Origin of the sequence: Pseudomonas sp. LRP2-20, assembly GCF_024349685.1 — a bacterium.
Lineage (GTDB): Bacteria > Pseudomonadota > Gammaproteobacteria > Pseudomonadales > Pseudomonadaceae > Aquipseudomonas.
Genome location: NZ_AP025944.1, coordinates 3,442,344 through 3,893,637, shown reverse-complemented (window position 1 = coordinate 3,893,637; position 451,294 = coordinate 3,442,344). Strand labels below are relative to the sequence as shown.

General features: G+C 63.0%; 432 protein-coding genes, 8 pseudogenes and 2 riboswitches (2 of these 442 only partly in view). Of the genes and pseudogenes, 219 read left to right on the top strand and 221 right to left on the bottom strand.

Translation table 11 applies throughout. The annotated features are described in order from the left end of the window. Window positions 1–246, top strand: the end of a protein-coding gene (locus tag OCX61_RS17490; RefSeq protein WP_261940651.1) for an HvfC family RiPP maturation protein. Its footprint begins 450 nt before the window's first position; 246 of the gene's 696 nt are visible here — the last part of the coding sequence; its start codon lies beyond the left edge, outside the window; it ends in the stop codon at window positions 244–246. Between the two features lie 38 nt (window positions 247–284). Here OCX61_RS17490 and OCX61_RS17485 read toward each other — a convergent pair whose 3' ends face one another. The 12 genes from OCX61_RS17485 to OCX61_RS17430 all read right to left on the bottom strand — a co-directional run bounded on the left by OCX61_RS17485 (window position 285) and on the right by OCX61_RS17430 (window position 7,447). Continuing rightward, window positions 285–770: an HvfX family Cu-binding RiPP maturation protein gene (locus tag OCX61_RS17485; protein ID WP_261940650.1), complete on the bottom strand. Its 486-nt coding sequence runs from the start codon at window positions 768–770 to the stop codon at window positions 285–287. Between the two features lie 14 nt (window positions 771–784). Further along, entirely contained in the window at window positions 785–1,399 is a 615-nt protein-coding gene (locus OCX61_RS17480; RefSeq protein WP_261940649.1) for a ferric reductase-like transmembrane domain-containing protein, read from the bottom strand. 144 nt (window positions 1,400–1,543) lie between these two features. After that, complete coding sequence (locus OCX61_RS17475) at window positions 1,544–2,827, bottom strand: sensor histidine kinase (protein WP_261940648.1); 1,284 nt, start codon at window positions 2,825–2,827, stop codon at window positions 1,544–1,546. Continuing rightward, window positions 2,824–3,564, bottom strand: coding sequence for a response regulator (locus OCX61_RS17470; RefSeq protein WP_261940647.1), 741 nt, complete (start codon window positions 3,562–3,564; stop codon window positions 2,824–2,826). The genes OCX61_RS17475 and OCX61_RS17470 overlap by 4 nt, the downstream gene beginning before the upstream one ends. A 185-nt stretch (window positions 3,565–3,749) precedes the next feature. Beyond that, window positions 3,750–4,856: a phage integrase Arm DNA-binding domain-containing protein gene (locus OCX61_RS17465; protein WP_261944332.1), complete on the bottom strand. Its 1,107-nt coding sequence runs from the start codon at window positions 4,854–4,856 to the stop codon at window positions 3,750–3,752. Continuing rightward, window positions 4,837–5,079, bottom strand: coding sequence for an excisionase (locus OCX61_RS17460; protein ID WP_261940646.1), 243 nt, complete (start codon window positions 5,077–5,079; stop codon window positions 4,837–4,839). Before OCX61_RS17460 ends, OCX61_RS17465 begins: the two co-directional genes overlap by 20 nt. Window positions 5,080–5,116: 37 nt before the next feature. Beyond that, window positions 5,117–5,668 (bottom strand): hypothetical protein, encoded by a 552-nt coding sequence (locus OCX61_RS17455; RefSeq protein ID WP_261940645.1) that lies wholly within the window; start codon window positions 5,666–5,668, stop codon window positions 5,117–5,119. 56 nt (window positions 5,669–5,724) lie between these two features. Further along, complete coding sequence (locus OCX61_RS17450) at window positions 5,725–5,916, bottom strand: hypothetical protein (protein ID WP_028698342.1); 192 nt, start codon at window positions 5,914–5,916, stop codon at window positions 5,725–5,727. Between the two features lie 52 nt (window positions 5,917–5,968). Then, window positions 5,969–6,367 (bottom strand): phage protein NinX family protein, encoded by a 399-nt coding sequence (locus tag OCX61_RS17445; protein ID WP_261940644.1) that lies wholly within the window; start codon window positions 6,365–6,367, stop codon window positions 5,969–5,971. Beyond that, a complete protein-coding gene (locus tag OCX61_RS17440) occupies window positions 6,364–6,876 on the bottom strand; it encodes a hypothetical protein (RefSeq protein WP_261940643.1) in 513 nt (170 codons plus the stop codon). Before OCX61_RS17440 ends, OCX61_RS17445 begins: the two co-directional genes overlap by 4 nt. Continuing rightward, the gene (locus OCX61_RS17435; RefSeq protein WP_261940642.1) at window positions 6,873–7,124 is read right to left on the bottom strand and encodes a hypothetical protein; all 252 of its coding nucleotides are present in this window, start codon (window positions 7,122–7,124) and stop codon (window positions 6,873–6,875) included. Before OCX61_RS17435 ends, OCX61_RS17440 begins: the two co-directional genes overlap by 4 nt. Then, the gene (locus OCX61_RS17430; protein WP_261940641.1) at window positions 7,121–7,447 is read right to left on the bottom strand and encodes a hypothetical protein; all 327 of its coding nucleotides are present in this window, start codon (window positions 7,445–7,447) and stop codon (window positions 7,121–7,123) included. Before OCX61_RS17430 ends, OCX61_RS17435 begins: the two co-directional genes overlap by 4 nt. A 162-nt stretch (window positions 7,448–7,609) precedes the next feature. Between OCX61_RS17430 and OCX61_RS17425 the strand changes: the two genes are divergently transcribed. Continuing rightward, complete coding sequence (locus OCX61_RS17425) at window positions 7,610–7,909, top strand: hypothetical protein (RefSeq protein WP_261940640.1); 300 nt, start codon at window positions 7,610–7,612, stop codon at window positions 7,907–7,909. Between the two features lie 340 nt (window positions 7,910–8,249). Here the strand turns inward: OCX61_RS17425 and OCX61_RS17420 are convergent, their stop codons facing one another. The 4 genes from OCX61_RS17420 to OCX61_RS17405 all read right to left on the bottom strand — a co-directional run bounded on the left by OCX61_RS17420 (window position 8,250) and on the right by OCX61_RS17405 (window position 10,882). Further along, entirely contained in the window at window positions 8,250–8,783 is a 534-nt protein-coding gene (locus OCX61_RS17420) for a hypothetical protein (RefSeq protein ID WP_261940639.1), read from the bottom strand. A gap of 249 nt (window positions 8,784–9,032) precedes the next feature. Next, on the bottom strand, window positions 9,033–9,416 hold the full coding sequence (locus tag OCX61_RS17415) for a hypothetical protein (RefSeq protein ID WP_261940638.1): 384 nt from the start codon (window positions 9,414–9,416) through the stop codon (window positions 9,033–9,035). Between the two features lie 8 nt (window positions 9,417–9,424). Next, complete coding sequence (locus OCX61_RS17410) at window positions 9,425–10,207, bottom strand: DUF2786 domain-containing protein (protein ID WP_261940637.1); 783 nt, start codon at window positions 10,205–10,207, stop codon at window positions 9,425–9,427. A gap of 111 nt (window positions 10,208–10,318) precedes the next feature. Next, window positions 10,319–10,882, bottom strand: a complete 564-nt coding sequence (locus OCX61_RS17405) for a DUF1003 domain-containing protein (RefSeq protein ID WP_261940636.1) — start codon at window positions 10,880–10,882, stop codon at window positions 10,319–10,321. A gap of 175 nt (window positions 10,883–11,057) precedes the next feature. Between OCX61_RS17405 and OCX61_RS17400 the strand changes: the two genes are divergently transcribed. Then, on the top strand, window positions 11,058–11,237 hold the full coding sequence (locus OCX61_RS17400; RefSeq protein WP_261940635.1) for a hypothetical protein: 180 nt from the start codon (window positions 11,058–11,060) through the stop codon (window positions 11,235–11,237). A gap of 380 nt (window positions 11,238–11,617) precedes the next feature. Here the strand turns inward: OCX61_RS17400 and OCX61_RS17395 are convergent, their stop codons facing one another. Next, complete coding sequence (locus OCX61_RS17395; RefSeq protein WP_261940634.1) at window positions 11,618–12,031, bottom strand: hypothetical protein; 414 nt, start codon at window positions 12,029–12,031, stop codon at window positions 11,618–11,620. A gap of 114 nt (window positions 12,032–12,145) precedes the next feature. On the opposite strand from OCX61_RS17395, the gene OCX61_RS17390 reads away from it, so the two are divergent. Continuing rightward, a complete protein-coding gene (locus tag OCX61_RS17390; protein ID WP_261940633.1) occupies window positions 12,146–12,451 on the top strand; it encodes a hypothetical protein in 306 nt (101 codons plus the stop codon). Here the strand turns inward: OCX61_RS17390 and OCX61_RS17385 are convergent. From OCX61_RS17385 to OCX61_RS17340, 10 genes are all read right to left on the bottom strand, one after another. Next, complete coding sequence (locus OCX61_RS17385; RefSeq protein ID WP_261940632.1) at window positions 12,448–12,759, bottom strand: hypothetical protein; 312 nt, start codon at window positions 12,757–12,759, stop codon at window positions 12,448–12,450. The genes OCX61_RS17390 and OCX61_RS17385 overlap by 4 nt on opposite strands. After that, window positions 12,734–13,099 (bottom strand): DUF7740 domain-containing protein, encoded by a 366-nt coding sequence (locus tag OCX61_RS17380; RefSeq protein WP_261940631.1) that lies wholly within the window; start codon window positions 13,097–13,099, stop codon window positions 12,734–12,736. The genes OCX61_RS17385 and OCX61_RS17380 overlap by 26 nt, the downstream gene beginning before the upstream one ends. A gap of 81 nt (window positions 13,100–13,180) precedes the next feature. After that, window positions 13,181–13,723: a hypothetical protein gene (locus tag OCX61_RS17375; protein ID WP_261940630.1), complete on the bottom strand. Its 543-nt coding sequence runs from the start codon at window positions 13,721–13,723 to the stop codon at window positions 13,181–13,183. Window positions 13,724–13,730: 7 nt separating this feature from the next. Beyond that, window positions 13,731–14,348 (bottom strand): lambda exonuclease family protein, encoded by a 618-nt coding sequence (locus tag OCX61_RS17370; protein ID WP_261940629.1) that lies wholly within the window; start codon window positions 14,346–14,348, stop codon window positions 13,731–13,733. Beyond that, window positions 14,332–15,093 (bottom strand): ERF family protein, encoded by a 762-nt coding sequence (locus OCX61_RS17365; protein ID WP_261940628.1) that lies wholly within the window; start codon window positions 15,091–15,093, stop codon window positions 14,332–14,334. The genes OCX61_RS17370 and OCX61_RS17365 overlap by 17 nt, the downstream gene beginning before the upstream one ends. Before the next feature lie 10 nt (window positions 15,094–15,103). After that, entirely contained in the window at window positions 15,104–16,228 is a 1,125-nt protein-coding gene (locus OCX61_RS17360) for a coiled-coil domain-containing protein (RefSeq protein ID WP_261940627.1), read from the bottom strand. 288 nt (window positions 16,229–16,516) lie between these two features. After that, window positions 16,517–16,732 carry a hypothetical protein gene (locus OCX61_RS17355; protein WP_261940626.1) on the bottom strand — a complete coding sequence of 72 codons (216 nt, stop codon included), beginning with the start codon at window positions 16,730–16,732 and terminating at the stop codon, window positions 16,517–16,519. Further along, complete coding sequence (locus OCX61_RS17350; RefSeq protein ID WP_261940625.1) at window positions 16,729–16,920, bottom strand: hypothetical protein; 192 nt, start codon at window positions 16,918–16,920, stop codon at window positions 16,729–16,731. Before OCX61_RS17350 ends, OCX61_RS17355 begins: the two co-directional genes overlap by 4 nt. Beyond that, window positions 16,917–17,336: a hypothetical protein gene (locus tag OCX61_RS17345; protein ID WP_261940624.1), complete on the bottom strand. Its 420-nt coding sequence runs from the start codon at window positions 17,334–17,336 to the stop codon at window positions 16,917–16,919. Before OCX61_RS17345 ends, OCX61_RS17350 begins: the two co-directional genes overlap by 4 nt. Window positions 17,337–17,878: 542 nt before the next feature. After that, entirely contained in the window at window positions 17,879–18,058 is a 180-nt protein-coding gene (locus OCX61_RS17340) for a hypothetical protein (RefSeq protein WP_261940623.1), read from the bottom strand. A gap of 623 nt (window positions 18,059–18,681) precedes the next feature. On the opposite strand from OCX61_RS17340, the gene OCX61_RS17335 reads away from it, so the two are divergent. Next, window positions 18,682–19,005 (top strand): DUF1654 domain-containing protein, encoded by a 324-nt coding sequence (locus OCX61_RS17335; RefSeq protein WP_261940622.1) that lies wholly within the window; start codon window positions 18,682–18,684, stop codon window positions 19,003–19,005. Between the two features lie 55 nt (window positions 19,006–19,060). Here the strand turns inward: OCX61_RS17335 and OCX61_RS17330 are convergent, their stop codons facing one another. Together OCX61_RS17330 and OCX61_RS17325 are read right to left on the bottom strand one after the other, a co-directional pair. After that, window positions 19,061–20,212, bottom strand: coding sequence for a hypothetical protein (locus tag OCX61_RS17330; RefSeq protein ID WP_261940621.1), 1,152 nt, complete (start codon window positions 20,210–20,212; stop codon window positions 19,061–19,063). A 97-nt stretch (window positions 20,213–20,309) separates the two neighbouring features. Next, complete coding sequence (locus OCX61_RS17325; RefSeq protein ID WP_261940620.1) at window positions 20,310–21,152, bottom strand: S24 family peptidase; 843 nt, start codon at window positions 21,150–21,152, stop codon at window positions 20,310–20,312. A gap of 113 nt (window positions 21,153–21,265) precedes the next feature. On the opposite strand from OCX61_RS17325, the gene OCX61_RS17320 reads away from it, so the two are divergent. The 15 genes from OCX61_RS17320 (at window position 21,266) to OCX61_RS17250 (ending at window position 28,585) form a co-directional block, all read left to right on the top strand. Next, window positions 21,266–21,502: a hypothetical protein gene (locus OCX61_RS17320; protein WP_261940619.1), complete on the top strand. Its 237-nt coding sequence runs from the start codon at window positions 21,266–21,268 to the stop codon at window positions 21,500–21,502. A 31-nt stretch (window positions 21,503–21,533) separates the two neighbouring features. Beyond that, complete coding sequence (locus OCX61_RS17315) at window positions 21,534–21,722, top strand: hypothetical protein (protein ID WP_027919780.1); 189 nt, start codon at window positions 21,534–21,536, stop codon at window positions 21,720–21,722. A 19-nt stretch (window positions 21,723–21,741) separates the two neighbouring features. Then, window positions 21,742–21,921, top strand: coding sequence for a hypothetical protein (locus tag OCX61_RS17310; protein ID WP_261940618.1), 180 nt, complete (start codon window positions 21,742–21,744; stop codon window positions 21,919–21,921). A 167-nt stretch (window positions 21,922–22,088) separates the two neighbouring features. Then, window positions 22,089–22,817 (top strand): Rha family transcriptional regulator, encoded by a 729-nt coding sequence (locus OCX61_RS17305; protein WP_410011117.1) that lies wholly within the window; start codon window positions 22,089–22,091, stop codon window positions 22,815–22,817. Beyond that, entirely contained in the window at window positions 22,817–23,596 is a 780-nt protein-coding gene (locus tag OCX61_RS27475; RefSeq protein WP_261940616.1) for an LvrA C-terminal domain-related protein, read from the top strand. Before OCX61_RS17305 ends, OCX61_RS27475 begins: the two co-directional genes overlap by 1 nt. After that, entirely contained in the window at window positions 23,593–24,354 is a 762-nt protein-coding gene (locus OCX61_RS17295) for a replication protein P (RefSeq protein WP_261940615.1), read from the top strand. The genes OCX61_RS27475 and OCX61_RS17295 overlap by 4 nt, the downstream gene beginning before the upstream one ends. Then, window positions 24,351–24,572: a hypothetical protein gene (locus tag OCX61_RS17290; protein ID WP_261940614.1), complete on the top strand. Its 222-nt coding sequence runs from the start codon at window positions 24,351–24,353 to the stop codon at window positions 24,570–24,572. Before OCX61_RS17295 ends, OCX61_RS17290 begins: the two co-directional genes overlap by 4 nt. Then, a complete protein-coding gene (locus OCX61_RS17285) occupies window positions 24,565–24,963 on the top strand; it encodes a recombination protein NinB (RefSeq protein ID WP_261940613.1) in 399 nt (132 codons plus the stop codon). The genes OCX61_RS17290 and OCX61_RS17285 overlap by 8 nt, the downstream gene beginning before the upstream one ends. Continuing rightward, complete coding sequence (locus OCX61_RS17280) at window positions 24,963–25,565, top strand: recombination protein NinG (protein ID WP_261940612.1); 603 nt, start codon at window positions 24,963–24,965, stop codon at window positions 25,563–25,565. The genes OCX61_RS17285 and OCX61_RS17280 overlap by 1 nt, the downstream gene beginning before the upstream one ends. Beyond that, window positions 25,562–25,684, top strand: coding sequence for a hypothetical protein (locus OCX61_RS17275; RefSeq protein ID WP_261940611.1), 123 nt, complete (start codon window positions 25,562–25,564; stop codon window positions 25,682–25,684). Before OCX61_RS17280 ends, OCX61_RS17275 begins: the two co-directional genes overlap by 4 nt. After that, window positions 25,681–26,217: a hypothetical protein gene (locus OCX61_RS17270; RefSeq protein WP_261940610.1), complete on the top strand. Its 537-nt coding sequence runs from the start codon at window positions 25,681–25,683 to the stop codon at window positions 26,215–26,217. The genes OCX61_RS17275 and OCX61_RS17270 overlap by 4 nt, the downstream gene beginning before the upstream one ends. 234 nt (window positions 26,218–26,451) lie before the next feature. Continuing rightward, window positions 26,452–26,961: an acyloxyacyl hydrolase gene (locus tag OCX61_RS17265; protein WP_261940609.1), complete on the top strand. Its 510-nt coding sequence runs from the start codon at window positions 26,452–26,454 to the stop codon at window positions 26,959–26,961. A 184-nt stretch (window positions 26,962–27,145) separates the two neighbouring features. Further along, window positions 27,146–27,382: a hypothetical protein gene (locus tag OCX61_RS17260; protein ID WP_261940608.1), complete on the top strand. Its 237-nt coding sequence runs from the start codon at window positions 27,146–27,148 to the stop codon at window positions 27,380–27,382. 622 nt (window positions 27,383–28,004) lie between these two features. Further along, complete coding sequence (locus OCX61_RS17255; protein ID WP_261940607.1) at window positions 28,005–28,316, top strand: peptidase M48, Ste24p; 312 nt, start codon at window positions 28,005–28,007, stop codon at window positions 28,314–28,316. After that, window positions 28,316–28,585 (top strand): hypothetical protein, encoded by a 270-nt coding sequence (locus tag OCX61_RS17250; protein WP_261940606.1) that lies wholly within the window; start codon window positions 28,316–28,318, stop codon window positions 28,583–28,585. Before OCX61_RS17255 ends, OCX61_RS17250 begins: the two co-directional genes overlap by 1 nt. Window positions 28,586–28,622: 37 nt before the next feature. Here the strand turns inward: OCX61_RS17250 and OCX61_RS17245 are convergent, their stop codons facing one another. Together OCX61_RS17245 and OCX61_RS17240 are read right to left on the bottom strand one after the other, a co-directional pair. After that, a complete protein-coding gene (locus OCX61_RS17245) occupies window positions 28,623–28,859 on the bottom strand; it encodes a hypothetical protein (RefSeq protein ID WP_261940605.1) in 237 nt (78 codons plus the stop codon). Window positions 28,860–29,128: 269 nt separating this feature from the next. Next, window positions 29,129–29,386: a helix-hairpin-helix domain-containing protein gene (locus tag OCX61_RS17240; RefSeq protein WP_261940604.1), complete on the bottom strand. Its 258-nt coding sequence runs from the start codon at window positions 29,384–29,386 to the stop codon at window positions 29,129–29,131. Between the two features lie 87 nt (window positions 29,387–29,473). On the opposite strand from OCX61_RS17240, the gene OCX61_RS17235 reads away from it, so the two are divergent. From OCX61_RS17235 to OCX61_RS17080, 31 genes are all read left to right on the top strand, one after another. Then, on the top strand, window positions 29,474–30,082 hold the full coding sequence (locus tag OCX61_RS17235) for a putative metallopeptidase (RefSeq protein WP_261940603.1): 609 nt from the start codon (window positions 29,474–29,476) through the stop codon (window positions 30,080–30,082). Window positions 30,083–30,113: 31 nt separating this feature from the next. After that, window positions 30,114–30,575, top strand: coding sequence for a DUF2280 domain-containing protein (locus tag OCX61_RS17230; RefSeq protein ID WP_046787140.1), 462 nt, complete (start codon window positions 30,114–30,116; stop codon window positions 30,573–30,575). Further along, entirely contained in the window at window positions 30,562–31,857 is a 1,296-nt protein-coding gene (locus tag OCX61_RS17225; RefSeq protein ID WP_261940602.1) for a terminase large subunit domain-containing protein, read from the top strand. The genes OCX61_RS17230 and OCX61_RS17225 overlap by 14 nt, the downstream gene beginning before the upstream one ends. A gap of 2 nt (window positions 31,858–31,859) precedes the next feature. Beyond that, entirely contained in the window at window positions 31,860–33,239 is a 1,380-nt protein-coding gene (locus OCX61_RS17220) for a DUF4055 domain-containing protein (protein ID WP_261940601.1), read from the top strand. Beyond that, entirely contained in the window at window positions 33,239–34,324 is a 1,086-nt protein-coding gene (locus OCX61_RS17215) for a hypothetical protein (protein ID WP_261940600.1), read from the top strand. Before OCX61_RS17220 ends, OCX61_RS17215 begins: the two co-directional genes overlap by 1 nt. 32 nt (window positions 34,325–34,356) lie before the next feature. Then, a complete protein-coding gene (locus OCX61_RS17210; RefSeq protein WP_261940599.1) occupies window positions 34,357–34,974 on the top strand; it encodes a hypothetical protein in 618 nt (205 codons plus the stop codon). 118 nt (window positions 34,975–35,092) lie between these two features. Further along, a complete protein-coding gene (locus OCX61_RS17205) occupies window positions 35,093–35,839 on the top strand; it encodes a DUF6651 domain-containing protein (protein ID WP_261940598.1) in 747 nt (248 codons plus the stop codon). A gap of 9 nt (window positions 35,840–35,848) precedes the next feature. After that, window positions 35,849–36,817 carry a major capsid protein gene (locus OCX61_RS17200; protein ID WP_261940597.1) on the top strand — a complete coding sequence of 323 codons (969 nt, stop codon included), beginning with the start codon at window positions 35,849–35,851 and terminating at the stop codon, window positions 36,815–36,817. Between the two features lie 42 nt (window positions 36,818–36,859). Further along, entirely contained in the window at window positions 36,860–37,156 is a 297-nt protein-coding gene (locus OCX61_RS17195) for a hypothetical protein (protein ID WP_261940596.1), read from the top strand. After that, window positions 37,156–37,524 carry a hypothetical protein gene (locus OCX61_RS17190; RefSeq protein ID WP_261940595.1) on the top strand — a complete coding sequence of 123 codons (369 nt, stop codon included), beginning with the start codon at window positions 37,156–37,158 and terminating at the stop codon, window positions 37,522–37,524. The genes OCX61_RS17195 and OCX61_RS17190 overlap by 1 nt, the downstream gene beginning before the upstream one ends. 1 nt (window position 37,525) lies before the next feature. Further along, window positions 37,526–37,912, top strand: coding sequence for a hypothetical protein (locus OCX61_RS17185; RefSeq protein ID WP_261940594.1), 387 nt, complete (start codon window positions 37,526–37,528; stop codon window positions 37,910–37,912). A gap of 20 nt (window positions 37,913–37,932) precedes the next feature. Then, on the top strand, window positions 37,933–38,586 hold the full coding sequence (locus tag OCX61_RS17180; RefSeq protein WP_261940593.1) for a hypothetical protein: 654 nt from the start codon (window positions 37,933–37,935) through the stop codon (window positions 38,584–38,586). Beyond that, window positions 38,583–39,011: a phage tail terminator-like protein gene (locus OCX61_RS17175; RefSeq protein WP_261940592.1), complete on the top strand. Its 429-nt coding sequence runs from the start codon at window positions 38,583–38,585 to the stop codon at window positions 39,009–39,011. Before OCX61_RS17180 ends, OCX61_RS17175 begins: the two co-directional genes overlap by 4 nt. A 39-nt stretch (window positions 39,012–39,050) precedes the next feature. After that, complete coding sequence (locus OCX61_RS17170) at window positions 39,051–39,710, top strand: phage tail protein (protein ID WP_261940591.1); 660 nt, start codon at window positions 39,051–39,053, stop codon at window positions 39,708–39,710. Between the two features lie 9 nt (window positions 39,711–39,719). After that, window positions 39,720–40,103 (top strand): phage tail assembly chaperone, encoded by a 384-nt coding sequence (locus OCX61_RS17165; RefSeq protein WP_261940590.1) that lies wholly within the window; start codon window positions 39,720–39,722, stop codon window positions 40,101–40,103. 89 nt (window positions 40,104–40,192) lie between these two features. Beyond that, window positions 40,193–40,417, top strand: a complete 225-nt coding sequence (locus tag OCX61_RS17160; RefSeq protein WP_410011080.1) for a DUF1799 domain-containing protein — start codon at window positions 40,193–40,195, stop codon at window positions 40,415–40,417. Window positions 40,418–40,420: 3 nt separating this feature from the next. Next, the gene (locus tag OCX61_RS17155) at window positions 40,421–43,822 is read left to right on the top strand and encodes a phage tail tape measure protein (RefSeq protein ID WP_261940589.1); all 3,402 of its coding nucleotides are present in this window, start codon (window positions 40,421–40,423) and stop codon (window positions 43,820–43,822) included. Further along, entirely contained in the window at window positions 43,822–44,160 is a 339-nt protein-coding gene (locus tag OCX61_RS17150) for a phage tail protein (RefSeq protein ID WP_261940588.1), read from the top strand. Before OCX61_RS17155 ends, OCX61_RS17150 begins: the two co-directional genes overlap by 1 nt. A gap of 9 nt (window positions 44,161–44,169) precedes the next feature. Then, entirely contained in the window at window positions 44,170–44,919 is a 750-nt protein-coding gene (locus OCX61_RS17145; RefSeq protein ID WP_261940587.1) for a phage minor tail protein L, read from the top strand. A 2-nt stretch (window positions 44,920–44,921) separates the two neighbouring features. After that, a complete protein-coding gene (locus OCX61_RS17140) occupies window positions 44,922–45,677 on the top strand; it encodes a C40 family peptidase (RefSeq protein WP_261940586.1) in 756 nt (251 codons plus the stop codon). 67 nt (window positions 45,678–45,744) lie between these two features. Then, window positions 45,745–46,683 carry a hypothetical protein gene (locus tag OCX61_RS17135; protein ID WP_261940585.1) on the top strand — a complete coding sequence of 313 codons (939 nt, stop codon included), beginning with the start codon at window positions 45,745–45,747 and terminating at the stop codon, window positions 46,681–46,683. A 31-nt stretch (window positions 46,684–46,714) separates the two neighbouring features. Next, on the top strand, window positions 46,715–47,107 hold the full coding sequence (locus OCX61_RS17130) for a hypothetical protein (RefSeq protein ID WP_261940584.1): 393 nt from the start codon (window positions 46,715–46,717) through the stop codon (window positions 47,105–47,107). 39 nt (window positions 47,108–47,146) lie between these two features. Beyond that, complete coding sequence (locus OCX61_RS17125; protein ID WP_261940583.1) at window positions 47,147–47,731, top strand: tail assembly protein; 585 nt, start codon at window positions 47,147–47,149, stop codon at window positions 47,729–47,731. Between the two features lie 56 nt (window positions 47,732–47,787). After that, the gene (gpJ, locus tag OCX61_RS27220) at window positions 47,788–54,024 is read left to right on the top strand and encodes a TipJ family phage tail tip protein (protein WP_315973257.1); all 6,237 of its coding nucleotides are present in this window, start codon (window positions 47,788–47,790) and stop codon (window positions 54,022–54,024) included. Between the two features lie 337 nt (window positions 54,025–54,361). Next, window positions 54,362–55,036, top strand: a complete 675-nt coding sequence (locus tag OCX61_RS17110; RefSeq protein ID WP_261940582.1) for a hypothetical protein — start codon at window positions 54,362–54,364, stop codon at window positions 55,034–55,036. A gap of 24 nt (window positions 55,037–55,060) precedes the next feature. Then, a complete protein-coding gene (locus OCX61_RS17105) occupies window positions 55,061–55,279 on the top strand; it encodes a hypothetical protein (RefSeq protein ID WP_261940581.1) in 219 nt (72 codons plus the stop codon). A gap of 61 nt (window positions 55,280–55,340) precedes the next feature. Further along, a complete protein-coding gene (locus OCX61_RS17100; protein WP_261940580.1) occupies window positions 55,341–55,793 on the top strand; it encodes a structural protein P5 in 453 nt (150 codons plus the stop codon). Further along, window positions 55,790–56,287 carry a DUF2514 domain-containing protein gene (locus tag OCX61_RS17095; RefSeq protein ID WP_261940579.1) on the top strand — a complete coding sequence of 166 codons (498 nt, stop codon included), beginning with the start codon at window positions 55,790–55,792 and terminating at the stop codon, window positions 56,285–56,287. The genes OCX61_RS17100 and OCX61_RS17095 overlap by 4 nt, the downstream gene beginning before the upstream one ends. A gap of 12 nt (window positions 56,288–56,299) precedes the next feature. Continuing rightward, window positions 56,300–56,524 (top strand): hypothetical protein, encoded by a 225-nt coding sequence (locus OCX61_RS17090; RefSeq protein ID WP_261940578.1) that lies wholly within the window; start codon window positions 56,300–56,302, stop codon window positions 56,522–56,524. A 75-nt stretch (window positions 56,525–56,599) separates the two neighbouring features. Further along, window positions 56,600–56,893, top strand: coding sequence for a hypothetical protein (locus OCX61_RS17085; protein WP_197896042.1), 294 nt, complete (start codon window positions 56,600–56,602; stop codon window positions 56,891–56,893). Beyond that, window positions 56,890–57,195, top strand: a complete 306-nt coding sequence (locus tag OCX61_RS17080) for a hypothetical protein (RefSeq protein ID WP_197896043.1) — start codon at window positions 56,890–56,892, stop codon at window positions 57,193–57,195. The genes OCX61_RS17085 and OCX61_RS17080 overlap by 4 nt, the downstream gene beginning before the upstream one ends. A gap of 154 nt (window positions 57,196–57,349) precedes the next feature. Here the strand turns inward: OCX61_RS17080 and OCX61_RS17075 are convergent, their stop codons facing one another. Then, window positions 57,350–57,607: a hypothetical protein gene (locus tag OCX61_RS17075; RefSeq protein WP_261940577.1), complete on the bottom strand. Its 258-nt coding sequence runs from the start codon at window positions 57,605–57,607 to the stop codon at window positions 57,350–57,352. Between the two features lie 516 nt (window positions 57,608–58,123). Between OCX61_RS17075 and OCX61_RS17070 the strand changes: the two genes are divergently transcribed. After that, entirely contained in the window at window positions 58,124–58,399 is a 276-nt protein-coding gene (locus OCX61_RS17070) for a DUF2790 domain-containing protein (protein WP_261940576.1), read from the top strand. Beyond that, entirely contained in the window at window positions 58,389–58,928 is a 540-nt protein-coding gene (locus OCX61_RS17065; protein WP_261940575.1) for a thioredoxin family protein, read from the top strand. The genes OCX61_RS17070 and OCX61_RS17065 overlap by 11 nt, the downstream gene beginning before the upstream one ends. A 51-nt stretch (window positions 58,929–58,979) precedes the next feature. On the opposite strand, the gene OCX61_RS17060 is transcribed toward OCX61_RS17065, so the two are convergent. Continuing rightward, window positions 58,980–59,828 (bottom strand): shikimate dehydrogenase, encoded by an 849-nt coding sequence (locus tag OCX61_RS17060; protein WP_261940574.1) that lies wholly within the window; start codon window positions 59,826–59,828, stop codon window positions 58,980–58,982. After that, the gene (aroQ, locus tag OCX61_RS17055; protein ID WP_261940573.1) at window positions 59,825–60,274 is read right to left on the bottom strand and encodes a type II 3-dehydroquinate dehydratase; all 450 of its coding nucleotides are present in this window, start codon (window positions 60,272–60,274) and stop codon (window positions 59,825–59,827) included. The genes OCX61_RS17060 and aroQ overlap by 4 nt, the downstream gene beginning before the upstream one ends. A gap of 218 nt (window positions 60,275–60,492) precedes the next feature. Between aroQ and OCX61_RS17050 the strand changes: the two genes are divergently transcribed. Genes OCX61_RS17050 through OCX61_RS17040 form a run of 3 tightly spaced genes read left to right on the top strand, consistent with a single transcriptional unit; the run spans window position 60,493 to window position 66,089 of the window. After that, window positions 60,493–61,746, top strand: coding sequence for a TolC family protein (locus OCX61_RS17050; protein WP_261940572.1), 1,254 nt, complete (start codon window positions 60,493–60,495; stop codon window positions 61,744–61,746). Continuing rightward, window positions 61,739–62,935 carry an efflux RND transporter periplasmic adaptor subunit gene (locus OCX61_RS17045; protein ID WP_261940571.1) on the top strand — a complete coding sequence of 399 codons (1,197 nt, stop codon included), beginning with the start codon at window positions 61,739–61,741 and terminating at the stop codon, window positions 62,933–62,935. The genes OCX61_RS17050 and OCX61_RS17045 overlap by 8 nt, the downstream gene beginning before the upstream one ends. Before the next feature lie 16 nt (window positions 62,936–62,951). After that, the gene (locus tag OCX61_RS17040; RefSeq protein WP_261940570.1) at window positions 62,952–66,089 is read left to right on the top strand and encodes an efflux RND transporter permease subunit; all 3,138 of its coding nucleotides are present in this window, start codon (window positions 62,952–62,954) and stop codon (window positions 66,087–66,089) included. 132 nt (window positions 66,090–66,221) lie between these two features. Here the strand turns inward: OCX61_RS17040 and OCX61_RS17035 are convergent, their stop codons facing one another. Both OCX61_RS17035 and OCX61_RS17030 read right to left on the bottom strand, forming a co-directional pair. Further along, window positions 66,222–67,556, bottom strand: coding sequence for an MFS transporter (locus OCX61_RS17035; RefSeq protein ID WP_261940569.1), 1,335 nt, complete (start codon window positions 67,554–67,556; stop codon window positions 66,222–66,224). A gap of 155 nt (window positions 67,557–67,711) precedes the next feature. Further along, complete coding sequence (locus OCX61_RS17030; RefSeq protein WP_261940568.1) at window positions 67,712–68,401, bottom strand: FadR/GntR family transcriptional regulator; 690 nt, start codon at window positions 68,399–68,401, stop codon at window positions 67,712–67,714. Window positions 68,402–68,678: 277 nt separating this feature from the next. Here OCX61_RS17030 and OCX61_RS17025 point away from each other — a divergent pair, with 277 nt between their 5' ends. The 4 genes from OCX61_RS17025 to OCX61_RS17010 are packed head-to-tail and all read left to right on the top strand — an operon-like array spanning window position 68,679 to window position 71,529. Continuing rightward, the gene (locus OCX61_RS17025; RefSeq protein ID WP_261940567.1) at window positions 68,679–69,464 is read left to right on the top strand and encodes a transporter substrate-binding domain-containing protein; all 786 of its coding nucleotides are present in this window, start codon (window positions 68,679–68,681) and stop codon (window positions 69,462–69,464) included. A 22-nt stretch (window positions 69,465–69,486) separates the two neighbouring features. After that, window positions 69,487–70,152 (top strand): amino acid ABC transporter permease, encoded by a 666-nt coding sequence (locus OCX61_RS17020; RefSeq protein ID WP_261940566.1) that lies wholly within the window; start codon window positions 69,487–69,489, stop codon window positions 70,150–70,152. Continuing rightward, window positions 70,149–70,799, top strand: coding sequence for an amino acid ABC transporter permease (locus OCX61_RS17015; protein ID WP_261944329.1), 651 nt, complete (start codon window positions 70,149–70,151; stop codon window positions 70,797–70,799). Before OCX61_RS17020 ends, OCX61_RS17015 begins: the two co-directional genes overlap by 4 nt. Beyond that, window positions 70,786–71,529: an amino acid ABC transporter ATP-binding protein gene (locus OCX61_RS17010; RefSeq protein ID WP_261940565.1), complete on the top strand. Its 744-nt coding sequence runs from the start codon at window positions 70,786–70,788 to the stop codon at window positions 71,527–71,529. Before OCX61_RS17015 ends, OCX61_RS17010 begins: the two co-directional genes overlap by 14 nt. 66 nt (window positions 71,530–71,595) lie before the next feature. Here OCX61_RS17010 and OCX61_RS17005 read toward each other — a convergent pair whose 3' ends face one another. The 4 genes from OCX61_RS17005 to OCX61_RS16990 all read right to left on the bottom strand — a co-directional run bounded on the left by OCX61_RS17005 (window position 71,596) and on the right by OCX61_RS16990 (window position 75,805). After that, a complete protein-coding gene (locus OCX61_RS17005) occupies window positions 71,596–73,746 on the bottom strand; it encodes a TonB-dependent receptor (protein ID WP_261940564.1) in 2,151 nt (716 codons plus the stop codon). 67 nt (window positions 73,747–73,813) lie between these two features. Beyond that, window positions 73,814–74,224, bottom strand: coding sequence for a DUF2946 family protein (locus tag OCX61_RS17000; RefSeq protein WP_261940563.1), 411 nt, complete (start codon window positions 74,222–74,224; stop codon window positions 73,814–73,816). 64 nt (window positions 74,225–74,288) lie between these two features. Further along, a complete protein-coding gene (locus tag OCX61_RS16995) occupies window positions 74,289–75,065 on the bottom strand; it encodes a ParA family protein (protein ID WP_261940562.1) in 777 nt (258 codons plus the stop codon). A gap of 260 nt (window positions 75,066–75,325) precedes the next feature. Further along, window positions 75,326–75,805 (bottom strand): DUF2059 domain-containing protein, encoded by a 480-nt coding sequence (locus tag OCX61_RS16990; protein ID WP_261940561.1) that lies wholly within the window; start codon window positions 75,803–75,805, stop codon window positions 75,326–75,328. A gap of 109 nt (window positions 75,806–75,914) precedes the next feature. Between OCX61_RS16990 and OCX61_RS16985 the strand changes: the two genes are divergently transcribed. Continuing rightward, a complete protein-coding gene (locus OCX61_RS16985; protein WP_261940560.1) occupies window positions 75,915–76,442 on the top strand; it encodes a GNAT family N-acetyltransferase in 528 nt (175 codons plus the stop codon). On the opposite strand, the gene OCX61_RS16980 is transcribed toward OCX61_RS16985, so the two are convergent. From OCX61_RS16980 to lpxO, 9 genes are all read right to left on the bottom strand, one after another. After that, window positions 76,428–77,777 (bottom strand): OprD family porin, encoded by a 1,350-nt coding sequence (locus OCX61_RS16980; protein WP_261940559.1) that lies wholly within the window; start codon window positions 77,775–77,777, stop codon window positions 76,428–76,430. The two genes, OCX61_RS16985 and OCX61_RS16980, sit on opposite strands and share 15 nt — an antisense overlap. Before the next feature lie 17 nt (window positions 77,778–77,794). Beyond that, window positions 77,795–78,583 (bottom strand): ABC transporter ATP-binding protein, encoded by a 789-nt coding sequence (locus tag OCX61_RS16975; protein ID WP_261940558.1) that lies wholly within the window; start codon window positions 78,581–78,583, stop codon window positions 77,795–77,797. Continuing rightward, window positions 78,580–79,593, bottom strand: a complete 1,014-nt coding sequence (locus tag OCX61_RS16970; protein ID WP_409260972.1) for a FecCD family ABC transporter permease — start codon at window positions 79,591–79,593, stop codon at window positions 78,580–78,582. The genes OCX61_RS16975 and OCX61_RS16970 overlap by 4 nt, the downstream gene beginning before the upstream one ends. Beyond that, complete coding sequence (locus tag OCX61_RS16965) at window positions 79,593–80,603, bottom strand: ABC transporter substrate-binding protein (RefSeq protein ID WP_261940556.1); 1,011 nt, start codon at window positions 80,601–80,603, stop codon at window positions 79,593–79,595. Before OCX61_RS16965 ends, OCX61_RS16970 begins: the two co-directional genes overlap by 1 nt. 109 nt (window positions 80,604–80,712) lie before the next feature. Further along, window positions 80,713–80,916: riboswitch (cobalamin riboswitch) on the bottom strand. A 28-nt stretch (window positions 80,917–80,944) separates the two neighbouring features. Further along, window positions 80,945–82,111, bottom strand: a complete 1,167-nt coding sequence (locus OCX61_RS16960) for an acetyltransferase domain-containing protein (RefSeq protein ID WP_261940555.1) — start codon at window positions 82,109–82,111, stop codon at window positions 80,945–80,947. A gap of 209 nt (window positions 82,112–82,320) precedes the next feature. Continuing rightward, window positions 82,321–84,438 carry a TonB-dependent receptor gene (locus OCX61_RS16955; RefSeq protein WP_261940554.1) on the bottom strand — a complete coding sequence of 706 codons (2,118 nt, stop codon included), beginning with the start codon at window positions 84,436–84,438 and terminating at the stop codon, window positions 82,321–82,323. A 107-nt stretch (window positions 84,439–84,545) separates the two neighbouring features. Further along, window positions 84,546–84,751, bottom strand: a riboswitch (cobalamin riboswitch). 34 nt (window positions 84,752–84,785) lie between these two features. Next, window positions 84,786–85,355 carry a GNAT family N-acetyltransferase gene (locus OCX61_RS16950; protein ID WP_261940553.1) on the bottom strand — a complete coding sequence of 190 codons (570 nt, stop codon included), beginning with the start codon at window positions 85,353–85,355 and terminating at the stop codon, window positions 84,786–84,788. A gap of 78 nt (window positions 85,356–85,433) precedes the next feature. Beyond that, window positions 85,434–85,778: a carboxymuconolactone decarboxylase family protein gene (locus tag OCX61_RS16945; RefSeq protein ID WP_027919898.1), complete on the bottom strand. Its 345-nt coding sequence runs from the start codon at window positions 85,776–85,778 to the stop codon at window positions 85,434–85,436. Window positions 85,779–85,870: 92 nt separating this feature from the next. Continuing rightward, on the bottom strand, window positions 85,871–86,770 hold the full coding sequence (gene lpxO / locus OCX61_RS16940) for a lipid A hydroxylase LpxO (RefSeq protein ID WP_085674219.1): 900 nt from the start codon (window positions 86,768–86,770) through the stop codon (window positions 85,871–85,873). Between the two features lie 158 nt (window positions 86,771–86,928). Between lpxO and thpR the strand changes: the two genes are divergently transcribed. Beyond that, on the top strand, window positions 86,929–87,474 hold the full coding sequence (gene thpR, locus OCX61_RS16935; protein ID WP_261940552.1) for an RNA 2',3'-cyclic phosphodiesterase: 546 nt from the start codon (window positions 86,929–86,931) through the stop codon (window positions 87,472–87,474). Between the two features lie 20 nt (window positions 87,475–87,494). Here thpR and OCX61_RS16930 read toward each other — a convergent pair whose 3' ends face one another. Continuing rightward, a complete protein-coding gene (locus OCX61_RS16930) occupies window positions 87,495–88,676 on the bottom strand; it encodes an MFS transporter (protein ID WP_261940551.1) in 1,182 nt (393 codons plus the stop codon). Further along, window positions 88,669–89,481: an alpha/beta fold hydrolase gene (locus tag OCX61_RS16925; protein ID WP_261940550.1), complete on the bottom strand. Its 813-nt coding sequence runs from the start codon at window positions 89,479–89,481 to the stop codon at window positions 88,669–88,671. The genes OCX61_RS16930 and OCX61_RS16925 overlap by 8 nt, the downstream gene beginning before the upstream one ends. Window positions 89,482–89,606: 125 nt before the next feature. Here OCX61_RS16925 and OCX61_RS16920 point away from each other — a divergent pair, with 125 nt between their 5' ends. The 6 genes from OCX61_RS16920 (at window position 89,607) to OCX61_RS16895 (ending at window position 95,473) form a co-directional block, all read left to right on the top strand. Further along, a complete protein-coding gene (locus OCX61_RS16920) occupies window positions 89,607–90,113 on the top strand; it encodes a MarR family winged helix-turn-helix transcriptional regulator (RefSeq protein WP_261940549.1) in 507 nt (168 codons plus the stop codon). 25 nt (window positions 90,114–90,138) lie between these two features. Next, window positions 90,139–91,074 carry a LysR family transcriptional regulator gene (locus OCX61_RS16915; protein WP_261940548.1) on the top strand — a complete coding sequence of 312 codons (936 nt, stop codon included), beginning with the start codon at window positions 90,139–90,141 and terminating at the stop codon, window positions 91,072–91,074. A 131-nt stretch (window positions 91,075–91,205) separates the two neighbouring features. After that, window positions 91,206–92,138, top strand: a complete 933-nt coding sequence (locus tag OCX61_RS16910; RefSeq protein ID WP_261940547.1) for a TauD/TfdA family dioxygenase — start codon at window positions 91,206–91,208, stop codon at window positions 92,136–92,138. Next, entirely contained in the window at window positions 92,135–93,616 is a 1,482-nt protein-coding gene (locus tag OCX61_RS16905) for an AMP-binding protein (protein WP_261940546.1), read from the top strand. The genes OCX61_RS16910 and OCX61_RS16905 overlap by 4 nt, the downstream gene beginning before the upstream one ends. 12 nt (window positions 93,617–93,628) lie before the next feature. Further along, window positions 93,629–94,234, top strand: coding sequence for a thermostable hemolysin (locus tag OCX61_RS16900; RefSeq protein WP_261940545.1), 606 nt, complete (start codon window positions 93,629–93,631; stop codon window positions 94,232–94,234). Window positions 94,235–94,282: 48 nt separating this feature from the next. After that, window positions 94,283–95,473: a multidrug effflux MFS transporter gene (locus tag OCX61_RS16895; RefSeq protein ID WP_261940544.1), complete on the top strand. Its 1,191-nt coding sequence runs from the start codon at window positions 94,283–94,285 to the stop codon at window positions 95,471–95,473. A gap of 115 nt (window positions 95,474–95,588) precedes the next feature. Here the strand turns inward: OCX61_RS16895 and OCX61_RS16890 are convergent, their stop codons facing one another. After that, entirely contained in the window at window positions 95,589–96,494 is a 906-nt protein-coding gene (locus tag OCX61_RS16890; protein WP_261940543.1) for an AraC family transcriptional regulator, read from the bottom strand. Between the two features lie 180 nt (window positions 96,495–96,674). On the opposite strand from OCX61_RS16890, the gene calA reads away from it, so the two are divergent. Both calA and OCX61_RS16880 read left to right on the top strand, forming a co-directional pair. After that, complete coding sequence (calA, locus tag OCX61_RS16885; protein ID WP_261940542.1) at window positions 96,675–97,727, top strand: vanillin reductase; 1,053 nt, start codon at window positions 96,675–96,677, stop codon at window positions 97,725–97,727. Window positions 97,728–97,914: 187 nt separating this feature from the next. Continuing rightward, a complete protein-coding gene (locus OCX61_RS16880) occupies window positions 97,915–99,114 on the top strand; it encodes a sugar transporter (protein WP_261940541.1) in 1,200 nt (399 codons plus the stop codon). Between the two features lie 63 nt (window positions 99,115–99,177). Here OCX61_RS16880 and OCX61_RS16875 read toward each other — a convergent pair whose 3' ends face one another. The 3 genes from OCX61_RS16875 to OCX61_RS16865 are packed head-to-tail and all read right to left on the bottom strand — an operon-like array spanning window position 99,178 to window position 101,601. Next, entirely contained in the window at window positions 99,178–99,762 is a 585-nt protein-coding gene (locus tag OCX61_RS16875; RefSeq protein WP_261940540.1) for a LysE family translocator, read from the bottom strand. 50 nt (window positions 99,763–99,812) lie between these two features. Beyond that, entirely contained in the window at window positions 99,813–100,643 is an 831-nt protein-coding gene (locus OCX61_RS16870; RefSeq protein ID WP_261940539.1) for an AraC family transcriptional regulator, read from the bottom strand. A gap of 58 nt (window positions 100,644–100,701) precedes the next feature. After that, a complete protein-coding gene (locus tag OCX61_RS16865; RefSeq protein ID WP_261940538.1) occupies window positions 100,702–101,601 on the bottom strand; it encodes a LysR family transcriptional regulator in 900 nt (299 codons plus the stop codon). A gap of 94 nt (window positions 101,602–101,695) precedes the next feature. On the opposite strand from OCX61_RS16865, the gene nfsB reads away from it, so the two are divergent. Beyond that, window positions 101,696–102,349, top strand: a complete 654-nt coding sequence (nfsB, locus tag OCX61_RS16860; RefSeq protein ID WP_261940537.1) for an oxygen-insensitive NAD(P)H nitroreductase — start codon at window positions 101,696–101,698, stop codon at window positions 102,347–102,349. Between the two features lie 311 nt (window positions 102,350–102,660). On the opposite strand, the gene OCX61_RS16855 is transcribed toward nfsB, so the two are convergent. Both OCX61_RS16855 and OCX61_RS16850 read right to left on the bottom strand, forming a co-directional pair. Further along, a complete protein-coding gene (locus OCX61_RS16855; protein ID WP_261940536.1) occupies window positions 102,661–103,815 on the bottom strand; it encodes a cysteine desulfurase family protein in 1,155 nt (384 codons plus the stop codon). 195 nt (window positions 103,816–104,010) lie between these two features. Continuing rightward, complete coding sequence (locus OCX61_RS16850; RefSeq protein WP_261940535.1) at window positions 104,011–104,937, bottom strand: LysR family transcriptional regulator; 927 nt, start codon at window positions 104,935–104,937, stop codon at window positions 104,011–104,013. 138 nt (window positions 104,938–105,075) lie between these two features. On the opposite strand from OCX61_RS16850, the gene OCX61_RS16845 reads away from it, so the two are divergent. After that, window positions 105,076–106,305, top strand: coding sequence for an acyl-CoA dehydrogenase (locus tag OCX61_RS16845; RefSeq protein ID WP_261940534.1), 1,230 nt, complete (start codon window positions 105,076–105,078; stop codon window positions 106,303–106,305). 70 nt (window positions 106,306–106,375) lie between these two features. Here the strand turns inward: OCX61_RS16845 and OCX61_RS16840 are convergent, their stop codons facing one another. From OCX61_RS16840 to ribBA, 8 genes are all read right to left on the bottom strand, one after another. Then, entirely contained in the window at window positions 106,376–107,728 is a 1,353-nt protein-coding gene (locus OCX61_RS16840; protein ID WP_261940533.1) for an SPFH domain-containing protein, read from the bottom strand. 235 nt (window positions 107,729–107,963) lie between these two features. Beyond that, window positions 107,964–109,028, bottom strand: a complete 1,065-nt coding sequence (locus OCX61_RS16835; RefSeq protein ID WP_261940532.1) for a TerC family protein — start codon at window positions 109,026–109,028, stop codon at window positions 107,964–107,966. A gap of 159 nt (window positions 109,029–109,187) precedes the next feature. Then, a complete protein-coding gene (locus tag OCX61_RS16830; protein WP_261940531.1) occupies window positions 109,188–110,495 on the bottom strand; it encodes a substrate-binding domain-containing protein in 1,308 nt (435 codons plus the stop codon). A gap of 89 nt (window positions 110,496–110,584) precedes the next feature. Next, window positions 110,585–111,733: an ABC transporter ATP-binding protein gene (locus tag OCX61_RS16825; protein WP_261940530.1), complete on the bottom strand. Its 1,149-nt coding sequence runs from the start codon at window positions 111,731–111,733 to the stop codon at window positions 110,585–110,587. Between the two features lie 19 nt (window positions 111,734–111,752). After that, window positions 111,753–112,562: an ABC transporter permease gene (locus OCX61_RS16820; RefSeq protein ID WP_027919924.1), complete on the bottom strand. Its 810-nt coding sequence runs from the start codon at window positions 112,560–112,562 to the stop codon at window positions 111,753–111,755. Window positions 112,563–112,568: 6 nt separating this feature from the next. Next, window positions 112,569–113,486: an ABC transporter permease gene (locus OCX61_RS16815; RefSeq protein WP_261940529.1), complete on the bottom strand. Its 918-nt coding sequence runs from the start codon at window positions 113,484–113,486 to the stop codon at window positions 112,569–112,571. Continuing rightward, window positions 113,483–114,508, bottom strand: coding sequence for an ABC transporter substrate-binding protein (locus OCX61_RS16810; protein ID WP_261940528.1), 1,026 nt, complete (start codon window positions 114,506–114,508; stop codon window positions 113,483–113,485). The genes OCX61_RS16815 and OCX61_RS16810 overlap by 4 nt, the downstream gene beginning before the upstream one ends. 352 nt (window positions 114,509–114,860) lie before the next feature. Beyond that, complete coding sequence (gene ribBA, locus OCX61_RS16805; RefSeq protein ID WP_085674163.1) at window positions 114,861–115,982, bottom strand: bifunctional 3,4-dihydroxy-2-butanone-4-phosphate synthase/GTP cyclohydrolase II; 1,122 nt, start codon at window positions 115,980–115,982, stop codon at window positions 114,861–114,863. A gap of 78 nt (window positions 115,983–116,060) precedes the next feature. Here ribBA and OCX61_RS16800 point away from each other — a divergent pair, with 78 nt between their 5' ends. Beyond that, window positions 116,061–116,354, top strand: coding sequence for a DUF1330 domain-containing protein (locus OCX61_RS16800; RefSeq protein WP_261940527.1), 294 nt, complete (start codon window positions 116,061–116,063; stop codon window positions 116,352–116,354). 114 nt (window positions 116,355–116,468) lie between these two features. Here the strand turns inward: OCX61_RS16800 and OCX61_RS16795 are convergent, their stop codons facing one another. Next, window positions 116,469–117,191: a pirin family protein gene (locus OCX61_RS16795; RefSeq protein ID WP_261940526.1), complete on the bottom strand. Its 723-nt coding sequence runs from the start codon at window positions 117,189–117,191 to the stop codon at window positions 116,469–116,471. 251 nt (window positions 117,192–117,442) lie between these two features. Between OCX61_RS16795 and OCX61_RS16790 the strand changes: the two genes are divergently transcribed. Beyond that, window positions 117,443–118,501, top strand: a complete 1,059-nt coding sequence (locus OCX61_RS16790; RefSeq protein WP_261940525.1) for a polymorphic toxin type 44 domain-containing protein — start codon at window positions 117,443–117,445, stop codon at window positions 118,499–118,501. Beyond that, window positions 118,482–118,874, top strand: a complete 393-nt coding sequence (locus OCX61_RS16785) for a hypothetical protein (protein ID WP_261940524.1) — start codon at window positions 118,482–118,484, stop codon at window positions 118,872–118,874. Before OCX61_RS16790 ends, OCX61_RS16785 begins: the two co-directional genes overlap by 20 nt. A 40-nt stretch (window positions 118,875–118,914) precedes the next feature. On the opposite strand, the gene OCX61_RS16780 is transcribed toward OCX61_RS16785, so the two are convergent. Continuing rightward, window positions 118,915–119,934, bottom strand: coding sequence for an alpha/beta hydrolase (locus OCX61_RS16780; protein WP_261940523.1), 1,020 nt, complete (start codon window positions 119,932–119,934; stop codon window positions 118,915–118,917). A 146-nt stretch (window positions 119,935–120,080) separates the two neighbouring features. On the opposite strand from OCX61_RS16780, the gene OCX61_RS16775 reads away from it, so the two are divergent. After that, a complete protein-coding gene (locus tag OCX61_RS16775; RefSeq protein ID WP_261940522.1) occupies window positions 120,081–120,965 on the top strand; it encodes a LysR family transcriptional regulator in 885 nt (294 codons plus the stop codon). Between the two features lie 126 nt (window positions 120,966–121,091). On the opposite strand, the gene OCX61_RS16770 is transcribed toward OCX61_RS16775, so the two are convergent. The 6 genes from OCX61_RS16770 to purU are packed head-to-tail and all read right to left on the bottom strand — an operon-like array spanning window position 121,092 to window position 127,916. Then, window positions 121,092–121,697 carry an aminomethyltransferase family protein gene (locus OCX61_RS16770; RefSeq protein ID WP_261940521.1) on the bottom strand — a complete coding sequence of 202 codons (606 nt, stop codon included), beginning with the start codon at window positions 121,695–121,697 and terminating at the stop codon, window positions 121,092–121,094. A 3-nt stretch (window positions 121,698–121,700) separates the two neighbouring features. Then, complete coding sequence (locus OCX61_RS16765) at window positions 121,701–124,604, bottom strand: 2Fe-2S iron-sulfur cluster-binding protein (RefSeq protein ID WP_261940520.1); 2,904 nt, start codon at window positions 124,602–124,604, stop codon at window positions 121,701–121,703. Then, window positions 124,601–124,906 (bottom strand): sarcosine oxidase subunit delta, encoded by a 306-nt coding sequence (locus OCX61_RS16760; RefSeq protein ID WP_261940519.1) that lies wholly within the window; start codon window positions 124,904–124,906, stop codon window positions 124,601–124,603. The genes OCX61_RS16765 and OCX61_RS16760 overlap by 4 nt, the downstream gene beginning before the upstream one ends. Window positions 124,907–124,918: 12 nt before the next feature. Then, entirely contained in the window at window positions 124,919–126,160 is a 1,242-nt protein-coding gene (locus OCX61_RS16755; protein WP_261940518.1) for an FAD-dependent oxidoreductase, read from the bottom strand. Next, entirely contained in the window at window positions 126,142–127,053 is a 912-nt protein-coding gene (gene folD, locus OCX61_RS16750; RefSeq protein ID WP_261940517.1) for a bifunctional methylenetetrahydrofolate dehydrogenase/methenyltetrahydrofolate cyclohydrolase FolD, read from the bottom strand. The genes OCX61_RS16755 and folD overlap by 19 nt, the downstream gene beginning before the upstream one ends. Next, the gene (gene purU / locus OCX61_RS16745; RefSeq protein WP_261940516.1) at window positions 127,050–127,916 is read right to left on the bottom strand and encodes a formyltetrahydrofolate deformylase; all 867 of its coding nucleotides are present in this window, start codon (window positions 127,914–127,916) and stop codon (window positions 127,050–127,052) included. Before purU ends, folD begins: the two co-directional genes overlap by 4 nt. 225 nt (window positions 127,917–128,141) lie before the next feature. On the opposite strand from purU, the gene OCX61_RS16740 reads away from it, so the two are divergent. The 5 genes from OCX61_RS16740 (at window position 128,142) to OCX61_RS16720 (ending at window position 131,260) form a co-directional block, all read left to right on the top strand. Further along, window positions 128,142–128,543, top strand: coding sequence for a hypothetical protein (locus OCX61_RS16740; RefSeq protein ID WP_261940515.1), 402 nt, complete (start codon window positions 128,142–128,144; stop codon window positions 128,541–128,543). An 88-nt stretch (window positions 128,544–128,631) separates the two neighbouring features. Next, a complete protein-coding gene (locus tag OCX61_RS16735; RefSeq protein WP_261940514.1) occupies window positions 128,632–128,853 on the top strand; it encodes an MbtH family protein in 222 nt (73 codons plus the stop codon). Then, window positions 128,850–129,572, top strand: a complete 723-nt coding sequence (locus OCX61_RS16730; protein ID WP_261940513.1) for a thioesterase II family protein — start codon at window positions 128,850–128,852, stop codon at window positions 129,570–129,572. Before OCX61_RS16735 ends, OCX61_RS16730 begins: the two co-directional genes overlap by 4 nt. 57 nt (window positions 129,573–129,629) lie before the next feature. Further along, window positions 129,630–130,181, top strand: a complete 552-nt coding sequence (locus OCX61_RS16725) for a hydrolase (protein WP_261940512.1) — start codon at window positions 129,630–129,632, stop codon at window positions 130,179–130,181. A gap of 26 nt (window positions 130,182–130,207) precedes the next feature. Further along, complete coding sequence (locus OCX61_RS16720; RefSeq protein WP_261940511.1) at window positions 130,208–131,260, top strand: DUF1615 domain-containing protein; 1,053 nt, start codon at window positions 130,208–130,210, stop codon at window positions 131,258–131,260. A gap of 378 nt (window positions 131,261–131,638) precedes the next feature. Here the strand turns inward: OCX61_RS16720 and OCX61_RS16715 are convergent, their stop codons facing one another. The 9 genes from OCX61_RS16715 to OCX61_RS16675 form a co-directional block, all read right to left on the bottom strand. Beyond that, window positions 131,639–132,508, bottom strand: a complete 870-nt coding sequence (locus OCX61_RS16715; protein WP_261940510.1) for a metal ABC transporter solute-binding protein, Zn/Mn family — start codon at window positions 132,506–132,508, stop codon at window positions 131,639–131,641. Continuing rightward, the gene (locus OCX61_RS16710; protein WP_261940509.1) at window positions 132,505–133,404 is read right to left on the bottom strand and encodes a metal ABC transporter permease; all 900 of its coding nucleotides are present in this window, start codon (window positions 133,402–133,404) and stop codon (window positions 132,505–132,507) included. The genes OCX61_RS16715 and OCX61_RS16710 overlap by 4 nt, the downstream gene beginning before the upstream one ends. Beyond that, complete coding sequence (locus OCX61_RS16705; RefSeq protein ID WP_261940508.1) at window positions 133,404–134,150, bottom strand: metal ABC transporter ATP-binding protein; 747 nt, start codon at window positions 134,148–134,150, stop codon at window positions 133,404–133,406. Before OCX61_RS16705 ends, OCX61_RS16710 begins: the two co-directional genes overlap by 1 nt. Then, entirely contained in the window at window positions 134,147–135,049 is a 903-nt protein-coding gene (locus OCX61_RS16700; protein WP_261940507.1) for a metal ABC transporter substrate-binding protein, read from the bottom strand. The genes OCX61_RS16705 and OCX61_RS16700 overlap by 4 nt, the downstream gene beginning before the upstream one ends. Window positions 135,050–135,064: 15 nt before the next feature. Continuing rightward, window positions 135,065–135,634 carry a DUF6162 family protein gene (locus tag OCX61_RS16695; protein ID WP_261944328.1) on the bottom strand — a complete coding sequence of 190 codons (570 nt, stop codon included), beginning with the start codon at window positions 135,632–135,634 and terminating at the stop codon, window positions 135,065–135,067. An 11-nt stretch (window positions 135,635–135,645) separates the two neighbouring features. Beyond that, a complete protein-coding gene (locus OCX61_RS16690) occupies window positions 135,646–135,966 on the bottom strand; it encodes a hypothetical protein (RefSeq protein ID WP_261940506.1) in 321 nt (106 codons plus the stop codon). Further along, window positions 135,963–136,502, bottom strand: a complete 540-nt coding sequence (locus OCX61_RS16685) for a PA2404 family protein (RefSeq protein WP_261940505.1) — start codon at window positions 136,500–136,502, stop codon at window positions 135,963–135,965. The genes OCX61_RS16690 and OCX61_RS16685 overlap by 4 nt, the downstream gene beginning before the upstream one ends. Further along, window positions 136,499–137,692: a PepSY-associated TM helix domain-containing protein gene (locus OCX61_RS16680; RefSeq protein WP_261940504.1), complete on the bottom strand. Its 1,194-nt coding sequence runs from the start codon at window positions 137,690–137,692 to the stop codon at window positions 136,499–136,501. Before OCX61_RS16680 ends, OCX61_RS16685 begins: the two co-directional genes overlap by 4 nt. A gap of 172 nt (window positions 137,693–137,864) precedes the next feature. Then, the gene (locus OCX61_RS16675; protein ID WP_261940503.1) at window positions 137,865–139,199 is read right to left on the bottom strand and encodes a lysine N(6)-hydroxylase/L-ornithine N(5)-oxygenase family protein; all 1,335 of its coding nucleotides are present in this window, start codon (window positions 139,197–139,199) and stop codon (window positions 137,865–137,867) included. Window positions 139,200–139,399: 200 nt separating this feature from the next. Between OCX61_RS16675 and OCX61_RS16670 the strand changes: the two genes are divergently transcribed. Beyond that, a complete protein-coding gene (locus OCX61_RS16670; RefSeq protein ID WP_261940502.1) occupies window positions 139,400–139,837 on the top strand; it encodes a hypothetical protein in 438 nt (145 codons plus the stop codon). A 180-nt stretch (window positions 139,838–140,017) separates the two neighbouring features. On the opposite strand, the gene pbpG is transcribed toward OCX61_RS16670, so the two are convergent. From pbpG to OCX61_RS16655, 3 genes are all read right to left on the bottom strand, one after another. Next, window positions 140,018–140,944, bottom strand: coding sequence for a D-alanyl-D-alanine endopeptidase (gene pbpG, locus OCX61_RS16665; protein WP_261940501.1), 927 nt, complete (start codon window positions 140,942–140,944; stop codon window positions 140,018–140,020). Between the two features lie 242 nt (window positions 140,945–141,186). Next, entirely contained in the window at window positions 141,187–141,369 is a 183-nt protein-coding gene (locus OCX61_RS16660) for a hypothetical protein (RefSeq protein ID WP_261940500.1), read from the bottom strand. 94 nt (window positions 141,370–141,463) lie between these two features. Continuing rightward, window positions 141,464–141,805 (bottom strand): hypothetical protein, encoded by a 342-nt coding sequence (locus OCX61_RS16655; RefSeq protein WP_261940499.1) that lies wholly within the window; start codon window positions 141,803–141,805, stop codon window positions 141,464–141,466. 161 nt (window positions 141,806–141,966) lie between these two features. Here OCX61_RS16655 and OCX61_RS16650 point away from each other — a divergent pair, with 161 nt between their 5' ends. Beyond that, the gene (locus OCX61_RS16650; protein WP_261940498.1) at window positions 141,967–142,788 is read left to right on the top strand and encodes a shikimate 5-dehydrogenase; all 822 of its coding nucleotides are present in this window, start codon (window positions 141,967–141,969) and stop codon (window positions 142,786–142,788) included. A gap of 148 nt (window positions 142,789–142,936) precedes the next feature. Here the strand turns inward: OCX61_RS16650 and OCX61_RS16645 are convergent, their stop codons facing one another. The 3 genes from OCX61_RS16645 to OCX61_RS16635 form a co-directional block, all read right to left on the bottom strand. Then, a complete protein-coding gene (locus tag OCX61_RS16645; RefSeq protein ID WP_261940497.1) occupies window positions 142,937–143,179 on the bottom strand; it encodes a hypothetical protein in 243 nt (80 codons plus the stop codon). 97 nt (window positions 143,180–143,276) lie between these two features. Continuing rightward, complete coding sequence (gloA, locus tag OCX61_RS16640; RefSeq protein WP_261940496.1) at window positions 143,277–143,804, bottom strand: lactoylglutathione lyase; 528 nt, start codon at window positions 143,802–143,804, stop codon at window positions 143,277–143,279. Between the two features lie 227 nt (window positions 143,805–144,031). Next, entirely contained in the window at window positions 144,032–144,391 is a 360-nt protein-coding gene (locus OCX61_RS16635; protein ID WP_261940495.1) for a histone-like nucleoid-structuring protein, MvaT/MvaU family, read from the bottom strand. 359 nt (window positions 144,392–144,750) lie between these two features. On the opposite strand from OCX61_RS16635, the gene OCX61_RS16630 reads away from it, so the two are divergent. Together OCX61_RS16630 and cobF are read left to right on the top strand one after the other, a co-directional pair. Further along, a complete protein-coding gene (locus tag OCX61_RS16630) occupies window positions 144,751–146,040 on the top strand; it encodes an OprD family porin (protein ID WP_261940494.1) in 1,290 nt (429 codons plus the stop codon). A gap of 20 nt (window positions 146,041–146,060) precedes the next feature. Next, window positions 146,061–146,810 (top strand): precorrin-6A synthase (deacetylating), encoded by a 750-nt coding sequence (cobF, locus tag OCX61_RS16625; RefSeq protein ID WP_261940493.1) that lies wholly within the window; start codon window positions 146,061–146,063, stop codon window positions 146,808–146,810. Between the two features lie 267 nt (window positions 146,811–147,077). Here cobF and OCX61_RS16620 read toward each other — a convergent pair whose 3' ends face one another. Beyond that, window positions 147,078–147,428 carry a response regulator gene (locus OCX61_RS16620; RefSeq protein ID WP_261940492.1) on the bottom strand — a complete coding sequence of 117 codons (351 nt, stop codon included), beginning with the start codon at window positions 147,426–147,428 and terminating at the stop codon, window positions 147,078–147,080. Between the two features lie 253 nt (window positions 147,429–147,681). Between OCX61_RS16620 and OCX61_RS16615 the strand changes: the two genes are divergently transcribed. The 5 genes from OCX61_RS16615 to OCX61_RS16595 are packed head-to-tail and all read left to right on the top strand — an operon-like array spanning window position 147,682 to window position 154,181. Next, a complete protein-coding gene (locus OCX61_RS16615; protein WP_261940491.1) occupies window positions 147,682–151,149 on the top strand; it encodes a response regulator in 3,468 nt (1,155 codons plus the stop codon). Further along, on the top strand, window positions 151,146–151,967 hold the full coding sequence (locus OCX61_RS16610; RefSeq protein WP_261940490.1) for a CheR family methyltransferase: 822 nt from the start codon (window positions 151,146–151,148) through the stop codon (window positions 151,965–151,967). Before OCX61_RS16615 ends, OCX61_RS16610 begins: the two co-directional genes overlap by 4 nt. Continuing rightward, complete coding sequence (locus tag OCX61_RS16605; protein WP_261940489.1) at window positions 151,964–152,539, top strand: chemotaxis protein CheB; 576 nt, start codon at window positions 151,964–151,966, stop codon at window positions 152,537–152,539. Before OCX61_RS16610 ends, OCX61_RS16605 begins: the two co-directional genes overlap by 4 nt. Then, entirely contained in the window at window positions 152,533–153,759 is a 1,227-nt protein-coding gene (locus OCX61_RS16600; RefSeq protein ID WP_261940488.1) for a hybrid sensor histidine kinase/response regulator, read from the top strand. The genes OCX61_RS16605 and OCX61_RS16600 overlap by 7 nt, the downstream gene beginning before the upstream one ends. A gap of 44 nt (window positions 153,760–153,803) precedes the next feature. Then, window positions 153,804–154,181: a response regulator gene (locus OCX61_RS16595; protein WP_023629509.1), complete on the top strand. Its 378-nt coding sequence runs from the start codon at window positions 153,804–153,806 to the stop codon at window positions 154,179–154,181. A 110-nt stretch (window positions 154,182–154,291) separates the two neighbouring features. On the opposite strand, the gene OCX61_RS16590 is transcribed toward OCX61_RS16595, so the two are convergent. Genes OCX61_RS16590 through OCX61_RS16580 form a run of 3 tightly spaced genes read right to left on the bottom strand, consistent with a single transcriptional unit; the run spans window position 154,292 to window position 156,930 of the window. Further along, window positions 154,292–154,873: a TetR/AcrR family transcriptional regulator gene (locus OCX61_RS16590; RefSeq protein ID WP_261940487.1), complete on the bottom strand. Its 582-nt coding sequence runs from the start codon at window positions 154,871–154,873 to the stop codon at window positions 154,292–154,294. Window positions 154,874–154,885: 12 nt separating this feature from the next. Next, window positions 154,886–155,734, bottom strand: coding sequence for a 3-hydroxybutyryl-CoA dehydrogenase (locus OCX61_RS16585; protein ID WP_261940486.1), 849 nt, complete (start codon window positions 155,732–155,734; stop codon window positions 154,886–154,888). 11 nt (window positions 155,735–155,745) lie between these two features. Continuing rightward, entirely contained in the window at window positions 155,746–156,930 is a 1,185-nt protein-coding gene (locus OCX61_RS16580; RefSeq protein ID WP_261940485.1) for an acetyl-CoA C-acyltransferase family protein, read from the bottom strand. A 168-nt stretch (window positions 156,931–157,098) separates the two neighbouring features. Here OCX61_RS16580 and OCX61_RS16575 point away from each other — a divergent pair, with 168 nt between their 5' ends. Then, window positions 157,099–158,109 (top strand): AraC family transcriptional regulator, encoded by a 1,011-nt coding sequence (locus OCX61_RS16575; protein ID WP_261940484.1) that lies wholly within the window; start codon window positions 157,099–157,101, stop codon window positions 158,107–158,109. Window positions 158,110–158,120: 11 nt separating this feature from the next. Here OCX61_RS16575 and OCX61_RS16570 read toward each other — a convergent pair. Both OCX61_RS16570 and OCX61_RS16565 read right to left on the bottom strand, forming a co-directional pair. Then, window positions 158,121–158,393, bottom strand: a pseudogene (locus OCX61_RS16570) (cyclase family protein); the annotation flags it as partial. 63 nt (window positions 158,394–158,456) lie between these two features. After that, window positions 158,457–158,999 carry a WYL domain-containing transcriptional regulator gene (locus OCX61_RS16565; RefSeq protein WP_261940483.1) on the bottom strand — a complete coding sequence of 181 codons (543 nt, stop codon included), beginning with the start codon at window positions 158,997–158,999 and terminating at the stop codon, window positions 158,457–158,459. 431 nt (window positions 159,000–159,430) lie between these two features. Here OCX61_RS16565 and OCX61_RS16555 point away from each other — a divergent pair, with 431 nt between their 5' ends. Further along, window positions 159,431–159,736, top strand: coding sequence for a type II toxin-antitoxin system RelE family toxin (locus OCX61_RS16555; protein WP_261940482.1), 306 nt, complete (start codon window positions 159,431–159,433; stop codon window positions 159,734–159,736). Here the strand turns inward: OCX61_RS16555 and OCX61_RS16550 are convergent. Then, window positions 159,733–160,641, bottom strand: coding sequence for a LysR family transcriptional regulator (locus tag OCX61_RS16550; RefSeq protein ID WP_261940481.1), 909 nt, complete (start codon window positions 160,639–160,641; stop codon window positions 159,733–159,735). The genes OCX61_RS16555 and OCX61_RS16550 overlap by 4 nt on opposite strands. Window positions 160,642–160,930: 289 nt before the next feature. On the opposite strand from OCX61_RS16550, the gene OCX61_RS16545 reads away from it, so the two are divergent. The 4 genes from OCX61_RS16545 to OCX61_RS16530 all read left to right on the top strand — a co-directional run bounded on the left by OCX61_RS16545 (window position 160,931) and on the right by OCX61_RS16530 (window position 166,115). After that, window positions 160,931–162,235 (top strand): MFS transporter, encoded by a 1,305-nt coding sequence (locus OCX61_RS16545; RefSeq protein ID WP_261940480.1) that lies wholly within the window; start codon window positions 160,931–160,933, stop codon window positions 162,233–162,235. Window positions 162,236–162,265: 30 nt separating this feature from the next. Next, a complete protein-coding gene (locus OCX61_RS16540; protein WP_261940479.1) occupies window positions 162,266–163,507 on the top strand; it encodes a Zn-dependent hydrolase in 1,242 nt (413 codons plus the stop codon). Then, window positions 163,507–164,529: a histone deacetylase family protein gene (locus tag OCX61_RS16535; protein ID WP_261940478.1), complete on the top strand. Its 1,023-nt coding sequence runs from the start codon at window positions 163,507–163,509 to the stop codon at window positions 164,527–164,529. The genes OCX61_RS16540 and OCX61_RS16535 overlap by 1 nt, the downstream gene beginning before the upstream one ends. 338 nt (window positions 164,530–164,867) lie before the next feature. Then, the gene (locus tag OCX61_RS16530) at window positions 164,868–166,115 is read left to right on the top strand and encodes an IS256 family transposase (RefSeq protein WP_261940477.1); all 1,248 of its coding nucleotides are present in this window, start codon (window positions 164,868–164,870) and stop codon (window positions 166,113–166,115) included. A 116-nt stretch (window positions 166,116–166,231) separates the two neighbouring features. On the opposite strand, the gene OCX61_RS16525 is transcribed toward OCX61_RS16530, so the two are convergent. Further along, entirely contained in the window at window positions 166,232–167,656 is a 1,425-nt protein-coding gene (locus OCX61_RS16525; protein ID WP_261940476.1) for an aminotransferase-like domain-containing protein, read from the bottom strand. Window positions 167,657–167,982: 326 nt separating this feature from the next. Between OCX61_RS16525 and OCX61_RS16520 the strand changes: the two genes are divergently transcribed. Beyond that, window positions 167,983–169,395 (top strand): amino acid permease, encoded by a 1,413-nt coding sequence (locus tag OCX61_RS16520; protein WP_110632428.1) that lies wholly within the window; start codon window positions 167,983–167,985, stop codon window positions 169,393–169,395. 3 nt (window positions 169,396–169,398) lie between these two features. Here the strand turns inward: OCX61_RS16520 and OCX61_RS16515 are convergent, their stop codons facing one another. Further along, complete coding sequence (locus OCX61_RS16515) at window positions 169,399–169,578, bottom strand: hypothetical protein (protein ID WP_261944327.1); 180 nt, start codon at window positions 169,576–169,578, stop codon at window positions 169,399–169,401. A gap of 96 nt (window positions 169,579–169,674) precedes the next feature. Here OCX61_RS16515 and tam point away from each other — a divergent pair, with 96 nt between their 5' ends. Continuing rightward, window positions 169,675–170,451 (top strand): trans-aconitate 2-methyltransferase, encoded by a 777-nt coding sequence (gene tam / locus OCX61_RS16510; protein WP_261940475.1) that lies wholly within the window; start codon window positions 169,675–169,677, stop codon window positions 170,449–170,451. Here tam and OCX61_RS16505 read toward each other — a convergent pair. Both OCX61_RS16505 and OCX61_RS16500 read right to left on the bottom strand, forming a co-directional pair. Then, window positions 170,448–170,813: a DUF2784 domain-containing protein gene (locus OCX61_RS16505; protein WP_261940474.1), complete on the bottom strand. Its 366-nt coding sequence runs from the start codon at window positions 170,811–170,813 to the stop codon at window positions 170,448–170,450. The two genes, tam and OCX61_RS16505, sit on opposite strands and share 4 nt — an antisense overlap. Before the next feature lie 155 nt (window positions 170,814–170,968). After that, a complete protein-coding gene (locus OCX61_RS16500; protein ID WP_261940473.1) occupies window positions 170,969–171,838 on the bottom strand; it encodes a LysR family transcriptional regulator in 870 nt (289 codons plus the stop codon). Window positions 171,839–172,082: 244 nt separating this feature from the next. On the opposite strand from OCX61_RS16500, the gene OCX61_RS16495 reads away from it, so the two are divergent. The 4 genes from OCX61_RS16495 (at window position 172,083) to OCX61_RS16480 (ending at window position 177,043) form a co-directional block, all read left to right on the top strand. Continuing rightward, the gene (locus OCX61_RS16495; protein ID WP_261940472.1) at window positions 172,083–173,399 is read left to right on the top strand and encodes an MFS transporter; all 1,317 of its coding nucleotides are present in this window, start codon (window positions 172,083–172,085) and stop codon (window positions 173,397–173,399) included. Between the two features lie 182 nt (window positions 173,400–173,581). Next, on the top strand, window positions 173,582–174,292 hold the full coding sequence (locus OCX61_RS16490) for a YebC/PmpR family DNA-binding transcriptional regulator (RefSeq protein ID WP_054883200.1): 711 nt from the start codon (window positions 173,582–173,584) through the stop codon (window positions 174,290–174,292). Between the two features lie 191 nt (window positions 174,293–174,483). Then, the gene (locus OCX61_RS16485) at window positions 174,484–175,428 is read left to right on the top strand and encodes a LysR family transcriptional regulator (RefSeq protein WP_261940471.1); all 945 of its coding nucleotides are present in this window, start codon (window positions 174,484–174,486) and stop codon (window positions 175,426–175,428) included. Window positions 175,429–175,630: 202 nt separating this feature from the next. Next, window positions 175,631–177,043, top strand: coding sequence for a DOPA decarboxylase (locus OCX61_RS16480; RefSeq protein WP_261940470.1), 1,413 nt, complete (start codon window positions 175,631–175,633; stop codon window positions 177,041–177,043). Window positions 177,044–177,178: 135 nt separating this feature from the next. Here the strand turns inward: OCX61_RS16480 and OCX61_RS16475 are convergent, their stop codons facing one another. Then, the gene (locus OCX61_RS16475) at window positions 177,179–178,552 is read right to left on the bottom strand and encodes an MFS transporter (RefSeq protein WP_261940469.1); all 1,374 of its coding nucleotides are present in this window, start codon (window positions 178,550–178,552) and stop codon (window positions 177,179–177,181) included. 480 nt (window positions 178,553–179,032) lie between these two features. Between OCX61_RS16475 and quiC the strand changes: the two genes are divergently transcribed. The 4 genes from quiC (at window position 179,033) to OCX61_RS16455 (ending at window position 182,448) form a co-directional block, all read left to right on the top strand. Next, window positions 179,033–180,940, top strand: coding sequence for a 3-dehydroshikimate dehydratase QuiC (quiC, locus tag OCX61_RS16470; protein ID WP_261940468.1), 1,908 nt, complete (start codon window positions 179,033–179,035; stop codon window positions 180,938–180,940). Between the two features lie 311 nt (window positions 180,941–181,251). Further along, window positions 181,252–181,743 carry a chalcone isomerase family protein gene (locus tag OCX61_RS16465; protein WP_261944326.1) on the top strand — a complete coding sequence of 164 codons (492 nt, stop codon included), beginning with the start codon at window positions 181,252–181,254 and terminating at the stop codon, window positions 181,741–181,743. A gap of 12 nt (window positions 181,744–181,755) precedes the next feature. Further along, a complete protein-coding gene (locus tag OCX61_RS16460) occupies window positions 181,756–182,289 on the top strand; it encodes a DUF3833 domain-containing protein (RefSeq protein ID WP_261940467.1) in 534 nt (177 codons plus the stop codon). A gap of 21 nt (window positions 182,290–182,310) precedes the next feature. Further along, window positions 182,311–182,448, top strand: coding sequence for a DUF2256 domain-containing protein (locus OCX61_RS16455; RefSeq protein WP_261940466.1), 138 nt, complete (start codon window positions 182,311–182,313; stop codon window positions 182,446–182,448). Between the two features lie 91 nt (window positions 182,449–182,539). Here OCX61_RS16455 and OCX61_RS16450 read toward each other — a convergent pair whose 3' ends face one another. Then, on the bottom strand, window positions 182,540–182,788 hold the full coding sequence (locus OCX61_RS16450; protein WP_054887296.1) for a CsbD family protein: 249 nt from the start codon (window positions 182,786–182,788) through the stop codon (window positions 182,540–182,542). A 190-nt stretch (window positions 182,789–182,978) separates the two neighbouring features. On the opposite strand from OCX61_RS16450, the gene OCX61_RS16445 reads away from it, so the two are divergent. Both OCX61_RS16445 and OCX61_RS16440 read left to right on the top strand, forming a co-directional pair. Continuing rightward, window positions 182,979–183,659, top strand: coding sequence for a dihydrofolate reductase family protein (locus OCX61_RS16445; RefSeq protein WP_261940465.1), 681 nt, complete (start codon window positions 182,979–182,981; stop codon window positions 183,657–183,659). A 38-nt stretch (window positions 183,660–183,697) separates the two neighbouring features. Next, on the top strand, window positions 183,698–184,369 hold the full coding sequence (locus OCX61_RS16440; RefSeq protein ID WP_261940464.1) for a TetR/AcrR family transcriptional regulator: 672 nt from the start codon (window positions 183,698–183,700) through the stop codon (window positions 184,367–184,369). Between the two features lie 6 nt (window positions 184,370–184,375). Here OCX61_RS16440 and OCX61_RS16435 read toward each other — a convergent pair whose 3' ends face one another. Then, window positions 184,376–185,383, bottom strand: a complete 1,008-nt coding sequence (locus tag OCX61_RS16435) for a GlxA family transcriptional regulator (protein WP_261940463.1) — start codon at window positions 185,381–185,383, stop codon at window positions 184,376–184,378. 139 nt (window positions 185,384–185,522) lie between these two features. Here OCX61_RS16435 and OCX61_RS16430 point away from each other — a divergent pair, with 139 nt between their 5' ends. Beyond that, a complete protein-coding gene (locus OCX61_RS16430; RefSeq protein WP_261940462.1) occupies window positions 185,523–185,993 on the top strand; it encodes an FAD/FMN-containing dehydrogenase in 471 nt (156 codons plus the stop codon). 56 nt (window positions 185,994–186,049) lie between these two features. Here the strand turns inward: OCX61_RS16430 and OCX61_RS16425 are convergent, their stop codons facing one another. Next, window positions 186,050–186,868, bottom strand: coding sequence for an HDOD domain-containing protein (locus OCX61_RS16425; RefSeq protein WP_261940461.1), 819 nt, complete (start codon window positions 186,866–186,868; stop codon window positions 186,050–186,052). A 251-nt stretch (window positions 186,869–187,119) separates the two neighbouring features. Here OCX61_RS16425 and OCX61_RS16420 point away from each other — a divergent pair, with 251 nt between their 5' ends. Next, entirely contained in the window at window positions 187,120–187,332 is a 213-nt protein-coding gene (locus OCX61_RS16420) for a PLDc N-terminal domain-containing protein (protein ID WP_261940460.1), read from the top strand. Between the two features lie 41 nt (window positions 187,333–187,373). Here OCX61_RS16420 and OCX61_RS16415 read toward each other — a convergent pair whose 3' ends face one another. Next, entirely contained in the window at window positions 187,374–187,700 is a 327-nt protein-coding gene (locus OCX61_RS16415) for a hypothetical protein (protein ID WP_261940459.1), read from the bottom strand. A 202-nt stretch (window positions 187,701–187,902) separates the two neighbouring features. Here OCX61_RS16415 and OCX61_RS16410 point away from each other — a divergent pair, with 202 nt between their 5' ends. From OCX61_RS16410 to OCX61_RS16400, 3 genes are all read left to right on the top strand, one after another. Next, on the top strand, window positions 187,903–188,310 hold the full coding sequence (locus tag OCX61_RS16410; protein ID WP_261940458.1) for a RidA family protein: 408 nt from the start codon (window positions 187,903–187,905) through the stop codon (window positions 188,308–188,310). Window positions 188,311–188,466: 156 nt separating this feature from the next. After that, a complete protein-coding gene (locus OCX61_RS16405) occupies window positions 188,467–188,961 on the top strand; it encodes a GNAT family N-acetyltransferase (protein ID WP_261940457.1) in 495 nt (164 codons plus the stop codon). A 139-nt stretch (window positions 188,962–189,100) separates the two neighbouring features. Further along, on the top strand, window positions 189,101–191,191 hold the full coding sequence (locus OCX61_RS16400; protein ID WP_261940456.1) for a sensor domain-containing protein: 2,091 nt from the start codon (window positions 189,101–189,103) through the stop codon (window positions 191,189–191,191). A gap of 267 nt (window positions 191,192–191,458) precedes the next feature. Here OCX61_RS16400 and OCX61_RS16395 read toward each other — a convergent pair whose 3' ends face one another. Continuing rightward, window positions 191,459–192,283, bottom strand: coding sequence for an aldo/keto reductase (locus OCX61_RS16395; RefSeq protein WP_261940455.1), 825 nt, complete (start codon window positions 192,281–192,283; stop codon window positions 191,459–191,461). A 225-nt stretch (window positions 192,284–192,508) separates the two neighbouring features. On the opposite strand from OCX61_RS16395, the gene OCX61_RS16390 reads away from it, so the two are divergent. The 5 genes from OCX61_RS16390 (at window position 192,509) to OCX61_RS16370 (ending at window position 210,842) form a co-directional block, all read left to right on the top strand. Then, window positions 192,509–193,387 carry a DMT family transporter gene (locus OCX61_RS16390; protein WP_261940454.1) on the top strand — a complete coding sequence of 293 codons (879 nt, stop codon included), beginning with the start codon at window positions 192,509–192,511 and terminating at the stop codon, window positions 193,385–193,387. 412 nt (window positions 193,388–193,799) lie between these two features. Beyond that, on the top strand, window positions 193,800–198,485 hold the full coding sequence (locus OCX61_RS16385; RefSeq protein ID WP_261940453.1) for a Tc toxin subunit A: 4,686 nt from the start codon (window positions 193,800–193,802) through the stop codon (window positions 198,483–198,485). A 42-nt stretch (window positions 198,486–198,527) separates the two neighbouring features. Continuing rightward, window positions 198,528–203,090 (top strand): Tc toxin subunit A-related protein, encoded by a 4,563-nt coding sequence (locus OCX61_RS16380; RefSeq protein WP_261940452.1) that lies wholly within the window; start codon window positions 198,528–198,530, stop codon window positions 203,088–203,090. Between the two features lie 164 nt (window positions 203,091–203,254). Beyond that, the gene (locus tag OCX61_RS16375; protein ID WP_261940451.1) at window positions 203,255–205,495 is read left to right on the top strand and encodes a hypothetical protein; all 2,241 of its coding nucleotides are present in this window, start codon (window positions 203,255–203,257) and stop codon (window positions 205,493–205,495) included. Window positions 205,496–205,745: 250 nt separating this feature from the next. Next, window positions 205,746–210,842, top strand: a complete 5,097-nt coding sequence (locus OCX61_RS16370; protein ID WP_261940450.1) for a SpvB/TcaC N-terminal domain-containing protein — start codon at window positions 205,746–205,748, stop codon at window positions 210,840–210,842. Between the two features lie 108 nt (window positions 210,843–210,950). Here OCX61_RS16370 and OCX61_RS16365 read toward each other — a convergent pair whose 3' ends face one another. Further along, window positions 210,951–211,481 carry a GNAT family N-acetyltransferase gene (locus OCX61_RS16365; protein WP_261940449.1) on the bottom strand — a complete coding sequence of 177 codons (531 nt, stop codon included), beginning with the start codon at window positions 211,479–211,481 and terminating at the stop codon, window positions 210,951–210,953. A gap of 108 nt (window positions 211,482–211,589) precedes the next feature. On the opposite strand from OCX61_RS16365, the gene OCX61_RS16360 reads away from it, so the two are divergent. The 4 genes from OCX61_RS16360 to OCX61_RS16345 all read left to right on the top strand — a co-directional run bounded on the left by OCX61_RS16360 (window position 211,590) and on the right by OCX61_RS16345 (window position 216,315). Beyond that, window positions 211,590–212,213 carry a glutathione S-transferase family protein gene (locus tag OCX61_RS16360; protein ID WP_261940448.1) on the top strand — a complete coding sequence of 208 codons (624 nt, stop codon included), beginning with the start codon at window positions 211,590–211,592 and terminating at the stop codon, window positions 212,211–212,213. Window positions 212,214–212,403: 190 nt separating this feature from the next. Next, window positions 212,404–214,272: a hypothetical protein gene (locus OCX61_RS16355; protein ID WP_261940447.1), complete on the top strand. Its 1,869-nt coding sequence runs from the start codon at window positions 212,404–212,406 to the stop codon at window positions 214,270–214,272. Between the two features lie 81 nt (window positions 214,273–214,353). After that, window positions 214,354–214,812, top strand: a complete 459-nt coding sequence (locus tag OCX61_RS16350; protein WP_261940446.1) for a hypothetical protein — start codon at window positions 214,354–214,356, stop codon at window positions 214,810–214,812. Between the two features lie 12 nt (window positions 214,813–214,824). Next, window positions 214,825–216,315 carry a hypothetical protein gene (locus OCX61_RS16345; protein WP_261940445.1) on the top strand — a complete coding sequence of 497 codons (1,491 nt, stop codon included), beginning with the start codon at window positions 214,825–214,827 and terminating at the stop codon, window positions 216,313–216,315. 63 nt (window positions 216,316–216,378) lie between these two features. Here the strand turns inward: OCX61_RS16345 and sfnR are convergent, their stop codons facing one another. The 3 genes from sfnR to msuE are packed head-to-tail and all read right to left on the bottom strand — an operon-like array spanning window position 216,379 to window position 219,243. Further along, window positions 216,379–217,479 carry a sigma54-dependent transcriptional activator SfnR gene (sfnR, locus tag OCX61_RS16340; RefSeq protein ID WP_261940444.1) on the bottom strand — a complete coding sequence of 367 codons (1,101 nt, stop codon included), beginning with the start codon at window positions 217,477–217,479 and terminating at the stop codon, window positions 216,379–216,381. Window positions 217,480–217,488: 9 nt separating this feature from the next. Beyond that, on the bottom strand, window positions 217,489–218,673 hold the full coding sequence (locus OCX61_RS16335) for an acyl-CoA dehydrogenase family protein (protein ID WP_261940443.1): 1,185 nt from the start codon (window positions 218,671–218,673) through the stop codon (window positions 217,489–217,491). A 9-nt stretch (window positions 218,674–218,682) separates the two neighbouring features. Next, window positions 218,683–219,243 carry an FMN reductase gene (msuE, locus tag OCX61_RS16330; RefSeq protein WP_261940442.1) on the bottom strand — a complete coding sequence of 187 codons (561 nt, stop codon included), beginning with the start codon at window positions 219,241–219,243 and terminating at the stop codon, window positions 218,683–218,685. Between the two features lie 362 nt (window positions 219,244–219,605). Here msuE and OCX61_RS16325 point away from each other — a divergent pair, with 362 nt between their 5' ends. Both OCX61_RS16325 and OCX61_RS16320 read left to right on the top strand, forming a co-directional pair. Continuing rightward, on the top strand, window positions 219,606–220,283 hold the full coding sequence (locus tag OCX61_RS16325; RefSeq protein WP_261940441.1) for a hypothetical protein: 678 nt from the start codon (window positions 219,606–219,608) through the stop codon (window positions 220,281–220,283). Between the two features lie 208 nt (window positions 220,284–220,491). Further along, window positions 220,492–222,255: a coiled-coil domain-containing protein gene (locus tag OCX61_RS16320; RefSeq protein WP_261940440.1), complete on the top strand. Its 1,764-nt coding sequence runs from the start codon at window positions 220,492–220,494 to the stop codon at window positions 222,253–222,255. A 112-nt stretch (window positions 222,256–222,367) separates the two neighbouring features. Here OCX61_RS16320 and OCX61_RS16315 read toward each other — a convergent pair whose 3' ends face one another. After that, window positions 222,368–222,490 (bottom strand): hypothetical protein, encoded by a 123-nt coding sequence (locus tag OCX61_RS16315; protein WP_261940439.1) that lies wholly within the window; start codon window positions 222,488–222,490, stop codon window positions 222,368–222,370. Window positions 222,491–222,681: 191 nt separating this feature from the next. On the opposite strand from OCX61_RS16315, the gene OCX61_RS16310 reads away from it, so the two are divergent. Then, a complete protein-coding gene (locus tag OCX61_RS16310) occupies window positions 222,682–224,169 on the top strand; it encodes an aldehyde dehydrogenase family protein (protein WP_261940438.1) in 1,488 nt (495 codons plus the stop codon). 55 nt (window positions 224,170–224,224) lie between these two features. On the opposite strand, the gene OCX61_RS16305 is transcribed toward OCX61_RS16310, so the two are convergent. Continuing rightward, a complete protein-coding gene (locus tag OCX61_RS16305) occupies window positions 224,225–225,073 on the bottom strand; it encodes an ABC transporter permease (RefSeq protein ID WP_261940437.1) in 849 nt (282 codons plus the stop codon). Further along, window positions 225,070–226,086 carry an ABC transporter substrate-binding protein gene (locus tag OCX61_RS16300; RefSeq protein WP_261940436.1) on the bottom strand — a complete coding sequence of 339 codons (1,017 nt, stop codon included), beginning with the start codon at window positions 226,084–226,086 and terminating at the stop codon, window positions 225,070–225,072. The genes OCX61_RS16305 and OCX61_RS16300 overlap by 4 nt, the downstream gene beginning before the upstream one ends. A 157-nt stretch (window positions 226,087–226,243) precedes the next feature. On the opposite strand from OCX61_RS16300, the gene OCX61_RS16295 reads away from it, so the two are divergent. Next, window positions 226,244–228,145 carry a S8 family serine peptidase gene (locus OCX61_RS16295; protein WP_261940435.1) on the top strand — a complete coding sequence of 634 codons (1,902 nt, stop codon included), beginning with the start codon at window positions 226,244–226,246 and terminating at the stop codon, window positions 228,143–228,145. Window positions 228,146–228,194: 49 nt separating this feature from the next. On the opposite strand, the pseudogene OCX61_RS27375 reads toward OCX61_RS16295, so the two are convergent. Together OCX61_RS27375 and OCX61_RS27370 are read right to left on the bottom strand one after the other, a co-directional pair. Then, window positions 228,195–228,707, bottom strand: a pseudogene (locus tag OCX61_RS27375) (methyl-accepting chemotaxis protein); the annotation flags it as partial. A 393-nt stretch (window positions 228,708–229,100) separates the two neighbouring features. Further along, window positions 229,101–230,018: pseudogene (locus tag OCX61_RS27370) on the bottom strand (methyl-accepting chemotaxis protein); the annotation flags it as partial. 817 nt (window positions 230,019–230,835) lie between these two features. Between OCX61_RS27370 and OCX61_RS16285 the strand changes: the two are divergent. Next, window positions 230,836–232,155 (top strand): Na+/H+ antiporter family protein, encoded by a 1,320-nt coding sequence (locus OCX61_RS16285; protein WP_261940433.1) that lies wholly within the window; start codon window positions 230,836–230,838, stop codon window positions 232,153–232,155. A 4-nt stretch (window positions 232,156–232,159) separates the two neighbouring features. On the opposite strand, the gene OCX61_RS16280 is transcribed toward OCX61_RS16285, so the two are convergent. The 3 genes from OCX61_RS16280 to OCX61_RS16270 form a co-directional block, all read right to left on the bottom strand. Then, a complete protein-coding gene (locus OCX61_RS16280; protein ID WP_261940432.1) occupies window positions 232,160–233,167 on the bottom strand; it encodes a FecR family protein in 1,008 nt (335 codons plus the stop codon). 161 nt (window positions 233,168–233,328) lie between these two features. After that, a complete protein-coding gene (locus tag OCX61_RS16275) occupies window positions 233,329–235,098 on the bottom strand; it encodes an acyl-CoA dehydrogenase C-terminal domain-containing protein (RefSeq protein WP_261940431.1) in 1,770 nt (589 codons plus the stop codon). A gap of 18 nt (window positions 235,099–235,116) precedes the next feature. Beyond that, a complete protein-coding gene (locus OCX61_RS16270; RefSeq protein WP_261940430.1) occupies window positions 235,117–236,739 on the bottom strand; it encodes an acyl-CoA synthetase in 1,623 nt (540 codons plus the stop codon). 194 nt (window positions 236,740–236,933) lie between these two features. On the opposite strand from OCX61_RS16270, the gene OCX61_RS16265 reads away from it, so the two are divergent. From OCX61_RS16265 to OCX61_RS16245, 5 genes are all read left to right on the top strand, one after another. Then, the gene (locus tag OCX61_RS16265) at window positions 236,934–238,340 is read left to right on the top strand and encodes a sensor histidine kinase (protein ID WP_261940429.1); all 1,407 of its coding nucleotides are present in this window, start codon (window positions 236,934–236,936) and stop codon (window positions 238,338–238,340) included. A 12-nt stretch (window positions 238,341–238,352) separates the two neighbouring features. After that, window positions 238,353–238,982: a response regulator transcription factor gene (locus tag OCX61_RS16260; RefSeq protein ID WP_261940428.1), complete on the top strand. Its 630-nt coding sequence runs from the start codon at window positions 238,353–238,355 to the stop codon at window positions 238,980–238,982. Window positions 238,983–239,095: 113 nt separating this feature from the next. Continuing rightward, the gene (locus OCX61_RS16255) at window positions 239,096–239,569 is read left to right on the top strand and encodes a MarR family winged helix-turn-helix transcriptional regulator (RefSeq protein ID WP_085679303.1); all 474 of its coding nucleotides are present in this window, start codon (window positions 239,096–239,098) and stop codon (window positions 239,567–239,569) included. Window positions 239,570–239,599: 30 nt separating this feature from the next. Then, window positions 239,600–240,793, top strand: a complete 1,194-nt coding sequence (locus tag OCX61_RS16250; protein ID WP_261940427.1) for an HlyD family secretion protein — start codon at window positions 239,600–239,602, stop codon at window positions 240,791–240,793. Next, entirely contained in the window at window positions 240,790–242,325 is a 1,536-nt protein-coding gene (locus tag OCX61_RS16245) for a DHA2 family efflux MFS transporter permease subunit (RefSeq protein WP_261940426.1), read from the top strand. The genes OCX61_RS16250 and OCX61_RS16245 overlap by 4 nt, the downstream gene beginning before the upstream one ends. A gap of 171 nt (window positions 242,326–242,496) precedes the next feature. Here the strand turns inward: OCX61_RS16245 and OCX61_RS16240 are convergent, their stop codons facing one another. The 5 genes and pseudogenes from OCX61_RS16240 to OCX61_RS16220 form a co-directional block, all read right to left on the bottom strand. Continuing rightward, the gene (locus OCX61_RS16240; protein WP_261940425.1) at window positions 242,497–244,023 is read right to left on the bottom strand and encodes a type VI lipase adapter Tla3 domain-containing protein; all 1,527 of its coding nucleotides are present in this window, start codon (window positions 244,021–244,023) and stop codon (window positions 242,497–242,499) included. A 113-nt stretch (window positions 244,024–244,136) separates the two neighbouring features. Further along, entirely contained in the window at window positions 244,137–244,406 is a 270-nt protein-coding gene (locus OCX61_RS16235) for a PAAR domain-containing protein (RefSeq protein ID WP_261940424.1), read from the bottom strand. Window positions 244,407–244,408: 2 nt separating this feature from the next. Then, complete coding sequence (locus tag OCX61_RS16230; RefSeq protein ID WP_261940423.1) at window positions 244,409–246,091, bottom strand: type VI lipase adapter Tla3 domain-containing protein; 1,683 nt, start codon at window positions 246,089–246,091, stop codon at window positions 244,409–244,411. Then, window positions 246,088–248,104 (bottom strand): annotated as a pseudogene (locus OCX61_RS16225) (Tle3 family T6SS lipase effector). Before OCX61_RS16225 ends, OCX61_RS16230 begins: the two are co-directional and overlap by 4 nt. After that, window positions 248,101–250,655 (bottom strand): annotated as a pseudogene (locus tag OCX61_RS16220) (type VI secretion system Vgr family protein). The pseudogenes OCX61_RS16225 and OCX61_RS16220 overlap by 4 nt, the downstream one beginning before the upstream one ends. A 164-nt stretch (window positions 250,656–250,819) precedes the next feature. Here OCX61_RS16220 and OCX61_RS16215 point away from each other — a divergent pair. Beyond that, the gene (locus tag OCX61_RS16215; protein ID WP_261940422.1) at window positions 250,820–251,566 is read left to right on the top strand and encodes an SDR family oxidoreductase; all 747 of its coding nucleotides are present in this window, start codon (window positions 250,820–250,822) and stop codon (window positions 251,564–251,566) included. Window positions 251,567–251,576: 10 nt separating this feature from the next. Here OCX61_RS16215 and OCX61_RS16210 read toward each other — a convergent pair whose 3' ends face one another. The 5 genes from OCX61_RS16210 to OCX61_RS16190 form a co-directional block, all read right to left on the bottom strand. Further along, complete coding sequence (locus tag OCX61_RS16210) at window positions 251,577–253,640, bottom strand: PAS domain-containing protein (protein ID WP_261940421.1); 2,064 nt, start codon at window positions 253,638–253,640, stop codon at window positions 251,577–251,579. Window positions 253,641–253,703: 63 nt separating this feature from the next. Next, complete coding sequence (locus OCX61_RS16205) at window positions 253,704–255,341, bottom strand: PAS domain-containing hybrid sensor histidine kinase/response regulator family protein (protein ID WP_261940420.1); 1,638 nt, start codon at window positions 255,339–255,341, stop codon at window positions 253,704–253,706. Window positions 255,342–255,397: 56 nt separating this feature from the next. Beyond that, entirely contained in the window at window positions 255,398–256,807 is a 1,410-nt protein-coding gene (gene mapR, locus OCX61_RS16200) for a GntR family transcriptional regulator MpaR (RefSeq protein ID WP_261940419.1), read from the bottom strand. Between the two features lie 39 nt (window positions 256,808–256,846). Continuing rightward, window positions 256,847–258,217: a cytochrome c oxidase accessory protein CcoG gene (gene ccoG, locus OCX61_RS16195; protein WP_261940418.1), complete on the bottom strand. Its 1,371-nt coding sequence runs from the start codon at window positions 258,215–258,217 to the stop codon at window positions 256,847–256,849. Window positions 258,218–258,339: 122 nt separating this feature from the next. Then, window positions 258,340–258,579 carry a DUF3203 family protein gene (locus tag OCX61_RS16190; RefSeq protein WP_261940417.1) on the bottom strand — a complete coding sequence of 80 codons (240 nt, stop codon included), beginning with the start codon at window positions 258,577–258,579 and terminating at the stop codon, window positions 258,340–258,342. 257 nt (window positions 258,580–258,836) lie between these two features. Here OCX61_RS16190 and OCX61_RS16185 point away from each other — a divergent pair, with 257 nt between their 5' ends. Next, window positions 258,837–259,355, top strand: a complete 519-nt coding sequence (locus tag OCX61_RS16185) for an MgtC/SapB family protein (protein ID WP_261940416.1) — start codon at window positions 258,837–258,839, stop codon at window positions 259,353–259,355. A gap of 532 nt (window positions 259,356–259,887) precedes the next feature. On the opposite strand, the gene OCX61_RS16180 is transcribed toward OCX61_RS16185, so the two are convergent. The 3 genes from OCX61_RS16180 to OCX61_RS16170 all read right to left on the bottom strand — a co-directional run bounded on the left by OCX61_RS16180 (window position 259,888) and on the right by OCX61_RS16170 (window position 262,209). After that, window positions 259,888–260,787 carry a hydroxymethylglutaryl-CoA lyase gene (locus OCX61_RS16180; protein WP_261940415.1) on the bottom strand — a complete coding sequence of 300 codons (900 nt, stop codon included), beginning with the start codon at window positions 260,785–260,787 and terminating at the stop codon, window positions 259,888–259,890. A gap of 14 nt (window positions 260,788–260,801) precedes the next feature. Beyond that, entirely contained in the window at window positions 260,802–261,200 is a 399-nt protein-coding gene (locus OCX61_RS16175; RefSeq protein ID WP_027920364.1) for a MerR family transcriptional regulator, read from the bottom strand. 130 nt (window positions 261,201–261,330) lie between these two features. Continuing rightward, the gene (locus OCX61_RS16170) at window positions 261,331–262,209 is read right to left on the bottom strand and encodes a helix-turn-helix domain-containing protein (RefSeq protein ID WP_261940414.1); all 879 of its coding nucleotides are present in this window, start codon (window positions 262,207–262,209) and stop codon (window positions 261,331–261,333) included. Between the two features lie 129 nt (window positions 262,210–262,338). Between OCX61_RS16170 and pobA the strand changes: the two genes are divergently transcribed. The 3 genes from pobA (at window position 262,339) to OCX61_RS16155 (ending at window position 266,590) form a co-directional block, all read left to right on the top strand. Further along, the gene (gene pobA / locus OCX61_RS16165) at window positions 262,339–263,526 is read left to right on the top strand and encodes a 4-hydroxybenzoate 3-monooxygenase (RefSeq protein WP_261940413.1); all 1,188 of its coding nucleotides are present in this window, start codon (window positions 262,339–262,341) and stop codon (window positions 263,524–263,526) included. Between the two features lie 309 nt (window positions 263,527–263,835). Then, window positions 263,836–265,638, top strand: a complete 1,803-nt coding sequence (gene ggt, locus OCX61_RS16160) for a gamma-glutamyltransferase (protein WP_261940412.1) — start codon at window positions 263,836–263,838, stop codon at window positions 265,636–265,638. A gap of 70 nt (window positions 265,639–265,708) precedes the next feature. Continuing rightward, window positions 265,709–266,590, top strand: coding sequence for a LysR substrate-binding domain-containing protein (locus OCX61_RS16155; RefSeq protein ID WP_261940411.1), 882 nt, complete (start codon window positions 265,709–265,711; stop codon window positions 266,588–266,590). 217 nt (window positions 266,591–266,807) lie between these two features. Here the strand turns inward: OCX61_RS16155 and dctM are convergent, their stop codons facing one another. The 8 genes from dctM to OCX61_RS16115 form a co-directional block, all read right to left on the bottom strand. Next, window positions 266,808–268,091, bottom strand: coding sequence for a C4-dicarboxylate TRAP transporter large permease protein DctM (gene dctM / locus OCX61_RS16150; protein ID WP_261940410.1), 1,284 nt, complete (start codon window positions 268,089–268,091; stop codon window positions 266,808–266,810). Continuing rightward, window positions 268,091–268,723: a TRAP transporter small permease gene (locus tag OCX61_RS16145; protein WP_261940409.1), complete on the bottom strand. Its 633-nt coding sequence runs from the start codon at window positions 268,721–268,723 to the stop codon at window positions 268,091–268,093. The genes dctM and OCX61_RS16145 overlap by 1 nt, the downstream gene beginning before the upstream one ends. 71 nt (window positions 268,724–268,794) lie before the next feature. After that, entirely contained in the window at window positions 268,795–269,793 is a 999-nt protein-coding gene (locus tag OCX61_RS16140; protein WP_261940408.1) for a TRAP transporter substrate-binding protein, read from the bottom strand. A 225-nt stretch (window positions 269,794–270,018) separates the two neighbouring features. Then, window positions 270,019–270,837 carry an HpcH/HpaI aldolase/citrate lyase family protein gene (locus OCX61_RS16135; RefSeq protein ID WP_261940407.1) on the bottom strand — a complete coding sequence of 273 codons (819 nt, stop codon included), beginning with the start codon at window positions 270,835–270,837 and terminating at the stop codon, window positions 270,019–270,021. Further along, complete coding sequence (locus OCX61_RS16130; protein ID WP_261940406.1) at window positions 270,834–272,033, bottom strand: CaiB/BaiF CoA transferase family protein; 1,200 nt, start codon at window positions 272,031–272,033, stop codon at window positions 270,834–270,836. The genes OCX61_RS16135 and OCX61_RS16130 overlap by 4 nt, the downstream gene beginning before the upstream one ends. A gap of 18 nt (window positions 272,034–272,051) precedes the next feature. Next, complete coding sequence (locus OCX61_RS16125) at window positions 272,052–273,401, bottom strand: MmgE/PrpD family protein (protein WP_261940405.1); 1,350 nt, start codon at window positions 273,399–273,401, stop codon at window positions 272,052–272,054. A gap of 10 nt (window positions 273,402–273,411) precedes the next feature. Beyond that, entirely contained in the window at window positions 273,412–274,575 is a 1,164-nt protein-coding gene (locus OCX61_RS16120; protein ID WP_261940404.1) for an acyl-CoA dehydrogenase family protein, read from the bottom strand. A 21-nt stretch (window positions 274,576–274,596) separates the two neighbouring features. After that, window positions 274,597–275,436: an HTD2 family dehydratase gene (locus OCX61_RS16115; RefSeq protein WP_261940403.1), complete on the bottom strand. Its 840-nt coding sequence runs from the start codon at window positions 275,434–275,436 to the stop codon at window positions 274,597–274,599. A gap of 238 nt (window positions 275,437–275,674) precedes the next feature. Here OCX61_RS16115 and OCX61_RS16110 point away from each other — a divergent pair, with 238 nt between their 5' ends. After that, a complete protein-coding gene (locus OCX61_RS16110) occupies window positions 275,675–276,562 on the top strand; it encodes a LysR family transcriptional regulator (RefSeq protein ID WP_261940402.1) in 888 nt (295 codons plus the stop codon). 942 nt (window positions 276,563–277,504) lie between these two features. Here the strand turns inward: OCX61_RS16110 and OCX61_RS16105 are convergent. The 8 genes from OCX61_RS16105 to OCX61_RS16070 all read right to left on the bottom strand — a co-directional run bounded on the left by OCX61_RS16105 (window position 277,505) and on the right by OCX61_RS16070 (window position 288,435). Continuing rightward, window positions 277,505–278,146, bottom strand: coding sequence for a cupin domain-containing protein (locus tag OCX61_RS16105; protein WP_261940401.1), 642 nt, complete (start codon window positions 278,144–278,146; stop codon window positions 277,505–277,507). A 95-nt stretch (window positions 278,147–278,241) separates the two neighbouring features. Beyond that, window positions 278,242–278,961 (bottom strand): TorF family putative porin, encoded by a 720-nt coding sequence (locus tag OCX61_RS16100; protein WP_261940400.1) that lies wholly within the window; start codon window positions 278,959–278,961, stop codon window positions 278,242–278,244. A 104-nt stretch (window positions 278,962–279,065) separates the two neighbouring features. Further along, window positions 279,066–279,449: a VOC family protein gene (locus OCX61_RS16095; protein ID WP_261940399.1), complete on the bottom strand. Its 384-nt coding sequence runs from the start codon at window positions 279,447–279,449 to the stop codon at window positions 279,066–279,068. A gap of 78 nt (window positions 279,450–279,527) precedes the next feature. Continuing rightward, window positions 279,528–279,779: a hypothetical protein gene (locus OCX61_RS16090; protein ID WP_261940398.1), complete on the bottom strand. Its 252-nt coding sequence runs from the start codon at window positions 279,777–279,779 to the stop codon at window positions 279,528–279,530. Window positions 279,780–280,067: 288 nt separating this feature from the next. Next, the gene (locus OCX61_RS16085; RefSeq protein WP_261940397.1) at window positions 280,068–280,871 is read right to left on the bottom strand and encodes a DUF6708 domain-containing protein; all 804 of its coding nucleotides are present in this window, start codon (window positions 280,869–280,871) and stop codon (window positions 280,068–280,070) included. Further along, window positions 280,871–284,065: a T6SS effector BTH_I2691 family protein gene (locus tag OCX61_RS16080; protein ID WP_261940396.1), complete on the bottom strand. Its 3,195-nt coding sequence runs from the start codon at window positions 284,063–284,065 to the stop codon at window positions 280,871–280,873. Before OCX61_RS16080 ends, OCX61_RS16085 begins: the two co-directional genes overlap by 1 nt. A gap of 366 nt (window positions 284,066–284,431) precedes the next feature. After that, window positions 284,432–285,259 (bottom strand): DUF6708 domain-containing protein, encoded by an 828-nt coding sequence (locus OCX61_RS16075; protein ID WP_261940395.1) that lies wholly within the window; start codon window positions 285,257–285,259, stop codon window positions 284,432–284,434. Further along, window positions 285,259–288,435, bottom strand: a complete 3,177-nt coding sequence (locus OCX61_RS16070) for a T6SS effector BTH_I2691 family protein (protein WP_261940394.1) — start codon at window positions 288,433–288,435, stop codon at window positions 285,259–285,261. Before OCX61_RS16070 ends, OCX61_RS16075 begins: the two co-directional genes overlap by 1 nt. Before the next feature lie 429 nt (window positions 288,436–288,864). On the opposite strand from OCX61_RS16070, the gene OCX61_RS16065 reads away from it, so the two are divergent. Both OCX61_RS16065 and OCX61_RS16060 read left to right on the top strand, forming a co-directional pair. Next, window positions 288,865–289,077 (top strand): hypothetical protein, encoded by a 213-nt coding sequence (locus OCX61_RS16065; RefSeq protein WP_261940393.1) that lies wholly within the window; start codon window positions 288,865–288,867, stop codon window positions 289,075–289,077. Window positions 289,078–289,103: 26 nt separating this feature from the next. Then, window positions 289,104–289,745, top strand: coding sequence for a VIT1/CCC1 transporter family protein (locus OCX61_RS16060; RefSeq protein WP_261940392.1), 642 nt, complete (start codon window positions 289,104–289,106; stop codon window positions 289,743–289,745). A 7-nt stretch (window positions 289,746–289,752) separates the two neighbouring features. Here OCX61_RS16060 and OCX61_RS16055 read toward each other — a convergent pair whose 3' ends face one another. Then, entirely contained in the window at window positions 289,753–290,010 is a 258-nt protein-coding gene (locus OCX61_RS16055; protein ID WP_261940391.1) for a hypothetical protein, read from the bottom strand. 240 nt (window positions 290,011–290,250) lie between these two features. On the opposite strand from OCX61_RS16055, the gene OCX61_RS16050 reads away from it, so the two are divergent. From OCX61_RS16050 to OCX61_RS16025, 6 genes and pseudogenes are all read left to right on the top strand, one after another. Further along, window positions 290,251–291,726 carry a DUF3300 domain-containing protein gene (locus tag OCX61_RS16050; RefSeq protein ID WP_261940390.1) on the top strand — a complete coding sequence of 492 codons (1,476 nt, stop codon included), beginning with the start codon at window positions 290,251–290,253 and terminating at the stop codon, window positions 291,724–291,726. Beyond that, window positions 291,723–292,619, top strand: a complete 897-nt coding sequence (locus OCX61_RS16045; RefSeq protein WP_261940389.1) for a DUF2950 domain-containing protein — start codon at window positions 291,723–291,725, stop codon at window positions 292,617–292,619. The genes OCX61_RS16050 and OCX61_RS16045 overlap by 4 nt, the downstream gene beginning before the upstream one ends. A 243-nt stretch (window positions 292,620–292,862) precedes the next feature. Then, window positions 292,863–294,128: a cytosine permease gene (gene codB, locus OCX61_RS16040; protein ID WP_261940388.1), complete on the top strand. Its 1,266-nt coding sequence runs from the start codon at window positions 292,863–292,865 to the stop codon at window positions 294,126–294,128. Beyond that, on the top strand, window positions 294,125–295,342 hold the full coding sequence (locus OCX61_RS16035) for a PucR family transcriptional regulator (protein ID WP_261940387.1): 1,218 nt from the start codon (window positions 294,125–294,127) through the stop codon (window positions 295,340–295,342). The genes codB and OCX61_RS16035 overlap by 4 nt, the downstream gene beginning before the upstream one ends. 4 nt (window positions 295,343–295,346) lie before the next feature. Then, window positions 295,347–296,588, top strand: a complete 1,242-nt coding sequence (gene codA, locus OCX61_RS16030) for a cytosine deaminase (protein ID WP_261940386.1) — start codon at window positions 295,347–295,349, stop codon at window positions 296,586–296,588. Then, window positions 296,584–296,727, top strand: a pseudogene (locus OCX61_RS16025) (hypothetical protein); the annotation flags it as partial. The gene codA and the pseudogene OCX61_RS16025, both read left to right, overlap by 5 nt. 93 nt (window positions 296,728–296,820) lie before the next feature. Here OCX61_RS16025 and OCX61_RS16020 read toward each other — a convergent pair. Together OCX61_RS16020 and OCX61_RS16015 are read right to left on the bottom strand one after the other, a co-directional pair. Further along, complete coding sequence (locus OCX61_RS16020; RefSeq protein ID WP_261940384.1) at window positions 296,821–297,828, bottom strand: zinc-binding alcohol dehydrogenase family protein; 1,008 nt, start codon at window positions 297,826–297,828, stop codon at window positions 296,821–296,823. Between the two features lie 132 nt (window positions 297,829–297,960). After that, on the bottom strand, window positions 297,961–298,758 hold the full coding sequence (locus OCX61_RS16015; RefSeq protein ID WP_261940383.1) for an SDR family NAD(P)-dependent oxidoreductase: 798 nt from the start codon (window positions 298,756–298,758) through the stop codon (window positions 297,961–297,963). Window positions 298,759–298,864: 106 nt separating this feature from the next. Here OCX61_RS16015 and OCX61_RS16010 point away from each other — a divergent pair, with 106 nt between their 5' ends. Beyond that, window positions 298,865–299,815, top strand: coding sequence for a GlxA family transcriptional regulator (locus OCX61_RS16010; RefSeq protein WP_261940382.1), 951 nt, complete (start codon window positions 298,865–298,867; stop codon window positions 299,813–299,815). A gap of 35 nt (window positions 299,816–299,850) precedes the next feature. On the opposite strand, the gene OCX61_RS16005 is transcribed toward OCX61_RS16010, so the two are convergent. Next, window positions 299,851–300,237, bottom strand: coding sequence for a helix-turn-helix domain-containing protein (locus tag OCX61_RS16005; RefSeq protein ID WP_261944325.1), 387 nt, complete (start codon window positions 300,235–300,237; stop codon window positions 299,851–299,853). 174 nt (window positions 300,238–300,411) lie between these two features. Further along, window positions 300,412–301,098 carry a hydrolase gene (locus tag OCX61_RS16000; protein ID WP_261940381.1) on the bottom strand — a complete coding sequence of 229 codons (687 nt, stop codon included), beginning with the start codon at window positions 301,096–301,098 and terminating at the stop codon, window positions 300,412–300,414. 264 nt (window positions 301,099–301,362) lie between these two features. Here OCX61_RS16000 and OCX61_RS15995 point away from each other — a divergent pair, with 264 nt between their 5' ends. Further along, the gene (locus tag OCX61_RS15995; RefSeq protein ID WP_261940380.1) at window positions 301,363–301,824 is read left to right on the top strand and encodes a Rid family hydrolase; all 462 of its coding nucleotides are present in this window, start codon (window positions 301,363–301,365) and stop codon (window positions 301,822–301,824) included. A 20-nt stretch (window positions 301,825–301,844) separates the two neighbouring features. Here OCX61_RS15995 and OCX61_RS15990 read toward each other — a convergent pair whose 3' ends face one another. Continuing rightward, complete coding sequence (locus tag OCX61_RS15990; protein WP_315973281.1) at window positions 301,845–302,771, bottom strand: LysR family transcriptional regulator; 927 nt, start codon at window positions 302,769–302,771, stop codon at window positions 301,845–301,847. A 232-nt stretch (window positions 302,772–303,003) separates the two neighbouring features. Between OCX61_RS15990 and OCX61_RS15985 the strand changes: the two genes are divergently transcribed. The 4 genes from OCX61_RS15985 (at window position 303,004) to OCX61_RS15970 (ending at window position 306,263) form a co-directional block, all read left to right on the top strand. After that, window positions 303,004–303,768 (top strand): COG4705 family protein, encoded by a 765-nt coding sequence (locus OCX61_RS15985; RefSeq protein ID WP_261940378.1) that lies wholly within the window; start codon window positions 303,004–303,006, stop codon window positions 303,766–303,768. A 16-nt stretch (window positions 303,769–303,784) separates the two neighbouring features. After that, window positions 303,785–304,195 (top strand): hypothetical protein, encoded by a 411-nt coding sequence (locus OCX61_RS15980; protein WP_261940377.1) that lies wholly within the window; start codon window positions 303,785–303,787, stop codon window positions 304,193–304,195. Window positions 304,196–304,269: 74 nt separating this feature from the next. Continuing rightward, window positions 304,270–304,935: a response regulator gene (locus tag OCX61_RS15975; RefSeq protein WP_261940376.1), complete on the top strand. Its 666-nt coding sequence runs from the start codon at window positions 304,270–304,272 to the stop codon at window positions 304,933–304,935. Beyond that, window positions 304,911–306,263 (top strand): sensor histidine kinase, encoded by a 1,353-nt coding sequence (locus OCX61_RS15970; protein WP_261940375.1) that lies wholly within the window; start codon window positions 304,911–304,913, stop codon window positions 306,261–306,263. Before OCX61_RS15975 ends, OCX61_RS15970 begins: the two co-directional genes overlap by 25 nt. Before the next feature lie 125 nt (window positions 306,264–306,388). Here OCX61_RS15970 and OCX61_RS15965 read toward each other — a convergent pair whose 3' ends face one another. Then, on the bottom strand, window positions 306,389–307,546 hold the full coding sequence (locus tag OCX61_RS15965) for an alpha/beta hydrolase family protein (RefSeq protein ID WP_261940374.1): 1,158 nt from the start codon (window positions 307,544–307,546) through the stop codon (window positions 306,389–306,391). 180 nt (window positions 307,547–307,726) lie between these two features. Further along, window positions 307,727–308,665 carry a LysR family transcriptional regulator gene (locus OCX61_RS15960; protein WP_261940373.1) on the bottom strand — a complete coding sequence of 313 codons (939 nt, stop codon included), beginning with the start codon at window positions 308,663–308,665 and terminating at the stop codon, window positions 307,727–307,729. A gap of 275 nt (window positions 308,666–308,940) precedes the next feature. Between OCX61_RS15960 and OCX61_RS15955 the strand changes: the two genes are divergently transcribed. From OCX61_RS15955 to OCX61_RS15895, 13 genes are all read left to right on the top strand, one after another. Beyond that, window positions 308,941–309,882 carry a VOC family protein gene (locus tag OCX61_RS15955; RefSeq protein WP_261940372.1) on the top strand — a complete coding sequence of 314 codons (942 nt, stop codon included), beginning with the start codon at window positions 308,941–308,943 and terminating at the stop codon, window positions 309,880–309,882. 12 nt (window positions 309,883–309,894) lie between these two features. After that, window positions 309,895–310,233: a Rieske (2Fe-2S) protein gene (locus tag OCX61_RS15950; RefSeq protein WP_400808596.1), complete on the top strand. Its 339-nt coding sequence runs from the start codon at window positions 309,895–309,897 to the stop codon at window positions 310,231–310,233. Between the two features lie 139 nt (window positions 310,234–310,372). Next, window positions 310,373–311,497, top strand: coding sequence for an FAD-dependent oxidoreductase (locus OCX61_RS15945; protein WP_261940370.1), 1,125 nt, complete (start codon window positions 310,373–310,375; stop codon window positions 311,495–311,497). Between the two features lie 93 nt (window positions 311,498–311,590). Continuing rightward, complete coding sequence (locus OCX61_RS15940) at window positions 311,591–313,261, top strand: DUF1302 domain-containing protein (RefSeq protein ID WP_261940369.1); 1,671 nt, start codon at window positions 311,591–311,593, stop codon at window positions 313,259–313,261. Between the two features lie 14 nt (window positions 313,262–313,275). Then, entirely contained in the window at window positions 313,276–314,643 is a 1,368-nt protein-coding gene (locus tag OCX61_RS15935; RefSeq protein ID WP_261940368.1) for a DUF1329 domain-containing protein, read from the top strand. Window positions 314,644–314,697: 54 nt separating this feature from the next. Further along, the gene (locus OCX61_RS15930; protein WP_261940367.1) at window positions 314,698–315,759 is read left to right on the top strand and encodes a WD40/YVTN/BNR-like repeat-containing protein; all 1,062 of its coding nucleotides are present in this window, start codon (window positions 314,698–314,700) and stop codon (window positions 315,757–315,759) included. A gap of 3 nt (window positions 315,760–315,762) precedes the next feature. Beyond that, on the top strand, window positions 315,763–318,231 hold the full coding sequence (locus OCX61_RS15925) for an efflux RND transporter permease subunit (RefSeq protein ID WP_261940366.1): 2,469 nt from the start codon (window positions 315,763–315,765) through the stop codon (window positions 318,229–318,231). Then, entirely contained in the window at window positions 318,221–319,411 is a 1,191-nt protein-coding gene (locus OCX61_RS15920; protein WP_261940365.1) for an MFS transporter, read from the top strand. Before OCX61_RS15925 ends, OCX61_RS15920 begins: the two co-directional genes overlap by 11 nt. After that, window positions 319,408–320,181: an SDR family NAD(P)-dependent oxidoreductase gene (locus OCX61_RS15915; RefSeq protein WP_261940364.1), complete on the top strand. Its 774-nt coding sequence runs from the start codon at window positions 319,408–319,410 to the stop codon at window positions 320,179–320,181. The genes OCX61_RS15920 and OCX61_RS15915 overlap by 4 nt, the downstream gene beginning before the upstream one ends. Window positions 320,182–320,192: 11 nt before the next feature. After that, the gene (locus OCX61_RS15910; RefSeq protein WP_261940363.1) at window positions 320,193–320,765 is read left to right on the top strand and encodes a cupin domain-containing protein; all 573 of its coding nucleotides are present in this window, start codon (window positions 320,193–320,195) and stop codon (window positions 320,763–320,765) included. Beyond that, window positions 320,762–321,754, top strand: a complete 993-nt coding sequence (locus tag OCX61_RS15905) for a fumarylacetoacetate hydrolase family protein (RefSeq protein WP_261940362.1) — start codon at window positions 320,762–320,764, stop codon at window positions 321,752–321,754. Before OCX61_RS15910 ends, OCX61_RS15905 begins: the two co-directional genes overlap by 4 nt. Further along, window positions 321,745–322,731, top strand: coding sequence for an NAD-dependent epimerase/dehydratase family protein (locus tag OCX61_RS15900; RefSeq protein ID WP_261940361.1), 987 nt, complete (start codon window positions 321,745–321,747; stop codon window positions 322,729–322,731). The genes OCX61_RS15905 and OCX61_RS15900 overlap by 10 nt, the downstream gene beginning before the upstream one ends. Continuing rightward, on the top strand, window positions 322,728–323,525 hold the full coding sequence (locus tag OCX61_RS15895) for a cyclase family protein (RefSeq protein ID WP_261940360.1): 798 nt from the start codon (window positions 322,728–322,730) through the stop codon (window positions 323,523–323,525). Before OCX61_RS15900 ends, OCX61_RS15895 begins: the two co-directional genes overlap by 4 nt. A 14-nt stretch (window positions 323,526–323,539) precedes the next feature. On the opposite strand, the gene OCX61_RS15890 is transcribed toward OCX61_RS15895, so the two are convergent. From OCX61_RS15890 to aotJ, 7 genes are all read right to left on the bottom strand, one after another. Beyond that, window positions 323,540–324,394, bottom strand: a complete 855-nt coding sequence (locus OCX61_RS15890; protein WP_261940359.1) for a LysR family transcriptional regulator — start codon at window positions 324,392–324,394, stop codon at window positions 323,540–323,542. 188 nt (window positions 324,395–324,582) lie between these two features. After that, complete coding sequence (locus OCX61_RS15885; RefSeq protein WP_261940358.1) at window positions 324,583–325,509, bottom strand: MurR/RpiR family transcriptional regulator; 927 nt, start codon at window positions 325,507–325,509, stop codon at window positions 324,583–324,585. Between the two features lie 119 nt (window positions 325,510–325,628). Continuing rightward, entirely contained in the window at window positions 325,629–326,396 is a 768-nt protein-coding gene (locus OCX61_RS15880; RefSeq protein WP_261940357.1) for an ABC transporter ATP-binding protein, read from the bottom strand. 19 nt (window positions 326,397–326,415) lie between these two features. Continuing rightward, window positions 326,416–327,528, bottom strand: a complete 1,113-nt coding sequence (locus tag OCX61_RS15875) for a succinylglutamate desuccinylase/aspartoacylase family protein (protein ID WP_261940356.1) — start codon at window positions 327,526–327,528, stop codon at window positions 326,416–326,418. 9 nt (window positions 327,529–327,537) lie between these two features. Further along, a complete protein-coding gene (locus OCX61_RS15870; protein ID WP_261940355.1) occupies window positions 327,538–328,233 on the bottom strand; it encodes an ABC transporter permease in 696 nt (231 codons plus the stop codon). Between the two features lie 10 nt (window positions 328,234–328,243). Then, the gene (locus tag OCX61_RS15865) at window positions 328,244–328,933 is read right to left on the bottom strand and encodes an ABC transporter permease (RefSeq protein WP_261940354.1); all 690 of its coding nucleotides are present in this window, start codon (window positions 328,931–328,933) and stop codon (window positions 328,244–328,246) included. Between the two features lie 11 nt (window positions 328,934–328,944). Next, window positions 328,945–329,721, bottom strand: a complete 777-nt coding sequence (aotJ, locus tag OCX61_RS15860; protein WP_261940353.1) for an L-arginine-binding protein AotJ — start codon at window positions 329,719–329,721, stop codon at window positions 328,945–328,947. A gap of 357 nt (window positions 329,722–330,078) precedes the next feature. On the opposite strand from aotJ, the gene OCX61_RS15855 reads away from it, so the two are divergent. The 3 genes from OCX61_RS15855 (at window position 330,079) to OCX61_RS15845 (ending at window position 333,593) form a co-directional block, all read left to right on the top strand. Continuing rightward, entirely contained in the window at window positions 330,079–331,848 is a 1,770-nt protein-coding gene (locus tag OCX61_RS15855) for a cyanophycinase (protein WP_261940352.1), read from the top strand. A gap of 65 nt (window positions 331,849–331,913) precedes the next feature. Next, window positions 331,914–332,237 (top strand): hypothetical protein, encoded by a 324-nt coding sequence (locus OCX61_RS15850; RefSeq protein WP_261940351.1) that lies wholly within the window; start codon window positions 331,914–331,916, stop codon window positions 332,235–332,237. Between the two features lie 72 nt (window positions 332,238–332,309). Beyond that, window positions 332,310–333,593: an OprD family porin gene (locus OCX61_RS15845; protein ID WP_261940350.1), complete on the top strand. Its 1,284-nt coding sequence runs from the start codon at window positions 332,310–332,312 to the stop codon at window positions 333,591–333,593. A gap of 86 nt (window positions 333,594–333,679) precedes the next feature. On the opposite strand, the gene OCX61_RS15840 is transcribed toward OCX61_RS15845, so the two are convergent. Continuing rightward, window positions 333,680–335,014, bottom strand: a complete 1,335-nt coding sequence (locus OCX61_RS15840) for an MFS transporter (RefSeq protein ID WP_261940349.1) — start codon at window positions 335,012–335,014, stop codon at window positions 333,680–333,682. 82 nt (window positions 335,015–335,096) lie between these two features. Beyond that, window positions 335,097–336,074, bottom strand: coding sequence for a hydroxyacid dehydrogenase (locus OCX61_RS15835; RefSeq protein WP_261940348.1), 978 nt, complete (start codon window positions 336,072–336,074; stop codon window positions 335,097–335,099). Between the two features lie 225 nt (window positions 336,075–336,299). Here OCX61_RS15835 and OCX61_RS15830 point away from each other — a divergent pair, with 225 nt between their 5' ends. Continuing rightward, a complete protein-coding gene (locus tag OCX61_RS15830) occupies window positions 336,300–336,977 on the top strand; it encodes an RraA family protein (protein WP_261940347.1) in 678 nt (225 codons plus the stop codon). 125 nt (window positions 336,978–337,102) lie between these two features. Next, window positions 337,103–338,284, top strand: a complete 1,182-nt coding sequence (locus OCX61_RS15825) for an MFS transporter (RefSeq protein WP_261944324.1) — start codon at window positions 337,103–337,105, stop codon at window positions 338,282–338,284. Between the two features lie 4 nt (window positions 338,285–338,288). Here the strand turns inward: OCX61_RS15825 and OCX61_RS15820 are convergent, their stop codons facing one another. Together OCX61_RS15820 and OCX61_RS15815 are read right to left on the bottom strand one after the other, a co-directional pair. Then, on the bottom strand, window positions 338,289–339,623 hold the full coding sequence (locus tag OCX61_RS15820) for an MFS transporter (RefSeq protein WP_261940346.1): 1,335 nt from the start codon (window positions 339,621–339,623) through the stop codon (window positions 338,289–338,291). 45 nt (window positions 339,624–339,668) lie between these two features. Beyond that, window positions 339,669–340,589 (bottom strand): SMP-30/gluconolactonase/LRE family protein, encoded by a 921-nt coding sequence (locus OCX61_RS15815; protein WP_261940345.1) that lies wholly within the window; start codon window positions 340,587–340,589, stop codon window positions 339,669–339,671. Window positions 340,590–340,793: 204 nt separating this feature from the next. Here OCX61_RS15815 and OCX61_RS15810 point away from each other — a divergent pair, with 204 nt between their 5' ends. The 6 genes from OCX61_RS15810 to OCX61_RS15785 all read left to right on the top strand — a co-directional run bounded on the left by OCX61_RS15810 (window position 340,794) and on the right by OCX61_RS15785 (window position 346,878). Beyond that, window positions 340,794–341,825, top strand: a complete 1,032-nt coding sequence (locus OCX61_RS15810) for an ABC transporter substrate-binding protein (protein WP_261940344.1) — start codon at window positions 340,794–340,796, stop codon at window positions 341,823–341,825. After that, window positions 341,825–342,640 (top strand): ABC transporter ATP-binding protein, encoded by an 816-nt coding sequence (locus tag OCX61_RS15805; protein WP_261940343.1) that lies wholly within the window; start codon window positions 341,825–341,827, stop codon window positions 342,638–342,640. Before OCX61_RS15810 ends, OCX61_RS15805 begins: the two co-directional genes overlap by 1 nt. After that, complete coding sequence (locus OCX61_RS15800; RefSeq protein ID WP_261940342.1) at window positions 342,633–343,505, top strand: ABC transporter permease; 873 nt, start codon at window positions 342,633–342,635, stop codon at window positions 343,503–343,505. Before OCX61_RS15805 ends, OCX61_RS15800 begins: the two co-directional genes overlap by 8 nt. Before the next feature lie 65 nt (window positions 343,506–343,570). Then, window positions 343,571–344,887: an OprD family porin gene (locus tag OCX61_RS15795; protein ID WP_410011079.1), complete on the top strand. Its 1,317-nt coding sequence runs from the start codon at window positions 343,571–343,573 to the stop codon at window positions 344,885–344,887. 20 nt (window positions 344,888–344,907) lie between these two features. Beyond that, window positions 344,908–345,930 carry an amidohydrolase family protein gene (locus OCX61_RS15790; protein WP_261940340.1) on the top strand — a complete coding sequence of 341 codons (1,023 nt, stop codon included), beginning with the start codon at window positions 344,908–344,910 and terminating at the stop codon, window positions 345,928–345,930. 228 nt (window positions 345,931–346,158) lie between these two features. Then, entirely contained in the window at window positions 346,159–346,878 is a 720-nt protein-coding gene (locus OCX61_RS15785) for an IclR family transcriptional regulator (protein ID WP_261940339.1), read from the top strand. A gap of 120 nt (window positions 346,879–346,998) precedes the next feature. Here OCX61_RS15785 and OCX61_RS15780 read toward each other — a convergent pair whose 3' ends face one another. From OCX61_RS15780 to OCX61_RS15770, 3 genes are all read right to left on the bottom strand, one after another. Next, on the bottom strand, window positions 346,999–347,640 hold the full coding sequence (locus OCX61_RS15780) for a 3-oxoacid CoA-transferase subunit B (protein ID WP_085677045.1): 642 nt from the start codon (window positions 347,638–347,640) through the stop codon (window positions 346,999–347,001). An 8-nt stretch (window positions 347,641–347,648) separates the two neighbouring features. Beyond that, the gene (locus OCX61_RS15775; protein ID WP_060507494.1) at window positions 347,649–348,344 is read right to left on the bottom strand and encodes a 3-oxoacid CoA-transferase subunit A; all 696 of its coding nucleotides are present in this window, start codon (window positions 348,342–348,344) and stop codon (window positions 347,649–347,651) included. 200 nt (window positions 348,345–348,544) lie between these two features. Next, complete coding sequence (locus OCX61_RS15770; RefSeq protein ID WP_261940338.1) at window positions 348,545–349,459, bottom strand: LysR family transcriptional regulator; 915 nt, start codon at window positions 349,457–349,459, stop codon at window positions 348,545–348,547. Between the two features lie 174 nt (window positions 349,460–349,633). Between OCX61_RS15770 and OCX61_RS15765 the strand changes: the two genes are divergently transcribed. The 4 genes from OCX61_RS15765 to hutH all read left to right on the top strand — a co-directional run bounded on the left by OCX61_RS15765 (window position 349,634) and on the right by hutH (window position 353,895). Further along, window positions 349,634–350,602: an ABC transporter substrate-binding protein gene (locus tag OCX61_RS15765; RefSeq protein WP_261940337.1), complete on the top strand. Its 969-nt coding sequence runs from the start codon at window positions 349,634–349,636 to the stop codon at window positions 350,600–350,602. A gap of 75 nt (window positions 350,603–350,677) precedes the next feature. Then, window positions 350,678–351,529: an ABC transporter permease gene (locus OCX61_RS15760; RefSeq protein ID WP_085677042.1), complete on the top strand. Its 852-nt coding sequence runs from the start codon at window positions 350,678–350,680 to the stop codon at window positions 351,527–351,529. After that, window positions 351,526–352,359, top strand: a complete 834-nt coding sequence (locus OCX61_RS15755) for a quaternary amine ABC transporter ATP-binding protein (RefSeq protein ID WP_261940336.1) — start codon at window positions 351,526–351,528, stop codon at window positions 352,357–352,359. Before OCX61_RS15760 ends, OCX61_RS15755 begins: the two co-directional genes overlap by 4 nt. 12 nt (window positions 352,360–352,371) lie before the next feature. Further along, window positions 352,372–353,895 carry a histidine ammonia-lyase gene (hutH, locus tag OCX61_RS15750; RefSeq protein ID WP_261940335.1) on the top strand — a complete coding sequence of 508 codons (1,524 nt, stop codon included), beginning with the start codon at window positions 352,372–352,374 and terminating at the stop codon, window positions 353,893–353,895. Between the two features lie 66 nt (window positions 353,896–353,961). Here the strand turns inward: hutH and chrA are convergent, their stop codons facing one another. From chrA to OCX61_RS15735, 3 genes are all read right to left on the bottom strand, one after another. Then, complete coding sequence (gene chrA, locus OCX61_RS15745; protein ID WP_261940334.1) at window positions 353,962–355,332, bottom strand: chromate efflux transporter; 1,371 nt, start codon at window positions 355,330–355,332, stop codon at window positions 353,962–353,964. Further along, entirely contained in the window at window positions 355,325–356,266 is a 942-nt protein-coding gene (locus OCX61_RS15740) for a chromate resistance protein ChrB domain-containing protein (protein ID WP_261940333.1), read from the bottom strand. Before OCX61_RS15740 ends, chrA begins: the two co-directional genes overlap by 8 nt. Window positions 356,267–356,387: 121 nt before the next feature. Then, entirely contained in the window at window positions 356,388–357,452 is a 1,065-nt protein-coding gene (locus OCX61_RS15735; RefSeq protein ID WP_261940332.1) for an SDR family oxidoreductase, read from the bottom strand. A 72-nt stretch (window positions 357,453–357,524) separates the two neighbouring features. On the opposite strand from OCX61_RS15735, the gene OCX61_RS15730 reads away from it, so the two are divergent. After that, window positions 357,525–357,896, top strand: coding sequence for a MerR family transcriptional regulator (locus tag OCX61_RS15730; protein WP_261940331.1), 372 nt, complete (start codon window positions 357,525–357,527; stop codon window positions 357,894–357,896). A 334-nt stretch (window positions 357,897–358,230) separates the two neighbouring features. Here OCX61_RS15730 and OCX61_RS15725 read toward each other — a convergent pair whose 3' ends face one another. Then, complete coding sequence (locus OCX61_RS15725) at window positions 358,231–359,718, bottom strand: DUF1254 domain-containing protein (RefSeq protein ID WP_261940330.1); 1,488 nt, start codon at window positions 359,716–359,718, stop codon at window positions 358,231–358,233. 42 nt (window positions 359,719–359,760) lie between these two features. Next, the gene (locus OCX61_RS15720) at window positions 359,761–361,098 is read right to left on the bottom strand and encodes a DUF1254 domain-containing protein (protein ID WP_261940329.1); all 1,338 of its coding nucleotides are present in this window, start codon (window positions 361,096–361,098) and stop codon (window positions 359,761–359,763) included. A 435-nt stretch (window positions 361,099–361,533) separates the two neighbouring features. Here OCX61_RS15720 and OCX61_RS15715 point away from each other — a divergent pair, with 435 nt between their 5' ends. Beyond that, on the top strand, window positions 361,534–361,965 hold the full coding sequence (locus tag OCX61_RS15715) for a multidrug/biocide efflux PACE transporter (protein WP_261940328.1): 432 nt from the start codon (window positions 361,534–361,536) through the stop codon (window positions 361,963–361,965). A 4-nt stretch (window positions 361,966–361,969) separates the two neighbouring features. Here OCX61_RS15715 and OCX61_RS15710 read toward each other — a convergent pair whose 3' ends face one another. Next, window positions 361,970–362,716 carry a TorF family putative porin gene (locus OCX61_RS15710; RefSeq protein WP_261940327.1) on the bottom strand — a complete coding sequence of 249 codons (747 nt, stop codon included), beginning with the start codon at window positions 362,714–362,716 and terminating at the stop codon, window positions 361,970–361,972. A 93-nt stretch (window positions 362,717–362,809) separates the two neighbouring features. Continuing rightward, on the bottom strand, window positions 362,810–364,546 hold the full coding sequence (locus OCX61_RS15705; RefSeq protein ID WP_261940326.1) for an amidohydrolase: 1,737 nt from the start codon (window positions 364,544–364,546) through the stop codon (window positions 362,810–362,812). Window positions 364,547–364,651: 105 nt separating this feature from the next. Here OCX61_RS15705 and OCX61_RS15700 point away from each other — a divergent pair, with 105 nt between their 5' ends. The 4 genes from OCX61_RS15700 to proP all read left to right on the top strand — a co-directional run bounded on the left by OCX61_RS15700 (window position 364,652) and on the right by proP (window position 369,779). Continuing rightward, on the top strand, window positions 364,652–365,554 hold the full coding sequence (locus OCX61_RS15700; protein WP_261940325.1) for a LysR family transcriptional regulator: 903 nt from the start codon (window positions 364,652–364,654) through the stop codon (window positions 365,552–365,554). A 95-nt stretch (window positions 365,555–365,649) separates the two neighbouring features. Beyond that, on the top strand, window positions 365,650–366,543 hold the full coding sequence (locus OCX61_RS15695; protein WP_261940324.1) for a PA4780 family RIO1-like protein kinase: 894 nt from the start codon (window positions 365,650–365,652) through the stop codon (window positions 366,541–366,543). Between the two features lie 378 nt (window positions 366,544–366,921). Then, window positions 366,922–367,896, top strand: coding sequence for a porphobilinogen synthase (gene hemB, locus OCX61_RS15690; protein ID WP_027916845.1), 975 nt, complete (start codon window positions 366,922–366,924; stop codon window positions 367,894–367,896). A 380-nt stretch (window positions 367,897–368,276) separates the two neighbouring features. Next, complete coding sequence (gene proP, locus OCX61_RS15685) at window positions 368,277–369,779, top strand: glycine betaine/L-proline transporter ProP (RefSeq protein WP_261940323.1); 1,503 nt, start codon at window positions 368,277–368,279, stop codon at window positions 369,777–369,779. 3 nt (window positions 369,780–369,782) lie between these two features. Here proP and OCX61_RS15680 read toward each other — a convergent pair whose 3' ends face one another. The 3 genes from OCX61_RS15680 to treS form a co-directional block, all read right to left on the bottom strand. Next, window positions 369,783–370,484 carry a YoaK family protein gene (locus OCX61_RS15680; RefSeq protein WP_261940322.1) on the bottom strand — a complete coding sequence of 234 codons (702 nt, stop codon included), beginning with the start codon at window positions 370,482–370,484 and terminating at the stop codon, window positions 369,783–369,785. Between the two features lie 9 nt (window positions 370,485–370,493). Continuing rightward, window positions 370,494–371,120 (bottom strand): riboflavin synthase subunit alpha, encoded by a 627-nt coding sequence (locus OCX61_RS15675; protein ID WP_261940321.1) that lies wholly within the window; start codon window positions 371,118–371,120, stop codon window positions 370,494–370,496. Window positions 371,121–371,294: 174 nt separating this feature from the next. Then, entirely contained in the window at window positions 371,295–373,361 is a 2,067-nt protein-coding gene (treS, locus tag OCX61_RS15670) for a maltose alpha-D-glucosyltransferase (RefSeq protein WP_261940320.1), read from the bottom strand. 178 nt (window positions 373,362–373,539) lie between these two features. Here treS and OCX61_RS15665 point away from each other — a divergent pair. Further along, window positions 373,540–374,115, top strand: a pseudogene (locus tag OCX61_RS15665) (OprD family outer membrane porin); the annotation flags it as partial. On the opposite strand, the gene OCX61_RS15660 reads toward OCX61_RS15665, so the two are convergent. Further along, on the bottom strand, window positions 374,102–375,040 hold the full coding sequence (locus tag OCX61_RS15660) for a LysR family transcriptional regulator (protein ID WP_261940319.1): 939 nt from the start codon (window positions 375,038–375,040) through the stop codon (window positions 374,102–374,104). The pseudogene OCX61_RS15665 and the gene OCX61_RS15660 overlap by 14 nt on opposite strands. A gap of 97 nt (window positions 375,041–375,137) precedes the next feature. Between OCX61_RS15660 and OCX61_RS15655 the strand changes: the two genes are divergently transcribed. After that, entirely contained in the window at window positions 375,138–375,989 is an 852-nt protein-coding gene (locus tag OCX61_RS15655) for a type 1 glutamine amidotransferase domain-containing protein (protein ID WP_261940318.1), read from the top strand. Window positions 375,990–375,996: 7 nt separating this feature from the next. On the opposite strand, the gene OCX61_RS15650 is transcribed toward OCX61_RS15655, so the two are convergent. From OCX61_RS15650 to OCX61_RS15610, 9 genes are all read right to left on the bottom strand, one after another. After that, window positions 375,997–378,153: a TonB-dependent siderophore receptor gene (locus tag OCX61_RS15650; RefSeq protein ID WP_261940317.1), complete on the bottom strand. Its 2,157-nt coding sequence runs from the start codon at window positions 378,151–378,153 to the stop codon at window positions 375,997–375,999. A 123-nt stretch (window positions 378,154–378,276) separates the two neighbouring features. Beyond that, a complete protein-coding gene (locus OCX61_RS15645; RefSeq protein ID WP_261940316.1) occupies window positions 378,277–379,116 on the bottom strand; it encodes a TIGR03915 family putative DNA repair protein in 840 nt (279 codons plus the stop codon). Beyond that, window positions 379,107–380,327, bottom strand: a complete 1,221-nt coding sequence (locus tag OCX61_RS15640) for a putative DNA modification/repair radical SAM protein (RefSeq protein ID WP_103447025.1) — start codon at window positions 380,325–380,327, stop codon at window positions 379,107–379,109. The genes OCX61_RS15645 and OCX61_RS15640 overlap by 10 nt, the downstream gene beginning before the upstream one ends. 91 nt (window positions 380,328–380,418) lie before the next feature. Then, window positions 380,419–381,381: an SdiA-regulated domain-containing protein gene (locus OCX61_RS15635; RefSeq protein ID WP_410011078.1), complete on the bottom strand. Its 963-nt coding sequence runs from the start codon at window positions 381,379–381,381 to the stop codon at window positions 380,419–380,421. Further along, entirely contained in the window at window positions 381,378–382,934 is a 1,557-nt protein-coding gene (locus tag OCX61_RS15630) for an ArnT family glycosyltransferase (RefSeq protein WP_261940315.1), read from the bottom strand. The genes OCX61_RS15635 and OCX61_RS15630 overlap by 4 nt, the downstream gene beginning before the upstream one ends. 3 nt (window positions 382,935–382,937) lie before the next feature. Further along, window positions 382,938–383,210, bottom strand: a complete 273-nt coding sequence (locus tag OCX61_RS15625; protein ID WP_261940314.1) for a lipid-A-disaccharide synthase N-terminal domain-containing protein — start codon at window positions 383,208–383,210, stop codon at window positions 382,938–382,940. Beyond that, entirely contained in the window at window positions 383,207–383,950 is a 744-nt protein-coding gene (locus OCX61_RS15620; RefSeq protein WP_261940313.1) for a glycosyltransferase family 2 protein, read from the bottom strand. The genes OCX61_RS15625 and OCX61_RS15620 overlap by 4 nt, the downstream gene beginning before the upstream one ends. Before the next feature lie 35 nt (window positions 383,951–383,985). Then, window positions 383,986–384,960, bottom strand: a complete 975-nt coding sequence (locus tag OCX61_RS15615; protein WP_261940312.1) for an NAD-dependent epimerase — start codon at window positions 384,958–384,960, stop codon at window positions 383,986–383,988. Beyond that, a complete protein-coding gene (locus tag OCX61_RS15610) occupies window positions 384,957–386,285 on the bottom strand; it encodes a UDP-glucose dehydrogenase family protein (protein WP_261940311.1) in 1,329 nt (442 codons plus the stop codon). Before OCX61_RS15610 ends, OCX61_RS15615 begins: the two co-directional genes overlap by 4 nt. A gap of 530 nt (window positions 386,286–386,815) precedes the next feature. Between OCX61_RS15610 and OCX61_RS15605 the strand changes: the two genes are divergently transcribed. Further along, the gene (locus tag OCX61_RS15605) at window positions 386,816–387,862 is read left to right on the top strand and encodes a class I SAM-dependent methyltransferase (protein ID WP_261940310.1); all 1,047 of its coding nucleotides are present in this window, start codon (window positions 386,816–386,818) and stop codon (window positions 387,860–387,862) included. 161 nt (window positions 387,863–388,023) lie between these two features. Here the strand turns inward: OCX61_RS15605 and OCX61_RS15600 are convergent, their stop codons facing one another. From OCX61_RS15600 to OCX61_RS15565, 8 genes are all read right to left on the bottom strand, one after another. Further along, window positions 388,024–389,268, bottom strand: coding sequence for a saccharopine dehydrogenase family protein (locus OCX61_RS15600; protein WP_261940309.1), 1,245 nt, complete (start codon window positions 389,266–389,268; stop codon window positions 388,024–388,026). Between the two features lie 33 nt (window positions 389,269–389,301). Continuing rightward, on the bottom strand, window positions 389,302–390,399 hold the full coding sequence (locus OCX61_RS15595; protein ID WP_261940308.1) for a carboxynorspermidine decarboxylase: 1,098 nt from the start codon (window positions 390,397–390,399) through the stop codon (window positions 389,302–389,304). Between the two features lie 488 nt (window positions 390,400–390,887). Next, complete coding sequence (locus tag OCX61_RS15590; protein ID WP_261940307.1) at window positions 390,888–391,817, bottom strand: pyridoxal-phosphate dependent enzyme; 930 nt, start codon at window positions 391,815–391,817, stop codon at window positions 390,888–390,890. Window positions 391,818–391,988: 171 nt separating this feature from the next. Further along, window positions 391,989–393,692, bottom strand: coding sequence for an amidase (locus tag OCX61_RS15585; RefSeq protein ID WP_261940306.1), 1,704 nt, complete (start codon window positions 393,690–393,692; stop codon window positions 391,989–391,991). 136 nt (window positions 393,693–393,828) lie between these two features. Then, on the bottom strand, window positions 393,829–394,668 hold the full coding sequence (gene yghU / locus OCX61_RS15580; protein WP_261940305.1) for a glutathione-dependent disulfide-bond oxidoreductase: 840 nt from the start codon (window positions 394,666–394,668) through the stop codon (window positions 393,829–393,831). 132 nt (window positions 394,669–394,800) lie between these two features. Then, a complete protein-coding gene (locus OCX61_RS15575; protein ID WP_261940304.1) occupies window positions 394,801–395,085 on the bottom strand; it encodes a hypothetical protein in 285 nt (94 codons plus the stop codon). An 82-nt stretch (window positions 395,086–395,167) separates the two neighbouring features. Beyond that, complete coding sequence (locus OCX61_RS15570; RefSeq protein WP_261940303.1) at window positions 395,168–395,770, bottom strand: helix-turn-helix domain-containing protein; 603 nt, start codon at window positions 395,768–395,770, stop codon at window positions 395,168–395,170. Window positions 395,771–395,809: 39 nt separating this feature from the next. Continuing rightward, window positions 395,810–397,762: an oxidoreductase gene (locus OCX61_RS15565; protein WP_261940302.1), complete on the bottom strand. Its 1,953-nt coding sequence runs from the start codon at window positions 397,760–397,762 to the stop codon at window positions 395,810–395,812. Window positions 397,763–397,948: 186 nt separating this feature from the next. On the opposite strand from OCX61_RS15565, the gene OCX61_RS15560 reads away from it, so the two are divergent. Beyond that, on the top strand, window positions 397,949–398,992 hold the full coding sequence (locus OCX61_RS15560) for an ABC transporter substrate-binding protein (protein WP_261940301.1): 1,044 nt from the start codon (window positions 397,949–397,951) through the stop codon (window positions 398,990–398,992). 62 nt (window positions 398,993–399,054) lie between these two features. Further along, window positions 399,055–399,810, top strand: coding sequence for a class II aldolase/adducin family protein (locus OCX61_RS15555; protein ID WP_261940300.1), 756 nt, complete (start codon window positions 399,055–399,057; stop codon window positions 399,808–399,810). Window positions 399,811–400,247: 437 nt separating this feature from the next. On the opposite strand, the gene OCX61_RS15550 is transcribed toward OCX61_RS15555, so the two are convergent. Beyond that, a complete protein-coding gene (locus OCX61_RS15550; protein ID WP_261940299.1) occupies window positions 400,248–401,645 on the bottom strand; it encodes a purine-cytosine permease family protein in 1,398 nt (465 codons plus the stop codon). A gap of 232 nt (window positions 401,646–401,877) precedes the next feature. Here OCX61_RS15550 and OCX61_RS15545 point away from each other — a divergent pair, with 232 nt between their 5' ends. The 4 genes from OCX61_RS15545 to OCX61_RS15530 all read left to right on the top strand — a co-directional run bounded on the left by OCX61_RS15545 (window position 401,878) and on the right by OCX61_RS15530 (window position 404,211). Next, window positions 401,878–402,765, top strand: coding sequence for an EamA family transporter (locus OCX61_RS15545; protein ID WP_261940298.1), 888 nt, complete (start codon window positions 401,878–401,880; stop codon window positions 402,763–402,765). Window positions 402,766–403,103: 338 nt separating this feature from the next. Further along, complete coding sequence (locus OCX61_RS15540) at window positions 403,104–403,424, top strand: YbjQ family protein (RefSeq protein WP_003258990.1); 321 nt, start codon at window positions 403,104–403,106, stop codon at window positions 403,422–403,424. Between the two features lie 136 nt (window positions 403,425–403,560). Then, a complete protein-coding gene (locus OCX61_RS15535; RefSeq protein ID WP_261940297.1) occupies window positions 403,561–403,749 on the top strand; it encodes a hypothetical protein in 189 nt (62 codons plus the stop codon). A 159-nt stretch (window positions 403,750–403,908) separates the two neighbouring features. After that, window positions 403,909–404,211 carry a hypothetical protein gene (locus OCX61_RS15530; protein WP_261940296.1) on the top strand — a complete coding sequence of 101 codons (303 nt, stop codon included), beginning with the start codon at window positions 403,909–403,911 and terminating at the stop codon, window positions 404,209–404,211. Here OCX61_RS15530 and OCX61_RS15525 read toward each other — a convergent pair. The 3 genes from OCX61_RS15525 to ampC form a co-directional block, all read right to left on the bottom strand. Beyond that, window positions 404,202–404,624 carry a group II truncated hemoglobin gene (locus tag OCX61_RS15525; RefSeq protein ID WP_261940295.1) on the bottom strand — a complete coding sequence of 141 codons (423 nt, stop codon included), beginning with the start codon at window positions 404,622–404,624 and terminating at the stop codon, window positions 404,202–404,204. The genes OCX61_RS15530 and OCX61_RS15525 overlap by 10 nt on opposite strands. Window positions 404,625–404,713: 89 nt before the next feature. Further along, window positions 404,714–405,046 carry a hypothetical protein gene (locus OCX61_RS15520; protein WP_261940294.1) on the bottom strand — a complete coding sequence of 111 codons (333 nt, stop codon included), beginning with the start codon at window positions 405,044–405,046 and terminating at the stop codon, window positions 404,714–404,716. A 304-nt stretch (window positions 405,047–405,350) separates the two neighbouring features. Beyond that, window positions 405,351–406,487, bottom strand: a complete 1,137-nt coding sequence (ampC, locus tag OCX61_RS15515) for a class C beta-lactamase (protein ID WP_261940293.1) — start codon at window positions 406,485–406,487, stop codon at window positions 405,351–405,353. 107 nt (window positions 406,488–406,594) lie between these two features. Here ampC and OCX61_RS15510 point away from each other — a divergent pair, with 107 nt between their 5' ends. Continuing rightward, window positions 406,595–407,599 carry a bile acid:sodium symporter family protein gene (locus OCX61_RS15510; RefSeq protein WP_261940292.1) on the top strand — a complete coding sequence of 335 codons (1,005 nt, stop codon included), beginning with the start codon at window positions 406,595–406,597 and terminating at the stop codon, window positions 407,597–407,599. A 61-nt stretch (window positions 407,600–407,660) separates the two neighbouring features. Here OCX61_RS15510 and OCX61_RS15505 read toward each other — a convergent pair whose 3' ends face one another. Both OCX61_RS15505 and OCX61_RS15500 read right to left on the bottom strand, forming a co-directional pair. Then, window positions 407,661–408,254, bottom strand: a complete 594-nt coding sequence (locus tag OCX61_RS15505) for an eCIS core domain-containing protein (protein ID WP_110635376.1) — start codon at window positions 408,252–408,254, stop codon at window positions 407,661–407,663. Beyond that, on the bottom strand, window positions 408,241–408,804 hold the full coding sequence (locus OCX61_RS15500; protein ID WP_261940291.1) for a TetR/AcrR family transcriptional regulator: 564 nt from the start codon (window positions 408,802–408,804) through the stop codon (window positions 408,241–408,243). The genes OCX61_RS15505 and OCX61_RS15500 overlap by 14 nt, the downstream gene beginning before the upstream one ends. 87 nt (window positions 408,805–408,891) lie before the next feature. Between OCX61_RS15500 and OCX61_RS15495 the strand changes: the two genes are divergently transcribed. Both OCX61_RS15495 and OCX61_RS15490 read left to right on the top strand, forming a co-directional pair. Next, window positions 408,892–409,623: an SDR family oxidoreductase gene (locus tag OCX61_RS15495; protein ID WP_261940290.1), complete on the top strand. Its 732-nt coding sequence runs from the start codon at window positions 408,892–408,894 to the stop codon at window positions 409,621–409,623. A 26-nt stretch (window positions 409,624–409,649) separates the two neighbouring features. Next, complete coding sequence (locus OCX61_RS15490) at window positions 409,650–410,243, top strand: 2-hydroxychromene-2-carboxylate isomerase (RefSeq protein ID WP_261940289.1); 594 nt, start codon at window positions 409,650–409,652, stop codon at window positions 410,241–410,243. Window positions 410,244–410,281: 38 nt separating this feature from the next. Here the strand turns inward: OCX61_RS15490 and relB are convergent, their stop codons facing one another. The 4 genes from relB to OCX61_RS15470 form a co-directional block, all read right to left on the bottom strand. Next, the gene (gene relB / locus OCX61_RS15485; protein ID WP_054887330.1) at window positions 410,282–410,827 is read right to left on the bottom strand and encodes a type II toxin-antitoxin system RelB family anti-toxin; all 546 of its coding nucleotides are present in this window, start codon (window positions 410,825–410,827) and stop codon (window positions 410,282–410,284) included. A gap of 78 nt (window positions 410,828–410,905) precedes the next feature. After that, window positions 410,906–412,111, bottom strand: coding sequence for an MFS transporter (locus OCX61_RS15480; protein WP_261940288.1), 1,206 nt, complete (start codon window positions 412,109–412,111; stop codon window positions 410,906–410,908). Window positions 412,112–412,198: 87 nt separating this feature from the next. Beyond that, the gene (locus OCX61_RS15475; protein ID WP_261940287.1) at window positions 412,199–412,732 is read right to left on the bottom strand and encodes a cytochrome b; all 534 of its coding nucleotides are present in this window, start codon (window positions 412,730–412,732) and stop codon (window positions 412,199–412,201) included. After that, on the bottom strand, window positions 412,729–413,775 hold the full coding sequence (locus tag OCX61_RS15470; protein WP_261940286.1) for a catalase family peroxidase: 1,047 nt from the start codon (window positions 413,773–413,775) through the stop codon (window positions 412,729–412,731). The genes OCX61_RS15475 and OCX61_RS15470 overlap by 4 nt, the downstream gene beginning before the upstream one ends. A gap of 130 nt (window positions 413,776–413,905) precedes the next feature. Here OCX61_RS15470 and OCX61_RS15465 point away from each other — a divergent pair, with 130 nt between their 5' ends. Both OCX61_RS15465 and OCX61_RS15460 read left to right on the top strand, forming a co-directional pair. Then, the gene (locus OCX61_RS15465) at window positions 413,906–414,427 is read left to right on the top strand and encodes a sigma-70 family RNA polymerase sigma factor (protein WP_261940285.1); all 522 of its coding nucleotides are present in this window, start codon (window positions 413,906–413,908) and stop codon (window positions 414,425–414,427) included. Further along, entirely contained in the window at window positions 414,424–415,176 is a 753-nt protein-coding gene (locus OCX61_RS15460) for an anti-sigma factor family protein (protein WP_261940284.1), read from the top strand. The genes OCX61_RS15465 and OCX61_RS15460 overlap by 4 nt, the downstream gene beginning before the upstream one ends. A gap of 115 nt (window positions 415,177–415,291) precedes the next feature. On the opposite strand, the gene xthA is transcribed toward OCX61_RS15460, so the two are convergent. Next, complete coding sequence (gene xthA, locus OCX61_RS15455; protein WP_079227856.1) at window positions 415,292–416,104, bottom strand: exodeoxyribonuclease III; 813 nt, start codon at window positions 416,102–416,104, stop codon at window positions 415,292–415,294. A 163-nt stretch (window positions 416,105–416,267) separates the two neighbouring features. Between xthA and OCX61_RS15450 the strand changes: the two genes are divergently transcribed. From OCX61_RS15450 to OCX61_RS15440, 3 genes are read left to right on the top strand one after another with little or no spacing between them, the layout of a single operon-like run. Next, window positions 416,268–416,918 carry a GNAT family N-acetyltransferase gene (locus OCX61_RS15450; protein WP_261940283.1) on the top strand — a complete coding sequence of 217 codons (651 nt, stop codon included), beginning with the start codon at window positions 416,268–416,270 and terminating at the stop codon, window positions 416,916–416,918. Window positions 416,919–416,971: 53 nt separating this feature from the next. Then, window positions 416,972–418,714, top strand: a complete 1,743-nt coding sequence (locus OCX61_RS15445) for an autotransporter assembly complex protein TamA (protein ID WP_261944322.1) — start codon at window positions 416,972–416,974, stop codon at window positions 418,712–418,714. Further along, window positions 418,711–422,385 (top strand): translocation/assembly module TamB domain-containing protein, encoded by a 3,675-nt coding sequence (locus OCX61_RS15440; protein ID WP_261940282.1) that lies wholly within the window; start codon window positions 418,711–418,713, stop codon window positions 422,383–422,385. Before OCX61_RS15445 ends, OCX61_RS15440 begins: the two co-directional genes overlap by 4 nt. Window positions 422,386–422,390: 5 nt before the next feature. Here the strand turns inward: OCX61_RS15440 and OCX61_RS27470 are convergent. The 3 genes and pseudogenes from OCX61_RS27470 to OCX61_RS15430 form a co-directional block, all read right to left on the bottom strand. Next, a pseudogene (locus tag OCX61_RS27470) lies at window positions 422,391–422,542 on the bottom strand (DUF2589 domain-containing protein); the annotation flags it as partial. After that, the gene (locus OCX61_RS15435) at window positions 422,491–422,853 is read right to left on the bottom strand and encodes a hypothetical protein (protein WP_261940281.1); all 363 of its coding nucleotides are present in this window, start codon (window positions 422,851–422,853) and stop codon (window positions 422,491–422,493) included. The pseudogene OCX61_RS27470 and the gene OCX61_RS15435, both read right to left, overlap by 52 nt. A gap of 152 nt (window positions 422,854–423,005) precedes the next feature. Continuing rightward, window positions 423,006–423,386 carry a Mor transcription activator family protein gene (locus OCX61_RS15430; protein ID WP_261940280.1) on the bottom strand — a complete coding sequence of 127 codons (381 nt, stop codon included), beginning with the start codon at window positions 423,384–423,386 and terminating at the stop codon, window positions 423,006–423,008. 578 nt (window positions 423,387–423,964) lie between these two features. Here OCX61_RS15430 and OCX61_RS15425 point away from each other — a divergent pair. After that, window positions 423,965–424,153, top strand: coding sequence for a hypothetical protein (locus tag OCX61_RS15425; protein WP_003248064.1), 189 nt, complete (start codon window positions 423,965–423,967; stop codon window positions 424,151–424,153). Window positions 424,154–424,184: 31 nt separating this feature from the next. Here OCX61_RS15425 and OCX61_RS15420 read toward each other — a convergent pair whose 3' ends face one another. After that, window positions 424,185–424,559, bottom strand: a complete 375-nt coding sequence (locus OCX61_RS15420; RefSeq protein WP_261940279.1) for a fe2+ zn2+ uptake regulation protein — start codon at window positions 424,557–424,559, stop codon at window positions 424,185–424,187. Between the two features lie 200 nt (window positions 424,560–424,759). Between OCX61_RS15420 and pvdQ the strand changes: the two genes are divergently transcribed. Beyond that, on the top strand, window positions 424,760–427,072 hold the full coding sequence (pvdQ, locus tag OCX61_RS15415; RefSeq protein WP_261940278.1) for a bifunctional acylase PvdQ: 2,313 nt from the start codon (window positions 424,760–424,762) through the stop codon (window positions 427,070–427,072). 123 nt (window positions 427,073–427,195) lie between these two features. On the opposite strand, the gene lpxH is transcribed toward pvdQ, so the two are convergent. After that, window positions 427,196–427,918, bottom strand: a complete 723-nt coding sequence (gene lpxH, locus OCX61_RS15410) for a UDP-2,3-diacylglucosamine diphosphatase (RefSeq protein WP_261940277.1) — start codon at window positions 427,916–427,918, stop codon at window positions 427,196–427,198. Beyond that, window positions 427,915–428,415 carry a peptidylprolyl isomerase gene (locus OCX61_RS15405; protein ID WP_261940276.1) on the bottom strand — a complete coding sequence of 167 codons (501 nt, stop codon included), beginning with the start codon at window positions 428,413–428,415 and terminating at the stop codon, window positions 427,915–427,917. The genes lpxH and OCX61_RS15405 overlap by 4 nt, the downstream gene beginning before the upstream one ends. A 236-nt stretch (window positions 428,416–428,651) precedes the next feature. On the opposite strand from OCX61_RS15405, the gene OCX61_RS15400 reads away from it, so the two are divergent. Both OCX61_RS15400 and cysS read left to right on the top strand, forming a co-directional pair. After that, window positions 428,652–430,355 (top strand): glutamine--tRNA ligase/YqeY domain fusion protein, encoded by a 1,704-nt coding sequence (locus OCX61_RS15400; RefSeq protein WP_261940275.1) that lies wholly within the window; start codon window positions 428,652–428,654, stop codon window positions 430,353–430,355. Between the two features lie 9 nt (window positions 430,356–430,364). Further along, on the top strand, window positions 430,365–431,747 hold the full coding sequence (cysS, locus tag OCX61_RS15395) for a cysteine--tRNA ligase (RefSeq protein ID WP_261940274.1): 1,383 nt from the start codon (window positions 430,365–430,367) through the stop codon (window positions 431,745–431,747). A 113-nt stretch (window positions 431,748–431,860) separates the two neighbouring features. On the opposite strand, the gene OCX61_RS15390 is transcribed toward cysS, so the two are convergent. The 4 genes from OCX61_RS15390 to OCX61_RS15375 all read right to left on the bottom strand — a co-directional run bounded on the left by OCX61_RS15390 (window position 431,861) and on the right by OCX61_RS15375 (window position 435,847). Next, on the bottom strand, window positions 431,861–433,252 hold the full coding sequence (locus OCX61_RS15390) for a sensor histidine kinase (RefSeq protein ID WP_261940273.1): 1,392 nt from the start codon (window positions 433,250–433,252) through the stop codon (window positions 431,861–431,863). Beyond that, window positions 433,230–433,910 (bottom strand): response regulator transcription factor, encoded by a 681-nt coding sequence (locus OCX61_RS15385; RefSeq protein ID WP_085677062.1) that lies wholly within the window; start codon window positions 433,908–433,910, stop codon window positions 433,230–433,232. Before OCX61_RS15385 ends, OCX61_RS15390 begins: the two co-directional genes overlap by 23 nt. Window positions 433,911–434,055: 145 nt before the next feature. Then, window positions 434,056–435,075 (bottom strand): branched-chain amino acid aminotransferase, encoded by a 1,020-nt coding sequence (locus OCX61_RS15380; protein ID WP_013972500.1) that lies wholly within the window; start codon window positions 435,073–435,075, stop codon window positions 434,056–434,058. A 394-nt stretch (window positions 435,076–435,469) separates the two neighbouring features. Beyond that, window positions 435,470–435,847, bottom strand: a complete 378-nt coding sequence (locus OCX61_RS15375) for a glyoxalase superfamily protein (RefSeq protein WP_261940272.1) — start codon at window positions 435,845–435,847, stop codon at window positions 435,470–435,472. Window positions 435,848–436,118: 271 nt separating this feature from the next. Here OCX61_RS15375 and OCX61_RS15370 point away from each other — a divergent pair, with 271 nt between their 5' ends. The 8 genes from OCX61_RS15370 to ureG are packed head-to-tail and all read left to right on the top strand — an operon-like array spanning window position 436,119 to window position 441,675. Continuing rightward, on the top strand, window positions 436,119–436,952 hold the full coding sequence (locus OCX61_RS15370; RefSeq protein WP_261940271.1) for an urease accessory protein UreD: 834 nt from the start codon (window positions 436,119–436,121) through the stop codon (window positions 436,950–436,952). 9 nt (window positions 436,953–436,961) lie between these two features. Continuing rightward, window positions 436,962–437,264, top strand: coding sequence for an urease subunit gamma (locus OCX61_RS15365; RefSeq protein WP_027916767.1), 303 nt, complete (start codon window positions 436,962–436,964; stop codon window positions 437,262–437,264). Between the two features lie 19 nt (window positions 437,265–437,283). Then, window positions 437,284–437,601, top strand: a complete 318-nt coding sequence (locus tag OCX61_RS15360; RefSeq protein WP_261940270.1) for an urease subunit beta — start codon at window positions 437,284–437,286, stop codon at window positions 437,599–437,601. After that, window positions 437,598–439,301 (top strand): urease subunit alpha, encoded by a 1,704-nt coding sequence (ureC, locus tag OCX61_RS15355; protein ID WP_261940269.1) that lies wholly within the window; start codon window positions 437,598–437,600, stop codon window positions 439,299–439,301. Before OCX61_RS15360 ends, ureC begins: the two co-directional genes overlap by 4 nt. Before the next feature lie 10 nt (window positions 439,302–439,311). After that, window positions 439,312–439,797: an urease accessory protein UreE gene (gene ureE, locus OCX61_RS15350; protein ID WP_261940268.1), complete on the top strand. Its 486-nt coding sequence runs from the start codon at window positions 439,312–439,314 to the stop codon at window positions 439,795–439,797. A gap of 23 nt (window positions 439,798–439,820) precedes the next feature. Next, window positions 439,821–440,366 carry a HupE/UreJ family protein gene (locus OCX61_RS15345; RefSeq protein ID WP_261940267.1) on the top strand — a complete coding sequence of 182 codons (546 nt, stop codon included), beginning with the start codon at window positions 439,821–439,823 and terminating at the stop codon, window positions 440,364–440,366. Further along, window positions 440,366–441,040, top strand: a complete 675-nt coding sequence (locus OCX61_RS15340; protein ID WP_261940266.1) for an urease accessory protein UreF — start codon at window positions 440,366–440,368, stop codon at window positions 441,038–441,040. The genes OCX61_RS15345 and OCX61_RS15340 overlap by 1 nt, the downstream gene beginning before the upstream one ends. A gap of 11 nt (window positions 441,041–441,051) precedes the next feature. Next, window positions 441,052–441,675 (top strand): urease accessory protein UreG, encoded by a 624-nt coding sequence (gene ureG / locus OCX61_RS15335; RefSeq protein WP_027916761.1) that lies wholly within the window; start codon window positions 441,052–441,054, stop codon window positions 441,673–441,675. Here the strand turns inward: ureG and OCX61_RS15330 are convergent. From OCX61_RS15330 to OCX61_RS15320, 3 genes are all read right to left on the bottom strand, one after another. Next, on the bottom strand, window positions 441,638–443,218 hold the full coding sequence (locus OCX61_RS15330) for a sensor domain-containing diguanylate cyclase (RefSeq protein ID WP_261940265.1): 1,581 nt from the start codon (window positions 443,216–443,218) through the stop codon (window positions 441,638–441,640). The genes ureG and OCX61_RS15330 overlap by 38 nt on opposite strands. 122 nt (window positions 443,219–443,340) lie before the next feature. Further along, on the bottom strand, window positions 443,341–444,069 hold the full coding sequence (locus OCX61_RS15325) for a DUF899 domain-containing protein (protein WP_261940264.1): 729 nt from the start codon (window positions 444,067–444,069) through the stop codon (window positions 443,341–443,343). 357 nt (window positions 444,070–444,426) lie between these two features. After that, window positions 444,427–445,089 (bottom strand): HAD family hydrolase, encoded by a 663-nt coding sequence (locus OCX61_RS15320; RefSeq protein ID WP_261940263.1) that lies wholly within the window; start codon window positions 445,087–445,089, stop codon window positions 444,427–444,429. A 104-nt stretch (window positions 445,090–445,193) separates the two neighbouring features. Between OCX61_RS15320 and lexA the strand changes: the two genes are divergently transcribed. Genes lexA through OCX61_RS15300 form a run of 4 tightly spaced genes read left to right on the top strand, consistent with a single transcriptional unit; the run spans window position 445,194 to window position 450,924 of the window. Beyond that, window positions 445,194–445,802, top strand: coding sequence for a transcriptional repressor LexA (gene lexA, locus OCX61_RS15315; protein WP_510177787.1), 609 nt, complete (start codon window positions 445,194–445,196; stop codon window positions 445,800–445,802). After that, window positions 445,802–446,422, top strand: coding sequence for a translesion DNA synthesis-associated protein ImuA (gene imuA / locus OCX61_RS15310; protein WP_261940261.1), 621 nt, complete (start codon window positions 445,802–445,804; stop codon window positions 446,420–446,422). The genes lexA and imuA overlap by 1 nt, the downstream gene beginning before the upstream one ends. 6 nt (window positions 446,423–446,428) lie before the next feature. Then, entirely contained in the window at window positions 446,429–447,847 is a 1,419-nt protein-coding gene (locus OCX61_RS15305) for a Y-family DNA polymerase (protein ID WP_261940260.1), read from the top strand. Beyond that, on the top strand, window positions 447,844–450,924 hold the full coding sequence (locus OCX61_RS15300; RefSeq protein ID WP_261940259.1) for an error-prone DNA polymerase: 3,081 nt from the start codon (window positions 447,844–447,846) through the stop codon (window positions 450,922–450,924). Before OCX61_RS15305 ends, OCX61_RS15300 begins: the two co-directional genes overlap by 4 nt. 111 nt (window positions 450,925–451,035) lie before the next feature. Here OCX61_RS15300 and OCX61_RS15295 read toward each other — a convergent pair whose 3' ends face one another. Then, a protein-coding gene (locus OCX61_RS15295; RefSeq protein WP_261940258.1) for an aldo/keto reductase crosses the window boundary here: on the bottom strand, window positions 451,036–451,294 show its 3' end. Its footprint extends 563 nt past the window's final position; only the last 259 of its 822 coding nucleotides appear in the window; its start codon lies beyond the right edge, outside the window; it ends in the stop codon at window positions 451,036–451,038.

Below are 451,294 nucleotides of genomic sequence, written 5' to 3'. Positions count from 1 at the left end.
CCGGTCGACCGCATGGGCCCCGGTTTTCGGCCACAAATCGCGCCTGTTGCACCGACTTTGTTGCTGGTTTATCGCGATGCCGGTCTGAGTGTGCGGTTTGCCCGTCTTTCCCACATGACCTACCGCTTGCTGGTGCTGCAAGGCCGTGGGCGGGACCGTCTGCAGGCGCTGTCGGCCAGCCTGCAAGAGGGGTTGACGATGCTTGAGCAGTTGCGTGGGCAGGGCATCATCGTCGGTACCCGGTAAGTGGGAGAACGGGGCTGCCATGCAGCCCCGGCGTGTCGTTACCGTGTGCGGGCCTTGAGCCAGTGGTCCAGGCTCATGCGACCCGAGCCTTTGAGCAGCAGTGGCAACAGCGCGACCAGATAGATCAGCGGCAACTTGAAGTTGCCATACCCCTGGTCGGTAATGGCATAGCCTTGCGCCAACTCGGCCAGGCTCGACCACTGCGCAGGCCAGTGCACGGCGGCAATCGCCACCACGGTCACCACCATCAGCCCCGCCGACGCCAGCCGAGTGCCCAGGCCAAGTAACAGCAGCAGCGGCAGAAGCAGTTCTGCCCACATCGACAGTTGCCAGTTCAGCTCTGCTGGCAGGGCGTTGAAGGGGAACGGGAAACTCCCCTGCAAATCGCCGAACCAGTTGCTGCCGTTGAATTTCTCCAGGCCGGACTCGAAAAACTCCCAGGCCAGGAACAGCCGCAACGGCAGGTCGGCAGTCCAGCTACCAAGGTGATCGACTTGGTTGAAAGTACGGGTCAGTGCATTCATGTGGGTATCTCGCTTCAGGAAAGGGCGTTGGCAGCGCGGCGGGGCGCCAGCTTTGCAGTCAGTTTGAGGGCGATGGCGCTGAACATCAGGGCGAAGGCCAGTGGGTACCAGCCGCCCATGGGGATGCGTTTGTAGAACGACAGGCAGAACACCCCGGCCAACACCCACATGCCGGTGCTGTGCAGGGTTTTCCAGGCTCGGCCGCCGAGCAGCCGCATCGGGGCCTTGAACGAAGTCAGGGTGAGCAGCAGCAGGAACAGGTAGCCGATACTGCCGGGCAAGCTCGAGGTAGCCGTGCGCCCGGCCCAGAACAGTTCAGGAAACTGCTGGGCATAGCGGTAGATCAGCACACCGTGCACGGTGTGCGAAAAGGCGAAGGCCAGGCCCAGGTAGCGCCGCTCGCGAAGCAGCCGACGGCTGCCGATGCCGGGCAGCAGGGTGGCTGCCGACGAGGCCAGGAAGGCCAGCAGGAACAACGCGAATGAACTGCGCGCCGTGGCGCGAATGGCACTGCGCAGGCCATCCGCACCTGGCGCAGCGCCGAGCAGGACCACGGCGGTCATGAGCAAGGTCAAGCCCGCAAGGGCGGCGAACAGCTTCCAGCCGGAGGGTAGGGTGAGCGGCTTCATGAATGAGGTCTCCCGGGGTGTCGTTGTGTGACCGGGAGTGTGGGCGGGACGGGTATCTGCAGTGTGTCGGTGAAAGTGGCTTTATGTATCGGATTGTAGGCACGGCGGCTGTAGGGCGGCCCGCTCGGCCGCCGTTTTCTGCCGTCACAGCTCGATCTGGGCGCACAAACCGCCGCTCTTGCGGTTGCTCAAGGTCAGCCTGCCGCCCATGGCCTGGATCAGCTGGTGGGCAATGGCCAGCCCCAGGCCGGTACCGCCCGTGCTGCGGTTGCGCGAGCTTTCTACCCGGTAGAACGGCTTGAGCACTTCGTCCAGTTCTTCGGCGGGGATCCCCGGGCCTTCATCCAGCACCCGAATCAGCGTCTTGCCGTGCTCGCGGCTGACCTCAAGCTGAGCCTTGCCGGCAAACTTCAGGGCGTTGTCCACCAGGTTCACCAGTACCCGGCGCAGGGCATGCGGGCGGGTTTCCAGCAGGCTGCCGGTATTGCCGTGGCGCTGCACCTGGGCGCCGCTGTCCTGGTAGTCGAACACCACGCTGTCGAGGAAAGCGTCGAGGTTGATCCGGCACGGGGTTTCGGTGTTGATGTCCATGCTGCGTGCGTAGGCCACGCCTTCGCGCACCAGATGCTCCATGGCGTCCAGGTCGTGCCAGAGTTTTTCCTTCTCGACCCCTTCATCCATCACCTCGACCCGCAGCTTCATGCGGGTGATCGGCGTTTGCAGGTCGTGGGAAATGGCTGCAAGCAGCTGCATGCGCTCTTTCAGGTAGGCCGCGATCCGTGCCTGCAGTGCATTGAATGCAACGGCAGCGTACTTCACCTCGCGCGGGCCGCTTTCGTCCAGCAGCACGCCGGGTTTGTCTGGGTCGAGGTCATCAACCGCCTGCGCCAGGCGAGTGAGTGGCCCGATGGCCAGGCGAACCGCCAGCCAGGTGCAGAACAGAAGGACGGCAAGCTGGATCAGCAACACCAGCGGCAGCCAGCGCGCTACCGGGACGGGGGCCGGGGTGACATCAATGGTCAGCGGTGCGCCATCGGCCAGGCGCAGATGCGCCTGAAAGTGCGCATTAGGGCCGGGAATCTCCTGGAAGGTCAGGCGGTACTGGCTGCCAATGGCCTTGATGATCGACTCGGCGGCCATGGGTGGGTCGCTGCTTGGCATCGCTTGGCCGGCCAGCCCTTCGTCGAGCCGGTAGCGATAGGTGCGTCGCTCCAGGCGCGGCAGCCATGCAGCGCGCTCGGCGGCAGGCAGGCGGTCGAGGATGGCCACCGAGGTGGCAACGTCCAGTTCCAGGTTGCTGAGCATCATCGAGCGGCTGCTGATGTAGCGTTCATACGCCTGCAGGCTGAAGGACAGCCCATAGGCCAGTACCAGCCCGGTGAAGAAGATCAGCGCCAGGCGCGAGGCCAGGGTGCGCGGCCACTTCATGACGGTGACTCGAGCAGTTGCACGGCCAGCGAGAACACATAGCCTTCACTGCGAACGGTCTTGATGCAGCTCGGTTCCCGCGCATCGTCGCCCAGGCGCTGCCGCAAGCGGCTGACCAACAGGTCGATGGAGCGGTCGAAGATATCGGCTTCGCGGCCCTGGGTCAGATTCAACAGCTGCTCGCGGCTGAGCACCCGTTGCGGATGGTCGAGGAACACGCGCAACAGGCGATATTCGGCACCACTGAGCGCCACCAGGGTGCCTTCGCTGTCCAGCAGGTGGCGGGCGGTGGTGTCCAGCCGCCATTGGCCGAAGGCGAGCAGGCGGCTGCTCTCGCTGATGGTCAGGTTCGGCGGCAGCATGCGCGTGCGACGCAGCACGGCATTGATACGGGCCAGCAGTTCGCGTGCGGAGAACGGCTTGGTCAGGTAATCGTCGGCGCCCATTTCCAGGCCGATGATGCGGTCGGTCTCGTCGTTGCGTGCGGTCAGCATCAATACCGGTGTGTTGCGGTGCTTGCCGGCACGCAGCTCGCGGCACAGCAGCAGGCCGTCGTCTCCGGGCATCATGATGTCGAGGACGATGAGGTCGACGCTGTTGGCTTCGAGGAAGGCGCGCATCTGCCGGCCGTCGGCGACGATGCTGGTGCGCAGGCCGTTCTTCTTGAGGTAGTTGCCGACCAGTTCGCGGATCTCACGGTCGTCATCGACGATCAGAATGTGATCGACATGTTCCATTCGCAGCGTTCCTGTTCAAGGGGGAATGGGCGCAGTGTACCGAGCGCGTGGGTGCTTGCCTGCGGGGTTTTGTATTGCAGTGTATCTGGCCCATAAACATGGAATCCTTTAAGGCTTTGAAATTAAAGGATTTTTCTTTTATCCCCAAATCCTCCCCAATATTTCCCAAAAACTAAATTACAAACCTACGCAACATCTATCCACTCAGAGCCACGGCTATCGAGATACACATCGGTCATTTTTGCCGTCCGGTGGCCCAGCAGACGCTGAGGGTCTCGGCCTTCTTCCTCGTGCAATCGTGCGGCCAGGGATCTTTGCTCATGGAACGATGGCGGGCTGTCGCCGAGGTCCAGCTTGAGTTTCGCTGCTGCACGATCTCGCGCAGCGGCGAACTCTTTGCTTACGGTATCCGGCATGAGTGGAGTGCCTGCCTTTGCTCGCGCAACAGTCCGATGGTGATGTATCAAGTTTTTTGAAATCACCCTGTCGCGACAGCGCCGAATCACCTCACCCAAGTTCAGGCCCACGCATTCCAGTGTAAGGCTGGTGCTGATTCTGAGTCTGGCTCCTGTCTTCGCCTGGACGACTTGCAGATATCCGTCCACCTCATCCTTGAACACGAAAGAGAGAATGTCCTCCCGGCGCTGGCCGGTGAGGATGGCAAGTTCCATGGCTCGCTTTAGCCACGGGTGCTTCGCCTCTTCGTAAGTCGCCTTCCACAGCTCCAGGCTGAGTCGCTGGCGCTTAACCTTCACCTTGGCCGCTCGGGTTGCTTCAACAGGATTGCTATCCACCCAACCCCTAGCCATTGCCTCCATGAAAATGTCCTTCAGCTGAGAGCGCATACCCTTTGCCATTTGCCCCTTCCCAGCTTTAACAAACCCAGTGAGATAGTCGGCGACATCCATGGTGGTAATAGATCGCATTCCTTTGTCGCCGAAAACGGCCACCAAACGAATGAGAATGTAGTGAACTGTGCGCATGGTGGAGGACGAAAGCTCCCTCTCAACTAGGACATGCCGATACTCGTCTATCCACTCGCAGAACGTTCTGTCCTTGACTGTTGGCTCTGGCGCCATCCTTACGGCTAAGGTAGGCGAGAATTTTTGCAGGGTCATGTTGGCGGCGACCGCTTCCTCGATCGCTTTCGCCTTATCGCTGCCCAAGCCAAACATTCGGTTGCTCACGGGGTCGCGATACGTGTAGTAGATAACCCCGTTTCGCTTGTCGGTCTTTCTGTAGAGGTTGGGCGGTAGGTCCTTTGATCCTGGCTTACGCGGCCTGGGCGCCATATCGTGCACTCGCAATTCGGTTTACAAGGGAGCTGCCCATAGGAACGCGGGGCAGCGGCTCGGGCTCCCGGTAGCAGGCATCAGCCTCAACATAGTAGCTGCGTCCGTGCTTTACCGGGGCCGGGGTGATCAGGCCCTCGCGGGCCCAACGGCGTAGGGTGTTGCTGCTGGGCGGCGTCCTGAAGTGATCGTGCGCCCATTCGTCTAGGGTGACTTTGCACATGGTGGTCTCCACGCCGCCGGTGGCGGCAGGCTGGTGGTCAGGCCAGCAGCACGTCGCGCACGACTTCCCAGAGTCTGGCGGCGGGCCATTGGTAGCGATCGAAGTCCGTGTCCGGCTTGACGCCGTAACGACAGGTGGAGTGGGCGCCGGCGGGGTACTCGCCGCGCTTCTGCATGATGGTGGCCACTCGGCCGTCACCGCCTGGCTCGGTCCGGTGGTACTCGTAGGCTCTGGTGGTGTACACGTCGCCGGCGGCAATAGTGCAGGTCGAGTGGTGCACCATGTCGGCCCTGCCGTCCGGCATCCAAGGTCTACCGCCGCCAGCCTGACGCGCCCCCTCATGCAGGTAGAGAACGAATTCGCCATCATCAAGCCGGCGCATGTCGTAGCAGTGGTTGATCTGTTTCCCGACCAAGATCCGCGACACGAAGTTGAACCGGTGGTCGTGGATGGCCGAGTGCTCGAAGCAGGAGCGCCGCGGCAGTTCGGGGTGCCACACGTGCAGGCGCTGCTCGCCCTGCAGCTGAACCTGGACGAAGCCCAGGCCGTGCAGCGTGATTTTGTCCGTCATCACGTCGTCGATGATCATGGCAATAGCTCTCCATGCCCGCGCATGTCGGCGGGCTTGAGTAGTAGGGGGAGGGGTTAGGCTTCTGGTTCGAAGCAGCGTTTGTAGCGCGCGCGGTAATCGTCGCGCTCCAGGTTGTCGAGCAGCTCTTGCTCGCGGCCGTCGGCCCACATCTGCTGATGACGCTTGTTGCACGTGAAGCCGGTGTCCGACTCGCTTTCGCCGTCAACCCACTCCAGCCACTTGCAGGTGTTGCAGTTCTTGCTCATCGCGGCTCCCTGTAGATCAGGTAGGCCATGAGCAGCGGTGCTGCGATCGGTATCAGGAACATGGCATCAGCTCCTTCGGCACCTGAACGGTATCGCCTAGCTTGGCGGCGACGATGGCTAGCATCGACGAACAGAGAATGGTCCTTCCCCAGCCTTCGCCTTCGCGCTCGGCTACCGGACACCAAACGAGGGCTGCTACTTCGTTTGAGGACGAGGCTTCGATCAGACGAACGTGCTTCTCGATCAGCGGCCCGCCCAGCTGCCAGTCCTCGTGCGGGTTGTAGAGCACATCCCACTCCAGCGCCTGGCCGCGCTTCTTCCAGAACACGCGCCACGGCACGTTGTACTGCGGGCCTACCAGGAAGACCTCAAGCCCTTCGGCCTGGGCGACCGCCCAGTCGAGCGCATGGCCGATCAGGTCTGCCGTCTTCACTTCGATCAGGTCGGTCATCGTTGCACCGCCTGCCAGAAAGGCCCTTTGTTGGTCACCAGCCCCTTCCGCTTCAGGCGTTGGCACGCCTTGCTGATCTCCTCGCGAGACTCTCGGATCGCGCCGCGCATGGCGTGGGCGGTTGAGCCTTCGATGCCAAGCAAGTGACCCAGAACTCGCTCGTCTGTCCCGCCGTCGAGCATCCCCTGGCCATACTTGGCCGCCACTGTTGCCACTGCCAGGCGCAGAGCACTCATCCGGCCGCTGGGTTCGTCTGCATGCGACACCTCACTCTGTTTGAAGCCGACATACGGCACATGCGCTGTGGCGCGAGCGAGGTGGTGCAAGCAGCAGATGTCCATCCTGAGCTTTGCGATGATGAGCATCGTCTGCCGGTCATCCTGCATCGGCAGCCATACCTCGCGGCCTATATCGGGGTCGTCGTAGTAGAAGGCGTCACTGCCGCGCCGGTGCTCCAGATCGAAGCCCATGGCCTTGGCCGACAGCTTGATGATGTTGTCTTCTGTCACAGCTCATACCTCTCATCAATCCAGCGCCCAGGCGCCAGAGCGGGTGTAGGTTCGGGTTGGGTTTCGTGCGGGGAGAGCTGGCGCTGGTTGCCGGCCTGCAGCTGGCTGTCGGGGATGCAGCTGATGCCTACCCCATTCAGCAGGTAGCAGGTGACGCCGCGCTGGATGTCGTGCTGCACGTCGATGACGTTCTCGGTTGCGCTGGCGCCGTTGGCCAGCAGCAAGAGGCAGAGGGCGAGGCGGGTCATGCTGCCACCTTTTGGCGGACCCACACGCAGACGGGGCCGTCTTCAGTATCGTGAATCGAGAAGGTGAACCAACCATCACCAGCAGGCTTGCTGGGCTGCCAGGGCGTGCAGTCGTAATCGCCGTCGTCCATCCAGTCTTCCATCATTCCTTCAGGTGCGTCGTTTTCCATCTCGACGAGGCAGTACTCCAGTCCGTGGTCGCCGAACCAGCTGAAAGGCAGCGCGCATTCATCGCCGTCATCTTGCCAGGCCGGGTGGGTCCAGAAACCGTATTCATCGCGCTTAACCTGCAGCGGCTGGATGAGTTGCTTTTCTTCAGGCATGACTTCGTCCTTGGCCGCCATATCGCGGCAGTGAATAGAGGGGAGAGGAATTGCCGATTGTCCGATTCAGCTCACAGACAGACCGGCAGATTTGCGTAAACCTGGGGGTTCGCTATGGTGGCAATACAGCACTAATTACAACTAAAGTCGTAGGAGAGCTTCATGAGAATTCGCGGTGATGTTTTCTGGAGCTGGGCTGACCCGACACTTCACCACCGCTGTCATGACGAGACGCTCGATGACGGGACATACATCGATGTCCGTGTGCGACTATCGCAAACATGCAACAAGCAGGTGTTCGTCGGTGTTTATGCGCTAGGAGGTATGGCCATCCATGAGGAGGCCCTCGATTCTCCCCCCGGCGACTCGATGGCCACGGCGCTAGCATGGGGCGTGGGCCGTGCTCGCCGCATTGCCACCGATGCCGTCCCTCAGATCGATCATTTCTCTCGCTCGAAGTAGAGCGGAAAGGGGTTACAGGCGGAAAGAGTACAAACGTGTTCTGTGCGAGTCGTGCGGACTTTAAGGATTGCTGAGTGATCGCTTCGATTTGATGTCACAATGAAAGCACAGGGACATCGGCACGTATTCTCGAGCCAGCCCTTCAGGACATCAGTCCAATGCTAAGCAACGAAGATTTTCGCTACACGGCTCATCGACACCTCCTAGAATTGGAAGCCTCAAATTCCAGGCTCAGGCACCTAATTTCTAAAGGTGAGATTGACGGCGTCTCCTGGGATGATGCGGTGGTCTGGCACCAAAAGGCATTTGACGCATGGGTCATCTTTCTGAGCCAGAGAACTCAACCTTCGTTACCAGCCTGATTCGAAGTCGCAGAGGGATCTGCGACTTTCAGCCTTAATCCATGCTCAGAAATTTCCAATAACGCAGCTCTGGCAATCGAGCCATCCTCAACAAACCAGGCTTCATGTTCGTGCCAGAGGATGTTCGCAGGTTCGCCGCTCACGCTGTCCCAGTCGCTGCCAATTTCTTCCGCGAAGTGGTCCCGGTCGGCGTAGAACTTCAAGGCAGCTCGCAGCCGCTCAACCTGAGCGGAGTTGGTCATCGGTCCCAAGCCAATCACCGGTAGGCTCATCTCTGCCGCATCCCTCTCTGCACCTTCTTTGGTCCACCAAAAGGCAGTACCAACCATCCAGGCTATAGGCTCGGGGTGGGGCTGCGGGGCGGGCACAGCGGCGAGAGCGCGCAGTTCGGCTGGCAGGCCGGCCCATGCGCCGGCCGCTATGGCACCTGAGCCGTTGGCCAGCAGGTCTTCGATGGCCGATGCGGCCTGGCTCATCAGTTCGGTGTTGCTGGATCGGTTTTCTGTGGGCATGGGGATACCTCATGCGTTGGTCGCGATCGAATGAGTGGGTATGCTTGGCGACCAATCTAAGAGGGATTCAAGAATGGTCATGTGCAAAGCGAAGGACTGCGGAGAGGAATTCGATGTCGAGTTCTATCAGGGGCAGCCGGATAAGATTGTTGAGTGCCACTTCTGCGATGCCCCGCACAAGTTGAGCTGGCAACAGCCATCGCCTGGCGTTTACGTCAATTTCCGTTGTGAGTTGGTCGGCGAGCCGGATCAGGCGACCTCGCGGCCTGGTAAGTAGTCGCTCCAGCCGATAACGGGCATTCTGGTTTTGGGGCTGAGAATCTTCTTGCCCTTCACATCGAGAAGGGCGGCCTTGCAGCGAATCTTCAGGTCGCGGCATGCGCCGGCCTTCTTGGCCAGATCGATGAACTGCTGAGCGTGCAGCGGAGTGTCGAATAGGGCGCTGAGCTGCTTCACCTTCTCGCCGGCCATGATGGCGTCCGCGTTGCGCTGCACAGCCTCATTCCACTCGCTTGGCGTCAGCTCCAGGGGAGGGCAGCCAGCCTTTCCGCTCGGCTTGGTGATCTTGGTCTGCTTCCGGGCATCACCGAGCGCCGCGCTCGCGGTCATGCCGAACACTGCGAATGTGCTCATGCTTAACCTCACCTTGAATGACTGATCTGCGTAGCGGCCTGGCCCGAGTGAACCATTCCAGGGTTCAGCTCTACGCGCTGCCCGGCGAGCATCCCGGCGATCTGCGCCGCCATATCAAGCTCAACGGCGCGAGCCTTGCGGAGCTTGCCTATTTCCTTCCCGGCCAAGTACTGCTCGATCAGTGCCTTGTCCTGGCTCTCCACCTCCATCAAGTCGCGGCCGTTGGAGTGCTGTTCAATGGCTGGATCTTCCTCGCCGCAGGGCACTAGCTGATGTATTTTGCTGTGCACCACTGAAACCCACGCGATTGCGAAGTGGTCGCCGGCAGTCTCTGGCGAGTAGGCGCTCCGGCTTTTGCCGGATCGGACCTGCGCCACATAGTCGCGCCTCGCCTGCGTCAGCTTGGCAAGCAAGGTTTCGTAGGCGTACATCGCGATCTGGGGTGCTGGTGTGACGCCGACAAACAAGGCCCGCTCCACCATGCGTCCGGAGTTGTCGCACCAGTGGCGATAAGAGAGAGGTCGGCAACCAAACACTCTGGCCACGATCCCGCTAAGGTGCCGATCCCAGGTTGGCCGGCGGTTCGCCCTGGACTTCTCCGATTGGACCTCATCCACGTCGCTCAGGCGGACATCCAGCTCGGTGAGGCGGTACTCGCACATCAGCGCCTGGGCCTGGCGCATCGCAGTAGCTGCCTCGTTCTCGTTCGAGCTTTTGGAAAGGGCCAGGCAGCGCTTGATCTTGCGGATGACCCGCTCGAGCTTGCTCTCGTCGTGCTGTTGTTCGGTCATGTTGTGGTCCTTGCGTGCAGGCGCCGCCCTCGCCGGGGAGGCGTTATCGTTGAATAGGGGAAGGCGCTGGTGGGCGCTAAGGCTGTTTGAAACTGGTGATAGATGAAGATCTTAGTTGCTAGATGTAGGCGCCTTGTCTGACGAAGTAAGCAAGTGCGAGTGTATCTGCGAAGTGAGCACCTCGATTCTTTCACTCATCTGTTTTGTTACTTCCGTTAGGTATGTATTTTGCTCCAACAAATGCACAAGCTGCATGCTGTGTAGCTCTGCGTCCCGCTGCCGTCTTTGATTGGCCATGGCGATTGCCTCTCGATGTCTTGCGTCTGCTTCGGACGCTGCTTTGTCACGGTCGGCTTGGCGAGTTTGTGCTAGAAGAATTAGAGGTGCCGCGTAGGCCGCCTGCAGGCTAAACGCTAGATTCAGCAGAATGAAGGGGTAGGGATCGAATGCTGACAGCCCCGACAGGCTGACACCCATCCAAATCACAACCACTAGTGACTGAGACCCTAGGAACAACGGCGTGCCAAAGAAACGAGCGAAAGCTTCTGCCCTGCGAGCAAATGCATCGTTGCCAAAAGGGTGGTGTAAATGTTCATGGGCGCGATGAAACCTGAGATGGTCGACGTTTTCAGGAATTTCATGAGTTTTAGACTGCTTAGAGGTTAACGGGTCCATGTGCTGGCTCCGTGGTGGTTTCTTATGTCCAGTTTAGACTAGCCCGCCAGCGCTCTCGGCAGGCGCAGCCTTTATAGAGGAGGCGTAATCATTGAATAGGGGAAGGCGCCGCAGTGGCGCGCATTGTTCTGCTGAGCTATCAATCCATGGTTGAATCGACCTGGTGGAGGTCGCCATGACACTGAAAAGCGATACCGAGGCCCTTGCCTCGATCGAGGAAGAAGCCCTGGCAATGCTGAAAAAGATCGGGCTGCCGGATGAGCACCTGAAGAAGGAAATGGTCATCTGCCTGCGCCAGATCATTGCGATTGCGCGCTACCGGAAAGGCCTGGGCGCCGATCCTGTCATTGAATAGGGGAAGGCGCTGGCAGGATCTCCCAGCAGCGTCGTTTTGTTCAGGTAGTTGGTGTGTGCTATTCCGCTATGGTCGAACAAGGAGGACTCTAATGAGATTTCTCATCGTTTTCGGAATTGCTCTAGCAACCGCCCAGTTGGTTGGCTGCGGTGAAAAGGTTGAGGCGCAGCCGCAGGCCAACGTTGCTCCAAGTGCTTGCGGGTGTTCTGACCAGGCTAACCTGATTGGGAATAAGCACGCCGTTTACAATTGCAATTGTGGAGCGATGCAATGCGTCGTCGCATTTTCAGCCAATGGAACTGGCGGTCCTTTGGGAGAAGTGGCGTTGCAGTGCAAGTAGATCATCATCGTGCCGCTGATTGTCCGGAAGCGGCGGAGAGTCAGGCGGCACGTACCTTGAACGACAGCATGGCGGTGGCGTCGTCGTTGAAGCACTCGGCCAGCTCTTGATAGGCCCGATACTTGGCCTGGCTGCGAGTGGCGGCCCAAACACGCTGCACGTAATGGCGCGCATCGCCCAGCATGTAACGCACGTCGTCCCAGTCGTACATCCCGTTGGTGAGGACCTGCCACTGCTTGAGTGGCAGCTTCTCGGCCATCTCGCCGTACTGCATCTCCCAGGTTGGGTGGTAGTTGCGGATGCGCTTCTTCGGGTCGCTGTCGAGGATGACCCCGATGTAGTGGCCGCGGTCGGCCATGATGACGCCTGGCTCACCGTTGGCGATCACGCGGCGGCCGATCTCGGCCGGCACGTCGTAGGTGCGTCGAACGTGGTCGCAGTTGTAGTTGCTCATGGCTTTCTCCATGCATGCGCCGCCCTCCGTGGCCGGATGCGGCATGGTGGCAATTTGGTTTGGGATGGGGTATTACGGGTGACCGGCATGGGGCCGGAAAGATGGAGACTCTCAATGGAATTGCAGCGACATACCGCTTTCGTATCGTTCTTCGGAAAATACCCGGATGCGGAACGTAAGGAGCATCAGCATGAGAACGGAAAGTATTCCACATTTGCAGTGGGGCTTGTTCACGGCGTAGTGAGCGAAGGGTACCTATCGATAAATAAAGAAAATGGAGAGCTTCTCCAAGAGCAAATATTCAGTGACGACGACTTGGCTCAGGCCGTTGGAAAGCGCGAAGTAGGATTCGGTGAGGCTCTGTCATCGCTCTTGAGGCTGGCGGTAGCGAGAGCTGGTGCTCCGGCAAAGTCCGTCTAGCCATCGGAGCAAATACGGAGCGCCTCGCGCGCCCGGAAATTCTCAAGCTTTCGCGCCACAGCCGGTGACACCGTGATTTCGTGGCGCGGAGGTGTCAGCAGCGGCAGCGCGCCTCCCGGGCCCAGCCCATGCAAGTGATGAATCATCAGCGTCATCGCCTCGCCCTGTTCGTTGATCCCGGCCCACTCCATCAGTTCCAGCAGGGCCTGCTTAGTCCCTGGTCGAACCTTCAAGCGCAGGTCTTCCTCCTGCAGGCGCTCGGCCTTCGCCCGACGCTTCTCGTCACGCTGCTGCTGCGTCAGAGCCATCATCGCCTCCATTGCGCACGAATGCGGTGCCAGGCGCGTACTCCAGCAGGTCGCAAACCCGGTTGATGATCTTGAGCGCGGCGTCGAACACCTTGGCGTCGTCCGGCTCGCGGGACAGCCGCTTCATGTTCGGCTGATGCTCCAGGCAGACCTTGTCCACCAGGCGCCGGGCAAGCCTGCGCAAGTGATCGGCGCTGTCGTGCACGCGCAGGCTAAGGGCAAAGGCCAGGGCCACATCATCAGGCCGGTACTGACCGCCGCTGCGGGTGTTGTACAGCTTCCTGACCGGCCGATTCATCCAGGCCGGCAGGGTTACCACACCAGAAGGTGCTTTCTGCATGTCTGTGCTCCGAGAGGCCGCTGGGCGGCAGGTGGAACTGTTCTTGCCGCCGGCGCTGGCGGACCATGGTGCTGATGCGCTTCATTTCCTGACACGCACCCGCGGGAAGTTGATATCGTTGCGCTCGATGATCTTCACCAGCGTTCCGTAATTCAGGCCCAACTGCTCGGCTACCTGGGCGCGGTGCAAGCCGGTGTCGCGCAGGGCGCAGATTTGCTGGACCACCTTCAGCTCCTCGATCCGCTTCAGGTTCCGCTGGATCTGGCGCTGGGCATCGCGCTTACTGTTGGCCGACTTCTTCCGCTCTGCGCGCCGGAACACGAAGTTGCCTTCCCGTGAGGCCCGGAATAGGGCCTGCTTGGAAATGCCAGCGGCCTCATGGACCTGCTGACACGTCATGGTCTTGGCCATTTCGGCCACCTGGTCGGCGCGGGCTTTCATTTTTTCCTTGCGGGGCGATGGCTCGGCCTTCTTGGAAGGCACCTTGGTGGCCGACGCCGGCTGCACTTCAGGTCCTTTGCGCGGTGGCAGCGGCCGGTAGGTGAATCCCTCCAGCACAACCAGTTGGCCGCCAGACGCGAAGAAGGCCGCTTTGGCGGCCTCCAGGTCGATGGATTGGTTCATGCTCACCTCATGCTGCGATTCCGAGCACGCGATTCATGCGCTCGTCGAGGATTTCGTAGAAGGTTTTCACGCGCTCCGAGAGCTTGCGGATCATCGCCTCGTCCCGGTAGGCACGCTTCACGAACAGCGGCATGCCTGGCCAATAGCAGATGAAATCGATCCACTCGCGCTCAGACACCCACAGCCCACCCTGGCACTGAGCGACATGCTCTTTCGGGATCTCGCCGCCCAGGATCACGTCGACCTGCAGCTTTGGCAGCTTGGTCTTGATCTCGGTCAAGCCGTTTTCGCCGACCAGAGCGTCTGGCGAGTAGCCAATGCCGTGATTCAGGATGATCCCCACCTGCTGGGTCTGGACGTCCTCACGGTCGCAATACAGGCTTCGGGCGGTGCCTTCCAGTTCGTGCCCGCGCTCTGTGTGGCGGTTACCGGTGAACGGGTCGGCCGCTTCACCGGTGATGCGCTCGCCGATCAGGGTGTTCATGTAGGTGAAGGCGCCGGCGCCGAAACCAGCCTCGCCCTTGCCGTTCACCAGCAGGCAATCCAGCTCGCTGCAGGTGATGATGCCCAGGCGCAGGTCCAGCCAGGCCTGAGTGCCTTGCTCGATGTCACTGATTATCTGCATTTGCGGCCTCCGCGGCCTTGATGGCCTTGTTCAGCTGCGCAACCAGCAGGTCATGGCGACCCTTCGGTACGCATTCGGCTGTTCCATACTCACTGGTGAACCAGTCGCGGGTCTTCTGTGTGCAGCGACCGAGCAGGGCGGTGATGCCTGCCGCCTGCACGCTGGTGACGTTTGCCGTTGGCACAGCGGCATGGCCGTCGTCGTCCTCGCCCCTGGTCGTGAGGTTCAGCAGGGCGCTCATGACGTAGCGCTTGCCGTAGCTGGTGGACGACCCGACCGCCTGGACAGCGTTCTTGCTGCCGCTGGTGTCGAGCGGGAGCAGCATGGTTGTGCTCTCGCGGTGTCCGGCACGGTGCATCAGGATGCCGGTGACGCTTAGGCCAGCCGGCACGTTCTCGACTTTGAAGGTGATCGCGAAGCCGTGCGTCTGCATGATCGGCTTGATCACATCGTTGATGTCTTCAAAGGTGGCGTAGTCGCTGCGCTTCTGGCCATTCACGACGATGGCGCCGCGCTCGGCGATGCTCGGGATGTCGCTCTGCATGGCAGCCATTGCCGCGTTGAACTCCGCCTCAGCATCACGGGCCTGCATGCGCTCATGCATGGCCATGAGCCGTTCCAGCTTGTCGATGTCGCAGGTTGGGTCGGTGGCAGCCCGGCTGATGACGGCCAGGATGCTACTGTCTGCCTGGGCTGGCGCGGTCATCTGGCGGCGCTGCTCCGGCACAATAATCGTGCTGCTCATGGTCGGTGCCTCAGTAGGAAATGGCGATGTTCGGAATCTTGCGCTGCGCGATCAGGGTGACCGCTTGCTTGGCGCAGGCCTCAGGCATGCCCTCTGCGATGAAGGCCTCCATGGCGGCTCGGTTGATGCTGGCCCGGTGCGCTTTGTCGGCCTCGCGGGCTTCTTGCTGGCGGAGGATCTCGGCAGCAGCGGCATCAGCTCGGCGGCGCTCGTCCTCGCGGGCAAGCTCAATGTCGCGCTCAGCCTGTAATGCTGCAGCCTGACGCTCCTGCTCCATCCGCTGCTCGGCGGCCACGCGATCGGCCTCGGCCTGCACCCTGGCGCGCTCGGCTTGTTCCGTCTGGAGCTTGAGCTGCAGGCGCTGGTTCTCGGCTTCGCGTTCTTGCGCAGCGGCCTGATCAAGCAGCTCCTGCTCGCGGCGGGCTGCAGCTTCGCGCTCGGCTTGTTGCTGCTGTGCCACGCGCTGGCGCTCGGCCTCGACGGCGGCCTCCTGTGCTGCCCGAATGCGGTCTTGCTCGGCGCGCTCTTCTGCCTCGCGGCGCAGGCGGGCTAGCTCGGCCTGCTCGGCGTCGTACTTCTGGCGTGCGGCCAGGGCGGCCTGCAGAGCACTCATCGACGATTCTTTGGCTCGGGCGGCCTCGGCTTCGAATTCCTCCCAGGCATCGCCCAGGACAAACGCGGAGAGCTCGGTGATGCGTGCCTGCAGCTGCTCTGCATCCAGCGCGGCCAGCTCGGTGGCCAGGTCTTTCATGCGGTTGATGGCGTCGTTGTGGCGATCTATGCGGGCATCCTCGGCGGCTTCCCACTCGGTGAGCGGTCGGCGCGTTTCATCCCGCAGCGTGTCCATCTTGGTCACGAACTCGCGAAGCTCGGCCTCGACCACCTTCGGCATTTCCTTGAGCCGGCGCAGGTAGTCGCGGCCGGGCTTCTCGACGGCCGTCTTCGACTTGCTGACCTTGGCGGCCAAGCTGGCGATCCGCTCACGACCCTTGCGGGTGGTGAGGTCTGGCACTTCGCCTTCGATCTCGGACTTCACCAGGTCGATAAATTGCTGCAGGCCGCCAGCCACGTAGATGGCCGGGGCGTTCGCCTCGCTGATCTCTTCGATCGCGATCAGTTTCTGTTCTGCGGACATTAGAAAACCTCGCGCCTGGCCGGCGCCGTCAGTTGGAATAGGGAATGCCAGGTCACCCAGGCACGGAGGTACGCTCCAGGCCCTGGCTGCGGTGGATGGTTGCGCGCTCTCGCCGCTTACGCTCCCGAAGGGGTACGGTTATCCGCAGTGCGGCCCGCCGTGCTCGGGTGCGTGTGATTCAGGAAGTGATGCTGCTGGCCAGTGAGCTGGCGAGCATGAAGAAGGTGCAGGCGAAGAGCATGGAGAAGGAGCCCCGCCAGAATGCCATGCGCCTGGCCTGCTGGCGGCTCACGTGCGGACCTCGTAGGCGAGGGTGCACATGCCGCACAGGTAGGCCCGGCCAGACCAAGCCGCCGGATTCTCGATGTGAGCCAGGCGCGCCTGATTCATGGCGTCCTCCATCGTCAGGCCCTTGAACACCATCAGGATGCGGTCGTCTGGCACGGCCTGAGCAGCCTCGGCCACCTGGTCGTCGATGATCGACGGGAAGATCGGCGTAGTCATGCAACCTCCTTGCGCCCGTCAACGATCTTGTTGAGGCGCCCGCAGTAGTGGTTGAACTCTTCGATGGTGATGCGCTGGTCGGCCATCATTTCGGTGAGCTGCTTCTGGATCATCACGGACCAGCTGAGCGGGGTTGATGGGTCGGCCAGGGCATCCAATTCGTTGTCGAGCAGGACGTGCGGGCTCATGGCTCATTGGCCTGATCGGCGTCGTGCTGCACGCCTTGTTCGGCGTACCCTTCAAGCATCGACTCGGCGATCTCGAAGAGCTTTCCGCCGACGTGGTCGCTAGGGCCGAGGATGTCAGGGACCATGCTCTTAACCGGGCCGCCGGCCTGCGCCTGGAGCAGGAGTAGGGCTAGGGCGTTGAGGTCGTCCTTCTCAGCTTCTTGCAGAGCGCGAAGATACTCGGCCAGCTTGGCCACGAACTGCTCTTGGCGCACGCCAACCGGCCCGCCAAAGCGCTGCGGGATCAGAACATCGCAGCCGCCAACCAGCTCCTCGGCCTTGCTCTCGATCCAGTTTTGCGCCGCTTCCTGATACGCCGAGTCGTCTTCCGGCTCAGCATGGTCGTACCGCCATTGTGCTGCTCGAAGTGCGCCCATGGCGTCCTCCTTGTCGGTTGTGCGGCCGCATTGGCCAGGAGCCAGGCGCGGGTGACCAAACCCACCGTGAAAGGTGGCCTGGCGCCTGCCTAATGCGGTCGAAGTGAAGGGAAGGGGATGCGGGATGCATCGGTGGCCACTCTCCGGGGCAAACCGGGTGTCGGGACGCCTCACCATGCGGAGAGACGCTACCCACGCTCACAATTCGCGGCGATCAACTCGCGTTCAGAGTGGCCACCGATGCAGCCTGCGATGGGGAGCAGGGCATCGGGCAGTTAACGTCAGGCTGACGTGGCGCTGGTTGTTCAGTTGAAGTGCTGGGCAAGGAAGGCATCTGCCTCCGGCTTGCTGTGGAACCATGCGATAGCGACTGGGGCTGGGCCGGTTGGCTCAGGGTGTCTACGATCAATGATCTCAGCGCGGTAGCCCTGGTCGCGGTAGAACTTTGGCAGTCGAGTCGAAACTACGAAGCGTTGCATCGTCTTGCCCTCCAGGGCGGTTGATTTCCCGTCTGGCCCTGTCGCCAAGGCCAGCCAGTGAAATCAGGCGGCGCGCACCTTGCTGGCGCGGGCCTTCAGTTCCTTGCCTTCGACGTCGACCACCAAGTAGTCGCCGCCACCGCGCCCGGTGCCGAGGTTCTTGACGCCGACGAACTTGCCGGCCTTATCGACGCCGCGTGGGTTGGTGAGGATGACGGCCTGGCCTTTGGTGAATCCGCTCATGAAGAGCTCCTTTCTCTGGGTTGATTTCTCTGATACCCCTCGCGAGAAGGGCATCGAGGAAATCTGCCGCAACCCGCTACTGGCGTCGGTCGCTGGCTCAAATCTGTTCGGTGCGCATCCGGTACCACCTGGCCCTTGTCCAGTTCGCACGCTGTTGTCTGGTCGCTCACCGCGCCGCCGGTTACCGGTGGGCGCCGCTCGCTTCCTCCCTACTGCCGCCGGGGATGGCGGGGCGCATTGCATGCCGGGTCATTCACACGGTCAGGGCTTGTAGGGGCGTTTCACCTCGAGCAGCCGTATAGGGTTCTCCCTATCGTTGGCAGGCTTTCGGGCCTGTCTGCTCGCCGGTCGCCGGTAGAGGCAATGCGGTCTGTTTGTTGTTGCGCTGGCTGTTAAAGAGCGGCGGCCGGAGAGGGCCTCGGCAGTCCCTGGTGGGTGACTGCTTGAGGTGAAATTTAGCCAAGCGCTAAAGCGTCGTCAATAGCTCAAAGCTAAATTATTTTCGCCGAGCGACAAAATTCCTCCAGGGCTGGAGTTCTTGAGCAGGGCCTTTACCTGAGATTTAGCACTGCGCTATGATTCTGAAATCACTGTACGAATATACAGCTTTCGGAGATGGAGCTATGTCCAAGCAGAACAAAGCGGCGCCGAAGCAGCGCCAGGAAATCACCGGGTTAGAGCGGCTAAGCCTGAGGGTGTCTTCGATGATCAATCACCCGATCGCGCAGACGCAGCGCTGGGTGACGATCCATCGCCTGGACACGGACGGGGAGGCAGAGTGGGAGGAGGTGATCGGGCTGATCGCTGAGGTGCCCGAGCTGGATCTGACGTTCAATGACGACGGCACGGTGACCGTCCGGTGGGAGCGAAGTGCGCTTCAGGAGCGAGACGACTTTATCATTGAGGAGGATAGCGAGGTTGAGGTGGCCGAAGAGGCTCCATTCTGATATCTAATGCGAAAGCCCGCCCGCCAGTCAGGCGGGCTTCCTTGCTACTGGGGACTCAAAGCGAACCAGTTGTTCGCTGATTTTCTTCAGCTTCGCATGTAGGTTCGTTAGAAAATGAGTATTGAGCCACTATGTAGCCTTTATCAGTGTTTTGAGCGCGGGCAACCATGGTGATGTTTTTCACATCGCTTTTGAGAGGGGCCGACTGAGTCGACTTCCATTCTGCAATCAGCGAACGGTCCTTCTTTCGCAATGCCATCATCCAGTCTCGAGAGTCCTTCCAGATACTTCCTGGCATAAGAGCATCTAGCACCTGGGGTTTTCCATAGACGGTAGTAAGTGCCGATTGCAGGCCATTGAACGCATCACGCAGCTGGTGCCCGTAATCGTTGGTATTGATTGTTTTACCAATAGCGCGGATCTGACACAGCCCGACCGTTGGGGAAATGATAAGACCATACTGTTCAAAGGCATCGTTGGGCTTAGGTGGAGACTCGAGCATGTAGAGGCTCTGAGCTTCGTCTTCTACAGTAAGCAGCTGCCCGGTCATCCTCTCAATCAGGTCTTTACTTAATCCGGCCTCTAGACCGAAAGGTCCACTGCCTGCAGGTAATTCAGGGGCTTGCTTCCCTGCCGCTGGAAGCGGCGAGTTGACCTGAGCATTGGGCGCGACCTCAGCAGTAGCGGGCACTGCCTGCACGGGAGGTAATGGCAGACTCAGACCGTACTTCGCAACCAAGTACCTCTGCTGGAGCATCGCAAGCGTTTGTTCTTTGGTGGCCACGCCTGCCGCTTTCATCACGCCGACTAATCCTCCGGTGACGGCGGCATCAGCTCTAGATTTAGCTAGATCTTCATTCGCGACGGAGATCTCCGCCTCAAGTTTTTTAGCCAGCTCCGGTTCAGCTTTGCTGACCTGTGTGACTTGTTTAATGGGAGATCCGGATTCGAGAGCATTGAGGCGCTGTTCCAGCAAGCCCACATTGGCCCCGAGTATTTCGACACGAATGCCAACTAGGGCCTTCATCAGTCCACCCGACAGCGTTGCATCCTTTGCTTTCGCGTCATTGAGTTCTGACTGCGTGGCTTTGAGCTCTGTGCGAAGGCTGTCAACGAGCGCCTTCTCTTCAGGGCTTAATTCATTCTTGAAGCAACCTGATGTGAGGCCTATAGCGACAAGCAGTAATGCGGTACTTACCCTACGCATGACAATCTCCATGTAAAAAATGAATTCTACCATTGTGGCCAAATGCTATCACTGGGCAGAAAAGAGCCCGCTTTAGCGGGCTCGTTCTTTACATGGTTCAAACCAGATGAGCATTCCAAACGAGAAGCACCCGAGCCTGGATGTAGGTCTCTTCCCTGCGAATCATCCGATCCTTGTGCTTCGGGTTGTCCGAGATCATCTCAAAATACTCCTCGTCCGCGATCTGCAGGCGCTTGATGTACTCGTGACCACCCCAGGAGAAGTAGTAGATCCCGTCACCAGCGAATTCCCGAATGCTGACGTCGACGATCAGTGGGTCGCGGTTTTTGATCGTGGGTGCCATGGACTGACCCCAACCTGTGACGAGCTTCAGGTGATAGTGCTCTTTGAACTCAACGCCCAGCTCACGCAGGTGTCGGGGGCTGACGCGCACGTCCTGCAGCATCTCGGGGAAATCATGGGTTTGTTCGCCGCCGCCCATGGCGCCACGCACGTCATAGTGGGCGATCCAGACCTCATCACCAACCAGGCCGGGGCGGTTGAAATCTGCCTTGACTACTCCACTGTCGGCTGGAGCGACCGCAGGAGCTGGCTCCTCGGCTGCAGCCAGTAGCCTCTGACGGGTTTCCTCAGGAATACCTCTCCCGCTTTTCGCGAGCATCTGCTTTACCAAATCTGCAGCCGACAACTTGCTGTCCACAGCTTCAACCAGTGGCTGCGCGTCGTCACCCGAAGGGATAGAGTCGAACCAGCCTCTCGGCAACCCCTCAACTTCCTCTATCCGGCGCGCTACGTCGTCGCCCAGGTTCTTCGCCGTCTTGTCGGAGAGGATCTGGCTTAGGTGTGCAGGAGCCATCCCCCAGCGCTCCGCGCAGGACCCTTTTCTCTGGTTGCCGATCAGCTTGACCAGGTTGTGCTTGCGAATTTCGTAGATATCCATGGCGCGAAGAATGCCAGTGTTTAGCCCTGTGCTAAATGTGCGCAAAGCTAAATTCCCCTTGCTCGAACATTAGCCATAAGCTAAATTTCGCCATATGTGTAAGGAGAACCCACATGAATGATCACCTCCGTGAATGGTTGGCGAGTGCCACAAATGAGCGCCGGCGGGATGTAGCGGCCGCTGCTAAGACCACTGTCGGCCACCTCTGGCAGCTCGCGGGTGGTCATCGGAAGGCCTCTGTCGACCTGGCTGAACGTCTGCAGGACGCCTCGGGCGGCGAAATCACAATCGCCGGCCTTCGCCCAGACCTCATCTCGTTTGCACGCAAGGCGCTGAAGGGCGCCGCGTAACTCAATTTCCATAGCAAGGAGCAATCCCCGCATGTACGCCAATCCCAAGCACCTGCATGACCGCGAGATCAAGGTCCGGGTCGATGAGGACACGTTCGAACTGATTCAGGCGCTGGCCAAGTTTCATCGTACTCAGCGCGCTGTGCTCTGCCGTGAGCTGCTTGAGGCTCAGCTGGCTGCCCTGGCTTCGGAGAATACCGGCGATCAGCACGTGGCCTGAAGGCCCTTAGGAGGGGCCAATGCCTATCGAACAGATCGGCTTGGACCAGGAATTGACGAATCAGCTTGAGCAGGAAGCGAAAAGACGGGGCGTCAGCCCTGAAGAACTCGCGGCTGAGCTGATCCGAAAAGAGCTGGCAAGCCGAACGAAGCCTCGCAGCCCAAGAGGTAATGTGAAGCCGTTCCACGTCAGGTCCTGATCAGGCCCTGATAAGCCCGAATTGCGGGCAAAAAAAAGCCGGGATTGCGGCCCGGCCTTTTCAACTGCATATGACTGGAGTCGATTATGCATATCCAACCACCAGATGTACAGGGCCTCCAGAGGCCCGCGCCACAAAATGCAGTCAGCGGATTTGTGGCGCGCACAATGTCGTCCAAGGAGATTGCCAGCTTGACTGGCAAGCGCCATGACAACGTCAAGCGCGACATTGTCGCCATGCTGAAAGACCTCAAGATCGATCCCCTCAATTTTGAGGACATCTATCTCGACGGGAGAAACCGTGAGCAGGTGCAGTACCTGCTCGACCGTGAGCACACCGATTGCCTGCTGACCGGCTACAGCCCGGCCCTGCGCATGAAGGTGATCCGCCGATGGCGTGAGCTGGAGGGCCAGTCCGAAGCCCGCCAGGCGGTGACGACCAATGGCACCAAGGTGATTGGTGAGATCGCCATCATGGAGTGCTTCACGCGCCTGCTGAAGCCGGCTCCATCGAGCCAATTGGCGATGCTGACCAAGATCGCCGAGAACAACGGGCTAGACCCGCAGTTCCTCCCGAGCTACGCAATCGACTCACCACCGGATGCCACAGGTGGAAGCTCAATGCCAACCATGGCTGTGACAGCTCTGCTCAAGCGCCACGGAGTGAACACTTCGGCCCCTGCTTTCAACCGTGCCCTAGCCGGACTCGGCTTCCTCCAGGCTCGAACACGGCAGAACAGCAAGCGCGAACCTGTGTGCTTCTGGTCTGTGACTGATAAGGGCCTGCGCTACGGCAAGAACATCACCAGCCCTCAGTGCCCGCGAGAAACGCAGCCGCACTGGTACATCGATCGTTTCGAAGAGCTCGTCGACCTGGTCGGCGTGGGAGCCAAGTAATGGCCGGAGACTGGATCAAAATGCGCGTAGATCTTCAGACGCATCCGAAAGTTTTCCGCATGGTGTCCGCATTGAGTGCGGACAGATTGCGGGTGATCGGCGGACTGCATGTCGCCTGGAGCATCTTTGACACGCACTCTGACGATGGCGTGTTGCATGGGTACACCACCGACGCCATGGATGCTGTGATCGGCTGGCCAGGCTTCACTCAGGCCATGGTCGATGTCGAATGGGCGGACATCGATGAGCATGGAAGCCTTGTCATGCCTCGCTTTGACGAGCACAACGGGGCCAGCGCAAAGCGCCGCGCCAACGACAGTGAGCGCAAGAGAGTTTCTCGAAAGGCTGATTCTGTCCGCAATTCGTCCGCAGATGATGCGGACAGAATGCGGACCAGAGAAGAGAAGAGAAGAGAAGAGAAAGATCAAGATCAAAAACCTTCGTCATCGAGCGATGACGGCGACCTGTTCGCTCGGTTCTGGAAGCTCTACCCGCGAAAGGTAGGCAAGGCCAATGCCGAGAAGGCCTGGGGAAAACTCAAGGTCGACGCCGAGCTGTTCGAGCGCATGGCGAGCGCGCTGGCTGCCTGGGCTGTTTCGCCGGACTGGATGAAGGACGGTGGCCAGTTCATTCCGCATCCGGCCACTTGGCTGAACGGCAAACGCTGGGACGACGAGCTACCCCAGGCCGGCAACGTCCACCAGTTCCCTCCGCGCCGCCAACGCAATGGGCCTGACTTCGACGACACCAGCTGGGCTGATGACTTGGGGGTGCTATGAGCACGCCCACCAAGGCCAAGAGCGTCACCCAGATCATGGCCACGGCCCGCAACCTGCCAGCCGAGGTCCAGGCCCCAGCCAAGCAGCTGGACCCAGGCACCACCGAAGTGGTCAACGCCCTGTTCAAGGAGCTGCAGGCAATCTTCCCGGCGTGGAAGCAGGCGTGGCCGGATGACGAGGCCCTGAAGGCTGCCAAGCGCAGCTGGATCAAGTCATTCGTCGCGGCGGGCATCAACACGCTCGAACAGATCCGCTTCGGCATCCAGAAGTGCCGTGTGCTGGGTACCGACTTCGCCCCGAGCAGTGGCAAGTTCATCAAGCTGTGCCAGCCGACGCCGGAAGAGATGGGCATCCCGCCGCTTGCGCGGGCCCTGGCCGAGGCGCTGGAGAATTTCCACCCCAGCAGGGCAGGTTCCCGCACCTGGTCGCACGTAGCGGTGCGCCACGCTGCTATGCAGTGCGAGGCGCAGAACCTGGGGTCGATGGAGGTGGAGCGGGCCGAGAAGGTCTTCGCCCGGGCCTACGACATCACCATCCGCATGCTGGTCGCTGGCGAGCCACTTGGCGACATCGCTACCGGCATCGGCCACGACAGCCAGAAGAGCGCCGCCCAGCTGGCCGACGAGCACGCCAGCCAGCGACAGGTCCGCCTGCTGGAGATCCAGAAAATCCCAACCAGCGCCGCCGCGTGCCGTGCACACCTGCTGGCCAAGTTGAACATCAAGCGCGCCGGGCAGCCGGCCGGGGAGGGCGTATGACCATCGACAAGAAAAAACTACAGCCCTTGCTGTGGTCCGTTGTGGCGTCCTGGCGGTCGGGTGGCGATGCCTTTGAGCGACACACCGATGCCCTGGACAAGTTCCTTGGTGAGACGACTGTGGAGGAAGTCGCGCTGGGCCTGCTCGATGAGATCAGCGAGCTCACCGCCCGTGTACGCGCTGCGGAGAAGCAGCTGCAGGAGGTGGCCAGTGTCTGAGTTCGCTCTTCGTAGCGCCCAGGACCTCAACCGCCTCTACGGCGCCCTGCACGCCATCGACCTGACCAAGCCCAAGGTAGTGGTCATCCGCGACGAGAAGCGCCCGGATGTCTGCAACCGAAAGATGTGGGCCATGCTCCGCGACGTCTCTCAGCAGGTCGAGTGGTACGGCCGCAAGCTCACTGACGAGGACTGGAAGCACATCTTCAGCGCTGCGGTGCAGAAGCAGGATGCGGTGCCGGGTATCGACGGCGGCTTCGTCGTCCTGGGTGTCTCGACCCGCAAGCAGTCGCAGAAGTGGTTCAGCGACCTGTTCGAAGTGATGCACGCCTTCGGCGCCGAGCATGGCGTGCGCTGGACGGAGCCGGATCGGTGGGGAGGGCGGTACTGATGCTTGCCAAGGAGATCAAACCGAAGAAGTGCAAGGCACCAGGTTGCGGTAAGCCCTTCAAGCCGACCATGACCACGCAGAAGGTGTGCAGCATCGCCTGCGCCAAGGCCATGGCCAAGGATCCAAAGCTGCAGAAGATCGCGGCCAAGGCCATCACCAAGCAGGCCCGCCAGGACCTGCAGGAGCGCCGGGAGAAGTTGAAGACCCGACGCGAGCACATGAAAGAGGCTCAGGACGTCTTCAACGCCTACATCCGGGAGCGTGACGCCGGCCTGCCGTGCATCAGCTGCGACTCGCTGCCGAGCGACCACGACCTCATCACCGGCAGCCGCTGGGACGCCGGCCATTACCGGTCAGTGGGCGCCTGCCCGGAGTTGCGCTTCGAGCCGCTGAACGTCCACCGTCAGTGCGTGAAGTGCAACCGGAACCTGTCGGGCAATGCCGTCGAGTACCGGATCCGCCTGGTGAGACGCATTGGCGTAGACCAGGTCGAGTGGCTGGAAGGCCCTCATAAGGCCCTGCGCCTGACCATCGAAGACCTGCAGGCCATCAAGGCCCTGTACAGGCAAAAACTCAAAGACCTACGGAGGGCAGCAGCATGAACTGGACACCAACCGACAGCGGCCAGCTGCTGATCCTGGGGATGATGATCATCGGCGCTTACACCATCGGGCGCGGCATCGCCATCGAGGCCAAGCGCAAGTGGGGGGAGCGGGCATGAACAAGACTGCCGTACTGGTCCGCATCCTGCTGGCCGGATCTGAAGGGAAAACGGCCTCGGCGGCCTGGGTCGATGCTGACCAAGGCTGCGCAGGTTACGGCGGGATGAGCCGACAGGAGCGCTTCGAACTCGACTGCGAGTACCGGAGCCTGTTGCACAAGCGCCTACTGCCGCGCCACTGGAATGCGCTCATCGCGCGCTACACTCTGGACGCCGGAGAGCGCGGCCAGGCAATCAAGGGGCTCGGGCGGGTGATCGCCACCCACGCCCACCAGCACTTCAAGTTCTACGCCGTGCTGACGTGGGCTGAGCCGCAGAAGCCTGGGGCGGATGGCAAGCGCTCGTCTACCATCCTGCAGGCGAACATCTACGACATGAACCAGTGGGACGACAACAAGGGCACGCCGGAGCGCACTCGTCGTGACTGGCGCCGCAAGATCTACAAGGCGCTGGACGAAATGGCGGGGGAGGCCATCACCGCCGGCGTAGAGCTTCTGGAGCAGGAGGAGCTGTTTGTGAAGATGGCCGCTTGACATCCTTTGCCGCTTTGCCGAATATATCCCCATCCTGTCATTCCCGCGCGTGTTGAGGAGTGATGTACAGAACCCGGCCATAGTGCCGGGTTTTTTATTGCCCGAAGAGGGCCTCAATAGGCCCGCTGCCTGCGTTTCGCTTATTTTCAGAATTTTTCAGAACCCACGGAACGAATTGATGGCAATCTGATTCACATAGCTTGCTAAGAAAAATTCATCAGGAATTCCGTGATTATGAAAAATATCATCGCCGCAGCGGTGCTCTCTTTTTTTGCTGTCGGTGCTCAGGCCGCTGAATTGTCCGGGGCCGTTGGAGCGACCAGTCAGGGTGGCCTGACCGCGCGCGTTGGAATCGGGTTTGACTGGGACAAGAGCTGGCTGGAAAGCAGCACTGGTCGTCTCACCGGGTACTGGGATGCTGGTTACACCTACTGGGAAGCAGGTGATGCCTCTGGCGGCGCTCATTCGCTATCCTTTGCGCCCGTTTTCGTTTACGAGTTCGGTAGCGGTAACGTGAAGCCATTCGTTGAGGCTGGCATCGGCCTTGCGGTCTTCTCTGGTACATCCGCAGGCGACCAGGACTTTGGTTCGGCCTTCAACTTCGAAGACCGCATCGGCGCAGGCTTGAAGATCGGCGAGACGCAGAAGGTTGGTATCCGAGCGATTCACTACTCCAACGCTGGTATCAAGCAGCCGAACGACGGCATCGAGTCGTACTCCCTGTTCTACAGCCACCAGATTTAACTCATTCTGCGTAGCTCCCTTGCCCGCCAAGTGCGGGCTTTTTGTTTCTTGAAGAGGGCTTAAAAAGTCCCCATCATTGCCTCGGTATTTTTTGTTTTCCCGGTGGTCTGGTATTTCACCCTATAGCCACTTTAGGGCGCATACTCGCCTTAGCTCAGATTTTCTGAGTTAATGAGAGGTACTTATGTCTAGTGACATTGCCAGACCAGATGGATCGCCAGGGCTTGAATCCGAAGTTGAATCAGGTACAGAAAAGCTCGAGGTGTTGGACAAATCTAGCCCAGAGGATAGGGACGATTATATCGATCCCGACGCTACACCTGAACAAGAACCTGATTCCCCTGAGCATCAAAAAGCTTCAAATATGGAAAAGTTCAGTAGTCAGAATACTGGTTGGACTTATCCTGGGCGCCGTTGGTAAACGCGCCCCACCAAGTACGGCTCTTTCGCCACATACGCTCCTCGAGGCTGATGATCCACTGGGATACACCCCAGATGATGACGAGCCAGGCCTTGATAAAGGTCCGGAGAATGACCGGAGGCAGATGCGTACAAATGATGGATCACTCGCTGAGTAATTCATTTAATTGAGCTCGGATAACTGGGCTCATCAGAGGTTTATATGACAGATAAAACATCGCGCCAGGGTGAAAAAAGTTCTGGCGCAAATACATCTCCCCAAGGCCCAAGGGCGGAGGGAAGTAAGGCTGCCAACACCGAGCGGGCTTCAAAGGCAGAGCTCTATAGTCGGCACGACAAGGTTGCTGAGAAAGATGTAAAAAATGATCCGAGAAAGTCGTGAAGTAGAACATTTGAGCTGATTGAAGCGCCCAACAAATTTGGGAAAGCGCTAATAAGTCATTAGCTAGCCGCCTTCGGGCGGTTTTTTGTTCAGGTGAATTGTCTTCCCATCCGTTTAACGGATGTACGCTTACCATTCTGAGTCTCGCAACGTCCGGGGCTTTCAATATGTGCTGCTCCGCACGTTTGCCCGGTCCCTCAATAGGACCTCACCTCCGGGCCTTTTCTTCTAGGAACCATTCATGGCCGAACCAGCAAGCACGACTGCCGGCGTCCTGCTGGTGAAGTACGGCGTGATCATTGGCGGCTTCGCAGGAGCGATCCTCTCGCTGACCTTTCTGCGGGGCCTCACGCGTGGCCAGGCGGTCGCCGCCTTCTTCACCGGCTTCGCATCCGCGATCTTCTGCACCCCGCTCGCCATCAGCTACTTCGGCCTTGGCACAAGCGGAGAAACCCAATACGGCGTGGCCTTCCTCATAGGCCTACTGGCAATGAACATCATCCCAGTCCTGAAGTCGGTGGTGAGTCAGTTCGGAGCCAAGGGGGCTACCTGATGAGCTCTACCCTCATTCAAGTCCTGATCGGCGCGAATGCATTCCTGAGCGTTCTGGTGGTGATCGCAGCTTGCGACTACCTGCGGCGCATACGCCCCATGGATCACCCGCTGCTGGCTGTCGCTTTCTACCTGGTAGCCATCGGCGCCTTCGGCGCGTTCGTACTGGCTATGAACGGCCACGTGCCCACACTGTACGGCGTCATTCTCAAGCTCGGCATAGTCCTGTATGCGGTGGCCCAGCGCGGCCGTGTTTTCCGGCAAGGGTAGGGCGTCAAAAATTCGAAACGCGCCGTTTCGTGACGTTTCACTCGGAGCGCAGCACGGGAAATAGCTCGTCCGGATTGCGTGAGTCGGCGTTCATCTTATCGCAAGCGACTGAGGCAACTGATTTATCAGCAAAGGCACGTTTAAGCCTTTCCTTCTCTTGATTGTCGTAGATGTCGAAGCCGCCCGAAGTGGTGTTGGAGTAGAACCGGTTGCCAATGTGGAACGACTCCCCCTCGATTGGCACGCCTGGAACGATAACGAATCTTGGTTGCATGCTCGTGTCTCCCCAGACAGATCGTTAAGTATTAGTTCTATTCGGAGAAGGCATCAACATGACTCACGGAGACGATTCCATGACGGAGCGTGTCATCCGTATCTGGCATGAGTTGCCGATTGGCAGTGAGATCAAAGCTGTCTTAACCGAATTGGGGAGGGGTTCTAATTTTTGAAATCGAGGCAGCCGAGGCCGCAGGGCTGCCTCACGGGCTGATCATTGCCATTCTGCACGGGCACGCTCATGTCGAGACGCGCAAAATGATGGGGTCACGTAAGGACGTGCTTTTCGCTAAGTGCACCTTTCGCAAAATCGACGGCGGCAGTAATAGCGGTTCTTGCTTGAGGGCTATTTCTCCAGCATGTCGATCCCACTGCGGCAGATGCTCGGGCCAAGATGTCGGTAACATCGGCTCTGCCCAGCTCTGCCAATGTTTCGATACCCATCTGCTCAAGTCTGGCAATGACCGTTGGGCCTACGCCCTTGAGCTCCAATAGTGCAGCACGTTCCTTCGGTGGAAATGGCATCAGTGAAATCCCTATCTGATCAATGGTGCATTGGAAGTTTGCCTCATGTAGGAAGTCGGTGCCACAAGCGGCTTGAGGGCAAGAACTTTGGCTAGACCATTACCACCAGCTGATCTGCTTGACTCGCTTTGGCTTACGCTAGGTCCCGCCCCTGAATTATGGGAATGGATCCACCGCGAGATGCTGGCGGAGACCGGGAGCATCCATAACCCCGAGCACGCCCATCTGATTGACGCCAACATCGGCGTGCTCTGGGCATCGACAGGGTTCGCCAAGCAGGGGCGGGTGGTTCTCGGTCAGGCCGAACAGCTGATGTTCCGCGCTGGCGGATGGCAGAAAGCCCGGCAAGAGCAGCAGATGCGCCAGTGGTTCGGCGAGGAGCCGACCTACCTCATCACCCTGGCCGCCGACTACTGCGCGCAATGCACCGACGCTGAGTTCTGCGCCCTGGTCGAACACGAGCTTTATCACATCGACCAGGCAACCGATGAGTACGGCGCTCCCAAGTTCACCCAGGATGGGCTACCCAAGCTCTACCTACGCGGCCATGACGTCGAAGAGTTCGTCGGGGTGGTGAGGCGCTACGGTGCCAGCGAGGACGTACAGCAGCTTATCGACGCTGCAAGCCGGCCGCCTGAGGTGGCCAAGATCAACATTTCGAGGGCCTGCGGAACCTGCCTGATCAAGTCGGCCTGAATCCTGACAGGTCCTGACGGATGACATTCACATGGCAGCACTACGAAGCGAGGTCAAAGCCTTCATTGTTCAGGCTCTGGCCTGCTTCGATACACCGTCCCAGGTGGTGGAGGCCGTCAAGAAAGAATTTGGGGTAGATGTCAGTCGCCAAGTGTGCGAGGGGCATGACCCAACCAAGTATGCCGGGCGCGGCTTGGCTAAGCGTTGGGCGGACATGTTCCATGCATGCCGGGAGCGGTTCACAGCCGAGACGGCCGACATCCCCATTGCGCATCGTGCCTACCGTCTCCGTGCCTTGGGTAGGATGGCCGAGAAGGCCGAGAGCATGAAGAACATGGCCCTGACTGCCCAGTTGTTGGAGCAGGCGGCCAAAGAGGTCGGCGACGTCTACGTGAACCGCCAGACCAAGAACGAGAATCCCCACGACAACGTGCCGCCCACCCGGGTGCAGGTTGACGTAGTGGATGCGAGGAAGCCGGATGCCGTCACTTAACGTGCCCCAGGCCAGCTTCCTGCGCATGGAGCAGAAGTTCCGCGGCTTTGTGGCCGGGTTCGGCTCCGGTAAGACCTGGGTGGGATGCGCGGCGCTGTGCAAGCATGTCTGGGAGTGGCCTCGTATCGACTCAGGCTACTTCGCGCCGACCTACCCGCAGATCCGCGACATCTTCTTCCCGACCATCGAGGAGGTCGCCTTCGACTGGGGCCTGAAGGTCAAGACGAAGGAGAGCGACAAGGAGGTCGAGTTCTATAGCGGCGGCCGGTACCGCAGCACGACCATTTGCCGCTCGATGGAGAAACCGCAGACCATCGTGGGCTTCAAGATCGGGCACGCCCTGGTCGACGAACTCGACGTTCTGCCCGCGCTGAAAGCTGAGCATGCTTGGCGCAAGATCATCGCCCGGATGCGCTACAACGTGCCCGGGCTGAAGAACGGCGTGGACGTGACCACGACCCCCGAGGGGTTCAAGTTCGTCTACCAGCAGTTCGTGAAGCAGCTGCGCGAGAAGCCAGCGATGCAGGGCATGTACGGCCTGGTGCAGGCCAGCACGTTCGACAACGAGCTGAACCTGCCACCGGACTACATCCCATCCCTGATGGACTCCTACCCGGAACAGCTGATCCTGGCCTACCTGAATGGCCAGTTCGTCAACCTCAACTCCGGGTCGATCTACACCGCCTACAACCGCAAGCTGAACGGCAGCCACGAGTCAGTGCAGCCCGGCGAGCCGATCTTCGTGGGCATGGACTTCAACGTCGGCAAGATGTCGGCCATCGTCCACGTCAAGCGCCTGGGCATGCCCCATGCGGTGGGCGAGATCATGAACGGCTACGACACGCCCGACATGATCCGCCAAATCAAGGAGCGCTACTGGCTGTACGCCGAAGGCAATTACCACAAGACGCGCGAAATTCTGGTGTTCCCCGATGCCTCGGGCAAAGGCCGGAAATCGGTCAATGCGAGCACCACTGACCTTGAGCTGCTGCGCCAGGCCGGATTTACAGTGATGGCGCCAGAGGCAAACCCTCCGGTGAAAGACCGGATCAATGCCATGAACGCCATGTTCTGCAACTCGGCCGGCGAGCGCCGCTACCGGGTCAACACAGATCTCTGCCCAACCTACGCAGACTGCCTAGAGCAGCAGATCTGGGCGCCAACAGGTGAGCCGGACAAGAGCCAGGGCAACGACCACGCCAACGACGCTGGCGGCTACTTCATCCACCATGACTATCCGATCGTCAAACCAGTGATCGTGACCCAATCCTTGAGAATGTGACCATGAGCGATAACCCAAGCATCACGCTTCCCGCCGTCGACGAGATGCGTGGGTACTGGGCTGTGATCACGCCGCTCATGGGTGGGACTATGGCGATGCGGGCAGTGGGCAAGAAGCTGCTGCCGCAGTACCCGGCCGAGTCGGACGAAGGCTACCGGGAACGCCTGCGCCTCTCGACGCTACTGCCGGCCTACTCTGAGACGATCAGCAACATGACTGCCAGGGTGTTCGCTGAGCCCCTGCAGCTTGGCGATGGCGTGCCCGAGGACATCGTCGCGATGGCAACGGACATCGACCGGGCCGGCAATGACCTGAACTCGTGGGCGGTAGAGTTCTTTCGCGAGGGACTGGGGTTCGGCCTCTGCCACGCATTCGTCGATCACCCGTCAGTTGATGGGCTGAAGACGAAGGCCGAGGAGCAGGCCGCCGGCGTCCGCCCATATGTGGTGATGGTGAAGCCATCCCAGGTGCTGGGCTGGCGCTCCAAAGGCGGCGTGCTGACCATGGTCCGCTACCGCGAGGTGGTCGAGGAGGAGGATGGCGAGTTCGGCGCCAAGTGCGTCGAGCAGATCCGCGTTCTGATCCCCGGCGGGTGGCGAACCTACCGCCGCGCAACGTCGAAGGCGGTCTGGGCGCTCCACGAGCAGGGCGCCACCAGCCTGGACCGCATCCCATGGGCCACCTTCTACACCGGGCGCACCGGTTTCATGACAGCCAAGCCGCCGCTGCTGGAGCTGGCCCACCTGAACGTCAAGCACTGGCAGAGCCAGAGCGACCAGGACAACATCCTGCACGTCATCCGCGTCCCGATTCTGGCTCGCATCGGCGTGCAGATGCAGTTCACCGACCAGGGGAGGCCGGTACCGCCGGAGTTCAAGGTCGGCACCGGGTCGTTGACCGACCTGCCGGCCAGTGGCGACCTGAAGTACGTGGAGCACACCGGCAAGGCCGTGGAAGCCGGCCGCACCGCGCTGAAGGACCTGCTCGATGAGATGCGGATGGCCGGCGGCAAGCTGCTCACGCCTGAGAGGGCCGCGACCAAGACCGCGACCCAGGCTGAGGAGGAGGCGGCGCAAGAGCTGTCCCCCCTGCAGCGGATGTCGAACCACTTCGGCGACTGCCTGGCGCAGCTGCTGCAGTTCATGGCCGAGTACCGCAGCCTCGGCGACGGCGGCACCGTCGAGATGCGCGGCAACTACGACGTGGACTACATGCCAGAGGTCTCGCTACCAACCCTGGTCTCGATGGCCAATGCCGGCATGGTCTCCAAGGAGACGCTGTTCACCGAGATGCAGCGCCGCGGTGTGATCAGCGACGAATACGACTGGGACGATGAGCTGGCGAAGATTGAGGCCCAGGGCCCGGCCCTCGGTACTCTGTGATGAAGACGGCCAACGAGAAGCTGCTGAACGAGCTGATCGGGCATGAGGTCGACCTGTCCAGGCTGAGCAACAGCCAGGTGATGACGATCATCAAGATCCTCAACAGCAAGGACGCCGACCTGCGGGCCGCGCTGATCGACGCGATCGACAACCTCGGCATCGACCTATCAACTGCGGCCGTCGATATCGCCCTGTCGGCGGTGCTGCGGATCAACCAGCAGACCTTCATTGAGATTCGCCTGGCCATGGACCAGGTGACCGACGGGCTGATCAGCTACGAGCTGGCGTTCCAGCAGAGCGCGTTGCGGGCCGTTCTTCCGGCGCTGGTGCAGGAGGCATACCCGGTCGTCTCCCCGGCGTTCAGCGCGGTGAAGGCGATCGCCCAGGCCCGACCATTCCAGGGGCGCCTGCTGAGGGAGTGGATGGCCGGCATCGAGTCCAGCCGCGCTGCCACAGTGCGCGACGCTGTGCGCTCGGGCGTTGTCGAGGGGCGCACCACTGCGGATGTCGTCCGCACGGTCATGGGCACCAAGGTGCAGCATTACGCCGACGGGGCCCTCCAGAAGGCCAGGCGCGACGTTGAGGCGGTAGTGCGGTCTGCGGTATCCCATACTGCCGAAACAGCCAGCGACGCAGCGTATGAGGCCAACAGCGACATCATCAGCCACGTTGAGTGGCTCAGTACGCTGGACAACCACACATCGAGCGACTGCCGGATTCGCGACCGGCTGCCTTACACCCTAGGCACCTACAAGCCTATTGGCCACACTATCCCGTGGCTGGCCGGGCCGGGACGCATCCACTTCTGCTGCCGATCCTCCAAAGTTCCGGTGCTCAAGAGCGCCAAGGTCTTGGGTTTCAGTGACGGCGCAACGCGGGCGAGCATGGACGGCCAAGTGCCGGAGTCGACCACCTATGCCGAATGGCTGAGCAAGCAGTCAGCAGCGCGCCAGGACGAGATCCTTGGCCCTGAGCGTGGTCGACTGATGCGCGAGGGCGGGCTGAAGCTCAGCACGTTCTACAACGACAAGGGAAAGCTCCTCACCCTTGAACAACTGCTCAGCCGCTTATCCGGTGCCATATAATCCGCGACTTTTCCGAGTACAGGTATGACTCAATGAAGGGTGTCGCTGTAGTGGCTGCAGTTTCGGTCGTTGCTGTCTTGTCTGCGCTTGCAGGTCTGACAGCCGGTATCAATCTGAACCCACAGTCAACGGTTGAGTTCGTCCCTGATTGGGGAAGCGTTGGTGACTGGGTTTCTGGGCTGGGTGCGCTCCTGGCAGTTGCCGTCACTCTTTGGCTTAGTGAAAAGCAGCGCAGGGAGAACACCGAAAGGCTGTTTATCGAGCAAGCTTCGATGGATGTAGGGTTGTCGATAAAGATCATTTCTTCCGGCAATCGACCGTCCTTGGTAACCGGGCTGTACATTCAGTCGAAATCATCTGATCGAAGAATCGGTCTTTCTTCGGGCAGTTATCTTGAGTCTCGTTTCCCGGTCGGCCGCATCGATTTTGGAGAGATGGTTTCGGTTCTCGTGCCTAACAAACATCGATTACAAATCGCAATGGATGCAGAGGAGAAATTCAAAGACTTATCAGCCCTGATGCTGGTGGTCACGACCAGCCTAGGACGCTTTTCAGTCCCGCTCGACTCGGTGTACGTGTCGTACATGCGCCGCTATCTAGAACAAGAGCGTGCGAGTAAAGAGTGGCGTGAGTCCATATCGGACACCTGAAAGAATTCAATTATTGCCCTGGCACTAGCCGGGGTTTTTTTTGCCTGCGGTTCGGATGGACGGGGCGCAACTGGGGCCGGATGGCTCATCAACTGGCCGGATGGCCCAGAGAGACGACATGAAACTCAAGACCATTGAAGTGGATGGCAAGCAGTACGCCGTGATCGAAGATGGCAAGCCGGTCTACGTCGAGGACGATGGCAAGGAGGTCGCCTTCGATGCCGTGGGCACCCGCAACACCATCACCCGGCTGAATGCCGAAGCCAAGTCGCACCGCGAGCGCGCCGACGGCTTCGAGAAGACCGCCAAGGCGTTCGAAGGCATCGAGGATGCCACGGCTGCCAAGAAAGCTCTGGAGATCGTCGCCAACCTCGACGCCAAGAAGCTGGTGGATGCCGGCGAGATCGAGAAGGTGAAGGGCGAGATCAGCAAGGCCTTCCAGACCCAGCTCGACGAAGCCAACACCAAGGCGCAGGGCTTCGAGCAGCAGCTGTATGCCGAGAAGATCGGCGGCAGCTTCGCCCGTTCGCAGTTCATCGCCGAGAAGATGGCGGTGCCGGCTGACATGGTTCAGGCCACCTTCGGCAACAGCTTCAAGATCGAAGAAGGCAAGGTGGTCGCCTACGACGCCCAAGGCCAGAAGATCTTCAGCCGCAGCCGCCCGGGTGAGCTGGCCGACTTCAACGAAGCGCTGGAAACCCTCGTCTCGCAGTACCCCCATCGCGACCACATCCTGAAGAGTTCCGGTGCCAATGGCGGCGGCGCCCCGAACGGCGGTGGTGGCAACAAAACCACACAGGGCAATTTCGGTGGCACCAAGGCAGAGCGCCTGGAAGCCATGAAAGGCCTGATCGCAAGCGAATAAGGAGGCCCAATGGCCCTTTCGAACATGAAGGTGTTCAACGAATACCTTCGCCACGCCACCATCGAAACCCTGACCCAGGACGTCGACAAGTTCAACGCCGCCTCGGCTGGATCGATTCGCCTGACCACTCAGGGCATCGACGGTGACTTCCTGCAGGAATCGTTCTGGGCGGGCCTGCACGGCGCTCAGCGTCGCGTTGACCGTTACGCCGCGAACGGCAGCCAGGCGGCGACCCCGCTGTCGCAGAAGCAGTACGACTCGGTGAAGATCGCAGGCGGCTTCGGCCCGATCCTGTGGGAGCCTGCACAGCTGTCCTGGGTACAGAAAAACCCCGAGGAAGCGCTGGAGGTCATCAGCCGCAACCTGTCCGAAGCCATCGTCTCGGACCAGTTGAACACTGCCATCGCCGCTCTGGTCGCAGCCATCGGCAACCAGCCGGGGGCGCTCAACGACGTGTCGGCAACCGCTGGCGTCGACTACATCGCCATCAACGGTGCCCACGCGCTGTTCGGCGACGCTTCGGCACGACTGATCGCCCAGGTCATGACTGGCGCCCAATACCACGCGCTGATCGGCAAGAACCTGGCCAACAACCAGCAGCTGTTCCAGGCGGGCGGTGTTCTGGTCGTCGATGTGCTGGGTAAGTCGGTCATCGTCACCGACGCCCCGGCGCTGTACGAGGCCGGCACCCCGAACAAGCAGAAGGTGCTCAGCCTGGCCGACGGTGCGGCCATGGTGATGGATGGTTCCGACCTGATCACCAACATCGAGACTTCCAACGGCAAGGAGCGCATCGAGACCACCATGCAGGCCGACTACACCTTCGGCCTGGGCCTCAAGGGCTACACCTGGGACACCGCCAACGGCGGCAAGTCGCCTACCAACTCCGAGCTGTCCACCGGCACCAACTGGGATCTGGTGGCGAACAGCATCAAGGGTTCGGCCGGCGTCATGACCATCGGCGACGCCACTAAGTAACCGGTACCGCGCCCTTCGGGGCGCCTTCCTCAGGAGATCGCCATGAGCGATAGCATCATCTACGAGCAGCACCCGGTGTCGGCAGAACGCAAGACCTTCCTGCGTCGCAAGGGCTACAAAATCATCGACGCCAAGTTCGCGCCGGAGGGCTACGAGCATCCCGAGCCGATCAAGGAGGGTGAAGCCTCGAAGGCCGGCAAGTCCGCAGCGGAAAAGAAAGCCGCTGAAGAAGCCGAGCAGAAGGTAAAGCTGCAGGCTGCGCTGACCGAGAAGGGCGTCCAGTTCGCGCCTGAAGCCACCCTGGAAGACCTGCAGAAACTGCTGGACGGGGCCGCGTAATGACGACCTACATCAGCATCGATCAGGTCGACGCGCTGCTGGGGCAGGCCTGGGCTCCGGATGAAAAGAAGGCGCGCGCGGTGCTGATGGCCAACACCTGGCTCGCCAACCAGGGCCTGCCCGAGTTCGACACGGTTCCCGCCGATGTCGTGCAGGCGGGCGCGGAGGTGGCGGTGGAGGCGGCTGCGGGCAATCTGTACCAGGCGAAGGAAACCGGCGTGCTGAGCAAGTCCGTGGATGCGGACGGCGTGTCGAGCAGCAAGACCTACTCGGCTACGTCTAAGGCCATCAGCGCTGGTGAGTCCTTCGCCTTGGCCCTGCTGGCGCGGTATCTGGGCGCAGGCCAGGTCAAGATCGTCAGGGGGTGACATGGGGCTTCGACGCGAGTTACAGGCCGAGCTGGCCCAGGCCTTCGATACGGATCTGGCCGACGCAGTGGCGGTGGTTGATGGCAGCCGGTCTGTACCTGGCACCTATGACCCTGAGAAGGGCGGCAGCACGCCAGCGACAACGCTGCACTATGCCGGTCGCGGTGTCTTCGGCCAGTACAAGGCCCGTGAGATCGACGGTACGCGCATCCTGGCGACAGACGTACGCCTCAAGGCGCTGCAGAACGAGCTGTTCGTGAAGGATGGCGACGCGGTCACGGAAGTCCCTGCCATCCCCGCCATCGGTGACCGCATCAGCGGCTACCGAGTCATGAACGTCGGACAGGACGCGGCCAAGGCCACTTGGATCATTCAGCTGAGGAAGTGACCATGGCTCGCGGCTCACATATGACCAGCCGCTACGGCGGCCTGGATGGCAGCTTTGCTGCCCAGTTGGAGCAGTTCGCAGAGGCCGCCAAGGAGGCGATGGACCTGACCTTCCGTGAGGTCGTCATCATGGTCGGCCGCAAGCTGGTGACCATGTCGCCGGTCGGCAACCCGGATCTCTGGAAAGTGAACGTCGAGGCCCAGGGCAGCGCGGCCGAGCAGATCGCGGCTTACAACGCCAAGGCGGCGGCCATCAATGCCGGCATCACGTCCGACCAGGCCAATTACACCAAAAGCGGCAACCTGAAAGGCGGCCTGCAGTTGCGAAAGCCGCTGACCAAGCGCGAGCAGCGCGAGAACTTCGGGTTCGGCGTCCGGAGGGTTGGCCAGGGCTACGTGGGCGGCCGCTTCCGCAGTAACTGGCAGCTCACCACCGGCGCTCCAGCCGCAGGCGAGATCGAGGACATCGAGAGCGCCGGCGAGACGCTGGACAGGCTTCTCCTGGCAGCCGGTGATCTCTCCGCCGGCGAGGTCGCCTACATCGTCAACAACTTGCCGTATGCCATCCCTCTGGAGTACGGCCACAGTTCACAGGCGCCTGGCGGCATGGTGCGAGTCACCGTCGCCGACTTCCAGCGCATCGTCGAAGAAGCCATCAGGATTCACCGAGCATGAGCCACGCAAGTGCACGACAGGCCATCGAGATCAAGCTGATGGCATGGGCCACGGCGCGCCCGATCCGGATCGCGAACTTCGAGCAGGGTTTCGAGGCCGGGCCCGACGAAACCTACCTGCAGGCGTTCCAACTGCCGGCGGGAACCACCTGCCGCTACCTGGGTAGCGACGCCTACGAGTACACCGGCATCTACCAGGTGAGCATCGTTTGCCCGGCGGGCCAGCCACTAGCTACCGCCGAGACTCTGGTCGACGAGCTGTCGGGCCTCTTCCAGCTGGACTCGGCGCTCAGCCGCAGCGGCTTCGAGGGCCTGGTGACCGAACCGGTTGACCAGGGCCCAACCATCACCGAGTCGGCGACCTACACAGTCCCGACCAGCTTCACCTACCGCGGAGTCGCGGACCAATCGCCCGCTGGGGCATAACCAACCGCCGCCCGGCGGGCAACAACGAGGAAATACTTCATGGCCGCAAAATTCCCGCTGCCGAACGGCGCTGTGCTGGAAATCGCCAGCGTTTTCGGTGCAGCCGTAGTCTTCACCGCCCTGACCAATGCCGCGCCGCCCGTGGCCACCGCTGCCGATCACGACATCGCAAATGGCGACGTTCTGCTGGTCAGCTCCGGCTGGGCGCTCATCGCCGACCGCGCTGTCAGTGCTGCAAACGTGGCTGCTGACACCTTCGCCTTGAAAGGCCTCAACACCACCAGCGTGGACAAGTACACCCCGGGCGCCGGCGTGGGCTCGGTGCTCCCCGTGACCGCCTGGGCGCAGATCTCCAAGGTGACCGCGTTCACTTCGGCCGGTGGCGAGCAGCAGTACCTGACCGTGGGCTATCTGGAGGATGACGACGACCGCCAGTTCCCGACCAACCGCAACCCGATCACGCTGTCGATCACCGTCGAAGACCAGCCGACTGCCGCCTACGTCGCCCTGGTCGAGAACTACGGCGACAGCAAGGAGCTCGTGGTGGTGCGACTCAAGCTGCCGGGTGGCGACCAGATTCTCTATCCAGGCTACGTCAGCATCACCACCACCCCGACCATGGACCGGAACAACCTCATGACGCGAACCATCAGCATCGCGCTGTCGGGCCGTCCCGTTCGTATCCTGGCCGGCGCGTAAGGAGCCCTCATGGCGAAGATCAAGATCGCTCAGAACCCCACGTTCACTGCCGTGGTGCAGGTTCCGCGCATTGGCGCTGAGCCGGCGCCCGTTGAGTTCCAGTTCCGCTACATGGACCGCGTGGCCCTGTCCGCGATGTTCGATCGCTGGAACAAGGCGCGCGACGCCTGGGCGGCGAAGGCCCAGAAGGACGGGGCAACGTGGGAGGAGGTCACCACCGGTGAGATCGCCCTTCAGGCCGAGCAGCTGGGCGAGATCGTCACTGGCTGGGACCTGGAGGACGAGTTCAGCACCCAGGCCATCGCTGACCTGGTGCGCACCTGCACCGGCGCGCCGAAGGCGGTCGTCGATGCGTTCCAGGCCGCCTACAGCCCGGCCCGCCTGGGAAACTGAGGGCGGCGGCCCGGGCCTGTTACGAGCGGGGCCCATCAGCCGAACAACTGGCGGCGCTGGGGCTGACCACTGATGACATCGAGGAGGAGGTGGTGGAGGTTTGGCCAGATGCATGGCCAGCCTTCCGCCTGTTCGATGCCCTTGGCACGCAGTGGAGGGTAGCTTCTGGCGGTCCGTCCGGCCTGGACTACACAGCCATCCCCGCAACGGCATCAATGCTCGGCATCAAGCGCCGCGACCTCACCGACATTTTCTCCGATCTCCGCGTCATGGAGGTCGAGGCCTTGGCCGTCATGGCCGAATCCATGGAGTAGACCATGACCACCATCGCTTCTCTCGGTCTTCAGATCGACTCCGGGGATGCCGTTGAGGCCAAGGACAACCTTGACCAGCTGACTGATGCCGGCAAGCGCAGCGAGGAATCGGCCGGTCGAACCGGGCGTGCCTGGGAGACCGTCCTGGGCAGCCTGCAGGGTGATACCCGGCAGATTGTGCAGGAGCTGCAGGCGCTCAACGCCAAGCAGACCGAGTTGGCGCAGCAGATGGCCACCGTGGGGCGCGCCGTTACCAGCGCTTCCACGGCGTTCAGCAGCGCCGCCGCCAACATGGGGGCGTTCCGGACTGAGGCCGCGCAGGCGGGCAAGGTACAGGAGGCACTCACCAGCGCCACGGATGCCGGTGCCCAGGCCGGCCGGCGCGCCGCCGAATCCGCCGACGAGCAGCAGGCCAGGATTCTGGCCGTGGCCAAGGCGTCCCTGGAGGCCAGCCAGTACGTTCAATCGCTCAACCGAGCAACCGAGCAGAGCGCCGAGGTAACCGCCCAGGCGAACGCCGTTCTGTCCGACAGTGCCAGCCGCCAGGCAGCCATCAACAGCCGGGCCCAGGCCCTGATAGCTACTGAGGAGCGCCAGGCGGAGGCGGCGAAGAAGGCCGCAGGCGCGCATCGGGAAGAAGGCCAGGCCCTTGAGGAGCTGCTGGGCAAGATCGACCCGACAGTCGCGGCAATGGGCCGGCTGGACCAGATGGAGCAGAAGCTGAAGGGCTTCCGCACCAGTGGCGCGCTCGATGCGGAGACCTTCGGCGAGTACCAGACGAAGATCGACCAGGCGCGTGCGGCCTTGGGCGGTGCCGATACCGCGCTGAACAAGACCGGCATGTCGGCCAAGGCCACGGCTGCAGCATTACGCGGCGTGCCGGCGCAGTTCACCGACATCGTGGTGTCCCTGCAGGGCGGTCAGGCGCCGCTCACCGTGCTGTTGCAGCAGGGCGGGCAGCTCAAGGACATGTTCGGGGGCGTGGGCCCGGCCGTGAAGGCCCTGGGCGGCTACGTCATGGGCCTGGTGAACCCGTTCACTGTCGCCGCAGCTGCCGTTGGCGTGCTGGGCTATGCCTACTACAAGGGCAGTGAAGAGGCAGTAGGCTTCCAGAAGGCCTTGATCACCACCGGCAACGCGGCAGGCACTACTGCTGACCGGTTGTCTGGGATGGCTGCTCAGGTATCGGCCACGGTGGGGACCACCGGCGCCGCTGCTGAGGTGCTGACTCAGCTGGCCGGTAGCGGAAAGGTTGCCGCCGGAAGCTTTGTCGAGATCACCGAGGCTGCGCTTGAATGGCGGGATGCTACAGGCCGCGCAGTGGAGGAGACCGTCGCTGAGTTTGTAAAGATCGGCAAGGACCCGGTCGCAGCGGCCAAGGAGCTGAACGAGCAATACAACTTCCTCACTGCTTCCACCTACTCGCAGATCGTTGCCTTGAAGGAGCAGGGCGACACCATCGGGGCCGCCAAGCTGCTCACCGACACCTACGTCGATACCATCAAAAACCGCAGCAAGGAGGTCACCGAGAACCTGTCGATCTGGGAGCGTGGCTGGAAAGCCCTGCGGGGCGAGGTTGCTGCCACCGTAGACTCGGTCAAAAACATTGGCCGCGACCAGAACATCGAAAGTCGTATCGTCGAGACGCAGCAGCGCTTGGCAGCGGCGCAGAGTGCGGTGAACGGTGATCCTGACGACACCGCAGCGCAGAAGAAGCTGACCGACGCCAACCTTGAGCTCAAAGCTCTCATCCAGCAGCGAGACACTCAGCAAGCCATTGCGAGGGCTCAAGAGCTGGATGCCCAGCGGCAGCAGGCGGCCATTGTGGCAATCGGCAAGATCGACGCCCTGGAGAAGTCCGCCAGGACCAACGCTGAAAAGCGGGAGGATGCGCTGAAGGAGTACAACAAGTCTCTGGACGCGATTCGCAAGGTCAATCCGAACGATGAGCGCCTCAAGCCCGAGAACATCACCCGGGTGCAGGCCGACATCGCCAAGCAGTTCAAGGATCCTGCCGGGCGTACCACGTCAGTCGACCTCTCCGGGTTCAACGATCAGAAGAACGCGCTGAGCGCCATTCTGGCCGAGTACAAGAACCACCAGAAAGAGCTGGACGCGGCACAGAAGGCCGGTCTGATCTCGCAAGAGTCGTACGCAGCCCAGCGGGCCGCAATCCTCGAGCAGCAAAAGGTCGAGGTCACGAACGCCTACGAGGCAGAGATCAAGGCGCTGGAGGATGCCAAGGGGCGGAGTAGCACCAGCGCCCAGCAGCGAATCCAGCTCGATCAGAAGATTGCTGACGCCCGCGCCGCCATGGTGAAGGCGCAAAAGGACGCCGATACCGAGCTTTCGGTTTTGGCTACCAATGAGCAAGGTCGGTTGGCCAAACAGGCCAGGGCCGTGCAGACCTACACCGATGCCCTCAACCAGCAGGTCCTGGCGCTTAGGCTGCAGGGGCAGCGTTCCGCTGACGGCCTTGGGCTCGGCGATCGACAGCGCGGCCTGCAGGATCAGCAGAACGGCATCACCGATCGTGTGAACCAGCAGCGGTTGGATCTGGCCAACCAGTACGGTGATGGCTCTCGCGGCATGAGCCTCGATGAGTACAACCAGAAGCTAGCTGCCTTGGGCAAGGCCGAGAAGGACCTGCAGGAAACCACCATCGCCAACTACGACCAGATGACGGCCGCCCAGGGCGATTGGCGCAAGGGGGCGTCGTCGGCCTTCCAGAACTACCTGGAACAGGCCCGGGATGTCGCCGGGCAGACAAGATCCCTGTTCACCAACGCCTTCAGCTCGATGGAGGACGCGGTCGTGAACTTCGCCATGACCGGCAAGTTCTCGTTCGCCGACTTCACCAAATCGATTCTGGCCGACATGGTGCGGATAGAAACCCAGCGTGCTGCTTCGGGCCTACTGGGCAGCTTGGTGAGCTTGGGCTCGATGGCGGCCTCTGCGTGGTTCGGAGGGGGAACGACGTCGGCCGGATCAACCCAGGCCGGTTACGTCCCTGAGATCATGGACAACTTTGTCTCTGGTCAGCGCGCAGTCGGCGGCCCGGTAGCGGCGAACTCGCTCTATCAGGTGAATGAGTTGGGGCCTGAACTGCTGAGCCAGGGAGGCAAGACCTATCTGATGATGGGCGAGCAGGGCGGCTCTATCACCCCGCTCGGGGCTGGGGTCACTCCAGCCCTAACTGCCACGAGCAGCTCGGGAACGATGATCAGCGTGTCAGCACCGATCAGCGTTGCCGTCGCGGATCGTAGTGACGAAGGCATGGAGCTCGACCAGGCGCTCCTTCAGCAGAACATGCAGAAGCAGTTGCAGCTCGCTGCCGAGAAGGCTGTTGCAGATTCCTGGCGACCAGGTGGCGTGAGCTACCGAAACACACAAGCGAGGCGCTGATGGCAATCGAAACATTCAGCTGGCCAACCCAGCGTGGTGAAACGCCCGATATCACCTACCGGGTCCGCGAGTCGAAGTTTGGCGGCGGGTACCGTCAGGTGGCGGGCGATGGCCCCAACAACAAAGAGGACAGCTACCCGATCACCGTGACTGGCACGAAGGCTCAGGTCCGCAAGATCATGGAGTTCTTCGATCGGCACGGCGGCGCCAGGGCCTTTCTGTGGTCCACGCCGCTCGGTGATCTGGGGCTGTTCACCTGCGCCGATCCGAAGCCCACGCCTGTGGGCGGCGGGCGGTTCAAGGTTTCCGCAACCTTCGCGCGAGCCTTCCACCCGTAAGGAATTCGCATGTCACTGATCAAGGACATCCAGACCCTGGAGCCTGGTAACGAGGTTCTGCTGTTCGAGCTAGATGGCTCGGACTTCGGCGCCGATGTGCTGCGGTTCCATGGGCACGCAATACCGCACACGCCTGAGGAGCTGCTTGCCGCTGGCGTCGATGCCGATCAACTGCCAGCCAAATCGATCTGGTGGCAGGGCAATGAGTATGGCGCCTGGCCCATGCAGATCGAGGGCATCGAAGCGAACTCGGACGGTACCGCCGTGCGCCCCACGCTCACCGTGGGTAACGTCAACGGCCGGATTACAGCCCTGTGCCTGGCCTTCGACAACCTGCTCGAGTTCAAACTGACCATGCGCCACACGATGGCGCGGTACCTGGATGCAGTGAATTTTCAGGCAGGCAATCCAGAGGCCGACCCAACCGAGGAAGCCATCGAGGTCTGGTACATCGACCAGAAGGTGTCTGAGAACGGCACCACGGTTTCATGGGAGCTGGCCAGCCCTGGCGACGTGGGCGGGGAGACGATCGGCCGACAAATGACCCAGCTCTGCCACTGGGCAATGACCGCCGGCTACCGCGGCCCGAACTGCGGCTACACCGGCCCCTACTACGACATGGACGGCAATCCTACGGACGACCCGGCCCAGGACCAGTGCAACGGCTGCCTGGACACCGGCTGCACTGTCCGCCACGGTCAAGGTAATCAGCTGCCATTCGGTGGCTTCCCGGCCGTTTCCCTGATCGCACGGAGCTGACGATGCGCAAACACATGCTCGCCGCCGTGCAAGCGCACGCCGCGGCTGAATATCCGCGCGAGTGCTGCGGACTGATCATTGCCGTAGGGCGCGCCCAGCGCTACGTGCCCTGCGAGAACACCGCCACCGAGCCTGCAGAGGAGTTCCGTATCTCACCTGAGCAATACGCGGCAGCCGAGGACCAGGGTGAGGTGATCGGCATCGTGCACTCGCACCCTGACGCCACCAGTAGGCCTTCGCCACGCGATCTGGCCATGTGCGAAGCCACGGGCTTGCCCTGGTACATCCTGTCGTGGCCGGAAGGCGACCTGCGCACCATCACGCCGACCGGCCACACGCCGCTACTGGGCCGGCCGTTCGTACACGGCGCCTGGGACTGCTGGCAGGTCTGTGCAGACTGGTACAAGCGAGAGTGGGGGCTGGAGTTCCCGGCGTATGCCCGGGAGGAGGGGTGGTGGGAGCAAGCTGACGGGCCGAGCCTGTATGAGCAGGCCTACGAAGCTGCCGGCTTCTATCAGGTCAGCCAGCCGCAGCGCGGCGACATGATCGTCATGGCCGTGGGCCGCACTGCTCACCCGAACCACGCAGGCATCTACCTCGGCGACAATGTGCAGCTGTCCGAAGAACATGCAGAGGTTTTCGGTCCTGGACCATTCATGCTGCACCATCTTCTGGGGCGACCGTCTGAAATCGTTGTGTTTGGCGGCCCCTGGTTTGATCGGGCACGGCTTCTGCTGCGTCATCGAGACGCCCATTGAGGCGTGTGCTTTTTTGGTGCCTGCCCACTGGTGGTGTTAGATTGCCGCTATCCAAAAGGAGGCCAAGATGGCGGGAAAGATTCTAGGATTGTGTGTTGGCTTTGTTCCAATAATGGCCAACGCGGGATGGATGAAGACCGATCTTCCGGACGAGATGCGGGGTACTAGTGCTGCAATGTACAGCCAGGAGGCTTCACCGGTTAGGGGTGAGGGGCCGAGTCTTGACCTGAGGGTTTTTGATAAGGGTGATGGTGCTCCAGGGGTCATGCTGGAACTGAAGTCGGCAACTGCGGACGATTGCCCATCCCGTGAGGAGGGTAAACAGACCTGCAACCTCCAAGTGCGATTCGAGAATGGGGCGGTACAGTCTGTTTCGTTCGCTTCCAAGGACGGCAAAAGCTTCATTCCGACAAGCATGGGCGCGTTCTCGGGGGCTGTGATCAATGCTAAGTTTCTCTACGTAGAAATTCCCGTCGACAAATTTAACTTGCAGTATCGTTTTGATTTGACAGGAATCGACGTAGAGTACAAACCTGGGCCATCTATTTCTATCCTGGGATTTGAAATTGGTAGCGCTTATCCTGGTAGAAAGCCTGATCTTCCGGTATCCAGCGAAGCGCGTGGTGACATCTGCTATTCCGGTGAACAACTCCAGGGAGTTTTCAAAGGCGTAGTTGTTGCGAAGGCAACGCTTTGCTTCTACAACGATGTATTCTACCAAGCCCTGGTGGTTCCAGGGACCAAGGCCTCATACACTGCAGGCTTCAAATTTTTGACTGAAAAGTTTGGCAAGACGGATCCCGATGGAATCTACCCATCGTGGCCTGACGAGGGTGACAAGCTAATCACTAGAAACGTGAGAGAGGCATCCTACTTCTCGGTAGGAAAGATTCGCTATGACTATCCATTCATCATCTCAGACGAAGCTTGGTCTCTGATGGTACCGAAACGCGAAGAACAGTCTCGATTGGATGCTCGGTGTGCCATATCTAAAGATAGGAAGTAGGATCACAAGGACTTTGATTGTCGGGCTTGGTATGGCTTTTCTAGCTGGTTGTTCAACATCACCTGTACCGCTAAATGAAGCTACGCAGGCACCGGCTAGCAGAGTCATTGGTTATCAGGCCAACATCAGCGAGGGTGGTCAGATCATCGTCACGCGCGATAGCGGATTTCCAGGAGGGGGTTGCTATGCGACTGTTTACATCAACGGTGAGCCAGTAGCTCGACTTAACCCCAAAGAGAAAGCCTCTTTCAACGTTCCGGCTGGTGAATGGATGGTGGGAGCTGCGCTCGACGGCAAGGCTCTTTGTGGAATGAATGCTGAGCGACTCGAAGCAGAGGCTCAAATAAAAGCGGGGCAGATCAAAAGGTTTCGAATTTACACGTCAGTGGACGGGGATGTAAGCATAAAGCCAACCACATTTTAACTGCCGCCTTCGGGCGGTTTTTTAATGCCTGAGGAAACTATGACAGCATCAGCCGCGCACTACGACCCGATGACAACAATCAAGCTTTCCGGGTCGCTTGCTCAGAGGTTTGGTCGGGTGCATCGCAGAAAGCTCGAGGAGGGGACAACGAGTGAAGCCTTCGGCGCGTTGAAGGCGACACTTGACGGATTTGAGGCTGAGATTAAGCGACTCAGCGGGATGGGAATGCGGTTCGCCATTTTTCGTAACCGGAAGAATGTGGGTATGGATGACTTAGGGCGCCGTGGAACCCAAGAGGTCCGTATCGTTCCCGTAGTGGAAGGGAGTAAGCGCGGCGGAGTGCTTCAGACAATAATCGGAGTGGTACTGATCGTGGCTAGCTTCTTTGGCGCCCCTACCTTGCAGATAGGCATTGCACTGGTCGCTGGTGGCGTCATCCAAATGCTCAGCCCCCAAGCGAAGGGTTTATCACAAAGCGCTGCACCCGAGAACCTGCCGAGTTACGCCTTCGGCAGTGCCAAGAACACTACTGCCAGCGGCAACCCAGTCCCGATTTGCATCGGCGAGCGCCGCTGGGGCGGTGCTGTTATTTCCGCCTCGATTCGCGCAGAAGACAAGACGTAGCGTCATCACAACCAACAAGCCGCCTGCGGGCGGTTTCTTTTTGCCTGGAGAAAAGTATGGGGGTAGCAGAGCACTTGGAAGTTGCTGGCGCGAAAGGCGGCAGTAGCAAGCCGAAGACGCCTGTTGAGGCACCGGACAGCCTGCAGTCGACCAACATCGCTAGCATTCTGCTGGCCGTAGGTGAGGGAGAGTTTGACGGCACGCCGACCGACCGCGATATCTACCTCGACAACACGCCGATCATGGATGCTGGCGGCAATGTAAACTTCCCCGGTGTGAAGTGGGAGTGGCGCCCCGGCTCTGTGGAGCAGGACTACATCCAGGGTATTCCTGCGATCGAGAACGAGACCACGGTGAACGTCGAGCTGCGCAGCGACAACCCCTTCAGCCGGGCGTTGAGCAACACGCAGCTTTCTGCGGTCCGTGTGCGCATGTCCTGGCCGCGCCTGGTACAGCAGGACAGCAGCGGCAACACCAACGGCTACCGCATCGAATACGCCATCGATGTGGCCACTGACGGCGGCGCGTACGTGGAAGCCCACCTCGGCGCCGTAGACGGCAAAACCACCAACGGCTACCAGCGCTCGGTGCGTGTGAACCTGCCGGCGGCCACCTCCGGCTGGATGCTGCGCGTTCGCCGGATCACTCCGAACGCCAACAGCGGCACCATCGCTGACACGATGACCATCGCCGGTTACACCGAGATCATTGACGAGAAATTGCGGTACCCAAACACCGCTCTGCTGTACATCGAGTTCGATGCCCAGCAGTTCCAGAACATCCCGTCGGTGACAGTGAAATGCAAGGCCAGGCGCTGGCCCGTGCCGAGCAACTACGACCCGGTGGGGCGCACCTACTCCGGCGTGTGGGATGGCACTTTCAAGCAGGCCTGGACCAACAACCCTGCATTCGTGACCTACGGCCTGTGCGTCGAGGATCGTTTTGGCCTGGGCAAGCGCATCAAGTCGTGGATGGTCGACAAGTGGGAGATGTACCGCATCGCCCAGTACTGCGACCAGATGGTGCCGGACGGCGTGGGTGGCCAAGAGCCGCGCTACCTGTGCGACATGAACCTACAGGGCCGCGCCGAGGCCTGGACGCTGCTCCGTGACTTGGCGGCCATCTACCGCGGCATGGTGTACTGGGCCCACGGCTCGCTGTTCATGCAGGCGGACATGCCGCGCGCCCGGGACATCGACTACGTGTTCACCCGGGCCAACGTCATCGACGGTGACTTCGTCTATGGCGGCGCCGAGCGCAACACCCACTACAGCCGGGCCTTGGTCAGCTACGATAATCCAGCCAACAACTACGACACCGACGTCATCCCGGTGACCGATAACGCGCTCCAGCGCCGGTACCGGGACCGCCCGGTGGAGATCTCTGCCATCGGTTGCACCCGTGCTTCCGAGGCTCAGCGCCGCGGTAAATGGGCTCTGCTGAGCAACAGCCAGGATCGCACCGTCACTTTCAAGACCGGCATGGAAGGCCGTATCCCGCTGCCGGGCTACGTGATCCCGGTGGCTGATGAACTGGTGGCGGGCCGGCCGAACGGTGGCCGGATCTCGTCGGCAGCCGGACGCGTCGTGACGCTGGACCGTGACACACCGATCAAGGCCGGGGACCGCCTGATCCTGAACCTGCCGAACGGGACCGCCCAGGCGCGCACCGTGCAGTCTGTCGCCGGCCGCGCAGTAACCGTGACCACCGCGTACAGCGTGCAGCCAGAACCTGAGCTGCAGTGGGCGATCGACTACGACGACCTGGCGGTCCAGCTGTTCCGCGTGCTGAAGACCGTGCGCACCCAGGAGGGTGAATACGAGATCACCGCGCTTGAGTTCAACCCGAGCAAATTCGCGGCCATCGACACGGGCGCCAAGCTGGACGAGCGCCCGATCAGCGTCATCCCGGTCACGACCGTGCAGCCGCCGGCCAGCGTCACACTGTCGTCGGCGCACATGATCGACCAAGGTATCGCGGTCAGCACCATGACCATCGCTTGGCCGGCCGTTGAGGGCGCCGTCGCCTACGACGTGGAATGGCGCAAGGACAACGGCAACTGGATCCGCCTGCAGCGCACCGGGGCGGCCTCTGTCGATGTGGTTGGCATTTACGCTGGTGCCTACCTGGCCCGCGTGCGTGCGGTCAGCGCGTTCGACATCACCTCGATCTGGAAAAGCTCGATCCTGACGCAACTGAACGGCAAGGAGGGCCTGCCGCCAGCGGTGACCTTCCTCAACACCGAAAGCCTGCTGTTCGGCATCAAAATCTCCTGGGGCTTCCCGGTCGGTGCCGAGGACACGCAGCGCACCGAGATTTGGTACAGCGAGGGCACCGACCTCGAGGCGGCCACCAAGCTGGCCGACCTGGCGTACCCGCAGCAGGACTACGTCATGCAGGGCCTTCGTGCCGGGCAGCGGTTCTTTTTCTGGGCGCGGCTGGTGGACCGTACCGGCAACCTCGGGCCGTTCTTCCCCGTCGCGCCGACCGCGATATCCGGCATAGCCAGCGCGGATCCGTCGCCGATTCTGGAGCAGATCACTGGCGAGATTCTTGAGAGCCACCTGGGCAAGGAACTGACCGACCGAATCGACCTGATCGACAAGGACGGGCCAGGCTCGGTCAATGAGCGTCTGGGCGAAGTCCGCAGCGAACTGGACGAGCAGATCAGCGACGTGAACAACCACGTCAATGAGGTGCAGAACGAGCTGCAGCAGCAGATCGACACGATCGCCGACCTGGCCGACTCGATGCCGTACAAGCCCGATCAGGCTTACACCACAGGCCAGAGTGTGCTGGGCGAAGACGGCCGTCTGTACCAGGCCAAGGTCGACGTGCCCGCTGGCAACTCGCCGCCGAGCGCCACCTACTGGACCGACATCGGTCAAGCTGTGCAGGCTGCCAATGGCATGGCCGCGCGCGTGCAGACCGTCGAAACCAAGGTGCAGACCCTGGAAGGCACCTCGACGGCCCAGGCACAGCAGATCACCGGCCTGCAGTCGGGTCTGACCACCACCAATGGAAATGTCGCAGCAGCGCAGCAGGCCGCCCAGGACGCGGCAACGCTGGCCGGCGGCAAGGGCAAGGTTATCGTTCAGTCGGCGGCGCCGGCTGTCGCCGATCGCCTGGCGCAGAACCTGTGGATCGATACTACGGGCAACGCGAACACTCCAAAGCGCTGGAGCGGCACCGCCTGGGTAGCCGTGACCGACAAGGTGGCCACCGATGCCGCTGCTGCGGCGGCCAACGCCCTGGCGGTTGCTCAGACCAAAGCCGACGCATCTGTGGTGCAGAGCCTGACCACCAGGGTGACCGACGCCGAAGGCGCGCTGTCTTCGCAGGGCCAGGCCATCACCGGCCTCAACAACAGCCTGACGACCACGAACCAGAACGTCACGGCAGCGCAGCAAGCCGCTCAGGCGGCTGCCACCGCAGCTGGCGCGAAAGGCGAGGTGATCTACGGCTCGACCGCACCCTCGGCCGACAAGCGCTTGGCCCAGAACCTCTGGATCGATACCACGGGCACCGCCAACACGCCAAAGCGTTGGAACGGATCGGCGTGGGTGGCCGTGACGGACAAGGTGGCAACGGACGCCGCCGCTGCAGCTGCCAGTGCGCTCACCCAGGTGGCGACCAAGGCCGATGCCTCGACGGTTCAGTCCCTGACCAACACCGTGGATCAGCAGGGCGCGGCGATCACTGCCACTGGACAGGCGATCACCAACATCAACACGTCGCTGAACCAGATCGGTAGCGAGAATCTCCTCTACAACCCCTCATTTGAAGCCGGGAGCGGGGCTGTAGCAGATGGGTGGTTTGGCCAGGGTAACGCATCTGGCAGAACCTATTCACTGGTTGCGTCAACCCTTGACCCAGCAGGGAGAGCACAAAGGATCGATTGCACGAGCCTGTCGACATCGGCCTACGCGGAGATAGCTCCTACCGCACAGTACCGAGTTAGGATCAGTCCAGGCGACACTTTCACCTTGTCCGCGCATGTGAGAGGGACGGTAGGGGCGAGGTATGAAATCTACGTCATCACCTACAACAGCAGTATGGTTGGCTCCGGTAACAAGGGTGGTGGTGGGTTGTTGACGGATAGCTGGCAGAGGGTAACCGTCACACATACCATGCCGACGACGGGTGCTTACATGACGGTCTATCTGCGGATAGTGGGCACTGCATCGGTTTCCTCAGGTTTTGTGGAGTTTGATCGGGTCCAGCTGGAGCAGGGTTCTGTGATGTCCGGCTGGCGCGACAACAATGCCGTCTCCGATGCCACTATCGCGGCCAATGCTGCGGCCACGACAGCCCTGACGGGGCGCGTGGCGGCTACGGAACAGGGGCTGACCAGCGCATCCAGCCAACTCACCCAGCTGGACAACTCAATTGGCGATATCGGCGGCGAGAACCTGCTGTACAACCCGTCATTTGTGAAGGTGAACACCAGTGATGCCTCTGTTCCTGATGGCTGGCAGCGCGAAGGCGCTGCGGTAAACAACCCAAGCATGGTGGTTTCGTGGCTGAACCCGGCCGAGAGGGCATTCAGATCTGCTGTAACCGGCGTGACCAACACAACGCCTTACCTGTCGTTGATCCCGACCGCTGCACGGCGGCCTGCTGTTGGTGAGGGTCAGGTTGTAACCTCGTCGGCTTACTTCAGGAGGATGAGCGACTCGGGGCTGTTGTCGGCCAGGCTGTACATCCAGTTCCTGAACGCTGCCGGCACCGTCATTTCTACGCCATCGACAGTGCTAACAGCTATTTCTGTAGGCGGGGTGAGGGTTCAACTCACAGCCACAGCCCCGGCAGGCACGGTCAAAGCGGTCACTTACTTTCGTATATTTGCTCCAACCTCGGCAGCGGTAAACGGGACGTTCGAGATCGCCAGGCCTCAGCTGGAGTACGCCTCCAGGGCAGGCGGATGGCGGGACAATGGTCAGGTAAACGCGGCCGACAACGCCGCCACGTCGGCCGCGGTGGATGGCCTGTCCTCACAGGTCAGTCAGCAGGGAGGGACGCTGGCCAGCGTTGCAAGCCGCACCACGACCCTGGAAAACGCAGTGAACAGCACCACCAATGGCCTGGCCACGAAAGCTTCGGCATCTGCTCTGGACGCGGTGACCAACCGTGTGACGGCGGCGGAGGGGGCGCTCTCTAGTCAGTCCACCAGGATCACCGAACTGAACAACAGTGTCGGGGAAGTCCAGGGCGCGCTTGGATCCTCTGGCCTTGACCCGGCACCGGATGCGCTGTGGCAGTTCGATAGCACAACTGAAGGCTGGGTAGCTGCGGGCGCAACCCTCGCTCAGGGGGCAGGATTCATCAAGATCACTGCCACCAGCGCGGACCCACAACTCCAGAGCGGCACGGCGGCAACGCTGTCTATCACCGGAGGCTTGTACAGTCGCATCCGAGCGCGAATTACCCGGCGCGCTGGTGCCGCCACGGATTGGGATGGCCAACTCTTCTACCAAACCGCCGGCCACGGCTTTGCCGGGAGCTACCGGGCAGTTGCAGCCAACCCAAACCTGGTAGTTGGGCAGTCGGCGGTGGTTGAGTGGGACATGGCCAACCTGGCTTCAGGAGGTACTGACTGGGTGGATAACACCATTACCCGCCTGCGCCTCGATCTGGGGAGTACCAGCGGAGGGGTGTTTGATGTCGACTGGATCGTTGTTGGTCGAGTAGGACCTTCAGCATCCAGCCGAGCAGTGTCGTCGCTTGACTCGAAGGTCACGCAGCAGGGCAGCGATCTGAGCGCCCAGGCGCAGCAGCTCAGCGGCCTGCAGACGTCGGTCGGCAACAACGCCGCCTCCATCCAGCAGGTGTCGCAGGCCCAGACCACGCTCAACGGCAAGGTCAACGCCTCGTACTCGGTGAAACTCCAGGTCACTGCCGGCGGGCAGTACGTCGCAGCAGGCTTCGGCCTGGGCGTGGAGAACAGCGGCGGTGTGCTGCAATCGACGTTCGCTGTGATGGCTGACAAGTTCGCGATATTGAATCCAGCTGGCAATGGGTTTGTGTCCCCGTTTGCCGTACAAGGCGGGCAAGTCTTCCTCAATGAGGCCTTTATTTCGAAGGCGACCATTGTTAATGGCGTTGTGGGGCAGCTTCTGACGTCGGCTGCCTATTCGAACTTTGGTGAGCCAATATTACGATTGGACTTCAATGGAGGGCAGATAATTATGGTTCACCCCACCAGGCAGGCAACTTACACCGTCATCAATCGTGACGGAATTGATATTGTGGTTGATGGTGTTCGTCGAGTCCGCATGGGCGTCTGGGGCTGACTAGTCAAAGAAGGAATTAACCAATGCCGCAAGGTATGCAAATATGGGACGCCCAAGGCCGGCTCGTCATGGACGCAACGAGCCGCATGGCGCGTATAACCTTTGCTTTCGAGACTGGAACGGCTGACGGGGCTATCGGGGTAGCAAGCTTGGGGCTCGGAGGTGAGCCATTTTTCTTTGTGGAAGATAATTCGGCCGACATCGATCTTGCGAATCTGTACGCCTACCCTAACGTTGCTATAAATGGAACGACAGTATCGTGGGGCTTTGTAGACTGGCAATATCGCGGCGTGACTGTCCCGCGTCGAAGTGTTGTTGTTAGGGTAGGGACGTTCTAATGGCTGCCGGATTCCAAGCCTTCTTTGACAACGGTATCTTCCAGATCGACGCAGATGTTCGTCCAGCTACTCTTGCATATCGGCAGGACTTCACCGGGCCGTTCGGCACTCTTAGTACACCGTTCGTGGCTACGCCTTATTACTTCGATATAGGTGTTCCAGCTCATGTCGGTTCAGTGTTCTTCGCCTGCGATACACCAATTTTTATTGCACTCATGTCGAAGGTCGGGACAACTTGGAGGTTTCGCTGCTCGACAACGGCTGTGATCCGGATTTATGGATATGCCGATCAGGACATGCCTTTTTCCAATTCGGGATTTCAGACATTTAGCAGCTCGGGGGTATTGACCTTTGATTCATCGGCGAGATTCCTGAGGCCCGTAAACATCGTGCGAGGCGCAGGCAGTGGCGTCACCATCGGCTGGCCTGGGCCATCGGCCAACTACGCCGCTGGCATTGGCAACTATCCCAAGCGCAGCGTTGGGGCAGCCCAAGCCGGCATCCCTTACTGGGTCATGTTCTCCTATGGAGTCAGCGTCGGCCCTTCAACTTATGGGGTTGGGGAGTCCCCGATCCTGTCCCGTCCTGTTGGAGGCGCGGGAGTTGCGCCGCCCCCAGCATCACCAGCAATGATTGCTCCTACTTTGATGTGCCTGGATGTCACCGGTCATTAACAACCAGCCCTGGAGGGCCATGAAATGCCATATGTCGCTGTAAACATGAGCAATGCCTACGACACTGCCAACAACACTCGATACGCCACTCAGGAAGAGGCCGATACCCGCGCACGGGAGATCTTGAGCCAATTCCCGGCCGCCCAGGTGTTCACCGCCCAGATTCTGAAGGAGTACACCGCCAAGGTTGACATTACCGTGACTGACCCGGCGGAGCCGGTACCAGAAACGCCAGCTGCATGACATTTGCTGCCAGTTACCCAGGCCCGCCTTGAGCGGGCTTCTTTTTGTCTGGAGGAAACCCATGACCCAATCCACCGCTCGAGGCGTGCGCAACAACAACCCCGGGAACATCGATTTCAATCCCCGCAATGCGTGGCAGGGGCAGCTCGGCCTGGAGGAGGGCGTGGGCAAGCCGCGCTTCGCCCGCTTCGACGAAGCCGAGAACGGCATCCGTGCCTTGGGCAAACTGCTGCTGAACTACCGGGGCAAGGACGGCATGCCCGGTGTGGGCCGGCCCGGCATCGACACCCCCATCGAGTTCATCAGCCGCTGGGCGCCGTCGACCGAGAACAACACCCTTGCCTACGCCCAGGCCATCGCCAAGCGTCTCGGTGTCGGCGTGCGTGACTCGATCGACATCAGCAACCCCCGAGTGCTGCGCGAGACCGTCGTGGGCATCATCGTGCACGAGAACGGCGGCAACCCCTACAAGGACCAGGTGATCGACGAGGGTGTGCGGAGGGCCTTGGCATGAAGTCGTGGGCAATCAGATCGTTGATCCTGCTGGTGCTGCTTGCGTCCTACTGGGGCATGTACCAGCACGGCAGGGCAGTAGAACGCGCCGAGGCCGCCCGGGCATCAGCGGAACGTGACAGTGGCGACCGTCTGGCCGAAGTGATCGGCGAGCGCGGCGCCCGACAGGAAGAACAGCGACGCGCCCAGGCGCAGGAGGAGGCGAGAGCCCATGCCCAGGAAGAACGAACGACTGCTGATGCTGGCGCTGCTGGTGCCGATGCTGCTGGCCAGCGGCTGCGCGACGAAGGCGCCAAGCTCGCCGCCACCGTCAGTTGCCCCGGCACGGATACCGCCGCTATCTCCCGAGGCCAGGCAGCCACCCGCGCCGCTATGGTGCTCTCCGAACTGCGCGACCGGGCTGATGCACGAGCGGGAGAGCTGGCGAAAGCTTATGACCAAGCCCGAATAGCGGGCCAGCTCTGCGAGAGGTCCTATAATGCGCTGATCAACTGATCGGAGCAGGTAATGGAAAAGCGCACCTTCATCGGGATGATTGAGGCGGGAGAGCCCCTGTTGAAGGAGGCTCTGGATGCCATGCGCGCATATCACCAGGCGCAGGATGAAGGGAGGCCCGCTGAGGAGATCGAGCGGCTGCACCTGCTGGCCGAGTCGCTGTTCCAAGTGGTCTGCGACTACCAGCTGCGGGTGGTGGCGAAAGCCCGCGGCCAGGAACTCCCGCCTCTCCACTGATGCCGCCGACCGGCTATTGCTGTCGGCGTGATCTGGGTTATACGATACTGTATCGATATACAGTGTTGGTGCCCAATGTACTTCCTTCTCGTCCGCCGCCGCGTGAATGGCCTAGCCATCCCCTCTGATCAGCTCAGGAAGATCCAGCCCCTGCGCGCTGACATCCACATAGGCGATCATCACAGCGAGCCGCTTGGCCGGGTCGCCACGCAGGCCTGGGTGTTCAATCCGACGCCGGGCCCGGACATCATCCCGCGCCTGCACGACGCCAAGGTCAACGGCATGGCCCAGCTCGGGATGAACATCAACGGGGTCGAGGATATCGACGGCGTGCTGTATGCGCAGTCCTGGTGGTGCAGGGCAGAATGATGGACGGGATTCCTCAGGCTTGGCTGGATGAACTGAACGACCAATTCGCCCTGGTCACGGACCCCGAGGGGCGCGCCGCCGTTCTTGATGAGATGGCCTATGCCGCTCATCGTCGGCGCGAGGTGAGCGCCGAGAGCCTGGTCGACATGCTGGAGCTGTCTGAGGCTGCCAGGGCGTGGGGGTTGATGGAGATCGAGGAGGCGTACCACATCGGCCTGTTCAGTTACGAGAATTTGAAAAGCTGGGAAGGTGACGAGCCAGGACGGATCGTGATCGGCAGGACGCCGGGGTGGGGCGCATAGGCTGTCTAAAACCGCTCGGTAGTTTCTCGGTTTTACTGGGCGAAAGTCGCCCAAACTCGCGAATGCATATTAGACAGGTTCGACGCATAGGCCGCAAACGGCGCGGCCTGAGGTCGATTTTCCACACTACTGCTGCATTACCAAAAGCTGTAGGTCAGATTGACCAGGCGTATAGCCTTACCCCCTGGCGCTCCACAGTTTCCCGAGCAATTGAAAGAATCGATCTAAGTCGATCTCGGCTTGAAAACTGCTTTCCGTCCAGCTGGCAGGAGAACATGGTTTCGTCCAGAGAGTTAAACACCCTGAAGCCCACTAGGGTGCCGGCATCATCGAGGGCGGCTTCACAGCGAAAAGGTTCGAAAGCAGCCCTGATAATTTCTAGCGCGTACTCCTGCGACAAACGTTCAGCCATTGCGACTCCCTATCAGCTGATGAATATCAACGTTAATCTCTGTGCGAGTCGAAGTACAGCCCTGAGCTGGTTGTGTTCTGGGCAGATTATCGATTCCAAAAATGAAACGTCGACCCTTGCAGTATGCGGCCTGCAGCCGTGCCGTTTCCTCGTTGTTTTGGAATCGATTCCGGTGCCGGCGCCGCTTGGATCGGATGCGTGTACCACGGTCTTGAAATCCGCTGACGGCCATGGGCAGCCTGGAAAACCTTCCCCAAAATGCATCCGTAAACGCCTGATTCTATTGTATCCATTTGTACAAGGTAAGAGCCTGTTTATGGGCTGTGAATTTCATACAACTATCTGATTTTAAAGGCTTTTACTGATGTCTTGGGGGTGTAACTGGCCCGAGAACAGATACAGGAGGAAGCAGTTCACAGGCCTGGGCGACACACATGAGATACCTGGCGAACGTGTAATGGCTCTCGACCGGGGAGTGCTGATCCCCACCTTCAACGTGTTGCAAGGAGAGTTGCCATGAACTTCAAGACCCTCGCCAGCGCCAGCCTGTTTGCCGTACTGGGCTTCGCCGCCGTCGTCGCCAATGCCAGCGCCACATCGATGAACGACGCCAGCGTCATGCAGTACCGCTACGGTGACCATCTGGATGTGAAGCGGGTATTGTCGGTGAAGGACGACCACAGCAATGCTTGTGGCCCGGTCAACACCCGCATGGACTACCTCGACTCCAAAGGCCAGAAGGAGAGCGTTGAATACCGTTCCTACGCCACGAGCGGTTGCCATGACAATTGACCGCCGGCTGCTGTTGAAAGTGGGGGGCGTGGCCTTGGCGCTGGTTGGCCTGGGCCTCGCCGGAGGGCAACTGATGGCCCGCGACAATTATGGCGCCATGCCGTCGCTGTCCGGGGCCAGCGAATGGCTCAACTCGCCGCCGCTGGGCGCGCCGACGCTCAAGGGCAAGGTGGTGCTGGTGGACTTCTGGACCTGGGATTGCATCAACTGCCAGCGCAGCCTGCCGCATGTCAACGACTGGGCACGGCGCTATGCCGACCAGGGTTTGGTGGTGATCGGGGTGCATACGCCGGAGTACGACTACGAGCATGATGTGGGGCAGTTGAAGAGCAAGGTGGCCAGCCTGGGTATCGCTTACCCGGTGGCGGTAGACAACGATTACCAGGTGTGGAATGCCTGGGGTAACCAGTTCTGGCCAGCGCACTATTTTGTCGATCGGCAGGGGCAGGTGCGGCATGTGCACTTCGGTGAGGGTGACTATGCCGGTCAGGAGAAAGTCATACAGGCGTTGCTGGATGAAAAAGGCTGAGTTGCGGGTTTGCCCTCATTGCCAGCAGGCAGCAATGAGGGCGGGACGGGCTCAGGAGAAACTGGCGAAATGTGCCTGCATCCGCTCGGCATCCGCCGGTTTGCCACTGAACAGCTCGAACGCCTTCACCGCCTGGAACACCGCCATGTTGCTGCCATCCAGCGTGCGGCAACCCAGCGCGCGTGCTGCTTTGAGCAGTTCGGTCTCAAGCGGGAAATAGATGATTTCAGCGACCCACAGGCGCGGGTGCAACAGTTCCACCGGCAGCGGAGTACCTGGCAGCTTGGCCATGCCCACCGGTGTGGTGTTGACCAGGCCATCGGCCTCGGCCACTTCGGCCGCCAGGTCCGTTCCCAGTACCGCCCGGCCCGGGCCGAAATGGCCGTTGAGGTTGTCGACCAGTGCCTGGGCACGGGCCGCATCCACTTCGAACAACACCAGTTGCTCGACCCCTTCGCTGAGCAGCGCATGGGCCACCGCCGAGCCGGCACCGCCAGCGCCCATCTGCACCACGCGCCGGCGCGACACATCCGGCAATCCACGGCGCAGGCCTTCGGCAAAGCCCAGGCAGTCGGTATTGTGGCCGACCCGCTTTCCGTCCTTGAGCACCACCGTGTTGACCGCGCCAATGCCGCGCGCCTCGTCCGACAGCTCATCGAGCAGCGGCAGGATCGCCTGCTTGAATGGGTAAGTGATGTTGAGCCCGGTAAAACCGGTGTGCTGGGCGGCATCGAGCAGCTGCGCCAGGGCGCTGTCTTCAAGCTTGAGCTGGTCGGCGTCGATCAGCCGATAGAGGTAGCGCAGCTGCTGGGCGTCGCCTTCATGCTCGTGCAGGGCAGGGGTGCGCGACAGCTGGATGCCACGGCCGATCAGGCCGGCAAGGATGGCGGGCTGGCTCATGCGCGCGACTCCTGGAGCATCTCGGCGAAGTGGCTCAGGGCCATGCGATAGCCGTGGCTGCCCAGGCCGCAGATCACCCCGACGGCAATCGACGAAACGAACGACAGGTGGCGGAACGGCTCGCGCTTGTGGACGTTGGACAGGTGTACTTCGATAACCGGCAGCTCGCTGGCCACCAGGGCGTCGCGGATCGCCACCGAGGTGTGGGTCCAGGCGCCGGGGTTGATCACGATACCGGCGCAGCGACCGCGGGCGGAGTGGATCCAGTCGATCAGTTCGCCTTCGTGGTTGGTCTGGCGGAATTCGATTTCCAGGCCGTGGGCATGGGCAGTATCTGCGCAACCCTGGGCCAGGTCGGCGAGGGTTTCATGGCCATACTGAGTGGGTTCGCGGGTCCCCAGCATGTTCAGGTTGGGGCCGTTGAGCACGAGAATAAGGGGCTTCATGGCGGGCATCGCTTTTGTTGTTGTTGAATGCCTCTATGTTTGTACTGGGTGGTTAATTTCGTCAATTGGGTCGGCTGCCGCATGGGGGCAAAGTGGGCGATTATCGGACTCATTTACTTCGTCAGCCGGATTACAGAATTGTAATTTTCATGCCACCACCTCGATAACCACCCGTCCTTACAGTTCCTCGCCAACGCACGCCGACGAGGACGCCCGAAATGCCCACTCCCCGTAAGATCGCCTTGCTCAGCCTGTTGCTGGCGACCACCGCCAGCGCCCAGGCCGGGCAAGGCATGAGCCTGCCCGAGGCGCTTAGCGCCGCCTTTGCCAACAACCCTGAATTGGCCGCAGCCGCTCGTGAAATCGGTATCGCCGAGGGCGAACGAATGCAGGCTGGATTGATCCCCAACCCTGAACTGGCCTGGGAAATCGAGGACACCCGCCGCGATTCCAGCACCACTACCGTGACCCTCAGCCAGCCACTGGAGCTGGGCGGCAAGCGCGGTGCGCGCATTGCTGTGGCCGGTGCCGGCCAGGCCATTGCACGGCTGGACCTCGAGCGCCAGCGCAATGGCCTGCGCGCCGATGTGGTGCAGGCGTATCACGCCGCCCTGCGCGCGCAAACAGCCGTGGAGCTGGCTCAGCAGTCGCAGGCGCTGACCGAGCGTGGTCTGCGTGTGGCACAGGGCCGGGTCAGCGCAGGCCAGTCGTCGCCGGTAGAAGCCACCCGCGCGCAGGTGCAGCTGGCCCAGGCCAACGCCGAGCAACGCCGTGCCGAAACCCAACGTACCGTGGCCTACCAGGCGCTGGCTCGGTTGACCGGCAGCCCGCTGGCGACCTTCGACCAGTTGTCAGCGAGCCACCTGTCACCCGGCCAGGCCCCTTCAGCCGATACCCTGCTCGGCCAGGTCGAACAAACCGCCGAATGGCGCCTGGCAGCCGCGCAGGTCGAGCGCGGTGAAGCCTCATTGGGCTCGGAAAAGGCCCTGCGCATTCCCAACCTCACCGTCAGTGTCGGCAGCCAGTACAGCCGCGAGGACCGTGAGCGGGTCAACGTGGTGGGGCTGTCGATGCCCTTGCCGTTGTTCGACCGCAACCAGGGCAATGTGCTGGCGGCCGCACGCCGTGCCGACCAGGCCCGCGACTTGCGCAACACGGTCGAGCTGCGCCTGCGCAGCGAAACCCGCAGCGCCGTCGATCAATGGCGCACGGCGATGCAGGAGGTTCAAGCCTACGACCGCACCATCCTGCCCGCGGCCCAGCAGGCGGTGGACACCGCCACCCGCGGCTTCGAAATGGGCAAGTTCGCCTTCCTCGACGTGCTCGATGCCCAGCGCACGCTGATCGACGCCCGCGGGCTGTACCTCGAGGCACTGGCCTCGGCGACCGATGCACGGGCACAGGTCGAGCGCATCTATGGCGACCTTGATGGGTTGAGCAAAAAATCGAGCAACAGGAGCAACAATGACTAACCCCCGCAAACTCGCTCTGCTGGCCGCTGCCATTGCCGTTTTCGGCATGGGTGGCCTGGCCTGGACCGGTAACGATGGCCAGGCCAGCAAAAGCGAGGCCCGGCACGACGACCAAGGTGAAGACAGCCACGCTCACGATGAAGAGGCCGGCGAACAACACCAGGAAGAGGAAGGCGCCCTGCACCTGTCGATCGCCCAGATCGAGGCGGCCGGCATTCAACTTGCCGCGGCCGCTCCGCGTGAACTGAGCACCGCCATCAGCTTCCCCGGTGAGATCCGTTTCGACGAAGACCGCACCGCCCATGTGGTACCACGGGTGCCGGGGGTGGTCGAGTCGGTGCAGGCCGAACTCGGCCAGGCGGTCAAGCGCGGCCAGGTGTTGGCGGTGATCGCCAGCCAGCAGATCTCTGATCTGCGCAGCGAGCAGCAGGCCGCCCAGCGCCGCCTTGAACTGGCGCGCCTGACCTTCCAGCGCGAGCAGCAACTGTGGCAGGAACGTATCAGCGCCGAGCAGGATTACCTGCAGGCGCGCCAGGCCTTGCAAGAGGCCGAGATCGCCCTGGCCAATGCCCGGCAGAAGGTGGCCGCCGTCGGCCCGGCAGGTGCAGGTAGCCGCTACGAACTGCGCGCCCCCTTCGATGCCGTGGTGGTGGAAAAGCACCTGACCGTGGGCGAAGTCGTCGACGCGACCAGCAATGCCTTCACGCTGTCCGACCTGAGCCGGGTCTGGGCCACCTTCGCGGTCGCACCGCGCGATCTGGCCCGGGTCACCACGGGGCGCAGCGTGACCGTCAGCGCACCGGACCTCGGTGCCGAGGTCGAGGGCAAGGTCAACTACGTCGGCAGCCTGCTCGGCGAGCAGAACCGCGCCGCCACCGTGCGCGCCACCCTGGCCAACCCCGCCGGCGCCTGGCGCCCCGGGCTGTTCGTCAACGTCGCGGTCAATGTCGAGCGCTTCAATGCCGCTGTCGTCGTGCCCGAAAGCGCGTTGCAGAACTGGGAGGAGCAGACCGTGGTGTTCGCCCGCACCGACGAAGGTTTCGAGGCCCGCCCGGTGAAGACTGGCCGCCGCGACGCAGGCCAGGTGGAGATCACCGCAGGCCTGGCCGCCGGCACCCAGGTGGCGGCCGCTGGCAGCTTCGTCCTCAAGTCCGAACTCGGCAAGGCTTCTGCCGAGCACAGCCATTGATCGCGGGGACGCTTACATGTTCGAACGCCTGATCCAATTCGCCATCGAGCAGCGCCTGGTGGTGATGCTCGCCGTGGTGCTGATGGCCGCCGTGGGTATCCACAGCTACCAGAAGCTGCCGATTGATGCGGTGCCTGATATCACCAACGTCCAGGTGCAGATCAACACGGCCGCGCCGGGCTATTCGCCACTTGAAACCGAGCAGCGCATCACCTTCGCCATCGAGACGGCCATGGCCGGCCTGCCGGGTCTCAAGCAGACCCGCTCATTGTCGCGCTCGGGGCTGTCCCAGGTGACGGTGATCTTCGACGATGGCACCGATATATTCTTCGCCCGGCAACTGGTCAACGAGCGCCTGCAGGTGGCCCGCGAGCAGTTGCCCGAAGGCATCGAGGCCAGCATGGGGCCGATCTCCACGGGGTTGGGGGAAATCTTCCTGTGGACCGTGGAGGCCGAGCAGGGCGCACTGAAGGAGGACGGTACGCCCTATACGGCGACCGACCTGCGGGTGATCCAGGACTGGATCATCAAGCCGCAGCTGCGCAACGTGCCCGGTGTCGCCGAGGTCAACAGCATCGGCGGCCACGCCAAGCAGTACCTGATCGCCCCGGAGCCCAAGCGCCTGGCGGCCTACAAGCTCACCCTCAATGACCTGATCGCAGCGCTGGAACGCAACAACGCCAACGTTGGTGCCGGCTACATCGAGCGCAACGGCGAGCAGTTGCTGATCCGTGCACCGGGGCAGGTGGCTTCGGCCGAAGACATCGCCAACATTGTCATCTCCAGCGTCGATGGCACACCGATCCGCGTCAGCCATGTCGCCCAGGTCGGCCTGGGCGAGGAACTGCGCTCTGGCGCGGCCACCGAGAACGGCCGCGAAGTGGTGCTGGGCACGGTGTTCATGCTGATTGGCGAGAACAGCCGCACAGTGTCCCAGGCCGTGGCGGCCAAGCTCGCCGAGATCAACCGCAACCTGCCCAAGGGCGTGCTCGCGGTGACCGTCTACGACCGCACCAACCTGGTGGAAAAAGCCATTGCCACGGTGAAGAAGAACCTAGTCGAAGGCGCCATCCTGGTGATTGCCGTGCTGTTCCTGTTCCTCGGCAACATTCGCGCCGCGCTGATCACTGCCATGGTCATCCCGCTGTCGATGCTGTTCACCTTCACCGGCATGTTCAGCAACAAGGTCAGCGCCAACCTGATGAGCCTCGGCGCCCTGGACTTCGGCATCATCGTCGATGGCGCGGTGGTGATCGTCGAAAACGCCATCCGCCGCCTGGCCCATGCCCAGCAGCGTCATGGCCGCATGCTGAGCCGTGCCGAACGCTTCCACGAGGTGTTCGCCGCCGCCCGCGAGGCACGCCGGCCGCTGATCTACGGGCAGTTGATCATCATGGTGGTGTACCTGCCGATCTTTGCCCTGACCGGGGTCGAAGGCAAGATGTTCCACCCGATGGCCTTCACCGTGGTGATGGCACTGCTGGGCGCCATGATCCTTTCGGTGACCTTCGTGCCGGCGGCCATCGCGTTGTTCGTCACCGGCAAGGTCAAGGAAGAAGAGGGCGTGGTCATGCGCACCGCCCGCCAGCGCTATGCGCCGGTGCTCGAGTGGGTGCTGGGGCGGCGCAAGCTTGCGTTTACCGCCGCTGCCGGGCTGGTGCTGCTGTCCGGGGTCATGGCCAGCCGCATGGGCAGCGAGTTCATCCCCAGCCTCAGCGAAGGCGACTTTGCCTTGCAGGCGCTGCGGGTACCCGGCACCAGCCTGTCGCAGTCGGTGGACATGCAACAGCGCCTGGAGCAGGCGATCATCGCACAGGTGCCGGAAGTGGAGCGGGTGTTTGCCCGCACCGGCACCGCCGAGATCGCCTCCGACCCGATGCCGCCGAACATCTCCGACGCCTACGTGATGCTGCGCCCGCGCGAGCAGTGGGGTGACCCCGGCAAGCCCCGCGAGGTACTGATTGCCGAGGTCCAGCGCGCCGCTGCCAGCGTGCCGGGCAGCAACTACGAGCTGTCGCAGCCAATCCAGTTGCGTTTCAACGAGCTGATTTCCGGCGTGCGCAGCGATGTGGCGGTGAAGGTGTTCGGTGATGACATGGACGTGCTCAACCGCACCGCCGCGCAGATCGCCAGCAGCCTGCAACAGGTGCCAGGCGCCTCTGAAGTGAAAGTCGAGCAGACCACCGGCCTGCCGGTGCTGACCATCGACATCGACCGCGACAAGGCCGCGCGCCATGGCCTGAATGTGGGCGACGTGCAGGATGCCATCGCCATTGCCGTCGGCGGGCGCACGGCGGGCACCTTGTACGAAGGCGATCGCCGCTTCGACATGGTAGTACGCCTGTCCGAAACCCTGCGTACCGATGTCGATGGCTTGGGCAGCCTGCTGATTCCGGTACCCGCCAGCGCCGCAGCCGGTGCAGCGCAGATCGGCTTCATCCCGTTGTCGCAGGTGGCCACGTTGAACCTGCAGCTTGGGCCGAACCAGGTCAGCCGCGAAGATGGCAAGCGCGTGGTGGTGGTCAGTGCCAACGTGCGTGGGCGTGACCTGGGCTCGTTCGTCGAGCAGGCCGAACAGACCCTGCGCGAGCAGGTGCAGATCCCGCCAGGTTACTGGACCCGTTGGGGCGGCCAGTTCGAGCAGTTGCAGTCGGCGGCCGAGCGCCTGCAGGTGGTGGTGCCGGTGGCGCTGCTGCTGGTGATGGCCTTGCTGCTGATGATGTTCAACAACCTCAAGGATGGCCTGCTGGTGTTCACCGGGATTCCGTTTGCCTTGACCGGCGGGGTGCTGGCGTTGTGGCTACGGGATATCCCGTTGTCGATTTCCGCAGGGGTGGGGTTCATCGCCTTGTCGGGGGTGGCGGTGCTCAATGGCCTGGTGATGATCGCCTTTATCCGTAACCTGCGCGAGGAGGGGCGCGGTTTGCGTGCAGCGGTCGAGGAGGGCGCGCTGACGCGCTTGCGGCCGGTGCTGATGACTGCGTTGGTGGCGTCGTTGGGGTTCATTCCAATGGCCTTGGCGACAGGGACAGGCGCCGAGGTGCAGCGACCGCTGGCGACGGTGGTGATTGGCGGGATCCTGTCTTCCACGGCGCTGACCTTGCTGGTGTTGCCGGCGCTTTATCAGTGGGCGTACAGACGCGAAGAAGATTGAGATCGCCGGGGCCGCTTTGCCGCCCATCGCCGGCAAGCCAGCTCCCACAGGGATAGCGTCTGCCTTAAGCATGTCGCTGTCCCTGTGGGAGCTGGCTTGCCGGCGATGGGCTGCAAAGCAGCCCCAGGGATCTCAGATCGGAGTACGAACCTGAGGGCTCACATCACTACCAGGTTCATCATGCAGCGAAATCCGCGATGTCTCCGGCAACGCCAACCCACCCACCAACGCCACCAGTGCAATCACCACCAGGTAGAACGCCGGCGCCAGGCTGCTGCCGGTTTGCCCGATCAGCCAGGTCGCCACCAGCGGCGCGGTACCGCCAAACAGGGTGTAGGCCACGTTGTAGGTAATCGCCGAAGCGGTATAGCGGGTACGCGTAGGGAAACTCTCCGACAGCAACGCCGCCGTCACCACGCCACTGCACAGCGCCCCCACCGCCAGCAGGATCACCCCCAGCAGCGCTCCCGACATCGAACCGGAACTGGCCAGCCAGTAGGCGGGGAACACGCAGACCATCACCCACAGGCAGGTGAAGCCAATGGTCTTGCGTCGCCCGACCCGGTCCGAGAAGGCCCCGGCCAGTGGGCAACCGACCGCCGCGAACAGCAACGCCACGGTGGTCACCAGCAGCGACTGGGCGCGGGTCAGGTGACCGACCAGTTGCAGGTAGGTGGCGAAGTAGGTGGTGAACATGTAGAACGACAGCGCCGTCAGCGAGATGAACATGCCCAGGTTGCGGATCGCTCGGCCGTGGTTGCGCAGGGTTTCCTTGAGCGGCGAATGTTCATGTTCCTTGCCTTGGGCGACAGCCTCGCGAAACGCCGGGGTTTCTTCCATGCGCCAGCGTAGGTACAGCCCCACCAGCCCCAGTGGTGCAGCCACCAGGAACGGGATGCGCCAGCCCCAGGCTGTCATGGCCTCGGCCGACAGGCTGGCCTCCAGGCCATAGGCGATCACCGCCGCACAGGCAAAGGCGGAAAAGGTCGAGACTGGCACGAAGCTGCCGTAGAACGCTCGCTTGTTCTGTGGCGCATGTTCCATCAGGTAGGCACAGGCGCCTGCGTATTCGCCACCGGCAGAAAAGCCCTGCAGGCAGCGCGCCAGGGTCAGCAGCGCGGGTGCGGCAAGGCCGATGCTGGCGTAGGTCGGCAGCAGGCCGATCAAGGTGGTGGAACCGGCCATCAGCAGGATGGTCAGCGACAGGATGCGCTTGCGCCCAAGGCGGTCGCCCAGCGCGCCGAACACGATGCCGCCGAGCGGGCGCAAGGCGAAGGCCACGGCAAACACGGCGAAGGTCTTGAGCAGGGCGACACTGGCATCTTCGCTGGCGAAGAACTGGTTGGCGATCAGGGTGGCGAGGAAGCCATAGACGGCGAAGTCGAACCATTCGACGAAGTTGCCGATGGCCGAGGCGGCGATGACCCTGCGCAGGGTGGCGGGGGATACCTCATGCGATGCAGACATACGGAAGCTCTCCGGTTTCCATAGGCAGCCTGGATGGATGTGGTGGGCTCAAGGCCCGCCATCGTTGTTATCAACTGCCAGTAGACCGGTGGACTCGCTCGCCTGCATCGTTCAGGGCGACATCGGGATACCTGTTTCGACCGCACCACCCGGCGTCATACGGAGAACATCACTCCGGTGCGCGAAGCCGCATTGCGAATGTGCTCCTGCATTGCCTTTTGCGCCGCTGCCTGCGAGCGGCGGCTGAGGGCACGGAGGATCTTGCGGTGTTCCTGCCAGGTTTCCATGGCCCGTTCCGGGCGGATGAAGGGGAGTTTCTGGCTTTCCAGGAAAATCTCCTGGCTGGCGGTGATCACTTGCAGCATCGCGTGATTGCCGCAGGCCTGCAGCAACTGCTGGTGGAAAATGAAGTCGAGCCGGGCGGCGGCGTCGAAACGGCCGGCACGTAGCTCCAGGCGCATCGCTTCGACATTCTCTTCCAGGCGATCGAGGTGCTCGGCGGTCAGCGTCAATGCAGCCTGGCCGGCGGCGAAACCCTCCAGGGCATAGCGCAACTGGAACGTGTCGCTGGCGGAAACCTGCTCGGCGTATGGCCAGGCAAATGGGGAGGGCGCAGGCGAGGGCGCTTGCACGAATACGCCCTTGCCCGGCTGCACACTTATCAGGCCCAGGGCGCTGAGCGATGACAACGCTTCACGCAGTGAGGCCCGGCTGACCCCCAGTTGCTCGGCAAGGTCACGCTGCGAGGGCAGGGCATCGCCGGGTTGATAGGCGCCCTCATCGATCAGCTTGCGGATGCCTTGCAGGGCCTGTTCGGGGACGGCGCGGGGGAGGGAGTCGAGCATGCTGTTCAGACCGGTCGGAGGGCAATGAACTTGGCTTTTTACGGCTATTGCCCGGCGCTTGCAAGTGTTGCTCCCCGTTGGCGCAGGCTGCAGCCATGACGCACGAAAGCGGGGCGTAAAGGCGCCAGAGCAGGCGAACGGCGGTCAAACTGTTCAGACCAGTAAGACCGTTAAGTTCAAGCCTTTCGGCCATTTGCGCAGGGTGGCGGCCTGTGCTGGCATGCCCCGTGCAATGCCCAGCCGGCCCCCTTTTTGTGAACCTCTGCGAGGCCGTTCGATGAAGACTTTCCGTACCCTGTTCCTGGCCAGCCTGTTCTGTAGCGCCAGCTTTGCGCTGCCCACTGCCCAGGCCGATGCACTGGCCGACATCAGCGCCCGAGGCGTGCTCAAGGTGGCGGTGCCGCAGGACTTTCCGCCCTTCGGCTCGGTGGGCCCGGACCTGAAGCCCCGTGGTCTGGACGTCGACACGGCGCAACTGCTGGCTGACAAGCTTGGTGTGAAGCTGGCACTGACGCCGGTCAACAGCACCAACCGGATTCCGTTCCTCACCACTGGCAAGGTCGACCTGGTGATCTCGAGCCTGGGCAAGAACCCCGAGCGTGCAGCGGTGATCGATTTCTCCCGGCCCTATGCACCGTTCTACCTGGCCGTGTTCGGCCCGGCCGAAGTGGAAATCGCCGGTATCGAGGCGATCGACGGCAAGACCATCAGCGTCACACGTGGCTCGATCGAAGACATGGAACTCAGCGCCGTGGCGCCCAAGGGCGCGGTGATCAAACGCTTCGAAGACAACAACTCCACCATCGCCGCCTATCTTTCCGGGCAGGTCGAGCTGATCGCCAGCGGCAGCGTGGTGATGGCTGCCATCGCCGAGAAGAATCCCGCCAAGGTGCCGGTGGTCAAGGTCAAGCTCAAGGATTCGCCGGTGTACGTTGGCCTGGCCAAGAACCAGCCAGCGTTGCTGGAAAAGGTCAATGCCACGCTGGACGCAGCCAAGGCTGACGGCAGCCTTGACCGCAACGCCGAGAAATGGCTGAAACAGCCGCTGCCGGCCGACCTCTGAGCACAGCCCGGAGCCTGTGACCATGGCCTATGAATTCAATTTCGCCCCTGTGCTTGCCCAGGCTGACCTGCTGCTCAACGGCGCTTTGTTCACGCTCCAGCTGACGGCGATCGGCACGCTGCTTGGCGTGGCCATCGGCGTGCTGGGCGCCGGCGTGCGCGCCTGGCGTGTGCGGCCCTTCGACGCGCTGTTCGGTCTGTATGTGGAGCTGATCCGCAACACGCCGTTCATCGTCCAGCTGTTCTTCATCTTTTTCGGCCTGCCAGCGCTGGGCATTCGCCTGACCGAGTGGCAGGCGGCCGTGCTGGCCATGGTGGTCAACCTGGGCGCCTACTCCACGGAGATCATACGTGCAGGTATCCAGGCCATCCCCAAAGGGCAGCTGGAAGCTGCCGCGGCCTTGGCCATGAACCGCTTCGAAGCGTTTCGCCATGTGGTATTGCAGCCTGCGCTGGCCAAGGTGTGGCCGGCGCTGACGAGTCAGATCGTGATCGTGATGCTGGGGTCGGCGGTGTGTTCGCAGATCGCCACCGAAGAGCTGTCGTTTGCCGCCAATTTCATTCAGTCGCGCAACTTTCGCGCGTTTGAAACCTACCTGCTGACCACTGCACTGTATCTGCTCATGGCCATCGTTGTGCGCCAGGTGCTGGTCTGGCTGGGGCAGCGCCTGCTGATGGGGAGACGCTGATGGACTTCACGTTCTGGGACATCCTGCGCAACCTGCTGATCGGCCTGCAATGGACCTTGTTGCTGTCGCTGGTGGCCTTTGTCTGCGGGGGGCTGGCCGGCTTGCTGATATTGCTGGCCCGGCTGTCCGAGCAACCGATATGGCGGGGTCTGGCGCGTGGCTATATCGAGTTGTTTCAGGGCACTCCCTTGTTGATGCAGCTGTTCATGGTGTTTTTCGGGATTGCCTTGTTCGGCCTGGATGTGTCGGCCTGGATGGCGGCCGCCATTGCCCTGACCCTGTTCACCAGTGCCTTCCTTGCCGAAATCTGGCGCGGCTGCGTCGAAGCGATTCCGCGCGGCCAGTGGGAGGCCTCGGGCAGCCTGGCGCTGAACCGCCTGGAGCAATTGCGCCATGTGATCCTGCCGCAGGCGCTGCGTATCGCGGTCGCCCCGACCGTGGGCTTCTCGGTGCAGGTGGTCAAGGGCACGGCGGTGACTTCGATCATCGGCTTCACCGAGCTGACCAAGACTGGCGGCATGCTGGCCAATGCGACGTTCGAGCCGTTCATGGTCTACGGTCTGGTCGCGTTGGGCTATTTCATCCTCTGCTATCCGCTCTCGCTGAGCGCCCGTTATCTGGAAAGGAGGCTGCATGCCCCTGCTTAGAGTGTCTGCTTTACACAAGTACTATGGCGACAACCACGTGCTCAAGGGTGTCGACCTGAGCATCGAAGAGGGTGAAGTGGTGGCCATCATCGGCCGTAGTGGTTCAGGCAAGAGCACGCTGCTGCGTACGCTCAATGGTCTGGAGTCGATCAGCGACGGTGTGATCGAGGTCGACGGTGAATACCTGGACGCCGCGCGTGCCGACTTGCGTGCCTTGCGCCAGAAGGTCGGCATGGTGTTCCAGCAGTTCAACCTGTTCCCGCACCTGAGTGTCGGCGAGAACGTGATGCTGGCCCCGCAGGTAGTGAAGAAGGCCAGCCGTGGTGACGCGCGCCAGCTCGCCGAACAGATGCTGGCTCGGGTCGGGCTGGCGGAAAAATTCGATGCCTACCCAGACCGGCTGTCCGGTGGCCAGCAGCAGCGCGTGGCGATTGCACGGGCCCTGGCCATGTCACCGAAGGTACTGCTGTGCGATGAAATCACGTCGGCCCTCGACCCTGAACTGGTCAATGAAGTGCTGGGTGTGGTGCGACAGCTGGCCAGCGAGGGCATGACCCTGATCATGGTCACCCATGAGATGCGTTTTGCCCGTGAAGTGGGCGACAAGCTGGTGTTCATGCACCAGGGCAAGGTGCATGAAGTGGGCCACCCGCGCGAGGTGTTCGCGGCACCGCGAACGCCCGAGCTGGCCAATTTCATTGGTACGGTGACGTCGGCCCAGGCCTGCTGATTGTCGGGCCATGCAGCGGTTGTCGTGATGTCTGTGCCGGCGTCGAGGCCGGCACAGACATTGGCATCAGAAGCGCATGTCTACCGCCACCTCGAATGTGCGCGGTGCGCCCATGTAGTACTGCAGCCCATAAGCCTGCTTGGCATACACCTCATCGGTCAGGTTGCGCACCCGCCCGGTGATCGTGGTGTGTTCATCCAGCCGATAGCGGGCAAAGGTGCCGAACAAGGTATAGGCCGGCGCCTTGAGGGTGTTGGCGTTGTCGGCATACACCGAGCCGACATAGCGCGCATCCACACCCGCCGACCAGGCCGAGGTCAAGCTGTAAGTCAGCCACAGGTTGGCGACATTGGCCGGCACGTTCACCGGGGCGTTGCCCTTGCGTGATACCGAAACGCCGTTGACCGCTTCGTTGAACTCATCGTACTGCGCGTCGACGTAGGCATAGTTGCCCTCGGCCAGCAGCTTCGGCGTGACCTGCAGCCGCCCGGACAACTCGACCCCGCGCGAGGTCTGCTGGCCGGCCTGGACCGTCAGGTTGGGGTTGCTCGAATCGCGCACGGCAAAGTCCTTGCGCACGATCTGGTACAAGGCCACGGTCGCCGCGCCGCGTCCGTCGAGGAAGTCGAACTTGCTGCCCACCTCCCATTGCTCGCCCTTGGACAGGTCGAATGTGCCGACGTTGGCGTAGGTGGCCGCCGCCAGCGAGCCGGCCGGCAGGTCGGCAGCGGTGCTGTACTGGGCATAGAGGCTGGCCGACGGCGTCAGTTCGTAGGTCAGGCCGATGCGCCCGGACAGCGGTTCCCAGCGCCGCTCGAAGAATGCCGGTGAAGTTGGCGTCACCGCGCCATAGTTGGTCACCTCCATGTCCAGGTAGTCGTAACGCAGGGCCGTGAGCAAGGCCAGGCGCTCGGTCAGTTGCAGGCGGTTTTCGGCGAACACCGCGCGGTTGCTGGTGACATGCCGGCGCTGCTTGCTCAGCCCGGCATTCACCCCGGGGATGTCGTAGAAGCTGCCTGGGTCGAAGTGGTCCGGGTCGACCACATCGGTCCAGCTTCCGGCCGTCGGGTACACGCTCTGGCGCATGTGCGAGTAGTCCAGGCCCAGCGACCACTGGCTGGCCAGGCCGAACAGCTGATTGTCGTGGCGCAGCTCGATGCGGTCGCCCAGCACGCTCTGTTGGTGGCGCTGCAGGTAGGGGCTGGCGCGCTGGACGTTGCCGCTGCTGGTGTAGCTGTAGCGTTCGACGTTGCGGTAATCGCGCTGGGCGCTGTAGTGGTACAGGGTGTTGTGCACGCTGGTGCTGTCGCTGAGCTGGTAATCGAGCAGCGAGCGCAGCCAGCGCACCCGCTGTTCGTAACGGCCATCGGCGACGTTGTAGTTCTCGAAGCGGCGGCTGTTGTCGATCTTCATGGTGCTGCGCCCTGGCAGGATCGGCGTTCCCCAGTACGGGCTGTCTTCGCGGTCCTCCTGGTATTCCAGCGCCAGGGTGTGGGTCAGGTCGGGCGTCAGGTCGCTGAGCAGGGAAAACGCCAGGCTGTCGGTGTTGCGCTGGTTGCGGTCGATGTAGCCATTGCCATCGGTGTGGCTGAAGTCCAGGCGCATGAAGTGGCGTGCATCGGCCGGGTTGCTGGCCAGCGCCTGGTTGATGCCGAATGCCACTTCCGAGTCGTCGTAACTGCCGTAGCGCACGCGGCCATCGATGATTTGCTGGTCGCGGCTGGCGGTCTTGGTGATGTAGTTGATCGAGCCGCCCACGGCACCTGCGCCATGCAGGAAGGAAGACGGCCCGCCGAGCAGTTCGACGCGGTCCAGCACCCAGGCATCCACCGGCCGGGTGGCACTGCTGTAGCCGAGGTTGATGCCGTTGTAGAGCTGGCTGACCTGGTTCTGGGTAAAGCCGCGGTAGCTGACGAAGCCGCCGTAACCCGGGTTGGCCGATGCGTTGACGCCAGTCATGGCGTTGATCACGTCCTGGCTGTCCTTGGCGTCGCGCGCTTCGATGACACGCCGGTCCGAGACGCTGACCGAAGCAGGTGTTTCCCGAGCGCTGAGGCCAAGCCGCGAGCCGGTGCGGATCGGCTGGTCCAGTTGCACGCCGGAGGGTGCATCGCGCTCACCATCGATGGTGGTGGCGCTGAGTTCGACGGCGGCATCGTCCGCCCAGGCGAAGGTGCAGGTGCCCATGAGGAGCACCAGGGAGGTTTTGCGGAGCATGTTGTTGGGTCTTCCACGCAAAGGTCATGGCTGACGCGAGTGCGCAGGCAGGCGCACCCGGCTGAAGTCAGGCGATTTGAGTAACGGCTGCGGGGAAGATGGCAGGGGGAGCACGGGGGGTAAGGGCAGGGCGCAGGTAACGGGGTGGCGGTTGCGCCCAGCTGCGCACGACGATGGGCGAGGTGGCAGTGACCTGTGCCGGGCTGAACGACCAGGCACCGCTGCCCAGAGGCACGGCCAGGCCGAACGAGGAGCACACCGGGCAGTCGAGCTGCGCCATGTGCTGGTCGCCACCGGCACCGTCGAGGTCGATGGCCACACCGTGCTCGCTGTTGATCGAGCAGAAACCACCTTCCAGCCCGGCCAGGCGCAGGCCGCCCATCTGGCCGTGGTGCAGGCCGCACAGCAACAGGCTGAACAGGACGCTGGCATAGAGCGTCCAGGCAGTCAGCGTGCGGGTGTGCCGGGTGATTTTCATGGCGGCGAATCTATCACCCGGACGAACGGCAGGGTAGTGCCTGGCCGTGGCAGGTTGTCGCAGTTCAGGCCGCGCGTTCGAGCGCGTCCAGCAGTTCGACGAACTCTTGCGCCAGCTTGTGGCGTGGCGCCATGTGTACCAGCGGTACCGAAACCTGGTGCGATTCGCGCATCTTGATCGAGTTGCTGAGGTACACCGGCAACACCGGCAGGCCTTCGTTGCGCAGCTGCTCGACCAGGGTCTGGTGCAGCGCGGTGCGCCCGGCGAACTGGTTGACCACCACGCCTTCGACCAGCAGCGCCGGGTTGTGGTCCTGGCGCAGTTCCTCGACCTCGGCCATGACGCTGAGCAGTGCCTGGCGCGAGAAGCTGTCGCAGTCGAACGGAATCAGCAGGCGTTCGGCGGCCACCAGGGCGCTGAAGGTATAGAAGTTCAGCGCCGGCGGGGTGTCGATGTAGATCCGCTCGTAGTCCTCGCCCAGCTCCACCAGCAGCTTGCGCAGCTTGTTGATCTTGAACTTGCTCTCCAGCTTGCTCTGCAGGTCGCTGAGGTCGGGGCTGGCGGTCACCAGGTGCAGGTTGTCGTAGCGGGTTTCGGTGATCGCCACGCGGTGCTTCTTGCCGGCGGCGGTAACCGGCGAGAGTGTCTGGCGGAAGAAGTCGGCGATACCGGCGGGGATGGCGTCGTCGGTCAGCCCGGTGAGGTAGTAGGTGGCATTGGCCTGGGGGTCGAGGTCGACCAGCAACGTGCGATAGCCTTCGGCCGCACTGGCCGCGGCGAGGTTGCAGGCGATGCTCGATTTGCCGACGCCACCTTTCTGATTGAAAACCACACGACGCATGAGACGCTCATCCATGAAGAGGGAAATGTCAGGTAGGGGTCAATCCTATGACCGAATCACGACAGTTTTATGACAAGGCTTGTTACAGCAGTGAAGTTCATCTTTGCTGAAGCGCAAGCGCTCTGTTGCGGCCTGTTCACGGCGGTTCGACGCCTCGACAAGCCCGCCCCCAGGGACCGCACATCCGTCAGCTATGGGGTGATCCTGTGACAGCGGGCTTGCCCCGCGAACACCGGCGCAGCCGGTGCCAGGTCAAGGAATCAGGAGCCTGACTTCTCCAGCGCTTTCAGTTCATCCTCCACCTGCTGCATGCGCTGCTCGGCCAGCGCCTGGACCTTTTTGTCCTGCGCGGTCTCACGCATCAGGCCGGTAAGCTTGTCGCTCAGGCGCTTGCCTTCTTCGGTCTCTTCCAGCGCCCTGGCCTTGGCCGGGTCGCGGGTGGCGGCGACGATGGTGGCGAATTCGGCGTCGCTGAAATGCTTCTCGCTGTAGAGCTTGAACAGGTCCTGGCGCTGGTCCTCGACGGTGAGGTGCTTGCGCAGGACGTTGCTGATGGTGGCTGCATCCAGCTGCGGGTGGGTGCGGGTCAGCAGCGCGGCCATGCGCTCGATGTTGTGGTCGTAGGCTTCCTGCAGCGGCAGGTTGGCCAGGATCTGCTCTTCGCGGGAGGGCTTCTGGTCGCAGGCGGCAAGGGCGGCAATGAACAGCAGGGGTAGCAGCAACTTCTGGATGCAGGGCATGGGGTGGCCTTGGGGGCGTAGTGCAGAAGGGGGATTATAGCGGTGTCGGGTTGCCAGCCATCAGCCCTTGAGGTAGAAAAACGCTCGCTCAGATCACGTTTCCAAGCTCATGACCCAGTGGATCATCCAACCCCCCAGCCACGGCAGTATCCGTGAAGTCGTGGCGTTCATCGACAGCGCTCGGCGTGGGCTTTTCCCGATGTTGGCCGATTCGCCGATGCCCAAGGACCTCGCCCACTTCGCGCAGACTTACCTGGACGGCGAAGGCCATTTCCTCGAAGCCCGCGATCAAGGTCGTTTGATCGCCGGCGTCGGCTATCTGCCTTACGACCACCGCTTCGCTCAGCTCGATTACCACGACAAGCGGGTGGTCGAGGTGGTGCGCCTGTTCGTGCTGCCCGAGTACCGCCGTCATGGCCTGGCTGCAGCATTGTTCGCCGCCTTGCGCGAGCACGCCCGTGCCGCTGCAGTCGAATGCCTGTACCTGCATACCCACCCGTTTTTGCCCGGGGCGATCCGCTTCTGGGAGCGGCAGGGCTTTTCGCTGATCGATGTGGAGGACGACCCGGTATGGCGTACGACACATATGGAGCATTGGCTCGCCATAGAGGGCGTGGGCCTGTCAGAAACTGCCTGACAACGGCCACTCCACGGCCAGGCGGATCTGGTCACCATCCAGCTCCGCCTGCGCCGTATTGCCCCGGTGCATGTTGTGCCGCAGCGAGAAGGTGGTGCCCTTGGCCTTGCCACTCTGCACCACATAGCGCGCCTCCAGGTCCCGCTCCCAGTGCTTGCCGCCCTTGCCATAACCCAGGTACGCATAGCCGCCGTTGGGGTCGACGTGAGTGCCGTCGATATCGAAGCCGCGTACGTACAAGGCGCTCAGGCTCAGCCCCGGCATGCCGTAGCCGCCCATGTTCAGGTCATAGCGCGCCTGCCATGATTTTTCGTTCGGGGCGTTGAAGTCGGACATCTGCACGGCGTTGGCGAGGTAGATCGCCCCGCGGCTGACGTAGTCGAATGGCGTGTTGCCGTCCACTTGCTGCCAGCCGAGGCTGACGCTGTGTGGGCCTTGGTTGTAGCGCGAGACCAGGCTCCAGGTGGTGTTGTCGATACGCCCGGACAGCGCCTTGCCGGTGTCGGTGGTGCGGTACAGGTTGAGGTCCAGGCTCAGGCTGCGGCGTTCGTCCAGTGCATGGGTGAGGGTGCTGCCGAGGTAGTGCTGGTTCCAGTTGTCTTCGTAGCGCGAGGTGTACAGGCTGGCGCTGAAGGCGGCGCCGGGGTTCCACACCAGGCCGGCGAGGTCGAAACTGTTGCCCTGGCGGCCGTCGGAGTAGTTCACTACGAAGCCCTGGTCGTGGCTGGACGCGTTGCGGTCGGTATTTTCGTTGAAGTGGCCGGCGACCAGCTTGAGGGTGTCGATCTCGTTGCTGGAGAGGAACAATCCGGTGGCCGTTTCGGGCAGCAGGCGGCTGTCGGAAGAACTGAACACGGGCGTCTTCACCCGCTGTTCTCCCCAGGACAGCACGGTACCGGATACCCGCAGCTTCAGCGCTGCACCGCCACGGCTGTATTCGTTCTTTGGATGGCCGTCGTTGTCCACACTCAGCAGGCGCGCCTTGCCGGCACGACCGCCGCCGCTGTCGAGTTGCACGCCCTGATAGACGTGGGCATCGACGCCAACACCGATCAGGCCTTGGGTGAAGCCGGACTGCAAGGTGCCCATCAGGCCGTAGGCCCATTCTTCAGCCATGCCATTACGTTCGCTGCGCGGCTTGTAGGCATTGCGTGCGCTGCTGTTGCGCCCACCGTGTTTGTAATCGCGCTGGTCGTAGACCGTGCGGTTGAGCAGGCTCCAGCTGCTGTCTTCGAGCAAACCGTGGCTTTGCGATTGCGCCGAGTCCGCCAGGGCGAACGGGGCCAGGCCTGCCAGGGGCAGGGATAACAGCACAGTGGCGGGGCGCAACGACATGGCAGGCACTTCCGGGTTCAGGGGGCGCGAAAACGCAGGATGCGCGCGCCGTCGAAGGGGTCGGTGAGGTAGTGGGCGTGCACGCCGAAAGTGCTCAGCAGGCGCTCGGGGGTGAGCACCTCCAGCGGCTTGCCGAGGGCGACCAGGTGGCCGTTGTCGAGCACCGCCACGCGGTCGCAGGTCAGTGCCTGGTTGAGGTCGTGCAGGGCCACCAAGGTGGTCACTGGCAGTGCCTGCACCTGCTGCAGCAGGCTTAGCTGGTGCTGGATGTCCAGGTGGTTGGTCGGCTCGTCGAGCAGCAGTACCTGTGGGCGCTGGGCCAGGGCACGGGCGATGTGCACGCGCTGGCGCTCGCCGCCGGACAACGAACGCCAGATGCGTGCGCGCAGATGCGCGGCATCGAGGTCGGCCAGGGCCTGCTCGACGATGGCGCGGTCCTCCCTGGAAAACGGGGCCAGCGCCGACAGCCACGGCGTGCGGCCCAGGGCTACGGCATCGAACACGCTGATCGCATCGAGGGTGTCGGCTTGTTGCTCGACCAGCGCCAGGGCCTGGGCGATACGCCGGCGCGGCAGGCGTGCCAGTGGCTCGCCAAGCAGCTGCACGCTGCCTGTATCGGGTGTGCGCAAGCCGGCCAGCAGCTTGAGCAGGGACGACTTGCCTGAACCGTTGGGGCCGACGATGGCCAAGGTCTCACCGGCCACCACGCTGAGTTCGACGTTGCTCAGCACGGTGTTGCCCGACAGTTGCAAGCCCAGGCCATGGCACGCGAGTGGCGCCAGTTGCGCGGTGTTCATGGCCGTCATGGGCGCCCCCTCCGGCTGACCAGGATCAGGGCAAATACCGGCGCGCCGAGCAGTGCGGTGACCACGCCCACCGGGATCGCCTGGCCGGGGATCAGCGTGCGCGAGAGGATATCGGCGGCAATCAGGAACAACGCACCCCCCAGGGCGCTGGCCGGCAGCAAGCGGCTATGGCCTGGGCCGAGCAGCAGGCGCAAGGCATGGGGAATGACCAGGCCGACGAAGCCGATAGCGCCGACGATCGAGACCATCACCGCCGTCACCAGCGCCGCGCAACTGATCAGCAGCAACTGGCTACGGCGTACGGCAATGCCCAGCGACGCCGCCGAGTCGGCGCCGAAGGTAAAGGCATCCAGCGCCCGACGGTGCCACAGGCACACTATCAGCCCGAACACGGCCACCGGCATGGCCAGCCACACCGACGGCCAACGCACCCCACTGAGGTTGCCTAGCAGCCAGAACAGGATGCCCCTGGCCTGCTCGGCGGTGGCTGACTTGGTGATGAGAAAGGCAGTGAGGGCGTTGAACAGCTGCGAGCCGGCGATGCCGGCGAGGATCACCTGGGCATTGTTGCCGCCTGGTCCGGCGGCACGGGCCAGCACCAGCACCAGGGCGAACGCCGCCAGGGCACCGGCGAAGGCGCCGCCGGACATGCTCAGGGCTGCGCTGCCCAGGCCCAGCAGGCCGACCAGCACCGCGCCGGTCGAGGCGCCGGCGGACAGGCCCAGCAGGTAAGGTTCGGCCAGCGGATTGCGCAGCAGCGCCTGCAGGATCACCCCGCAGGTCGCCAGCCCCGCACCGCAGGCGGCGGCGACCAGCGAGCGGGGCAGGCGGTAGTTCCAGACGATGCCGGCGTCGATCGGGTCGACCGGGTAGCCGGCCTGCCACAGGTGGTTGGCCAGCACCTGGCAGACCACGCCCGGCGACAGGTTGGTCTCGCCGATGGCGGTGCCGGCCAGCACGGCTGTGAGCAGGGCCAGCAGGGCCAGAGCGCTGTAGGGCAGTGCTTTCATCACTGCGCCGCTTTGCCGCTGGCGAAGGCCGCAGACAGGGTCTGCAGGCCACGGAACAAGCGGATACCGGCCTGCATGGCGTCGGCATCGAGGATGATGATGCGGTTGTTTTTCACCGCGTCCATGTGCTTCGTCACCGGGTCGCTGTGGAGGAATTCGAGCTTCTTCTGATAGTCGTCGGCAGGGTAGCGGCGGCGGTCCATGCGCGCGATGATCAGCCAGGTCGGGTTGGCTTTGGCCAGGGTTTCCCAGCCCACGGTCGGCCACTCCTCGGTGGACTCGACCACGTTGCGCACGCCCAGCGTTCGCAGCATGAAATCGGCCACGCCCTGACGGCCGGCAACGTAGGGAGCGATGCCGAGGTCGGCACTGGAGAACCAGAACAGGGCCGAGGTGTTGCTCAGGTCCTTGCCGCTCAGTTGCTGTTTCGCGCTGTCCAGGCGAGCCTTGAGGTCGGCATTGAGTGCGGCGCCATGGTCCTGCACATCGAAGATCTCGGCCAGTTGGCTGACGCTCTTGTAGATGCTCTCGATCTGAAACGCCTGCAGGCGGGTGCCGTCGGCGCCGACCAGGTTGTCCTTGCCTTCGCAGTCCGAGGGCAGCAGGTAGGTCGGGATGTTCAGCTCGCTGAACTGTTCACGGGTAGCGACCGCGCCCTGGGCGCCGACCATCCACTCGAACTGCACTGCCACCAGCTGCGGGCGCTTGCCGACCACGGCTTCGAAACTGGGCTCATTGTCGGCCAGGCGCGGCACCTGAGCGTTTTGCGCCTGGTACTCGGGGAGCACGTTGTTGTACCACAGCGAGGTCCCGGCCAGTTTGTCGCCCAGGCCCAGCGCATAGAGCATTTCAGTGCCGGCCTGGCCTATGGTGACCGCACGCTCGGGCGCCTGGGTGAAGGTCTGCGCTGTGCCGCAGTTGTCGAGGGTTAGCGGGTAGTGGGTGGCGGCGGCCTGGGCCAGGCCGGTGAGGCTCAGGCCTGCGAGCAAGGTGGCGATACGGGGCAGCATGCTGGGCGATCTCCTATCGGACAGTTCTGGTGAGGAACGCACGGACAGGCATCGCCGAGCCCCTGCATGTACAGGGGCAACACGGATGGCCATCCCGGACACCCCGCCGGTTGGTGAATGTTTGCCGGCAGGTCTCCTGACTGGTGCGTCCTCGCCCGGCTCCGGCCTTCCCGGATCTGTTGATCCAGTGGCATCGATGGAGCAGGCTCGGCACCTACAGTTGCGGGGGCAGTTCCGATTGGCGCGCCTTGTGGGGCGGGCCCTGGGATTCCCTATTAATTCCGTGGTGGAAACCGGCGGCCCGCATGGTAGACGATCCGGCCGCCGGGTGAAACGCCAAATCAGAAGTACTTCAGCCAGCGGATGTCGCGCCGGCGCGCCTTGAGCCGGGCGAACCCGCGCACCGGCAGGTACAGCGCCACTGCCAGCAGCAGCGCAGCCAGCCACACCGCGCCGATGCCATCGAAGCCGAAGTAGTCGCCATGGTTGAGGCCGAGCAGCGCCACGCAGGCCAGGTACAGCAATTTGAGCACGTACAGGTGCAGCAGGTAGAAGAACATCGGCGCCGCGCCGAACACCGCCAGGGCGCTGATCCAGCGGGCAAGCCCTGCGCGTTCGAAGGCGCGCAGCAACAGCAGGCCACAGCCCAGGGTCAGGGCCAGGAACAGCAGCGAAGGCGGGTACTTGGTGATGTTGAAGAAGCTCATCAGCGTCTGGGTGATGGTTGGATAGCCGCTCCACGGCGCTTCACCGTAGCCGTTGTAGAGGCGCAGCACCATGAAGCCGAGCAGGGCAATGACGCCGGCCATCAGCAGCCGATGCTGGCGCTCGGCGGCGTCGCTGCCACGGGCGAACCACGGGCCCAGGCCATAGCCCAGGGCGATCACGCCGATCCACGGCAGCACCGGGTAGGAGGTGCGCAGGCGCAGGTTCTCCGAGACTTCCAGCCAGCCACGCTCATGCAGGATCGCCCACGGCACGTGCATGGCCGAGTCCACGCCGAAGTGCAGGCCGTCGAGCAGGTTGTGCCCGGCGATGATCAGCGCGCCCAGGGTGAGCAGGGCAGGGCGTGGCAGCCACACCAGCAGCGACAGGGCGATCATGCTCACGCCGATGGCCCAGATCACCTGCATGTAGATCACGCTCGGCGGCAGCTGGAAGGTCCAGGCGAAGTTGACCAGGGTGAATTCCAGCACCACCAGGAACAGCCCGCGCTTGAACAGGAACGCCGAGACATCGCTGCGGCCCTGGTACTTCTCGCCATACAGCCAGGCCGACAGGCCGGTGAGCAGGACGAACACCGGGGCGCACAGGTGGGCCAGGGTGCGGCTGGCGAACAGCGACGGGTCGGTGGCATCGATGCTCATCGGGTCGCTGACCTGGCGGTGCAGGAAAAAGGTTTCGCGCACGTGGTCGAGGAGCATGAACAGGATCACCAGGCCGCGCAGGGCATCGATGCTCTGCAGGCGCTGGGTAAGCAGGGTGGGGGTGGCTGAGGCACTGGTCATGGAAAGGGTCGCAGGCAGGAATCAATGTCAAATGAAACGTTATCTTATAACTATTTTATTTGCGGTTGATAGCAGTTTTTGAGTTGCCTGAGCTGGCCTCTTCGCGGGCAAGCCCGCTCCCACAGGTACTGTGCAAGGCCTGAAGCTTTTGCAATCCCTGTGGGAGCGGCGGTTCGGCGCCCCGATTCACCCGCGAAGAGGCCCTCAAATCAGAAGGTGTAATCCACGGTGGCGAAATACGACCGTGGTGCGCCCATCACCCATTGCTCGCCACTGAATATCGACGCCACATACTCCCGGTCGAACAGGTTGTTCACCTGCAACCCCAGCCGCACATCCGGAAGCACCTGCCAGCCGATGTTCGCATCGACCACGGTATACCCCGGCGCACGCTGGCTATTGGCCGTGTCGGCATAGCGCTCATCCACATACCGCGCGCCAATCCCGGCTTCCACCTGCTGGCCAAAGCCCTTGCTCAACCACAGGTTGGCCGTGCGCCGCGGTACATTGGCCGGCCGGTTGCCGGCACGGTCCTGGGCCACGCCATCGACCACCTCCTCGAAGTCATCGAACTTCGCCCGCACCAGCGCGGCATTGGCCGACACCTGCCACTGCTGCCCCAGGGCCAGCTCCAGCGACATCTCCAGGCCATCGGAGGTCTGCTGCCCGGCCTGCTGCGCCTCGTGGGTGATCGGGTCATCCACCAGCAGCTTGCGCTTGACGATATGGAACGCCGCCAGCGTCCACTCGCCACGGCCCTCCCAGAAGCGCTGCTTGAGGCCCAGTTCGGTCTGCTTCGCCTTGGTCAGGTCGTAGTGCATCTGCGTCGGGCTGAGGCTGACCAGGTTGTCCACGCCGTCCTCGCTGGTGGAGTACTGGCCGTAGAGCGACAGGTCGTCGCTGACCGCGAACACCAACCCGGCGCGCCAGTTGCCGCCTTGCAGGCTGCGGTCGTTGCGGCTGCCGTCGACCAGGTTGTCGCGGTCGATATGGTTCTGGTCGCGGCGCACGCCAGTCACCAGCGACAGGCGTTCGCTGAGTTGCAGGCGGTTCTCGGCGAACAGGGCGAAGGTGTGGGTGCTGGACAGCGTCTGCGGGCGGGTCGGCGAATCGCTGTGGAACCCGCCTGGGCTCGGCTGCCACGGGTCGATGAAGTCGCCGCCCACATCGTTGTAGGGCCGGTTGCTGTCGACGTTGAAGCGCACCTTGTTGTACTCGACACCGACCAGCGTCTTGCTGGCCAGGCCAAGCAGGCTGTGGTCGAAGCTGAAGGTCTGGCGGTCGCCGACCTGCTCCTGGTTGTGCTTGATCTCCAGGTAGCTTTGGCGCTCCAGTTGCTCGCGCCCGGCGTCCCAGCTGTAGTTCTCGGCGTTGCGCCAGTGGCGGCGGCTCTTGATGTAGTAGAGCTGGTTGCTGGCGCTGAGGTGGTCGTTGATCGCCCAGTCGGTGGTGAATCGGCTCCACTCGTCGTGGTAGCGCTGTACGTCGTTCTGGATGTTGTAGTTCTTCTTGCGCAGGCTGCTGCGGTAATGGCCGTCGATCAGCGGCGTGCCGTAGTAGTTGGCGGGCTGGGCGTCGCCGCGCTCGTGAGCCAGGGTGAAACTCAGGTCGTCGCTGGCATCGAAGCGCAGTGCAACACTCAGGGCCAGGCTACGTGAATCGGTGCGGTCGACCCAGCCGTTGCCGGCCTGCTGGTTGAGGGTCAGGCGGTAGCTCAGGCGCTCGCTGAGGCTGCCACCGCTGTCCAGGCCGAGCTGCTGGCGATCCCACGAGCCGTAGCCCAGACGCAGGCGGTTATGGATGTCGCCGGTGAACGGTTTTTTCGGGATCACGTTGATCACCGCCCCGGTGGCGCCTTCGCCATACAGTACCGAAGCCGGGCCGCGGATCACGTCGATCTGCTCGACCATCCACGGGTCGACCGGGAAGGTCTGGGTGCCGGCCCCGGTGTACAGGCGCGCCCCGTCGAACAGGGTCATCACCGAGCCATGGCCGGCGAAGCCGCGTGCCGACAGGCCGGTGCCGCCATCGCCTGGGTTGCCGATGAAGGTGATGCCGGGCGAGCGGGTCACGGCGTCTTGCACGGTGAGGTTGTTGCGCTGCTCGATCTGTTCGGCCGTGATGTTGCTGGTGCTGGCTGGGGTTTCCAGGGCACTGAGGTGCAGCCGTGAGCCGGCTTCGGTCGGCGTGGCCAGGTCGACGCGCTGTGGGTCACGGGTATCGGTGATGGCCGTGGAGGGGAGGTTCAGCACCGGTTCGTCGGCCAGGGCTGGCAGGGTAACGGCCAGGCAGGCCGCCAGGGGATGAAGCTTGATCAATCGGGACATGTCGTTCCACTGCTGCAGGAATGAATGGATCCCGGTGGAAAACACGCAAAGGCGCACCCCGTACGCAGGCGCACGCGGATACCGGCCTGCGCCCGCCCACCGCGGGTTGCCAAGTAGCGCTTCAGGCCGGTCTCCGGGCTTGCGAGGGTCGTGAGGCCTTCACCTTCCCATGCTGGCGCACAGTGGTGTGTCGAAGGCATCGCTCGCTTACCGTTGCGGGGGCAGCGCCGGACTTGTCGTGGACCACGACGCACCGGCTTCCCGTTTCACCCTGCGCACGGCGGCGCAGGACACCTGAAACTGGCGCGCATCTGACCATTGAATGGCCAGTGCGTCAAATGCGTGTGTCAGCGCCCGCGGCGGCGCGACACCCGTGCCTCGATGTTCTTGCGCCCGATCAGCAGCGGCGGCTTTTCCACCACTGGCTCATCGGCCAGCCACTTGTACATCACCAGGCAGTCGACCAAGCCCAGGCGGGCATGGCGATAGGCTTTGGGCAGCCGGCCAACGGTCTCGAAGCCCAGCTTGGTCCACAACGCCACGGCCACTTCGTTGCTCGCCACCACCGAATTGAACTGCAACGCCAGGAAGCCCTCCTGGCGCGCCAGCTTCTGCGAGTGCTCGCACATCAGCCGGGCCACGCCACGGCCACGGGCGGCCTCGCAGACCATGTAGCCGCAATTGCCGACATGTGCGCCCGGGCCGGCGGCGTTGGCCTTGAGGTAGTAGGACCCGAGCAGCTCGCCATCCGCTTCGGCCACCAGCGTGTGCAGGGGCAGTTGCAGCCACAGCTGGCGTGCCTGCTCGAGGTTCAGCTCGGGGTCGAAGGCGTAGGTTTCGCGGGCCTGGACGATGGCCTGGAAGGTCGGCCAGAAACGCTCGAAGTCGTCGGGCGTCATGGGGCGGATGTGGATCATGGCGGTTCCTGCAATGGCTAGGCCGCCAAGTCTGGGTGGCGCGGCGCCGTCGCGCAAGGGCGGCGACGCCGCTTGCCTTCAGCCGTTGGCCTTGCCCACCGCATCCATGGCGCGGGCCGAGTAGACCAGCGCGGCCCCGGCGTTCATCGCCACGGCCACACCCAGGGCCTCGGCGATTTCCTCGCGGGTGGCGCCGTGCTTGACGGCTTGCTGTGAGTGCACGGCGATGCAGCCGTCGCAGCGGGTGGTGACGGCCACGGCCAGGGAGATCAGTTCGCGGGTCTTGGCGTCGAGGTGGTTGGTCTTGGCACCCGCGCCGCTGGCGGTCATGTAGCCGGCCACGGTGTCGGGGGACAATTGCTTGAGATCGCCGATGCCGGCCATCAACTGCTTACGGTAGGCGTCCCAGTCCATCATGCTCATCGTCTTCACCTTGGGGAGGTTGCGGGAGGAGCTTTCAGGCTAGTCGAATTTGCGCCTGTCGCCGGCAGCCGGTGACAGGCGCAAGCGGGCCATCAGATGTAGACGAACACCAGCACCAGGGCTGCGACCACCAGCCACTTCTCCAGGTAGTAGCGCATGCGGTTGCGCTTCTTCAGCGCCTTGCCACGCTCGCGGATCTTGTAGATGCGGGTGAACAGGCGGTTGATGCCGCCGGTCTTGTCGCCGGCATCGTTGGGCGCGGCGGCAGCGGCCATGACGTTACGGCTGAACCAGCGGTTGAACGCGGTGGCCCAGCGGTACTTCAGCGGGCGCTCGATGTCGCAGAACAGGATGATGCGGTTGTGCTCGGTGGTGTTGGCTGCATAGTGGATGTAGGTCTCGTCGAAGACCACGCCCTCGCCATCGCGCCAGGAGTATTTCTCGCCGTCCACATCGATGTAGCAGCCGTCATCGTTGGGCGTGTCCAGGCCAAGGTGGAAGCGGTACGAGCCGGCATACGGGTCACGGTGACGGACCAGCTTGGCGCCCGGTGGCAGGGTGGCGAACATCGCCGCCTTGACCGTGCCGATGCCTTGCAGCAGCTCGGTGGTGCGTGGGCACAGGGTCATGGCCGACGGGTGGCTTTCGCCGTACCACTTCAGGTAGAAGCGCTTCCAGCCGGTCTTGAAGAACGAATTGAAACCGACATCGTCATAATTGTCGGACTTCTTGATTTCGCCCACGTGCAGCAGCTGCTGGGCTTCGGCGCGGATCTCCTGCCAGTGATCCTTGAGCGGCTGCAGCTCGGGGAAGGCTTCCACCGGCAGGTAAGGCTTGGCCGGGTGCTTGGAGAACAGATACAGGAAGCTGTTGACCGGGGCCAGGAAGCTGGAGTGGTCGCCCAGCTGACGGGTCAGCTTGTGGCGTACCCGACCGCGCAGGTGAACATAGGCGATCGAGAGGACGAAGATCAGTACGAGTGCAATTTTCATGGACGGTTACTTGTCGAAAAATGGCCATGCGCCATGGCATAAGTCCGGCAGCATAAACAATCATGGGGGGAGTTTGTACATATTGTTACGCCAATGCCGGATGACTTTGGTGTAATGGCCTATGGTGTGCGCAAACGATTCGTGCAGTGGAGATCGCCATGGTCCAGGACATTCGCCCCAGTGGCGCCCCCTTCAAACGCCTGTTTTTCGCCTTGCCCGTCAGCGACGCCCAACGCCGTGCGATAAGCCAGTGGCGGCGCGGTCTGGGCCTGCGCAGCGGCAAGCCGGTGCCCAGCGAAAACTTCCATCTGACCTTGCTGTTTCTGGGTGATGTGGATGCGGCCCAGGTGCCTGCCGTGTGCGCGGCGGTGGACAACCTGGCGCGGCCGGGCGCGCCGTTGCGCTTGCTGCTGGATCAGCTGAAAACCTGGCCGCGGGCCAATGTGTTGGTGCTGGAACCACAGGAAACGCCAGCTGCCTTGCGCCAGTTGGTCTATGGCCTGCAACAGGCGTTGTTGCCGCTGGGGTTCGAGGAACAGGCCCGTGACTACCGCCCGCACCTCACCTTGTCACGGGACTTCCACGGCCAGGCCCCGGAGGCGGCCGTGGCACCTGATTTCCATTTCAGCGCCAGGCACTTCACCCTGTACGAATCGCGCAAAGGCCGTTACTGGCCGCTGGCGCAGTGGCCGTTGGCAGACTGACTGCAGGAGGCCACTGGCACTTACCGGTTCATGCTCTGCGGGGCGCATTCTGGCGAATGCCTGGTTGTTGGGCGCAGCAGGGCGGACAGCCCCAGTAGCAGCAAGGTGCCAATGACCATTATTGCCCAAGCCCAGTGCAAGGAACTGAGGTGGTCGCGCACTACACCGGCCATCAGCGGTACGGTGGCGGCAATCAGGTAGCCACCACCTTGTACGAATGCCAGGAGTGCACCGGCTTGCGCTGGCGAGTCGGCGTGGTCGAGGGTGACGATGAGCGAAAGCGGGAAAAGTGCACCGATGCCCAGCCCCAGGCATATAGTGGCCGCTATCGCGAGCTGCAGCGGAGCGATCATCAAGCATGCCAAGCCCACAAGTAGCAGGATTATCACCATCGTCAGCGGCTGCCTTCGGTCGGGGTAGCGTTGAATGAGGGCTGAAACCAGCAGGCCGGCGAAGACTTCCGTCAGAGTAAGGGCTGCCAACAGGTAACCGGCATCAGCGGCAGTCCAGCCCAATTCGACATAGAACGGCGCAAGCCAGGCAAGCACCAGCGTATAGGCCCCGGTACCAAGACCGAAGAACAACAGCAGCAACCAGGCTCGCCCGTTTCTGTATGGCAAGCGGGCATCGCTGCGGCTAACGGGGTGGCGACCGACGGCGAACAACCAGGCGAGCAATCCGAGCAATGCCGGCAAAGCCGCCACCCCCAAGGTCAGCTGCCAACCCATCAGGGCCGCGCCAGGGGCCGCAAAGGCGGCGGCCAGAGCTGCGCCGCCCATGATGCCCGTGGTGAACAACCCCATCAGCATACCCCCGCTATCAGGGTGACTGCGCTTGATGAACGCGGGCATCAATGCCTGGATCACTGCAATGCCGACACCTCCCAGAGCCGCTGTGGCGATCAGTGCCGAACTCGACGTTACATAGGCCCTCGCGGCGCAACTCATGGCAATCAGCGAGATACCCAGCGCCACGCCGTTGACTTCACCCGCAAGGCGCAGCAGCCATGGGCCGGAGAGCGCAAACAGGCCCATCATCATGACCGGCAGAGTCGTCAGCAGGCCGCCTTCTGCGTTGCTCAGGCCCAGTTCATGCTGCAGTGTTCCCAGCAATGGGCCGATGGCGGCCATGATGGGGCGCAGGTTCAATCCGATCAGGACGGCCAACAAGCCGACGCACGCTTTGTTTGGCAGGTTACGCATCGTGAGGTTGCTCCTGCAGGAAGGCACCTATCGCCAGGTTGAAGGCATGGGCGTGGGGGATGTTGAACACATGGCCGTCGCCCGCCAGGGTTATCTGTCGGGCGTGAGCGATGCGGAGGCTGATTTCCTCGGCTTCCGAGCGTGGGCTCATGGAGTCTCCTTCGGCTGCGAGCACCAGGGTCGCGGCTTGGATAAGCGGCAACTGGTTGCTGACGTCGAAGTGCTTCATGCCATTGCACCAGCGGATCTGGTCTTGCGCGGACAATTGAGCGGCTTGGGCATGCCAAGCCTGGTAGAGCCGCTGGCCGCGGGCAGAGTCCGCGAAATCTGCACCGACCAACGCCGGCCAGGTTGACTTGAATCGCTTCAGGCATCCATCCGTCTGCCGCAGGCCTGCGGCCCAGTCATCGAGCATCCTCTGCCGATGTGAAGTGTTCATGGTGACGAACGTACCGGCGACGACCAGTTTCTGCACCGCTTGCGGAGCATGACAGGCCATTTCGAGTGCCACCATCCCGCCCAGTGACAGGCCGATCAGGTGTGTGCTGTCGAGCCCCAAGTGATCGAGCAGTGCCAGCATCTCCAGTGCCTGGGTATGTGCTGTGATACCTTCGGGCGTTTCACTGGACGCGCCGTGGCCCAGTAGGTCGGATACGATGACGCGATGGCCGAGGCCAAGCAGCGCGCTGACCTGAGGTATCCAGGCCCGCCCGCTGTTACCGAGGCCGTGCAATAGCAAAACCGGGCTGCCGGCGCCTGCGTCGTAATAGTAATGTCGATGCTGTCCGTGTGTGAAAAATGCCATGTGTATCTCCTGATCCTTCAGCCACATGCCCGTCAAGATAGCTTAACGTTAAGATAGTTTAAAGGCGTCGGGGTTCAGGAATGTGCACGGGTTAACGTTGATAATTTGCACGATCGAGGGAAGCGATGAATGACCATGTGGATTTCGTGGTGGCACAATGGGCACAGGCGATGCCCTCAGTGGATGTCACATCCATGGAGGTATTCGGGCGTATGGTGCGCATTCAGAAACACCTGGAACGCATGCGTGCCGAAGCGTTGGCACAGTACGGATTCAAGGAAGGTGAGTTCGATGTGCTGGCAACGCTGCGTCGAGCAGGGGCGCCGTACCGCTTGACGCCAACTGAACTGTATCGTTCGTTGCTCATCACTTCGGGGGCCATGACCAACCGGCTGGCTCGGCTGGAAAGCGCCGGGATGGTCGAGCGTATTGCCGACAGCCACGACAAGCGCAGTTATCAGGTTGCACTGACCGCCGGGGGGAGGGCATTGATCGAGAGGGCCGTCCTTACACATACCGAGATTCAAGAGTTGGTGTTGGCCCCTTTGGATGCACAGCAGCGGGCAGTTTTTGCACAATTGCTGAAGCAGTTGCTCGCGCATCTACCCGGCGAGGGGGCTCCCACTCAATGAACTGGAATATTCAGGAGGAATTTCCATGCTTCACAGCAACTACCTCAAGCAATTGGACCTGCAGGACATCGTGGTGTTTCTCAACTTGCTGGAGCTGCGTAGCGCCAAGCGCACTGCCGAGCTGATGAGTGTCAGCCAGCCCACGGTCAGCTATTGCCTCAAGCGCCTGCGCGGGTGTTTTGACGACACGTTGTTTTCTTCTTCGCAGGGTGTGCTTCAGCCGACCACCAAGGCTGAGAAGATCGCTCCCTATCTGCGGGTGGTGGTCGAGTCCGTCAACCGCTGCGCAGAAGACGACAGCGCGGTGTCGCTGCAAGCCGTGCGTAAGATCTGGAGACTTTGTGCCCCGGAATATTTTGAACTGTCATTCCTGCCTCAGGCCCTGGCGGTGCTGTCTCGCACCCATGGCAACACGTCGCTGCATCTGGATCGCCTGAGCCGTGACCTCCCGGTGGACCGGCTGATTTCGGGTGAAATTGATATTGCCATCGGTTTTGGACCGGGCTATCACCAGATGCACCCCGAACTGCAATGGCAGGCGGTGATCAACGATGATTTCGTATGTCTGACCAGCCTGGACGCGCTGGTGAACGATGGTGCAATGAGCCTGGATGAGTTTTGTGCCTCGCCCCATGTATTCCCCACGCCATGGATCTCGGAAAAGAACATGGTCGACAGCTGGTTAGACAAAGTGGGACGCTCGCGCAATGTGCTGGTGCGCGCCAACGGCTATCAGGCCTGCGTGAACATCGTTGCCGCGGTGCCTGCCACCGTTGCGTTACCTGCGCGGTTGTTACCGCTGTTGCGGATCCCCGCGCAAGTGAAAGTCTGCCAGCCGCCGCTTGGCTTTCCCAGCTTCACCTTGGACATGATCTGGGCGCGCGATCGCAGCGACAGCAAAGATCTTTCCAGCTTGCGCGGGTTGATCGAGCAAGTCGCCGAGGCGTTGCTGACGGATTGATGAAACGGATTTTTAATTTTTTACAACGCATTTAGATTTCTTAAAACCAGCCATGTACTCATTTCACTTACTGTGTAGTCATCAGGTAGCGGACGTTCTACCTGAACCCACACTTCACGGAGGAATGAGTCATGCTGGCGCACGTGCAACCCCTGGTACTTCCTTATTATCGGCAGCCGACGCCTTGCTACGGTTTCGAATGTGTAATCGCTGTCGATCGTGACAGCCGCGTTTGTGATTCGATCAGCGGTGAAGGACTGTACGAAGACCTGGCCCATAGCGGTGCGGTCATTTACCGTAACTTTGCAGATAGTCTTACTGACTTTAATGAATTCGTCAGTGCACACTCTTCGCGCGTCACCTTTGACCCTGCACGCAAGGCGGCCACGTCGAATACTGCGGAAATCGAGGCGGGCGTGCATGAAATGGGGCTGCACCGCGAAAACGGAAACCTGCCGTTCAATCCTGACGTGCAGTGGTTCTATTGCCTGGAAGCGGCTTCTGTCGGATCGCAAACTACGCTCTGTGATGGCCAACGCGTGCTGTTCGACTTGTCGGCGAAAACCCGAAAGTTATTTGAGCAGCGCGAAATTCGATACAGCCGGCGTATTCCGTGGCAAAACGTAAAACGATTCCTGAGCATTGAACTGCAATTGCCGTTGGAGGCGATAACGGACGAGCATCTGCAGCAAGTCAATGAGCAGGTCGACGGGCAAACTTATCGTCGCATCGACCAAAACCTCATCGCCTCGGAACTGATTATTTCAGCCGTGGAAACCAGTTGCTTCAGCGGCCGCAAAGCGTTCTGCAATTCGATGCTTGGCCCCAGTGTCAATTACGAACCGCCACGTATAACGTGGGCGGATGGGGAGGATATCTCGCTTGAAATATGGGATGAAATCAAGGAGGTGACGGAGCGCAATACCTACAGCCATTTCTGGCAGAAGGGCGACATCATTGTCATCGATAACACGCGCGTCATGCACGGCCGCCGCCGGCTGGACGATACTTCGCGTCGCATTTTCGGCGCTCAGAGCTATCGCATCGGGGGTACCGGCCAATGATCAGCAAGAAAATGCAGGATTACCTGGCAGGAACGCCCGACCGCGTCGTCATCCGTGAAATGGGCGGGCGTGAAATTACCTTGCACGAATTGCGGCGTGATGTGGTGCGCCTGGCGAATGCGCTTGAAGGCCGTGTGGGGCGCTGCGAACGCAAGGTATTCGGTATCGCCATGCGCTCTTGTTACGAATGGGTCTACACGTTACTGGCGATTCAAAAAATCGGTGCAGTACTGTTGCCCGTGCCAATCGAGTTTTCCGATGATCAGATCGGCAGCCTGCTGGGCAAGGCTGCAGCGGTACTGGTCAGCGATGAGAAAACCGCTAGCCGCCTGCACAGCATTCTGCCGGACAAGCCTTGCTTCATTCCAGGCCAACTGATGACCCAGGCTATCGGCGATGAGTGGCGCAACGAAGACGAATTGATGCCGGACGGCATCGTATCGATCATCCATACCTCAGGTACCACCTCGAAACCCAAGGGGGTGATGATTCGCGACGAAGCGGTCGGCCTGTTGGTGGACAACGTGATGAAGCGCTTGCCACAGCAACCGTTGCACTACTTCTCCATCGTACCCATGAGCTTGTTGATCGAACAGGTGCTCGGCGTGTTCATCCCGATTCTGTCGGGGGGCACCCTGTCCTTGATGCCCGAGGGCGTGCCCGAATACGGCGCGGCAAGTGGCAACGCTGCGCAGTACCTGGAACTCATTGCCCCCAACCAGCCGAACTTCCTGTACTTGCCACCCAAGTTGCTGGAGGAGGCCAACGTGCTGCTGGAGCACTGCTCGGTGCAGCAACTGTTCGGTTCGCAGCGCCCGCATATCATCACGGGTGGCGCGAAGATCCCGGTCATCGTCCTGGAGGCACTGGAGGCCCGTGGTGTGCAGGTGTTCGAGGCCTATGGTCTGAGCGAAAACTCGTCGATCATTTCGCTGAACTCGCCCGCCGAGCGGCGAATCGGCTCTGCCGGCAAGCTCCTCGACGGAATCGAGCCCAAGCTGGTCGATGGCGAGCTGCTGGTCCGCACGCCAACCTTGTGCGCGGGGTATTACAACGCTGACGATACTGCTTGCGATCTGTCCGACGGCTATTTGCATACCGGTGATATCGCCGAGTTCCGCGACGGCTTCCTCTACATCACCGGGCGCAAGAAGCACGTAATCATCCTCTCCACGGCGCGCAACATTTCGCCCGAGTGGGTGGAGAACGTGTACAAGGAAAGCCCGCTGGTGGACGACATGATCGTCATGGGCGAGGGCAAGGACGAGCCCTGCGCCATCGTGCTCAGCACCGCTGGCACTGAGTGTGTGCGTGACGAAATGGCACGTCTGGAGCATCGCCTCGCTGATTTTGCCAGGGTTCGGCAGATTCACGTCATCGAAGATATCGCCCTGTTCCGCGAGCAGTTCTACACCGTTACCGGGCGCCCGCGACGTGCTGAGATCGAAGCTCGCTTCATTGATCAGATGTACGCCTGAGGAGGGAACCCCATGTACATCGTGCGTAATTTCTATAAGGGGCGGCCCGGCTACCGGTGCCTGCAAGAGGCGGTGCGTGCGCATTACCTGAAGCACTATGACGCCACTCCAGAGCCGCAGCCCGATCTGTTCGTCTGCCTGACAGATGCCAACGGAGGGGCCCCGGGCTATGCCTGCGCCGGTATCAGCTATGGCGACTCCGGCAAGCTGTTCAGCGAATACTACCTGGATGAAGGGCTGGATGAACGTTATGGCGTGGACCGCGGGCGCATCGCCGAAGTCGGTGCCTTTGCGTCATTCCGAAGCGGCAGCGGGGCAGGCAAGTACTTGCTCAATAATGTGATCAGCATGTTGGCGCTGCGCAACTTTGGCCTGGTAGTGCTGACCGCGACCGAACAGGTGCGCCAGCTGCTGTTGCCAATTGTCGACAACCTCGACGACCTGGGGAATGCGGACAGAGGGCGAGTCAAGGAGCCTGCCATCAACTGGGGTACCTATTACGAGCAACAGCCACGGGTTGTGGCGTCCCGCTTGTCACCACCCAGCATCTGGACCCGCGCACCCGCACCTGAACTTGGCCTCGCCCAGTCACATTTCACCCGCCAGGCATCGGCCTGATCATGACCCGCGCTGGGCATCACCTTGCCCGGCGCGCTGGAGGTAAGCATGACCGTGACCAAGCGTTACGAGAATTTCATCGTCTTTCTGGCGCCTCTGATCAACAGTGTGGGCGGCATCGCCATCGACCTGTATGCGCCCAGCATTCCCTCCATCGGCCGGGAGTTGTCGGCCAGCCCTGCGCTGATGCAGAACACCATTACCATCACGCTATTGTTCTATGCGATCGGCCAGCTGTTCTTCGGCGTCATGGCCGATGCCCGTGGGCGAAGGCCGGCGGTGCATTTGGGGCTACTGGTGTTTCTTGCCGGCAGCGTGCTTGCCACGGTTGCCACTTCCATAGAGTTGCTGCTGCTGGCCCGTGCACTGCAAGGCTTCGCTATCGGCGCTTGCCAGGTAGTTGCGCGTGCCTTGCTGGTGGACATCGTCAAAGGGCCGCGTTTCTATGTGGCAATCATTTACCTCAGCCTGGCTTTCGGCTTGGGGCCCGTCATTGCACCCTATGTGGGAGGCATGATCGAGGTGCATCTGGGGTGGCGTTACAATTTCGTCCTGTATGCAGTGTACGCGGTGATCGTGCTGGCCTTTGTGCTGGCGGGGCTCAAGGAGTCGTTACCACGCACCGGGCGGCGCAGCCCCTTGCAGACCATCGCTGGCTACCGCTGCATCTTGGCTGACAGCCGTTTTCTTTCCTCGGTGACCGTGCTTGGCTCCAGTTTCTCGGCGTTCCTGTTGTGGAACGTGTTCGGGCCGTATGTTGTCCAGGAGCGGTTGGGGCATAGCGCACAATACTTCGGTACGACGGCGCTCGCCGTGGGTAGCTGCTACCTGGTCGGTACTTTGCTGAACCGGGCGTTGATCCGGCGCGTCAATCCGCAGGTCTTGATGTGGACAGGCATGTCGCTGTTCTTGCTAGGGGTAGCAATGATCGCTGCCAAGCCGAGTGGGCTGAGCCTGGCGAGTATCCTGAGTGGCATCATGTTGGTTGCGTTCGGTCAGGGTTTCATTTTCTCCAATGCCATGGCCCGTTCCATGTCCCTGTTCCCTGATCGAGCAGGTGTTGCGGCAAGCTTGCAAGGCTGCTTGATGTTGATATTTGGCTCGTTAGCCTCAGGCATCGTCAGCACCTTGCAGCTAACGTCAAATCTCGCTATCGCCGGTGTGTTCCTGGTGCTGTGGCTGGTTTCGCTGTCAGGTATGCTGAGTGTGCGGGTACAACAGCAGGCGACGGCGGCCTGAGCCACGGACAGCCATGCAGATCAGCCCTGGGGCTGCGCCGCGTCCTTGGCTTGCCGGGGCAGATCTGTATGGCTATCGCCCTGATGTTGATCTACGGGGCGGTAAAAATCCTGTATCAGACAGGCAGGCTCTGATAGGGCAGTTCATCCCCGGGGCTGCGGGCAAACTGGCGCTTGTACTCGCGGCTGAACTGCGAGGTGCTCTGATAGCCCACCCGGTGCGCCGTCTGCGCCACGCCCAGCCCTTCCCCGATCAGCATCTGCTGCGCCTTGAGCAGGCGCAGGCGCTTGAGGTACTGCATCGGTGCCATGTCGGTGCAGCGCTTGAAGTGCTCGTGGAACGTGGACACGCTCATGTTGGCGCGGGCGGCCAGCGCTTCGACGCTCAGCGGCTCGGTGTAGTGTTCGCGCAGATGGGCGAGGGCCGCACCGATGCGGGCGAAGTGGCCCTGTTGCTCGACCAGCGCCCGCAGCACCCCGGCCTGGGGGCCGCGCAGGGCGGTATACAGCACCTCGCGAATACGCGCCGGGCCCAGCACCTTGGCGTCCACCGGGTCCTGCAGGCAGCGTAGCAGGCGCTCCACTGACTCACGCATCGGTGCATCGAGCGCCGCCGAGGTCATCGACTGTGGCGTCTGCGCCTGTACTGCCGGGTCGGGTGCCAGGTCCATGCTCTGCACCAGCTCGCCCAGCACACTGCGGTCGATGTCCACCGCCACGCCCAGCAGCGGCTCGTCGGGGGTGGCAAAGGTCTCGCACATGAACGGCACCGACAGCGCCTGCACCAGGTAATGCCCGGCACCGTACTCCAGGGTACGCGGCCCCAGGCGCGCCAGTTTGCTGCCCTGGGCCAGGATCATCAGGCTCGGCTCGTAGATCTGCGGGCTGCTGGCCACGTAGTGGTCCCAGCTCAGTACCTGCACCTGGGGCAGGTGCGTGGGCACGAAGCCCGGGCGGGTGGCGAGGCTGCGGATCAGCGCACACAGCGGGGCGTTGGCGTCGACGTGGCGGGTCAGTTGCATGATGAACCAGGGCAGAGAATCAGACAGTGTCATCATCGCAGATTGGCCGCTCAGCGCCAGATGCTCGAGATCAAGTCCGGAGGATCAGGCATGGATGCCGGAGAATCAGCCGTGGGCGGGGAGGGCGCTGGCGAGCAGAATGTGTGGCCTGAATCGTTTCACTTCCCTGTGAGGTCCCCCATGTACACTGCCATCGGCTACGCCGCCCAAACCCCGACCAGCCCCTTGGCCCCCATGACCTTCGAGCGCCGCGCACCGCGCCCGGACGACGTCGCCATCGAGATCCTCTACTGCGGCGTGTGCCACTCCGACATCCACCAGGCGCGCAACGAGTGGGGCATCGCCGTGTACCCGCTGATGCCTGGCCACGAGATCATCGGCCGGGTCACCGCCGTGGGCGACAAGGTCACATCGCACAAGGTCGGCGACCTGGTCGGCGTCGGCTGCATGGTCGATTCCTGCCGCCACTGCGAAGCCTGCGCCAAGGACCTGGAGCAATACTGCCTGGAAGGCCCGACCATGACCTATGCCACCCCGGACCGGGTCGATGGCAGCAATACCATGGGCGGCTACTCCAGCAGCATCGTGGTCAGCGAGCACTTCGTGGTGCGTATTCCGGCCGGCATGGACCTGCCCAGCGCGGCGCCGATCCTCTGCGCGGGCATCACCACCTATTCGCCGCTCAAGCACCATGGCGTCGGCCCCGGCCACAAGGTCGGCATCCTCGGCATGGGTGGCCTGGGCCACATGGGCATCAAGCTGGCAAAGGCCCTGGGCGCCGAAGTGACCTTGTTCACCCGCTCCCCGGCCAAGGCCGAGGAAGCTCGCCGTCAGGGCGCCGACCACGTCATCGTGTCCACCGATGACCAGCAGATGCGTGCCGCCGCCGGCCGTTTCGACTTCCTGCTCGACACCATCCCGGTGCAGCACGACCTCAACCCGTACCTGGAAACCCTGAAGTTCGACGGCGTGCACATTCTGGTCGGCCTGATCGAGCCGATCGACCCGGCCGTACATGCGGCCAACCTGGTGCTCAAGCGTCGGGTGCTGGCCGGTTCGCTGATCGGCGGCATCGCTGAAACCCAGGAGGTGCTGGATTTCTGTGCCGCGCATGGCATCCGTTGCGACATCGAGATGCTCGACATCCGCAACATCAACCAGGCCTATGAGCGCATGATCGCCGGCGATGTGAAGTACCGCTTCGTGATCGACATGGCCACCCTGCAGGGCTGATCGCTGCCCTTGCCGGCCTTTTTTCCAGGGCATTCCGGTGCGCGCCGCGGCCATGGTTGTGAGGCCCTGGCGTGACGCGTACCATGCGGGCAATCCTTCCAATAACAAACCCGTGCCTCAGCGCGGCCGATACTTGGCCCCTGACGCACGTCTTTTCGCCATGCCTGCGGAGAACAGCTTCCCACCCATGAACGGACCCATTCCTACCAACCTGCCCCCGACCACGGGGGGCGGCAGCTGGCTGAGCGTGATCGCCCTGGCCCTGGCGGCCTTCATCTTCAACACCACCGAGTTCGTGCCGGTGGCGCTGCTCAGTGACATCGGCAGCAGCTTCGACATGAGCACCGCGCAGGTCGGCCTGATGCTGACCATCTATGCCTGGGTGGTGGCGCTGGCTTCGCTGCCGATGATGCTGCTTACGCGCAACATCGAGCGCCGGCGCCTGCTGTTGTTCGTGTTCCTGGTGTTCATCCTCAGCCACTTGTTGTCGTGGTTGTCGCAGAGCTTTGCCATGCTGCTGGTCAGCCGCATCGGCATCGCCCTGGCCCATGCCGTGTTCTGGGCGATCACCGCGTCGCTGGCGGTGCGCGTGGCGCCGCCGGGCCAGCAGGCCAAGGCGCTGGGGTTGCTGGCGACGGGCACGACCCTGGCAATGGTGCTGGGCATTCCGCTGGGGCGCGTGGTGGGCGAAGCGCTGGGCTGGCGCATTACCTTCCTCAGCATTGCGGGTGTCGCGCTGGTGACCATGCTGTGCCTGATGAAGTCGCTGCCGTTGCTGCCTAGCCAGAATTCCGGCTCGCTGCGCAGCCTGCCGATCCTGTTCAAGCGCCCGGCACTGGTGATTACCTACCTGCTGGTGACTCTGGTGATCACCGCGCAATTCACCGCCTACAGCTACATCGAGCCCTTTGCCCTGCACGTGGCGCAGATCGGTGGCGAGCGCACCACGCTGTTGCTGCTGTTGTTCGGTGGCGCGGGGGTATTCGGCTCGGTGCTGTTCAGCCGTTACAGCGACCGCTTCCCGCATGGTTTCCTGGTGGGGGCGATCGGTATGTTGGCAGCTTGCCTGCTGTTGCTGCTGCCGTTGTCCGGCAACTTCTATGTGTTCGCGGCGCTGAGCATGTTCTGGGGCGTGGCGATCCTCAGTTTCAGCCTGTCACTGCAGTCCAAGACCCTCAAGCTCGCCTCCGATGCCACCGACGTGGCCATGGCGCTGTTCTCTGGCATCTACAACATCGGCATCGGTGGCGGGGCATTGCTGGGCAGTATCGTCAGTAGCCAGATGGGCGTGGCGGATATCGGCTGGGTTGGAGGCAGCGTGGCGGTGGTCGGTCTGCTGCTGGCCGTGGCCAGTACCCGGCGCTTTCGCGAGGCGCTGAGCCACTGATTTACCTGCATCGGACTCATCGCGGGCTTGCCCGCGATGAGGCCGGTGCAGGCTGGATCAGTTTCAGTTCAACACAGCAGCCCAGGCCGACACCAGCAGCAACCCGGCCAACCCCCGGTTGAACCACAGTAACCGCCCCGGCGCCTGCAACCAGCGCGCACTGCCTGCCCCCAGCACTGCCCACGCCGCCATGCACGGCAACGCAATCAGCAGGAAGACCAACGCCAATTGCCACACCGGCATCGACGGCGCGGCAAACACCCCGATCACCGCCACCGCCATCATCCACACCTTCGGGTTCACCACCTGCAGCGACGCCGCGCTCAAAGGCCCGAACGCCTTGCCCGACGACGCATCCAGCGGTTCACCCGCACCGCGCAACATGCCCAAGGCCAGCCAGCTCAGCCAGATCACCCCCGCCCAGCTCATGGCTTGCTGGGCCAGTGGGTGGCGCATCAGCAATTCACCCAGGCCCAACCCCACCAGCAGCACGACCGCCGCCGCCGAGCCGCAGGCCGCGAGTATCGGTGCCAAGCTGGCGCGCATGCCTTCGCGGGCGCCATGGGCGAGTATCAGCAAGTTGGTCGGCCCAGGGCTGATGCTGGCGACCAGGGCGAAGAGGATGAAGGGCAACAACGATTGCGACATGGTAAACGGCTCCGATTGATCAGAGCCCCATGCTCGCAGCGGGTCCCGCGTCAGTCTGGAAGGTTTGAGCAGCGGCGACGGTAGTCGGCTGGGGTCAGCTGATAAGCGCGCCGGAACCAACGCCCCAGATGGCTCTGGTCGGCAAAGCCCAGCACCATGGCCACCTCGGCGGGGGTCTGGCCTTGGGCGAGCAGGCGCCGGGCGCGGGTCAGGCGCAGCTGGATCAGATAGGCGTGGGGCGCCAGGCCGAAGGCGGCCTTGAAGGCCCGGGTCAGGCGGAAGCGGTCGATCCCGCAGGCCTGTGCCAGCTGCTCCAGGCCGATGTCCTGGTCAAGGTGGGCGTGCAGGTAGTCGCGTGCCCGCTGCGCGGTCAGCGGCAGGCGCGGGTCGGGGTTCAGGCGCTTGCGCCAGTGCAGGTGGCGGGTCAGGCAACTGAGCAGGTCATCGGTGGCGGTTTGCCGCACGATGCGCAGCTCCGGGCCATGCACGGCCTGGAATGCCCGGGCGACGGCGCCGACCAGGCGCGCATCATGGCACAACGGCTCGGCGATGCTGGGCAGGCTGTCGCTCGGTGCCTGTTCGAACAACGTGCGCAGTTCAGCCTCCAGCCAATGGGGCTGCAGGTACAAGGTCGAGTAGGTAAAGCCTTCGGCGGTGGGCGCCTGGCCGTTGTGGATATCGCCAGGCTCGAGCAGGAACACGTGCCCCGGCGTGCTGTTGTGGCGCACCTTGCGGCAATCGAATTGCTGCACGCCCTGCTCGGTGAAGCCCACCAGGAAGCTGTCGTGCCAGTGCGGGTCGTAGGCATGGCCGACAAAATGCGCACGGACCGACTCGATGCCGGTGACGGCGTCTTGCTTGAGGTCGATCCAGTTGCTCATGGCGAGGTGGCCGCTGACGGGTAGGGCAGTTCACCTTACCCCAGATGCCCCAGGGGGTTTAGAACAATTGTGCAGGCTGCAGCGCGGTAAAGCGCTCGCGCAGCCACAGGTGCAACTGTGTCACCGCAGGCGACAGCTGCTTGCGGTGCGGACACACCAGTGTCAACGGCGAGACTTCGCCCTGATGGTCCGGCAGCAGGACTTCCAGCTCCCCGGCGGCGATGTTGGCGCTGACGTCCAGCCACGACTTGTAGACGATGCCTTCACCCTCCAGCGCCCAGCGCCGCACCACGTCGGCGTCATCGCTGACCAGCGGCCCGCGTACCTGTAGGGTGCGGTTGCCAAGCTGCCATTTGTCGAACACGCGGTTGTGTTGCAGGTACAGCAGGCAGTCATGCTGCTGCAGTTCATCGGGCGTGCGGGGGCGGCCGTGGCGGGCCAGGTAGTCGGGCGATGCCACCACCACGCGGCGGTTCCAGGGGGCCAGCGGCAGGGCGATGTAGTTGGCGTCCTGGTTGAGGCCATAGCGGATGGCGATGTCCACCGGGTCGCGGCTGAAATCGGCAATCTGGTCGGAGAGGAAGTAGCGCAGGTTCAGGGCCGGGTGCTCGCGGCGAAACGCGCTGAGCCAAGGCAGCAACAGGTTGCGGCCAATGTCGGAAGGCGCCGATACCTGCACTACCCCGCGCAGGGTGCTGTGGCTGCCGTGAAGCTGCTCGTGGCCCTGGCGCAGGGTGTCCAGCACGCGCTGGGCGGTGGGCAGGTACAGCTCGCCCTCGGCGGTCAGGCGCAGGCTGCGGGTAGTGCGGGCGAACAGACGTACGTCGAGGTCGCGTTCCAGGCGCTTGATCGCGGCGGCCACTTGCCCGGGCAGCAGGTCGGCCTCATGCGCGGCGGCGGTGAAGCTGCCCAGTGCGCTGCTGCGCACGAACAGTTCGAGGTCGGTGAGACGAAGCATTTTCACTCCATGGGTGAAAGTGTTGCTCCATTTTGCCGGTTTTTCTTATCAGCAGGAAAGATAAGATGCGCGACAAAATCACTGGAGTTGCAGCATGGATACCGTCTCCCTGGCCAAGCGCCGTTACACCACCAAAGCCTACGATGCCGCCCGCAAGATCCCTCAGGCCACGGTCGATGCCTTGCTTGAGCAGTTGCGCCACAGCCCGTCTTCGGTCAACTCGCAGCCCTGGCATTTCATCGTCGCCGACAGCGCCGAAGGCAAGGCCCGCCTGGCCAAAGCCACCGATGGCCGTTTTGCCTACAACTCGCCAAAAATTCTCGATGCATCGCACGTGATCGTGTTCTGCACGCGCACCGAGATGACCGAGGCGCACCTGAATGCGGTACTCGACCAGGAACAGGCCGATGGCCGCTTCCGCGACGAGCAGGCGCGTGCAGCGCAGAACCAGAGCCGTCGCGGTTATGTGGACCTGCATCGTTTCGATCAGAAGGACCTGCAGCACTGGATGGAGAAACAGACCTACCTGGCCTTGGGTACCGCATTGCTGGGTGCCGCGGCGCACGGTCTGGATGCCACGCCGATCGAAGGTTTCGACAGCAAGGTACTGGATGCCGAACTGGGGTTGCGTGAGCAGGGCTACAGCAGTGTGGTGGTGTTGAGCCTGGGGTATCGCAGCGAGGCGGACTTCAATGCCGGGCTGAACAAGTCGCGTCTGCCGGCTTCGACGGTGTTTACCTTCCTCTGAGAGGGCAGTGGGGCCTGGGGTGGTTGCCGTGGGCCTTGCAGCGCCTGTGAGATCGAGCGCCGCCCGCGCGGCGCATCGCGAGCTGCGCTCGCTCCTACGTTTGTTTCGGGCCAGTTTATCCTGTGGGATATGTGCGCGGACGCCTTGGCGCATGACTCGCTATCGTGTCGTACCAACAAGGCGGCCGCGCGCGCCTGTCACAGGCGTAACTGGCCAAAAACAAACGTAGGAGCGAGCGCAGCTCGCGATGCGCCGCGCGGGCGGCGCTCGACCTCACAGGCGCTGAAGATGTTGTGGCAGGCACCTGGCCCTTACCAGGGTGACGCCGAAGCCGCAGTCAAAGCCCGCCCGAACACCGCGATCGCCGTGTCCACCTCGGCCTCGCTGGTAAACCGCCCGATACTCATGCGCACACTCTTGCGCGCCCGCACCTCATCCAGCCCCAGCGCCAACAGCACATGCGAAGCCGCGTTACTCGCCGAGTTGCATGCCGAGGTGGTCGATAGTGCCAGTTCACTGGCCAAGGCCATGCTGTTGAACCCGTTAGCCTCGATGCACAGGTTCAAAGTGTGAGGAATGCGCTGCATGGCGCAGCCATTGAGGCTGACGCCAGGCAATGCCAGCAACCCCTCACGCAAGCGCTTGGCCAATTGCTCGATACGCTGGTGCTCGCTGTCACCCGGCTCACCGGCCAAGGCGAAGGCGCTGCCCATGCCAACGATCTGATGCGTCGGCAAGGTACCCGAGCGCAGCCCTTGCTCATGCCCGCCACCGTGGATCTGCGCCCGCATCAGCTCACGGGCGCGAGGCCCGACATACAGCGCGCCGATGCCTTTTGGCCCATACACCTTGTGCGCCGAGAACGACATCAGGTCCACCGCCATCGCCTGCAGGTCGATCGCCAGCTTGCCGACCGCCTGGGCCGCATCCACATGCAGCAAGGCGCCATGGGCGCGGACCCGTTCGCCGATGGCGGCAAAATCGGTAACGGTGCCTAATTCATTGTTCACGGCCATCAGCGACACCAGGCGGGTATCGGCGCGCAGGGCCGCCTGCACAGCGTAGGGCTGGATCAGGCCGCTGGCGTCCGGCGCCAGAAGGGTGATGGCCCAGCCCTGGCGCTCCAGTTCATTGACAGTGTCGAGCACGGCCTTGTGCTCGAGCTGGCTGGTGATCAGGTGGCCCGGCTGGATCATGCCCTGAGCGATGCCCTTGAGCGCCAGGTTGTTGGACTCGGTGGCGCCGGATGTCCAGACGATATCGTCGGCTCGGGCGCCGACCCGCTCGGCCACTTGCCGACGAGCCTGCTCGACCACTTCGCGTGCGGCCTGGCCGTAGGCATGGCCACTGGACGCGGGGTTGCCGAAGTTCACTTGGCGACCTAGACAAGTGAGCATGGTTTCGATGACCCGGTCATCGACCGGAGTGGTGGCAGCGTAGTCGAAATAGAGAGGGGCGCTAGGCATGGGGCGGGTCCGTGCAATGTTGCCGTGGTGTCGGCAATCGTTGCAGCAAGCGTACGCGCTAGAGTGAAAATGAATTTATCCTTTATGCTGCCTGATTGCAGTTTTTGGAGAATATTTTTCTCTATTGATAGATCAAGATGGAATAGATTTTTCGCCTTGTGGGCACGCAACGAGCCCACACAGCTTCGCGTGGGCTCAGGCAGTCTCCATCGCACGCTCCTCTTCAGCCACCACACGCTCGCACAATTCGATGATCTGTTCGCGCATCCAGCGGTTGGCCGGGTCCTGATCGGTGCTTTCGTGCCAGTACAGGTGTGTTTCCAGCGGCGGCACCTCCACCGGCAGCGGCTGGAAACGCAGCTGGTGACGGCGGGCGAAGCGCTCGGGCACGGTCATGGCCATGTCGGTCTGCTGCAGTACCTGCGACGCCATCAGGTAATGCTGAGAGCGCAGCGCGACCTTGCGTTGCACGCCCATCTTGCCCAGTGCCAGGTCGACATAACCCAGGCCGTTGCGGCGGCTGGAGATATGGATGTGAGTCATGCCCAGGTAGTTGTCGAGGGTCAGCTTGGCATCCGCCAGCGGGTGGCCCTGGCGCAGGGCGCAGACGTAGCGGTCTTGCATCAGTTTGACATGGCGCACTTGCGGGTCGGTGTTCAGCGGCGCGTCGACGGCGAAGTCCAGGCGCCCGGCGGCGAGTTCCTTGGTGGTTTCGCGGCGCTTGCACAGGAAGCTTTCGATCAGCACCGCCGGGGCCAGGCGCCGCAGGCGCTGGAACAGCGGCGGCAGGATCACCGCCTCGGTGAGGTCGGTCATGCTGATGCGGAAGGTCTTGTTGGCCTGCTGCGGGTTGAAGATGCGGCTTTCCTGCACCGAGGTGCGCAGCAGTGCCAGGGCATTGCGCACCGGACCGATGATGTTCTGGGCCATGGGTGTGGGCACCATGCCCTGGGCGGTACGTACGAACAGCGGGTCGTTGAAGGTTTCGCGCAGCCGCGACAGGGCATTGGACACCGCCGGCTGGGTGATGCCGACGATCTGCCCGGCGCGGGTCAGGTTGGCTTCGGTGTAGATCGCGTCGAAGACGATGAACAGGTTGAGGTCGACCTTGCTGAGGTTCATGGCGCCGCTCTTTGTTGGAATTATTGGCCGATCATATATCGGTTATGAATGTTTATACACGCGAAAAATAGACTAGGTAGATCGAGGCCGGCTGCTCTAGGCTCTGCCCATGTACTTCGAACCGTGAAGGTAGCCCCGATGGATTTCGCCTATTCGCCCAAGGTCCAGGCACTGCGTGAACGCGTCAGTGCCTTCATGGATGCTTATGTCTATCCCGCTGAGGCGGTGTTCGAGCGCCAGGTCGCCGAGGGTGACCGCTGGCAACCCACCGCGATCATGGAAGAGCTCAAGGCCAAGGCCCGGGCCGAGGGCTTGTGGAACCTGTTCCTGCCGGAGTCGGAATACGGCGCCGGCCTGAGCAACCTCGAATACGCGCCACTGGCCGAGATCATGGGCCGTTCGTTGTTGGGCCCGGAGCCGTTCAACTGCTCGGCGCCGGACACCGGCAACATGGAAGTGCTGGTGCGCTACGGCAGCGAAGCACAGAAGCGCCAGTGGCTGGAGCCGCTGCTGCGCGGCGAGATCCGTTCGGCATTTGCCATGACCGAACCGGACGTGGCGTCTTCGGACGCCACCAACATGGCTGCCACTGCCGTGCGTGACGGTGACGCGTGGGTGATCAACGGCCGCAAGTGGTGGACTTCCGGCGCCTGCGATCCACGCTGCAAGGTGATGATCTTCATGGGCCTGTCGAATCCCGACGGTCCACGCCATCAGCAGCACTCGATGGTGCTGGTACCGACCGATGCACCGGGGGTGAAGATCGTCCGGCCATTGCCGGTGTTCGGTTACGACGATGCGCCGCACGGCCATGCCGAAGTGCTGTTCGAGAATGTGCGGGTGCCATATGAGAACGTGATCCTCGGGGAGGGGCGTGGTTTCGAGATCGCCCAGGGCCGCCTGGGCCCGGGCCGCATTCACCATTGCATGCGTTCGGTCGGCATGGCCGAGCGGGCACTGGAACTGATGTGCAAGCGCTCGGTCGAGCGCACGGCCTTCGGCCGGCCATTGGCGCGCCTGGGCGGCAATGTCGACAAGATCGCCGACTCGCGCATGGAGATCGACATGGCGCGCCTGTTGACGCTCAAGGCGGCCTACATGATGGACACCGTCGGCAACAAGGTCGCGCGCAGCGAGATCGCGCAGATCAAGGTCGTGGCGCCGAACGTGGCGTTGAAGGTGATCGACCGGGCGATCCAGATGCACGGCGGGGCCGGGGTGAGTGGTGATTTCCCGCTGGCCTACATGTATGCCATGCAACGTACACTGCGCCTGGCTGATGGGCCGGATGAGGTGCATCGGGCGGCGATCGGCAAGTACGAGATCGGCAAGTATGTGCCGGTGGAGATGCTGCGCGGCGGAAGGTGATGCAAGCCTGCTCGGGCCTCTTCGCGGGTTAAACGGGGCGTCGAACCGCCGCGAAGAGGCCGGTACGGACTCATTGGGTTTTGAGGTCAACCACCAGATCCTTGGCCGCCTTCGTGGCCAGTACCGTCATCAACTTGCTCATTTCATCCTGACGCCCCACGCCAGTGTCTGAACCACCCATCATCACGCTTGGCACGGGCGCCCGTGCTGCTGCTTCGGCCCAGACGCGGTTGATCTGTACCAGCGCGTCCAGCTTGGTCTGCAAGGCCCCGTCCGCCTTGAGCGAGGCCTCGCGGGCATGCGCCTCGGCGTCGGCGGTGATCCGGGTGGCTTCGGCGGTGACCCGGGCCTTGTCGCGCAGCAGCTCGGCGGTCTGCATGTCGATCTCGGCGCGGCGCTTTTCCCGTTCGGCGTTGATCAGGGTGAGCTGCTTTTCGGTCTCGGCTGCGGTGGTGCGCTCGATCTGCTGGCGCAGGCTTTCCTGGCGCTTGGCTTCGACATCCTTGGCACCACGGGCGGACACCAGCTGCTTCTCTTCTTCTTCCTTGAGCCGGTTCTGCCGCGCCACCGCCAGTTCCGCCAGTGCCTGTTGTACCCGCACCATGCGCTGCTGGTATTGGGGGTTCGGGTCGATATGGGTTACCCGGGCATCGGCTACCTCGACACCGAACAGGCGGAATTGCTGCTGTTTGCGTAACTCCTGGCCGTCCTTGTCGAGCTTTTTCTCGATGACGAAACGGGTCGCGCTGTTGTCGCCGAAACTGCCTTGCTCGGTGCCGGACTGCAGGATCGCTGTTTGCGCGGGATAGTTGTCGCGCTGCACGCGGATTTCCTTGCGGCTGGTCAGGTAAAGCCCGTTGCGCAATTGATTTTCGAACTCAGCACCAAAGTGGCTGCGATTGCCGGCGTAGTAGTCGTCTGCGCTCATCAACGAGGCCGTGGCCTGCAAGGTTTCCTTGACGGCTGGCAGCAAGGCACGCTGCAGGAAGTTGTCCGGCGTGCGGTACTCCTGGGCGATTTTCAGGAAGGCCTCGCCCGAGGGCAGGCGGAATTGGGTACTGAACTCGGCCTTGGCGTCGACGTTGCCGAGGAACACGATGGGCAGGTTCTCGATGGCTACCGCGGGGTGCCCGCTGCGGTTGTCGTCCTGGCTGTCCACCTGCAACGCCGACTGTACCCCGATGGTGCGCCGCCAGGCGGTACTGCGGCCGAACCACTTTGTGGCGTAGCCCACTTCCTCGACCACCTTTTCCTCGCCGAAGATCGTGCGCACGTGGGTCATCTGGCCTGCTTCGTTGTAGAACATCACCGCATTGAACAGGACGGCCAGGACGCCTCCGGTAATCACCGGTATGGCAACTGTGGCAATGAGTTTGCGACTTACGCGTAATTGGGTGAGGTCAGGTATCGGAAGTTTTTGCATGGGGCACTCCTTCAGGGGGAGTGTGCATGCTGGCTAAGTCTGGAATCGATGGACAGTCAGGGAAGCCAACTGATGCTGTAGGAACTTTCCATCAGCCTGATGCAGAAAATTCTTCAGGGCTGGTTGAAAGAACATTCACTCTCACATCGCGATGTCAGCCATCACAAGTAATCCCTGTCTGGAACAGATGAGTCCGGGGCAGCGGGAGACTCTGTGAGTAAGAAATGATTGCAACTCAGACCCGCATCTGCGGGTCTTCCTCTTTCTTCACCGCCTTGTCGTTCCCGGGCGCTGCCTGCTCAAGCTCGGTGCTGGCCAGCGTGGTCTGCTCCCCCCGCGTCTTGATCAACGAAACCACCACCCCACCGAGCAATAACCCGAACGTCACCCCCAACGACAGCAATGCCGGCACCTTGCCCACCATGCCGTGGTAGAAGATCTTGCAGCCGATGAAGATCAGCACCAGCGCCAGCGCGTACTTGAGGTAGACGAACCGGTGCATCAGTGCCGACAGGGCAAAGTACAGCGAGCGCAGACCGAGGATGGCGAAGATGTTCGAGGTGTAGACGATGAACGGGTCCTGGGTGATGGCGAAGATGGCCGGTACGCTGTCGACGGCGAACACCAGGTCGGCCAGCTCGATCAGCACCAGTGCCAGGAACAGCGGTGTGGCATAACGCAGGGCCTTGCTGGCACCAGGTGGCGTCAGGCGTACGAAGAAGTGCGAGCCGTGGATCTGATCGGTTACACGCATGTGCCTGCGGACGAATTTCAAGATCGGGTTGTTGGCCAGGTCGGGGTGGCTGTCTTCCCTCGACAGGGCCATCTTCACCCCGGTGAACAGAAGGAACGCGCCGAACAGGTAGAGCACCCAGGCGAAGTTCTGCACCAGCGCCGCCCCCACGCCAATCATGATCGCACGCAGGAACACCACCCCGAGAATGCCCCAGAACAGTACCCGGTGCTGATAGCGGCGGGGGATGGCGAAAAAGCCGAAGATCATCGCCATGACGAACACGTTGTCCATCGACAGCGACTGTTCCACCAGGAAACCGGTGTAGAACTCCAGTGCGGACTGCGCGCCCAGTTCATGCCAGACCCACAGGCCAAACAGCACGCCGACGCTGAAATAGCCCGAGTACAGCAGCAGGCTCTCGCGCATTTCGATCTCGCGGTCCTGGCGGTGCAGCACGCCCAGGTCCAGCACCAGCAAACCGATGACGATGGCCATGAATACCAGCCACAACCAGGTGCTGGTGCCAAGAAACGGGGTGGTGAGGAATGTCTGTAGAGCTGCCATGAGCCCCTCCTTGATAGTCGACGTTGCCATGTGAAGATCGCAACAGTGATCCGACATCACGGCTTGGCAGCCGTCAGAGGGGCCCGGTATCACGTGAGCTTGAGCCTAGACCCGTTTGCCGGTGATGCCGAGTGTTGAGCTGTTACATTTCTTTGCTTTTCAGTAGACCCAGACTTCCACCCGTCGGTTACGCAAGCGGCCTTGTTCGCTGTCATTGCCGGCGATGGGCAATTCATCGCCCATGCCGGTCACCTCCAGCACCTCGACGCCACCGCGTGCCAGTTCGCGGCGTACGGCCTGGGCGCGCAGGCGCGACAGCAGGGCTGCACGGCCAGGCGTTTCCTTGGGGTCGCCAAAACCCACCAGCACCGCCTTGCTTTGCAGCTTGCCGGCCTGGCGCAGGTATTCGGTGACTCGCTGCACATCGCGCAGGGCCTTGTTGTCGAGGCTGGCGCTACCTTCCTGGAAGCGGAAGTTGACACTCAAGCGTTGCGCCTGCTGGGCCAGGCTGCGGTAGCGCGGTGGCATGTCGGCCTGCGTCGGTACCGGTTGTGCGCTGACCTGCTGCGAGACGAAGCCCTGTGCGGCAACGATGGCCTGGCCGGCCGGGCTCTGGGCGAAGTCCGCCAGCGCCCGGGCCTGGGGCTTGGCATTGGCGGGCAGATAGAAGTACAACCGCCGTGACAGCGGGTAGTCTTCACTGGCCACAAGCTGGCGGTCCGGCAACAGGGCTGGCGCATCGCCTTCGGCCACCGCCAGCACCTTGGCCCTGTGCACGGCCGCCAGGCTGCTGAAACCGATGGCCTGGCGATCGCTACCGACCCGTTCGGCCAGTGCTTCGCTGGACTCGAAGCGCTGCGTCTGGCTCGCCAGCTCGCCATGCTGTGGTTCCAGCACCAGCGCCTTGAAGGTCTCATAGGTCCCGGAGCGGTCATCCCGCGCATACAGGTGGATGGCGCCGCCCGCCACGCCAAGTTGCTCCCAGCGCTGGATCTGCCCGGAGAAGATCTGCGCCAGCTGCTGAGTGGTCAGCTGTGGCAACGGGTTGTCGGGGTGGACGATGACGGCCACGCCATCCAGGCCGATGACCTGCTCGGCGCTGGCCGAGCGCAGGTCACCCAGCGCCTTGAGCTGGCGCACCTCGGCGTCGCTGATGGGGCGTGAGGCCGCAGCCAGGTCGGCATTGCCATGGCCCAGTGCGGCGAAACCGGTGCTGGAGCCATGCGCGGCGATGTCGATGCGCAGCGCTTGGCCCTGGGCATCGCGTGCGTTGATTACGGTTTCGTTCGCAACTGCGCCAGGTGACTGTCGTACATCAGTCGCCCTTTGCGCCCACAGTTGCCCCTGCACCAGCGCCGGCAACAGAGCCGCGCCAATGGTGTTGGACCCTTGCACACGCAGGTGGCCCGTCTCGGCCAGGGTTGTCAGCGGGAGCAGGGGAAGCAGCAGGAGCAGCAGGCGGAACATGCCGGGCGACCTTGTGGCATAGCGTTGCCCGGCAGATTACGACGCGGGGGTGACCGAAATGTTACAGCCAAGCCACCCACGCACCGGCCTCAATGCGCCCCAGCCGACTTGCTCAGGTCACTCTCCGCCCACTCGGTATAGATGCAGGCATCCGCGACCGCCCAGCGCACTTTTACCGAATCCCCCGGCTGCATCGGCATGCCGGCGGCCGACAGTGCCTTTACCGTCAACTCGGTACCGCCGGCGGTCACCACATGGCAAGTCTGGCTCTCGCCCAGGAACAGCACCTCACCGACCTTCGCACTGACCTCGTTCCAGCCCGCCGGCAACGGCTCGCGCGCGGCCTGTTCGGCCGTCAGGGCCAGTGCCTTTTCCGGCCGCACCATGATCAGTGCATCCTGCTGGGGAGTGAGGCCTGGGGTCAGGCGGATTGCCACCGGCTGGCCCTCGAAACTGCCCGCACCATTGCTGTTGGCCTTGATCCGCAGGAAGTTCGAGTTGCCCAGGAACGACGCGACAAACGCATTCGGCGGGTTCTGGTAAAGGTCGTAACCGGTACCCAGGCCAACGATCTTGCCATGGCTGAAGATGGCGATGCGCTGGGACAGGCGCATGGCTTCTTCCTGGTCATGGGTCACGTAGACGATGGTGATGCCCAGCCGGCGGTGCAGCTGGCGCAACTCGTCCTGCAGGTCTTCACGCAGCTTCTTGTCCAGCGCACCGAGCGGTTCATCCATCAGCAGGATGCGTGGTTCGTACACCAGCGCTCGGGCGATCGCCACGCGCTGCTGCTGGCCACCGGACATCTGCGACGGCTTGCGGTGGGCGAATTTTTCCAGCTGCACCAGCTTGAGCATGGCGTCGACGCGTTTGGTGGTCTCGGTCGCGCTGAGCTTGCGGATGGCCAGCGGGAAGCCGATGTTGTCACGCACGTTCAGGTGCGGGAACAGCGAGTAACGCTGGAACACCATGCCGATGTCGCGCTTGTGCGGCGGCACGTTCACCAGCGACTGGCCGTCGACCAGGATCTCGCCGCTGCTCGGCGTTTCGAAGCCGGCCAGCATCGACAGCGTGGTGGACTTGCCCGAGCCGCTGGAACCGAGGAAGGTCAGGAACTCGCCGTCCTGGATCTCCAGGTCGAGGTTGTCCACGGCGGTGAAGTCGCCGTAGTGCTTGTTCAGGCCACGCAGGCTGACCAGGGTCTTGCCGTGCGCGTTGTCTTTGATGACTGCACTCATTGTTGTTTTCTCCGCACGCTCAGGCGTTGACTTCGGTGCGCCGGCGCAAGGCGGCGGCAATGAACATGACAAGCAGCGACAGGCCGATCAGCAGGGTCGAGGCCACGGCGATCACCGGGCTCAGGTCCTGGCGCAGGGTGGTCCACATCTTCACCGGCAGGGTCTGCAGGTCGGGGCTGGCCATCATCACGCTCAGCACCACTTCATCCCACGACACCAGGAAGGCGAACAGACCGCCGGCGATCATGCCCGGGCGAATGGCCGGGAAGGTCACCTTGAAGATCGCCTGCAGTCGCGAGGCGCCGCAGATCACCGCGGCATCCTCGATCGACTGGTCGAACAGCTTCAGCGAGTTGATGATCGAGATGATGGTGAAGGGCAGGGCGACGATCACATGGCTGACCACGAAGGCGAACAGCGTGCCGGTGTAGCCCAGCTTGAGGAACAGCGCGTACACCGCCACGGCGATGATCACCAGTGGCACGATCATCGGCATGGTGAACAGCCCGTAGAGCATTTCGCGGCCAGGGAAGCGGCCACGCACCAGGGCGAAGGCGGTGGGCAGGCCGAGCAGCACGGCAGCGATAGTGGTCAGCACGGCGACCTTGAGGCTGGCCAGGGCGGCGTCCATCCACTCCGGGTTGGAGAAGAACTGGCCATACCACTTGAAGGTCCAGCCCGGCGGCGGGAACACCAGCCATTGGGATGAACCGAACGACAGCAGCACGATGAACACCACCGGCAGCAGCAGGAAGGCCGCGATGACCCCGGTGGTCAGGTACAGGCCCGTACGCAGCGGGCGGCCCATGGCATTGGGAGACAGGAGCATGGCGGTTTACCTCGCGTTGCCAACCGGGGATTCCGGCTGCAGCTTCAGGTACAGGTAGAAGAGCACCAGGGTGATCACCACCAGCAGTGCGGCGGCGGCGCTGGCCAGGCCCCAGTTGAGGAACGACTGCACCTGCTGGATGATGAATTCAGGCAGCATCATGTTCTGCGCACCGCCGAGCAGGGCTGGGGTGACGTAGTAACCGAGCGACATCACGAACACCATCAGCGCCCCGGAGAACAACCCCGAGCGGCACAGCGGCAGGAACACCTTCCAGAAGTTGGTCCACGGGCTGGCGCCGCAGATCGAGCCGGCCTGCAGCACCATCGGGTCGATGGCGTGCATGGTCGCCTGCAGTGGCAGCACGATGAACGGGATCATGATGTAGCTCATGCCGATCACCACGCCGGTGAGGTTGTGCACCATTTCCAGCGGGGTATCGATGATACCCATGGCCATCAACGCCTTGTTGATCACCCCCGAGCTCTGCAGCAACACCAGCCACGAGTAGGTACGCGCCAGCAGGCTGGTCCACATCGACAGCAGCACGATGTTCAGCAGCCAGCGGCCCCAGCCCTTGGGCACCAGGGTGATTGCCCAGGCCAGCGGGAAGCCCAGCAACACGCTGATCAGGGTGACCACGCCGGCTACCGAGAAGGTATTGAACAGCACCCGTGCATAGGCCGAGTTGGCGAACAGCTGCTCGTAGTTGCCCAGCCCTGGCGTTGGTTCCAGCACCCCGCGCAGCAACAGGCCGACCAGGGGGGCGAAGAAGAACAGACCGAGAAACAGCAGGGCCGGCAGCAGGTTGCGGCTGCCTTTCCAGCGCTGGCTCAGGCTGATGCGGCGCGGGGCCGTTCCCGGGGCGCCGGCGCCCGTGGGGGCACCTTGCGCGTTATGCAGGGCGTTGATGGCGACTTTCATTTGACCAACCACTCATTCCAGCGGGCTGCGATGGCCTGGCCGTTCTTCGCCCAGTAGGCGAAGTCCAGGGTGACCTGGTCCTGGGCATAGGCGGTCGGCAGGTTCGGGGCGAGGTCTTTGTCGAGCTTGGCGACGCTGTCGAGGTTCACCGGGGCGTAGGCGGTCTTGTTGGCGAACGCGGCCTGGCCTTCGGCGCTGCTGGCATTGGCCAGGAACTTCATGGCCGCGTCCTTGTTCTTCGAGCCTTTCGGGATGACCAGGAAGTCGGCCATGACCAGGTTCTGCTTCCAGCTCACGCCCACCGGAGCACCGTCTTGCTGCAGGGCATAGACGCGGCCGTTCCAGAACTGGCCGAGGGAGGCTTCACCGGAGGCCAGCAGCTGCTGCGACTGGGCGCCACCGCCCCACCAGACGATGTCCTTCTTGATGGTGTCGAGTTTCTTGAAGGCGCGGTCAAGGTCCAGCGGGTAGAGGTCCTTGGGTGCTACGCCGTCGGCCAGCAGAGCCAGTTCCAGCACCCCGGGGCTGGGCCATTTGTACAGGGCGCGTTTGCCAGGATAGGTCTTGGTGTCGAACAGCGCGGTCCAGTCGGCGGGCTTGTTGGCACCGAGCTTGCCTTCGTTGTAGCCGAGTACGAAGGAGAAGAAGAACGAGCCGACGCCGTGGTCGGAAACGAAGCGTGGGTCGATCTTGTCGCGCTTGATCTGGGTGAAATCGAGGGGTTCGAGCAGGCCTTCGCTGGCGGCACGCAGGGCAAAGTCGGCTTCGACGTCGACCACGTCCCACTGCACGTTGCCGCTCTCGACCATGGCCTTGAGCTTGCCGTAGTCGGTGGGGCCGTCCTGGACGACCTTGATGTCGGTGGATTTGGTGAAGGGTACTGCCCACGCTTCTTTCTGGGCGTCCTGGGTGGTACCGCCCCAGCTGACGAAATTCAGGCTGTCAGCAGCCTGGGCGGCCTGACATGCCAGGGTCAGCAGGCTGGCGGACAGCACTGCGGTTACACGTTTGCTCAACAGCATGGTTACGCCCTCGTTGCTTTTGTTATTCGAGGCGGGGCTTCTGGTGCGCCCGCCAACAGTGTTCGGGGAGCAGCTAAAACAAAGTGTCTTGTGGCCGTTTGTAATTGTAGGTGCCGGCCTGCAGATTTAAGGTCTACGGGATATCATATTATGGTATTCCAAACTTTTGGCAAGAGGTATGAGGCGACCGGCCATCACTCCGCGTCAGGTTTGGTCAGATTGCTTTGTCCAGGATCAGAAAGCCTGCGCGGTCCCTGTGGGAGCGGGCTTGCCCGCGAACACGGGCGGAGCCCGTGCCATGCCCCGCGGTAGCTGCTTCGCGGGCAAGCCCGCTCCCACAGGGGGCCGTGTTTCAACCCAGCAGGCCAGGCTCGAACGGAATGCTTTGCACCACTTCCAGTTCATACCCAGCCAACCCGGCATATTTCAGCGGTGGGCCGAGGTGACGCAGCTTGCCGACGCCGAGGTCTTGCAGAATCTGCGCCCCGGTACCGACCTCCGAATACACCTTCGACTGCCCGCGCTGATAAGGCCGAACGGGTTGGGTCAGCTGCGGCACGCGCTCAAGCAACGCCTGGGAAGATTCATGGTTGGCCAGGATCACCACCACCCCGCAACCTTCCTCTGCCACTTTCTGCAACGCCGCCCACAATGTCCAGTTGGCGGGGCCGGCGTATTCGGCGCCGACCAGGTCGCGTAGCGGGTCGATCACGTGCACCCGCACCAAAGTCGGTTGCTCCCGGCGGATGTCGCCCATGACCATGGCCATGTGCACGCCGCCTTCGATGCGGTCCTCGTAGGTCACCAGGCGGAACGTGCCATGCACGGTCGGCAGTTCGCGCTCGCCGATGCGTTTGATGGTCTGCTCGGTGCTCAGGCGGTAGTGGATCAGGTCGGCGATGGTGCCGATCTTGATGCCATGCTGCGCGGCGAACACTTCCAGGTCGGGGCGCCGGGCCATGGTGCCGTCATCGTTGAGCACTTCGACGATCACCGAGGCTGGGGTAAAACCGGCCAGGCGGGCCAGGTCGCAACCGGCTTCGGTGTGCCCGGCGCGGGTCAGCACGCCGCCTTCGCGGGCGCGCAGGGGGAAGATGTGGCCCGGCTGCACCAGGTCTTCTGGGCGAGCATTGGGTGCCATGGCGGCGGCTACGGTGCGTGCCCGGTCGGCGGCGGAGATGCCGGTGGTAACGCCGCTGGCGGCTTCGATCGACACGGTGAAGGCCGTGCTGAACACGCTGCCGTTGGCCGGTACCATCTGCTCCAGGCCCAGGCGCTGGCAGTGTTCGTCGGTCAGGGTCAGGCAGATCAGGCCGCGCGCTTGGCGGGCCATGAAGTTGATGGCCTGGGCGTCACAGCGCTCGGCGGCGATCAGCAGGTCGCCTTCGTTTTCCCGGTCCTCGTCGTCCACCAGCAGGACCATCTTGCCTTGCCGGTAGTCCTCGAGGAGTTCCTCGATGGTGTTGAAAGCCATGTTGCACGCTCACTGTGGTGGGGTGATTTTTATGGTATACCATCATACACAAATACTGCCAAAACAGGAGAGCAGCGGATGAAGGCCTATTGGATCGCCCACGTCGACGTCACCGACCCCGAGCAATATCAGCAGTACACCCAACGTGCTCCCGCTGCCTTCAAGGCATTCGGCGGCCGCTTCCTGGCCCGCGGCGGGCGCAGCGAGGCGATGGAGGGGCGGCCCACTCCACAGCGTAGCGTGGTGATCGAGTTCGATTCGTATGAGCAGGCGGTGGCGTGCTACCGGTCGGCGCTGTATCAGGAGGCGTGCAGCCATCGCCAAGGGGCGGCAAAGGCTGAGGTGATCATCGTTGAAGGGTTCGAGCCTTGAGTGAAGGCTGATGGCCCTTTCGCGGGTAAACCCGCTCCCACAGGTGCTGCACAGTCTTCAGAATGTGTGCGTTACCTGTGGGAGCGGGCTTGCCCGCGAAGAGGCCGATCCTGCTTACGGCATGCCAGGCAACTCATGGGGCCGCAGGTCGAACACCAGCACCTCGGCATCCACGCCATTACCCAGCTCCAGCAGTTGTTCCTGACGTACACGCACGCCGTCCCCTTCATGCAGCACCTGGCCATTGAGCTCGATGCTGCCGCGCGCCACATGCACATAGGCATGGCGGTTCTCCGGCAAGGCCAGCGTCGCGCGTTCCGCCCCATCGAACAGGCCTGCATACACCCGCGCGTTCTGCCGCACCTGCAATGACCCCTCGGCGCCATCCGGCGAGATGACCAGGCGCAATTTGCCGCGCTTGTCTTCGGCACTGAAGTGCTGCTGCTGATAACGCGGCGTCGCGCCTTTCACATTGGGCACGATCCATATCTGCAGGAAGTGCACCGGCTGCGCCTGGCTGTGGTTGAACTCGCTGTGCGCCACGCCGTGGCCGGCGCTCATCAGCTGCACATCACCCGGGCGAATCACCGAGCCGGTGCCCAGGGTGTCCTTGTGCTCCAGCGCACCTTCGAGCACGTAGGAGAAGATTTCCATGTCGCGGTGCGGGTGCTCGCCAAAGCCTTTGCCAGGGATGACACGGTCATCGTTGATCACCAGCAGGTCAGAGAATCCCTGCTCGTCGGGATTGCGGTAATGGCCGAACGAGAAGGTGTGGAAGGATTTCAGCCAGCCATGGTAGGCCAGGCCGCGGTCTTGGGCGTTACGGACGGTGAGCATGCTGATTCTCCTTGAAAGGCCGGGGCCGGGAGGGCTGTCGGGCGGTTGATGGGAGAAGCTTACTGTCAGCCTGATCGCGTAAAAATAGAGTCTGGCGAGTTTAACTGTCTCCTTTTTGCTGACGGTTGTAGGACGGATCTGACAGCTATTTTTCCTTCTGCCGTAGGTTACGTCTTGATTGTGTCAGGTGCCGTTTGGAGGGGCTTTCAGGCTGCTAGCTTCCGAGGCTTCCACCCTCAGGAGATGAGCCCATGCGATCTGTGATCATTGACGGTAAAAGCCAGGCTGTAGATGGAGACATGACCACCACGGGTGCGATTTGCCTCGCGACCGGCGCCGGTTACCTCTGTGAAGGGCGCATGGTGCTGCGCTGTGGTGATCCGACCACAGCGTGCCCGCTGTGTGGCGAGGAAGGGACCGTTGTCGAAGGCAATGCGGGCTTCATTTCGGATGGCCAACCTGTAGCGGTGGACGGTTCGTTGGTGGCGTGTGGTTGCCCGAGCGGCAGCAATCGGGTTGTGGCGATGGGAGTACCGGGAGCGGCGGCTGGTCCTTACCTGTCTATGCAGCAGTCTAGCCAGACGAACACAGGTAAAGGAACCTTCATTTCCCCTCTCGTGCCAACAGAAGTTAAGTCGGGGCCGGCAAGTTGCGACCATCCTGACGAGATGGAGCCGGTTGCCAGTTACATTGCGGGTGAAATGAATCGCAACATCACACATCGCTCCGTACTCAAAATGAAGAAACTCACCAGCCTTGACGGGACCGAGGAACATGAAAAGTTTCAAAAACTCCCTTGGTATGCACGCCTGACACCTCCTGATTTCAAAGCTATGGAGCTAGGTAATATCGCTGCTGCGATGGCGCTCTGGGCTGAGCGGGTTGGCCAAAACAGACCATGGGATCACAAGGCGATTATTGCTCAACAGTTCGGCGGGGTCTGGCACAAGCAAGGTGAAGTCGACTACTTCTACGACATCTGGTCGAACATCCACTACGGCTATGTAGGACGGGCGGGTGGTCTGTCAGAAAGTGTTCTTCTGGATGGTGCTGGGCTTGAGCAGATTGCATCAGACTCTATTCGGAAAGTTCAAAAGTGGGCTAAACGCAAGGGCCCCCATCGCTCTGCTGATATAGAAGGGCTGCGGGCCTGGGATGACATAGGTGATCGTGTCGCTATCAGCATTGGCATCAAACTGCACAAGCTGCACCCAAATGGTGGGATCACGGCAAAGATACTCATGGCCGAAGTGTTAGCATTGCCACGCTCAAGCTGGGGAGGTGCCATAGTTGATCACGCCTGCAAATAAACCGAAACGGCATATCTGGCGCTGGGTAGTGGTGATAATGCTTACGCCTATCATCTTTTGGTATGTCGCCACACCTCAGGTGAGTTTTCATTTTTCTGACAAAGGCCAGGGGCGTCTTGGCTATATCTTGAATGTCCAGCACGACATATCAAAAGGTGAGATCTACCCAGGTGAAGCCACCGGCGGTGCCGGCCACATTTTCCCGAACGACCAATTTTTCATGGAGTTGTATTGGAGCAACCGTGGGAGATCACACTGCATCCGGGTCAAACCCAGATGGCCAAGTATCGATATCTACATAGGAGCGGATGGGGCCATCGATAGCCGCACCGATGGCAGATTTATCGAAGTCTGTGGGCCATTTCCGCAGTAAAAGCAAAAGACCCGCCTTGGCGGGTCTTTTGCTCATTGATTCACTGCAGATGCACTTTAAGTTCGGTCCCCGCCTGCCTCATCGCCGCCTTCACCGCCGGCACCTGGCTCAGCGGGTTGAGCAGGCCATAGTCATGGATCATGCCGTTGTAGCGCACCGAGGTCACCGTCACGCCCGCCGCATTCAGCTTGCGTGCATATGCCTCACCCTCATCGCGCAGCACATCGAACTCGGCCGTCTGCACCAGTGCCGGCGGCAGGCCCTTGAGCTGCTCGCTGCTGGCGCGCAGCGGCGAGGCGTAGATCTCTGCCCGTGCCTTGGCATCAGTGGTGTAGTTGTCCCAGAACCACTTCATCATCCCGGTGGTGAGGAAGTGCCCTTCGGCAAACTGCTTGTACGACGCCGTCTCGAAGCTGGCATCGGTCACCGGCCACAGCAGCAGCTGGAAGCGCAGCGCCGGGGTGCCGGCCTCTTTGGCCTTGAGCGCGACCACCGCCGCCATGTTGCCGCCGACGCTGTTGCCGGCCACGGCCAGGCGCTTGCCGTCGACACCGATTTCCTTGCCGTGCGTGGCCACCCACTGGGTCGCGGCGTAGGCCTGGTTGATCGCCGTCGGGTAATGCGATTCTGGCGAAGGGGTGTAGTCCACATAGACCGCCACCGCACCGGAGCCGACCACCAGGTCGCGGATCAGTCGCTGGTGGGTCGGGAAGTCGCCGAGCACCCAGCCGCCGCCATGGAAGAACATGAACACGGGCAGCTCACCTTTGACATTGGCCGGGCGCACCACCTGCAGCTTGATCGACTGGCCGTTGGCCTGGATCGTGTGTTGCTTGACCTCGATACCGGACAAGTCGACCTTCACCGAAGCCTGGGCACCGGTCAGCACGGCGCGGGCGTCTTTCGGGCTGAGCTGTTCGAGCGGCTTGCCGCCCCCTTGCTCAAGCGCTTCGAGGAAGGCCTGGGTGTGCTGCTCGACGCCTGGGCTGCCAGCGGCGAAAGCGCTTGACACGGACAGGGCGAGAAGGGAGGCGGTGAGGGTCTTGTGGACAATGTTCATGAGCGAATCCTTTTCTGTTCAAGTGTTGGTAATGGGCGTCTTGCCTGGCCTTCAGGGCCATCGCTGCGACCTGTGCGTAGATTAAGAAGATGCACTCGCGGGAAAAAGCCGCTATAAAGCGTTTGACTGTCACCAAGAGCGAGACAATGAACCCCTACGAAGACATGCGCATCTTTGCCCAGGTCATGGAAGCCGGCAGTTTCACCGCCGCCGCCGACCGCCTGGGCATGTCCAAGCAATCGGTCAGCCGCCGCCTGATGCAGCTCGAAGAGCGTCTCGGCGTGCGTCTGCTCAACCGTTCCACCCGGCGCCTGGACGCCACCCCGCTGGGCCAGCACTACTACCAGTCGGCGCTGCGCCTGCTGGGCGAGGTGCAACAGGTGGAGCACGACATCAGCGGCCAGGCCCAGGCTCTGCGTGGAACCTTGCGCCTGAGTGCGCCGCTGTCGTTTGCCATGGCGCACCTGGGCTGCCTGCTGACCGAGTTTCTGCAGTTGCATCCGCAGGTGGATGTCGAGGTGGACCTCAGCGATCGCCCGGTGGACCTGATCGGCGAGGGGTATGACCTGGCGCTGCGCATTGGCGCACTGGAGGACTCTAGCCTGATTGCCCGGCGCATTGCCGATGTCGAACGGGTGTACTGCGCAAGCCCGGCGTACCTCGACGCACGTGGCGTGCCGGCCAAGCCTGAGGAACTGGCCGAGCATGATTGCCTGCCCTATGGGCACTCGCGGCAGGTGCAGTGGCAGTTCCGCCAGGGCGGCAAGGCGCAGGCGATTCAGGTGACCGGGCGGATGCGGGCGAACAACGGCGAGTTGCTCAGGGATGCGGCGATTGCCGGGATGGGTGTGACCTATTTGCCGACCTTCATTGTCGGGCAGGCGCTGGCGGACGGGCGGCTGGTGACGGTGCTGGATGAATGGGTGCCGCCGGCGTTGCAGTTGTCGGCGGTGTATCCACAGCACCGGCAGGTGGCGCGGCCGGTGCAGGGCTTCGTGAGCTTCCTGCGTGAGCGGTTGGTACACCTCTGATACCGAGTTGGCTTCTTCGCGGGACAAGGCGGATCGCCGCACCGCCGCTCCCACAGGATCATCACAAGATTCGGATCCGTGGTGATCCTGTGGGAGCGGGCTTGCCCGCGAAGAGGCTGGTGCAGACTAAAGCATCAGTTCATCCACCCCGACCCACCCGCCATCGAACTCATCCATGGCATCCAGCACCGCCGCCTGGAAATACGCCAGCGACGCCCGGTCGAACAGCAATTGCAGTGCTGGCAGTTCATCGCTCCCGACATTCACCACGATCACATTGATCCGCGCCGCCGACGTTTGCGCCACGGCACCGACCGCAAAGGCCTGCGGACGCAGGTCGACCCCGCACAACTTGGCCATCACCGCACTGCAATGCTCCCCCGACAACTGCAACCAGGCATGGCTGTCCTGACGCGGCAGCAGGTAGTTGCGCCGGGCATCCTGCACCCACGCCTGCTCTTCGGTGGCCACCCGCGCGCCCTGGTCGGTGAAGCTGCCCAGCAACAGATACTCGCTGGCTGACAGGCGCGCCACCCAGCTGCCATCATCCTGGCGCACGGCCTGGTTGGGCAACGCCGGCAAACGGTAGCCACGTTCTTCCAGGTAGGCCGCACTGTCCCCCCCGCGAAACCCGACCCGCGCCAGTTCGGTGAGGTCGGTCAACGCGCAAGTGTGCAACAGCTCGGCCCGCGGGCTGCGTGGAATGAAGGCTTCAGCTTTCAGGCTGGTCATGGTTCAGAGCTCCTGGCGCAGGTTGTCGGGGTCATGGAAGGGCAGTTGCACCACCTTGGCATTGACCATCACGCCGCCTTCCACGCGGATCGGGATGTGCATGCCCGGCGTCGCCTGGTGGGCGCCGGCGTAGGCCAGGCCGATGATCTGCCCCAAGGTCTGCGAGTACTCGCAGGAGGTGACGTTGCCGCTGATGTCCGGGCCGTCCAGCACCAGGTGGCCTTCCAGCGGTTGCGGGCTGCCCTTGGGCAGGGTGAAACCGACCAGCTTGCGTTTGAGCGGCTGCGCTTCAAGGATCTCGATCGAGCGCTTGCCGACGAAGAACGGCTTCTTGCGGCCGATCGCCCATTGCATGTCGATCTCCGCCGGGTGGGTCATGCCGTCGGTGTCCTGGCTGATGATCACGTGGCCTTTTTCCAGGCGCAGCAGGCGCTGGGTCTCGACGCCGAACGGGCGGATGCCCAGCCCGGCACCGGCCTGCATCAGGGCGTCCCACAGGCGTTCGCCGTGGCGCGCCGGCACGTGCACTTCATAACCCAGTTCGCCGACGAAACCGACCCGCAGGATCCGCGCCGGGATACCCGCCACCGTGCCCAGGCGCACACCCAGGTAGGGGAAGGCTTCAGCCGACAGGTCAAGGTCGTCACAGACCTTGGCCAGCACTTGGCGCGACAGCGGCCCGGCCAGGTTGACGGCGCCCAGGGCGGCAGTCACGTTGGTGATGTCCACGTCCAGCCGCCATTGCGCGTTCCACTTGAGCATCTGCTGGTAGATACGGTCCACGCCGCTGGTGGTGGCGGTGACGTAGAAGTGCTGCTCGGCCAGGCGCGCGCAGACGCCGTCGTCGATCACCACGCCGTGATCGTTGGTCATCAGCGCATAGCGGGTGCGGCCGATGGCCAGCTTGGCAAAACCGAAGGTGTACAGGCGCTCCAGCAGTTCGGCGGCGTCGGGACCGCGCACGTCCAGGCCGCCGAGGGTGGAAACGTCGATCAGGCCGACCTTCTCGCGCACATGGCGGGCCTCCTCCTGCATGCAGCGCTCACGCTCTTGCGGCTTGCCGTAATAAGCCGGGCGCTGCCAGATGCCGGCGGGCATCATTTTTGCGCCGGCTTGCAGGTGGCGGCGGTGCATCGGCGTCTGCCGGTACGGGTCGAACCCACGGCCGGCGACATGCGCCAGCTTCTCCGCCTGGAACGGCGGGCGGGCGGTGGTCACGCCGGTTTCGCTGATGCTGCGGCCGGTAGCCTGGGCTACCAGGCGCGCGGTGGGCAGCGCCGAGTGGCGGCCCTGGGACGGGCCCATGCCGACGGTGGAGAAGCGCTTGACCAGCTGCACGTCGCGGTAGCCGCTGCGGGTGGCATTGACGATATCGCGCACCTGCAGGTCCTCGTCGAAGTCGACGAAATCCTTGCCCTTGGGGTGCGGGAAGATTGGCCAGGGGAAGTTGACTTTGGCCTCGGCAACGTAGGCCGATGGCGTTGCTGCTTGCAGGCCAAGGGCCGTGAGTGCAGCAGCGGCGCCGCGGCTGGCGTCGGTGAGCACGTTGTCCAGGTGGTGGCGGCCGTTCACCGAGCCTGCGATATCCAGCCCGGCCGGCAGGTGGCTGATGGCGAACTCGTCGCGGTTGACGTCATAGGCCAGCTTGCCGCCGGCCTGGCACAGCAGTTGATACACCGGCATGTAGCCGGCGGACATGCACAGCAGGTCGCAGGCCACACGCAGGCCGTGCTCGGCAACTTTACCCTGGCCGGTGATCGGGCGAATGTCTGCGCCCGTGACATGGCGCATGCCCGCCTCGTGCAGGGCTTCGTACACGGTACTGCCCAGGTGCAGGGGAATGTCGCGGCGCTTCAGCTCGCTGGCCAGCGCGGCATCGGCAGGCGCGGCGCGCATGTCGACCAGGGCGGCGACGGCCACGCCTTGCTCCTGCAGGTCGAGCGCGGCCAGGTAGCCGTCATCGTGGCCGGTGAGGATCACCGCACGCTGCCCTGGCTTTACGGCGTAGAGCTTCATCAGGCGTTGCGCGGCACTGGTCAGCATCACGCCGGGCAGGTCGTTGTTGCGGAACACCACGGGCTGGTCGAACGAGCCGGCTGCCACCAGGCAGCGGATGGCGCGCACCTTGTACAGGCGCTTGTGCTGGATTACCGGCAGGTAGTTGTCGGTGAACCAGCCGTTGCAGGTGGCTTCGCAGAGCACCTGGATGTTCGGGTGCCCCTCGACGGCGGCCAACAGCTCCTGTCGCAGGCTGGCGGCACGGGTGCCGGCGATGTCGAAGCGGGCGTAGGTCAGCGAGCCGCCGAGCACCGGCTGCTGCTCGATCAGCAACACCTTGGCCCCGCCATTGGCCGCGTCCAGCGCGGCGCGCAGGCCGGCCGGGCCGGCACCGATGACCGCTACATCGACAAACAGATAGGCCTTGTCGTAGTACTGCGGCTTGAAGCCGAGGTCGAGCACGCCGAGGCCGGCCTTCTTGCGGATCAGCGGCTCCCAGACCTTCCACATGCCCTTGGGCTTGTAGAACGAGCGGTAGTAGAAGCCCACCGGCATGAAGCGCGAGAACTTGCCCAGGTAGGCGTCGCGGTCGTGCTCCAGGCTGCCGTTGAAGTTCTGCCCGGTGACCACCAGGCCGTCACGGGCGGCTTCCATGTCGGCCAGCACGTTGGGCTCTTCGGGTAGCTGCACCAGGGTGTTGGCGTCTTGCCCGGCCATGCTCAGCGGGCCGCGCGGGCGGTGGTACTTGAACGAGCGCGACAGCAGCCAACGGCCGTTGCCGAGCAGGGCGCTGGCGAGGGTGTCACCGGCAAAGCCCGGGCAGGCCTGGCCGTCGAATTCGAAACGCAGGGGCCGCTCGCGGTCGATCAGCAGGCCCATGGGCGCGGGAAGGCGAGTGAGACTGTTCATCCGGCGATCTCCGGGGTGGCGGCGGGGGCGAAGTCGACGCGGCGGCCGAACAGTTCTTTCGGGTCGAAGGTGCGCAGCACCTGGTCGCTGACGGTGTGGCGCTCGGCCAGGAACCAGTAGCTCGAGGGGTTGTGCAGCCACCACTCGATTACCACGCCAGCCAGGTTGTCGCTGTTGAACACGTAGTCGGCCCACTCGGCGTCACTGCAGCTGGCCGGGTCGGGCATGTGCTTGAACTCGCCGCCGTAGGTGAACTCGCTGATGTTGCGCGGGCCGTTCAAGGGGCAGGTCAGGATCTTCATCGTCGGGTGCTCCTAGTGGCTGGCCGCGGTGGCGCCCATTTCGTTGACTTGCTGGAAGCGGCTGAAGCGCTCCAGGGCGAACGGCGCGATCATTTCCGGCACCTTGCCGCCGCTGGCGACCAGCTCGGCCATGGTCTTGCCGCAGATCGGCGTCGACTTGAAGCCCCAGGTACCCCAGCCGGCATCCAGGTAATAGTTCTCGACCGGCGACAGTCCCATGATCGGGCTGTAGTCCGGGGTCATGTCGGTCATCCCGGCCCACTGGCGCATGAGCTTGGCGTTGGCCATGAACGGGAACATTTCGATGGCATGGGCCAGCAGGCTTTCCTTGAGGTCGAGGGTGGAGCGGGTGTTGTACAGCGGGTACGGGTCGGAGCCACCGCCGAAGACGATCTCGCCACGGCTGGTCTGCTGCACGTAGCAGTGCAGTGCCGAGGAGCTCACCAGCGGGTCGAGGAACGGCTTGAAAGGCTGGGTGACCATGGCCTGCAGCGGGTAGGTGTGGATCGGCGCACGGATGCCTGCCTTGGCCATCAGCAGCGAACTGGCCCCGGCCACCGCCTGCACCACGCAACCGCACTGCACGGTGCCGCGGTTGGTCTTGACCGCTTCGATACGGCCATTGCGGATCAGCAGGTCCTGCACTTCGGTCAGCTGGTGGATCTGCACGCCGCGCTTGGCAGCCTGCTTGGCGTAGCCCCAGGCCACCGCGTCGTGGCGCGCGGTGGCGCCATCGATGTGCCAGAGGCCGGCAAGCACCGGCAAGTGACCAGGGTCCAGGTTCAGGCTCGGCACCAGTTCGCGGATCTGCTGGCGGTCGATCATCTCGGTGCGCCCGCCGAAGTGCTTGTTGACCTCGGCGCGCTGGCGGAAGGCGCGCACGGTGGCGTCGGTGTGCGCCAGGGTCAGCTGGCCACGCTCGGAATACATGATGTTGAAGTCGAACTCGTTGGACAGGTTCTGGAACATCCGCACCGATTCCGCGTAGAAGCGCACGCCCTCGGACGTCAGGTAGTTGGAGCGGATCACTGCGGTGTTGCGCGCCGTGTTGCCGCCGCCCAGGTAGGCCTTTTCCAGCACCGCAACGTTGTTCACGCCGTGGTACTTGGCCAGGTAATAGGCGATGGCCAGGCCGTGGCCGCCGCCGCCGATGATTACCACGTCATAGCGTGGCTTGAGTTCGCACGATGGCGGCAGGTCGACCTCCACCGGGTAGTCGGCACTCAGGCCGTATTTCAGCAGGGCGAAAGGCATGCGGTGCGCTCCTGGTGGGCGGCCTGTTGCTGCAGGTCGAGGGCGAGCAGGGTGTTTTTCATCAGGTAGGCGATGGTCATCGGGCCGACGCCGCCGGGCACCGGGGTGATGGCGGCGACCTGGGGCAGCGCGGCGGCGAAATCGACGTCACCGACCAGGCGGCTGTGGCCACCTTCATCGATGCGGTTGATGCCCACGTCGATCACCACCGCGCCGGGCTTGAGCCAGTCGGCCCCGATCAAGCGCGGCTTGCCGACCGCCGCGACGACGATATCGGCCTGGCGGCACAGCGCCGGCAGGTCGCGGCTGCGCGAGTGCACCACCGTCACCGTGCAGTCGGCCTGCAACAGCAACGCGGCCATGGGTTTGCCGACGATGTTCGAGCGGCCGACCACCACGGCATGTTTGCCGCACAGCTCGCCGCAGGCATCGCGCAGCAGACGCATGCAGCCGCTCGGGGTGCACGGGGTGAGCACGTCGCGGCCTTGGGCCAGGCCGCCGACGTTGGCGCTGTGAAAGCCGTCGACGTCCTTCAGCGGGTCGATGGCCTGGAGAATGCAGTGTTCGTCAACGTGCTTGGGCAGCGGCAGTTGCACGAGAATGCCGTTGACCTCGCTGTCACGGTTGAGCCGGTCGATCAAGGTCAGCAGTTGCGCCTGGGTGGTGTCGACCGGCAGGCGATGTTCCAGCGAACGGATGCCCACTTCCTCGGCGCGCAGCACCTTGTTGCGCACATACACCTGGCTGGCCGCGTCGGCGCCGACCAATACCACGGCCAGGCCCGGCCGCACGCCGCCCTGGCGCAAGGTCTGCACCTGCTCGCGGACCTCGGCCAGCACCCGCGCCGCAGTGGCCTTGCCGTCGATCAGCTTGAGGCTGGGGATGGCGTTCATTTGAAGATCACCGTGCGGTCGTGGTTGAGGAACACCCGGTGCTCGAGGTGGTACTTGACCGCGCGGGACAGGGCGATGGTCTCGGTGTCGCGGCCGATCGCCACCAGGTCGTCGGGGGCGTAGGCGTGGTCCACGCGCTGCACTTCCTGTTCGATGATCGGGCCTTCGTCGAGGTCGCTGGTGACGTAGTGGGCGGTGGCGCCGATCAGCTTGACCCCGCGCTGGTAGGCCTGGTGATAAGGCTTGGCACCCTTGAAACCGGGCAGGAACGAGTGGTGGATGTTGATGGCCCGGCCCGACAGCTGGCGGCACAGGTCATCGGAGAGGATCTGCATGTAGCGCGCCAGCACCACCAGTTCGGTGCCGGTGTCCTCGACGATGCGCATCAGCGCGGCTTCCTGTTCGGCCTTGGTCTCCCTGGTCACCGGCAGGTAGACGAAGCGGATGCCCTGGCGCTCGGCCATCGGCCGCAGGTCGAGGTGGTTGGAAACCACGGCGGTGATCTGCATGTCCAGTTCGCCCTTGGCGTGGCGATAGAGCAGGTCGGCCAGACAGTGGTCGAACTTGCTGACCATCAGCAATACGCGCAGCGGTCTTGCGCTGCTGTGCAGGCTCCAGTCCATGTCGAAACGCTGGGCCACGTCGGCGAAGCCCGCTTCCAGCTGCGGGGTGTCGCCGCTGACGCCGGTGTTGTAGCGGAACACCGCGCGCATGAAGAAGCGGCCATTGTCCTCGTCGTCGAACTGCGCCATCTCGCTGATGTAGCAACCGTGCTCGGCCAGGTAGGTGGTCACCGCGGCGACGATGCCGGACACGGCCGGGCAGCTGACGCGCAGGATGAAGTGATCGGGAGCGGGGTGCATGTCGGATAGGCCTCGTGATGGAGTGGGGCAGGTCGGGCACAAGGGCAAAAAGAGGCTTCGCGGCGGGCGAAGTGATGTTTCTTGATGGGAATATAAATTTCCCTTGGGGGATTTATAGGCGAAGCAAGGGGCGGCGGTCCAGTGGTTTATGAAATTTTTTATCCTGGCAGGAAAGTTGTCGACAGGCATTAACGGCCAAGTGGCTGGTAAGGCTATGCTTGCTCCATGAGCAGCCCACCCCCTCTTCGCCAACCGTGCCCCCCTGGTGCCTGTGACTGCGGCCGCGAACACCTGGCCGAGCACCCGCCAGCGGCCCAGCGCATCCTCCTGCTCACCCGCCAGGAGGAGAAGCGCCTGCTCGAACGCCTTGAACAGCTCAAGGACCTCGAAGACCTGCAGCGCCTGCAGCTACGGCTGTACGAAAACCTCGGCATCCGTGTGCACATCAGTCCTGGCTTCAATGAGGTTCGTACCATGCGCGGCATCGTCATCGAACTCGACGATCAGCCTGGCCTGTGCCGCAAGACCCGCCAGTCGATCCCGGCTGCGATTCGTCGGGGCCTGGAGCGCAATCCCGAGGTGGCGTTCCGCCTGCTCGACGCGCATGACTTGTTGCGGGACGCCTGAGGCTAATTTTTCAGTGACGCCCTACGTCTACCTGAGAACCTCCCTGCGCCAGCTGCGCAGTGGCATCCATCACTCAAGGAGACAGGCAATGACTTCCGTATTCGATCGCGACGATATCCAGTTCCAGGTAGTGGTCAACCACGAAGAGCAATACTCCATCTGGCCGGACTACAAGGCTATCCCCGAAGGCTGGCGCGCCGTGGGCAAGAGCGGCCTGAAGAAGGACTGTCTGGCCTATATCGACGAAGTCTGGACCGACATGCGCCCCTTGAGCCTGCGCCAGCAGATGGCCGCAGCTGCCGGCCAGTGACCACGCTCAACTTGCTGTGCCTGCCATACTCCGGGGCCAGCGCCATGGTCTACAGCCGCTGGCGGCGCAAGCTGCCGGCCTGGCTGCAGGTGCGCCCGGTCGAGCTGCCCGGGCGAGGTGCGCGCATGGGCGAGCCGCTGCAGACCGATATGCAGGCCCTGGCCCGGCAACTGGCCAGCGAACAGCGGTCAGTTGCCAACAACACCCCGTATGCGTTGCTCGGCCACAGCCTGGGCGCACTGCTGGCCTTCGAGCTGGCCCATGAGCTACGGGCACTGGGTTGCCCACCACCCGCAGCGTTGTTCGCTTGCGGCACCGCGGCACCAACCCGGCGCGAGGACTACGACGGCAACAACTGGCGCGCACCCAAGAGCGATGATGAGCTCAAGCGTGAGTTGCGCGAGCTCAATGGCACTCCGCCAGAGGTGCTGGACAACGCCGAGCTGATGAGCCTGACCTTGCCCATCCTGCGCGCCGATTTCCTGCTCTGCGGCCGCTACGTCTACCGCCAGCGGCTGGCCTTGCAATGCCCGCTGCATGTGCTGGGGGGCGATGCGGATCGGGCCAGCGCCGAGCAGCTGCAGGCCTGGCGCCAGGTAACCCATGGCGCGTTCTCGCTGCAGATGTTCCCTGGTGGTCACTTCTTCATCCACGAGCACGAGGACCTTGTGCTTGGGGCGCTGACGCAGGCCCTTGAAGCGCATAGGCTTTCTGCCTGATTGACGTCGCCGCCTGCCTGGGGGAGGCTAGGCCTTTTCCCAGGCGAGGGGCAGACAATGCTGATCGAACATCACAAGGCCACGCTGCTGGTCGTCGACATCCAGGAAAAGCTCATCGGTGCCATGAGCGACCCTCACGGTACCCGCGCCCGGGCACGCTGGTTGCTGGCCGCCTGCAGCGACCTGGAATTGCCCGTGGTGATCTCCGAGCAATACCCCAAGGGCCTGGGCCATACCCTGGCGGAACTGATCGCGGTAGCCCCGGCCGCCGAGGTGGTGGAAAAGACCCATTTCTCCTGCGTGGCTGCCGAGTGCCTGCCGGGTAGCCTGATGGCCCGCGAGCAAGTGATCGTCTGCGGCATGGAAACCCACGTCTGCGTGCTGCAGACCGTGCTCGGCCTGCTGGGCCTGGGCAAGCAGGTGTTCGTGGTCGAGGATGCCTGTGACAGCCGCACGCCAGCCAACAAGGCTGCGGGCCTGGCGCGCATGCGCCAGGCCGGGGCGCAGGTGGTGACCCGGGAAATGGTTCTGTTCGAGTTGATGGGCAGCGCCAGCCACCCGCAGTTCCGCCATATCAGCAAGACCTACATGGTCGGTGACCAGCCCTGAACGGGCGACTGTTGGCGGCAGGGCTGATGGCGCTGGCGCTGCTGCAGGGCTGCGCCGGGCGCCGCGAGGAAGAGGCCGAAGCCGACCCGGCCAAGGTGCGCGCGCAACTCATGCGCCTGTTACCGGCCCAGGCCAAGGACCGCGCAGGCTGGGCCAAGGATATCCAGGTGGCGTTCGAGGCCCAGCGCATCACACCGAGCAAAAGCAACCTGTGCGCGGTGCTGGCGGTGACCGAGCAGGAGTCGACCTTCAACGCCGACCCGCAGGTGCCCAACCTCGGGCGCATCGCCCGTGAGGAAATCGACCGCCGTGCGGCGCGCCTGCACATTCCCAGGCTGCTGGTCGACGGCGCACTGAAGACCCCGTCAGGCAATGGCCAGAGCTATCAGCAGCGCCTGCTGGCGGTGCGCAGCGAGAAGCAGCTGAGTGCGCTGTACGACGAGTTCATCGCTCGCCTGCCGTTGGGCAAGACCTTGCTCGACGGCTTGAACCCAGTGCATACCGGTGGGCCGATGCAGGTCAGCATCGAGTTCGCGGAAAAGCATGCCAAGGATTATCCCTACACCTACGACGGCAGCATTCGCCAGGAGGTCTTCAGCCGCCGTGGGGGCATGTATTTCGGTATTGCCCATCTGCTCGGTTACCCGGTGCATTACGAGCGGCAGCTGTACCGCTTCGCCGATTTCAACGCGGGGTGGTACGCCAGCCGCAATGCCGCGTTCCAGGGCGCTTTGAGCAAGATCACGGGTGTGGACCTGGCGCTGGATGGCGACTTGATTGCCCCCGGCTCGATCATGCCCGGCAGCACCGAGCAGGCGGCGCGCAAGCTGGGGGTGAAGCTGGGGCTGCGCAATCCACAAATCCGCAGCCAGCTGGAGCTGGGCGACAGCCTGGCGTTCGAGGACAGCAAGCTGTACAGCGGGGTGTTCGCCCTGGCCGATGCGGCGGCGGGCAAGCCGGTTGCGCGGGCGGTGTTGCCGGGGATCGAGCTGAAGAGCCCGAAGATCACCCGCAAGCTGACTACCGCCTGGTTTGCCGGGCGGGTGGATGAGCGCTATGAGCGGTGCATGAACCGGTAGATTTTCTGCCTGTACCGGCCTCTTTGCGGTGGTTCGCGCGGGGATGGCGTCAGGGCCACCATGTGTTCGCCATGACAGGTTCAGCGCCTGTGAGATCGAGCGCCGCCCGCGCGGCGCATCGCGAGCTGCGCTCGCTCCTACGTTTGTTTCGGGCCAATTATTCCTGGGGGATTTGCGCGCGAGCGCCTTGGCGCCTGACTCGATATGGAGTCGTACAAACCAGGCGGTCGCGCGCGCCTGCCACAGGCGTTACTGGCCAGAAATAAACGTAGGAGCGAGCGCAGCTCGCGATGCGCCGCGCGGGCGGCGCTCGGTCTCACAGGCGCTGAAGATGTTGTGGCAGGCACATGAAAGCCCTGATGCCATTCCCAGGCGACATCACCCTTCGCTCAACGCCCCGACCACCTGCTCGACGCTGGCCTTGAGCCCGGCCACCGCATCCTCGGGGTCACTCTCCACCACCAGCAATTTCGCCCCGGCCGCCTCGATCACCTTGGCCAGCGCCGGGTCCGGCTGCCGATGATCCAGTACCAGCGCCACATCCTGCTCCTTGAGGTTCTCTCCCAGTACTTTCAACGCCGCCTCATCCCACTTGCCATCCTCTGGCAACGGCTGCTCCACCACATCCAGGTTCAACCCGCTGGCCAGGTACCCCAGGCGCTCGGACAAGCTGACCACACTCAGGTTGTCGACCTTGGCCAACTGCGTCTGGCTGCTGGCCGTCATCTCCAGCAGCTGGCGCTTGAGCCCCGCCAGGTTGCCCTGGATCTGTTCCTTGTCGGCGGGCGCCAGGCGTTCCAGGTCATTGGCCAGCACATCGGCCATGCGCCCGAGGTTGGTCGGGTTCAGCCAGGGGTAGGCAGCATGGGCGTCATCGCCGCTCACGGCGATGCCCGACAGCGCGCCGTCCACCGGCCGCGCCGCGTCGATCTCGATGACGCGGATGTTGCTGCGCCGCGCCATCGGATACAGCGGGTCGTCACGCCAGATCGAGCGCACGCCGATCACGGCATCGGCCTGTTGTGCGGCGCTGGCCAGTGCAGCGCCGCCCCGGCTGCTGAAGTACGACGGTTGGCGGCTGGCCGGCAGGTTGGCCGGCGCGGCGCGCGTGAGCTGCACGCCAGTGCCGGCGAGCAGGGCGCTGGCCAGGCTGTGGGTGACAGGCAGGCTGGTCAGCACTTGCGTGGCCGAGGCGAACGCAGGCAGGCCGGCGAGGGCGACGGCCAGGGTCAGCTGTTTCAGGTTCATGCCGGGTTTCCTTGCAGGCGTGGGACGAGCGCGCGGGCCAGCGCGGCGAGGGCAAAGCAGATACCAGCGACCAGAATGATCGCCGCGCCAGAAGGCACGGGCAGGTCAAGCATGATGGGCAGGAGGATGCCGAGTAGCGTGCTCAGGGTGGCAATCAGCACCGAAACGAAGAAAAACCCCTTCAGCGACTGGCTGACCAGGCGCGCCGCCGCCGCCGGGATCACCAGCAGGGCACCGACCAGAATCGCCCCGATCACCTTCACCGAGGCCACCGTGACCAGGGTCACCAGCACCACGAACAGATAGTCCAGGGTCTTCACCGCCACCCCGCGCACCGCCGCCAGCTGCGGGTTGAAGCTGGCCAGCATGATGCGGTTGTACAGCGGCAGGGCCAGTGCCAGCACCAGCACCGCGACGATGCCCAGCACGACCAGGTCCTGGGCGCTGACGGTCAGCACCGAGCCGAACAGCACGTTCTCGAGGATATGCACGTTGATCTTGCCGGCCAGCATCAGCAGCAGGCTGGCGCCGAGGGCCAGCGACACCGAAAGGAACACGCCGATCAGCGTGTCCGGCGACAGCCCGGTGCGGTTGCGCAGGAAGTTGAGCAGAATGCCGAACAGCAGGCAGTAGCCGAACAGGCTGCCATAGGGGCCGGTATACGGCTCGCCGAGCAGGATGCCGATGGCGACCCCGGTGAGCGCGGCATGGCCGACCGCTTCGGAGAAGAAGGCAAAGCGCTTGACCACCACCAGGGTGCCGAGGCCACCCAGCACCGGGCCGATCATCACACCGGCCAGCAAGGCATTGATCACGAAACCGTAAGCCAGCGCCTCCGGCAGGTAGCCAGCGCCGGCCCAGGCCTGGACCAGCTGGCGGAATGTGTCGAAGTTCATCAGGCAAGGCCCTCGCTGCGAGGGTGGACAGAGAACAGGCCGAGCAGGCGTTCCGGGGTCAGGGCCTGGGCGGGCGGGGCGTCGAACAGCACCTGGCGGCTGAGGCCGGTGACCCGGTCGGCCAGGCGCAGCACGGCTGCCAGGTCGTGTTCGATCCACAGCACGGTGGTACCGGCCTGGCGCCAGCCTTGCAGCAGCTGTTCGAACACCTGGATGCCGGCTTCGTCGAGCGCCGACATCGGCTCGTCGAGCACCAGCAGCTGCGGTTCGGGAATCAAGCCTTGGGCCAGCAGCACGCGCTGGCGTTCACCGCCGGACAACGCACCCATGCGGCGCTTGCGCTTTTCGAGCATGCCGACCCGTGCCAGCGCCGCATCGATCGCTGGCCGTACCCGCCGTGACAGGCCGAGAAACGCCGGGCGCTGCTGGCACATGGCAGCCATGAAGTCGTCCACGGTCATCGGCAGCCCGCGGTCGAACTCAAGGGCCTGCGGCACATAGCCGATCACCTGCTGCTTACCAGGCCAGTGCACGGTCAGCTGGCCCTGGTGCGGCATCTGCCCGAGCAGGGTCTTGATCAGCGAACTCTTGCCGCCGCCATTGGGGCCGACGATGGCATGCACGCTACCTGCGGCAACGCTGAACTGCACCTGTTCGAGGATGCACGTGCGGCCCAGGGCCAGGTCTATGCCGGCGAACTCGATGCGCGGCCCACCGGGGGCCGTGAGGTGGGCAGCGGCGGTCATGCGCGGTTCTCCTGGATGGCGCGGACCACGGTGTCGAGGTTGCGCTTCATCTCCACTTCGTATTTGTCCTTGGTGTATTCGCCGTAGGAAATGTGCGTCAACGGGTACAGACGCACGCCGGACTCACGCTGGATGGTTTCGACATAGGCTGAGGGAAAGTCCATTTCCGAGAAAATCACCTTCACGTCCAGCGCCTTGAGCTGGTCGATGGTCTTCTTCAGCTGCGCCGGGCTCGGTTCGATGCCGTGGGCGGGCTCGACCACGGCCGTCACTTCCAGGCCGAAGTCGCGCACCAGGTAGTCGTAGGCGGCATGGATGGTGGCGACGCGCAAGGTGGTGCTGGGCGCCTCGCTGACCTTGGCCAGGGCCTCGGCACGCAAGGCCCGCAGGCGCTTGGCATAGGCGCGGGCGTTCTGGGTGTAGAGTTTGGCGTTGTCCGGGTCGAGCTTGCCCAGCTCGCGGGCGATGTTGTTGACCTGGGCGATGGTGGTGCTGATCGACAGGAAGGTATGCGGGTTGACCACCTTGCCGGCGCCGCGGGCGGCGATGCCGGTGGCCGCCAGCAAAGGTACGTTCTGGTTGGCTTCGATGGTCTTGATGCCGGGTTTTTCGCTGGCGGCGATCATGCGGTCGGCAAAGTCGTCATGACCGACGCCATTGAGCACCACCACATCCAGCGTGCCGATGCGCTTGATGTCCTCGGCGCGGGGTTCGTAGGCATGCGGATTGAAGCCTGCCGGAATCAGCGGCACCACTTCGGCCTTGTCGCCGACGATATTGCTCACGTAGCTGTAGTAAGGGTGCAGGGTGATGCCGATGCGCAGGGGCTTGCCGGTGTCGGCCAGGGCCAGTGCAGGCAGGGCGCAGGCCAGGAGCAGGGCGAGGGCTTTGCGGAACATGGGAAATCCTTGGGTTCAATGACGGTGTTCGCGGGTGACCCCGGCGTCGTAGTGGCTGACCACTTGCTGCCAGCCGACGGCGATCAGTGCGGCCTGGCTGAGATCATCAGGGCGCACGGCGGCGCTGTCGCGGTGCAACCAGACGTCGACCTCGGCACTGCCAGCATGGGGCAGGATCATCAGGAAACTGCCCGCCACTTGCGGTGCCTGGCTGCGGCCCAGATAGGCGCCGCTTGGCAGCCACTGCCACTGGTGGTTGCCACGGCTCTGGCTGCCGGCGTCGGCCACGAACGGTGGCAGGCCTTCCTCTGCCAGGGCTTCGACGCTGGGCGTGGCGGCATTTTCTGCACGCAGCAGCTGGATCTCGTCGAACGCCACGCGCAGGTCGGTATAGATGCCTTGTTCGGCTGCGGTCAGGTCGCGGCGGGCGTCGATCTGGTGGGCGGCGATGGCCTGCTCGTCCTCGCGTTCGCCGCGCAGCAGGACCACGCTGGCGGCGAGGGCGATAATCAACAGGCTGGCCAGCAGTACGTAGAGGGTTTCGTGCCCGGCACCGGCCGGGCGCACCACCTGGGTGTGGCGCATGGCTGGGCTGCTCATGGTTGCGCGATGTCGGCGTGGTCGACTTCCACGACATGGCCTGGGCCTGCGTCGAACAGCACGTAGAACTCGCCGTCGGGGCGCTTGAAGGTCAGGCTCGAGTCGTCACCGAGCTTGCCACCGACCAGCACCTGCTCGTCGTAGCCGATCACGTCGAGGGTTACCCCAGGCGCGCCACTGCCATCGGAAAAACCACCGGTGCATTTCACCTGGCCGCCGGCGACTTCCTCGCACTCGCACATGGGGTTGTGGGCCAGTGCCGGCCCTGCGGCCAGTACCAGCAAGGGCAGGGCGAGCCTGCGCATCAGCTGTTTCATGGTTTGCCTCCTTGTTTTTCGAGCCAGGCCACAGTGGCTGGCGAAGCCTTTGCCAAGGGTACGGACGCCTGGTGCAGGCTGCCGTCCCAGCCTTCGAGGGTGATCCATATCTGCGCATCGGCACGGGTGCGCGGTGGTATCGGCAGGTTGGTGATCATGCGGTACGGCGCGCCGAAGAAAATGCTGCCGGCGGCGCGCAGGCTGCGCGGCTTGCCGATGCGCAGGTAGACCGCCTTGACCTCCTTGACGCAGGCCTTGCACAGCGCGGCGTTGAATAGCTTGAAGTGGCCGGCGGGGCCATCGGCGCGTGGGGCTTCATTGCGCAGCTCGGCGAGGTCGAGGCTGTAGGGGCCGACCTGGATATTGTTGATCGGGTTCGCCCCGAGCCCGGCGTCACCTCGGAACAGTCGGACATCAGCGAAGTATTTGGGCATGAAGCCCAGAGGGATCAGGATCAACAGGATATTCAGGTGGAAGCGCCACTTCAGCCACCACTGCTTGAGTGGGCGGGCGGGCAGGGCTTGGGCCTGGCTCATGGGCGGACCTCCAAGGTGGTGTCGTGGCGTGCGCTGCGGGGCGCGCGTTCGCCGCGTTTTAGCGCCGCTGCGGTGGCCTGGGCGGTGCGTTTGGTCCAGATCAGCAGGCCACTGAACACCATCAGGGTCAGGATCAGGCCGAAGAAGAACCACACCAGCTTGATCGGCAGGCCGCCGAAGTCGCCGGTGTGCAGCGGGCGCATGGACTCGGTGACGAACTCCAGGGCCGAGCGGTCGCTGAGCAGGAACTGGCTGTCTACCTGGCGGGTATAAGGGTTGACCGAAGCGCTCTGGAACATCAGCGGGTACCAGCCACGCCCGCCCATTTCGATGTGGCTGTAGGCGGTGGCCGGCAGCGAGATGGAGGTGATGTCCAGGCTGGGGATGGCCAGGCCGGCGATGCGCGCGGCTTCGTCCAGGTCGATGCGTGGCGCCGGGCTGCCATCGACCGACTGCGGCACTTGCTCGCGGGCGATCACCGGTACGATCGGCTCGCTGGAAATGGTGATGTGGTTGTCGGACAGGATCGCCCGGATCAGGAACCAGATGCTGGTAATGGAAATGACCGCGATGAACCAGATCGACCAGACCCCGGCCAGGCGGTGCAGGTCGCCCCAGAAGATGCGCGCACCATGGCCGGTGCGTACCGGCTTGAAGAAGCCTTTCCAGAACTTCTTGTACACCACCAGCCCGGTCACCAGCGACGCCAGCATCGGCAGCCCGAGCAGCGACACCATGTACCAGCCCCAGCTGAAACCATGGGTGAAAGGCACCAGCCACCAGCCATGCAGGGCGCGGGTGAAGGCTTCGAAGTTGAAGTCCGGCATCTTGCCCTGGATCGCCCCGGTGTAAGGGTTGACGTAGAGCATCGGGCTGGAGCCATCGGCGTAGGTGACCCGTGCCGTGAGCGCGAAGTGCGAGCCGTCCGGCTGGCTGAGCGAGTTGACTACCATGTCCGGTTCGGCCTTGCGCAGGGCATCGAGTACTTGCTGGAAGCTCAAGCGTTCGGCGCTGTCGTCGGGTTTGCTGGCACGCACGTCGGGGTTGGCCAGCCAGACGATCTCCTGGCTGACCACGGCCAGCATGCCGGTGAAGCAGACGATCAGCACGAAGAACCAGATCGGCAGGGCGAGCCAGCTGTGGACCAGGAACCACAGCTTGGACTTGGATTTTTTCGGTGATTTGGCCATCGGTCAGTCTTCTGAAAAAAGGGGCGAACACAGGCCCAACCAAAAAGGGCTGTTCTTCAAAAGACGAATGAGAATGAAAATCCTGCTGAATTAAATGCAAGCAAATGTTTCAGCGGTGCAAAAATGCCGACAGGGCGCACTTGGCACCCTGTCGCTCTGATTGCTTCGAGAATCAGGCGCTGGTCAGGGCCACGGTGGGTTGTGCCTTGCCTTGCTGGCGAGCCAGGTCGTGGTACAGCGCCTGGCCGATTTCTGCGGCACGGGAGGGCAGTACCGACAGCAAGGTGTCACTGAGGCCGTGGCTGTTTTCACAGAACCCTTGCAGGTACACCGATGCCTGCATGTCCGGGCTGGCCAGGACCCGGTAGTTGCGGTCGACGCTGAAGTCTTCCACATAGTCCGCCAGCGGTGCGAGCAGGTCGCGGTGCGAGCGGCGTTCGTAGCCTGTGGCGAGAATCACCGCGTCGTAGCGGTGAGTCTGCTGTTGGCCGGTGGCCAGGTCGCGCAGGGTCAGTTCGATGCCGTCGCGGGTGGCGACCACCGCTTCCACCTGCCGCCGGCACAGCACGTTGTGGCGGAACTGGTGGGCGACCTTCTGCCGGTAGAGAATGCCGTAGATGCGCTCGATCAGGTCGAGGTCGACCACCGAATAGTTGGTGTTGTGGTACTCACCGAGCAACTTGGCGCGCTGGTCGGCCGGCTCGTTGTAGACCAGGTCGGTGTAGTCTGGCGAGAAGATCTCGTTGACGAACGGGCTGTCATCGGCCGGCTTGAGGGCGGAGCCGCGCAGCACCATGTCGACCTTGACCGACGGGTAGCTGTCGTTGAGGTCGATGAAGGCCTCGGCGGCGCTCTGGCCCGAGCCGATCACCGCGATGCGCATCGGCTTGCCGGCCGTGCACGGCAGTTTGTTCAGGCTGCTCAGGTACTGCGAGTGGTGGAAGACCCGTGGGTCGTCCTTGAACGCGCCGAACTTTTCCGGAATCTTCGGTGTGCCGCCGCTGCCGACCACCACCGAGCGTGTGCGCCGGCTGAATTCCCGGCCTTGCGCATCGCGCGAGACCAGGCGCAGGTGCTCGACGCGCCCAGCCTTCAGTTCAGGCTCGATGCGCAGCACTTCTTCGCCATACACGGCCTGGCTGGCGAAATGCTCGGCGGCCCAGCGCAGGTAGTCGTTGTACTCCAGGCGGCAGGGGTAGAAGGTGCCGAGGTTGATGAAGTCGGCCAGGCGCTGCTTCTGGTGCAGGTAGTTGACGAAACTGTACGGGCTGGTCGGGTTGCGCAGCGAGACCAGGTCCTTGAGGAACGAGATCTGCAGTTCGCTCTGGGTGGCCAGGGTCTCGCCGTGCCAGCGGTATTCCTTCTGCTTGTCGATGAACAGCGCATCCAGGGCATGGCCCTGGCTTTGGGCAAGTTCTTCCAGGGCGATGGCCAGGGCCAGGTTGGACGGGCCGAAGCCCACGCCGATCAGGTCCTTGATAGTTTCCGGGGGTGCAGACTGGCTCATGGCTGCGATTCCATAATGGGGCGAATGTGGGCGCATGCCGTGGCTCCGGCGCCTGCGCTTGTACATTGGGTGGAACGAGCCAGTGGAAGGGGAATTTACTGCCCGGCCGCGTGCCTGCGGCCAGTCGCGCCTAAAGGTCTGCATCTGTCGGCCGATACGCAGGTCAACGCAAGGACCCATTGCAAGGCAGGGAGAATGACATGGTAGGTATCGCGGCAGTCAGCATCAGCAACACTTCGGCCCAGGCGGCCAGCGCTACGCAGGCCAGCGACACGGAAAAGACGGAATCGGGCAGCTCGACACTGCAGGTTGATACCTCGAAGCTGCGGGGCGATGGCCAGGCCAAAGGCGCCGAGGGCGCGCAAGGCAGCAGTGGCAGTGATGAGCCGTCACACATCAAGCAATTGCGCGAGATGATCAAGAAACTGCAGAAGCAGCTGGCCGACGAGCAGAAACAGCTGGCCATCCTGATGGCGCAGAAAACCGACGAAACCACCAAGCTGGCGGCAGTCACAGCCAAGCAGGCCAGCATCGCTACGATCAGTGGCGAGATCATGACGGCTACTGCGCAATTGTTGGAAGCGCTGCAGAAGTCAGGCGGCAGCAGTGCAGGCGGGATGGTCGATACCCAGGCCTGATCCGAACCGGCCGACTGTCACCGACTGCCAAGTGTGCGCTGTATTTGTGGGAGCCGCGCTTGCCGGCGATGGGCCGCGGAGCGGCCCCGGCGGTTGATGCAACAACCTTGAAATCGTGGGGCCGCTTCGCGGCCCATCGCCGGCAAGCGTGGCTCCCACACGTCATGTGTTGGCGTCAGGTTACTCCGACGCCAGGCGCCCCTTGTTGTGCTTGTCCGACTTGTACTGCATGGCCACCGCCGGAGCCGGCTTGGCTGCGCCGGTCTCCAGCCACTGGCGCAGGCGGGTGGCGTCGGCGAAGTGGGTGTACTTGCCAAAGGCGTCGAGGATCACCATCGCCACTGGGCGGTTGTCCATCTTGGTCAGCAGCACCAGGCAGTGGCCGGCCTCGTTGGTGAAACCGGTCTTGGTCAGCGTGATGTCCCAGTTGCTCTTGTTCACCAGGTGATCGGTGTTGCGGAAGCCCAGGCTGTAGTTCGGCTTGCGGAAGGCCACGGTCTTTTCACGGGTGGTCGACAGCTCGCTCAGCATCGGGTACTTGCGCGATGCCATCAGCAACTTGGCGAGATCGTGGGCGGTGGATACGTTCTGCGTCGACAAGCCGGTCGGCTCGACATAGCGGGTGTGCGCCATGCCCAGGCTGCGGGCCTTGGCGTTCATCGCCTTGATGAAGGCCGGGTAGCCGCCTGGGTAATGGTTGGCCAAGGTGGTGGCCGCGCGGTTTTCCGACGACATCAGGGTGATCAGCAGGGTTTCCCGACGGTTCAGCTCGCTGCCCAGGCGTACGCGCGAATACACGCCTTTCATGTCCGGGTTGTTGGCGATGGTCATGGTGAGCATCTCATCCATGGGCAGCTTGGCATCCAGCACCACCATCGCCGTCATCAGTTTGGTCACCGAGGCAATGGGCACCACGCGGTCGGCGCGGCTCGAATACAGTTCCTGGTTGGTATTCAGGTCGATCAGCAGGGCGCTGCCAGACGCCAGGTGCAGCTTGGACGGGTCGCGTTGGACCTGGGCCGGGGGTTGTGCAGCAGCGGTCGACGGAAGGGTCGCGGTACCTGTGAGCAACAGCAGCAGGCTGAGGATGGACAGGGATGTTTTCACGTTGAGGCTCACTAAAAGTTGGTATGTCGTTGGCTGTGCAAGGGTTTTCCCCCAAAAAACCGATGCATTCTGGAGTATGGCTGAACGGCTGTCGATTGCTCGTTGAGTCGGCTGACAGAAATGAAAAAAGCTTCATGCTGTATCGGTTTTCCTGCCTCCGTTCGTCGGTTCGTCCAGGCAAAAAAAGACCCGCCACACGGCGGGTCAGAAGAGGCGTAGGGAGCAACGCACAACAAATTCGGTCAAGCGATCAGGCAATCGGCCTGAAGCTGTTCAGCCAGGGCCTGGGCCGAGGCACGGGTCGCCAGCGGGCCGCTGAGGGCTTCGCCATTGCTTACCAGGTACCAGCAGGCCAACAGGCCTTGTTCGCGCAGGGTGGCGGGGACAGCAGTGCCGACGACGGACATGATCTGAATAGTGGCCATGGGGACCTCCTGTGAAACATGGCCCTACCTTACGCAGCAGCCGACGCGGTTTGAAATCAACACGCTCAATAGTGCTCATCAGTTTTATCAACGGTCACCAGCGCGGCGGGCCGTAGTACACCGGTGGCGGGCCATAATAGGGGCGGTACGCCGGCGGCGGCGGTGCTGGCACGTAGTACGGCTGGTAGTACACCGGCGGCGGCGGGGCCTGCACATACACGGGCGGTGGCCCATAGTAGGCAGGCTGGCGTTCCACGTAGACCGTGCGGTCGTGGCCGCCATACACCGTCGCCCCGACCACGGCCCCGACCACGGCGGCGCCGAGCAGTGGGCCTGGGCCATACCAGCCATGTCCGCCGCCACCATGGGCAGAGGCTTGCCCGCTGATGGCCAGGGCACCGACCAGCAGGGCGATTCCGGGGAGATGACGGTTCATGAGACTTCCTCGCAAGGTAACCCCGCGCTCGGGGCCTTGTTACTATGACTCCGGTCTCTGTAAGCCGAGCACTGGGAAATGGTAAAGGTTGTGTAAGGGACGACCAGTGGTTGTGTCTGGTACGCTGCACGAACGTTTCAGTTATGAAAAAGGAGCAGGTTATGGCGACAACTCCCAGCAGAGACACCGTGCTGTGCATTTCCCTGGCCGGGCGGCCTGGCACCTTTGGCGTGCGTTTTCATAACCACCTCTACCAGCAGCTCGGCCTGGACTATTACTACAAAGCCATGAGCACCGATGACCTGCCGGCAGCAGTCGCAGGCATCCGCGCGCTGGGCATTCGCGGCTGCGGCGTGTCGATGCCTTACAAGGAGGCCTGCATGGCGCTGGTCGATGAAATCGACCCGTCGGCGGCGGCGATCGAGTCGGTCAATACCCTGGTCAACAGCGCCGGCCATCTGAAGGCCTACAACACCGATTACCTGGCCGTGCGGCAACTGCTTGAGGCGCACCAGGTCGACCCTGCAACCGCGTTCGCCCTGCGCGGCAGTGGCGGCATGGCCAAGGCTGTGGCCAGTGCCCTGCGCGATGCCGGGTTCCGCGAAGGCATCATCGTCGCCCGCAACGAGCAGGCCGGGCGGCAGTTGGCGGATGTCTGCGGCTATCGCTGGGTGGCTGAGCTGGGCGACCTGTGCCCGCCGATGCTGGTGAACGTGACACCGATCGGCATGGCGGGTGGGCCGGAGGCTGAGGTACTGGCCTTCAGCGAAAACGCAATCGCGGCAGCCGAGAGGGTGTTCGACGTGGTGGCGATGCCGGCGCGCACACCGTTGATCCAGCGCGCCGAGGCGCTGGGCAAACCGGTGATTACCGGGCTGGAGGTGATCGCCTTGCAGGCGTTGGAGCAGTTCGTTCTGTACACCGGGGTACGGCCCAGCCGCGAACAGGTTGAAGCGGCAGTAGCCTTTGCGCGCGATATTTGATGCACGCCGATTTCCTGTAGGCGCGGCCTTGTGTCGCGAGAGGGCTGCAAAGCAGCCCCAGCGATTTATGCATCAAGGCTGACATCTTTGGGCTGCTTTGCAGCCCTCTCGCGACACAAGGCCGCTCCTGCAGCTCCCGCGCAGGTCTTCAGAAGGCTTTGTGCCCCTTGTCCAATTGCTCATCCACCAATGCCCGGCCATGGGCCAACGACACATGCTGAGCGTTCTCAAGGTCCGAGAAGAACTTCATCGGCATGGACATCCGCTTGCTGGTGTGCCCCTGTGGATCGGTGATCAGGCAGCCGGCGGCGTAGGGCAGGGGGGAGTCGGGGTGAGGCATCACGCTGGCGGTGATGGTGTGGTTGCGGTATTCACAGTGAAGAGATTGCATCGTCCTTTACCTCGCTGTGGCATGTGAAGCGGTTACCTTCATATACCACAGCAAGGGGCCAGGAGTTCCCGGCCCGACGAGCGCGAGCGGATGGCGCTCAGCCCTTCAGCTCGGTTGGCTGGATCACTTCAACCCAGTAGCCGTCCGGGTCCTTGACGAAGGCCAGGTGGTTCATGCGGCCATCCTGCAGGCGCTTCTGGAACGGCACGTCGAGTGCCTCGAAACGGGCGCAGGCCTCACGCACGTCCGGCACCGAAATGCAGATGTGGCCAAAGCCGCGTGGGTCGGTGTTGCCGTTGTGATAGGCGAAATCCGGGTCGTTTTCGGTGCCGTAGTTGTGGGTCAGCTCCAGCACGCCCGGAATCGACTTCATCCACTGGTGGCGCTCGGCGTCGTCGGCAGGGATCTGCGCCGGGTCGACCAGGGCCAGGAAGTACAGGCTGAAGGCAGCTTCAGGGAAGTCACGCTTGTCGACCAGGCGGAAGCCCAGCACGCGGGTGTAGAAGTCCAGCGACTTCTCGATGTCCTTGACCCGCAGCATGGTGTGGTTGAAGACGAACTGGGCGGTGGCGGTGTCTGGCTGTGCGGTGACACCAGGCAGGGTTTGCAGATCGTGCAGGCTCATGGGTACTCCAGAGACGGGGCCGGCAACCAGGTGCCGGCGAAACAGACAGGGGACCATGATACGGCAGTGAAGCGTTTGCGCAAATGAAAGCGCCCTGCTCGGGGGAGCAGGGCGCTGGAATTAGAGGCCCGCATGTGCGGGCGCGTGATGGGGTCGCTAGTCCTTTAGCTGTCTCGATACTGCTGCAGCCGTTGTGAAAAAAGTGTGAAGTGGGTGTTGACGTTTCATCAGCGAACCCAGCTTTCCACGGTAGCGGCCCCGTACTGTTCTTTCCACGCCTTGAGGCCGCGGTGGTTGCCGCCCTTGGTCTCGATCAACTCGCCGGTGTGCGGGTTTTCGTAGACTTTGACCACGCGCGGGCGGCGCTGCTGTTTCGGTGCACTGACAGCGCCACGGGCAACCGCCTTGGGGTCGAGGATGGCGATGATATCGCGCAGACTTTTGTCATAGCTTTTCATCAGGCCGACTAGTTTCTGCTCGAATTCGATTTCGCGTTTGAGGCCGGCATCCTTTTTCAGCGCCTCCAGTTGCGCCATCTGTTCCTGGAGCGCTTTTTCGGCAGCACGAAACTCTGCAAGTCTGGACACTGTAATCACTCCTGTACGTCTTTCGTGGCAGGGCGTGACGAACATTGACGAAAACTAAACGCCAGCCACGCGGGTGGGTGAAACTGTTCGCTGACATCGAGTGTAGACACTTGCAGGAGTTCGGTAAACCGCAAACTTTTTATAAGTAGGGCGGGAACTTTCCAAGTTTTCCGAGCGGTAATTCAGGCGCTTTTTCGAGCCGACTGTCCGGCATTCTAGACCATGGTCCAATGGCCCGGAACAGAGCGGTTGGGTGATCATTTCAGATGATGGTCGGCTGATGTTCGGCCGCGACGCATTCGCGTGACGCAGGTGCGTCACGATTTGTTTTTTCGCCTTTCTTGTGGATGTTCCCTCGCATGTTTTCCCCTCTTCCTCTCGCCCCCGGGCGCCGTGTTGCCGGCCTGTTCATTGTGTGTGCCGGCACGCATGCCCAGGCCGCCGGTTTTCTTGAAGACACTAGTGCCAAGGTCGAAGCACGCACGGTCTATTTCAACCGGGATTTCCGTGACGGCCACAGCAGTTCCAGCCAGGGCGCGTCAAAACGTGAAGAGTGGGCGCAAGGCTTCATTCTCAATGTGCAGTCGGGTTATACCCAGGGCCCGGTCGGCTTTGGCGTGGACGCACTGGGCATGTTAGGGATCAAGCTCGACTCCAGCCCGGCCGACAGTAATAGTGGTTTGCTGCCCTCTTCCGGCCACGACCCACGGCACTCCGCCGACCAATACGCGAAGATGGGCCTGGCGGCCAAGGTCAAGGTTTCCAACACGGTGCTGAAGTTCGGCTCGATGATGCCGGACCTAGCGCTGTTGAAATACAACGATGGTCGCCTGCTGCCGACCATGTTCCATGGCGCGATGCTGACCTCCGAAGAAGTGCGCGACCTGAAGTTCACCCTGGCCCGCCTGAACAAGTACACCGCGCGTGATTCCACCGATCGTCAGGATATTCGCGTGCATTGCAAGAACAAGCGCTATGCCTGCGATATCGAAGCCGACCACTTTGACCTGGCTGGCCTGGACTACCGTTTCAATGATCGGCTCAGCGCTCAGTATCAGGTCGCCAAGCTGGAAAACATCTACCGTCAGCACTTCCTCGGCCTGGTCGCCAGCCAGCCGCTCGCCGTTGGCAGCCTGTCGGCAGACCTGCGGCTGATCAAGAGCGATGACATCGGCAACGCTCGCGCCGGCGAGATCGATCACCGTGCCTTCAGCGGCATGCTCGGCTACAGCCTGGGCGGGCACAAGATCAGCGCCGGCTGGCAGCGCATGTACGGCGAGAGTGCCATGCCGTACCTCGATGGCAGCAACCCGTACCTGGTCAACTACGCCCAGGTCAACGACTTCGCCGCCGCCCAGGAGCGCTCCTGGCAGCTGCGTTACGACTACGACTTCAAGGCACTCGGCGTGCCCGGCCTGAGCTTCTTCACCCGTTACATCAACGGTGACCACATCAAGGTCCCGGGCAGCAATGCACAAGGCAAGGAGTGGGAACGCGACACTGAGCTCAAGTACCAGGTGCAGAGCGGCACCTTCAAGGATGTCAGCGTGCGCCTGCGTAACTCCACCTACCGCAGCAACTACGAGCGGTGGGCGCGGGACATGGACGAGACCCGGGTCATCGTCAGCTATAACTTCTCTATCCTCTGAATCACAGGCCGGGCGGTGCCATGAAAGACTTGCTGTTGATCGGCATTGGCCCGGGCGACCCCCGCCAGATCACCGTCGAGGCGGTCGAGGCAGTGCGTCGCGCCAGCGTGTTCTTCGTGCTCGACAAGGGCGCCGGCAAGGATGAACTGGTGCGCTTGCGCAAAGCCATCCTCGAGCGCTACCGGCCCGAGGGTGGCTACCGCCTGGTGCAGGTTGCGGACCCGCAGCGCAATTGCGAGGCGCACGACTACACAGGCGCGGTGCACGAATGGCACCGCCAGCGTGCCGCGCTGTATGCCCGGTTGATCAACGAAGAGATGGCCGCCGATGATCTCGGCGCCTTTTTGCTATGGGGTGAGCCGGGGCTCTACGACAGCACCTTGCGCATTCTCGACCTGGTCCGTGAACGTGGCGTGGCGCTGCGCCTGCAGGTAATCCCCGGCATCAGCAGCGTGCAGGCCCTGGCGGCGAGGCACCAGATTCCCCTCAATCGCATTGGCGAGCCGCTGACCTTACTGCCGGGGCGGCGCCTTGCCGAGCAGGGGCGGGTGGACAACGTAGTGGTGATGCTCGACGGGCAATGCGCGTTTGCCACGCTGGAGGATCCGGCGCTGGTGATCTACTGGGGTGCTTACCTGGGTACCGACGATGAAATACTGATCGCCGGGCCACTGCAGGCCGTGAAGGCCCGGATCCTTGAGGTGCGCGAGCGGGAGCGGGTGCGCATGGGGTGGATCATGGATACGTACCTCCTGCGGCGGGAGCTATAAGCCGGGTTGCCTTTTCCGGCCTGTTCGCGGCTAAAGCCGCTCCCACAGAGTAAAGCGGCGCTTGCTGAGGCTTTGTGCTCCGCGCGACAGCGCAGCCCAAAGGGCTGGGTGATCTCCCGCAGGGATATCACTGCGGGAGCAACTGTCTTGTGCTGCTTGTGCCGGCCTCTTCGCGGGTGAACCCGCTCCCACAGGTTCAGTGCTTACCTCAAGGCATGCGCAATCCCTGTGGGAGCGGCTTTAGCCGCGAAGCAGGCGCCACCGGTCTCAAGGTGTACCCAGAATTTCCACTACCTTGTCGCGCAACTGGTCGATGCTGAAGGGTTTGCCGATCAGATGCATGCCCTCGGGTACATCGAAACTGTCGGCGTAACCGCTGGCAAACAGCACCGGCAGTAACGGCCGCGCCGCACGCGCCTTGGCCGCCAGTTCTTCGCCGCGCATGTCCGGCAGGCCCACGTCGGTCATCAGCAGGGCCAGTGGCTGGCTGGCATCTTCGATCACCTTCAACGCCGCGGTGGCATCTTCCGCTTCAATGGTGGTGTAGCCCAACTCGTCGAGCACTTCGACCATCAGCATACGTACGATGTCGTCGTCTTCGACTACCAGAAGGTGCATGGTGGGTTTCCTGTTGTAAAAGGCATGTCTCTACTCTGTGCGCCAGGCAGTGACAGAAGTTCCCGAGGATACCGACTGTGGCACTTCGATGGAACGATTCTCACACGCGGCCTTCAAATACTGGCTAAATGCCCTGCCGAACCCGCTCAAGCGGGTTAAACTCGCTGATTGACCGGTGAGCGCAGCGGCAGGCACTGACAGGCTTCAGCCGCCACTCTTTTTCAATGGACTTTTTTTGCGCGGGCGTTATCAGATGATTCAAGCAGCCTCGATGGACCAGCAAAGCTTCCGCAAGCTGTTGAGCCGAAATATCGGCTTGCCCCTGGCAGTGGGCCTGCTCGGCGCCGTGGCTTTCGTCGCGGTGATCAACTACCTGCTATCGGCCATGCAGTGGGTCGAGCACACTGATCGGGTGATCGGCAATGCCAACGAAGCGGTCAAGTTGTCGATCGACATGGAAACCGGCATGCGCGGTTTTCTGATCACCGGTGACGAGCGCTTCCTCGACCCCTACGAGGTGGCCAAGCCGCGTATCCTTGGCAGCTTGCAGAGCCTGCGCAGCATGGTCGAGGACAACCCCCAGCAAGTCGACCGTATCGACCGGCTGATTGCCTTGCAGAACGCCTGGAACGCGTTCGGCGGCGAGATGATCAGCCAGCGCCGCAGCGGTGGCGACTACCGTGCTTCGGTCGGCAATGGCCGCGGCAAGCGCATCACCGACGAGATTCGCAAGGAGTTCGACGGCCTGATCGGCACCGAGCAGCAGCTGCGCATGGCGCGTACCGAGAAGGTCAGCACGGTCACCGTGACCGCCATTTCGATCTTTGTGCTGTTGATCATCGGCCTCAGCGCATTGCTCGCCTACCTTGGCCGCCGTGATCTGCTGGCCCTGTCGGGCAGCTACAGCGAGAACCTGCAGGCTCAGCAGCGCGCCGCCGAGCGCCTGGAGCACCAGGCCTGGCTGCGCAATGGCCAGACCCAGCTGGCCGAGCAGGTGTTGGGCCAGCTGACCCTGCCGATGCTTGGCGACAACATCCTGCGCTTCTTCGCCAGCTACCTGGGCAGTGTGGTCGGTGCGCTCTACGTACGCGACGAACATGGCCGCCTGGTGCGGGTGGCCAGCTATGGCCTGAGCAGCGAAGAGCAGGCCCGCCAGCAGGTGCTGGGCGATCACCACGGCCTGTTGGCGCAAGCCGTGCGCGACGGGCGCCTGCTGCGCCTGGACGACCTGCCGCAGGACTACTACCGGCTCAGCTCGGGCCTTGGCGACGGCCTGCCGCGTGGCGCCTTGCTGATGCCTGCGCGTAACGACGGGCAAATCAACGGTGTGATCGAACTCGGTTTTCTGCGCCCGCTGCAGGCGCGTGATGACGAGTTCATGGAGCGGGTCGGTGAAAACCTGGGCATCTCCATCGAAAGCGCACGTTACCGCCAGCGCCTGCAAGAAGTGCTCGCCGAAACCCAACAGCTCAACGAAGAACTGCAGGTCCAACAGGAAGAGCTCAAGACCGCCAACGAAGAGCTCGAAGAGCAATCGCGCGTGCTCAAGGAGTCCCAGGCCCACCTGGAAACCCAGCAGGCGGAGCTTGAACAGACCAACGAGCAGCTGTCCGAACGTACCGATGCCCTGAACCGCAAGAACGACGAACTCAGCCAGGCCCAGGAAGAACTCCAGGCACGTGCCGAAGACCTGCAACGTTCGAGCAAGTACAAGTCCGAATTCCTCGCCAACATGTCCCACGAGCTGCGCACGCCGCTCAACAGCTCACTGATCCTGGCCAAGCTGCTGGCCGAGAACGGCGAGGGCAACCTCAGCGCCGAGCAGGTCAAGTTCGCCGAGTCCATCTATTCCGCCGGCAACGACCTGCTGAACCTGATCAACGATATCCTCGACATCGCCAAGGTCGAGGCCGGCAAGCTCGAAGTGCGCCCCGAGAACACCCAGCTCGAGCGCCTGGTCGAAGGCCTGCGCGGCATGTTCCAGCCACTTGCCGAGCACAAGGGCCTGGGCTTTGAGGTCACGGTCGAAGCGCAAGTGCCGGCCACCCTGTTCACCGACCGCCAGCGCCTGGAGCAGATTCTCAAGAACCTGTTGTCCAACGCCATCAAGTTCACCGAGCGTGGTCAGGTCAGCCTGAACATCGGCTATCAGGCCGGCAATGGCATCATCTTCTCGGTGCGTGACAGCGGCATCGGCATTGCCGCCGACCAGCAACAGGCGATCTTCGGCGCCTTCCATCAGGTCGACGGCACCAGCAACCGTCGCTACGGTGGCACCGGCCTGGGCCTGTCGATCTCGCGCGACCTGGCGCATCTACTTGGCGGGCAGATCAGCGTCGACAGCAGCCTCGGGCAGGGCAGTGTGTTCAACCTGCTCATGCCGGAACGTTATGAATCGCAGGGTGAGGAGATCGAGGCACAGAGCTTGCGGCCAGCCGTCGATAGCTTGCCGCCGGCGCCGCCGATTGCCGCGCCTGCAGTGTCCAAGCGCCCGGCCCCGGCCTTCAGCGATGATCGCGAGCGCGCACCGTTTGGCAATCGCTGCATCCTGGTGGTGGAAGACGAGCCCAATTTCGCCCGCATTCTCTTCGACTTGGCGCACGAACTGGGTTACAGCTGCCTGGTGGCGCAAAGCGCCGATGAGGGTTTCGAGCTGGCCGAACAGTACGTTCCCGACGCCATCCTGCTGGACATGCGCCTGCCGGATCATTCCGGGCTGACCGTGCTGCAGCGCCTCAAGGAGCAGGCCACCACCCGGCACATACCGGTGCACATCATCTCGGTGGAAGACCGTGTAGAGGCGGCCATGCACATGGGCGCGGTGGGCTATGCAGTCAAACCGACCAGCCGCGAAGAGCTCAAGGAAGTGTTCGCCCGCCTGGAAGCCAAGCTGACCCAGAAGCTCAAGCACATCCTGCTGGTTGAAGACGACGACCTGCAGCGCGAGAGCATCGCCCGCCTGATCGGCGACGACGATATCGAGATCACCGCCGTGGCCATGGCCCAGGACGCCCTGGCGCTGCTGCGCGAGAATATCTACGACTGCATGATCATCGACCTCAAGCTGCCCGACATGCTCGGCAACGAGCTGCTCAAGCGCATGACCGCCGAGGATATCCGCGCGTTCCCGCCGGTGATCGTCTACACCGGGCGCAACCTCACCCGTGAAGAAGAGGCCGACCTGCTCAAGTATTCGCGCTCGATCATCATCAAGGGCGCGCGCTCGCCAGAGCGCCTGCTCGACGAAGTGACGCTGTTCCTGCACAAAGTCGAATCGCAGTTGTCCCATGAACGCCAACGCATGCTCAAGACCGCGCGCAGCCGCGACAAGGTCTTCGAGGGCCGCAAGGTGCTGCTGGTGGACGACGATGTGCGTAACATCTTTGCCCTGACCAGTGCCCTGGAGCACAAGGGCGCCATCGTCGAGATCGGCCGCAACGGGCGCGAAGCCATCGAGCGCCTGGAGCAGCACGATGACATCGACCTGGTGCTGATGGACGTGATGATGCCGGAGATGGACGGCTTCGAGGCCACCCGCCTGATCCGTCAGCAGCCGCGTTGGCGCAAGCTGCCGATCATCGCCGTTACCGCCAAGGCGATGAAGGACGACCAGCAGCGTTGCCTGCAGGCCGGCGCCAATGATTACCTGGCCAAACCGATCGACCTGGACCGCCTGTTCTCGTTGATCCGCGTGTGGCTGCCGCAACTGGAGCGAATTTGACTAGCGAGCGCAACACCGACATTGAGATCCGGCTGCTGATCGAGGCGATCTACCTCAAGTACAGCTACGATTTTCGCAATTATTCCGGCGCTTCGATCAAGCGCCGGGTCCTGCATGCTCTGCGCCAGTTCGACTGCCTCACGGTGTCGGCACTGCAGGAACGGGTGCTGCATGACCCGGGCATGTTCATGCAGCTGCTGCAGTACCTGACGATCCCCGTCAGCGAGATGTTCCGCGACCCCAGCCATTTCCTGGCGCTGCGCCAGGAAGTGGTGCCGCTGCTGCGCACCTGGCCTTCGATCAAGGTGTGGATTGCCGGCTGCAGCACGGGTGAAGAGGTGTACTCGATGGCCATCCTGCTGCGCGAAGAGGGCCTGCTCGATCGCACCATCATCTATGCCACCGATATCAACCCGCATTCACTGGACCGCGCCAAGCAGGGCATCTACTCGATGCAGAGCATGCGCGAGTATGCAGAAAACTACCGCCTGGCCGGTGGCCGCCGCGACTTTACCGAGTACTACACCGCGGCCTACGGCAACGCCATCATGGACAGCAGCCTGCGCGAGAATGTGACCTTCGCCGACCACAGCCTGGCCACCGACAGTGTGTTTTCCGAAACCCAGTTGGTGTCCTGCCGCAACGTGCTGATCTACTTCAACAAGGCCCTGCAGGACCGCGCCCTCGGTCTGTTCCACGAGTCCTTGTGCCACCGCGGCTTCCTGGTGCTGGGCAGCAAGGAGTCGGTGGACTTCTCGGCCTACAGTGACCGTTTCGAGCCGTTGGTCAAGCCCGAACGGATCTACCGCAAATCATGAACGGCGTGGACGCGGTGGTCATCGGCGCCTCGGCGGGCGGCGTCACGGCATTGTTCACGGTGCTGGGGGCGTTGCCTGCCAGTTTTGCCATTCCCGTGCTGTGCGTGCTGCACCTGCCGGACGACCGCCACAGCCAGCTGGCCGAGGTGCTGCAACGGCGCTTGCAGCGGCCGGTACGCCAGGCCTGTGACAAGGAAGCCATTGCCCCAGGGCAGATCTACGTGGCCGGGCCGGGCTATCACCTTTCGGTGGAAGCCGACTTCAGCCTGTCGCTGAGCCAGGAGGAACCGGTGCACTTCTCGCGCCCGGCCATCGATTTTCTCTTCACCTCGGCGGCCGATGCCTTTGGCCCCGGGCTGCTCGGCGTGCTGCTCACCGGTGCCAACGAAGATGGCGCCCAAGGGCTTGCCTACATCAAGAACAGCGGCGGCCGGACCGTGGTCCAGGATCCCCGCGACGCACAGGTGGCGCTGATGCCGGAGGCCGCCCTGGCCCTGCACGCGCCCGACCTTATTCTTTCTCTGAGCGGTATCGGGCAGTTGCTCGCGACCCTGGAACCCAGCGCATGCTAAGCCACACCACTGCCAAACTGCTGATCGTCGACGACCTGCCGGAAAACCTGCTGGCCCTGGCCGCCCTGATCCAGGGCGAGGACCGCGAGGTGCATCAGGCGCAATCGGCGGAAGCGGCCCTGTCGCTGTTGCTCGAGCACGAGTTCGCCCTGGCCATTCTCGACGTGCAGATGCCGGGCATGAACGGCTTCGAGCTGGCCGAGCTGATGCGCGGCACGGAAAAGACCCGCAACATCCCGATTGTCTTCGTCACCGCGGCCGGGCGTGAAATGAACTACGCCTTCAAGGGCTACGAGAGCGGCGCCGTGGACTTTCTGCACAAGCCGCTCGACACCCTGGCGGTGAAGAGCAAGGTGTCGGTGTTCGTCGACCTGTACCGCCAGCGCAAGGTGCTCGACCGGCAGTTGCAGGCGCTCGAGTGCAGCCGCCAGGAACAGGAGCAGCTGCTGGCCCAGTTGCAGGTGGCGCGTGGCGAGCTGGAGCATGCGGTGCGCATGCGCGACGACTTCATGTCGATCGTTGCCCACGAGGTGCGCACGCCGCTCAACGGCCTGATCCTGGAAGCCCAGTTGCGCAAGATGCACCTGGCGCGCGGCAACCTCGACGCCTTCAGCCCCGACAAGCTGCAGGCCATGGTCGAGCGTGACGAGCGGCAGATCAATAGCTTGATCCGCCTGATCGAGGACATGCTCGACGTGTCGCGCATTCGCACCGGCAAATTGTCGCTGCGGCCCAGGCCGTTCGACCTGAGCCAGCTGGTTCGCGGCCTGGTGGAAAACTTCGCGGCCCAGGCCACGGCGTTGGAGACGCACATCGAGTTGCAGCGTTGCGAACCGTTGCAGGGCGAGTGGGACGAGTTTCGCATTGAGCAAGTGCTGGCCAATCTGTTGTCCAATGCCTTGCGCTATGGCGAACGTCAGCCGGTGCAGGTGCGGGTGTTCGAGCAGGACGGCATGGCCTGGGTGCAGGTGCAGGACCATGGGATCGGCATCAGCGCCGTGCACCAGCAACGGATCTTCCAGCAGTTCGAGCGCGTGGCCACCCAGCAGGCCAGCGCTGGGTTGGGGCTGGGGTTGTATATTTCCGAGCAGATCGTCCACGCCCATGGCGGACGCATTCAGGTGCAAAGCGAGGAGGGCAAAGGTGCCACGTTCAGCTTGCTGTTGCCGCTGGCGGGTGCAACCGAACAAAACGACCAGCTGCGGGCAACCTCCGCATAAGCCTGGGGTCAGATGGCCAACTGTATGAATTTCAAGGCGTTGTCATGAGTGAAGATGCACAAGATGTGGTACTGGTAGTCGAGGATGAACCAGCGATTCGGATGATCCTGCGCGATTACCTGGCGGGTGAGGGCTACCACGTGCTGGTGGCCGAAGACGGTGAGCAGGCGTTTGCCATTCTGGCGAGCAAGCCGCACCTGGACCTGATGGTGACCGACTTCCGCTTGCCGGGTGGCATTTCCGGGGTGGAGATCGCCGAACCTGCGGTGAAGCTGCGGCCGGACCTCAAGGTGATCTTCATCAGCGGTTACCCGGCGGAGATCCTCGAGTCGGGCAGCCCGATCGCCCGCAAGGCGCCGATTCTGGCCAAGCCGTTCGACCTCGACACCCTGCACGAGCAGATCCAGGCCCTGCTGCGTTAGCCTGCCCCGGCCTTTTCGCGGGCAAGCCCGCTCCCACAGGTTTTTCACCGCTTTCAATCGCGGTGCAGTACCTGTGGGAGCGGGCTTGCCCGCGAAGAGGCCGGTGCAGGCTAGCGCAGGGTCCGCTCGATCCCGCCAGCCAACAGGCTCTCCATCAACCCGAGCCCTTGTTGCTCAGGTAATCCCTTGAGCATCCCCGGCAACTGGTTGAGCAAGGTCGCCACGACATGCGCCGTCGCCGCCAAAGCTTCGCCCTGCAACGTCGCCCGTGGCGCAATCAGGCGCAGCAACCCGGCTTCGTAGCGCTTGCGCAACACCCCCAGGCGCGCCTGCTGTTCCTCGCTCAGGCAGCACAAGTCGCGTTCGGCCAAACGAAACTGCAGGGGCCGCTCGGCATGCAACTGCCAGTGCGCAGCAATCAGGCAAGCCATTGCCGAAGCCCCTCGGGCCATGGCGCGGCGTCCCTGTTCGAGGGTCGCCTGCAGCTCCTCGTACAACTCCTCGATCAGGTCGAACAGCAGATCCTGCTTGCTGGGAAAATGGTGATACAGCGAGCCGGCAGTCAGGCCGACGTGGGCTGCCAGCTCGCGCATGCTGACCTGGCCAAAGCCCTTTTCGGCGAACAGTGCCATGGCCCGGTCGCGTCGCTCTTCGAAGTTGGCACAGCGCATGGCGGCATTGACCGGGGGCATGGCGTGCGCTCCTCAGTAGGTGAAGAAGCCGCGGCCGCTCTTGCGGCCCAGCCATCCGGCCGCGACCATTTCCTTGAGCAGCGGGGCAGGGCGGTACTTGCTGTCGTTGAAACCTTCGTGGAAGGCCTCCATGATCGCCAGCAGGGTATCCAGGCCGATCAGGTCGGCCAGGGCCAGCGGGCCGATCGGCTGGTTGCAGCCCAGGCGCATGCCGGTGTCGATGTCCTCGGCACTGGCCAGGCCTTCCTGGCGCACGAAGATGGCTTCGTTGATCATCGGCACCAGGATGCGGTTGACCACGAAGCCCGGGCGGTTGCCGGCGGTGATCGGCGTCTTGCCCAGCTTCTCGGTTACCACCAGCGCCTGGGCATAGGTGCTGTCGCTGGTCTGCAGGCCGCGGATGATCTCGACCAGGGCCATCATCGGCACCGGGTTGAAGAAGTGCACACCGATGAAGCGCTGTGGGTGCTCGATGCTGGCGGCCAGCTGGGTCACCGACAGCGATGAGGTGTTGGTGGCGATCAGGCAGTCGGCCGCCACGTTGGCCGCCACCTGCTGAAGGATGCGCTGCTTGAGCTGCAGGTTCTCGGTGGCCGCCTCGATCACCAGCTGCGCACTGCTCAGCTGGGCATAGTCGGTGCTGGTGCGGATGCGGGCTTTCGCAGCCTCGGCGCGCTCGGCGTCGAGCGTACCCTTGCTCACTTGGCGCTCCAGGTTCTTGCTCAAGGTGGCCATGCCACGCTCCAGCGCGGCGTCGGAAACGTCCACCAGCAGTACCTGGTAGCCGGCCACCGCGCACACCTGGGCGATACCGTTGCCCATGGTGCCGGCGCCGATCACGGCAATCTGTTCAATCGTCATGGTTCAGCCCCTCAGACGCGCTCGAAGACCACGGCGATGCCCTGGCCGCCGCCGATGCACATGGTTGCCAGTGCGTAGCGGCCCTGGATGCGCTGCAGTTCGTGGATGGCCTTGGTGGCGATGATCGCCCCGGTGGCACCGACCGGGTGGCCGAGGGAGATACCCGAGCCGTTCGGGTTGACCTTCTCCGGGTCGAAGCCGAGCTCGCGGGCCACGGCGCAGGCCTGGGCGGCGAAAGCTTCGTTGGACTCGATCACGTCCAGGTCGCTGACACTCAGGCCGGCCTTTTCCAGCACCTTGCGGGTTGCCGGGATCGGGCCCAGGCCCATCAGTTCTGGCTCGACGCCGGCGTGGGCGTAGGCCACCAGGCGCGCCAGCGGCTTCAGGCCCAGGCGGCGCACGGCGTCACCGGTGGCCAGTACCAGGCCGGCGGCGCCATCGTTGATGCCGCTGGCGTTGCCGGCGGTGACGGTGCCGTCCTTCTTGAACACGGTCTTCATGCCGGCCAGTTGCTCGGCCGTCACATCGGCGCGCACATGTTCGTCGACGGCGAACTGCACGGTGCCTTTACGGGTTTTCAGCTCCAGCGGCACGATCTGGCTGTCGAAGCGGCCTTCGGCCTGGGCGCGGGCGGCGCGGCGCTGGCTGGTCAGGGCCAGTTCGTCCTGCATCTCGCGGCTGATGCCCTGCTTGGCGGCGACGTTTTCCGCGGTGATGCCCATGTGGAAGTGTTCGAACGGGTCGTGCAAGACGCCAACGGTGTAGTCGATGCCCTGCAGGTCCCCCATGCGTGCACCCCAGCGAGCCTGCGGCAGCAGGTACGGGCCACGGCTCATGGATTCGGCACCGGCGGCCAGGGCCACATCGGCGTCACCCAGCAGCAGGCACTGGGCGGCCGAGACGATGGCCTGCAGGCCCGAACCGCACAGGCGGTTGACGTTGAAGGCGGGGGTTTCCTTGGGGATGCCGGCATTCATTGCCGCCACTCGCGACAGGTAGGCGTCGCGTGCTTCGGTAGGGATGACGTTGGCCATTACCACATGGCCGATCTGCTCGGCGGCCACGCCCGAACGCTCGATGGCAGCGCGGGTCACGGCGGTGGCCAGGTCGGCCAGGGGCAGGTCCTTGAGGGCCCCACCGAAACCACCGATGGCGGTACGGACGGCACTGACGATGTAGATTTCTGCGCTGCTCATAGAGGCTCCGATTGCATAGGCATGGCGGGAGCGGGCCAGGCTCTGCGAGAATGGCCGGCGATCCCGGATGGGGTCCGAGTCTAGGCAAAGGCTCTGTTGCAGCCTATGCCGGATCTGTTCAGTCAACCTGGCATTTTTTGCCACTCAGCATAGACAGTGAATTCCGCCATGCGCGATAGCGATTCGGTCGCGGTGTACTTTCTTAATGCCATGCTGCATGCCTTGCGCGAGCAGCCCGAGGTGCTCAAGGCACGGCTGCGTGGGGTGGGCATCGACCCGGCCGTGCTCGGCCAGCCCCAGGCACGGGTGCCGGCCAAGGCCTTTGCCCGCTTGTGGCTGGAGCTGATCGAACTGCTGGACGACGAGTTCTTTCGCCTCGACAGCCATGGCATGCCGCTGGGCAGCTTTGCGCTGATCTGCCGTGGCTTGATCCAGGAACCGAACCTGGAAAAGGCCCTGCGCCAGTGCATGAGCAGTTTCGCCCTGTTTCTACGCGACCTGCGAGGCAGCCTCACCCTGCGTGGTGGGCGTGCGGTAATCAGCGTGCAGTCGACGATCGCCGACCCGCTGACCCGGGTGTACGCCGAGGAAACCTACCTGGTGCTGATGATCGGCCTGCTGTGCTGGCTGGCAGGGCGGCGCATCGCCATCGACCGCACGGAACTGGCGGTGGCGCGCCCGGCCCAGGATGACGACCCGCTGCTGTGGGGGCCGGACCTGCGCCTGGGCAGCGGGCGCACCGAGGTCGAGTTCGACAGTGCCTGGTTGCGCTTGCCGGTGGTGCAGGACCTGGCGGGCCTGAAGACCTTCCTGCGCAGCGCGCCGCAGGGCCTGGTGATCCGCTTTCGCAATCAGAATGGCCTGGTTGCCGAGGTCTATCGCCATTTGCGCGCACGCCGCTATGGGCAATGGCCGACCCTGGCGGCCATGGCCGGGCAGCAAGGGGTCAGCGCCAGCACCTTTCGCCGCCAGCTGGAGCGCGAAGGGCGTTCGTATCAGCAGATCAAGGATGAAGTACGCCGGGCAATGGCCTTCGAGCGCTTGCGCGAAGGCACGCTGAGCATCGCCGAGATTGCCGAGCAGGCCGGCTTCCAGGAGCCCAGTGCCTTTCACCGGGCGTTCAAGAAGTGGACCGGGCAGAGCCCAGGCAGTTATCGGGCCAGGCTGGCCGGGCGTTAGCCGTCAACCGGTCAGTGGATAGCCACCGGGTTGATGTTGACCTGGGTCGAACCCTTGTACAGCGGCTGCCCCAGCACGAACAGGAACTCGAAGGCCTTGTCCGTCACCAGCGCGCGGGTGTCGATCAGCTCCAGGTTGTAGATGCCGCGCTTGGCCAGCATGAACGGGTTGACCGGGAACTCTTCACCGGTCGGGTTCAGGTATACCTCCGAAGCCCAAGTATCCCCGCCAAAGGCGACGATGCCCTGGTCCGCCAGCCATTGGGCGGCCGCCAGGTCGATGCCCTTGCCGTAGTGGGCCGTCATGTCCAGCACTACGCCGCGGGAACAATGAATTCTGCCTGCCGGTCAATAACCGTCGTCGTTCAGGGCCAGGCTCTGGCGCAGCTGTTCGACCATCGACATGCGCAGCGTTTCTGGCGCCTTGACTCGGATCGAGCCAGCCTGGGACAGCAGCCAGCCCATCAGTGCACGGCTGTCTTCGACCGTAGCGGCGAGCATCGCCCCGCCATTGTCGTGGGGGGCCAGGCGCATGTCTTCGGACAGCGGCTGGTGTTCCAGGCGCCGGGCGAGGCTATCGTCGACCCAGGCGTGCAGTTCGATCTGCTGTGAAGGGGTGAGTACATCAGGTTGCAACTGCTGGGCCGCATCCAGGCTCAGGCCCGGCTGCCAGTACCAGCCATAGGGCATGCCTTTGCTGTTGCAGTGCAGCGGGAACAGCGTTGCCAACTCATTGAGGTCGCGCTCGACGGTGCGCTTGCTGGTCTTGTGGCCGGCGCTGGCGAGTGCGGCCTGCAACTGTGTGGAGCTCATCCCGGGGTGGCGGTCGGGCAGCAGTTTCAGGAGCTGCCATTGTCGGGCGATGGTGTGGCGGGTCGGGTGGCTGGGCACGGGAGCTTCATCCTTGAAGGCCAGGTACGGAACGTACCTGAGTGATGGCATATGGCTATTGCGATAGCATACTCCTTCAGTAGATGGGATCCAAGTTTGGCGGGATCGGTGGCGGATGAGTCTGACGGGGGGGCCAAAGGAGAGGAGTGCGTCAAGGCTTAGAGGTGCCCGTCATTACACTTACAGCGCCTATGAGATCGGGCGCCGCCCGCGCGGCGCATCGCGAGCTGCGCTCGCTCCTACGCTTGTTTCGGGCCAATTATTCCTGGGGGATTTGCGCGCGGACACCTTGGCGCTTGACGCGATATCGCGTCGTACAAACAAGGCGGTCGCGCGCGCCTGCATCACGCGTTACTGGCCCGAAACAAACGCAGCCATGATGGAGCGCCTCGAAGATCTTGAACTGAGCGAGCTAGCCAAGTCGAGGCAGGGTGAAAAGGGCGTACCGGTATCTCTGGACGACCTATGAACTCGAGTTCCTGCCGACCGCGCTGAAAGAGTGGGGCAAGATCGGCCACACCGTGCGTGAGCGGATCAAGAAGAAACTTGGCGACTTGCAGTCACCCAAGGTTCAAGCCGATGCGCTGAGCGACATGCCGAACCATTACAAGATCAAGCGCAAGGCGTCAGGGTATCGCCTGGTCTATCGCGTCGAGGAAGAGCGCATCGTTGTAGTGGTGGTATCAGTGGGCAAGCGAGAGCGCGGTGAGGTCTATCGTGCGGCGCAAAGGCGTTAGACAAGGCTCTGCTGCAGCGCCTCGATAAACACCTCCTCAGCCCGGCTCAACCGCTGTTCCCTGTTCCACAACAGGTGAATGTCCACATCGGCGATCCCTTCCTCAGGCGGCAGCTTCCACAGCAGCCCCGCCGCCACATCCGGTGCCACCACATGCTCGGGCAGGCAGCCGATGCCGAACCCGGCAATCACCAGCCGGCGTACCTCTTCAAGGCTCGGCGATGACGCCACGATCCGCCCGGCAAATCCCTGCTGGTCGCGGAAGATGGTCAGCGGCGACAGCATGCCGCCAATCTGGTCGCTGGTGAAGCTGACGAAATTCTCCCGCTGCAGATCACCCTCTGCCTGTCCGAACAGGGCATGGTGCTTGCCGCAGAAAAACGCATAGCGCTGGCGCAGGTACAGGCGCTGCTCTAGCCGTGGTTGGGGCCTGCGGTTGAGGCTCAGGCCTGCCGTGGCGGTCTTTTCCTGCAAGGCGGCCACGATATCTGAGCTGCGCATCACGTCGATTTCCAGGTCCACCCGTGGGTGTTGGCGATGGAAGTCCGCCAGCAGGTCATCGAACCGCTCGCTGACGATGCGGCTGATCATCAGCAAGCGCACCTTGCCTACCAGTTCATCCGCCGGCTGCTCCAGCAGGCCGCCGATCTGTGACATCTGCCCATACACCTCTCCGGCCAGCTGGAACAGCTGCTCGCCCATGTCGGTGAGCACGAAGCGCGGCCCGCGGCGGGCGATCAGCTGGCGGCCGAGCTGCTCCTCCAGGCGCTTGAGCGCCTGGCTCACGGCCGGTTGGGTCAGGTGCAGGCGCGCGGCGGCGCGGCTGATGGACAACTCCTGGCCGATCACCCGGAAGGTGCGCAGCAGGTTCCAGTCGAGGCGGTCGTTGAGCAGGCGGTCGGACATGGCAGGCTCGATGATAAGCAGGGCTAATAGTGCGAATAATAAATAGAAAATTGACTAATCATAGCCCCGGTACGATAAATCGCAGTTATCGAAGCCTGTGACCTCGGTGTTGGATGCTTCGCGGGCAAGCCCGCTCCCACAGGTACTGCACCGCATGCAGGCCTTGTGAAGTTTCTGTGGGAGCGGGCTTGCCCGCGAAGCATCCAACACCGGCCACAAGGCCAAGCGCCTCCAGAGCGCCACCGTGACCCCGTCAACTCCTGCCAGAAAAACAAGCAAAGGAGCCCCCATGAAGCCCACCGCTTCGCCCCAGCCGCGCCGTGCCGCCGCCGCCGCGTTCATCGGCACCATGATCGAGTGGTACGACTTCTACATTTACGCCACCGCCGCCGCCTTGGTGTTCGGTGCCTTGTTCTTCCCCTCCGACGACAGCCTGTTCAGCACCATGGCCGCGTTCGGCACCTTCGCCGTGGGCTTCTTCGCCCGGCCCCTGGGCGGCATCGTGTTCGGCCACGTGGGCGACCGCATCGGCCGCAAGAAGTCGCTGGTCATCACCCTGTTGATGATGGGCATCGTCACCGTGTGCATCGGCCTGTTGCCGACCTACGCCCAGATCGGCACTGCCGCACCGGTGCTGTTGATCATCCTGCGGGTGATCCAGGGTATTGCCGTGGGCGGCGAGTGGGGCGGTGCGGTGCTGATGGCTGGCGAACATGCGCCCAAGGGCCGGCGCAATTTCTTTGCCTCGTTCGCCCAGCTGGGCAGCCCGGCTGGCCTGATCCTGTCGCTGCTGGCCTTTGGTGCTGTCACTCGCCTGCCAGAAGCAGAGCTGATGAGCTGGGGCTGGCGCGTGCCGTTCCTGGCCAGCGCCCTGTTGTTGCTGGTGGGCCTGGCGATCCGCCTGGGGGTCAACGAGTCGCCCGAGTTCATTGCCAGCCGCGAGCAGGCGGTCAAGGCCCAGCGCAAGGAACAGGCGCCGGTACTGGAAGTGCTGCGCACCGCCTGGCGCCCATTGCTGCTGTGCATCGGCGCCAACACCCTGGGTATCGCCGGGGTCTATTTCACCAACACCTTCATGATCAGCTACACCACCCAGCAACTGCACCTGGAGCGCTCGCTGATCCTCGAATGCCTGTTCTTCGTGGCGGTCATCCAGTTCTGCGTGCAGCCGCTGGCCGCCTGGCTTTCTGAAAAGCTCGGCGCCACCCGCTTCCTGGCCCTGGTCGCGTTGCTGGCGATGGCCTCGCCGTACCCGATGTTCGTGCTGGTCAGCTCCGGCGAAGGCCCGCTGATCGTGCTCGGCATCGCCCTGGCGGCAGCGTGCATGGCGTCGTTCTACGCGGTGATCGCGGGCTATGTCAGCGGCATGTTCGAAACCCGTGTGCGCTACACCGCGATTTCCCTGGCTTACCAGGTGTGCGGCGCCATCGCGGGCGGCCTGACCCCGCTGATCGGTACCTGGCTGGCCCACACCTTCACTGGCCAATGGTGGCCGATGGCAGTTTTCTACACCCTGATCGCCACCCTTTCGCTGGTTTGCGTGCTCGCCCTGGCGCGCCAGTACGCCCGCAGCCAGCGCCTGGAACTGGCCTGATCGATCCACCTGTTTCTGGAGTAGCCGCACATGTTGAAAAGCAATGGCGAACGCCTGTGGGCGAGCCTGATGGCCATGGCTGAAATCGGCGCCACCGCCCGCGGCGGCAGTTGCCGCCTGGCCCTGAGCGACGAGGACAAGGCCGGCCGTGAACTGTTCAGCCACTGGTGTCGCGAGGCGGGCCTGACGCTGTCGGTGGATGCCATCGGCAATCTGTTCGCTCGCCGCGCTGGCAGCGACCCGGGCGCCGCGCCGGTGATGATGGGCAGCCACCTCGACACCCAGCCCGAAGGGGGCCGTTTCGATGGCGTCTATGGCGTGCTGGCCGGCCTTGAGGTGGTGCGCCGCCTCAACGACCTGAACATCCAGACCCGCAAGCCGCTGGAAATCGCCGTGTGGACCAACGAGGAGGGCGCCCGCTTCACCCCGGCCATGTTTGGCTCTGCGGTGTTCACCGGTACCCTGGCACTGGACCAGGCCTTGGCCATTCGCGATGCCGATGGCATCAGCGTCGCCGACGAACTGCAGCGCACCGGCTATGCCGGCCAACGCCCGCTGGGCGGCCAGGTCGATGCCTATTTCGAAGCGCACATCGAGCAAGGCCCGATCCTTGAAGACAACGCCAAGGCCATCGGTGTGGTCAGCGGTGGCCAGGCCATCCGCTGGCTGGACGTGACCGTCGAAGGCATGGCGGCCCACGCCGGTACCACGCCGATGCTGCTGCGCAAGGACGCCCTGTACGGCGCCGCGCAGATGATTCAGGCGGTCGAGCAGCTGGCGGCTGATTTTGCGCCAGAAGGCCTGACCACCGTGGGTGAGCTGTCGATCGCCAAGTCCTCGCGCAACACCATCCCCGGTGTGCTGCGCTTCACCGTCGACCTGCGCCACCACCGCGATCAAGCCATCGAAGCCATGGAGCGCGACCTGACCCTGAAGCTGCAGGCCATCGCCACCCAGCGCGGCCTGCAGGTGCGCATCGAGCGCCACTGGGTCAGCCCGGCGACGCCGTTCGATGCCGATTGCGTAGCCGCTGTGCAGCAGGCGGTGGACGGCCTTGGCTATACCCAGCAATCCATCGTCAGCGGCGCCGGCCACGACGCTATCCTGCTGGCCCGCTACTGCCCGACGGCGATGGTGTTCATCCCCTGCGTCGGTGGCCTGAGCCACAACGAAGCTGAAGACGTACTGCCCGAGGATGCCCGCCAGGGCGTCGATGTTCTGCTCAATGCCGTGCTGGCCCGCGCTGGCCAGGTTGCACAAGGAGAAGCCTGATGCGTTGCTACTTCCACCCTGAACAACTGCTGCACCATCCGCGCAGCTACTACTCGCGCGGCGCCATGCGCACCCCACAGGAAGTCCCCGAGCGTGCCCGGCACCTGCTGCAGGCCGCCAAGGACCTGGGCTTCGACATCCGCCAGCCCGACGATGCCGGCCTCGATCCGCTGAAGGCCGTGCACGGCGAGGCCTACCTGGCGTTCCTCGAAGAAGCCCATGCGCGCTGGAAGGAAGTGCCTGAGGACTGGGGCGACGAGGTCATGTCGAACATCTTCGTGCGCGAGCCCAACGCCCTGCGTGGCATCCTCGCCCAGGCCGCGCGCTACCTGGCTGACGGCAGCTGCCCGGTGGGTGAAAACACCTGGCGTTCGGCCTACTGGTCGGCGCAGAGCGCGGTGGCCGCTGCCAAGGCCATTCTCGATGGTGAGCCGGCGGCCTATGCGCTGTGCCGGCCACCGGGGCACCATGCGCGGTTCGATGCGGCGGGTGGGTTCTGCTACCTCAACAATGCTGCCGTGGCGGCCCAGGCCCTGCGCAGCCGTTACAGCCGCGTCGCGATTCTGGATACCGACATGCACCACGGGCAGGGGATTCAAGAGATCTTCTACGAACGTAACGATGTGCTGTACGTGTCGACCCATGGTGATCCGACCAACTTCTATCCGGGGGTGGCCGGGTTCGAGGACGAGCGCGGCAGTGGTGCGGGGGAGGGGTATAACCTCAACCTGCCGATGGCCCATGGGGCCAGCGAGTCGGACTTCATGGGGCAGTTGGAGATCGCGCTGGCTGCGGTGCAGGACTTTGGGGCCGAGGTGCTGGTGTTGTCGCTTGGGTTCGATATCTATGAACTGGATCCGCAGAGCAAGGTGGCGGTGACGACTGAAGGGTTTGCGGCGTTGGGCGAGCGGATTCGGGCGTTGCGGTTGCCTTGTGTGATTGTGCAGGAGGGGGGGTATCACCTGGAGAGCCTGGAGGCGAATGCGCAGGCGTTTTTTGCTGATAAGGCAGATTGGCGGTAGGGGGGAGGGATTGGGTCAGGGCTTACAGTTGCTTGCCTTGACAGGTTCAGCGCCTGTGAGATCGAGCGCCGCCCGCGCGGCGCATCGCGAGCTGCGCTCGCTCCTACGTTTGTTTAGGGCCAATCATTCCTGGGGGATTTTCGCGCGGACGCCTTGGCGCACGGCGCGATATCGCGTAGTACAAACAAGGCGGTCGCGCGCGCCTGTCACAGGCGTAACTGGCCAGAAACAAACGTAGGAGCGAGCGCAGCTCGCGATGCGCCGCGCGGGCGGCGCTCGCTCTCCCGAGGGTGTCAGAAATTTTGTGTTCGGGCATAACATGAGTAAGAGGTGCATGTATGCCAACCAAAAAGAAACCCCTGCGTGACCTGCCCAAAATCCCCAAGGAGCTGCTGGAGCAGTTCGGTGAGGGCCTGATGACCGCAGAAGCTATCGAGGATGCCTCTGCGGCGTTCAAGAAGGCCTTGATCGAACGCGCTCTGCATGCCGAGCTTGGCCACCACCTGGGTTATCCGCCGGGCGCGCAGCGCCCGGAGGATGAAACCAACCAGCGCAACGGCAAAAGCGGCAAGACAGTGCTAACCGGCGATGGGCCTCTGCGCTTGGATATCCCTCGCGACCGTGACGGCAGCTTCTCGCCCATCCTGATCCCCAAACATGAGCGCCGTTACACTGGCTTCGACGACAAGATCATCGCCATGTACGCCCGTGGAATGACAGTCAGAGAGATCCGGGCCTTCCTGTCCGAGCAGTATGGAACCGACGTTTCACCCGACTTCATCAGCTCTGTGACAGACGAGGTCATGGACGAAATTGGCGCGTGGCAACAGCGGCCATTGGAGCCGATGTACCCGGTCATTTTCTTTGATGCGCTGCGGGTGAAGATTCGCGAAGAAGGCCTGGTGCGCAACAAGGCCATTTACTTGGCTTTGGGCGTTCTACCCGACGGGACGCGCGACATCCTGGGCATCTGGATCGAGAACACTGAGGGTGCGAAGTTCTGGATGAAGGTGTTCAACGATCTCAAGACACGTGGCGTCGAGGACGTGCTGATTGCCGTGACCGATGGCCTTAAAGGCATGCCAGAAGCCCTCAGCGCCGTGTTTCCAGAGACGACATTGCAGACGTGCATCGTGCATCTGATCCGCAACAGCCTGGACTACGCGGCCTGGGACAAACGGCGCGCACTGGCCAAGGAACTGAAACCGATTTACCAAGCCATCAATGCCGAAGCGGCTGAGCAAGCACTCGATGAGTTTGAGAGCGGGCCGTGGGGTGAGAAATATCCAACGGTGGTGGCTGCCTGGAGACGCGCCTGGGATCGCGTGATTCCATTCTTTGTCTTTCCGCCCGCCATCCGGAAGGTGATCTATACCACCAACGCGATCGAGAGCATCAACGCCCAGCTACGCAAGGTCATCAAGACCCGAGGGCATTTCCCGAATGATGACGCAGCGACCAAACTGATTTGGCTGGGATTGCGCAACATAACAGCCAATTGGGGAAAACCGGCCCATGATTGGAAAAGCGCGATGAATCAATTTGCGATTCTGTACGGAGATCGGTTCATCAGGCCAACCTGGTGAAGATCAGGGCCTGCCTGACGGCAGGCCGTTACCGGCCCGCACACAAAAAATCTGACACTTCCGCTCTCCCAGGCGCTGAAAATGCCACGGCGAACACACTCGCCGCGCCACGGTCCCTAAATCCCACCCCGCCGCACATGCTTCACCAGCACCTTCTCCAACAACTCCCACATCGCCGGATCCGTACTGAACGCCACATTGAACCGCATCCACCCGGTCGCCTTTGCATCGACCATGAACAACTGCCCAGGCCCGAGCATGATGCCTTTCTCCAGCGCATCATCCAGCAACGCCGCGCTGTCCGGAATCGCCGGGTGCCGGGTCCAGATATACATCCCTTCATCCGATTCGATGAACAGTTCAAAGCCCAATCGATGCAGATGCCGGCCAACTTCCTGATGGGCTTCGGCCAGCCGTTGGCGCAGGCGCTTGAGGTGTTTGCGCCAGCGCCCGTCGATGATCGCGGCATACACCACGCGCTCCATCACCTGCGAGGTGGTCAGCCCCGAGCGCATCTTCAGGTGCAGCAGCTTCTGCGACAGCTCCGGGTTGGCCAGCAGATAGCCGACCCGCACGTTGGGCGAGATGCTCTTCGAGTAGCTGCCCACGTACACCACCTGCTGCAGGTGGTCGAGGCTGGCCAGGCACGGTTGCGGCTCGGCGACCATGTCGGCGTACAGGTTGTTTTCCACCAGGCGGAAACCGTGCTGGCTGGCCAGCTGCAGCAAGCGGTGCAGCTGCGGCAGCGGGGTGCGCGAGCAGGTCGGGCTGTGCAGGTGCGGCTGGGTGAAGAACGCGGTAGGGCGGTGATGCGCCAGCAGCTGTTCAAGGTGATTGAGGTCATAACCGTTCGGCGTGCGTGGCACGCCGATCAACGTCGCGCCCTGAGTGCGCAGGATACTCATCAGGTTGGGGTAGCCAGGGTCGTCCACCAACACCACGTCACCCGGGCGGACCAAGGTCCGCACGGCCAGGTCCAGGGCCTGGCTGGCACCGTGGGTCAGCATCAGCTGTGCCGGGTTGCAGACGATCGACAGCTCCTGCTGCAGGTTTTGCGCGGTCAGCGCACGCAGCTCCGGTAGGCCCATCGGGTCGCCGTAGCCAGACAGTTCCAGCGGGCTGCCGGCCACCTGGCGCAGGCCGCGACGCAGGCCTTCTTCGTACATCCAGTCGTTGGGCAACCAGCCGCAGCCCGGCTTGAACGGTAGCTGGCGGATTTCGAAAATCTGCTGCAGGTACCACTCGGAATTGAACGTCGGGCGGCCGGTTTCAGTCTCGCTGTTCTGGTTTTCCAGCAGCTCGTTCGCCGCACGATTGACGAAGAACCCCGCATTGCCCTTGCTCACCAGCAAACCCTGGGCAACCAGGCGGTCATACGCCTCGACCACGGTGAAGGTGCTCACCGAATAGGTCGCGGCGAAGGCGCGAATCGACGGCACCTTGGCGCCGGGCTTGAGGGTCTGGTTGTCGATCAGCTCGCGCAGGCCGTCGATGATCTGGTTGACCAGCGGCGTGGAGGAGTCTGGATGTAATTCGAACATTCGGGGCCTTCAAGAGTGCGAAACGCCAGGCGCCAGCGGGGTGTATTGCATCGGCGGCCTGTACAGTGCAGTGCGAGATTCATGCCACTGTGCATGGCTCTCTACGCCGGACATTTTTACATTAGGTGTCAGATATCGCCACATAAAGCATGTTCAGTTCGCCCCAGGTGCCAACCCTGGGGCGCGTCAGCAGGCCGCCACGGAAGGCCTGCGTGTGTTTGCGCACACCACCCTGCCCGCATTAGCACTGATGTACAGGTGAAACCGAGAGCCATCGGGGTTTCACAGTTTTCCTTGGATAAAAAGAAGCACGGGGTACACAACTGATGGACGCAACATCCACAACCACCACCGCGAAAAGCGGGCACGAGAGCAAGCTCAGTGCCTCGCTCAAGTCGCGCCACCTGACGATGATGTCGATCGCCGGGGTTATCGGCGGCGCCTTGTTCGTCGGTTCCGGCAGCGTGATCCACAGCGCCGGCCCGGCCGCAGTACTGGCCTACCTGGCCGGCGGCATCCTGGTGGTGCTGATCATGCGCATGCTCGGTGAAATGGCGACGTCGTCGCCCGACACCGGCTCGTTCTCCACCTACGCCGACCGCGCGATCGGCCGCTGGGCCGGTTTCACCATCGGCTGGCTGTACTGGTGGTACTGGGTCATCCTGATGGCCTGGGAAGCCTATGTGGCGGGCAAGATCCTGCATGGCTTCTTCCCCGACGTGAGCGTCAATGTGTTCGTGCTGGCCACGACGCTGCTGCTGATCACCGTCAACTTCTTCAACGTCAAGCACTACGGCGAGTTCGAATTCTGGTTCGCGCTGATCAAGGTGGTGGCGATCGTCTGCTTCCTGGTGGTGTGCACCGCCGCAGTGATGAACATCTGGCAGTTCGGTGAAGTGCGTGGCATGACCCACCTGACCGCCGAAGGCTTCATGCCCAACGGCATCACCACGGTGATCGGGGCGTTGCTCGGGGTGATGTTCGCCTTCCTCGGCGCCGAAATCGTCACCATCGCCGCTTCCGAAGCCAAGGACCCGGCCACCCAGATCGTCAAGGCCACCAACTCGGTGGTATGGCGTGTGTGCCTGTTCTACGTCGGTTCGATCTTCCTGATCGTCTGCCTGGTCCCGTGGAACGACCCGCAACTGGGCGTTTCCGGCTATGGCGCCTACCGCCGTACCCTGGAGTTGCTGGGCGTGCCGCACGCCGAGCTGCTGATGAACTTCGTGGTGCTGACCTCGGTGAGCAGCTGCCTGATCTCGGGCCACTACACCGCTTCGCGCATGCTGTTCTCCCTGGCCCAGCGTGGCGACGCGCCGTCGTTCTTCAAGATCACCCGCGCCGGCACCGGTGTACCGGTGTACGCGATCATCGGCTCCTGCGCCGTGGCCGTGGTCTGCGCGCTGATCAACTTCAGCGAGACCCTGCGCCCGAAAGACGTGCTGGAAACCCTGATGAACACCACGGGCATGATCGCCCTGCTGGTGTACCTGGTGATCGCCTTCTCGCAGCTGCGCATGCGCCGCAAGCTGATCGCCGAAGGCAAGGAAGTGCGCCTGCAGATGTGGCTGTTCCCTTGGCTGACCTACCTGGTAATCGGCTTCATCATCGCCGCGCTGGTGACCATGGCCTTCATGCCTGACTACCAGATCCTGGTGATCTCCACCGGCATCGCCGCGGCTGTCGTGGTGGCCATGGGTGTGGTCCACCAGATCCGCTCTGGCAAGCAGCAACACTAAGCGTCACTTGCTGTTGGAAACGGCCGGCTCCCTCGGGGACCCGGCCGTTTCGCGTTGTTGGGCCTGGTGGTTTTGCGTGGGCATGTGAAAGCGCTGGTTCATCCAGGGGGAACCGAGCAGGGCGGCGGCGGCGATCAGCGCCAGAATGGCCAGGGTCAGGGACAGTTTCATGGGCATGCGCATAAATGGGATGACTTCAAGCATAGGTGGACAGTTCAGGCGCATGCGCTTCGATACATGGCTTATGCTCACAGCATTGCCCGCCAAAAGGAGCCGCCCATGGCCTGGTCCGCCACCCAGTATTCCCTGTTCGAAGACGAACGCACGCGCGCCGTGCGTGATCTGCTGGCCGCAGTACCACCGCGGCCGGTGCGCCATGCCACCGACCTTGGCTGTGGCCCCGGCAACTCGACCGAAGTGCTCCTGCAGCGCTGCCCGGATGCCCAGGTGACGGCGCTGGACAACGACAAGGACATGATCGACAAGGCCCGCGAGCGCAAGCGCCTGCACATTCCGCGGGTGCGCTGCGAGATCGCCGATATCAGCGCCTGGTCCGCCCCCGAGCCGCAGGACCTGATCCTGGCCAATGCCTCGCTGCAATGGGTGCCCGACCACGGTTCGCTGTACCCGCACCTGGTGCGCCAGCTGAGCGAGGGCGGCAGCCTGGCCGTGCAGACCCCGGACAACCTCGACGAGCCTGCGCACCGCCAGCTTCGCGAGATCGCCGGTCGTGGCCCCTGGGCCGACAAGTTCGCCGAATTCAGCCTGCCACCGCGGCATAACGCGGCGTTCTACTACGACCTGCTCAGCCCGCTGTGTACACGGGTGGATGTGTGGCGCACCACCTACCACCACCCGCTTGCCGGCGGCGCCGAGGCGGTGGTGGAGTGGTTCAAGGGGTCAGCCCTGCGGCCCTACCTGGCGAAGCTGGATGACGACGAGCAGGCGGATTTCCTGCAGATGTACCTGCAGGCCATGCAGCATGACTACCCGCCAGCCACCGATGGCAAGGTGCTGCTGCCGTTCCCGCGGTTGTTTGTCGTCGCGACCCGTTAAGGCCGACGCCAGCGCCGGATCACGTAGCCGTAGATAGCCAGGTTGAGCAGCAGCACGACGCCGCCCAGCAGCAACTGGATCTGCGGCGTCAGGCCGGCAGGGTAGATCAGCGGCCAGAGGTAATGTTCGACGAAGCCGCCATGGTAGCCCGCGTCGCCGGCCGCCAGGCGCATGCGGTTTTCCCAGTCGGTGAGCGGGCATTCCAAGTGCAAAGCTTCCACCGCCAGGCCCCAGGCCAGGGCGGGGAGATGCAGGAGCAGGGCGGGGCGCCACTTGAGCACCAGCAGGCCGCCGAACAGGACCACCAGGATGAAGGCCAGGTGCAGCAGGACCAGAGCGTCGGCGGCTATTCGGTAGAGCATGGTGGATGAAACTGCAATTGAGGTATTCCCAGCATAGTCGGGTCGCCTGTACCGGCCTCTTCGCGGGCAAGCCCGCTCCCACAGGATCACCACAATCTTCGAATCTGTGGTGATCCTGTGGGAGCGGGCTTGCCCGCGAAGAGGCCGGTAAGGTCCTACAACGCTTCCTGAACCATCTGCAGGAAGGTCGCCACCACCCGCCGCGAACGCTGCTCGCTCAGGCATACCAGGGTCTCGGTCAGGTGCCGCTGGCAATCGACGATGGGCAACGCACACACCCGCGCATCCGCACCAAACTCGGCCGCCGACACCACCCCCACGCCAATCCCCACCACCACGGCCTCGCGCGCCGCCTCACGCCCCTCTACCTGAATCGCCGGGCGAATCCGCAAGCCTGCGCGCTGCATCTCTTCCTCCAGCGTCTGCCGCGTCACCGACCCCGGCTCGCGCAGCACCAGCGGTGTGTCGTCCAGGTCCGCCAGGTTGATCGAGCCGCGGCTGGCCCACGGGTGGTTGTGCGAGACGAACGCCACCATCGGGTCACGGCGCAACGGTACGCAATACAGCCGCTCGTCATCCACATCCCGGCCAAGCAACGCCAGATCGGCCTGGTAGCTGAACAGCCGTGACAGCGACTCATCGGTGTTGCCGGTCTCGACCTTGACCTGGATGCCTGGGTAGCGCTGACAGAAGCGCGCAACCTGCGGCAGCACATGCACGGGCGCATCCACTGCCAGCACCAGGCTGCCGGTGTGCAGGGCACGTGAGTCCTGCAGCAGGTCATGGGCTTCGGCCTCGCAGGCGAACAGGCGCTGGCTGATGCCCAGCAAACGCTCGCCCAGGTCGGTCAGCTGCACCGAGCGCTTGTTGCGGTGGAACAGCAGCACGCCGAAGCGCTCTTCGAGCTTGCGCACCTGGTCGGACACCGCCGGCTGGGTCAGAAACAGCTTTTCTGCCGCGCGGGTGAAGCTGCCGTGCACGGCCACGGCATGGAAAGCCTTGAGTTGAGCGTGGGATACCGACATGCCGACTCCAGTAACAAGCTGAGCTTATGTGTGAAATACGATAAATCGATTTTCTTTATCAGTCAGCAACTGTTTCCATACGTTTCAACCCGAGGCTGTCGCCACAAGCAGCGGCCGGGCCATGGCCCGCACACCGGCGCCATCTGACCAGATGACGAGCCTTCGTCATGCAGTGCGCAACACAACAACAAGACAGGCGTTTTTTAACAATCTGCCGGCACACTTGAGCAAGAGGTCAGAGTCAATGAATCAATCACTAGCCGCGTTGAAACGCTGGCGCATGCAGATTTTCGCGATCACCTGGCTGGCCTACGCCGCCTTCTACTTCACCCGCAAAGCCTTCTCGGTGGCCAAGCTCGGCATCGCTGAAGACCCGACGTTCATGCTCGACAAGGCCGCCATGGCCAACCTCGACGCCATCTACCTGGCCGCCTACGCCGTGGGCCAGTTCACCTGGGGCATGCTCGCCGACCGTTTCGGCCCGCGCGTGGTGGTGCTGGGCGGATTGCTGATTTCGGCGGTGGCCGCGGTGGTGATGGGCAGTTACGCGACCTTCCCGATCTTCGCCACCTGCATGCTGATCCAGGGCCTTGCGCAATCCACTGGCTGGGCCGGGCTGTGCAAGAACATCGGCAGCTTCTTCCCGGCCTCGCAGCGCGGGCGGGTGCTGGGGCTGTGGAGTTCGTGCTACGCCTTCGGTGGCCTGGTCGCTTCGCCGTTCGCCGGCTGGTGGGCCTATACACTGGTCGGCACCTGGCATGCGGCATTCTTCTCCAGTGCCGCCGTGGTGGCTGGCGTGGCCGTGCTGTTCTTCTTCCTGCAGCGCAACAAGCCGGAAGACGTCGGCCTGCCGGCGGTCGAACCCGAGCCGCAGAGCATGGCCCCGGCCGGCAACCTGTGCAGCGTCTGGGCGCCGCTGCGCGAGATCCTGCGCAACCGCACGGTGCTGACCCTGGGCTTGGCGTACTTCCTGTTGAAGCCGGCGCGTTACGCCATCCTGCTGTGGGGCCCGGTGATCGTCTTCGAGCAGATGCCATCGGTCGGCAAGGTTGGCGCGGCGATCATCCCCACCGCCTTCGAACTGGCCGGGTTGCTGGGCCCGATCATCATCGGCCTGGCTTCGGACAAACTGTTCGGCGCCCGACGCATGCCGGCCTGCGTGATCAGCCTGGTACTGTTGACCGTGACCCTGGCAGCGTTCATGGCGGCCATGCACAGCGGCAGCATCGTGATGGTGGTGGCCTTGCTGTTCGTCATGGGCCTGACCCTGTACGGGCCGGACTCGATGATCAGCGGTGCGGCGGCAATCGACTTCGGCACGGCCAAGGCTGGCGCCACCGCGGCGGGCTTCGTCAACGGCTGCGGCTCGGTGGGTGCGGTGCTCGGCGGCCTGCTGCCGGGCTACTTCGACAGCGTCACGGTGTTCATCGTGTTCGCCGGTTGCGCGCTGTTCTCGGCCCTGGTGCTGCTGCCGCACTGGAACAGCCGCCCGGCCGGCTCAGCCCAGGCCAATGACGTGGCACCCAACACCAGCATGGCGATCAAGCCACTGCGTACCTGAAGGAACGCAAGCGGTTCGGCGCGGGCCTGGAGCCCGGGTTCGCGCCAGCTGCTCGCTGCGGTAGCCGGCAAGGCCGACAAAGCGTGAGATTACTTGTCGATCCACTGCCTGAGGGCGTATAAACTGCTCCCACTTTTGGCCGGTCGCTTCCTGAACCGGCCGCTGAAACAAAGAGAGTCGACATGGGCGCACAGTGGAAAGCCAAACATAGAGAAACAGCTGCCAATGCCAAGGGCAAGATCATGGGCAAGCTGGCCAAGGAAATCCAGATCGCTGCCAAGTCTGGCGCTGACCCGGACATGAACCCGCGCCTGCGCCTGGCCATCGCCCAGGCCAAGAAAGCCTCGATGACCCGTGAGACCCTTGAGCGTGCGATCAAGAAAGGCGCTGGCCTGGACGGCGACGCGGTGCAGTACCATGCCGTCAGCTACGAAGGCTTCGCGCCGCATCAGGTGCCACTGATCGTCGAGTGCCTGACCGACAACGTCAACCGTACCGTGGCGCAGATCCGCGTGCTGTTCCGCAAGGGCCAGCTGGGCGCCAGCGGCTCGGTGACCTGGGACTTCAACCACGTCGGCCTGATCGAAGCCACCCCGGAAGGCGATGCCGACCCGGAAATGGCCGCCATCGAAGCCGGTGCCCAGGACTTCGAGGAAGGTGAAGAAGAGGGTTCGACCCTGTTCATCACCGACACCACCGACCTGGACGCCGTACAGAAGGCGCTGCCGGAGCATGGCTTCACTGTCACTTCGGCGAAGATCGGCTACACCCCGAAGAACCCGGTGAGCGCGGCCAGCCTGAGTGCCGAAGCACTGGCCGAGGTTGAAGCGTTCCTCGAGGCGATCGACGAGAACGATGACGTGCAGAACGTCTACGTCGGCCTGACCGCCTGATCGTCGGGGCCGCCTTGCGGCCATTCGCGGGCAAGCCCGCTCCCACAGGGACATCACAAGCCATGGCATTGTGGAGTACCTGTGGGAGCAACTGAGCAACTGTCTTGCTCAATTTCTAGAATCTGGCGCGATCCCTGTGGGAGCGGGCTTGCCCGCGAATGGGCCGGTGATGTTCATAGAGGGGAGCCTGCATGAACCCGACTTTCGCCTCCCTCAGCCTCGCCCACCTGCGCACCCTCGACTGCCTCCTGCAGCTCAAGAACCTCAGCCACGCCGCTGACCGCCTGGGTGTCAGCCAATCGGCTCTGAGCCGCCAACTGGCCCACCTGCGCGAAGCCTTCGACGACCCGTTGCTGGTACGCCAGGGCCGCGGCTATGTGCTCAGCGAACACGCCGAAGCCCTGGTCGAACCCCTGCGCCAGGTGCTCGAAGAACTCCAGGCCCTGCGCCAACCCGCCACTTTCGACCCGGCCCGCTGCGAGCGGCGCTTCTGCCTGGCCGCCTCAGACTACGTGGCCGAGCACATGCTGCCGCTGCTGGTGGCCGCGCTGGAGCAGGAGGCCCCGGGCGTGTCCATCGATTACCGTACCTGGCAGGCCGGGCAGTACGCCTTGCTCGCCAGCGGCGAGATCGACCTGGCCACCACCTTGTTCGACGAATCACCGCCCAACCTGCATGGCCGGCTGCTCGGTGAAGACCGCGCGGTGTGCCTGATGCGCCGGGATCACCCGCTGACCACCCTGGCGGTGCTTGGGCAGGACGACTACCTGGCCTGCAAGCACGTGCGCATTTCCGGGGGTGGCGACAAGGACAGCTTCATCGACCGCCACCTGCGTGCCCAGGGGTTGCAGCGGCGGATCAGCCTGGAGGTGCCGTTCTTTTCGGCCACCGTGCAGGTGATCGGCAACAGCCAGGCGCTGGCCACCGTGCCCGAGCACATCGCCCGGCAGCTGTGCCGCCTGCATGGCCTGGCGTGGCGGCCGTTGGGGTTTGTCGAGCATACCCAGCGCTATTGGGTGGTGTGGCACCAGCGCTTGCAGGCCTCGGCCGAGCACCGCTGGTTGCGTAACCGGGTGTTCGAGCTGTGGCGGCAGTCGCAGTTCGGCGTGCAGGGCGGGGTTGCGGGTTTGCCATAGCAGGTATGCGCGAAGCGGGGTTATTCGCCTGGGCGTGGGCGCCTAGACTTGGGGGCATTGTGTTGTCTGCACCGGCCTCTTCGCGGGTAAACCCGCTCCCACAGGATCACCACAGGCCTTGAGGGCAGTGGTGTACCTGTGGGAGCGGGTTTACCCGCGAAGAGGCCGGCGCAGACACAAGATAAACCACAGGAGAGCGCGCGTGACCCCAGAACAATTCCGCCAGTACGGCCATCAGCTGATCGACCTGATCGCCGACTACCGCCAATCCGTCGGCGAGCGCCCGGTCATGGCCCAGGTCGAGCCCGGCTACCTCAAGGCCCAGCTGCCACAAGGCGCTCCACAGCAAGGCGAGCCGTTCGAAGCCATCCTCGACGACGTCAACCAACTGGTCATGCCTGGCCTGTCGCACTGGCAGCACCCGGATTTCTACGGCTACTTCCCGTCCAACGGCACGCTGTCGTCGGTGCTCGGCGACTTCCTCAGCACCGGCCTCGGCGTGCTGGGCCTGTCGTGGCAATCCAGCCCGGCGCTGAGCGAGCTGGAAGAAACCACCCTCGACTGGCTGCGCCAGCTGCTTGGCCTGTCGGCCCAGTGGAGCGGGGTGATTCAGGACACCGCATCCACCAGCACCCTGGTGGCGCTGATCAGCGCCCGTGAGCGAGCCACTGACTATGCCCTGGTACGTGGCGGCCTGCAGGCCGAGGCCAAGCCGCTGATCGTCTATGTCAGCGCCCATGCCCACAGCTCGGTGGACAAGGCCGCGCTGCTGGCCGGCTTCGGTCGCGCCAACATCCGCCTGATCGCCACCGACGCGCAGTTCGCCATGCGCCCGGAGGCGCTGCGGGCTGCCATCGAGCAGGACCTGGCCGCTGGCAACCAGCCCTGTGCCGTGGTCGCCACCACGGGCACCACGACCACCACCGCCCTCGACCCGCTGCGCCCGATCGGCGAAATTGCCCAGGCCAACGGGCTGTGGCTGCATGTCGACTCGGCCATGGCCGGCTCGGCGATGATCCTGCCGGAGTGCCGCTGGATGTGGGACGGCATCGAGCTGGCCGACTCGGTGGTGGTCAACGCGCACAAGTGGCTGGGGGTGGCGTTCGATTGCTCGATCTATTACGTGCGCGATCCGCAGCACCTGATCCGGGTGATGAGCACCAACCCGAGCTACCTGCAGTCGGCAGTGGATGGGGAGGTGAAGAACCTGCGTGATTGGGGGATTCCGCTGGGCCGCCGGTTCCGTGCCTTGAAACTGTGGTTCATGTTGCGCAGCGAGGGTGTGGAGGCGTTGCAGCAGCGCCTGCGGCGGGACCTGGAGAATGCGCGCTGGCTGGCGGAGCAGGTGAATGCAGCGGCGCAGTGGGAAGTGCTGGCGCCGGTGCAGCTACAGACCTTGTGCATTCGCCATCGGCCTGCCGGGCTGGAGGGGGAGGCGCTGGATGCGCATACCAAGGCGTGGGCTGAGCGGCTGAATGCGTCAGGGGTGGCGTATGTGACGCCGGCGACGCTGGAAGGGCGGTGGATGGTGCGGGTTTCGGTGGGGGCCTTGCCGACCGAGCGGGAGCATGTGGAAAAGCTTTGGCTGAACCTGCAAGAAGTGGTTAAAGGCTGATATCGATGGGGCTGCCTTGCAGCCCATTCGCGGGCAAGCCCGCTCCCGAAGGCCACCACAAAGCCAAGGCTTGTGACATCCCTGTGGTAGCGGGCTTGCCCGCGAATGGGCCGCAAAGCGGCCCCTTGCGATTTATCAGTGGCTCACCGCCTGAAAGCTGCCTTTACGGCTGGCCTCGAAGGCTTCCTTCTCCATCGGCTTGGCCTCTGGGTTACCCAGGTCTTCCATCGCCAGACGGTGGGTCTCAGGCGCAATGTAGGCCGCCAGTGCACACACGCAAGTGATGAAGAACGCCAGGCCACCGATCACCAGCGGAATGTTGTCCGAACCCGGTGGCGCCACCAGGGCGAACAGTGCCGGCAGCATGGCAGTCAGCATGGTGCCGATGTTCTGCGCGATGGCCATGGCCGAGACGCGGTAGCGGGTGTGGAACAGCTCCGGGTAGAAGCTTGGGAATACCGCGTTGTAGCCCTGGTAGACCATGCCCCACATCACGATCGAGGTGGCGAAGGCCAGTGGCACGTTCTGGATGCTGATCGCATACAGGTAGACGAAGGCCAGCAGGCCCGAACCCAGGCAGCCAGCGATCATGGTCGGGCGGCGGCCGATCTTGTCGGACAGGTTGCCCACGAACGGGATCACCAGCACCGCGACAATGTTGCCCACCACCGGAATCCACAGGTACACGCTCTTGTCGAAGCCGATGCCGTAGGCCGGTTGTACCGCGTAGGCAGCGCCGAAGATGGTGGCGACCACCGGGATCACGTTCATCAGGGCCATGAACATCACCAGCACCATGTGCTTCCAGCTGTGGCGGAAGGCTTCGCTGATCGGCGACTTGGCAACCTTGTCCTGCTTCTCTTCCTTCACGAACGCTGGGGTTTCGTGCACTTCCTTGCGGATGATGAAGCCTGCGATCAGGACGAAGGCGCTCATCAGGAACGGAATGCGCCAGCCCCAGTCATTGAAGGCTTCGCTCGGCATGAAGTAGGCCAGTGGCAGGAACACTGCCGCCGCCAGTACCTGGCCGGCCTGCACGCCCTGCAAGGTGAAGCTGGCGTAGTACCCGCGCCGGCCGAACGGGGCGTGCTCCATGATCATCGAGCTGGCACCGGAGATCTCACCGGCCACGGCAAAGCCCTGGACCAGGCGCAGCAGTACCAGCAAGGCCGGGGCGAGCAGGCCGATGTCGTGGTAGGTCGGCAGCAGGCCGACGGCCATGGTCGACAGGCCCATCAGGAACATGCACAGCAGCAGAACGTTCTTGCGCCCGCGGGTGTCACCCCAGTGGCCGAGCACGAAAGCGCCGACCGGGCGCGCCAGGTAGCCCACGCCGTAGGTGGCCAGCGAGGCGATGATGGCCATTTTCGGGTCGGTGTTGGGGAAGAAGATCTGCGGGAAGATCAGCGCCGCAGCCTGGGCATAGATGAAGAAATCGTAGTATTCGAGTGCCGAGCCAATCCATCCGCTGGCGGTCGCTTTCTTGGCTTGAGAGCTTGAGTGAGCCATCGTTGTCTCCGTTGTTCTTGTAGGTCGCCGCACGGCTGGCGTCGCCCAGGGGCGGCCAGAGGGAGTGCGATCGCTTGTCGGGAGTAGGGCGTGCGTTATGGCGCGATTGATCGCAGGCGTTGTCTGCAAAGGGAGGACGAACGAGCAGGTGCGGATCGCAGGGCGATGGAGGTGTGCATAGGTCGGTACCCGGTTTATTGAACTTATTATGTGGTGACGCTGGGCTTGTCTGCGCAGGTTGTGCCGAGCGACCGTCAGGGCAGAAGAGGGCGGTCGGTGTGTCTGCGTCTGGGTTCATGTTTGCCTAGGGTTGGCGGTGAATCAATTCGTCAAAATCGGTTTTGTGCGGTAATCGAACGCAAAACTAACCATTTCGTACAAACAGATTGCCGGGCCGACTTTACCTGCGAATAATCAATAGTGCCAAGAACCCCACGAGGTTCTGGTTCGTCGTCCGTCCAATAACAAGGAACTCCCCCCATGCAGCGTTCGATAGCCACCGTGTCCTTGAGCGGCACTCTGCCGGAAAAGCTCGAAGCCATCGCCGCCGCCGGTTTCGACGGCGTCGAGATCTTCGAGAACGACCTGCTGTACTACGCCGGTAGCCCGCGTGAAGTCCGGCAGATGTGCGCCGACCTCGGCATTGCCATCACCCTGTTCCAGCCGTTCCGTGATTTTGAAGGTTGCCGCCGCGACCGCCTGCAGAAGAACCTCGACCGCGCCGAGCGCAAGTTCGACCTGATGCAAGAGCTGGGCACCGACCTGGTGCTGGTGTGCAGCAACGTCCAGGCCGACGCCCTGGGGGATGAACAGATCCTGGTGGACGACCTGCGCCTGCTCGCCGAGCACGCCGGCAAGCGCGGCTTGCGCATCGGTTACGAAGCACTGGCCTGGGGCCGTCACGTCAATACCTACCAGCAAGTGTGGAACCTGGTACGCCAGGCCGACCACCCGGCGCTGGGGGTGATCCTCGACAGCTTCCACACCCTGTCGCTCAAAGGGGACCCGGCGGCGATCCGCGACATCCCCGGCGACAAGATCTTCTTCGTGCAGATGGCCGACGCGCCGATCCTGAACATGGACGTGCTGGAGTGGAGCCGCCACTTCCGCAACTTCCCGGGGCAGGGCGAAATGGACCTGGCCGGCTTCCTCGCGCCGATCCTGGCCACTGGCTACCGTGGCCCGCTGTCGCTGGAAATCTTCAACGATGGCTTCCGCGCCGCGCCGACTCGGCAGAACGCCGCCGACGGCCTGCGCTCGCTGCTGTACCTCGAAGAGCAGACCCGCCTGCGCCTGGAGCAGGAAGGCACCGCCATCGAACCTGGTGTGTTGTTCACCCCGCCGGCCGCCAGTGTCTATGACGGCGTGGAGTTCCTCGAATTTGCCGTCGACGAAGCAGTCGGCGCGCGCCTGGGCGGTTGGCTCAAGCGCCTGGGCTTTGCCGAAGCCGGCAAGCACCGCAGCAAGGACGTGCGCCTGCTGCGTCAGAATGACATCAACATCGTGCTCAATGCCGAGCCATACTCCTTCGGCCACAACTTCTTCGAAGCCCACGGCCCGTCGCTGTGTGCCACCGCCTTGCGGGTGAAGGACGAGCACGCCGCGCTGCAGCGCGCCACCGACTTCCGCGGCCAGCCATTCCGCGGCCTGGTAGGCCCCAACGAATGCGAAGTGCCGGCCGTGCGTGCGCCGGACGGCAGCCTGATCTACCTGGTGGAGCAGGGCAAGGAAGGGCCGTCGCTGTATGACACCGACTTCCGCCTGGACCCGGCCGCCGATGCCAGCGGTGGTTTGCAGCGCATCGACCATATGGCCCTGGCGTTGCCGGCCGAGTCGCTGGACAGCTGGGTGCTGTTCTACAAGAGCCTGTTCGATTTTGCTGCCGACGATGAAGTGGTGCTGCCCGACCCGTACGGCCTGGTCAAGAGCCGCGCCTTGCGCAGCCAGTGCGGCAGCCTGCGTTTGCCGTTGAACATCTCGGAAAACCGCAACACCGCCATCGCCCATGCGCTGTCCAGCTATCGCGGTTCGGGCGTGCATCACATCGCCTTCGATTGCGCGGACATCTTCAAGGAAGTTGCCCGGGCGAAGGAGTCTGGCGTGCCGTTGCTGGAAATTCCGCTGAACTACTACGACGACCTCGCGGCGCGCTTCGATTTCAACGACGAGTTCCTCAGCGAACTGGCGTACTACAACGTGCTGTACGACCGTGATGCCCAGGGTGGCGAGCTGTTCCACGTGTACACCGAACCGTTCGAAGAGCGCTTCTTCTTCGAGATCATCCAGCGCAAAGGTGGCTATGCCGGGTATGGTGCCGCGAACGTCGCGGTACGCCTGGCAGCGATGGCCAAGCGGCGTAGCGGGGCGGCGCGCAAACCGGTCTTGTGATCATCGGTCGAGCGCTTGCCTGATCCCCATCCCTGTGGGAGCGGCGGTTCGGCGCCCCGACTTGCCCGCGAAGAAGGCGACTCGGTGCATGGCACCGGCTTCGCCGGTGTTCGCGGGCGAGCCCGCTCCCACAGGGATCGCGCCAGATTCTGGAAATTGAGCAAGACAGTTGCTCCCACAGAGACAGTGCGGGCTTCAGAAATAGCCTCAAAAATCTATACAAAATACTACTCTTGTATAGAAATCCCTCCGGTGCACCGCCCGTGGCACTCAAACCTTCGGCCATTAGCGCACTCACCCTGGTCACTGTGATGATCCTGAGCCAGTCCGCCTCCGCTGACTGGCAGTCCTCCCTGCCCAGCGCGAAACTCTCGGGCAGCGGCGATTTCACCTGGTTCGGCCTGCGTCTCTACACCGCCCGCCTGTGGCGCGCCGGTACCGCGTGGTCCTGGGCCGAGCCGTTCGCCCTCGAACTGACCTACCACCGGGCGCTTTCCCGGAACACCTTGGTGCAGGCCAGCATCGAAGAAATGCAACGGCTGGCGAAGCCGCCATTGGCCAGCGATACCATCGAGCAGTGGTCCGCCACCCTGTCTGAAGCCTTCGTGGATGTGCGCCCCGGCATGCGCATCACCGGCTTGTACCTGCCCGGCCACGGTTGCCGCTTCTATGTCGATGGCCAGCTCAGCCTGGAAGTGACCGACCCGGCCTTGGCCCGTGCGTTCTTTGCCATCTGGCTGGACCCCCGGTCCCGCGATGCGCAGCTGCGCGAACGTCTGCTGGGGGTTGCTGCAAACGACTGAGGAGGCTTAAGCATGTACAAGGCGTTGCTGATGATCGCCTGCCTGCTACTGGGCAGTTGCAAGGTGGGTGTCGAGCATTATGCCCAGGAGCAGCCGCGCCTGGACCTGGCGGCGTTCTTTTCGCAGCCGGTGCAGGCCTGGGGCCTGTTCCAGAAGCCCTCGGGCGAAGTGGTCAAGCGCTTCAAGGTGCGCATCGACAGTCGCCGTGAAGGCCAGCGACTGATCCTCGACGAGCACTTCGTGTACAGCGATGGCACGCGCCAACAGCGCATCTGGACGTTGACCCCCGACGGCCCGAACCGTTGGCGCGGCACGGCCGGTGATGTGGTTGGCGTGGCCGAGGGCGAGGTGGCGGGTAACGCGCTGCACTGGCGCTACCGCCTGGACTTGCCGGTCGATGGCCGGCACTGGACGATGGACATGGACGACTGGATGTACCTGATGGACGAGAATACCCTGATCAACCGCACCCGTATGAGCAAGCTGGGCATCGAGGTCGGGCAGATCAGCCTGTTCTTCCGTCGCGTGCCGTCAGGCACTCCGTGACACGCGGATAGGCCTAAGCCGTTGCCGAGCAAGGTCTGCTCCGCCTGTGGCCTGCCGTTCAGCTGGCGCAAGCGTTGGGCGCGATGCTGGGACCAGGTGCGCTACTGTTGCGAACGCTGCCGCCGATCAGCGAAACGGCAGCTCAGCTGCGCCTGCTAATGCCCATGAGCCCGGGCCGCCGGACGGTGCTCGGTCTCATGGGCGCTGCAAGCCTTTCTATGTCTGATGGCCGAACGCTTTGCGCTGCAAATCAGCGCCGCAACAGTCGACTGACAACCAGCGCAAGCCCTGCTGCCACAGCCAGCGCCGTCAGCGGCTTCTCCCTTACAAATGTGGAAACGTTATCCAGTGCATCACCATAGCTTTTGGTGAGCTGGCCCGATGCCTGGCGCGCATTTCCCTCCGCTTCCAGGGCCGGATCTTCCAGCCACTTGCCGGCTGCGCTCTGCGCCTTGCCGGCCACCTTTTCTGCAACACCTTCGATCTGTTCACGTTTCATTGATCAAACCTTCCTGTGAATGGCATTGGGCTTATCGCACAGGGTTAGGGGGCAGCAACGGTGGCTTAGTTCCAACGGCGCAACGGCGGGGTTGGCATTCATGCTCCGCCGGGGACCACATCCTGGTCATCTACACTTATGTGGCTCTTCTGTTCAGTGAGCGTGAACCATCCGCAGCGAGAGGCAGTTCATGAGCAAGGTATTCGTCAACATCGGCCTGAGCCTTGACGGCTATATGGCCCCGGAAGGCATGGACATCGCGCACTGGGAAAACCCCGGCTACAAGCAGTGGGGCGCCAGGTGGGGTGAGCTGATGGGCTGGATCCTCAAGCAGCAGTACTTTCGCGAGAACCTCATGTTCGCCTCGGGCGGCGAGACAGGACCGGTCAACGACATGCTCCGCCACACCCTCGAGCGCACCGGCGCGGCCATCATGGGCAAGCGCATGTTCGACCAGGGCGAGCGCAGCTGGCCAGAGCAAGCACCTTTCCATTGCCCGGTGTACGTGCTCACCCACGAAAAGCGCGAACCGTGGGTGCGGCCGGGCGGCACGACGTTCCACTTCTGCAACGATGGGCCAGCGCAAGCCCTCCAGAAGGCCAGGGCGGTTGCAGGTGGGCGCGACATTCGCATCTCCGGTGGCGCGGACGTGATACAGCAGTACCTGCGCATGGATGCCATCGACGAACTGGAAATCGCCTTGGCCCCGGTGCTTTTGGGCAGTGGCAGACGCCTCTTCGAGAACCTGCAGGAGCCGGTGGCGAAGTTCCGGATCGACAAGGTATTGCATACCCCAGATGCCACACACCTGCGCTACCTGCGAGCCTTCGACCAACAGCCCGCTTCCCTGCATCCCCCCACTCACGGATAATCCCTCTCCAATTCCAATAATCACCCCCGTGAGCCCCCATGACCGACCCCGTAGCCCCCCTCAGCCCGCCTGAACCCTCGGCTACGCGCCAACCGCGCAAGAACAACCCCGAGAAAACCCGCGAGGACATCCTCCAGGCTGCCATCAACGAGTTCGTCCAGCAGGGCCTGGCCGGCGCGCGCGTGGACGCCATCGCCGAACGCACGGCCACTTCCAAGCGCATGATCTACTACTACTTCGGCAGCAAGGAGCAGCTGTACGTCGAGTGCCTGGTCAAGCTCTATGGCGACATCCGCAAGACCGAGCAGAGCCTGGATCTGGAGAAGCTGCCGGCCGAGCAGGCGATCCGCCGGCTGGCCGAGTTCACCTTCGACCACCACGACCGCAACGTCGATTTCGTGCGTATGGTGTGCACCGAGAACATCCACTACGGCGAATACGTCAAGAAGTCCCCGGCCATCCGCGAGATGAGCAGCCTGGTGCTGCAGGCATTGGGCAGCACCCTGGAGCGTGGCGTGCAGGAGGGCGTGTTCCGCCCAGGCATCGAGGTCATCGACCTGCACATGCTGATGAGTTCGTTCTGTTTCTACCGGGTGTCCAACCGCCACACCTTCGGCGACATCTTCCAGATCGACCTGGGTGAAGAGCAGGTCAAGCAGCGCCACCGGCAGATGATCTGCGACGTGGTGCTCAACTACATCCGCGCCTGAACCCGCTTACTCGCCCAGCCGTTGTTCACGTGACGGTGGGTAGCCGAAGTAGGCGGCGTAGCACTTGCTGAAGTGCGACACCGAGACAAAGCCGCAGGCCACTGCCACTTCCATCACCGACAGGTCGGAGTACTGCAGCAGGCGGCGGCTCTTGGTGATGCGCAGTTCCATGTAGTAGCGCCGCGGCGAGGTGCCGAGCTGGGCCTGGAACAGGCGGTCGATCTGCCGGCGCGAGCGGCCGCTGTAGGCAGCCAGCTGGTCGAGGCTGAGGGTCTCCTCGAGGTTGTTTTCCATCAGCTCGACGATGGTGCGCAGGTGCAGGCTCATGGACTTTTTCGCCCCGGGGCCGACCTGGCGGTAGCGGGCACCAGAGAACGACAGGATTTCCTCCACGCCCTCGGCCAGGCCGTCGCCGTACAGGCGGCGCACCAGGCCGAGCATCAGCTCCATGGCGCCGTTGGGGCTGGCGGCGCTGAGGCGGTCGCGGTCGAGGGTGAAACTGGCCGGGGTGATGCGGGTTTGCGGGCTGCGCTCGGACAGGCTGGCGCGTTGTTCGGGGTGGATGCTGCAGCCATAGTCATTGAGCACGCCAGCACGGCCGAGGAACCAGGCACCGTTCCACAGCCCGCCCAGTGCCATGCCATGGGCGGCACAGTCGTCCAGCAGGCGGTCGAGCTCGGGGTATTTCAGCGGCGTGCGCAGGCCTCCGCAGACGATCAGCAGGTCGAGTTCCTTGAGTTCGTTGGCGGACAGCTCGCTGGCGACCAGTTCCAGGCCCAGGTCGCTCAGCACCCGGTCACCCTTGAGCGACAGCGGGGTGAAGCGGAAGCTGTCGGCGCGCAGCAGGTTGGCGGTGACCAGCACGTCCATGGCCACGGTGAAGCTGGCCATCGAGAAGTGCTCGAGCAGGATGAAGTCGACGCGGTAGGGGGCCTCGGGGCTGCCGGCGCTGGCCTTGAGCCGCAGCATGTTGCTGGTGCTGGTCTTCTTGCTGAACTGGCGTGGTGTGGGCACTCTGGACTCCGCTTCCTGGCTGGCCGGCAGAGTGTGGCGGGAGCGTGCGGGAAAGACAATCGCCGGCGGGCCTGTGTCGTATTGCAGGTCGTGTTGAGGCAAGTGGGCTATGCTGGCGCCTCTGTTCTGGAGAGCCTCGATGAGATACGCCATTGCATTACTGATCGGTTTGCTGCCATTGCTGGCCAGTGCTCTGGAGACCGGCGAGCGGTTGGCACCGTGGACGCTGCTTGACCAGTACGACCAGCCTTACAGCCTGAATGCCGATACCCACATTCTGCTGGTGGCGCGCGACATGGATGGCGCCAAGCTGGTCAAGGCCGCCCTTGCCGATACGCCCAAGGGCTATCTGGAGGCGCGCGATGCGGTGTTCGTCGCCGATATCCAGGGGATGCCGGTGCTGGTCAGCAAGCTGTTCGCCATACCGGCGATGCGCGATTACAGCTACCGGGTGATGCTCGACCGCGAAGGCCGTGTTGCCAGCCGCTATCCGGGGCAGGCAGGGCAGGTGTTGTGGCTGCAGGTGAACGATGGGGTGTTGGTGAGCCAACAGGTATTTGCCGATGCCCAGGCGCTGAAAGTTGCCTTGGCGCACGTGCCGGGCCGTTGAGTTGACCTGCAGCGGCCTGTTCGCGGCGTCGAACCGCCGCGAACAGGCCCGTGCAGTCAGGCTAGGTAGTCGGTGAAGGCCTTGTCCTGCTCCAGCATGAACGGCAGCTTTTCAAACAGCAAGTCAAGGTCGACCTCCTCGAACAGCGGGCCGCCCAGGGCATCGCGTGCTTCGTCGGTCGGCCCACCGTGCTGCTCCAGCGCATCGAACACCTCCATCGCCTGGGCGATGACCCGTGCATAGGGCTGGCCATCGGGCGCCAGGTGTGGTTGCGCCTGGTAACGGATGGCCGCCTGCAAGGTCTGCGGCAGGTTCCAGCGCTTGGCAAGCTCGGCGCCGACTTCCGGGTAGCCGAAGCCCAGTTGCTGGGTTTCGCTGGCAGCGCGGCCGGTGGTGCCACTGGCCCCTTTGATGCGTGCGGCGTATTCCGGCGCGCCGGTCTGGATCAACAGCTCGCCGATGTCGTGCATGACCCCGCAGGTGAATGCCACTTCACCGTCAAGCCCGGCCTGGCGGGCCAGCAGGCGGCTGATGCTGGCAACCTGGAAACTACGCCCCCAGAACACCTTGAGTTTGAAGCCAGGCGCCGACTTGAAAGCCCCGGTCACGGCCGACGCCAGCACCAGCGTGCGCAGCACGTTGAAGCCCAGGCGCATCGCCGCATCCTCGATACTGGCGGACTCACGGGCACCCTTGAAGCGCGCCGAGTTGGCCAGGCGCAACACCTTGGCGGCGATCACCGGGTCGCGCTCGATGCTGCGCGCGACCTTCTCGAGGCTTTCGTGGGGGTTGTCGAATTGCTGGACCAGCTCCAGGGCCACCTGGGGAATGCTGGGGAGGGTGTGCAACTGCGCAAACAGCGTATTGATATCCATGGCAAGACGCTCTTCGTCCGGTGGGACTTTAAACGATAGGCAAGATTTCGCCGTCTGCATGCCGCTGGTCCGGCTTAAGCACGATGTCGTAGGCCACTGGGGTGATCGGTTTGCGCAATAGCTACCGCCTGTATGACGAGCACGCGGTGTTCGTCAACGCGGTATCCCAAGCCTTGCACCGATAGCAAATCCGAATGAACCCTCACCGCTGGCAGTAACCCAACCCCTTACATGCCAACGGGAGAGTGCTTATGGAAATCGGAACGATCTGGATCATGGTCGCGGCCTTGGTCATCCTGCTGGAAATTTTGGCCATCTGGCACATCATCGGTAGCGAACGGCGTGCAGAGCGCAAGATGCTGTGGATCGTGTTCGTGGTCTATGCGCCGTTCCCGGGGTTGCTGCTCTGGGCTTGGCGCGGGCCGCGGGCGGTGAAGGGCAGGGCGGTGCTGCAGGAAAAATGACGGTGGCGGTATCAGGCGCGGGGCGCCTGATACCGGGTGCCTCAGTCGGGGGTAATGCCGATCTTGATGGCCGGGTCGAGGCCGCTGACCATCAGGCTGCCGGCAAAGCTGACCGTGTTCTCCACCTCCAGTGCCTTGAACTGGGCACGGATGAGGGTACGCATCGACTTGCCGGCTTCTCGGCGTTTTTCATCAGCCGTACCTGGAGACAGGACCAGCTCACCGTGTAGCGTGGTTTCGACTTTGCCGACGGTCTTCCAGCCCATCTTTTCACGCAGGTGGGCACGCGCGACAGCGGCGTCACCTTCGTGTTCATTGTTCACAGGGCTGATGGTGTAGGCGAGTTGAAACGCGTAGGGCTTGCTCATGGCTTTTCCTTCAGTGAAGCGGCGCTGCGCCGCGGCTCTGGCCTCCGTGCCGGGAACTGCAATCTAGCGAACTGCGCGGCGCAATCCTACATACGCGGTGTTGAGCTTCTGTACAGTAATAAAGAAATTTCCTACGGCATCTTGACCTCTACCTAACTCGAGCCAACAGACTCGGACGCTCATTCACACGAAGGAGCGTTCCATGACCCGCGCATTTCAACTGTCCAATCCACAAGGCCTGTACGACCCCAGTGCCAATGCCTATTCCCACGTGGCCGAGGTCAGCGCCGGCAGCCGGCTGCTGTTTATTGCCGGGCAGGGCGGGGAGGATGCCGCTGGGCAGCTTTCCCCCGAATTCGCTGAACAGGCCCGCCAGGCGTTGGCCAATCTGCAGACTGCACTGGCCTCGAAGGGGGCAACGTTGGCACAGGTGTTCAAGCTGACGTTGCTCATTGTCGATCACAGCGAGGCGCGGTTGGCGCAATGGGTGGCCGAGGCGGATCGGGCTTGGGGAGGGTGCATGAAACCGACGTGCACGCTGATACCGGTGCCGCGCCTGGCGCTGGATGGCATGCTGGTGGAGATCGAGGCTGTGGCGGCAGTGGCATAAGCCTGTGACGGCCAATTCGCGGGTAAACCCGCTCCCACAGCTACTGTGCAGAACTTAGCCCAATGACGAACCTGTGGGAGCGGGTTTACCCGCGAATTGGCCGTCACAGGTCAAACAAAAGCCTTAGAATGGCCTTTTCCCTGAGCCCTCCGCGCCATGCCGCCCATCGAACTGCTGCCCACCACCCCCGACCAGGCCGAACTGATCCGTAACCTCTATCAGTTCTACGCCTATGAGTCCTCCGACTGGGAGCAGGAGGATGTCGAGGTGGACGGCCGTTTCTACATCCACGAAGAGCACCTGCAGCGCTACTGGCAGTCCCCGGGCTGGAGCGCCAGCCTGGTGCTGGTGGACGGTTTCATCGCCGGTTTCGTGCTGGTCGAGCGCAGCGAGTTACCCGGCATCGAGGCGCTGGAGCTGGCCGACCTGTTCATCCTCAAGCGCTATCGGCGCCAGGGCATCGGCCGCGCGGTGGCCAACCAGTTGCTCTCCAGCCCCGGCGACTGGCTGCTGCGGTGCTATACCCTGGACCCGCTTGCAGTGGCATTCTGCAAGGCCGTGGTGGCTCAGTTGCAACGGCCGGTGCAGCAAATTTTCCCCGACGACGAGCCGGACCTGCTCACCTACCAGGTGTCTTCCGTCCTCCACTGACGGCGGACTGATGCGGCAAAATTATGTGACCCACTTCACAAAATCGACTCGCAAGGCATAATGCCAGCACGGCTTTTCAAGACCCGGCCCCTCTGGCCCGGGGCTCCTTTCGTGCACGTCGCAGGTTCAGGTAAATTTCATGTCGCTAGTCTCAAGCCCCGACATCATGTACCGGCTGTTGATCCAGAGCGTGGTGGACTATGCCATCTACCTGCTCACCCCTGACGGTATTGTCGCCAACTGGAACCCCGGCGCCCAGCGGGCCAAAGGCTACCGCGCCGAAGAAATCGTCGGTCAGCATTACTCGCTGTTCTACAGCGAAACCGAGCGTGCCGCTGGCTTGCCGCAGCAGAACCTGGAGCAGGCCCGCAACACCGGCCGCTTTGAAGAGATCGGTGCGCGCTTGCGCAAGGATGGCACGGCCTTTCACGCCCATGTGGTGATCGAGGCGGTTCGTGACGATAACGGCCAGCTAGTCGGCTTCGCCAAGGTGACCCGCGACATCTCCGAACGTCGCCAGCAGGAGCTGGAGCTGCTGCAGGCCAAGGAGCTGGCCGAGCAATACAGCCAGGAAATGGCCAACCTGTCGCAGTTCCTCGACTCGGTGATCGCCAACATCCCCGCCAGCGTCATCGTCCAGGACCTTGAAAGCCAGCGCATTCTGCTCGCCAACCAGCAAGCCGAGCGCCTGTTCGGTGGCGGTGGCAAGCCGATGATCGGCCACACGCCCGGTGAGTGCCTGGCGCCGGCCGCGGCGGACTACCTGGAAACCCAGCTCAGCCGCGGTGCACGCAGCAGCAAAGGCTTTGCCGCCGAAACCCGGGTCGATACCGCCTGTGGCCCGCGCACCCTGCGCAGCCGCGCCTTGCTCAGCCAGAAATGCGAGGGCCAGGCCGATTACGTGCTGTTCGTCGCCGAAGACGCCACCGAAGAGCTGGCCGCCCACGCGCAGATCCACCACATGGCCCACCACGACGCGCTCACCGGGCTGCCCAACCGCACCTTGTTCCACGAGCGCCTCAAGCAGGCCCTGGTGCGCGGCCAGGAGAACGACAAGCTCACCGCTGCGCTGTGCCTGGACCTGGACAACTTCAAGAACATCAACGACTCCCTCGGCCATGCCTTCGGTGACAAGCTGCTGCGCGCGCTGGGCAAGCGCCTGCGCCGCGAGCTGCGCGAGCACGACACCCTGGCCCGGCTGGGCGGTGACGAATTCGCCGTGGTGCTGACCCACCTGGACAGCCGCGAAGCCGCCTGCAGCACCGCCAAGCGCCTGATCGAGGCGATCTGCCCGCCGTTCCAGATCGAGGGCCACCAGTTCTCGGTGGGTGTCAGCATCGGTATCGCCATTGCCCCCGAGGATAACGACCAGGCCGAACAACTGCTCGGTTACGCCGACATGGCCTTGTACGAGGCCAAGCGCAACGGCCGCAACCGCTACGAGTGCTTCCACCTCGAACTGGATGTCGCCGCCCGCCAGCGCCGCCTGGTGGAAACCGACCTGCGCACCGCCCTGCACCTGGGGCAGTTGCACCTGCACTACCAGCCGGTGGTGGATCAGCAGACCAGCAGCGTGACCGGCTACGAAGCGCTGCTGCGCTGGGAGCACCCGACCCGGGGCATGGTCATGCCCATGGACTTCATCCCCATCGCCGAGGAAACCGGGCTGATCCACGAACTTGGCACCCGGGCACTGAACCTGGCCTGCCAGGAGGCGGCCAGCTGGGGGACCGAGCAGACCGTGTCGGTGAACCTGTCGCCGGTGCAGTTCAAGAACGCCAACCTGGTGCACACCGTGACCCTGGCCCTGGCCGACTCGGGGCTGGCGCCGCAGCGCCTGGAGCTGGAGATCACCGAGTCGGTGCTGCTGGGCAATAGCGAGGAAAACGTGCGTACCCTGCGCGCGCTGAAGGACCTGGGCGTGTCGATTTCGCTGGATGACTTCGGCACCGGTTATTCGTCGCTGGGGTATCTGCGTTCGTTCCCGTTCGACCGGATCAAGATCGACAAGTCGTTCGTGCATGACATGTGCGACAGCCGCGAGGCGATGTCGATCATTCGCGCGATTACCGAGCTGTCCAACAGCCTGATGATCAAGACCACGGCCGAAGGGGTGGAGTCGGAGGAACAGATGCAGCGGCTGCGGGCGGAAGGGTGTTCGCACTTCCAGGGCTACCTGTATGGGCGCCCGGCGCCAGCCAGTGAGCGATTGAAGCAGGTCTGTGTGTAGCGTTTGAAGGCCTGGGGGCTGCTTCGCCGCGGTTCTATTGCTCAATTTCTGAAAGCTGGCGCGATCCCTGTGGTGGGAGCCGCGCTTGCCGGCGATGGGCCGCGAAGCGGCCCCGGCAATTTATGCAACAACCTTGAAATCGTGGGGCCGCTTCGCGGCCCATCGCCGGCAAGCGCGGCTCCCACCAGTACAGCGCATGCTTGGACGCTGGTGACAATCCTGTGGTAGCCGGGCTGCCGGCGCCCGGCGATAGGGCCTTTGCAGGTTTCAGCTGTTCCAGTCGGGCGCAAAGTCCGGGCTGACCACCCGCTGATCCTTCGGCAACCCGGCAATCAGTGCCCGGTCGGCATCATCCAGCCGCACCTGCAGCGCCGCCAGGTTGGCCAGCTGGTTCTCCCGGCTGCTGGCCTTGGGAATCACCGCCACGCCATCCTGGTCCAGCAGCCACTTCAACGCCACCTGGCTCGGCAGCACGCCATGCTTGCGCGCGACCTCGCGGATCACCGCCTGCTCCGCCGCACGGCCACGGGCCAGCGGGGTATAGGCGGTCAGCAGCAGGTCATGTTGGCGGGCGTAGTCGAGCAGCGGTTGCTGGTTGAGCAACACGTGGTATTCGACCTGGATCGCCGACAGTGGCGCACCCAGTTCCTCGACCACCTTGCGCAGCAGGCCGAGCGGGAAATTGGCCACGCCGATGCTGCGCGCCTTGCCTTCATCGCGCAGGGCCACCAGGGTTTCGATGCTGCGGGCCAGGTCCCAGTCCTTGCCGGGCCAGTGAATGTGGAACAGGTCGACCTGCTCGGTGCCCAGCGCGCGCAGGCTGTCTTCCAGCGACTGGCGCATGGCTTTTGGCTCCAGGCGGTCCCACCAGACCTTGGTGGTCAGGTGGATCTGCTCGCGCGGTACGCTGCTGTCGCGCAGGGCCTGGCCGACGGCAGCCTCATTGTTGTAGGCGGTGGCCGTGTCGACGTGCCGGTAACCCAGCTCCAGCGCCTGGTGCACGGCACGGGTGCATTCGTCGCCAGTCATCGGCCAGGTGCCCAGGCCGATGCAGGGCAGGTCGAGGCCGTTGCGGGTGGTGAGCCGTTGCATGAAAACTCCTTGTTCGTGGTCGAGGGTCCGTCACCGATGGTGCGCGTTTTGCCGGGCACGGACCATGCAGCGGGGGTGGAAAGTGGTCGATCAGCGAACGGAATGGCATAGGTCCCATGCAAAGCGCGGAAATGATCTTCCTCAAGTCGTCGTATCTCTTCTAGAATCCGTGCTGTCGCACCTTCCCCTGGCGCAGCATGCAGCCGCGCCACCGTCGAGAACGCCATGAGTTCCAGCACACCGCTGTCCGGAGTCAACCAACCCCTGCGCGGCATCGCCCTGGTGGTGGTGGCGACGTTCCTGTTCGCCAGCCACGATGCCTTGTCCAAGTTCCTCGGTGGCCTGTACCCGATCGTCATGGTGGTGTGGGCCCGTTATGTGGTGCACACGCTGCTGATGGCCGGGATCTTCCTGCCCAAGTCGGGCCTCAATGTGCTGCGCACCCGTCGCCCGGTGCTGCAGACCTTGCGCGCGCTGAGCCTGCTGAGCACCAGCCTGCTATTCACCACCGGCCTGCAGTACCTGCCGCTGGCCGAGGCGACCTCGGTCAACTTCCTCGCGCCGGTGCTGGTCACTGCGCTGTCGGCGCCGTTGCTCAAGGAGCGGGTGACAGCTGGGCAGTGGGTGGCGGTGGTACTGGGCTTCATCGGTGTGCTGGTGGTGGTGCACCCCGGTGGCGCGATGTTCACCCCGGCCATCCTGTACCCGTTCGGTTCGGCGCTGGGCTTCTGTTTCTACCAGCTGCTCACGCGCATCCTCGCGGCTTACGACAGCCCGACCACCAGCAACTTCTACGCCGGGCTGTGCAACACCCTGGTGATGAGTGCACTGGTGCCGTTTTTCTGGGAAGTACCGCGCTGGGACCATGCGCTGCTGATGCTGGCCCTGGGCGGATTCGGCATGAGTGCGCACCTGCTGCTGACCCAGGCCTTCCGCCATGCCGCGCCCGCGCTGCTGGCACCGTTCAGCTACTGCCAGATCGTGTTTGCCGGGTTGTTGGGGCTACTGATCTACCGCCAGGTACCCGACAGCGCCAGCCTGTTGGGCATCGCCATCATCTGCCTGAGCGGCTTGGGTGCGGCCTGGATGCAGCGCAAGAAGTGAAAGGCATCTGTTTGGCTTGAAATTGTCGGGGCCGCTATGCGCGGCCAAGGCCCTGTCAGGCCCATTGGCAGGCGGTCCACATCGGGTTAAGGGCTGCCGCGCATAGGCCCCTTGCTCAGGCGAGCCCTGCTTTCCCACAAACCGATGGTTGCGCCGCCGCCTTATTGGTCAACTCTTCGTCACCGGCCTGCAGACCGGGGTATTTTCCTTGCTGAAGCTGCGGTTGATGGATCGTTCCCTGCCCGGGCAGTGAGGGTAGCAAATACCCAAGTAGAACAGCCCTTTTAATCCATGAATTGAGGATCGTCACCTATCAGTTCTGTCAGTTTCAGGCTTCGACAAGCAAGGCTAGTCTGGGCCTGACTGAGCTCCACCGTTAATGGCGTGGGGCGGCTAACTATAGGTGTCGGACATGGCTGAAGATCACGTTGGAAGGCTGCTGAGCGAAATTCTGCAAACAGAGCCGGCCATCCAGTTCAGCGTCAGTATCGACTCGCTTGCGTCAACGACGATCGACAGCCTTCAGCAAAAGTCCGCTAGAGAGTTGGTGAGCGCAGTGCCTGGACTGAGCTTGAAGCAGGCAGGACAGTTGAAGGGACGCCTGGATGTTGCCATGGCGGCCATGATGCGGGCATTCCGCGAGCAGCGCACCAGTGGGCTTGCCAGGCGTGCCGCCGATGAACTCAAGGGGCTGTTGGATATCTGTGCCGGGCCGACATTCGAGCACTTGTTCTATCCACCCTGGGGTACGTATACGTACCCTGAAGCGATAGATGCCACCACCTCGCCTGTCGCTTACCTTATGGATCTCTTGTATTTCATTCGAGACCATCTCGAATGTCGAGGCGATCCTGACAAGAGCGTGTCTTTGAGAACACGCCGACCCGACCTCTACGCCATGCGCCTCGATGAGGACGCCATGAACCGCGTGCTGCTGCAGATCGAAGTGGTCATAGACGTACTGGAACGCTTGATCGAGGAACACGACCCGCTTGATGTCAGTGTGGATGACAAGCTGCTCCACGTGCGTTATCCCATGCGGACGTTTCCCTACGAAGAGTACTGGCAGCAGATAAAGACGGTCTTTGCGTTCAACCAAGTGAAGTTCAGCGACATGACGCGCCTCTCCGATGTGCGGGCGCCTTATTTTATACAGCCGGGGGCGCATTCCTCCTGGTCTGATGTCGCCTTGCAGCAGGACTCGGAGTTGGGGCCTGCCTTGCGCGCACTGTTGATCGAACCTGCTTATTTTGGCAGTAGCGGTACGGGTGGTATTCGTTTCGATCCCCGCAGCCGCAAGCTGCTGGCGCTGCCAGCAGTGACTGCCGAGCAGAAGCACCAGCGTGCCGTTGATGACAGTGAGCAGTTCTTCAAGACCAACTTCGGGGTCGATGGCCACCATGACCTGCTGAACGTGCTGAGCTTTTGCCAAGCATTGCAAATTGACCGTCTTGAAATGGAATCGCTGTTCGGCCTCGGGGCGCATGCACCTGTTCGTTCGTTGAATGCACCGGCCCCCTCCGGCGGTGTATCCGAGGGCGACACTGAAGTATCACCCGCTCATTTTGGCGCACGCTTCATCAACAGTGGATATGACCAACCCGTTGCAGTGGCCGGCGACGCCAAAACCCCCGGAAAGCATATATTCCTGCATTTGAATGAAGACCGCTGTGATCGTGTTAACCGTCTGGTACGACTGGCTGCAAACCTGCAGTTGACTTACGCCGAGACCGATCAATTGGTCTGTGCCGCCATCGATGCCGAACACCACGCTTTCAGTATTATCGGTCGCTTGTCCGCCCTTCAAGTGCTGACGTTGACGCCCAACACGATGAGAGCGATTGGCCTTTTCCAAGATCTGCGTACGCGCTTTGACTGTACCGCCGAAACGTTCGCTGCGCTGCTGGGGAACCTGTCGGTTTTCGCCGTTGGCACCACCAAGAGCCAGTTCGACCGAATATTCAACAGCGGTAATCTGGCCCCCCTGAAACTCGATGGCCAGGCTTTCAGCATGAGCCGGGACGATGCGCCCGACGACCGTACGGTGGAACAACTGTGCAATGGTCTGGGCATTGACATTGAAACATTCCGTTATCTGGCACGGCTGGTTTCGCAGGGGCAAGGGTCGCAAAGATTACACCGCGATTTACCCACGGTCAGTGCCTTCTACCGGGTGACGGCGCTGGCGGAGTTGCTGTCGGTCACCAGCATTGAGCTTCTCTCGTTGCTGGAGGTCCTAAGACCACAAGGCCATTATGCCCTGCTGCTCGTCGATAAGCCTCGTAGTGCTATGTACGAGCACTTTGAACAGGCAGACACCATCAGCGTGATCCATGCCGTCATCCAGTGCGTCATATGGTGCAAGGCCCAGAACATGCCGATCAGCTGGTTGGTACAGCAAGTGCTACCGCTGGAAAATAACGAAGTGGTGCTAGAGGACATCACGGCGTTGTTCTACGGCATCAAGAGCAATCTTGTACCGTTTCAGGACTTCAATCTCTTGCTGAGCGAAGCTGGCGTGACGCCATTGCGTGTGGGGGACTGGCACTCGCAGTTGAGCCAGATCGTCGATGAAAAAGGCCTGATTACTGAGTCCGGTAACGTCGAGGAAGATTTCGATACCGAGCAGTATGAGAACTTTGCCCGACGGGAAATCGCCGTTGCCATCAAACAGCTCATGGGTGTCGAAGAAGACGCCGAGCCGCCTGCGGAGAAAAAACAGGAGCCGGCCTTGCCTGAGCTGACCGAGGATGAGTTCGGTCGGCTCCGGGATCTGATCCTCAGTGTCGTACTGCGCATCCGTACGCAGCAATGGGGTGTAGCACAGGAGCACCTGTCGCAGTTTTTGCGTGTGAACAATGATGTGGTCATTTCACTGATCTATTGGGCCGGTGAGAAGGCGCATAGCCTGTTAAAGACGGCGTCGACTTTCGACCCTGAGCAAGCGCAATCCGTAGCCATCAAAGCGGTGCTGCCATTTATCCATCGCCTGCGGCGATGCGCCGAAGTTGCAAACCGTTACTCATTGAGCCCGGCGTTGTTTTCCTCCTTGCTGGTGCGTTCCCGACAATCGCGATTCAGCGTTGTCTCGACCGATCTGACCCTGCACACGCTCTACTATCTCGAGCGTTATACATACTGCCTGCGCGCTGGCAGGCAAACCGAGGAGCAACTGCTGGCCTATTTCGCCCTGGTCGAAGGTGTGGGCGATATGTCAGACACGGAAGCCCCTCTGATCAGGGATGCGGCCGCCGAAAAAATCGCGGAGTGGCTTGGGTGGGGGGTACGCGAAGTATTCGATGTAGCCGCCAAGGTCGCCCCTGATGACGGGATCATACGCTCCCTGGACCAGCTGTGCGTGCTGGTTGCGACGCGAGAAATGAGTAGTAGAACGGGCTTGAGTGCGACGTCACTGTTGAAGCTCAGCCGCTTGAGTTCGCATGATGATGTGTCGCGCTATCGAGATGCCGCCGAGCAGATGCTCAGCAGTCTGTATCACGAGCGTACGCAAGAGCGGCGTGACGACAGCGAGCTGCGTCAGAGCTTGTCCCCTCACTGCCTGGTTGCCAGCCCAAGGCTGGTCGCCAAGTCGAAACAAATGACCAAGATTACCCTCAGACTGCTGGACCTGAATAACGAGCCTGTTCCGAGGATCAGGGTGAACTGGTCAACCACCCTTGGCATTCTGCATGCTGAGTTCAGTTACACCGATGAGCAGGGCGAGGCGTCAGTTGAACTGGAAGCCGGTGATGAGCTAGGTGTTGCCCATGTCACGGCGCACTATCTGCTAGATAGCAAGGCCACCGCTCAGCCCATTGAAATAGATTGTGATGAGGGAAGTTTGACCATGAAGCCTCTGGATCCGGAACCACCCGAATGGGTGCTCGCCGGCAATCAGGGGACGTATACCTTACGTGCCCGGCTGGTAGACCGGTATGACAATCCGGCGGTCAACCGTTTGGTCATCTGGACCGCCGAGCACGGTGTTTTCGTCGACAGTTTTGGCGAGACACTGACAGACCTCGAGGGTTACAGCACCATCAAGTTGCGCAGCCTCGACCCCGGTAGTGGCAAGGTAACCTGGGCATACGTCCACGACAGGGGGAGCCCGGCCTATTTAACGCTCACATTCCGTGATCAGCCTTATATCTTCGCCTTTACGTTGGCTTCTTCGGCCGTGGCGAGTGAACCGATCAAGGTCATGGCTTCGGTGCTGTCGCTTAATGACAAACCCATTGCCGATCAAGTGCTGGAATGGGAGTGCACGGGGGCTGATTTGATTGATGCCGTCCCTGTGACCGATGACAAAGGTCTGGGGCACGCCACACTGCTCACCGCCACGAGCGGCGAGGTGGAGGTCAACGTGAGGCTGGTCAGGAAGGAAGACAAGCCAGATGAATATGTGAGCAAGTCACTTAAGATTCAGGTGCTCAAGGATGCGAAGTTCACGAACGCTCGGCAAAGTCTTGTCTGGCCAGAGGCTGATGGTATCCAAGCCGCCGAATATGAAATACAGGTAATGACCTCCGATGAGGCGGCCATACCTGTGGCTCGTTATCCGGTGACCTGGTCTGTGGATGAAAAGAGCGTGGAGTCAGAGGTGATTCCGACTGGGCCTGATGGCATTTCACGGTATCTGCTCAGAAGCAGCAAACCGCAAACTCAAACGGTCAACGCGTCGAAGGATGAATTGCAGGAAAAGTTCGATCCAATCGTCTTCATACCGCCACTGGAGGTCGAAATTCTATTCGAAGGCCAGGAGGCACAAAATCCGATCATCATCGTTCAATCTGGCGCCGACTATTGCCTTACGTATCGCCTGGCCCAGGGCCACCCGCTGTTGGCCGAACCGGCAAATCTCCTGTATTTCGGGCGCCGGTCCGCGCACTCTTTGGGCCTGAAGTTCACACCGACGCTGGGTACAGCTACCGAGTTTAAGGGCGAGAGGGAAGTTAGCTGGACGATCACCTGTGAGGCGATGGAGTGGCTGGAACCTGTAGACAAGAATGGCGTGGATGCAGTGCTTGGTATCTCGCATGGCAATCTTCGGGCACCCGTGAAAATTCCTATCCGAGTGATCCCTGCGCCTCAAGGATAGTACGGTCTTGATCATGATTTCTGTTTCGTTTGCGAGGGTGTCATGAACACGGAACTCAGTAACTTGCTGTTCGAGCAACGGCGCAATGCCTTGTCGGCATATGTCATTCATCATGTAATGCCAGAAAAACTTCACGCGTCGGGTTTGAACATGGTGACGCCTGATCATTTGGACCGTTTCTTGATGACCGACACGCAAAATACGGCTGCTGTCAGCACCTCGCGTGTGGCGGAAGCGCTGGCCTGCGCCCAGACCTACATCAACTCGATATTTAATAGAATCGAGCCTGGTTATGAAAGTGAGTTCGACCCGGCATTGGTTTCGTTCTGGCGGCAGGCCATGTCGAGTTACCCGCTCTGGGCGGCCTACCAGATGCTCGAGGACTATCCGGAAAATTATATTCGTGCCGACTTGAGGCTGGACAAGACTCAGCTGTTCAAGACCCTGGAGAATGATCTGGGGCAAGGCAAGATTAGCGACGGCTCCGTACAAGCCGCCTTGCTTGCTTACCTGAAGGGTTATGAACATCAGAACAGTATCCAGGTGATATCCGGCTATATGGATGCCTTGGCGGGCGAGCAGGATAGTCAATACTTTCCAGGTTACGCCTATGCCAACTCTGATTATTACCTGTTGGGCCGGGACGCGGCGTCGCCCGCGCAATATTATTGGCGAAAGATCAAGGTGCGTCTGGACCAGCAGTCCACGTTTATTCAACCGGATGCCTGGAGTGAATGGCAGTCCATAAGCCTGCCTGCAAGCAATATCTTTCAGGCACGGCTGGTGATGTTCTGCGGGCGGCTGCATGTGGTTTGGCTGTCCTATGACGAACCGATCTCGTTAGCGTCAGACAGCGAAGAACAACTACGCCCGGTAAAACTGCAGGTTGCACACTTCGGGCTTGATAATCAATGGTCTATGCCGGAGCAGCTGTGGAGCGAACGCCTCCCGGTGAAGGCTGATGCCGAATCGGATCTGCAGCCATTTCGCCTGCTGGCAGTGGCGATTGCCAGCCTGCGGGGCAGTGAAGATCGCTTGCTGATAGCGGTGGCTATAGCGACGGAAGTCAACAGCGCGATTGAGTATGACGAAAAGTTCAGCGTCTTGCGTGATGTTCTGAAACGCGAGGTTGACGATGGCAAGGAAAATCAAAAACAGGCCAGGCACCGTCTTTTCCGCTATTTCGAAGGCAGTACCGATCTTTTGAAGTTTCAGATGCGTCTGTCGAGCAGTGAACTGACGCTGAAGGCCATTACCCCTGGCGCCGACAATAACCCGCTGATGAGCGTGCAGGCCTTGGTTGAAGAGTTCGTATCCGCCGACGGTAATGCGGGTTATCGTTTGCAAGTACGGGGTGTGTCTCACGAAATATCGTGGGGGTTTTCCATTCGAAATATGCTGCTGCAAGTTGTGCGATGGCAGGAGGGGGGGACCTCGTGGATGAGTACACTGGTTCGTACCAACCACCGGGGGCGTGTCGAGTTCTGTGTAGTGGCTGAATCCAAAGAGCCTCCTTCTACCATAGCGCTGTTATACAAGGGCAAAGAAGTCGTAAAGCTGGAAGCCCACAATTATTCGCTAGCCCAGTTTGAATACTGGGAAGCGGTCAAAGAACTGGACCTGACGCCTTACATGGCTGAGTTGATTACATACAGTCCAGTGAGTATTCAGCTGGGTGCGGGATTCACGTGGCGTTTTGCCGGTAAGACGTTACCGCTGGCGAATGCGAAAAACTATTTGACTTGGGAGTTTGGCTTCGGCCCTCTGCGAGAGCATACGTTGGCAGTGGGTTCTCAGAAATGGCTTGGTGATTTAGTGCCCAATGGCAATGCGGTGACGCCGTGGATCTTTTACCCCTTCGATTCCGAGGTTGACAAGACGCTGGAGGTCAGCTTCGAGAACAGTGAAAAGCGTTCGACCTTTAAGTTGTCATTGGCAAACATGACCGGCCCTGACTTCGGCAACGTTCCTCACATCGAACGCCAATCCAGCGGCACTGAGTTTCTGGTCTTCGAAGACATCGGTGGCGATAACGCTCCACTGGTCGCTCGCTTGAACTCCCAGCATGTGGCGGACCTGATCAACCGTGCCCAAGCATCACTTCACGCGGTATTTGCCTGGGACGCCCAGCACCAGCAGGAACCTGCATACATCAAGGCACTGGCGACAGGAGGATACCGGGGCTGGCAGCGCGCGGCAGACGATCCGTTGATGACCTGGCATGATGCCAATGGGCTTTACCTGCGCGAACTGTTTTTCCATGTCCCTCATCTGATCGCTTCACGTTTGCAGGATGAGGAGCGTTTCGAGGAGGCGCGGCGCTGGTTGAAGTTGATTTTCGATCCGGGCCGCACCCAGACGAGTACCGAATACCCCAGCGTTGATTATTGGAGTTGTGGCTGGATCCTTCAGGACGATACCCAGTCGTCGGGGCTTGAGCATCAGTTGATCGACCCGCACACGATTGCGTTGCATGCCCCCTCGCATTACCGCAAAGCCATTTTCATGCAGTATGCCCAGACGCTGATCTGCGAAGCGGACCAGTCTTACCGCGTGCAAACCCGCGATAGCCTGGCCAATGCCTGGTTGCTCTATCGCATGGCGGCCGATTTGATGGGGGATGCCCCAGATGCCAGGCCCATGAGCACCTGGCGGCCTAAAACCCCGCAGCAGCTATTGAGAGACCGTGCAGCGGCGCCCGTGCTGTTGCAGCATGCCGGCCAAATCGTACCCGCCAACCTGCCGAAGCAACTGTCCACTTTCCCATGGGTGGGCGTTGCAGCCCATCAGGCTTTCCGTCTGCCGCTCAATCAACAACTGCTCGATGTATGGCGCTTGCTGGACGAGCGCTTCTACAACCTGCGGCATTTCCTCACCATTGATGGAGCACCGATGCACGTGCCGCTTTATGCTCCAGCGCTGAATCCATTGGATTTGCTGATGGCGCGCATGGGCGGAAATGCAAACTTGTCGCACCTGTTGGGTTACCGCACCGTCGTACCGCCTTATCGCCTGCGCACCATGATTGCCAAGGCCAACGAGGTGGTGGCTGCACTGATTCAGTTCGGCGATCAACTGCGCAGTTACATGGAGCTTGAGGAACGCACCGGACTAGAGGTAATGCAGTTTCAACAGGCGGCGGAACTTGCCAATTACACCATCTCCGTGCAGCAGCAGCTGCTTGCTCAGCAAACCAAAAATCAGGAAGGGCTCGAGGCGCAACAGGCAGCGGTAATGCTGCGACAGGAACATTACTCGCGTTTATACGAAGAATACATGTCCCAAGGTGAAATCAACGTTCAGATCGTGCACGGCATTGGCAGGTCGCTGTCGACGCTGGCCAATTCAACCATCTCCGCCGCCCACTTCGCATCAGTGGTACCGACTATCTTTGGTACGTCCAGTGGCGGTGGCAAGCCTGCGTCAGGTCCCCTGATGGGTGCCGGCTTCTTATTGGATGCAGGGGGTTCGGCCATGACCATTGCGGCTGAGCTGATGCGTGAAACCGAAGGTTATCGCCGGCGTCGCGAAGAGTATCAACTTCAGGCCAAATTGGCAGGCAAGGAGTTGCAGGTTCTCGACAAACAACTCCAGGCCCAGCAACACGCCACCTTGGCGGCGCAATGCTCACTGCGGCACAGCCAGAAAGTGCTGGAACAGACTGAGCAGCTTTATGCGTTCTACCAGAACAAGTCAACCAATGTGTCGCTGTATCGTTGGCTACGCTCGCAAACCGCAACCCTGTACGCGACGCTGTTCGATGTGGCCGCGAGCTTCTGCAACAGTGCCGAAGCCTGTTGGCAGTTCGAGACAGGCAACTACGACAGTCGCGTTATTCGCCCGCCTGTCTGGCAGGCCGATCGACACGGATTGAATGCCGGCGCCGCGCTGCGCCTGGAGCTGATACGTCTGGAGTCGGAAGCGCTATTGCGCAATGAGCGGCACTTGCAAGTCAGCAAGACGGTTTCGCTGAATGCTTTGCTCGAAAGCAATCTGGTTTGCAAACGAGATGGCACTCCCCTGGACGACTGGGATGGCGTTCTTGGTGAACTGGGAGAGAAGGGGCCCGGCGAATTGCGTTTCACCTTGTCGGAGAGCCTTTTCAACAAGGACTATCCAGGCCAGTACATGCGCCGACTGCACAGCATATCGGTGAGCATGCCTGCCTTGCTGGGGCCTTATCAGAACATTCGCGCCACCCTGACCCAGTTGGACAGCCAGTTGCTGATCAAGCCAGATATCGAAGGGGTGAAATTCTTGGCGCCCTCACCAACGGAGGAGGAGCCAGCTGACGGACGCAATGTCCGCAGGAGCTTGCGTGGAGGGCAGCAGATCTGCCTGTCGGGGGCGAACCAGGACCGCGGCCGGTTTATGGGGGTGGACGCGGATGACCGTTACGAACCGTTCGAATACACCGGCGCAGTATCGACCTGGATGCTTAAGTTCCCGCGTCATTTGCACCAGGTCGAGGTACTGGCGACCTTGAGCGACATTGTCGTGCAAGTGGAGTACACCGCGTTGTACGGCGGGCAGAAGTTTGAAGAAGAAGTGATCGCGTTGGACGCTGCTCGCGAAGAGAAGTGGTCGGCGGGCGTCCGGGTTTGATAACGATTCCTAATGGGCAGTGTAATGAATTGCAAAGTTGGGTAGGTGGAAAATTGTGATTGGGTATGTCGCTGTTAGTTGATGAGGTTGTCAACTTTGATGTGCGCGTGTTGCCGGTCGTTTTGCTGGCTGGGTAATTAAATGCTAATACCGAGGGCAAGATCATGAGTAATGGTGATGTATCTGAAATGCAAGGCCTTGAGGGTATTGATAATGCTTCGACAACGCCAGGGCATAATCTGATTAAGGACCCGTCCTTTCCCGAAGGATCGATTAGTCCTGTTGCGGGCACGTCCTGGAAGATCAATGACAAGAAGTACATAAACTACTATGGCAGGGATGATGACACTTGGGTGGGGGTGTTTGGTGGTGGGGTGCTCTCCCAAGAGTTCGACTTGCCTAAGTTGGGCGGTATGTATGATGTGGCGTTCGCGTACGATGTGCAGTGGTTCAAAGAAGCCTGTACCCTGCGCGTGCTGGCGTTGGGGGGCGAAAACGATCGACAAGTACTGGAAATAACCTTGCATGGAGAACCTGGGCGGGATGAGAGCACGCTTAGCCCGAGTGACCCTACTTGGCAAGATTACACGTCTGTCAATATCCCGAAGCTGTCAGGTGTCAAGCGTATTCGCGTAGAGTTTTCTACGCCGGCTGTTGGAGGCTCGTCTGTATTGTGCCTCAGAAGGGTAGTTTCGCGATTGAAACTGGTGGGGCTGACCTCACGTGACAAGAAATTTGTCATTGATCCACTGGGTGACCCCATTGCACTCCCTTATCCGCCTGCCGGTAATACGCTCAAAGTATGTATCGGTGCTTCTCATCGGCTTGAGATCCCTTTCGAACAGGGTGAAACATGGTCTGAACTCCGCGCCAGTTGCCTTTGGCTGCATGAGAAGCTTTCACCGGAGGACTGCGGCCTCAGCGCCGAGCCGGAATTTAATATCCGGCACAGTGATCCGGAAGAGGCGTATCAAAAACCCACGCTGGCCTGGGATATCACGTCTGACGGTCGTGAGCATGGCGAGGTCGGTATTGTCCCCTCGGGCTTGGGAAGTTACTGGACCGCGCCAGTATTTTCATTCTCATTCGATGTCGGGCATCACCGAAAAATAATCGATCATGTCACTTGGGATCATGTTATCCCCGTTGTCGAATTGGGAAACAGCAGCAAATTGGTAGCAACAGTGATTTCACCGTACACCAAGCAGCCGCTGGAAGGTGTGACGGTGAGGTGGACCTGGGGAGGGAAGATTCTAGATGAAACTTCAACAGATACGGAAGGTAAATCTACCTTTGCGTTCAAGCCAAATGACTTGGATCTTGAATTTCAAAATTTCAACATCAGGGCGGAAGTGTGGGATACGATTCGGCACCCGGAAGTATACGAGAGTGTAGTCCCCGTTTACAAAAAACATCCGCTGTATTCAGATCTGAGCGTGTATGTTAATGGCGAGGAAGTTTACCCTTCCCGTGACGTGGCATTACTCTTTAACTTTGAGGAGAGCTATTCTGTCAAGGTGGTGCCGCGTTCGGGATCCATATTCATTGGTGAAATGATTCGGTTGGGCAAACCTGATCCCCACGCCCCTGGTTATGGTGTGCAATTGCCAGAGCCCGCTGAATTGGTAGAGACTGGCATTGAATGGACAGTGAAGGCCGGTAATGAGCGTGGTTATTTCAATCTACAGCTTTCGCTCGAAGAATCGGGAGTTACAGTCCCTCCGCTGGTTCTCAAAACCGGTCAAATGTCGTCGGACTGGCGTGAGGAAACAGAGGTTACACTGGATGGCGAGACGGTGGACTCAAACCATGCCCCCTTCATCCTGTGGAGTCACGAAGAGCGAAAGCTCAAGGTCGAGCCTAAATCAGGAAGTCCGATCGGCCTGTTGGGGAAAAAGCTTTATAACAAATTAGTTGATTATGAAGGTATTACTAGTGCGCAGATTACGGGATTTAATTATTCTGCGAACTTGTTTGAGTCCGGTGCATATTGGGGGGCTAAGGGACAAGGCTTTTGGGGGCTGTGCACGGGACGCATCCAGCTCGATGATCAAACACGGGACGTTAAGTTCTTTGTCATGGGAGATAAAAATCTCGGATCAACGGTGGGTCTGAAGGTCGATGGCCATGTATGGGATGATCGGAAGGCATTTGTAGTGGGCCAGGAATACTCGATAACGGCGTATACAACAATTCCCGCTATGTTTGAACGCTATGGCTTCGAAGGGCGGTTGGAGGTGGGTGGCGTTGTGGCGGATGTCAACCCATTAACGGGGACGAAAAGAAGGTTTGGGGAAAAGGGGTTGGAGTGGAAATATACACCTAAGAAGAGTGGTGAAGTAGTGCTCAATTTTTGGCTCGATCACTTTGATAAACCCGTTGCCTTGACGGGGCGAGCTGAATAGCGCTCACCGCTCGTGCGATCCCAGTCGGTGTTCAGTGAAGCGCTGGATGCCGGCTAAGGGGCTGCCAACTTTTATGTGTACGGTTCGATGACTGCTTTGCGCCAGGAGACCGTGCTTTTATCCCGTTGGCTGGGTCAGTCGGTCTTCGTAGGGGACATTTCTGCCAATCTCCCCTGACCGAACCCAGCTTTCTTGTCTGCACACGTGGCTGGGCGGGTAGGTAACGGAAAATGCCTATGGAGTACTCATGATGCTTGAATCTTCCGCACTTTCTTCACAGGTATCGGAAACCCCCAGCTCGTCATTCTTCACTGCCCCCGCGCTGCCCAAAGGCGGCGGCACCGTCTCCATCGGCGGTGGCATGCTCTCCGCCGGCGGCCCGGACGGTGCTGCCGGCTGGCAATTGCCGCTGCCATCTCCGGCCGGCCGGGCGCTGTCGGCCCAGCTGACCCTGCAATACTCCTCAGGCGGCGGCAACAGCGCGTTCGGTGCCGGCTGGGACTGCGCGCTGCCGGCCGTGGTGCGCACGACCCGCTTCGGCTTCCCGACGTACAGGGTCGGCGATCGCCTGGCCGGGCCTACAGGTGAGGAGATCCTGAGTGCCGGTGCACCGGTCAAGGGCCGCAAGGCACCGTTCCCCGGTACTGCCAGCACGTTTACCGTCACCCCTTGGTGCGCCCGTCATGGGGCCCCGGCGGAGCGCCTGGAGCACTGGGTGGACGAGGGTGCCGAGGACGCCCCTGGTTTCTGGTTGCAATGGCTGGCCGATGGCAGTTTGTCCTTGTACGGCTGGTCGCCCGCGGCCCGATTGCAAGACCCGCGAATCCCCGAGCATGTCGCCTGCTGGTACCTCGAAGAAACGCTATCCAACCATGGCGAGCATGTGGTCTATCGCTACCGCGGCGAAGACGATGCAGGCTGCAGCGGGGCCGAACTCGCGGCCCACCCGCAGGTCACCCATGTATACCTGGCTGCTGTCTATGCCATGAACGTCACGCCTTCCGATGACTTGCTGATTCCACAGGGCGCGTTCAAGGAGAGTGATTTCCTGACCTTTACCGTGTTTGATTACGGCGAACGGGGGGCCGACCCTGAAGTACCGTCACCCGTTGAACCGCAGCAGCCATGGCCCGTTCGTGAGGACTGCTATTCATTCTGGCGCTACGGCTTCAACACGCGTATTCGCCGCCTGTGCCGCGATGTCCTGCTGTGGCATCGCACGGCCCGTATGGCAGGGAAGGACGACAATACACCCGAACGGGTCGCCCGCCTGCACCTGGAGTACGACAGCAGCCCAGTGACCAGCATGCTGACATCCGTGTGGCAGGTCACCCATGAAGCCGCCAGCGCAATGCCATTGTTGGAATTCAGGCTGAGCCTTCCCGGTCGTGAAGAACCCGGTTGGGAAGAGGTTCCCGAGCTCAACGGCTTCTGGTCGCCCGCGTGGCAGTTGGCCGACCTCTACGGCGAGGGCGTACCGGGCGTGCTCTTCATCGACAAAGGCGCCTGGTATTACCGTGAGCCGCAGCGTTTGCCCGGCAAGGGGGCGGATGCCATCACCTGGGCCAAGGCGAAGCGCTTGAAACGCCAGCCTAACGACGCGATGGGCATGCTGATCGACCTCAATGGCGACGGCAAACCGGATTGGCTGGTGACGTCCACAGGGCTGAGCGGCAGTTTTACCCTGGAGCCGGACGGTAGCTGGGGGGGATTGGTGCCGTTGCAGGCGTTGCCGAGCGAATTCAACCACCCGCATGTGCAACTGACCGACCTGACCGGCGACAGCCAGAGCGATGTGGTGCTGTTGCGTGCCCTGGGGCCCAAAAGCGTGCGCCTTTACCCTGGCAATGGCACGGCCGGTTGGCTGGCCGCACTCAATCAGGCCTACGAGGGGCGTGAGCCCTTGCCCTCGATGGACACCTCCGAGCATGCGCTGGTGGCCTTCGCCGATCCGGCCGGCAGCGGCCAGGCGCATCTGCTGCGTATCACCGGCCAGGGCGTGACGATGTGGCCTTCGCTGGGCTATGGCCGCTTTGCCGATGCCATCAGGATCGACGGTTTCAAGGTCGAGCACTTCAATGCATCACGGGTGTTCCTGGCCGATACCGACGGCTCAGGCACCAGCGATATCCTCTATATGCAACCGAACGGCATTCGCGTGTTCGTCAGCCAGAGCGGCAATCGTTACCAGGAAGGCGCGTTCATTCCGGCGCCAACCGGCGTGGTGCTGGATAACGATTGCAAGCTTCAGGTGGCCGACCTGCGCGGCCAGGGCACTGCCGATCTGTTGTTGACGGCGCACCATGCAACGCCGGACAAACAGCCGCGCAGCTGGCTGTACCGCTTCAACGACCGCCGCCCCTGGCTGTTGGAGACGGTGTGTGACAACGCCGGCAGCGAGACCCAGTTGACGTACCGCAGTTCGGCCCAGGCCTGGCTCGACGAAAAGGCGCAAGTGCTGCGCCGCACCGGCAAGGCACCGGTCAGCTACCTGCCGTTCCCGGTCCATACGCTCAGCCGGGTGACCCGGGTCAACCGGATCACCGGTTTGCAGATGGGCAGCGAAACCACCTACCTGGGCGGCGTGTGGGACGGCAAGGAACGCGAGTTCGCCGGCTTCAGGCGGTTGATCCAGACCGATACCCACGCCTTGGTGAACGCCAGGGCCACCCAGCTGTCACCACCGGCCAGGACCTGCACGTGGTTCTACTCGGGCATCGAGGCGCGGGACGCGGTTGCGGAGCAGGCCTTTACCGAGATGGACGGCCGCTTCGATCCCGCTGCCGTGCGTTTCACCCAATGGCGCGATGATGGCGAGCAGACGTTGCACCCCGAGCCCGGCTCAGCGCTGCGCGCCTGGCTGTTCCGTGGCCTGCGTGGCCAGGTGATGCGCGTGGAAACCTATGGCGACGACGACCATCCCTGGGCCATGCGGCCTTATGGTGTCAGCCGGTCAAGGCTGCAGCTGCGCGCCTATGAAACGGCCGACCCGCAACGGCCTGCGGTCATGGCCACACCCGTGCAGACCCTGTCGTTTACCTGTGAACGCGTCCCCCTGGACCCGGTGGTTCAACAGCAGATCATCCTCGAGCAGGATGCCTTTGGTGCGGTCTTGCAGAGCGTCACCATTCATTACCCCCGACAGCTCACGGAAACCGAGCTCAAAGCTGAAGAAACAGCGCGCAAGATCTACCCGAAAACCTTGCCCGAAGGCCTGATCGAGGCCAGTTGCGACTCGCAGCAATACGATTGCTGGGTCAACCTGACGCGCAGCACGGTGCACAACCTGGTCAGCGACGATACCTTTGTCGTCGGCCTGCCGGATACCGTGCGCAAGGATGTCATTCACTTCACGGCGGCCGCTGTACCGCAGTCGGGGTTCACCCTGGAATGGCTGCTGGAGAACGGGTTGCCATTGAACGACCCAACCCGGATCACCCTGGCCGGCTACGAGAAAGTGGTCTGGCGCAGCGCCGATGGCCAAGGCGTAGCCAACCGCCCGACGCGCCAGGCGCTGGTCGCCTACACCCGCACCGCGATGCTCGACAAGGCCTCGCTGGATGTGTTGCGGCCAACCTTCGAGCAGACCTTGCTCGACCTGGTGCAGCAAGCGCTGGAGGCCCCCGATAATCACCCTGAGGCCTTGCTGCGGGTGCGTCGGCGTCTGCCGGCGCTGCCGCACGGCACAACGCTTTATCCCTTGCTGTTCGCTTATCTGAAGGAGGCGCCGCATGATAAAGCCGCCAGTGCGGTGATGCGCGCGGCGTTGAAGGCGGTGATCGCGGTGGGTGCGCTGCGACTGCGGCTGCTCTGGTCCGATGACCCTGCATTGCCAGAGGACCTGCTGAAAAAGGTCTACCGGAAAAGTCGAGTACCGGATGAGTACCTGTGCACAGTGCTGACCTGGTTTACCCAGTATGAAGAGGAAGGCAGCACCGACTTGGCCATCATGCATGACAAGGTCGATGCCGCCCTGGCCCAGGAGGAGGAGGTAGGACTGTTCTGGCGCATGCTGCTGTCGAACTTGCAATCGGGCACCGAGGCGCAGCAGCAAGTCGTACACGGATGGTTCAACGAGGTGCGCACGCTGTTGAACACCCGCGTGCAAGCCGAGTCATTACCCGAACTGCTCAAGCGCGGCGGCTACGTCGCCATGAGCCAGCTACCTGACGCGCCGGAACTGGCCGATCCGCATGACCCCCATGACCAAGGTGCACCGGGTATCATCGGCGCCCCGCAGGTCGAGGAGCTCTACGCCGGGCACCACGGCATCAGCCTGTACCACGGTGCCGAAAGATTCTGGTTACCCCACCGCGTGCAGGAAAACACCGTCACCGGCCGGACCACGCTGGAATATTCGCCCCATGCCATCGCGGTATGCGCGACGACCGATGCGGCGGGCCTGATTAACCGAATCGAGGCATTCGACTGGCGCTTCATCAGCCCGATACGCATGAAGGACCCCAACGACAACACCCATGAAGTGCAGTTGGATGCCCTGGGCCGTGTCATGCACACGCGTTTCTACGGCACGGAAACACCTGGCGGCAGTGACCAGGCGATCATGAGCGGCTACAGCCCCGAAATAGCCTTCACGCCGCCGGCGACGGTCGATGAAGCAGTGGCATTGAACTTGACCAAGAAGGTGCCAGTGGCCCAGGCGTTCACCATCATTGCCGACAGCTGGATGCCTCTGGCGCTGAACCCCGACGGCAGCGTCGACAGTCAACGGCGTTGCGGCGAGTTGGCCTGGCAACGCGACGCGCAGCGCCTGCGGCGTGATGGCATTCCTGTTCCAGACAGCATGCAGGGCCGCACGCCGCCCCACGTCATCCAGCTGCAGACCGACCGCTACGACAGCGACCCCGAGCAGCAGGTCAGGGTCAAGGTGGTGCTCAACGGCGGCGGTCAGGTTTTGCAAACCGCCATTCTCAACCCCGCGGGCGAAGCCTTCGTGCGCACCCAGGCCGGTGGCCTGCAGACCGACGACAAGGACAAGGCCATCATCCAGCATGCCAAGGTGCGTTGGGCGGTGACCGGCAAGACCGAGTTCGACAACAAGGGCCAGGCGGTGCGCGTGTGGTTGCCGTTCTACCTCAACGACTGGCGTTGGGTCAGCGACGACAGCGCACGCGAAGGCATCTACGCCGACACCCACTACTACGATGCCCTGGGCCGTGAGTACAAGGTGGTGTGCGCCAACGGCGAGGACGTGGAAGGCGAGTGGGCGAACTACGAACGGCGGGTGCAGGTGTATCCGTGGTTCACCGTGTCGGAAGACGAGAACGACACCTGGGCCGAGGTCATCGAACTGGCGCGGGCCAGGGCCCGGCGGACCATTCATTGAGCCCAGGCAGTCAGCCGACCCTACGCCCGACCGCACAGGATCGATTGGGCGTGCAGGTTGAGCTTGAGGTTAATCTGCGCCGTGGCCACGTCGCCGATTTAGTCGGGCTCACCTACGGCCGGCGGGGTTGCGGCGGTACAGCGGCCGTGGGGTACTCGGGTCGATTTCGGTCAGCTGGCTGCCAGCTGCCACGAACCCGGCACGTTCGGCCAGGCGCTGGCTGGCGTGGTTGTCGATGTCGGTGGTCAGCCACACCGGGGCATCCACGGCATCCAGCAGGCAGGTCAGCGCTTCGCGCATCAGGCCCTGGCCACTGCTGGCGCGGTTCGCCCAATAGCCCACTTCGTACTCGTCATTGCCGGGGCGCAGGCCGATGCAGCCGATCACCTCGCCGCTGCCTGCGGCCAGCACGAAATAGCGCTTTTCCTTGGCCGGGTCGAGGAACTCCTCGGCGCTTAGTTGCAGGCTGTCGCGCACTTCACTCAAGGTCCAGTCAGGCTTGGCCCAGGCCAGGAACGGTTGGTGCAGGGTGTAGCTGTCGACCAGGGCCTGTTGCAGCTGCTGGGCAAAAGCCGGGGCAGGGCGGACCAGCAACGTGCGTGGGGTGGACAGGGTACGGGGCAGTGTGGGGTAGGGCATTAGGGCCTTCCTGGCAGGTTGATCGGCGCATCTAAGCATACTTTTGTGTAGTCTGTGTTAGCCCCGCGTGGGCCAGCCGATCATTCAAAGGAAACTGAAGGTCACCTCATGTCCGAATACACGCTGCATTGTTTTGCCGAATCCGGCAACGCCTACAAGGTTGCGCTGATGCTCGAACTCACCGGCCAGAACTGGCAAGCGGTGTTCGTAGATTTCTTCAACGGCCAGACCCGCGACCCGCAATGGCGCGACGAGGTCAACGAGCAGGGTGAAGTGCCGGTGCTGGAGCACGCCGGGCAACGGCTTACCCAGTCGGCGCTGATTCTTGAATACCTGGCCGAGCGTACCGGCCAGTTCGGCCCGCGCGACGACAACGAGAAGCGCGAGATCTGGCGCTGGATGCTGTTCGACAACCACAAGTTCACCAGCTACTACGCAGCGCTGCGTTTCCTGCTGTGCCTGAAGCAGACCGGCGAGACCGAAGTCACCGGCTTCCTGCGCGAGCGGGCCACGGCGGCCTACCGGATTGTCGATGCGCACCTGGCGAACGCGCCGTTCATGGTGGGTGGCCGGTTGACCATTGCCGACCTGTCGCTGGCGGGGTATGTGTTCATGCCGGAGGATACCGGCATCGTGCTGACCGAGTTCAGCCATATCGATGCGTGGAAACGGCGGATCCAGGCAGTGCCGGGGTGGAAGCATCCCTATGATCTGATGCCGCGGAAGGCGTAAGCCTGTACCGGCCTCTTCGCGGGCAAGCTCGCTCCCACAGGATAACCACAGTCTTCGAGACCTGTGCTGTACCTGTCGGAGCGGGCTTGCCCAGGCCGGCGGCGGCCTGTTTCCTGGGGTCGGCGGCGCAGCCGTTTCTGATCGTGCGAACTGAAGGCAGCGGTGGGGCGGGTGCAAACAGTTCCGAGTAGTGTCCCTGCGCAGGGTGTTCTTGAATAGCGATTCGCACTTAGACCACCCCCTGTGCAGAGGAATGCCCATGTCCACCATCAGTCCTTTTGTCAGCAAGGCCACGCAATTGGCCGATGCCATTGCCAAGCACGTCGAACAGATTCGCACCCAGCAGCCTCTGCAGTTGCCAGGCCGTGACGCAGAGATCGTCAACCGTTACGTCGAGCAGATCGAAGGCAGCTATGACACGGACCGGGCCAAGACCGACACCGATCATGCCATTGAGTTGCTGTACATCGCCTACAACACGACGCCTCAGTCGCAAGCGCAGATTCGCAACAAGATCTCGGCCATCATGAGCAAGTTGATCGACGCTCAGCAAGCCAGCGAGACGACTATCAACGAGGCGTTCGCGGTCGCCTCTACCATCGACCAGAGGCTGCGCAATGAGCTTCCGGGATGGCTGGACATCAAGGAAAGCGAAGTCACCGAGGAGATCAAGGCATTCATCGCCAAGGACCTGAGTGACCTGGCGAAGTTCATCGAAGAAAAGGCCGTGAACGTCAAGGACAGGTTGTTGGCCATTGCCAAGGACTATGACGTGATCATTAACGAAACCCAAGGCGTAACCGATAGCAGTGAATTGCTGCTGGGCGAAACCCTCAAGGCCCAATCAAAACTGGCCGACGAGATACGTGCCTCCAAGGCCAGAAGCGAAGCGCTTGAAGGCCTGGTGGACGACATGCGCAAGCAGGTGGAAAAGTTCCAGAAGCTGGCCGAGGATTATCAGAACCAGGCCGAGAGTGCAGAGAGCAAGGCTTCCAGTGCGGCTTTCTTGCGGGGGTTGCTCGATGTCGTAAGCGCTGTGCTTCCCGTCGTGGCGCTGGTCAGTGGGGGCGGCGTGCCGCTTCTTGCCGGCGCTGCCGCGGCCGGCAGCGTAAGCCAGCGGGTGATGACTAACGCAGATACCGACAAGGCAATCAAGATGCGTGAGAAGCAAAGCCGTCTGCAAAGCGATCTTAAAGACTCGCAGGACACCCTCGAAAAACAGCGCGAGCAGGTGCAGTCGCTCAAGGCCGAACAGGCGAAGCTGTCGGGGCAGAGCGAAGAAGAAAGCAACGGCTTGCAGGCTCGGATTGACAAGGCAGAAGAGGCCGAGAAGGCGACGATGCTGAAAAACACCAAGCTCCAGAGCGAGATGGACGAGATTCAAGGGGCACTGGCCCAACTGGAAAAGCTCGCAGATACAATCAGCGAGCAACAGACCACCAAAGCCAAGAGTCTGCGCGACTTGCAGCTGCAGATGGTGGACAAGGCAGAGGCCTATGAAGCCAAGCGCAGTGAGCACGCTGCCGAGCTGATAACGCTCAAGACGTTGATGGCGGGCCAGCGGGATGAACAGGAAACCAACGAGCTGGCGATCCGTTCGCTCAACGTGAGTATGACGGCGTTGAAGCGTACCAAGGAAATCGTCGAGGAGATTGCGCACTTTTTCCTGTCGTTCTCGTCGTACATGCAACAGGTCTGCGACAGTGCCGATGCCCAGGTCGCAAGCTACGAAAAAGTGGCCCAGAGCGAAACGTTGCGTCAGCACAAACGTGATCAGGTGTTTCTCTCCACCGATGTGTTCTTCATCGAGCAGACGGCGCAGTGGCTGGCGGCGGCCAGAGTTTGCTCGACGTTCGCCGACACCTTCAGGGACGGTTGGAGCAAGCTCAACACGCTGAACGGCAACTACATCAGTGGCGAGCAGCTTGGCGAGTATCTCAATACCGCAGCCACCCAGCTCGACAAAATCGTGACGGTGCGCAAATCCATGCAGGATCAGCGCCTCAGCGACTTGGACAGCTACCGCCAGCAGATCAAGAAAGCTGCGGAGCAAGCCTGACGGCGGGGGCCGGTCCTCTATGTCGGCGGGTAAGCGCAGGTACTGCCTGCGCTTCGTCTTTACGCAATTTGGAAATGATCAATGATGGCAAGCCTTTCGTTTAATCACGCATTCATTGCAGTGCCCTGTGCCTGTTTGTTCCTGGGGGCTTCCCTCACCTTTGCCCAGCCGCTCGAATCGTTGAATGAAGCCGTCCAGCAGCTCGGCGACTACCAAAAGACTCTGGAGGCACAGCGAGACAAGCTCGAAACAGTCATTGCCGAATGGCATGAAAAGGCTCAGGAATTCGACAAGGGCAGTAAAGAAAACATCGAAAGCATAAAAGCCCAGGCCGCCGATTCAGCCGACAGCGGTTGCTTATTCTCGGCAACAGTGGCCAGTCAAGAATATATTGGAAAATTTAAGGTGTTATGGAACAAACTGGACCTTGAACTCCAGCAGATGCAGAGCGAATACAGAGAGAACCTCACTCTGGTTCGGGAGTTGAGCGCGACGCTTCTGCAGGCGCAGGAGGCAGCCGAGCCGGTAGCGGGTGAGTAAGGAGCTATCGAGATGTCCACATCCCATGGCGATGAAATTACCGAACGTATCCGCCTTCAGGTCAATGCGCTGATCAAATGCAAGCCCTTGCTTTTGCCTGAAGCACAGGCGGCGTTGGTGCAGAGCTTCATCGAAAAGATTGAAAACGGATACAACCTTGCCGATTTCCAAGGTGATACCGATCACGCCATCGATCTGCTGATCATCGCCTACAACATAACGCCTCACGATCAAGACAAGATTCGCATACAGATCAACAAGATCATCGACAAACTGATCACTGCACAGCAGGACAGTGAACGTGCCATCACGAACGCGGTAAAGGTAGCGCAAGGCATTCATGCGCAACTCGGCGAGGCATTGCCGGCCTGGCTGAAAGTGAGGGGTGTGGGCCAGTTGGCTCAGCTGCGACCTTTCGTCAGCGAAACCCTGCTGGCGATGGGCAAGGACATCGCTGGTAAAGCTGCGCAAGTCAGGCAAGAGCTGGCGTCCATCGCGCAAAGCTACAACGCGATCCTCGATGAAACTCTGCAGGCGAAGCATGACAGTGAAATCGCGCTCGGTGAGTTCATCAAGGACAATGAAGCCTTCGCGCTTGAATACCAAGATGCTGAAAAGCGTCGGCAGGAGATAGATAAGCTCGCCGCTGAAATCCATGGCGAAGTGGAACGCTACGAACAGCAGGTCCTGCAATCGAAACTGGCCATGAGCATCCTTATCGCCCTTGGCGTCGAATGGGTCTCGACGCTGTTGCCGCATCCGGTATTCAAGGCGGTAGCGGACGTTTCGATAATAGCGGCGTGCCGGTTCAGCAATGTCTGCCAGGCGCAGGCAGTGGCCGAAGCGCATGAGCGTGGGCGTGTAACACAGGAGCAAGCGAACTCGATTCTGCGCCGGCACATTACCTTGCTGGAACGCGTCAAGAAGTATGAGCAGTTGTGCGCCGTTCACGAAGATGAACTGAGCAAAATAAAGGCGTTGCTGGTCGGCTGTTGCCGCGAGAAGAAAACCGTCGAACTAGGCATCCGTGCCTTCAACCTCAGCTTGCGGGCGCTGACACGCAATATTGAAATCGTTGAAGTCATGGAGTTTTTCTTTCGCTCATTTGCAGATTTCATGGTGACCATAGTGGCGGATGGGCAGGCGCGCATCGACCTGTATGAGGACCTTGAGCAAACTACATCCCTTGGCCCCAACCGCATCGAACATCTGATCAGAACCACCGACGGGCTGTTCATCGAACAGGCCGGGCAATGGTTGGCTGTTGCGCAACTGGGCGACCTGTTTGCGCGCTCCTTCAATGTTGCGTGGCTCAGGCTCAATAAACTGAGCGGCCAATACCTGCTCAGTACCGATCTCGATTTGCACCTGGACAAGGTCATCGACTACCTGAACAAGCTCGGCGCTGAGCGTGATCAGCGCCGCACTTCGCGCCTGAATGAACTGCAAGGGTATCTGGAGATCTTCCACGGTTATCTTGACAGCGGTAATCCACTCGGATGATTGGTCAGTGGTCGGCTTCACCAGCGGCCTGCCGACCACCGGGCCTGGCGTTCATAGCGGCAATCAGATAGACAACCGCACCACCCGCGTATCCAGCACCTGTTGCGCCTGAACCCGGCGCTTGTTCACCACCAGCTCTCCGATCGCAATCAGCCGGGTGCGCGTGACGTTGCGCGACAACCCAAGCAACTGCGCGGTATGCACCTGGTTGTAATGGCAGAAGTGATACGCCGAGCGCAGCAGGGCATTCTCGACCTTCTCGTACAAATCCCCGGGCTGTTCCTCGTACAACCGGCTGAACGCCTGTTGCAGCAGGTCCTCCACGCCGTGGTTTGCCGGCCCATCCTCCTGGCGCTCCAGGCGCAGGTTGGACAGGCGCAGGTCCTGCGCCTGCACCAGCCCGTCGCCGCAGGTCAGCAGGCTGTGGTGGATGACGTTTTCCAGCTCGCGAATATTGCCTGGCCAGCTGTACTCGACCAGCTTGGCCTGGGCCTTGGGGCTCAGTTCCACCGGCCCGTAGCCCAGCCGTTCGCTGTAGCTGCGGATGAAATGCCGGGCCAGCGGCAGGATATCTCCCGGCCGGTCGCGCAGCGGGTGCAGTTGCAGGGTCACCACGTTCAGCCGGTAATACAGGTCTTCCCGGAAGTGCCCGGCGTTGATCGCTTTCTCCAGCTGCACGTTGGTCGCCGCCAGCACCCGCACATTGATCGGGATGCTCTTGCGCGACCCCAGGCGCACCACTTCGCGCTCCTGCAACACGCGCAGCAGCTTGACCTGGATTGGCAGCGGCAGATCACCGATCTCGTCGAGGAACAGCGTGCCGCCGTTGGCCTCTTCGAACCAGCCGGCCTTGGCTGCCAGGGCGCCGGTGAAGGCGCCTTTTTCATGACCGAACAGCTCGGCCTCCACCAGCGACTCGGAGAACGCGCCGCAGTTCACCGCGATGAACGGGCCGTTGCGCCGGCCGCTGAGGTTGTGGATGTGGCGCGCGACCAGCTCCTTGCCCGTGCCGGTTTCGCCAATGATCAGGACGCTGGCCTCGCTGGGGGCGACCTGTTGCAGGTGGGCGAGCAGCGCCTGCGACCTGGGGTCTTCGAAGACCTGTGCGGTCGCCCTGATCGAGGTAGCCAATGTCGGTGACGGGGGGAGGGTCAGCAGTTGCATGAGCGATCCTTAGGAATAGAAGGATGGGGCGGGGCGCTTGCCGCCGAGGGCCCACTCGCCGAGCTCGTGGATACGGTAATCCACCGGGTCGTGCAGGGTTTGCGTCCTCAGGTTGCGCCAGTGGCGGTCGAAGCGCAGCGAGGCGTGGGTGGCGCGGGCGCCGGTCACCTCGAACAGGCGGTTGCAGATGTCCAGGCCGTGGCGCGTGGCCGCGACCTTGGCGGTGCCGATGGCCAGGGCCAGGTCACCGCGCTCCTCGGCGCTCAGCGCCTGCTCCTTGGCCCAGGCACTGTCGAGTTGGCGGGCCGCGCGGGCGATCAGCAGGCGCACGCTCTCCAGGCCCACCCAGAACTCACCGTAGTGGCGCAGCACGTAAGGGTCTTCGGCGCTGCTGGCAGCGCTGGAGCGGAACCACGGCCGGCTTTCCTTGAGGCTGTACTGGCGCGCTTCGTCAAAGGCACCTTCGGCAATACCGAGGAACAGGTTGGCGAAGTGCAGCTGGGCGATCAGCGGGCGCAGGGCGGCGAAGGGGGTGCTCAACGGGCCGGGGTCGAGCAGCAGTTCGCTGTGCTCGACCCGTACCCGTTCGAAGGTGGCGCTGCCGCTGTCGGTCTGGCGCTGGCCGATGTTGTTCCAGTCGTTGTGCAGGGTGATGCCGGTGCGCCCGCTGGGAATGGCGGCGATCAGCAGCTTGCCGCCAGCACGCTCGTCCACTGCCGAAGCGATCAGCATTTCCGAGTCGCTGGCTCCGGAGCAGAAGCTCTTCTTGCCCGAGAACTCGCACCAGCCGTCGAAGTGCTTGACCACGGTGCGGGTGTCCAGCGGGTTGAGTGCGTTGCCCCAGAACCAGTGCTTGCGCGCAGTCTGCTCGAACCAGGGTTGCCACTGCTCCGGGCGCGAGAACAGGCGCACGGTGGCCAGCATCAGGTGATGGAAGCCAAACACGTGGGCGATCGAACTGTCGACCCGGGCGAACTCACGCACCACCTCGAAGGTGTCATGCCAGTTCGCACCCTGGCCGCCGAACGCTTGAGGGATCACCAGTGACAGCAAACCGCTGCTGCGCAGGGCATCGCGTTCGGCCTTGGGCGTACCACCGCGCTCGTCGCGCTCCACTGCGGTCTGGGCGAACTGTGTGGCCAGTTCGCGCGCGACCGCCAGTGCCGGGCGGGCAGCATGCAAAGGTGCATTCATGGCGGTTCCTCAGGCGCTTTGACGGAGTGCGTGATGGGCGCCGAACAGCGGCACGGCGCGCTCGGCGGCCAGGCGGATACGTGCGCCAAGGGCATCGCTGGAAACCCGGTAATCGGCCAGCTCGGCCTGGCTGGCATACACGCCGATTGGCAGGGTCAGGGCCTGCAGGAAGCTGAACAGCGGGCGTAGCTGGTGGTCGAGCACCAGCGCGTGGCGTTCGCTGCCACCGGTGGCGGCGAGCAGTACCGGGGTATCGACCAGCGCGTCCTGGCCGATCAGGTCGAACAGGTGCTTGAAGTGACCAGGGAAGCTGCCGCGGTAAACGGGTGAGGCCACCACCAGCAAGTCGGCCTTCTCGACCAGGCGCAGCTGCTGCTCTACAGCGTCGGGCAGTTCACTGCGCCACAGCGCGGCACCCAGCGGCCGGGCGATATCGCCCAGTTCAATCAGGTGCGGCTTGATGTGCAGGTGCTGGCTGAGTTCGGCGAGGATGGCCTCGGTCAGGGCCAGGGTGCGCGACGGGCGGGTAGTGCCGCCGGACAGGGCTACGACGTTCAAGGGGGTGCTCATGGCGGGTCTCCGGATGAATAAGCGGGACTTTGCTTGAGCAATCGTCGTGCCTGTTTGAACTTTGCTGAAAATCAACGCCTGCAGCCTTGATGCGCACTGCGAGTGTTGGTTTTTGGCGGTTTTCTGTTGATCGGCTGTTGCGCTGCAGACAGTTGGCCAGGTGTTGGCGGCTGTACAGTGGCAACCGTTATAGCGAATGGCGCATAAGCTTTAAAATAATAATAAAAGATATTTATATTCCATTTGGTTATTAGTGATGATGAGCATGCAGTTCCTGCTTAGTTGATTGCAAGAACGGGCTTTAAATCTTTTGGCGCACAGGTCTGTGCAATGCCATTAGTCGAGCCTGAGGACCATCAACGATGACAGCTATTAAAGGTTATTCTCTACTCTGCAGGGTCGCGGTTACGTTCGCGTTGTCGAGTGCCGTTTCGGCTGACTCTTCAAGCGACGCATTTTCGCTCACGCCAGGGGATAAGCTGATTGAATCCAGTGTCAATGACTGCCTGGTTGTTTATCACACGATGAACCAGCGCATGCTCGATACACTATCTGGTTTTGATGTGAGCATAGGCGACGGTGTACGGCTTTTTCCCGCAGAGTACAAAAAAGCGGTGGGCGCGCTGAAAGATTTCTGGGATACAAATGCTCATCGTTACTCCGCCAATAATTCCGCCTTGAAAAATGAACTGCAGGCTTTGACGGATGCGCTGACCGCAGCCAATCAGAGGTATTTGGGCAGAGGGGATGATGAGTGGCTCATGAAATCGCTAAGCAGATTGCATTCGGACTTCATGTCGGAACGTTTCAGGCTTCGTGAGCAGCTTGATGACGTTACCTATGCATGGGCTCAATGTCCGCTTGAAAAGACAAGTGCAGCGACCTGCTGGGGCGAGGCGATCAGGCAGTTCGAGCAATATTTTCAAGAAGCCCACGGACAACTTGGAAAACTTTTGCCGCGCATGATGTATGCCAGAGTTCCGTTGGAACGCGAATGGTGGGTTGCATGCAGGGCGCCAGATTTTACCGGTTCGCGCTGAAGGTAAAAATTGGCCGGATAGATTTCCCGCTTATTCAAGGCGCTGCCAGGCACTAACTTCTGTCGACTGTTCAGGTGTTAAGGCCCCGGTTGACTCTGGGGATGGTCTGGGTTGCTTTACTAGTGTCCGCACGATTGGGTTAATGCTTGTCTGTTCGCAGGGCTTGGTCGCGTGTATGGTAATTTTTGTTTATTGGAGTCTCAAACTCATGACGAACGTCGTTTCTATTACTAATCGTAACGTGCTGTTGGAGAATGATATCGCTCGCGAGGTTGCCGAGATCATTGGGCAGGAAAAACTGCAATTGCCGACGGCGCAATCGCCCTTGGTCGACAGGTTTGTCAGTAAGATCGAAGGTAACTACGACACTGCACGGGCGAAGACCGATACTGATCATGCAATCAGTCTTTTGTATATCGCCTACAATACGACGCCGCAGGAACACGGTGCCATTCGGGTCAAGATCAGTCGCATCATGAGCCAGTTGGTCGAGGCTCAGCAGGACAGTGAGCGCCAGATCAAGGATTCGGTTCGCATTGCCGCTACGATCGGCAGGCAGCTGGCGTCACTGCTCCCTGACTGGCTGGATGTCCGCGACAGTGCCGACCCTGAACAAATCAAACAGTTCGTCAAGGCGGATCTGCTGGACATGGCCAAGCGCATCAGCACGGCTGCCATGGGCGTTCGCAGCAGCCTGAACACGATCATCGTCAAGTACGACAGTATTCTCAAGGACATCAAGGAAGTTAGCGACAGCAGCGAAACCGCCCTGAGCGAGACCATCGTAGCCAACAAGGCAATCAAGGAAGAGATTGTTCAGGCCACGGCGCGCAAGGAAGAACTGAATTCACTGGTCAGTGCACTGCAGGAGCAGATAGCGCGATTCGAAAAAATGGCCGTCGAGTATGGCAAGCAAGCCCAGAGTGCCGAGCAGAAGTCCTTCTGGGCCTCGCTGCTCAAGACCGTTACGCAAGTGGTGTCCGCTGTACTGCCGATTGCCGCCATGGCGGCGACGGGCGGGGCTGGTGCAGCGCTCGGGGCTGCCGCTGCAGGTACACCGGGGCTGCTCGGTAACGCCAATGTCGACCCGAAGCAGATGGTGGAAAAGACCAACCTTGAAGCGAAGCGCAATGGTCAATCAAAGCTTGTCGAGGCACGCCAGCAACGCGTGGATGAACTTGAGCAGCAGCGGGCGGCGGCGACCACCGATGCCGAAAGACAGGCATTGAGCAGTGCGCTGGAAAAGGCTCAGGGTGAATTGCGTGAGGGGCAGAACCAGCTGAGCCAAGCTGAAGATCAATTGGGCGCATTTTTGCGTCAACTGAGCGCTGCGGCAGATGAGATGGGCGCAGAGCAGCAGCGTCAAGGTGCATCGCTGCGCGAACTCGAGCGGCAGATGCTCGACAATGTCGAGAAGTACGAAGAGGTCAAGCGTGGCCAGGTTGCGGAGTTGGCCAAGATTACCGTGCTGCTCGATGCCAAGCGCAGTGAAGAGCAAACCATCGAGCTCGCAGTCAGGTCGCTGAACCTGAGTGTTTCGGCACTCAAGCGCAGCAAGGAAATCGTCGAAGAGATTGCCTTCTTCTTCAAGTCGTTCGCCGACTTCATGCAGTGCATCGTCGATGAAGCCACGGTTCGCATGGAAGAGTACGAAAAGGCAGGCAATAGTGCAGAGTTGCGCAAGAGCCGCCTGGAAGCGATCCGGCTCAGTACCGATGAATTCTTCGTCTCCCAGGCTGCGGAATGGCTTGCTGTAGGGGTTGTTTCGGAGCGCTTCGTGCAGTTGTTCAATGATGGCTGGAGCAAGTTGAACAAACTGTCGGGTCAATACATTAGAGGTGATGAGCTTCAGGCTTACCTGGTACAGGCGTCGCAGCAACTCAAGTTGATCATCGAGGCGCGCGAGGCCGCGAGCGATCAGCGCATCGCCTCCCTGCAGAGCTATCGCCAGGAACGCGAGGCAACTGCTTGACCTACCTTTAACCCTGAGCGTACGGGTGGAGCCCTGGTTGGCCAGGGCATCAGCTACGGGCGAAAAAAAGCCCGCTGACCGAGCGGGCTGAAAGGCACAACGCTTGCGTGATTCAGTGGTCAAGGCCATCGCTGATGACGACGCCCTTGGCCTGCATTGCTGTATTCAACCCGGCGCGCAACGCGCTGCTCGCGGCCAGGGCCGACGAGATGCCGAGCCCGTCGAGGCGACGCATTGGCTACCCCGATGTTGTTAGGGGGCATGCAGAAATCGCAGTGTGCCGCCCGGCCCGGTGTGGCAATTTGGCCAGCGTGACATTCTCTTGAGGCTGCCTGACAAAACGCCGTGCGGGGCTGGCAGGCGAGTGGGCGGGCGTTTGAAGATCGGCCGACACACCTTTGTGCACTGCCATCCAGGAGTCATGTCATGAGCGATATCCAGCTGTTACCTGCCGTGGTCGAGTTCCTCGCCAGGCCCCATGGCCACTTCATCGAGGGCCAGTACCTGGCGGGTGAGGCGGGGCCGTCGATCGCTATTCATGACCCCTCCAGCGGCGCGGTCATCGCCCGAGTTGCCGAGGCCAGCGACGCCGAGGTCGAACGTGCGGTGCGCAGTGCGCGGCACGCCTTCAAGGGTGCCTGGGCCGAGGCGTCGCCGTATCAGAAAGGCGTGGTGCTGAACCGCCTGGCCGACCTGATCGAGGCCAATGCCGAAGAGCTGGCACAGCTGGAAACCCTGTGTTCGGGCAAGTCGATCAACCTTACCCGTGGCCTTGAGATCGCCCAGAGCGTGGTGTTCCTGCGCTACTTCGCCGGTTGGGCGAGCAAGATCACCGGGCAGACCATGACACCGTCGATCCCGTCGTTCGCCGGCGAGCGCTACACCGCGTTCACCCTGCGCGAGCCGGTGGGCGTGGTGGCGGGGATCGTGCCGTGGAACTTCTCGGTGATGATCGGCATCTGGAAGATCGCCTCGGCGCTGGTCACCGGTTGCACCGTCATCATCAAACCCAGCGAGTTCACCCCGCTGACGTTGCTGCGCATCGCTGAACTGGCCGTCGAGGCCGGTGTGCCGGCGGGCGCGCTCAACGTGCTGAACGGCCGTGGGCAGGCCGGGCAGCGGCTGATCGAGCACCCGGACGTGGCCAAGGTGGCCTTCACCGGTTCGGTGCCGACGGGCATCGCCGTGGGCAAGGCGGCCATGGCGGCCAACCTGACCCGCGCCACCCTGGAACTGGGCGGCAAGAATGCCGCGGCACTGCTGGCCGATGTCGATGTCGACGGCGCGGTGGCCGGCATCGTGCAAACGGCCTACGTGCACCAGGGGCAGGTCTGCGCATCGCCAGAGCGCCTGTACGTGCACCACAGCAAGGTCGAGGAGTTCACCCGCAAGCTCGGCGCGGCGCTGGGGCAGATGAAGATCGGCTCGGCACTGGACCCAGAGGCGCAGTTCGGGCCGCTGGCCAATGCTGCGCACCTGCAGAAGATTCTCGGCTTCTTCGAGCGGGCGCGGGCCAACAACACGGTGGTGTATGGCGCCAGGGCGGTTGACCGGCCGGGGTACTTCGTCGAGCCGACCGTGGTGCTGGCCAACGGTGCCGATGACCCGTTGCTGCATGAGGAAACCTTCGGGCCGATCGTCTGCGTGCTGCCGTTCGATAACGAACAGGAACTGCTCGAGTTGATGAACGACAGCCCGTATGGCCTGACCGCCAGCCTGTGGACAAACGATCTGTCCAAGGCGCTGCGGCTGATTCCGCAGATCGAGGCCGGTACGGTGTGGGTCAACATGCACACTTTCCTCGACCCGGCGGTGCCGTTTGGCGGGACCAAGGCTTCCGGGGTGGGGCGAGAGTTCGGCAGTGCGTTCATCGAGGACTACACCGAATTGAAGTCGGTGATGATCAGGTACTGAACTGACGCGGGCTCTTGTAGGAGCGGCCCCGGCGAGGCCGCTCAAACAATCGCGTTTACCGTGTACTGCGGCCGTAGGCCTGGCTGATGCGGTCGATCACCATCGCCAGTGCGACGATGGCCAACCCAGCTTCCACCCCTTGGCCGACATTGAGCGTCTGAATCCCGGCCAGCACATCCTCGCCCAGCCCTCGGGCACCGATCATCGAAGCCACCACCACCATCGACAAGGCCATCATTACCGACTGGTTGAGCCCGGCCATGATGCTCGGTAGCGCCAGCGGCAGGGCGATGCGCCGCAGCCGCTGCCAGCGGCCGGCGCCCAGGCCATGGGCGGCCTGCAGCAATGAGGGGTCGATCTGGCTCAGGCCTAGCTCGGTCAGCCGCACCAACGGTGGCAAGGCATAGATCAAGGTGGCGAACACCGCCGGCACCTTGCCCAGGCCGAACAGCATCAGCACCGGGATCAGGTAGACGAAGGCAGGCAGCGTCTGCATCACGTCCAGCACCGGCAACAACAGGCGCCGGGCCAGCGGGCGCGTGGCCAGGAGTATGCCCAGCGGCACGCCGACCAGCACGCACAGGCCGGTACTGACCAGCACCAGCGCCAGGGTCTGCAGCAGTTTGTCCCACAGCCCGAGCATGCCGATGAACACCAGCAGCGCGACCAGCACCACGCTGCGCAGCAGGCTGCGGCTGGCGTGCCAGGCGAGCAGGCCGACCAGCAGCAACAGCAGCCACCAGGGCATCAGGCGCAGCAGGTTCTCCAGGCCGACCAGCACTTGCAGCAACTGGTCGGAGACGCTGCGCAGGTGGTCGCCATAGTGCAGCACCAGCCAGTCGACCAGGCGGTTGATGGTGTCGGCGAAGGACAGTTGCAGGGCTTGGGGGAAGCCCGTGTTCACAGGCTGGTCTCGACCTTGGCGGCCACGTCAGCCGGAAGCCAGGCCTTCCACACATCCGGGTTGGCGCGCAGGAAAGCCTTGGCGGCATCTGCGGGCGGCTGGCGTTTTTCGTTCATTTCAGCCAAGGCCTTGTTCAACCGGTCGATGGGCAGGTCGACCTTCTCGAATACCGCCACCAGGTCCGGGTAGCCATCGCGAAACGCCTTGGACACGCCGACCGACAGCTTGGCCGGCAACGACTGGCTGCCTATCGGGTTGGGGTTCTTCGCGTCGGTCAGGGTGGCCCACGCGGCCGCGTCGAATGGCGGCTCCTGCAGGCGCACCAGTTTGTAGCGGCCAATCAGCGGGGTGGGGCTCCAGTAGTAGAACAGCACCGGCTGGCCACGGCGGATGGCTGAACTGATCTCGGCATCCAGCGCTGCGCCCGAGCCACTGCGGAAGTTGTTGTACAGGCCGTCGAGGCCATAAGCCTTGAGCTTCTGACTATTGACGGTCTCCGAGGTCCAGCCGCTGGGGCTGTTGAGGAAGCGGCCTTTTTCAGGCGCTTCGGGGTCGCTGAACACCTTGGGATAGCGCTTGAGGTCTTCGACCCTGCGCAGGTCAGGGGCCAGCGGCTTGAGGCCGCGGGCCGGGTCGCCCTCGATCACGTAGGCCGGTACCCACCAGCCTTCCTCGGCGTTCTTCACCGTATCGCCCAGGGCGAACACCTCGCCGGCCTGTTCGGCCTTGACCCAGGCGGGGCTGCGCCCGGCCCATTCCTCGGCGATTACCTGCAGGTCGTTGCGCGCCAGCGCCACCTCCATGCTCACGCTGCTGCCAGGGAGGGCGTCGGTGGGGTAGCCGTAACCGTGCTCGACGATGTGGCGCAGGATTTCCGTGGTCAGGGCGCCGCTTTCCCAGGTGATGGCGCCGAAGTGGATGGGCTTGCCAGCTTCTGCCGATGCGGCGCTGTCGGTACTGGCCAGGCCGATGCTGAGCAACAGGCCGGCCAGCAGCGCAGGGATCTTCTTCATGGGGGCCTCGTCGATTGCCACTGCATGGGTTGCGGCAAGTGTAGACGACGGGTTTTCAATGCCTGCGGGAAGACTTTCGCAATGGGAGCGGCAGGGGCATGCGCGAACAATCCGGCGGTGCATGCCACCCGGCCATGCAGCACAAAGGACTGAAAACATGAAGCTGAAGCTGAACTTCACCTACTACCGGAATTTCCGTTTCGACGGCAAGTTGCACATTCGTTGCACAGGGGACGACCTGCAAAAGGTCAACCGTATTCGCTACGAAATCGAACGCATCGATGGCGACGAACCCGTGTCGTTCAACGGCGTATCCGTTCATTCCCAGGCCTATACCGGGGCATTGGTCGATCACGGTTGCCAGGCTTTGCTTGAAGTCGAACCCAGGGCCGGCACCTACCGTATTCAACCTCGGGTGATCCTGCTCGATGCCGAAGCCGTTGCGCGGGGGCGACCTGCAGGTGCGGCCGGGGTCATTGATCTCGAACCGTTGCTGGTGCAGGTGCAGGAGCAGGAACTGACACGCAACATGCTGGACAAGGTACCGCTGGCCAGTGGCTCGACAAGGCGTCGACGCTCGCTGCCGGACGTTCAGCTACCCGCGTATGAGGGGCTTGCGCTGAGCGAGCCTGGCAAGGCTTGCCCAGCGCTGCTGATCCGCTTCGTCAAGGGCGGCTACCAGCGCTTGCTTGCTGATCTGGAGCCCGCCTCCAACTCCAGGCTGGTGCAGTTGTGGCCCAGGCTCAAGCAGGTCATCGAGCTTCAGCCTCTGCTGGCTGCCGGCGAGCGCCACCACCCGCGACTGCAGGTGCTTGCCGACTGGTGCATGCTGAAACAGCCCGCCAGCATGCTCAACGACACCTTCGTCAACCTGGCCAGAACCCTGGCGGCACTGGAGTATGTCGAGACCCTGCAGTTTCTTGTCGATGTCCAGGAGCCAAGCCCGCCGGTGTTTGCCGTGATCGCTGGCCTGATCACGCTGATTGGCGGCGTCGCCGTCGTGTTGGGAAAGCGTACCAGCACGGATGCACAGCCCACCCCGGACTTTGAACAGAAGCAGCACTACCTGGATGCGCCCAATTACCGTTGGCACGGCTTGAACGTGCGGCGTGCCTGGGACAGGCAGGTGACCGGCAAGGGCGCACGGATTCATTTCTCCGATGGCGGCCTGTACCCCCATCACGAAGATTTGCGTGATAACCCGAACCTGAGGATCGTGACCGAGGGCCCCAACCATAACCCCAGGCACGGTACGGCCTCGGCCGGCATCCTGGTGGCGACTGCCAATGGCCTAGGTGTCACTGGTGTTGCCAAGGACAGCGAACTGTACCTCTATAACAACAGAGCCGATGACGCCAACGGGCGATCGCGCACGATCAACGCCTTGCTGCGTCATGTTGAGCCGGGCGATATCGTTGGCATCAATCGTCAGACCATCAATCTCGCAGACCCGAATACCTTGCTGCCTACCGTGCACGATGCCTTGTGGCGGGACATGGTGCGTGAACTGGTGCGGCGCGGTGCCGTGGTGGTGGTGGCGGCCAGCAATGGCAGCAGCCAGACCGATGCCGGCCATGGCACGGTCGCCGGGCACGGGGTCGACCTGGCGCAACATCGAAACTTCGCCGATCACGCCGATGTCGGCGCCATCCTGGTGGGCGCTTGCCAGTCATGGGATGGCAAACCCCACGCTTACTCCAACTACAACTATCGGTACCGCATGCTCAACGCCTGGGGCGACAGCGTGGTCACGCTTTCGTACGGAGCCTTGCAGGACAAGGATGGGGAGGACAGTGACTACACCGACACCTATGCCGGTACTTCGTCGGCCACCCCGATGGTGGCAGGCGCCTTGAGCCTGATCCAGTCCTATGCGATGGAGCAGCATCACATCTACCTCAACGCGGACCAGATGCACCTGCTGGTGATGGCGTCAGGTTACGGTGATGCGACACTGCCCGACACCGACGTCTTGCCGATGGGGGCCAGGCCCAACGTGGAGGGGGCGTTGGTCATGCTTGACCAGATGCTGGGGGGCGGGCGCTTTCACCCGGCGTGATTGGCCTTGACCGGTGCCGCTGCGCCTGTGCGCGCAGCGGCACCCTGGCTCAGACGCGGAACTGGTCCATAAGCGCCTGTTGCTGGTTGGCCAGGCTGTTCAGCGACTGGCTGACCCGCGCCGATTCGTTGGCCTGCCCGGACAGCGACTCGGTGACATCGCGGATGGTCGCGACGTTGCTGTTGATCTCTTCGGCCACCGCACTCTGTTCTTCGGCGGCCGACGCGATCTGCAGGTTCATGTCGGTGATCACGCTCACCGCCTGGCCGATGCGCTGCAACGCGGTAACCGCTTGGCCGACCTGCTCGACACCGCCCTGGGCCTGGCGGTGGCTGCTGTCCATGGCACCGACCACTTCACGGGTACCGGTCTGCAGGGCTTCGATCACCTGGCGGGTTTCTTCCACCGATTCCTGGGTGCGCTGGGCCAGGTTGCGCACTTCGTCGGCGACCACGGCAAAGCCGCGGCCGGCCTCACCGGCGCGGGCCGCTTCGATGGCGGCGTTGAGCGCCAGCAGGTTGGTCTGCTCGGCGATCGAGCGGATCACCTCGAGCACCGAGCCGATCTTCTCGCTGTTCTGCGCCAGGCCTTCGACTTCGGCCATGGCGCTGCTCATGTCGGCGGCCAGGGCATCGATGCTGTTGGTGGTGCGGTCGATCACCGCCAGGCCTTCACGGGTGGCCTGGTCGGCGTCGCGTGCAGCCTGTGCGGCCTGGGCGGCGCTGCGGGCGACGTCCTGGGCGGTGGCGCTCATTTCGTGGGAGGCGGTGGCCACCTGGTCGACCTGGCGGTACTGCTGTTCCATGCCGGCACTGGTCTCGCTGGCGATGGCCGAGGACTGGTCGGCGGTGCCGCGGGCGGCCTGCACCGAGCGCTTCACCTCGGCGATGGTCGGTTGCAGCTTGTCGAGGAAGCGGTTGAACCAGCCGGCCAGCTCGCCGAGTTCGTCGCGCTTGTCGTAGGTCAGGCGGCGGGTCAGGTCGCCTTCGCCGCTGGCGATGTCCTTGAGCATGGCGGCGACGCCGAGGATCGGCTTGGTCACGCCACGCGCCATCAGCCACACCAGCAGCAGGCCGGCGACCGCCGCGGCCAGGCCCAGGCCCAGCTCCAGCAGGGTGCCGCTGGTGTTCAGTGTGTCCAGCTCTTGCTTGAGGGCTTCGGCGGGGCCGGTCAGGGCGTTTTCCGGCACGTCCAGCAGCACGCCCCAGGGTTGGGCGCCGGGAATCGGTTCGAAGGCGGCCAGCACTTTCAGGCGCGCCTGATCGTGCAGGGTGGTCAGCTTGCCCGCGGCCAGCTTGCGCACCAGCTCGGCGCCCTGGCGCGGGTCGACCTGGTCGAAACGCTGGGCCAGCTTGCTGGCGTCGGTGCTGTAGCCGGCCAGCAGGCCGACCGGGCTGAGGATACCGACCGTGGTGCGGCCTTCGTAGAGGCTGCGGCTGGCGTCCTGGCTCAGGGCCTGCAGGCTGTTGAGGTTGATGTCGATGGACAGGGTGGCAATGATCTTGCCGTTTACCGCCAGCGGGAAGACGATGCTGGTCATCAGCACGCGCTGGCCGTCGATGTCATAGAAGTACGGCTCCACCACGCAGACCTTGCCGGTGCTGCGCGGGCAGTTCCACCAGGTATTGGCCGGCTGGCCGCTGGGGCCGATCTCGGTGTTGGCCATGTCGTGTTCGGGCAGGGCCATGGCGGTCAGCTGCCCGGCGCGCGGTTGCGACCAGTACAGGGCGAAGCGCCCGGTTTCGTTGCTGCCCAGTTCGGCTTTGCCGGCGAACAGGCTGTCCTTGTTGTCCAGCGCATTGGGCTCGAACACCAGCGACAGGCCGAGCAGGTCGGGGTTGGCCTGCAGCGCGGCGCGCACCTGGCGAGTCATGTCTTCGCGCAGGTCGAAGGCATCGAGGAAGCGTTTTTCCGCCTGTTCGCGCAGGAACAGCACCTGGCGCGAAAAGCCCGCACCGTATTGGTAGGCATCCATGAACTGGCGGCGGATGTTCAGGGCCTGGACTTCACCTTGCGACTCGATACGCGACTGCGCGGCCTCGGTGAGCATCTGCATGCTGCTGGCCTTGACCAGGTCCGAGCTGTGGTCCATGCGGTACAGCGAAAGGCCGACAAGGAGGGTGACGATGCCGGCGAGGCAGAGACCGGCGAGCAGGGTAATTTTCCACTGGATGGAAAGTTGTCGCAAAGGCATGGTGGGGAATCCCTTTTTTTGGCAGTCAGGGTTTGGCGGTGGGGCTGGGAGGTGTTTGCCTTGAGGTATTCAGCGCTTGTGAGAGCGAGCGCCGCCCGCGCGGCGCATCGCGAGCTGCGCTCGCTCCTACGTTTGTTTCGGGCCAGTAACGCCTGTGCCAGGCGCGCGACCGCCTTGTTGGTACGACGCGATATCGCACCATGCGCCAAGGCGTCCGCGCGCAAATCCCCCAGGAATAATTGGCCCGAAACAAACGTAGGAGCGAGCGCAGCTCGCGATGCGCCGCGCGGGCGGCGCTCGGTCTCACTGGCGCCGCAACCCTCAAGGCAATCACCTCAAAGCCTCCCCCTATATCGGCCCCGCCCATTTTTTCTTTATTCAAACATTCAATTTAAAATTACAGCGAAATACGCCGAAATATGGCGCTTTTGACATATCCCTCCCACTCCGTCAGAGTGCGCGCTTTTTTGTCTGCCGCTATGAGGAACCCCAAACCATGAATGCAGTGATCGCCGCGGTCGGCATCATGCTGATACTCAGCCTGTCCCGTGTGCATGTGGTCATCGCCCTGATCATCGGCGCCCTGGTCGGTGGCCTGGTCGGCGGCCTGGGGATCGAAGGCACGCTCAAGGCCTTCAACGGCGGCCTCGGTGGCGGTGCCACGGTGGCACTGTCCTATGCCTTGCTCGGCGCCTTCGCGGTGGCCATCGCCAAGTCCGGCATGGCCCATGCCATGGCCGACCGTGCGCTGAACATGATCGACCGCCAGGGCCATGCCAACGGCGGCAAGGTCAAATGGCTGCTGATCGGCCTGATGCTGGTGGTGGCGGTGTCGTCGCAGAACATCCTGCCCATCCATATCGCCTTCATCCCGCTGCTGGTGCCGCCGCTGCTGTACGTACTGACGCGCCTGCGCATCGACCGGCGGCTGATCGCCTGCGTCATCACCTTTGGCCTGATCACCCCGTACATGTTCCTGCCGGTGGGCTTTGGCAACATCTTCCTCAACGAGATCCTGCTGGCCAACGTCGCCCGTGCCGGGGTCGATGTCAGCGGGGTCAACGTCACCCATGCCATGGCCATCCCGGCCGCCGGCATGTTCGCCGGCCTGCTGCTGGCGGTGTTCATCAGCTACCGCAAGAAGCGCGACTACGACCTGGCGCGCATCGAGCAGGTCGAGCAGGTCAGCGTGGAGTACAACCCGCTGACCCTGCTGGTGGCGGGGCTGGCGATCGCCGCTGCATTCATCGTGCAGTTGTGGCTGGACTCGATGATCATCGGCGCCATGGTCGGTTTTCTGATCTTCTCGCTGTCGGGCATCGTGCGCTGGAAGGACACCGACGACCTGTTTACCGAAGGCATGAAGATGATGGCCATGATCGGCTTCATCATGATTGCCGCCTCGGGCTTTGCCGATGTGATGAAGGCCACCGGTGAGGTCAGGAGCCTGGTCGAGACCTCGGCGCAATGGATCGACCACAGCAAGGGCATTGGCGCCTTGCTGATGCTGCTGGTGGGGTTGCTGGTGACCATGGGCATCGGCTCGTCGTTCTCGACGGTGCCGATCCTCGCGGCGATCTTCGTGCCGCTGTGCGTGCAGCTGGGCTTCGACCCGCTGGCCACAGTGTGCATCGTCGGTACCGCAGGGGCCTTGGGCGATGCCGGCTCGCCGGCTTCGGACTCGACCCTTGGCCCGACCTCCGGGCTGAACGTGGATGGCCAGCACCACCATATCTGGGACACCGTGGTACCCACCTTCATCCACTACAACCTGCCGCTGCTGGCGTTCGGCTGGCTGGCGGCGATGACACTGTAGGGCGTCAGCCCTTGTCGGGCGGTGGTGAAATGCTGTTGAGGACGGTGCTGCCGTCCTTGCTGCGGGTCAGGTAGATCGGCAGCACCTTGGGCAGGTTGTCCACCAGCCGCCCGACCTCGCGGGTGTTGTAGATGCCGCTGATACGGATGCGCCCGGTGCCGGGGTCGGCCAGCAGCAGCGGGGCGTCGAGGTAGCGGTTGATCACCGGCAGGGCCTGTTCCAGGCTCAGGTTGTCGAGCACCAGCTTGCCGTTGCGCCAGGCCAGGCTGTTGTCGTAGTCGCTGTTTTCGGCCAACTGCGGCTCGAAGTCGCCGGTGTGGTAGCTGGCCTGCATGCCAGGGCCAAGGCGGTAGCCGCCCGCGCTGCCATCACTGCTGACCAGCACCGAACCTTGAACCAGCGTGACCTTGACCTGGTCCTGGTACTTCCACACATTGAACTGGGTACCGGTGACGCGGGTCTGGCCACGGCCGGCGCGGACGATGAACGGGTGGCTGCTGTCGTGCTTCACCTTGAAGAACGCCTCGCCACGCTTGAGCGTGACTTGGCGCTGGTCCTTGTAGTTGAGGTAGGTCAGTTCGGTGTGGAGGTTGAGCTCGACCGTGCTGCCGTCGCTCAACTGCACGGTCTGCATGTCGTTGCCCGCTTCGAAATGCTGGTAGTGGTTGGGCAGCCAGCCTTGCTCCCAACCCACCCAGCCAGCCAGCGGCAGCACCAGCAGGGCCAGCGCCGCAGCCGACGCCAGTGGCCGCCAGTTGCGGGCCCGCGGCGCATGCCGGGCAGGCGGGTTGAAATCAATGACCGTGGCGGTGCGCGGCAAGTGGTCGGCGGTTTGCCAGATTTCCAGCATCGCCTGGTATTCCTCGGCGTGACGCGGGTCGGCCGCCAGCCAGCGGGCGAACGCTTCACGTTCGACCAGCGTGCAATCGTCGGCATGCAGGCGCATGCACCAGTGCGCGGCGGCGTCGGTGATGGCATCGTCTGGGCTGGGATTGAGGCGGTCGTGGTTCATCGTGGCTCCGGGTTTTGCGTATTCTACCCCTGCAAAGGGGCTCCCGAGAACCGAGCTAATGGCGAATGACTATCAGTTGTGTGGGTTTTTCGTCGGTTTCGCAAGGGATTTCCAGCGTTTGAGAACGCTTCGCGGCAAGCGCGAAGCGCTCCCTTGCTGGCTCAGAACTGCTCGGCTGCCATCGCGTACAAGCTGGCGCTGCCGGCGCGGATGCTGGCATCCAGGGCCAGGCTGCGCGGCAGCAGGCGCTGGAAGAAAAACGCCGCACAGGCCAGCTTGGCGCCATGGAACGCCGGGTCGTCGGCCTGCCTGGCCTGGGCCACCGTCGCCATGCGCGCCCACATGTAGGCATAGGCGGTCAGGCCGAACAGGTGCAGGTATTCCACCGCCACGGCATTGACCAGGTTGGCGTCCTCGCCTGCCCGGGCGCGCAGCCATTCGCTGGTGGCTTCAAGGCGCGCCAGGCTGGCTTGCAGGGCTTCGCGGTGCAGCGCTGCCCCGGCACTGAAAGCCCGCACTTCGGCGGCGAAGCAGGCCAGGGCCTGGCCGCCATCGGCCAGCACCTTGCGCCCGAGCAGGTCGAGGGCCTGGATGCCGTTGGTGCCTTCATAGATCTGCGCGATGCGCACATCGCGCACCCGTTGCTCCTGGCCCCACTCACGGATGTAGCCATGGCCGCCGAATATCTGCTGGCCAAGCACGCAGCTTTCCAGGCCGTTGTCGGTGAAGAACGCCTTGGCCACCGGGGTCAGTAGCGCGACCAGGCGCTGGGCATGCTCGCGCTCACCTGCGTCCTCGGCATAGCGCGCCAGGTCCAGCTGCTGGCCGACGTAGGCGGCGAACGCCCGGCCGCCTTCGGTGAAGGCGCGCATGGTCAGCAGCATGCGCCGCACATCACCGTGCTCGATGATCGGGTCGGCGGCTTTCTCTGACGCCTTCGGGCCACTGGCGGCGCGGCTTTGCAGGCGCTCGTTGGCATAGCGTGCAGCGCTCTGGTACGACGCTTCGGCGCAGCCGATGCCCTGGATGCCGATGGACAGGCGCTCGTAGTTCATCATGGTGAACATCGCCGCCAGGCCCTTGTTCGGCTCACCGACCAAATAGCCGATGGCACCGTCGAAGTTCATCACGCAGGTGGCCGAGGCCTTGATGCCCATCTTGTGTTCGATCGAGCCACAGTGCGCGGCGTTGCGCGGGCCGAGGCTGCCATCGGCGGCCACCTGGTACTTGGGCACCAGGAACAGCGAGATGCCCTTGGCCCCGGCAGGGGCGTCCGGCAGCTTGGCCAGCACCAGGTGGACGATGTTCTCGGTCAGGTCCTGTTCGCCACCGGTGATGAAGATCTTGCTGCCGCTGATACGGTAGCTGCCGTCAGCCTGGGGCTCGGCGCGGCTGCGGATCAGCCCCAGGTCGGTGCCGGCGTGGGGTTCGGTCAGGCACATGGTGCCGGCCCAACGGCCTTCGTACAGTGGCGGCAGGTAGGTGGCCTTGAGCGTTTCGCTGGCATGGGCATCGATGGCCAGGCAGCTGCCGGCGCTCAGGGCCGAATACAGGCTGAAGCTGCAGTCGGCGGCGTAGAGCATTTCTTCGAACAGCACACCGAGCATTTTCGGCATGCCCATGCCGCCGTACACCGGGTTGCCGCCCAGGCCGACCCAGCCGCCTTCGCGGTAGGTCCGCCAGGCTTCACGGAAGCCATCCGGGGTAGTGACCTGGCCTGCGTCGAAGGTCACGCCTTGTTCGTCGCCGTTACGGCTGAGCGGGGCGATCAGCTGGCCGGTGACCTTGGCGGCTTGTTCAAGAATGGCATCGGCGGTTTCGCCGTCGACGCGCTCGGCCAGGGCGGGCAGGCGCGCCCACAAGGCAGGGCCCTGAAACACGTCATGGAGGATGAAGCGCATGTCGCGCAATGGAGCGGTGTAGTCGGTCATATCAGGCTCGATAACGGTTCACAGGGCCTTGGCGCGGTCGCGCAGGACGTATTTCTGGATCTTGCCGGTGGAGGTCTTGGGCAGTTCGCCGAACACCACGGTCTTCGGCACCTTGAACCCGGCCAGGTGCTCGCGGCACCAGCTGATGATGTCGCCCTCGCGGGTATGCTCGTGCCCAGGCTTAAGGGCGACAAACGCGCAGGGCGTTTCGCCCCACTTTTCGTCGGCGCGGGCCACCACCGCGGCCTCCAGCACGGCAGGGTGCTTGTACAGGGTGTCCTCGACTTCGATGGTCGAGATGTTCTCGCCACCGGAAATAATGATGTCCTTGAGCCGGTCCTTGATCTCGACATAACCGTCGGCATGCCACACGGCCAGGTCGCCGGTGTGGAACCAGCCACCACGGAAGGCCTCGGCGGTGGCTTCGGGGTTTTTCAGGTAGCCCTTCATCACCGTGTTGCCGCGCATGAAGATCTCGCCCAGGGTGTTGCCGTCTTGCGGTACCGGTTGCAGGGTTTGCGGGTCGGCGACCATCAGGCCGTCGAGGGTGGGGTAGCGCACGCCCTGGCGCGACTTGATCCGCGCCCGCTCCTCCAACGGCAGGTCATCCCACGCTTCATGCCAGGCGCAGACGGTGACCGGCCCGTAGACCTCGGTCAGGCCATAGGTGTGAGTGACCCGGATGCCCATCTGCTCGACCGCGCCGATGACCTTGGCCGGTGGTGCAGCACCGGCGACCATGGCCTGCACCGGGTGTTCGATGGCGGCCTTGGCGGCTTCGGGCATGTTGACCAGGGCATTGAGCACGATCGGTGCACCGCACAGGTGGCTGACCCGGTGTTCGCGGATCAGGGTGAGGATCTTCTGCGGGTCGACCCGGCGCAGGAACACGTGGGTGCCGGCCAGCGCGGTGATGGTCCAGGGGTAGCACCAGCCGTTGCAGTGGAACATCGGCAAGGTCCACAGGTACACCGGGCGGTGGCCCATGGCCCAGGTCATCTGGTTGCCGATGGCGTTCAGGTAGGCGCCGCGGTGGTGATAGACCACGCCCTTGGGGTTGCCGGTGGTGCCCGAGGTGTAGTTCAGCGAAATCGCCTGCCATTCGTCCTCGGGCCATTCCCAGGCGAATGCCGGGTCGCCTTCGGCCAGCAGCGCTTCATAGTCGAGGTCGCTGACCGCACGGCCCTCGCCGTATTCAGGGTCATCCACATCGACCACCAGCGGCGGGTGTTCGAGCAAGGCCAGGGCAGCGGCGATCACCGTGTGGAATTCGCGGTCGGTGATCAGCACCTTGGCCTCGCCATGCTGCAGCATGAAGGCGATGGCTTCGGCATCCAGGCGCACGTTGAGGGTGTTGAGCACGGCACCGATCATCGGCACGCCAAAGTGCGCTTCGAGCATGGCCGGGATGTTCGGCAGCATCACCGCCACCGTGTCGCCGCGCCCGACTCCGCGCCCGGCCAGGGCGCTGGCCAGGCGCCGGCAGCGCTGGTAGGTCTGGCGCCAGTCGCGGCGAATGGCGCCGTGGATCACGGCAGGGTAATCGCCGTACACGGCGGCGGTCCGTTCGATGAAGCTCAGCGGGGTGAGGGCGACGTGGTTGACGGCAGCGGGCATCAGGCCCTGGGCGAAGATCGACATACGGTAGTCCTGTAGCGGAGGCAGACGCAGCCTGTGCGTGTGGCCCCCCGGTGGCTGATTGTTAGCTCTGATCAGGGTGCGGGCAGCGCGCCGATGGCCGCTTGCCCCTGTCGCAGTTTTACGCGAACCGCTATCGTAGATGGAATATCGACTATAGCAATATAGTAAAACTACTATAATAACGAGCACCGACAGTGGATCAGACCCTTTCACCCTTGCTCGCCAAGGACCCACAACCCAGCGCGCTGTTGGCCGCCGATGCCCGTGCGCTGGCAAGCAACCCGGCCTTGCATGCGCTGACTGGCGCTGGCACGGCGCTGGCCGACTGGCTGCCGAGCAACTGCGCAGCGCTGGTGCGTGCCTGCCTGCGCCAGCACCGGGCAATCGCCGATGTGGAAAAACAGGTCGGCGAACGCATTCTGCTGTGGACCTTCATCCCCGATGACCAGGGCCAGCGGGTATTGGCCCGTTGCCGTGATGCCAGCGAAGAGCGCCAGGGCGCCCGTGAAGCCAGCCGCGCCCGGCGCCTGTATCGGCTGATCATCGAGAACACTACCGACCTGATTTCCCGGCACAGCCCGGACGGCCGATTTCTCGACGCCTCGCCGGCCGCCTACCGGCTGCTCGGCCTGTGGCCAGAGCAGTTGCGCGGCATGCCGGTGCGGGCCTTGCTGCACCCGCGCGAGCGGCGCCAGGTGCTGCGCCAGGCCGCCGCAGCCCTGGACCAGGACGGTTACCACACCATGACCTGCCGCGTGCGGCATGCTGGCGGCGGTTATCGCTGGTTCGAGATCGCCAGCCGGGCGATCCGCGAGACCTACACCGGCGCCGTGGTGGAGGTGGTCAGCGTGTCGCGTGACATCACCCTGCGCATCGAGGCCCAGGAGAACCTGGCCCACAGCGCCCGGCTCGCCACCCTGGGCGAACTGGCGTCGGGGATCGCCCACGAGATGAATCAGCCGCTGGCGGCGGTGGTCAACTATGCCAATGCCAGCCAACGCTACCTGCAAGGCCTGGAGCGCGACCCGCAGGCGCGTGAACGGGTCGGCCAGGGCCTGCAACGCATCACCGAGCAGGCGACCCACGCCGCCGAGGTGATTCGCCGCCTGCGTGCCTTTCTGCGCAAGGGGCCGCGGCGCCTGCAAGCGGTGGAGGTGGCCGAGGTTGCCGCCGAAGCCATGCGCCTGTGCGCCTGGGAGGCGGCACGCGACCAGGTCGCTGTCGAACTGCGCATCGGCGGGCCATTGCCGGCGGTGTTCGCCGACCGGGTATTGCTCGAGCAAGTGCTGCTCAACCTGCTGCGCAATGCCATCGAAGCCAACCGCGAGCAGCACGCTGCGCAGCCGTCACGTATCCTGCTCGGCGCCGTGCGCGAGGGCGACGGGGTGCTGATCGAGGTCGCCGACCAAGGGCCGGGCGTGGCCGCCGAGCGCCTGGATGAGATCTTCACCCCGTTCAGTACCAGCAAGGCCGATGGCCTGGGCCTTGGCCTGAGCATGAGCCGCAGCCTGATCGAAGGCTTTGGCGGCAGCCTCTGGGCGCGTGCGGGTGAGGCGGGTGGGCTGGTGTTGTGCTGCCGTCTGGCAGTGAACCGAGGATAAGGAGAGGGCAGGGTGCAAGCCAAGGTGTATGTGGTCGACGACGACCAGGGGATGCGTGATTCGACCGTGTGGTTGCTGGAGTCGGTAGGCCTGCAGGGCGTACCGTTCGCCAGCGGCCAGGCGTTTCTCGATGCCTGTTTGGACGATGGGCCGGCCTGCGTGCTGCTCGATGTACGCATGCCCGGGCTGGGCGGCATGGCGGTGCAGCAGGCATTGCGCGAGCGCGGCCTGCAGATCCCGGTGATCTTCGTCAGCGGCCATGCCGATGTGCCGATCGTGGTGCGGGCATTCAAGGCCGGGGCGAGCGATTTCATCGAAAAGCCCTACAGCGACCAGTTGCTGCTCGACAGTGTGCAGGCAGCACTGGAGCGGGCTGGGCAGGCGCGCCAGGACGACCTTGCGCTGGCCGCGGTGCAGGCACGCCTGGATGCCCTGACGCCCCGCGAGCGCGACGTGTTCGTGCCGCTGGCCCAAGGCCTGAGCAACCGCGAGATTGCCGAGCGCCTGGGCATCAGTGTGAAGACCGTGGACCTGTACCGGGCGCGGGTGATGAAGCGCCTGCATGCGGGCAGCCTGGCCGAACTGGTAGGCATGGCGATTGCCTGCAGGGCGGTGCAGGCACTGGGTTTGCGCGCGCTGTGAAACGTCGCCGGCAACGGCCGTTTCATGAATATTTGCATAGCCCCCTAATCAAAGCTTTGACATTCACTGCCTAGGCAGTAATATTTTTAAACAATTGCTTGAGCAGACCGCCGATGTCCCATTTCACCCCGGAAAATTTCCAAACCTGCGCCATTGGCATGCTGTTGGGCCGTGCGGCGATCCTGAAGGACCGCATTCTCGACTGGCACCTCGAATCGGAGGGCGTCACCGCCGCACAGTTCAAGGTGCTGATCATCGTCACCCAGTACGAGGTGGATACCCCGGCCGAACTGTGCCGCTACCTGGGCCTGGACAGTGGTTCGATGACCCGCATGCTCGACCGCCTCGAGCAGAAGGGCCTGATCCTGCGCAACCGCTGCGCCGATGACCGCCGCCAGGTGCGCCTGGCATTGACCGCCGATGGCCAGCGCCTGGCCGACCGCCTGCCAGAGATCGGCGCGGCGGCGATGAACGAACTGGTCGGCGTGCTGCAGCCAGACGAGTTGAAGACCCTCGAAGGTCTGCTGGCCAAGGTTCTGCTGGGTGCCGGCGACCCGCTGACGATCCGCCGCTTCGGCGATCGTTGATCCCTGTTACGCATATTCCAAGGTATTGTCATGGCCACTCCCGCAGACACCTCAACTCCCTCCGCCGACGCGCCCGCGTCGGGCAAGCGCAAGGCCTGGCTGCTCGGCCTGCTGCTGCTGGTGCTGCTCGCCGGTGCCGGCACCTGGGCCTGGTACAGCCTGGTCGGGCGCTGGCACGAAAGCACCGACGACGCCTACGTCAATGGCAACGTGGTGGAGATCACCCCGCTGGTGACCGGCACCGTCACCAGCATCGGCGCCGATGACGGCGACCTGGTGCATGCCGGCCAGGTGCTGTTGCAGTTCGACCCCTCCGACAGCGAGGTGGCCCTGCAGTCCGCCGAGGCCAAGCTTGCCCGCACGGTGCGCCAGGTGCGCGGCCTGTACAGCAACGTCGACTCGCTCAAGGCCCAGCTGGAAACCCGCCAGGCCGAGCTGCAGAAGGCCCAGCAGAACTACAACCGGCGCAAGGTGCTGGCCGACAGCGGCGCCATCGCCGCCGAAGAGATCTCCCATGCCCGTGATGACCTGACCGTGGCCCAGGCCGCTGTCAACAGCGCGCGCCAGCAACTCAACACCAGCACTGCACTGGTCGACGACACCGTGGTGTCCTCGCACCCTGAGGTGATGGCGGCCGCGGCGGACCTGCGCCAGGCCTACCTCGACCACGCCCGCACCACCTTGGTGGCGCCGGTGACCGGCTATGTCGCCAAGCGTACCGTGCAGCTCGGCCAGCGCCTGCAGCCCGGCACCGCGACCATGGCGGTGATCCCGCTGGATGAAGTGTGGATCGACGCCAACTTCAAGGAAACCCAGCTGCGCGACATGCGCATCGGCCAGCCGGTGGATATCAGCGCCGACCTGTATGGCAGCGAAGTCAAGTACAGCGGCACGGTCGACAGCCTCGGCGCCGGTACCGGCAGCGCCTTCGCCCTGCTGCCGGCGCAGAACGCCACCGGCAACTGGATCAAGATCGTCCAGCGCGTGCCGGTACGCATTCACCTGAGCCCTGACCAGCTCAAGGACCACCCGCTGCGCATCGGCCTGTCCACCGTGGTCGAAGTCGACCTGCACGACCAGAGCGGCCCGACCCTGGCCCAGCAGCCACCGCAGCAGGCCAGCTACACCACCCAGGTGTATGACCGCCAGCTGGTCGAGGCGGACGACCTGATTGCCCGGCTGATCCACGAGAACAGCGCCACCGGCAAGACGGCCCAGCGATGAGCAACAACGCCCAGGCCCAGTTCACCCCGCCGAGCCTGCTGCTGACGACCATCGGCCTGTCGCTGGCGACCTTCATGCAGGTGCTCGACACCACCATCGCCAACGTGGCGCTGCCGACCATTTCCGGCAACCTGGGGGTGAGTTACGAACAGGGCACCTGGGTGATCACCTCGTTCGCGGTGAGCAACGCCATTGCCTTGCCACTGACCGGCTGGCTGAGCCGGCGCTTTGGCGAAGTGAAGCTGTTCATCTGGGCCACGTTGCTGTTCGTGCTGGCGTCGTTCCTTTGCGGCGTGGCGCAGTCGATGCCGGAGCTGGTGGGCTTTCGGGTGTTGCAGGGGGTGGTGGCCGGGCCCTTGTACCCGATGACCCAGACCTTGCTGATTGCCGTGTACCCGCCAGCCAAACGGGGCATGGCCCTGGCCTTGCTGGCGATGGTCACGGTGGTGGCGCCGATTGCCGGGCCGATACTGGGTGGCTGGATCACCGACAGCTACAGCTGGCCGTGGATCTTCTTCATCAACGTGCCGATCGGCCTGTTCGCCGCTGCCGTGGTGCGTCAGCAGATGCGCACGCGGCCGGTGGTCACCAGCCGCCAGCCGATGGACTATATCGGCCTGCTGACCCTGATCGTCGGCGTGGGCGCGTTGCAGGTGGTGCTGGACAAGGGCAATGACCTGGACTGGTTCGAGTCTTCGTTCATCATTGTCGGCACATTGATTTCGGTGGTGTTCCTGGCGATCTTCATCATCTGGGAACTGACCGACCGCCACCCGGTGGTCAACCTGCGGCTGTTCGCCCACCGCAACTTTCGCATTGGCACCATTGTGCTGGTCGGTGGCTACGCGGGGTTCTTCGGCATCAACCTGATCCTGCCGCAGTGGTTGCAGACGCAGATGGGCTACACCGCCACCTGGGCGGGTCTGGCGGTGGCGCCGATCGGTTTGCTGCCGGTGATCATGTCGCCGTTCGTGGGCAAGTATGCACACCGCTTCGACCTGCGGGTGCTGGCGGGGCTGGCGTTCCTGGCGATCGGTACCAGCTGCTTCATGCGTGCCGGGTTCACCAGCGAGGTGGATTTCCAGCACATTGCCCTGGTGCAGTTGTTCATGGGGATTGGCGTGGCGCTGTTCTTCATGCCGACCTTGAGCATCCTGCTGTCGGACCTGCCGCCGCACCAGATTGCTGATGGTTCGGGGCTGGCGACGTTCCTGCGCACGTTGGGGGGGAGCTTTGCGGCTTCGTTGACGACGTGGATCTGGATTCGTCGGGCGGATCAGCATCATGCGTATTTGAGCGAGCACATCAGCCAGTTTGATCCGGCGACGCGGCATACGCTGGAGCAGATGGGGGGAGCGAGTGCGCAGCATTACGCGCAGCTGGAACAGATCGTCAATGCGCAGGCGTACATGATGTCGACGGTGGATTACTTCACCTTGATGACTTGGGTGTTTGCCGGGTTGATATTGCTGGTGTGGTTGGCCAAGCCGCCGTTTACGGCGAAGGCCGGGCCGGCCTCGGCGGGGCATTGAGGGCGTTCGCCGTGGCGTTTTTGCCGCCTGTGAGATCGAGCGCCGCCCGCGCGGCGCTCGGTCTCACAGGCGCTGAAAATGCCGTGGCGAACACCTCTTCACCTCATACGATCTTATAGCCCAGGCAAATGGGTTGGCTCATGCCCTGGCTACGTCGACATTGGGCAGCCCCTACTTGAAGGGGTCAGCGCCACGGTTCTGCTGGTTCTTCGCTTTGCGTGCCTCATCTGGCGGGCTGATCATCTGCACGGTGAGGCTGCCGTCGCTGCCGGCGTACACCACGGCACTGGCACCGCCGTCGAGGTAGCTGGCGATGGTGGCCAGGTTGATTTCCACCAGTGCGCTGCTGACGCCGGTATTGCCCAGGCGTCGACCGATGTCGTAGCCCTCGTTGACATTGCCCACATCCAGGCCTTGGCCATCGGTATTGAGGCCGTGCAAGGCGTTGGTCAGCGCGATTTCTGCTTCAGTGTTGTGAGTGGTGTCGTAGAACACGCGCAGCGGTTTTTGCCCATCGGGTAGGGTGTCGAGGGCCTTGAGCCAACCCGCCTGCAACGCCTTCGCCTGCAACGCGGGTTTGAGGCGCTTGCCGTGTTCGTCCTGCATCGAGACCTTGATCGGATGGTGCAGGAAACCCAGTACTGGCGCTGCGTCGAACTCCTTCAGCTGGTGTTCGGCCCAACGCACGGGCAGCCAGGGGGACGGTTCGAAATGGCCTGGGCCGCGGTTGTCGATGGTTTTCCACAAGTTAGGTAGTTGCGATTGCCAGTAGGCGGTGGACATGGTGCCGGGTGGTAATAGCACTTTATTGCCTTTGGCATGTTCGGCGGCTACATACCAATCTCCAAAGGCCTTGCTCCGGTCCCAATAAAACGCCCACAACTTGCCAAAGTCAGTTTTCTTGTCCTGATTGTCCTCGGCGTTACGGGTGACGAAGGGACGAATGTAGCGGTCCACTCGGTCCGAACGTGTGACCAGCAGGCCAGTCATGCTTTCGTAGATCGTCGGAACCACGTGGCCATTTTGCAATCCCGGTGTGCCGGGTTTGCGATAGCCGTTTCGCGTCACGTCACCGTCTTCGCTTGCGATCAAGGCTTGTGGCACCTTCGGGTTATCGTCAAAAAACGTGAACAGTCGCTCGATCATGCCTTGAGCATGCGTCGTGCTTTCATTGTCTTGCCACAAAAACTGGGTAACGCCCAAGGTCGCGGCGTTACGGCCTGAGTTGATCAGGCCTGCTGCACTGTCGGCGCTGTCGTAGGGGGCGGGCGGTCCCAGCGCAAACACCGGGATTGGCCAGTACGCTACTGCCTCACCTGCCGAGTTCTTGAATGCGATACGGACTTTGATGGCTGCAGAGTTTCTCCTGGAGGTTAATGACGGGTTGTAGTCTTTCGCGTCCTGCGAGTAAATCGATGCGAAATTATCGTTCTTCTTTTTTATGAACTGCCAGATTTTTGACTGGCCATCTGTGTAAATTCCAAGTCCGACTCCCCGAATTTCCAAGGCGTAGGTGCGAATTTGGGTGGTTTGGCGTTCGGCGTTTCTGAGCTCCATCTGGTTTCGATAATTGGCAAACTCTGCCTTCTCACTTGCCAGGGCATTGCCCCACCAGTGAATGCCGAAGATCATCAGTAGCGGGCCGACAATAGCAGCAATGCCCCAGGCCATGACGGGTTTCATGTCGCGAAGTACCATGCCAGCTTCCTGTGCTCTGAGTTGGACAATCCAGATGAAGCAGAGCCAGAGCACAAGCTGCACTCTGGCGATCCGCTGATGAGGTTTGGGTCTGGGCGGTCTAGAACGCGTGATTATTCAACGCTCACATTCAGCGCATGGCTGGCCACGCCGTGACACCCGCATGCCAACCGATGGCCTTGCAGCACCACCGGCTTACCGTTCAGGCGTCGGCTTGGATGCCCTTCGATGAAAGCGAAAACCCCTTGGTGGAGCGGGCAACTGGCCTTGTCGCCCAGCACCGCTGGCGTTTTACCGTTGACGGTGTGGGTGCCAGCCAGCTGGCATGACAGCACGCTGCCCCCGCTGCTGGTGGGGTCGCCCAGACAGATGGGAGGGTTCATGCCTAAGATCGTCCGATACTGGGGAGGCCATACTTGAAGGGGTCAGCGCCACGGTTCTGCTGGTTCTTCGCTTTACGTGCCTCATCTGGCGGGCTGATCATTTGCACGGTGAGGCTGCCGTCGCTGCCGGCGTACACCACGGCACTGGCACCGCCGTCGAGGTAGCTGGCGATGGTGGCCAGGTTGATCTCCACCAGCGCGCCGCTGACACCGGTATTGCCCAGGCGCCGACCGATGTCATAGCCCTCGTCGACATTGCCCACGTCCAGGCCTTGGCCATCGGTATTGAGGCTGTGCAGGGCGTTGGTCAGAGCGATTTCTGCTTCAGCGTTGTTAGTGGTGTCGTAGAACACGCGTACCGGCTTTTGCCCGTTGGGCAGGGTGTCGAGGGCCTTGAGCCAACCCGCTTGCAAAGCCTTGGCCTGCAACGCGGGTTTGAGGCGTTTGCCGTGTTCGTCCTGCATGGGAACCTTGACCGGACGGTGCAGGTAACCCAGCACGGGTGCTGCGTCGAACTCCTTCAACTGGTGCTCGGCCCAACGCACGGGCAGCCAGGGGGACGGTTCGAAATGGCCTGGGCCGCGGTTGTCGATGGTTTTCCACAAGTTAGGTAGTTGCGATTGCCAGTAGGCGCTGGACATCGTGTAGGAGAGTATCGGCGCTTTAGCGCCCTTGGCATGTTCGGCGGCTTTGTACCATTCTATAAATGCCTTGCTCCGGTCCCAATAAAATGCCCACAACTTGCCAAAGTCAGTTTTTTTGTCCTGATTGTCCTCGGCGTCACGGGTGACGAAGGGGCGAATGTAGCGGTCCACCCGGTCCGAGCGCGTGACCAGCAGGCCGGTCATGCTTTCGTAAATCGTTGGAACCACATGGCCATTTTGCAACCCCGGAGTGCCGGGTTTGCGATAGGGGTCTCGCGTCACGTCACCGTCTCGGCTCGCGATCAAGGCCTGTGGCACTTTGGGGTTGTCTTCAAAAAACTTGAACAGTCGCTCGATCATCCCTTGTGCATAGGCCGTGCTTTCATCGTCTTGCCACAGAAACTGGGTAACGCCCAAGGTCGCAGCATTACGGCCTGTATTGATCAGGCCAGCTGCCTTGTAACCTTTTGCATAAGGGTCGGGCGGCCCCAGCGCAAACACCGGAATCGGCCAGTAGGACACTGCTTCACCTGCCGAATTTTTGAATGCGATACGGACCTTGATGTTTGCGGAGCTTCTCCTAGTGTCTAGTGAAGGATCGTAATCTTTCGCATCCTGCGAGTAGATCGAAGCGAAATTGTCGTTTTTATTTTTGATGAACTGCCAGATTTTGGACTGACCATCTGTATTAACTCCAAGTCCGACACCCCGAATTTCCAGGGCGTAGGTGCGGATTTGGGTGGCCTGTTGTTCGGCGTTTCTGAGCTCTATCTGGTTGCGATAATTGGCAAACTCAGCCTTCTCACTTGCCAGGGCATTGCCCCACCAATGAATGCCGAAGATCATCAGTAGCGGGCCGACAATAGCGGCAACGCCCCAGGCCATGACGGGTTTCATGTCGCGAAGTACCATGTCGGCTTCCTGTGCTTTGAGTTGGACTACCCAGATGAAGCTAAGCCAAAGCACAATTAGCAGCCCGGCGATCATCTGATAAGGTTTCAAGTTGGGCCTTGATTTAGAGGGAGATGGGTGGTCCTTCATCGGTCAACTCCTTTGTCAGGTGAGTTGGCCACTAGAGGCGGCGGCGAAAGTGAGACCAGGCCTGAAGGTGGGAACAGACCTAATTCATAGTACTCACTACTGGCAATCACCAATTCTTGAGTCTCCTCACTCAGTCGCGGCCAAGCCGGTAGTTCTGTGATTCTCAGGAGGGTTTCTTCATCCACCTTCCAATCCGCAATTGCAACCAACACCTCCCGCATATCCGGATCATCAAGGCTGTGCGCCTGGCCAATAGCAATGTCCATCGCCGTTACCCAGCGCTGGTTTTCCGGGCTGCGCAAAATGGCCGAGTGGTAGCTGTTAGTCTCCCTTTCTTTCTTATCTTCGCGCATCCGCTTCTGGATATCATTAGGCGTTTCTTCACGAAAAATGACGTACTCTTTCACCTCTGAGCCTCGATACACGGGTACTTGGCTTATGGCTGAAGTTTGATCACCGGGCTCTTTGCCAGCGTTCAACCGGGCCAGTTCTGCATGCGAGTCCACGCGATGAGGGCTGGTACGCACCTTGAACCATTTGAAGCTGGCTTTCGGATTGCCCAGCGCGGAGCGGATACTCACGTCATCGGGGCTGTCCTTGCCTGCCTGGGTGGGTGTGCCCTGTTCTACCTCGCCGCCAAACAAAGTCTGGAGCATAGGGTGGGCTTAAAGGTTCGGCATTGATCAGTACTTCCTCACCTTTTGCTATTGGCGCTTGCGAGGCCACGGCGCCGCCTGACCACCCGCCAGGGTAGCGGGGTTCCCCTTTGGCACGCAGCACCGTCTGTTGTATGGCGTCGCCGACCAGTACCGGCTTACCGTCGCGATGACGCTTGGTCCACAGGCGCTGGTAAAACCGCACGGACTGCAACGCCGCCATCGCCGGTTTGCCGTCCGGCAAGGTATTGGGTACCCCATAGGTACCGATGCCATGCACGTCGTCCAGGGCGACGGTGGTGTCGTCCGGGCAGAAGTACAGGTAAACCTTGCCGCGATTATCACGCTCGGGAAAAACGGTGAAGTTGCCGACCGTGTCCCTGCGCGAGCCCTGTATGGGTGACCACCTGGGGCCCGTGCGACCGCCGTAGGTCTTGCTGTCCCTGAGCGCGGACAGCGACGGCTGGGCGTGGGGTGCCTGGGTGACTGCGGTGGCGATGTTGATCAATGTGGCGAGCGTGTCATGGCCTTTGGGGGTGGTTTTGGGTAGCACACTGTAAGGCGTGTCCACCATGATGACGGTGTCGGCACAGCGTTGGCCCTTGTCGATCAACAGGGCTTGCGCAAGCAGGGTAATCAAGGTGCCTTGACTGTGGCCCATGATGGTGATGGTTTCATCAGGCGATACACGGCGGATCTCACTGACCAACATGGCCAATCGCGTTGCTGCGAGTACAAAGTAACGCCGGTGTGGCCCTTTACCCATGTACTGGGTGTTGGAGAGCATGGGTTGTGCGAGATGCCGGATAGCCTTGGCAAAGCCTGGGCTGTACATCTCCAGCAGGTTGTTGGTGGCATTGGCGAAGAACCCGCCGCCTTTGGCGAAGTGCCGGTCCAGGCGGTTTTCGAACACGTCCTGGTATTGGCCGCGCAGTTTGGTCGGGTCGTCGTTTTTATCGCGCTTGATCTCGCCAGGCTCAGCGCGATAGCCCCAGTAAAACGGGATCATCAGGCTGCGTGTTTTCGGGTCGGCCGTGTCTCGCCGATAGAGGTACGTGTCTGGATCGTCCAGCTTTGCAATGTCATCTTCACTGCGCTCTTTAACTGGGCGTTTGTCCGCAGCACTGTAGGCAGCCCCATACCGCCCCGCCTTCAGATCAGGCCGATCCAGACGCTCATTCACCCCCTGGCACAACCCCGTCTCCACCGACTCGTAAGACGCCCCCGGGTCATTCACTCCGTGCAAGAAGATCACCACTCCCGGCAGGTCGGCGGGCACCTCCATTTTGCGTTCGGTGCTGAAGTTGGGTACCAGCCGTGTGACGCTTTCAGCCACGGTAATTTGATCGCCACTCATTGGCTGCCTCCTTTGCTGCTGGTGCTGCGCAAGGCAGCCACTTGCGCCTGGTGCATCGCTTCGCGTTCGACGCGTTCGGTAAGCCCGCTGGCGTCGGTCAGGCCTTGCACGGTGCTGCCGTCTTCGAGCGTGATTTGGTAGGCGTGGTCAACGGCCATCCGCACGCTGTCGTCGGCGTGCCCCGGGTAGTGGAAGGCCAGGCGTTGCGCCGCCGGGTCGCGGGTGAATGCCGGCACTTGGGCGCTGTCGGTTTTAGGTCCGACCCAGTCATGCTCACTGGCGTGGACGATCACCTTGCCCTGGCTGCCGATTTCGACGCCGCCACCGATCTTGATGTAACTGCCATCGTCGGCCACTAAACGGATGGTGGGTGCAGTGACGACGACCTCGCCTTCAGCGGCCGACAGGTGCAGGTTTTTTTGGGCATTGACGGTGATGTCGTCTTCCTGGGCCTGGACCAGTACTTTGCCGCGGTTGGCGATAGCGCTGATGCCTTCGTCCTGGGCGAAGGCACTGATGCCCTTGCCAGCTTGCAGGCGCATGGCGGCGCCGCTGGTCATTTGCAGATGGTCCTGGGCGGTGGTGTCGTGGTTCGCGCCGGCGTAGTGGGTTTGCGAGCGCGGTGTTGCACTGGCGATTCCCGCCTCGGCCGCAACGGCCATCACGGGGTCGCCCGGGCCGTCGCTGTCGGGCGCTGGCCACTGCTTCAGGGCCTGGCTCAAGGCATCGATGCCCTCGCTGTCCACCGCTGCACCCCCGCGTGCGGCGGCGGTTTGCCCAAGGCTCTTGAACAGCTCCCCGCACTCGGCCAGCAGCTTGAGCAGTTCTTCGCGGTCCAGCTGCGCCCCCGTGGCGTCGTGGCGTGCATAGGTGGTCAGCAGCAGGCCTTGGGCGGCGCGCAGGGCAATCGCGGCGTCGGTGCGCAGCTCGGCACCGTTGCCACGGGCCTTGGCCTGGCCGTCGGTCCGCGGCTCGGTGAGCTTGCCCAGGTTGAGTGCCGTGGCGTGGTGCGTGGTACCGACGCGGGCACGCAAGGCGCCCGGCGTGTCATCGAACAACAGCTCGTTGAAACCACGGCCCTTGTGCTCCTGGGTCTGGATGCCGGAGAGCGCGCGGTTGCCTGGCAAGCCTGAGGCCTTGCTGAAGCGCGGCGGCGTCTGCTCGGCGTTGTACAGCACCGAGGTGACCACGGGGCGGTCGATATCGCCGGCGAGGAAGGTCACCAGCACTTCCTGGCCGATACGCGGCAAGAACTGATGACCGAAGCCACTGCCAGCGCTGGGCATCGCCACCCGCACCCAGGTGGTGCCCTGGGGCAGGCTGTCGCCGCGCTGCCAGTGGAACCGGACCTGCACCCGCGCCAGCTCGTCAGTGAAGACTTCCTCGCCTTCCGGCCCGACCACGATTGCACTGAGCGGCCCGTTGATGGTGGGGCGCGGTACGGTGATCGGGTGGCGGTAAGGGATGCTCTGGCGAATGCAGACAAACTGGTTGTCGTAACCTGCGGGCTCATCGGAAAAGTAGTTGTTGCGGCCCTGGTGCTCGACCGACACCAGCAGGAACTGGCGAGCGTCCGCTGCGCCGCGTTCATGGTCGAAGTGCTGGGTGAGTTCGAAGCTGTAGCCCGGCCGCATGGCCCGGCAGTTGCTGCTGCCGCTGAAGGTCTTGGCCTGAGCTTCAATGATCTCCAGGTGGCGACGGACCAGCGACTCGCCGCCGTCGCGCTGGCCATGGCTGTAGGCACCGAAAAAATCGTAGACCTCGTAGGACGCGACGTCGCCCTGTTCATTGAGGCTGCCCATCTCGATGGACAAGGGATTTCTCGGTTGCTTGTAATCGAAGGTCTGGATGGCCATCTTGCCAGGTTGCAAGCCCCGGTGGCTGCGCCACTGGGTGATCGAGTCACTGGTCTCGGTGACGAAGGCGCTGTGGTAGCGGATCTGCGGTTGTTCGGGCAGCGCTTCCAGGCCCTGGGAGCGATCCGTGATGATCAGGCTGTGCCCGTCCTTGCTGTGATCGAAGTAGAAGAACAGGCCGTCCTGCTCCAGCAAGCGCAGCACGAAATTCAGGTCGGTTTCGCGGTACTGGGTGATGTAGCTGTGGGACTTGAGCGGCCTGAGCAGGTGAAACTCGAATTGGCGCAACCCGCCGTAGTGCTCGAACACCGTGCGGATGACCGTTTCGATGGTCTGCTCTTGGAAGATCCGCGAATCAACGCGTCGTGACAGCATCCACAGCCAGGGGCTGAGTGTCGCGCTGTAACGCGCCAGGCCGCCGTCGCTGCCCAGGAGGTTGAAGCGGGTGATGTGGCCATGGATAGGGCGCACGCCGCCGTCGGCAAGCTCGATCTCCAGAAGGGCGGGCTGGCCCATCAATGACTTGAGTTCGAGCCTGGCGTCCTGGCTGATCAGCGACAGCTCGAAGCTGAACAGCGTGGACAACCCTTCTGTGCCGCTGAAGTGCTCCAGCAACAACGCCTGGTCATCCTGGAGGGGGTGGTGAGTTTGATCAGGCGGCGGTTCTGTGGTGTAAAAATGCTCGTCAATTCCATCGACGTAATATCCCTGCGCAAAACAAGTCGCGGAAGGTAGCACAGGTTTTGGCAGCATCGGACCGATCGGGAAGCGACATAGTTTGTCAAGACGTGACGGTCATTCCATTGCCAAGGTTTTTCACCTATTGTCGAACCTCCGTCCCTGAATGATCGGCCGCTCTATGGAGAAAGTCATCGTCATCACCGGTGCCAGCCGTGGCATCGGCGCCGCCACCGCCTTGCAGGCCGCCCGCGAGGGCTACCGCATTTGCATCAACTACCACGCCGACGACCAGGCCGCCGAGCACATCCTCGCCCAAGTCCGCGCCCTCGGCGCCGAAGCCATCACCGTGCGCGCCGACGCCAGTGTCGAAGACGAGGTGATCCAGTTGTTCCACCGCGTCGACCAGGAGCTCGGCCCGGTGACCGCGCTGGTCAACAACGCCGGCACCATTGGCCAGCAAAGCCGCGTCGAAGACATGTCCGAGTTCCGCTTGCTGAAGGTGATGAAGACCAACGTCGTCGGCCCCATGCTTTGCGCCAAGCACGCCTTGCTGCGCATGGCTCGCCGCCACGGCGGGCAAGGTGGCGCGATCGTCAATGTGTCCTCGCTCGCCGCACGCCTGGGCTCACCCAACGAGTACGTCGACTACGCCGCCTCCAAAGGCGCGCTGGATACCTTCACCCTCGGCCTGGCCAAGGAAGTGGCAGGCGAGGGCGTGCGGGTCAACGGCGTGCGACCGGGTTACATCCATACCGGTTTCCATGCCCTCTCCGGTGACCCCGACCGCGTGACCAAGCTCGAGCCCGGCTTGCCCATGGGGCGCGGCGGCCGCGCCGAGGAAGTGGCCGAGGCGATCCTCTGGCTGCTGTCGGACAAGGCCTCGTACTCCACCGGCAGCTTCATCGAACTGGGCGGCGGGCGCTGAGCGCTGCCCGTCAGGGCAGCTCATCCGCCAGCAGCTGGCGTACCCGTTCGGCCAGCGCTTCAAGCTCGAACGGCTTGGTCAGCACGCTGGTACCTTGCAGCAGCTGGCCATCGCTGAGCGCCGCGCTCTCGTCGTAGCCGGTGATGAACAGCACTTTCAGCTGCGGATGCAGTTGCCGGCACCGCTCTGCCAACTGGCGGCCATTGAGGCCGCCGGGCAGGCCGATATCGCTCAGCAACAGGTCAGGTTGCTCGCACTGCTGCATGTGCGCCAGCGCTGTAGCGCCATTCTCGAAGGCCTGGACCTGATAGCCCAGTTCTTCCAGCACTTCGGCGACCACCAGGCGCAGCGCCGCCTGGTCCTCCACCAGCACGATGCGTTGCCCGCCCGAGCTGCTTGCCAACGGCTTGCGCGCAGACGGCTGGGGGGCCACAGCGGGCTGCTCGTGGTACCGCGGCAGGTACAGCTCGACCCGTGTGCCCTCGCCGGGCGACGTGAGCAAGCGTAGCTGGCCACCCGACTGGCGCACGAAACCGTAGGTCATCGACAACCCCAGGCCGGTGCCCTGGCCCATGGGTTTTGTGGAGAAGAACGGGTCGATGGCCCGTGCCGCCACGGCGGCGCTCATGCCACAACCGGTGTCGGCCACGCTCAGCCGCACATAGTCCCCTGCGGCGATTTCGAGCGGGCGTGCCTGCTCGCTGTGGAGGCTGATGTTGTCGCCCTCGATATCGATCGTACCGCCGCCGGGCATGGCGTCACGTGCATTGATGCACAGGTTGAGCAGGGCGCTTTCCAGCTGCGGCGGGTCGATGAAGGTCGGCCACAAACGGTCGATGAAGCGGCTGCGCAAGGTGATGGAAGGGCCGATGCTGCGGCGCACCAGCTCTTCCATATCGTTGACCAGGGCCGCCACCTCGGTCGAGCGCGGCTGCAAGGTCTGCTGGCGCGAGAAGGCCAGCAACCGATGCACCAGCGCTGAAGCCCGTTGCGCCGAGCCACTGGACAGTTCCAGCAAAGGCTCAAGCTCTGTGTAACGCTGCTGGCCGAGGCGTTGCTGCATCAGCTCCTGGGCGTTGATGATGCCGCCCAGCAGGTTGTTGAAGTCGTGGGCGATGCCGCCGCTGAGCTGGCCCACGGCCTCCATCTTCTGCGCCTGGCGCAGCGCCTGCTCGGCCTTGGCCAGGCGCTGTTGCTCCTGGACCCGCTCGGTGATGTCGTAGGCAAACAGATAGGCGCCTTGCACGCTGCCGTCCTGGTCGCGCAAGGCGTTGAAACGCAGCTCGTAGTGGCGTGAGCCGAACGCACCGATTTCGGTGAACTGTTCGCCTGCCAGCGCCCGGTGCCACATTGGCATGATCAGCGTATCGCCTGTGAGCTGACATTGGTTCACCACTGTCGGCAGGTGTTCACCGACTTCGGGTGTGTGGCCGTACAAGGCATGGAAGTCATGCTTGGCCTGGCGATTGACGGCTAGCCAGCGCATGTCGCTATCGATCACATGCACATTGACCACGCTATGGTCGATCAGCTCGGCAAACAGGCGGCGCTCGGCCAGGGCCGCGCTGACCCGCTGCTCGAGCTGTTCGTTGAGCTGTTGCAGGGCCAGCTCGGCCTTGCGCCGCTCGGTGACGTCCTTGAACAGTACCGCGACCTGGCGGCGCTCCGGCGGCTCCACGCGGAAGGTGGTCACCGACAGCACATGGCCGGTGGCGACCAGCTCCTGTTCGAACTGCAACGGTTCGCCCGTGCGCAATACCGCGCCGTAACGGGCGACCCAGTCGTCAGCTTCGTCGGGCACCATTTCGCGCAGCGTCTGCCCGACCACGTTGGGGATGCCGGCATGCTTGGCATAGGCGGCGTTGGCGAGGACATGCACATAATCGCTGAGCGGGCCATGGGGCCCGTCGAAGAACTCGATGATGCAGAAGCCTTCGTCCATGGTGTCGAACAGGAATCGATAGATATTCTGGTCTTGAACTTCGTGTTGCAGCAGCTGTGTCTCCAGCTGCGCATTACGCTGGCGCAGGGTTTCGATTTCCTGGCGCAGGGCGAGCAGCTCGCGGTGGGGCATGGCGATGTCCGACAAAAGCGAATCGTCAGACTTTACCTGTACGCAACGCGGGCGCATAGCGGGCTACGGCGGCAAGCGCCGATTTTCCAGCAACTGGGCGACGTGCTGGTTGAGGGCCGCGAGCTCGAACGGTTTGTACAGCACGGCGCAGTGCCTGCCAGGGCTGATGTCGACCCGGTTGCTGGCATAGCCGGTGATGTACAGCACCGCAACGGTGCCGGGCAGCTTCTGGCAGGCTGCTGCTATCTGGTAGCCGTCGATGCCGCCCGGCAGGCCGATATCGGTGATCAGCAGGTGCGGGCGCACGCCTGCGTGCAGCGCCTCCAGTGCGCAGCGGCCATCGCTGAAGGCATGTACCTGGTGCCCTTGATCCTCGAGCACCTCGCTGATCAGCAGCCGCAGGGTGTCCTGGTCTTCCACCAGCATCACCACCTGTGGGGCTGCGCGGGGCTGCTCGCCTGGCGCTTGTGGCTGCATGCTGGCGTGTTCGGCGGTGTCGCAGGAGGCCCGTGGCAAGTAGAGGTGAACGCAGGCGCCTTGCCCCGGCTCGCTGACAATGCGCAGTTGCCCGCCGGACTGGCGCACGAAACCATACACGATCGACAGCCCAAGGCCCGAGCCGTGGCCTAGCGGCTTGGTGGTATAGAAGGGCTCGAAGGCTCTCTGCAGCACCTCGTCAGGCATGCCGACACCGTTGTCGCAGACACTGACATGCAGGTAGGCGCCGCCGGGCAGGTCCAGCGCGCGTGCCTGCTGCTCATCGAGTTGGGCGTTTTCACTGGCGATGTAAAGTGTGCCGCCCAGCGGCATGGCGTCGCGGGCATTGATGCACAGGTTCAGCAGTGCGTTTTCCAGTTGGTGCGGGTCGATCTGCACCAGCCATTGGCCGCTCTGAGTCTGGTCAAGGAAGGTGATACGCGCATCGAGCGAACTGGCAATCAGCTCGCGCATGCCGGCCACCAGCTGCTGCACGTCCACGGCCTGTGGCACCAGTGTCTGCTGGCGCGAGAAGGCCAGCAGGCGCTGCACCAGCGCGGCGGCGCGCTGGGTGTTGTGCCGGGCGATGCCAAGCAACCGGGTGGTGTCGTGGTAGTGCCGTTCGGCCTGGCGCTGCTCGGCCATTTCCAGGGCGCCGGATATACCGCCGAGCAGGTTGTTGAAGTCGTGGGCGATGCCACCGGTCAACTGACCGACGGCTTCCATCTTTTGCGATTGGCGCAGGGCCTCTTCAATTTTGCGCACGCGCTCTTCTTCGGCGATGCGCTCGCTGATGTCGTAGGCGAACAGGTATCCGCCCTGGATCCGCTGTTGGGCGTCGCGCAAGGCGTTGTAGCTGATTTCGTAGTGGCGCAGGGCGTCGGCCGGGCCGAGGGCGATGATGTCGGTGAACGCCTCGCCGGCAAGCACGCGTGGCCACACCGGCTCCAGCCATTTTACGATGTCGGGCTGGTTGGCGATGAACTGTGGAATGTAGTCGCCCACCTGCGGCACGAAGCCGCGCAGGCGTTTGAAGGTTTCCTGGGCGGTGCGGTTGATCGCCAGCAGCCGGAAGTTGCGATCGGCTGCGAACACGTTGGCCTGGCTGTGGTCGACCAATTCGCCCAGCAACCTGTTGTTGGCCTGGGCCTGGTCGATGCGTTGGGCCAGTTCCTGCATCTGTAGCGGGGAGGGCGTGGAGGGCGACACATCATCAGCTGGCATGGAAGCATCCTGCGTGTGAGTCGCCCAACTATAGCCGCACTTCGTCAGGCCTTCTTTCAGAACGAGCGGATGATCCGGCCCAGGGTTTCCATGGCGCGTTCGGCGCCCTCGTTCCACGGTGTGCCGTAGTTCAGGCGAATGCAGTTGCCGAAGCGCCGGGTTGGCGAAAAGATCGGCCCTGGCGCAATGCTGATGCCTTGGGCCAATGCCATGTGGAACAGCTTGAGGGCGTCCATCTGTTCGGGTAGTTCCAGCCACAGGAAGTAGCCGCCGGAGGGCTGGCTGACGCGGGTCTGCGCCGGAAAATGGCGGGCGATGGCCGCCAGCATGTTGGCCTGCTGCCCCTCGAGGGCGTAGCGCAGCTTGCGCAGGTGGCGGTCGTAGCCACCGTGTTGCAGGTAGTCGGCAATGGCCGCCTGGGCCGGCATCGAGGCGCACAGCGAGGTCATCAGTTTCAGCCGTTCGATTTTCTGCGCGAAGCGCCCGGCGGCTACCCAGCCGATGCGGTAGCCCGGTGCCAGGCTCTTGGCGAACGAGCCGCAGTGCATCACCAGGCCTTGCGTGTCGAAGGCCTTGGCCGGTTTCGGGGCCTGTTGCGCGTAATACAGCTCGGCGTAGACATCGTCCTCGATCAACGGCACCTGATGACGGCGCAGCAGCTCGACCAGGGCCTGCTTCTTGGCCTCGGGCATGCTCGCGCCCACCGGGTTCTGGAAGTTGGTCATGCACCATACGGCCTTGACCGGGTGCTTTTCCAGCGTCTGGGCCAGTACTGCCAGGTCCATGCCCTCACGCGGGTGCACCGGGATCTCCACGGCCTTGAGCTTGAGCCGCTCCAGCACCTGCAGGCAGGCATAGAAGGCCGGCGCCTCGATGGCGACCAGGTCGCCGGGTTCGGTGACGGCCTGCAAACACAGGTTCAGGGCTTCCAGCGCGCCGTTGGTGATCAGCAGCTCCTCCATCGGCAGCATCAACCCGCCGACCATGTAGCGCAGGGCGATCTGCCGACGCAGCTGCGGGTTGCCCGGCGACAGGTCGGTGACCACCATGCGCGGGTCCATGGCCCGGCTGGCACTGGCCAGCGAGCGTGACAGGCGCTGCAGCGGGAACAGTTCAGGGCTGGGGAAGGCCGAGCCGAACGGCACGGTGCTCGGGTCCTTGATCGAATCGAGGATCGAGAACACCAGGCCGCTGACGTCCACCTCGGTCGATTCGCTGAGCGGTTCCAGCGCCTGCGGTTCGCTGAACTGGCGCGGAGCATGGGCGTTGACGAAGTAGCCCGAGCGCGGCCGCGCGCGGATCAGCCCGCGGCGTTCGAGCAGGTAGTAGGCCTGGAACACCGTGGACGGGCTGACGCCGTGGGTCTGGCTGGCGTAGCGTACAGAAGGTACGCGCTGGCCTGGGCCGAGCACCCCGGAGCGGATCAGTTCGGCAATGTCGTCGGCAAAGCGTTCGTAGCGTTTCATGGGGGCTCGGCAGGCAGGGTGAACAGTCAGTGTAAGGGATCAGCGGTTCAGTGGCGCCACGAAGCGGCTGCGCGCCACGCTGCGCACGACAGGCTGGTCGCTGTCGCGGATTTCGAAGGCCAGTTCCTGTGAGCTGCTGGCCGGGCGCGCGGCCAGCATCGCCACCGACACCGGCAGCTCGCTCATTTCTCCGGCCGGGATACTGAACTCGGTGTTGCCGTGCAGTTCGAAGCCCTCGGCATCGAGCAGGCGCAGGCGGTAACGCTGGGGCTGTGCGGTCTTGTTGATGACCTTGAGCAGGTAGATGTTCTCGATCTGACCTTGGGCGTTCTCGCGGAACAGGCCACGGTCCTTGATCACGTCCAGCGACACCATCGGGCGCAACTGCAGGGCCGCCACCAGGGCGCCGACCATCAGCACCAGGGCAGCGACGTAGCCCAGCAGGCGCGGGCGCAGCCAATGGGTGGTGCCGCTTTGCAGGCTGTGCTCGGACTTGTAGCCGATCAGGCCGCGTGGGTAACCCATCTTGTCCATGACGTTGTCGCAGGCATCGATACAGGCCGCGCAACCGATGCAGGCCATCTGCAGGCCGTCGCGGATATCGATGCCGGTGGGGCAGACCTGCACGCACAGGGTGCAGTCGATGCAGTCACCCAGGCCCTGGGCGCGGGCATCGCTGCCTTTCTTGCGCGGGCCGCGAGACTCACCGCGGCGCGGGTCGTAGGCCACGGCCAGGGTGTCCTTGTCGAACATCACGCTCTGAAAGCGCGCATAGGGGCACATGTGCAGGCACACCGCCTCGCGCAGCCAGCCGGCATTGATATAGGTGGCGGCGGTGAAGAACAGCACCCAGAACAGTGCCGCGCCACCCAGTTGCAGGGTGAACAGTTCATGGGCCAGTGGGCGGATCGGCGTGAAGTAACCGACGAAGGTCAGCCCGGTGAGCACGCCGATGGCGAGCCACAGGCTGTGCTTGAGCGTGCGCCGGCCCAGTTTGTTCAGGCTCCACGGCGCGGCGGCCAGCTTGATGCGCTGGTTGCGGTCGCCTTCGGTGACCTTTTCGCACCACATGAACAGCCAGGTCCAGGTGCTTTGCGGGCAGCTGTAACCGCACCATACCCGGCCTGCATAGACGGTGATGGCGAACAGGCCGAAGGCACAGATGATCAGCAGCGCCGAGAGCAGGATGAAGTCCTGCGGCCAGAAGGTTGCGCCAAAGATGTGGAACTTGCTGTCGGCCAGGTCCCAGAGCACCGCCTGGCGACCGTTCCAGTCAAGCCAGGCGGTGCCGAAGAACAGCACGAACAGCGCGCCCGCAAAGGCGATGCGCAGCGTGCGGTACAGGCCACTGAAGCTGCGGGTGTGGATGCCATTGGCGGCAATCTGGAGGGCATGGATACGGTCGGTCATGGCGTCGGTGCTCTTCTGGCCTCGATCAGGCACGAGCACTATGACCCCCGAACTGTTTTCAGCACAGGCTCAGGTCAGACGATAAAAACCATATCAGATTGCTTCCAATTGTGTCGCAAGCCTTAGATCAGCGAGCCTGGTGTACTGGCCTTGAGGTGCCTGCGGCTATCCACCGCACCTGCCACAGTCAGCGCGTCGGCTTCGGCTTCGGTGATCGGGAAGCGCTCGCCAGCGAGGATGGCCACGGACATGCGCAGCTGTTTATCGGTGACGATCTCGATTTCCGGGCCTTTGCCTTCGATGCGCAGCTTGTCGCCGATCAGGGTGCAGCGTTGAGTGCTTTCTTCGACTTCGATGGGCATGGTGGTGTCCTCCGGGGGCGGTGGTTACAGGTTGTGACCACAGTTGCAGGGAGGTTGCTGCATCGGCGTGCCGGGTGGGCACTTTGCGGTCTGTGCAAGGGTCAACTTTATCAGGCGCCAGGGCTGGCCTCTTCGCGGGTAAACCCGCTCCCACAAGTACCGCACAGCATTCAGGGCTGCACAGTACCTGTGGGAGCGGGTTTACCCGCGAAGAGGCCGGCACACATACAACATCTCTTCAGCACGGAACCTGATTCATGGAAATCATCTGGCAAACCATCCAGGCCGAATTCGCCGACATCACCAATGAACGCGAGGTCATCCAGATTCTCGTACGCCTGTTGATGGCTGCGGTGCTGGGCGCCGTGCTGGGTTTCGAGCGCGAACACAAAGGCAAGTCCGCTGGGGTTCGCACACACATGCTGGTGTCCCTGGGTGCGGCATTGTTCGTGCTGGCACCGAGCATGGCCGGTGCCGATCAACAAGCCCTGAGCCGTGTGACCCAGGGTATCGTCGCTGGTATCGGCTTTCTCGGTGCGGGCACCATCCTCAAGGGTAACGGCCAGGACACCAGCCATGTAAAAGGCCTGACCACCGCTGCGGGGCTGTGGATGACCGCTGCCATCGGTACCGCTGCAGGCATGGGGCGAGAAGCCACGGCACTGATCAGCACGGTGCTGGCGCTGTTGGTGTTGGGCACGATGCCGCTGCTGGTGGAGAAGGTCGAAAGGCAGGACGAGGAGAAGCAGAAAGAGGAGGAGGGCAGGAAGCACTGAGGGGAGCCGAAGCTCCCCTCAAAGCGTTGTTGCCTGCTCTTTTTTTATTATTGAGGCCGGCCTTTTATTGTTTTTGTAGGCTAGCCTTGGTGTCGCGTGCGACCCCCATCCGGGGTCAAGAGCAAACGTATTTTTTTGAGCGCTGACCTGCTTTCATCCAGTGGATCCGAGCCTGACTGCCGCTACCTGCAGGTAGTTTTATTGTTCTGTGTCAGTCCGCGGGGCGAACCCCTGAAAAGCCTGTCGACTCCAAAAAAATCTGCTTGCTGCGCCTCTGCCGTGTTGTTCTTGTTATGTCAGAGCCGTTACATGTTGTTTTTATTGGTTGTCGCGTTTTTCTTGTTGTTGTACCAAACATATAGCAGGTGCCGTGCCAACTTTTGAAAAGCCTTTAAAATCAAGGCTTTGACTGATGATGGCAAAATCGGGTGGCCTGAAATTCTGTCGATTTGTTTCCCTGTTACCCGATTTTTTGCTGGAAGCTGTGGGGGAGGTAACACTCACCCACACTCATGTGACACCTGCATGAAACTCATTGTGCACTGCGTGCACGTGCCACCCGCGAACCGTTGGCCCGGCCCAGCACAGCGCTGATGCGCTGCCCGGCGGCGATCAGCCGGTCGAGGTCGATGCCGGTCTCGATGCCCAGCCCCTGCAGCAGGTACAGCACGTCCTCGGTGGCGATGTTGCCGGTCGCGCCCTTGGCGTAAGGGCAGCCGCCCAGGCCGGCGACCGAGCTGTCGAACACACTGATGCCTTCGAGCAGGCTGGCATACACGTTGGCCAGGGCCTGGCCATAGGTGTCGTGGAAGTGGCCGGCCAGTTGCTCGCGCGGTACCACGGCCGACACCACCTCGAACAGCCGACGGGTATCACCGGCCGTGCCGGTGCCGATGGTGTCGCCCAGCGATACCTCGTAGCAGCCCATCTCGTGCAGGGCCTTGGCTACCGGTGCTACCTGCTCGGCGCTGACCTTGCCTTCATAAGGGCAGCCCAGCACACAGGAAACGTAACCGCGCACCCGCACGCCGTGGCTGCGCGCGGCTTCCATGATCGGCTCGAAGCGCTGCAGGCTTTCGCTGATCGAGCAGTTGATGTTGCGCTGGGAGAAGGCTTCGGACGCGGCGGCAAACACCGCCACTTCCTTCACCCCGGCCGCCAGGGCGTCCTCGAAACCACGCAGGTTGGGCGCCAGTGCGGCATAGGTAACACCGGCACGCTGCTGGATGCCGGCGAACACGTCGGCCGAGCCTGCCATCTGCGGCACCCATTTGGCTGAAACGAAGCTGCCGACCTCGATGTAGCGCAGCCCGGCCTCGGTCAGGTCGTCGACCAGGCGCACCTTGTCGGCGACGCTGATGGGCTGGGCTTCGTTCTGCAGGCCGTCGCGGGGGCCGACTTCGACCAGGCGGACTGTTGCGGGCATGGGCATGGTGGGGGTTCCTGTCAGCGTTTGTCTTTGTTGTTCAGGGTGGCGGCCAGGGCCTGTTCGCAGCGCTCCTGGGCGGTGTCCAGTTCCAGCTGCATCTGGTGGATGTCGAGCATCTGCTGTTCAAGCTGGGCGCGGCGCTCGGCGATCTTCGCCAGCATGCTGTGGAGCTGCTTGAGGTTGCCGCTGCTGGGATCGTACAGCTCGATCAGCTCACGGCATTCGGCCAGCGAGAAGCCGATGCGCTTGCCACGCAGGATGAGCTTCAGGCTGACCTTGTCACGGGCCGAATAGATGCGCTCCAGGCCACGTCGCTCGGGGCTCAGCAGGCCCTGTTCCTCGTAGAAGCGGATGGCGCGGGTGGTGATGTCCAGTTCGCGGGAGAGGTCTGAGATGCTGTAGGTCTGGCTGCTCATGCTAGGGCTCGGCGTGGGGTATGCCAGTATCCTGAGGGCAGGTTGACGTATACGTCAAGCAGCTGTGGCGCTGCTGATGGCCCTTTCGAGGCGTCGAACCGCCGCGAAAGGGCCGGCGCAGCCAAACAGATCAGTCCGGCTGCACCGCACGTCGGTAAGCATTGGGCGTCTGCCCGCTCAGGCGCTTGAAGAAGCGGGCGAAGTAGGTCGGGTCGCTGAAGCCCAGGCTGTCCGACAGCTGGCCGATGCTCATGCGCGTATAGATGAGGTTGCGCCGTGCTTCCAGCAGCAGGCGCTGGTGGATCACCTGCAGCGCGGTCTGCCCGCTGAGGGCCCGGCACAGCTGGTTGAGCTGCAGGCTGGGGATGTTCAGGCGTGCGGCGAAGTCTTCTACCGAAAGGTGTTCGCGATAGTGCGCCTCGACCAGCCGCAGGTACTGCCCGAGCAACTGCCGGTCACGCTCGTCCCGGTTGCGCGGAGCCTGCCCCAGTTGCTGGCGGCGGCTGATCCACACCATCAGCGCGGTTACCAGCGCTTCCAGCATGGTCGCCCGCGCAGGTGCGTTGCCCTGGTATTCCTGCTGCAGCGTTTCGATCAGCCCGCGCAGCTGGATGCGGTCTTTGCCCAGTGGGTAACACGCCGCTTTCGCCAGCACCCTCAGCGGCGTGCCCAGGCGCTGTTCGAGGTCAGCCACCAGGGCGGTGCCGAAGGTCAGTACATGGCCCTGGATATCGGCGCTGAAGCGAAAGCCGTGCACAGTCAGCGGCGGCACCACCTGTATGGCGGCCTCACCAATGGTGCTGCGCACGCCCTCGATTTCCACTTGGGCCTCGCCGCGCTGCACATACAGCAACTGGAACAGCTCGGCGTGCTGGTGTGGCTTGATCTCCCAGTGGTGCAGGCGGCTGCGTGCCGGGATCGACTCGCAATGCAGCAGATCGGTGCCGGGCCAGTGCTGGTTTTCGCCATATAACTGGAACAGCGGGACGCCGGGAAGAGTGGATCTCATGTCGTGATTATCTGTCCGTTAATCGAACGGTTTTTGTAAAAGTGCATTTTTTGCATTGGATATCACAGCTAATTGGCGGTTATTGCCAGTAAAAATGCAAGGGCTAAACCCAATAACGAGATAAAAACAATGAACACTCAGGTTGCAATCATCGGCGCCGGTCCGTCCGGCCTGCTGCTCGGCCAGTTGCTGCACAAGGCGGGCATCGACACCGTCATCCTCGAACGCCAGACCCCCGAATACGTACTCGGCCGCATCCGCGCCGGGGTGCTTGAACAAGGCACCGTCGACCTGCTGCGCGAAGCCGGCGTCGCCGAGCGCATGGACCGTGAAGGGCTGGTCCATGAAGGCGTCGAGCTGCTGGTCGCGGGGCGTCGCCAGCGCCTGGACCTGAAAGGCCTCACCGGCGGCAAGACGGTGATGGTCTACGGCCAGACCGAGGTCACCCGTGACTTGATGCAGGCCCGCGAAGCCAGCGGTGCGCCGATCATCTACTCCGCCAGCAACGTGCAGCCGCACGAACTCAAGGGCGAACGGCCCTACGTGACCTTTGAAAAGGACGGCCAGGCCCACCGCCTGGACTGCGACTACATCGCCGGCTGCGACGGCTTCCACGGCGTATCACGCAAGAGCATCCCCGAAGGCGTACTCAAGGAGTACGAGCGGGTCTACCCGTTCGGCTGGCTGGGCATGCTGTCCGATACCCCGCCGGTCAACCACGAGCTGATCTACGCCCACCATGCGCGTGGTTTCTCGCTGTGCAGCCAGCGCTCGCAGACGCGCAGCCGCTATTACCTGCAGGTACCGCTGGATGAACGGGTGGAAGACTGGTCCGACGAGCGTTTCTGGAACGAGCTCAAGGCGCGCCTGCCCGAAGACGTGGCGCAGCAGCTGGTCACCGGGCCTGCGCTGGAAAAGAGCATCGCACCTCTGCGCAGCCTGGTGGTCGAGCCGATGCAGTACGGCCACCTGTTCCTGGTCGGCGATGCCGCGCACATCGTCCCGCCGACCGGTGCCAAGGGCTTGAACCTGGCGGCCTCCGACGTCAACTACCTGTACCGGATCCTGGTCAAGGTGTACCGCGAGGGGCGCACCGATCTGCTGGAGCAGTATTCGCCGCTGGCCTTGCGCCGGGTCTGGAAGGGTGAGCGTTTCAGCTGGTTCATGACTCAGCTGCTGCATGACTTTGGCGAGCACAAGGATGCCTGGGACCAGAAGATGCAGGAGGCTGACCGCGAGTACTTCCTGACATCGCCGGCGGGGCTGGTGAACATTGCCGAGAACTATGTGGGGTTGCCTTACGAAGAGGTGGCTTGAGGGCGCGAGGGTACGGCGATAGAGGTTTGGCGCCTGTTAGATCGAGCGCCGCCCGCGCGGCGCATCGCGAGCTTTGCTCGCTCCTACGTTTGTTTCGGGCAAATTATTTCTGTGGTTTTTGCGCGCGAACGCTTTGACGCATGGCGCGATATAGCGTCGTACAAACCAGGCGGTCGCGCGCGTTAATCACGGGTACACTGGCCCGAAACAAACGTAGAGCGAGCAAAGCTCGCGATGCGCCGCGCGGGCGGCGCTCGATCTCGCAGACGCCGAAAACCTTTCGGCGAACACCCGAAAGGACGCACGCCAATGCCCCGCCCCCCCTCATTCCTGAAAACCCTGATTACCGCCCTGTGCCTGACTACCGCCAGCGCCACAACTTGGGCCGACCAGATACTCCCCACACCACCGGAGCTGGAGTCCGGCTACCGCAGCGCCCTGCAGCCGGTGCACGCCAGCCGGCACATGGTGGCGGCCGCCAACCCGTTGGCCAGCGAGGCCGGGCGGGCGATGTTGCGTGCCGGTGGCAGCGCCATCGATGCGGCGATCGCCATGCAGATGGTGCTGACCCTGGTCGAACCGCAGTCCAGCGGCATTGGCGGCGGCGCTTTCATTCTCTACTGGGATGGCCAGCGCGTGCAGGCCTTCGACGGCCGCGAAGCCGCACCGGCCGGGGTGACGGAAAGGTTGTTCCTGCAAGCAGACGGATCGCCCATGCCGTTTCGCGCAGCGCAGATCGGCGGGCGCTCGGTAGGGGTGCCGGGCGTGCTGCGGGCGCTGAAACTGGCCCATGATCAGCACGGCAAGCTGCCATGGAAGGACCTGTTCGCGCCGGCCATCGCCCTGGCGCGCAATGGGTTCGCCGTGTCCGAACGGCTGCACACGCTGGTCGCGGGTGACCCTTTCATCGCCCGCTCGCCGACCATGGCGCGTTACTTTCTGGACGAGCGTGGCGAGCCGCTGGCCGTTGGTACGACCCTGCGCAACCCTGCGCTCGCACAGACCTTCGAACGCATTGCGCAGCAGGGCGTCGATGCTTTTTACAAGGGCGAGATTGCCGAAGCCATGGTGGCTGAAGTGCGTCACCACGCCAATGCCGGGCAGTTGTCACTCGAGGATTTGCAGGGTTACCGGGCCAAGGTGCGCGAACCGGTCTGTGGCCCGTACAAGGCCTGGAACATCTGCGGCATGCCGCCACCGTCGTCCGGCGGGGTGACCGTGTTGCAGACCCTGGGTATTCTCGACGCCCTGCAGCACACCTCGGCGCAACGTGACCTGGCCCGCTTGCCGCCGCACCAGGTGCCCTCCGTGGCAGGGCTCGAACCCGCGCCGCAGGCCGTGCACCTGATGGCCGAAGCCGAGCGCCTGGCCTACGCCGACCGCGCCCTGTTCCTCGCCGACAGCGATTACGTGCCGGTGCCGGTCAAGGCGTTGCTCGACCCGGCCTACCTCGCCGAGCGCGCCAAGCGAGTCGGCGAGTTCAGCATGAAGCACGCCCGCCCGGGCACCCCGCAGGGTGCCAACCTGGCGCTGGCGCCGGACCGCTCGCCGCTGCGGATTTCCACTTCGCACCTGTCAGCCATCGACGACAGCGGCCAAGCCCTGGCCATGACCACGTCGGTGGAATCGGCGTTCGGTTCGCACCTGATGGTCGGCGGTTTTTTGCTGAACAACCACCTGACCGACTTTTCCTTCCTGCCGGCGGAAAACGGCAAGCCCGTGGCCAACCGGGTACAGCCGGGCAAACGCCCGCTGTCGGCGATGGCGCCAACCCTGGTGTTTTCGCGTGCCTCCGGCGAGCTGGTGGCGAGCCTCGGCTCCCCCGGTGGCTCGCAGATCATCGGCTACGTGAACAAGGCGTTGATCGGCCTGCTGGACTGGCATCTCGACCCGCAACAGGCAGCCAACCTGCCTAATTTCGGCAGCCGCAATGCCGGCACCGAAGTGGAGGCCGGGCTGGTCAGCCCGGCGCTGAAGCGCCAGCTGGCTGCCTGGGGCCATGAGGTCACGCCAATGACCATGACCAGTGGCTTGCAGATCATCCAGCGCACCCCCGGGGGTTGGGCCGGTGGCGCCGACCCACGGCGCGAAGGGGTGGCGCTCGGCGACTAGCCCGTCGCATTGCCGGGCCAGGGTTCGCATGGTAGAAGTCAGTCTTGTCATTCAGGCGTTGAATACCAAGATGTCCATCAGCGTTAAATCGAATAGAGCCCTGTTCGACCTCGACCTGTTGCGCGCCATTGTCGTGGTGGCCGATTGCGGCAGCTTCACCACGGCCGCCGCGCGCCTTCACTCCACCCAGTCGACCATCAGCCAGAAGGTGCGCCGCCTCGAAGACATGGTCGGCCATCGCCTGCTGGTGCGCGGCAACCGCGACGTGCTGCCGACCGACGCCGGGCAGACCCTGCTCGGTTACGCCCGGCACATGCTGGCGCTGAACGACCAGATGCTCGAAGCCCTGGCCGGGGCCATGGTCGGGGTCACCGTGCGCCTGGGCGTGCCCGAGGACTTCGTCGGCGGGCGCACCACCAATGCGCTGTCGGCATTCAGCCGCTTGCACCCGCAGGTCAAGCTTGAAGTCACCAGCGGCCTGTGCCGCGACCTCAGCCAGGCCTACGACAACGGTGAGCTCGACCTGGTGCTGCTCAAACAGCGGCGCAATAGCCGCGAGGGCGTGGCCTGCTGGCCCGAGCGCCTGCAGTGGATCGACAGTGCGCGCATGCCGGCATTCGAGCTCGACCCGATCCCGTTGGTGACCTTCCCTCCGCGTGGGTTGTACCGCGAAGACATGATCAGTGCCATCGAAGGCATGGGCCGGCGCTGGCGCATCAGCTTCACCAGTTCCAGCCTGAGCGGTATCCAGGCGGCGGTGGCCGACGGCATGGGCATCAGCCTGTTGCCGCCCCGGGCGGCGACTGGCGAGCACCGGGTGCTGGGGCAGGCGCAGGGCTTGCCGGAGGTGGACAGCTACGAGATCGTCATCGTGCACAAGCCGACGGCGGATGTGATGGTCAAGGACCTGGCCGGGGTGATGTCGCAGTTGCTTGAGGGCGGAGGCATATAACGGTTTATTGTGGCAACTGTCTTGCGCCATTTCTTAAAGCTGGCGCGATCCTTGTGGGAGCCGCGCTTGCCGGCGATGGGCCGCAAAGCGGCCCCCGCAATTTATGCAAAAGCCTTGAAATCGTGGGGCCGCTTTGCGGCCCATCGCCGGCAAGCGCGGCTCCCACAGGTACAGCGCATGCCTGGAAACTGGTGATGATCCTGTGGCGGCTTTGCGATCAAGGCATGCCGAGCCACTCCGGCAACGCCAGCGAAATGAACGGCACATAGGTCACCAGTACCAGGAACAGCAGCAGGATCGACAGCCACGGCAACGCCGCGCGGATCGTCTGCCCCAGGGTCAGCCCGGTCACCGCCGAGGTGACGAACAGGTTCAGCCCCACCGGAGGGTGCACCAGGCCGATCTCCATGTTCACCACCATCACGATGCCCAGGTGAATGGGGTCGATGCCCAGCTTCATGGCGATCGGGAAGAAGATCGGCGCCAGGATCAGGATGATCGCCGACGGCTCCATGAAGCTGCCAGCCACCAGCAGCACGATGTTGACCATGATCAGGAAGCCGATCGGCGTCAGCCCCTCGGACATCACCCACTGGGTGATCTGCTGGGGGATCTGTTCGGTGGTCAGCACATGGGCGAAGAGCATGGCGTTGGCAATGATGAACAGCAGCATGATGGTCAGCCGGCCCGACTCCAGCAGCACTTTCGGGCAGTCACGCAGGCGCATGTCCTTGTACACGAACAGCGCGATGAACGCCGAGTACACCGCCGCCACGGCAGCCGCTTCGGTGGGGGTGAACATGCCGCTGTAGATGCCACCGAGGATGATCACCAGCAGCAACAGGCCCCAGAACGCACGCCGGGCGGTGCCCAGCCATTCGGCGAAGGTGGCCCGTGGCTGGGCCGGCAGCTTCTTGATACGGGCGACGATGTAGATGGTGATCATCAGGCACACGCCGAGCAGGATCCCTGGCACCACGCCGGCCATGAACAGCTTGCCGACCGAGGTCTCGGTGGCCGCCGAGTACACCACCATGACGATCGACGGCGGGATCAGGATGCCCAGGGTACCGGCGTTGCAGATGATCCCGGCGCCGAATTCGCGTGGGTAGCCTGAGCGCACCATGCCGGCCACGGCAATCGAGCCGACGGCGGCGACGGTGGCCGGCGACGAGCCCGACAGCGCGGCGAACAGCATGCACGCCAGCACCGCGGCAATGGCCAGGCCGCCACGGATATGCCCGACGCAGGCGTTGGCGAAGTCGATCAGGCGCTGGGCCACGCCACCGGTGGTCATGAACGCGCCCGACAGCAGGAAGAACGGAATGGCCAGGAAGGTGTAGCTGTCGGAGGTCTCGAACAGCTTGATCGCCAGCGAGCTCAGCGAATCCTGGCTGAACATCAGGATCGACAGCGCCCCCGACAAACCCAGGGAGATGGCGATCGGCACACCGAGGAACATCAACACGAACAGCAGCAGGAACAGGCAGATAACCGTCATCAGTGGTGCTCCTCACCGGGGTTGGCCAGCTTGCTGGCTTCGGCGGCCTCGTCGGCCAGGCCCAGGCCATACTGGCGGTGGGTGAACAGGCGGTAGAGGATTTCCAGGTAGCGGATGATCACCAGGGCGAAGCCCAGCGGCACGATCAGCGCGATATGGCCGACCTTGATGCCATAGCGGTCGAGGTCTTCGGCGCCGATGCCGGCCACCAGCACCGCGCTGACCCACTTGATGCTCGCCACCAGGAACAGCCCGGCATAGGCCAGGCAGCAGGCGCAGGCGATCATCGCCAGCAGCCGTTGCACCGGCTTGCGTGTGCGCCGCACCAGCACGTCGACGCCGAGGTGGCCGGCGGTGCGCACGCCGTAGGCGATGCCGAAGAAGATCAGCCAGCCGAACATTGCCTTGGTCAGGGCGATGCTCCAGGTCATGTCCTGGGCATAGGCCATCAGGTGGTCGCCGATGCCCAGCAGCAGGTCGCTGGCGAATGCCCAGTGGTCACTGAGCGTGTAGAACATCGTGTAGAGGTTGTTCAGTGCCACGTAGAGGAAGGTCACCAAGGTCATGGCCGCCAGGAGAAAGGCGATCATGCCTTCCTCGAAGTGCTCCCAGACACGCCTGAGCGATTGCATAGGAATTCTCCAGACAGAGAGAGGGCAGGCCACCCGTGGAGCGGGTGGCCAGGGCAGGGGCGCATGAAGGATCAGGAGGCCTTGTTGGCGTCGTCGGCGGCCTTGATCAGGTCGGCGCCGATCTGGTCGGAGAATTTCTCCCACACCGGTCGCATGGCATCACGCCATTGCGCGCGCTGCTCGGCGGTCAGCGCGTCGATCTCGCTGGTCTTGGCGTCGATGATCTTCTGCCGGGAGGTCTGGTTGAGGGCTTCGGCCTGCTTGTTCACCTCGACGGTGACGTCGTCCATGATCTTCTGCAACTCGCTGCGCACATCTTGCGGCAGGCTGTTCCAGAACTTGGCATTGGTGATCACCATGTAGTCGATCAGGCCGTGGTTGGTCTCGGTAAAGAACGGCTGCACCTCGTTGACCTTCTGGCTCTCGTAGTTCGACCAGGTGTTCTCGGTGCCGTTGACGGTGCCGGTCTGCAGGCCTTGATAAACCTCGGCGAAGCTCATCTTGCGCGGGTTGGCGCGGATCGCCTTGAACTGCTCTTCGAGCACGCTGGAGGCCTGCACGCGGAACTTCAGGCCGCGGGCGTCCTTGGGCAGGATCACCTTCTTGTTCGCCGACAGTTGCTTGAGGCCGTTGTGCCAGTAGGCCAGGCCACGGATGCCCTTGTCTTCCATCGAAGTCAGCAGCGCCTTGCCTTGCGGGCCTTGCTGGAAGCGGTCGACGGCGGCCAGGTCGTTGAACAGGAACGGCAGGTCAAAGATCTGCACCTGCTTGTTGTAGTGCTCGAACTTGGCCAGTGACGGCGCCAGCATCTGCACGTCACCCAGCAGCAGGGCTTCCATTTCCTTGCCGTCGCCGAACAGCGAAGAGTTGGGGTAGACCTCGACCTTGACCTTGTCCTTGAGCTGCGGGTCGGCGGCGACCCGTTTCTGGAACATCAGTGCGCCCTGGCCCTTGGGCGTGCTGTCGGCCACCACGTGGGCGAACTTGATGACAATCGGGTCGGCGGCCTGGGCCAGGCCGGCCATGGACACTGCGGCGGCGCAGAACAGCGCCTGGGTCAGCTTCAACATCGGTGTCACCTCTGATTTATTGTTGTAGGAGGAGTGGGGTAAAGATGGACCAACGGGCTGCGTGTGGAGAATCAGCATTTGTGTAACCCAGCGTTCGGGTTTGCTTAACACTGTCACCTGTACCGGCCCCTTCGCGGGTGAGCCCGCTCCCACAGGTACTGCCTAGCTTTAGAGTGCTGCGCGGTCCCTGTGGGAGCGGGTTTACCCGCGAAGAGGCCAGAATGTTCAGCCGAGATGCCCTGCCAGCAACCGCTGCGCCCGCAACACCACCGGCGCATCGACCATCTGCCCCTCGAGCTGGAAGGCCCCGGCGCCATTGGCCGCCTCACTGGCCGCCAGCACCCGCCGCGCCCAGGCCAGCTCTTCGGCACTGGGCGTCAGCGCTGCATGTATCACCGCCACCTGCCGCGGATGAATGCACAACGCCCCGCCATACCCCATGTCATAGGCATGCCGCATGGCCCGCTGCAGCCCCTCGGCATCGGCGATGGCCGGGAACACGCCATCCAGCGGCGGCAGCAGGTCGGCCCCCCGCGAATGCAGTTGCACTGCCATGCGCGCCTGGTCGAGAAACTGCCGGGCCGCCTCGCTCTCTGTGTTCAAGCCCAGGTCCAGCGCCAGGTCGAGGCTGCCGAACGACAAGCGCTCGACACCTTCTGCCGCTGCAATCTGCGCCAGCGCCAGCAAGCCCTTGGCACTCTCGATGATGGGCCACACCGGCTTGCCAGCGTGCCAGGCGACTGCCACTTGGGCGGCGTTCTCCACCTTGGGCAACAGCAGCCCGGCGACCGCAGGCTGCTGCGCGCAAAAGGCCAGGTCGGCGGCGTGCTGCGGGTGCTGCGGCGCGTTGACCCGCACCCATACCGACGCTTGTGGCGTGGCCAGCAGAAAAGCCGCCAGGTTGTCGCGGGCCTGCTGCTTCAGCGCCTCCTCGACGGCATCCTCGAAATCGACGATCACCACATCGGCACCTGCCGCCAGGGCCTTGGCGAATCGCTCGGGCCGGCTGCCAGGCACGAACAGGGCGGAGCGCACCACGTTCATACAACGCCTCCTGCGGCCAGGCTGGCGCGCTGTTCGGCGCTCAGGCCCAGTTCCGCGAGGATGCCCTCGGTGTGCTGCCCCAGCGCCGGCACGGCGCCCATGCGCGGGGTGAAGGCGGCATTGCGCCCCGGCGGCAGCAGCGAAGGCAACTTGCCGGCTGGGCTGTCCACTTCGCGCCAGCTGTCGCGGGCTTGCAACTGCGGGTGCTGCCACACACCGTGCATGTCGTTGACCCGGGCGTTGGCGATCTGCGCGTGGTCCAGGCGCGCCACCACTTCGTCGAGCGACAAGGCGGCAAAGCGTTCGACGATGATCTGGCGCAGCACCTCGCGGTTTTCCGAGCGCTTGAAGTTGGCGCTGAAGCGGTCGTCGCTGGCCAGCGCCGGGTCGAGCAGCACCTTCTCGCAGAACAGCGCCCATTCCCGTTCGTTCTGCAGGCCGAGCATGATCGTGCCGCCACCCCCGGTGGGGAAAGGCCCGTACGGGTAGATGGTCGAGTGCGAGGCGCCGGCGCGCGGTGGTGGTGGTGCGCCGTTGTAGGCGTAGTACATCGGGTAGCCCATCCACTCCACCAGGCTCTCCAGCATCGACACATCGATGCGGCTGCCCAGCCCGGTCTTGTCGCGCAGCAGCAGCGCCGACAGCACACCGGTGTAGGCATACATGCCGGCGGCGATGTCGGCGATCGAGCAGCCGGCCTTGGCCATTTCCTCGTCACCGGGGCCGCCGGTCACCGAGAGAAAGCCGCCCTCGCTCTGGATCAGCAGGTCGTAGGCCTTCTTCTTTTCATAAGGGCCGCCCGCGCCGTAGCCTGAGATGTCGCAGACGATCAACCGCGGGAAACGCAGATGCAGGCTTTCGAACGACAGGCCCATGCGTGCGGCTGCGCCGGGTGCGAGGTTTTGCACGAGCACGTCGGCCTTGGCCAGCAGGGCATCGAGGATGCCGTCGGCGGCCTGCTGCTTGAGGTCGAGGGTGAGGCTTTCCTTCGAGCGGTTGGTCCACACGAAGTGCGAGGCCAGGCCGTCGACACGCTGGTCGTAGCCACGGGCGAAGTCGCCGCTGCCAGGCCGTTCGACCTTGATCACGCGGGCGCCCAGGTCGGCCAGCTGGCGGGTGCAGAAGGGCGCGGCGATGGCATGTTCCAGGCTGACGACGGTGATGCCGTCCAGCGGGCGGGGTGCGGTTTGCGTCATGGGTTCACCTGTTCATCATCAGTGCAGTGCGGCCAGCGAGCGCGCATCGCGCAGCTGCCAGACCTGCTCGATCAGGGCCTGGCCCTGAGCCGGGCTGCGGGCGCCGGAATAGGCCAGCAGGCGCTGGAACTTGGCTTCCAGCTCCGGGCGCGAGAGGGTGTTGCCGGGGTCGCCCTTGGGCTCGTCGATGGCGGCGCTGAAACGGCGGCCGTCGTTGCAGCTGACCTCGACCCGGCCCAGCCAGCGAGCCGGGTAGGCGGCGTCCACTTCAGGGTCCAGTTGCATCTGCACCTTGTCGCGCAAGGCAGCGACCCGTGGGTCGGTCAACGCCAGGTCGCGGAATTCGATGAGTTGTGCGCTGCCATGCACGGCGATCAGGCCGAGCACGGTGCCCATGGAGAACTTGGCCTGGTGCACGGTGGTGGGCGTGGTGACCCGGCCGAGCACATCGATGGCGCTCTGGTGCACGCGGGTGATCACCTTGGCTATCTGCTCATGATTCAGGCCTTCGCGCTGCATCAGTTGCAGCAACGCGTCGGCGGCGGGGTGGGTGTGGCGACATGAGGCGTGGTACTTGAACGAGGTTTCCACCAGCGCCCAGCGTGTACCCAAACGGTCGCTCAGGCGCGCCGGGTCGGCATCGCTGGACATCCCGGCGGCCAGCCCCTGGTCGCCTTCGAGGATATTGCGTGCGCCGGTCAGGCCGTCGGCGGTCAGGTAGGCGGCGAGCAGGCCATCAGCCGCTGCCTTGGCCGTGTGCAGCTGTTTGGAATCGGCGGCATCGCGCAGGAATTCCCAGAGCCCGGCGGCCTGGGTGCCAGCGCTGCCGAGCAGGTTGATGAACTGCTCCTTGTCGAAGCCCAGCAGCTTGCCGACGCCCACGGCGGCAGCGAGGGTGCCGACGGTGGCAGTGGTATGGAAGATGCGGTAGTGCGAACGGCCAAGGAATTCACCGATGCGGATGCCCGCTTCGTACCCGGCGACGGCGGCCAGCAACAGGTCCTGGCCGGACTTGCCAAGGTCCTGTGCCGCTGCCAGCACGGCGGAGAACACCACCGTGGCCGGGTGCAGCACCGAGCTGTTGTGCAGGTCGTCCTGTTCGACCAGGTGCGAGGCCGCGCCATTGACCAGCGCGGCGAAGTAGGGGGACGAGGTACGCCCACTGGTCAGCACGCGAGCGCTGCCTTGGGCGGGGCCCATGCGCGCGGCATAGCGCTCGAACAGCGGGATCGGGTGCGCGCCCTGGCTGGCCAGGGCCGAGCCGAGCCAGTCGAGGAACAGGTCTTCGGTGCGGTCCAGCACAGGGCCTGGGACCTGTGCGTAATGCAGGTCGGCGAGGAAGCCCGCCAGGGCTTGGGTATGCTGCATGTTCAGGCCCTCAGAAGCTGCGCGGCAGCTCGAGCAGGTGCTCGGCCACGTAGGACAGGATCAGGTTGGTGGAGATCGGCGCCACCTGGTACAGGCGGGTTTCACGGAACTTGCGCTCGACGTCGTATTCGCAGGCAAAGCCGAAGCCACCGTGGGTCTGCAGGCAGGCATTGGCCGCTTCCCACGAGGCCTTGGCCGCCAGGTACTTGGCCATGTTGGCGCTGGCCCCGGCGTTTTGCCCGCTGTCGTACTCGGCACAGGCGCGCCAGCGCATCAGGTCGGCGGCCTCGAGCTCGATATGGGCCTCGGCGATGGGGAACTGCACGCCTTGGTTCTGCCCGATCGGGCGGCCAAACACCACGCGGTCACGGGCATAGGCGCTGGCCTTTTCGATGAACCAGCGGCCATCGCCGATGCACTCGGCGGCGATCAGTGTGCGCTCGGCATTGAGGCCGTCGAGGATGTACTTGAAGCCTTTGCCTTCCTCGCCGATCAGGCTGCTGGCCGGTAGTTCGAGGTTGTCGAAGAACAGCTCGTTGGTCTCGTGGTTGACCATGTTGGCGATCGGCTGCACGGTCAGGCCGTTGCCGATGGCTTCGCGCAGGTCGACCAGGAAGATCGACATGCCTTCGGACTTTTTCTTCACCTCTGGCAAGGGCGTGGTGCGCGCCAGCAGGATCATCAGGTCCGAGTGCTGGATGCGCGAGATCCATACCTTCTGGCCATTGATCAGGTATTTATCGCCCTGGCGCACGGCGGTGGTCTTGATCTTGGTGGTGTCGGTGCCGGTGGTGGGCTCGGTCACGCCCATCGACTGCAGGCGCAGTTCGCCGCTGGCAAGCTTGGGCAGGTAGTGGCGCTTTTGCTCCTCGCTGCCGTGGCGCAGCAGGGTGAACATGTTGTACATCTGCCCGTGCACGGTGCCGGAGTTGCCGCCGCAGGCGTTCACTTGCTCGAGGATCACCGAGGCCTCGGCCAGGCCCAGGCCAGAGCCGCCATACGCTTCGGGGATCATCGCCGACAGCCAGCCGGCGTCGGTCATGGCCTTGACGAAGGCTTGCGGGAAGCCTTTCTGTTCATCGATCTTGCGCCAGTAGCTGGCGTCGAACTCGGCGCACAAGGCGCGCACGCCTTCGCGGATGGCATTGAGGTCATCGCTGTCGTACGTATGCATGCGGGTGTTCCCTGTCTGGTATCAGTCGAAAAGCACGTCGGCGCTCTGCGCCACGCCGTCGGCATTGCCGGCCCACAGCTGGGCCTGGCCCGGTGCGCTGATGCGCCCGGCCACTTCGAACGGGGTTGGCACGGTTAGCGGGCGCACGCCGCGGTAGGCAAAGTGGCGCACGTGCTTGCCGGGGTTGGCGCGGATGAACGCACGCAGGTTCAAGGTGGCGATCATCGGGCCGTGCACTACCAGGCCGGCGTAGCCCTCGGTGTCGCTGACGTAGGGGAAGTCGTAGTGGATGCGGTGGCCATTGAAGGTCACGGCGGAGTAGCGGAACAGTAGGGTCGGCGTGGGTGTCACCGCCTCGCGCCAGTCGGCCGGCGCCTTGGCCGGGGCGCTGTCGAGCTTGGGCGGGTTGGGCTCGCGGTAGACGATGTCCTGTTCTTCACGCACGCACAGCTGGCCGTGCTGCGAGTAGTCGTGGCGCACGGTGACGAACAGCAAGGCGCCGGTACGGCCGTGCTTCTCCTCGATGTGCAGGATGGTCGACAGGCGATGGGCCTCGGCGCCGACCTTGAGCGGGGCGATGAACTCGACCCGGCCGCCGGCCCACATGCGGTTGCGGTTGTCGGCCGGCGGCAGAAAACCGCCGCGTGCCGGGTGGCCGTCCGCGCCAAGCTGCGCTTCGGCCAGCGGCTCCTGAAAGAAGCACCACATCCACAGCGGTGGCAGCGGTTGGCCGACGGCGGGTGCAGTTTCACCAAAGGTGGCGGCGATGCGCTTGATCAGGTTGCGGCTGAGCTCATCGACGGCCTCTTCGCTGCGGCCGATCCAGGCGCTGTAGTCGATGGGCGGGGGGGAAGCAGTCATAACCATGGGCCTCTGCATTTGTTGTTATGGGCCGATCATGCGAGGCACCCGGCATTCTGTGAATTTGCATTTGTGTAAGGCAGCGTTCATGTATGCTGAACGCCATATTTTTGCCTGTACCGGTCTCATCGCCGGCAAGCCGGCTGCCACAGCTTCACCACAGCCCTGAAGCCCGGCGTTGTCAGTGTGAGAGCCGGCTTGCCGGCGATGACGCCAGTGACCACAACTGGAGCCTCACATGCATTTCGACCTGGCAGACCTGCGGCTTTTCATCCATATCGGCGAATCACCAAGCCTGACCCAGGGAGCGCGTCGGGCGTTTCTTTCACCGGCTGCGGCCAGTGCGCGGATCAAGGCGCTGGAGGCCCAGCTCGACACCCGTCTGCTGTACCGTGACAGTCGTGGTGTCGAGCTGACACCGGCTGGCCACAAGTTGCTGATGCATGCCCGCCTGATCATGCGCCAGGTCGATTACCTGAAAGCCGAGTTCACCCAGTTCGGTACCGACCTGGCCGGGCATATCCGCATCTTCGCCAACACCACTGCCGTCACCGAGTTCCTGCCCGAAGTGCTGGCCGGTTTCATGGCCAAGCGCCCCGGGGTGACCGTCGACCTGCAGGAGCGGCTGTCGCGGGACATCGTGCGCGGTGTGCTCGATGGCAGCAGCGACATGGGCATCATTGCTGGCCCCGTGGAAGCCAGCGGCTTGCAGGTGATGCACTTCAGCACCGACCGCCTGGTGCTGATCGTGCCGGCGGGCCATGAACTGGCAGGCCGCAAGATGGTGTCCTTGAAGCAGACCCTGGCCTTCCAGCATATCGGCCTGCACGACGGCAGCACCTTGCTGAGCTTCCTGCGCGACCATGTGGAGCGCATGGGCCTGAACCTGTCGCTGCGCATCCAGTTGTCCAGCTTCGAGGCGATCTGCCGGTTGGTGGAGGCGGGAGTGGGCATCGGCATCATCCCCGAGTCGGCAGCGCTGCGGCACAGCCAGACCATGGAACTGGAGACCATCAGCCTGGATGAGCCGTGGGCGGTGCGCGAGCGGAGCATTCTGGTGCGAGAACTTGAGGCATTGCCGGGGACGGTGCGGGCGTTGATTGCGACGTTGATGCCAGAAGCTTGATATCAGCGGCGCTGGCCGTTTCTTGCTCTTGCTCTTGCTCTTGCTCTTGCTCTTGCTTTGGCTTTGGCTTTGGCTTCTAAGCGCGCGGTAGTTCAGGCGACGCAGAGTGCGACTTCAGGAGGCCGAACGCAGGCGTCTGGAGGGCCAGGGTGCGCAGCACCCCTTCGGCGTAGCCGAAGGCGCGAGATGTAGACTTGCGCAGCAAGTCGTAGGCCGCGCGGGCCCGGAAGGCGCCGGAGTGAGGGGACCCCGGAGCGCAGCGTAGGGGCCGGATGATGGGAGCGGGGGTTTTTGCCTACTTTTTGCCCAGTCAAAAAGTAGGTCGCCGTAAAGGCGAAAAGGTGATTCAGCGCCACCATGGCGACTGTATGTAAAACTGATCTGAAAGCCCACTTCCAAAAGCCAAAAGCCAAAAGCCAAAAGCCAAAAGCCAAAAGCCAAAAGCTGGAATGCGTTAGTTTTGATTAATCCGAGTGCATTCATTTGCGATGGCGACGCACAATCACCTTTCCGCCCTTACGGCGGGTCACTTTTTGTCAAACGCGACAAAAAGTAACCAAAAAACGCTGGCTCCCATCATCCGGCCCCTACGCTGCGCTCCGGGGGCCCCTCACTCCGGCGCCTTCCGGGCCCGCGCGGCCTACGACTTGCTGCGCAAGTCTACATCTCGCGCCTTCGGCTGCGCCGAAGGGGTGCTGCGCACCCTGGCCCTCCAGACGCCTGCGTTCGGCCTCCTGAAGTCGCACTTTGCGTCGCCTGAACTATCGCGCGCTTAGAAGCCAAAGCCAAAGCCAAAGCCAAAGCCAAAGCCAAAGCAAGAGCAAGAGCAAGAGCAAGAGCAAGAGCAAGAGCAAGAGCAAGAGCAAGAGCAAGAGCAAGAGCAGGGTTGGCGAAGTTGCAGGCGTCTCGTGAGTGGCTGTTGGCGAGGCGTACAGTACATGATCAGAGTCCCAGGGTAAGTGGTGCGTCCTTGATCCAGAGACGAGCACCCTGAGCGCCGGCGCTGGCTTGCAAGGGCGTGCCTGCCGGCAGGCGCATCCAGCTCAGGGGCTGAAGGCTGAAGTCCGCGCTGGCCAGGCTGCCTTGCAGAAGCAGGCATTCCAGTCCGCGCCGGTTGTCCAGGTAGACAGAAGCACCGGGTTGCAGGTGCTTCAGATACACCTGTTCATGTGCATTCGAAAACAGCAACTGGTCGCCCTGCGTCGATAAGGTTGCGGCGAGCTGCTGGTCATCATCAGGATGAAACTGCTGCAGGCGGACGAAGATCATGCAGCCCTCGCCAGACCTTGGCGCGTGCGCGCTACCGGGTGGATTGCGTACATAGCTGCCCGCCGGGTACTGGCCGCGCTCATCCTCGAACACACCTTCCAGTACCACAAATTCTTCGCCGCCAGGATGCTCGTGGGCGTTGAAGTGGCTGCCGGGGGCATAACGTACCAGGCTGGTGGCGCGGGCCTTTTCGCCGCCGATGCGGAACAGTGGGCGGCGCTCGACGCCGGGCAGTGGGCTGGCCAGCCAAGGCAGATTGGCGGCGTGCATGATGGCGGGCAGGGTCAGGTCGGCGTTCAGGCGGTCCGGGAGCATGGCGGTTTTCCTGGTATTGGAGGGTTGGCTGTACCCGCCCTCCATGATCAGCTGTTGTCAGGTATCGATAAAGCCTCCGTGCTCAACAGGCTACATCAGTAGAAACTGCGCTGGGCCTTGAGCGTGACCATGCTTTCACAATAGGTATTGATGCCGGCATAGGCGTCGCAGCCGCTGCCGCTGAGGTCGGAGTTGCTGTAGATCAGGTTGAGGTCGATACCCAGCCAGGGCCGCGAGAACTCCAGCGACCAGTCGGAAAACCCGCTGATCTGGCTGCCGTCGCCGATGGTGAACGGGGTGCCCAGGCGGTGGTGGGCGAGCTTGACGGTCAGGTCGACATCGAACAACGGCAAGTGGCCGAAGTCGGCGAACAGGGTGCCGGTGCGGTTGCCCGGGTTGTCGCGCCAGGCGCCGCCAAAGCGGCTGCCAAGCACCGAGATGCCGCCGTACAGGGCGTAGCTGTCGGGGCCGGCGATGTTCGGCTGGCTGTAGTGGATCAGGCCCACTTCGTAGCCCAGGGTGCTGTCGAAGTGATGCTTGTAGCCGGTGTAGCTGTCCAGGCGCAGGGTGGAGTTGGGCGTCACGCCCATGCTCGGTGCGTACTGGCCGAGGTACCAGCCGCTGGGGTGGCTGAGGTCGAGGCCGCCGTGGAAGGCGCCCACCGCACTCGGCGAGATCAACCCCTGGGCCATGCTGCGCGAGGGGGTGGTACCCAGCTTGAAGTCGAAATCGCCCAGTTGGCGCTGGATCTGTTGCGCGTGCAGTGCCGGGCTCGAGAGGAGGGCCGCAGTCAGCAACAGAAGGGGCCTGGTCATGGTCACCGTCCTGGAAGGCTTGCTCTTGAGCGGCCGAGGATACCTGTGTCGAGCGCCTGGGGCTACCGGCAGCCATGTGTACACGACCATTGGTCGAGGGCCGTTCAGGTAGCGAGCTGCTCGGCGATTTCGATCAGGTTGAGGTCAGGGTCGCGAACGTAGATCGAGCGGATCGGGCCGGTTGCGCCAGTGCGTGCGACCGGGCCTTCGATGATCGGCCATTGCACCTTGTGCAGGTGAGCGATCACCTGCTCCAGCCCAATCGTGCTGATGAAGCACAGGTCGAGGGCGCCCGGCACCGGCAGATGCGCCTTGGGCTCGAACTCGTGGCCGCGTACATGGAGGTTGATTTTCTGATTGCCGTAGCGCAGCGCCAGGCGGTTGCTGGCGAAGGTTTCCAGCTGCATGCCCAGCACACGGGTGTAGAAGTCGGTGCAGGCATCGATGTCGGTGGTGGTGAGGACCAGATGGTCCAGGTGATCGATCATTGGCCAGCCTCAGTGACAGGGGCTGACGGTGGCCAGCCCGGCCTGGGCCATGATAATGCGCCAAGCCGGTCTTTCAACTCAGCCTTTGATTGCAGGCTGGGCCTCGGCCGTTTCGCTGACCACCTGCTGACTGGCGGAGCGTTCGATGACGCGTTTGCGCAGTTCATATTCGTCCAGCGACAGGCCCTGGCGCTGGATCGACTCGAGTTGCAGCTGGCGGGTTTCCTCGGCGGTGTAGGGCCGCAGCTCAGGGTGGCTGGCGCAACCGGTGAGCACGGCGATGGCGGAGGCGGTGAGGGCAGCGAGCAGCAGGCGGGCCGTGGTGTTCATCGGGGGAAGCTCCAGGATTCGGGCGGTGGGAATCGATGGAGCTAGGTTATTGATTGCTGGCGATCGGTAGAAATTGGTGTTGTCGATAGTGACTATTGAGGGTGGTGCAGTTCTTCAGCCCGGATCCTCTGTCACGGTTTTTCCGGATGCTGAAGTTTGCGATAATCCTGTGTGAACTGGCTTGCAGGTAATGGGCCGCATAGCGGCCCTGTCTACACGGGGGCCAGCATTCAGGAGGCTTTTGCTGTGGGGTGCGCAGGTACGGGAGTGGTCGAAAGTACCACAGGTTTACCGTTGTTCTTCACGGGCGGGGGCTGTGCGGGACTCCCGATCCATTTCCGCGGGCCATTGGACTTTGGGGGCACGTTGATCAAAAGGGTTTGAATGAATGCCCTCGTTCCAGTCCCAAGGTGAGTGGACGAAGTTGGGGAGTGCTTCGGGCCCCTGCTGCATGAATAGCCTCACGATTGCCCAATATTGCTCACCTACTTCTATACTGTCAGCAAAGAGCACGCGATCTATTACTTCATCAGTGCCGGGTTTGCAAATGGATATCATGACTTTCTCCATGAGTCCGCCAAAGCCCATGGGTGCATAAACGCGGTAGGCTTCGGCGGTAAGGTTATCCCAGTCGTAAGCAACGGGTTTTATGCCCCAGCGCTTGATGCTGAAAGGATGAAATAAGTCAGTTCTATATTGATAGAAATAGACTTTTCGGCGTTGTCTGTTAAAGCGGATCGGCTCATCGCGAGGCTGTTCGATATCCATGCGGATGTAAGGAGCTAAAAGCAAGGTGGCCGTTATGTTGGCGCCCAAAAAGAGCGCTATGAATTCCAGGTCGGCTCTGATGGCTACAAAAAAATTATAATACATTGCTGCTACTGTTATGCTCGTGGTTGCTGTTAATGCTAGGGTTCCTGTTATCAGGGAAAAGCCTCTGAGCTTCATAGGGGGTCTGGGTATCTCGATGGAAATCTCGTCGACATGGTTCGGTGGTGGATCAAGGTTGGCTATGTCCGGTCCCACGAGGCCAGGAGCATGAGTGGCGGGTAGGTCATATTTCCAGCCAATGGCACGATGTGGTTCACTCATTATGCTTCCCCCTGAATTGCAATTTCGGCATACGCATCCGGTATATTTCGGTCTGGCCAATAAGCTATTAGTAGTGAGGCTGCCGTGATATTGTGCCTTCCGATGTCTGCTGTAAGCTCTATTGTCCCGTTGAAATGCTCGAATTGGCATTCCTTTCCGCGTTGAATAGTTTTGCGACGGCTCTTGTTAACTGACAGTGAGTCCGCTAGGTAGTCAGGTGTTCTGGAGATTTTTGAAGTGGTCATTGAGGAAAATCTAGAGGTTCTAGTTTTCAGGGGTGGTGGCGAGAATCGATCCTCTGCAATTACCTCCCCGCCGATGTAGTCGGGCGCCATGCCATCTCCATGTCGATGAACTACGAGTGTCCAATGATAGCCGGAGGTGACTTCGGAGAAGTATGGAAGTGTGAATTGGAATTTCAGGTTGCGCTTTGTTTCTAGGTTAACAAGTCCTCCTATTTTTGAGCTGGTTGCCGGGTCTGCTCTTTCAGCTTTAAATGTTAGCCCGCCATCCAGTTCCAAGGTGGCTGCATTTAACTCGGCAAAGGCAATGTCAGCATGGTTTGGTGAACTCCAATGAACGCGAGGTGACTCGTTGGCGATTCCGAAATAGCAGCGTTTGGTCCATTGCTCCAGTCGCGTTGATTCGTTCTTCTCAGCCCATTTGATAAATATATATGTGATTGTGCTTATAATGATGGTGGCGCCTACCGCTCCAATTAATAATGGGCTGAATATGGCTCGAATTCCACTGGCGACTCCGCCAATGGCCAGGGCTGCAGCGAACCCGTATCCAAAAGCAGCTTTACCATCACTATCACCATATTTGCGTTTTGCAGCCATTATCAAATAAATAGACTCGAAGATGCCTGCGGCAGCGCTGATCGTGGCCCCGAGTCTGGCGATAGTGCGGCCAACAGTGATGCTGTTAGGTGTGCTCGCTTTGTTCGGCATAAAAAGCCCGATTAATTCTATGCTATTGCCAGCGATGCCAATGCTAGAGCTATAAAATGCCACTAAGGCTTCGGGTGATTTCGAACCAATCTCCTCTTCTGCTTTCTTCAGGTTCTTGCCAAGGCTGTCGCTCATCAGGTAAAGCCCGCCTAGTGAAAGCAACAGCTCCCAGCCTTTTCCCGTTCCTCGCAGCCCGGTGAAGCTGTCGCGTACCAACTGTGATGCCTGGCCAGCACTGATTTTCATGCCATTCAGGGTCTTGCGCGCTTCCAGTTCCAGCGTCCCTGCCGCGACGGTGATCTCCACCAGCGCCATCTTCGCGGCATCATTCAGTTGGTTGACATTGAGCTTCACCTCTCTGGCCAATCGCTCATGCAGTTCATACGCCGTGCCCTCGACCCAAACGCTGACCGGGATTACCTGGTGCGCCACTTTCGGATCGAGCACGGCCAAGCTCAGCAGGCCGGTCTGGATGATCGGTTTGACTTTTTCTGCTTGCCTGAATATGCCGGCCTTCACGTCTTCGAGGTCCGGCATCATCTGCGACCGCGCCTCGGCCAGTTTCTGGCTGGCGCTGTTCTGCAGTTCACGCAGGTGCGCGCTCTGCAAGGCGTAGTACTCACCCAGCTTCATCTGCACCTGCAGTTCGATCAGGTGCACACCGTTGTAAATCCGCTGGCTGGCACTGTTCAGGTGCCGCACGGCCTGCTGGATACCAGGGTCGAGCCGCACTCGCAGGCGCAGGCTGGCGGCATTCACCGCGCCCTGCAGTTCGGTGATAGCCTGCTTGAGCGAGTCGCGCATCTTCAGGCCGGCGTCTTCACTGGTGATGAACTTGCTCAAGGCGCTATAGAGCTTTTCGCTGTCGTTCCAGTTGGTCGGCTCGGTTGGTGAGAAGCTTGGCAGCAGTGCCGCCATCAGAGGCTCGTCGCGCAGCAGCAGGGCGCGGTAGGGTGGGCTGTTGGGGTCTTGCAGCCATTTCAGCCACAACGCTTCGCTGGTACCGGGCGCTGGTGGAGATGGTTCAGGGTTGGTGGAGGGCGCTTCGGTGATGCCGCCGGCCAGACAGGCGGCCATGGTCTTGCTGTAGGCGATGCCCGATTCACGGTCCCGGCCATCGTAGTCGTGCTGTTCGATCAGGGCGAAGGCTGCGCTCTCGCAGAGTTCCGCGTAGGTGGCGGCATGCCGGTCGATGAAGGCCTGGAAGCGGGACTCCTCTTGGTCGTATTCGGCCTGGAATGCCGCGCGCCGGGGTTCGTCATAGCGTTCCTCGAGCTTCTCATCGCTTTCTTGCTGGCGCATCTCGACCACCGGCTGGCGCTGTATTTCGGGATCGGTGAACACCGGTGGCCCGTCACCGGTCTGTGCCTCAAACGTGAACACTTTCTGTGCCGCCCACTCACGCTGGGTGGCGCGGATGATCTGCAGGATCTGCGAGGTCTGCAGCTGATAGGCGCGCAGTGGGTCCTCGCGCCAGGCTTGGCGTTTGACCACCCAGTTCAGGCGCTGGTGGTTGTATTCCTGGATCAGGCCGACGGTGTCGTCGAGCACCACCGCCAGCACGCCATTTTCCAACTGGTGGCGGGCCATGGCGTTGACCAGGTAACCGCGCAGGGCGGTCTTGCGCAGGAAGCGGCTGTGAAAGCCATGGGCACTGTCGAACGGGCCGTTCAGTTGCTGGGCGTATTCGAACACCTGGCGGTCGACCTGCAGGTTGTCCGGGGTCATGGCCAGGCCCTGCAACTCGGGGTGCTTGCGCGCCAGGATCAGGTCCAGGCCCTCGAAGCGCTGCGCCGGGTAAAGGCCGTACTTGTAAGCCTGCAGCACGGTGATCGGCCAGGGATCGCTGGAGAAAGCCAGCCAGGCCGTGCCGTAGGTGTCGGTGTCGACATTGAGGAAGGACGACGGGATGTCGTGGTCCTCATGCACGCAGCGCTCTGGCAGCGACGGTGGTGGCCCCAGGTTAGGCTCATAGGGATTGAAGCGGCGCAGGTGGCCCTGCGCGGTGACTTCGTAGGCGTGCCAGATACGCTGGTCGAGCAGCACATAGAGGTAGCCATGGCGCAAGGTGCGCAGGCCCATCCGGGTTTGCGTGGCGGGGTCGCTGCCGGGGCGGGTATCGGGGACCACGGCACGGCGCAGGGGGAGGATGGGCAGGCCCTGGCGCTGGCAGGCTTTGCAGGGGGTGAGGAGGAAGTCGGTTTCGGCGATCAGGTTGGCAACGTTTTGACTGAAACTCATGGATGATCCTCTCTTGCCGGCTGACACTGTTGAATTGCAGGTCAGCACGGCTATCAGCTTTCAGGCTCGATCAAGATGAGTCTGAACACTAACGAGGAATCAATTCTCAGAGGAGTTGAGCTCTTCCTAAAACACTGTAGGAATTTTCGACCAGATAATTGCCTTTTCCTAGGCCTTTGATTAAACCTCTCCAGGTCAATGGATCGCGAGTTGATGCGTAACGTTACCGATGAGCCCCACTCATTGCGACACTCGGCGTTGGACAGCAACGACCGCCCCTCCACCGCAATCCGGGAAAGTCAGCTTCCACGACGCTTTCGCCGTGGATTGGGCAGGTTCAAGAATGGTCGACGATAATCACAGGTTTTACCGCTGTTCTTCAGGGGCGGGGGCTGTGCGGGACTCCCGATCCATTTCGGCGGGCCATTGGACTTCGGGGGCGAGGCGGTCGAACGGATTGCGAAAAACTGCTTTCTTTCCAAGGTTGGAATCCGGGATCTCATCTTTGTTTGTGGTGGGGTGAAGGAAATCTGGAATTGCGTCAGGGCCTTGTTGCATGAAAAGCCTGACGATGGCCCAGTAGTGCTCGCCTGCCTCTATGTCGTCGGTAAAGAACACGCGGTCGATTATTTCGTTGGTGCCAGGTTTGCAGATTGAGATTTTCACTTCTTCCTTGATCCCGCCGTAACCGGGGGCATAAATCCGGTAAGCCTCGAGGGTGAGGTCATCCCAGTCGTAAGCCACTGGTATCACGCCCCAGCCTTTTTTGCCGAATGGGTTCAGGAGGTTGAACCTGTACTGATAGAAATAGACCTTTCGGCGCTGCCGATTGAAACGGATGGGTTCACTTTTAGGAAGGCTAAATTCCATTCGAATGTAAGGAGTGAGGAAGCAGAAGAATAGGGCGTGAAAGAAAACATATAGAGGGAGTTCTTTTAGCTCTGCTGGGCTTAGTTTGGTTTGGAAGTAGCTATATAGGTTGAATGGGCCGGTCAGAGCCATGATTAATATGGCTGCTCCGGCGAAAATCCAGACTCCTCTGAGTTTTAAAGTGACTCGGGATACCTCGGTGTAATTTTCATTCATGTGCGTTAAAGCATGAGGCGGCGTCTTAAGCCTAGGATTAATGGTTGTTTCAGTATTAGGGGCGGGTAAGTCGTATTTCCAACCTAGGCCGCGATCACGCTTTTCCATTAGTTGTTCTCCTGGTATGTGAGTTCGGCGTAGGCTTCAGGAATACTACGGTCCGGCCAGTAGGTGATAGTCAAAGAGGCTGACATGATATTGTGCCTGCCTGCGTCTTGGGTTAACTCTAGCTGTCCCGTAAAGGTTTTTGTCGACTGGCTATTTTCGATCTGAAGAGATTGTTGGCTATCTGTAATTGTCAAGCTTTCAGGTATGTAATCGGCTTTGTTGTTCGATTTTGAGGGCTTTATCGATACCCTCTTTGAGGCGGCGGGCGTAAGTGTTGGAGGGAAGTGTTCTTGCGTCGTGATCACTTCGCCACCAGTGTAATGGGGAGGGGTGCCGTCGCCATGCCTATGGATCAGGAGTATCCATTGATAACCAACGGATGAACTGTTGAAATGGGGGAGTGTTACCCGGAACCTCAAAAAGCTCTGCAAGCCGATGGGTACTCCAATTTTGGTGTTGCTGAGCTCGTTTGCAATGACAGTGTCGAATTTAACGCCGCCTGTTATGCCGAGTGTTACTGCATTTAACGCTGCAAGCGCGATGTCTGCGTGGTTTGGAGAGTTCCAGTGTATGCGAGGTGCTTCATCGGCAAGGCCGAAATAACAACGCCTGGCCCATACTTCCAAGGCAGTTGATTCATTTTCTTCGGCCATCTTGTTAAATATGTATGCGGCGAAGCTTGAAATGATGGAGATTCCTATGAATTTTAGAGCCAAGGGGCTGAAAACCCCCGCGACCGCTGCGATAGTGGAAATGAAACTAGCTGCAGAAGCGAGATAGTAATTTCTGGCAGCTTTTTCATCTTCAGCTTTGTCAGTGCGGCTATATGCAGTCCTTGCTTGCGCGGCCTCAAAGATGCCGGCAGCGGCGTTAAGTACACCGCCAACTCTGGCTATACTGCGACCAAGAGACATTTGATTGTTTGTGCTTGCCTTGCGCGGCATCAGAAGCCCAACCAGCTCTATGCCGCCACCGATAATTCCCAGCTTGGCCCCATACAGCGCCAGCATGGCTTCATCGGCCTTTGGCCCCATCGCTTCTTCCGCTTTTTTCAGGTTCTTGCCAAGGCTATCGTTCAGTAAGTACAGCCCGCCCAGGGACAGCAGCAACTCCCAGCCTTTTCCCGTTCCTCGCAGCCCCGTAAAACTGTCACGTACCAACTGCGTTGCTTGGCCCGCACTGATTTTCATGCCATTCAAGGTCTTTCGCGCATCCAGCTCCAGCGTCCCCGCCGCGACTGTGATGTCCACCAATGTCATCTTGGTGGCATCATTCAACTGGTTGACGTTCAGCTTCACTTCCCTGGCCAACCGCTCGTGCAGGTCATGCGCCGTGCCTTCGACCCAGACGCTGACCGGGATCACCTGATGTGCGATTTTCGGGTCGAGCACGGCAAGGCTCAGCAAACCGGTCTGGATGATCGGTTTCACCTTGCTTGCTTGCCTGAAAATACCGGCCTTCACGTCTTCGAGGTCCGGCATCATCTCTGCCCGCGCCTTGGCCAGTTTCTCGCTGGCGCTGTTCTGCATTTTTCTCAAGTGCGCACTTTGCAAGGCGTAGTACTCGCCCAGCTTCATCTGCACCTGCAGCTCGATCAGATGCACGCCGTTGTAGACCCGCAGGCTGGCGCAGTTCAGGTGCCGCACGGCCTGCTGGATGCCGGGGTCGAGCAGGGCTTGCAGGCGCTGGCTGGAGGCATTGACCGCACCCTGCAGCTCAGTGATGGCTTGCTTGAGCGAGTCACGCAGTTTGAAACCGATGTCATCACTGGCGATGAGCTTGCTCAAGGCGTTGTAGAGCTTTTCGCTGTCGTTCCAGTTGGTCGGCTCGGTCGACGAGAAGCTTGGCAGCAGTGCCGCCATCAAGGGCGCGTCGCGCAGCAGCAGGGCGCGGTAGGGTGGGCTGTTGGGGTCTTGCAGCCATTTCAGCCACAGCGCTTCGCTGGTACCGAGAGCTGGCTCAGGGTTGCTGGAAGGCGCCTCGGTGATGCCGCCGGCCAGGCAGGCGGCCATGGTCTTGCTGTAGGCGATGCCCGATTCACGGTCCCGGCCATCGTAGTCGTGCTGTTCGATCAGGGCGAAGGCTGCGCTCTCGCAGAGTTCCGCGTAGGTGGCGGCATGCCGGTCGATGAAGGCCTGGAAGCGGGACTCCTCTTGGTCGTATTCGGCCTGGAATGCCGCGCGCCGGGGTTCGTCATAGCGCTCTTCAAGTTTTTCATCGCTCTCGCGCTGGCGCATTTCGACTATGCGCTGGCGCTCCACCTCGGGATCGGTGAACACCGGCGGCCCGTCGCCTGTCTGTGGTTCGAACGTCGGTACTTCTTGCGCCGCCCATTCACGCTGAGTGGCACGAATGATCTGCAGGATCTGCGACGTCTGCAGCTGATAGGCGCGCAGTGGGTCCTCGCGCCAGGCTTGGCGTTTGACCACCCAGTTCAGGCGCTGGTGGTTGTACTCCTGGATCAGACCGACGGTGTCCTCGAGCACCACCGCCAGCACGCCGTTTTCCAACTGGTGGCGGGCCATGGCGTTGACCAGGTAACCGCGCAGCGCGGTCTTGCGTAAAAAGCGGCTGTGAAAGCCATGGGCACTGTCGAACGGACCGTTCAGTTGCTGGGCGTATTCGAACACTTGGCGGTCGACCTGCAGGTTGTCCGGGGTCATGGCCAGGCCCTGCAACTCGGGGTGTTTGCGCGCCAGGATCAGGTCCAGGCCCTCGAAGCGCTGCGCCGGGTACAGGCCGTACTTGTAAGCCTGCAGCACGGTGACCGGCCAGGGATCGCTGGAGAAAGCCAGCCAGGCCGTGCCGTAGGTATCGGTATCGATGTTGAGGAAGGACGACGGGATGTCGTGGTCCTCATGCACGCAGCGCTCGGGCAGCGACGGTGGTGGCCCCAGGTTCGGCTCATAGGGATTGAAACGGCGCAGGTGGCCCTGCGCGGTGACTTCGTAGGCGTGCCAGATACGCTGGTCGAGCAGCACATAGAGGTAGCCATGGCGCAAGGTGCGCAGGCCCATCCGGGTTTGCGTGGCGGGGTCGCTGCCGGGGCGGGTATCGGGGACCACGGCGCGGCGCAGGGGGAGGATGGGCAGGCCCTGGCGCTGGCAGGCTTTGCAGGGGGTGAGGAGGAAGTCGGTTTCGGCGATCAGGTTGGCAACGTTTTGACTGAAACTCATGGATGATCCTCTCTTGCCGGCTGACACTGTTGAATTGCAGGTCAGCACGGCTATCAGCTTTCAGGCTCGATCAAGATGAGTCCGAACACTAACGAGGAATCAATTCTCAGAGGAGTTGAGCTCTTCCTAAAACACCGTAGGAATTTTCGACTAGTTAATTGCCCTTTCCTGCAGCCGTTGGCTGAACCTCCCCAGGTCGAGAATCGCGCGCTGAGGCGTACCACTACCGAGCCCCTGCCTTGGCGCTGCAGCGGCTGGCCGATTTCCTCTTGGAGTTGCTCCCATGCATCTGGCGAGGGGCGAGCCCCGGTAGATGCAAAGTGAATTTCAAACGGTCCCTGATAATGAATGGTTAGTTGAGCACGTGCACCGTTGCGCTACGCTGGAAAAACATTGCCGTGGCGCTGTACCTGCCCGCAGGAGCGCAACATGAACTTCCTGATCGAACAGACCAGCGTGCAGGGACGGCCAAGCTGGTGGGTGCATGCCTGTGGCATGACGTTCACCTTTATCACTCAGGACGCAGCACAAGACTTTGCCAGCAAACTGGCAGAGCGGGTCGATGCGCCTCATCTGTTGCCGACGCAAACGCTGAAGTACTGGAATGCGCAACACGCGCGTTTGAAACAGGGCATCCGTTAGTTCAGACCAACCCCAAGGGGCCGCGTATGAGTGAACGTGCACTGGAACCCATCGATCGGATTACCGAAGTGATGTTCGGCCTGTTGATGGCCACCACCTTCACCGGCTCGCTGAGCGTGGCCACGGCCGGACGGGACGACGCCCGCCTGATGCTGATTGCGGCTTTTGGCTGCAACCTGGCCTGGGGCTTGGCCGATGCGGTGATCTACCTGCTGCGCACCTGGACCGAACGTACCCGCAGCCGCACCTTGCTGGCCCGGCTGCTGGCTGACGAGAACGGGCACGAAGGGCGCCAGCTGATTGCCGACGCACTGCCGGCGCGCATTGGCGAAGTGGTGGATGAGAATGGCCTGGAGCTGCTCAGGGTCCACCTGATGCGCAACGGCCAGCAACCAATGCCCGCGCGGCTCGGCCTGCAGGACTTCAAGGCGGCACTGGCGACCTTTCTGCTGGTGGTGCTGGCGACGTTCCCGCTGGTCATACCGTTTCTGCTGATCGCCCACACAGGCACCGCCATTCGGGTCTCGAACCTGGTCGCCTTGGCCATGCTGTTCCTGGCCGGCTGGCTGTTGGCGCGTTACTCGGGAGGGCGCGGGGTACTCACTGGCGTGATCATGACGCTGGTTGGGGTCGCGCTGATCCTGGCCATCATCGCCCTGGGTGGCTGATGCAGGGTCAGTACTTGATGTCCCTGGCACGTTCACGGCCTTGCTGTTTGGTGTGGCGTTTGTCCTGACGGCAACCGGCGTTGCTCTTCTGGTCGGCGTGGCGGCAGTCCTGTTTGGTCTGACGCGCGCCTTGGCGGGTTTCCTGGCGCACTTCGCGGGCTTGCTGGCGCCGTTCGGCGCGGTCGGTAACCGCCGCCCAACCCTGCAATGTGGTGGCGCACAACAGTACGGCCACGCAAAAACGACAGGCTCTTGAAGTTGCCATGGTCAGGCCTCCTGCTGGATGAAGTTTATTGGCGCAAAGCGTTCAGGGCAGATTAAGTACAGTTCCGTTTCGATAGGCGATTTAGATTTAAAGGCAGTAAGCGTAGTTGCCATTAGTGCGTGGAAAACCACTGCACATCAGTGGTCGAAAATGGTGCCTTTGCTACCCTTACCGCACGGCAGCGACTGCCCGGGTTGCAATGCACTTTCTTCACGCGGTATGGCCAGATGGGGAACTGCGATGCGCATGCCATTGTTATGCGTCATGTCGATAGTGTTGTGCCTTAACGGAGTTACCAGCCTGGCACTGGCAGAAGACCTGCCGGCCCCCGACCCGGCACCTGCCGAAGCCAAGCAGGCAGTGTTCAACCAGGAGCAGCTCGACCAGATGCTCGCGCCGATCGCCTTGTATCCCGATCCGCTGCTGGCCCAGGTGCTGATGGCGTCGACCTACCCAGGGGAGGTGACCGAAGCGGTGGCCTGGTCAAAGGCCAATCCCAAGGCCCAGGGCGATGACGCGGTCAAGCAGGTGGCGAACCAGACCTGGGACCCGAGCGTGCAATCGTTGGTGGCGTTCCCGCAAGTGCTGGTGGTGCTCGGTCAGGACCCCGTCTGGGTCCAGCGCCTGGGTGATGCCTTCCTGGCACAACCCGATGACGTGATGGCCGGTGTCCAGCGCCTGCGCCACCAGGCCCAGGCGGCCGGCAACCTGACCAGCAACCAGTACCAGAACGTCACGGTGCAGGCCGCGCCTGCAGCGGCGCCGGCTGCGGCCAGCTCGGACGGGTCGCAGCAGGCGCCCGCCAGCAGCTCGTCGACCAGCACCATCATCATTCAGCCGGCCGACCCGCAGGTGGTGTACGTGCCCACCTACAACCCGACCACCACCTACGGCACCTGGGCCTATCCTGCCTCACCGCCGGTGTACTACCCGCCGTCGCCGATGTACTACGCGGGCACCGCGCTGATGGCCGGGCTGGCGTTCGGCGCTGGCGTGGCGATCATTGATTCGGTGTGGGGCGATTGCGACTGGAACAACGGCGATGTTGATATAGACGTCAATCGCTACAACAACATCAACGGCAACAACCGCATCACCAACAACCAGAACAAGTGGCAGCACAACCCCGTGCACCGCGATGGTGTGCCTTACCGTGACAACCGCAGCCGTCAACAATATGGCCGCCAGCTAGACGGGGCCAACCAGCGCGCCGCGTTCCGTGGCGATGATGCCCAGCGTGCCCAGGCCCGTGATCGCGCCCGCAGCTCGATGGACCGGGCGGGCATCGAGCGCCCGGCCACCAGCAACCGCGAAGCCCGCGACAGTGCACGCCAGGCCCGGGCCGAAGGCGGCGTGGCCAACCGCATGCAAGGTGCCAACAACAACGCGCGCCCTGCTGATCGCCGCACAGAACCACGCACCACGCGCGACAACACCCGCGACAACCCGCAGGCGCGCAACCAGGTCAACCAGCGCCGGCAGGGTGAAGGCCAGGCCCGTCAGGTTGCGCAGAACCGCCCGGGCAACACGGCAGGCCGGGCCCGCAACAATGCCTTCGACGGCGTACGGTCACCGTCGCGTACCACGGCGCAGGCCAGCCGCGGCCGCACCAGTCAGTCGTTCGCCCAGCGGCCCAGCGCCTCGCGTGCGGCCGGGCATCAGATATCCCGGCCCAGTGCGCCGGCACGGCGTGGTGGGGGAGGTGGCCGTCGATGAACAACAAGACCACTATTGCTGCATGGCTGATCGGCCTGGGCATGGCCTGGGCCAACCTGGCCGCTGCCCAGGAAGCATTCCCGACCCCGGAAAAGGCGGTCGAATCGTTCGTCCAGGCGCTGGGCGTCGAGCACGCCGACGAAGCCCGCCTGGCGCAGTTGCTGGGGGATGACTGGCGCACCTACATTCCACGCGAAGGCGTGCAGCGCAGCGACGTCGATGCCTTCCTGGAGCAGTACAAGGCCCAGCATCAGATCGACCAGCAGGGCGACAACAAGGCCATCCTGGCGGTGGGCCCCGAACACTGGACCTTGCCCATTCCGCTGACCAAGGCCGCCAACGGCTGGCGCTTCGACCTCAAGGCCGGCAGCGCCGAAATCCGCGCCCGGCGCATCGGCCGCAACGAACTGGCGGCCTTGCAGTCGGTGCTTGCCTATCACGACGCGCAGATGGACTACGCCTCGCAAGACCGCAACGGTAACGGCGCGCTGGAATACGCCCAGCAGATCTTCAGCACCCCCGGCAAGCACGACGGCCTGTTCTGGGCGGACGAAGAGGGCGGCGAGATCAGCCCGCTGGGGCCGCTGTTCGGCAAGGACGTGGTGGGTGACGCCTGGTACGGCTACCACTTCCGCATCCTCGATGGCCAGGGCCCGTCAGCACCGGGCGGCGCCTACAGCTACCTGATCGGTAACCAGATGAGCCGAGGTTTCGCCCTGGTCGCCTGGCCGGCGAAGTACAACGACACCGGGGTGATGAGCTTCATGATCAGCCATGACGGGCAGGTGTTCGAGAAGGACCTGGGGCCGCAGGGCGACAAGATTGCCAAAGCCATGAAGCGCTTCGACCCGGATGACAGCTGGAAAGAGGTGGACGTCAACGCCAGCGAATGATGGCAGGAGCACGCGCAGCGGCCGGCTGGGTGAAAACTACCCAGCGCTGTTCCGCTTTGGTGCGTACCCGCCTCAAAACAGGTCTTGAAGCACAGGTTTGTTTCGCTGAATCGGCATAATGGTGTGCAGATTGAACAGGGATGGTTGTGCCGATTGCCTGCAAATTTCCCGTTTTCCGCGGTTGGCAAAAGCGGCCCGCATATTGCTCCCTGCTGTCGCAACGACAACCCGGAGCACCGTGCCATGAGCTCACCTACCGAATTCCCGCTTTGCGAAGCCCCCCAATCATCGCGCAAGGGGCTGCTGCCCATTGCCATGGTGCTGTTCAGCTTTACCTTCTTCACCGGCACCATGTTCGCTGGCGGCAAGCTGGGCATGGCTTTCACCTTTGTCGACATGCTGTGGGTTGCCGCCATCGGCAACACGCTGCTGGCGCTGTATGCCGCGGCGTTGGCCTTCATCGCCTCGCGCAGCGGGCTGAACACCGTACTGATGGGGCGCTTCTGTTTCGGCGAGGCGGGCAGCCGGCTGTCCGACTTCATCCTGGGCTTCGCCGAACTGGGCTGGTACGCCTGGGGCACCGCGACCGTGGCGATCGTGCTGGTCAAGCTGCTGGGCCTGGCGGGCGGCTACACGGTACCGTTGATGGTACTGTTTGGCCTGGGCTTCAGCATCACCGCGATCATTGGCTTCAAGGGCCTGGACCTGCTGTCGCGGGTGTCGGTGCCGCTGATGTTCGTGCTGCTGCTGATATCGATGTACATCGCTACCGCCGATGCCGGTGGCTTTGCCGGCCTGGCAGCGGTGGTGCCGCATGAAACCATGACCTTCTCGGCCGCAGTGACCATGGTCTTCGGCACCTTCGCCAGTGGCGCCACCCAGGCCACCAACTGGACCCGCCTGTCGCGCAGCGGGCGGGTGGCGGTGGTAGCCAGCATCGTCGCCTTCCTGCTCGGCAACGGCCTGATGGTGGTGGCCGGGGCCTGGTGCGCGATGGTCTACCAGCAGGCCGACATCGTCGAAGTGATGATGCTCCAAGGCCTGTCGTTCGCGGCGGTGGTGATGCTCTGCCTGAACCTCTGGACCATCCAGGGGCCGACCATCTACAACGTCTCGGCAGCCGCCTGCCACCTGCTGCGCAGCGAGCGTCGACGCACTGCCACGCTGGTGGCGGCGGCGGTGGGCATCGTGCTGGCGATCGGTGGCATGTATGAAATGCTGATCCCGTTCCTGGTGCTGCTGGGCTCGATCATTCCGCCGGTGGGCGGGGTGATCATGGCCGACTTCTGGTACCGCCACCGTGGCAAATACCCAGCCCTGGCTTCGGTGCAGTTGCCGCGCTACAACCTCATGGGGCTGGGCGCCTACGCGCTGGGTGCGGTGCTGGCTTACGCCTCGCCTTGGGTCGCGCCGCTGGTGGGCATTGGCGCCTCGGCCCTGTGCTACATCGTCATGCTCGAACTCAGTGGCCGGCGCCGCGCGCTGGGCCAGGCGGGCATCGAGCCGTGAGCCTGGCGCTGGACGAGATCCTGAACCTGCCGGGCCTGCAGGAAATGACCGTGCGTGCTGGTGCGCGCAACCTGCAGCGGCGGGTGCGCTGGCCCTACGTGGCGGAGAACGAAGGCATCGCCGAGTGGGTGATGGGCGGTGAACTGGTGTTCGTCACCGGCATCAACCACCCGCGTGGCGAGGCCAACCTGCTGAGCCTGGTCGAAGACGGCGAGGCCGTGGGGATTGCCGGGATGGTGATCCTCACCGGCGGCTCCTTCATCCAGGCCATCCCGCCCGCCGTGGTCGCCCGCGCCGAGCAACTGGGGCTGCCGCTGATCGAGCAGCCTTACGCCCTGAAGATGGTGGTGGTGACCCACCTGATCGGCACGGCCCTGGTCCAGATGAGCCAGGTGCGTCGGTCGCGCAACGACATCCTCGGCCAGTTGCTCAGTGGCGACTATCCAAGCCTGGCCATCGCTCGCCAACGTGCGGCGCACCTTGAGCTGACCCTGGATGAGCCGCGCCGGGTGGTGGCGCTGCGCCTGTTGCATGTTGAGCAGTTGTTCGAGCGCCATGGCCTGGCCCAGGGCGAGCGCCTCTGGCAAGCTATCCGGCAGGCACTGGAAGACCAGCTCGAAGCCTGGTGCCGCGAGCGGCCGGGGACGGTGACGGCGCAGTTGCCGGGTGACCTGCAGGTGCTGTTGCTGGCCGATGGCGCCGACCTGCCGGTGACCCTGGCCGCGTTGCACCGGCAGTTGAGCGCGGTAGCCGGGGAGCTGGCCCTGTACATGGGCCTGTCGAGCCTGGCCGGCGATTGCGGGCATTACCGTCAGGCGCTCAGCGAGGCGCGCCAGGCCCTTGAGGTGGCGCAGCAGCTGCACCCGGCCAACGGCTTCTGCGACTTCAGCGAGCTGGGTGTGCTACGCCTGCTGCAAGGTATCACCGAGCGGTCGCTGATCGACGAATTCGTCGCCCAGACCCTCGGCCCGCTGATCACCCCCGGGCGCAAGCAGCCCCACGTGCTGGTGCACACCCTCGATGCCCTGCTCAAGGAAAACGGCAACGGGTTCAAGGCGGCCCAGCGCCTGGGCCTGCACCGCAATACTATCAACCAGCGCATTCAACGCATCGAACAACTGAGCGGGCAGTCCGTCGACGACCCGCTGTTTCGCATGAACGCTTCCGTCGCCATGCTGGTTTGGCGCATGAACGAAGATCAAGCCAAGGAGTAACGCCATGAACATCATCAACGCCCGCCTGCGTGGCAAGACCGGCCTGTTCCGCATCGCGCTGGACGGCGAGCGCATCGCCGCCATCACGCCACAGGCCGACGTCGCCGCCCTGGCCAGCCCGGATGACCTGGACGCCCAGCAGAACCTGGTGGTGGCGCCGTTCGTCGAGCCGCACATCCACCTCGACGCCACCCTCACCGCCGGTGAGCCGAAGTGGAACATGAGCGGCACCTTGTTCGAAGGCATCGAACGCTGGGCCGAGCGCAAGGAAATCACCACCCACGACGACATCAAGAACCGCGCCACGAAGACCATCGGCATGCTGGTGGACCATGGCATCCAGCACGTGCGTACCCACGTCGACGTCACCGACCCCAAGCTCACCGCGCTCAAGGCCATGGTCGAGGTACGCGAAGAGGTGCGCCATCTGGTCGACCTGCAGATCGTCGCTTTCCCCCAGGAGGGCATCGAGTCGTACGCCAATGGCCGGGCACTGATGACCGAAGCAGTGGCCATTGGCGCCGATGTGGTCGGCGGCATTCCGCATTTCGAGAACACCCGTGACCAGGGCGTGGCGTCGATCAAGTTCCTCATGGACCTGGCCGAGCGCACGGGCTGCCTGGTGGACGTGCATTGCGATGAAACCGACGACCCGCAGTCGCGTTTCCTTGAAGTGCTGGCTGAAGAGGCGCGGGTGCGCGGCATGGGCGCGCGGGTCACGGCCAGCCACACCGTGGCCATGGGTTCCTACGACAACGCTTACTGCTACAAGCTGTTCCGCTTGCTGAAGATGTCGGGGATCAACTTCGTCTCGTGCCCCACCGAAAGCATCCACCTGCAAGGGCGCTTCGACAGTTACCCCAAGCGCCGCGGGCTGACCCGCGTGGCCGAAATCGACCGCGCCGGGATGAACGTGTGCTTCGGCCAGGATTCCATCGTCGACCCGTGGTACCCGCTGGGCAACGGCAACATCCTGCGCATTCTCGAAGCCGGGCTGCACATTTGCCACATGCTCGGCTACGAAGACCTGCAACGCAGCCTGGACCTGATCACCGACAACAGCGCCCGCACCCTCAACCTTGGCGAGCGCTATGGCATCGAGGTCGGGCGGCCGGCCAACCTGCTGCTGCTGTCGGCTCCGGATGACTACGAGATGGTCCGCAGCCAGGGCCATGCGCTGGTGTCGGTGCGCAACGGCAAGGTGCTGATGCGCCGCACGCCTGCGCAGGTCGAACGCTTTGCCTGACTACGTTGGCAAGCGCCAAGCAACCGGCGCGTTCTGCATTTCCAACCCTGGCGTGCATGTGATCGACTGCCCGGTGGATTACAGCGAGAACGACCGCATTCTCAACACCGGGCTGAGGGCTCGGGCGCTGGATGTATGAGGGGCTGCATCCTGCGCTGAGCCCGGCCGAACTGGCAGGTTTACGGCGATGATCGCTGGGGCCAATCCTGTAAGGATGGCCCCAGGCTGCAGATCAGAAGCCTTCCAGCACAATCTTGCCGCGCGCCTTGCCACTTTCGAGCGTGGCATGGGCGCGCTTGAGGTGTTCGGCGTTGATGGTGCCGTAGTGCTCGCCCAGTGTCGTCTTGAGCACGCCATCATCGACCAGTTGCGCCACACGCTCGAGCAGCTGGTGTTGCTTGATCATGTCTTCGGTCTTGTACAGCGAACGGGTGAACATCAGCTCCCAGTGCAGCGAAAGCGACTTGCGCTTGAGCGGCATCACATCCAGTTGCGCCGGGTCGTCGATCAACGCCAGCTTGCCTTGTGGGCGCAGCACTTCCACCAGTTGCGGCAGGTAGCTGTCGGTGTGGGTCAGGCTGATCACGTAGTCCACCGCATCGAGCTTGAGCGCTTGGAGCTGAAGCGGGAGCGATTCACGGTGGTCGATGACGTGATGGGCACCCAGCGCCTTGACCCACTTCTGGGTTTCGGGGCGGGAGGCTGTTCCGATGACTGTCAGCTGGGTGAGCTTGCTGGCGAGCTGGACCAGGATCGAGCCCACCCCGCCGGCGGCACCGACCACCAGAAGGGACTGGCCCTTGCCGCCGTTTTCCTCTATCCCCAGGCGGTCGAACAGCAGTTCCCAGGCGGTGATGGAGGTCAGGGGCAGGGCGGCGGCGCTGGCGTTGTCCAGGCTGCGGGGCTTGTGCCCGACGATGCGTTCGTCGACCACGTGGAATTCGCTGTAGCTGCCAGGGCGGTCTATGGCCCCGGCGTAGAACACTTCATCGCCCGGTTGGAACAACGTCACCTGATCGCCGACCTCGCGGACGATACCCACGGCATCCCAGCCCAGCACCTGGGGTTGTTCACCGCCGCGGCTGGCGCGGATCTTGGTATCGACCGGGTTGACGGCGATGGCCCTGACTTCGACCAGCAGGTCCCGGGCGCCGGGTTTCGGCTTGGGCAGTTCAGCGTCGTACAGCGACTGTGGGTCCTGGATCGGCAAACCGGGTTGGGTGTAAACGACAGCCTTCATGGCGTTACCTCTTGGCAATTCGAAAAGTGGGCTCAGGCTATTCGTTTCGATTGAAACGATAAACAGCCAGAATGGCGCAACACTTTCACTTCAGCAGTGAAAATACCGTGAAGCGCCACCGACGGGCGTCAATCACTTGGTGCTGTAGCGTGGTGCGAGCTGGTTGTTGGACAGCTGGCCGAACAAGGCCTGCCGGCTGGCCTGATAGTGGTCGAAGGCTTGCAGGTCGTGCACCGACGGCAGCGAGATCAGCACACCGTTGTCGAAGTCCTGCAGCGCGCCGTCCACCAGGTCCTGGGCGGACATCACGATGCCGGGGTCGAGGTTCTCCACCGGCAAGCCGCCAATCTGCCAGAAATCGGTGGCAGTGGCCCCAGGCAACACCGCCTGAACCCGTACGCCTTGGTCGGCCAATTCCTTGTTCAGGGATTGGGTAAATGCCGTGACGTAGGCCTTGCTGGCGCCGTACACGCCGTTGAGCAGCTCTGGCGCCAGGCTGACGACGGATGAAATGTTGATCACTGCCCCCTGGCGACGCGCGACGAAGCCGGGCACCGCGGCATAGGTGAGGCGGGTGAGGGCGGTGACGTTGAGGTTGATCATCTCGGCCATGCGCTCCACGTCGCTCTCCAGCAAGGTGGTGTGGGTACCGATGCCGGCGTTGTTCACCAGCAGGCTGATGCTGGCGTCTTCGCGCAGCTTGCGCTCGACCTTGGCCAGATCGTCGGCATTGCCCAGGTCGGCCGGGAACACTTCGACGTTCTGCCGGGTTTCGCTGGTGAGCCGGCCGGCGAGCGCGTTCAGGCGTTCCCGGTTGCGAGCCACCAGCATCAGGTCATAGCCGCGACGGGCCAGGCGCTCTGCGTAGATCGAACCGATACCGGTGGAAGCGCCCGTGATGAGCGCGGTGCCTTTGAATTGCTGCGTCATGGTGATGCTCCATTGCTTGGGTGTGTTGCCATGATGCAGAAAGTGCTTTGTGTCTTGAATGACGCATATGGTAAGTTTTCAGGACATACAGCGCAGGAGCTTCACCATGCATCGGGTCGGGTATCTGCTTACCGAAGGCTTCCAGGTCATGTCCCTGGCGACGCAGACCGTGTTCGAATTCGCCAACATCTCGGCGGGCGAAGCGGTGTACAGGATCCAGAATTTCTCCATCGAGGGCGGTACTGTGCGCTCCTCTCTGGGCATGCACATCGACACGCTGCCCCTGGGGGCGCCCGGTCTTGCAGACACCTGGATGGTCACCGGCACGCTGACGCCACTGTCGCCCCCGAGTGAAGCCGTGCTGGCCAGTGTCCGCGGTTTCGTCGACGGCGCCCGTCGCACCGCGGGCCTGTGCACGGGCTGTTTCGTGCTGGCCCAGGCCGGCGTGCTGGATGGCCGGCGCGCCACCACGCACTGGGCCTATGCCCCAAAGCTGCGTGAGCTGTACCCGCAGGTAGATGTGGAGGAAGATCGGATATTCATCGTCGATGGCCCGATCTGGACTTCCGCCGGCATGACCGCTGCCCTGGACATGGCCCTGGGCATGGTGGAAAAGGACCTGGGCGCCGAGCTGGCCAGGTCGGTGGCACATAAGATGGTCATGCACCAGCGCCGCTCAGGCGGGCAATCCCAGCACTCCGAGCTGCTGTCGATGTCGCCCAAGTCGGACCGTATCCAGCACGCGCTGGACTACGCGCGCAAACACCTCAGTCGCTCACTGAGCGTGGAGGAACTGGCGGAAGTGGTGCACCTGAGCCCCCGGCAATTCACCCGCGTGTTTACCGCCGAAACCGGCCAGTCGCCGGCCAAGGCCGTGGAAAGCCTGCGCCTTGAGGCCGCCCGCGTCATGATCGAGCAGAGCCGACACAGCCTGGATGTGGTGGCAAGGGAGACTGGCTTTCGCGACCGTCGGCATATGCGCGAGGCGTTCATGCGTGGGTTTGGCGTGCCGCCGCAGGCGGTGCGCAGGGACGCACGACGGGTAGTGGCTGGCTGATGGGTTGGGCGTAGCTGGCAGACTGGGTTGGGCAGTCAACTGCAGGCTTCCAATCGCTGCCATGCCTGCGGTGACATACCCTCGGCTTTCACGAATGTTCTGCAAAAGTGGGACTGGTCGCAGAAGCCGCATTCCAGGGCAATCTCGGCCAGCAACATCCCGGAGCCACCCAGCAACTCCTTGCTTCGCTTCAGCCGCTGCTCACGCATCCACTGCTGCGGGGGCACCTGTTCGGTTTCCCTGAACATGCGTGTGAAATGGCTGCGCGACAGCGCGCAAGCCTGGGCCAGCTCGGTAACGGTGATGCCGGTGTCCAGGTTATCCAGCATCAACTGCTTGGCAGTCTTGAGCTGCCAAGGTTTCAGCCGTCCGGTCGTTTTCAGTGCGACAGTCGCCAGCACCGTGCAGTGGTCACTGTTCATACAAATCCATTTATCAATGAAGTGGGCACGCACGTTTCAAGCAGGCAGCGCAGGCCGCTGCAGCCTTGGCGCAGGCTGCAGACGATAACGCTCGATTCGAAGGCCTGGCTCAGCCAGCCGGCGTACCCATCAGCGGGTCAGTGAACAGCCCCTGGGGGCAGGGGCTGGCAAGGGTCAGACAGGGGCAGCGACCGGGGCCAGGGTCGGGCCGTGCTGCACGCGCTCTGGCGCCTTGTGCACCATGGTGTAGGCGTAGTCGACACCCATGCCGTAGGCACCGGAATGTTCCTTGACCAGCTCCATGACGGCGTCGTAGGTGTCGCGGTTTTTCCAGTCGCGTTGCCATTCCAGCAGCACTTGCTGCCACGTCATCGGGATGACGCCAGCCTGGATCATGCGCTGCATGGCGTAGTCGTGGGCTTCCTTGGTGGTACCGCCGGAGGCATCGGCAACCATGTAGATTTCATAGCCGGCATCGTTCATGGCCGAGAGGGCGAAGGTGGTGTTGCAGACCTCGGTCCACAGGCCGGAAACAATGATCTTGTTGCGACCGTTTTTCTTCAGCGCATCTCGAACCTTCTGGTCATCCCAGGAGTTCATGGAGGTGCGCTCCAGCAGGGGCGCTTCGGGGAAGACGGCGAGCAGCTCAGGGTAGGTATGCCCCGAGAAGCTTTCAGTCTCGACCGTCGTGATGGTGGTGGGAACATTGAAGATCTTGGCGGCTTTGGCCAGGCCTACGGTGTTGTTCTTCAGTGTCTGGCGATCAATGCTTTGAACGCCGAAGGCCATCTGTGGCTGCTGATCGATGAAGATCAGTTGGCTGTTGTGCGGGGTCAGGACTTCAGTTTTTGGATTGCTCATTGTTGTTTCCCTTTCTGCTGGATGATGGTCATCGCACAAGTCGCGGCGCCTGGGTTTTGCAGGCTGTGCCGAGGTTCCGGGTGACGTCCTCGGCAATGTCCGTTGCTTGAGCCCGAGTACAAGATAGCCAATCGCAGGGCGAAGCGGTGGCGCACTTTTGCGCTCCTGAAGGCGCATTCATGCGCCGACGGATTGCTCATCCTGCTGCTAGCATTCGCACGCTAACGCGGATCTACCGGATCCGGTTTGCGCCAGGAGAATGCGATGACAGCTTCACAACCGCACAACGAACAGACCGCCTATTGGGGCGTTCCGTGGGAGAAGACTTACGGGTATCCGCAGGCACGGCGGGTTGGTAACGAGATCTATGTGTCGGGCCAGTTCAATCATGACCAGGAGGGCAACCTGGTTGCGCCTGCGCCCTTGGATCGAGATGGGATACCCTGCGATTTCTCTTCGATGGGCGAGCAGATGCGCGTCGCCTACGACAATATCGCCAAGCTGCTCGCAGTGTATGGAGCAACGCTTGAAGATGTGGTGGAAGAGACGCTCTACGTGCTGGACATGGACGCGGCCTTCGCCGTGGTCGGCAAGGTGCGCAAGGCCGCGTACGGCACCGAGCGGCCCCAATGCGCCAGTAACATCATTGGCGTCTCCAGGCTTGCCCAGCGCCCTCAGCTGATTGAAATCGCCTGCAAGGCAGTGCTTGGCTCACGGGCCGAGTGACCTGCACTCCCGGTTTCGTGCTACGTGACCGGGAGTTCCAGTTGGCCCTCGATCAGAGCCTTCTGGTTGGCAACGGCGGCTGCACAGAACGTCATGAATGCCTTGACCCGCCACGATTTGCGGATGTCCTGGTGCGTCAGCAGCCATAGCTCATCCTGAAGCTCCGGCACTACCGGGCCGACGCGTTCCAGCCCTGGCGTGATATCGCCCAGCATGCAGGGCAGAAAACCCACCCCCAGGCCCGCTGCGATGGCCGCGCTTGCTGCTGCGACCGAATCGGTGCGGTACGCGATGCACTCGGCTGCGACCCTGCTCTCGACGTAGCTCGTCGCTTTCAGCCCTCGTAGCGCGGCGGAATAGGAAACCCATGCCTGGCCCTCCGTAAACAGCGGAGTCGGCGTCAGGTGGTTGCTGCTGCCGTAAGCGGCCCAGGCGATGGTAGCCAGCTTGCGACCCACCAGGCTCTCGGCGGGTTTCTTGGTCGCTCGAACCGCGATATCCGACTCATCTCGGGCCAGGCTCAGTGATTCGTTGCCTACCAGTACTTCGATGGTGATCCCTTCGTTCAGGGCTTTGAAATCGGCGATGATGGGGGTGAGGAAGTACAGGAGCAGGGAGTCGCTGGTGGTGATGCGAAGCTTGCCCAGAGGCCCCTGGCCAGCCCGTGAGACGCGCCGCGTCACGCTGACGATGTCCAGCTCCACGCGCTCGGCCAATGCACGCAGTTCCGCGCCCTCGATGGTGAGCAGATAGCCTGACTTGCGGTGATCGAACAGGGCCACGCCCAGTGTTTTCTCCAACTGCGAGACCCGCCGGGACACGGTGGAGACGTTGATGCCGAGTTTCTTGGCCGTGGCCGCGCGGTTGCCGCAGTCACTGAGCGTCTTGATGATGCGCAAGTCGTCCCAGGACAGCTGGTTGGCTGCCTCGCTCACGTCCCATTTGATGTTTTTGCCGGCAGCCGGGCCAGTTGCAGCGTTTTCGGGTAACGACTTCACATGACACGTTCCAGATCGGGATGGGCCGATCATACGAGAAGGGACCAGGTGAGCCAAGGCGGCGCTGGCCGCCGCTTCCTCAAACCGATGCAGGCCGACGGCATGCCCCCTCAGGCTCATCTAAGTCTTCATCCGTAACCTCCGCGGCAAAACCCCTGACGGGGCCGGAGGAGGTACACCCATGAAGACTGCCAGCAGCGGTTGGCTCAACAAGGTACCGGAAGTGACACTGTCCTTCTGGATCATCAAGATCATGTCCACCACGGTCGGCGAGACCTTCGCCGACTTTCTCGCTGTCGACGTCGGCTGGGGCCTTGCCATCACCAGTGCGGTGATGGCAGTGCTGCTGGCCGGCGCGTTGACCCTGCAAATGCGCAAGCGCAGCTGCGAACCCTGGATCTACTGGCTCTGTGTGGTACTGGTCAGCATCCTGGGCACCCAGATAACCGACATCCTGACTGACGAACTGGACATCAGCCTGTATGCCAGCACGGCATTTTTCTCAGCGTTGCTGGTGGTCAATTTTGCGGTCTGGTACGCCGTGGAGCGCAACCTGTCGATTCGCGAAATCGTCACTGCCCGCCGCGAAGCCTTCTATTGGGCCACCGTCCTGTGCACCTTCGCCCTGGGTACTGCCGGTGGTGATCTGGCGACCGAGGCACTGGGGCTTGGCTTCAGTTTCGGTTGCGTGATCTTCGCCGTGCTGATCGCTGCCTGCCTGCTTGCCTGGCGCCTGGGTGCCAGCACGGTGCTGGTGTTCTGGGTGGCCTACATCCTGACCCGCCCGCTCGGCGCCTCGCTGGGTGACCTGCTTACCCAATCCCGTGATTACGGTGGCCTCGGCATGGGGGCGACCTGGACCAGCGCGATCTTCCTTTGCGTCATTTTCATCCTGGTCTGCGTTGCCCAGTTCGCTGCCAGCCAAACCAAGCGACTTACCCCTTGATAGTGAGGTAACACCCATGATTTCCAACGCTCTGCTCAAAGCCCTTGCCATTGCCTGTGTCGCCAGCGCATTGCTGGTAACCCAGGGCTGTTCCAAGCCGGATGAACCGCCACAGGTCGCTGGCGTCCATGCCCCGACCAAGCTGGGCGACCTCAGCGCATTCCGGGCCATTGCCGTGGATGTCGCCGCCAAGGTGGATGCCCAGGACCTGCCCGCGGCCAAGGCACGTATCAGGGACCTGGAAAAGACCTGGGACGACGCCGAGGCCGGGATCAAGCCGCGTGCCGCCAGCGACTGGCATGTGCTGGACAAGGCAATCGACCACGCCCTGGATGCGTTGCGGGCCAGCCAGCCTCAACAAGGCCAATGCAAGGCGGCCATGGCCGACCTGCTGAAGGCGTTCGATACCCTGCAGGGGCAGGGCTGAAACGCGGCGATAGCCTATCGGTCACCGGCCGCTCGGGCTATTGTTGCCTGCACAGGTTGATAGCGGGGAAGGCCATGCGGGTATTACTGGTCGAGGATGACAGCATGATCGCCCAGGCGCTGCAGGACGCACTGGGCGAGGCGGGCTACGCCGTGGATTGGGTCGCTGACGGTCTGGCGGCCGAAGCGGCCCTGCGTACCCAGCCCTACGACCAGGTACTGCTCGACCTCGGGCTGCCCGGGCAGGGTGGCCTGCAGGTGCTGCAAAATCTGCGAGCAGCGGACAACCCGGTGCCGCTGCTGATCATCACCGCACGCGCGGGGCTCGATGACCGGGTGTGCGGGCTGGACGGCGGGGCGGATGACTTTTTGCAAAAACCCTTCGAGATGGCTGAACTGCTCGCCAGGATGCGCGCGGTCATGCGCCGCAAGGGCGGGCGCGCGGCCCCTGAACTGGGCAATGGAACGCTGAGCCTGGACCCGGTCAGCAAATGCGCACGCGTGCTCGATCAGCAACCCGTGCAGCTTTCCAACCGTGAATTTGCCTTGCTCCAGGCGTTGCTGGTGCGCCCCGGGGCCATTCTCTCGCGCAGCGAACTGGAAGACCGCATCTACGGGTGGGGCAACGAGGTAGAAAGCAATGCCGTGGAGTTCATCATCCACGGGCTGCGCCGCAAGTTGGGCAAGGACGTGATTCGCAATATCAGGGGGCTGGGATGGATGGTCTCAAAACACGCCTGAAGCAGTCGCTGCAACTGCGCCTGTCGGTGGCGCTGTCGGTCGCGATCCTGCTGGTAGCGACCGTGAGTGGGGCCTTCAGCTACTTCACCGCGTACGATGAAGCGCTCGACCTGCAAGACAAGAGCTTGCACCAGGTGGCCGCGTTGTACCTGCGCCAGGGCCTGGCATTTCATTACTCAGGCAGCGCGCAGCCTGGGGCCGCGGATGATGAAGAAACCCGTATCGTCATCCAGTACCTGGCCGATGGCCAGTCAGTCAGCCATGCCGATGACAGCCAGCTGCCACTGCCGATTCCGGGCTCGGTGGCCAATGGCCTGTCGACGCTGGTGGTGGGCAACGAACCTTTTCGCGTGCTGGTCAGTACTGACACCTCCGGCAGGCGCTTTGCCGTGGTGCAGGAAATCGACAGCCGTAATCGTGATGCGCGCAAAAGTGCATGGCGTGCATTGCTGCCATTTGCCATCCTCTTCCCGATATTGCTGCTGGTGGTGGCCAACCTGATCCGCGAGCTGTTCAGGCCGGTCTCGACCTTGGCGGCCATGCTCGATACCCGCGACGATCAGGACCTGCGCCCCATCGATGAGCGCCTGCTGGCGACCGAAATACGCCCGTTCGTACAGGCGATAAACCGGCTGCTCGGGCGCGTTTCGCGCACCCTTGAAGGCCAGAAGCGCTTCGTAGCCGATGCGGCCCATGAGCTGCGTACCCCCCTCACCGCGCTGTCGCTGCAGGCGGAGGGCCTTGAGCACGAAGCCATGTCGGAGCGCACCAGGCTGCACGTGGCCAGGCTGCGCCGTGGTATCGGCAGGAGTCGCAAGCTGGTCGAGCAGTTGCTGGCACTGGCCAGCGCGCAACTGGCCGAGGCGTCACCAGGTTCGGTGTCGCTGCATGAAACTTGCCGCCTGGTGCTGGAGGACTTGATGCCGTTGGCAGAGCAGAAGCAGCTGGACATTGGCCTGGAAGGTGACGATGCGCTGTTGCCGATGCAGGAAGTGGAGCTGCGGACCGTGATCAAGAACCTGGTCGAGAACGCCATCCGGCACGCACCGGTGGGGGGGCATGTCGATGTGCAGGCGGTGCAGAGTGCCGAAGGGCTCAGACTGTGTGTGCGTGATGATGGCCCTGGTGTTCCTGCGCAAGACTGGGAGCGTGTATTCGATCCGTTCTATCGGGGCAATCAACAGGTCGGGGAAGGCTCCGGCCTGGGGCTGTCGATTGTGCGTACCATCGTCCAGCGCTCTGGCGGGGAGGTGGCGGTGGGTTACGCCGATGATGCAACGCAGTTGGGCTGGCGCGTGTGCCTGCAGTGGCCGGCTGATGCCGATTGACGCTTCGCTGGCGGGCGTTCGCTGTCGATGCCCCGCCATCGATAGCTGATTCGGCGTACACGTAAATGCCAAGCGGCGCCCTGGGGCGCCGTCTGGTGGCGGGTCGGCAGTGCCGGCCGGGGAGCTCAGGCGGTATGACCGCCAAGGGTCTCGGCTACCCAGTCGGCGATGTAATGGCCGGCATTGATGCTGTTGTCGAAACTGGAATGCTGCACGCCGCCTTCGCGGTCGGTGAAGATCTTCAGCTCGCGCTTGGGGCTGTTGACCAGTTGCTCATAGGTACGGTGCGCCCATTTGAGCGGGATCTGCGAGTCTTTCTCGCCATGGGTGACCAGGAATGGCACGCGGATGCGATCGAGCACGCCGTCGAGGTGCACGTTCTCGGCGATGCGCATGAACGCGTCCATATCCTTCGCCCCCCAGACCCATTGCACGTGCGCCCAGTAGTGCGGCACGGGGAAGTTGCCTTCTTTCTCCAGGCGGCGTTTCTGCACATCGCGCCAGTCGTGGTTGGCGCCCCACACCACGCCGCAGGCGAAGCGCGGTTCGAAGGCCACCGCGCGCGGGCAGTAGTAACCCCCCAAGGACACCCCCTCCATGCCAATGCGCTTGGGGTCGACATCGGCGCGGGTCTCCAGCCAGTCAACCACGCGGCTGGCCCAGTGCTCGCTGTCGTAGCGGGCAGTCAGGCCCTGCAGGCGCAGCGCTTCGCCGGTGCCAGGCTGGTCGAGGATCAGCGATGACACACCGCGTTTGGCCAGCCAGGCGGGTAGGCCGACGCGGTATTTCATTTCCTTGGTCGAATCCAGGCCGTTGACCTGCACCAGCAGTGGCGCCGGGCCACTCACGCCTTCTGCCCGTACCAGCAAGCCCGAGAGGTGCTTGCCCTCATAGGGGATCTCGACCCGCTCGCAATTTTCCCTGGCCAGGTCGATACCCCGCGCGAAGGTCTCCAGGAAACGCTGGTACAGCGCCGCGCGGCCCGGCGCGCCGTGGGCCTGCAGGCGTTCGCAGGTGAGGTAGTAGGTAGCGGCGCGGTTGTATTTCTCGCCGGCAGAAAGGCGCCGGCCAGCGGCTTGGTCTTCCTCGGCCAGCACACAGAGCTTGTCGGCCATGGTCGACCAGGTTTCCCGAAATGCCTGGGTGCCAGCGGCGTCGGGCTGCCTGGAGGCTTCCTGCAACGGGGCACACATTTCTTCGATCTCGCCCATGCGGGCGCCCATTTCGATGGCCAGGTCCACCGAGAGGTTCCAGACGTAGTTGGTGGGGAAGTAACGGAACATTCTTGTTGTCCTTCTGCGGTCGTTGGTCCGGCGCCCATGATTGCGGCAGGCACGCAGGGCGGGGTTCGAAGGCAAGGTACGCAGACGGGGCAGGGCGAGGCCAATCGTGATCGGGGATGCGAGGTATCGCCAAACGCGATGCCCGGCCGCGCTGGCGCAGGCCGGGGCGATGGCTGAGGCTCAGGCGCTGGCGCGAAGTGGCGCCGGTTCCTGCTCGGCGCGCTGGATGAAGTCGCTGATGCGCTCGCGCAGCCAGCGGTGCATGGGGTCGCCATCCATGCTGCGGTGCCAGAGCATGAATTCGCGCATGACCGGGATCTTTACCGGCGGCGGCAGGATGCGCAGGGGCAGGTAGCCGGCGTACAGCTCGGCCAGGCGGCGGTGCATGGTGGCGATTCGCGCAGTGCCCACCAGCAGCTGGGGCAGGGTGTTGAAATCATTGGTGATCACTTCCAGGCGTCGGTTGAAGCCGTACTGGCTCATGAACCAGTCCTCGATGCTCAAATGCCGGTTGCGACCAAAACCTACCGAGATATGCCCCATCTGCATGTACTGTTCCAGCGTCAGCTGCTCGCCGACTTCGGGGTTGTCGCGCCAGACCACGCAGACATGATCTTCCTCGAACAGCAGCTGCGCCGGGTGGCCGTCGATGAGGTAGCGTTCGGGCACGATCATCATGTCGACCTCGCCGCGCATCAGCAGCTCGGCGCTGCTGTCGCCTGGGCTGATCATCTCGAAGGTGATGTGCGGCGCCTGCTGGTGGATGTTCTGGATGACCTGGGCGAACAGCACGCTGATCAGGTAGTCCGAGGCCACCAGGCGGAAGTGGCGCTTGCTGCTGGCCGGTTCGAACACCGGCTTGGCGGTGATCGAGGAACGGATGGTCAGCAGCACCTCGCGCACCGGCGTTGCCAGCTCCAGGGCATAGGGCGTCGGCTGCATCTTGCGGCCGACCTGCACCAGCAACTCATCCTCGAAAAACGTGCGTAACCGGCCGAGCACGCCACTGGTGGCCGATTGGGTCATGTGCAGGCGTTCGGCGGCGCGGGTGATGTTCTGCTCCTCGAGCAGAACGTCCAGGGCGACCAGCAGGTTCAGATCCAGGTGGTGAAAGCGCATGTGATAGCTCTCGGTTCTTGTAGTTGTTTTCGCGATACCTTCCCGCTGCATTGTCGATACGTCAAGACCCGTGCTCCACGGCGAGAGCCAACGCCAGGCACCATGGGCCGGCACACAGGTATCGCGAATGTCGATGCCTCGCATCCTGACTCGCGATTGGTCATGCCACCCCGGCGCCGAGCAATCTGCGCTCCAGTCGAACGGCCGCTGCGCCGCCCCGACCCACGACCGGTGACCCTGCCTCGCCGAATAACAATTTCAATGGAGTGGTAGCCATGAACATTCTTGGTCTCGATGCGCTGGTGTTCGGCGTCGACGATATCCAGGCCTGTGCCGATTGCCTGCGTGACTACGGCCTGACGGCCACCAGGCTGGATGCTGACGGTGGCCGTTTCGAAGCCCTGGACGGTACCGCGATCATCATCCGTCGCGGCGACGACAGCAGCCTGCCGCCGGCTTTGGGGCCAACCCCGTCGCTGCGCGAAACTGTCTACGGTGTCGCTTCGGCGGGCGATCTTGCGGCTATCGCCGATGAACTGGGCCGGGATCGCGAAGTGCGCCGCGATGCCGACGGTGCATTGCACTGCTTCGACGACCTGGGCTTTGCCATCGCCTTCCAGGTCACTTGCCGGCGTGCCTTCGAGGCGCCTGCCGACCTGACCAATGCGCCCGGCAACGCGCCGCAACGCCCGCTAAACCAGCTGGGCATCACCCCGGACATGCCGGCACGGCCGCGCACGTTGTCGCACGTGGTGTATTTCGTGCCTGACGCGGCCAAGGGCGAAGCGTTCTACCGCGATCGCCTGGGCTTCGTCACCACCGACAGCTTCAGCGGCGTCGGCCCGTTCATGCGCGCGGCCGGCATGGACGACCACCATTGCCTGTTCATGATCCAGACCCCGCCACACATGCAGGGTTGCGAGCACTTCACCTTCCACATGGGCAGCGGCACCGAGGTACTGCTGGCCGGCACGCGCTTCCAGCAACGGGGCTGGACCAGCTTCTGGGGCCCAGGCCGGCACCTGCTGGGGTCCAACTGGTTCTGGTACTTCAACAGCCCGTTGGGCTGCCATATCGAGTACGACGCCGACATGGACAAGCACGATGACGCGTGGGCCGCACGTGAGGCGCCCATGTCAGCGGACAACTCGCAGTTGTTCCTCTTCACCTCACGGGAGAAATGGGCACCGGGGGGACCACCTGCGAAGTCGGCTTGATCGGTGAGCGGCTTGGTGCTGTGCCGGCTGGACGAAGTGGTGGAAGGGCAGGCACGGGGTTTCGACCCGCATGGCCAGGGCGCGGACAGCCTGTTCGTGCTCCGCCACGGGGGCCGGGTACGTGTCTACCGCAACCGCTGCCCGCACCTGCAGGTGCCGCTGGAGTACCGCAAGGATCGCTTTCTGAGTGCCGATGGCCAGTGGGTCATCTGCTATGCCCATGGCGCGCGTTTCAGGCCCGAGGACGGCACCTGTGTCCATGGCCCCTGCCGTGGTCAGGCGCTGCAGGCGCTGGATTACCAGGAAGCGGACGGCTGGCTGCTATTGCCGCTGTCGCAGTTCGATCGCTGAGCCATCGCGCCGCGCGATAGGTCGCATCCCGCGACGCGATTGGTCAAAGCCCGGCGCAGCCGGGAAGCTGTGCGCAGGCACAGGAAACGGCCGCCGCGCATGCCGAGGCGGACAACAAGAACAAGACGTGAGACATGCCATGAATACTGTGAACACCGTGCTGATCGTAGGCGGCGGGATTGGCGGGCTATGCGCTGCCATTGCCCTGCGCCGCAAGGGCATCGCCGTCGACCTGGTCGAGCTGAAGACCGAGTGGACCGTCTACGGCGTCGGTATCATCCAGCAGAGCAACGTGGTGCGCGAGATGCATCGCCTGGGCCTGCTCGATGCCTATCTCGACGCGGCCTATGCCTTCGAGGACGTGGCCATCTACACCACCGAGGGCCAGCAGTTGGCGCGCATTCCCGGGCAGCGCCTGGCCGGCCCGCATTATCCGGCCAATGTCGGCATTTCACGCCGTGCCCTGCACAAGGTGCTGAGCGAAACCGCCATCGAACTGGGTACCCAGGTGCGCCTGGGCACCTCGGTGGAACGCTTCGAGCAGGACGACAGCGCAGTGGATGTGCTGTTCAGCGACGGTAGCCACGGCCGCTATGGGCTGGTGGTCGGCGCCGACGGGCTGTTTTCGAAGGTGCGCGGCCTGTTGTTCGGCGACCGTTATCAGCCGCGCTTCACCGGGCAGTCGGTATGGCGCTACAACTTCCCGCGGGCTGCTGGCATCGACCACCTGGCCAACTACCAGGGGCCTTCGGGCAACGCCGGCCTGGTGCCGCTGGCCGATGACCTGATGTACCTGTTCACCACCTCCCACGAGCCAGGCAATCCCTGGATGGAGCCCGCCACCCTGGCCGACGGCCTGCGTCAGCGCCTGGCCGGTTTTGGTGGGCTGATCGGTGAGCTGCGCTCGCAAATCGTCGACCACGCCGACGTGGTCTACAAGCCGCTGGAGGCCGTGTTCGTCGATGAGCCCTGGTATCGCGGCCGTGTCCTGCTGATTGGCGATGCCGCACATGCCACCACGCCGCACCTGGGGCAGGGCGCGGGCATGGCCATCGAAGACGCGGTGGTGCTGGCCGAAGAGCTTACCGCTGGCGACAGCCTGGATGCTCAATTGCGGCGCTTCATGGACAGGCGTTTCGAGCGCTGCAAGTACATCAGCGAGATGTCGCTGCTGGCCGGCGAGAAGGAAATCCAGCGCGACCGGTCCTTCGACCGTATCGGTCTGGTCAAGCAGATGCTGGAGGTCACCGCGCGGCCGCTCTGATTCCCCGTATCCGCGGCGCCCTGCCTTGCCGGTGCGCCAGGTCATACGCCAACACCGACGCACAAAAACAAGAACAAGAAAGAGGAAACCCCGATGTTGACTCGCAAAGGTGCACCCGCAGGGCCATTGCCGGTGCTCAAGCCCCTCAGCCTGGTGCTGTTCACGCTGGCCACCAGCCAGGCCCAGGCCTTCGAATTCGCCACCGGCAACCCCGACCTGCGGGTGCGCTGGGACAACACCCTGAAATACAGCGCCGCCTGGCGTACCCAGGACGCCAGCAGCAAGCTGACCGAGGGCCAGACCGCGCTGAACCTGGACGACGGCGACCGCAACTTCGACAAGGGCCTGATCTCCAACCGGCTGGACCTGCTGTCGGAGCTGGACATCACCTACCACAACATCGGTGCGCGGGTCAGTGGTGCGGCCTGGTACGACGATGTCTACAACCAGGGTACCGACAACCACGACCCCAGCCGCGCCAACAGCTATTCGGTCGACTACGACGAATTCACCGACGACACCCGCACGCTGCACGGGCGCAAGGGCGAGCTGCTCGACGCCTTCATCTTCGGCAAGACCGAGATCGGCAACCTGCCGCTGTCCGGGCGCCTGGGCCAATACGCCATGCAGTGGGGCGAAAGCCTGTTCTATGGCATGAACGGCATTGCCGGGGGCATGGCGCCGGTGGACGTGGTCAAGGGCCTGTCGGTGCCCAATACCCAGTTCAAGGAGCTGATCCGCCCGGTGCAGCAGATCTCCGGGCAGTTGCAGCTGACCCCGGATATCTCGGTGGGGGCCTACTACCAGTTCGAATGGGAGGCCAACCGCTTGCCGGCAGCGGGCAGCTACTTCTCCACGGACGACTTCTTCGGTGATGGCGCCGAGCGCATGTTCGTCGGCTCACCCGTGTTCCCCGGTGGCCAGCCGCTGGCGTTTTTCCACGGCAATGACAAGGAAGCCAAAGATTCGGGGCAGGGTGGGCTGCAGGTGCGCTGGCGTACCGAGACTGTCGACTGGGGCGTGTATGCCATTCGCTTCCACGACAAATCGCCGCAGCTCAACGTGCGCCCGAACTTCGCCAACCTCGACCCGGTCAGTGGCAAGGCTGGCGAGTTCTACTGGGTGTACCCCGAAGGCATCGAGGCGCTCGGCGCCAGTTTCTCCACCACCCTTGGCAACTTCAACCTCGCTGGCGAGTTGTCCACGCGCTGGAACCAGCCGCTGGCCTCCACCAACCAGCATGCGCTGGCCGTGGGCGAGGCGATCGACAACGACAACGACCCGCTGTACGCCACTGGCCGCACCCTGCACGCCAACTTCTCCTGGCTGGCCAGCCTGGAACCGAACTTCATCGCTGCCGAGTCGAGCTTCCTCGGCGAGATTGCCTGGAACCGGGTGATGAGTGTCAGCAAGAACGCTGATGCCGTCGACCCCAATGCCGACCGCGACGCCACCAGCCTGCGCCTGGTGTTCGAGCCGATGTACCGGCAGATCCTGCCCGGCCTCGACCTTTCGGTACCGCTCGGCGCGAGCTACACCAACGGCGCATCGATGGCCCTGGGCACCGGTTTTGGCAGCGATCACGGCGGCGACCTGAACATCGGCCTGAAGGGCAATTACCTCAATACCTGGAGCCTGGGCCTGACCTACACGCACTACTACGGCCCCGAGAACACCTTCCTCGACACCGACAACCACTACACCTTCGAACAGTCGCTCAAAGACCGCGACTTCATCGCCTTCACTGTCAGCCGCACCTTCTGACCGAGGACTACCCGATGAAACACAACAATAAAGTCGTTTCCCTGCTCACTGCCCTGAGTGCCTCGCTGCTGTTCGCCCACGGCGCCGGTGCCGCGGTGACCGCCGAACAGGCGGCCACCCTCAAGACCACCCTGACGCCGCTCGGTGGCGAGCGCGCGGGCAACGCCGACGGCAGCATCCCGGCCTGGAACGGTGGTTACACCCAGGCCGACCCGGCCTACAAGGACGGCGGCAAGCGTGGCGATCCGTTCGCCAGCGACAAGCCGCTGCTGACCATTACCGCGCAGAACCTGGCGCAATACGCCGACAAGCTGACCCCGGGCATTCAGGCGATGCTCAGGAAGTACCCGGAGAGTTACCGGCTTGACGTGTACCCGACCCACCGCAGTGCGGCTGCACCGCAATCGGTCTACGACGCCACGTTCGCCAACGCCACCAGCGGCAAGCTGGTGGACGGCCCTGCCGGCCCCATGCCCGAAGGCGCGGCCGGGGGCATTCCATTCCCGATTCCGGCCAATGGCGTGGAAGCCATGTGGAACCACCTGCTGCGCTGGCGTGGCGCCTCATGGCACGCCAGCTTCAACCAGTACCTGACCACCGCCGACGGCAAGCATGTACTGACCAACGATTCGCGCGCCGACCTGCAGATGCCCTGGTACCTCCCCGGCGGCAGTGGTGAGAAGGGTGTGTTCTGGTCCATTCGCATGACCAACGACGGCCCGCCACTGCGCGCCGGCGAGGCCATCACCGGCCTGGAAAACCTCAACGCCGACAAAGCCGCCGTGTGGACCTACCTGCCGGGCCAGCGTCGCGTGCGCCGCCTGCCCAACGCATGCTGCGACACGCCGACGCCGGCCACTGCCGGGGTCATGAGTTTCGATGAGTTGTACGTGTTCAACGGGCGCCTGGACCGCTTCGACTGGAAGCTGGTGGGCAAGAAGGAAATGTATATCCCCTACAACGCCAACAAGGTGTTCACCGCCGCCAGCGCCGAGGCGCTCCTCGACCCGCACCACCTCAACCCCGCGTCGATCCGTTGGGAGTTGCACCGCGTGTGGGTGGTCGAGGCGACCCTGAAGCAGGGCCAGCGCCATGTGATGCCGCGCAGCACCTACTACCTCGACGAGGACACCTGGGCCGCCGTGCTGGGTGAGCGCTACGACGCCCGCGACCAGTTGGCCAAGGTGGTCTGGACCTCGCCCGTGGTGCTGCCGGACCTGCCGGGTGTGGTGACCCTCACCAACGGTTTCTACGACCTGCTCTCTGGCGCCTGGTTCGCCGGTGACCTTTTCGCCGGCAAAAGCGAGCAATACCGCATCGTGCCGCCGTACAAGGACTCAGTGTTCACCGCTGACGCCATGGCAGGCGAGGGTGTGCGCTGAGCAGGCGCCTCGTGCCCAGGCTTTACCGACAACAAGAACAAAAGGTTGCGTGCGATGAACAAGATGCTCTATGGCTGGCTGCTGGCAGCCTGTTGCGGGCTGCCCCCGGCCTTTGCCGGGGATGCTGTGGATGTGCTTTCGCAGCCGGCGGTGCAGGGCCCGCAGGCCCTGCATGCGGTGCTGCAGGATGTGACGCGGGCCGGTGCGCGCCTGGTGGCGGTAGGCGAGCGCGGCGTGGTGCTGCTCTCCGACGACAACGGTGCAAACTGGCGCCAGGCCACGGGCGTACCGGTCAGTGTCAGCCTGACCGCCGTGCAGTTCATCGATGCGCGCAAGGGGTGGGCGGTCGGCCATGCCGGCGTGGTGCTGCATAGCGACGATGCTGGCGAGCACTGGACCTTGCAGCTCGATGGCAAGCGCGCCGCGGCTCTGGAACTACAGGCGGCCGAGGCGGCAGCAGAGCCGCGCAGGGTGTCTGCGGCGCAACGCTTGCAGGCCGATGGCGCGGACAAGCCGCTGCTGGCGCTGAACTTCGCCGATGCGCAGCACGGCATGGTCGTCGGCGCCTATGGTTTGGCCCTGCATACCCAGGATGGCGGCCGTACCTGGGCTTCCAGCATGGGGCTGCTGGCCAATGACCGAGGCCTGCATCTGTATGCGCTGGCGCGTCAGGGCTCAAGGTTATACGTCGCCGGCGAGCAGGGCCTGCTGTTGCGTTCGGCTGATGGCGGTGGCCACTTCGAGGCGCTGCAAGGGCCTTACGACGGCAGTTATTTCGCCGCCACCGTGCTGCCCGGTGGCCGGCTGCTGGTGGGTGGTTTACGCGGTTCGCTGTTCGCCTCCGATGACGGCGGCGACAGCTTTCAGGCGCTGGCCAACCCGGTTCCGGCGTCGCTCAACGGCATGCGCGCCACCGGTGGCCAGCTGCTGTTCGCCAACCAGGCCGGGATGCTGCTGCGCAGCCGCCTCGACCGCTTTGCCGCGCAGCCCTTGGTGGTCTCCGACGGCCTGCCACTGACGGCAGCGACCACGGCTGCCGACGGCGCCATCGTTGCTGTCGGCATGGCCGGAGCACGCCGCCTGGACACTTCTTCCATTACCACCACGACGGACTGAGCCATGCACGCCATGAATTCACCTGTGCCGTCCAGCGGCCGTCTCGATGACTTCGACAGCACGTCCGGCTCGCTGCTGGAGCGTGCGCTGTTCAACCATCGAGCACTGGTCCTGCTGCTGTGCCTGGCAGCGACCTTGCTGCTCGGCTGGCAGGCCACGCGCCTGACCCTCAATGCCAGCTTCGAGAACATGATCCCCCGTGATCACCCGTTCATCCACCACTATCTGCAGCACCGCCAGGAACTGGCCGGCCTGGGCAACGCCGTGCGCATCGCCGTGGCCAACCCACGTGGCAGCCTTTACGACAAGGACTACTTGCACAGCCTCCAGCAGCTCAACGATGCGGTGTATCTGCTGCCAGGTGTCGACCGGGCGGCGATGAAGTCGCTGTGGACCCCGTCCACCCGCTGGACCGGCGTGACCGAGGAGGGCCTGGAAGGCGGGCCGGTGATCCCGGACGGCTACGACGGTGGGGAGGCGAGCCTGGCAGCGCTCAAGCGCAACATCGAGCGCTCCAACGAAATCGGTCAGCTGGTGGCCTTCGACCAGCGTTCCAGCATCATCTACGTACCGCTGCTGGAGCACACCCCGGACGGCCAGGCCCTGGATTACACGGCCTTCGCCCACGATCTGGAGAACCTGCGCCAGCGCTTCCAGGCCCAGGGCGTGGAGATCCATATCACCGGCTTTGCCAAGGTGGTCGGCGACCTGATCGACGGCCTGCGGCAGATCCTGCTGTTCTTCGCCGCCGCCATCGCGATCACCGCCGTGGTGCTCTACGGCTACACCCGCTGCGTGCGCAGCACTGCGCTGGTGGTAGTGTGCTCGCTGGTGGCGGTGGTCTGGCAGCTCGGGCTGCTGCCGCTGCTGGGCTACGCGCTTGACCCGTACTCGGTGTTGGTGCCGTTCCTGGTGTTCGCCATCGGCATGAGCCACGGTGCGCAGAAGATGAACGGCATCATGCAGGACATCGGCCGTGGCATGCATCGCCTGGTGGCGGCGCGCTTCACCTTCCGCCGGCTATTCCTGGCCGGACTGACCGCGCTGCTGTGCGATGCCGTCGGCTTTGCCGTGCTGATGATCATCCAGATCCAGGTCATTCAGGACCTGGCGGTCATCGCCAGCCTGGGCGTGGCGGTGCTGATCTTCACCAACCTGATCCTGTTGCCGGTACTGCTGTCCTATGTCGGCGTCAGCTCCCGCGCCGCACGGCGCAGCCTGGGTGACGAAGAGGCACAGGCGAGCGGGGCGCGCAAGCATGCGCTGTGGCGTTTCCTCGACCTCTTCACCCAGCGTCGCTGGGCGGCCCGCTGCATCGCCGTGGCTGCGCTGATGGCCGCTGGCGGCTACGCCGTGAGCCTGCACCTGAAGGTCGGTGATCTCGACGCCGGTGCCCCTGAGCTGCGCGCCGATTCGCGCTACAACCGCGACAATGCCTTCGTCACCCGGCACTACGGTGCCAGTAGCGACGTGTTCGCGGTGATGGTGCGCACCGCGCCCGGTGGCTGCTCGGCCTACCCGACGTTGAAGCGCGTGGATGAGCTGGACTGGCAACTGCGCGGCCTGCCAGGTGTGGACACGACCAACTCGCTGGCGCTGCTCAACCGCCGGGTGTTGGTCGGCCTGTCCGAAGGCAGCCCGAAGTGGTACGAACTGGTCGACAACCAGGCGACCCTGAACATGGTCACTGCCAACGCCCCGCGCGGGCTGTACAACGACGATTGCAGCCTGCTGACGCTCTACGCCTACCTCACCGACCACAAAGCCGACACCCTGCAGCGAGTGGTGGACAGCGTTCAGGCGTTCGCCCAGGCCAACGACAGCGAGCAGGCCAGTTTTCTCATGGCAGCCGGCAGTGCGGGCATCGAGGCGGCCACCAACCAGGTGGTGAAACAGGCCAACCGCGACATGCTCTGGTGGGTCTATGGTGCCGTGATCCTGCTGTGCCTGGTGACCTTCCGCTCCTGGCGTGCGGTGCTCTGCGCGGTACTGCCGTTGATGCTCACCTCGGTCCTCTGCGAAGCGCTGATGGTCGCCCTGGGCATTGGTGTGAAGGTGGCGACCCTGCCGGTGATCGCTCTGGGCGTTGGCATCGGCGTCGATTATGCCCTGTATGTGATGAGCATTGTGCTGGCCCAGCTGCGTCAGGGCGCGAGCCTGTCCGAGGCCTATTACCGGGCGCTGCTGTTTACCGGCAAGGTGGTGATGCTGACCGGTATCACCCTGGCCATTGGCGTTGGCACCTGGATCTTCTCGCCGATCAAGTTCCAGGCCGACATGGGCGTGCTGCTGGCGTTCATGTTCGTCTGGAACATGGTCGGTGCGCTGATCCTGTTGCCGGCGCTGGCCTACTTCCTTTTGCCGCAACGCCAGACCTGTGAGCAGCAGGCCCCGGCGCTCGAACCCAAGCAGCGTCACCTCGAACAAGACGCCCGCTTTCGCTCGCTCAAGGAGATCAGCCATGGTCGCTGAACGCACTGCAGGCAGCGCCCAGGCCGGGCTGCTGCTGTTTGGCAGCTGCCTGCCCGTGCTGGGCGCGGTGCTGATTGCACCGGTGCTGCCACGCATGCAGGCGCATTTCGCCGAGACACCGGGCGTTGCTGTGCTGGTGCCAGTGGCGTTGACACTGCCGGCGCTGGTGATCGCCTTGCTGGCGCCGCTGGCGGGTGTTCTCGCTGACCGTATCGGGCGGCGTCCGTTACTGCTGGCGAGCATGCTGCTGTACAGCCTTTGCGGGCTTTTACCGCTGTGGCTGGACTCGCTGGGGCTGATCGTTGCCAGCCGCGCCGGTATCGGCCTGGCAGAAGCCGGCATCATGACCTGCTGCACCACGCTGATGGGCGACTACTTCGATGGCCGGCGCCGGGAGCGGTTGTTCGCTTTGCAGATGGTGGTCACCTCGTTGTCGGCGGCGGTGTTCATGGGGCTGGGCGGCGCCCTGGGCGAAAGCGGCTGGCGCCTGCCGTTCGCCCTCTACGCCGTAGGCATGCTGTGCTTGCCGCTGATGGCCATGTTGCTGTGGGAGCCTCGTGCCTGCCCTGTTGCGCCTGCAGCGACGGCAGCTGCGCGGTTTCCATGGCCCGCCCTGGCACCCTTGTACCTGCTCACCGTGCTGGCCGGCATCAGCCTGTTCATCGTTCCGGTGCAGGCCGGTTACGTGCTGCAGTTGTTGCAGGTCGATGCGCCCGGGCAAGTGGGCCTGGCCATGGGCGCCAACCAGCTTGGCGTGCTGGCCGGCGCCCTGGCCTTTCGCCTGCTGACGCGTCTGCCGGCGAGTTGGCTACTGGCCCTGGGGTTCGCCACGGCCGGGGCGGGGGGTGGCCTGATGGCGCTGGCGAGCAGCCACGCCCTGGTGGTGCTGGCGGTGCTGGCCAATGGCGTGGGTGTTGGCCTGCTGCTGCCGACGCTGATCACCCGGGTGATGCAACAGGTCGGCTTCGACCAGCGTGGCCGCGCCACGGGCGGGTTCACTGCGGCCATTTTCGCGGGTGAGTTCATCAGCCCCTTGCTGGTGTTGGCGCTGACGGCTGGCGTGGCGGCGCAATTGCCTCACGCGTTGCTGCTGGTCGCCCTCGGCCAACTGCTGCTGGCGCCGACGTGCCTGCTACTGATGCGCCGTGGTCGTGCGGTGGCGGTGGTAGGTGCCCGATGAGCGAACTGTTCTCTCTGGGGGGCAAGACCGCCCTCATTACCGGCGCCACCCGTGGCATCGGCCTGGCCATTGCGCGTGAATACGGGCGTGCCGGTGCGCGTATCGCCATCAGCAGCGAGAGTGCCGAGGACTGTGCACTGGCCCTGGCACAACTGGCGCAGGAGGGGATCGAGGCCATCGCCCTCATCGCCGACCTGCGCGACGCCGTGGCCGTGCAGCATCTGGCAGACCGCTGCCTGGCGCACTTCGGGCGGCTGGATGCGCTGGTGTGCAACGCCGGTGTCGCGCCACACCTCGGGCCCCTGGCCGGCGCTGGCGATGCCGATTGGGAGCTGACCTTCACCGTCAACCTGCGCAGTGCCGTGTGGCTGACCAGTGCCTTGCTGCCGGCCATGGCCGACGGTGGTGGTGGCAGCGTGGTGCTGATGGCCAGCATCGCCGGCGTGCGCGGCAACAAGGCCCTGGGCCTGTACGGACTGTCGAAAGCCGGGCTGGCGCAGCTGGCGCGCAACCTGGCAGTGGAGTGGGGGCCGGCGAACATCCGTGTCAATGCCATCAGCCCTGGGGTCATCGACACCGAATTCGCTCGCCCGTTGACCGACAACCCCGAGGTCCTGCAGCGCCGCCTGGCCCTGACGCCGCTGCGCCGGGTCGGGCGCCCCGAAGAAGTGGCGGCCCTGGCGTTGTTGCTGGCGGCGCCGGGTGGCGCCTTCATCAGCGGACAGAATCTTATTGTCGACGGTGGCACGACCATCGGCGACGGCAATTGAAAGGAGACAACATGCAAGCGCTTCCTGCATTCAAACGTGTGGTCACTGGCCACGATGCCCAAGGCCAGGCGGTGGTGGCCAGTTGTGGCCCGACACCGAACAACTTCCCGCTCAAGGCGGTGCCCGGCACACTGTTCTACGAGGTATGGAACAGCAACGCCAGCCCGGCGCTGCTGGACAACGGCGACGACCCTACGGCCCAGCCGTTGCAACTGAGCCCTGGTCCGCTGGGCAGTGTGATCCGTGTGGTCGACATCCCGCCGGACAGTGTGCAGAACCAGGTCAGCGCCGAAGCGGCAGCGGCAGCTTTCGCCGAGATCGGCGAGGCCAGTGCCGGGACGGGCAAGGCCGATTCGCGGCATAAACTGATGCACCGTACCCAGACACTGGACTACGGCATCGTCACCGAGGGCGAAGTCTGGCTGGTGCTGGACGACGGTGAGGTGCAGCTCAAGCGCGGCGACATTGTGGTCCAGCGCGGCACCAACCACGCCTGGAGCAATCGCAGCGAGCAGATGGCGCGAATGGTCTTCATCCTGCTCGACGGCCGCTATGCAGACGACCTCAAGGAGTTGCTGGCATGAAGCTCGCGTCGCTTGACGATGGCAGCCGCGACGGCCGCCTTTTGGTAGTGGCCCGTGACCTTGGGCGGGCCGCCGATGCCAGCGGCATCGCTGCCACCTTGCAGCTTGCGCTGGAAAACTGGCCCCAGGTCGAAGCCCGCTTGCAAGCGCTGTATCAGCGGCTTAACGACAACGCGGTGGCCGACGCCTTCGACCTTGACCCGACACGGCTGGCCGCGCCCCTGCCGCGCGCCAGTCAGTGGCTGGACGGCTCCTGCTTCCTCAGTCATGGCGCTTTGATGCAGAAAGCCTTCAACCTCGAACCGATCGAGGGGGTCGAGCACACGCCACTGATCTACCAAGGGGCCAGTGACGACTTTCTCGGCGCTCGTGCGGACATCCCGTTGCCCAGCGAAGCCCATGGTATCGACTTCGAGGGCGAGTTTGCCGTGCTGCTCGATGACGTGCCCATGGGGTGCCCGGCGGAACAGGCCTTGCAGCATGTGCGCCTGGTGCTGCAACTCAACGACGTCAGCCTGCGCGCCCTGGCACCGCGGGAAATGAAGACCGGTTTCGGCTTCCTTCAGGCCAAGCCTGCCACTAGCTTCGCGCCGGTCGCGGTGACCCCGGATGAGCTTGGTGACGCCTGGCGCGATGGCCGGGTGCACCTGCCGCTGCACGTGGCGTGGAACGGTGAGTGGTTTGGCCATCCCCATGGCGGCGCCATGCACTTCGGTTTCCATCAGTTGATCGCCCATGCCGCGCTGACGCGGCGCTTGAGCGCTGGCACGCTGGTCGGCTCGGGTACCGTTTCCAATGCTGATCGCAGCGTAGGGTCGGCCTGTATCGCTGAGCGTCGCGCCATCGAGACCATTGCCTCAGGTGCACCGCGCACCGCCTTCATGCGCTTTGGCGACCGTGTGCGCATGGAGGCCCGGGGGGGCGAGGACCAGGTCCTGTTCGGTGCCATCGATCAGCGCGTCGTGCGGGGAGGTTGGCCATGCGCGTAATGGTCACCGGCGCCAACGGATTCGTCGGTCGCCAGCTGGTGCAGCGCCTGTTGCAGACGGGTGAAGTGCGCGGGCGGCGAATCGAGGCGTTGCTGGTGCTGGACCAGGCGCTGGACGGCTTGCCCGAGGATGCGCGGCTGCGCCGCCATCACGGCAGTGTGACCGACACCGCCTTGCTGCGCCGGGTGCTGGCCGATGGTGTCGATGTGGTGTTTCACCTGGTCAGTGTGCCCGGTGGTGCGGCCGAGGCGCAGTATGAGCTGGGTTATCAGGTGAATCTGCAGGCCAGCCTGGAGCTGCTCAACCAGTTGCGCAACCCCCTTTGCCCGCCTGTGCTGGTATACGCCAGCAGTGTCGCGGTGTATGGCGGCGAGCTACCGACACGCATGGACGAAGACCAGCCGGCTTCACCGCAGCTGTCCTACGCGGCGCACAAGCGCATGGTGGAAATCGCCTTGCAGGACCTGGCCCGACGCGGTGAGGTCGATGGCCGTGCAGTGCGGTTACCCGGCATCGTCGCCCGGCCGCACGAACCCAACGGTTTGCGCTCGGCGTTCATGAGCGACCTGCTGCATGCCTATGCGGCAGGGGAGGCCTACACCTGCCCGGTTTCAGCCGACGCGTGTGCCTGGTGGATGTCCGCGCGCTGCTGCGTGGACAACCTGCTGCACGCGGCAGAACTGGACGCCCCTGGCAGCCAGCGCGTTTGGCAACTGCCGGTGTTGCACCTGTCCATCGCCCAGGTACTCGCCGGCCTGGCAGAGCGTTTTGGCGAGGCCAACCTCGCGCGCATTGCCTTTGACCCCGACCCGCAACTCGAAGCCCTGTTCGGCCGCTATCCCTCACTGCGCAGCCGACTGGCGCGCGAACTGGGCTTTTGCCATGACGGTTCGGTCGCCGGACTGTTACGCAATGCCCTCGACCTGCCAACGCGCCGCAGCCGCAACGTGGCCATTCACAAAGGATTTCTCGCATGAGCCTGAACAAACGTCGCTTGCTGGACTTGTCCGTTACCCTGGACAACAACCCTTACACCGATCCACCGCCGTTGCTGCCGAAAATCGACTATATGGACCACCAGCAGGGCTGGCCGGAAATGGCGGCCATGTTTCCCGGGCTGCGCAAGGAAGACCTGCCAGGCGAAGAGTCCTGGGCAGCGGAACGCCTGCAGATCACCACCCACAGCGGTACCCACATGGATGCGCCGTGGCACTATGCGTCGACCACCAACGGTGGCAGGCCGGCCTTCGGTATCGACGAACTGCCACTGCAATGGTGCCTGCAGCCGGGTGTGAAGCTGGACTTTCGCGATCTGCCGGATGGCCACGTGGTCACGGCCGCCGAGGTCGAGGCCGAGCTTGCGCGCATCGGCCATGCATTGCAGCCGCTGGATATCGTGCTGGTGAACACTCGGGCCGGCAGCCTGTTCGGCCAGCCCGGCTACCTGGAGGCCGGGGTCGGCATGGGGCGCGAGGCAACGTTGTACTTGCTGGAGCGCGGGGTGAGGGTGGTCGGCACCGACGCGTGGAGCTGGGACGCGCCGTTCAAGTACACCCGCGCACGCTTCACTGAAACGGGCGATGCCTCGCTCATCTGGGAGGGGCACAAGGCCGGGCGTGATATCGGTTACGGGCAGATGGAGAAGCTGGCCAACCTCGAACAGCTGCCTTCAAACGGGTTCCTGGTCAGTTGTTTCCCGTACAAGATCCGCCATGCCTCTGCCGGTTTTGTGCGGGCGGTAGCGATCTTCGACGAGGGTGCGGCGCCGTAGTCTTCGAGCAACGGCTAGCGCCCCAGCAGCTGCCCCACCAGCCACTGCCCGGCGGGCCCCAGCGCCCGCTGGCGTGACCAGGCCACATCCATGGCCACCCGCCGCGGGTAGCCCGCCATCGGCAACTCCACCAGGCCACTGCCGAAGCGCGCCACCAGCGCCCTGGGCAGTTCGGCCCAGCCGAAGCCGCGCACGGCGAACTCCAGCAAGGTCAGGTAGTCCGGTGCCGACCAGGCCTGGCCGTGGCCATGGGGCAGGCTCGGGGCGTAGGTCTTGATGTACAGCTGGCGTTCGTTCTCCAGATGTTCAGGCTGCAGCGCCGGCAGCTTCGCCAGCGGGTGTTCACTGCTGACATAGAGGCAGAACTCCGCCTGCTCGGGCAGGCGCGCCACGCTGACATCCGCCGGGTAACGGCTCTGCGCGGCGAGGATGCCGATGTGCGCCAGGCCTTGCTGCACCAGGTCGATCACGTCGGCGTCTTCGGAGGGGCCGCAGCGCAGTTCGGTGTGCGGGTAATGCTCGGCGAAGCGGCCCATCGCCGCGCCCTGAAAGGTGACGCTGTAACTGTCGGACATCACCACCGACACCAGCGGTTCGACCTGATCAGCCAGGCGCACGGCCAGAGCGTCCAGCTTGGCGCTGGCATCGAGGATCGCCTCGACATGGTTCAGCACCTGATGGCCGGCAGCATTGAGCGTGGGGTGGCGGCCTGCACGGTCGAACAGCGGGCAACCGATGTCGGCCTCGAAGTTGGCGATGGCGATGCTGATGGTCGACTGGCTCTTGCGCAGCTTGCGTGCGGCCGCGGAGAACGAACCAAGGGCGGCGGCCTCGACGAAGGCGACGAGGGCTTCGGGTGAGTAGCGCATGGGTATCGATAAATGCTATGGACGCAGTGCCATGAGTATCGATCCTGTCAACGTGCCAGGCAAGCATGAGCCGAGGCAGGTGCGTGTCGCCCTGGGTTACAAAGCATCCGCACCGGATTGCGCAAGCATTCAAGGCTGAGTGACGCAGCCGCCCATTATCTGCAATCGATCGTACAGCGATGCTTGCCTCAGCTGCGTCGTTTGGCCGGTTTTCGCACGGGCTTGTCTTTGCCTGGCATGTGCAGGTAGGACATTACGCTTTCGGTCAACTCGGACGCCAATTGCACCGCTTCGGTGTTGCGGGCCATCACCCCGGCGACCAGTGCTTCGATAACGGCCAGCACGGCGCCGTTGGAGCTGATCAGCACAGGGTGGTCGGCCGGGGCAAACAGCGCATGCTCGGCGATGCTGGCCAAGGGCGAGGCGGGCGAATCGGTTATCGCCAGCACGGTTGCCCCGCGTTCGCTGGCAAAGCGCGACAGTTGCAGCGTGTCGAGCGAGTAGCGCGGCAGAGAAATCGACAGCAATACATCCTGTCTGGTGATGGACGCCAGGCGGTAAGCGGCGTTCTCGTTGCCACCTTCCATGCTCACCGCCGTGGCATCGGCGCAGAATGGCACCAGGTTGGCTGCCGCCAGGCCGGCCATGTATGCGCTGTTGCCAAAGCCGAGTATGTAGATCTTGCGGGCCTGGGTCAGGCAACGGACAAACGCTTCGAAGGTGTCGGCGGTGTTGTTGCTGCCGGTGGTGTGCAGGTTGCCGGTGGCGATCTGAATCTGCTCGTGCAGGCCAAAGGTGCCGTCCGGGCGTTGTGCCAGTTCATTGCGCAGCTTGTCCACCGGCGACACCATCTGTTGCAGGGTACTCACCAGTTCGGCTTTCAGCCCGGTATAGCCGCCCATGTCGATGGCTTTGGCCAGACGGTTGACGGCGGCCGCCGAGGTGCAGGTTTCAACGGCCATCTCCTCGATGGTCAGCGTCGCCGCTTTCAAAGGGTGACGCAGGATGAAGTCTGCCACCTTGCGCAGCGAAGGTTGCAGGTGGGGGGCGGCCTCCGCCAGCTTGCGCATCACCGGGGCAGCGTAGATGGTCAGGTTCTTGGCAGATGTCGGCATTGGGGTCGGCACGTTGGAGGAATGGGCGTACGCGCCTGGTCGAGGCGGTCCAGGCAAAGACCGCAGTGTATCCCAAGCAGGGCGCCAATGTAGCGCCCTGCAGGGCGGCATGCCACAGCCTACTTCAGGCTGCCGGCCAGAAACTGCTGCAGGCGCTCTGAGCTGGGCCGGGCCAACAGTTCACGCGGGCAGCCGCTTTCCTCCACGCGGCCCTGGTGAAGGAACAGCAACTGGTTGGACACTTCCCGGGCAAACCCCATCTCGTGGGTGACCACCACCATGGTGCGACCTTCCTGGGCAAGGTCGCGCATGACCTTGAGCACCTCGCCCACCAGCTCCGGGTCCAGCGCCGAAGTCGGTTCGTCGAACAGCATGACCTCCGGCTCCATGGCCAGGGCGCGGGCGATCGCCACACGCTGTTGCTCTCCACCGCTCATGTGGCCAGGGTAGGCGGCTTGGCGATGGCCAACCCCGACTTTCGCCAGATAGTGCTCGGCCCGTTCGCGGGCTTCTTTCCTGCCCACACCCAGCACGTGCACCGGCGCTTCCATGACGTTTTCCAGCGCCGTCATATGTGACCACAGGTTGAAATGCTGGAAGACCATCGACAGGCGTGAGCGCATGCGTTGCAGTTGCCTGCTGTCCGTGGCGCTGAGCGTGCCACGGGACCTGTGCGGCGCCAGTTGCAACTCCTCGTTGTTGAGCAGGATGCGCCCGCCGTGCGGTTCTTCCAGCAGGTTGATGCAGCGCAGGAAGGTGCTCTTGCCCGAGCCGCTGGAGCCGATGATGCTGGTGACATCACCGGCCTTGGCTTTCAGGGAAACGCCCTTGAGCACGTCGTGGGTACCGTAGCGTTTGTGCAGGTCTTCGATTTGCAAGGTGTACATGGCAGGGGCTCTCTTGTTGTCAGTCGGTAAGCAGGCGGCCGTGGCGCACCGGGTGTGCGCCGGCGACCTTGGCCAGCCACAGGCCGGGCTGGGCGTAGCGCAAGCGCTCGCGGGCGTAGAGAACCCCGGCGGTGGTGGCGTGTACCACAGAGTGCTGGTCGCTGATAGGGTCGATCACCTCGAACAATGGGTCGCCTGCATCGACCCGCTTGCCCAGGGGTTGCAGGAAACTCACCACGCCCGGGTGCGGCGCACAGGCGTACTGCGCGCCGGAGAACGGGGTGGCGTCACAGCATGTCGAAGGTGCGGCGGGCCAATCGCCGCTGAGCAGGCCCTGATCGGCCAGAAAGCCCAATATGGCTTCGGCACTGTGCTGCACCTGGGGGCGATCGGTATCGGCCATGCCGCGCAGTTCGACCGTGGTGGCGACACAGGCCAGTGGGATGCGGGCGTGCCCGAACTGTTCTGCCAGGCGCAGCCAGGGCAGGGCACAGGCTTCATCGAACGAGCTGCCGCCGCTGTCCTCGGCCAGCAACACCGCGCCTGCGCCCAGGCGCGCAGCCAGCGGTTTGAGGGCTGGCCACAGCTGGGGCAGGGCGTACAGCAGCACGACCGACTCAAAGTCGCAATGCAGGTCGAGCACCACGTCTGCGTCGCAGGCCTGTAGCAGCAGTATCCGGCGCAGGCCCTCGAGTGCCGAGGCCGCTGGCGGCATCGCGCTGATGGCCTCACGCATCAGGCGGCGAACCAGCGCGATGTTGTGCCGCGCATCGTCACCCAGGCGGCCTTCGAGCTGTGGTGAGATCAGTGCTGCCAAAGCAGCAAAGTCGCGGTTGAAGTTGTGCCCGCTGGCCAGGTCGAAGCGCCCCTGGTGAGTGGCCTGAAAAACCTGCCCCAGGCCGATCGGGTTGGCTACCGGCACCAGCTCGATCACGCCTGCCAGGCGGCCTTGGCGTTCCAGTTCGAGCAGGCGCTGCTTGAGCTCCGCTGCGACGCGCATGCCGGGTAGTTCATCGGCATGCAGGGCTGCCTGAATGTAAGCTTTGCGCGGGCCGCTGCCAAAGCGGAACACCGAGACCCGACGTTCCATGCCAGCGCTGCTCCAGGGCAGGGTGTGTTGAATATGTTCCATGTAGATCTCTCAGTTCTTGCGCGGGGCCAGGTGGGCCAGCCAGCGGCCTTCTGCCAGTTTGAACAGGCGCACCAGGATCAAGGTCAGGCACAGGTAGAACAGCCCGGCAGTGACGAAGGCCTCGAACGGCATGTAGTAACGCGAGCTGACGGTCCTGGCCACACCGGTGATGTCGACCAAGGTGACGATCGAGGCGAGCGAGGTTGTGTGCAGCATCATGACGACTTCATTGCTGTACTGCGGCAGTGCACGGCGCAGTGATGACGGCAGCAGGATCCGGCGGTACAGGGTGATGCGTGGCATGCCCATGGCATGGGCCGCTTCGATCTCGCCAGGCGGCGTGGCCCTCAGGCTGCCGGCGAGAATCTCGGCACTGTAGGCACTGGTGTTGATGGCGAACGCCAGGCAGGCGCAGAAGGTGGCGCTGGAAAGGTATGGCCACAGCACGCTGGCGCGCACTGCCTCGAACTGCGCCAGGCCGTAGTAGATGAGAAACAGCTGTACCAACATGGGGGTGCCACGAATGACGTAGGTGTACAGCCATGCCGGGGCGCTGAGCCACGGCTTGCGTGATACGCGCAACATCGCCAGCGGGATGGCCAGCGCCAGGCCCGCGGCGAGGGCAATCAGCAGCAGTTTGAAGGTCACCAGCACACCGCCTGCAAAGAGCGGCAGGCTGTCGGCGATCAGCTTGAAATCCAGCACGGGAGCGTCCTCAAAGTTCGGCCAGACGGGTGCCGACGCTGTAGCGCTTTTCCACCAGGCGCAGGATGAGCAGCGATACGCTGGTGAGCGTCAGGTACAACGCGGCAACGGTCAGGAAGAAGGTGAATGGTTCGTGGGTAGCGTCGGCCGCGCTCTTGGCCTTGAACATCATGTCCTGCAGGCCAATCAGCGATATCAGTGCCGTTGCCTTGGTCAGCACCAGCCAATTGTTGGTGAAGCCGGGCAGGGCGAAGCGCACCATCTGCGGCAGCAGCACTCGCCTGAAGACCTGCATGCCTGTCATCCCATAGGCCGCGCCAGCTTCGGCCTGCCCTCTGGGAATGGCCATGAAGGCACCCCGGAACGTTTCCGAAAGATAGGCACCGAAGATGAAGCCCATCGTGCAGACCCCTGCGATGAACGGGTTGATATCGATGTAGCGAGGGTGGCCGAGCAGCGGCGCGACACGATTGATCAGGTCCTGGCCGCCGTAGAAGATCAGCAGGATCAGCACCAGGTCAGGTATGCCGCGGATGACCGTGGCGTAGCCTTCGCCAAGCACTGCCAGCCACTTCAAGGGCGACAGGCGACATACCGCGCCCAGCAAGCCGAGGGCGATCGCCACTGTCATGGAAATCAGGGCCAGGCTCAGCGTTAGCCAAGCCCCCTGGAGAATGGTCGGGCCGTAGCCGTGGAGCATGGTCGGGCCTCTTACTTGCCGTAGATGTCGAACGCAAAGTACTTCGCCTGTACCTGCTGATAGGTACCGTTGGCGCGAACCGCGTCGATGGCTGCGTTGAGGCGGGCGGCGTGTTCGCTGTCACCCTTGCGCACGGCAATGCCTGCCCCCTTGCCGAAGTAACGCGGGTCGTTGAAGTCGGGGCCGACCAAGGCGAAGCCCTTGCTGATGGGGGTCTTGATGAAGCCTTCGCTGGTATTCACGATGTCTGCCAGTGTCGCGTCCAGGCGGCCGGCGGCCAGATCGAGGAAGGCTTCGTTCTGCGAGGCGTAGCGCACCACTTCGATGCCGGCGGGTTCGAACTGGTCAGAGGCGAAGCGGTCGTAGGTCGATGCGCGCTGTACGCCCACCTTCTTGCCCTTGAGGTCCACCAACGGATCGTTCACCACGCTGCCGGCCTTCATCGCCAGCTTGCCAGGCGTCTGATAGTACTTGTTGCTGAAGTCCACCGACTTCAAACGGTCCTCGGTAATCGACATCGATGACAGTACCGCATCGATCTTGCGCACCTTCAGCGAAGGGATCAGCCCGTCGAACTCTTGCTCGACCCACTCGCATCTGACCTTCATTTCTGCGCACAGGGCATTGCCGATGTCATAGTCGAAACCGCTGATCTTGCCTTCGGGGGTCTTGAAGGCGAAGGGCGGATAGGCCGCTTCGATACCGATGCGCAGGGTATCGTCGCTGGCGGCGGTGATGCCACTGACGGCGCTGAGTGCCAGCGCGCCGAGAAGTACGATCTTGTTCATCTTGTTGACTCCTAGCTGGGGCGGATTGGGTGTGCGCGCAGGTCGCCTGGGCGATGGCGTTACCTGGGCCGTTGGTGCGCAGATTTATGACATTATTTTTTTCAGAAATCTACATATGTGAAAATAAATTATCTATATCACTATTGCCTCTGCTGGCCCAGAAGCCTCTAGCTCGAGCCTTGCCGGCCGTTCTCACGTTTTTTGTCCTGGCACCCGTCGGGGGTACGTCAGCGCGCACCGCTTGAAGATACGCTCGCGCTGATATATAAATTTTCAAAAAAGATTATTTGGAAAAGATAATTCCATCACGCGCCGCTAGCCGGCTCACACGAATTTCCATAACAAGAGCAACAATCCATGAACAAGCCGTTGAACACGGGGGCAATGATCGCCGCCCTGATGATTTCCTGTGCCAGTCCGGCCGCTCTGGCTGAAGGCAACTTGCTGGCCGTGGGCGGCATGCTGCGTGCCAGCAACCTTCCGGTCTATGACAAGTTCATCGAACTCGCCGGTGGTCGTCAGGACGCCCGCATCGTCATCGTTCCAACGGCCAGCGGCAGCCTGAGCTCGAGCAATCGCTTCATGGCGGAACTGGTTGCCCTCGGGGTTGCCGCGAAGCGCATCAGCATCGTGGGGGTCGACAAGCTCAACTACCAACGAACCATGAACGATGCCGCAGTGGTCGAGCCGCTGCGCGGTGCCAGCGGCGTTTGGTTCGTCGGTGGCGACCAGGCCCGGATCGCCCGCGCCCTGTTCAACGCCGATGGCTCCCCGTCGCTGCTGATGCAGGCTGTGCGCAGCGTCTATGACCGCGGTGGCGTGGTCGGCGGCACCAGTGCCGGTGCCAGCGTTCTGGGGGCACGGATGCCAACCGCCTTTGGCGTCGTGATGGATACCCTGGACTTCGGCGTGGCCAGCAAAGCAGACCAGCGCGGCACGGCGTTGCTCGAGGGTGCCGGCCTGTTCAAAGGCGGTGTGATCGATCAGCACCTCGATCAGATCGAGGAAACCAGCACCGGGCGTGTCGCGCGCATGGCAGCCTACCTCACCGGGGACAAGCTCACCCGCGGGTTCGGCCTGGACACCAACACCGCCATGTGGGTCAACCCTGAAGGGCAGGTACAGGTGCTGGGCGAGGGCTATCTGACCGTGATGGACGCCAGCCAGGCAGAGAAATCCTTCGGCCTGTATGGCACACGGCTGAGCAATGTGCGCTTGGCCATGCTCAGCCATGGCGATCGCTATGACCTTGCCAGCGGCAAGGTGCAGCCCGCCCCAGGCAAGGCAGCCATTAAGGCCGGTAGCGAATACCTGTCGGGCAACCAGCTGATTACCGACCTTTCGGGCGTATCGGCCATCGACCGGGCTGTGATCTATGGTCTGGCGGATAACACCGCCTCGCGGCAGCTGGGCCTGATGACCCGCTACAACCCGCTCAACGGCTACCACTACGGCTACCGTTTCGAGTTCAGCAAGACGGCTGACTTCAGCGCCTATAGCCAGATGCACGATGCGCTGACCCACTACAGCGTGGGTGGCGTGCGCCTGGATATCCGCCCGGTCAATGCCACCCTCGGCGAGCCCGCAACCAGTGCGCCGACCGACGCCGGCTCGGGCAGCCGCGGCGATGCGATTCGCGCCATCAGTTTCAGGGGGTTGATGACCCTGAACGCCGGCAACGCCTTCGAACCAGGGCGGCCCATCACCCGTCTGGAGCTGGCCAATGCCTTGCAGATGACGCTGGCCGCCGAGCCCAGGCGGGACCGGTTGCCCGCGTTGACCGATGTCGGCGCCGAACACCCGCTGCATGATCAACTCGACGTGGTGCTGTCCAACGGCTGGATGAGCAGCAGCGAACCCTTCTCTGTCAACCAGCTCGTCAGCCGCAAGGAATGGGCGCTGGCCTGCCAGGCGCTGGTAGAGCGTTATCAGGGCATCCAGCTGAGCAGAACCGCGGCGTTGTCGGACATCGGTGGCCTGGACAAGGCCTATGCCGATGCTGCCACCCTGACCGTGGGGGAGGGCTGGCTGCAGGCCGAGCAAGGCCGCTTCAGCCCGCAAGCCCCGGTAACCCGGGCTGAAGTGGCGCAGGTACTGGCCAAGGTCGTCGGGTTGCAACCGCTGTAAGTTGAACCTGGCCGCGCCTGGCCGGGCGCACATCGACCCTCCGTCAATCCACACAAGAGCCCTGTATGAAGATCAGCAGGTTGGAATCGTTCGCCCTGGAAAAATTGCTGCAACCGCAAAGCCCGAAAGCCTTCGCCATCGCCCAGTCGGCGTTCCAGGTTCTGGAGCGCACGCAAACCAAGGCGGGCTTCTATTCGATCATCCAGTTGCCGGCGAGCATGAAGTGCCTGCACGACGATGCCGAGTTGAAGTGGCTGTTCAAGCTCAAGCAATCCAAAGCCAAGGGCTATTTCGTTTGCTGGGCAGAGTCGGCGACCACCTTGTGCCTGGAGGCGGTCATCAGCAAGGGGACGTACCCACCCGAATTTTCACTGGAGCAATTGGCATAGGGCCGATGCGCCTGTCCTGACTGGCGGTGCTAGCCGCCACGTATGCCCATAACAAGAACAATGGAGCAAGCAATGAACGCCGTGAAAGCGACCCTGATCGCAGTGGCACTCGCCTCGACTCACGCCCAGTGGGCAGGTGCTGGCGAACAGCAGGCCTCGAAAGGCTTGATCGAAGACAGCACGCTGAACCTGCTCAACCGCAACTTCTGGATGCACCGCGACTATCGCAATGCCAAGCGCAACACCCGGAATGAATGGGACCAAGGTATCCAGGCGCAATATGTGTCGGGTTTTACCCCGGGCACGCTGGGCTTGGGTTTCGATGTGCATGCATATGGCGGCATCAAGCTCGATGGTGGACGCGGGAGCGTCGGCAACGGGATCCTGCCGGTGGATAGCGATGGTCGTATAGAAGACAGCACCGGCGAATTGGGCGGTGCCGTGAAGCTGCGGGTGTCGTCCACTACCTTGAAGTATGGCGAGCAACGCACCACCGCCCCGGTGTTTGCCACCAGCGATTCGCGTCTGCTGCCGGAGACCGCGACCGGCGTTCACCTGGCCAGCCAGGAGTACGAGCAGCTGTCCGTGGAAGGAGGGCACTTCACTTCGATCAACCGACGTGACTCGAGCAACGCCGATGGTGCTCTGACCAGCGAATACGCAGGCGTGGAAGCGCGCAGCGTCGATTTCATCGGTGCCACCTGCCACGTCACCGAAAGGCTCAGCCTTGCGGCCTACGCCAGCGAAGCCGAAGCGCTCTGGCGCCAGTATTTCGCCAACGTCTACTACACACTACCCTTGGCTGAAACCCAGTCCGCGAGCTTCGACCTGGTCGCTTACAAGACTCGCGATCAGGGCGCTGCGTTGGCGGGGCAACTGGACAATACGGCGTATTCGCTCAAGGGTGCTTACAGTCATGGTCCACACAAGTTCAGCGTGGCGTATCAGAAGATCAGCGGCGATGACTTTTTCGACTACATCGGCGGTGATTCGATCTGGCTGGCCAACTCGGTCCAGTACTCGGACTTCAACGCCCCCAACGAGCGCTCCTGGCAGCTGCGTTACGACCTGAACATGGTGGCCTTCGGCGTGCCGGGGCTGACGCTCATGGCGAGGTATGTGAAGGGCGATCAGATCGACGGTACCCGGGTGGACCCGAACGGCCCGTTCGCGGGGTGGGCGGGAGATGACGAGAAGCACTGGGAGCGCGATCTGGAAGCCCGCTATGTCATCCAGGCCGGTATGGCCAAGGACCTTTCGTTCCGCCTGCGCCAGGCCACCCATCGTTCCACTTCATTCGATAGCGACCTGGATGAAGTGCGGCTGATCGTGGAGTACCCGCTGAGCTTGCTGTAATCCTAGGGGCGATGGATGCAGGCCCCAAGGATTGAAAAGACGATGCCCACGTTCCCAGCGGAAGGTGGGCATCAAAGCGCTGAGGCTCAGGCTTGCTTGGCGCTTGCAGTGGCAGCTGCTTCAGCCTGCTCGTGCTGGCGCTTGCGGCCGATTACCAGTACACCCATGCCGGCCAGGGTGCACAGTGCGGCCAGGGGCATCAATGCCAGGGCGTAGCTGTTGGTAGCGTCGTGGATGGCACCGTAGACGTTGACCATCAGGCCGCCACCGATGAGGTTGGCCATGGCGCCCACGGCGGCCAGCCCGGCGGCAGCGGTGGACGACGACAGCCAGCCGGAGACCAGTGCCCAGAACGGGCCCTTCATCGAATAGGCGCCCACCAGCACCAGGGTCAGCATCATCACCGTAGCCGGCAGCGAGGACGTGAACAGGGTCATCAGCAGGCCTGCGGCGATCAGCAGCATGGTCATCGCAGTGTGCCAGCGGCGCTCGCCGGTGCGGTCGGAGCTACGCCCCCAGATGATCATCGCGACCGAGGCGATGCCATACGGGATGGCATTGACCAGGCCGATCTCCAGCGCGCTGAGGCCGAAGGTTTTCAGCAACTGCGGCGCCCAGACGCTCATGGTGCTGCCCGCGGCGGAAGCGCCCGAGTAGATCAGCGCGAGTACCCAGATATCCTTGTGGCGCAGCAGTTTCCACAGCGAGATATGGCCGATGGCGGTCTTCTTGGCGGCCTCGCTGGCCAGCTGCTGGGTAAGCCAGCCGCGTTGCTCGTCGTTCAGCCACTTGGCCTGTTCGGGGCGGTCGGTCAGCACGAACAGGCAGGCGATACCCAGCAGCACTGCCGGGATGCCTTCGAGGATGAACAGCCAGTGCCAGCCGCGCATGCCCATCCAGCCATCCAGACTCAGCAGCAGGCCCGACAGTGGCGAGCCGATGAAGTTGGCGGCCGGGATTGCCACCATGAACAGCGCCACCATGCGTGCGCGGTAGGCCGACGGCAACCAGTAGGTGAGGTAGAGCAGCACGCCCGGGAAGAACCCGGCTTCGGCGGCACCGAGCAGAAAGCGCATGACATACAGCGAGTTGGCGCCCTGGACGAACGCCGTGCCGGCGGAAATCAGGCCCCAGGTGATCATGATGCGGGCGATCCAGATCCGCGCGCCGTACCGCTGCATGGCCAGGTTGCTGGGCACTTCAACCAGGAAGTAGGAGAAGAAGAACAGGCTGCTGGCGAAACCGAAGACCTTGGCCGAGAGTTCCAGGTCCTGGTTCATCTGCAGCGAGGCCATGCCGATATTGCCGCGATCAATGATCGCGATCAGGTAGCAGACGATCAGAAAGGGCAGCAAGCGCCAGGCAACACGGCGCATGGTGCTGCGTTCGAGGTCGTCCGGCGAGGATGTCACTGAAGTCATGAGGCTCTCCAATTGTTTTTTTTCTGGAGTGACGCGTAGTGAAAGACGCCGCCTCTTGCGAAGCGGCGCGAGAAGGCAGCAATCAACTGTCGATCAGGTGGCGGTTGACCACGCAACGCGGATCAAGGGCATTGCCCGCCAGGATATCCAGCACCTGCCTCACACAGACCAGCGCTACACGGTCGCGGGCTTCGGTGGTGTTGGCGCCGACGTGTGGTGTGGCGACCAGGGTCGGCAAGCCCCACAGCGGGCTGTCGGCGGGTGGCGGCTCGGGGCTGAAGGTGTCCAGGCCTGCACCGGCAATGCGGCGCTCGCTGAGTGCCTGTACCAGGGCGTCAGTGTCGATCAGCTCGCCGCGGGCAGTGTTGATCAGGATGGCGCCCGGACGCATGCGTGCGAGCTGGTCAGCTCCGATCAGGCCGTGATTGGTCTCGGTCAGCGGGCAGTGCAGGCTGATGATATCGCTTTCGGCCAGCAGGCGATCGAAATCTTCCTCACGTTCGACATGGGCGTGCGCCGGCATTTGCTTGAGGTAAGGGTCGAACACCTTGACCTTCATGCGCAGCGGCGCCACCAGGTCCATCAGAATGCTGCCGATCGAGCCCAGGCCAACCAGGCCCAAGGTCTTGCCGGACAGCTCGATGCCAATGGACGAAGCCTTGTCCCAGTGGCCTTCACGCATGCGTGCATCGAGCAGGGCGGTCTGGCGGGCGACGCTGAACATCAGGGCAAAGGCATGCTCGGCCACTGACTGTGCGTTGGCACCCACTGCGATCGACACCGGTATCCCGTGCTCGGCGGCAGCCTGGATATCGATGGTGTTGAAGCCGACACCGTGCTTGGTGATCAGCTTCAGCTTCGTGCAGGCCTCGATCATGGCGCGGGTCAGGCTGCCCTGGCGAACCACGATGGCATCGGGTTGTTCCGCGCGAATGATGGCTACCAGCTCTTCTGCCGGCAGGTAGGGCGTGGTGGGGACCACCCTGATGCCCTGGTCGGCGGCAAGTTGCATGGCCTCGGCGGCAAGTTCGGGGCCGGTAATCAGAATGGTACGGGACATCGTGAACACCTTTTTATTGTCAGGGCAGTCGCTGCAGCTCATGGGCGGCGATGGGATCAACCCTACCATAATGAAATGGCGTTGCAACAAAATAAATTGATCGGCCGGCTGTGTCTGTATTTCTGTCAAAAAAAGCGATTGAAAAAGGAATAATGCAATGACATTCTAAAAAACAGATTCGGCGGCCGCCGATGACATCGAATAACATCAATAGAGGTATGTCACATGAGCATTGGCTTCCAAGTGCTTGAGCGCACGCGCAAAATTGGCGAAGAGTGGGTTGCACGCTACCGTGAGGTTCCGGTCGCCAACGTCAGCGACTCGATGAACCGCATGACGGCGGGCGGTGCCCGGCTGCGCCCCATGCACCGTGAAGGGGGGCTTTGCGGCCCGGCCCTCACCGTCAAGGCTCGTCCCGGTGACAACCTCATGCTGCACTACGCCCTCGACATCGCTCAGCCAGGCGATGTGATCGTGGTCGATGCGGGCGGTGACCTGACCAACGCCCTGATCGGCGAAATGATGGTGGCCTATGCAGTCAAGCGCGGTGTGGCAGGCATCGTCATCAATGGCGCCATCCGTGATGCGGCCAACATCGGCGCTGGCGAGTTCCCACTGTTCGCCGCCGGTGTGTCGCACCGTGGTCCGTACAAGGACGGCCCAGGCGAGATCAACGTGCCGATTGCCATTGATGGTATGGTGATCGAGCCGGGCGACCTGGTGATCGGCGATGAAGACGGCCTGCTTTGCGTACCGTACGACCAGGTTGCCGAGGTCTATGCCCGTGCTACGGCCAAGCATGCTGCCGAAACCGCTCAGATGGAGCACATTGCCCAAGGTACCAACGACCGCTCCTGGGTCATTGAGTCCTTGAAGAAGAAAGGCTGCCTGCTGCCAGGCTGACCCAGTAACCTGCTGCGCCCCTTGCGATGGGGGGCGCAGCAGGCATTGGGCTGGCGCGGGTCTATTGAGGATTCGCAGACTTGACCGATTCACCGTCGTCGCACCGTAAACAATGGCCCTCGGCCATCCGGGCGCTCGCCCACCGCAATTTCCAGATCTATTTCACCGGCCAGGGCGTTTCCACGCTGGGCAAGTGGGTGCAGCAGGTGGCGTTGGCCTGGCTGGCCTACCATCTCACAGGTTCGGCCGTGCTGCTGGGGCTGATCACCTTTCTTTCGCTGGCTCCGCAACTGCTTATCGGCCCACTGGCCGGTGCATGGATCGACCGGCATGACAAACGTCGATTGCTGATCATCGTGCAAGTGATGCTGACACTGCAGTCGTCGGTATTGGCGCTTTCTACCTGGCTGGGCTGGGTCGATGGCCCGGTGATCGCCGGCATGGCCTTGCTGCTGGGTTTGCTCAACGCCCTGGAAACCCCTTTGCGCCAAGCGCTGATCGGCAGTTTTGTCGATGACCCGGCCGACCTGCCCAACGCGCTGGTGCTCAATGCCATGCTGATCAACGGTGCACGTTTCGTCGGCCCGCCATTGGCCGGGGCACTGATCGCGTTGGCCGGCGAGGCGGCCTGTTTTGCACTGACGGCCGTAGCCTTCCTGGCATTGCTGTACGGCTTGCTGAAGGTGCGCGGTAGCGCCAGCCCCAAGGCCAGCGGCTCGACTGCCCAGGTGTTTCGTGAGGGGCTGGCATACATGTGGCAGACACGCAATGTGCGCCAGTTGCTGGTCAATGTGGTCACGGTCAACCTGCTGGCGTCCTGCTACGCAGCGCTGTTGCCGATCCTGGCCAAGGCGGTGTTTGCCGGTGATGCGCGCGTGCTGGGTTGGTTGTGGGGGGCGGCGGGCGCTGGTGCCTTCGTGGCGACCCTGGTGCTGGCGGTCGGCGGCGCATTGCCGCGCCTGCGTCTGTTTACCGATGCCGGGGCGCTGCTGTGCGCGGTCGCCCTGGTCGGGCTGTGGTTGGCCGGTATGCTGCCGGTGGCGCTGCTGGCGCTGGCGCTGCTGGGCTTCGGCATCACCCTGAGCAACGTCAGCACCAACATGCAATTGCAGAGCGGTGCACCAAGCCACCTGCGGGGGCGGGTCATCGCCTTCTACATCGCCATGCGCTTTGGCTTCGAAGCCCTGGGTGGGATGATCGCCGGGCTGGTCGCTGCCCGCTGGGGGGCACCGGCGACCCTGGGGATCGCCGGTGGGGTGCTGTTGCTGGGGTTGCTGGGGCAGTACGGCTTTCGGCGTCGCACCTGACCGCTCAGGCAGCCTGGCCCTGGCCCTGGGGCGTGTGTTGCTTGGCTGGATCACCCAGCCAGAGCATCAGGCAGGTCCCGATCAGCAGGATCGACGCTACGGCGAAGAACGGCAGGGTGAAGCTGTGCGTGGCGTCCTTGATCAGGCCTATCAGGAACGGCCCGGTGAAGCCACCGAGGTTGCCGATCGACACGATCATTGCCAGCCCGCCCGCTGCGGCGCGGCCGGTGAGGATGGTCGAGGGAATCGCCCAGAATGTGGCCTGGAACGACAGAATGCCGGCCACGGCCAGGCACAGGCTGGCGATCTTCAGTAACGGCTGGTCGATCATTGCGGCACTCACCAGGGCCACGGCGGCGAAGGCCAGCGCGCTGACCACGTAGGGCAGGCGCTGGCGGCTGCGGTTGGCAAGGCGTGCCCATAGCGTCATGGCCACGGCGCCGATCAGGTAGGGCAGCGCTACCACCAGGCCGACCGCGCCACTGGAAATACCCAGGCTCTTGATGATTTGCGGCAGCCACAAACCGATACCGACGGAGCCGACGATACAGCAGAAATTGATGGCCGCCAGGGTGAACACCTTGGGGTTGGTCAATGCGGCGCGCAGGGTGTTGCCGTGGGAAGCGCCGATGGCCTGCTGCTCCTGGGACAGGCGCTGGGTCAGCCAGGCCTTTTCCCGTGGGTTCAGCCACTTCGCCTTGTTCGGGGTATCGACCAGGACGAACAGGCAGGCAATGCCGAGCAACACGGCGGGCATCGATTCGGTAACCAGTAGCAGTTGCCAGTTCTTCAGGCCCCAGACACCGTGCTGTTCCATCAGCCAGCCCGACAGCGGCGAGCCGACGATGTTGGCGACCGGGATGCCCAGCAGGAACGCTGCGGTAGCTTTCGCTCGCCATTTGCCGGGGAACCAGTAGGTGAAGTACAGGTACACCCCTGGCGTGAAGCCCGCTTCGGCAAGCCCCAGCAGGAAACGTGCGATGCTGAAGCTGATGGGGCCGGTGGCGAAGGCGGTGGCCATGGAAATCAGCCCCCAGGTGATCATGATCCGGGCAATCCACACCCGTGCGCCAAAGCGCTGCATCAGCAGGTTGCTGGGGATCTCGAACATGAAGTAGCCGAAGAAGAACAGGCCGGCCGCCCAGCCGAACATCGTCGCGGTCAGCCCCAGGTCCTGGTTCATGCTGATGGCGGCGAAGCCGACGTTTGTGCGGTCGAGGTAGCTGATCACGTAGCAGATGAAGATGAACGGCACCAGGCGCCACAACACGCGGCGCATCAGGCGGTCGCCCTCGGCGTCGCTGAGCGGCGCCTGGGCTGCAGGGGAATCGTGGTTCATGTCGTCACTCTTTTGTAGTTGTTGTGTGCGCTGACAGGCGCGGATTCAGCTGTGGGAATACATCTGCAACCCAGGTGTGGCGGTACGGACCTGCAGAATGCTGCCGGTCTCGGATTCGGTAATGAAAAGGGTCTGTCCGTCATCGCCACCGAAGGCCAGGTTGGTGTTGCTGATACCGGCGCAGGAGACGATGCGTTGCAGCGGTTCGGCGACTTTCGACAGCTTCCACACCGAGCCGAAGCCGGTATGGGCGATGTACAAGTTGCTCTGCGCATCGAGGGCCAGGCCGTCGGGCCCGCCCAGGCCGCCATGCAACTGCGCGAAAACGCCCACCTTGCCGACGATCGAGCCGTTGCCCAGCGGGATGCGCCAGATCTGCTGCGCACGGGTCACGGCCACCAGCAGGTGATTGAGGTGAGGGTCGTAGACGATGCCATTGGGGCTGGGAATGGTACCCAGCAGACAGGTCAGGTTGCCCTTGGCGTCCAGTTTGTATACCCGGCCCGTGGCGTCCTGCAGGCCAGTCTGGCCCTGGTCGGTGAAGTACAGGTCACCGTTCGGCGCGAACACCAGGTCGTTGACGCCCTTGAAACCTTCGGAACCGGCTGAGTCCAGCAGCGGCTCGATGGCGCCGGTCTGCGGGTCTAGCAGCATGATCCCGCGCTTGTAGTCGGTGATGAATATGCGCCCGTCCTGGTGAATCTTCAGGCCGTTGGGCCAGCCATCGTACTCACAGACCAGTTCCCATTCGCCTTGGGGCGAGATGCGGAAGATGCGCCCGTTGGGAATGTCGGTCACATACAGGCGCCCCTGGCGGTCGAACGACGGGCCTTCGAGGAATGAGTCGATTGCGCGTCCCTGGCGGTTGGCGTTGGCCCAGGCCGTTGGGCGCGGGTGGCGCAAGTGCTCGGGCAGGCGCGTGAAGAGGGTGGTTTCGACGGTCGGCGGGGCAGCGAAAAAGCTCATGGGTGCTCCTGGCGGCAAAGGGCGCGTGGGCGCCCGGGCGTTGTTTGTTGTTTTGTTTAATGCAACGTCATTGCAAAATAAATCATAAAATGGCGAAACGCGACCAATTTCTCCCCTTGTTTTTTACGTCTTGACGAAAGGCTAGTATTTGTGAGCTTCTATAAAGGAAATGGCGTTCCAAAATAACAACAAATGGAGTTTGCTATGCCCAACCGCTCATGGCGCAAGCTGTGCCGCCCTCATCGATCCCTTGCAACCCTCTCGATTGCCCTTGGTCTTGCTGCTGCCAGTGCCACAGTGCAGGCCGAGCAAGGCCGCGTGGTCCTGGCCATCCAGTACGGTTATGCCTATTTGCCGGTCACGGTCGCCGACAAACTGGGATTGTTCGTTCAGCAGGCCAAGGCCCATGGTCAACCGGAGGCGTCCTTCGAGATCAAGCGCATCAGTGGTGCGCCGGCGATCAATGACGCGCTCATCAGCGGCAATGTCGATATTGGCGGTTATGGCTTGTCCGGGACCTTGATTGCCTGGGAGAAGACCCGCCGCTCGCTGGATGTGAGGGCCCTGTGCGCCTTGGTGGCGGGGGACAACGGCTTGTTCGTGAATGACTCGGCGATCAAGTCGCTGGCCGACTTCAAGGACGATGACAAGATCGCGGTCAGCTCGCCCAGCGGCCAGCAGGCCCTGCTGCTGCAAATGGTCGCCGAGCGCCAGTTCGGTCCTGAGCAGATCCACAAGCTGGACCGCTTGATGGTCAGCCTGCCGCACCCTGACGCGACGTCCAGCCTGCTAAACAAAGCCGGCATCAAGGGCTACATCGGTCCCAATCCCTACAGCTACCAGTTGGCCCAGGACCCCCGGGTAAGCAAGCTGTTCGATTTCTCCTCGGCGCTTGATAGGCGCATGACAAGTGGCGTGCTGGCCAGTACCGGCCGCTTCGTCGACAACAACCCGCAGTTGAGTGCTGCCGTGGTGGCGGCAATCGATGAGGCCAACACATACATCCGCAAGGAACCGCGCAAGGCGGCGCAATTGTTCCTGGCCAGCGAGCCCTCAAGCCTCTCGCTCGATCAGGTCGAGGCCATGTTGCGCCAGGTCAGTGGTGAGTGGTCAGTGCAGCCGAGCGGGGTCATGGCCCTGGCCGATTTCATGGTGCGTTCCGGGGCGTTGAAGAAGGCCCCCGACGATTGGCGTGCGGTGTTCTTCGCCCCTGTGGCTGACGGGGAGGGTAGCTGATGAGCCTGCTGTCTCCCATCGCCTTGCCCACACAGGCCAGCGCACGCGCGCTGCTGTGCGTGGACAACGTCACCCTGCAGTACAAGACGCGTGATCAGCTGATCACTGCGACCCATCAGGTCTCGTTCGACGTGCAGCGCAATGATCGTTTCGTCTTGCTGGGGCCGTCGGGCTGCGGCAAGTCGAGCCTGCTCAAGAGCGTCGCCGGGTTCGTCGAGCCGGTGGCTGGCCAGATCTGCCTGGATGGGCACGTGGTCCGCGAACCTGGCCCGGATCGCATGATGGTGTTTCAGGAGTTCGACCAACTGATGCCTTGGAAAACGGTGATTGCCAACATCATGTTCCCTCTGCAAGTCACCGCGCGCTTCCCGCGCGATGAAATTGCCGAGCGGGCCGCGCGCGCAGCCGCAAAGGTTGGCCTGGACAAGTTCAAGGACGCCTATCCGCATCAGTTGTCGGGCGGGATGAAGCAGCGCGTAGCCATCGCCCGCGCGTTGGCGATGGAGCCGGCGATGCTGCTGATGGACGAGCCATTCGCTGCGCTGGATGCGCTGACCCGTCGGCGCATGCAGGAAGAGTTGCTGGAATTGTGGGATCAGGCGCCGTTCACGTTGATGTTCGTCACCCACTCGATCGACGAGGCGATCGTACTGGGTACGCGCATTCTCGTGCTTACCCCGCACCCAGGGCAGGTACGCGCCGAACTCGATGCCAGCGCTTTCGGCTTCTCCGATCAGGGCAGCAAGGCTTTTGGCCAGCTGCACCAGCGCATCAGCCACATGCTCTTCGGCCACAGTGAGACTGCCCATGAATAAGCCTGCAATCCAGCCACGTGCCGATGTCGAGTACGCCCCGGTGCCACCCGGGCAGGTGGGTGATGTCGCCCGGCGGCTGGGCCTTCTCGAAAGGCTTTTTGCGCACACCGGGGTGCGCCGGGCCCTGGTGCTGGTGGTGCTGGCCGTGGTCTGGGAGGTCTATGCCCGTTACCTGGACAACCCGCTGATGTTTCCGGCCTTTAGCGAGACGGTGCAGGCCATGACTCAGGACTTGCTCAACGGCGTGCTGCCACTGGCGGTGGTCAGCTCGCTCAAGGTGCTGTTGATGAGCTATGCACTGGCTATCGGCCTGGCGGCGGTACTCACCTCCCTGGCGGTTTCCACCCGGCTCGGCACCGATGTGCTGGCAACCTTGACGGCGATGTTCAACCCGCTACCGGCCATCGCCATCCTGCCCCTGGCCATGCTGTGGTTTGGCCTGGGCATCCAGAGCCTGATGTTGGTGATCGTGCATTCGGTGCTGTGGGCGGTATCGCTCAACACCTACTCGGGCTTCCAGTCGGTCAGCCAGACCCAGCGCATGGCTGGGCGCAATTACGGGTTGCGAGGCCTGCGCCTGGTCACGCGCATCCTTATCCCTGCTGCGGTGCCATCGATCCTGGCTGGCCTGAAGATCGGCTGGGCGTTCGCCTGGCGTACCTTGATTGCCGCCGAACTGGTGTTCGGCGTCTCGGGTAACTCTGGTGGCCTGGGTTGGTATGTGTTCCAGCATCGCAATGCGCTGGAAACGCCAAACGTGTTTGCCGGCTTGCTGATGGTCATCGTCATTGGCCTGGTCGTCGAGGGCCTGGTGTTCCGTAGCATCGAGCTGGTCACGGTGCGCCGATGGGGCATGCAGGGCTGATTCTGCGTCGTTTCCAATAACAAGAAAACCGGCACCCGTGCGCGGGTGCCCAGGGAGCTTTTGCCTTGAAATCCTTACCTTCCTTTTGTGGGTTTGCACTGGCTGCGACGGGTGGCCTCGTGGCGCTGCCAGCGCAAGCGGCGTTTCTTGCCGACAGCCATGCCAACCTGGCGATGCGCAACTTCTACTTCAACAGTGACAACCGCGACGGTGCCGCTCAGCCTTCCAGGACCGAGGAATGGGCCCAAGGCTTCTTGCTTGACCTGCGCTCGGGGTATACCGGCGGAGTAATCGGCGTCGGTGTGGATGCGATGGCCATGCTGGGCGTGACCCTGGACAGTGGCCGTGGTCGGCACGCAGGCAGCACCATGATCCCTTCCGATGGCGAGCGTGCGGTGGATCAGTGGGGCAGTGCCGGCGCGACCCTGAAGCTGAAAGCGAGCAAGAGCGAGCTGCGGGTTGGCCAGTTGATGCCGAAAATGCCTGTGTTGGTGGCCTCGGATGGTCGGTTGTTGCCGCAGACCTTCCAGGGCGTGCAGTTGCAGTCAAAGGAGTTCGACAACCTCATGCTGGTCGGCGGTGCGCTGGACCGCGCGCGGGGCCGGGCTTCCACCGACCTGACCGGCATGGCCGTGAGTGGCGGCACCCAGGAAAGCGACCGTTTCTATTTTGCCGGTGCCGATTACCGTGCCACCGATGCGCTCGTGCTGCAGTACTACGTTGGCGAGTTGCAAGACTACTACCAGCAGCATTTCGCCGGCCTCAATCACACCTTGGCACTTACTGACGACAGTTCGCTGACCACCGACCTGCGTTACTTCCGCACCCGCTCGGACGGTGCCAACGGCAGCGCTTCGGGAAGGGCGCGGGGCTATACGGTCGGCGGTTATACCGCCGATGGGGACGGTGAGATCGACAGCGACCTGTGGAGCGCGGCGTTCACCTATCGCCTGGGTGGCCACTCGCTCATGCTGGGCTACCAGCGCGTTTCCGACGACAGCAACTTCGTGCAGATCAACCAGGGGTCGATCGACAAGGGCGCCGGTGGCAGCAGCCTGTACCTGTGGACCGACAAGATGCTGCTGAGCTTCACCCGTGCTGGCGAGCGCACTGGCTTTGCGCAGTATGGCTACGACTTCACGGCGTTGGGTGTGCCTGGGCTCAAGGCCTCGGTGATGTACCTCAACGGTGAGCACATTCAGACTGCCGGTGGCAGCGAACAGTCTGAGTGGGAGCGGGACTTTTCCTTGGACTACGTGATCCAGAGCGGTACCTTCAAGGGGCTGGGCGTGGCCTGGCGCAACGGCAAGTCCCACAGTGAAGCGACCCGCAATGGCGATCAGAACCGGGTGATCGTCAACTACACCGTGGCCTTGTTTTGAGCCAGCAGCAGGAGCCGACCATGCATGCTCCCCACGCCCCGGTCCGACCACAGTGGCTCGCCCAGGTGAGTGAAGCGCCCCTGGACCCCAACCGCGCCATCATTGATGCCCACCATCACCTGTGGGACCGGCCCGGCCAGCGCTATCTCGCCGAGGATTATCTGGCCGACATCGCCTGCGGCCATCGGCTGGTCGCCTCGGTGTATGTCCAATGCCGTTCGATGCTTGCCGTCGACCGCCCGGAGCCGTTTCAGGCGGTGGGCGAGGTCGAGTATGCCAACGGTGTGGCGGCGTACAGTGCCAGCGGCGTGCTGGGGGAGCTGCGGTTGTGCGCGGCCATCGTCGGCGGTGCCAACCTGCTGCTGGGCGACGCCGTGGCGCCGGTGCTCGACGAGATGCTCCAGCGCGCTGGCCCGCGTCTGCGCGGGATTCGCAATACCACGGCCTGGCATGCGGACCCGCGGCTGATCTCCAACCCCCGGCCGCCACCGCCGGGCATTCTGCTGGAGCCGGCATTCCACCGAGGGCTCGTCCAGCTTCAGCGGCGTGGGTTGGTGCTGGATATCTGGGCCTACCATACCCAGTTGGGTGAGGTGCTTGAGGTAGCCCGCACGTTTCCGGAGCTGCTCATCGTTGTCGACCATCTCGGCGGGCCGCTGGGTGCAGGGCCGTATGCCGGCCAGCGCGATGCGGTATTCGCGCGCTGGTCGGCTGACCTTCGCCAACTGGCGCAATGTGCCAACGTTCGCTTGAAGCTGGGAGGGCTGGGGATGAAAGTGGCAGGTTTCGATCACCATGTCGCCTCCCGGCCACCAGGCTCGGCCGCGCTGGCTGCTGTGTGGCGGCCGTACCTGCTGCAGGCGATAGACTGCTTTGGTGCACAGCGCTGCCTGTTCGAAAGCAACTTCCCGGTCGACAAGGGCATGTTTGGCTACGGTGTGCTGTGGAACGCGTTCAAGCGTGTGGTCGCAGACTTCGCCGAGGCTGACAAGGATCGCCTGTTCAGCGGTACTGCCCGGGAAACCTACAGGATCGAGGGATGACGAGCATGGCGCCGGGTGAGCTCAGCATCACCACTTGAGCAAGCCCTGTTCCTGGCCGGTCGGCGTGATGGCTGGCCGGCTGCACTTGTGCTCAAGACACTTCACCTTCAACGATGATGGTGCCGCATCGGCTATTGCTGGCATGATGGCGGTTGCCAGGGCATTGGCAGATAATGATTTTCTTGGCCCTGACAAAGACTTGGGCATTTCAAAGGTGAGGACCTACTGATGGTTAATGTTCGGCCGCGTCCTGCGGTGAATGGCGTGGCTTCGGCTGATCGCGTGCTGACAGTGCTCTCTGCGTTCCAGGTAGGGGACACGTCTTTGACCCTTGTGGAGCTTGTCGAGCGTACCGGACTGATCAAAAGTACCATCATGCGTCTGATGGTCTCGCTGGAGAATCATGGTTTTGTCAATCGCATGGCAGACGGGCGCTACCAACTGGCCAGCGAGGTCATGCGGCTCAATGCGGTCTATGAGGAAGGCATCGATCTGGAGCGTCATGTGATGCCCCGGCTGCATCTGTTGGCAGAGCGTACTGGCGAGACCGCTTCGTTCTACGTACGCCACGGCGCTTACCGGATGTGCCAGTATCGAGTCAACTCACCTCATCGCCTGCGCATGCACGTTCAACCTGGTGACATGCGACCGATGGACGACGCCGCTGGCGCCCAGGCTTTGCGCGCGCCTTATGCGAACGGTATCGCCATGCGCCGGCCGTTTTTCTCGATGGGGGCCACAGACCCGCATGCCGCATCGGTGGCCTTTCCCGTGTATGGTGCTGGCGATGAACTGGTCGGTGCACTGGTGCTTTCCGGCCCTTCCAGCCGGCTCACCCCGGAATGTGCCGAGGCCTTCAACGACATCTTCTTCGAGGCTACGCGTGACCTGATGCGCAGCCTTGGCTGCAAGGCCGCAGAGGGCTTGCCGGCGCTTGAGAAGCTGTAACCACCAGCAAGTCGGGGGGCGGGGCGCGATAGCGGCCTTGCGGCCGCTGGCGTCGGTAAACCCGGACCGCTCAGCGCAATGATCGTGGTACCCGTGCGCCGTTCGGTCCGGTAACGCGGATCACTTGATCAGCGGCACGCCACTGAGCTTCTGCAATTCGTCGAAGTCGATATCAGCGCAGATCTCAACCACTTTCAGGCCATCGGCGGTGACTTCCAGCACGGCCAGGTCGGTGTAGATACGGCTGACGCAACCGATGCCGGTCAGCGGGTAGGTGCACTCGGGCACCAGCTTGCTTTCGCCGGACTTGGTCAGGTGGTCCATCATCACGAACACCTGGCGGGCGCCAGTGGCCAGGTCCATCGCGCCGCCCACGGCGGGGATCGAACCTTCGGCACCTGTGTGCCAGTTGGCCAGGTCGCCCTTGACCGATACCTGGAAGGCGCCCAGTACGGCGATGTCCAGATGGCCGCCACGCATCATCGAGAACGAGTCGGCGTGGTGGAAGTAGGCACCGCCGGTGAGCAGGGTCACGTGTTGCTTGCCGGCGTTGATCAGGTCATCGTCTTCCTCGCCTGGCGCGGGGCTTGGGCCCATGCCCAGCAGGCCGTTCTCGCTGTGCAGGAACACTTCCTTGTCGCCCAGGTAGTTGGCCACCAGGGTTGGTGCGCCGATGCCCAGGTTGACGTATGCGCCTTCCTGGATGTCCGCGGCCACGCGCTGGGCCATCTCGGTGCGGGAGAGCTTTTTGGTGATGGTCATGGCAGGCCTCAGACAGCGTTGGCGATCGAAGAAGCGGCAGCGCCGGAAACGGCGACCACGCGCTGGACGAAGATACCCGGGGTGATGATGTGTTCCGGGTCCAGCTCACCGAGTTCGACGATCTGGTCGACCTGGGCGATGGCGGTCTTGGCGGCCATGGCCATGATCGGGCCGAAGTTGCGCGCGGCCTTGCGGTAGACCAGGTTGCCCCAGCGGTCACCCTTGTGCGCCTTGATCAGCGCGAAGTCGGCGTGCAGCGGCATTTCCAGCACGTACTGGCGGCCGTCGATCTCACGGGTTTCCTTGCCTTCGGCCAGCAGGGTGCCGTAGCCGGTCGGCGAGAAGAACGCACCGATGCCCGAACCTGCGGCGCGGATACGCTCGGCCAGGTTGCCTTGCGGTACGACTTCCAGTTCGATCTTGCCGGCCCGGTACAGTTCGTCGAAGACGTAGGAGTCAGACTGACGCGGGAAGGAGCAGATTACCTTGCGCACGCTGCCGGCCATCAGCAGAGCGGCCAGGCCGATCTCGCCGTTGCCGGCGTTGTTGCTGATGATGGTCAGGTCGCGGGCACCGGTGGCGATCAGCCCATCAATGAGCTCAGATGGCATGCCGGCAGTGCCGAAGCCGCCGACCATGATGGTCGAACCGTCGGTAATCCCTTCCACCGCGCTGGCGATGGACTCAAACGTTTTATTGATCACAGCGAGCTCCTGGTTCTTCCTGGAGTATGGATTGTCGACCTGGCCGCGTGCTGACGCGGTGGGGCCATTCAGCGCTTTGAGTTATGTGCTGACTTGCCTATAGCGTGCCGCAAGACTGGGCAACAGTAGAGGGGCCCGAGCGGAATTTGTGCGATTACCGAACTGTTGTGCGATTTATAAGCGGCTCAGGTCATGGCCGCTCACTCGGATGCAAACGACGGTCTTTCCGCAAACCAGGCCACCGCCAGTTCCTTGAACGCCTCGGCCGACGGCGTCAGCGGATAGCGCAGGTCTTGCGCCAGCACGATGCTGTGGGTGGGCAGTTTCTCTTCGGTCGGGCGACAGACCAGCGCTTGGCCGTCATAACTGCGGTCACCAAATGGCCGGGTGTAGATCAACGCCACGCCAAACCCATTGGCGACCAGGCTGCGCTGCAGTTCGAATGTGCGCACACGGTGCACAGCGGCGGGTGCAAGGTCATAGAAGCTGAACAGGTCCAGCACATGCTGCCAGCTGTGAACCTGATCGGTGACCACCAAGGTGTATTCGGAAAGTGCCTTGAGGCTGACGCGCGACGCCTTGGCCAACGGGTGGTCGGCCGCCAGCAGGACCTGAGCGGTCAGCTGGCACAGCTGAGTGCATTGAGTGTTCGGCGGCAAACCCAGATCGTAGGTGATCGCCAGCTCTATCGCTCCCTCACTCAGCCGCTTGCCAACATACTCGAAGCTGCCATCGCGCATATCGACAGTGACTTTTGGGTAGGACGCTTGCAGCCGTCGCACGATTTGTGGGAGGCAATAGGGCGCAAGGTCCTCGAAACACCCGACCACCAGTTCGCCCACACACTCGCCTGCATTGGCATGGATCTCGGCGAAGGTCTGCGCCTCTGCCAGCACGCGCCGGGCCTGGACCATGACGGTACGGCCGAAGGGGGTCAGCGAGATGCCCAGGCCACGTTGGCGGATGAAAATCGATTGCCCCAGCACCTCCTCCAGTTCGGTGATGGCCGCCGAGATGGAGGGTTGGGAAACATGAAGCTCCATGGCCGCCGTGGTCAGGTTGCCGTGCTTGGCCGCTGCGAGCGCATAGCGAAGTTGGCGCAATGTGAACTTCATAGGTTTTTCCGTTGTGATGCATCAGGACTTATTATTTTATCCTTTTTTTACATTGTGAAATATTTCTCCTGCGCAGTGCTCACCAAGGCAAGGCGCGCCAGCCAGCCTGGCGTCCCTCTTTGGGCCGGATGCCCTCGAATACTGCAATCAATGTTCTTGTTTGGGAGCGTCACAATGACAATTACAAAGGCTCTGCTGACCACGACACTTTCAATCGGCCTGCTGGCGACCGCCGGCGTCAGCCAGGCGGCCGGTTGGTGCGAATCGGGCAAACCGGTGAAATTTGCTGGTTTGAACTGGGAAAGCGGGATGCTGCTCACTGATGTGATGCAGTTCGTGCTGAAGAATGGTTATGGCTGCGAGACCGATAGCCTGCCGGGTAACTCCATCTCCATGGAAAACGCCCTGAGCAGCAATGATATCCAGGTGTTTGCCGAAGAATGGGTAGGGCGCAGCGAGGTCTGGAACAAGGCTGCGGCGGCCGGCAAGGTCGTTGGCGTCGGCTCGCCCGTGGTTGGCGCGGTCGAAGGCTGGTATGTGCCACGTTATGTGATCGAAGGCGATGCCAAGCGCAAACTCGAAGCCAAGGCACCGAACCTCAAGCGCATCGCCGACCTGGGGCAATACGCCCAGGTATTCAAGGACCCGGAAGAACCGGACAAGGGGCGTTTCTACAATTGCCCGGCTGGCTGGACCTGCGAGCTGGACAACAGCGAGATGCTCAAGCGCTACGGCCTGGAGAACACCTACACCAACTTCCGCCCGGGTACCGGCCCGGCACTGGATGCCGCCGTTCTGTCGAGCTACAAGCGTGGCGAGCCGATCCTGTTCTATTACTGGTCGCCGACGCCGCTGATGGGCCAGGCCGACCTGGTCAAGCTGGACGAGCAGCCAGGTGTAGATAAATCCGTGGCCATCAAGGTGGGGGTGTCGAAGGCCTTCCACGAGCAGGCGCCGGAACTGGTGGCAGTACTGGAAAAGGTCAACCTGCCGATCGATCTGCTGAACCAGAACCTGGCGCGCATGAGCAAAGAGCGCATCGAATCACCGGACCTGGCCAGGTTGTTCCTCAAGGAACACCCCGAAGTCTGGCACAGCTGGGTCAGCGAAGACGCAGCCAAAAAGGTCGACGCGGCACTCTGAGCGTGCGGGCGCGCCCGGCGCCTGCCGGACACGCCACACGACCGTCCGCTTCCTGCACTTGCTCGAGAGAATTCCATGTTTCCCAAAAACTTCACGTTTTCCATTGCCGACTGGGTCAATGGTTGGGTCGATGCGCTGGTAAGCAACTACGGTGACGTGTTCCGGCACATCTCCGACACCCTGTTGTGGGCCATCGTCAACCTCGAAGGCCTGCTGCGCGCCACACCCTGGTGGCTGATGCTGGCCATTGTCGCGGGGGTTGCCTGGCATGCCACCCGTAAGGTCGCGACCACGGCGGTGATCGTCGGCCTGCTGTTCCTGGTCGGCGCGGTAGGCCTGTGGGACAAGCTGATGCAGACCTTGGCGCTGATGCTGGTGGCCACCCTGATATCGGTCCTGGTCGGCATTCCACTGGGCATCCTGTCGGCGCGCAACGATCGCCTGCGGGCGGTGTTGATGCCGCTGCTCGACATCATGCAGACCATGCCCAGCTTCGTGTACCTGATTCCGGTACTGATGCTGTTCGGCCTGGGCAAGGTGCCGGCGATCTTTGCCACCGTCATCTATGCCGCGCCGCCGCTGATTCGCCTGACCGACCTGGGCATTCGCCAGGTGGATGGCGAGGTCATGGAGGCAATCAATGCCTTCGGTGCCAATCGCCTGCAGCAACTGTTCGGCGTGCAACTGCCACTGGCGTTGCCGAGCATCATGGCCGGCATCAACCAGACCACCATGATGGCCCTGTCGATGGTGGTCATCGCGTCGATGATCGGCGCCCGGGGTCTGGGTGAAGACGTGCTGGTCGGCATTCAGACCCTGAACGTGGGCCGCGGCCTCGAAGCGGGCCTGGCCATTGTGATTCTGGCGGTTGTGATCGACCGCATTACCCAGGCCTATGGCCGGTCACGGCATGGGGTGGGCAAATGAGCGCGAAGCAGATGATGAACAAGATCGAAGTCAAGCATGTGTTCAAGATCTTCGGTGCGCGCGCCGAAGATGCCCTGCAACTGATCCGCCAGAACAAAGCCAAGGATCAGGTCCTGGCAGAAACCGGCTGCGTGGTCGGGGTCAACGATCTGTCGTTGTCCATCGGCAGCGGTGAGATCTTCGTGATCATGGGGCTGTCGGGCTCGGGCAAGTCGACCCTGGTGCGTCACTTCAACCGCCTGATCGACCCGACCAGCGGCGAGATCCTGGTCGATGGCGAAGACATCCTGCAATACGACATGCAGGCCCTGCGCGAATTTCGCCGGCACAAGATCAGCATGGTGTTCCAGAGCTTCGGCCTGTTGCCGCACCGCACCGTGCTGGACAACGTTGCCTATGGCCTGAAAGTCCGTGGCGAGAGCAAGGCCACGTGTGCCGAGCGAGCCCAGCACTGGATCAATACCGTGGGCCTGAAGGGCTACGAAAGATCCTACCCGCACCAGTTGTCGGGTGGTATGCGACAGCGCGTGGGCCTGGCCCGCGCTCTGGCTGCCGACACCGACATCATCCTGATGGACGAAGCCTTCAGTGCCCTCGACCCGCTGATTCGCGCCGAAATGCAGGACCAGTTGCTGGAACTGCAGAAGACCCTGCACAAGACTATCGTCTTCATCACGCACGACCTGGACGAAGCCGTGCGTATCGGCAACCGAATTGCCATTCTCAAGGACGGTCGCCTGATCCAGGTCGGCACGCCGAAAGAAATCCTCTACCAGCCTGCGGACGAATACGTAGATCGTTTCGTGCAGCGCCGCGTAGCTTCGCTTTAAGGAACCGCGTGTATGTCGTTTGCCGAAAGAATCATCATCGCCGACGCGCCTGTTCGCTGGCAGGACGTGGTGGCCGTGGCGCGGCATGGGGCGAAGCTTGAGCTGGCCCCATCGGCCTGGGCGCGCATCGAGAATGCCCAGGCGATTGTCCAGCGCATCGTTTCCAGCGGTGAGCGCGCCTATGGCGTCAACACCGGGCTTGGCGCCTTGTGCAATGTCTCGTTGCAGGACGAACAACTCAGCCAGCTGTCGCACAACACGTTGCTCAGCCATGCCTGCGGCGTAGGCGCAGCGCTGTCCGATGAACAGACCCGGGCGATCATGTGCGCGGCGATCATCAATTTCTGCCAGGGCCGCTCCGGCCTTCAGCGCAAGGTGGTCGAGGCGCTGCTGACCCTGCTCAACCAGCACATCACCCCGCAGGTCCCGCAGCAGGGTTCGGTGGGGTACCTGACCCACATGGCGCATATCAGCATCAGCCTTTTGGGCGTCGGCGAGGTCAGCTACCGCGGCCGGATCGTCCCGGCGCAGCAAGCCTTGGACGAGGTTGGCCTGGCACCGCTCAGGCTGGGGGCCAAGGATGGTCTGTGCCTGGTCAACGGTACCCCTTGCATGACCGGCCTGAGCTGCCTGTCGCTGGACGACGCCACGCGCTTGAGCCAATGGGCGGACGTCATAGGCGCCATGAGCTTCGAGGCCCTGCGTGGCCAGCTCGACGCCTTCGACCCTGAAATCATCGCGATGAAACCGCACCCCGGCATGCAGCGTGTGGGCAGTAACCTGCGGCGCCTGCTCGACGGCAGCGAAATCATTGCCAGCAGCCACGGCATTCGCACCCAGGACGCCTTGAGCATTCGCTCGATCCCGCAGGTTCATGGCGCGGCGCGGGACCAGCTGGCACACGCTGCGCGGCAGATCGAAACCGAACTCAACTCCACCACCGACAACCCGATGTTGCTGGGTACACCCGAGTCCTATCGGGTGGTGTCCCAGGCCAACCCGCACGGCCAGTCCGTGGCCATGGCGGCCGACTTGCTGGCGATTGCGGTGGCCGAAATCGGGGCGATTGCCGAGCGTCGGCTCGATCGCCTGATCAACCCGTTGGTCAGCGGCTTGCCGGCCTTCCTGGTCAGCCAGCCGGGAGTCAACTCGGGCATGATGATTGTCCAGTATGTGGCCGCTTCGCTGTGTGCAGAAAACCGTCAGCTGGCACAGCCGGCCGTTATCGACAACTACGTCACCTCCGGCCTGCAGGAGGACCATCTGAGCATGGGCACCAATGCCGGGTTGAAGCTGCACCGCGCGCTGGAGAACTGTACGCAGATCCTCGCCATCGAATACCTGTTGGCGGCCCAGGCCTTCGAGTTCCTCAAGGAGCAGCGCTTTGGTGCAGGCACCCAGATTGCCTGGCGGTTGTTGCGCGAACGGGTTCCGGCCTATGCCCAGGACCGCTGGCTGGCCCCGGACATCGTCAGCAGTGCATCGATCCTGAAGGACCCTGGCCTGCTTGGCGCCGCATTCCCCGATTTGCTGTGACACCTGCCCGCCAACCGGCAATGGGGTGATGAAACACCGGCCGATGCTGTCGGCCGGTAGTTGGCTTCAACCACGCAACATATGAACGGCCAGGCCGGCCAATGCGCAGGCAAATAGCACCTGGATCACGCCCCGTTTGAAGCGGAACAAGGCAATCGCTGCAGCCACCGCGATCAGTGCGCAAGGCCACTCGAACGCCCCGCTGAAACCCTTCGGCCAAAGCACGTGGTAGCCAAAGAACAAGGCCAGGTTCAGGATCACGCCCACGACTGCGGCGGTGACCCCTGTCAGCGGTGCGGTGAATTTCATCTCGTTGTGGGTCGACTCCACCAGCGGACCACCGGCAAGGATGAACAGGAACGACGGCAGAAAGGTGAACCAGGTGACCAGGCTCGCCGCGACTGCGCCGGCAAGGAAGGGGTGTTGCGCACCGAACATCGGTTGCACGTAGCCTCCGATGAAGCCGACGAAGGCAACCACCATGATCAGCGGCCCTGGCGTGGTTTCTCCCAAGGCAAGGCCATCGATCATCTGGGTAGGCGTCAGCCAGCCGTAATGCCCGACAGCGCCTTGATAAACATACGGCAGCACAGCGTAGGCACCGCCGAAGGTCATCAGTGCGGCCTTGGTGAAGAACCAGCCCATCTGTGTCAGGGTGCCGTCCCAACCAAACGTCAGCATCAGCAGGCCCATCGGCAAGGTCCAGAGTACTGCGCCAACCAGTACCAGTCGCAGCAAACGCCCCAGCCGAAATCGCGCATGCTCAGGCGTTGGCGTATCGTCGTCGATCAGGGCCGGACCGTAGCTGTTCCTGGGGGCCCCATGGCCGCCACCCATCATGAATTTGCCGGGCGCGAAGCGCCCGCCCATGTAGCCGACAATTCCGGCAACCAGCACGATCAGCGGAAATGGCGCCTTGAGGGCGAAAATTGCCACGAACGAGGCTGCGGCCATGGCCCACAGCCAGCCGTTCTTGAGTGCGCGTGAGCCAATACGATGGGCTGCATGAATGACTATCGCCGTGACCGCTGGCTTGATACCGTAGAAAATTCCCGCGATCACCGGCACCTCGCCGAAGGCAATGTACACCCAGGACAAGCCAATCAGGATGAACAGTGAGGGCAGTACGAACAGCACCCCGGCAATCACTCCACCCCAGGCGCGATGCATGAGCCAACCGATGTAGGTGGCCAGTTGTTGTGCTTCGGGGCCTGGCAGCAACATGCAGTAGTTCAGCGCGTGCAGGAACCGCTTCTCACTGATCCAGTGCCGCCGTTCAACCAGTTCTTGGTGCATGATCGCTATTTGCCCGGCGGGGCCGCCAAAGCTGATGAAGCCAAGCTTGAGCCAGAACAGAAAAGCTTCGAACAAGCCAATCGGCCGCGGAACTGCCTGAGTTGGAGGCTGTTCGCCAACGGGGCAGGCGGTCTCAACCATTTGCATTTTCCTCGCTCGCGAATGCCGCCAGCAGGCCATCGAAGACGCTGCCGGCGACCGTGGTCAGTTGATCGTCATCGCCCATGCTTTCTCTCATGCCTGCCAGGATGCGCTCGATGCCAGGCGCCTCGCAGGGCAGGTTTCCACCGACATCCAGGTAATGAACGACAGCAGCCAATCGAGACAGGCCTGGCTGCTCAACGGCAAAGCTTTCGATGAGGGTTTCAAACGACACCTTGTGGCCGACATGGCTGAACTGCGCGCCATCAAAATCGAAACCGAGCGCATCGCTCGGGCAGTCGTCGGGACTGTCCAGCCAAATGAACTGCGCGTCGTTATCGATGAAGCGGCGAATCAGCCAGGCACATGCCAACCGATCCACCCAAGGGCGCTTTCGCGTTGCCCAGCGGCGACCCTGATAGTCGCTGCGCTGCAACCGTTTGATCACCTTGTCGTGTGCGCTTGGTTCATCGCAAGACAGTGCCCGGCCAATAGCGGATTCGACCTCCTGCAGCGCCGCGTCGGCTTGGGTTTTGAGCATTCCAGGAAAGAAATCGATCGCTGCCAACTGGCTGTAAGCCTTTCTGAGCTTGCGCACCTGCCTTGCTGTCTGCAGCGCATTGTCTGCGGATAGCTTGGCCCGGCAGCCTGCGATGTCTTCCAGCAGCCTGGCGTACTCATCGCGCCTGTCGAACAGCCCGCTGAAACGCTCTTCATGCTCAGGCACCGACAGCAGATACGCCGTGCCGTTGACAGCCAGCACATCTCGCTCCACGGCTTCGAACGTTTCGCGTCCGGCATTTTGTTCCGGCAACAGGTACACACCATCGCGCAGCACGGCAGCACCCGAGGCTTTCAGGGCCCGCCAAGCGCGCATGCGCTCGGTAGCGTTGGCTGTCGGCAGCCCGAGAATCAGCAGTGACCAGCTAATCATGTAGTACCTATTACATAAAATGTACCTATCTCTACATTAGAGTGAATGCGGCAAAAAGCAACAGGCAGTGAACCTGCTGCACAGAGAGCTGCGTGATGCACGGGTGCCTGATTGGCATTTCTCAGTTGCCCAAGTGGCCGTTGGCGTAGCGCACCGTCATTTCCAGCGTACGCACCATGTCGGGGTGGCTGAACTGATATTTGCGTTCCAGCTGCTTGCTATCGGTCATGTCGAAGCGTTGCGTCTGGATGAAGTCCAGTGACTCGGCGCTGATCGCCAGTCGGCTCGCCAGGCCGGGAATCATCAGGAACCATCGCAGCAGCGCAATCGACACATGGCGGCGGGGCGCCTTGACCTGCAGCGTTCTTGCCATCTGCTCAAGCATCCCCTGCAAATTCGGCGTGTCTTCATAAAGCGCAAGGACCTGACGGTTTGCCATGGTGGGGTCGAACGCGACACAGGTGATCATCCTCACCAGGTAATCGACGCTGACCAATGGCAACCAGTGCCTGGCCGAACCGGGGACTGCCTTGAACCGGCCTTGGGCCAGATTGCGGATGAGTTCGGCCAGCGGCTGTCCCTTCAGGATGTGCCCGCTCTGGCTGTGCCCACATACCGTGGCAGGATGAACGATGGTGTAATCCGCACCCACCTGCTGCATGTAGCGGATGACGGCAAAATGAGCCTCGAGCTTGCTGCCTTCATAGCCACCGACACGGCCGTAGACCGCAGGCCATTTGGTGTTTTCAGGGCAATCGTAATCCACCCCGATGCTGGCCAGGTGACCCAGGTTTTGCAGCATGAAGCCGCCCACCATCAGCAAGCGGATGCGCTGGTTCGCGGCAAGCCTGGCCACGTTCAGCGCCCCTTGTACATTCACGGCGCGTGCGCGCTCCATTGTCAGCCCCCAGGAGAATTGCGCCGCAAGGTGAAAAACCACGGAGACCGTAGACACGCACTGCCTGCCTGCGTCGCTGAGCCCAAGTCCGTCCCTGCTGATATCGCCTTCAACGGCGTGGACCAAGGCAGGGTTGCCGCCCAGCTGGCCTACCTGTTCCCTGAGGCGCTCGATGTTTTCGGGGCTGCGCATCAGCACCCAGGTCTTGTGACCTGCCGTTGTGAGGTGTGCCAACAGATGTTGCCCGACGAATCCACTGCCGCCTGTAACGAAGCATTCCACGCTCATGCCTGATTCCTTGTATGGATGATCGGCGCAGGCTAAGGTGTAGAGCGTGCTCTACAGTCAAGGGTTTTGCGTGTGAATATTGGAGCGTTGGAACGTCGCAGTGGGGTTGGCCGCCACGCCCTGCGTTATTACGAGCAGCTCGGGCTTATCACCGCCCAGCGCCAGGCTAACAACTACCGCAGCTACAGTGAGCAGACCGTTGCCGATCTGGCGTTCATTCAAAGTGCCCAGGGCGTAGGTTTCTCACTCGCTGAAATCGGCGACATCCTTACGGCCAGGCGGGGAAATACGATCAATTGCGCGCAAGGCGCAGCCCTGGTCGCCAACAAGATGGCCGAAATCCAGACGAAGATTTCCGCGCTGCAGGCTACCTATGTGTTTCTGGAGGGGGAGCGTGCGAAGCTTGAAGCCAGCGCCATTGCCCTCGGGCTGACGCTTGCTTGACGTCCTGCCCATGGACGGTGAGGCCGCCCGAGCGCCCCGAGCATTATCGGGGGTTCTGTGGCAGCAACTGTCTTGCTCAATTTCTAGAATGTGGCGCGATCCTTGTGGGAGCGGGCTTGCCCCGCGAACACCGGCAAAGCCGGTGCCATGCACCGCGTAGCCCCATTCGCGGGACAAGCCCGCTCCCACATGCCCATTGTTCGCTCCGCGACAGCGCAGCCCTTAGGCTGGGTGATCTTCCACCTGGGGCGCGCGCCGGCCGCGGGAAACGGCTTCGGCGCGTTTGAAACGCAGCGGGCAGGGCTGATTGCGCCCGGTATCAACACCTGGCTGCCTACCTGACTTTCACGACATCGTCCGGCTTCCAGGTCTGGTCATAGAAGGCGTCTTCAGTCCCGTACAAGCGCAGGGCCACGAGAAAATTGCGCCCTGGGAGGGTCTGGATGAAGGCGGCGTCCGCCACATCTGCTGGTTTTTCCGGGCCAAACCAGATCTCCAGAGAGCCGTCCGCCTGCTTGGGAATGTCATAGTAGCCATTGGTGGAGGGCAACAGCTGCTTGGTCTCGGGCATGGTGCCGTCGGTGATGTTGTACGCGGTCACTGCCCAGAACAACGCAGCGGGAGGGTTCGGCGGCAGGCGCAGTTTGTAGGTGCTGCTGCCTTCGAGGAACTTCCCGTCCTTGTCGCGCCCGGTGAAGGGGTACTTCGAACCCGCCCCGGTGGTGTGCATCACCATGGCCGGTGCCGAAGAGTAGGCAAACTGGAAGAAGTTGGCGCGCTGGTTGACGTCCAGGTAACTGTCCTGCATCCAGTCGTTGGTGCCGCCCGCCCAGGTGTTTTCGTACTGGCGATCCGTGTAATAAAGGTTGCGCTTGTCTTCACGGCCCAGTTGGCGGTTGGCCAGGATCATCTTGGGCGCGGTTTCGACGGCCTTCTTCAGCAGCTCGTCCTGCCGCGCCGTGGGCTTGAAGGGTTCGCCCTTGATGATGCCGATCGAGGCCAGCACACCGCGCAGCTCGGGGTCGATGGCTTCGACAGGCTCGTAGTCGACGAAGGCCTTGAGCTTGGTCCAGTAAGTGTTGTCAACCGGGTACATCATGTTCAGCGCCTTGCCGCTGGCGTCGGGGAACTGCATCGGCTTGACGTCTTTCTCGACCGTGAACAGCGGGTAGACGCGGGTGGTTTCGGCATTTGCCACCGCTGGAGCCGGGTCAGGTTTGCCGTCGCCTTTGGCCATGACGGTACGGAAGAACAGGAAAACGTTGTACGTGCGCGACTTGACCGCGAAGTAACCGCGCGGCACCGGCCCTTGGTAATCCGGAGGCAGCAGCAAATAGAGCCCGCCGCGTGCGCGGTCGGGGCCGACGGCGCCGACATCGGTCAGGGTGCGCTGGAAGAAGTCGGTGAACATGCCGATGACGTTGGCAGGCGCCTTCACCACCAGCGGGCCGGTCTGCTTCAGGTCCAGATAGCTCATGGAGTAGATCACGTCGGCGTTGGGCGTCGGCACCATGGTCCGAGCGTCCATGCGTTGCTTCCAGATCGGCAACACGTTGTAGCCGGCACCGAAGGCTTTCTCCGAACCGTCCTTCATGCCAATGGTATTGAGTGCCGGCAGCATGGTCATGTAGGCATGGATTGCGCGCTGGTAATACAGCTCATCACGCAGGCTTTCGGCCTCTTTGGGCTCAAGCCAGTTGCCGTTGTTGATCTGCTTGATCAGCGGCGAGGCCGGTGCCTGATCCTGCGCTTGTGCCATCGGCAGAATGGCCAGCGCAGCGGCCAGGGTGGACAGGGTGAATAACCGTTGCATGGAACTCATCGCACAGCCTCCTGAACAAGGGTTGGCGTCGCAACGCGACATTTACTTGATCTTCTTGATTACCGGCGGCTTCCAGCTGGCGTCCAGGATCGGCGCCTTGCCCCAGTAGGCGCGGATATACAGCGAGATGGATTCTTTGGGTGATGGCAGCCAGTTGCTCTCTTTGTCCTTGCCGGGGAATGCCGGGCCAATGTAGAGCGTCAGCGAGCCATCGGCATTGCGCTTGAGGTCTTTGTTCTTGGTGTCCAGTGAGTAACGATCAAGCGCATTGGCGCTGAACAGGTGGTGCTGGTTGTACAGCGTCAGCGACCAGAAGCCCTGCACGGGCGGTTCTTCGCCTTTGGCGAAGGTGACCTCGTAGCTGTGGGCGCCATTGAGTTGAGCACCGTTGCCATCGAAGTCGGTGTAGAAGTACTGGGTTTCGTTGGGGCGGTTGTCGAACATGTTCGACTTGGCGGTGCCGGCGCGGTTGAAATAGTCCACACCCCATTGGGCGTTGTTGGTCGAGCGGTTCCAGCCATTGCCCGCTGGGCGGCCGTTATGTTTCCACTGGAAGAAGGGCGCGATCAGCTCCTTGTCGGCCAGCTTGGCTTCTTCGACCAGCAGTTTCTTGATGGCCGGGTCTTTTGCGGCAATGGCCATGAGTTGGCGGAACTGGGCATACAGGGCTTCTTCCCCCGGCATCGGCGCGACGGTGTCGAGCACCTGCGGGAGCTGATCGAAGAATTTTTCCGGGATGACCCACTTGGTTTCGCCCTGGCTGGCGCTGTCTGCATGGGGCACCGGGATGTCGGGGGCTTTCTTCCAGTCGATCGTCTTCATCTTGCCGTCAAAATCCTTGAGCGGGTAGAAGACGATCTGGTTGAGCTGTTGCTGGACGGCTGCGCGGTCGGCATCGGTGTCGTCCATGAACACGCGCGGTATGGTGTTGGCCAGCGCCGTGGGGCTGCGGATGATCGCTTCCACGCCGGCGGGCTTTTCGCCTTGCCAGTTCGGGCCGACCAGCAGGTAGAAACCAGGCTTGCTGGCATAGGGCTTGCCCAGTTCACCGAACTGATCGGTACGTTGGTCGTACATGGCGTACACCCAGAAGCGCTCGCCGAAGTCTGGCACCTGGGCAATCACGGGCTCGTCGTCCAGGGAGAAGAAGCCAAGGCCGTACACCACATCCTGGTTGGGGCAGGTGACAAAGGTTTCGGCCGGGGTGATGTAATCGTGCAGCATGCCCAGCTGGCCGCGCGGCGCCGCCGGCAGGATGCCGCCCAGCAGCCCCGGGTGAGGGGCCTGGGTGATGCGCTCGTAGCGGTTGATCATGTTGACCATCGGCCAGCCCCAGAGGTAGGCCATGCGCGCAACGGTTTTCACATAGGCCGGATGCATGAGTGCGTCGGTGCTGGGTTGCGTGAGCTGAGGGGCGGCTGGCTGGGGTTGTTCGGCGGCTTGAGCCAGGGGTGCGCTGAGTGACAAGACGAGGAAGGCTGTGCAAAAGCCTGTTTGTGTCGTTCGCATGGTTGACGTCCTTGCATGTAAGGAAGCAAAGGGAACGCGCCAGCGAACTACGGCGAACGGCATGGGCACGTCCACACTCAGCGTTTCGTTCCCAGACCGATTCGAAGTCTAGCCCGGTGATGTCTCAAGGCACTTGGCACGGCATAATCATTTCACGCCAACCCTCGAGAAAATGAACGCTTGATTGCATGTTCGCGGCAGAGATAAGGCCTTGCGTATTGATAAAAGCGATAGGTGCTATATCGCGAGTATCAGTTCCATCAAAGAAAATGTGAGCCACGACGTAACCACTTGATGGAATCTGTTATGAAAAAGGTCTCTCTCACCGAACGCATGGTCCATGCCGTCGGCTATGAATTCTTCGCCGTGCTGCTCTGCGCGCCCTTGCTCTCGTGGATCATGGGCAAGTCGCTGGCTACGGCTGGTACGCTTGCTGTCACCCTGTCGGTGATCGCAATGCTCTGGAACATGGTCTACAACGCGCTGGTCGACCGCTTCGTGGTGACCCCGCGCATCCACTGGAAAGCACTGGCGCGTTTCGTTCATGGCCTGGGCTTCGAAGCCGGGCTGGTGGTCTGGTGCCTGCCGGTGGCGGCCTGGATGCTGGAGATCTCGCTGCTGCAGGCGTTCATGGTCGAGCTGGGCTTCTTCGTGATCATCCTGCCTTACACCGTGCTGTACAACTGGGCGTTCGACCGGGCCCGGCATTACCTCCTGCAGCGCCGGGCCGTTGCCTGAGGCTTCAGAAGTGCTTGCTGACAGCGGCTACCACGGTGGCGCTGCAGACATCGTCGAAGCCGTAGCTGCTGGCGCATTCTGCCTGCGACAGGTTGGTGTCCAGGTAGCTGAGGCGCCAGGTGAGCCCGAGGAAATCGCGGGTCAACCTGGCCTCCCATTCGCGGTACGAGTCGCGTGACTGGCCGTTATGCGACCAGTAGCTCGGGTCCTTGAAGTCCACGCGGCCGTAGCGCAGTTCCAGGCCGACTTCCAGGGGCAGCACCCTGTGGTAGCCCACCCAGGTGTAGAGGCTGTCCTGATCCTTGCCGTATTGCGTGTTGGCATCGCTGGAGTAGTACGCCGCCAGTTTGAACCCCTGTACATCGAGGATGGCGTAGAACTCGGACAGGTTGTATTGGCTCTCCTTGGGGTAGGTGTACCTGAGATAGCCGAGGTCGAGGTTGACCTGCTCACTCATCTGCCAGGCCCAGCCTGCGTAGTAGTCGACCTCCTGGCGAGTCTTGCTGGCAAAGCCGAAGTCGACGTTCGAGGTCCAGGCACCGAGGTACAGGCCGCTGATGTGACTTAGCATGACATCGGCCTGCAAAGCCGGATCGCCTTGGGTTTGCGAGATGCCACGGCTGCGGTAGTCGCTGGTCGCGGCCAGGTCGATGTCGACCGCGAAGTCATCGTTGATCGGCATGGCAATCGCGGCGGGGGCGAGCGCGGCGCAGGCGAGTGCGCACACGGCTGCCAGGGTAGCGTGTTTCATCGGTGTCCCTATCTTGTGTTGTGGTTGTTGTGGCAGATAGAAAAGGCGGCATGCCTGGGGGCATGCCGTGCAGGTAAAGAGAGGCGCAGCAGCTTAGCGGGCGTACACCTGGCGGCCGCCGAAGTAGGTGGCCAGCACCTGGGTCTCGCCCAGCTGCTGGTCGTTCACTGCAAGCACGTCACGGTCGAGGATGACGAAGTCGGCCTGCTTGCCCGGGCTCAGCGAGCCGATCTGCTGCTCCAGGCCCAGGGCCTTGGCGGCATTGGCGGTGTAGGCATAGAGCATGGTCTGGCGGTCGAGACGCTCGTCGGCATTGAGCACGCCTTGCGCGCCTTTGCGCGTTGCCGCCTGGGCGATGGCCAGCCAGGGGCTGGGTGACGACACCGGCCAGTCGCTGGCGCCGGCAATGGTCGCGCCCTGTTTGTGCAGCGAATGGGCGGGGTACTGGTAACGGAATGCCGTGGCGTCGACGTAGGGCTTGACCATGTCGACTGTGTAGTCGTCGCCGGCGGCCCACAGCAGTTGCATCGAGGCAATCACGTCGAGGGCCTTGAAGCGGGCGAAGTCATGGGGGTTGACCAGTTGCAGGTGAGTGATCGAGTGGTGGATGCCACTGTTGCCGGCCTTGCGTGCCTGCTCGATGCCGTTGAGTGATTCACGCACCGCGCGGTCGCCGATGGCGTGGATGTGCACCAGCCAGCCGCGCTGGTCGGCGGCGCTGACCAGCGCGCCGAAATGCTGCGGGTCGATCAGCAGTTCACCCGGTTTGTGGGTGTTGTGGTACGGCTTGAGCAAGGCGGCCGACTGCGCCGGGTATTCGAGCACGCCGTCGGCGAACACCTTGATGCCCGGCAGGGTCAGGTTCGGCACACCGGCGAACTGCTTGCGCACGTTGTCGATGGTCTGCAGGTCGGCAGGGGTGCTTTTCGGGTTGACCACCAGCAGCGCGGCAACGTGCGCGTTCAGCCCGCCCTGCTCGGCGAGGGCCTTGTAGGCTGGCAGCACGCCCACGGTATGGTCGGTGGGCTTGATGGCGAAGATCGCCTCGCCAGGCATGCTGTTGGCTGCCGGGTCCATCCAGGCGGTGATGCCCAGGCTGTTGTTGTACTGCACGGCAGCCTGTGCCCCCTTGAGCAGGGTGGCGGCATCGGCCTTGGGCAGTACGCTGGCGACCCGGTCCCAGCCGGCGTCGACCAGGAAGCCGCTGGGCTGGCCATCGTCGAAGCTGCCGATGGTGTCTTTTTCCTGCGGGCTCAGGCTGCCCAGCAGCGCCTTGTCGATACCGGCGCGCTTGAGCATGGCCTGGTTGGCCCAGGCGGTGTGGTAGTCCTCGCCGATGAACACGATGGGCGTGGTGGCCCACTCGCCCTGGCTGAAGCGCTCATTCAGCGCCTTGGCCTGGGCCCAGTAGTTCGAACTGACACCGAGCACTTGCAGCACATCGCCATTGCGGGCGCGCCCGTCATCACGCCAGGCGCGCAGGCGGGCTTCGAAGTCGTCCAGCGGCACTGCCTCGCCGCCCATGTCGGCACCACTGAGCTGCAGGCCGCCGAAGATCGCGTGGGAGTGGGTATCGATCAGGCCCGGCGTGACCCGTTTGCCTTGCAGGTCAATCACCTGGGTGTGCGCGTCGGCGAGTGCGCGGGCCTGGGCATCGGTGCCCACCGCCACCAGTTTGCCGCCTTCGATGGCGATGGCCTGCACCTGCGGGTTAGTGCGCTCGGCGGTGAAGATCTTGCCGTTGACCAGTACCAGGTCGGCGGCGGCCAGTACCTGCCCGGAGGAAAAAGCCACGGCCAGCGCCAGCAACCCAGGAAGACATCTCGACATGTGTAGCCTCTTGTATTTATTGGTGTAACGCGAGCCTAACCAGCGCGGGCCTGGCATAGAATCGCCAGAACGCTAAAAAGCCTTTTGCCATTCAGGAAAAACCACATGGATACCTTGGGTGCGATTTCGATGTTCGTCGCCACTGCCGACCATGGCAGTTTCAGCCGCGCGGCCGAGGCGCTGGGCAAGACACCCTCGGCCCTGACCAAGGCCGTCACCCACCTGGAGCGTGAGCTGGGCAGCCAGTTGTTCGAGCGCAGCACCCGGCGCATCGTGCTGACCGAAGCCGGCCGGCTTTACCTGGAAACCGCCCGGCAGGTGTTGAAGAGCCTGCATGAGGCCGGTGAAGAGATCAGCCAGTTGCAGGGGCTGTCCGGCACCCTGCGCCTGACTGCGCCGCTGGCGTTCGGCCGGGCGTTCCTGGCCGATGCCTGTGCCGGCTTCATGCGCGAATACCCGCAGATCCAGCTGCGCGTGGAGTTATCCGACGCCTTTATCGACCTGATCGAAGCCGGTTACGACCTGGCGCTGCGTGAAGGCCACAGCGACCTGCCGGGCCTGATCGCCCGGGTCATCGGCCACAACCGCATCTTTCTCTGTGCCAGCCCCGATTACCTCGAGCGCAACCCGCTGCCGGTGACCGCGCACAGCATCGGCCAGCACCAGTGGCTCAAGTACATTCACCCGGCGCTGGATGCGAGGTTCTGGTGGCTGCAGTGTGACGGCGTGCGCATGCGCCTGCCGTACCCGCAGAAGGCCCGGCTGGAAAGCGACAACTACGACTTGCTGCTGCGCAATGCGCTGGCGGGGCACGGCATCCTGCACACGCCGGAGTGGAGCGTACGCGGTTATCTGCAGGAAGGGCGGCTGGTGCGGGTGATGGAGCACTGCGTGATCGAGCCCGATGCCTTCGGTGAAGACATCCTCGCGGTCTACCCCAGCCACCGGCGCGCCAGCGGCAAGGTGCTGGCGTTCGTCGACTACCTGCAGGGCTATTTGCAGCAGTGATGTTCAGCTGATCGGGCCCTTGCAGACAAACGAGCAAGTCGCCCCAGCCTGTGAGAGGATGTCTACCCCCCAGCCAGGACCCCGAACGCAGCCTGATGAAGACACCAAAACGAATCGAACCACTGATCGAAGACGGCCTGGTCGACGAAGTCATACGGCCTTTGATGAGCGGCAAGGAAGCGGCCGTCTACGTGGTGCGCTGCGGTGCCCAGGTACGCTGCGCCAAGGTCTACAAGGAGGCCAACAAGCGCAGCTTCCGCCAGGCCGCCGAATATCAGGAGGGCCGCAAGGTCCGCAACAGCCGCCAGGCCCGGGCCATGGCCAAGGGCAGCAAGTACGGCCGCAAAGAAGCCGAAGACGCCTGGCAGAACGCCGAAGTGGCTGCGCTGTTCCGCCTGGCCGCTGCCGGCGTGCGGGTGCCCAAGCCGTACGACTTCCAGGACGGCGTGCTGCTGATGGAACTGGTCACCGACGCCGAAGGCGATGCCGCGCCACGCCTGAACGACGTGCACCTGGAGGCCGAGGAGGCGCTGGAATACCATGCCTTCGTCATCCGCCAGATTGTGTTGATGCTCTGCGCCGGCCTGGTACATGGCGACCTGTCCGAATTCAACGTGCTGCTTGGCCCGGATGGCCCGGTGATCATCGACCTGCCCCAGGCGGTGGATGCGGCGGGCAACAACCATGCGTTCAGCATGCTGCAGCGGGACGTGGCGAACATGGCGCATTATTTCGGGCGCTTTGCCCCGGAGCTCAAGACCACCCGCTACGCCGACGAGATGTGGGCGTTGTACGAAGCCGGTGAGCTGCGCCCGGACAGCCCGCTGAGCGGGCAGTTTGAAGATGACGAACAGGCGGCCGACGTGGTCGGGGTGATGCGCGAGATCGACGCCACCCTGCGCGATGAAGCCCGTCGCCGTGCGGCGCGGGCAGAGGCCGAGCACGGGCCGGCCAAGGCTGAAGAGCCAACGCCGCCGTGGATGCAGTGATCCCGCGCCGGTAAAGATGCCCAGGTACTCCGCTATGAAGTGCATCCGCTATTCCAGCGGTTCGACGGTCTTCAGGCTGATGTAGCTGACCTGTGCCAGGTAGATCGAACGGGCGCGGGTGGCGTGTCGTGGGGGCGCCGCGGCTGGTGGATTGAGTTCTCCTGTACCGGCCTCTTCGCGGGCAAGCCCGCTCCCACAGGTACAGCACCTGTCTTGAGCTTGCGGTGATCCTGTGGGAGCGGGCTTGCCCGCGAAGAGGCCCTTACAGGCAAAAACCGGCTATTGCCTTTGACGCAAGACAGAATCTCGCCATCTGGCCTTTTCACTGGCGCGCGACAGGCATAAGGTATACGCCGTTAAAAATGCCCTGGAGCTGTCATGTCCAACCGTTTCCCTTCCGTTCGTCCCCGCCGTCTGCGCCAGAACGAATCCCTGCGCACGATCTTCCAGGAAACCGAGTTCCGCCTGGAAGACCTGATCCTGCCGATCTTCGTCGAGGAAGGCATCGATGACTTCGTGCCAATCACCAGCATGCCGGGCGTCAACCGCATTCCGGAGAAATTGCTGGCACAGGAAATCGAGCGCTATGCCCGTGCCGGTATCAAGTCGGTGATGACCTTCGGCGTTTCGCACAACCTGGACGCCACCGGCAGCGACACCTGGAACGAGAACGGCCTGGTCGCGCGCATGTCGCGCATCTGCAAGGACACCGTGCCTGAAATGGTGGTGATGTCCGACACCTGCTTCTGCGAATACACCAGCCACGGCCACTGTGGCGTGCTGCACGACCATGGCGTGGACAACGACGCCACTCTGGCCAACCTGGGCAAGCAGGCGGTGATCGCCGCCGCCGCCGGCGCCGACTTCATCGCCCCGTCGGCGGCGATGGACGGCCAGGTGCAGGCCATTCGTAGCGCGCTGGACGGTGCCGGCTTCCACGACACTGCGATCATGGCCTATTCCACCAAGTTTGCTTCGTCGCTGTATGGCCCGTTCCGTGAAGCTGGCGGTACTGCGCTCAAGGGCGACCGCAAGAGCTACCAGATGAACCCGATGAACCGCCGTGAAGCGGTGCGCGAGTCGCTGCTCGACGAGCAGGAAGGGGCCGATGTGCTGATGGTCAAGCCGGCCGGTGCCTACCTCGATGTGATCGCCGACATCCGCGCCGCCTCGCGCCTGCCGCTGGCGGCGTATCAGGTGAGCGGCGAGTACGCGATGATCAAGTTCGGCGGTCTGGCCGGTGCCATCGACGAGGGCCGGGTGGTGCGTGAAAGCATTGGCGCGATCAAGCGTGCCGGTGCCGACCTGATCCTGACCTACTTCGCCATGGACCTGGCGCGCGAAGGGATCTGATCGGCCCGCAGAGACCGCCTCGAGGTGTTTGTTGTCGGGAAGATCGAGCGCCGCCCGCGCGGCGCATCGCGAGCTGCGCTCGCTCCTACGTTTGATTCGGGCCAATTATTCCTGGCGGATTTGCGCGCGGAGGCCTTGGCGCATGGCACGATATCGCGTCGTGCAAACAAGGCGGTCGCGCGCGTCTGCCACAGGCGTTACTGGCCCGAAACAAACGTAGGAGCGAGCGCAGCTCGCGATGCGCCGCGCGGGCGGCGCTCGAATTCACAGGCGCTGCATCTCCCAAGCCATTCACATACAGAAAAAACAAGTAAGCGCTGAATTATTTAGTGTCCCTTTGTATCTGATCCCTTAGAGCCTTCAGCGACAGGGATACAGGCATGAAATCTCGCAAGAAAAACGTCCAGCCAATCGGCTTGAAAGACATCACCATCGTCGACGATGCCAAGATGCGCAAGGCGATCACCGCCGCTGCACTGGGCAACGCCATGGAGTGGTTCGACTTCGGCGTGTATGGCTTCGTCGCCTTCGCCCTGGGCAAGGTGTTCTTCCCCAATGCCGACCCCAGCGTGCAGATGATCGCGGCGCTGGCTACCTTCTCGGTACCCTTCCTGATCCGCCCGCTGGGCGGGCTGTTCTTCGGTGCCCTGGGCGACCGCTTCGGGCGGCAGAAGATCCTCGCCGCGACCATCGTGATCATGTCGCTCAGCACCTTTGCCATCGGCCTGATACCGTCCTACGCCTCGATCGGTATCTGGGCGCCCATCCTGCTGTTGCTGGCGAAGATGGCCCAGGGCTTCTCGGTGGGCGGGGAGTACACCGGGGCGTCGATCTTCGTCGCCGAGTACGCCCCGGACCGCAAGCGTGGCTTTCTTGGCAGTTGGCTGGACTTTGGCTCGATTGCCGGCTTTGTGCTGGGGGCGGGGGTGGTGGTGCTGATTTCCACCCTGCTCGGTGATGAGAAGTTCCTGGATTGGGGCTGGCGCTTGCCGTTCTTCCTGGCCTTGCCGCTGGGCATCATCGGCCTCTACCTGCGCCATGCGCTGGAGGAAACCCCGGCGTTCCAGCAGCATGTGGACAAGCTCGAGCAGGGTGACCGCGAAGGCCTGGCCTCGGGGCCCAAGGTGTCGTTCAAGGAGGTCGCGACCCAGCACTGGCGCAGCCTGGTGACCTGTATCGGTGTGGTGATCGCCACCAACGTCACCTACTACATGCTGCTCACCTACATGCCCAGCTACCTGTCACACAACCTGCACTACAGCGAAGACCACGGCGTGCTGATCATCATCGCGATCATGGTCGGCATGCTGTTCGTGCAACCCATCATTGGCCTGATGAGCGATAAATTCGGCCGGCGCCCGTTCATCGTGGTAGGCAGCGTCGGGCTGTTCGCCCTGGCCATCCCGGCGTTCATGCTGATCAACAGCGGCGCGCTCGGGCTGATCTTCTCCGGCCTGCTGATCATCGCCGTGCTGCTGAACTTCTTCATCGGCGTGATGGCCTCGACCTTGCCGGCGATGTTCCCCACGCACATTCGCTACAGCGCCCTGGCCAGTGCCTTCAACATTTCGGTGCTGATTGCCGGCCTGACACCGACCCTCGCGGCCTGGCTGGTGGAGAGCAGCGGCAACCTGTACATGCCGGCGTACTACCTGATGGTGATTGCCGTGGTCGGCCTGGTCACCGGCCTGACCATGAAGGAAACCGCCAACAAGCCGCTGCGTGGTGCAGCGCCAGCGGCGTCGGACATCGAAGAGGCGCGCGAACTGCTGCAGGAGCACCACGACAACATCGAGCAGAAGATCGAAGACATCGACGCGCAGATCGCCGAGCTCGAGGCCAAGCGCCAGTTGCTGGTGCAACAGCACCCGCGCATCGAGTGAGGCTCAGCGCGGCATGTAGCCGCGCTGCCACGAACGTGGGATGAACCGCGACACCAGCGCCAGCAGGCAGGCCAGGGCACTACTGCCCGCCATCGCCTGCAACCCCAGATGCTGTTGCAACCAGGCACCGAGGGCGGCGCCCAGCAGCATGCCGGCCCAAGGCACCAGTTGCACCCGCCAGCCGTTGCGCCGCTCGCCCAGCAGCCAGCGCCCCAGGCCGCGGCCGAAGCGCGACAGGGCGCCGGTGACGTAGGTCAGGCCGATGGGCAGGCCGTTCACCTGTTCCACCACGGCATTGATCATGCCCATGGCCAGGGTGGCGGCCAGCAGCGCCGGGAACGTTGCGGCGAACGGCCAGCTCGCGGCGCAGGCCAGCAGCCCGGCCACCACCAGCAGCACCGGCCAGGCCCGGCGGTGAAAGCCACGGGCCAGCAACACGCCCAGCGCGTTGCCAGCGACGAAGCCCAGCACCGCGCCGCTCAGGCGCAGCACCAGGGCCAGGTCTGCCTGGCTGATGGCCACCGCCAGGCGCGTGGTGTTGCCGCTCATGAACGAGACGAAATCACCCAGCGCCAGCAGGCCGATGGCGTCGGTCATGCCGGCCAGCACCGATAGCCCGGCGACCAGGCCAAGGCCGACGCGGCCACGCAAAACCTGCAGGCGCAGGCGCCTGGCGGTGCGCGCGGGGAGGGCGTTGGGCAGCATGCGCAGGCTTTAGCGCGGCATTTCGCGGGCAAGCGTACTTTTGATCGTGCGCTCCACCACGTCCACCAGGACCATGGTCTGGTGGTCCACTTCGATGTTCAGCAGCTCGCCGGGCCTGTAGCTGGCGAAGGTGGTCTGGCGCAGGGTTTCCGGTATCAGGTTGATGGTCACCACGTTGTCCTCGACATCGGCGACGGTCAGGCTGCAACCATTGACCCCGATGAAGCCGCGCGGGAATACGTACTTGCCCCATTCAGGTGGCATGCGGAAGGTGATGAAGGCGCCGGTTTCCTTGATCGACAGCTCGACGATCTCGGCAGTGGTGGCGATATGGCCGGCCATCAGGTGGCCGCCGACTTCGGCGTTCATCTTCGCCGAGCGCTCGATGTTCACGCCTTGGCCGGCCTTGAAGTTGCGCAGGTTGGTGCGTTCGAGGGTGGCGGTCATGGCGTCGAACTTCACCTGGCTGCCATGGATTTCGGTGACCGACAGGCAGGTGCCTTCGACACTGACGCTGGCGCCGATCTTCAAATCATCGAGCAGTTCGGCGGTGAGGTCGATGGTGAACTGGTTGTGGCCCGGGTAGCTGGTCACATCAAGCAGAGGGCGGACGGCCTGGACGATGCCGGTGTACATGGAGTTGCTCCTGGGCACAAAGAGGGAAAACATCAGGAAACTATGCCCGTGGAGCATTAATTGCAAGACCGGCCTGTTCGCGGGTAAACCTGCTCCCACAGGTACGGCGCAGCCTTCAAGGCAAGTGATAATCCTGTGGGAGCGGGCTTGCCCGCGAACAGGCCGATACAGGTTTCAGACATGCCCACTGCTGTTGACGATCCTCAGGCAAAGGGCTTCATAAGGTTCGAGGTTGACCATCAGGCGTCCATCCTCGGTCAGGTCGCCCTCGACGGTTTCATTGATCATGTCCACCACCGGCCCTGGGGTGAAGCCGGTCAATTGCAGCTCCTCGGCAATCACCTCCTGGCCGAAGTTCAAGGCACTGATCTGGATGCCACGCCCGGATGGCAGTTCATGCACCATCACCAGCAACCCCGGGCTGCGGACGTCGGGGACCAGCACCTGGCGGCTGGTGGCGATGCCGTAGGCCTGGCGCACGGCAAGCAGTTTCTTCACCTGGCTGGCGAACGACGCGGGGTTGTCCAGCTGGCTGTCGAGGCTGCCATACAACGCGCGGGCTCGCGGCATGCCACGCACCGATGCTTCTGCCTCTGGGGCGAGCCCGGCCAGGTCGTAGCCACCCCGGTGGATCCAGCGGGTATCGCCATCGACCATGCGCTCGGCCACCGCCTCGGCCGGCAGCGGCAGGGCGCCGACCATGTCCCAGCCGGACAGCGCGACCACGCCCGGTTGCATGGCGTTGTACATCACCAGCAGCAGGTGCACCTTCTGGATCAGCGCGATGTCCGCCGGGCTGATCCGTTCAAGGTCGCGAATGCCCAGCGCCGCGGTGATCAGGCTGGCCGTGGTGCAGGCGATGCCGTTGGTGACGAAGCGCAGGTTGTAAGGCGCATGCTCACCCGACAGGCGTTCATAGATGTCCTCGCGGATGTGTTCACGGAGGATGCCGCCGGGCAAGGTCTGGCCCTTGTACAGGTACATGTCGTGGGCGTGCAGGGTCCAGAAGTGCACCAGCTCGACGGTCAGTTCGTCGTGGTTCTGCAGGGCGTGGATCAACGACGCCGGGTCGATGCCGAAGGCGTGCATTTCCTTGAGCATCAGGCGCAGGAATTCGGTGTCACCGGTCAGCAGGGCATGCTGGCAGGCGGGGCGGGTAATGAAGTCGTAGGACAGGTCGGCGCCGCCCTTGGACATCTGTGCGATGTCGTCGAGGGTCAGGTTCAGTTCCTGGAAGCTGAAGCCGCCAGCCTTGCGGATCATGCCGCCAATCAGCTGGTTGCCGACGATCGACAGTGGGTGGCTTTCGGACCAGGCGCTGTCGCTGGCGCGGGTCTCCACGCCGAGAAAGCCGTTGGCATCCAGGCGCAGGCCGCGGGCGCCCAGGCAGTCCAGCGCGTGCAGGGCGTCGCCGATGATCATCTGTTGGGCCGCAAAACTGGGGTCGAGCCAGTTCAGTGACGGCTGGCCTTCCTTGAAGTAGTGCAGGTACACCCAGCGCCGGGTCTTGCCGTCGACCCCGGTGATCGGCGCGGTGGCGCTCCAGTCGGTTTCCTTGACCCCGGGTTCGAAGAAGATCACCCGCTGCAACTGGCCGACGATGTAGTGGCGTTGCTTCAGCTCGTCGCACAGTGCCGGCGCGAGGTTGACCGCATCCCGGCCCGCAGGCACTTCGGGCAGCAGCGGCCAGTCTTCCTCGCGGATCTCGACCATGTGGTAGAGCCCTGGGTAGGCGCCGTGGGCCAGCTCGGCCAGGCGGAAGTCGGCGCCCTTGCCGGTATGCGAGGGGATCAGGTCGTCGATGGTCACGGCATTGTGCGCGGCGGCCATGCGGCTCATCTGAACCAGTTCCTGCTCGGAGCCGTACAGCGGGTCGATATCGAAGCTGATGCGGTCGAAGTTGCCGTCGACGCTAGGCGTGAAGTCACGCCCGCGCACGCCGCCGGATTGCTTGATCGGGCCGGTGTGGATACCTTGCACGCCGATCTCCGACAGGCGCTTCCACAGCGCTTCATGGCCCAACGCCGCCAGTACCGAGCTGCCTTCGGGGGCGATGATTGCGTCGGGGTAGACGGTCAGCCACACCGAGGCAATCTCGGTGGCGCGGCGTGGCTGGGCTTCGGCGTAGGGGTTCTGCCACAGGCGCGACTGGCCGGAGTACAGGCGAGCCCGCTCCTGCGAGGCCTTGAGCATCGAGCGGTCTTCAAGCCATTTGACGTATGACGGATCGGGCTGGGTCATTTCGCGTCCTCTTTGCGTGGCGGCACCGGCCCAAGTTATGACGGCATTGTCGGCCGATCGTTCGGCTCAAGCGCGTGTCGTCCTCTTCGCGGGTAAACCCGCGAAGAGGCCTGGCCTGCGATCAAGTATCTTCCTGGCGCTCACGCAACAGCTGGTCGATCCGCCCGGCAAACCGCTGCAGGACTACTTCGGCTTCGTCGACGACCGCGCGCTGGGTGCGGGCCGCCTGAAAAGCGATTTTCGCCTGTTCGTCGCCGGTGAGGACGGCGCTGCCAAGGCCGGCAAGGTCGACAACCGCAACACCGCGCTGATGCTGACCTACGCCTGGGCCAGCCACAGCCTCGGGGCTGGCTACATGCGCCTGGACGGTGATACTGCCATGCCGTACCTGTACGGCACCGAGCCGCTGGTGATCACCGAGGGTACGCTCAGTTCGGAGTTCATCAACCCCAGGGAGCGCAGTTGGCAGGTCAAGTTCGACCAGGACTTCGCGCCGTTCGGCGTGCCGGGGCTCAAGGGCATGCTGCGCTACGTGCGCGGCGACAACATCGAACTGGCGCATTTGGGTGGCAGTGGGCTGAGCGAGAGCGAGAAGGATGTGGAGCTGTCGTACGCCGTGCAGCAGGGCACATTCAAAGGCGTGACGCTGCGCCTGCGCCATGCCTGGTATCGCAATGACTTCGCGGCGGGGGCGAGCCACCGCGATGACAACGAACTGCGGGTCAATGTGGACTATACCGTCAGGCTCTGGTGATGGCAGCCGGGTTGGCGTCAGTCCGTGCAGCGGCCTGCAGCTGTTGACGAAACCACTTCCGCAACGGATCGGCATGGGTCCGCTCATGCCAGATTTGCATCACTTCGACCTTGGGCAGGGCCAGGGGCAAGGCGTACATGCACAAGTCTGTGTCACGTTCGGCGGCTTCTTCGGCGACCGAGCGCAGGCAGGTGAGCAGCAGGTCGGTGCCGCGAACGAGCCGTGTCGGCGCGAGGAAACTCGACAAGCCGGCCACTATCCGTCGACTGTGGCCAGCAGCGCGCAGGGCGCGGTCCACCAAGCCATCGAGGTCGCCGGTGAGCGTGGTCAGCAGGTGGTCGCAGGCCAGGAAGGCCTCAAGGTCGAGCCCCTGCGTCAGGCGCGGGTTGCTGCGCGATGCCAGCACCACGAAATCCTCGCTGAGCAGGCGTTGCTGATGGAAGGTGTCTGGCAGGTCGGTGTAGAAGCCTGCGATGGCCAGGTCGCAGGTCCCCTTTTCCAAGGCTTCGCGCGGCAACTGGCCGCGGGTGTTGTGGGTGATCAACACCAGGTTTGGCGCTTGGCGGCGCAGGACTGGCAAGAGCCTGGGCAGCAGGGTCTGCTCCATGAAATCGGTGCTGTACACGTGCAGGCGGGCAGGGCGGGCGAGAAAGTCCTGGCCGTCGCACCGTTCATAGAAGGCGGCCAGGCCTTCGACCAGGCGCTGCACTTCGGGAGCCAGTTCATGGGCACGTGGGGTTGCCGCCAGGCCACGTGGGGCGCGTACAAATAGCGGGTCGCCAAACTGGTGCCGCAACTTGTTGAGCTTGTGGCTCAAGGCTGGCTGGCTCAGGGCCATGCGCGCGGCCGCCAGTGTGGCGTTGCGTTCCTGATACAGCACGTGGAACAGGTACAGCAGGTTGAGATCCTTGCTAGCGATATTCATTTTATGGATCACAGAAATAAAAGCTTTCGAATTATCGAATCATAGCTGCCTGATTAGGATGGGCCCAGTTCCCTCATGACTCGATAGGTAAAACCTGATGAACAAGACGACCTCGCTGGTGCTGGCGGTGACTGGCGCATTGCTTACCGCCGCTGCCCATGCCGCGCCGAAAGGCGAAGTGCTGGTGCTGCTGTCCAGTGAAAACAGTTTGATGTTGCAGGATGGCAAGCGCTACCCGACGGGTTACTACCTCAATGAATTCGGTGTGCCCGCCGACCAGTTGCTCAAGGCTGGCTACAAGCTGGTACTGGTCACGCCCAAGGGTAATGCGCCAAGCGTGGACGTGCGCTCGATCGATCCCCAGTACTTTGCTGGCGACGCCACGGAAATGCGGCGCATCGAGCAGGTCGTGAAGGGCCTGCCGGGCATCAACGACACCTTGTCGGTGAAGCAGGTGCTGGCCGGTGACCTTGACCGCTATGCCGGTTTGTTCATTCCCGGTGGCCATGCACCACTGATCGACCTGGCCAACAACCCTGATGTCGGGGCTTTGCTGCGGCACTTCCATCAGGCCGGCAAGCCTACCGCCGCTATCTGCCACGGGCCCATCGCGCTGCTGTCGGCGCAACGCGACCCAGCCAGCTACCAGGCCGCCCTGACGCGTGGCGAGCAGCCGGCGGCCGATGACTGGGTTTACCAGGGTTATCGGATGACCATCTTCTCCGACCCGGAAGAGCAGGTGTTCGAAGCTTCGCTCAAGCCGCAGCGCCTGCAGTTCTATCCGGCCAAGGCCATGGCCGGAGCGGGCGGTCACATGACCTACGCCCAGGCCTGGCAGCCTCATGTGCTGGTGGATCGTGAACTGATCACCGGGCAGAACCCGTTCTCCGACAAGGCACTGGCCAAGGCGTTGCTGGAGAAGCTGGCTGAGCATCAGCAGGCCGACTGAGGCGGCGCTAGAAGCTGTATTTGGCCGTCATCATCAGATTACGTGGCGCCCCCCAGGTATCGCCACCGTAGTCCACCGAACTGGCGACGGCCGAATAGTACTTGCGGTCGAACACGTTGTTGGCATTGAGTTGCAGGTCGAGATGCTGACTGACCCGGTAGCCGGCCATCAGGTCGGTGACCGCATAGGCACCCTGGGCCAGCCGGTACTCACTGCCATCGGCCACGGTGAAGTCGTTGTAGATGCGGCTCTGCCAGGAAATGTTGCCACCGACCCGCAGCTTCTCCAACGGGCCCTGGAAGTGGTACACGGTGTTCAGCTTGAACATGTGCTCCGGGGTGTCGGTATCGAAACGCTGGTTGACATTGGCGGGGTTGGCGGCGTCCTTGATGGTGTGCGCGCGGGCATAGGTATAGCCGCCACCGATCTGCCAGTTTGGCGTCAGCGCGCCTTGCAGCTCCATGTCGATGCCCTGGCTGCGCACTTCGCCCGAAGCTTCGTAGCAGGAAGTCTGCGGGCAGTTCGCGACGAACACCTGGGTGGCACGGTTTTCCTGGTCGATGCGGAACAGCGCGATGCTGGCATTGAGCGCGCCGTCGAAGTATTCGCCCTTGATGCCGACCTCATAGTTCTTGCCCACGATCGGTTTCACCGGGGTGCCGGAGATGTCCTTGGAGCTTTGCGGGGTGAAGATGTCGCTGTAGCTCACGTACACCGAGTGGTGGTCGTCCAGGTCGTAGATCAGGCCGGCATACTTGGTGACGTTGCGGGTGACCTTGTAATCGCCGTCGCCATCACGGTTGTCATAGTCGTACCAGTCCAGGCGCCCGCCGAGGATGAGCTTGAGCGGGTCGGCCAGGTTCAGCCGGGTGGTCAGGTACACGCCATCCTGGGTGGTGACTTCACGCTGGTTGTCGGTGTGTACGAAGTTCGGTTTACCGCCATTGAGCGGCCAGTACATGTCGTACGGGCTGTAGTTGCGGGTGTCCATGTCGTAGATGCGCTTACTGGCACCTACCACCAGTTCGTGGGTGCGCCCGAGCAGCTCGAACGGGCCGCTGACGAAGCCGTCCAGGCCGGCCTGGTTTTCCTGATGCCTGGACTGGTAGACCGTGCGTTGCAGCGGTGCCTGCAGGCCAGCCCAGCGCGACTGGTAGGACCCGGTGAAGGTCGCATCCTGTTGCGCATAGTTGGCGTTGAGCTGCAGCGTCCAGTCATTGGCCAGGCGATGGCGCAATTCGGCGAACAGGGTGTTGATCTCCTGGTCCTTGTTCTCCCAGTCGGTGCCCGGGTTGTAGGAGCGCGAGAAGCCCATGTGGTGGCCGTCGAGGGCGGTGGGCATGGCGCCCCAGAAGTAGTTGGTCTTGTCCTTCTGGTGCGAGAAACCAAGCATCAGGCTGGTGTCATCGGAGAGATCCGCCTCGGTCACCGCATAGAACAGGCCATGGTCTTCCTCGACATCATCGACAAAGCTGTTGGCGTCGCGGTAGGACGCCACCACGCGTCCGCGCAGGGTGCCGCTGTCATTTAGCGGGCTGGAGGCATCGATCTCGCCGCGGTAGTCGTCCCAGCTACCGGCGGCGCCGGTCAGGGTGACCTTCTGCTCGGCCAGTGGGCGCTTGCGCACCAGGTTGATGGCTGCCGACGGGTTGCCGGCACCGGTGACCAGGCCGGTGGCGCCGCGCACCACCTCGACCCGGTCGAACATCGCCAGGTTCGGCTGGGCGCCGACCACCCAACCGGTATAGCCGCTGGGGATGCCGTCGTACATCAGGTTGTCGATGTTGAAACCGCGCGAGGAGTAGCTCTGCCGGCCCGGGCCGCTGGAGTAGTCGAGGAACAGGCCGGGCGTGGCCTTGACCACGTCATTGATGCTGGTCATGGCCTGGTCGTCCATGCGCTGGCGGGTGATGACGGTCACCGCCTGGGGCGTTTCACGCATGCTCAGTGGCAGCTTGGTTGCGGTGGACATGGAGCCGGTGGTGTAGGAGCCCGAGCCCTCGGTGGTGCTGCCCAATGCCTCCGAGCTGATTTCGGTGGCGCCCAGTTCCAGTGTGGTGGGGGTATCTTCGGCCACGGCTGGCGTGACAACGGCCATGCAGATGGCCATGGCGAGCAGGTTGCGGGCGGGCAGGGGGCGCGTGTGCGCGAGGGGCGACAACATGACGGATGGGCTCCTGATGATTGCTAATACAAGTAAATATGAGAATCGTTAGCAATCAGTTTGTCAGGATGTGTCGCTCCTTGGGAAGGTGGTATGCCAAATCCATTACAAAATTTTCACAAATCACCCGGAACGGGTAATCCGCTTGCCACGCTGGCTGGCCACCTCCAGCGCCTGCCCGTCGCGTTGCTTGCCTTGCCGCGCCAGGCCTTCCAGCTGCGGAATCAGCATCCCCTCCGGCAGGTGCCGCCAGAACCTCCCCGGCATGTGCAGGCGCAGCGCGTCGGGGTTGAGCCGGGCCGGGTTGAAGGTATGCCGGTAATAGGTGCGCCACAGTTCGGCACCGGGGTCTTCGGCATTTTGTGCCCATTGCCGCCAATCTTCAGGGCAACGGCGCTGATATTCGAAAGCCTGGCCATCGAAGCGGATGCCGTCCTGTGGCGTCGCGATCAGCCAGCGCTGGCGCCCGAGGCGGTCGGCGAAGTGCGTGCTGGCGCTCTCCAGGATGTCGTGGGCGGGTTCGTGGTAGGCCACCAGGTCCAGCTGCAACTGCTTGGCCAGCGCCTCGGGCAGCGGCACGAAACGTACGAACGCATGCAGGTGGTGCGCCTCGCGGCTGACCTGCTTGATACGCCGCTGCAATTCGCTGCCCAGGCGGTCACCCGCCAGCATGGCCGTGCGGTCGCCGTGGGCCACGCGCCAGAGCACTTCATACAGCAGGTTCCAGCGTTGCTCGCCGCGGTAGCGTGCGGCTTGCTCCAGTTGCGTCAGCAGCGTGGCGGGCACCTTGGCGCGGAATGGGCCAGGGCCTTCGGGCAAGGGTGTGGGCAGGGCCAGCAGGTCCTGGATCGGGCCTTGCGCCCAGGTCACGTCGGCGGGGTCGATACCGTGGCCGAGCAAGGTGCGGGCCTGGTTGCGCCAAGTGCCGAACTGGTCATCGCAATCGAGCGCAATCACCCCCACAGCCCCATCTGCTGCGGCGCCTGAGGTTCGCGCAGGCGCGCCCTGAGCAAGCCGCTGCGCAACTCGCCATCGGCGGGGCGGTAATCGCTGGTGACGATGAACGGCCGTGCCTTGTCCAGCACGCAGCGCAGCTGGATCAGGTCGTCGTAGCGCACGCGTCGCTCGCGGCGCAGTGCCACCAGCCGTTGCACGCTGCGCAGGCCGATGCCGGGGATGCGTGCCAGCAGCGCCGGCTCGGCGCGGTTCACATCCAGCGGAAACACCTCGCGGTTGGCCAGTGCCCAGGCCAGCTTGGGGTCGATGTCCAGTGCCAGGTTGCCGGCCTCGCCGAGCAGCTCACCGGCCTTGTAGCCATAGCCACGCAGCAGGAAGTCGGCCTGGTACAGGCGGTGTTCGCGCAGCAGTGGCGGGGCGGCCAGGGGCACGCTGCCAGGGCTGTCGGGGATCGGGCTGAAGGCCGAGTAGTACACGCGTTTGAGCCCATAGCCCTGATACAGCGACTCGGCGTTGCGCAGCAGGGTGCTGTCGTCGGTGGCATCGGCGCCGACGATCACCTGGGTGCTTTGCCCGGCCGGGGTGAAACGCGGCGCTTTCGGTTCACCGGCCACGGCCTGCTGGCCCTGGTGGATCACGCCCATGGCCTGGCGGATGGTGTGTGCCTGCTTCTCCGGGGCCAGGCGCTTGAGGCTGGCATCGGTGGGCAACTCGATGTTGACGCTGAGGCGGTCGGCCAGGCGCCCGGCCTCTTCGATCAGCAGCGGGTCGGCGTCGGGGATGGTCTTGAGGTGGATGTAGCCACGGAAGTTGTGTTCTTCCCGCAGCAGGCGGGCCACGCGAATCAGCTGCTCCATGGTGTAGTCGGCCGAGCGGATGATGCCGGAGCTGAGGAACAGGCCACTGATGCAGTTGCGCCGGTAGAAGTCCAGGGTCAGGCGCACCACTTCCTCGGGGCTGAAGCGGGCCCGCGGCACGTTGCTGGAACGGCGGTTGACACAGTACTGGCAGTCATACAGGCAGAAGTTGGTCAGCAGCACCTTGAGCAGCGACACACAGCGGCCATCGGGGGTGTAGCTGTGGCAGATGCCCATGCCATCGGTCGCGCCCAGGCCATCGCTGCCGCGCGAGCTGCGTTTCGGTGCGCCACTGCTGGCGCATGAGGCATCGTACTTGGCGGCATCGGCGAGAATGCCGAGTTTGGCGATGAGCTGCATGGGGTTGTCTCGAAATACTGATTATTCATACAGTATTTCGAGACTTGTGCTTTTGCAAGCGCCCCGAGGCGAAAGGTCGACAGGCCTGACTTCAGGGCTTGCTGAAGCGATAGAACAGGTTCGGCTCGCTGACGACATAGAGGTTGCCGGCGCTGTCCATGGTCATGCCTTCGGGCTGCGGGGCGTCATGCTGCAACCCACCGAGCCAGGTACGCAACGAACGGATGCTGACGAAGCGGCCATCGCCATCGAGCTCGGTGATGTTCTTCGACTGGTCGCTGAGCACCAGCAGGTGACCGGTGCGCGGGTCGTAGTAGCCGTCGGACAGGTCGGTGGCGTACACGCTGCGCTTGACCCAGTCGCGGCGGTCGCTGACCGTCAACTGCAGGGGGCCGCCGCTGAGCGCCGTGAGCATGCCGGTGACGGTGAACAGCTGCCGCGGGTCGCGCTCCTTGATGGCGAACAGGCGATCGTGCTGGCGGTCGTAGGTCACCCCCTCGAAGCCCTTGTTGCGGTGGGTCGGGTTGATGTCGAGGGTGATCCACTGTGCCTCGCTGGCGTGAATCGGCTGCGGGTGGTCGGGCAGGGTGATCACGTCCAGCCGTTGCATCTGCTCGTCGCTGATGGCCAGGCGGCCATTGCCCAGGTACGCCAGGCCTTCGGTGTCTTCGAAGTCCACCAGTGGGTAGCGCGCCAGGATGTCGCCGTCCTTGCTCAGCTCCAGCAGCTCCATGGGCACACCATTGGTGATCGCCAGCAGCCGGTCGCGGTCGTAGTCATAAGTGATGCCGGACAGGTTGGTCAGGCTTGGCTCCACGACCTTGGCGTCGATCCTCAGCTTGAAGGCCGGCAGCCAGACGTTCTGCCCGGGCGCGGTGTCACCGGTCCAGCGGTTGCTCAGGTGCGCGAAGAGTTGCTGCGGCCAGAACGAGCGCGCGGCTTCGATGCCCACCAGGGCCATGGCCAACAGCACCACCAGTGCGCTGATCTGGCCCCAGCGGTTCAAACGTCTCCACAGGTGCCGGCGTGGGGCTGGCAAGGTCTGGGTAGTCATTGTGCGAGCCCCTGTGCTGCGGTTTGCAGATTCCCGGCCCTGCTGGTCCAGGCGAAGTGGTAGACCTGTGGCGGTAGCACCGGCTGGCATTGGCCGTTGTCGGCATCGGCGCCGACCACATACCACTCGGCGCGCGAGGTATCGCCCAGCCGGTGAGCCTTGTCGGCGTTGAAGCAACGGCCCAGTTCCGTTGCCGGAATCAGGGCAAAGGCCGTGGGGTTTTGGCGTAACCAGTACACCGCCGTCTCGGGCTTGGACTGGTTGGCGAAACCGAAATGGACGATGGGTTGACGGGCAAACAGCCAGTGCCCTTCGCGCCAGTTGACCAGTACCAGCTCGGCGCCACCGGTGGCGCGTGCGGCTTCGCTCATCAAGGTTTCGTGCGGGTTGCGGCCTTCCTTCAGAGGCTCGACGAAACCGCGTGCGAACCACAGGCAGAACCAGGCCAGGGCAATGGCGGTGAACGCCTTGCGCCAGCCAGGGCGGCGCTGCAACCAGCGTTTGAGCAGCCAGGGCACCAGCGGGGCGATGGCCAGCACCAGCCCGGGCAGGGCCGGGAAAATGTAGAGCTTGCGCTTGCCGCTGCTGAGGCTGAAGAACAGCAGCACCAGGGCGACCCAGCCAAGCAGCAGCAGGAAGCGCCCATCACGCTTTTGCAGTTGCCGGCGCCAGGCCGGGACCAGCCATGGCAAGGCCAGGATCAGTGGCAGCCAGTACTGCGGGATGACCTTGACGAAGAAATACCAGAAGGGCTCGCGATGATCCCAGGCATTGGCATAACGGTTGGCGGTCTGGCGCAGGAGAATCTCCTTCAGGTAGGCCAGTTCCGCCGCACCACCGCCGTGGGCGATCGACATCAGCAGCGGCAGTAGCCACACCGCGCAGCCTGCCAGCAGCCAGACGAAACCCAGGCTCCAGCGCCCACCCTGGCCCGGGTAAGCCACTACCCCGCGCCAGCCCTTGCGCACGGCCCAGGCGTAGGGCAGCAGCATCAGCGCCGGGACAAAGCCCACGCCCTTGCTGATGATGCCCAGGCCCATGGCCGCGCAGGCCAGGTAGAACCAACCCCAGGCCGGCCCCAGCAGCAGATGGCGGACCATGCCGTAGAGGCCCAGCGCCACCCACAGGCACAGGAAACTGTCGATCTGCCCGGTACGCAGGATGCTGTAGCTCTGGTAGGTCGCCAGGAACAGCAGCGCGGCAATCACGCCGATGCGCCGGGTCCACAGGCGCTGCCCCAGGTCATGCAGCACCAGGGTGATGGTCGCCGCCGACATCAGCCCTGGCAGGTAGAGGGCGATTTTCGGCGAACCCGTCAGGTAGCTGAACAGGGCCACGGTCCACATGAACAACGGTGGCTTGTCGCCGTAGATTTCCGCCGCGCGGTGGGGGATGAACCAGTTGCCGCTCTGGAGCATTTCCAGGGCCACGCCGAGGAAGCGTTCCTCATCGACGTTCATCGGCTGGCGCCAGCCGATACCGGCACCGACCAGCAGCACCGCGAGTAAAACCAGGGCCAGGCGTTCGGCCCCAAGCGTCTTGAACCTTGGCAAGGGCTATTCCTTCTGCTCTTTGTTTCGGGCAATCAATTGCAGGTTGCGCAGGTAGACCACCAGGCCGAACGACTGGCCGATGATGAACACCGGGTCCTCGCGGTAGATGGCGTAGATCAGCAACAGGGCGCTGCCGAGCATGCTCAGGTACCAGAAACCCACCGGGATCACGCTGCGTCGCTTGAATTCGCTGTACAGCCACTGCAGGACGAAGCGGCCGGTGAACACGACCTGACCGGCGAAGCCGATGATCAGCCAGAGGGTTTCGCGGGTCATCCTTCGAGCTCCTGTGGTTGGGTGTCCAGGCGCGTGCGGCGGATCAGCCACCAGACCCCGACCAGGTCGAGGATGCCGACCAGGGCACGGTCCAGGTTGCCGTACTTGGACACCCCGGCATGGCGCGGACGATGGTTCACCGGGTGCACCAGCATGCGGCCCTTGTGGCGCAGGATCAGCGCCGGGATGTAGCGGTGCATGTGGTCGAAATAGGGCAGGCGCAGGAAGGCGTCGCGCTCGATCAGCTTCAGGCCGCAGCCAGTGTCCGGGGTGGCGTCCTTGAGCAGGCGGCTGCGCAGGCCATTGGCAAAGCGCGAGGCCCAGCGCTTGCTGGCGGTATCGCGGCGGTTGACGCGGTGCCCGGCCACCAGCTTGATGCCGCCGCCGAGGTCTTCGTTGCCACGTACCAGGGCGAGCATGCCGGGGATGTCGGCCGGGTCGTTCTGCCCGTCGCCATCAAGGGTGGCCAGCCAACGGCCGCGGGCAGCTTGGGCAGCGTGCCAGATGGAGGTGCTCTGACCCAGCGAGCGGTCGTGGCGCAGGATGCGTAACTGGGTAAAGCCTTGCTGTTTGAGCTGGCGCAGCCTGTTGAGCGTCTGGTCCGTGCTGCCGTCGTCGACCACCAGCACTTCATAGTGTTCAGCGGCCAGTGCCGTGCGGATTTCCGCCAGCAATGCCGGCAGGTTGTCGACCTCGTTCTTGGCGGGGATCAGTACCGAGAGGTCAAGTGAATCAGTCATCGAGGCTACCTGTGTTCTTGTAGTGATTGCGTGGTTCAAACCCGGTAGAAGTCCCGGTACCAGCCAACGAAAGCGGCGACGCCGTGCTCCAGCGGAGTGCTCGGCGAAAAGTCGATCCAGCGCGTCAGTGAGTCCACATCCGCCCAGGTTTCCAGCACGTCACCTGCCTGCAACGGCAGGTACTCGCGTTGGGCCTTGATGCCCAGCGCGTTCTCCAGGCACTCGACAAATGCCAGCAGGCGCACCGGCTGGCCGCGACCGATGTTGAACAGCTGGCAGGGTGGTTGCCCGGCATCAGGCCGTGGCGGCTTCTGGCGCAGGCGCACGATGCTTTCGACGATGTCGTCGATGTAGGTGAAGTCGCGCGCCATCTGGCCGTGGTTATAGATCTCGATCGGCTTGCCGTCGAGCATCGCCCGGGTGAACTTGAACAGCGCCATGTCGGGGCGGCCCCACGGGCCATAGACGGTGAAGAAGCGCAGGCCGGTGATCGGCAGCTGGTACAGGTGCGCGTAGCTGTGCGCCATCAGCTCGTTGGCGCGCTTGCTGGCGGCATACAGCGAAATCGGTTGCTCGACAGGGTCATCGATGCTGAACGGCTGCTTGGTGTTGGCGCCGTACACCGAGCTGCTGGAGGCATAGATCAGGTGACGCGGTGGGTGCTGGCCGCAGGCTTCGAGGAGGTTGAGAAAACCGGTCAGGTTGGATTGCCCATAGACGGCGGGGTTGTCCAGCGAGTAGCGCACACCCGCCTGCGCTGCCAGGTGGATCACCTCGCTGAACGCCTGCCCGGCAAACAGTTGCTGCATATCGGCAGCGTTGGCGATGTCGACCGTCTGGAAGCGGAAGTTGGGGTAGGCGAGCAACTGCTGCAGGCGCGCGAGTTTGAGCTCGACGCTGTAGTAGGCATTGAGATTGTCGATGCCCACCACTTCGATGCCCGCTTCGCACAGGCGGCGCGCCAGGTGGAAACCGATGAATCCGGCCGCGCCGGTGATCAGGACGGTCATGGTTGTTTCACCTGGCCACGGCCGATGGCGTAATACGTGAGACCGGCGGCGGCCATGTGCTCGGGTTCGAACAGGTTGCGGCCGTCGAACACCACGCGGTCAGCCAGTAGCTGCGGCACGCTGTCCAGGTTCAGCACGCGGTAGTCTTGCCACTCGGTGACGATCACCAGGGCATCGGCACCCACCAGGGCGTCGTCCTTGCACGGTAACAGCTGCAGATCGGGGCGCGTGCCGTAGTGCCGCTGGATCTCGTCCATGGCTTGCGGGTCGTGGGCCTGCACCCTGGCGCCAGCGGCCCACAGCGCTTCGAGCAATACCAGGCTGGAGGCTTCGCGGATGTCATCGGTGTTGGGTTTGAACGAAAGCCCCCACACGGCGAACACCTTGCCGCGCAGGCCGCCTGGGTAGTGGCGCTGGATCTTGCTGAACAGCCGGCTCTTCTGCCGCTGGTTGACCGCCTCCACGGCGCCCAGCAGCAGTGGCTCGAAGCCTTCGGCCTCGGCTGTCTTGCGCAGCGCCTGCAAGTCCTTGGGGAAGCAGGAGCCGCCAAAACCGCAGCCGGGGTAGATGAAGTCGTAGCCGATGCGCGGGTCCGAGCCGATGCCGCGGCGGACCATTTCGATGTCAGCACCCAGGTGCTCGGCCAGGTTGGCGATTTCGTTGATGAACGAAATCTTGGTCGCCAGCATGCTGTTGGCGGCGTACTTGGTCAGTTCGGCGCTGCGCGCGTCCATGACCATGATTTTCTCGCGGTTGCGGCTGAACGGCTGGTACAGCTCGCGCAGCAGTTCGACCTCTGCCGGCAGGGCGCCGCCGATGATGATGCGGTCCGGGCGCATGCAGTCATCCACTGCCGAACCTTCCTTGAGGAATTCGGGATTGCTGATGACCTGGTAGCTTTCTGCGTCGGCCACGGCCTGGCCGATGCGTGCCTTGATGCGGTCTACCGTGCCGACCGGCGAGGTGGATTTGTTGACGATGACTTTCGGGCCATCGGCGTGTTCGAGAATGCTGTCGACCACGTTGAACACAAAGCGCATGTCGGCGCTGCCATCGGCCTGAGGCGGGGTGCCAACGGCGATGAAGTGCAACCTGGCGTGTTGCACTGCTTCACGGGCGTCGGTGGTGAAACGCAAGCGGCCGCAGGCCAGGTTTTTCTCCAGCAGCGGCGCTAGGCCGGGCTCGAAGATCGGGCAATGCCCTTCGCTGAGCGCCGCCACCCGCTCGGCGTTGATATCCATGCATAGCACCGAGTGGCCCACCTGAGCCAGGCATACCGCCTGGGTAAGGCCGACATAGCCGGTACCGAAAACCGTAACCTTCATTCAAAGCTCCATGGTGTGAACCTGTACGGGCAGTACCCCCTGCTTGCGCAGGTGCCTGAGTTTTGGCCGCAGAGATCCTTGGCGAAAAAGCTGAAAAAAAATGTCACATTTTTGTGTAAATTTTGTTACTTGAGCCCGATGTAGAAGGTCGCCTGCACCCGCACACGTTTGCGTTGCAAATAAAAGGCAAACGCATGTTCTGCGCGCACAAAAAAGCGCCTGGCGCAGGCCTGGAAGTTGGGAGGGTCAAAACATGACGTGTTCGAAACCCCGAGAAGGGTTGGCACACAGCGATAGCATAGACAGCAACTTGCGAAGTGCCAGAATGTGCGTGGGTTTTCTTAGGATAAGTTGCACTAAGCGATATCAGTTGTATGGCAGTGAATGCCAATAAGTTGTTTGAACGCACGCGAAATTTGCCGAGGGGCTAGACTGTTAACGGATATACATCCATTCATCCCACTGACCACCGCTCCCCTCGAACCGGACTTCTTCGTCGACGGTGGCCTTCTTGCAGAGGAGGGCAGGTCATGGACGAGGCAAGGCTTCATGAATTCATGGGCAAGCTGGTTGGTGACATGGGCGCTGCAGCGACCCTGGCCAATGTGATCCTCGGCGATGAGCTTGGCCTGTACCGGGCCATGGCCGACAGCCAGCCGACCAGCCCCGAGGCGCTGGCAGCAAAGACCGGTTGCCACCCGCGGCTGGTGCGTGAATGGCTCAATGCTCAGGCGGCTTCTGGCTACATGGTGCATGACAAGGGCACGTTCGTTCTGCCCGAGGAACAAGCCATGACCCTGGCGTTGGAAGACTCGCCGGCCTACATGGCCGGTGGCGCGGCAGTCATCGCCGCACTGTTCCATGACAAGGACAAGCTGGTGGCGGCGATGCGCGGCGACGGCGGGCTGGCCTGGGGTGACCATCACCCGTGCATGTTCAGTGGCACCGAGCGTTTCTTCCGGCCCGGTTACCGCACCTTCCTGGTCGCGGACTGGTTGCCGGCACTCGAAGGCGTGGTGGCCAAGCTGCAGGCTGGGGCCAAAGTGGCCGATGTCGGTTGTGGCCATGGCGCCTCGACCCTGGTCCTGGCGCAGGCGTTTCCGGCGTCTAGCTTCACAGGCTACGACTATCACGCACCGTCCATTGCCACGGCCAGCGAACGCGCGCGCGAGGCCGGGCTGGCGGGGCGGGTGAGCTTCCAGCAGGCGTCGGCCAAGGACTACCCGGGGCATGATCATGACCTGGTGTGCTTCTTTGATTGCCTGCATGACATGGGCGACCCGGTGGGTGCGGCGAAGCATGCCTACCGGACGTTGAAAGCTGACGGCACAGTGATGCTGGTGGAGCCTTATGCCGAGGATTCGCTGGAGGGCAACCTGACGCCGGTCGGGCGCTTGTTCTATGCGGCGTCGACGTTCATCTGCACGCCTAACTCGTTGTCCCAGGAAGTGGGGCTGGGGTTGGGCGCTCAAGCCGGGGAGGCACGCCTGCGGGCGGTGTTCGAGGAGGCCGGATTCACGCAGTTCCGGCGGGCGACGCAGACGCCGTTCAACCTGATCCTGGAGGCCCGTAAATAGGTGACAACCTGCACTGGCCTCTTCGCGGGCAAGCCCGCTGCCACAGGGATAGCTTCGCCTTCGAGGGCTGTGCAGTACTTGTGGGAGCGGGGTCAACCGCGAAGAGGCCGGGCCTGCAAATGCAGAAGGGGCGCCATGTTGGCGCCCCTTCTGGTTACTGCTTAGGCTTCAGCGTCCCAGGGACGATCACCCTTTTCATCTTTGACGCGGGTCGGCAGGCCCATTACGTCCAGCGCCTTGAGGAACGGCTCGGCTGGCAGTTCCTCGACGTTGACCATGCGCTTGGCATCCCACTCGCCACGGGCAACCAGCAGGGCCGCAGCCACTGGTGGTACACCGGCGGTGTAGGAAATGCCCTGGCTGTCGGTCTCGGCGAAGGCTTCTTCGTGGTCGGCCACGTTGTAGATGAACACTTCGCGTGGCTGGCCGTTCTTGGTGCCCTTGACCAGGTCACCGATGCAGGTCTTGCCGGTGTAGCCCGGGGCCAGCGAGGCCGGGTCAGGCAGCACGGCCTTGACCACTTTCAGCGGTACCACTTCCAGGCCTTCGGCAGTTTTCACCGGTTGCTCGGAGAGCAGGCCGAGGTTCTTCAGCACGGTGAACACATTGATGTAGTGTTCGCCGAAGCTCATCCAGAAGCGTACGTTCGGCACATTGAGGTTCTTCGAAATCGAATGAACTTCGTCGTGGCCGGTCAGGTACAGGTTCTGCGAGCCGACTACCGGCAGGTCGTCGGTGCGCTTGACTTCGAACATGGTATTGCTGGTCCACTGGCTATTCTGCCAGCTCCACACTTGCCCGGTAAATTCACGGAAGTTGATTTCCGGGTCAAAGTTGGTGGCAAAGTACTTGCCGTGCGAACCAGCATTGACGTCGAGAATGTCGATCGAATCAATGCTGTCGAAGTATTGCTGCTGCGCAAGTTTTGCGTAGCTGTTCACCACACCCGGGTCGAAACCGACGCCGAGAATGGCGGTAATGTTCTTTTGTTGGCACTCTTCGAGGTGTTTCCACTCGTAGTTGCCGTACCACGGCGGGGTCTCGCAGATCTTGCCCGGCTCTTCGTGGATGGCGGTGTCCAGATAGGCGACACCGGTATCGATGCAGGCACGCAGCACCGACATGTTGAGGAAGGCGGAACCGACGTTGATCACGATCTGCGACTCGGTCTCGCGGATCAGTGCCTTGGTCGCCTCGACATCGAGGGCATTGAGCGAGAAGGCCTGGATGTCGGCGGGTACCTTGAGGCTACCCTTGGCCTTGACGCTGTCGATGATGGCCTGGCATTTGGAGATGTTCCGTGACGCGATAGCGATACGACCCAGTTCGTCGTTATGCTGCGCGCACTTGTGGGCCACCACCTTGGCGACACCTCCTGCACCAATGATAAGAACGTTCTTCTTCAATTTACCTGTTGCTCCTTACTTGGAAAGCCGGTCTTACGACAGGCTGGAAACGTAGTCTTCGAAACCGAAATCGCGGACCACCTCGACGCTGCCGTCGAGCTGCTTGACCACGATGGACGGCATCTTCAAACCGTTGAACCAGTTTTTCTTGACCATGGTGTAGCCGGCCGTGTCGATGAACGACAGGCGGTCGCCGATGGCCAGTGGGCGATCGAATTGGTATTCGCCGAAGATGTCACCCGCCAGGCACGACTTGCCGCAGACCATGTAGGTGTGCTCGCCGTCGTTGGGGGCCATCTTGGCGTTGAGGCGGTAGATCAGCAGGTCGAGCAGGTGAGCTTCGATCGAGCTGTCGACCACGGCCAGGTGCTTGCCGTTGTACAGGGTGTCGAGCACGGTCACTTCCAGCGAGGCGCTGTTGGTGATGGCGGCTTCGCCGGGCTCCAGGTAGACCTGCACGCCGTACTTTTCCGAGAAGGCTTTCAGGCGCGCGCAGAAGGCGTCCAGCGCATAGCCTTCGCCGGTGAAGTGGATACCGCCACCGAGGCTGACCCACTCGACCTTGTGCAGCAGGTGGCCGAAGCGCTCTTCGATGTGCGACAGCATCTTGTCGAACAGGCCGAAGTCACCGTTCTCGCAGTTGTTGTGGAACATGAAGCCGGAGATCTGTTCGATCACCTGTTCGATCTTGGCCGGGTCCCATTCGCCGAGGCGGCTGAACGGGCGGGCAGGGTCGGCCAGCAGGTAGTCGGAGCTGCTGACCTGCGGGTTGACGCGCAGGCCACGGACCTTGCCTTCGGACTGTTCGGCGAAGCGCTGCAGCTGGCCGATCGAGTTGAAGATGATCTTGTCGCAGTTCTCGAGCATTTCCTCGATCTCGTCATCGGCCCAGGCCACGCTGTAGCCATGGGTCTCGCCAGCGAACTTCTGGCGGCCGAGCTTGAGCTCGAACAGCGAGGACGAGGTGGTGCCGTCCATGTACTGCTGCATCAGGTCGAACACCGACCAGGTGGCGAAGCACTTGAGGGCGAGCAGCGCCTTGGCACCGGAGTTTTCGCGCACGTAGGCGATCTTCTCCATGTTGCTCAGCAGCTTGGTTTTGTCGATGAGGTAGTACGGCGTCTTGATCATTTAAAGGCCCCCGGCCAGGCCGGCCAAAAAAAAGACCCGCATTGTGCCTTCACTTGCCGCAGATCGAAAGGGCGGATGGTGTATTTCGTCTGCGCGGTAGTGGTTGCAGGTGAAATGATTCGGCAGTGGTGGGTTCAGTTGTACAGGGGGGAATGAACAGCTTGATGACAGGTTGACCAATGGCATGTGCTTGCCATGGCATTTTCAGCGCCTGTGAGATCGAGCGCCGCCCGCGCGGCGCATCGCGAGCTTTGCTCGCTCCTACGTTTGTTTCGGGCCAGTAACGTCTGTGACAGGCGCGCGCGATCGCCTTGTTGGTACGACGCGATACCGAGTCAGGCGCCAAGGCGTTCGCGCGCAAATCCCCCAGGAATAATTGGCCCGAAACAAACGTAGGAGCGAGCAAAGCTCGCGATGCGCCGCGCGGGCGGCGCTCGATCTCACAGGCGCTAAAGATGCCCCGACGAACCCGGCAGCCATGCCGTCGTTCATTCCACCTTTTGATCGACCACCCTCAACCACTCTTGAATCTGTTCCAACGTGGCAGTAGCCCCCCCACAAACCACCACCAGCACATTCTGGTAACCGGCCAATGCAGCAGGCTCATACGCCAGCGCCAACGCCGCCCCACACGCCGGCTCCACCAGCACCCGATGGTCCAGCAGAAACCGCTCGCAGGCCTCCAGTGCCGCCCGGTCACTGACCAGGTGGCTCTGCACAGGATGCTGCCGGGTGCAGGCCAGCGCCTGTTCGGCCACGCGCTTGGCGCCAAGCGAACTGGCCACCGAAGCGATGCGTTCGAGTTCCACGGTATGCCCGGCCTGCATGGCCGCATGCAGCGAAGCGGCGCCTGTGGTCTCCACGGCCAGCACCGGCACATCGCCCCAGCCATTGCGCTGCAGCCCTTCGACCACACCGCTGAGCAAACCACCGCCGCCCACCGACAACACCACGGCATCCGGCTTGACCCCGGCTGCCGCCACTTCATCGACCAGGCTGGCGTGCCCGGCCCACAGCAATGGGTCGTCGAACGGGTGGATGAAGGCATCGCCTTCGCCGACCAGGGTCTGCGCCAGTTCGTTGGCCTCCTGCCAGGAACTGCCATGCACCACGACCTTGGCCTCTTCCAGGCGCAGCAGCTCTTTGGCCCGTTCGGTGGTGGTTTCGGGCACGACAACGGTCACCGGTACCCCCAGCTTGCGCCCGGCATAGGCCACGGCCAACCCGGCATTGCCGCCGGAGGACGAGACGAAATGGCGTGCACCTCGGGCGTGGTGGACTTCGCAGGCATGGCCAACGCCGCGCAGCTTGAACGAGCCGCAGGGCTGCAGGGCGTCGAGTTTCAGCCACACGGCACCGCCGGCGGCCAGCGACAGCGGGCGGGACTCGATCAGGGGGGTGTGAATGTGCAGGGTCATTACGAGGCTCCATGCGTTATCAGGTGTGAGCTGGTGCGCGTTGATTGCGCAGTTGCTCAGTCAGGATTGCATGGTATCTCGGGTTGCGGAGGGTATGTCGTTGAATTTGCTTGGTGCATGAATCGAGCGCCGCTGCACAAGGCTGATGCCGGGCGCAGCGGTCCAAGGTCCTCACCCTAGGGCTGGGGTGCGTGGCGGAATCATCCGGCGTGAGCCGGTGGCTTCGAAGGCCGCGCCGTAGCTCAGCAGCGCATTGTCGCTATACGCCTTGCCGGCAAAGGTCAGCCCCACCGGCATGCCGATATCGGCCATCACACCCATCGGCACGGTCACGGTCGGCACGCCCAGGTGACGGATGGCCAGGTTGCCGTTGGCCACCCAGATGCCGTTGCTCCAGGCGATGTCCGCCGACGCCGGGTTGACATCGGCATCGGCCGGGCCGACATCGGCCACGGTCGGGAACAGCACGGCGTCCAGGCCTTGCGCGTCCATCCAGTCTTCGAGGTCCATCTTGCGGGTCTTTTCCAGCCCGCGCAGGCCGTCGGGCAGGGTCTCGATCTGGTCCCAGGTCTTCAGGCCGCGCTTGGCCATGTTGACGTATTCATCCATGCCAGCGGCCAGGTCGTCCTCACGGTTGGGCAGGGTGCCCGGGTCGTGCGGGAAGATCTGCGGGCCGTCGACATCGGCCAGGCGGTTGAGTTTCGGATCACCGTTGGCACGCAGGAAGTCGTCGAAGCCCCAGCCCGACAGCTCCCACAGTTCGTCATGCAGGAATTCCTTGCTGACGATGCCGCGGTTGTAGACGGTCGGCGCACCAGGGCGGTCGCCTTCGCAGTTGGACACCAGCGGGAAGTCGACTTCCAGCACTTCGGCGCCGGCTGCTTCCAGGGCCTGGCGAGCCTGCTGCCACAGGGCGATAACGCTGTCACGGGTAATGATGCGCTGGCCGGTCGGGCCGCCGATGCCTGGCTTTTCGGAGGTGCCGGCGGCTTCGTCCTTGTTGATGTACATGCGCGGTACGCCAAAACGCTTGCCCTTGAGCGCGCTGGCGTCGACGGCCAGGTCCAGGTAGGACGCCGGGCGCACCGAGGAGGCGGCGGGGATTGGTACCCAAGGCTGCAGGCGCCACAGGTCGCCGCGCTTGTCGGCATCGTCGGCGACCACCACGTCGAGGATTTCCAGCAGGTCGGCCATGGTCCGGGCGTACGGCACCACCACGTCCATGGTCGGCGTCAGCGGCCAGTTGCCGCGTACCGAGATCACGCCACGCGACGGGGTGTAAGCGCACAGGCCGTTGTTCGAAGCCGGGCCGCGGCCGCTCGACCAGGTTTCCTCGGCCAGGCCGAAGGCGCTGAAGCTGGCTGCGGTGGCGGTGCCGGCGCCATTCGACGAGCCGGAGGCGAAGGGTGCGGTCAGGTACTTGGCGTTGTACGGGCTTTCGGCGCGGCCGTAGACGCCACGCTGCATGCCGCCATTGGCCATTGGGGGCATGTTGGTCTTGCCCAGGCACACGGCACCGGCGGCGCGCAGGCGCTCGATGGTGAAGGCGTCGCGCTGGGCGACCAGGTCCTTGAACGCCGGGCTGCCGGACGCGGCAGTCAGGCCCTTGACCAGGTAGCTGTCCTTGGCAGTGTAGGGAATGCCGTCCAGCGGGCTCAGGGTCTGGCCCTTGGCGCGGCGGGCATCGGAGGCCTCGGCTTCCTTGAGCGCTTCAGGGTTGCGCACTACCACGGCGTTCAACGCGGTGGCGGTGTCGGCGCCGTCGTAGGCGTCGATGCGTGCCAGGTAGGCCTTGACCAGCTCGACTGCCGTGGTGCGGCCGGTTTCGAGCGCGTCGCGCAGCTCGGCAATGGAAACCTCGGTTACCTCGATCATGCTTTCACCAAAATTTGTGCAGGTTGGGGCTAATGCGAGGAGTGTACAAGAAGGGATCAGGGGAGGGAGGTTTGCGCCGCAGAAATGGTTTTTTGCAACGGGGCATTGTCGGGGCCGCACAGCGGCCCCGTTGCCCTCAGTCCAGGTCGGCCGCTGAATGCCGCTCGGGCACCTGGCTGGCCTCATCGCTCCACGTGCGGTTGACCCGGGTGCCGCGCTGTACCGCCGGGCGTTGGGCAATTTCCTCGGCCCAGCGCTGCACGTGCGGGTACTCATCCACTGCCAGGAACTCGGCTGCGCCATACAGGTTGCCGCGCACCAGTTGGCCGTACCATGGCCACACGGCGATGTCGGCGATGCTGTATTCGTCACCGCCGAGGTAGCGGCTGACCGCCAGGCGGCGTTCCAGCACGTCGAGCTGGCGCTTGGCTTCCATGGTGAAGCGGTTGATGGCGTACTCGAACTTTTCTGGCGCATACACATAGAAGTGGCCGAAACCGCCGCCCAGGTAGGGCGCAGAGCCCATCTGCCAGAACAGCCAGTTCAGGCTTTCGGTGCGTGCGGCCGGGGTCTTGGGCAGGAAGGCGCCGAACTTTTCCGCCAGGTGCAGCAGGATCGAGCCGGATTCGAACACCCGCACCGGTGGCTCGACGCTGCGGTCGAGCAGGGCGGGGATCTTCGAGTTGGGGTTGACCTCGACGAAGCCGCTGGAGAACTGGTCGCCGTCACCGATGCGGATCAGCCAGGCATCGTACTCGGCGCCGCGGTGGCCCAGGGCGAGCAGTTCTTCGAGGAGTATGGTGACCTTGACACCGTTGGGGGTGGCCAGGGAGTACAGCTGCAGCGGGTGCTTGCCGACCGGCAGTTCCTTGTCATGGGTAGGCCCGGCGATCGGCCGGTTGATGCTGGCGAACTGGCCGCCGGACGCGGCATCGTTGCGCCAGACCTTGGGCGGGACATAAGGGGGCTTGCTCATGCAGAGGTTCTCCTTGAAAAGCGCGAAAACGATCACGTCAGGGCGTGGACCTGCATCTATGCCACGGGTTCGGAGAAAAGCGCAAATGTATTGGCCGCCAGCGTCAGCTGCATGATACCCAGGCCGTGCTGATTACCTGGGCCACAGCTGCGCGGCGATCAGCCGGTCATACGGCAGGCTGCAGCGGGTGCCGGACGGGGTGCGGTAGTGAACGCGCCGGCCGGCGGCGTCGACATGCGAGGTGGTGCCTTGTACCAGGCACAGGTTGCTGTGATCGAACGGCTGTTGCAGTCCGGTCTGGGGTGCCAGCAACGTTAGCTGGGCATCCCTCTGGCCTTGCAGGTTCAGTTGGCGGATCGCGCTCAGCGCGCTCCATGGGCCGGCGATGCCGGTACCAATGATCAGGATATTGTTCATCGTTGTGCTCCTGGAAAGTCCGAAAGACACAGTAGACCGTAATTGCAGTCAACGATGTTACGGGGCCAGCTGGCAGATCTTTTCAAAATGTTGGCGGGGTGATCACCCAGATCACCACGGCATCCACCTCGCCAGGGTTGCCATAGCGGTGCGGCTCCTGGCTGGAGAAACTGAAGCTGTCGCCTTCGCCCAGCAGGAAGTGGCGCTCCCCCACCCACAGCTCGAAACTGCCCGACAGTACATAGCCCGCTTCGTCACCCTCATGGCTGTAGCTCTGCTGGCTGTAGGTGCCCGGTGGAAAGCGCGAGTGCAGCATCTCCAGCTGACGGTTGGGTTGCGGGGTGAGCAGCTGGTCGACGATGCCATCCTCGTAATGCACGCTCAGCCGGCTGTTGCGCCGCACCACGTAACCCTGGTCTTCGGGTGCGGTGGTGGCTTCGCTGGCGAAGAACCACTGGATGGTCACGCCGAGGCTGCGGGCGATGTTGAACAGTGCCGGGATCGACGGGTACGACAGGTTGCGCTCCAGCTGGCTGATGTAGCCGGCGGTCAGCTCGCTGTGCGCCGCCAGCTCCGCCAGGGTCATGCCGCGGCGCTTGCGCAGGCCGCGAATGCGGCCGCCGAGGAACTGCGGCGCGGCGCCGCCATCTTCGGCGGCAGGCGGGATCTGGGGCTGCTGGCTCATGCGCTTCGGTCCATCGGGAAAGCCGCAGTATTGACTGGCTCAGAGTGCCCAGGCAACTGTCAGGCCATCATGGATGGCCTCTTCGACAGTGCGTGGCGCCAGGCAGTCGCCGATGCGCCTTACCTCCACCAGGCCGTCCAGTTCAGCTGCCAGGGTGTCTTGGGGTTGATGGCCGAGGCACAGCACCAGGCTATCGATGCCTTCGAAGATCATCGGCTCACCGCTGGCGGTGTGCTGCAGGTACACGGTGTTGTCGTCGCTGCCGTACAGGCGGGCATAAGGCGTGATCGGGATACCCAGGCGGTGCAGCTCGCCGGCCAGCTGGTCGCGCACGTACAGCGGCAGGCTTTCGCCGCAGTGGGTGCCGTTGACGGCCAGTTGCACCTGGTGGCCATCGCGGACCAGGCGCTCGGCGATGCCGGGGCCGATCCAGTCGCTGCGCCAGTCGATCACCAGCACCGAGCGGCCCAGGCTGACTTCGTTGCGCAACACCTGCCAGGCATCCACTACCTGCAGCTCGCCGCTGCGTTCGAACGCTGGCCAGTAGGGCGTGGCGCCGGTAGCGGCAATCACCAGGTCGGGGCGTTCGCGCTCGACCAGGGCACGGTCGACTCGCGTATTACGTACTACGCGTACGCCTGCCAGTTCCATCTCCCGCTGCAGGTTGGTGCTGGCACCACCGAATTCGCTGCGCCTGGGCAGCAACTGCGCGAGCTGTATCTGGCCGCCCAGTTGTGTACTTGCCTCGTACAGCGTGACGTCATGACCACGGGCGGCGGCAACGGCCGCAGCCTTCATCCCGGCCGGGCCGCCACCGGCAACCAGGATGCGCTTGCGCACAGTAATGGGAACCGGGGTTTCGTACTGCAATTCGCGGCCGGTTTCCGGGTGCTGGATACAGGAAATCGGTAGCCCCCGGTGGAAGTGGCCGATGCAGGCCTGGTTGCAGGCGATGCAGGCGCGCACGTCTTCGACACGGCCGCCCTCGGTCTTGGCCGGCATTTGCGGGTCGCAGATCAGCGCGCGGGTCATGCCACACACATCGGCCTGGCCACGCGCCAGGATCAGCTCGGCTTCCTGCGGCTGGTTGATGCGCCCGGTGACGAACAGCGGGATGTTCAAGTGCTGTTTGAACGTCCCGGCCTCACGCGCCAGGTAAGCCGGGGCGATGGCCATGGGCGGCACGATATGCACGGCGCCACCGAGCGACGCCGAAGTGCCGGCGACGATGTGCAGGTAGTCGACCTGATCTTGCAGGGCCTGCGCGGCGGCGAGTGATTCGTCTTCGCTCAGGCCCTCGCTGTCGCGCTCGTCGGCGCTGATGCGCAGACCGACGATGAACTGCTCGTCAGTGGCCGCCCTGACCGCGGCCAGCACTTCGCGCAGAAAACGCAGGCGCTGTTCCAGCTCGCCGTTGTAGCCGTCATTGCGCTGGTTGACCCGCGGGTTGATGAACTGCGCTGGCAGGTAGCCATGGCTGGCCACCACCTCGACACCGTCCAGGCCGGCCTGGTGCAGGCGCCGGGCGGCACTGGCATAGCCCTGGACGATTTCGTCGATCATCGCCTGGTCCAGCGCGCGCGGCATCACCCGGAAGCGCTCGTTGGGCACCGACGAGGCCGAGTAGGCCACCGCCAGCAGGCCGTCCGCCGATTCCATGATCTCCCGCCCCGGGTGAAACAGCTGCGACAGCACCACGGTGCCATGGGCGTGGCAGGCCTCGGCCAGGCGCCGGTAGCCGTCGATGCAGGCGTCGTCGGTGGCCATCAGCACGTGCGAGGTGTAGCGGGCACTGTCATGCACCCCGGCCACCTGCAGCACGATCAGGCCGGCACCGCCGGCGGCACGGGCGCGCTGGTAGGCGATGAGCTTGTCGTTGACCAGATTGTCGGTGGGCAGGCAGGTGTCATGGCCGGTCGACATGATGCGGTTCTTCAGGCGTTTGCCGCGGATCTGCAGGGGTTCGAACAGGTGGGCGAAGGCAGTCGTCATGCGGGCGGCTCCGGTGCGGTGTTGTTCTTGTTTTTCTCATGAAAGTGTAGCGACAGTAAAAAATCAACTTGTTTTTTTACTGGTGCCCGACTAGCTTTTTCCCAGCCACGGCAGTGGCGCGTGACCTCACTACAACAACAAACGGGCCTTCGTGCTGGCTGGAAGGTACCGACAGGAGGCAACTCGATGCAGGCATTTCCTCGCAGTACCGGCCTTTGCGCAGCGCTGCTGGCCCTTGGCCTGGGCAGTGCGCAAGCGGCGCCGCAGATGGTCGTGGTCGGCTATGGCGGCGCCGGCCAGAAAGCCCAGGACGTGGCGATCTTCCAGCCTTTCAGCGCCCAGGACGGCAGCAAGTTGATCCAGAGCGAATACAACGGCGAGATGGCGCGCATCCAGGTGATGGCCGACACCGGGAATGTCGACTGGGATGTGGTGCAGATCGAGGGGCCGGACCTGATGCGCGGCTGCGACGAGGGCATCTACGAGCACCTCGACTGGCAGCGCCTGGGGCATGCCGCCGAACTGATCCCTGCTGCCGCCCAGGACTGCGGCTCGGCGGCGCTGGTGTGGAGCGTGGCGATTGCCTACGACCGCGACAAGCTGGCCCAGGCGCCGACCTCGTGGGCCGATTTCTGGAACGTGCAGAAGTACCCGGGCAAGCGCGGCCTGCGCAAGCGCGCGGTGTACAACCTGGAGTTCGCCTTGCTGGCGGACGGGGTCAAGGTCGAAGACGTGTACAAGGTCCTGTCGACCCCGGCGGGTGTCGAGCGTGCCTTTGCCAAGCTCACCGAACTCAAGCCCTACATCCAGTGGTGGGACGCCGGCGCGCAGCCGGCCCAGTGGCTGACGGCGGGTGATGTGGTGATGACCTCGACCTACAGCGGCCGCATCGCCGTGGCCGCGCAGCAAGGCAGCCCGCTGGCGCTGGTCTGGCCCGGAAGCCTGTATGGCATGGACTACTGGGCGATCATCAAGGGCTCGAAACATGTCGACCAGGCCAAGCGGCTGATCAGCTATGCCAACCAGCCAGATACCCAGGTGCGTTATGTCGAGCAGATCCCCTATGGGCCGACCAATACCCAGGCAGCGGCCAGGCTCGACCCGTCGCTGGCCAGTTGGGTGCCGACCTCGCCGCAGAACCTGCAGGGCGCCTTGGCAATGAATGTGGAGTTCTGGGTCGACCATGGCGAGGAGCTGGAACAGCGCTTCAATGCCTGGGCAACCAGATGATGTTGCAATGATGTAGCTTATCGGGGCCGCACAGCGGCCCAATTCCAACAGGAAGAATAAAAATGACCGCAACGGAACAGACCCTGCGCCAGCAACTGGCCGCCTGCTACCGCCTGATTGCCCACTTCCGCATGTCGGACCTGATCTTCACCCACATCTCGCTGCGCCTGCCGGGCCCCGAGCATCATTTCCTGATCAACCCCTACGGCCTGCTGTTCGACGAAATCACCGCCTCGAGCCTGGTGAAGATCGACCTGCAGGGGCGGCCGGTGGAGCCCACCGAGTACCCGGTCAACCCGGCCGGGTTCGTCATCCACAGCGCCATCCACGCTGCGCGCGAAGATGCCCAGTGCGTGCTGCACACCCATACTCGCGCCGGTTGCGCGGTGGCGGCGCTGGAGTGCGGGTTGCTGCCGGTCAACCAGATGTCGATGGAGTTCCATGGCAAGGTCGCCTACCACGCCTATGAAGGCATCGCCCTCGACCTTGACGAGCAGCAGCGGCTGGTGGCGGACCTGGGCGACAAACCGGTGATGATCCTGCGCAACCATGGCCTGCTGACCACCGGGCGCTCGGTGGCCGAGGCGTTCTTGCGCATGTATTACCTGGAGAAGGCCTGCGAGATCCAGTTGGCGGCGCAGAGTGCCGGGCAGCTGGTGCTGCCGTCGGAAGCGGTGTGCGTGCATACCGAGCGGCAGTTCAATGAGCCGATGCGGGGTTTGAAGCAGGGGGAACTGAGCGACCCGGATGCTCTGCAGCTGGCCTGGGGGGCTTTGCTGCGGATGCTGGAGCGGATTGCCCCCGATTATCGCGACTGACTTGCCGGCCTTTTCGCGCCCCCCCACAGTTAAACCACAGGCCTTGAACGCATGGTTTACCTGTGGGAGATCACCCAGCCCTTTGGGCTGCGCTGTCGCCTAGGGAATTGAGTTCGCAAGCGGTCCGCATACCCTGTGGGAGCAACTGTCTTGTGCTGCTTGTGCCGGCCTCTTCGCGGGTGAACCCGCTCCCACAGGTTCAATGCTTACCTCAAGGCATGCGCAATCCCTGTGGGAGCCGCGCTTGCCGGCGATGGGCCGCGAAGCGGCCCCAACATTCTTGCAGTTGACATGGGTCGATAGCGATCACCTGTATACCGGGGCCGCTTCGCGGTCCATCGCCGGCAAGCGCGGCTCCCACAGTGCCCCTGCTAACTCAATGAGTTATGTGCAGTTCTATGAGAGCGGGCTCCCCGCTGGATCAGTCATTCATGTGTTCAGCGCGCTTGCGGCACGATCATGCTGGCCGGCGCCTCGGCGGCACGCCGACGCGCCACGCAGTAGTACAGCACGCTCGGCACCACCAGCCCGATCAGCCACGACACATCCACGCCACCCAGGTGCGCGACCATGGGGCCGGTGTACAGCTTGGTGTCGATGAATGGCATCTGCACCAGCACGCCTACGGTGTAGACGCTGATGCCAGGCCAGTTCCAGCGGCCATAGCGTCCCTCCGGGTCGGCCAGGGCAGGGATGTCGTAGCGCTCTTTGGTGATGAAGTAGTAATCGACCAGGTTGACCGCACTCCAGGGCACGAAGAAGGTCAGCAGGAACAGGATGAACGACTTGAACGCACTGAGGAAGGAGTGCTGGCCGAGCAGGGCCACCAAGGTGGCGGCGCCGACGATGGCCAGCACGAACACCAGGCGTTGCATGCGGCTGATCGCCAGGTGGCCACGAAAGCCACTGATGATGGTGGCGATGCACATGAAGCTGCCGTAGGAGTTGAGCGTCGAGATGGTCACCTTGCCGAAGGCGATGCTGAAGTACAGCAGGGCAGCGGTGGTGCCGGCTCCGCCGAGGCCGACGATGTAGGCCACTTCACGCCCGCTGAACTGCCCGCCAGCGATCGCTGCGGCGAACACCCCGAGGATCATCGACGCCTGTGCGCCGATGACCGAGCCCAGGCCAGCGGCCAGGAAGGTTTTCACCGGCGAGGTGCTGCTCGGCAGGTAGCGTGAATAATCCGCCACGTAGGGGCCGAAGGCGATCTGCCAGGACGCGGCCAGCGATACTGAAAGCAGGAAGGTGGCCCAGCTGAAGTGGCGGTTTTCCAGTAGCTGGCCTATGTCGGCCAGCATCAGGATGCGGCTGAACAGGTAGACGAAGGCAATGATCCCCAGCACGCTGGCGACCCGGCCGATCCAGTGGATCACCCGGTAGCCGGCCAGGGTGGCGAGCACGATCACCGAGGCGAAGATGAGAATGCCGGTACTGTCGCTGACGCTCAGCAACTGACCGATGGCCTGCCCGGACAGCACCGTGCCGGTGGCCGTGAAGCCCAGGTACATCAGGCACACCAGCACCATCGGGATGGCCGCGCCATAGACACCGAACTGCACGCGGCTGGAGATCATCTGCGGCAGGCCCAGGCGCGGGCCCTGGGCCGCATGCAGGGCCATCACCGCGCCGCCGATCAACTGGCCCAGCAACAGACCGATCAGCGACCAGAACACGTCGCCGCCGAGCACCACGGCCAAGGCGCCCGTGACGATGGCGGTAATCTGCAGGTTGGCGCCGAGCCAGAGGGTGAACTGGCTGTACAGTCGGCCATGGCGTTCGGCTTCGGGAATGTAGTCGATAGAGCGCCGTTCGAGCACGGATTTGCGAGACATTGAGGGCTCCACTTCATTGTTTTTTTCAGGGAGAGGGCCATTGCCGACGCGGCGCGCGGATGGCGTCTGCGTCATATGAGCATGTCTATACAAGTAAGGTCAAATGAAGACTGCACAGCATAACAGCCAATCTGTTGCGCAAGGGTTGGTCGCAACTGTGCTGGTCCCTGGCGGAAAAATGGCCTTATGCTGTTACGAAATATGTCTAGAACGCCTGAAGAAGGAAGCTGCAATGCCGCTCAAGGACCTGCTGATCGCCCTGGTGGTGATTGTCGCCTGGGGAGTCAATTTCGTGGTCATCAAGGTCGGCCTCGATGGCCTGCCGCCGATGCTGCTGGGGGCATTGCGCTTTCTGCTGGTGGCGTTTCCGGCCGTCCTTCTGGTCAGGCGGCCGAAGCTGCCGTGGCGCTGGCTGATCGCCTATGGCGCGACGATCTCCCTGGGCCAGTTCGCCTTCCTCTTTCAGGCCATGTACAGCGGCATGCCACCGGGGCTGGCATCGCTGGTGTTGCAGTCGCAAGCGTTCTTCACCCTCGGCTTTGCCGCCCTGTTCCTGGGTGAACGCCTGCGCCTGGCCAGCGTGCTGGGGTTGCTGGTGGCCGCCAGCGGCCTGGCACTGATCGGCAGTGAAGACAGCGGCCATGTACCGTTGGTGGCGCTGCTGCTGACCTTGTGTGGCGGAGCCATGTGGGGCATGGGCAACATCATCACCCGCCGCTTTGGCTCGGTGGACCTGGTGGCGCTGGTGATCTGGGGCGGGCTGATTCCACCGCTGCCGTTCCTGGCCCTGTCGTGGTGGCTGGAAGGGCCGGAGCGGATCGGCCATTCGCTGGCCAATATTGGTTGGAGCTCGGTGCTGGCGCTGGCGTACCTGGCGTTCGTCGCCACCATGCTCGGATACAGCCTGTGGAGCAAACTGCTGTCGCGCCACCCGGCGGGCAAGGTGGCGCCGTTTTCGCTGCTGGTGCCGGTGATCGGCCTGAGCTCGTCGGCCTGGTTGCTGGGTGAGCGGCTGACAGCGGTGCAGGGCTGGGGCGCATTGCTGGTGATGCTCGGCTTGCTGGTCAATGTATTCGGGCCGAAGCTTGGGCAGCGGTTGCGGGCGGCCAGCGCGCAATGAGCTGAAGGCCCTGTCGCCGGCAAGTCCACAGGGTTATCACTAGCTTCCAGGCGTGCGCTGTACCTGTGGGAGCCGCGCTTGCCGGCGATGGGCCGCAAGGCGGCCCCACGATTTCAAGGTCGCTGCATCAATTGCCGGGGCCGCTTCGCGGCCCATCGCCGGCAAGCGCGGTTCCCACAAGGATCGCGCCAGCTTTTAGACGATGAGCATGACAGAGTCTCTCGCAGCTACTGCATACACCTGAAAAACCATGAATCATTTGTGGGCGCTGGTTTGCCGGCGATTAGATTTCGGCGTTTGTTAGACTTGGCGTTTTTTGCAAGGCCAAGGAGCTCAACATGATCATCTCTACCACCAGCCAGCTCGAAGGCCGCCCGATCGCCGAGTACCTTGGCGTGGTCAGCTCCGAATCGGTGCAGGGCATCAACTTCGTGCGCGATTTCTTCGCACGTTTTAGGGACTTCTTCGGAGGCCGTTCGCAGACCCTGGAAAGCGCCCTGCGCGAGGCCCGTGAGCAGGCCACCGAGGAGCTCAAGGCGCGGGCACGACAGTTGCAAGCCGATGCAGTAGTGGGCGTGGACTTCGAGATCAGCATGCCGTCAGTGCAAGGTGGCATGGTCGTGGTGTTCGCTACCGGTACTGCCGTGCGGCTGAAGTAGCCAAATGCCACTGGTCGGGTCTGCCGGTTTTGTCCGGGCAGTCCGCTTGTGACCGGCTAGTCTCACTGGCACAGGTCGCGTTTTTCAGGTCAGCCCTTTGCTGATCGACGCGGTCGCCACTGAACGGAGACAGGGCATGAGCGAGTCCTTTTTCGAAGACATGAACGATTCATTCCCGATCAACAGCCAGGTGCGTTGTGGACAGGCGGCGTTTCGCCTGGGCTTTGCCCACATGACCCTGGATGAATCGGAAGACCTCAAGCCTGCACACCTGCAGCGCAGCAAGAAGGGCCGCTTCACGCCACGGGTGCCAGCCAGAAAGTAAGCCGCGAAAAAGTGAACCTGCTCACACAACCCCGCCCAATGGCGGGGTTTTTCTTGGTGTTGCTTGATCCTGCTCATGGAAACCGAGGGTTGCACTCGCGGTGGCGGCGCAGTTGTGGTCTTCTGGCGCCGCATTCAGGAAAGAGAGGATTGATTTTCCATGCGAGTCAGGGACGAGACCTATTGGCAGTGGGCCGACGCACAATTGCATTGCCGCTGCCATGACGAGGTGCTCAGCGACGGCACGTCGCTGGATATCCAGGTGCGCCTGTCGCGGCTTGGCGCGACGCAGCTGTTCCTCGGGCTCTACGGCCAGGATGGCAGGGCGCTGCTGGAGGAGTACTACCCGGCGCGGCCCGGCGAAACCATGACCCGCGCGCTGGTGTGGGGGGTGGACCGGGCTCGGGCGCTGGCCACTGGAGCGTTGCCGTTGCCCGTGGCGCAGCGGCGCCTTCAGGCCTGACGGTGGCGGGCGCTGGCAGCCTGGACGATGCGCTGGGCCGGCACCTGAAGCTGGCGCAGCAGGTAATCGGCGAATGCTGGCTCCCAGGGCTGCAAGGCAATCGCGTCACGCATGCAGGCCAGCCAGATCGTTGCGTGTTGTGCGTCGATCGGCCATTGCGCATGGAATGACGGAATACCGATCGAGCCATAGCGCTCGGCGTAAAGCCGTGGCCCACCCAGCCAACCACTGAGGAAGCACGCCAGCTTGTCGCGTGAGCCGGCAAGGTCGGCCGGGTGCATCTGCCGCACCGGGGCGGCTACCGGGTCCTGGTCCATCAGCCGATAGAAGTCGTCGACCAGCCGGCGCAGGCCGTCGATGCCGCCGGCGGCCTGGTACGAAGCATCGCCTGTGCCATAAGCAGGGGTAGTCATGCTGGGCTCCACAATCACGGGCGGGCATTTTAGCAGGCATGAAAAAGCCCGGCCTATGCGGGCCGGGCTCCATAAGTGGTGGCGAACCCTCAGTTCAGCGGTTCGATCACCTTGACTGCCTGCCGCTCACGGGCGGCGGGCCATTCTTGTTGCAGGGTCTGCAGGACACGGCCGACGAACTCAGTGTCGGCGGCGGCCTTCTTGCCGACGTAGCCCTGGCCACGGCGGTAGACCTTGAAGCGGGCGCGCATGCTGGGCAGGTGCGCTTCGAATTCATCTTCGACCGTGTTCGGCGGCAGGCGGTCGAGGCGCACCTCGCCGGTCTGGCTGACCCACAGCAGGTGGTCGTCGAGGCTGTCCTTGCGTACTGCGAACAGCTGGGCCAATTGGTCGATAGTCGGATTGTTGTTCAAGTTCATCATAAAGCCCCCATCACCTATTTGTTGTTGATTTTCACAGTTGGCGCCACAGGTTGTAGCGCACTACCAAGGCTGCTACAGCAGCATCGCAACAGGGGCTTTCTCACGCTGCCTTTTGGACAGATTCCCTCTCCACGGACGGCCTGCGTTACCGCGCAAGCCGTCTGGAACACCCTTGCCACCGCTCCCGATCAGGGAGACGGCTTCATCATGCACAAGGCTGATGAGCGGCGTCAATGCTTTTGTAGTGAATATTTTCAGGCACTACATTCTTGTCATATTGTCTGGCAATCCACTCGGCGGTGACTCATCGGTCGAGGCTGGAAATAATCTGGAAGGCCGCGCGGACACGGGCTTCGTTGGGGTAGTTGCGGTTGGCGAGCAGGACGATGGCCTTGCCCTCTGACGGGATGAAGGCGGCGTAAGCGCCGAAACCGTTGGTGGACCCGGTCTTGTTGTACCAGGCTGCGGGCAGGGCCGGGAGCGCCGGGTTCAGGCGCTGGGTGGCCTGGGGTTCCCGAATCAGGCGCGGGCTGTTGCCATCGACCAGCGTATCCAGCGCGACCGGGTAAGGGTAGCGTTCCCAGCCCAGGCCCTGGGTCATGGCGCCCACCTTGAAGTAGCCTGCCTGGGTGATGGCGGTAGCCTTGCGCAGAGCCGGTGCCAGTTCGGCCGGCTGCATGTGCAGGCGCACATAGCGCAGCAGGTCGCTGGCGCTGGTCTTGATGCCGTAGGCTTCGTCGGCATAGGGGCCAGGGCTGACGCGAACCGGGTGGTTTTGCGCGTCATAGCCCTGGGCATAAAGCGCCTGTGCAGTTTGCGGCACCTGCAGGTAGGTGTGTAGCAGGCCCATCTGCGGTAACAGGTGCTGGGTCATGACGCTTGCAAATGGCTGGTGCTGTGCACGCGCCGCGAGGTCGCCAAACAGGCCCAGGCTCGGGTTGGAGTAGCAGCGCTGAGTGCCATGCACGGTGCGCGGTTTCCAGTTGCGCAAGAACGCCAGCGTCTGCTCTGGCGTCTGTACTGCATCGGGGAACTGCAGTGGCAGGTAATCGGCGCTGTAGGCCCCGAACTCCAGCACGCTGGCCTCGCCCAGCGGCGTACCGGCCAGCGCAGGTTGGTAACGCCGGGCAGGGGCCTGGAGGTCGAGTTTGCCTTCGGCACTGGCCAGGGCGGCGAGGGTGGCGGTGTAGGTCTTGCTCAGCGAGCCGATCTCGAACAGCGTGTCGGCGGTCACCGCCTTGCCGTCGGCCTTGCTGGCCACGCCATAGCTGAAGTAGTGGGCCTGGCCGTGGGCGTAGACCGCCACGGCCATGCCGGCGATGTCCTGCTCTTTCATCAGCGGCCGGATGACCTCGTCCACTTGGGCTTGCAACGGCTCGGCAGCCTGCGCGGAGGCGATGCCGAACAGGATCAACAGGGGAGCAAGGCGTACGAGCGGCATTCAAGGTTCCTTTTCATGGGTGTGTCCGTTGAGCGACACCGATGGGAGTTCCGGCGTTAGCAGGAAAAAACCCAGGACCTTATCGTCTGGCCCTGCACAACGACAAGATGGAAACTGTTATGAAGTATTTGCGCATGTTGTTCGACAACTTCACCCTGTGCCTGCTCGGGGTGGTGCTGATCGCCACCGTGCTGCCTTGCTCGGGCGACGGCGCGGTGTATTTCGGCTGGCTGACCAACCTGGCGATCGGCCTGCTGTTCTTCCTGCACGGTGCCAAGCTGTCGCGCGAGGCCATCATCGCCGGTGCTGGCCATTGGCGCCTGCACCTGCTGGTGTTCTCCTGCACCTTCGTGATGTTCCCGCTGCTGGGCCTGGCGTTCAAGCCGCTGTTCGTGCCGCTGGTGGGCAACGAACTGTACCTCGGCGTGCTGTACCTGTGCGCGCTGCCCGCTACCGTGCAGTCGGCCATCGCCTTCACCTCACTGGCCCGCGGCAACGTGCCGGCAGCCATCTGCAGCGCGGCGGCTTCCAGCCTGATCGGTATCTTCCTCACGCCGCTGCTGGTGATGATGCTGCTCGGCGCCAGTGGCGATACCGGTTCGGGGCTGGACGCCGTGTTGAAGATCACGATGCAGTTGCTGGTGCCCTTCGTGGCCGGGCAGATCGCGCGGCGCTGGATCGGCGCCTGGGTGAAGAAAAATGCTCGTTGGCTCAAGATCGTGGACCAGGGGTCGATCCTGCTGGTGGTCTACACCGCGTTCAGCGAGGCCGTGGTCACCGGCCTGTGGCACACCGTGTCGCCGCAGCACCTGGCCGGGCTGTTCGCCGTCTGCGGCATCCTGCTGGCGGTGGTGCTGTTCGCTACACGTATGCTGGGCAAGGTGCTTGGCTTCAGCCTGGAAGACCGCATCACCATCCTGTTCGCCGGCTCCAAGAAGAGCCTGGCCACCGGGGTGCCGATGGCCCAGGTGCTATTCGTGGGTAGCGGCATTGGCGCGATGATTCTGCCGCTGATGCTGTTCCACCAGATCCAGTTGATGGTGTGTGCGGTGCTGGCGCAGCGCTACGCCAGCCGCGAGCAGGTGGGTGAGGGCGCTACTGCCTCGTCCTGATGGATTCATGTTGCCTGCAGCGGCCTCTTTGCGGGCGTGCCCGCGAAGAGGCCGGAACAGGCTATCTCGCTTGCCCGGAACTGCGCTCGCGCAATGCCTTGCCCACCTCGGCCTCGATCTTGTAGGCCGGCCCCTCCAGCTCTTCGTAGTTGCGCGTATAGCGCCTGGCAAACTCATTCACCCCAAGCTGCTGATACTGCTGCACATGCTTCAGTTCATGGGCCCACAACGCGACGTTGTCCTCGGCATCACTGGCATGGCGGAAGATGATGGTGTCGATCAGCGTCACCGCGTTCACGTCCGGGTTCTGCAGCATGGCGTTGGCCGCCGTGACCTGCTGCTCGTCGCCGACCCGGTAGCGCGCAGCATCGAGCACGGCGAAGTCATACCAGGGCTCCAGTTGCGCGCGAATGTGCAAAGGGATCGGTTGACTGCCGCTGGCAGTGGCCTCGTCGCGCGCCTGTTGCAAGGCAAACGCCAGGCTGCTCGACGCCACGGTCTCGACATCCTTGAGAATCTGCCCGGCCTGGCCGGGGTCGATCGGCGCGCAGAAACAGCCCATCAGGCACACCTGATACTGCCCAGGTGGGCAGGCCTGTTCGGCCAGGGCAGGGGCTGCCAGCAGCAGCCCCAAGAGCAGGTTAATCCGCTTCATTCAGTGCCCTGTCGACAAAGCCCTTGCTGGCATCGAGCAACTGCTGTTGCACCGTTTCACTGGCCAGCATGCGCCCGACCACCAGCGCGCCGACGCACTGACTGATCAGCACCCAGGCCAGAGCCGGGTCTTCCAGGGTTTCGCTCCACGCCGCATGCAAACCCACCAGCCAGTGTTCGGCCTCTTCGCGCACAGGTTGTTCGGCGCGAGCGATTTCCACTCCCAGTGGCGGCAGCGGGCAGCCGCCCTCGGCATTGTGCAGGTGTGCCAGGCTCAGGTACTGCTGCAGGCAGCGGCCCAGGCGTTCGCGGCTGGCACCCTGGTTGGCCAGGCGGGCCAGCGGGCTGTTGCTCAGTTCCTGCCGGACCACTTCGGTGAACAGGTCGTCCTTGGACGGGAAATGGTTGTAGAAAGCGCCGCCGGTCAGGCCGATGGCTTTCATCAACCCGGCCACGCCGGTGCTGGCGAAGCCGCCGCGCTTGGCCAGCGCGCCACTGCTGGCCAGCAGCTTGTCGCGGGTCTGCTGCTTGTGTTCGGTGGAGTAGCGCATGCACGGCCTCTTCGCGCTGCTTGACGATGGGGGCGATCATAACATAGCGTTCATTTACTAAACGATCATTCACCAATGGAGGCAGGCATGGCAGAACAACAAAAAGTGGTGCTGGTGATCGGGGCCGGGGACGCCACCGGAGGTGCGATCGCCAAGCGCTTCGCCCGAGAGGGCTATGTCGCTTGTGTCACCCGGCGCCAGGCTGAAAAGTTGCAGCCGCTCATCGATGAGATCCGCGCTGCAGGCGGCCAGGCCCATGGCTTCGGCTCGGATGCGCGCAAGGAGGAAGAAGTCGCCGAACTGGTCGAAACCATCGAGCGCGACATCGGCCCGATCGAGGCCTTTGTCTTCAACATCGGCGCCAATGTGCCTTGCAGCATTCTTGAGGAGACGCCGCGCAAGTACTTCAAGATCTGGGAAATGGCCTGTTTCGCCGGCTTCCTCACGGCCCAGGCCGTGGCCCGGCGCATGGTCGCCCGTGAACGTGGCACCTTGCTGTTCACCGGCGCCACCGCTGGCACCCGCGGTGCCGCCGGCTTCGCCGCGTTCGCTGGCGCCAAGCACGGGTTGCGCGCCTTGGCTCAGAGCATGGCGCGGGAGTTGGGGCCACGGAACATCCATGTTGCCCATGTGGTGGTGGATGGTGCCATCGACACTGCCTTCATCCGCGACAGTTTCCCTGAGCGCTACGCGCTGAAAGATCAGGACGGCATTCTCGACCCGGCGCACATTGCCGACAGCTACTGGTTCCTGCACGCCCAGCCCCGTGATGCCTGGACCTTCGAACTGGACCTGCGCCCGTGGATGGAGCGCTGGTAAGCCTGACTGACCAAGGAGTGTGACGCATGAGCAAGACCGTGGAGTTCTACTTCGACCTGGGCAGCCCGGCCAGTTACCTGGCCTGGACCCAGCTGCCTGCCCTCTGTGCCCGGCATGGCGCAACCCTGGTATACCGGCCAATGCTGCTTGGCGGTGTGTTCCAGGCCACCGGCAACGCTTCGCCGGCGATGATCCCTGCCAAGGGCCGCTACATGTTCACCGACCTCGGCCGTTATGCACGTCGATATGGCGTGCCCTTCGGCATGCCGGTGGGGTTTCCGGTGAACACCTTGACGCTGATGCGCGGCGTGATCGGCATGCAGCTTCGTTCACCCGCGCAGTTCGATGCGTTGCTGGCGGCGCTGTTCAGGGGGCTGTGGGAACAACAGCGCAACCTGAGTGATGCCGCGACGCTGGCTGCAACCCTCAGCCTGGCTGGTTTCGACCCTGCGGCGTTTCAAGCCCTGGCGGCGGATGGCGAGGTCAAGGCCGAACTCAAGCGCGTGACCGAAGAGGCCGTGGCGCGGGGGGTATTTGGTGCGCCGACCTGCTTTGTCGGCGCGGAGATGTTCTTCGGCCAGGATCGCCTGGATTTCGTAGAAGAAGCGCTGAGCCGTTGAGGTGGGATGGCCTCGCCCTTGGCGAGGCCAAACCGGGCTCAGAAATTGGCCGGGGTGTTGGCGCTGATGATTTCCGCCTCGTCCGGGCCAATGTTCTTGAAACTGTGCGGCAGGGTAGTGGGAATGTAGTAACCATCGCCCGAGTTGAGGATGCTCACCTGGCCATCGACCCACAGTTCCACGGTGCCGCGGGTGACCAGGCCACACTCTTCGCCTTCGGCATGCACGATCGGCTCGCCGGAATCGGCACCCGGGGCATAAAGCTCGCGCAGCATGCGCATCTGCCGGGCCTCGACGCTGGCACCGACCAGCAGCATGCGCAAGCCATTACGGCCCAGGTCCGGCTGCTCGCTGGCGCGGAACACGAAGCGCTCTTCGCGCACCGGCTCGTCGAAGCTGAAGAACTCGGCCAGGGTCATGGGGATCCCTTCGAGGAGTTTTTTCAGGGAGCTGACCGAAGGGCTGACACGGTTCTGTTCGATCTGCGAGATCGTCGAGTTGGTCAACCCGCTGCGGCGGGCCAGTTCCCGTTGGGAGAGGTTGTTGCGTTCACGCACCAGTTTGAGTCGCGTCCCCGTGTCCATAGCCGCCTTGTAATCAGAGGTGTTTAAAATAATTAGCGACGCATTAAAACATACTCTGCACGCTTGCGCGCTGTGCTTTCAGACGCGTTGATCACGCGGCAGCGGCCACAGCCCGACCAGTAGCAACAGCAGTGCCACTGCCAGGAACGGCAGGCGTGGATCCACGGCATAGACCAGCGTCCCGGCCAGCGGGCCGATCACCGCGCCCATGCCCTGGGCCGCGCCAATCGAGCCGGCGGTAGCGCCTTGTTCCGAGGCCTGCATGGCATTGGCCGCCAGCGCGGAAAACGCCGGGAACACAAAGCCCATGCCGGCTGCGGCGACAAAGTAGCAACTCCACAGCCAGGGTGCCGTGGTCGCCAGCGCGCCACAGGCGAAACCCAGCGCCGACACGCTGGCGCCGACGCGGATCATCTTCAACGGCGGCCACTCCAGCTGGCGCAGCAGCACCTGCGCCAGGATCAGCGCCACCCCGACGGTGGTCAGGGCGATGCCGGCAGCTTGGGCGGCTTCGGTCGGTGCCAGCTGCAGGCGGTCCAGGGCGAAGAAGCCGACGACGATCTGCGAGACCGTGACGCTGAGCATGGCGCTGAACGCCACCAGCAGCGGCCGGCGCAGGCGCGGGTCGCTGAGCCGAACAGGGCTGGGTGCCTGGTTGCGTGCCAGGGGCTGCGGTTTGAGCTTGAACAGCAGCACCAGAAAGGCGCTGGCCGGCAGCAATGACATGACGTGAAACGGCAGGCTGAGGCTGTATTGCGCCAGCACTGCCGCCAGCGCCGGCCCTACCACCAGGCCCACGGCATTCGCCGCGCCCAGCGAAGCCATGGCCCGCGCCCGGCGCTGCGGCTCGACATGGTCAGCGATCAGCGCGTTGCAGCCCACCGGGATGGCGGCGTAGAAGGCGCCGATGCAACCACGTGCCAGCATCAGGCCAACAAACGCCAGGCCCGCGCCCGGCAACCAGCGCAACGCCCCCTCAACAAACAGGCACAGCAGCCAGTAGGCCAGGGTGAAGCCGGCGCTGCCCAGCAGCAGGACACGGCGCCGCCCCAGGCGGTCGGACAACCGCCCCCACGGGCGCGCCAGCAGCACCCAGACCACGCCGGCCACGGTGACCGCCGCGCCGGCCTGCCAGGTGGCCATGCCCAGCAGGCGCGAGATTGGCCCGATCAGTGCGACGAAGGCCATCATCGACAGGGTGCAAGCCATGTTGGCCAGCAGCAGCGGGCGCATATCCAGGGTGTTGGCAGGGGTAAGCAGGGCAGGGTCCTTTGCGACGTTCATCGGGCAGTCCAGGGCGGGTCGACAATATGGCTGTCGAGCTTAGTGAGAATAATTGTTGTTTGTCGAGCCCGCCCGAGCACCAGCCTGTCATTCGCTGCGCCGCACGGGGCCTGGCCACATGCTACGCAACACGCCGTCCCGGCGCACCATGGCATGCATCAGCGCCGCTCCCAGATGCACCAGCACCGTCGCAAACAACAGGTAGCCGGCCCAGCCATGGGCCTGGCGCAGCACGGCATACAATTGCAGGTCGTGTGGGGCGATCGCCGGCAGTTGCAGGGGGCGTGGGTAGCCGCCCGCCGACAGCATCGCCCAGCCCAGCAGCGGCATGGCCAGCATCAGGCCGTAGAGCAGCAGATGCGAGGCGCCTGCGGCGAAGCGCTGCAACGCCGGCAGGTCGGCGGGCAACGGTGGGTGAGGCAAGGTCAGGCGTAGGCCGATGCGTACGATCACCAGTACCAGCAATGCCAGGCCCGTGGCCTTGTGCAGTTCGACCAGCAGCGGGTGGCGCGGTGAAAGGTCGCCGACCATGCTCACGCCGATGAACAGCATGCAGATGATCAGGATTGCCATCAGCCAGTGCACCAGACGTGCCAAGGGGTGAAAGACTTCGGGTTTCATCGCTGTGCTCCTGCGCCGAGGGACTCGCGGCTGCGGCGGTTGAAGGATTCCGAATAGGCGGCCGAACGGGCGGCGAGGATCGGGTCGGCGGATGGTTGTATGCCGCTTGGGAGGATCAACGGGTCGAAATTCAGGTCACGGCAGGCGCCTTGTTCGGGGGCGTCGACGTGTTCGAGCACCAGGGTGCCTGCATCGACGCTGCGCCGCTCGGCCGGCCATGGCCGGGCCGGGTCGTCCACCGCATCGCCCTGGTCGGCCAGCACCAGGCGCAGGGTCCAGCGCAGCGGCCCTTGGGCCAGGCGCTGTTGCAGGTCGTGCTGGAGGAACTGCTTGTCGTCGACCTGGCCGGGCAGGGCGATAAATGGCGTTTGCGGCTCGAGCTGCCAGCGTACCGGGTGCGCCGTGCCGCTGGCATCGATCAGGCGGAAGGCGTTGATGCTGTGATACTGGGTACTGGCGAAGCTGTCGCTGGGCTTGTAGCCCGCCGCCCACTGGCGAAACGCCGCGCTTTCCGGGTGTGCGGCGAAGAATGCCTGCAGCTTTGCCGGGTCCGGTTTGCCAGTGGCCGGGTCAGGCGCGCCTGCCAGTACTTGATCGTAGAAGCCTTGCGGGGTGCTGACCGCCAGCACCGGGGGGTTGTTCATGCCGGTGCGCCAGATCTGGCCGTCATCGGTGCTCAGCTGAATCGCCAGGCTGCGTACGGGCACGCCGGTGTCCGGGGCGAACGGGTTGGCACCGCCGATGGCGAAGCGGCCGATCACCGGCACCTGTGCCTGGCTGAAGGCCCGTGCAGTCGACAAGGATGCGGCCTGGCCACTGGGCTGGAAGTAGCCGCTGACGCACAGGCCCTTGGCGTGGTTCTTGCGGAAGCCCGGATAGTGGCCGGCCTGGGCCTCGAAGGTGTCGATGATGCGTTGCGGGGTCAGCTGCGGCCCGCCGATCCAGCCGGCGGCATAGGCGAAGCCGGCGCCCAGCGCCAGCATCACGGCGCCTATGCCGGCCAGGCGCAGCGCCTTGGCGGGGCCTTGCAAGGGTGAGTTCATGGTCGTCATCCGGTTCAGTGAAGGTGCCGGTACGACGGGGCAGGGAAAAACTTATTCCATCGGCGGGAATAGATTTTATTGCCAGGCGTCTGCCCCATACACTGACAACCCCAGCGCCCGGTACCTGACCATGCACGATCTGGACGAACAGCAGTGGCGTGAGTTGCTGCAGCGCCTGCGCCGCTTTGCCCTGTGGCTGACCCGTGAGCCCGGCAGCGCCGATGACCTGGTCCAGGCCACGGTCGAGCGCGCCTTGAGCCGCCGTGGCCAGCAACGCGAAGCCGAGGCCCTGCGCGCCTGGCTGTTCACCATTCTTTACCGGCTGTTTCTCGACGGTAAGCGCCGCGAGCGCTTGCATGCCCGCTGGCTGTCGTGGTTCGGCCGTGGCGCCGGGGCGCACGAAGCGGTGGGTGACAATACCGAGGACATCGTCCTGGCCCAGGCCGACTTGCAGGCCTTTGCCCAGTTGTCGACCGAGCAGCGGGCCTTGCTGCTGCTGGTCAGCATTGAAGGGCTCAGTTACAAGGAAGCGGCAGCGGCCCTGGAGATTCCTATCGGCACGGTGATGTCGCGCCTGTCGCGTGCCCGTGCCGCCTTGCGCGACCTGACCGAGGGCAACCCCCAGCCGCCGGCCTTGCGGAGACTCAAATGACACGCCTGATTCCTGGTGAAGACGAGCTGCACGCGTATATCGACGACCGCCTGGAGCCAGCGCGGCGCGCCGAAGTGCAGGCTTGGCTGGCGGCCAACCCGCAGCAAGCGGTGAGGGTCGAGGCCTGGCGCAATGACGCCAGGCGCCTGCGCGCAGCACTGGCCGGCCATGCTGAGCAGCCGGGTGCCGCTATGCTCGACTTGCGCCAGGTGCAGCAGCGGCTGCGTCAGCGCCGGCTGCGGCGCCTGGCTTCGGCTGCGGTGTTGTTGCTGACGCTGGGCGTAGGCGGGCTGGGGGGCTGGCAGGCACGCCAGGTGACCTTGGCCAGCAATGAGCTGCCGATGGCCGATGCGGTGCAGGCCCATCGATTGTTCGCCAGCAGCGAAGCGCTGGATATCCAGGCCAGTGACCCGGCGCAGCTGCGCGATTGGCTGGGCCGGCATTTCAACCGCGTGGGGCAGTTGCCTGACCTGGCGGGGTATGGTTTTCAGCCGGTCGGGGCGCGGTTGCTCAGCAACGAGCAGGGGCCGGCGGCCCTGCTGGTATTCCAGGATCGCAACGGCCAACGCATCAGCCTGTTCCTGCGTTCGCCAGGTGATCGCTATGAGCGCATGCCGCAGGGGCAGCGAGTTGATGGGCAGCTCGAGGCGCGCTACTGGTCGCATGGGGCGTACAACTTTGCCCTGGTCAGTGCGGCGGACGATGGGCGCGGGGCAGGGGTAGGGGAGGCATTGCGGCTGGGGCTTTAACGGGGATCGTGTGTGCATCTTCGCGGGCAAGCCCGCTCCCACAGGTATTTCACTGTCCTAGAGAAAAGTGAAATACCTGTGGGAGCGGGCTTGCCCGCGAAAGCGTCGGTACAGGTCAGCTCAGTTCGAGCCAGATCGGGGCATGGTCCGAGGGCTTTTCCATCCCGCGCAGCTCATAATCCACACCGGCCGCCTTGATCCGCGGCACCAGGGCCTGGGAGGCCATGATCAGGTCGATGCGCAGCCCCCGCTTGGGTTCGTCCTCGAAGCCGCGGCTGCGATAGTCGAACCAGCTGAAACGGTCGGCCACCTCCGGGTGCAGGTGGCGGAAGCTGTCTACCAGGCCCCAACCTTTCAGGCGTTCCATCCACTCGCGCTCTTCCGGCAGGAAGCTGCACTTGCCGGTCTTCAGCCAGCGCTTGGCATTGTCCGGGCCGATGCCGATGTCGCAGTCCTGGGGCGAGATGTTCATGTCGCCCATCACCAGCACCGGCTGGTCGTTCTTGAATTGCCCTTCGAGCAGCGCTTGCAGGTCGCTGTAGAAGCGCTGCTTGGCCGGGAACTTGGTGGGGTGGTCGCGGCTTTCGCCTTGCGGGAAGTAGCCATTCATGACCGTGATCGGGTTGCCGTCGGCATCGGCGAAGGTGCCCCAGATGAAGCGGCGCTGGGCATCTTCTTCATCCGTGGCAAACCCTTTGAACAGGCTCAGCGGCGCCTGGCGCGAGAGCAGGGCGACGCCATAGTGGCCCTTCTGGCCATGGTAGTGCACGTGGTAGCCCAGGGCCTGGACATCGGCCAGGGGGAACTGATCGTCGCTGACCTTGGTTTCCTGCAGGCCGATCACGTCCGGCTGGTGCTTTTCGATCAGCGCCGCCAGCTGGTGCGGGCGGGCCCGCAGGCCGTTGATGTTGAAACAGACGATCTTCATGGAAAGACAATCCTGGTAAAAGGCCGGATGCTAGCCGACATCGGCGTTCATCACCAGCATGGCAGCCTCGTTCAGGCACTGCTAACGTGCTGGTGGAGGTGAACGATGCGCAGTGGAACACCTCCAAGGCACTGACATGCCCTTTCCAGGAGGACGCCCCGCCATGCTCGAAGCCACTGCCGCCCAGGCGCGTATCTGTACCCTCGATGACGGCTACAGCCGTGAGGCACGTTCGCTGTTGTACAACGCCTACCGCCACGAACCGACCTTCGCCTATATCTTCGAGGCCCAGCGCCCAGGCTACGAACGCCGGCTGCGGGTGATGGTGCGCGAGTGGGTGCGTCAGCACTTCTATCTGCAACTGCCGGCCATCGGCCTGCTGCTGGAAGACCGCCTGATCGCCCTGGCCCTGATCGTGCCGCCGCAACGCCGCCTGGGTGTGGCCGACAGCTGGGCCTGGCGTTTGCGCATGCTGCTGGGCACCGGCCAGCGCTGCACCCGGCGCTACATGGATTACCAGGCGGCGCTGGCCAGCTGCCTGCCGAGCGGCCAGGTGCATATGCTGCCGCTGCTGGGTGTGCATCCGCAGTTTCGCGGCTGTCACTATGGCGAACAATTGTTACAAGCTGTTCATGACTGGTGCGCGGAAGACCCCAATACTCAAGGCGTGGTGCTGGACACTGGCAACGAGCATTACCTGGCCTTTTACGCGCGCCAGGGTTATGAAGAGATTGGTGAAGTGGCTGTAGGGCCAATCCGCGAGAGGGTGTTTTTTCATCCCAATCCGGTGTCATCCATGTCATCAATTGCCTGAAGTGGGCCGCCAGGCGCCTCACTTGAGCGCCTGGCTCTGGTAGCATGCGCCGCATGACGTACTCAGGAAGACTAACCTGGGGCCTGGTTTTCTGGGTCGCCAGTTTCGCAGCATGGGGCCAGAGCGAGTTGCTGGTGAAAGTAAAACCAGCCAACAAGGCGCTCAAGGCCAATGTCGAAGGCTATATCGGCAACCTTGGAGACCGCGATGAAGAAGCGCTGCTGCGTTTCAGTCGCGGGGCCCAGGAGCAGGCGCGCAAGGCCGCGCAGGCACTTGGCTACTATCAGGCGCAGATCGACACCGAGGTCAAGCCGCCTGCCAAGGCCGATCAATCCCCCCAACTGATCATCAGGATCGACCCCGGCGAGCCGGTGCGCCTGCGCAATGTGACTGTGCGCATCGAAGGCCCGGCCAGCGAGATGAAGGCTTTTCGCGTGCCTGACAGCCGGGCCCTGCGAGCGGGCGAACCACTCAACCATGGCCTGTACGAGGACGCCAAACGGCTGATCCAGAACCAGGCTTCGCGCTATGGTTTCTTCAGCGGCCACTTCACGCGCCAGCGCCTGGCCGTCGACCCTCAGGCAGGCGTGGCCGATATCGAACTGGTGTACCAGAGCGGTCCGCGTTATCGCCTCGGGGCAGTCAAATTCAGTGGTGACACGCCGCTGGACGAAGACCTGCTGCAACGCATGGTCTCGTTCAAGCCCGGCACGCCATATGATTCCGAACTGATCGCCGGGCTCAACAACGACCTGCAATCGAGCGGCTACTTCGAAGGGGTGCGGGTCGATGCCGCGCCCACTGCGGCGGTCGGCGAGGACATCCCGGTGGACGTCCGCCTGGACACCCGCAAACCACGCACCATGGGCCTCGGCCTGGGCTTCTCGACCGACGTCGGGCCACGCGGCAAGGCCAACTGGACACGGCATTGGGTCAACCCGCAAGGCCACAGTTATGGCTGGGAAACCGAACTGTCGGCGCCGCGGCAAAACGTTGGCCTGTGGTACGACGTGCCCCTTGATCCACCCTTGACCGACAAGCTGCGCTTCGCCGGCGGCTACCAGAACGAAGAAATCGCCGGCACCGACACCCTCAGCAAGCTGCTGACGGTCGGCCCGGAGTGGCACAGCAAGCTGCAAAGCGGCTGGCAGCGGGTGATCTCGCTCAAGTACCAGCGCGAAGAGTATCGCCTGGGGGATGATTCGGGGTTGAGCAACCTGCTGATGCCTGGCGTGAGTTTTTCCTACCTGCGCAGTGACAACCGCATCGACCCGCACAACGGCTACCGCTTGCAGTTCGACACCCAGGTGGCCAAGGAAGGGCTGGTGTCCGACACCAACCTGTTACATGGCAACGTCCTGCTCAAGGGCCTGACTACCCTCGGCCACAATCACCGCTTCCTCGGGCGGGTACAGTTCGGCGGCAGTGCCACCAACGGCTACAAGAACAACATTCCGCCGTCGCTGCGCTTCTTCGCCGGTGGCGATCAGAGCGTGCGCGGCTACGACTACCAGACCCTGTCGCCGAAAAACAGTGACGGCGACCGCATCGGTGGCCGCTACCTGGTCGCGGGCAGTGTCGAGTACCAGTACTCGCTGGCCGAAAAATGGCGGGTGGCAACCTTCATCGATCAGGGCAACGCGTTCAACACCCTGGAGCTGCCCAGTCTCAAGACCGGGGTCGGTTTCGGTGTGCGCTGGGTGTCGCCGGTAGGGCCGCTGCGCCTGGACCTGGCCAAGGCGCTCGATGACGACGGTGGTATTCGCCTGCACTTCTCCATGGGGCCCGAGCTGTGATGCGTGTGTTGAAATTCATTCTGCTGGGGGTGTTTGGCAGTGTGCTGCTGGTGGCCCTGGGCCTGGGCGTGCTGCTGGGTACCGAAGGCGGCAGCCGCTGGGCGCTTGGCCGGGTGCCTGGGCTGACCATCGACGATTTCCAGGGTCGCCTGGCGGGTACCTGGCAGGCCAGTCGATTGAGCTGGGTTGACGGTGGCAACCATGTGCAGGTCGAGGCGCCTTTGCTGAGCTGGTCGCCCGCCTGCCTCCTGCGCGCCACGCTGTGCATCGATCAGTTGCATGCCCGGCAGGTCGACATGGCCTTTGCGCCGAGCGAGCAGCCGACCGAAAGCGGCCCGCTGCAACTGCCGGCGTTGCACTTGCCGGTGGCGATCGAAGTCGGTGAGGTAAAGGTAGGGCAATTGCGCCTGGATGGCAGCGAGCTGCTTGGCGACCTGCACCTGGCGGCGCACTGGACAGCGGGCGGCCTGCGCATCGACAGCCTGCAGCTGCAGCGTGGCGATTTACGCGTGGATGCACAGGGCGACCTGCAGCCGGAAGGTGATTGGCCGCTGCAGCTGCAAGGGCAGGTGCAATTACCTGCCGTGGAAGGCAAGGCCTGGCAACTGGCGCTCAACGCCAAGGGCGAATTGCAGAAGTCGCTCGTCCTCGACGCCACCAGCAGCGGCTACCTCGACGCCCGCCTGAGCGGGGAGGTGCAGGCCCTTGCCGAGCATTTGCCAGCAAAATTGCAGATCCGGGCCGATGCCTTCAAACCAACGGTTTCGTTGCCCGACACCTTGCAGCTCAACCAGCTCGTGCTGGATGCCCAGGGTGATCTGCTCAACGGCTATCAACTGTCGGGCAGTGCCAGCCTGCCGGCCGAGCAGGCACCGATCGCACTGGCGCTGGCCGGCAAGGTGGACGCCAAGGGGGCCAAGCTCGATGCCCTGGACCTGACGGCCAGCGACACCCAGCGCGTCAAGTTGCAGGCCAGTGCTGACTGGCAGCAGGCGCTGAAGGCCGACGCCCAACTGGACTGGCAGGATTTTCCGTGGTTGCGCCTGTACCCGCTGGAAACACCGCCGCAGGTTACCCTCAAGCGCTTCAATGCCCAGGTCCAATATCACGACGGCACTTACCAAGGTACCTTCAACGGTGACCTCGACGGCCCGGCCGGTGCGTTCACCCTGGCCAGCCCGTTCGAAGGTGACCTGAGCCAGGTACGCTTGCCGCAGCTGGCGCTGACGGCCGGGCAGGGCAAGGCGGCGGGCAGCGTCGCGCTGCGCTTCGCCGATACCCTGGCCTGGGACGTCGACCTGCAGTTGTCGGCCCTGGACCCGGCGTACTGGCTCGCCGAGCTGCCCGGTACCCTGGCCGGGCCACTGCGCAGCAAGGGTGAAATGAAAGGCGAGCAGCTCAGTCTGGATGCCCAGCTCGACCTCAAGGGGCGCCTGCGCGGGCAGCCGGCGGTGCTCAAGGTTGAGGCACAAGGGGCCGGGCAGAACTGGACGCTCGGCGCGCTGGCCGTGCAACTGGGCGATAACCGCATCAACGGCAGCGGCAGCCTGCAGCGGCGCCTGGCCGGGCGTATCGACCTCGACCTGCCGCGGCTCGGCCAGCTGTGGCCGAGGCTGCAAGGGCAGGCCAAAGGGCGCCTGGATGTCAGCGGCACGCTGAATGCGCCGCAGGGCACCCTGACCCTGCTGGGGCAGCAACTGGCACAGGAGGATAACCGCATCCAGCGGCTCGATCTGGAGGCTCGCCTGGACAGCGCCCAGCGTGGGCTGCTCGACCTCAAGGCCAACGGCATCCGCCTGGGCGACACGGTACTGGGGACCTTGCAGGCCGATGGCAAGGGCGACATCCGCCAGCAGGCACTGAACTTGGCGCTGGACGGCCCGCAACTCAAGCTGGCCCTGGGGCTGGATGGTCAGCTGAACAAAGGCGACTGGCGTGGCCGCCTTGCCAGCGGCAGGGTCCAGGCCGGGGGCCAGGACTGGCAGCTGCAGGCGCCGGCTCGCCTGCAGCGACTGGCCAATGGCCAAGTGGATTTCGGCGCCCACTGCTGGCGCTCCGGCCAGGCCAGCCTGTGCGGTGAGGACCAGCGCCTGGCACCGGAACCGCGTCTGCGCTATCACCTCAAGCAGTTCCCGCTGGACAGCCTGGCACAGTGGCTGCCGAAGGACTTCGCCTGGCAGGGCATGCTCAATGCCGACGTGAACCTGGATATTCCGGCCAGTGGCCCGAAAGGCAACGTTCGTGTCGATGCCGGTGGCGGTACGTTGCGCATTCGCGACAAGGGCCGCTGGATCGACTTCCCTTACCAGATCCTGCGCCTGGACAGCACCCTGGCGCCACGCCGGGTCGATACACGCCTGGATTTTCGCGGCGAACGCCTGGGCGAACTGAGCCTGAACACGCGCCTCGATCCACTGGGCAAGAACAAACCGCTGGCGGGCGACTTCCGCCTGGCCGGGCTGGATCTGTCGATCGCCCGTCCGTTCTTGCCGATGGTCGAGCGCCTGGCTGGGCAGTTGAATGGCAGCGGGCGCTTGACCGGCACCTTGCTGGCGCCGCAGGTCAACGGTAACGTGGTGCTTAGCGGCGGCGAGGTCAGTGGAGCCGAGTTACCGGTCAGCTTGCAGGACCTGTCGCTGCAGGCCTTGATCGCCGGCGAGCAGGTGCAGCTCAACGGTGTCTGGCGCAGCGGGCAAGCTGGGCGCGGCCAACTCAACGGTCACCTGACCTGGGGCCAGGCCCTGGGCATGGACCTGCGTCTGCAGGGCCAGCAGCTGCCCGTGACCGTCGAGCCCTACGCCACACTGGAAGTCGCGCCAGACCTTAACCTGCGCCTGATTGACGACAAACTGGCGGTGACCGGCAAGGTGCTGGTGCCCAAAGGCAAGATCGTCGTGCGTGAGTTGCCACCCTCTACCGTCAAGGTCTCGGACGACGCGATCATCGTCGGCCACCAGACCGAGGAGGGCAAACCGCCCATGGCGATGGCCATGGATATCGACGTGGTCGTGGGGCAGGACACGCTGTCGTTCAGCGGCTTCGGCCTGACCGCCAACCTGCTTGGCCATGTGCACATCGGTGACAACATGGACACCCGTGGCGAACTGAGCCTGGCCGATGGCCGCTACCGTGCCTACGGTCAGCGTCTGACCATTCGCCGCGCACGGTTATTGTTCGCTGGTCCGATCGACCAGCCCTATCTGGATATCGAGGCCATCCGCAAGGTCGACGATGTGATTGCCGGTATCCGCCTGAGCGGCAGTGCCGAGCAGCCGACCACCAGCGTGTTCTCGGAACCGGCGATGAGCCAGGAGCAGGCGTTGTCCTACCTGGTGCTCGGGCGCCCACTGGGGACTTCCGGTGAGGACAACAACATGCTGGCCGAAGCGGCATTGGGCCTGGGCCTGGCGGGCAGTGCCGGGATTACCGGCAGCCTGGCATCGGGCCTGGGGATCGATGACTTCCAACTGGACACTGAAGGCTCAGGTAACAGCACCAGTGTAGTGGCCAGCGGCAACCTGACCGAGAAGCTCAGCTTGCGCTACGGGGTCGGTGTATTCGAGCCGGCAAACACCATTGCGCTGCGTTACAAACTGAGCAAGAAGGTGTATCTGGAGGCCGCCAGCGGCTTGGCAAGTTCTCTGGATATCTTCTACAAACGTGATTTCTGAGGTTGTCAGCAGAAGGGCGCGGCCTCGATGAATTCATTGCTGCTGCGAGATTGGGGGATGCGAGCGTACCGGAACGATCATATTGGTGTTGCTCGATAAGTCGGTTTAGTGCTTCAGGAGGTTCGCATGCCTGGAACTGCATGCGAATCTGCGCTTTGCCTTCATGGATGCACCCAGCGCCGGATTATCGCAGCCGAAAAAAATGAGTCGAAGAGGTTCATATACTGCGCGATCAAGTGTTGTTGTTTTCCGTTGGGGCCCCCGCCGCTGGCGACGGGGGTAATGGCACAGCGCACAAGGTGCGGGTGAGTTGGCAATGGCGGCATTGTTGGCATGGTTCGCGTTGGTGGAACTGTGGTCTTTCAGAACCTCAGCGTCGGCTAACTTGTCGAGGCTGCGCTGTGCTTCGTCACCTTTGACCACCGCCGGTTTAGTAATCGCGCCTACCAGCAGATCAATAACTTTCATCAACGCCTCGGGCGGCTCCTGGCGCGTAATTCAATCATTTTATCCATTGGCGGCGAACTGTGACGCAGCCGCCAAGACCATTATCAATAATGTCTGTTTCCTGGCGTTGATCTTGGTCTCGACACAGTCATTGTCAGGCGCTACACGAATAGCTAGCGAGCGTCATGTTCCTGGCGACGAATGTTGCCAATCTGTCGCAGGCTCAGCCCATACTTGTTAGCGAGCAGGCTGCGAGACAAGCCTTCGGCGCTTTCTTTCTGTATTTGCAGGTTGCGTAATTGCCGCAGGAAATGATCCGCCTTGGGAATCTCCAGCGCCACGCCGGCAAAGCGCTTGATCAGGGCGTCAAGTGCGTCCGCCGGGAGTACGTCGGCAAGCTTTGTGCGCTCTCGGTGCTTGGGAATGTACTTGGGCCTGCCGCCGTAGGCGCAGGTCAGCTGGTAGGCGTTTTCAAGGCCGATGCATTCGATCAGGGCCTGCAACGAATGCGGTAACTGGCCAATGTCGATGGGGGTGAGATCTGGCAGTTCCATATGAGACTTCCTCGCGGTGGGTGGGGCGCGATGCCTGTCGTTGGCATGGTGGAATTCTCGGTGAGCGTCGAATGCTGTCGCTAGGCGCCAAGTGGGCTGGCGGTTGTAGCTTTGGTGAGCATGGCTTGCAGGCAATTATGTCGCGTGATGTAGGACGTTACCTCAGCGCTGCCTTGCAGGCCCGGTTCCACGTAGGGTGGTCTTTCCACCGAGTGGGCAGGTACCGGCTCCCCATTTGCATGGATAACTGTTCAACGCTTGCAGGTGGCCGGCAGCGCGGGCTCCTTGCCACGGTTGGTGCCACTGGCTGCTCCCTGCACGGTCAGCCAGCCGACTGCAGCTTGAGCAGTTGTTCGGGCCGAGCCTGGTGGTTTTCCAGGGCATCAGAGGAAGGTGCGAGTGGCATGATGAACAGCGCGACGTAGCGCAGGGTGCCTCCAGCATGGATTGGGGAAACCCGATGCTTTCAGTCCTGACTGGCCACGTTAAGCAGGAAATACAGCGCTGCGAGGCGTCGGCGTTGTATCATTGATGTCGCTCGTTGTGAGCAAATACCCCCGATGTTGAAGGATTTTTCGATGACACACGTGCAGCGCCTCAAATACTCGCTTCTGATCATCCTGGTGGTGCTGGGCCTCATGCTGGGCCTGTCGCATCTGCAGAAGCAAGGCACGATCAGTGAACAGACCTTCCAGATGCTGGCCATTGCCATCGCCGTGGTTGTAGTCGTGATCAACGGGATTCTGCGGCGCAAGGTCAAGCCCTGACGCCGGCCGGCCACGCCAGGCCGGCCTTCAGTCAGCGCGGCAAGGGCTGCTCGAGCACGGCGCGCGCTTCCGGTTTGAGGCTGTAGCACTTGTCGTTGCCGAGGCTGATCACGCCCTCCGCGCACAACCGTTTGAGCACCTCGCGCACGCTCAGGAACGACAACGGTATGTCCAGCTGTTCCAGTTGCGCATGCACGCCGCGTACGCCAATGCTGCGCCCGCTGCGGTCGGCGCTGTACAGCGCATCGATAACCTTGAGGCGAATGAGGCTGGTACGCAGGCCGTAATTACGCAGCAGCTCGCGAATCTGCTCGTTGCCGGTACGCTCCTCCACGCAGGCGGCCGCTCCGTTGGCCGCCTTGCCTCGGGCGCACCTGGCCTGCAATGAGGGTTGCGGGTTGTACATGTGAATGCTCCTTTTCGTGGACTGTCCCGAAATATGGGTGCCTCACTGATTAGGACGAATGAGAGCGGAAAATCTGCAGCATCTGCCTGAAAAAAGTTTTTTGGCGGTTTTCTAAAGACGGTTGGCGGCGCCAGTGCGCGTAAAATTTTCATCCAGCCATTCGTCTGATCGGGAATGACCCCTGAATCCGAGGAGTGCCCGTGTTGCCAATTTCCCGTCCTTTGACCTGCGCCAGCCTGGCGGCTGCCCTGGTCGCCTCCAGCGTAGCCGTGCAGGCGCAGGAAACCAGCACTGATGCCAGTGCGCAGATCCGCCGTACCAGTTTTGCTGTGCCGCACATCGTCGCCAAGGACGAGCGCGGCCTGGGGTATGGCATTGGCTATGCCTATGCCCAGGACAACCTGTGCCTGCTGGCCAACGAAGTGCTGACGGTCAATGGTGAGCGCTCGCGCTATTTCGGCGCCCAGGGCGTGACCCTCGAACAACGCGGCAACCTGGCCAGCGATCTGTTCTTCACCTGGCTCAACACGCCGACGGCAGTCAGTGGCTTCATGCAGGCCCAGCCAGCGCAGGTGCGTGCATTGCTGGAGGGGTATGCCAGCGGTTTCAACCGCGCCCTGGCCGAGCGGCGCAGCCAGGGCCTGCCAGCGGAATGTGGCGATGGCCAGTGGGTACGCCCGATCACCAGCCAGGACCTGGTCAAACTGACCCGTCGCCTGTTGGCTGAAGGCGGCGTCGGCCAGTTCGCCGAAGCGCTGGCGGGCGCGCAGCCTCCCAAGCTGGCAGCCCGGCAAGCAACCCCGAGCTTTGACGTGGCACTGGCCCAGCAGCAACGCTTCGCCTCCGAGCGTGGCAGCAACGCCGTGGCAGTGGGGGCGCAGCGCTCGGCCAATGGCCGTGGCCTGCTGCTGGCCAACCCGCACTTCCCGTGGATGGGCGGGATGCGTTTCTACCAGATGCAGCTGACCATCCCAGGCAAGCTGGACGTGATGGGGGCCGCCTTGCCCGGCCTGCCTGTGGTGAACATCGGTTTCAACCGCCACCTGGCCTGGACCCACACGGTGGATACTTCGAAGCACTTCACCCTGTACCGCCTGCAGCTGGACCCGAAGGACCCGACCCGCTACCTGCAGGATGGCAAGTCCGTGCCCATGGCAAAGCAGACGCTGAGCGTCACGGTCAAGGCTGCGGATGGCACGCTCAGCCAGGTCGAGCGCCAGGTCTACAGCTCCAGTTTCGGACCGGTGGTGCAGTGGCCCGGTCGACTGGACTGGGACACTCAGGCCGCCTATAGCCTGCGCGATGCCAACCTGGACAACACGCGAGTATTGCAGCAGTGGTACCGCATCAACCGTGCCGACAGCCTGGATGCCCTGAAGGGCTCCATCGAGCAGCTGCAGGGTATCCCATGGGTCAACACGCTGGCTGTCGATGCCGAAGGCAAGGCGCTGTACCTGAACCAGTCTGTGGTGCCTTATGTCGATCAGCAACTGCTGAGCGAATGCAGCAACCCGGCGGCGCAGGGCCCGCTGGTGGTGCTGGACGGGTCGCGCAGCACCTGCCAGTGGAAGGTCGATGGCCAAGCCGCACAGCCGGGTATCTTCCCGGCGCGGATGCTGCCAAGCCTGGAGCGCAACGACTTTGTGCAGAATTCCAACGACCCGGCCTGGATGGCCAACCCGGCCCAGCCGTTGACTGGCTTCTCGCCGTTGATCAGTCGCAGCGACCAGCCGCTGGGCATGCGCGGGCGTTTCGCCCTCGAGCGCCTGCAAGGCAACGCCAAGCTGGGCGTCGGTGACTTGCAGCGCATGGTGCTGGATGACGACGTGTACCTGGCCAGCCTGGTGCTGCCCGACCTGCTGCAATGGTGCAAAGGGGCCGAGGCGGACCTGCAGGCCGTGTGCGCCAGCTTCGCCGCCTGGAATGGCAAGGCCGATTTGAACAGTGGGGTCGGCCTGGTGCATTTCCAGAACATGGTCGAGGCCATGGCCAAGCACCCGCAAAGCTGGCGCGTGGCCTTCGACCCCGCAGACCCACAGCACACCCCGCGTGGCTTGGCGGTGGAGCAGGCGCAAGTGCGCAAGCTGTTGCGCGAAGCGGCCTTGAACTCGTTGCAGCAAGTGGCCAAAGCTGGGGTGGAGGAGGGTAGCCGTTGGGGGCAGATCCAGCAGGCTGCCGATGGCACGCCGGTGCCGGGTGGGCCGCAGCAGTTGGGGGTATACAACGCAATGTTCAGCGTGCCGCACGGGCCGGGCAAGCGCCTGGTGGTCAGCGGTACCAGCTATCTGCAGTTGGTGAGCTTCACGGAGCAGGGGCCACAGGCGCGTGGGTTGCTGGCGTTCTCGCAGTCCAGCGAAGCCGGTTCGGCGCATTTCAGTGACCAGACCAAGGCGTTTGCCGCCAAACAGCTGGCGCTGATGCCGTTCACCGAGGCACAGATCAAGGCGGACCCTGAGTATCGGCAGTATGTAATCAGTGAACGGGACAAAGGAGCGGTGGCTAGCCGGCCTTGAGGCGCCAGCCTGTTCCGGCCTCTTCGCGGGGCAAGCCCGCTCCCACAGCAACCCCGCCAAGGCTGCAGGCGGTGCGATTTCTGTGGAAGCGGGCTTGACCCGCGAAGGGGGCGACTTGAGCGGTCAGGAAAACTCGAACGGTTCCAGGGCAAAGCCCTGTCCATCGACCTGCAAGGTCCAGCCCCGCCGGTCCCAATCCCCCAGCACGATGCGCCGTGCCGGTTGGCCATCGACCACCAGCTTGTGAATCGCCGGCCGGTGGGTATGGCCATGCACCAGCGTGCGCACACCGTGCGCTGCCATCACCTTCGGCACTTCCTCCGGCGTGACGTCGACGATCTCGGTGGCCTTCATGCGCGTCTGCTCACGGCTTTCACTGCGCAGTTTGCGCGCCAGTTTCTGCCGGGTGGCCAGCGGCAGATGCCGGAGGATCCACAGGCTCACCGGGTTGCGCAAATAGCGGCGCATCTTCATGTAGGCCAGGTCGCGGGTGCACAGGGTGTCGCCATGCATCAGCAATACCTGCTCACCGCCCAGTTCGATCACGCTCGGGTCGGCCAGCAGCGTGCAGCCGGCAGCCGTGCAGAATTCCTGGCCAATCAGGAAGTCGCGGTTGCCGTGCATCAGGTAGATCGCCGTGCCGCTGTCGCTGAGCTGGCGCAGGGCCTGGCAGATCGACTGCTGGAACGGGGTCATGGCATCGTCGCCGATCCACGCTTCGAAAAAGTCACCGAGGATGTACAACGCCTTGGCGTGACGGGCGCGGCCGTCGAGCAGATCAAGAAACGCCCGGGTAATGTCCGGGCGTTCTTCTTGCAAATGCAGATCGGAGATCAGCAGGATCACTCAATGATCTCGGCTTTCTCGATGATCACGTCGTCTTTCGGTACGTCCTGGTGGCCCGCTTTGGAGCCGGTGGCGACTTTCTCGATCGCGTCGACGATCTCACGGCCTTCGGTCACTTCGCCGAACACGGCGTAGCCCCAGCCCTGCACGTTCTTGCCGCTGTGGTTGAGGAAGTCGTTGTCGGAGGCGTTGATGAAGAACTGGGCCGAAGCGGAGTGCGGCTCCATGGTACGGGCCATGGCAATGCTGTACTTGGTGTTCTTCAGGCCGTTGTCAGCTTCGTTCTGGATGCTGGCGCGGGTCTTCTTCTGGCTCATGCCTGGCTCGAAGCCGCCGCCCTGGATCATGAAGCCCTTGATCACACGGTGGAACACGGTGCCGTTGTAGTGGCCATCCTTGACGTACTGAACGAAGTTTTCGGTGGTCAGCGGCGCTTTTTCGGCGTTCAGTTGCAGAACGATGTCGCCGTGGTTGGTGGTCAGTTTGACTTTGGACATGCTGAAATTCGCTCTTTCAAGGCATACGGGAAATTGGCTGCGCAGGACGCGTGTAGTCACCTGACGCAGGATCGGGCAACCGCGACACATGGCGCACAGCAACCATTTTGCACGGATCGCGATAAATCGCGCCAGTTTGTCGGTGCCCGGCTGTCAGCAGCTTGACTGCTTCGGCTATGATAGGCCCTTTGATTCAATCGGCCTACCCAGGCCGGACACGTGCATTCAAGGATCCTATGAGCAAGCCCACTGCCGACAACGCGCCCAACGCCGCTGCCAAAGGCGCCCCCGCTGTCCCTGCGAACTTCCTGCGGCCGATCATCCAGGCCGACCTGGACTCGGGCAAGCACAGCAGCATCGTCACCCGTTTCCCGCCGGAGCCCAACGGCTACCTGCATATCGGCCACGCCAAGTCGATCTGCGTCAACTTCGGCCTGGCCAAGGAGTTCGGCGGCGTCTGCCACCTGCGCTTCGACGACACCAACCCGGCCAAGGAAGACCAGGAGTACATCGACGCCATCCAGAGCGACGTCAAATGGCTGGGCTTCGACTGGGCCGGCGAGGTGCGCTATGCCTCCAACTACTTCGACCAGCTGCACGACTGGGCCGTTGAACTGATCAAGCGTGGCAAGGCCTATGTCTGCGACCTGACCCCTGATCAGGCCAAGGAATACCGCGGCAGCCTGACCGAGCCTGGCAAGAACAGCCCGTTCCGCGAGCGCGGCGTCGAGGAAAACCTCGACCTGTTCGCACGCATGAAGGCCGGCGAGTTCAAGGACGGCGAGCGCGTGCTGCGTGCCAAGATCGACATGGCCTCGCCAAACATGAACCTGCGCGACCCGATCCTGTACCGCATCCGCCATGCCCACCACCACCAGACCGGTGACAAGTGGTGCATCTACCCGAACTACGACTTCACCCACGGGCAATCGGACGCCATCGAAGGCATCACCCACTCGATCTGCACCCTCGAGTTCGAAGGCCACCGCCCGCTGTACGACTGGTTCCTCGACAACCTGCCGGTACCGGCGCACCCGCGCCAGTACGAGTTCAGCCGCCTGAACCTGAACTACACCATCACCTCCAAGCGCAAGCTCAAGCAGCTGGTCGACGAACAGCACGTCAGCGCCTGGGACGATCCACGCATGTCGACCCTGTCGGGCTTCCGCCGCCGCGGCTACACCCCGGCGTCGATCCGCAACTTCTGCGACATGATCGGCACCAACCGTTCCGACGGCGTGGTCGACATGTCGATGCTCGAGTTCAGCATCCGTGACGACCTCGACCGCACCGCGCCACGCGCCATGTGCGTGCTGCGCCCGCTGAAGGTGGTCATCACCAACTATCCGCAAGGCCAGGTCGAGCAGCTTGAACTGCCACGCCACCCGAAGGAAGACATGGGCGTGCGCGTGCTGCCGTTCGCCCGCGAGCTGTACATCGACCGCGACGACTTCATGGAAGAGCCGCCCAAGGGCTACAAGCGCCTTGAGCCTGCCGGTGAAGTGCGCCTGCGCGGCAGCTACGTGATCCGCGCCGACGAGGCGATCAAGGATGCCGACGGCAATATCGTCGAACTGCGCTGCTCCTACGACCCGGACACCCTGGGCAAGAACCCCGAAGGCCGCAAGGTCAAGGGTGTGATCCACTGGGTACCGGCCGAAGGCAGCGTCGAGTGCGAAGTACGCCTGTACGACCGCCTGTTCCGTTCCGCCAATCCGGAGAAGACCGAAGATGGCGGCAGCTTCCTCGACAACATCAACCCGAATTCGCTGCAAGTGTTGACGGGCTGCCGCGCCGAGCCGTCGCTGGGCCAGGCACAGCCTGAGGACCGCTTCCAGTTCGAGCGCGAAGGTTACTTCTGCGCCGACCTGAAGGACAGCCAGCCGGGTCGTCCGGTGTTCAACCGCACTGTCACCCTGCGTGACTCCTGGGGCAGCTAAGGAACCGCCGTGCTTACCATCTACAACACGCTGAGCAAGACCAAGGAAGCCTTCAAGCCGCTGGATGGCAACAAGGTGCGCATGTACGTGTGCGGCATGACCGTGTACGACTACTGCCACCTTGGCCACGGCCGCAGCATGGTGGCGTTCGACCTGGTAACCCGTTGGCTGCGTAAAAGCGGCTACGAGCTGACCTATGTGCGCAACATCACCGACATCGACGACAAGATCATCAATCGCGCCAACGAAAACGGCGAGGCGTTCGACGCCCTGACCGCGCGCATGATCGACGCGATGCATGAAGACGAGCGCCGTCTGAACATCCTCAAGCCGGACCTGGAGCCGCGTGCCACCGACCATATCGCCGGCATGCACGCGATGATCCAGACCCTGATCGACAAGGGCTACGCCTACGCGCCCGGCAACGGCGACGTGTACTACCGGGTCGGCAAGTTCGTCGGCTACGGCAAGCTTTCGCGCAAGAAGATCGAAGACCTGCGCATCGGTGCCCGCATCGAGGTCGACGAGGCCAAGCAGGATCCACTGGACTTCGTCTTGTGGAAAGGCGTCAAGCCGGGCGAGCCGTACTGGGATTCGCCGTGGGGCCCGGGCCGTCCGGGCTGGCACATCGAGTGCTCGGTGATGTCCACCTGCTGCCTGGGCGAGAGCTTCGACATCCACGGTGGCGGCAGCGACCTGGAGTTCCCGCACCACGAGAACGAGATCGCGCAGAGCGAGGCGGCCACCGGCAAGCAGTACGCCAATGCCTGGATGCACTGCGGCATGATCCGTATCAATGGCGAGAAGATGTCCAAGTCGTTGAACAACTTCTTCACCATCCGCGACGTGCTCGACAAGTACCACCCGGAAGTGGTGCGTTACCTGCTGGTGGCCAGCCACTACCGCAGTGCCATCAACTACTCCGAAGACAGCCTGCGCGATGCCAAGGGTGCCCTGGAGCGCTTCTACCACGCCCTGCGCGGCCTGCCGCGGGTGGCTGCCAAGGGTGGCGAAGCGTTCGTCGAGCGCTTCAGCGAGGCCATGAACGACGACTTCGGCACCCCGGAGGCATGCGCCGTGCTGTTCGACCTGGTGCGCGAGATCAACCGTCTGCGTGACAGCGATGTCGATGCGGCGGCAGGCCTGGCTGGTCGCCTGCGTGAACTGGGTGATGTGCTGGGTGTGTTGCAGCTGGAGGCCGATGACTTCCTGCGTGCCGGTGCCGAAGGCAAGGTCGATGCGGCTGAAGTGGAAGCCTTGATCCAGGCGCGCCTGCAGGCCCGTGCAGACAAGAACTGGGCTGAGTCCGACCGTATCCGTGACCAAATCACGGCCATGGGCGTGGTGCTGGAAGACAGCAAGGGCGCGACTACCTGGCGTCTGGCTGACTGATCAAGCAATTGGGGCTGCCTTGCAGCCCTTCGCGGGCAAGCCCGCCCCCACAGCGCATGCATTCACTGTGGGAGCGGGCTTGCCCGCGAAGGGCCGCAAAGCGGCCCCAGTCGTTATCTGGGCAACCCGGCCAACGGGCAGTGCAATACCAGTTTCGCCCCGCCCAGCTCGCTCTCGCCTATCTCCAGCCCGAACCCGTGCAGGTCAACGATCGCCGCAACGATCGACAACCCCAGCCCGAACCCGGAGTGGCGGTGGCCTTCCTCGCTGCGATAGAAACGCTTCAACACCGCAGCCCGTTCCTCTTCGGGAATCCCCGGCCCGCTGTCTTCGATGGCGATGTGCACGCCCAGCTCATCCTGAGTCGCCGTGATGGCAACCCGGCCGCCTTCGGGCGTGAACTTGATGCCATTGCCCACCAGGTTGGCCAGCGCTTCGAACAGCAGCTCGCGGTCACCATGCAGTGCCGGCAATTGCGCAGGCTGGTCAAGATTCAGGCGAATGCCGCCGTCCTCGGCCAGTGGCAGATAGAAGTCGTGCAGTTCCACCAGCAAATCGTGCGGGTCGAGCTGAACGAAACCGGCGCGACGTTGACGGTCTTCCAGCTCGCTGATTCGCAACAAACCGCGGAAACGCGCCATCAGCGTGTCGGTTTCGCCGATTGCCTGGTCCAGCGCCTCCGCTTGTGCTGAGTCGTGGGCGCTGTGCTGACGAATGCGGTACAGCTGCGCCCGCAGGCGGGTGAGGGGCGTGCGCAGGTCGTGGGCGATGTTGTCGCATACGCCTTTGACCTCATGCATCAGCCGTTCTATGCGGTCGAGCATGGCATTGACGATATCGGCCAGCATGTCCAGCTCGTCGCGGCGTGCCGACAGCGGCAAACGGTGAGTGAGGTCGCCGGCGACAATCAGCTCGGCCTGGGCCTGAATCGCACGAATGCGCTTGAGCGGGCGGCGGCGCAGCAGGTACCAACCGGCAAACCCCGGAATCAGGGTGAGCGAGATACCCCACAGCAACGCATGCAGGATGATGCGGGTAACCACGAACAGCGAGCCGTTGTCGCGGAACAGCACCAGCCAGCGGCCATCCTGCACCTTGATTGCCACGGCATCGCAGCTGTCACGTGGCATGTGCGGGTCGTCGGCGTCCAGGCAGCGCTTGAGTTCGTGCACCTTGCCGTCCAGGCCGAGGTCCGGCGGGATCGCACGGATGCGCCCACCCACCGGGTTGAGCTGGGCATCGAACAGGCCATAGGCATCGAAGCTGCGCTCTTCGAAGGCCTGGCTGGCGACCAGGGCGTCGTCCAGCTGCTTGCCGCTCATGTGCGCGAACAGGTGCTGGCGCTGCAGCATGGAGTGGCGGGTGAGCTTGTTCAGGTAACTGGAGACCTCGAAGTACAGCACCCCCATGAGGATGCTGCTCCAGGCCACGAACAGGAAACTGTACAGCGCCAACAGACGGCTGGTTGAAGAACTCCAACCCTTAGACGGGTTCAGCAATGGCATAGCCCGAGCCCCGTACCGTACGGATCAGCGGCGACTGGCCGGGGGAGTCGATCTTCTTGCGCAGGCGACCGATGTGCACGTCGATCAGGTTGGTGCCAGGGTCGAAGTGGTAACCCCAGACCTCCTCGAAGATCATCATCCGCGTGATCACCTGGCCGCTGTGGCGCATCAGGTATTCCAGCAGCTTGTACTCGGTGGGCAGCAGGTTGAGGGTATGCTCGCCGCGGCGGGCCTCGTGGCTGATCAGGTCGAGCTGCAGGTCGGCGACCTGCAGGCGGGTCTGGGTCATGGGCACGCTGTTGCGCCGCAGCAGCACTTCGACCCGCGCCGCCATCTCGTCGGAGGCGAACGGCTTGGTCAGGTAATCGTCGCCACCGGCGCGCAGGCCGCGTACGCGCTCATCCACGTCGGAGAGGGCGCTGATCATCAGGATCGGGGTGGCGATTTTTAGGTTGCGCAGGGTGGTGACGATCGTCAGGCCATCGACCTCGGGCAGCATACGGTCAACGGTGATCAGGTCGTAACCGCCGGCGATGGCCTTGGCCAGGCCTTCGCGGCCGTTGTCGGCCCAATCCACTTCCAGGCCGTGGCTGGAGAGTTCGGCGACGATTTCCTGGCCGGTGACGGCGTCGTCTTCGATGGTCAGTACGCGTGGCATGCTCGTTCCTGGGCGTCTAATGGAGACTTGATTGTGCCAAAGAATAGCCAAACGGCGATTTAAGAAAAATTCATCTACGCCGGGTAAAACAAAACGGGGCATGCCATTGTCTGGCATGCCCCGTCGATCAGCGTGGCGCGGCGGCTCAGGCGACCTTGACGATCCAGCCGGCAGGCGCTTCGACGTCGCCGCTCTGGATGCCGGTCAGCTCGTTGTAGAGCTTCTGAGTGACCGGGCCGACTTTTTCCAGGTCATGGAAAACGTGCAGCTTGCCGTTGTACTCGATGCCACCGATCGGGGTGATCACGGCGGCGGTGCCGCAGGCGCCGGCTTCGATGAAGCGGTCGAGCTTGTTGATCTCGACGTCGCCTTCGATCACGGTCAGGCCCAGGCGCGATTGCGCCAGTTCCATCAGCGACAGGCGGGTGATGCCTGGCAATACCGAGGCCGATTTCGGGGTGACGAATTCGTTGTTGGCGGTGATGCCGAAGAAGTTGGCCGAACCGACTTCCTCGATCTTGGTGTGGGTCAGCGGATCGAGGTAGATGGCGTCGGCGAAGTTGGCCTTCTTGGCTTCAGCACCGGGTTGCAGGCTGGCTGCGTAGTTGCCACCGACCTTGGCTGCGCCAGTGCCCTGAGGGGCGGCACGGTCGAAGCTGGAGATCTGGAAGTTGTGCGGCTTCATGCCGCCCTTGAAGTACGAGCCGACCGGGATGGCGAAGATCGAGAAAATGAACTCGGGGGCGGTGCGCACGCCGATGTTGTCGCCAGTGCCGATCACGAACGGGCGCAGGTACAGGGCACCTTTGCCGTGCGGCGGGACGAACTTCTCGTTGGCCTTGACCACTTGCTTGCACGCTTCGATGAACACATCGGTCGGCACCTGCGGCATCAGCAGGCGCGCGCAGCTGCGCTGCATGCGGGCGGCGTTCTGGTCGGGGCGGAACAGGTTGATCGAGCCGTCTTTGCAACGGTAGGCCTTGAGGCCTTCGAAGCACTGCTGGCCATAGTGCAGGGCGGTGGAGCCTTCACTGATGTGCAGCACGTTGTCTTCGGTCAGGGTGCCTTTGTCCCACTCACCATTGCGCCATACGGACAGGTAGCGCTTATCGGTCTTGATGTAGTCGAAACCCAGCTTGTCCCAGTTAATGCTTTCGTTACTCATGACACCCTCGATTGTCTTGCAAACACCCGATCGCTCGGGTTGCTGTTATATGCGCACCTCGCCACGATAATACATCCGTCGCGGATCGGGAACGGCCAGTCACGAATTGGCTGGGGCTTGCAGGGGTATGGCGGGGGATTTTCATTGCCAGTGAGATCGAGCGCCGCCCGCGCGGCGCATCGCGAGCTGCGCTCGCTCCTACGTTTGTTTCGGGCCAGTAATGCCTGTGACAGGCCCGCGCGACCGCCTTGTTGGTACGACGCGATATCGCACCATGCGCCAAGGCGTTCGCGCGCAAATCCCCCAGGAATGACTGGCCCGAAACAAACGTAGGAGCGAGCGCAGCTCGCGATGCGCCGCGCGGGCGGCGCTCGATCTCACAGGCGCTACAACTCTATCGGCTGGCCTCATCATCAATCTGCTGGCAGAAGCGCAACAGGTTGCCGAACGGATCGCGAATCTGCATCTGCAAGCCCCAGTCGACGCGCTCGGCCTGGGGGCGGGCATAGCCGTACTGCTTGTCCAGCAGTTCACGCTGCAGTGCCAGCAGGTCTTCGGTACGGGCGAACACGGTCGAGCCCGGGCAGGCGTCGCCGTGGTGCTCGCTCAAGTGCAGGATCAGCCCGTCACGGTGGATCTGCGCGTACAGCGGCAGGTCCGGGCTGAAACGGTGTTCCCAGTCGAGCTGGAAGCCCAGGAAGTCGAGGTAGAACTCCTTGGCCTTTTCCACCGAGAAGATGCGCAGGACCGGGATAGCGGGGGCGAGGGGCATGGCGGTTCCTTGGCCGGAGGCAAAGCACAGACTTTAGCGCAGCACCGAAACAGGGCCAAGTGCCGCCCCTGCAATGTGCGTTGCAAGCCTGTATGCCCCATGCCAGAGCCTTCCCCAGGAAGGTTTCATCTGCATTCACCTGCGTAGTTGGCCCGCAACCTGCTATATCCAGCCAGCGAAATTTGATCGAGTGGTCAGCCTGCCAGCGTCGCGCTGCATGGGCGCAGACCACTTGATCCGTCGGCAAGCCACGGAATTCAAGGGCTATAGGATGTTACTGGCAAAGCAGGTGGAAGAATCTGAACAAGATGCAGGATGGAGCGCCCACCTGCAGTTGCGCTTCGTCGAGCGCCATGGCGTGACTCGTCTTGGTGCGCGTCGGCATTTTGGCCCGCTTTTGGTGCAGCGCCCGTTCTATCCGGAGGGGGCACCGTGCCACGTCTATGTGCTGCACCCACCCGGCGGCATCGTCGCTGGCGACCGCCTGGAGCTGGACATCCACCTCGAGCCGGGCAGCCACGCGTTGCTGACCATGCCGGGCGCCAGCAAGTTCTACCGCAGCATCGGCCCCACCGCGCGGCTGGCCCAGCGCTTCCACCTGCAGGCCGGCAGCACCCTGGAATGGCTGCCCCAGGACAGCATTTTCTTCAACGGCGCGCGCGCCAGCCTCGACAGCCGCTTCACCCTCGAACCCGGCGCCAGGCTGCTGGCCTGGGAAACCCTGTGCCTGGGCCGGCCAGTGATGCACGAGCGCTTCGAGCAAGGCGCACTGGACAGCCGGCTGTGCATCGAGTTGCCCGGCGACCCCGGCCTGCACGAGCGCCTGCGCATCGCAGGCGGGCAACTGGCCAAGGTCGGTGGCCACCCACTGGTCGCCACCTTCTGCGCGGCGCCCGCGACCCCGGCTGTGCTGGAGCAGGTGCGCGCGCTGCTCGATGAACTCGACACCCCCGCAGGCGCGACCTTGCTCGGCTCGCTGCTGGTGATCCGCCTGCTCGATCACGACAACCAACACCTGCAACACACCCTGCAGCGCCTCTGGCATGCCCTGCGCCCGGCCGTTATCGGCCTGGCCGCGTGCCCGCCGCGCATCTGGGCCACTTGAGAGAGCGCCATGGAGCTGACCCCGAGAGAGAAAGACAAACTGCTGCTGTTCACTGCCGCGCTGCTGGCCGAACGGCGCCTGGCCCGTGGCCTGAAGCTCAACTACCCGGAGGCGGTGGCGCTGATCAGCGCTGCGGTGCTCGAAGGCGCCCGCGATGGCCGCACGGTGGCCGAGCTGATGAGCCTGGGCCGCGAAGTGATCGGCCGCGAGCAGGTCATGGAGGGCGTCGCCGAGATGCTGCATGACGTGCAGGTCGAAGCGACCTTCCCCGACGGCACCAAGCTGGTGACCGTGCACGACCCTATCGTCTGACCTGGAGCAGGAGCCCAGCATGATCCCAGGTGAAATTCAGGTCGCCGCCGGCGACATCGAACTTAACGTCGGCCGTGACACGGTGAGCGTCAGTGTGGCCAACCATGGCGACCGCCCGGTGCAGGTCGGTTCGCACTACCACTTCTACGAGGTCAACGATGCGCTGGTGTTCGAGCGTGAACCGACCCGTGGTTTTCGCCTCGATATCCCCGCCGGTACTGCCGTGCGCTTCGAGCCGGGCCAGTCGCGTACCGTGCATCTGGTGGCCTATGCCGGCAAGCGTGAGGTGCATGGCTTCCAGGGCAAGGTGATGGGTGCGCTGGAGGGCAGGGCATGAGCCGTATTTCCCGTCGGGCCTACGCCGACATGTTCGGCCCCACTGTCGGCGACCGCGTGCGCCTGGCTGACACCGCGCTGTGGGTGGAGGTCGAGAAGGACTTCACCGTCTATGGCGAAGAGGTCAAGTTTGGTGGCGGCAAGGTCATCCGCGACGGCATGGGCCAGGGCCAGATGCTCGCTGCCGAGGCCATGGACCTGGTGCTGACCAATGCCCTGATCATCGATCATTGGGGCATCGTCAAAGCCGATATCGGCGTCAAGCACGGGCGCATCGCGGTCATCGGCAAGGCCGGCAACCCCGACGTGCAACCAGGCGTGAACGTACCGGTCGGCCCGGGTACCGAAGTGATCGCGGCCGAGGGCAAGATCGTCACCGCCGGTGGCATCGACTCGCATATCCACTTCATCTGCCCGCAGCAGGTGGAAGAAGCGCTGACCAGCGGCGTCACCACCTTCATTGGCGGCGGCACCGGCCCGGCCACCGGCACCAATGCCACCACCTGCACACCAGGGCCCTGGTACCTGGCACGGATGCTCCAGGCCGCCGATTGCTTGCCGATCAACATCGGCCTGCTGGGCAAGGGCAACGCCTCGCGCCCCGAAGCGCTGCGCGAGCAGATCGCCGCCGGCGCCGTGGGCCTCAAGCTGCACGAAGACTGGGGTTCGACCCCGGCCGCCATCGATTGCTGCCTGGGCGTGGCCGAAGAGATGGACATCCAGGTGGCGATCCATACCGACACCCTGAACGAGTCGGGCTGCATCGAAGACACCCTGGCCGCCATCGGCGACCGCACCATCCACACCTTCCATACCGAAGGGGCCGGCGGTGGCCACGCGCCAGACATCATCCGTGCGGCAGGGCAGGCCAACGTGCTGCCGTCCTCGACCAACCCGACCCTGCCTTACACGGTCAACACCGTCGACGAGCACCTGGACATGCTCATGGTCTGCCACCACCTGGACCCGAGCATTGCCGAGGACGTGGCCTTCGCCGAGTCACGCATCCGTCGCGAGACCATTGCCGCCGAGGACATCCTCCACGACATGGGCGCCTTTGCCATGACCTCGTCCGATTCCCAGGCCATGGGCCGGGTCGGCGAAGTGGTGTTGCGCACCTGGCAGGTGGCGCACCAGATGAAGCTGCGCCGCGGCCCACTGGCGCCTGACACCGACTACAGCGACAACTTCCGGGTCAAGCGCTACATCGCCAAGTACACCATCAACCCGGCGCTGACCCATGGTATCGCCCATGAAGTCGGGTCGGTCGAGGTGGGCAAGCTGGCCGACCTGGTGCTGTGGTCGCCGGCCTTCTTCGCAGTCAAACCGGCACTGGTGATCAAGGGCGGGATGATCGCCACAGCGCCAATGGGCGACATCAACGGCTCGATCCCGACCCCGCAGCCGGTGCACTACCGGCCAATGTTCGGCGCCATGGGCGCAGCCCGCCACGCCACGCGCATGACCTTCCTGCCCCAGGCCGCCATGGACCGTGGCCTGCACCAGGAACTGGGGCTGCAGAGCCTGATCGGCGTGGCGCACGGCTGCCGCCGGGTGCGCAAGGCCGATATGGTCCACAACACCTTGCAGCCAGTGATCGAAGTCGATTCGCAGACCTACCAGGTGCGCGCCGACGGCGAGTTGCTGGTGTGCGAACCGGCCAGCGAACTGCCGCTGGCCCAGCGTTATTTCCTGTTTTGAAGGAGTGAAGATGATTGTCCTGACCCGCCGGATCGAGGCCTGTGACAGCGTCACCGGGAGCGTGACCCTGGACGTCGACAGCCGTATCAAGAGCCGCCTGCGCGTGACCCTCGATGATGGCCGCGAAGCCGGCCTGATGCTCGAACGTGGCCACCTGTTGCGTGGTGGCGAGTTGCTCGCCGATGCCTCGGGAACCCAGGTGATCCGCGTACTGGCTGCACCTGAAACGGTATCGACCGTGCGTTGTGCCGACCCGCACCTGCTGGCCCGCGCCGCCTATCACCTGGGCAACCGCCACGTCCCCCTGCAGATCGACCCGGGCCTGCTGCGCTACCAGCATGACCATGTACTCGACGACATGCTGCGCGGCCTGGGCCTGACGGTGGAAACCGAGCAGGCGCCGTTCGAGCCGGAAGCCGGTGCCTACCAGAGCGCACCACACGGCCACAGCCACGGCAACGACCATCCGTTCGTACGCCTGCCAGCGCATTCCTGAATCCCTCATCTTAGGAGCCCACAATGAGAAAGATTTTCGCCCTTGCCCTGCTGATGGTCGCACTGCCAGCCTTCGCCCACCCGGGTCACGACGGCAACCCGTTGCACGACGGCCTGCTGCACCCGCTGACTGGTCTCGACCACCTGCTGATGCTGCTGGGCACCGGTGTGCTGGCCGCGCTGACCCGGCGCAACCTGACCTTGCCGCTGGCCACCCTGGCCTCGATGTTCGCCGGTGCCGTGTTCGGCCACCTGTTCGGCGATGTGCTGGGCATGGAAACCCTGATCGCCGTGTCGGTGCTGGTGGCCGCCGCCGCCGTGCTGCTGCCGAGTCGCCAGATGCTGCTGGCCCTGGCCATGCCGGTGTTTGCCCTGTTCCACGGCTGGGCTCATGGCGTCGAGGCCACGCCGAGCGCCTTCTGGATGTTCAGCGCCGGCTTCGTCACCGTCAGCGGCCTGCTGCTGGCAGTCGGCTTCGGCGTTGGTTGCCTGCTGCGCCGCCACAGCCGCCTGCAGAAAGCTTTCGGTGGCGGCATGCTGGCCGGTGCCGCCCTGGTGCTGGTCGGTTGATGAACAGCGACCTGGCACTGCTGCGCCTGCTGCAGCTGGCCAGCCCCGGCCTGCCGGTGGGTGGCTTCACCTACTCGCAAGGGTTGGAGTGGGCCGTCGAGGCGGGTTGGGTGCGTGATACCGCCAGCTTCAGCGCCTGGCAACGCGAACAGTTGCACGACACCCTGGCGTGTCTGGACTGGCCCGTGCTGGCGCGCCTGTACCGTGCCTGTGAGCTGGGCGATGCGGCAGCCTTCGCACACTGGAGCAGCTTCCTGCTGGCCAATCGCGAAACGGCCGAACTGCGCCTGGAAGAACAGCAGCGCGGCTCGGCCTTGGCACGTCTGCTCGATGGCTGGCAGCTGGGCCAGGACCCGGCCTGGCGCGCCAGCCTCGAACTCAGCCAGCTCGGCGGCATGGCCTGGCTCGCCGTGCACTGGCAGATTCCGCTGCCTCAACTTGCCCTTGGGCACGCCTTCGCCTGGCTCGAGGGTGCGGTGATGGCCGGGGTCAAGCTGGTGCCGTTCGGCCAGCAGGCGGCGCAGACCCTGCTGCGCGACCTGGGCGCAGAACTGCCCGGCGTGCTGGATCAGGCCCTGGCATTGGCCGATGACCAGCTCGGCGGTGGCCTGCCGCTGCTGGCAATCGCTTCTTCGCGTCACGAAACCCAATACACCCGTTTATTCCGTTCCTGAGGACTGCCAACATGCAAAGCTATCAGCAACCCCTGCGCGTCGGTGTCGGCGGCCCGGTCGGCTCTGGCAAGACCGCGCTGCTCGAATGCCTGTGCAAGGCCATGCGCGATCATTACCAGATCGCCGTGGTGACCAATGACATCTACACCAAGGAAGACCAACGCATCCTCACCGAGGCCGGTGCCCTGGAACCTGAGCGTATCGTCGGCGTCGAGACCGGTGGCTGCCCGCACACTGCCATCCGCGAGGACGCCTCGATGAACCTGGCTGCCGTCGAAGCGCTGGCGCGCAAGTTCGGCAACCTCGAAGTGATCTTCGTCGAAAGCGGTGGCGACAACCTCAGCGCCACCTTCAGCCCGGAGCTGGCCGACCTGACCATCTATGTTATCGACGTGGCCGAGGGCGAGAAGATCCCGCGCAAGGGCGGCCCTGGCATCACCAAGTCGGACTTCCTGGTGATCAACAAGACCGACCTGGCGCCCTACGTGGGAGCCTCGCTGGAAGTGATGGAGCGTGATACCCAGCGTATGCGCCCGCAGCGCCCGTGGACCTTCAGCAACCTGAAGAAGGGCGAAGGCCTGCAGGCGGTGATCGACTTCATCGTCGAGCGAGGGATGCTGGGTGTGAGGGGCTGAAGTCCAGCACCTCGACGCGGTTGCGGCCATTCTGCTTGGCCTTGTACAGCATCTCGTCGGCCTGTTTGAGCAGGGTTTCGGCCAGCTCGGTGTCGGGCTGGCGGCAGGCCACGCCGACCGACAGGGTGAGCGTGCCGCAGTGGGGCGTGTCGGCCTGTTCGACCGCCTCACGGATGCGCTCGGCAATACGCCGGGCATCGGCCAGGGTGGTGTCCGGCAACAGCATGGTCAACTCTTCGCCACCGACCCGGCAGGGCAGGTCATGCTGGCGGGAATTCTGCCGTAGCAGTTCGCTCAGGTGCTTGAGCACGTCATCGCCGGCATCATGGCCGTAGGTGTCGTTGACCCGCTTGAAGAAGTCGATGTCCACGGCCAGCACGGCGAATGCCCGTTCGCCGTCCATCAAGCTATCCAGTGCCAGGTGCAGCGCCCGGCGGTTGGCCAGGCCGGTGAGGGCATCGCTCTGGGCTTCCTGGCGCAGCTTGCCGAATTTTTCCTGCAACAGCCGTTCGGCGGTGAGCAGGGCGCGGCGGATGGCGGCGGCCTCCACGTACCACGCGTCGATGTTGCGCAGTTCATCGGCAGTCTCTTTGGCCGAAAGGTGCGTGGCGCCATGTGCCAGCTGGCGCAGTGGCTTGATCAGCCAGTAGGACATCCACAGCATCAGCAGAAAACCGATCAGGCTGGCCGGCAGAATGTACAGCAGCACCTTGCGCATCAACTCATGCAAGGGCGCCAGGGCCAGCTCACGGGGTTGCTGGGCGACCACGGCCCAGTGCGCATCAGGCACCGGGGCGAAGCCGGCGAGCATGGGGATGCCGATGTAGTTGGGCGCATCCAGGTTACCGGTCTCTCCGCGCAAGGCCGCTGCGATGGTCGGGCTGCCTGTGGCCAGGGTGCCGATGCGCTCTGGGTCGGGGTGGTAGAGCAGGCGTTCGTTGGCATCGGCGACGAAGGCGAAGGTGCCGTCAAGCTGGTAATGCCGGGCGATTACCGCGTTCAGTGCGCTTTCCTTCTTGAGGAACACCGAGCCACCCACGATACCGAGGTATTGCCCGTCGGTGGCGAAGATCGGTTCGGACATGAACACCACCAGGTCACCACTGCGCGACGTGTAGGCGGCGCTGACCAGCGGTTTGCGGGCATCGACGGCCTCTCGGATTTCCAGTGAATGCCGGTGGTGGCTGGCAATCTGGTGGGTATAGGGGTAAGCCTCAAGCACCTGGCCCTTGGCGTTGACGATGATGATGGAGTTGAAGTCCAGATCCTGAGCCTGCAGGCGCTTGGCTTCGGCGTGCAGCAAAGCCGGGTCGTCCAGGCCGCCGGCAAGCTGCCAGGCGCTGTAGGTCAGGTGGCTGCGGGCCGAGCGCAGGAACTCGGTGATGCTCGAAGCCACCTTGCTGGCATAGGCCTGATTGGCCTGCAGGGAAAAGTGCACCAGGGTGTCGAGCTGCAACCGATAGGCGACATACAGCACATTGCCCAGGGTCGCCAGGCACGCCAGCACGACGATACCGAGCACCAGAGTTCGCAGGTCGATCATGGGCAAGCGCTTGGGCATGGCGGGCCTGTCTGGCAAGGGCGACGGGCTCAAGTATGGCCGGTTTCTGCCCGGCTGCTGCCCAAGCGCCGCCGTGGTCCTGCGGGCGGCACCTGGCGGGCGGATCACTCATGGCAGCAATGGGGTTTGCCGGGCTGGCCGTGGTAGCGATCGTGATGCCGGACCCAGTCCATGGTCCCGGCCTCGTTGCGCCCCAGCGGGGCGATGTCGAGGAAGTTGTAGGTGTTGACCAGGATGTCCAGGCCGCGGGCGTAGGTGGAGTAGGTATGGTAGAGCGTGCCATCCGGGTCTTTGTAGAAGGCGCTCAGGCCCGGTAGCTCGGCTTCGTTGCCGGTGTACGGCTCATAGTTGTACTGGCGTTGGCCTTCGCTGCCGACGCTGACGCCGAAGTCCTCGTTGAAACCGCTGCCGTGTGATGACAACCAGGGGAAGCGCCAGCCCATGCGCTGGCGGAACGCCTGGAACTCGCGATAGGGCGCGCGCGACACGGCGACCAGCGAGACATCGTGATGGGCCAGGTGCAGGTTGGCGCCATCGAAATGATCGGCAAGGAACGAGCAGCCAGGGCAGCCTTCGCTCCAGCCCTCGGCAAACATGAAGTGATAGACCAGCAGCTGGCTGCGACCGGCGAACAGGTCGGCCAGGCTCAGCTCGCCGTCCGGGCCCTGAAAGCGGTAGGGCTGTTCGACCTTGACCCAGGGCAGGGCGCGGCGGGCGGCAGCCAGCTCATCGCGTTGGTGGGTGAAGGCCTTTTCGTGCAGCCATAGCTGGCGGCGAGCGGCCAGCCATTGGGCGCGTGAGGCGACCGGGTGTTTCTGATCGGGGGGGCTCATGGTGCTGACTCCGCAGGGGGTTCAGCTAGTGGTCGATTTGACGATAAGGGAATCGACAGCCCTGGTGGATGGGCGATGAGCGGTCTGAGGTGCCTGGCTGGAGATGTCTGGTGCCAGTGAGATCGAGCGCCGCCCGCGCGGCGCATCGCGAGCTGCGCTCGCTCGTTTGTTTCGGGCCAGTAACGCCTGTGACAGGCGCGCGCGACCGCCTTGTTGGTACGACGCGATACCGAGTCAGGCGCCAAGGCGTTCGCGCGCAAATCCCCCAGGAATAATTGGTCCGAAACAAACGTAGGAGCGAGCGCAGCTCGCGATGCGCCGCGCGGGCGGCGCTCGATTTGTGCCCCAATCAATAACTCAAGGCGAGCACAGGGTCTCGATCAACGCCCAAAGCGCTGGATCATTGAAATCCTTCACCACCAGTTTCGCCCCGGCAGCCATCAACCGTTCCGGTGTCTGGGTGGTGGCCACCCCCACGGTAAAGATTCCGGCCCCACTCGCCGCGGCCACCCCCGGCAATGAATCCTCGAACGCCAGCGCCTCAGCGGCCACTGCTTCGAGGCGCTGCAGCCCGGTCAGATAGGGCAGCGGATCCGGCTTGGGCCGCTCCAGCTCCTCGGCCACCAGCACATGCTCGAAGCGCTCCCCAAGCCCCATGGCGGTGAGCATGTGCTCGGCATTCAGCCGCGGCGCATTGGTCACCACGCACATGCCGATATCCCAGGCCCGCGCATGGTCCATCAGGCGCAGCAGGCCGGGCATGGGCTGCAGCACGGGTGACAGCTCACGGAACAGCGCTTCCTTGCGGTCGGCCAGCGCCTGGCGCTCGGTGGTATCGGCAAGTGGAAACAAATCGGCAAACAGTTCGCCATTGGCCCGGCCGCTGACCTGGGCATCGAATTGTTCCTGGGTCAGCTCGCGGCCGTCATAGTCATGAAGCAGTTGGCGGAAGGCCTGCAAATGCAGGGTGTCGGTGTCGGTCAAGGTTCCATCGAGATCGAACAGCAGGGCAGTCAGCATCAGGTATCCAGGAATTCAAAAAAACAAACGCCCGGGGATGATAACCAAACCTGACGACAAAGGGGGCTGTTCAGTGTGCGCCAAAAAGAGTACAAATGTGCTCCATGGACAATCTCACCCCAAAACGCCGTGCAATCCTCGAATTCATTCGCGAGCGCATTGCCGACCACGGCCAGCCACCGAGCCTGGCCGATATCGCCAGCCGCTTCGGTTTCGCTTCGCGTAGCGTTGCGCGCAAGCACATCACCGCGTTGTGCCAGGCCGGCTATATCGACGTCACGCCCAACCAGGCGCGGGGCATTCGCCTGGCCGAGCCCCTGCGCCGTCCGGAAATCCTCGAAATTCCCGTACTGGGGCAGGTGGCAGCCGGTGCGCCGATCGGCCCGGACCTGGGCATTCACGAGCAATTGCTGCTCGACCCCAGCCTGTTCCGCCGCACACCGGACTACCTGCTCAAGGTGCGCGGTGATTCGATGATCGACGATGGCATATTCGACGGAGACCTGGTCGGCATCCGCCAGCAGGGCGAGGCGCGTGATGGCCAGATCGTGGTCGCGCGCCTGGACGGCGAGGTCACCATCAAACGCCTGCAGCGTCAGCCGGGTGGTTACCGGCTGTTGCCGCGCAACCCGGCCTATGCGCCGATCGACGTGGGGCCTGAGCGCGAGTTCTTCATAGAAGGCGTGTTTTGTGGCCTGTTGAGGCGTGACTGATGGGCGCGGTGGTCGATCTCGATCGGCTGCTCGACCAACGCCAGGTCTGGCGCGGGCGGCAGGGCCAGGCGCGCCCGGCCGGTTTGCAGCCCACGGGGCATGCGATGCTCGACCAACGCCTGCCGGATGGCGGCTGGCCGGCCGCAGCCCTCAGCGAGTTGCTGCTGGCCAGCCCAGGCTGTGGCGAGTTGCAACTGCTCTGGCCATCGCTGTCACGCCTGACCGCTGAAGGCGGGCGGGTGGTGCTGGTGGCGCCGCCGTTCATTCCCTATGCGCCGGCCTGGCAGGCTGCGGGTGTGGACCTGCGCTGGCTGGTGCAGGTCGATGCCGGGCAGGCCGATGCCCTGTGGGCGGCCGAACAATGCTTGCGCTCCGGCAGTTGCGCGGCGGTGCTGTGCTGGCCGGAGCGTGCCGATGACCGCGCCCTGCGCCGCCTGCAGGTGGCCGCCGAGACCGGGCAGGCATTGGCCTTCGCCTGTCGGCCACAACAGGCTGCGCACAACCCGTCGCCCGCCGCGCTGCGTATTGCCGTGGATACGCGTCCGGCGCAATGGCGCGTACTCAAGTGCCGTGGCGGTATGCCGCCGTCCATGCCAATCGCCTGCCCAGGGCGGGGCTGATGCACCATGCTCTGGGCCTGCATTCTCCTGCCCCAGCTGGCGCTGGACTCGATCCTGCGCGAGCGTGACGACGCCGATACGCCACTGGTGCTGATCGGTGGGCCCGTTCAGCGGCGCATGCTGCAAGCCGTCAATCCTGCAGCGGCAGCGCTTGGCCTGCGGGCGGGGCAGACGCTGACCGCCGCGCGAGCCCTGGCCGATGGCTTTTATTGTGTCGAGGCTGACCCGGCCCGCATCGAGCAAGTGCAACAGTTGCTGGCGGCCTGGGCCTATCGGTTCAGTGCCCAGGTAAGCCTTCACTATCCACGTGCCCTGTTGCTTGAGGTCGGCTCCAGCTTGCAGCTGTTCGGCCCTTGGCCATTGTTCGAGGCCCGCTTGCGCGAGGAACTGGCTGCACTGGGCTTGCGCCAGCGCATCGTGCTTGCGACCAACCCGGTAGCGGCCCGCATGCTTGCCAACGGCCATGACGGCCTGGCCCTGACCTGCGCCGAACAGACCCGGGCGGCGTTGGCACGCATGCCAATCGAGCGGGTCGGGTTGCCGGCGGAGGCAGCCGAAGCCTTTGCCCGTATGGGATTGCGCCAGTTAGGGCAGGTGCTGGCCTTGCCGCGCGATGCGCTGGCCAGGCGTTTTTCTGCCCAGGTGCAGTTGCACCTGGACCAATTGCTCGGCTTGCGTTCCATGGGCCTGGATTTCTACCAGCCGCCGGACCGTTTCGAAACGCGCCTTGAACTCAACTTCGACGTCGAGTCACACCAGGCCTTGCTGTTTCCGCTGCGGCGCATGCTCAATGACCTGGCCGCCTTCCTCGCCGGGCGTGACTGCGGCGTACAGCGCTTCTGCCTGTACCTGGAGCACGTCGAAGGGCCGGACACTCGCTTGCAAGTCGGCCTGCTGGCCGCCGAGCGCGACGCCGACATGCTCTTCGAACTGGCACGCGGGCGCCTGGAGCCGCTGCGTATCCCGGCACCGGTGCGCAACCTGCGGCTGGTCGCCGACGACCTGCCAGCCTTCGTGCCCCAGCACCAGGCACTGTTCGACCCCCGCGCCAAGCAGGCCCAGCCCTGGGAGCAACTGCGCGAACGCCTGCGTGCACGCCTGGGTGATGACGCCGTCAAAGGCCTGCGCGCCGAGGCCGACCATCGCCCCGAATGCGCCTGGCAGCAAGCGGAGCAGGGCGCCCAGGGCAGCCTGCCGGCCTTGCCCGGTAGCCGCCCTGGCTGGTTGCTGCCCACGCCGCAGGTCTTGGAAGCGGCTGGCCACACGCTGCTGGGCCAAGCCGAGCGCATCGAGTCGGGCTGGTGGGACGGTGGCGACGTGCGCCGCGACTACTACCGCATCGAAACCCGCGATGGCCTGCGTGGCTGGGCCTATCAAGACCTGGCTCAACCCGGCCCGCTGTGGCTGCAAGGCTGGTTCGCATGAGCGCGCCGGGCTACGCCGAGCTGCATTGCCTGTCCAATTTCAGCTTTCAGCGCGGCGCATCGAGCGCCGAAGAGCTGTTCCGCCGCGCCCGCGAGCAGGGCTACCAGGCCCTGGCGATTACCGACGAGTGCACCCTGGCGGGTATCGTTCGCGCCTGGCAGGCGGCCAAGGCGCAGCAGTTGCGCCTGATCATCGGCAGTGAAGTGCGCCTGCAGGATGGCCCCAAACTGGTATTGCTGGTGCAGGACCTCACGGGTTACCAGAACCTGTGCGCCCTGATAACCCGTGCCCGGCGGCGGGCCGAAAAGGGTGACTACCAGTTGTTCGCTGACGATCTGCAGCAGCACCATGAGGGGTTGCTGGCGCTATGGATTGCCGATGATCCCGATGACCAGGCGACTGGCCGCTGGCTGCATGGCGTGCTTGCCGATCGCTTGTGGTTGGGCGTACACCTGCACCGCGGCAGCGATGATCACCGGCGTCTGGCCCGCTTGCGCGAACTGGCTGCACAGCTGGGCCTGCGCGCGGTAGCCTGTGGTGACGTGCACATGCACGTGCGCGGCCGGCGGGCGCTTCAGGACTGCATGACCGCGATCCGCCAGCACTGCAACGTGGCCGAGGCGGGGCGCCATCTGTTTGCCAATGGCGAGCGCCACCTGCGTGCGCTGGAACAACTGGCCGAACTGTACCCGGCAGACCTGCTGGCCGAGAGCCTGGTCATCGCCGAGCGTTGCCGGTTCGATCTGGGTGAACTGCGCTACGAGTACCCGCGTGAGCTGGTGCCCGAGGGCCAGACGCCCACCAGCTGGCTGCGCGAATTGTGCCAGCGGGGTTTGCCCCTGCGCTGGCCGGCAGGGCCGAGCAGCAAGGTGCGCGCGGTGCTGGACAAAGAACTGGCGCTGATCGAGGAACTCGGTTACGAGCGCTATTTCCTCACCGTGCATGACATCGTCGCCTTTGCCCGCAGCCAGCATATTCTCTGCCAGGGGCGTGGCTCGGCCGCCAACTCGGTGGTGTGCTTCGTGCTGGGCATCACCGAACTCGACCCGATGGAGCATCGCCTGCTGTTCGAGCGCTTCCTGTCCCGCGAGCGCAACGAGCCGCCCGATATCGACGTGGACTTCGAGCATGACCGGCGCGAAGAGGTGATCCAGTACGTGTTCCGCCGTTACGGCCGACACCGCGCTGCACTGACCGCCGTGGTCAATACCTACCATGCTGCCGGGGCGGTGCGTGATGTGGCCAGGGTGCTGGGCCTGCCAGCCGACCAGGTGGATGCCCTGGCCAAGTGCTGCGGCCGCTGGAGCGACCGTATCCCGGACGATCAACGGCTGGCAGAGGCCGGTTTCGAACCGGGCAGCCCGTCACTGCGGCGCATCCTGGTCCTGGCCGGCGAACTGATCGGCTTCCCCCGCCACCTGTCCCAGCACCCGGGGGGCTTCGTCATTTCCGAACAACCACTGGACCAGCTGGTGCCAGTTGAAAACGCCGCCATGGCCGAGCGCACGGTGATCCAGTGGGACAAGGACGACCTGGACATGGTTGGCCTGCTCAAGGTCGATGTGCTGGCACTGGGCATGCTCAGCGCCTTGCGCCGCTGTTTCGACCTGCTGCAGCGGCATCGCGGGCGGCAACTGAGCCTGGCGACCATCCCCGGCGAAGACCCGGCCACCTACGCGATGATCAGCCGCGCCGAGACCATGGGCGTATTCCAGATCGAATCGCGGGCACAGATGGCCATGCTGCCGCGGCTCAGGCCCAACACCTTCTATGACCTGGTGATCGAGGTTGCCATCGTGCGCCCCGGGCCGATCCAGGGCGACATGGTTCACCCTTACCTGCGCCGGCGCCTCAAGCAGGAGCCGGTCACTTACCCCTCGGAAAAGCTCAAGGCAGTCTTCGAGCGCACACTGGGCGTGCCTTTGTTCCAGGAACAGGTGATGGAGCTGGCCATGGTCGCCGCCGACTACAGCCCCGGCGAGGCCGACCAGCTGCGCCGCAGCATGGCGGCCTGGAAGCGCCACGGCGGGCTGGAGCCCCATCGCCAGCGGCTGGTCGAAGGCATGCTGCGCAACGGTTACGAGCTGGCGTTCGCCGAGCGTATCTTCGAGCAGATCAAAGGCTTTGGCAGTTACGGCTTCCCCGAGTCCCACGCGGCCAGCTTCGCCTTGCTGTGTTACGCCAGCAGCTGGCTCAAGTGCCATGAGCCGGCGATCTTCACCTGTGCGCTGATCAACAGTTGGCCCATGGGCTTCTACAGCCCGGACCAGTTGCTGCAGGAGGCGCGCCGGCAAGGGATCGAGGTGCGCCCCGTGGATGTGTTCCATAGCGAATGGGATTGCACCTTGGAACCTGACCCCCAAGGCACACTGGCCCTGCGCCTTGGCTTGCGCCAGGTCCGTGGCTTCAGCGAGGTCGATGCCCGCCGGTTGGAGCAGGCGAGGGCACAGCGCCCCTGGCGGGATGTCGAAGACCTGTGCTTGCGTGCCGGCCTCGACAGCCGTGCCCGCGCCCGGCTGGCCGATGCGGGCGCGCTGCGAGCGCTGGCGCGAGACCGGCATCAGGCGCGCTGGCAGGTGGCGGCGGTGCAGCCGCAGTTGCCGCTGTTCGCCGAGGTGCAGGCTTTGCCGGAGGTGGAGGTCGCGTTGCCCGCGCCAACGGTTGGCGAGGATCTGGTTGCCGATTACCACACCTTGGGGACTACCTTGGGCCCGCATCCGCTGAGGCTCTTGCGCCCACGGCTGCGGGCGCTGGGCTGTCGCAGTTCCAGTGAGCTGGCGGGGGTCGAGCATGGCGATGCGATTGCCGTGGCCGGCCTGGTGGTGGGGCGGCAACGGCCGCAGACCGCCAGCGGGGTAACTTTCGTCACCCTTGAGGATGAACATGGCATGGTCAATGTGGTGGTCTGGCGTGACCTGGCCGAGCGGCAACGGCGAGCGCTGGTGGGGTCGCAGCTGCTCAAGGTGAGTGGGCGGCTGGAGCAGGAGAACGGGGTTCGGCACCTGATTGCACGGCGGCTGGAAGACATCAGCCCCTTGCTGCAAGGGCTGGATGTGAAAAGCCGGGATTTTCACTGACATTGATGGCCTCTTCGCGGGCAAGCCCGCTCCCACAAGAGATCACTGAACCTGAAGGTTATTGAATTCCTGTGGGAGCGGGCTTGCCCGCGAAGGGGTCAACTCGGTCGATCAGACCATCGCCAGATGCTGCTTGCGCGTCGGCGCCGGGAATGCCCGGTCGATCGCCCGCAGGTCCTCAAGGGTCAAGGTCAACGCCCCCGCAGCCGCATTCAACCGCACATGTTCCGATGACACCGCCTTGGGAATGGCAATCACATCATTCTCCCGCGTCACCCAGGCCAGGCTGACCTGCGCCGGCGTCGCCCCATGGCGCTCGGCAATCTCGCTGAGTACCGGGTGCTGCAACAGCCGCCCGGCCTGGGCCAGC

Coding starts and splice junctions, on each gene's coding strand:
- OCX61_RS17485 (WP_261940650.1), bottom strand. CDS start 770: ATGAATGCACTGACCCGTACTTTCAACCAAGTCGATCACCTTGGTAGC.
- OCX61_RS17480 (WP_261940649.1), bottom strand. CDS start 1,399: ATGAAGCCGCTCACCCTACCCTCCGGCTGGAAGCTGTTCGCCGCCCTT.
- OCX61_RS17475 (WP_261940648.1), bottom strand. CDS start 2,827: ATGAAGTGGCCGCGCACCCTGGCCTCGCGCCTGGCGCTGATCTTCTTC.
- OCX61_RS17470 (WP_261940647.1), bottom strand. CDS start 3,564: ATGGAACATGTCGATCACATTCTGATCGTCGATGACGACCGTGAGATC.
- OCX61_RS17465 (WP_261944332.1), bottom strand. CDS start 4,856: ATGGCGCCCAGGCCGCGTAAGCCAGGATCAAAGGACCTACCGCCCAAC.
- OCX61_RS17460 (WP_261940646.1), bottom strand. CDS start 5,079: ATGTGCAAAGTCACCCTAGACGAATGGGCGCACGATCACTTCAGGACG.
- OCX61_RS17455 (WP_261940645.1), bottom strand. CDS start 5,668: ATGATCATCGACGACGTGATGACGGACAAAATCACGCTGCACGGCCTG.
- OCX61_RS17450 (WP_028698342.1), bottom strand. CDS start 5,916: ATGAGCAAGAACTGCAACACCTGCAAGTGGCTGGAGTGGGTTGACGGC.
- OCX61_RS17445 (WP_261940644.1), bottom strand. CDS start 6,367: ATGACCGACCTGATCGAAGTGAAGACGGCAGACCTGATCGGCCATGCG.
- OCX61_RS17435 (WP_261940642.1), bottom strand. CDS start 7,124: ATGACCCGCCTCGCCCTCTGCCTCTTGCTGCTGGCCAACGGCGCCAGC.
- OCX61_RS17430 (WP_261940641.1), bottom strand. CDS start 7,447: ATGCCTGAAGAAAAGCAACTCATCCAGCCGCTGCAGGTTAAGCGCGAT.
- OCX61_RS17425 (WP_261940640.1), top strand. CDS start 7,610: ATGAGAATTCGCGGTGATGTTTTCTGGAGCTGGGCTGACCCGACACTT.
- OCX61_RS17420 (WP_261940639.1), bottom strand. CDS start 8,783: ATGCCCACAGAAAACCGATCCAGCAACACCGAACTGATGAGCCAGGCC.
- OCX61_RS17415 (WP_261940638.1), bottom strand. CDS start 9,416: ATGAGCACATTCGCAGTGTTCGGCATGACCGCGAGCGCGGCGCTCGGT.
- OCX61_RS17410 (WP_261940637.1), bottom strand. CDS start 10,207: ATGACCGAACAACAGCACGACGAGAGCAAGCTCGAGCGGGTCATCCGC.
- OCX61_RS17405 (WP_261940636.1), bottom strand. CDS start 10,882: ATGGACCCGTTAACCTCTAAGCAGTCTAAAACTCATGAAATTCCTGAA.
- OCX61_RS17400 (WP_261940635.1), top strand. CDS start 11,058: ATGACACTGAAAAGCGATACCGAGGCCCTTGCCTCGATCGAGGAAGAA.
- OCX61_RS17395 (WP_261940634.1), bottom strand. CDS start 12,031: ATGAGCAACTACAACTGCGACCACGTTCGACGCACCTACGACGTGCCG.
- OCX61_RS17390 (WP_261940633.1), top strand. CDS start 12,146: ATGGAATTGCAGCGACATACCGCTTTCGTATCGTTCTTCGGAAAATAC.
- OCX61_RS17385 (WP_261940632.1), bottom strand. CDS start 12,759: ATGGCTCTGACGCAGCAGCAGCGTGACGAGAAGCGTCGGGCGAAGGCC.
- OCX61_RS17380 (WP_261940631.1), bottom strand. CDS start 13,099: ATGCAGAAAGCACCTTCTGGTGTGGTAACCCTGCCGGCCTGGATGAAT.
- OCX61_RS17375 (WP_261940630.1), bottom strand. CDS start 13,723: ATGAACCAATCCATCGACCTGGAGGCCGCCAAAGCGGCCTTCTTCGCG.
- OCX61_RS17370 (WP_261940629.1), bottom strand. CDS start 14,348: ATGCAGATAATCAGTGACATCGAGCAAGGCACTCAGGCCTGGCTGGAC.
- OCX61_RS17365 (WP_261940628.1), bottom strand. CDS start 15,093: ATGAGCAGCACGATTATTGTGCCGGAGCAGCGCCGCCAGATGACCGCG.
- OCX61_RS17360 (WP_261940627.1), bottom strand. CDS start 16,228: ATGTCCGCAGAACAGAAACTGATCGCGATCGAAGAGATCAGCGAGGCG.
- OCX61_RS17355 (WP_261940626.1), bottom strand. CDS start 16,732: ATGACTACGCCGATCTTCCCGTCGATCATCGACGACCAGGTGGCCGAG.
- OCX61_RS17350 (WP_261940625.1), bottom strand. CDS start 16,920: ATGAGCCCGCACGTCCTGCTCGACAACGAATTGGATGCCCTGGCCGAC.
- OCX61_RS17345 (WP_261940624.1), bottom strand. CDS start 17,336: ATGGGCGCACTTCGAGCAGCACAATGGCGGTACGACCATGCTGAGCCG.
- OCX61_RS17340 (WP_261940623.1), bottom strand. CDS start 18,058: ATGAGCGGATTCACCAAAGGCCAGGCCGTCATCCTCACCAACCCACGC.
- OCX61_RS17335 (WP_261940622.1), top strand. CDS start 18,682: ATGTCCAAGCAGAACAAAGCGGCGCCGAAGCAGCGCCAGGAAATCACC.
- OCX61_RS17330 (WP_261940621.1), bottom strand. CDS start 20,212: ATGCGTAGGGTAAGTACCGCATTACTGCTTGTCGCTATAGGCCTCACA.
- OCX61_RS17325 (WP_261940620.1), bottom strand. CDS start 21,152: ATGGATATCTACGAAATTCGCAAGCACAACCTGGTCAAGCTGATCGGC.
- OCX61_RS17320 (WP_261940619.1), top strand. CDS start 21,266: ATGAATGATCACCTCCGTGAATGGTTGGCGAGTGCCACAAATGAGCGC.
- OCX61_RS17315 (WP_027919780.1), top strand. CDS start 21,534: ATGTACGCCAATCCCAAGCACCTGCATGACCGCGAGATCAAGGTCCGG.
- OCX61_RS17310 (WP_261940618.1), top strand. CDS start 21,742: ATGCCTATCGAACAGATCGGCTTGGACCAGGAATTGACGAATCAGCTT.
- OCX61_RS17305 (WP_410011117.1), top strand. CDS start 22,089: ATGTCGTCCAAGGAGATTGCCAGCTTGACTGGCAAGCGCCATGACAAC.
- OCX61_RS27475 (WP_261940616.1), top strand. CDS start 22,817: ATGGCCGGAGACTGGATCAAAATGCGCGTAGATCTTCAGACGCATCCG.
- OCX61_RS17295 (WP_261940615.1), top strand. CDS start 23,593: ATGAGCACGCCCACCAAGGCCAAGAGCGTCACCCAGATCATGGCCACG.
- OCX61_RS17290 (WP_261940614.1), top strand. CDS start 24,351: ATGACCATCGACAAGAAAAAACTACAGCCCTTGCTGTGGTCCGTTGTG.
- OCX61_RS17280 (WP_261940612.1), top strand. CDS start 24,963: ATGCTTGCCAAGGAGATCAAACCGAAGAAGTGCAAGGCACCAGGTTGC.
- OCX61_RS17275 (WP_261940611.1), top strand. CDS start 25,562: ATGAACTGGACACCAACCGACAGCGGCCAGCTGCTGATCCTGGGGATG.
- OCX61_RS17270 (WP_261940610.1), top strand. CDS start 25,681: ATGAACAAGACTGCCGTACTGGTCCGCATCCTGCTGGCCGGATCTGAA.
- OCX61_RS17265 (WP_261940609.1), top strand. CDS start 26,452: ATGAAAAATATCATCGCCGCAGCGGTGCTCTCTTTTTTTGCTGTCGGT.
- OCX61_RS17260 (WP_261940608.1), top strand. CDS start 27,146: ATGTCTAGTGACATTGCCAGACCAGATGGATCGCCAGGGCTTGAATCC.
- OCX61_RS17255 (WP_261940607.1), top strand. CDS start 28,005: ATGGCCGAACCAGCAAGCACGACTGCCGGCGTCCTGCTGGTGAAGTAC.
- OCX61_RS17250 (WP_261940606.1), top strand. CDS start 28,316: ATGAGCTCTACCCTCATTCAAGTCCTGATCGGCGCGAATGCATTCCTG.
- OCX61_RS17245 (WP_261940605.1), bottom strand. CDS start 28,859: ATGCAACCAAGATTCGTTATCGTTCCAGGCGTGCCAATCGAGGGGGAG.
- OCX61_RS17240 (WP_261940604.1), bottom strand. CDS start 29,386: ATGCCATTTCCACCGAAGGAACGTGCTGCACTATTGGAGCTCAAGGGC.
- OCX61_RS17230 (WP_046787140.1), top strand. CDS start 30,114: ATGGCAGCACTACGAAGCGAGGTCAAAGCCTTCATTGTTCAGGCTCTG.
- OCX61_RS17225 (WP_261940602.1), top strand. CDS start 30,562: ATGCCGTCACTTAACGTGCCCCAGGCCAGCTTCCTGCGCATGGAGCAG.
- OCX61_RS17220 (WP_261940601.1), top strand. CDS start 31,860: ATGAGCGATAACCCAAGCATCACGCTTCCCGCCGTCGACGAGATGCGT.
- OCX61_RS17215 (WP_261940600.1), top strand. CDS start 33,239: ATGAAGACGGCCAACGAGAAGCTGCTGAACGAGCTGATCGGGCATGAG.
- OCX61_RS17210 (WP_261940599.1), top strand. CDS start 34,357: ATGAAGGGTGTCGCTGTAGTGGCTGCAGTTTCGGTCGTTGCTGTCTTG.
- OCX61_RS17205 (WP_261940598.1), top strand. CDS start 35,093: ATGAAACTCAAGACCATTGAAGTGGATGGCAAGCAGTACGCCGTGATC.
- OCX61_RS17200 (WP_261940597.1), top strand. CDS start 35,849: ATGGCCCTTTCGAACATGAAGGTGTTCAACGAATACCTTCGCCACGCC.
- OCX61_RS17195 (WP_261940596.1), top strand. CDS start 36,860: ATGAGCGATAGCATCATCTACGAGCAGCACCCGGTGTCGGCAGAACGC.
- OCX61_RS17190 (WP_261940595.1), top strand. CDS start 37,156: ATGACGACCTACATCAGCATCGATCAGGTCGACGCGCTGCTGGGGCAG.
- OCX61_RS17185 (WP_261940594.1), top strand. CDS start 37,526: ATGGGGCTTCGACGCGAGTTACAGGCCGAGCTGGCCCAGGCCTTCGAT.
- OCX61_RS17180 (WP_261940593.1), top strand. CDS start 37,933: ATGACCAGCCGCTACGGCGGCCTGGATGGCAGCTTTGCTGCCCAGTTG.
- OCX61_RS17175 (WP_261940592.1), top strand. CDS start 38,583: ATGAGCCACGCAAGTGCACGACAGGCCATCGAGATCAAGCTGATGGCA.
- OCX61_RS17170 (WP_261940591.1), top strand. CDS start 39,051: ATGGCCGCAAAATTCCCGCTGCCGAACGGCGCTGTGCTGGAAATCGCC.
- OCX61_RS17165 (WP_261940590.1), top strand. CDS start 39,720: ATGGCGAAGATCAAGATCGCTCAGAACCCCACGTTCACTGCCGTGGTG.
- OCX61_RS17155 (WP_261940589.1), top strand. CDS start 40,421: ATGACCACCATCGCTTCTCTCGGTCTTCAGATCGACTCCGGGGATGCC.
- OCX61_RS17150 (WP_261940588.1), top strand. CDS start 43,822: ATGGCAATCGAAACATTCAGCTGGCCAACCCAGCGTGGTGAAACGCCC.
- OCX61_RS17145 (WP_261940587.1), top strand. CDS start 44,170: ATGTCACTGATCAAGGACATCCAGACCCTGGAGCCTGGTAACGAGGTT.
- OCX61_RS17140 (WP_261940586.1), top strand. CDS start 44,922: ATGCGCAAACACATGCTCGCCGCCGTGCAAGCGCACGCCGCGGCTGAA.
- OCX61_RS17135 (WP_261940585.1), top strand. CDS start 45,745: ATGGCGGGAAAGATTCTAGGATTGTGTGTTGGCTTTGTTCCAATAATG.
- OCX61_RS17130 (WP_261940584.1), top strand. CDS start 46,715: ATGGCTTTTCTAGCTGGTTGTTCAACATCACCTGTACCGCTAAATGAA.
- OCX61_RS17125 (WP_261940583.1), top strand. CDS start 47,147: ATGACAGCATCAGCCGCGCACTACGACCCGATGACAACAATCAAGCTT.
- gpJ (WP_315973257.1), top strand. CDS start 47,788: ATGGGGGTAGCAGAGCACTTGGAAGTTGCTGGCGCGAAAGGCGGCAGT.
- OCX61_RS17110 (WP_261940582.1), top strand. CDS start 54,362: ATGGCTGCCGGATTCCAAGCCTTCTTTGACAACGGTATCTTCCAGATC.
- OCX61_RS17105 (WP_261940581.1), top strand. CDS start 55,061: ATGCCATATGTCGCTGTAAACATGAGCAATGCCTACGACACTGCCAAC.
- OCX61_RS17100 (WP_261940580.1), top strand. CDS start 55,341: ATGACCCAATCCACCGCTCGAGGCGTGCGCAACAACAACCCCGGGAAC.
- OCX61_RS17095 (WP_261940579.1), top strand. CDS start 55,790: ATGAAGTCGTGGGCAATCAGATCGTTGATCCTGCTGGTGCTGCTTGCG.
- OCX61_RS17090 (WP_261940578.1), top strand. CDS start 56,300: ATGGAAAAGCGCACCTTCATCGGGATGATTGAGGCGGGAGAGCCCCTG.
- OCX61_RS17085 (WP_197896042.1), top strand. CDS start 56,600: ATGTACTTCCTTCTCGTCCGCCGCCGCGTGAATGGCCTAGCCATCCCC.
- OCX61_RS17080 (WP_197896043.1), top strand. CDS start 56,890: ATGATGGACGGGATTCCTCAGGCTTGGCTGGATGAACTGAACGACCAA.
- OCX61_RS17075 (WP_261940577.1), bottom strand. CDS start 57,607: ATGGCTGAACGTTTGTCGCAGGAGTACGCGCTAGAAATTATCAGGGCT.
- OCX61_RS17070 (WP_261940576.1), top strand. CDS start 58,124: ATGAACTTCAAGACCCTCGCCAGCGCCAGCCTGTTTGCCGTACTGGGC.
- OCX61_RS17065 (WP_261940575.1), top strand. CDS start 58,389: ATGACAATTGACCGCCGGCTGCTGTTGAAAGTGGGGGGCGTGGCCTTG.
- OCX61_RS17060 (WP_261940574.1), bottom strand. CDS start 59,828: ATGAGCCAGCCCGCCATCCTTGCCGGCCTGATCGGCCGTGGCATCCAG.
- aroQ (WP_261940573.1), bottom strand. CDS start 60,274: ATGAAGCCCCTTATTCTCGTGCTCAACGGCCCCAACCTGAACATGCTG.
- OCX61_RS17050 (WP_261940572.1), top strand. CDS start 60,493: ATGCCCACTCCCCGTAAGATCGCCTTGCTCAGCCTGTTGCTGGCGACC.
- OCX61_RS17045 (WP_261940571.1), top strand. CDS start 61,739: ATGACTAACCCCCGCAAACTCGCTCTGCTGGCCGCTGCCATTGCCGTT.
- OCX61_RS17040 (WP_261940570.1), top strand. CDS start 62,952: ATGTTCGAACGCCTGATCCAATTCGCCATCGAGCAGCGCCTGGTGGTG.
- OCX61_RS17035 (WP_261940569.1), bottom strand. CDS start 67,556: ATGTCTGCATCGCATGAGGTATCCCCCGCCACCCTGCGCAGGGTCATC.
- OCX61_RS17030 (WP_261940568.1), bottom strand. CDS start 68,401: ATGCTCGACTCCCTCCCCCGCGCCGTCCCCGAACAGGCCCTGCAAGGC.
- OCX61_RS17025 (WP_261940567.1), top strand. CDS start 68,679: ATGAAGACTTTCCGTACCCTGTTCCTGGCCAGCCTGTTCTGTAGCGCC.
- OCX61_RS17020 (WP_261940566.1), top strand. CDS start 69,487: ATGGCCTATGAATTCAATTTCGCCCCTGTGCTTGCCCAGGCTGACCTG.
- OCX61_RS17010 (WP_261940565.1), top strand. CDS start 70,786: ATGCCCCTGCTTAGAGTGTCTGCTTTACACAAGTACTATGGCGACAAC.
- OCX61_RS17005 (WP_261940564.1), bottom strand. CDS start 73,746: ATGCTCCGCAAAACCTCCCTGGTGCTCCTCATGGGCACCTGCACCTTC.
- OCX61_RS17000 (WP_261940563.1), bottom strand. CDS start 74,224: ATGAAAATCACCCGGCACACCCGCACGCTGACTGCCTGGACGCTCTAT.
- OCX61_RS16995 (WP_261940562.1), bottom strand. CDS start 75,065: ATGCGTCGTGTGGTTTTCAATCAGAAAGGTGGCGTCGGCAAATCGAGC.
- OCX61_RS16990 (WP_261940561.1), bottom strand. CDS start 75,805: ATGCCCTGCATCCAGAAGTTGCTGCTACCCCTGCTGTTCATTGCCGCC.
- OCX61_RS16985 (WP_261940560.1), top strand. CDS start 75,915: ATGACCCAGTGGATCATCCAACCCCCCAGCCACGGCAGTATCCGTGAA.
- OCX61_RS16980 (WP_261940559.1), bottom strand. CDS start 77,777: ATGTCGTTGCGCCCCGCCACTGTGCTGTTATCCCTGCCCCTGGCAGGC.
- OCX61_RS16975 (WP_261940558.1), bottom strand. CDS start 78,583: ATGACGGCCATGAACACCGCGCAACTGGCGCCACTCGCGTGCCATGGC.
- OCX61_RS16970 (WP_409260972.1), bottom strand. CDS start 79,593: ATGAAAGCACTGCCCTACAGCGCTCTGGCCCTGCTGGCCCTGCTCACA.
- OCX61_RS16965 (WP_261940556.1), bottom strand. CDS start 80,603: ATGCTGCCCCGTATCGCCACCTTGCTCGCAGGCCTGAGCCTCACCGGC.
- OCX61_RS16960 (WP_261940555.1), bottom strand. CDS start 82,111: ATGACCAGTGCCTCAGCCACCCCCACCCTGCTTACCCAGCGCCTGCAG.
- OCX61_RS16955 (WP_261940554.1), bottom strand. CDS start 84,438: ATGTCCCGATTGATCAAGCTTCATCCCCTGGCGGCCTGCCTGGCCGTT.
- OCX61_RS16950 (WP_261940553.1), bottom strand. CDS start 85,355: ATGATCCACATCCGCCCCATGACGCCCGACGACTTCGAGCGTTTCTGG.
- OCX61_RS16945 (WP_027919898.1), bottom strand. CDS start 85,778: ATGAGCATGATGGACTGGGACGCCTACCGTAAGCAGTTGATGGCCGGC.
- lpxO (WP_085674219.1), bottom strand. CDS start 86,770: ATGAAAATTGCACTCGTACTGATCTTCGTCCTCTCGATCGCCTATGTT.
- thpR (WP_261940552.1), top strand. CDS start 86,929: ATGGTCCAGGACATTCGCCCCAGTGGCGCCCCCTTCAAACGCCTGTTT.
- OCX61_RS16930 (WP_261940551.1), bottom strand. CDS start 88,676: ATGCGTAACCTGCCAAACAAAGCGTGCGTCGGCTTGTTGGCCGTCCTG.
- OCX61_RS16925 (WP_261940550.1), bottom strand. CDS start 89,481: ATGGCATTTTTCACACACGGACAGCATCGACATTACTATTACGACGCA.
- OCX61_RS16920 (WP_261940549.1), top strand. CDS start 89,607: ATGAATGACCATGTGGATTTCGTGGTGGCACAATGGGCACAGGCGATG.
- OCX61_RS16915 (WP_261940548.1), top strand. CDS start 90,139: ATGCTTCACAGCAACTACCTCAAGCAATTGGACCTGCAGGACATCGTG.
- OCX61_RS16910 (WP_261940547.1), top strand. CDS start 91,206: ATGCTGGCGCACGTGCAACCCCTGGTACTTCCTTATTATCGGCAGCCG.
- OCX61_RS16905 (WP_261940546.1), top strand. CDS start 92,135: ATGATCAGCAAGAAAATGCAGGATTACCTGGCAGGAACGCCCGACCGC.
- OCX61_RS16900 (WP_261940545.1), top strand. CDS start 93,629: ATGTACATCGTGCGTAATTTCTATAAGGGGCGGCCCGGCTACCGGTGC.
- OCX61_RS16895 (WP_261940544.1), top strand. CDS start 94,283: ATGACCGTGACCAAGCGTTACGAGAATTTCATCGTCTTTCTGGCGCCT.
- OCX61_RS16890 (WP_261940543.1), bottom strand. CDS start 96,494: ATGCAACTGACCCGCCACGTCGACGCCAACGCCCCGCTGTGTGCGCTG.
- calA (WP_261940542.1), top strand. CDS start 96,675: ATGTACACTGCCATCGGCTACGCCGCCCAAACCCCGACCAGCCCCTTG.
- OCX61_RS16880 (WP_261940541.1), top strand. CDS start 97,915: ATGAACGGACCCATTCCTACCAACCTGCCCCCGACCACGGGGGGCGGC.
- OCX61_RS16875 (WP_261940540.1), bottom strand. CDS start 99,762: ATGTCGCAATCGTTGTTGCCCTTCATCCTCTTCGCCCTGGTCGCCAGC.
- OCX61_RS16870 (WP_261940539.1), bottom strand. CDS start 100,643: ATGAGCAACTGGATCGACCTCAAGCAAGACGCCGTCACCGGCATCGAG.
- OCX61_RS16865 (WP_261940538.1), bottom strand. CDS start 101,601: ATGCTTCGTCTCACCGACCTCGAACTGTTCGTGCGCAGCAGCGCACTG.
- nfsB (WP_261940537.1), top strand. CDS start 101,696: ATGGATACCGTCTCCCTGGCCAAGCGCCGTTACACCACCAAAGCCTAC.
- OCX61_RS16855 (WP_261940536.1), bottom strand. CDS start 103,815: ATGCCTAGCGCCCCTCTCTATTTCGACTACGCTGCCACCACTCCGGTC.
- OCX61_RS16850 (WP_261940535.1), bottom strand. CDS start 104,937: ATGAACCTCAGCAAGGTCGACCTCAACCTGTTCATCGTCTTCGACGCG.
- OCX61_RS16845 (WP_261940534.1), top strand. CDS start 105,076: ATGGATTTCGCCTATTCGCCCAAGGTCCAGGCACTGCGTGAACGCGTC.
- OCX61_RS16840 (WP_261940533.1), bottom strand. CDS start 107,728: ATGCAAAAACTTCCGATACCTGACCTCACCCAATTACGCGTAAGTCGC.
- OCX61_RS16835 (WP_261940532.1), bottom strand. CDS start 109,028: ATGGCAGCTCTACAGACATTCCTCACCACCCCGTTTCTTGGCACCAGC.
- OCX61_RS16830 (WP_261940531.1), bottom strand. CDS start 110,495: ATGTTCCGCCTGCTGCTCCTGCTGCTTCCCCTGCTCCCGCTGACAACC.
- OCX61_RS16825 (WP_261940530.1), bottom strand. CDS start 111,733: ATGAGTGCAGTCATCAAAGACAACGCGCACGGCAAGACCCTGGTCAGC.
- OCX61_RS16820 (WP_027919924.1), bottom strand. CDS start 112,562: ATGCTCCTGTCTCCCAATGCCATGGGCCGCCCGCTGCGTACGGGCCTG.
- OCX61_RS16815 (WP_261940529.1), bottom strand. CDS start 113,486: ATGAAAGTCGCCATCAACGCCCTGCATAACGCGCAAGGTGCCCCCACG.
- OCX61_RS16810 (WP_261940528.1), bottom strand. CDS start 114,508: ATGCTGTTGAGCAAACGTGTAACCGCAGTGCTGTCCGCCAGCCTGCTG.
- ribBA (WP_085674163.1), bottom strand. CDS start 115,982: ATGGCTTTCAACACCATCGAGGAACTCCTCGAGGACTACCGGCAAGGC.
- OCX61_RS16800 (WP_261940527.1), top strand. CDS start 116,061: ATGAAGGCCTATTGGATCGCCCACGTCGACGTCACCGACCCCGAGCAA.
- OCX61_RS16795 (WP_261940526.1), bottom strand. CDS start 117,191: ATGCTCACCGTCCGTAACGCCCAAGACCGCGGCCTGGCCTACCATGGC.
- OCX61_RS16790 (WP_261940525.1), top strand. CDS start 117,443: ATGCGATCTGTGATCATTGACGGTAAAAGCCAGGCTGTAGATGGAGAC.
- OCX61_RS16780 (WP_261940523.1), bottom strand. CDS start 119,934: ATGAACATTGTCCACAAGACCCTCACCGCCTCCCTTCTCGCCCTGTCC.
- OCX61_RS16775 (WP_261940522.1), top strand. CDS start 120,081: ATGAACCCCTACGAAGACATGCGCATCTTTGCCCAGGTCATGGAAGCC.
- OCX61_RS16770 (WP_261940521.1), bottom strand. CDS start 121,697: ATGACCAGCCTGAAAGCTGAAGCCTTCATTCCACGCAGCCCGCGGGCC.
- OCX61_RS16765 (WP_261940520.1), bottom strand. CDS start 124,604: ATGAACAGTCTCACTCGCCTTCCCGCGCCCATGGGCCTGCTGATCGAC.
- OCX61_RS16760 (WP_261940519.1), bottom strand. CDS start 124,906: ATGAAGATCCTGACCTGCCCCTTGAACGGCCCGCGCAACATCAGCGAG.
- OCX61_RS16755 (WP_261940518.1), bottom strand. CDS start 126,160: ATGCCTTTCGCCCTGCTGAAATACGGCCTGAGTGCCGACTACCCGGTG.
- folD (WP_261940517.1), bottom strand. CDS start 127,053: ATGAACGCCATCCCCAGCCTCAAGCTGATCGACGGCAAGGCCACTGCG.
- purU (WP_261940516.1), bottom strand. CDS start 127,916: ATGCACCCCGCTCCCGATCACTTCATCCTGCGCGTCAGCTGCCCGGCC.
- OCX61_RS16740 (WP_261940515.1), top strand. CDS start 128,142: ATGAGCAGCCCACCCCCTCTTCGCCAACCGTGCCCCCCTGGTGCCTGT.
- OCX61_RS16735 (WP_261940514.1), top strand. CDS start 128,632: ATGACTTCCGTATTCGATCGCGACGATATCCAGTTCCAGGTAGTGGTC.
- OCX61_RS16725 (WP_261940512.1), top strand. CDS start 129,630: ATGCTGATCGAACATCACAAGGCCACGCTGCTGGTCGTCGACATCCAG.
- OCX61_RS16720 (WP_261940511.1), top strand. CDS start 130,208: ATGGCGCTGGCGCTGCTGCAGGGCTGCGCCGGGCGCCGCGAGGAAGAG.
- OCX61_RS16715 (WP_261940510.1), bottom strand. CDS start 132,508: ATGAACCTGAAACAGCTGACCCTGGCCGTCGCCCTCGCCGGCCTGCCT.
- OCX61_RS16710 (WP_261940509.1), bottom strand. CDS start 133,404: ATGAACTTCGACACATTCCGCCAGCTGGTCCAGGCCTGGGCCGGCGCT.
- OCX61_RS16705 (WP_261940508.1), bottom strand. CDS start 134,150: ATGACCGCCGCTGCCCACCTCACGGCCCCCGGTGGGCCGCGCATCGAG.
- OCX61_RS16700 (WP_261940507.1), bottom strand. CDS start 135,049: ATGTTCCGCAAAGCCCTCGCCCTGCTCCTGGCCTGCGCCCTGCCTGCA.
- OCX61_RS16695 (WP_261944328.1), bottom strand. CDS start 135,634: ATGCGCCACACCCAGGTGGTGCGCCCGGCCGGTGCCGGGCACGAAACC.
- OCX61_RS16690 (WP_261940506.1), bottom strand. CDS start 135,966: ATGAAACAGCTGATGCGCAGGCTCGCCCTGCCCTTGCTGGTACTGGCC.
- OCX61_RS16685 (WP_261940505.1), bottom strand. CDS start 136,502: ATGAGCCAGGCCCAAGCCCTGCCCGCCCGCCCACTCAAGCAGTGGTGG.
- OCX61_RS16680 (WP_261940504.1), bottom strand. CDS start 137,692: ATGGCCAAATCACCGAAAAAATCCAAGTCCAAGCTGTGGTTCCTGGTC.
- OCX61_RS16675 (WP_261940503.1), bottom strand. CDS start 139,199: ATGAGCCAGTCTGCACCCCCGGAAACTATCAAGGACCTGATCGGCGTG.
- OCX61_RS16670 (WP_261940502.1), top strand. CDS start 139,400: ATGGTAGGTATCGCGGCAGTCAGCATCAGCAACACTTCGGCCCAGGCG.
- OCX61_RS16660 (WP_261940500.1), bottom strand. CDS start 141,369: ATGGCCACTATTCAGATCATGTCCGTCGTCGGCACTGCTGTCCCCGCC.
- OCX61_RS16655 (WP_261940499.1), bottom strand. CDS start 141,805: ATGAACCGTCATCTCCCCGGAATCGCCCTGCTGGTCGGTGCCCTGGCC.
- OCX61_RS16650 (WP_261940498.1), top strand. CDS start 141,967: ATGGCGACAACTCCCAGCAGAGACACCGTGCTGTGCATTTCCCTGGCC.
- OCX61_RS16645 (WP_261940497.1), bottom strand. CDS start 143,179: ATGCAATCTCTTCACTGTGAATACCGCAACCACACCATCACCGCCAGC.
- gloA (WP_261940496.1), bottom strand. CDS start 143,804: ATGAGCCTGCACGATCTGCAAACCCTGCCTGGTGTCACCGCACAGCCA.
- OCX61_RS16630 (WP_261940494.1), top strand. CDS start 144,751: ATGTTTTCCCCTCTTCCTCTCGCCCCCGGGCGCCGTGTTGCCGGCCTG.
- cobF (WP_261940493.1), top strand. CDS start 146,061: ATGAAAGACTTGCTGTTGATCGGCATTGGCCCGGGCGACCCCCGCCAG.
- OCX61_RS16620 (WP_261940492.1), bottom strand. CDS start 147,428: ATGCACCTTCTGGTAGTCGAAGACGACGACATCGTACGTATGCTGATG.
- OCX61_RS16615 (WP_261940491.1), top strand. CDS start 147,682: ATGATTCAAGCAGCCTCGATGGACCAGCAAAGCTTCCGCAAGCTGTTG.
- OCX61_RS16605 (WP_261940489.1), top strand. CDS start 151,964: ATGAACGGCGTGGACGCGGTGGTCATCGGCGCCTCGGCGGGCGGCGTC.
- OCX61_RS16600 (WP_261940488.1), top strand. CDS start 152,533: ATGCTAAGCCACACCACTGCCAAACTGCTGATCGTCGACGACCTGCCG.
- OCX61_RS16595 (WP_023629509.1), top strand. CDS start 153,804: ATGAGTGAAGATGCACAAGATGTGGTACTGGTAGTCGAGGATGAACCA.
- OCX61_RS16590 (WP_261940487.1), bottom strand. CDS start 154,873: ATGCCCCCGGTCAATGCCGCCATGCGCTGTGCCAACTTCGAAGAGCGA.
- OCX61_RS16585 (WP_261940486.1), bottom strand. CDS start 155,734: ATGACGATTGAACAGATTGCCGTGATCGGCGCCGGCACCATGGGCAAC.
- OCX61_RS16580 (WP_261940485.1), bottom strand. CDS start 156,930: ATGAGCAGCGCAGAAATCTACATCGTCAGTGCCGTCCGTACCGCCATC.
- OCX61_RS16575 (WP_261940484.1), top strand. CDS start 157,099: ATGCGCGATAGCGATTCGGTCGCGGTGTACTTTCTTAATGCCATGCTG.
- OCX61_RS16550 (WP_261940481.1), bottom strand. CDS start 160,641: ATGTCCGACCGCCTGCTCAACGACCGCCTCGACTGGAACCTGCTGCGC.
- OCX61_RS16545 (WP_261940480.1), top strand. CDS start 160,931: ATGAAGCCCACCGCTTCGCCCCAGCCGCGCCGTGCCGCCGCCGCCGCG.
- OCX61_RS16540 (WP_261940479.1), top strand. CDS start 162,266: ATGTTGAAAAGCAATGGCGAACGCCTGTGGGCGAGCCTGATGGCCATG.
- OCX61_RS16535 (WP_261940478.1), top strand. CDS start 163,507: ATGCGTTGCTACTTCCACCCTGAACAACTGCTGCACCATCCGCGCAGC.
- OCX61_RS16530 (WP_261940477.1), top strand. CDS start 164,868: ATGCCAACCAAAAAGAAACCCCTGCGTGACCTGCCCAAAATCCCCAAG.
- OCX61_RS16525 (WP_261940476.1), bottom strand. CDS start 167,656: ATGTTCGAATTACATCCAGACTCCTCCACGCCGCTGGTCAACCAGATC.
- OCX61_RS16520 (WP_110632428.1), top strand. CDS start 167,983: ATGGACGCAACATCCACAACCACCACCGCGAAAAGCGGGCACGAGAGC.
- OCX61_RS16515 (WP_261944327.1), bottom strand. CDS start 169,578: ATGCGCATGCCCATGAAACTGTCCCTGACCCTGGCCATTCTGGCGCTG.
- tam (WP_261940475.1), top strand. CDS start 169,675: ATGGCCTGGTCCGCCACCCAGTATTCCCTGTTCGAAGACGAACGCACG.
- OCX61_RS16505 (WP_261940474.1), bottom strand. CDS start 170,813: ATGCTCTACCGAATAGCCGCCGACGCTCTGGTCCTGCTGCACCTGGCC.
- OCX61_RS16500 (WP_261940473.1), bottom strand. CDS start 171,838: ATGTCGGTATCCCACGCTCAACTCAAGGCTTTCCATGCCGTGGCCGTG.
- OCX61_RS16495 (WP_261940472.1), top strand. CDS start 172,083: ATGAATCAATCACTAGCCGCGTTGAAACGCTGGCGCATGCAGATTTTC.
- OCX61_RS16490 (WP_054883200.1), top strand. CDS start 173,582: ATGGGCGCACAGTGGAAAGCCAAACATAGAGAAACAGCTGCCAATGCC.
- OCX61_RS16485 (WP_261940471.1), top strand. CDS start 174,484: ATGAACCCGACTTTCGCCTCCCTCAGCCTCGCCCACCTGCGCACCCTC.
- OCX61_RS16475 (WP_261940469.1), bottom strand. CDS start 178,552: ATGGCTCACTCAAGCTCTCAAGCCAAGAAAGCGACCGCCAGCGGATGG.
- quiC (WP_261940468.1), top strand. CDS start 179,033: ATGCAGCGTTCGATAGCCACCGTGTCCTTGAGCGGCACTCTGCCGGAA.
- OCX61_RS16465 (WP_261944326.1), top strand. CDS start 181,252: ATGATCCTGAGCCAGTCCGCCTCCGCTGACTGGCAGTCCTCCCTGCCC.
- OCX61_RS16460 (WP_261940467.1), top strand. CDS start 181,756: ATGTACAAGGCGTTGCTGATGATCGCCTGCCTGCTACTGGGCAGTTGC.
- OCX61_RS16450 (WP_054887296.1), bottom strand. CDS start 182,788: ATGAAACGTGAACAGATCGAAGGTGTTGCAGAAAAGGTGGCCGGCAAG.
- OCX61_RS16445 (WP_261940465.1), top strand. CDS start 182,979: ATGAGCAAGGTATTCGTCAACATCGGCCTGAGCCTTGACGGCTATATG.
- OCX61_RS16440 (WP_261940464.1), top strand. CDS start 183,698: ATGACCGACCCCGTAGCCCCCCTCAGCCCGCCTGAACCCTCGGCTACG.
- OCX61_RS16430 (WP_261940462.1), top strand. CDS start 185,523: ATGAGATACGCCATTGCATTACTGATCGGTTTGCTGCCATTGCTGGCC.
- OCX61_RS16425 (WP_261940461.1), bottom strand. CDS start 186,868: ATGGATATCAATACGCTGTTTGCGCAGTTGCACACCCTCCCCAGCATT.
- OCX61_RS16420 (WP_261940460.1), top strand. CDS start 187,120: ATGGAAATCGGAACGATCTGGATCATGGTCGCGGCCTTGGTCATCCTG.
- OCX61_RS16415 (WP_261940459.1), bottom strand. CDS start 187,700: ATGAGCAAGCCCTACGCGTTTCAACTCGCCTACACCATCAGCCCTGTG.
- OCX61_RS16410 (WP_261940458.1), top strand. CDS start 187,903: ATGACCCGCGCATTTCAACTGTCCAATCCACAAGGCCTGTACGACCCC.
- OCX61_RS16405 (WP_261940457.1), top strand. CDS start 188,467: ATGCCGCCCATCGAACTGCTGCCCACCACCCCCGACCAGGCCGAACTG.
- OCX61_RS16400 (WP_261940456.1), top strand. CDS start 189,101: ATGTCGCTAGTCTCAAGCCCCGACATCATGTACCGGCTGTTGATCCAG.
- OCX61_RS16395 (WP_261940455.1), bottom strand. CDS start 192,283: ATGCAACGGCTCACCACCCGCAACGGCCTCGACCTGCCCTGCATCGGC.
- OCX61_RS16390 (WP_261940454.1), top strand. CDS start 192,509: ATGAGTTCCAGCACACCGCTGTCCGGAGTCAACCAACCCCTGCGCGGC.
- OCX61_RS16385 (WP_261940453.1), top strand. CDS start 193,800: ATGGCTGAAGATCACGTTGGAAGGCTGCTGAGCGAAATTCTGCAAACA.
- OCX61_RS16380 (WP_261940452.1), top strand. CDS start 198,528: ATGAACACGGAACTCAGTAACTTGCTGTTCGAGCAACGGCGCAATGCC.
- OCX61_RS16375 (WP_261940451.1), top strand. CDS start 203,255: ATGAGTAATGGTGATGTATCTGAAATGCAAGGCCTTGAGGGTATTGAT.
- OCX61_RS16370 (WP_261940450.1), top strand. CDS start 205,746: ATGCTTGAATCTTCCGCACTTTCTTCACAGGTATCGGAAACCCCCAGC.
- OCX61_RS16365 (WP_261940449.1), bottom strand. CDS start 211,481: ATGCCCTACCCCACACTGCCCCGTACCCTGTCCACCCCACGCACGTTG.
- OCX61_RS16360 (WP_261940448.1), top strand. CDS start 211,590: ATGTCCGAATACACGCTGCATTGTTTTGCCGAATCCGGCAACGCCTAC.
- OCX61_RS16350 (WP_261940446.1), top strand. CDS start 214,354: ATGATGGCAAGCCTTTCGTTTAATCACGCATTCATTGCAGTGCCCTGT.
- OCX61_RS16345 (WP_261940445.1), top strand. CDS start 214,825: ATGTCCACATCCCATGGCGATGAAATTACCGAACGTATCCGCCTTCAG.
- sfnR (WP_261940444.1), bottom strand. CDS start 217,479: ATGCAACTGCTGACCCTCCCCCCGTCACCGACATTGGCTACCTCGATC.
- OCX61_RS16335 (WP_261940443.1), bottom strand. CDS start 218,673: ATGAATGCACCTTTGCATGCTGCCCGCCCGGCACTGGCGGTCGCGCGC.
- msuE (WP_261940442.1), bottom strand. CDS start 219,243: ATGAGCACCCCCTTGAACGTCGTAGCCCTGTCCGGCGGCACTACCCGC.
- OCX61_RS16325 (WP_261940441.1), top strand. CDS start 219,606: ATGACAGCTATTAAAGGTTATTCTCTACTCTGCAGGGTCGCGGTTACG.
- OCX61_RS16320 (WP_261940440.1), top strand. CDS start 220,492: ATGACGAACGTCGTTTCTATTACTAATCGTAACGTGCTGTTGGAGAAT.
- OCX61_RS16315 (WP_261940439.1), bottom strand. CDS start 222,490: ATGCGTCGCCTCGACGGGCTCGGCATCTCGTCGGCCCTGGCCGCGAGC.
- OCX61_RS16310 (WP_261940438.1), top strand. CDS start 222,682: ATGAGCGATATCCAGCTGTTACCTGCCGTGGTCGAGTTCCTCGCCAGG.
- OCX61_RS16300 (WP_261940436.1), bottom strand. CDS start 226,086: ATGAAGAAGATCCCTGCGCTGCTGGCCGGCCTGTTGCTCAGCATCGGC.
- OCX61_RS16295 (WP_261940435.1), top strand. CDS start 226,244: ATGAAGCTGAAGCTGAACTTCACCTACTACCGGAATTTCCGTTTCGAC.
- OCX61_RS16285 (WP_261940433.1), top strand. CDS start 230,836: ATGAATGCAGTGATCGCCGCGGTCGGCATCATGCTGATACTCAGCCTG.
- OCX61_RS16280 (WP_261940432.1), bottom strand. CDS start 233,167: ATGAACCACGACCGCCTCAATCCCAGCCCAGACGATGCCATCACCGAC.
- OCX61_RS16275 (WP_261940431.1), bottom strand. CDS start 235,098: ATGACCGACTACACCGCTCCATTGCGCGACATGCGCTTCATCCTCCAT.
- OCX61_RS16270 (WP_261940430.1), bottom strand. CDS start 236,739: ATGTCGATCTTCGCCCAGGGCCTGATGCCCGCTGCCGTCAACCACGTC.
- OCX61_RS16255 (WP_085679303.1), top strand. CDS start 239,096: ATGTCCCATTTCACCCCGGAAAATTTCCAAACCTGCGCCATTGGCATG.
- OCX61_RS16250 (WP_261940427.1), top strand. CDS start 239,600: ATGGCCACTCCCGCAGACACCTCAACTCCCTCCGCCGACGCGCCCGCG.
- OCX61_RS16245 (WP_261940426.1), top strand. CDS start 240,790: ATGAGCAACAACGCCCAGGCCCAGTTCACCCCGCCGAGCCTGCTGCTG.
- OCX61_RS16240 (WP_261940425.1), bottom strand. CDS start 244,023: ATGGTACTTCGCGACATGAAACCCGTCATGGCCTGGGGCATTGCTGCT.
- OCX61_RS16235 (WP_261940424.1), bottom strand. CDS start 244,406: ATGAACCCTCCCATCTGTCTGGGCGACCCCACCAGCAGCGGGGGCAGC.
- OCX61_RS16230 (WP_261940423.1), bottom strand. CDS start 246,091: ATGAAGGACCACCCATCTCCCTCTAAATCAAGGCCCAACTTGAAACCT.
- OCX61_RS16215 (WP_261940422.1), top strand. CDS start 250,820: ATGGAGAAAGTCATCGTCATCACCGGTGCCAGCCGTGGCATCGGCGCC.
- OCX61_RS16210 (WP_261940421.1), bottom strand. CDS start 253,640: ATGCCCCACCGCGAGCTGCTCGCCCTGCGCCAGGAAATCGAAACCCTG.
- OCX61_RS16205 (WP_261940420.1), bottom strand. CDS start 255,341: ATGCCAGCTGATGATGTGTCGCCCTCCACGCCCTCCCCGCTACAGATG.
- mapR (WP_261940419.1), bottom strand. CDS start 256,807: ATGAAACGCTACGAACGCTTTGCCGACGACATTGCCGAACTGATCCGC.
- ccoG (WP_261940418.1), bottom strand. CDS start 258,217: ATGACCGACCGTATCCATGCCCTCCAGATTGCCGCCAATGGCATCCAC.
- OCX61_RS16190 (WP_261940417.1), bottom strand. CDS start 258,579: ATGCCCATCGAAGTCGAAGAAAGCACTCAACGCTGCACCCTGATCGGC.
- OCX61_RS16185 (WP_261940416.1), top strand. CDS start 258,837: ATGGAAATCATCTGGCAAACCATCCAGGCCGAATTCGCCGACATCACC.
- OCX61_RS16180 (WP_261940415.1), bottom strand. CDS start 260,787: ATGCCCATGCCCGCAACAGTCCGCCTGGTCGAAGTCGGCCCCCGCGAC.
- OCX61_RS16175 (WP_027920364.1), bottom strand. CDS start 261,200: ATGAGCAGCCAGACCTACAGCATCTCAGACCTCTCCCGCGAACTGGAC.
- OCX61_RS16170 (WP_261940414.1), bottom strand. CDS start 262,209: ATGAGATCCACTCTTCCCGGCGTCCCGCTGTTCCAGTTATATGGCGAA.
- pobA (WP_261940413.1), top strand. CDS start 262,339: ATGAACACTCAGGTTGCAATCATCGGCGCCGGTCCGTCCGGCCTGCTG.
- ggt (WP_261940412.1), top strand. CDS start 263,836: ATGCCCCGCCCCCCCTCATTCCTGAAAACCCTGATTACCGCCCTGTGC.
- OCX61_RS16155 (WP_261940411.1), top strand. CDS start 265,709: ATGTCCATCAGCGTTAAATCGAATAGAGCCCTGTTCGACCTCGACCTG.
- dctM (WP_261940410.1), bottom strand. CDS start 268,091: ATGACGGTTATCTGCCTGTTCCTGCTGCTGTTCGTGTTGATGTTCCTC.
- OCX61_RS16145 (WP_261940409.1), bottom strand. CDS start 268,723: ATGCAATCGCTCAGGCGTGTCTGGGAGCACTTCGAGGAAGGCATGATC.
- OCX61_RS16140 (WP_261940408.1), bottom strand. CDS start 269,793: ATGTTGAAGCTGACCCAGGCGCTGTTCTGCGCCGCCGCAGTGTCCATG.
- OCX61_RS16135 (WP_261940407.1), bottom strand. CDS start 270,837: ATGAACGTGGTGCGCTCCGCCCTGTTCGTGCCTGGCAGCCGGCCCGAG.
- OCX61_RS16130 (WP_261940406.1), bottom strand. CDS start 272,033: ATGACGCAAACCGCACCCCGCCCGCTGGACGGCATCACCGTCGTCAGC.
- OCX61_RS16125 (WP_261940405.1), bottom strand. CDS start 273,401: ATGCAGCATACCCAAGCCCTGGCGGGCTTCCTCGCCGACCTGCATTAC.
- OCX61_RS16120 (WP_261940404.1), bottom strand. CDS start 274,575: ATGCATACGTACGACAGCGATGACCTCAATGCCATCCGCGAAGGCGTG.
- OCX61_RS16115 (WP_261940403.1), bottom strand. CDS start 275,436: ATGACTGCTTCCCCCCCGCCCATCGACTACAGCGCCTGGATCGGCCGC.
- OCX61_RS16110 (WP_261940402.1), top strand. CDS start 275,675: ATGCATTTCGACCTGGCAGACCTGCGGCTTTTCATCCATATCGGCGAA.
- OCX61_RS16105 (WP_261940401.1), bottom strand. CDS start 278,146: ATGCTCCCGGACCGCCTGAACGCCGACCTGACCCTGCCCGCCATCATG.
- OCX61_RS16100 (WP_261940400.1), bottom strand. CDS start 278,961: ATGACCAGGCCCCTTCTGTTGCTGACTGCGGCCCTCCTCTCGAGCCCG.
- OCX61_RS16095 (WP_261940399.1), bottom strand. CDS start 279,449: ATGATCGATCACCTGGACCATCTGGTCCTCACCACCACCGACATCGAT.
- OCX61_RS16090 (WP_261940398.1), bottom strand. CDS start 279,779: ATGAACACCACGGCCCGCCTGCTGCTCGCTGCCCTCACCGCCTCCGCC.
- OCX61_RS16085 (WP_261940397.1), bottom strand. CDS start 280,871: ATGAGTGAACCACATCGTGCCATTGGCTGGAAATATGACCTACCCGCC.
- OCX61_RS16080 (WP_261940396.1), bottom strand. CDS start 284,065: ATGAGTTTCAGTCAAAACGTTGCCAACCTGATCGCCGAAACCGACTTC.
- OCX61_RS16075 (WP_261940395.1), bottom strand. CDS start 285,259: ATGGAAAAGCGTGATCGCGGCCTAGGTTGGAAATACGACTTACCCGCC.
- OCX61_RS16070 (WP_261940394.1), bottom strand. CDS start 288,435: ATGAGTTTCAGTCAAAACGTTGCCAACCTGATCGCCGAAACCGACTTC.
- OCX61_RS16065 (WP_261940393.1), top strand. CDS start 288,865: ATGAACTTCCTGATCGAACAGACCAGCGTGCAGGGACGGCCAAGCTGG.
- OCX61_RS16060 (WP_261940392.1), top strand. CDS start 289,104: ATGAGTGAACGTGCACTGGAACCCATCGATCGGATTACCGAAGTGATG.
- OCX61_RS16055 (WP_261940391.1), bottom strand. CDS start 290,010: ATGGCAACTTCAAGAGCCTGTCGTTTTTGCGTGGCCGTACTGTTGTGC.
- OCX61_RS16050 (WP_261940390.1), top strand. CDS start 290,251: ATGCGCATGCCATTGTTATGCGTCATGTCGATAGTGTTGTGCCTTAAC.
- OCX61_RS16045 (WP_261940389.1), top strand. CDS start 291,723: ATGAACAACAAGACCACTATTGCTGCATGGCTGATCGGCCTGGGCATG.
- codB (WP_261940388.1), top strand. CDS start 292,863: ATGAGCTCACCTACCGAATTCCCGCTTTGCGAAGCCCCCCAATCATCG.
- codA (WP_261940386.1), top strand. CDS start 295,347: ATGAACATCATCAACGCCCGCCTGCGTGGCAAGACCGGCCTGTTCCGC.
- OCX61_RS16020 (WP_261940384.1), bottom strand. CDS start 297,828: ATGAAGGCTGTCGTTTACACCCAACCCGGTTTGCCGATCCAGGACCCA.
- OCX61_RS16015 (WP_261940383.1), bottom strand. CDS start 298,758: ATGACGCAGCAATTCAAAGGCACCGCGCTCATCACGGGCGCTTCCACC.
- OCX61_RS16010 (WP_261940382.1), top strand. CDS start 298,865: ATGCATCGGGTCGGGTATCTGCTTACCGAAGGCTTCCAGGTCATGTCC.
- OCX61_RS16005 (WP_261944325.1), bottom strand. CDS start 300,237: ATGAACAGTGACCACTGCACGGTGCTGGCGACTGTCGCACTGAAAACG.
- OCX61_RS16000 (WP_261940381.1), bottom strand. CDS start 301,098: ATGAGCAATCCAAAAACTGAAGTCCTGACCCCGCACAACAGCCAACTG.
- OCX61_RS15995 (WP_261940380.1), top strand. CDS start 301,363: ATGACAGCTTCACAACCGCACAACGAACAGACCGCCTATTGGGGCGTT.
- OCX61_RS15985 (WP_261940378.1), top strand. CDS start 303,004: ATGAAGACTGCCAGCAGCGGTTGGCTCAACAAGGTACCGGAAGTGACA.
- OCX61_RS15980 (WP_261940377.1), top strand. CDS start 303,785: ATGATTTCCAACGCTCTGCTCAAAGCCCTTGCCATTGCCTGTGTCGCC.
- OCX61_RS15975 (WP_261940376.1), top strand. CDS start 304,270: ATGCGGGTATTACTGGTCGAGGATGACAGCATGATCGCCCAGGCGCTG.
- OCX61_RS15970 (WP_261940375.1), top strand. CDS start 304,911: ATGGATGGTCTCAAAACACGCCTGAAGCAGTCGCTGCAACTGCGCCTG.
- OCX61_RS15965 (WP_261940374.1), bottom strand. CDS start 307,546: ATGTTCCGTTACTTCCCCACCAACTACGTCTGGAACCTCTCGGTGGAC.
- OCX61_RS15960 (WP_261940373.1), bottom strand. CDS start 308,665: ATGCGCTTTCACCACCTGGATCTGAACCTGCTGGTCGCCCTGGACGTT.
- OCX61_RS15955 (WP_261940372.1), top strand. CDS start 308,941: ATGAACATTCTTGGTCTCGATGCGCTGGTGTTCGGCGTCGACGATATC.
- OCX61_RS15945 (WP_261940370.1), top strand. CDS start 310,373: ATGAATACTGTGAACACCGTGCTGATCGTAGGCGGCGGGATTGGCGGG.
- OCX61_RS15940 (WP_261940369.1), top strand. CDS start 311,591: ATGTTGACTCGCAAAGGTGCACCCGCAGGGCCATTGCCGGTGCTCAAG.
- OCX61_RS15935 (WP_261940368.1), top strand. CDS start 313,276: ATGAAACACAACAATAAAGTCGTTTCCCTGCTCACTGCCCTGAGTGCC.
- OCX61_RS15930 (WP_261940367.1), top strand. CDS start 314,698: ATGAACAAGATGCTCTATGGCTGGCTGCTGGCAGCCTGTTGCGGGCTG.
- OCX61_RS15925 (WP_261940366.1), top strand. CDS start 315,763: ATGCACGCCATGAATTCACCTGTGCCGTCCAGCGGCCGTCTCGATGAC.
- OCX61_RS15920 (WP_261940365.1), top strand. CDS start 318,221: ATGGTCGCTGAACGCACTGCAGGCAGCGCCCAGGCCGGGCTGCTGCTG.
- OCX61_RS15915 (WP_261940364.1), top strand. CDS start 319,408: ATGAGCGAACTGTTCTCTCTGGGGGGCAAGACCGCCCTCATTACCGGC.
- OCX61_RS15910 (WP_261940363.1), top strand. CDS start 320,193: ATGCAAGCGCTTCCTGCATTCAAACGTGTGGTCACTGGCCACGATGCC.
- OCX61_RS15905 (WP_261940362.1), top strand. CDS start 320,762: ATGAAGCTCGCGTCGCTTGACGATGGCAGCCGCGACGGCCGCCTTTTG.
- OCX61_RS15900 (WP_261940361.1), top strand. CDS start 321,745: ATGCGCGTAATGGTCACCGGCGCCAACGGATTCGTCGGTCGCCAGCTG.
- OCX61_RS15895 (WP_261940360.1), top strand. CDS start 322,728: ATGAGCCTGAACAAACGTCGCTTGCTGGACTTGTCCGTTACCCTGGAC.
- OCX61_RS15890 (WP_261940359.1), bottom strand. CDS start 324,394: ATGCGCTACTCACCCGAAGCCCTCGTCGCCTTCGTCGAGGCCGCCGCC.
- OCX61_RS15885 (WP_261940358.1), bottom strand. CDS start 325,509: ATGCCGACATCTGCCAAGAACCTGACCATCTACGCTGCCCCGGTGATG.
- OCX61_RS15880 (WP_261940357.1), bottom strand. CDS start 326,396: ATGTACACCTTGCAAATCGAAGACCTGCACAAACGCTACGGTACCCAC.
- OCX61_RS15875 (WP_261940356.1), bottom strand. CDS start 327,528: ATGGAACATATTCAACACACCCTGCCCTGGAGCAGCGCTGGCATGGAA.
- OCX61_RS15865 (WP_261940354.1), bottom strand. CDS start 328,933: ATGCTCCACGGCTACGGCCCGACCATTCTCCAGGGGGCTTGGCTAACG.
- aotJ (WP_261940353.1), bottom strand. CDS start 329,721: ATGAACAAGATCGTACTTCTCGGCGCGCTGGCACTCAGCGCCGTCAGT.
- OCX61_RS15855 (WP_261940352.1), top strand. CDS start 330,079: ATGAACAAGCCGTTGAACACGGGGGCAATGATCGCCGCCCTGATGATT.
- OCX61_RS15850 (WP_261940351.1), top strand. CDS start 331,914: ATGAAGATCAGCAGGTTGGAATCGTTCGCCCTGGAAAAATTGCTGCAA.
- OCX61_RS15845 (WP_261940350.1), top strand. CDS start 332,310: ATGAACGCCGTGAAAGCGACCCTGATCGCAGTGGCACTCGCCTCGACT.
- OCX61_RS15840 (WP_261940349.1), bottom strand. CDS start 335,014: ATGACTTCAGTGACATCCTCGCCGGACGACCTCGAACGCAGCACCATG.
- OCX61_RS15835 (WP_261940348.1), bottom strand. CDS start 336,074: ATGTCCCGTACCATTCTGATTACCGGCCCCGAACTTGCCGCCGAGGCC.
- OCX61_RS15830 (WP_261940347.1), top strand. CDS start 336,300: ATGAGCATTGGCTTCCAAGTGCTTGAGCGCACGCGCAAAATTGGCGAA.
- OCX61_RS15820 (WP_261940346.1), bottom strand. CDS start 339,623: ATGAACCACGATTCCCCTGCAGCCCAGGCGCCGCTCAGCGACGCCGAG.
- OCX61_RS15815 (WP_261940345.1), bottom strand. CDS start 340,589: ATGAGCTTTTTCGCTGCCCCGCCGACCGTCGAAACCACCCTCTTCACG.
- OCX61_RS15810 (WP_261940344.1), top strand. CDS start 340,794: ATGCCCAACCGCTCATGGCGCAAGCTGTGCCGCCCTCATCGATCCCTT.
- OCX61_RS15805 (WP_261940343.1), top strand. CDS start 341,825: ATGAGCCTGCTGTCTCCCATCGCCTTGCCCACACAGGCCAGCGCACGC.
- OCX61_RS15800 (WP_261940342.1), top strand. CDS start 342,633: ATGAATAAGCCTGCAATCCAGCCACGTGCCGATGTCGAGTACGCCCCG.
- OCX61_RS15790 (WP_261940340.1), top strand. CDS start 344,908: ATGCATGCTCCCCACGCCCCGGTCCGACCACAGTGGCTCGCCCAGGTG.
- OCX61_RS15785 (WP_261940339.1), top strand. CDS start 346,159: ATGGTTAATGTTCGGCCGCGTCCTGCGGTGAATGGCGTGGCTTCGGCT.
- OCX61_RS15780 (WP_085677045.1), bottom strand. CDS start 347,640: ATGACCATCACCAAAAAGCTCTCCCGCACCGAGATGGCCCAGCGCGTG.
- OCX61_RS15770 (WP_261940338.1), bottom strand. CDS start 349,459: ATGAAGTTCACATTGCGCCAACTTCGCTATGCGCTCGCAGCGGCCAAG.
- OCX61_RS15765 (WP_261940337.1), top strand. CDS start 349,634: ATGACAATTACAAAGGCTCTGCTGACCACGACACTTTCAATCGGCCTG.
- OCX61_RS15760 (WP_085677042.1), top strand. CDS start 350,678: ATGTTTCCCAAAAACTTCACGTTTTCCATTGCCGACTGGGTCAATGGT.
- OCX61_RS15755 (WP_261940336.1), top strand. CDS start 351,526: ATGAGCGCGAAGCAGATGATGAACAAGATCGAAGTCAAGCATGTGTTC.
- hutH (WP_261940335.1), top strand. CDS start 352,372: ATGTCGTTTGCCGAAAGAATCATCATCGCCGACGCGCCTGTTCGCTGG.
- chrA (WP_261940334.1), bottom strand. CDS start 355,332: ATGGTTGAGACCGCCTGCCCCGTTGGCGAACAGCCTCCAACTCAGGCA.
- OCX61_RS15740 (WP_261940333.1), bottom strand. CDS start 356,266: ATGATTAGCTGGTCACTGCTGATTCTCGGGCTGCCGACAGCCAACGCT.
- OCX61_RS15735 (WP_261940332.1), bottom strand. CDS start 357,452: ATGAGCGTGGAATGCTTCGTTACAGGCGGCAGTGGATTCGTCGGGCAA.
- OCX61_RS15725 (WP_261940330.1), bottom strand. CDS start 359,718: ATGAGTTCCATGCAACGGTTATTCACCCTGTCCACCCTGGCCGCTGCG.
- OCX61_RS15720 (WP_261940329.1), bottom strand. CDS start 361,098: ATGCATCCGGCCTATGTGAAAACCGTTGCGCGCATGGCCTACCTCTGG.
- OCX61_RS15715 (WP_261940328.1), top strand. CDS start 361,534: ATGAAAAAGGTCTCTCTCACCGAACGCATGGTCCATGCCGTCGGCTAT.
- OCX61_RS15710 (WP_261940327.1), bottom strand. CDS start 362,716: ATGAAACACGCTACCCTGGCAGCCGTGTGCGCACTCGCCTGCGCCGCG.
- OCX61_RS15705 (WP_261940326.1), bottom strand. CDS start 364,546: ATGTCGAGATGTCTTCCTGGGTTGCTGGCGCTGGCCGTGGCTTTTTCC.
- OCX61_RS15700 (WP_261940325.1), top strand. CDS start 364,652: ATGGATACCTTGGGTGCGATTTCGATGTTCGTCGCCACTGCCGACCAT.
- OCX61_RS15695 (WP_261940324.1), top strand. CDS start 365,650: ATGAAGACACCAAAACGAATCGAACCACTGATCGAAGACGGCCTGGTC.
- hemB (WP_027916845.1), top strand. CDS start 366,922: ATGTCCAACCGTTTCCCTTCCGTTCGTCCCCGCCGTCTGCGCCAGAAC.
- proP (WP_261940323.1), top strand. CDS start 368,277: ATGAAATCTCGCAAGAAAAACGTCCAGCCAATCGGCTTGAAAGACATC.
- OCX61_RS15680 (WP_261940322.1), bottom strand. CDS start 370,484: ATGCTGCCCAACGCCCTCCCCGCGCGCACCGCCAGGCGCCTGCGCCTG.
- OCX61_RS15675 (WP_261940321.1), bottom strand. CDS start 371,120: ATGTACACCGGCATCGTCCAGGCCGTCCGCCCTCTGCTTGATGTGACC.
- treS (WP_261940320.1), bottom strand. CDS start 373,361: ATGACCCAGCCCGATCCGTCATACGTCAAATGGCTTGAAGACCGCTCG.
- OCX61_RS15660 (WP_261940319.1), bottom strand. CDS start 375,040: ATGAATATCGCTAGCAAGGATCTCAACCTGCTGTACCTGTTCCACGTG.
- OCX61_RS15655 (WP_261940318.1), top strand. CDS start 375,138: ATGAACAAGACGACCTCGCTGGTGCTGGCGGTGACTGGCGCATTGCTT.
- OCX61_RS15650 (WP_261940317.1), bottom strand. CDS start 378,153: ATGTTGTCGCCCCTCGCGCACACGCGCCCCCTGCCCGCCCGCAACCTG.
- OCX61_RS15640 (WP_103447025.1), bottom strand. CDS start 380,327: ATGCAGCTCATCGCCAAACTCGGCATTCTCGCCGATGCCGCCAAGTAC.
- OCX61_RS15635 (WP_410011078.1), bottom strand. CDS start 381,381: ATGACTACCCAGACCTTGCCAGCCCCACGCCGGCACCTGTGGAGACGT.
- OCX61_RS15625 (WP_261940314.1), bottom strand. CDS start 383,210: ATGACCCGCGAAACCCTCTGGCTGATCATCGGCTTCGCCGGTCAGGTC.
- OCX61_RS15620 (WP_261940313.1), bottom strand. CDS start 383,950: ATGACTGATTCACTTGACCTCTCGGTACTGATCCCCGCCAAGAACGAG.
- OCX61_RS15615 (WP_261940312.1), bottom strand. CDS start 384,960: ATGACCGTCCTGATCACCGGCGCGGCCGGATTCATCGGTTTCCACCTG.
- OCX61_RS15610 (WP_261940311.1), bottom strand. CDS start 386,285: ATGAAGGTTACGGTTTTCGGTACCGGCTATGTCGGCCTTACCCAGGCG.
- OCX61_RS15605 (WP_261940310.1), top strand. CDS start 386,816: ATGGACGAGGCAAGGCTTCATGAATTCATGGGCAAGCTGGTTGGTGAC.
- OCX61_RS15595 (WP_261940308.1), bottom strand. CDS start 390,399: ATGATCAAGACGCCGTACTACCTCATCGACAAAACCAAGCTGCTGAGC.
- OCX61_RS15590 (WP_261940307.1), bottom strand. CDS start 391,817: ATGACCCTGCACATTCACACCCCCCTGATCGAGTCCCGCCCGCTGTCG.
- OCX61_RS15585 (WP_261940306.1), bottom strand. CDS start 393,692: ATGATCGAGGTAACCGAGGTTTCCATTGCCGAGCTGCGCGACGCGCTC.
- yghU (WP_261940305.1), bottom strand. CDS start 394,668: ATGAGCAAGCCCCCTTATGTCCCGCCCAAGGTCTGGCGCAACGATGCC.
- OCX61_RS15575 (WP_261940304.1), bottom strand. CDS start 395,085: ATGAACAATATCCTGATCATTGGTACCGGCATCGCCGGCCCATGGAGC.
- OCX61_RS15570 (WP_261940303.1), bottom strand. CDS start 395,770: ATGAGCCAGCAGCCCCAGATCCCGCCTGCCGCCGAAGATGGCGGCGCC.
- OCX61_RS15565 (WP_261940302.1), bottom strand. CDS start 397,762: ATGACGACTGCCTTCGCCCACCTGTTCGAACCCCTGCAGATCCGCGGC.
- OCX61_RS15560 (WP_261940301.1), top strand. CDS start 397,949: ATGCAGGCATTTCCTCGCAGTACCGGCCTTTGCGCAGCGCTGCTGGCC.
- OCX61_RS15555 (WP_261940300.1), top strand. CDS start 399,055: ATGACCGCAACGGAACAGACCCTGCGCCAGCAACTGGCCGCCTGCTAC.
- OCX61_RS15550 (WP_261940299.1), bottom strand. CDS start 401,645: ATGTCTCGCAAATCCGTGCTCGAACGGCGCTCTATCGACTACATTCCC.
- OCX61_RS15545 (WP_261940298.1), top strand. CDS start 401,878: ATGCCGCTCAAGGACCTGCTGATCGCCCTGGTGGTGATTGTCGCCTGG.
- OCX61_RS15540 (WP_003258990.1), top strand. CDS start 403,104: ATGATCATCTCTACCACCAGCCAGCTCGAAGGCCGCCCGATCGCCGAG.
- OCX61_RS15535 (WP_261940297.1), top strand. CDS start 403,561: ATGAGCGAGTCCTTTTTCGAAGACATGAACGATTCATTCCCGATCAAC.
- OCX61_RS15530 (WP_261940296.1), top strand. CDS start 403,909: ATGCGAGTCAGGGACGAGACCTATTGGCAGTGGGCCGACGCACAATTG.
- OCX61_RS15525 (WP_261940295.1), bottom strand. CDS start 404,624: ATGACTACCCCTGCTTATGGCACAGGCGATGCTTCGTACCAGGCCGCC.
- OCX61_RS15520 (WP_261940294.1), bottom strand. CDS start 405,046: ATGATGAACTTGAACAACAATCCGACTATCGACCAATTGGCCCAGCTG.
- ampC (WP_261940293.1), bottom strand. CDS start 406,487: ATGCCGCTCGTACGCCTTGCTCCCCTGTTGATCCTGTTCGGCATCGCC.
- OCX61_RS15510 (WP_261940292.1), top strand. CDS start 406,595: ATGGAAACTGTTATGAAGTATTTGCGCATGTTGTTCGACAACTTCACC.
- OCX61_RS15505 (WP_110635376.1), bottom strand. CDS start 408,254: ATGAAGCGGATTAACCTGCTCTTGGGGCTGCTGCTGGCAGCCCCTGCC.
- OCX61_RS15500 (WP_261940291.1), bottom strand. CDS start 408,804: ATGCGCTACTCCACCGAACACAAGCAGCAGACCCGCGACAAGCTGCTG.
- OCX61_RS15495 (WP_261940290.1), top strand. CDS start 408,892: ATGGCAGAACAACAAAAAGTGGTGCTGGTGATCGGGGCCGGGGACGCC.
- OCX61_RS15490 (WP_261940289.1), top strand. CDS start 409,650: ATGAGCAAGACCGTGGAGTTCTACTTCGACCTGGGCAGCCCGGCCAGT.
- relB (WP_054887330.1), bottom strand. CDS start 410,827: ATGGACACGGGGACGCGACTCAAACTGGTGCGTGAACGCAACAACCTC.
- OCX61_RS15480 (WP_261940288.1), bottom strand. CDS start 412,111: ATGAACGTCGCAAAGGACCCTGCCCTGCTTACCCCTGCCAACACCCTG.
- OCX61_RS15475 (WP_261940287.1), bottom strand. CDS start 412,732: ATGAAACCCGAAGTCTTTCACCCCTTGGCACGTCTGGTGCACTGGCTG.
- OCX61_RS15470 (WP_261940286.1), bottom strand. CDS start 413,775: ATGAACTCACCCTTGCAAGGCCCCGCCAAGGCGCTGCGCCTGGCCGGC.
- OCX61_RS15465 (WP_261940285.1), top strand. CDS start 413,906: ATGCACGATCTGGACGAACAGCAGTGGCGTGAGTTGCTGCAGCGCCTG.
- OCX61_RS15460 (WP_261940284.1), top strand. CDS start 414,424: ATGACACGCCTGATTCCTGGTGAAGACGAGCTGCACGCGTATATCGAC.
- xthA (WP_079227856.1), bottom strand. CDS start 416,104: ATGAAGATCGTCTGTTTCAACATCAACGGCCTGCGGGCCCGCCCGCAC.
- OCX61_RS15450 (WP_261940283.1), top strand. CDS start 416,268: ATGCTCGAAGCCACTGCCGCCCAGGCGCGTATCTGTACCCTCGATGAC.
- OCX61_RS15445 (WP_261944322.1), top strand. CDS start 416,972: ATGACGTACTCAGGAAGACTAACCTGGGGCCTGGTTTTCTGGGTCGCC.
- OCX61_RS15435 (WP_261940281.1), bottom strand. CDS start 422,853: ATGAAAGTTATTGATCTGCTGGTAGGCGCGATTACTAAACCGGCGGTG.
- OCX61_RS15430 (WP_261940280.1), bottom strand. CDS start 423,386: ATGGAACTGCCAGATCTCACCCCCATCGACATTGGCCAGTTACCGCAT.
- OCX61_RS15425 (WP_003248064.1), top strand. CDS start 423,965: ATGACACACGTGCAGCGCCTCAAATACTCGCTTCTGATCATCCTGGTG.
- OCX61_RS15420 (WP_261940279.1), bottom strand. CDS start 424,559: ATGTACAACCCGCAACCCTCATTGCAGGCCAGGTGCGCCCGAGGCAAG.
- OCX61_RS15405 (WP_261940276.1), bottom strand. CDS start 428,415: ATGTCCAAAGTCAAACTGACCACCAACCACGGCGACATCGTTCTGCAA.
- OCX61_RS15400 (WP_261940275.1), top strand. CDS start 428,652: ATGAGCAAGCCCACTGCCGACAACGCGCCCAACGCCGCTGCCAAAGGC.
- OCX61_RS15390 (WP_261940273.1), bottom strand. CDS start 433,252: ATGCCATTGCTGAACCCGTCTAAGGGTTGGAGTTCTTCAACCAGCCGT.
- OCX61_RS15385 (WP_085677062.1), bottom strand. CDS start 433,910: ATGCCACGCGTACTGACCATCGAAGACGACGCCGTCACCGGCCAGGAA.
- OCX61_RS15380 (WP_013972500.1), bottom strand. CDS start 435,075: ATGAGTAACGAAAGCATTAACTGGGACAAGCTGGGTTTCGACTACATC.
- OCX61_RS15375 (WP_261940272.1), bottom strand. CDS start 435,847: ATGCCCCTCGCCCCCGCTATCCCGGTCCTGCGCATCTTCTCGGTGGAA.
- OCX61_RS15370 (WP_261940271.1), top strand. CDS start 436,119: ATGTTACTGGCAAAGCAGGTGGAAGAATCTGAACAAGATGCAGGATGG.
- OCX61_RS15365 (WP_027916767.1), top strand. CDS start 436,962: ATGGAGCTGACCCCGAGAGAGAAAGACAAACTGCTGCTGTTCACTGCC.
- OCX61_RS15360 (WP_261940270.1), top strand. CDS start 437,284: ATGATCCCAGGTGAAATTCAGGTCGCCGCCGGCGACATCGAACTTAAC.
- ureC (WP_261940269.1), top strand. CDS start 437,598: ATGAGCCGTATTTCCCGTCGGGCCTACGCCGACATGTTCGGCCCCACT.
- ureE (WP_261940268.1), top strand. CDS start 439,312: ATGATTGTCCTGACCCGCCGGATCGAGGCCTGTGACAGCGTCACCGGG.
- OCX61_RS15345 (WP_261940267.1), top strand. CDS start 439,821: ATGAGAAAGATTTTCGCCCTTGCCCTGCTGATGGTCGCACTGCCAGCC.
- OCX61_RS15340 (WP_261940266.1), top strand. CDS start 440,366: ATGAACAGCGACCTGGCACTGCTGCGCCTGCTGCAGCTGGCCAGCCCC.
- ureG (WP_027916761.1), top strand. CDS start 441,052: ATGCAAAGCTATCAGCAACCCCTGCGCGTCGGTGTCGGCGGCCCGGTC.
- OCX61_RS15330 (WP_261940265.1), bottom strand. CDS start 443,218: ATGATCGACCTGCGAACTCTGGTGCTCGGTATCGTCGTGCTGGCGTGC.
- OCX61_RS15325 (WP_261940264.1), bottom strand. CDS start 444,069: ATGAGCCCCCCCGATCAGAAACACCCGGTCGCCTCACGCGCCCAATGG.
- OCX61_RS15320 (WP_261940263.1), bottom strand. CDS start 445,089: ATGCTGACTGCCCTGCTGTTCGATCTCGATGGAACCTTGACCGACACC.
- lexA (WP_510177787.1), top strand. CDS start 445,194: ATGGACAATCTCACCCCAAAACGCCGTGCAATCCTCGAATTCATTCGC.
- imuA (WP_261940261.1), top strand. CDS start 445,802: ATGGGCGCGGTGGTCGATCTCGATCGGCTGCTCGACCAACGCCAGGTC.
- OCX61_RS15305 (WP_261940260.1), top strand. CDS start 446,429: ATGCTCTGGGCCTGCATTCTCCTGCCCCAGCTGGCGCTGGACTCGATC.
- OCX61_RS15300 (WP_261940259.1), top strand. CDS start 447,844: ATGAGCGCGCCGGGCTACGCCGAGCTGCATTGCCTGTCCAATTTCAGC.